Source organism: Pantoea sp. UYEF8 (assembly GCF_040546285.1).
GTDB lineage: Bacteria > Pseudomonadota > Gammaproteobacteria > Enterobacterales > Enterobacteriaceae > Pantoea > Pantoea brenneri.
Genome location: NZ_JBEPNM010000003.1, coordinates 1 through 461,373, shown reverse-complemented (window position 1 = coordinate 461,373; position 461,373 = coordinate 1). Strand labels below are relative to the sequence as shown.

The window sequence follows — 461,373 nt, the reverse complement described above, 5'->3', positions numbered from 1 at the left end:
AGAGCGGGGAAACCCAATTATAGGGTTAATCCTAGTCGGCCTGCTTACGCAAAAATGCCGGAATATCAAGGTAGTCTGGCTCTTTGTTTGACTGCGCAGCCTGGTCGTTAACCACTTTAGCTGCCGGTTTCTGCTCCTGCGGCAGCGGTGACATACCGTGCTGCTGATAGCGATGATCCATAACCGGCTGGCTGGCTGGTTTATTGGTCACCAGGGTGATTTCCGGACGTTTGTCCATGCCGATACCGGTTGCCACCACGGTGACGCGCAGTTCGTCATTCATTTCTGGATCCAGTGAAGTACCGATCACCACTGTCGCGTTGTCAGAGGCGAAGGCGCGGATAGTGTTACCCACGGTTTCGAACTCATCCAGACGCAGGTCGAAGCCAGCCGTGATGTTGACCAGCACGCCGCGCGCACCAGACAGGTCGATATCTTCCAGCAGTGGGCTGGAGATCGCCATTTCAGCCGCTTCTTCAGCGCGGTCTTCACCACAGGCAACGCCTGAACCCATCATGGCGTAACCCATTTCGGACATCACGGTACGCACGTCAGCAAAGTCGACGTTCATCAGACCCGGACGGGTAATCAGTTCGGCGATACCCTGAACCGCGCCTTTCAGCACGTCATTGGCTGCGCCAAAGGCGTCCAGCAGGGAGATACCGCGACCCAGAACTTTCAGCAGCTTGTCGTTTGGAATAGTAATCAGTGAATCGACATGCTTAGAGAGTTCCGCGATCCCCTGCTCAGCAAACGCCATGCGTTTCTTGCCTTCGAAGTTGAACGGCTTGGTGACAACGGCCACGGTCAGGATACCCAGATCCTTCGCCACTTCCGCTACCACAGGCGCTGCACCGGTACCGGTACCGCCGCCCATGCCTGCTGCGATGAAGACCATGTCTGCCCCTTCCAGCGCAGAACGCAGTGCTTCGCGATCTTCTTCTGCAGAGTTACGGCCGACTTCCGGGTTCGCACCCGCACCCAGACCTTTGGTAATGTTATTACCGATCTGAATCGTCTGGCCGACAGCTGTTTTACGCAGCGCTTGCGCGTCGGTATTCACAGCAAAGAATTCCACACCTTCGATACGCTCGCGTACCATGTGCTCTACGGCGTTGCCACCGCCACCGCCGACGCCGATGACTTTAATCACCGCGTCATTGGTTAATTCCATAGGTTCAAACATGATTTCTCTCCGTTATGTGCCTGTCGCCTGGAGATCACTAAAGAAAACAGCATGATCCCCTTTTACAAAAATTAAAACTCTTTTTTCAACCAACTATTGATGCGCTTGAACCAGTTGCCTACCGAAACCCGTTTTTCGGTCTCTGCATCGCCGTTCATGTGCGACTCTTTGCCGTAATGCAACAGTCCCACCGCGGTGGAGTAGTACGACTCCTGCGCATAGTCAGTTAAGCCGGTAATATTCAGCGGTTGTCCGATACGCACCTGCGTATGGAATACGCGTTGCGCACAGGCCGCCAGTCCTTCGATTTGCGCGGCACCGCCGGTCAGGACAATGCCCGCCGCAAGATGGTGCTTCACGCCCTGCTGACGCAGTTGTTCCTGTAACTGCAGAATCTCGTCATTGACCAGATTCAAAAGCTCGGTATAACGCGGCTCAATCACTTCGGCCAGCGTCTGACGCTGCAGGCTGCGCGGTGGACGTCCGCCCACGCTCGGCACTTCAACGTTCTCATCTTTGCCGACAATCGAGCCCAGCGCGCAACCGTGACGCACTTTGATCGCTTCCGCATCGGTTGGCGGTGTGCCAAATGCATAGGCGATGTCGCTGGTGACCACGTTGCCTGCATAAGGAATAACCTTAGTGTGCCGTAAAGCACCGCCGGTATATACGGCAATGTCCATTGTACCGCCACCGATGTCGACAACACAGACACCCAGCTCACGTTCGTCTTCGGTCAGAACCGCAAAACTGGATGCCAGGCCGGCAAAAATCAGTTGGTCAACTTTCAGGCCACATCGTTCAACGGCTTTAACAATATTTTTCGCCATATCGTTGTGACAGGTGATCAGATGCACTTTTGCCTGCATCCGCACCCCGGAAAGCCCGACCGGATTTTTGATCCCTTCCTGATAATCAATGGCGTATTCCTGAGGAATAACATGCAGGATGCGATGCTCGTCACGCACACGCACCGACTTAGCGGTATGCACTACGTTCTCTACATCATCCTGAGTCACTTCCTCTTCGGAAATCGGAACCATCCCGATTTCGTTCTGACAACTAATATGTTTGCCCGATAACGCAAGGTAGACGGAGGAAATCTGGCAATCTGCCATCAGCTCAGCCTGATCGATGGCGCGCTGTACGCATTTCACCACCGACTCAAGGTCATTCACGCCACCTTTATCCATACCGCGGGACGGGCAGCTGCCCACCCCAATAATATTGACCATACCATCGGGCAGAATTTCCCCAACCAGGGCGGCAACCTTCGCGGTGCCAATTTCGAGTCCAACTACCAGTTTTCTGTCCGTTGCCTTGATCATTGTTGTTTAGCCTGTGCCTGGTTCTGTTGCTGATTACTGTCCTGTGGCTCCATCACGACCGGCGTCCAGCCAACAGAGGCGCCCGAGTCGTATCGTAAATCCACGTAGCTGATACGTTTGCTCTCGTTCTGACCTTGCTGTTGCAGCACCGGGTAGAGCTCAATAAAGCGGTTCAGACGCTTCATGGTGTCGCTGCGCCCCAGTTCGATGCGCACATCGTCACTGGTAACCAGCTGCCATGAACGCCGGGCCGTCATCGACGCGACCTTCAGGGTAAACTTTCTGGCCTTCAGTACATCGTCCATGCTGTGATAACCCGCCAGCACCTCTTTCTCACTGCCTTCTGGTCCATACAGCATCGGCAGGGTTTCTTTGCCGATATGGTTAGCCGGGACGCTGAAGGAGACGCCATCCGCGTCAACCATATGCAGATCGTTCCAGCGCGCCACCGGGGTATATTCCACCAGATGGATCTTCAGCTCGTCCGGCCACTGTTTACGCACGCTGACCTGCTTAATCCACGGCAGCCTCTCTATCTGCTGCTGCAGAATATCCACGTCCTGCGACATGAACGTGCCCGGCGCGCCAAGTGACAGAATCGCCTGGCGAATGTCATCGTGGGTGGTGTAATGGGTTTGCCCGGTCACCACCAGTTTCGATAACGGCAGCCGTGATGCATCGTTCATCCACTTCAGCACCACCAGCCCGCCAGAAATCATAATGCCTATCACGATCAGCAAAAAAACGATGCCGAACAGTCGGGCTCCGTTACTGCGCCCGGTGCGTATACGCTCCTGCGGTTCACGGTTTCGAACTCTCATCGCCGCCTGTGACATATCAGTCGGCCAACTCCAGAATATGCGCAACCAGCTGCGCGAAGCTCATGCCGGCCTGTTTCGCCGCCATCGGCACCAGGCTGTGGCTGGTCATTCCCGGTGAGGTATTGGCTTCCAGCAGCTGGAAATTGCCCGCACCATCGGTCATCACATCCACCCTGCCCCAGCCGCGACAGCCAAGCGCACGCCAGGCCGCCAGCACCAGTTGCTGTAATTCAGCTTCACGCGCCGGGCTCAGGTCGGCCGGACAGACGTACTGAGTATCGTCAGAAATATATTTTGCTTCATAGTCATAGAACTCGCTGGCGCTCTTTATTTCGATAGAGGGCAGGATGCGATCGCCCACAATCGCCACCGTGTACTCCGCGCCGCTGAGAAACGCCTCGACCAGCACGTTATCGTCGTGCTCAAAAGCGGTTGCCAGCGCGTCAGGCAAGGCGCTCAGCGCATTGACCCGGCTGATTCCCACGCTGGAACCTTCACAGGCAGGTTTGACGAATAACGGCAGTCCGAGCGCAGCAATGGCCGCTTCCGTCTCTGCATCCAGCCCGGCATCGAACTGCTGGCGCGTCAGCCAGACAAACTGCCCGGAAGGCAAACCGCGTCCCTGCCACAGCAGCTTGGTGCGCAGCTTGTCCATGGTGACCGCTGACGCCATCACGCCGCTGCCGGTGTAAGGCAGCTGCAGAAATTCCAGCACCGCCTGTAGCGTGCCATCTTCGCCGCCACGACCATGCAGAGCGATAAACGCTTTGGTAAAGCCCTGCTCTTTGAGCGTCAGTACCGACACATCGCGGGTGTCGACAGCGTGCGCGTCAATCCCGCTTTCACGTAGCCCGGCCAGCACCGCCTGACCAGACATCAGCGAAACCTCACGCTCGGCGGACGTCCCGCCCATCAATACTGCAACTTTGTCAGCCATGACGATCCTCCGCTTTACGTTCCGGCTGGAGCTTACAATCCGCCAGCTTGCGGGCAACCTTGCCGACGTTACCGGCACCCTGCACCAGAATCAGATCGTTGCCAGACAGCAGCGGTGCCAGCATTTCTGGCAATGCGTCATGCTCAGGCACCAGAATCGGATCAACCTTGCCGCGATTGCGAATCGCACGGCACAGCGAGCGACTGTCAGCACCAGGAATCGCCGTCTCGCCGGCAGAGTAGACATCCAGCATCAACAGGACATCGACCTGTGACAGCACGTTAGCGAAGTCATCAAACAGATCGCGGGTACGGGTATAGCGGTGCGGCTGAAATACCATCACCAGCTTTTTATCTGGCCAGCCGGCGCGTGCCGCTTTAATCGTCGCATCGACTTCGGTCGGATGATGACCATAATCATCCACCAGCATCGCACTGCCCACCTGACCGTTTACCGGTTCGGTCGGGAATTCACCCAACAGATCGAAACGGCGGCCGGTGCCCTGGAAACTCTCCAGCGCGGCCAGAATCGCATTGTCATCGATGCCCTCTTCGCTAGCCACGGCCACGGCCGCCGCCGCGTTCAGTGCGTTATGACGACCCGGCGCATTCAGGGTAATCTGCAGCAGCGGTTTGTCCTGACGGACCAGCGTAAAGTGCCCTTGTGAGCCGCGCTGATGATAATTCTCAATGCGGAAGTCCGCATCATCACTGAAGCCGTAAGTGGTGATTTGACGTCCCACGCGCGGGATCAGGTCACGAATAACCACATCATCCACACACATCACTGCACGGCCATAAAACGGCAGGTTGTGCAGGAAGTTAATAAAGGTCTGCTTCAGGTTCTCGAAGTCGCCCTGATAGGTATCCATATGGTCGGCTTCGATGTTGGTGACAATCGCCACCATCGGCTGCAGATGCAGGAACGACGCATCACTCTCATCGGCTTCCGCAATCAGGTAACGACTGCTGCCCAGGCGCGCATGGGTACCTGCGGCTTTCACCAGACCGCCGTTAACAAAGGTCGGATCGAGACCGCCCTCTGCATAAATACTCGACACCATCGCCGTGGTGGTGGTTTTGCCATGGGTACCGGCAACGGCAATGCCATGACGGAAACGCATCAGTTCAGCCAGCATTTCGGCCCGGCGGATCACCGGGATGCGCTGCTCACGTGCAGCGACCAGCTCAGGGTTGTCCTGCGCAACGGCGCTGGAGACCACAACCACACTGGCGTCGGTCACATTCTCAGGGCGATGGTTGAAATAAATGGTGGCACCCAACGCAATCAGATTCTGGGTCACCGGGTTAGGGGCCAGATCTGAACCGCTGATATGGTAGCCTTCATTTGCTAACACTTCGGCAATACCGCCCATGCCAGCACCGCCGATGCCGACAAAGTGGATGTGCCGGACGCGACGCATCTCGGGCACGATAGTTCGCAGTTTTGCCAATTGTTGTGTATTCATCGCTCTCAATTACCTGCTCTTTCAGTTTGTGCTCAACCCGAGCACGGGTCAGACGCGCTGACCGGAATGATTACTTTGCGGCGCGAGCCACTTCCTGCGCGACCCGCTCGGTCGCATCGGGGATCGCAACCTGACGGGCCTGTTCGGCCATCGTCAGTAATGTCGGGCGATCCCAGTGGCGCAGCAGATCCGCTACCGCCTCCGCCGTAAACTGCGGCTGCTCAAAAATTCGGGCCGCGCCCGCTTTCTCCAGCGGCAGCGCGTTCCAGTACTGCTGGCGATCCTTGTGCTGAAACGGCACAAAAATCGCCGGTAAACCGGCAGCAGCCACTTCGCTCACCGTTAAGGCGCCGGAGCGACAGACCACCACATCAGCCCATGCATAGGCTGCGGCCATATCATCAATAAACTCGGTCACCTTATGCTGGGTCTGACCGACCTGCTGATAGGCTTTTTCAACTACCGGCAAGCCGCCTTTCCCGGTCTGGTGCCACAGCGTGATCTGATCACCCAGTTCAGCGGCAACCTGCGGCAGCGTCTGGTTCAGCACCCGCGCGCCCTGACTGCCACCAATCACCAGTACCCGTATTGGGCCACTGCGCTGGGCCAGACGTTCAGCCGGCAGCGGCAGCGCCAGCACATCGGTACGCACCGGATTGCCGACCACATCCGCCCGGGGAAACGCGCCGGGAAATGCCTGCAGCACTTTGGTGGCGATTTTCGCCAGCCACTTGTTGGTCAGGCCGGCAATGCCATTCTGCTCATGCAGCACCACCGGGATACCGCAACTCCAGGCCGCTAAGCCGCCCGGTCCGGAGACATAACCGCCCATCCCCAGTACTACATCCGGTTGCCAGGCTTTCATGATGCGACGCGCCTGACGCCATGCGTTGAAGATGCGCAGCGGAGCCAGCAGTAACGCCTTAACGCCTTTGCCGCGCAGTCCGCTGATGCGAATGAAATCGATGTCGATGCCGTGCTTCGGCACTAAATCCGCTTCCATACGGTCGGCAGTACCTAACCAGCGGACCTGCCAGCCCTGTTCCATCAGATGATGGGCAACAGCCAGACCGGGAAAGACATGCCCACCGGTTCCGCCTGCCATCACCATCAATCGCTTACTGCTCATCGACCACCTCGGGTAAACGCCTGCGCTTTCGCCAGGCGCGTTTCATAATCTATGCGTAACAAAAAGACGATGGCGGTCGACATAATAATCAGACTCGACCCGCCGTAACTGATCAGCGGCAGGGTCAGACCTTTAGTGGGCAGCATACCTGCTGCCGCGCCGACGTTAACCAGAGCCTGAAAGCTAAACCAGACACCAATTGAACAGGCCAGAAAGCCGGAAAAACGCTGATCCAGCTCCAGTGCACGGCGGCCAATCGACATCGCACGAAAAGCGACGAAGAATACCATTAACAGCGCCATAACCACACCGATGTAGCCGAGTTCTTCACCGATAATCGAGAAAATAAAGTCGGTGTGCGCTTCCGGCAGATATTCCAGTTTTTGCACCGAGTTACCCAGCCCCTGGCCCCAGAATTCACCGCGGCCAAATGCCATCAGCGACTGGGTCAGCTGGTAGCCGCTGCCGAACGGATCTTCCCACGGGTTCCAGAACGATGTGACGCGGCGCATACGGTACGGTTCGGCGATAATCAGCAGCACCACGGCAAAAATGCCGGAGCCGATGATGGCCAGGAACTGCCACAGTTTGGCACCGGCCAGGAAGAGCATGGCCAGCGTGGTGACGAACAGCACCACCACGGTACCGAGGTCCGGTTGCGCCAGCAGCAGTACTGCCAGCACCACCATCACGCCCATCGGCTTACAGAAGCCCCAGAAGTTGTTACGCACCTCTTCCACTTTGCGCACCAGATAGCTGGCGAGATAGCAAAACAGGGTAAGTTTGGATAACTCGGCTGGCTGGATACGCAGCGGTCCGAGGGCGATCCAGCGCGATGCACCGTTAACCGAACTGCCGACCACCAGTACAATCAGCAGCATGGCGACGGATGCCATTAACATCACGTTGCTGTAGCGCTGCCAGAAATCCATCGGCACCCGCAGCGTGACCAGCGCCATACCGACCGCCAGCGCGATATAAAACGCATCACGCTTGGCAAAATAGAACGGGTCATCATTGAGACGCTGACCAACCGGCATTGAGGCGGAAGTCACCATCACAAAACCAATCACTGCCAGGCCGAACGTCAGCCACAGCAGCGTGCGGTCATACAGCACCAGCGAGGTATCATCGCTTTCGCGCGATCCCATCACCCAATCTTTCAGACGACCCGAGAAGAACCGCGCCAGACCCGCGCCAGGAATATGCATCAGCTCAGCTCCTTCGCCAGTTGGGCGAACTGTTCGCCACGCTGTTCAAAGTTACGGAACTGATCAAGGCTGGCGCAGGCGGGTGACAACAGCACCATATCGCCTGACTTCAGCTGCGGGACGATCTGTTCCAGCGCCTGACGCAGGGTTTCGGTGCGCACCGCAATCTCCGGACGCAGCGAAGCCAGCGCATCGCCATCGCGGCCAAAGCAGTAGGTCCGCACGTTGTCACCCTGCAGATAAGGCGTCAGCGGTGAAAAATCGGCTGATTTACCGTCGCCGCCCAACAGCAGCCACAGGGTGCCGGTAACCTGCAGGCCATTCAGCGCCGCCTCGGTACTGCCCACGTTGGTGGCTTTGGAATCATTGATCCAGCGCACGCCCTGATGCTCAAGCACCAGCTGGAAGCGATGCGCCAGACCATTAAACTGGGTTAATGCAGCCAGGCTGGAAGCGCGCGGCAGTCCTACTGCATCGGCCAGCGCCAGCGCCGCCAGCGCGTTGGTGTAGTTGTGTTGTCCCACCAGCTTCATTTCAGCGGTGTTCAGCACCTTCTCGCCTTTCACCCGCAGCCAGACATTGCCCTGCTGCTTATTAAGATGATAGTCACCGAAGTCAATGCCAAAGCTGACGCAACGCGCATCTGCGCCGCGTACCGGCATGGTCAGCGCGTCATCTGCATTGACGACGCACACCTTCGCATTTTCATAAATACGCAGTTTGGCAGCACGATACTGCTGCATGCCCAGCGGATAGCGATCCATATGATCTTCACTGACGTTAAGTACCGTCGCCGCTGCCGCTTTCAGGCTGTGAGTGGTTTCAAGCTGGAAGCTGGAAAGTTCCAGTACATAAAGTTGCGCCGGTGACTGCAACAGGCTGAGCGCCGGCAACCCGATATTGCCGCCCACGCCGACCTGCCAGCCGGCCGCTTTCGCCATCTCACCCACCAGCGTAGTCACGGTGCTTTTACCATTGGAGCCGGTAATCGCCACGATCGGCGCCTGGGCTTCACGGCAGAACAGCTCAATGTCGCCGACGATTTCAATGCCGGCTTCTACCGCTTCGCTCAGAATCGGATGGGCCAGCGCGACGCCTGGGCTGGCGACAATCAGGTCGGCATCCAGCAGCCAGTCACCGTTAATGCCACCCAGATGGCGTTCCACCTGCGCCGGCAATTTCTCCAGCCCCGGCGGCGACACACGGGTGTCCATCACGCGAGGCGTTACGCCCTGCGCTAAAAAGAAATCAACACAGGAGAGACCGGTCAGGCCTAACCCGATGATGACAACTTTTCTTCCCCGATAGTCAGCCATGATTAACGCACCTTCAGCGTGGCCAGGCCAATCAGCACCAGCATTAGCGAAATAATCCAGAAGCGCACAATGACGCGCGGTTCCGGCCAGCCCTTCAGTTCATAGTGGTGATGGATCGGTGCCATGCGGAAAATACGCTGGCCGCGCAACTTAAACGATCCCACCTGCAGGATCACCGACAGCGTTTCAACCACGAATACGCCACCCATGATCACCAGTAAAAACTCCTGACGCAGCAGCACCGCAATAGTGCCCAGTGCGCCGCCTAACGCCAGCGAACCCACATCGCCCATAAAGACCTGAGCCGGATAGGTGTTGAACCACAGGAACCCCAGCCCTGCCCCGACGATAGCGGTACAGACAATCACCAGCTCACCGGCATGACGCAAATAAGGAATGTGCAAATACTCGGCAAACTTCACGTTCCCGGTTGCCCAGGCCACCAGCGCGAAGCCAGCCGCCACAAATACCGTTGGCATAATTGCCAGCCCATCAAGGCCATCGGTCAGGTTGACGGCATTGCCGGTGCCGACAATCACAAAGTAGGCCAGCAGCACATAAAACAGCCCCAGCTGCGGCATGATGTCTTTGAAAAACGGCACCACCAGTTGCGTTGCGGGGGTATCCTTGCCGGCGACATACAGGGCAAACGCCACGCCGAGCGAAATCACCGACATCCAGAAATATTTCCAGCGGGCGATCAGGCCCTTAGTATCTTTGCGCACCACCTTGCGGTAGTCGTCGACAAAACCGATGATCCCGAAGCCGATCAGCACCACCAGCACGCACCAGACATACGGGTTTGACGGATAAGCCCACATCAACACCGAAATGGTGATTGAGGTGAGGATCATGATGCCGCCCATGGTCGGGGTGCCGCGCTTGCTGAAGTGCGATTCCGGGCCATCGTTACGAACTACCTGACCAATCTGCAATTTTTGCAGCCAGGCAATCAGGCGCGGCCCCATCCACAGGGAGATAAACAACGCGGTCAGCAGGCTGACAATGGCGCGAAACGTCAGATACGAAAAGACGTTAAAGCCCGAATAAAAAGCGACCAGATGCTCGGCCAGCCAAACTAACATGTTCCTTTCTCCTGTAAGCTCTGTACTACCTGCTCCATGGCGGCACTACGCGAACCTTTAATCAAGACAGTCATTTCTTTGTGTTCGGACAACAGCTGACGTAAACGTTCAGTCAGGGCGGTTTTATCGCTGAAATGTTCGCCAACGCCGCTGCTTTCGCTGATCAACTGGCTAACGCTCCCCACGCTCAGGACCTTATCGATACCGGCAGCACGCGCCGCCAGCCCGACTTCACGGTGACACTGTTCGGTCTCTTCACCCAGTTCCGCCATATCGCCAGTGACCATCACCCGATAACCCGGCATTTCTGACAGTACCTGCGCCGCAGCGGTCATCGATCCGACGTTAGCGTTATAGCTGTCATCCAGCAGCAACTGGTGCGCAGATAAACGTATCGGGAACAGGCGGCCCGGCACCGACTGCAGGGTTTTTAGCCCTTGTTGTATCGCGCTCAGCGGAGCATCAACCGACAGCGCCAGAGCCGCCGCGGCCAGCGCGTTGGCGACGTTATGCCGTCCCGGCAGCGGCAGCGTAATCGCCACCTCACCGCGCGGCGTCACCATCACAAAGTGGGTGCCATCATGCGCAATGCTGATATCACGAGCAGAGAAGTCACATCCGGCCGCCTGCGGCGAGAAGCGCCACACCGTCTGGTCCTGCAGATGCGCCTGCCAGTTCGGCCAGTCATTGCTATCCGCATTAAGGATCGCCGTACCGTTGGCGGGCAATCCCATAAATATTTCACCTTTGGCTTTAGCGACGCCTGCCAGCGAGCCAAATCCTTCCAGATGCGCCGCCGCCAGGTTGTTGACCAGCGCGCTCTCCGGCCGCACCAGATCGGTGGTGTACGCGATCTCGCCCTGATGATTAGCACCCAGCTCAATCACCGCATACTGATGCTCTCTGGTCAGACGCAGCAGCGTCATCGGGACGCCAAAATCGTTGTTAAGGTTACCGGCGGTATAGAGGGTTTCACCGCACTGGCGCAGGATCGCTGCGGTCATCTCTTTGACCGACGTTTTTCCGGATGAACCGGTCAGCGCTACGACCCGGGCTGTCGCCTGCTGGCGTACCCAGGCCGCCAGCTTGCCAAAGCCCAGTCGGGTATCTTCAACCACTACCTGCGGAACGGCGACAGGTAAATGCTTACTCACTAACAGCGCCTGCGCGCCGCTAGCAATTGCATCACCCACAAAGTCATGGGCATCAAAACGTTCGCCAACCAGCGCGATAAACAGGCTGCCTGCCGTTACCTTGCGGGTGTCCGTGGTGACGTCCGTCACGGTTAAATCACTGCCATACAGCGTGCCGCCGGTGATGTCAGCGAGCGTCTTTAAGGAAACCGGGATCATGCCGCGCCTCCCAGCAGCGCCGCTACCGTGGCACGATCGGAGTAATCCAGCCGGCGATTGCCGATAATCTGGTAGTCTTCGTGGCCTTTACCCGCCACCAACACGATATCTTCCGGCTGCGCCTGCATGATGGTGTTTGTCACCGCCTGCGCACGCCCGGAGACGACGCGGGCGCGCCCCGGGTCCAGCAGGCCGGTCAGGATATCTTTCACAATCGCCTGCGGATCCTCACTGCGTGGGTTGTCATCGGTGATCACCACTACATCGGCGAATTGCTCAGCAATGGCGCCCATTAACGGACGTTTGCCTTTATCACGATCGCCGCCGCAGCCAAACAGGCACCACAGTTTTCCTGTGCAGTGCAGGCGTGCGGCTTCCAGCGCTTTTTCCAGCGCATCCGGGGTGTGGGCATAATCAACCACTACCGTCGGTTTGCCATCAGCACTAAACACTTCCATCCGGCCGTTGACCGGCTGCAACTTCGATGCTGCGTTGATCAGTGCGTCAAGCGGATAGTCAAGTGCCAGCAGCGTCGCCAGCGCCAGCAGTAAGTTGCTGACGTTGAACGCTCCCATCAGACGGCTGTCGATCTCGCCTTCGCCCCAGCTGGAGCTGAAGCGGATGTTCGCGCCGTTATCGTGATACTGCACCGCGTCGGCTTTCAGCCAGCGGCCGTGGCAGCCAGGCTGTAAATTATTTTCCATCGTCACGGCAACGGCATCAGGCAGGCTGGCCAGCCAGCGACGGCCGACTTCATCATCGGCGTTCAGAATCGCCTGACCAACCTGATGCTCAGAGAACAGCAGCCATTTGGCGGACTCATAGCGCTGCATATCGCCGTGATAATCGAGGTGATCGCGGCTGAGATTGGTGAATACGGCGGCCGCAAACGGCAACGCCGCGACACGGTGCTGAACCAGGCCGTGTGAAGAAACCTCCATCGCGGTCAGTGTGGCACCTTGTTCCGCCAGATCGTGCAGCAGATGCTGAACATCGACCGCTGAGCCGGTGGTGTTTTCCGCCGGCACAAGCTGGCCGATCAATCCGTTGCCCACCGTCCCCATCACTGCACTGGTTTCGCCCAGCAGGTTGGCCCACTGCGCCAGCAACTGGGTGGTGGTGGTTTTTCCGTTGGTGCCGGTGACGCCGATCAGCGTCTGTTTTTCGCCCGGCTGCTGATAGAAACGTCCGGCTAATGCTGACAGACGCTGATGCAGCTGCGTCAGATAGATAACCGGTACGCCGTGCATTTCACGGATTTCGCCATCGGCCGCTTCCCCTTCGGCTTCGGCCACCACGGCGGCAACGCCTTGTGCAATCGCCTGCGGGATGAAACGGCGTCCATCGGCCTGATGGCCTGCAATAGCGACAAACAGATCGCCGGAAGCCGCGGTACGGCTATCCAGTGTCATGTCACGCAGTGGACGCGCCGGCGCGCCTGGCACCCAGGGGCCGAGTAAGTCGCGCAGGTTACGATCTGTCACTTGATTCCTCACTTCTGTTAGTCACCAACTCGTTCTTGTCATTGGTTGGTAACGCATCCGGCTCGATGTTCATGGTGCGCAGTACGCCGCCCATGATGGCACCAAACACCGGCGCAGAAACCGCACCACCGTAGTACTTGCCGGCCTGGGGATCGTTGATCACCACCACCAGCGCGAATCGAGGATGACTGGCAGGCGCGACGCCTGCGGTATAAGCAATGTATTTATTGACGTAGCGTCCATCCGGCCCGACTTTTTTAGCGGTACCGGTTTTGATGGCGATGCGATAGCCTTTAATCGCCGCTTTCACCCCGCCGCCGCCGGGCAGCGCCACGCTTTCCATCATGTGCATCACGGTTTTAACCAGTGACTCATCGAAAACGCGTTGTCCCGCGACAGGGGGATCGACCTTAGTGATCGACAGCGGACGGTTGATGCCGTAGCTGCCAATGGTTGCGTAGACTCGCGCTAACTGTAACGGCGTTACCATTAGCCCGTAGCCGAAAGAGAAGGTGGCCCTCTCTATGTCGGACCACCGTTGTTTTTGAGGGTATAAGCCACTGCTTTCCCCGACCAGCCCCAAATTGGTCGGTTTACCTAGCCCAAAGCGCGCGTAAGTATCTACCAGCGCTGAGGAAGGCATCGCTAACGCCAGACGTGAAACCCCGACGTTACTCGATTTCTGTAAAACCCCGGTCAGGGTCAGTTCGCTGTAGCGCGCCACGTCTTTGATCTCATGACCATTGACGCGGTACGGCACGGTATTCAGTACGCTATTCTCTTTGACCACACCGCGCTGCAGGGCGGTCATCACCACCATTGGCTTGACGGTAGAACCCGGCTCGAAGATGTCGGTGATGGCGCGGTTACGCATCAGATCTTTCGGCGTGTTGCTGAGGTTATTCGGGTTGTAAGCCGGGCTGTTGGCCATCGCCAGCACTTCGCCGGTATTCACGTCTACCAGCACCGCAGTGCCCGATTCAGCTTTGTTAAAGGCGACGGCGTTGTTCAGTTCGCGATAGACCAGCGCCTGTAAGCGCTCATCGATGCTCAGGGTCAGGTTATGCGCAGCGCGGCTATCCACCGAGGAGATATCTTCGATTACCCGACCAAATCGGTCTTTACGCACCGTTCGTTCGCCCGGTGCACCGGTCAGCCATTTATCAAAGCTTTTTTCGACCCCTTCGATACCCTGACCGTCGATATTGGTAAAACCAATCAGATGAGACGTGACCTGCCCCGCCGGGTAGTAACGGCGTGACTCTTCACGCAGATGGATACCAGGCAGTTTCAATTTTTTGACGTACTCGCCGATGGCCGGATTGACCTGGCGCGCCAGATAGACAAAGCGGCCTTTGGGATTGGCGTTAACCCGCGCGGCCAACTGGTCGAGCGGAATCGAAAGCGCATCCGACAGCGCCTTCCAGCGGCTGTCCAGCGTTACGCCGCCGCCGGCATGCAGCTCTTTGGGATCGGCCCAGATAGCGTTGACCGGCACGCTCACTGCCAGCGGTCGTCCGGCGCGGTCGCTGATCATACCGCGCGACGTCGGCACCGCCTGAACGCGCAGCGAGCGCAGATCGCCCTCTTTCACCAGCCTGTCAGGATTAATCACCTGCAGCCAGGCAACACGCGACAGTAATCCTCCCAGTGCCAGCAAAATACAGCCGCACAGCAACGCAAAACGCCAGCTTACAAAGCTGGCTTTATCTTCCGGTTTCTTCAACTTCAGCGTTCTGCCTGCGCCGCTCATTCGCTATCTGAGGTCCTTATTTCTGCACCACAATATTTTCTTGTGAAGGATCAACATGCTGCAATTGCAACTTCTCGGTTGCGATTCGTTCAACACGACTGTGATCGCCCAGGGCGTTCTCTTCCAGGATCAGGTTGCGCCATTCGATATCCAGCGCATCCCGCTCCAGTACCAGCTGTTCACGTTGCGCCGTCAGCAAGCGCGTTTTGTGCGTGGTGGTGACCACCAGTACCGCAGAAACCAGCACGGCGATCAGCAGCAACACCGGAATCTTGCCTTTCCGCAGCAGATCGCCGCCAATCACGCCAGGCAGGCTGTGGCGCTCATTACCGATCATGCGTCGGTCTTCTCCGCGATTCGTAATACCGAGCTGCGCGCGCGTGGGTTTTCAGCCACTTCAGCCTCGCCCGGCGACAGTTTGCCCAGCAACTTAAGTTCTCGTCCGCCCAGCGCGCGTAACTGCTGTTCCGTCATTGGTAATCCAGCTGGCACCTGCGGCCCGCGGCTCTGATCGCGCATAAAGCGTTTCACCAGCCGATCTTCCAGTGAGTGAAAGCTGATGACCGACAGACGTCCCTGCGGTGCCAGCACCTCAACCGCGCCTTTCAGCGCAATGTCGATCTCTTCCAGTTCACTGTTGATCCAGATTCGAATCGCCTGGAAGCTGCGCGTCGCCGGATGCTTAAATTTATCTTTCACCGGCGTGGCGATGGCGATCACCTCAGCCAGCTCTTTGGTACGTGTCATCGGCTGCTCGCGGTTACGCTCAACAATGGCGCGGGCGATACGTTTGGCGAAACGCTCTTCGCCATAGGTCTTCAGCACGAAAGCGATGTCGGCTTCTTCAGCGTGGAGCAACCACTCAGCGGCGGAATGACCCCGCGACGGGTCCATTCGCATATCCAGTGGTCCGTCGCGCATAAAGGAGAAGCCGCGTCCGGCATCATCCAGCTGCGGCGACGACACGCCTAAATCCAGTAAAATGCCGTCAATTTTGCCGACTAATCCCCGTTCAGAAACGTACTCCGCCAGCGCGGAAAAAGGACCATGAATAATGGAGAAGCGCGGATCGGTGATCTCAGCGGCCGCGGCAATAGCTTGCGGGTCACGATCGATAGCGATGAGCTTTCCCTTCGCCCCAAGCTGCGAAAGAATTAAGCGCGAATGACCGCCACGACCGAATGTGCCGTCGATGTAAATCCCGTCTTCCCTGATATTGAGGCCGTTAACCGCCTCATCCAACAGCACGGTGGTATGTTTAAAATTTTCCTGCATAGCTATAGCGACAAGTCCTGCAACCGCTCAGATAAAGGCTCCTGAGCCGACTGTTCTGCGTCAATATCGTCCCTGACTTGTTGATACCAGGTCTGTTCATCCCACAGTTCAAACTTATTGAACTGTCCAACCAGCATCACTTCTTTGGTTAATTTAGCGTGTTGGCGAAGCGTATTCGCCAGCAACAAGCGCCCTGCATTATCCATCTGACACTCACTGGCATGGCCCAGTAACAGGCGCTGCACGCGGCGCTCAAGTGGATTCATACTGGATAAGCGGGCCAGCTTTTTTTCAATGATTTCCCATTCGGGCAGGGTATAAAGCAACAGACATGGCTGGTGGAGGTCGATGGTACAGACCATCTGCCCCTGAGACTCGCTGTTCAGTAAATCGCGATATCGCGTTGGTACTGCGAGCCGCCCTTTACTGTCGAGATTGACTAACGTTGCTCCGCGGAACATGCCAGCCTTACCCCCCGCTCACCCATTTGCGCCACTTTATCCCACTTTTTACCACGAAACGAGTTTAAGGACCCGATGAAATCCTTGTCAAGCCGGAGCGGCAGTTGAATATCACTATTTGCAGACCGGTGAATTAGCGTCTGGCGACGTTATATTCAAATAAAAGGCAAAAATAAAAATTAAGCTGATGAATACCTGAATAAAAATAGCGGGCCGGGGAAAAACGGCTAAAAATGAAACAATGTAAAGCGCTAAATATTTATCGCAGTTTCTGAGACAGCGGCGGCATTTTAGGGGATTTCTTAAAGGAAGCCCAGCGGCTTCAGGCGGGACGGGAACAGAAGGTTTGTTGAAGTTGTAAACAAATAATAAAAAATAAAGCTTTTTGATTTGTTAGATTCAGTGAGCAGAATTTACGCTTTTTTACCTCCTCCCGCTATCAGAACCGCCAAAGGCCACAATTTAAAACAGGCGGGCAGCTTAATACTGCCCGTCACTCATTTAACTTTTCGGCTTAATTGTCCGCGACGGTATAAATTACGCCGGATGCGGGTTAACCCCGGTTTCGGTTTTCTCGGTTCGTCTAAGGAGGCTAAAACTAATTCCAGTACCCGCTCCGCCACGTCACGATGGCGCTGACCCACCGCCAGCACCGGACACTCAAGAAAGTCCAGTAATTCGTGGTCGCCAAAGGTCGCGATAGCCAGCTCGGTCGGGAGCCGTCCGTCACGTTTCAGCGTCACATCCATCACGCCCTGTAGCAGGCCAAACGACGTGGTGAACAGCGCCTCAGGCATCGGATGATCTTCAAGGTACTTTTCGAACAGCGCCGCAGCAGCGGTACGCTCAAAACTGTTGCAGTAGATGTAGTCGATTGGACGACTATCCTCTTTCCACGCGTCGCGGAAGCCCATCTCACGCAGGTAACTGACCGACAGTTCGGGTAGCGCGCCGAGAAACAGCACATTTTTAACCTCGAGCTGACGTAATTCGGCGGCCAGCGTATAGGCATCATCCTGATCGGCACCCACCACGCTGGTGAAGTGCTCGCGATCGAGGGCGCGGTCTAAGGCGATGATGGGCAGAGGATCGTTGATCCAGCGCTGATAAAACGGATGCTCTGGCGGTAATGAAGTAGAAACGATGATCGCATCAACCTGCCGTTGCAGCAGATGCTCAATGCAGCGCATCTCATTATCCGGCTGATCTTCTGAACAGGCGATCAGCAACTGATAACCCCGCTGCCGTGCCTGACGCTCAAGATAATTCGCGATGCGGGTATAGCTGGTATTTTCCAGATCGGGAATGACTAAGCCAATGGAACGGGTGCGCCCGGCGCGCAGTCCGGCCGCCACTGCATTCGGGTGGTAATTGTGCTCACGCACCACCGCCATCACTTTCTCAACGGTTTTGTCGCTGACACGATACTGCCGCGCTTTGCCATTAATCACATAACTGGCCGTGGTACGCGATACGCCCGCCAGACGCGCAATTTCATCCAGTTTCACGATAACCCTCAATCAAAGCCGTTCGCACGACTAAAATAGCCGCAGTTAAGCTATGGACAACTCATGGTTATCATCTAACAGCAGAAAAGTGCGCGGAGCAACCGCTTTTCTGAATGTAACTGGTCTGGCGCATAAAAAATAAAAAAACCCGGCATTTCGCCGGGTTAGAGTCATCCTGAGTGATTACGCAAGGTGATTAACGCATGATGCGATCGCCACGCGACACCCCGACGATTCCGGAGCGTGCCACTTCGACAATCTCCGCCACATCGCGCACGGTATTCAGGAATGCGTCCAGTTTGTCGCTGGTGCCGGCAAGCTGAACCGTATACAGCGTCGGGGTCACATCAATAATCTGGCCCCGGAAGATTTCCGCATTGCGCTTCACCTCTTCCCGGCCGTAGCCGCTGGCCTGAATTTTCACCAGCATAATTTCACGCTCAACGTACGCGCCCTGCCCCAGTTCGGTCACGCGCAGCACATCAACCAGCTTGTGCAGCTGCTTCTCGATCTGCTCCAGCACCTTCTGATCGCCGACGGTCTGTATCGTCATTCGCGATAGCGTCGGATCGTCCGTTGGCGCAACGGTCAGGCTTTCGATGTTATAGCCACGCTGTGAGAACAGGCCGACCACGCGGGATAATGCGCCGGATTCGTTCTCCAGCAGAACCGATAAAATGCGACGCATAGTTATGTCCTCTCCGTTTTGCTTAACCACATCTCATCCATGCTGCCACCGCGAATCTGCATCGGATAAACGTGCTCACTGCCGTCGACGGTGACATCCACAAATACCAGCCGTCCCTGCGCCAGTGTTTCCAGCGCCAGCGTCAGCTTCTCTTCCAGCTCCGCCGGATGCTCAATGGCGATTCCGACATGCCCATAGGCTTCTGCCAGCCGGACGAAATCAGGCAGCGATTCCATATAAGACTGGGAGTGGCGGCCGGAATAGATCATGTCCTGCCACTGTTTCACCATGCCGAGGAAACGGTTGTTAAGGTTCAGTACCAGCACCGGCAGATTGTACTGCAGCGCGGTCGACAGCTCCTGAATGTTCATCTGGATACTGCCGTCGCCGGTGACACAAATAACGGTTTCATCCGGCAACGCCATTTTCACGCCGAGCGCGGCAGGCAGGCCAAAGCCCATGGTGCCGAGACCGCCGGAGTTGATCCAGCGACGCGGCTTATCAAACTGGTAGTACAGCGCCGCAAACATCTGATGCTGACCGACGTCAGAGGTGACATAAGCGTCGCCTTTGGTCAGGCGGCAGATGGTTTCAATAACCGCCTGCGGCTTAATTTTTGCGCTGGTACGATCAAATTCCAGGCACTGACGGCTGCGCCAGCTTTCAATCGATTGCCACCAGTCACGCAGGCTGTCGAGCGGCTGTTTGCTGTCAGTCTGGGCCAGTAGCTCCAGCATCTGCTGCAGCACCTGGCGGGCATCGCCAACGATCGGGATATCGGCCGCCACCGTTTTTGAGATGGAGGTGGGATCGATATCAATGTGCATCACCGTGGCATCCGGGCAATATTTTGCCAGGTTGTTAGTGGTACGATCATCAAAGCGAACCCCAACGCCGAAAATCAGGTCGGCATTGTGCATGGTCATATTGGCTTCGTAGGTGCCGTGCATCCCCAGCATGCCGACGCATTGACGGTGAGTACCAGGAAACGCGCCCAGCCCCATCAGCGAGGTGGTGACCGGGATGTTCAGGCTCTCCGCCAGCTGCAGCAGTTCCGCCTCACAGCCTGAGGTGATCGCGCCGCCACCGACGTAGATCACTGGCTTATGGGCTGCCAGCAGCGTATTCAATGCACGTTTGATCTGCCCTTTGTGCCCCTGAATCGTTGGATTGTAAGAGCGCATGCTCACTTCTTCCGGCCAGTGATAAGGCAGTTTATTGGCCGGATTAAGAATGTCTTTTGGCAGATCGATCACCACCGGTCCCGGACGTCCGCTCGACGCCAGCCAGAACGCCTTTTTCAGCACGGTCGGGATCTCTTCGGTGTTTTTCACCAGGAAACTGTGTTTCACCACCGGACGGGAGATGCCGACCATGTCGCACTCCTGAAAGGCGTCATAGCCGATCAGCGACGAAGGCACCTGCCCCGACAGAATCACCAGCGGGATTGAATCCATATAGGCCGTGGCGATACCGGTAATCGCATTGGTGGCGCCGGGTCCGGACGTCACCAGCACCACGCCGACTTCGCCGGTCGCGCGCGCCAGGCCATCGGCCATGTGCACCGCGCCCTGTTCATGGCGCACCAGAACGTGGTCGATTCCCCCGACCGTTTGCAGCGCGTCGTAAATATCCAACACCGCGCCACCCGGATAACCGAATACCTGCTTAACGCCCTGATCGATTAACGAACGGACGACCATTTCGGCTCCTGACAACATCTCCATCTTCTGCCTCCAGGCGTGAGGGCCAGGCTGCGTTAACGCGCGTGGTGCGTTACGTCATCCAGGCACCTGCTTTGCCAATGTAAGATCAAAACCTTATGTTTATGCCCGCACGGCGGAAACGCGTTCCGCCCTGCGGATACAGAGAAATCTGTTGAGTTCATTGTTTTGAGAGTAGGACGATTACCATAACCGCAGTTAACCTGGCAGGCAAACCGCAAACTCGCGCAAATTAAACCGCGCCAACGTAAAGGCTCTGCGCGATAAGAAAGGGCTACGCGGAATACACTAATCACGTCGCACAACCGCAGAGGAAAATGCTGGCGATGAAATTATTTTCAGCGTGATCTAAGAAATAGCGAAAAGTTATTGCCGCTTACCGCAGCCCACAATTTGCTGTGGCATTTCTTTTCTGGCGTAATTAACCTTAAAATCATTAAAGTTCATACGATTATGCTGAAGCAGCGAAAATAAATCCGGTTACTCCGACTGAAAGATAAATTATAAAATCCTTTAATTTCAGTGAATTAATAAAATACAAAGCCACAACCAGCCGCCACCGATCGTCTGTTTTAACCCGCGCCGCGTGCGCAGTTGTTCAATACGCTGGCTGGCCGATATCTGACAGAATATTTTCCTTATTTAGCCGCATAAATAGCCCTTCATTGAAGGTTGACATCCCACCGGGATTCCAGTACCAATATGTGCAGCACACAATTTTATGAGGTTTGAATCCATGTTTCGTTCTTCTCGCCTACTCGGTCTACTACTAAACGCATTCAGTTTGCGCGGTAGACTTGTGGGCGGAATCAAACACTGATTCAAACCTGCTGAAAGTTAAAAACCCGCGCCTGTCGCGGGTTTTTTTATGCTCGTTGCAAGGCAAGAAATGCATAAGGATGAATACGATGAGCCAGCAAGTCATTATTTTCGATACCACTCTGCGCGACGGTGAACAGGCATTACAGGCCAGCCTGAGTGTGAAAGAAAAATTGCAGATTGCGTTAGCGCTGGAGCGCATGGGCGTAGACGTGATGGAAGTCGGTTTTCCGGTTTCCTCACCCGGTGATTTTGAATCTGTACAAACCATTGCGCGGACCATCAAAAACAGCCGGGTTTGCGGCCTGGCGCGCTGTGTAGAAAAAGATATCGACGCCGCCTACGAGTCACTGCGCGTTGCTGACGCCTTCCGTATTCATACCTTTATCGCCACCTCACCGATGCACATCGCCACCAAACTGCGCAGCACGCTGCCCGAGGTCATTGAACGTGCAGTGAAGATGGTGAAACGCGCCCGTAACTACACCGACGACGTTGAGTTTTCCTGTGAAGACGGTGGCCGTACCCCGATTGACGATCTGTGCCGGATGGTTGAAGCGGCAATTAATGCCGGTGCTCGTACCATTAACATCCCGGATACCGTCGGCTATACCCTGCCGGGTGAATATGCCCACATCATCAGCCAGTTGATTCAGCGCGTACCGAACATCGATAAAGCGATTCTGTCAGTACATACCCATGATGACCTGGGCATGGCGACCGGTAATGCGCTGGCTGCGGTTCAGGCGGGCGCCCGCCAGGTTGAAGGCACGCTGAATGGATTGGGTGAACGTGCCGGTAACTGTGCGCTGGAAGAGGTGATCATGGCGATCAAAACCCGCCAGCAGATCATGAATGTCCACACCAATATCAATCATCAGGAAATCTACCGCACCAGCCAGATGGTCAGTCAGATCTGTAATATGCCGATCCCGGCTAACAAAGCAGTGGTCGGCTCAAACGCCTTTGCCCACTCCTCTGGTATTCACCAGGATGGCGTGCTGAAGAACCGCGAGAACTATGAAATCCTGACCCCTGAATCGATTGGCCTGCACAAAATCCAGCTCAACCTGACCTCTCGTTCTGGCCGCGCCGCGGTTAAACACCGTATGGAAGAGATGGGCTATGCAGAGCACGATTACAATCTGGACACCCTGTACGACGCCTTCCTGAAGCTGGCCGATAAAAAAGGTCAGGTATTTGATTACGACCTGGAAGCGCTGGCCTTCATCAATAAACAGAATGAAGAGCCGGAATATTTCCAGCTGAACGAATTCAACGTCCAGACCGGTTCGAGCATTACCGCCACGGCCTCGGTCAATCTGGGCTGCGGCGAGAGCACCAAATCAGATGCCGCCACCGGCAATGGTCCGGTTGACGCCGTTTATCAGGCGATCAATCGCATCACCCAGCTGGATGCAGAACTGGTTAACTACAAACTGACCGCGAAGGGCCACGGCGAAAATGCGCTGGGTCAGGTGGATATCGTGGTGAGCTACAACAACCGTAAATTCCACGGCGTCGGTCTGGCGACCGATATCGTCGAATCTTCTGCCAAAGCGATGGTTAACGCCCTGAATAACATCTGGCGTGCCAGACAGGTTGAACAAGAATTGCAGCGCAAATTTAAAGATCAGAAGGAAACGGTATAACTATGTCCAGCTCTTCCCATATTGCAGTTTTATCGGGTGACGGTATCGGCCCGGAAGTGATGGCGCAGGCAATGAAGGTGTTAGATGCGATTCGTCAACGCTTCGACATGCGCATCACTACCAGTGAATACGCGGTTGGAGGCATCGCCATCGATCAACACGGCGAGCCGTTACCGCCAGCTACCGTGGCAGGCTGTGAGCAGGCCGATGCTATTCTGTTCGGTTCGGTTGGCGGGCCAAAGTGGGAACACTTACCGCCAGCATCTCAGCCTGAACGTGGTGCGCTGTTGCCGTTGCGTAAACACTTCCGTCTGTTCAGCAATCTGCGTCCGGCAGCACTCTACAGTGGACTGGAAGCTTTTTGCCCGCTGCGCAGCGACATCGCCGCCCGCGGCTTCGACATTCTGTGCGTACGTGAACTGACTGGCGGCATCTACTTCGGCCAGCCGAAAGGCCGCGAAGGCAGCGGTCCGCACGAGCGGGCATTCGATACCGAGGTTTACCACCGTTTCGAAATCGAACGCATCGCCCGCATCGCGTTTGAGTCGGCGCGCAAACGTCGTCATAAAGTGACCTCAATCGATAAAGCCAACGTGTTGCAGACCTCGGTAATGTGGCGCGAGATCGTCAACGAGGTTGCTAAAGATTATCCGGATGTACAGCTGAGCCACATGTATATCGACAATGCCACCATGCAGCTGATCAAAGACCCGTCGCAGTTTGACGTGCTGCTCTGCTCTAACCTGTTCGGTGACATTCTCTCTGATGAGTGCGCCATGATCACTGGCTCAATGGGCATGCTGCCTTCCGCCAGCCTGAATGAAGAGGGTTTTGGTCTGTTTGAACCGGCCGGTGGCTCTGCGCCAGACATTGCGGGCCAGAACATCGCCAACCCGGTGGCGCAGATCCTGTCACTGGCGTTGCTGTTACGTTACAGCCTGAATGCCGATGACGCCGCCGATAGCATTGAGCGCGCCATCAGCCGGGCGCTGGAAGAGGGCTACCGCACCAAAGATTTAGCCGGCGACGGCCCTGCGGTCAGCACCGATGAGATGGGCAGCATCATTGCCCGCTTTATCGCCGAGGAAAAATAAAATAATGAAAACCTTATACCAGAAGTTATTTGATGCACATGTCGTCCACGAAGCGCCAGATGAAACGCCATTACTCTACATCGATCGTCATCTGATCCATGAAGTGACCTCGCCACAGGCGTTTGATGGCCTGCGCGCGCACGGACGTAAAGTCCGTCAGCCTGAAAAAACCTTCGCCACCATGGATCACAACGTCTCAACCCAGACCAAAGATATCAACGCATCGGGTGAGATGGCGCGTATTCAGATGCAGGAGCTGATGAAAAACTGCGCCGAGTTTGGCGTCCAGCTGTATGACCTGAATCACCCGTTCCAGGGCATCGTTCACGTTATCGGTCCTGAGCAGGGTATGACCCTGCCGGGCATGACCATCGTCTGCGGCGACTCGCACACCGCCACACACGGCGCGTTTGGCTCGCTGGCCTTTGGTATCGGCACCTCAGAAGTCGAGCATGTGTTTGCCACCCAGACGCTGAAACAGGGTCGGGCGAAAACCATGAAGATTGAAGTGCTGGGCGAAGCCGCGACCGGCATCACCGCCAAAGATATCGTGCTGGCGATCATCGGCAAAACCGGCAGCGCGGGCGGTACCGGTTACGTAGTGGAGTTCTGCGGTCCGGCGATTGAAGCGCTGAGCATGGAAGGCCGTATGACCCTGTGCAATATGGCAATTGAGATGGGAGCCAAAGCGGGCCTGGTCGCGCCGGATGAGACCACATTCAACTACCTGAAAGGCCGTCAGTTCTCGCCAAAGGGTGAGAAATGGGAACAGGCTGTGGCCTACTGGCGTACCCTGAAGTCAGATGAAGGCGCGAAATTTGATGCAGTCGTCACTCTGCACGCAGAACAGATCGCTCCTCAGGTCACCTGGGGTACCAATCCGGGCCAGGTGATTGCCGTCGATCAGGTGATCCCGAATCCCGCCTCGTTCGCCGATCCGGTCGAGCGTGCTTCAGCGGAGAAAGCGCTGGCCTACATGAATCTGCAACCGGGCATTAAACTGACCGATGTGGCGATTGATAAGGTGTTTATCGGCTCCTGCACCAACTCACGCATTGAGGATCTGCGCGCTGCCGCCGCCATCGCCAAAGGCCGCAAAGTCGCGCCTGGCGTGATTGCCATGGTGGTGCCAGGTTCCGGTCCGGTCAAAGCTCAGGCTGAAGCCGAAGGTCTGGATAAAATCTTCCTCGACGCTGGTTTTGAATGGCGTCTGCCCGGCTGTTCAATGTGTCTGGCGATGAATAATGACCGTCTGAACCCAGGCGAGCGTTGCGCCTCAACCAGCAACCGTAATTTTGAAGGTCGTCAGGGCCGCGGTGGCCGGACCCATTTAGTCAGCCCGGCGATGGCCGCCGCCGCCGCCGTTTCCGGCCATTTTGCCGATATCCGTCAACTGACGACAGGAGCTTAACCAATGGCGAATAAATTCACCCAGCACACCGGTATTGTTGCGCCACTGGATGCGGCTAACGTCGATACCGATGCCATTATTCCTAAGCAGTTTTTGCAGAAAGTAACCCGCACCGGTTTCGGCCAGCACCTGTTCCACGACTGGCGTTTTGAAGATGATGCCGGCACCGTACCGACGCCCGGTTTTGTGCTCAACAAGCCCGAGTTCAAAGGCACCAGCATCCTGCTGGCGCGTGAAAACTTCGGCTGCGGCTCATCACGTGAGCATGCGCCCTGGGCGCTGACCGATTTCGGTTTCCACGTGGTGATTGCGCCGAGCTTCGCGGACATTTTTTACGGCAACAGCTTCAATAACCAGCTGTTGCCGGTGAAATTAAGCGAACAGGAAGTGGATGAGATGTTTACACTGGTGGCGGCGCAACCCGGCATTCGCTTTACGGTCGATCTGGAAGCTCAGACGGTCACTGCGGGTGATAAAGTCTATCCGTTCGAACTCGACAGCTTCCGCCGCCACTGCATGATTAACGGCCTCGACAGTATTGGCCTGACGCTGCAACACGAAGCGTCAATCTCGCAATATGAGCAGAACCAGCCCGCCTTCCTGCGCTGATTGAGTCAAAGCAGGGCGACATCGGGTCGCCCTGCTGTTACTGACAACCTCAGCTCTGCCCCAGTGGTTAGACCGAGCCTGCGAAGGGAACACGGTCAGATCGGAAAGTCGCGTAAACCATCCCTGGCCGCTCGTCCCGCGCCTTCCCTGCCGGGACGCTTTCCTCCTCTGCCCCTGTTCTCTGCGAATAAAGCTTGTCAGCTGCGGTCCGGTTCACCCGGATTTGGGTTTGTCAGCACAATGAGGGCGGCATCCTGTCGCCCTTCTTCTTTATACGTTGCGTACCCGCGCTGACATAATAAAAGCCGCTATCGCCAGCACAAATGCCAGCCAGTAGACTGCTTCATGTCCCAGCCGCTCACTTAACGTTCCCTGAATAACCCCAGCCAGAATCATGCCGGTCGAGATCGAGTTGGTGAACATCGTTGTCGCGGCACCTGGCCGCCCCGGCATTAAATCCTGGAACCACAACATTCCGATGCCGGCGATAATCCCGACAAACACCGCATTAAACAGCTGTAAAACCATCAGTGAGGTGCGCGAGTTGAACAGCACCAGCCCGAGATAAAACAGCACCCCTGCCGCCACCGCCAGCAGCATCAGCCGCCGCTTGCCCAGCCTGCGGGCGTAATGCCCGGCCAGCAGCATCACCGGAATCTCCAGTCCGGCCGCGGTCCCCATCAGCAAACCGGCCAGCTTTTCCGGCAATCCCAGCGTGGTACTGATGTAGAGCGGCATGTCGATGATGTACATGGTGTTGCAGGTCCACATGGTCACCGAGGCCAGAAATAGCAGCCGCACATCCCGGTCACGCCAGCCGCTTAACGGCAGACCACCGCTTTGCAGCAGCGGCTCAGCACGCGGTACCGACGGCAGGGTAAACCACACCAGTACGATACAGATCAGGAACAGCGCCGCCGCTACCATAAACAGCGTCACGAAACCGTAGTTTAGCGCCAGGGCGAACGACAGCGGCGGTCCGATCACCCACGCCAGCGACAGCTGCGCACGCATCACCGAACTGAACATCACCGCTTCCCGCGCCGACTGGTCAGCATATTCACGCGCCAGCGCGAACAGCTGCGGCATCGACACGCTGGCTAAGGCAGACAACAGCACCCCGAGGGTAATCAGCGTCAGATAATGACGGGTAAAGGCAAACAGCAGCGCATTGACCAGCGCCATCAGGCAGCAGAACAGAATGATGTTGCGGCGATCGCCGACGCTGTCCGATCGCTTTGCCACCAGCATGCTTACCACGATACCGGCCACCGCATTGATAGTGAAAAAAAGCCCGACCCAGAATGGGCGGGCCTGCACCTCACGGGTCAGAAACAGGCTGAGGGTCGGTGCCTGTAATGCGCCCGCCACACCGAGCATGAACGAGGCGACCATAAAAGCGAGGTAAACCGGATTGATGCGGCGCTGCCGCGTTAACAGCGATTTCATACCGAAATCCCTTACAGGATGAACAGGGGAAGAGAAGAAGGGTAGACGATACCGTGCAGCATGAAAAAAGCCAGCAGAGATCATCTGCTGGCGGTGTAATTGCACCCTACTCAGAAAAGCATCCCGCTGAACAGCGGCATGAGGGTCGAACGCCATTCATAGCTGAATGCCTCCCGCTCTTCCCATAGAGCAAAGTTTGCCCTTAAAATGAGGCAAGAAAAACAGAGCGCTTTTCACCGGGAGTTCCCCTTTTATGTCCTCATCTCGCCTGAAGCAGCAGTTCATACGTCTGTGGCAAAGCTGCCAGGGTCAGACGCAGGAGATCACCCTGAGTGAACTGGCTGACCTGCTGCACTGTTCACGTCGTCATATGCGCAACTTACTCAACCGGATGCAGGCGGCTGGCTGGTTAATCTGGCAGGCCGAAGCCGGACGCGGTAAGCGCTCACAACTCACCTTCTGCTACACCGGACTGGCGCTACAGCAGCAGCGCGCTGAGGATCTGCTGGATCAGGATCGCATCGATCAGCTGGTGCAGCTGGTCGGCGATAAGAATCAGGTCAGGCAGATGATTGGTGCTCACCTTGGCCGCAGTTTCCGTCAGGGAAAACACATTCTGCGGGTGCTTTACTACCGCCCGCTGCTGAATCTGCTGCCGGGCTCCGCCCTGCGCCGCTCCGAAACCCATATTGCCCGTCAGATTTTTAATGGCCTGACGCGCATAAATGAGGAAAACGGGGAAATTGAGGCCGATATTGCCCATCACTGGCAGCAGACTTCCCCGCTCCACTGGCGCTTCTTTCTGCGTCCGGCGATTCGCTTTCATCATGGCCGCGAACTGGAGATGGCCGATGTTATCGCCACGCTGGAACGTCAGCGTCAGCAGCCGCTGTTTTCCCATATTCAACAGCTCGACTCGCCCGCTCCGTGGACGCTGGATATCACCTTAAGCCAGCCCGACGACTGGTTACCCTGGTTGCTGGCCAGCGTCAGCGCGATGATCCTGCCACGCGAATGGCCCACGCAGCCTGACTTTGCCCGCCAGCCGATCGGCACCGGTCCTTACAGCGTGATCCGTAATCAGGAAAGTCAGCTGAAGATAGAAGCCTTTGATGATTACTTTGGCTTTCGCGCGCTGATTGATGACGTCTCTATCTGGGTATTGCCGGATATCAGCGATGAGCTGGTCTACGCGGGCGTGCGCCTGCAGGGCGACGGCGCGGATGAGATCCAGGAAGAGAGCCGGCTGGAAGAAGGCTGCTACTATTTGTTGTTCGATCAGCGTTCGGAAAAAGGCCGTGACGAGGCGATACGGCGCTGGGTCAGCTATCTGTTTAATCCTATCGCCCTGCTCAACCACGCCGGCGTCGGCTATCAGCGCTACTGGTTTCCGGCGTATGGTCTACTGCCGCGCTGGCATCACCGCCGCGATCTGGCCCCGGTCGAAAAGCCGCCCGGCCTGACTCATCTGACGCTCACCTGGTACAGCCAGCACGTTGAGCACGAAGGGATCGCTAATGCGTTACGTCCGCTGCTGGCGCAGCACGGCGTCACGCTGGAGACGCGCGAGGTCAGTTACGAATGCTGGCATCAGGGCGACGCCGACAGCGACATCTGGCTCGGCAGCGTGAACTTCACACTGCCATTGGCCTGGTCGCTGTTCGCCCAGCTGTATGAGGTCCCGCTGCTGCATCACTGCCTGCCGATCGACTGGCACGCTGATGCCGCCCGCTGGCGTGAAAAAACGCTGCCGCTGGCCGAATGGAGCAAGCGGTTAGTGGAAGAGGCCGGTCTGCATCCGCTGTTCCATCACTGGCTGCTGCTTGAAGGTCAGCGCAGCATGCGCGGCGTGCGGATGAATACCCTCGGCTGGTTCGATTTTAAATCTGCCTGGTTTGCGCCGCCCGCGCTGTAACGCTTTCGCGCTGACGCTGAAATGACTAGAATGTGACGTTCTCAACGGGGTGCCGCCTGCTGACCGCAAACGGCTGAGAGAGACCCGTCGAACCTGATTCGGTTAATACCGACGTAGGGATTTGAGAGACCTGCTGCTCAGATCCTTTGCGACTCATCCCCTATTCTCCTGAAGGAGCGCAAAGTGTTTAACAAAGTTCTGCCACTGCTGCTGTTACTTTCCACCCCGGTACTGGCTGCCAAACCGGTTCTGACGGTTTACACCTACGACTCCTTCTCCGCTGACTGGGGCCCCGGTCCGGCGGTCAAAAAAGCCTTCGAAGCCCAGTGCGATTGCGAACTGAAATTTGTCACGCTGGAAGATGGCGTGTCGCTGCTGAATCGCGTACGAATGGAAGGCAAAAACAGCAAAGCGGATGTGGTGCTGGGACTGGATAACAATCTGGTGCAGGCGGCGCAAAAAACCGGTCTTTTTGCCGCCAGCCAGGTCGATACCGCACAGCTGACGCTGCCGGGCGGCTGGCACGACAGCACCTTTGTTCCGTTTGATTATGGCTATTTCGCCTTCGTCTATGACAAAACCCGTCTGAAAAATCCGCCGAAAAGCCTGAAAGAGCTGGTAGAGAGCCCGGAAAAATGGCGGGTCATCTATGAAGATCCGCGTACCAGTACCCCGGGATTAGGTCTGCTGCTGTGGATGCAGAAAGTCTATGGCGACCAGGCCCCGCAGGCATGGCAAAAGCTGGCGCAGAAAACCGTGACGGTAACCAAGGGCTGGAGTGAAGCCTACGGTCTGTTCCTGAAAGGCGAAGGCGATCTGGTGCTGAGCTATACCACCTCGCCGGCCTATCACATTATCGAAGAGAAAAAAGAGAACTACGCCGCCGCACCGTTTGCCGAAGGCCACTATCTGCAGGTCGAGGTTGCTGCGCAGTTAGCCAGCAGTAAACAGCCGAAACTGGCGCAGCAGTTCATGCAGTTTATGGTCTCGCCGGCGTTCCAGAACACCATCCCGACCGGCAACTGGATGTATCCGGTGATCCATACCACCCTGCCTGCTGGCTTCGCCACGCTGCAGGTGCCCGCCACCGCGCTGCACTATTCGCCGGAAGAGGTAGCCAGCCAGCGCTCTGGCTGGATTAGCCAATGGCAACGCGCCGTCAGCCGTTAATGCCGCGCTGGCTGATCCCCGGTTCGCTCGCCACGCTGCTGTTAATCAGCGTGGCGCTGTTCGCCTTTATCTCACTGTGGAATGCCGCGCCGGTCACCGACTGGCGTAGCGTGCTGCTGGATGAGTACCTGCAGCACGTTGTGGCGTTCTCCTTTGGTCAGGCGCTGCTCTCCGCCCTGCTGTCGCTGCTGCCTGCGGTGCCGCTGGCGCGCGCCCTCTATCGCCGCCGCTTTCCCGGCCGTCAGCTGTTGCTGCGTCTGTGCGCCATGACGCTGGTGCTGCCGGTGCTGGTGGCGGTGTTCGGCCTGCTGACGGTTTATGGCCGCGTCGGCTGGCTGGCACAGTTGTGTCAGTGGCTGGGCATCGACTATCACTTCTCGCCCTATGGATTGCAGGGCATTTTGCTGGCGCATGTCTTTTTTAACCTGCCGCTGGCTACGCGCCTGATGCTACAGGCGCTGGAGAGCATACCGGCGGAGCAGCGTCAGCTGGCCGCACAGCTTGATCTGCGCGGCTGGCACCACTTTCGCCTGCTGGAATGGCCGTGGTTGCGTCGTCAGCTGCTGCCGACCGGCGCGCTCATCTTTATGCTCTGCTTCGCCAGCTTCGCCACCGTGCTGTCGCTGGGCGGCGGCCCCCAGGCCACCACCATTGAACTGGCGATCTTTCAGGCACTCAGCTACGACTACGATCCCGGTCGCGCCGCATTGCTGGCGCTGATTCAGCTCAGCTGTTGCCTGACGCTGGTGCTGCTCAGCCAGCGATTCAGTAAAGCGATACCCGCCGGCACCAGCCAGCTGCACGGCTGGCGCGATCCGCAGGATTCGCGTCTGGCCCGGCTAACGGATGGGTTGCTGATTCTGCTGGCGTTACTGCTGCTGCTGCCGCCGCTGGCGGCGGTAGTGGTGGATGGCTTGCACGGCGGACTGCGCGGCGCACTGGCCCAGCCAGCGTTGTGGCAGGCGACCCTGACCTCATTGCGCATCGCGGTCGGTGCCGGCCTGCTGTGCGTGATACTGACGCTGATGCTGCTGTGGAGCAGTCGCGAATTGCGGCTGCGTCAGCGCCCGCTCGCCGCACAGCTGATCGACACCAGCGGCATGCTGATTCTGGCAATGCCCGGCATCGTGCTGGCGACCGGCTTCTTTCTGCTGTTTAACGCCACCGTTGGCCTGCCGGCGTCGGCAGACGGGCTGGTGATCTTCACTAATGCGCTGATCGCCATTCCCTATGCGCTGAAAGTGCTGGAAAACCCGATGCGTGACGTCGCCGAGCGCTACGGCAGGCTATGCGATTCACTGGATATCCACGGCTGGAACCGGCTGCGGTTGATAGAACTGCGTGCCCTCAAACGTCCGCTGGCACAGGCGCTGGCGTTTGCCTGCGTGCTGTCGATCGGTGATTTTGGCGTGGTGGCGCTGTTTGGCAATGCCGACTTCCGCACCCTGCCGTTCTACCTTTATCAACAGATCGGTGCCTATCGCGGTGCCGACGGTGCAGTGACCGCCCTGCTGCTGCTGCTGCTCTGTTTGTTGCTGTTCACCCTGATGGAAAAATTACCGGGCCGCCATGCTGACACTGAATAACCTTACTTACCTTTATCAGCATCTGCCGATGCGCTTCAGCCTGCACGCCGAACGTGGCGAGCGGCTGGCGATCCTCGGGCCAAGCGGTGCCGGAAAAAGTACGCTACTCAGCCTGATCGCCGGTTTTCTGCCGATCCGCCAGGGCACGCTGATGATTGATGGTCAGGATCATAGCCACAGCGTGCCAGCCAGACGGCCGGTATCAATGCTGTTTCAGGAGAACAATCTGTTTCCGCACCTCAGCGTGCAGCAGAACATGGCGCTGGGCTTGCACCCGGGACTGAAGCTCAACGCAGAGCAGCGCCATCAGCTTGCTGCGCTAGCCGAACAGGTGGGATTAGGCGATCTGCTGGCGCGACTGCCGGGCGAATTGTCGGGGGGCCAGCGTCAGCGGGTGGCGCTGGCACGCTGTCTGCTGCGCGATCGCCCGGTGCTGCTGCTGGATGAGCCCTTTTCGGCGCTGGATCCGGCGCTGCGCAGCGAAATGCTGCAGCTGGTGCGCTCGGTGTGCGAAGCCCGCAGCATCACGCTGCTGATGGTGTCGCACAGTCTGGAAGATGCGCAACAGATCGCGCCGCGCAGCGTGGTAATTGTTGATGGACGGGTTTACTGGGACGGCGAGACCCGACAGTTGCTGTCGGGTGAGACGCGGGAGGCTGATGTCCTGGGCATCCCGCGCCGCTAACCGGTGATTATTCGAAAAAGACCTGCCACAGCAGATGACGGAAAATCGGCATCATCGGATGGAACTGAATGCCGACCAGGGCGGCGATGGCGATCACCAGCCCCAGCGGTCCCAGCCAGCGCAGTCGTTCCGGCGGCAGCCAGGCGGTCGCCCAATCCTGACTCTTGCCGCTGCGCCACCAGCGCCAGCCTAACCAGCCGCCCAGCCACACCACTATCGCTGCCGTCAGCAGCAGCCACTTAAAGTTACCGCCCTGCGCCGCCTCGGGCACATCGACTGCCACACCAGCCAGAATGCCGGGCAGCAGATAGAGCGGTGGCCACAGCAGGCAGCCAATCAGATTCGGCGGCAGGAATTTACGTACCGGCAATTCCAGCATACCGGCCGCCAGTGGGATCAGCGGGCGCGTCGGGCCGACAAAGCGTCCGACCAGAATGGTAAACATACTGTGCTGATGCAGCGCGTGTTCGGTTTTATCCAGCAGCCCTTTGTACTTTTGCAGATACTTCCAGCGATGCAGCGGACCCTGAAATTTCCAGCCGATACCGTAAGAAACCCAGTCGCCAATCAGGCAACCGGCAAACCCGGCCGCCCAGGCCGGATAGAGGCCAATTTGTCCGCTCCCGACCAGCGCGCCCAGACTCGCCATCAGCACGGTTCCCGGCAGCAACAGCCCGACCAGCGCCAGTGATTCCAGAAAAGTGACCAGCGCAACCGCAAACAGCGCCCACTCCAGCGACTGCGTAAACAGGTGTTGAACCCAGGCTTCCATAAACTTCCTTAGAAAAAGCAGAAGGCTGGATTGTCCTGAGCCAGCCGCACAGCGTCAAGGCAAGAATTGTAGGACAATATTGACAAAAGCCAACCGCGGGAACTGTATAAATATCCATGTTATACTGAGCGGGTTTTATCACCGTTCAAAAATCCTGAGTCTGGAGACGATGTGAATAGGCCCCGCGCAGGTTTTCTGCTTACCCGCCACTGGCGCGACACCCCGCAAGGCAGTGAGATTGTTCTCTGGCTCGCCACCGATCAGGGTGCCCAGCGCGTGGTGCTGCCGGCTCAGGAGTCGGTCGCGTTTATTCCGCGTGAGTTTCAGTCTCAGGTCAGCGAGCTGTTGAAAGATGAGCGTCAGCTGCGCATCCAACCGCTTGAACTGAAAGATTTCCGCCAGCGCCCGGTAGCCGGGATCTACTGCCGGCAGAATCGCCAGCTGCAACGCATCGAAAAGCTGCTGCGCGAACAGGGCATCCCGATCTATGAATCCGATATCCGCCCGCCCGAGCGCTACCTGATGGAGCGCTTTATTACCGCGCCGGTCTGGTTTGACGGCGAGCCGCAGGGCGACAGCGTGGTAAATGCCCGGCTGAAACCGCATCCCGATTATCGGCCGCCGCTCAAGTGGGTTTCGCTGGACATTGAAACCACCCAGCATGGCGAGCTTTACTGCATCGGGCTGGAGGGTTGCGGCCAGCGCCAGGTCTATATGCTGGGTCCGCCCAACGGCGATGCCAGCGCGCTCGATTTTGAGCTGATCTATCTGGAGACGCGTCCGCAGCTGCTTGAGGCGCTGAACCAGTGGTTCGCGCAGCACGACCCCGATGTGATCATTGGCTGGAACGTGGTGCAGTTTGATCTGCGGGTATTGCAGAAACATGCCGATCGCTACGCTATTCCGCTGCGTCTGGGCCGTCAGCAGACGACGCTGGAGTGGCGTGAGCACGGCTTTAAGCCCGGCATATTTTTCGCCCAACTCAGCGGCCGGCTGATCATTGACGGCATCGATGCGCTGAAATCCGCCTTCTGGGATTTCCCGTCATTCAGTCTGGAATCGGTGTCGCAGCAACTGTTGGGAGAAGGCAAGGCGATCGATAACCCGTGGCAGCGCATGGAGGAGATTAACTGGCGCTTCGCCAATGATAAACCGGCTCTGGCGCGCTATAACCTGAAAGACTGCGAGCTGGTCACCCGGATTTTCCACAAAACGGCGATTATGCCGTTTCTGCTGGAGCGTGCGGCGGTGAATGGCCTGGCGGTCGATCGTCACGGCGGCTCCGTCGCGGCATTCAGCCATCTCTATATTCCGCGGATGCACCGCAGCGGATTTGTCGCGCCGAACCTCGGCGATGTGGCCCCGGAAGCCAGTCCCGGCGGTTACGTGATGGATTCGCGTCCGGGACTCTACGACTCGGTGCTGGTGCTGGATTACAAAAGCCTCTATCCGTCGATTATCCGTACCTTTCTGATCGATCCGGTTGGCCTGGTGGAAGGGCTGGCGCATCCTGACGATGCTGATTCGGTGGCCGGCTTTCGCGAAGCGCGCTTTTCCCGTCATACCCACTGCCTGCCCGCCATCGTTGAGCAGATCTGGCTGGGCCGCGAAGCCGCCAAACAGCAGGGCAACCAGCCGCTGTCGCAGGCGCTGAAGATTATCATGAACGCCTTTTATGGCGTGCTCGGCACCAGCGCCTGCCGCTTTTTCGATCCACGGCTCGCCTCTTCGATTACCTTGCGTGGCCATGCCATTATGCAGCAGACCCGCACGCTGATTGAGGAAGAAGGCTACGATGTGATTTACGGCGATACTGACTCGACCTTCGTCTGGCTGAAATCCGCCCACAGCGAGCAGGACGCCGCCGCGATTGGTCAGCAGCTGACGCAAAAAGTAAACGCCTGGTGGCGTGACCATCTGCAGCAGACTCAGGGGTTGACCAGCGCACTGGAGCTGGAGTATGAAAATCACTTCTGCCGTTTCCTGATGCCCACCATCCGTGGCGCCGAACAGGGCAGTAAAAAACGCTATGCCGGACTGATCCGCGAAGCGGCGGGCGAACGTATGGTGTTTAAGGGACTGGAATCCGTTCGCACCGACTGGACGCCGCTGGCACAGCAGTTTCAGCAGCAGCTCTACAGCCGTATTTTTCGCCGTGAGCCGTGGCAGGACTATATTCGCACCACCGTAGCGCAGCTGCTGGCCGGCGAACTCGACGATCAGCTGATTTATAAGAAACGTCTGCGCCGTCCGCTGATAGAGTATGAACGAAATGTGCCGCCGCACGTGCGCGCCGCCCGGCTGGCGGATGAGCAGAATCGCAAATTAAACCGGCCGTTGCAGTACCAGAAGGGTGGCCGGATTCGTTACGTGATGGCGACGGCTGGCCCGGAGCCGCTGGAGGCTCGCACCACGCCGCTGGATTATGATCACTACGTCAGTAAGCAGTTACAACCGGTTGCCGACGGCATTTTACCCTTCGTCGGAGGGGATTTTGCTACACTGATTACCGGGCAGTTGGGTCTTTTTTGACAGGTGACGAATGCCCTGCCATCCAGTACCATAGCGCCCTTCCTGAAACTCACCGCGCTAAGAGAGACTCTCCAGACCTTTTCGTTTGGATGAAATGCTATTGCCTGAGTATCCGGGAACACCTTCAAAAACGTTAAAAATTCGAGCTAAAAATATATGGTTTTTACATTAGGTCAGCGCTGGATTAGTGATACGGAAAGTGAACTGGGACTGGGCACGGTGGTGGCGGTCGATACCCGCATGATCACCCTGCTGTTCCCGGCCACCGGGGAAAACCGCCTCTACGCCCGCAACGATTCGCCTGTTACCCGCGTCATCTTCAATCCGGGTGACACCATCACCAGTCATGAAGGCTGGCAGATGCGCGTCGATGAAGTACGCAACGAAAATGACCTGATGACCTATATCGGCACGCGTCTTGATACCGATGAAAGCGACGTGATGCTGCGCGAAGTGATGCTCGACAGCAAGCTGGTCTTCAGCAAGCCGCAGGATCGCCTGTTTGCCGGCCAGCTCGACCGGATGGATCGTTTCGCCCTGCGTTTCCGCGCCCGCAAATACCAGAGTGAGCAATATCGTCTGCCGATCAGCGGCTTGCGCGGTATGCGCACCAACCTGATCCCGCATCAGCTGCATATCGCCCATGATGTGGGCCGTCGCCACGCGCCACGCGTGCTGCTGGCGGATGAAGTCGGTCTCGGGAAAACCATTGAAGCCGGGATGATCATACAGCAGCAGCTGCTGGCCGGACGTGCCGACCGCGTGTTAATCGTGGTGCCGGAGACCCTGCAGCATCAGTGGCTGGTCGAGATGCTGCGCCGTTTCAACCTGCGTTTCGCGCTGTTTGATGACGATCGCTATACCGAAGCCCAGCACGACAGCGATAACCCGTTTGAAACCGAACAGTTAATTATCTGTTCGCTCGACTTTGTGCGCCGTAACAAGCAGCGTCTTGAGCTGCTGGCCGATGCCGAGTGGGATCTGCTGGTGGTGGATGAAGCGCATCATCTGGCATGGTCAGAAGGCCAGCCGAGCCGTGAATATCAGGTGATTGAACAGCTGGCGGAAAAAACCGCCGGGGTACTGCTGCTGACCGCGACCCCGGAACAGCTGGGCATGGAGAGTCACTTCGCCCGCCTGCGCCTGCTCGATCCTAACCGCTTCCACGACTTTGCCACTTTTGTTGAAGAACAGCAGCATTTCCGCCCGATCGCCGATGCGGTGACCTCGCTGCTGGCTGACCAGCCCATCTCACAGGATGAGATGAACCGGATTAACGATCTGGTCGGCGAGCAGGACATTGAACCGCTGCTGCAGGTTGCTAACAGCGATCGCGACGGCAAGCAGGACGCGCGCCAGGAACTGATTTCAATGCTGATGGATCGCCACGGCACCAGCCGTGTGCTGTTCCGTAACACCCGTAACGGCGTCAAAGGCTTCCCGAAACGCGAACTGCACCAGATTCGTCTGCCGCTGCCGGCGCAGTATCAGACCGCAATTAAAGTCTCCGGCATTATGGGTGCCCGCAAAAGCGCAGAAGAACGCGCGCGTGACCTGCTCTATCCGGAACAGATTTATCAGGAATTTGAAGGCGACAGCGGCACCTGGTGGAACTTCGATCCGCGCGTGGAGTGGCTGATGGGTTATCTCACCAGCAACCGCAAAGAGAAAGTACTGGTGATCTGCGCCAAAGCCGCCACCGCACTCCAGCTGGAGCAGGTGCTGCGTGAGCGCGAAGGTATCCGGGCGGCGGTGTTCCATGAAGGTCTGTCGATCATTGAACGTGACCGTGCCGCCGCGTGGTTCGCCTCAGAAGAGAACGGCGCTCAGGTGCTGCTCTGCTCGGAGATTGGTTCTGAAGGCCGTAACTTCCAGTTTGCCAGCCGTCTGGTGATGTTTGATCTGCCGTTCAACCCGGATCTGCTGGAGCAGCGTATCGGGCGTCTTGATCGTATCGGTCAGGCGCACGATATCCAGATTCTGGTGCCGTGGCTGGAGAAGACCGCGCAGGCGGTGTTACTGCGCTGGTATCACGAAGGGCTGGATGCGTTTGAACATACCTGCCCGACCGGCCGGACCATTTATGACAGCGTGCATTCACAGCTGATCGACTATCTGGCCGCACCAGAAAACAGTGACGGCTTCGATGCCTTTATCACTGACTGCCGTAAGCAACACGATGCCCTGAAACTGCAGCTGGAACAGGGACGCGATCGCCTGCTGGAACTGAACTCCAACGGCGGCGACGCTGCTCAGGCGCTGGCTAACGCCATCGGCGAGCAGGACAACGATACCGGTCTGGTGAACTTCGCGCTCAACCTGTTTGATATCGTCGGTATCAATCAGGAAGATCGCAGCGATAACCTGATCGTGCTGACGCCGTCCGATCACATGCTGGTGCCCGATTTTCCCGGCCTGCCGGAAGATGGCTGTACCATCACCTTTAACCGCGACCAGGCGCTGTCACGCGAAGATACCCAGTTCATTACCTGGGAACATCCGCTGATCCGTAACGGTCTCGATCTGATCCTGTCGGGCGACACCGGCAGCAGCGCTATCTCGCTGCTGAAGAACAAGGCGCTGCCGGTCGGTACGCTGCTGGTCGAACTGATCTACGTGGTCGAAGCGCAGGCACCGAAGCATCTGCAGTTGACCCGCTTCCTGCCGCCGACGCCCATTCGTCTGCTGCTGGACCGTAACGGCACTAACCTTGCGGGCAAGGTGGAGTTCGAAAGCTTTAACCGTCAGCTGAATGCCGTCAATCGTCACACCGGCAGCAAGCTGGTTAACGCGGTACAGCAGGATGTGCATGCCATTCTGACCCAGGGTGAAGAGAAAGTGGTCAGCGAAGCGCGCGCAGTGATTGATGCTGCCCGTGCCGAGGCGAACGAGAAGCTGGGGGCGGAACTGGCCCGTCTTGACGCGCTGAAAGCGGTTAATCCGAACATCCGTGAGGATGAAATCGAGGCGCTGGAAAGTAACCGTCAGCAGGTGCTGGAAAGTCTCGATCAGGCTAACTGGCGTCTCGACGCGCTGCGCCTGATTGTGGTGACTCACCAGTAAGCTCAGGGGCCGGGATGAATCTGGCCGCAACTGAGAAACTCAGGATGCAGGGAAAGGAAAGCGTCCCGCGCCATAAATGGTGCGGGCCGGGCCTGTCAGGGATGACAGCTTTTGCGTCTTTCCGATCTGCCCGTGTTTCCTGCGCTGGCACGCTATCACAGCTAATCGGGCCAGACTGTGTAAACAATCTCAGCCGCAGGCCCCTTATTTTTGGAAAGAACCATGGAACCCTACAATCCACCGCGTGAACCCTGGCTGCACATTCTCTATCAGGATGCGCACATCATGGTGGTTAACAAACCCAGCGGCCTGCTTTCGGTGCCCGGCCGGCTGGACGAACATAAAGATAGCGTGATGACACGCATCCAGCGTGATTACCCGCAGGCGGAATCGGTGCACCGGCTGGATATGGCCACCAGCGGCGTGATTGTGGTGGCGCTGAACAAAGCCGCAGAACGCGAGCTGAAACGGCAGTTTCGTGAGCGTGAACCCGCAAAGACCTATGTGGCCTGCGTCTGGGGCCATCCGGCCGCGGAGAAGGGAGTGGTTGATTTGCCGCTGATTTGTGACTGGCCAAACCGTCCAAAGCAAAAAGTCTGCTTCGAGACCGGCAAAGCCGCGCAGACCGAATATCAGGTGCTGGAGTACCGGGCTGATAACAGCGCACGCGTATCGCTCAAACCGATTACCGGCCGTTCACACCAGCTGCGGGTACACATGCTGGCGCTGGGCCATCCGATTCTGGGCGACAATTTTTATGCTCATCCTGAGGCTAAAGCGATGGCGCCGCGCCTGTTGCTGCACGCCGAGTCACTGACGATTACCCATCCCGCATTCGGTAACGCCATGACCTTCCGTCAGCCCGCCGACTTTTAATCTCAGTCTGACCTTGCGCCCGTGACGTCTGCCCCAGGGCAAAACGTTACGGTAACCTGGATTTATTTAAAGCCTTTTTCTTTGCGGATCAGGTCATAAGCGGCCTGAATTTCCTGCGCTTTCTGCTTGGCCATCTCCATCATCTCCGGCGGCAGGCCTTTCGCCACCAGCTTATCCGGATGGTGTTCACTCATCAATTTACGGTAAGCGCGTTTGATGGTGGTGGCGTCATCGCTGCTCTTCACGCCCAGCACGCTACAGGCATCTTCCAGCGTCGGTCCGCGTTGCGCCTGCTGGAAACCGCCCGCAGAACGCTGGCCGCCGCCAAATTGCTGACCGCCTTCCATCATCCGCAGGAACTGATCGAACTGACCGCGTGAAATTCCCAGCTCTTCCGCAATCACATACAGCACCTGGCGCTCATTAGGATGCAGCGAACCGTCCGCGAAGGCGGCCTGAATCTGAATCTCAAGGAACATCCGAATCAGGTCAAAGCGGCCGAAACAGGCGCTACGCAATTCACGCAGTTTGCTGCGCAGCGGATAATCGGCCTGTTTACCCTCGCGAAACGCCCGCTGAGCAGCGGTACGTGACTCCCCGTGCAGCTGCATCCGCTCCATTAACAGCGAGGCAATCTGGATATCCGCTTCGGTGACGCGCCCTTTTGACTTGGTCAGATGGCCCATCACCTGAAAGGTGGTGCTGAAAAACAGCGTCTGTCGGGTTTGATTATTTGAGAAGTAAGCCTTGCCTTGTGCGCCGCGAACTTTGTCAATCATATGGCCAATGATCAAACCGATCACAATACCCCAAAAGCCTGCGCCGGAAAGTAAACCCAGTGCCAGACCCACAACTTTTCCCCAGTAGCGCATAAACTCCTCAATTCGCCATGCTTGCGGCTGAAAATTGCATTATCATACCTGTCATTTATCTCAGCGCCTAACGGCAACGCGGACAGAAAAGGATTAACACTGGCACAACGCCGGGCAGTAAGTTAGTCTCTGACCCGATTGTCGGCATGATGCCAGTTTTCATGGAATTCTCGATACCGCGTATGAAAAAACATATACCTACCCTGCTGGCCACTCTGATCGGCTCAGCCATTAGCCAGCAAGCCTTTGCCGACGATTTAATGTCGCAGTGTATGTTAGGCGTGCCGAGTTATAACCGCCCGCTGGTCAGTGGCGACACTAACCAGCTGCCGGTGACCATTCACTCCGACGCCGCAAAAGGGAATTACCCTAACGATGCGGTCTTCACCGGCAATGTGAATATTGAACAGGGCAACAGCCGGATGCAGGCTGATGAAGTACAACTTCATCAGCGTCAGCAGGAGGGCCAGACTACGCCGGTGCGTACCGTCGATGCCCTCGGTAATGTGCACTACGACGACAATCAGGTCATCCTGAAAGGTCCGAAAGCCTGGTCAAACCTCAACAGCAAAGATACCAACGTCTGGAATGGCGACTACCAGATGGTGGATCGTCAGGGACGCGGTAACGCCGACCAGATGAAGCTGCGCGGCAACAACCGCTACACCATTCTGGAAAACGGCAGCTTTACTTCCTGCCTGCCGGGCTCGAACAGCTGGAGCGTGGTGGGATCGGAAGTGATCCAGGATCGGGAAGAAGAAGTGGCGGAAATCTGGAATGCCCGCTTCAAACTCGGTTCGGTACCGGTGTTCTATAGCCCCTATCTGCAGTTACCGATCGGCGATCGTCGTCGCTCTGGTTTCCTGATCCCGAATGCAAAATATGGCAGCAACAACGGCTTTGAGTTCATGCTGCCTTATTACTGGAACATTGCGCCTCAGGCCGATGCCACCATTACGCCGCACTACATGAGCAAGCGCGGCATGCAGTTCGAAAACGAATTCCGTTATCTGACGGTGGCAGGCGCGGGCCTGGTCGAATTCGACTATCTGGCATCGGACAAACAGTACGATAACGACAAAGCGGTGCGTGGCATCGCCGACGACGACAGTTCTGACCGCTGGTTATTTTACTGGCGTCATGCCGGGGTTTATGACAAAAACTGGCGCTTCAGCGCGGATTACACCAAGGTCAGCGATAAGTACTACTTCAACGATCTCGACTCGAAGTATTACAGTTCGACCAACAACTACGCCACGCAGAAATTCAGCATTGGCTACGCAGAGTCCAACTGGAACGCTACGCTCTCCACCAAAGACTTCCAGGTGTTTGGCGACACCACCAGCAACGTCTACCGTGCAATGCCGCAGCTGGACCTGAATTTCTATCAGAACGATATTGGTCCGTTTGACGGCCGTATCTATGCTCAGGCAGTGAAATTTACTAACGTCAGCAATCGCTATCCTGAAGCGACCCGTTTGCATGTTGAACCGACGCTCAACCTGCCGCTCTCCAATGGCTGGGCCAGCCTGGATACCGAAGCGAAGCTGCTGGCGACCCATTATCAGCAGACGAACGTCGATTTTTATAACAACCCCGCTAACCGATTACGCGGCAACAAAAGTGGCGCGCTTGATGAGTCTGTAAACCGCACCCTGCCGCAATTTAAAGTCGATGGCCGGATGGTGTTTGACCGCGACATGAGTTCGGCGGCGGGCTATACCCAGACGCTGGAACCGCGGGTGCAGTATCTCTATATCCCGTATCGCGATCAGAGCAACATCTATCCGTACGACTCGACCCAGCTGCAAACCGACTACACCGGCCTGTTCCGCGACCGCACCTATAGTGGTCTGGATCGCATCGCCTCGGCCAATGAAGTGGCCACCGGTGTGACCTCACGTATTTATGATACCGATCTGGTTGAACGTTTTAACGTTTCCGTGGGTCAAATCTACTCGTTTACCCCTTCGCGCACTGGCGTTAATCAGACCAGTGAAGAAGATGATACCGGCAGCCTGATCTGGGCTGGCGATACATACTGGAAAGTAAGCGATCGTTGGGGCGTTCGGGGTGGGATTCAGTATGATACCAAACTCGATAACGTCTCCCAGGGAAATGCCGTCCTGGAATACCGTCGTGACGCCGATCGTATGGTGCAGCTGAGCTATCGCTACAGCAGCCCGGAATACGTGGCGACTGCGCTGAACAATAGCGGATTGGTGGATAACCCCATCTATAAAAATGGGATTTCTCAGGTCGGCACCACGGCCAGCTGGCCGATCGCGGATGCATGGTCTGTGGTAGGGGCTTACTACTATGATACCCGCAACACGCGTCCGGCATCGCAACTGGTTGGTCTGCAATACAGCTCATGCTGTTACGCGATTCGCCTGGGCTACGAGCGCAAAATTAACGGTTGGGAAAACAACGACAGTAAGTATGACAACCAAATCTCATTCAACATTGAGCTGCGTGGTCTGAGTTCCAACTATGGCTTAGGCACCAACCAAATGCTGCGTCAGGGCATCATTCCTTACCAGCGCGCTTTCTGATGTTGTGATGTTTGACAGGCAATCCCGCAGTGCGGAACCAACAATGGATAAAGTATGAAGAACTGGAGAATGCTGATTCTTGGTGTGGCGATGAGTGCCAACACCGCGTTCGCAGCACCACAAGTGGTTGATAAAGTTGCAGCCGTGGTCAATAACGGCGTGGTTCTTGAGAGCGACGTGGACGGTATGATGAGCACCGTCAAATCTCAGGCCCAGCAGGCAGGTCAGCAGTTGCCAGATGACAAAACGTTGCGCCACCAGATTCTGGAACGTCAGATCATGGACAACATCATTCTGCAGATGGGCGAAAAAGCGGGTGTTGAGATCAGCGATCAGCAGCTGGATCAGGCCATTCAGAACATCGCTGCGCAGAACCACATGAGCCTTGATCAGCTGCGTAGCCGCCTGGCGTACGACGGCATGAACTACAGCACTTATCGCTCGCAGATCCGTAAAGAGATGCTGATTGCGGAAGTGCGTAACAACGAAGTGCGCCGTCGCGTCACCATCCTGCCGCAGGAAGTGGATACGCTGTCAACGCAGATCGCCTCCCAGAATAGCCAGGGTACCGAGCTGAACGTCAGCCATATCCTGCTGCCGCTGCCAGAGAACCCGACGCAGCAGCAGGTCGATGAGCAGGAAACCCTGGCCAAACAGCTGGTGGGTGAACTGAAAAACGGCGCAGACTTCGGCAAAATGGCGGTCACCTACTCGGCTGACTCACAGGCGCTGAAAGGCGGCAACATGGGCTGGGGCAAAATCGAAGAGTTACCTACCCTGTTTGCGCAGGCACTGGCAACCGCGAAAAAAGGCGACATCGTCGGTCCGGTTCGCTCCGGTGTCGGCTTCCACATTCTGAAGGTGAACGATCTGCGCGGTGAGAGCAAAAACGTCTCGGTCACCGAAGTGCATGCCCGTCACATCCTGCTGAAGCCGTCGCCAATTATGACTGATAACCAGGCACGTGCGCAGTTAGAGCAGATTGCTGCCGATATCCGCAGCGGGAAAACCACCTTCGCCGCCGCCGCCAAACAGTACTCTGACGATCCCGGCTCAGCTAACCAGGGCGGCGATCTCGGCTGGACCTCTCCGGAAGCCTTTGATCCGGCGTTCCGTGATGCGCTGCTGCGCCTGCAAAAAGGCCAGACCAGCCAGCCGGTTCACTCCTCTTTCGGCTGGCATTTAATCCAGCTGCTGGATACCCGTCAGGTGGATAAAACCGATGCGGCCCAGAAAGAGCGTGCCTATCGCATGTTGTTCAACCGTAAGTTTGCTGAAGAAGCGCAGACCTGGATGCAGGAACAACGCGCCAGCGCCTACGTGAAGATTCTGGATAACAATGCAAAGTAATGCCCGAGTGGTGATCACGCCCGGCGAACCCGCCGGGATTGGTCCCGATCTGACGGTGCAACTGGCCCAGCAGGACTGGCCAGTTGAACTGGTGGTGTGCGCCTCGCCGGCGCTACTGCAGCAGCGCGCAGCGCAGCTTGGCCTGCCGCTGACGCTGCGGACTTACCAGCCTGGCGTAGCGGCACAGCCGCAGCAGGCCGGCACGCTGACCATCCTGCCGGTCGATACCGCACAGCCGGTTACACCAGGCGAACTCTGCGTGGCCAACAGCGATTATGTGCTGACCACGCTGGCGCGCGCCTGTGACGGTTGTCTGAGCGGTGAGTTTGCCGCCCTGATTACCGGCCCGGTGCATAAAGGCGTGATCAACGATGCCGGTATCGCCTTCACCGGTCATACCGAGTTCTTCGCCGATCGCGCAGGCGGCCATCGGGTCGTGATGATGCTGGCAACCGAAGCGCTGCGGGTGGCGCTGGCCACCACCCATTTGCCGCTGAAAGAGGTCTCTGCCGCGGTGACGCGCGAGTGCCTGCATGAAGTCATCACCATTTTGCATCACGATTTGCAGCAAAAATTCGCCATTGCCGAGCCGCATATTTACGTTTGCGGTCTTAATCCGCATGCGGGCGAAAGCGGCCACATGGGTCGGGAAGAGATCGACGTTATCATCCCGGCGCTGAATGAACTGCGTCAGCAGGGTATTCAGTTAACCGGCCCGCTACCGGCGGATACGCTGTTCCAGCCCAAATATCTGCAACATGCGGATGCGGTGCTGGCGATGTATCACGATCAGGGCCTGCCGGTGCTAAAATTTCAGGGGTTTGGCCGGGCGGTAAATATCACCCTTGGCCTGCCCTTTATCCGGACTTCAGTTGACCACGGTACCGCGCTTGAACTCGCCGGACTGGGTCAGGCTGAGCCGGGCAGCTTCATCACGGCGCTTAACCTCGCCATCACTATGATCAAGAGCAGTAATGAATAATCGCGTCCATCAGGGGCACTACGCCCGTAAACGTTTCGGGCAGAACTTCCTGAACGATCAGTACATTATCGACAGCATTGTCTCCGCAATCCACCCGCAGCGCGATGAAGCGCTGGTGGAGATCGGTCCTGGCCTGGGTGCCTTAACCGAGCCGGTGGGCGAACGCCTCGACAGCTTAACGGTGGTGGAACTGGACCGCGATCTCGCTGCGCGCCTGCAAACCCATCCGTTCCTCGGACCAAAGCTGACCATTTTCCAGCAGGATGCCATGACCTTCGACTTCGCCGCGCTGGCGCAGGAAAGAGGCCAGCCGCTGCGCGTATTTGGCAACCTGCCGTACAACATTTCGACCCCGCTGATGTTTCATCTTTTCAGCTATACTGGTTCGATCAAAGACATGCACTTCATGCTGCAAAAAGAAGTGGTCAACCGTCTGGTCGCCGGTCCGGGTAGCAAAGCCTACGGCCGTCTGACGGTGATGGCGCAATATTACTGTCAGGTGATTCCGGTGTTGGAAGTTCCTCCGCACTCGTTCACGCCGCCGCCGAAAGTTGATTCTGCCGTGGTACGCCTGGTGCCGTTTGCCGAGCCGCCACATCCGGTCAGCGACGTGCGTATCCTGAGCCGCGTGACCACTGAAGCATTTGGTCAGCGTCGTAAAACGCTGCGCAATAGCCTGAGTCACATGGTGACCGCCGGTGCGCTGGAAGAGTTGTCGATTGATCCAACCCTGCGGGCTGAAAACGTTTCGGTCGCGCAATATTGTCAGCTGGCAAACTGGCTGGCGAACCATCTGGGAAAATCGCAGGAGTAAGTGATGAGTGAAACGGCCCGCGTCTCGGTTCATGTGCAAAGCCAGTACGTCGCCTCGCAATCCTCACCGGATGACGAGCGTTACGTCTTCGCCTATACCATTACCATTCGCAACCTCGGCCGTTCACCGGTGCAACTGCTGGGACGCTACTGGCTGATTACCAATGGTAACGGCCGGGAAACCGAAGTTCAGGGCGAAGGCGTAGTCGGCGAACAGCCGCATATCGCAGCCGGCAATGAATTTCAGTACACCAGCGGTGCAGTGATTGAAACCCCGATGGGCACCATGCAGGGACACTATGTGATGATCGACGAACAGGGTGAAACCTTTCAGGTCGAAATCCCGGTTTTCCGCCTCGCAATTCAAACTCACATTCATTGATTTGCACGCCTGTTGCCCGCTTCGTCGGGCAAATTTTCATACTGGATAAAAGTCTATGAGCACATACCTGATTGGCGACGTTCACGGGTGCTACGACGAATTACGTGCGCTGCTGCAGCAGGTCGATTTCAATCCTCAGCAGGATACTCTGTGGCTGACCGGCGACCTGGTGGCGCGCGGCCCGGGTTCGCTTGAGGTGCTGCGCTACGTGAAATCACTGGGCGATGCGGTGCGACTGGTGCTGGGCAATCACGATCTGCATCTGCTGGCGGTCTACGCAGGTATCAGCCGTAACAAGCCTAAAGATCGCCTGACGCCACTGCTGGAAGCGGACGATGCGGATGAGCTGATCAACTGGCTGCGGCGTCAGCCGCTGTTACAGGTCGATGAAGAGCACAAGCTGGTGATGGGCCATGCCGGTATTACGCCGCAGTGGGATATCGAAACCGCGCAAAAGTGTGCGCGTGAAGTGGAAGCAGTGCTCGCCAGTGACAGCTATCCGCTGTTCCTGGATGCGATGTATGGCGATATGCCGAACAACTGGAGCGAAGACCTTACCGGGCTGGCCCGCCTGCGCTTCAGTACCAACGCCCTCACCCGGATGCGCTACTGCTTCCCGAATGGTCAGCTGGATATGATCTGCAAGGATGCGCCGGAGTCGGCACTGCCGCCGTTAAAGCCGTGGTTCAACATCGAAGGACCGGTGGCGCGCGACTATACCATTGTGTTCGGTCACTGGGCCTCGCTGGAAGGCAAAGGCACGCCAGAAGGAATTATTGGCCTGGATACCGGCTGCTGCTGGGGTGGTACGCTGACCCTGCTGCACTGGGAAAGCCAGCGCTACTATGTGCAGCCTTCCAATCGCCAGCAACCGTTGCCGGATGAGGTTATCTCTCAGCAATCCGCCGGCTGACCCGACAAACAAAAACGCCCTGCAATATGCAGGGCGTTTTTTTATTGCGATCGGGCTTAACGGCGGCGATCGAGGATCTCAAAACAGTAGCTGTGTGAGTTCTGTGCATCAGCGTCATGAAATTCGCTGAAGGTCGACTGCCACTCGTCCGGCTCGTAGTCCGGGAACTGAGTATCACCCTCCACTTCTGCATCAATGTGGGTCAGATAGAGACGGTCGGCACGCGGCAGCATCTGCTCATAAATCCGGCCACCACCAATCACCATAACCTCTTCAGCATCACCGGCGGCCTGCAACGCCGCATCCAGCGAGGTGACCCAGGTGACGCCTTCGGCGCTACCCGGCTTGCTGCTGACCACGATGTTCAGCCGGCCCGGCAGCGGACGACCAATAGATTCAAAGGTCAGCCGGCCCATAATCACCGGCTTTTTCAGCGTATTGCGCTTAAACCACGCCAAATCTGCAGGCAGGTCCCACGGCATGGCGTTCTCCATACCAATAATGCGATCTGCTGCTAATGCCGCGATAAGACTAATCATGTTAACCACTCACTGGAAAAAATTGGCGCCATCATACGTAAAGGCGAAACTTTCGTCGATAGCGAGAAAGGTCTATTTGAGTAAAGCTTTTTTGCCACCGCTTTTTTGCGCTGAGGCAGAGTTTTTCACCGTGCAATGACGATGGCTGGCCGCAGCACGCCAGAGATCCGGCTTATGCTGGTACAAAAGGAAGAGAGACAAATAAAAACGGCTCCCGCAGGAGCCGTCAGCGTAATCAGAAATCGTAGCGCAGACGCACCAGATTCATATCACCGAGGTTATCGGTGCTGGAGGTGAAGACGTGTTCGTAATCGACGCGGAAACCGTAGTCGAGGAACAGCGTCACGCCCAGTCCGTTATCGATGCGCTGGTAGTTACGGCCGTTAGCATATTCGATACGGTCACCCATCACGTAAGGCTGCACCGCTTTCAGACCATATTGCGCCACCGGGACTTTATAACCGGCAAAGTACTCAATGCCCCACGCGTCGCCAGCAAAGTAGTCATGCACATCTTTGCGCTTGGTGGTCATGAAGTTCTGATACCAGCCACCGCCTGCTGACAGGGTCCAGTTGCCTGGTGTCCAGCTCAGTGCGGTACCCAGAATGTTCTGGTCATAGTCTTTGCTGTCGCCGTTGTCCGGGTTACGCATCGCCGCATGCGTATAGTTCCACGCCGTGCCCCAGCTCAGATCATCGGTAATGTGATAATCCAGCCCCAGCGAGCCGCCGCCTTTGCGCTTGTAGCGCAGGCCGTTACCCGGCAGATATTCGTTATCCTCGAACAGATAAGAAGCGTAGAGATCGACATCGCCGAAGGTGTTTTTATACTTCAGCTGCTTACGCGAACGGTAAGATCCGTCATAGTCACCGTTGATTCCGTTGCCCGGTGCCTGGCCAATCATGTCGTAATCCCAGATATCGGTTTTAGCGCCGACCGTATCGTAATAAACGCTGTTCTGCTGGCCAAAGGTCAGCTGGCCCCAGGTCTTGCTTTTCAGGCCGGTGTAAAGCTGGCGACGGGTGGTGTTATTCGCGCCATCTGCGTAGTGGCGATCCCAGTCGAACACGGCGGGTACGTTGACGCCCAGCTCGTAGTAGCTGATCCAGCTGACATCATCAAACAGATAATAGTCAGCGCCAAAACGGAAACGGGTACCGCCGTCAAAGCCGTCGCGCTTGTAAGATTTGTCGTTCACGCCAGTCTGGTGATTAACCTGGGCACGAATACTGCCGCCCACGGTAAAGTTCAGCCGGCTAAGCGGATCGCCCGCCTGCGGGTCCTGTTTTAACAGGGTGATTTCCGCCTGGCTGGCGAAAGGAAGCATTGCCATCAGTGCAGCCACTGCACTCAGAGAAAAAGTACGCATTTTCATTTTATTTATGTCCTGAAGCCGCTCTGGTAATGAGCGGCAGGCATAGTACTGATGAAAAATCTGTACAGGAAGTGTTTCATTTATAAAAATGTGCGAAACGGCGTTATTCGCACCGAAAGCTAAAAAATTAAGCCAAATCAGCAGCTTTAATTCAAATGCGTCTGTTTCTGATACGCGATTCAGGGCCAGCGAATGCCAAAAAAAACGGCCCCCGAAGGAGCCGTTGCGACGATTATTTCGCTTTGATTTGCGCGTGCATTTCCTGCACCGAGATAACCTGCTCGGTTGGATCAGCATTCAGCGCCATCGCCGTGGCGAATCCGCCGTTCAGCGTGGTGTCATAGTGCACTTTATACTGCAGTGCGCTGCGGCGAATCAGCTTCGAATCTTCAATCGCCTGACGTCCCGCGGTGGTATTGACGATGTAGGTATATTCGCCATTCTTCAGACGATCCTGAATGTGCGGACGCCCTTCATGCACCTTGTTGACCAGGCGCGGATTGATGCCCGCTTCACCCAGCACCACCGCCGTACCGTGAGTCGCATCCAGTTCGAAACCAAACTTCTGCAGCTTGGCCGCCAGGTCGACGATACGTTTCTTATCGCCTTCACGTACCGACAGCAGCGCACGGCCTGACTTCTTCATGTTGCTCTGCGCACCGAGCATCGCTTTGGCAAAGGCTTCAGCGAAGGTCCGGCCGACACCCATCACTTCACCGGTGGAGCGCATTTCCGGGCCAAGAATCGGGTCGACGCCCTGGAACTTGTTGAACGGCAACACCACTTCTTTCACCGAGTAGTAAGGTGGGATCACCTCTTCGGTCACGCCCTGCTCGGCCAGCGTTTTGCCGGCCATCACGCGCGCCGCTACTTTTGCCAGCGGCACACCGGTCGCTTTGGAGACGAACGGTACGGTACGGGCCGCACGCGGGTTGACTTCAATCAGGTAAACTTCGTTGTCTTTGACCGCGAACTGCACGTTCATCAGACCACGTACGTTGAGTTCAAACGCCAGCTTCTCAACCTGCTGACGCATCACATTCTGAATCTCCTGATTCAGGGTGTAGGCGGGCAGCGAACAGGCGGAGTCGCCGGAATGCACGCCAGCCTGCTCAATGTGTTCCATGATGCCGCCAATCAGCACCCGCTCACCGTCGCAAATCGCATCGACATCAACTTCTACCGCGTCATCAAGGAAGCGATCCAGCAGTACCGGCGCATCGTTAGAGACCGAAACTGCCGTCTGGAAGTAGCGCTTGAGGTCGATTTCGTCGTAGACAATCTCCATCGCGCGACCGCCGAGCACATACGAAGGACGCACCACCAGCGGATAACCCAGGCCGGCAGCTTTCTCAACCGCCTGCTCCAGCGTCGCTACCGTGGCGTTAGCCGGCTGCTTAAGGTTCAGGCGATCGACTGCCTGCTGGAAACGTTCACGGTCTTCAGCACGGTCAATCGAGTCCGGGCTGGTGCCGATAACCGGCACGCCGGCCGCTTCCAGTGCACGTGCCAGTTTCAGCGGCGTCTGACCGCCATACTGGACGATGACGCCTTTCGGCTGCTCAATGCGCACAATCTCCAGCACATCTTCCAGCGTGACCGGTTCGAAGTAGAGGCGATCAGAGGTGTCGTAGTCGGTCGACACGGTTTCCGGGTTACAGTTGACCATAATGGTCTCGTAACCGTCTTCACGCAGCGCCAGCGCCGCGTGAACGCAGCAGTAGTCGAACTCGATGCCCTGGCCGATACGGTTAGGCCCGCCACCCAGCACCATGATTTTTTCACGGTCCCGGTTCGGATTCGCTTCGCACTCTTCTTCATAAGTGGAGTACATGTAGGCGGTGTCGGTCGCGAATTCTGCGGCGCAGGTATCAACGCGCTTGTAAACCGGATGCAGGTTGAACTGCTGACGCAGCTTACGAATTTCGCTTTCGGCCACACCGGCCAGCGTCGCCAGACGTGCATCGGCAAAGCCTTTACGCTTCAGGGCACGCAGGAACGTATAGTCGAGGCTGTTCACCCCTTCGCGTGCGACCTGCTCTTCCAGCCGCACCAGCTCTTCAATCTGCACCAGGAACCAGCGGTCAATGTTGGTCAGGTTGAACACGCCGTCGACGGACATGCCAGCGCGGAACGCATCAGCGATGTACCAGATGCGGTCGGAACCGGCATCTTTCAGTTCGCGACGGATGCGGGTCAGCGCTTCCGGGTCGTCGAGATGAACTTTCGGGTCGAAGCCGTTGGCACCCACTTCCAGACCACGCAGTGCTTTCTGCATCGACTCCTGGAAAGTGCGGCCAATCGCCATCACTTCACCCACCGATTTCATCTGGGTGGTCAGGCGATCGTTAGCGCCGGCAAATTTTTCGAAGTTGAAACGTGGGATCTTGGTGACAACGTAGTCAATCGATGGCTCAAACGACGCTGGCGTTAAGCCACCGGTGATGTCGTTCATCAGTTCGTCGAGGGTAAAGCCGACCGCCAGTTTGGCCGCCACTTTGGCAATCGGGAAGCCGGTGGCTTTCGAGGCCAGCGCGGAAGAACGCGAGACGCGCGGGTTCATCTCGATCACAATCAGCCGGCCGTTTTTCGGGTTGACTGAGAACTGCACGTTGGAGCCACCGGTTTCGACGCCGATTTCACGCAGCACCGCCAGCGAGGCGTTACGCATGATCTGGTACTCTTTATCGGTCAGCGTCTGGGCAGGCGCTACCGTGATCGAGTCACCGGTGTGGATGCCCATCGCATCAAAGTTTTCGATCGAGCAGACGATGATGCAGTTGTCATTCTTATCGCGCACCACTTCCATCTCATACTCTTTCCAGCCAATCAGCGACTCATCGATCAACAGCTCATTGGTTGGAGAGAGGTCGAGACCGCGTTCGCAAATCTCTTCAAACTCTTCGCGGTTATACGCGATACCGCCACCGGTGCCGCCCATGGTGAACGAAGGACGGATAATGCACGGGAAGCCGACATCTTCAGCCACTGCCAGCGCTTCTTCCATGGTGTGCGCGATGCCTGAACGGGCAGTATCCAGCCCGATGCTTTTCATCGCGACGTCAAAACGGCGACGGTCTTCGGCCTTATCAATCGCATCGGCAGTGGCACCAATCATGGTGACGCCAAACTCTGCCAGCACGCCCTGACGTTCCAGTTCCAGCGCACAGTTCAGCGCCGTCTGGCCGCCCATAGTCGGCAGTACCGCATCCGGACGCTCTTTTTCGATGATTTTACGTACCACTTCCCAGTGAATCGGTTCGATGTAGGTCGCATCGGCCATTTCCGGGTCAGTCATAATGGTCGCCGGGTTGGAGTTGACCAGAATGACGCGGTAACCCTCTTCACGCAGCGCCTTACACGCCTGCGCACCGGAATAGTCAAATTCGCAGGCCTGGCCGATCACAATCGGACCGGCGCCAAGAATCAGGATGGATTTTATGTCTGTACGTTTTGGCATGATTAGCTCCTGATTACTTCGCTTTCGAACGGAATGCGTCAATCAATTCAATAAAGTGGTCAAACAACGGCGCGGCATCGCCCGGTCCAGGACTGGCTTCAGGGTGGCCCTGGAAACTGAAAGCCGGCTTGTCAGTGCGGTGAATGCCCTGCACGGTCTTATCAAACAGTGAAATGTGGGTCACACGCAGATTAGTCGGCAGCTCGGTTTCATCAACCGCGAATCCGTGGTTCTGCGCGGTAATCATCACGCGGTTGTTATCGAGATCTTTCACCGGATGGTTACCACCGTGGTGGCCCAGCTTCATCTTGACGGTCTTTGCACCGCTGGCCAGCGCCAGCAACTGGTGGCCGAGGCAGATACCAAATAGCGGGATATCGGTGTTCAGAAATGCCTGAATGGCGGTGATCGCATAGTCACACGGCTCCGGGTCACCGGGACCGTTGGAGAGGAAAATGCCATCCGGGTTCAGCTTCAGCACTTCTTCCGCAGACGTCTGAGCCGGCACTACCGTCAGGCGACAGCCGCGATCCACCAGCATCCGCAGAATATTGCGCTTGGCACCGTAGTCGTAGGCGACCACATGGTAAGGCAGCGCATCGGCTGATGACTGCTCTGGCAGTCCTCCTTCCAGCTGCCAGCTGCCCTGCTGCCAGCTGTAGGTTTCGGCCGTGCTGACTTCTTTCGCCAGATCCATGCCTTTCAGACCCGGGAACGCCTGGGCTTTTTGCAGCGCCAGCGCTGCATCCGGGTTGTCACCGGCGATGATGCAGCCGTTTTGCGCCCCTTTCTCGCGCAGTAAGCGAGTCAGCTTACGGGTATCAATATCGGCAATCGCCACAATGTTATTGCGCTGCAGATAGGCGGATAAGCCCTCTTCACTGCGGAAATTGCTGGCAATCAGCGGCAGGTCGCGAATAACCAGGCCCTGAGCGTGAATCTGACTGGATTCTTCGTCGGCGGCATTGGCACCGACATTGCCGATATGAGGATAAGTGAGAGTGACGATTTGGCGGGAATAGGAGGGATCAGTGAGGATTTCTTGATAACCGGTCATTGAGGTGTTGAAAACGACTTCCCCCACTGCCGACCCTGTTGCCCCGATGGCCCGACCGTGGAATTGGGTTCCGTCTTCCAGAACCAAGAGCGCTGACTTAATCAAAACATCCTCCAGGGAATAAACAGTCACAATATCTGCATATTAATTCATAATAGTAGCCTGAATCAATGCAAAAACCGCCTGAATTGTCGATTTTTGGCAAATTGCGCGCATTCTAATGATCGACCTGGTACTTGTCTACCCTGAGCCGGAATTTTTTTACTATTATCTGCCTTCTGAACGTGAAACCGCGCATAAGCGGCAAAAATAGAGGAAAACTCGGCGGAATAATCGTTTGCCAGACGGTAAAAAAGCGAAACAGCCAGCAGGAGACTGTTATTTTTGACCAAATGGTCAAAAACAGCGAAAGCGACAGAAAAAGATCACAGCAAATAACGACAAATAACACTTACGAGAGGAATTTTATCAGAGAGGCTTATTTTTTATAAAATTAAGGGCAATGAAAACATTGCCCCTTTTCAATCAAGCTATTACCGATTGAAATAACCACATCACGATGGTTCACAACACTCACAACATCGACAAATCCAGCACATCACGCATGTCAAACAGGCCAGATTTCTTATCTTTCAACCAAAATGCCGCCTTAACTGCCCCCTTTGCAAAGGTCATCCGGCTTGAAGCCTTGTGGGTTATCTCTACCCGCTCGCCGATATCTGCAAACATTGCCGTATGCTCGCCGACGATATCCCCTGCCCGCACCGTGGCAAAGCCGATGGTCTGCGGCTGGCGTTCGCCGGTGTAACCTTCACGGCTGTAAACCGCATGCTCATCCAGTTTCCACTGCATGGCATCGGCAATGGCTTCCCCCATCGCCAGCGCGGTGCCAGAAGGCGCATCCACTTTGTGGCGATGGTGAGCTTCAATAATTTCGATATCCGCGTAGTCGCCCATGACTTTGGCGGCCTTCTCCAGCAACTTCAGCACCAGGTTAACGCCAACGCTGAAGTTAGCGGCAAACACGATCGCAATCTCTTCTGCGGCCGCCCGGATCGCCGCTTTACCAGCTTCATCAAACCCGGTGGTGCCAATCACCATCGCTTTACCGTGCTCACGGCAGACAGCCAGATAATCCAGCGTACCTTCAGGACGGGTAAAGTCGATCAGCACATCGAAATCATTCACCACGGCAGCCAGATTATCCACCACCTGAACGCCCAACCGGCCCGCTCCGGCCAGCTCACCCGCGTCGGTGCCAGTCAGCGAAGATCCCGGGCGCACCAGCGCCGCCCCTAAGCAAACCGCATCCGAATCCACCACAGCCTGAATCAGTTGCCGCCCCATGCGGCCCCCCGCTCCCACGATAGCCACGCGGATTTGTGCATCATGCATAGTATGACTCTTTAAGGTTAATAAATGACGTAAACGTTATCAGGTTAACCAGCCCCGAATAACGTCGCCAGCGAAAATCGCCGATAATTAGAAATTTGAGTAACGCCAGCAGGGTTATCAGAAAAACAGTTGTGCAGCCTGCGCCTCAGGTTTCACGGATCCGCAGCACTGGCGGTAGAATAATGCGCTTAGGTGGTTCGTCGTTTCCCTGAATCCGGCTAAACAGTAACTTTCCCGCCTGCCGTCCAATCTCTTTCGCCGCCACCGAAACGGTGGTCAGCGCAGGCTGCACCAGCGAAGCTTCCGGAATATCGTCGAAGCCCACCAGCGAAAAATCCTTGCCCGGCAGGCGACCCATTTTACGCAGTGTCTGCATCACGCCTAAGGCGACAATATCCTGATAACAAACCGCAGCGGTGATTTCCGGGTAGCGCTTAAATAACGCCTCAGAAACGCGGGCACCATCGCTCTGACTGGCCAGTGACGTCACGACCCAGTGACTGTTGGGCTGTATACGGTGCTCAAGCAAAGTGCTGCTGTAGCCGCCGATTCGCTGCGTGCGGCTGATCGAATTTTCACTGCCGCCGATAAAGGCAATATGACGATGCCCCAGCCGCAGTAAGTGCTGCGTTGCCAGCTGCGTGCCCTGGAAATTGTCGGTGCCCACAAAATCGAATGCCCCATCATTCAGCGGGCGGACCACCATGATCGTCGGGATATTGCGCCGTTTCAGCGTCTCAAAAAAGAGTGGCGGCGTCTCTTTGGCGGCACACAGCACCATGCCACAGGCGTTATTACGCATCAGCGAATCAACAAATTTTTGCTGCCGCTCGCCCGACTCTTCGCTATTGGCCAGAAACAGCAGCAAATCATGACGCTCCATTTCCTGGCCCAATCCTGCCGTCATTTCAGCGTAAAAAGGGTTAGTAATGTCATGCAGCAGCAGGCCGACCTGATTACTGGTGCGGTTACGCAAATTCGCGGCGGTCTGGTTATAAACATAGCCCAGCTCATTCAGCACCTTTAATACGCGCCGGCGGGTGGCATCTGAGATACGTCCCCGGTTGCGCAGCACCATTGATACGGTGGCAGTGGAGACACCGGCCCGTTCTGCGACTTGCGCCAGCGTGACAGAAGCCATCTTCTTTTTCCTCAATAGAGAGAGTGTGCCCAAGGTTAATCGAATAACCTTTTGATGGCATTAATTCTGCAAAACATTTCTCCACTCCTCCGCCGTAAGCCGCGTTTTTATCGCCAGAGTGCCAGGTTAATCGCAGTTAACCTCTCGGTTAATCGATTAATCTCAACTGCCAATAACAGGGAGTCTCAATGAAACAGACACATTATGATAAGTTCCCGGAAGTGCGGGTCGAAGGTTTTGATCACCAGGCATGGCGTAGCTGGTCTGCGGTCCGGAAAACCGTTGCGGCCCGCCTGCCGGCGCAGCGTAAAACCGTGATTGTTATTGACTGCTATCCCGGCGTTCGGCTGGCCGAGATTGAACAGCAGTTGATCACCCATCTTCAGCCAGCGCTGCTGATCAATGTTGAAACTGCGCGCCACAGTGAGGCGCATCTGCACGATTTACTGGCGGCCAACCTGACAAGCGATCGCGTATTCGGCGTCCTCTCCTGCCATCAGCTGGGGGATTTTTTTTGCGCCGATAAGCTGGCGCAGCTGCAGCAAAACGTGCAGGCGATCGGTGAAGGCACAATCGTCATCTACGGCCCAGGCGCAGCACTGATCCACCCCGGTGATGTACTGATTTATTGCGATCTGGCTCGCTGGGAAATTCAGCAGCGTTTTCGCAGCGGTGAGTTGGGTAACTGGGGCGCGAATAATCAAGATGAAGATCTCCTGCGCCGCTACAAGCGGGCTTTCTTTATCGAATGGCGGGTGTTCGATCGCCATAAAACGCCGCTGCTAAAACGGGCCGATTACCTGCTGGAGACTAACCAGCAGGACGATCCCGCCCTGATTACCGGTGAGGCGCTGCGCGCGGGCCTGCAGCAAACCACTCAGCGACCGTTTCGTGTGGTTCCCTTCTTCGATCCTGGCGTCTGGGGGGGACAATGGATGAAGCACCGCTTCGATCTTGATCGCTCACAGCCAAACTACGCCTGGTGTTTTGACTGCGTACCTGAAGAGAACAGCATGCTGTTGCGGTTTGATGAGGTGCGGGTCGAGATCCCGTCTCAGGATCTGGTGCTGCTCTATCCGCGTGCGTTGCTGGGCGAAAAGGTTCACGCCCGCTTTGGTACCGAATTTCCCATCCGCTTCGACTTGCTGGATACGGTGGACGGCCAGAATCTTAGCGTTCAGGTACATCCGCTGACGGAATATATTCAGCAGCACTTCGGCATGCACTATACCCAGGACGAAAGCTACTATCTGCTGGATGCCCGGCCGGGCGCCGAAGTCTGCCTCGGTACCCGGAGCGGTGTCGATCCGCAGGCGATGCTGGACGATCTGGCTGCCGCACAGCGCGGTGAAAAAAGCTTTGATGACGGCAAATTTATAAACCGATTTCCGGCCCGCAAACACGATCATTTCCTGATCCCGGCTGGCACCGTGCACTGCGCCGGTGCGGGCACCATGGTGCTCGAAATCAGCGCCACACCGTACATTTTTACCTTCAAATTATGGGACTGGGACCGACTGGGGTCAGACGGCCTGCCACGACCGGTGCATCTGGATCACGGGGCACAGGTGATTGACTGGCAATGGGATACGCAATGGGTCAGCGAGCATCTGATCAACCAGTTTACGCCCGTTGCGGAAGGTGATGGCTGGTCAGAAGAGCGTACCGGATTGCACAGCCGCGAATTTATAGAAACCCGTCGGCACTGGTTCAGCAAACCGGTTATTCACCACACGCAGGGTAACGTCAATGTCCTCAATCTGGTTGAGGGTAGCGAAGCGCTGATTGACAGCCCGCATAACGCCTTCGCGCCCTTTGTGGTGCACTATGCGGAAACCTTCATTGTTCCGGCTGCGGTGGGGACATATCGCATTTCACCTCATGGCAGCAGCGCAGGCGAACAGCTGGCCACCATGAAAGCCTGGGTAAGGGGTTAACCTATGATTCATGTCATCCTGACAACGCACGGTCCGATGGCGGAGAGCATGCTGGCCAGCGCCAGCATGGTGTATGGCGATCTGCCGCACGTCTTTCCGGTGATGCTGACCGAAGCCAGCGGAATTACTGGCTTCCGTGAAGCATTTGGTGAGGTGCTACGCCACGCCAGCCACCAGGCAGACGGTGTACTGGTGCTGTGCGATTTGCAGAGCGGAACGCCATGGAATATCGCCTGTCACCATGCCTTCAATCCTGAAACCACGCCACCGATGGCCGTGCTGGGCGGGGTTAACTTTCCCATGCTGCTGTTAAGCGATGAGATCACCTCACTGAACGATGTCAACCAGGCTGCCGCCACGCTACAGGAACAGGCTGGCGCATCGCTGGTGATAGCCCGACAAAGTGAAAATCAGCAATCAGATGATTTTTAAGGAGAAACAATGAGTATTTCTTTTGTACGGATTGACGATCGGGTGATTCATGGTCAGCTGGTGACCCGCTGGGCTAAAGAGCTGCCGTGCGACGGCATTATCGCCATCGACGATGCCGTCGCTGCCGATCCGCTGCTCTCTGCAGTGATGAAAGGCGCGATACAGGATATCAAAGTCTGGCTGTTTGACACGGCAACTGCGATTGAAAAGCTTCCGAAAATAATCGCCAGTGAAAAACGCTATTTTGTGATTGGGAAGTCGCCGGTGACGCTGCAGCGCATCGAGGAAGCGGGAATCGATCTGCAAAATGCCAGTCAGAAAATTAATGTCGGCCCGATGAGCACTCGCGCCAATACCATTACCATCGGGCCAAATCAGGCTGTCAGTCCAGAGGAAGTTGCTGCTTTTGACTATCTGGCCCGGCGCGGTCATCAGATTGAGTTTCGTCTGGTGCCGGATGCCAGCGCCTGTCGCTGGCAGGATGCGCGGCAAAAAATAAAATAAGGAAAACGTGATGGCTTTTGAAGCGACGTTAATCGGGATTCTCTGTTATCTCGGCGCACTGAGCAGCCCATGGCTGCTGGGCGTGACCGGCGGCTGGTATCTGCTTTCCCGCCCGCTGGTGTCAGGCATGCTGGTCGGACTTATTCTGGGCGATATGCAATCCGGTATCCTGATCGGCGTGGCCGTTCAGGCGGTCTATATTGCGATGGTCACCCCCGGCGGTTCGATGCCAGCCGATCTTAACTTTGTCGCCTATCCGGCTATCGCACTGGGGATCCTGTCTGGCAAAGGACCGGAAGTGGCCGTTGCGCTGGCAGCGACCATCGGCATTGCTGGCACGGTGCTGTTTAACCTCATGCTGGTGCTCAATTCCTGGTGGAATCACCGGGCCGATGTGGCACTGGAAAACGGCAACGAGCGCGGCATTTACCTTAACAGCGCGATCTGGCCGCAGGCTAGCCTGTTCCTGATGCGCTTTGTGCCCACCTTTATCGCCGTCTATTTTGGCGCGCAGTATATCAACGTGGTGATGGACAGCCTGCCAAAGATGGTGTTGTCGACCATGAACGTGCTGGGCGGCATTCTGCCTGCGGTCGGGATCGCCATCCTGCTGAAGCAGATCATCAAACGTTACAGCATGTTGATCTACTTTCTGGTCGGTTTTATCTGCATCGTATTCCTGAAGCTGAATATGGTTGCGCTGGTCATTGTGGGCGCGCTGCTGGCGCTGATTCACTACAACTATAAGCCGGAGCCGCAGCCAGCAGGTGCAACCGTACCGGTCGATGATGAGGACGAATTCTGATGGAACCCCGTAAACTTTCCCGCCAGGATCTGCGCCGCTGCTGGCGCAGCTGGATGATGTATAACCTCTCCTCCATGAGTTTTGAACGTCTGGCCTCATTTGGCTTCTGCCTGAGTATGCTGCCGGTCGCCAGAAAGCTTTATCCTGATCTCCAGCAGCGCAAAGAGATGCTGAAACGTCATGCTTCCTTTTACAATACCGAGCCGCAAATCGGGGCTATCGTCAACGGGATGGTGCTGGGGCTGGAGGAAAAGCGCGCCAACGGCGAACCGATTGATGGCGAAACCATTAACACGCTTAAGGTCGGCCTGATGGGACCCGTTGCCGGCATTGGCGATTCAATGATCCCCGGAATGCTGATACCGATTCTGCTCAGTATCGGTATGGCACTGGCTGCCGGCGGCAGTATTCTCGGCCCGCTCTTTTACGCCATTGCCTGGCTGGGGATCATTCTTCCCGGTACGTGGTTCCTGTTTCTCAAGGGATACCATATGGGCTCCACCTCGGTAGAGATGCTGGTGAGCAGCAAATCAACCCGCCTGCGGGAAGCGCTGTCGCTGTTAGGCGTGTTTGTTATGGGCGGAGTGGCGGCCAGCTACGTCAGGCTGGGAACCGGGATGGAATTTGTTACCCGGGATGGAGTGAATATTCAGCTGCAGCCTATGCTGGATGGTATTTTCCCTCAGCTGTTGCCGCTTATAGTGGTTATCGGAACCTGGTATTTAATGGCAAAACGCGGGTTGTCACCGGTAAAAGCGATGCTTTTACTGCTGGTGGTGGCAGCGACTGGTGTGGCAATCGGATTATTTACTGGCTAGTCAGTCGCCGACAGCGCAGATTATGCCGGGATCGGGAATCATCAGAGCGCGGCTTTGCGCAAAAAAAAAGCCAGCAGGTGGAAGGCCGCTGGCATTGTTCGCGTCCGGTTAGCCTGCGTTACTGCACTTCACGTACATCGACGCGCAGCTCTTTCGGCACTTCGAAGACGATATTCTCTTCCCGGCCAATCAGCTCAATCGCCGCTTCGCCGCCCATCTCACGCAAACGCTGGATCACCTGCTGCACCAGAATATCCGGCGCAGAGGCACCCGCGGTGACGCCGATGCACTCAACGCCCTTGACCCACTCTTCCTGAATATCATCTGCCGAGTCAATCAGCTTCGCCAGCTTACCGGCACGCTGTGCCAGTTCCGCCAGGCGGTTAGAGTTGGACGAGTTCTTCGAGCCGACCACCAGCACCACGTCTGCGTCACGCGCCAGAGTACGTACGGCTTCCTGGCGGTTGGTAGTGGCGTAGCAAATATCATCTTTGCGCGGCCCGATAATCGACGGAAAACGCTGACGCAGCGCGTCAATGATATCAGAGGTATCGTCCACCGACAGCGTGGTCTGGGTCATGAAGCTGAGATTGCTCTCGTCTTTAACCGTCAGCTTAAACACATCTTCCGGCGACTCGACCAGGTACATTCCACCGTTGGGGTTGTTGTACTGCCCCATGGTGCCTTCTACTTCCGGATGACCAGCGTGACCAATCAGAATCGCTTCCACACCCTTACGGCTGGCGCGGGCCACTTCCATATGCACTTTGGTCACCAGTGGACAGGTAGCGTCAAACAGCATGGTGAGATTGCGCGCTTTGGCTTCTGCGCGCACGGCCTGAGAAACACCGTGCGCAGAGAAAATCAGAATCGCGTCATCCGGCACTTCGCTGATCTCTTCAATAAAGATCGCACCACGCTCACGCAGGCTGTTGACCACGTAGCGGTTGTGCACCACTTCATGACGCACATAGATCGGCGCACCATACATCTCCAGTGCGCGCTCGACAATACTGATTGCCCGATCAACGCCAGCGCAGAAACCGCGCGGATTAGCCAACAGGATTTGCATCGTTCGCCTCCAGCGCCGGATCAATTTCCAGCACCTCAATATCAAACTGAATGCGATGGCCTGCCAGCGGATGGTTGAAATCCACAGTGATGGAATCACCCGAGACTTCACGGATCACGCCTGGCATTTCGCTGCCGCCCATGCCGGTAAACAGCATAATGGCACCCACTTCTGGCTCGCCCGCATCGATAAAATCACGCCGGGAGAAGTACTGAATCAGATCAGGACTGACGTTACCGAACGCCTCTTCCGGTGCCAGGGTGAACTGTTTAGTTTCACCGGCTTTCAGCCCGAGCAACGCCTGTTCCAGCGCGGCCGACAGGCTGCCATCGCCCAGACGAAACAGCGCCGGCTTACCGTTTGCACGGGTCGATTCCGCCGTCGAGCCATCTTCCAGCTTCAGCGTAAAATGCACCAACACCGCGCTGTCGCGCTGTACAGACTCACTCATCACTTACCCTTTCTGTTTTGCCTGTTTGCCGGTAGGGCTGAGAAAGCCCTCCAGCACCACTAACGCCGCACCAATACAGATGCCGCAGTCAGCGATATTAAATGTAGCGAAGTGCCAGTTACCGACGTAGAAATCGATAAAATCGACCACAAAGCCGTGATAAGAGCGATCGAACAGGTTGCCTATCGCCCCGCCGATGATCAACGCATAAGCGATGTTGGCGATCTTCTGACTGGCACGGTTGCGATACATCATCACCAGCAGCGAGACCACAATTGCCAGCGCGATGCCGGCAAAGAACCAGCGCTGCCAGCCACCTTTGTCCGCCAGGAAACTGAACGCCGCACCGTAGTTGTGGGCGTAAAACAGGTTCAGGAACGGTATCAGCGGCTGCGTTTCGTGCAGCATCATGTTGTTCATCACCCACTGCTTACTGGCGAAGTCGACAACAATTACCACCAGCACCAGCCACAGCCAGCGCAATCCGGTTGATAAAATAGGTTTACGCATCAGGCAAATTTACGCTCTTCACCGTTACCGGCTACGTTGGTATAACAACGACCGCAGACCTCAGCGTGCTCCGGGTTCTGACCGACGTCGGTAGTGTAATGCCAGCAGCGCTGACATTTCTCGCCTTCCGCTTTATGCAGGGCAATTTTCAGACCTTTCAGCAATTCGCTCTGCTGCGCTTCGTCGTTCACCAGGGCGTAATCCGCCACCTGCGCACCTGAGGTCAGCAGCACAAAGCGTAGCTCATTGCCCAGCGCCTGCAGTTTAGCTGCCAGCTCCGGCTCGGCATACAGTGTCACCGTTGCTTCCAGTGCACCACCGATGCGTTTGTCGGCACGCGCCTGCTCAATCACCTTGTTCACTTCACCGCGTACTTGCAGCAGCTCAGCCCAGTAGGCGTCGTTCAGCGCTTCATTGTCCGCCAGGCCAAACAGGCCCTGGTACCACTCTTCGGTGAAGACGTACTGAGCGCGTTCGCCTGGCAGGTAGCCCCAGATCTCATCCGCAGTAAACGACATGATCGGTGCCATCCAGCGCACCAGCGCTTCAACGATGTGCCACAGCGCGGTCTGACAGCTGCGACGCGCCAGGCTGTCGCCTTTGGCGGTGTACTGACGGTCTTTGATGATGTCGAGATAGAAGCTGCCCATCTCCACCGAACAAAACTGCATCAGACGCTGAATCACTTCATGGAAGTCGTAGTTTTCGTAGGAGGCGGTGATATCGGCCTGCGCCGCCTGTGCGCGGCCCACTGCCCAGCGATCCACGACCACCATCTCTTCCGGCTGCACCAGATCGGTGGCCGGATTGAAACCGCTGAGGTTAGCCAGCAGGAAACGTGCGGTGTTGCGGATACGACGATAGGCATCGGCAGAGCGTTTCAGGATCTCATCCGAAACCGCCATTTCGCCAGAGTAATCGGTAGAGGCGACCCACAGACGCAGAATATCAGCGCCCAGTTTGTTCATCACATCCTGCGGCGACACGGTGTTGCCGATCGATTTCGACATCTTACGGCCCTGACCATCCACGGTGAAACCGTGCGTCAGTACCTGACGATAAGGCGCTTTGCCTTTCATCGCCGTCGAGATCATCAGTGAAGACATAAACCAGCCGCGATGCTGATCCGAGCCTTCCAGATACATATCCGGGGTGTGACCGCCAAATTCAGGACGCGCATCGACCACCGAATAGCTGGTTGAACCGGAGTCAAACCAGACGTCCAGGGTGTCAGGCACCTTAACGTAGTGATCGGCATCGTCGCCCATCAGGTCACGCGGATCGAGATCCCACCACGCCTGAATGCCATCCTGCTCAACGCGCTGCGCCACTTTCTCCATCAGCGACAGGGTGTCCGGATGCAGCTGCTCTGTCTCTTTATGGACGAACAGCGCCATCGGCACGCCCCAGGTACGCTGACGCGAGATGCACCAGTCAGGACGGTTAGCCACCATTGATTCAATACGCGCCTGGCCCCAGTCCGGGATCCACTGCACGCCTTTGATCTCCTGCAGCGACTGCGCACGCAGGCCTTTCTGATCCATGCTGATGAACCATTGCGGCGTGGCACGGAAGATAATGGGCGTTTTGTGACGCCAGCAGTGCGGATAGCTGTGCAGCAGTTTCTCAACGTGCAGCAGCGCGCCTTTCTCTTTCAGCAGCTCAACGATCATGTCGTTGGCTTTAAATACGTTGACCCCATCCAGCGTCGGATAGGTGCCTGGCAGATAGCTGCCATCCGGGCCGACCGGATTGGCGGTTTCGATGCCATATTTCTGGCCGATGACATAGTCATCCGGGCCGTGGCCAGGCGCCGTGTGTACCGCACCGGTACCGGCTTCCAGCGTCACGTGATCGCCCAACACCACCAGCGACTGAATCGCCAGGAACGGATGCTGGAATTTCTGCAGCTCCAGCGCCGCGCCTTTGCATTCGCCCAGCACACGCCATTCGCTGACGCCCGCGCGCTTCATCACGCTTTCGACCAGATCTTTCGCCAGGATCAGCGCACGACCGTCGATCTGCAGCAACTGATAGTCAAATTCCGCGTTTAACGAGATGGCGCGGTTAGCCGGCAGCGTCCACGGCGTGGTGGTCCAGATCACCAGTGAAATCGGACCCTCAACCTGCGCAGCGCCAAAGGCCTGACATACCACATCGGCATCAATAGCGTTGAACATCACGTCAATCGAAGGGGAAGTCTTGTCGTAGTACTCTACTTCCGCTTCTGCCAGCGCAGAACGGCAATCAAGGCACCAGTGCACCGGCTTGGCGCCTTTGTGCAGGTGGCCGTTGTCGATGATTTTACCCAGCGCGCGAATGATGTTGGCTTCGGTCGCAAAGTCCATCGTCAGGTAAGGACGATCCCAGTCGCCCAGCACGCCCAGACGGATAAAGTCCGCTTTCTGGCCTTCAACCTGTTCGGCGGCATATTTACGACACGCTGCGCGGAACTCGGCAGCGCTGACCTTCTCGCCTGGCTTGCCGATCATCTGCTCAACTTTGTGTTCGATAGGCAGACCGTGGCAGTCCCAGCCCGGTACGTACGGCGAGTCATAGCCCGCCATGCCTTTCGACTTGACGATAATGTCTTTCAGAATCTTGTTAACGGAGTGACCAATATGAATGCTGCCGTTCGCATACGGAGGGCCATCATGCAGGATAAAGGTTTTTTTCCCTTTTTTGGCTTCGCGGATAATGCCGTACAGGTTGTCAGCATTCCAGCGTTGCAACATTCCCGGTTCGCGTTTGGCCAGATCGCCACGCATCGGGAATCCCGTTTCCGGCAAATTCAGGGTAGATTTATAGTCACTCATCAGATTCTCGATTCCGTTTTTCGCTCAGGTTAACGCCCGAAGAACTGCCGGGCCGTTACCACATCTTTCGCAATTTGTTCTTTCAACGCCTCCAGTGAGGCAAAGCGCTGCTCGTTTCGTAATTTCTGCTTCAGCACCACGTCAATGTGCCGGCCATATAGATTCATATTGATGTCAAGCAGGTGAACTTCAAGCTGCTGGCGTAAACCTTTTACGGTCGGACGGGTGCCAATGTTGGCCACGCCGGGGATCGGCTCAGGCGTCAGGCCATGAACCTCAACCGCATAAACGCCTTTCACCGGCGAAACGCTGCGGCGCAGAGGAAGGTTAGCGGTCGGAAAACCCAGCGTGCGTCCCAGTGCATCACCGTGCACCACACGACCTGAAATACTAAAAGGGTGGCCTAACAGCGATTGCGCCAGCGCTAAGTCATCTGCGGCCAGTGCCTGACGCACGGCGGTGCTGCTGATGCGCTTGCCGCCGTCACAGAAGGTTTCAGTGCTGACGACATCAAAGCCATACTCGGCACCGGCTTTCTGTAATAACAGGAAATCGCCCTGGCGACCAGCGCCGAAGCGGAAGTCATCGCCCACCGCGAGGTATTTCACGTCGAGTTTTTCAACTAATAATTCGCTGATAAAACTCTGCGCCGACAGCGCCGCAAAACGGCGATCAAAGCGAACGCACAGCACTTTATCGACACCGGCTTCAGCCAGATAGCGCAGTTTTTCACGCAGACGCGTCAGACGCGCCGGGGCTTTGTCGCCAGCAAACAGTTCCAGCGGTTGCGGTTCAAAAACCATCACCACCACCGGTAAATTACGCTTCCGTCCCTCTTCACACAGGCGGGACATCAGCGCCTGATGACCGCGGTGCACGCCATCGAAATTACCAATGGTCAGAACGCAGCCGCGATGCTGCTCGTTAAGATTATGAATACCGCGGATAAACTTCATGGCTGACTCAAACCGGTGGAAATCGGCGGATTATACCCTTGAAACCGGCTAAGGTTAACCCGTCAGCACGCCTTTCATGCTTAACGGTGCGCATTTACTGGCGCGGAGGCCGCGGATAAGAATTTTGTCGCGAAATACTGTATTCAGCGAGGGGAAGCTGGTAGAATCTTGCGCCATCAAATACGTAACCGAGTGCTGCTCATAGAGCGACGCTTATTTGCACAAATCCATTGACAAAATCAGGTTGGAAGGGCATAGTCCTCGGCCTTTGATTTGTCTCTATAGAACACATTTGGGAGTTGGACCTTGGCTAATATCAAATCAGCTAAGAAACGCGCCGTAACATCTGAGAAACGCCGTAAGCATAACGCTAGCCGCCGCTCTATGATGCGTACCTTCGTTAAGAAAGTATACGCGGCGATCGCTTCAGGCGACAAAGCTGCTGCGCAGAACGCATTCAATGAAATGCAACCAATCGTGGACCGTCAGGCTGCTAAAGGTCTGATCCACAAAAACAAAGCTGCACGTTATAAAGCAAACCTGACTGCACAGATCAACAAACTGGCTTAATCGCCGCTTGTTCATCGCTTTGTTGAAAGAACCGGCTTTTACGCCGGTTTTTTTTCGTCTGTAACAGGGCGTGGAAACAGCGTGCTGAAGTCTGCATGACAGATGCGCTGTACCGCCGGATGCTGAATCATTCGCTCAGCAAAGATGATGTGATACTCCTCTAATACCGTATCCAGCCGCCCGACCTCTTCGATCACCTCACGCTGCCAGATATCCTGCCGGTCCAGCACCGGAGCGACAAAAATGGCATTCTGCCCGGCCCCGAACGCTTTCATTAACGCCGCATCATCAAATTCGCCCAGGATGTCGACCTGCAATCCCTGACTGCTGATCCAGTTAAGAATCTTACGTCCCAGCATCGAACGGCGTCCCGGAATCAACAGCCGGCGCGTCTCCAGACAGGCCGGAAAAGGCCGCTCGGGCAGCGGCAGCGTTGACCAGAAGCTGACCGGACACTCGCCCAGCTTGACCGAAAACAGCCCCTCCTGCTGGGTCGAATCGATCGGGCAGTCAGAGATAATCATATCCAGCTTGTGCTGGCTGAGCTGCTCCAGCAGCATTTCATGGGTCGACTCAAAGCAGCGCAGATGAATCTTCTCATCCGCCACCACCGCCGTCTCCAGCACCTTGCTCACCAGTTGTTTAGACAGCGCGTCCGCCACGCCGACGTCAAACAGCAGATGCGACTCTTTGCGGTAGTTAACGATATCCAGCATCTCCTGGCCGAGCATGAACATCCGGTCCGCATAGCGGAACACCAGCTGTCCCAGCTCGGTCGGCACCAGCCCGCGCCCCTGCCGGCGGAACAGCTTGCCCTGCAGGCGCTCCTCGAGCGCCTTAATCTGTCCGGTGATGGTTTGCGGCGTCAGGGAGAGCGCCTCAGCGGCACCGACAATCGATCCGGTCCGGCAGGCGTGCCAGAAGTAGTAGAGATGATTGTAGTTAATGTGCGACATTATTCCTCACTCCCAGCTGCTCAGCCGGCACGCTGTGCCAGACGCCGCCACAGAATCAGGTAGCCCAGCACCGCCGAGAGAATCGATCCGATCAGAATGCCCAGCTTCGCCAGGGTAATCAGTTCAGCATTAGTGTCGCCATAAGCCAGCGAGCCGATGAAGATCGACATGGTAAAACCGATGCCACATAACACCCCAACCGCTGCGATATCCTTAATGTGAGTATTTTCAGGCAGCCGGGCGAGGCCCATTTTTACCGCCAGCCAGCAGAACAGCGTGATACCCAGCGGCTTACCAATCAGCAGACCAGCAATGATGCCGAGCGGCAGCAGCGAGAACAGGCTGTCGAAGGAGACGCCGTCCAGCGAGACGCCGGCATTAGCGAAGGCAAACAGCGGCAGGATCAGCCAGCGCACCCACGGATGCAGCGCATGCTCAAGGTGGATTGCCGGTGAATGCCCCTCTTTCTTCGCCAGCGGGATCAGGAAACCCACCACCACACCGGCCAGCGTGGCGTGTACGCCTGACTTAAGCACCGCGGTCCACAGCACCATGCCCACCAGCAGATAGAGGCCGGTATTGCGCACGTTAAGCAGGTTCATCAGCGCCAGCACCCCAATCGCGGCGGCAGCGACGCCCAGTGACGCGACCGACAGATCGTGGGTATAGAACAGCGCGATAATCACAATCGCCCCGAGGTCATCAATGATCGCCAGCGCCATCAGGAAGATCTTCAAAGCCGGTGGCACCCGGCTGCCTAGCAGCGCCAGAATACCCAGCGCAAATGCAATGTCGGTGGCGGTCGGGATCGCCCAGCCGCTGCGCGTCTCAACGTCAGCGCCGTTAAACAGCAGGAACAGTATTGCCGGGGCCACCATGCCACCCAGCGCGGCGATCAGCGGAAAGATGGCCTGCTCACGTTTCGCCAGCGCGCCCATCACCAGTTCACGCTTAACCTCCAGCCCGACCATCAGGAAAAACAGCGCCATCAGCGCGTCATTGATCCACAGCAGCAGGTTTTTGTTGATATCGAGATCGCCGAAACGGAACTGCACCGGAATCGCCAGCAGATCGCGATAGCCCTGCTGCGTTGCGTCGTTATTGGCGAGGATCATCGCCAGCGCGGCGGCCAGGATTAATACCACGCCACCGGTGGCATCACTATGCAGGATTTTTTTTAGTCTGATATTCACACGCAGGGTCCTTCTCCAGAGATCAATCAAGGCTCTAAGAATACCGATAATGATAGCTCGAAAAAAACAGATTATTTAGCGTATATCACTCGGAAAAGACGAGTTATGGTAACAGGCAAAAAAAAGCCAGCGACAATGCGCTGGCTTCAGAGGGTGATGCGCTTAACGGGTTAAGTCATCAAAGAATTTTTTCACGCCGTCGAAGAAGCTTTTGGAGCGCGGGCTGTTGTGTTCACCGCTCGGGCCACCAAAGCTCTCTTCCAGTTCACGCAACAGCGCTTTCTGTTTCTCATTGAGGCTGACAGGCGTTTCCACCACTACCCGGCACAGCAGATCGCCGACCGCGCCGCCGCGTACCGACTTCACGCCGCGTCCACGCATGCGGAACAGTTTGCCGGTCTGGGTTTCAGACGGCACTTTGAGCTTCACGCGACCATCCAGCGTTGGCACTTCAATCTCACCGCCCAGTGCTGCCATCGCAAAGTTGATCGGCACTTCACAGTAGAGGTTGTTCTCTTCACGTTCGAAAATCGGGTGTTTCTTCACCGATACCTGAACGTAGAGATCGCCGGCTGGTGCGCCCTGCTCACCCGCTTCACCTTCACCGCTCAGCCGAATGCGGTCACCGGTGTCGACCCCGGCCGGGATTTTCACTGACAGCGTTTTCGACTTCTCTACCCGGCCATGACCATGACAGGCATTGCACGGATCTTTAATCACCGAGCCACGACCGTGGCAGGTCGGACAGGCTTGCTGTACGGTGAAGAAGCCCTGGCGCATCTGCACCTGGCCGGCACCGTGACAGGTCGAACAGGTCTGAGGCTGCGTGCCCGCTTTCGCGCCGCTGCCGTGGCAGACGTCACACTCTTCCAGCGTTGGAATGCGGATCTCTTTGGTCACGCCGCGTACCGCTTCTTCCAGCGACAGCTCCATGTTGTAGCGTAAATCGGCGCCACGGGCTGCGCGCTGACGGCGGCCACCACCAAAGATGTCACCGAAAACGTCGCCAAAGATATCGCTGAAATCTGCGCCGCCGCCACCAAAGCCGCCGCCGCCGAATCCACCGCCGCCCATGCCGCCCTGTTCAAAGGCTGCGTGGCCATATTGATCGTAAGCCGCCCGCTTCTGCGCGTCGGTCAGGATTTCGTAGGCTTCCTTAACCTCTTTGAATTTGGCTTCGGCCTCTTTGTCACCGGGATTACGGTCCGGGTGAAACTTCATTGCCAGGCGTTTGTAAGCCTTTTTGATTTCACGCTCGTCTGCGGATTTGGCGACGCCTAAAATCTCGTAGTAATCACTCTTCGCCATATTTATTTAGCCCTTAACATGATCGCACGGGCGTGGAGAGAACTCCTACGCCCGTGCTGGTTTCAACGGCTGTCAGGCCAACCGTCGCGCCCGGTCAGGGGCAATTATTTCTTGTTGTCTTTCACTTCTTCGAATTCAGCGTCGACAACGTCGTCATCTTTCTTCGCTGACGCATCGCCGGCATCCGCCGCACCCGCCTGAGACTGCTGTGCTGCTTCCATCAGTTTGCCGGACACTTCCATCAGCGCCTGCATTTTGGCGTCGATTTCCGCTTTATCTTCGCCTTTCAGCGCGGTTTCCAGTGCAGCCAGCGCAGCTTCGATAGGTGCTTTATCGTCAGCGGTCAGTTTGTCGCCCGCTTCATCCAGCTGCTTACGCGTGCTGTGGGCAATCTGGTCACCCTGGTTACGCGTCTGTACCAGCTCTTCGAACTTACGGTCAGATTCGGCGTTCGCTTCCGCGTCGCGCACCATTTTTTCGATCTCTTCATCGTTCAGACCAGAAGAGGCTTTAATGGTGATTTTCTGCTCTTTACCGCTGTTCTTATCTTTCGCTGACACGTGCAGGATACCGTCCGCATCGATGTCGAAGGTCACTTCGATCTGCGGCATACCGCGCGGTGCAGCCTGGATACCGTCGAGGTTGAACTGGCCCAGTGACTTGTTGTCATTGGCGCGCTTACGCTCACCCTGCAGCACGTGAATGGTCACGGCTGACTGGTTATCTTCAGCAGTTGAGAACACCTGGCTGTGCTTGGTCGGGATCGTGGTGTTCTTGCTGATCAGCGACGTCATCACGCCACCCATGGTTTCGATACCCAGTGACAGTGGGGTAACGTCCAGCAGCAGCACATCTTTCACGTCGCCGCCCAGTACACCACCCTGAACCGCTGCACCCACTGCAACCGCTTCATCCGGGTTCACGTCTTTACGTGGCTCTTTACCAAAGAACTCAGTCACTTTGGCCTGAACCAGTGGCATACGAGTCTGACCACCGACCAGGATAACGTCGTTGATGTCAGAAACGGACAGACCGGCATCCTGCAGCGCAACTTTCAGCGGCGCGATAGAACGGGCAACCAGATCTTCGACCAGTGATTCCAGCTTCGCACGCGTCACTTTGATGTTCAGGTGTTTAGGACCGGTCGCATCAGCCGTGATGTACGGCAGGTTCACGTCGGTCTGCTGAGCAGAAGAGAGCTCGATTTTCGCTTTTTCTGCCGCTTCTTTCAGACGCTGCATCGCCAGCGGATCGTTGTGCAGATCGATGCCCTGATCTTTCTTAAATTCAGCCACCAGGTAGTTGATCAGGCGGCTATCGAAGTCTTCACCACCGAGGTGAGTATCACCGTTGGTTGCCAGTACTTCGAAGGTTTTCTCGCCGTCAACTTCGTCGATCTCAATGATTGAGATATCGAAGGTACCGCCACCCAAGTCGTAAACTGCGATGGTGCGGTTGCCCTGGCCTTTATCCAGACCATACGCCAGCGCTGCTGCCGTTGGTTCGTTGATAATACGCTTAACTTCCAGACCCGCGATACGGCCGGCATCTTTGGTCGCCTGACGCTGCGCATCGTTAAAGTAGGCCGGAACGGTAATAACGGCTTCAGTTACTGGCTCACCGAGGTAATCTTCGGCGGTTTTCTTCATTTTTTTCAGCACTTCAGCAGAGATCTGCGGCGGTGCCATTTTCTGACCTTTCACTTCCAGCCAGGCGTCACCGTTGTCTGCATTGGTGATTTTGTACGGCATGATTTTAATGTCACGCTGTACTTCTTCGTCCTGGAAGCGACGACCGATCAGACGCTTAATCGCGAACAGGGTGTTCTGCGGGTTGGTCACTGCCTGACGTTTAGCCGGTTGACCGACCAGAGTTTCGCCGTCCTGCGTGTAAGCAATAATTGAAGGCGTGGTGCGATCGCCCTCGGCATTCTCCAGCACGCGTGCTTTAGTGCCATCCATGATCGCAACACAAGAGTTGGTTGTACCCAGGTCAATACCAATAATCTTACCCATCTAAACATCTCCCACTTAAATTCGTTGCCAATTTGGGTTGTGAACCTTTTATGTGGGCGAGTTGTTTGCATTCAACCTGCCAGCACATGCTTTTTTTCCAACGTTCACAACGCTCGATGACAAGTAAATGGGGCCGCTTCGATGCGCATCAAGGGTTAAACCAAAAAAAATTTTTCAATATTGGCCCTGTTGGGATCAAAGACCGTGGACAGGACACTGAATATGATGCGGCGCTCTGCTCACCTCGCGGATCGAGGCTGAGACCTTTTTTATCATCAATGATCATTTTACCGCCGAGGAACTATGGCAAATTCAACACTGGCTAACCCTGCCCCGCTGGGATTAATGGGATTTGGCATGACAACCATCCTGTTAAATCTGCACAACTCGGGCCTGTTCGCCATGGACGTGGCGATTCTGGCCACCGGCATTTTTTATGGCGGTATTGCGCAGGTGCTGGCCGGACTGCTGGAATACAAAAAGAACAATACCTTTGGGCTGACCGCGTTTACCTCTTACGGCATGTTCTGGCTGAGCTTTGTGGCGATACTGTTGCTGCCGCAAATGGGCCTGACAAAAGCCACTGACCCACACTTTCTGGGAGCCTGGCTGGCCCTGTGGGGCATCTTCACGCTCTTTATGTTCGTCGGGACGCTGAAGGGTGCGCGGATGCTGCAGTTTGTGTTTGCCTCGCTCACGCTGCTGTTTGCCCTGCTGGCGGTAGCGCATCTCGCCGATCTGCCGGCTCTGGTGCCGTATGCCGGCTGGGTGGGTATCGTCTGTGGTGCCAGCGCCTGTTATCTGGCCATGGGTGAAGTGCTGAACGAAACCTTCGACCGTACCATTCTGCCGATTGGCGCAAAGCCGGTCTGATTGCGTTAACACGCGAAGCCAGGCTCCGCGTGTCGCTACTACGCCTGTTTCACCGCCTCAGGCAGGCCAGGCGCATGGCTGATATCACGCCGCAGCCAAATCCCGGTAACCAGTCCTGCCAGCGCCAGCGCCATCACATACCAGCACGGTGCCATCACTGAAACATTCATCAGCAACGACACACAGATCGGCGTCAGGCCGCCAAAGATCGCATAGGAAAGATTGTAGGAAAAAGAGAGTCCGGTGAAGCGCACTTCCGGCGGAAAGGCCCGCACCATCACGAACGGCACCACGCCGACCACGCCGACGCTCAGCCCGACCAGCCCATACAGCAGGAACAGCTGCTGCGGATAGAGTGCGGTCAGGTGATAAAACTGCCAGCTGCAGAGTGCCAGCAGCACACTACCGGCACACAGCGTACGGCTGGCACCAAAACGGTCAGCCGCCATACCGGCAATAATACAGCCGAAGCAGAGCATAATAGTGGCGATGCTGTTGGCCTGCAGGGTCAGCGCAGGCGCCATCCCTTGCTGCTTCTGCAGCCAGACCGGTGACATCAGGATCACCACCACAATGCAGGCGGAGAGCAGCCAGGTCAGCAGCATTGAGATCACAATCGATTTCTTATGATTCGCCAGCACGGTTTTCAGCGGCAGGGTTTCGGCCAGCGCTTTGCGCTGCTGCATCTCAGTAAACACCGGCGTTTCATGCAGCCAGCGACGCAGGTACATCGCAGCCAGTCCAAACAGGCCGCCGAGGAAGAACGGGATACGCCAGCCGCCATCATGAATCGCCTGCGGTGACAGTGAGGTATTGATCAGCGTCGCCACCACCGAACCCAGCAGAATACCGACGGTCAGCCCGGCCGTCAGCGTGCCGCAGGCGATGCCGATGCGTTTATAGGGCACATGCTCAGCGACAAATACCCAGGCGCCCGGCACTTCGCCACCAATCGCCGCTCCCTGCAACATGCGCATCAGCAGCATCAGCAACGGTGCGGCGATACCGATAGTCTGATAAGTCGGTAGCGCGCCCATCATCAGTGTCGGTAACGCCATCAGCAAGATGCTCAGACTGAACATCTTTTTACGCCCGACCTTATCGCCAAAGTGCGCCATGATGATGCCGCCCAGCGGACGCGCCAGATAACCTGCCGCAAAGATGCCAAAGGTTTGCAGTTGACGCAGCCATTCCGGCATGTCGGCGGGGAAAAACAGTTCGCCAATCACCGTGGCGAAGAAGACAAAAATAATGAAGTCGTAAAATTCCAGCGCGCCGCCCAGAGCGGCCAGCGCCAGCGTTTTGTAATCTTTGCCAGTCAGGCGCTGAGCAGGTGTCGGATTCATAATATTCCACAGGCAAAAGAAAAAGGTTGTAAAGCTGGGCTTACTATACCGTCAATCTTTTGCCACACCAGTCAGGCTGTAGCTTATGCCTGAAATGCGGAATATTTAGTTATTTATCTCACGTATCGCGCTTTTAGGCCGAAAAGCTGCTACCACTTCGGCGTGCGTTTCGACGTACGGCCCTTCCAGCAACTGTAAACAATAAGGTACGGACGCGAAGATACCGTGCACCTTCACCTTGCCCTGCTGGTCCTTCAATCCTTCCAGCGTCTCTTTAATCGACTTTGGCTGGCCGGGCAGGTTGAGGATCAACGACTGCTTACGGATCACGCCGACCTGACGCGACAGAATGGCGGTTGGCACAAACTGCAGGCTGATCTGGCGCATCTGCTCACCAAAACCGGGCATTTCACGGTCGGCGACGGCTAAGGTGGCGTCGGGTGTGACGTCACGTCGTGCCGGTCCGGTACCACCGGTGGTCAGCACCAGATGGCAGAAACGCTCATCAACCAGTTCACAAATGGCCTGCTCAATCATCGGTTGCTCATCCGGCACCAGCCGTGACTCAATCTCAAATGGCGTGCTGATGGCGCTGCTCAGCCAGCTTTCCAGCGCCGGAATACCCTGATCCTGATAAATGCCGTTGGCGGCGCGATCGGACACCGAGATCAGGCCTATGCGTAGTGTGTTCATGATTATGTTCGCTGTGATGTACCGCAGTGCGGCAGAAAAAAGGGAAGAGCAGAAAGGATAATACAAAGCGAAAGTGACGGAAAAGGGAAACCGTGACGGACGGTGCCGTCACGGTGAATCATTACAGCAGTTCTGCCAGCATTTTCTCAAGTTTGCCCTGATCAACGGCAAAATTGCGGATACCTTCCGCCAGTTTCGCCACCGCCATTGGGTCCTGGTTGTGCTGCCACAGGAACTCAGACTCGGTCATTTTAGCCGGACGCGCTTTCACTTCGCCGCTGTAGCTCAGTTTACGCTCCAGTGTGCCTTCGCTCTCTGCCAGCTCTTTCAGCAGCGCAGGTGAAATGGTCAGACGGTCACAGCCAGCCAGCTCGATGATTTCGCCAACGTTACGGAAGCTGGCGCCCATCACCACGGTTTCATAGCCGTGCTGCTTGTAGTAGTTGTAGATTTCAGAGACGGAAACCACGCCTGGATCTTCGTGTGCCGCATACTCTTTCTTATCGGTGTTGGCTTTGTACCAGTCGAGGATACGGCCAACAAACGGTGAAATCAGGAACACGCCCGCTTCGGCACAGGCACGGGCCTGAGCGAAGGAGAACAGCAGCGTCAGGTTACAGTTGATGCCCTCTTTTTCCAGCTGTTCCGCCGCGCGGATACCCTGCCAGGTTGAGGCCAGTTTGATCAGGATGCGGTCGTTGCTGATGCCGGCATCGTTATAGAGTTTGATCAGGCTGCGGGCTTTAGCGATGCTGCCTTCAGTATCGTAAGAGAGACGGGCATCGACTTCAGTCGAGATGCGGCCCGGGATCAGCTTAAGAATTTCCAGACCAATGTTAACTGCCAGCTTGTCAGAAACCAGCTGCAACTGCTCTTCTTTGTTGCTGCTCTGCTCACGCGCCCAGCCGATCGCTTCATCGATCAGTTTGCGGTATTCAGGGATTTGTGCGGCGTTGAGAATCAGAGAAGGGTTGGTGGTAGCGTCTTGCGGCTGATACAGCTTCATGGCTGCAATATCACCGGTGTCGGCTACCACGGTGGTGAGCTGACGCAGGGAAGTAAGTTTGTCCGTCATGTTCTTTTCTCTTAGTTAACTGTCAGGGTGAAAAAAGGCTGTTGCGATAATATCACGCGGCACCGGTGGCGCAAGGTCAGGGAATGCCGTTTACCCTCGCCTGAACAAATCGGTGTGATTCGTCATTCTTTACGCCTTTTTTGTTACACTGCGCGGCTATACCCACTGCCAATGCCCTGTAAAACCAGGTGTTAACCGAGGAAGCAACTATGTTGATGGTGATCTCGCCCGCCAAGACGCTGGATTATGAAAGTCCGCTGGCGACCCCGCGCTTTACCCAGCCGGCCCTGTTAGAAAAGTCACAACAGCTGATTGAGATTGCGCGCGATCTGTCACCCGCCAACATCGCCTCGTTAATGGGGATCAGCGACAAACTGGCCCACCTCAACGCCGAGCGTTTCAATAGCTGGCAGCCTGATTTCACCCCGGACAACGCCCGTCAGGCGATTCTGGCGTTTAAAGGCGATGTGTATACCGGTTTACAGGCAGAGACCTTCAGCGATCAGGATTTCGACTTTGCTCAGCAGCATTTGCGTATGCTGTCAGGTCTGTATGGCGTACTGCGTCCGCTCGACCTGATGCAGCCCTATCGGCTGGAGATGGGCATCCGGCTGGCCAATCCAGCGGGCAAAGATCTCTACAGCTTCTGGGGCGATTTACTGACTGAGACGCTGAATGCGGCACTGGCGGAACAGGGTGATGCGGTGCTGATTAACCTCGCGTCAGACGAGTACTTCAAAGCGGTCAAAGCGAAGAAACTGCAGGCACAGGTGATCAAGCCGGTCTTCCTCGATCAGAAAAACGGCAGTTATAAAGTGATCAGCTTCTACGCCAAGAAAGCGCGTGGATTGATGAGTCGCTATGTGATTCAGCAGCGCCTGACGCGACCGGAGCAGCTGAAGCAGTTTGATCTGGAGGGTTACTGCTTTGATGCCGCCAGCAGCAGCGAGACTGAGCTGGTCTTCAAACGCGCCGAACAGTAAGCGTCCGTATCGCCTGTGCTGGCCAGCAACGGCAAGCACAGGCGGAACCGGGTTCGCGCTTATTTCAGTAAAAACGCCCGCAGCGCGGCAAAATCGGCCTGCATCGGGTGTGACAGCAACGGCAATTCTGCCCGCTCGGCTAACTCTGGCGGCAGCGTCAGCGTCTGCTGCAGAATCTCTTCCACGCTCTCTCTGAATTTCGCCGGATGCGCGGTGCCGAGGAACAGACCATATTCCCCTTCCTGCAGCTGATCGCGCAGCAGACGCCAGGCAATTGCAGCGTGCGGTTCAGAGACATAGCCAATTTCGGCCAGCTCACGCATCGCAGCGCGGGTGGTCTCATCCGAAACGGCACCGTAGGCCAGATCGGTTAAACGCCAGGTCTTACGACGGAACAGCTCTTCGACGCGCGGCCAGTTGTTTGGCTGGCTGACATCCATCGCATTCGACAAGGTAGACACCGTTAGATTAGGCTGCCACTCACCATTCCCCAGGAAGCGCGGCACCGTATCGTTGGCGTTGGTGGCGGCAATAAAGCGCTTGATTGGCAGGCCCAGCGATTTCGCCAGCAGACCGGCAGTCAAATCACCAAAGTTACCGCTCGGTACTGACACCACCAGCTGATTCCGCTTCTCTTGTGGCAGCTGGGCGACCGCTTCAAAGTAGTAACAGATCTGCGCCAGCAGACGGCTGATGTTGATCGAGTTCGCAGAGTTCAGGCCAATCGCCTGCTTCAGTTGCTGATCGTCAAACGCCTGCTTCACCAGCGACTGACAGGCATCAAAGTCACCGTCGATGGCGATGGTTTCGATGTTGCCGCCCAGGGTACAGAACAGTTTTTCCTGCAGCGGACTGATTTTGCCCTGCGGATAGAGGATCACCACCCGCACATTTTTCATGCCGTAAAAGGCGTGCGCCACCGCTGCGCCGGTATCGCCGGAGGTGGCGGTTAAGATGGTGATTTGCTCATCTGAGCCGCTGACGTAAGCCAGCATCTGGGCCATAAAACGGCCACCGAAATCTTTAAACGCCAGCGTCGGGCCGTGGAACAGCTCAAGGCAGGCGATATCTTCACTGACCGCTTTGACCGGTGCCGGGAAAGCAAACGCGGCTTCGACGCGCTCGGCCAGCTGGTGGGCCGGAATTTCGTCACCAATATAAGCCGAGAGAATTTTGCTGCTGCGGCTGACAAAATCCATCTCCAGCATCGCGTCGATGTCGGTCAGTTCAAACTCTGGCAGCTCGAGCGGAAAAAACAGCCCCTGCTGCGAACCCAGACCCTGTTTCACCGCCTGGGCGAAGCTGACCTGCTCGTTGTGATCCTTAAGATTGTAGAGTTTCATGCGTTATCCCAATTGTCGTGCGCCAGCCGTGTCAAGACGGCAGATATGGACGAAGCCTTCATCATTCTGCAGATAGTGCTGGCTCAGCCAGTCAGCCATCCGCTGTGCCGTTTCCATCTGATTGCAAACGGCGAAAAGGGTCGGACCGGAGCCGGAAATACCGCAGGCCAGTGCGCCAATATCCTGCGCGGCCTGTCGCGCTTCGGCAAAGCCGGGCAGCAGGCGGGTGCGATAAGGTTCGGCAATCACATCCTGCATAAGTTTAGCTGCCAGCTGCGGCTGACGCGTATGGCAGGCATGAATGAAGCCCGCCAGCAGGCGACCGTGCTTGATGCAGTCCTCTTTGCGGTACTGCGCCGGCAGGATCGCCCGCGCTTCGGCGGTAGAGACTTTAATGCCCGGATAGGCCATCACCCACAGCCAGTCATCAAAGCCCGGCACCGGCTGGCTGATGATGCCATTCTCTTCCAGCATCAGCTGAATGCCGCCGAGGAAGCACGGTGCCACATTATCATAATGGATGCTGCCGGAAATCCGCCCTTCCAGCTCACCCATCAGGCTCAGCAGCTGGCTGTCGCTGAGCGGTTTGCCGCAGAATTCATTCATCGCCATCAATCCGGCAACCACCGAACAGGCGCTCGACCCCAGCCCGGAGCCGATCGGCATGTTCTTCTCCAGCGTCATCGCCACCGGAATCTCTTTACCCACCGCCTCGCAAAACCGCTGCCAGCACTGATAAACGATATTCTCTTTGGGATCGGCCGGCAGCTTGCTGACAAAGCGGCCCGCGTTGGTCAGGGTGAAACGATCGGCCGCTTCGACCGAAACGCAGTCGCCCAGCAGTGAACCATCCACCGGCGATACTGCCGCGCCCAGCACATCAAAGCCGACGCTGACGTTGCCTATTGAGGCCGGTGCATAAATTTTTACCATTATTAAACTCCCAACTTCCACGACAGCGTGCGCAGCAGGTCAGCAAAAACACCGGCTGCCGTCACATCATTTCCTGCACCGTATCCGCGCAGCACCAGCGGAATCGGCTGATAGTAGCGGCTGTAAAACGCCAGGGCATTCTCGCCGTTTTTCACTTTATACAGCGGATCGTTACCGTCGACTGCGTCGATTTTCACTTTGCAGACGCCGCCCTCTTCAATCACACCGACGTAGCGCAGCACTTTACCCTCATCGCGTGCCTGTGCCACTCGCGCGGCAAACGCATTATCCAGCTCGGGCAGACGCTGCATAAACTGTTCGACATCCTGAATGGCGGTCAGGTTATCCGGCAGCAACGGCTCAATCTCAATGTCGCTCAGCTCCAGCTGATGACCCGCTTCACGCGCCAGAATCAGCAGCTTGCGCGCCACGTCAGTACCGGAGAGATCGTCACGCGGATCGGGCTCGGTGAATCCCATCTCCCGCGCCATGTTTGTCGCCTGCGACAGCGACACGCCCTCATCCAGCTTACCGAAGATAAACGACAGCGAGCCGGAAAGGATACCGGAGAAGCGCAGCAGCTCATCACCGGCATTCATCAGGTTCTGCAGGTTTTCGATCACCGGCAAGCCCGCGCCGACGTTGGTGTCGTAAAGGAATTTACGCCGTGACTTCGCGGCCGCCGAGCGCATCTGCTGGTAGTAATTCCACGACGAGGTATTGGCTTTTTTGTTCGGCGTCACCACGTGGAAGCCCTCGCTGAGGAAATCCGCATACTGATCGGCCACCGCCTGGCTGGAGGTACAGTCGACAATCACCGGATTCAGCAGATGGTACTCTTTCACCAGACGGGTCAGACGGCCGAGGTTGAACGGCTCTTTGGCTTCGCTCAGCGCCGCTTTCCAGTTGCTGAGATCGATGCCGTGCACGTGGGTCAACAGCGCGCGCGAGTTGGCAATGCCGCAGACCCGCAGATCGATATGTTTCTGCTTCAGCCACGTCTGCTGACGATGTAACTGATCCAGCAGCGCGCCGCCAACCCCGCCGACGCCGACGACAAACACCTCGATCACCTGATCGGTGGCGAACAGCATCTGGTGTACGACGCGTACGCCGGTGATCACCTCGTCATTGTTAACCACCACTGAGATTGAGCGCTCGGAAGAGCCCTGAGCAATCGCCACGATGTTGATATTGGCGCGCGCCAGCGCCGAGAAGAATTTTGCCGAGATGCCGCGCAGAGTGCGCATGCCATCGCCGACCACCGAAATCACCGCCAGGTTTTCAATGATATCCAGCGGATCAAGCAGGCCATCTTTCAGTTCAAGATAGAACTCCTCTTCCAGCACGTGACGCGCCCGCGCCAGCTCATTTTGCGGCACGCTGAAGCTGATGCTGTATTCGGAAGAGGATTGGGTGATCAACACCACTGAGATACCGGTGCGTGACATCGCAGCGAACACCCGGGCCGCCATGCCCACCATCCCTTTCATGCCGGGACCGGAGACGTTCACCATCGCCATATTATTCAGGTTGGTGATGCCTTTGACCGGATTCTCATCCAGCTCGCCGTGGCCGCCGATCAGCGTGCCTGGCGCCTGCGGATTGGCGGTATTTTTAATCAGGCAGGGGATCTGGAACTGGGCGATGGGCGCGATGGTGCGCGGGTGCAGAACTTTGGCGCCGAAGTAAGAGAGCTCCATCGCCTCCTGGTAGGACATCGACTTCAGCAGACGCGCATCCGGTACCTGACGCGGATCGCAGGTATAGACGCCATCCACATCGGTCCAGATTTCGCAGCAGTCGGCGCGCAGACAGGCTGCCAGTACCGCCGCCGAATAGTCTGAACCGTTGCGCCCCAGTACCACCAGTTCACCACGTTCGTTGCCTGCGGTGAAGCCGGCCATCAGGATCATGTTGTGCGGCGGAATCTGGCTGGCGGCAATGCGGCGGGTCGATTCGGCGATATCCACGGTCGATTCGAGGTAGTGACCGACCGCCAGCAGTTTTTCCACCGGATCGATTACGCTAACTTCGTGACCACGCGCCTGCAGCAGCGCTTCCATGATCGCAATCGAGAGTTTTTCACCACGGCAGATAATGGCCGCATTGACGCTGTCGGGGCACTGGCCTAACAGGCTGATGCCATGCAGCACCTGTTTCAGTTGCGCAAATTCAAGATCAACGCGGGTTTTCAGGCGATCATACTCAAAGCCGGGCTGGGCGGCAGCCAGACCGGTCAGCAGCTCGCTGAAGATGCGTTCGGCATCGCTGATATTCGGCAAAGCATCCTGACCGCTGATGGTTTTTTCAATCATCGCCACCAGATGGTTAGTAATCTTTGCTGGCGCAGAGAGCACGGTTGCAACCTGTCCTTGTTGCGCATTACTTTCCAGAATGTCGGCGACGCGAAGAAACCGTTCCGCATTCGCCACCGAGGTCCCGCCGAATTTCAGCACTCGCATGATATAAACTCTCCTGAATTTAAGCCGAAAAAAAAGCCCGCACTGTTTAGGTGCGGGCTTTTTTCTGTTTTTTCCTGTATGCGTCAGCCCGCACCGTTACCTGTGGTAATGGTGGTGGTAATAATTGTGGTGTTCAGGCTGATTTTACGCATTAAGATTTATTTTCTGTCTGTTTTTGTCTGTCCGTCTGGCTTTCAGAAGTAAAGCAAAGCGCACGTTAAGTCAACGAATTTGTCCGAAGCTCAAATTTCCATCACTACGCACAGCTGCCTGTGAAAGCGCAAAATGGTGTGCGATCGTTTGCCTTGCTAAAATTCTCTACGATCTGTTGCTGTGAAATCAGCTTTTTCCCGAGGATTTATCTATAAGTTTTTTTTCTATGTCGTGCAGCAGGCGATGCAGCATCGCGCTGTCACGCTGTTCCAGCAGGCCAATACGCTGATCGATCCAGTCTGCCATTTTCTCGTCGTCACTGACCTCCAGCGATTGCAATAACTGGTGAAAACGCTGACGCAGCGCCTGCAGCTGCTGCCCATCTGCCGCTGTTACCACCGGTGCCGCAATCTGATTCAGCTTCGCCAGCTGGTAACAATAAACCATCACCGCCTGCCCCAGATTCAGCGACGGGTAGTCATTTGCCATCGGGATACCGGTCAGCAGATCAACCTGCTCCAGCTCCTCGTTAGTCAGCCCACTGTCTTCGCGGCCAAACACCAGCGCCATGCTGTTTACCCACTGCCGTTTTTCCAGTAGCTGGGTTTCGACCTGTTCAGGCGTGGCATAGTAGCGGAACTTTGCCCGGCTGCGCGCGGTGGTCGCTACGGAGAAATCGATGTCAGCTAACGCCTCGGCCAGGGTCGCAAACGTCTGAAGGTTATCGAGAATATCACCGGCGCCATGTGCAACCCGGCGTGCAGCCGGCTCCTGCCAGGCATCGCTGGCGACAATCCGCAGCTGGCTAAAGCCCATGGTTTTCATGGCACGCGCCGCAGCGCCAATATTTTCAGCCCGTGCAGGCGAGACGAGAATCAGGGGGAAAAGCATGTTTATTCCATTGGTTTGCTGACATAACGCCATATTAACACGGCTGTTAATGATTAAGCCGCCCGCTGAGAATAAGAAAACAGGATGTTAAAACTGGTTAAAATCATCGATCGGTGGCCTTTTCGGCCTTAAGCATCTGTTCTTGACGAAAGGTTTATAAAGTTTTTTTAATTCAATAAGATAAAATATCATTGCCGGCCGGTTTTAGTTTGCGATTTGTCCGTCATAAATGTAGCGAAAAAGCTGCTTTTTGTGAGCTAAGCAGGCAATCTACGAGAAGTTTTTCACAAAAGTGTTAACGTGCTACAATTGCATTTGATATAAGTCAACGAAGCGTTGTTTTTATGCTTATCGGTTGTAGTTGGTGCTGTTAGGTTGCTGTTAATGCAGTTAGGATATGCGCCATTATTATTCTCTCACGGGGCATGCAATTTTCATCCTGACTGGCTGAGCTAATCCTGTTGTTGACGTTGATAGATGGCTTATCAAAATAGTATTCCATACAACGGTTCAGCACGGTCCGCCGCTCTCGATGATGAAGAACGCCATACCGATGTACGCCCTGTTTTCAATTTGTTGGCAAATTTTAGGTAGCTAAACATGCAGACCCCGCACATTCTTATCGTTGAAGACGAACTGGTCACGCGTAATACCCTCAAAAGTATTTTTGAGGCGGAAGGTTATGTGGTGTATGAGGCGACTGATGGTGCTGAAATGCATCAGGTGCTGACCGACAATGACGTCAATCTGGTGATCATGGACATCAACCTGCCCGGTAAAAACGGCCTGTTACTGGCCCGTGAACTGCGCGAACAGGCTAACGTCGCCCTGATGTTCCTGACCGGCCGTGATAACGAAGTCGATAAAATTCTCGGTCTGGAAATTGGCGCTGACGACTACATCACTAAACCGTTTAACCCGCGTGAACTGACGATTCGAGCCCGTAACCTGCTGTCACGCACCATGAATCTGGCGCTGCCAAGCGAAGAGCGTCGTCAGGTTGAAAGCTATAAGTTCAACGGCTGGGAGCTGGATATCAACAGCCGCTCACTGATCAACCCGAACGGTGAACACTATAAGCTGCCGCGCAGTGAATTCCGCGCCATGCTGCACTTCTGCGAGAATCCGGGCAAGATCCAGACCCGTGCGGATCTGCTGAAAAAAATGACCGGTCGCGACCTCAAGCCGCATGACCGCACCGTTGACGTCACCATCCGCCGGATCCGTAAGCATTTCGAATCCACGCCGGACACGCCAGAGATTATTGCCACCATTCACGGTGAAGGTTATCGCTTCTGCGGTGATCTGCAGGACTAATCGCTGCGCAGAGAAAAAACGCCCTGACGGGCGTTTTTTTTTGCCTTAGTGCCACGGCATTATTGGTACGGCGCTCAGCGCATTTTTCGGCGAGCCTTCCACCACTTTGTCGGAGTAGGTCAGATAGACTAAGGCGTTGCGCTTTTTATCGAAGAAGCGTACAACCTGCAGCTTCTTGAAGATCAGCGAGGTGCGCTGGCGAAACACCACGTCGCCCTGCGCTTTGCCCTGCGCAATCTTGTCGCTCAGCTCGACCGGACCGATCTGCTGACAGGAGATTGCCGCATCCGAGGTATCTTCCGCCAGACCCAATCCGCCTTTAATGCCGCCGGTTTTCGCCCGACTGATATAACAGGTTACATTTTTAACATCGGGATCATCGAAAGCCTCAACGACAATTTTATGGTCGGGGCCAAATATCTTGAATACCGTATCTACCGAGCCGATCTCCTCGGCGAGCAGCGGGCTGGAAAAGGTCAGGGTGGCAAATGCGGCGATCATAAGGCGAGATATTGTCATGGAGTTACCATTGCAAATGGAATAGATGTGACTGTAATGTACTGTCAATCGAGTTAATGACCAAACCAAAACGGGTTTAAGCCCGCACTGACGTAGCACAATCTTCCCGAGAAAGCTGCCCACGCCTTTTGAGCATTTAGTGCTATTATTCGACGACTGCGTTTAGCTGCACCACCAGAGTATGAGGATGTTTTATGGACCAAGCCGGTATCATTCGCGATTTGCTTGTCTGGCTGGAGAGCCATCTGGATCAACCCCTTTCACTGGATAACGTTGCCCTGAAAGCCGGTTACTCTAAATGGCATTTACAAAGGATGTTCAAGGACGTCACCGGCCACGCGATAGGCGCTTATATTCGTGCGCGGCGTCTGTCAAAAGCCGCGGTCGCGCTTCGCCTGACCAGCCGTCCGATTCTGGACATCGCCCTGCAGTATCGTTTCGACTCGCAGCAGACCTTCACCCGCGCGTTTAAAAAGCAGTTTAATCAGACGCCGGCCTGGTATCGTCGCTCTTCGGAGTGGAACTCATTCGGTATTCGTCCGCCGATTCGCCTCAGCGATGAGAAGCAGCCTGAACCGACGTTTGTCACCTTGCCGGAAACAGTGCTGGTGGGTCAAACCCAGAACTACACCTGTACACTGGAACAGATTTCCAGTTACCGCGACGAAATGCGCATCCACTTCTGGAAGCAGTTCCTGCTGGAAACCGACACGGTGCCGCCGGTGCTGTATGGCCTGCATCAGGTGCGCGCCAGTCAGGATAAGGATGACGAGCAGGAAATTCTCTATACCACGGCGGTGCCGGCCGACAGCGCAATGAACCTGCACTCCGGCCAGAGCGTGATCCTCGAAGCGGGCGACTATGTGCAGTTCACCTACACCGGGCCGCGCGTCGAGCTGCAGGAGTTTATCCTGTTGCTGTACGGCACCTGTATGCCAACGCTGGGGCTGACCCGCCGTCAGGGACAGGATATTGAACGCTTCTACACCCACGGTGGCAAAAAGCGCAGCGAGCCGCCATCCGAAATCCAGTGTGAATATCTGATTCCGATTCGTCGCCAGCCCGCCGGCAACTAAGCGATTCTGCCGTCATCACGACGGCAGAGGCGCTTCACCGTCGTTAGCGTTGCAGCTCATCGAGCGCAGGCGCATCCAGATGGGAAATATCCCCGGCGGTTTCCACCACCCAGCCTTCTGCCAGCCAGGCGCTCTGCTGATGATCGACGCGTGAGATCGAGCAGTTGCGCAGCCGCAGGCGCCGTTCCGCATGCGCTGGCAGGCCGAGGATGGTGCTGACCAGCACGCCCAGCGCCATACCGTGACTGACAATCAGAGGCCGGCTGCCGGCAGGCAGTTCGAGACAGGCATTCAGCGCCTGATGCATCCGCTCCGCCATCTCGGTCATCGACTCACCTTCCGGGATGCGTCCCCCTTCCGTGCCGTTAACCAGCGTGGCGCGCCACTGTTCCTCTTCGGCGGTTAACTCATCCAGCGGGCGCTTCTCCAGCACTCCCATGTTCAGTTCGCGCAGCCGGGGATCGAGCGTCACCACGCAACCACAGGCATCAGCAATGATCTCAGCAGTGCGACGCGTACGCCCGAGATCGCTGGAGATGACGTGCGTAATGCCCAGTTTTTTGACGCGTTCTCCCACCTGATGGGCTTGTTGCTCACCTTTTTCCGTCAGCGGACTGTCGGACTGACCCTGAATGCGGCGTTCCGCATTCCATACCGTTTCACCGTGACGAACAAGATAGACCTGTAGCATGCTTAGTTTCCGTTATACTGCGACAAAAATCGCCTTAGAGCCTCCCCCCATCAGGCGTCATTGTTGCAGCCAGTCTGGACACGGATAGCGCGAAACAACCGGAGCGTACACGGAGTACGTGAGGATTGTGAGCACTGCCCAACTTCAGACTGCCAAATAAAATAGCCCGATGGGATAGGCTCTTAATCACCTAAGGGTTCAATCAATTATGTACCATGTTGTCGCAGCCACCACCAACCCAGCGAAGATTCGCGCGATTGCGCAGGCATTCAACGACGTTTTCGGCGAGGGATCCTGCCATATTGAGGGGGTCGAGGTCGATAGTGGCGTTGCAGCACAACCGTTAACCCACCTTGAAACGCGAACCGGCGCACGCCAGCGCGTGATGAATGCGCGACAGGTCCGACCTGAAGCGGCATTCTGGGTGGCCATCGAGGCCGGCATTGAAGATGACTGCGCCTTCGCCTGGATGGTGGTAGAAAATCAGAAACAGCGGGGAGAATCGCGTTCGGCCAGCTTCACCCTACCGCCGGTGGTACTGGCTGGATTGCGTGAAGGCCGCGAACTGGGCGAAGAGATGGCACGGTTAACCGGCATTGAGAATATTAAACAGCAGGGCGGCGCGATTGGTGCCTTTACTCAGGGTCTGCTCAGCCGCTCCAGCGTCTATCATCAGGCACTGATTCTGGCGCTCTGCCCGTTTGTTCATCCGCTTTATCAGCAGTAATCAGCCGCGACCCAGGCGCGCTTCCAGCCAGCGTTTCAGCTCCGGTGGCGCCTCTTTCAGACTGTTTGAGCCACGTGTGATGGTCGCGATGCCGACGCCAAGCTCGTTTTTCAGCTCGCGCTGGCTCATCTCGCCGTTCATCAGCTCTTCAATAATCCGCAGACGGGTGCCAAAGGCTTCGCGCTCATCTGGCGTCATCATCAGCTGCATCAGCGGCAGCGCATGGCCGTCAGCAAAGGCCTGCTGCATCAGCGCAACAAAGCGATGCCAGCTATCTTCGGTGGCGGGAGAATCAGGTTGGGTCATGAAGAGGCTTCCGTACTCGCTAAAGAGTACGGAAGCTTAGCACAGCTAGTAACGGCGATTCCACTCGCCATCTGACAGGATCTTGTCAGGCTCGCCCATGAAGTGACGATAGTAGGCGTCATACGCCAGCACGTTCTTCACGTAACCGCGGGTTTCTGAGAACGGAATGGTCTCAATAAACGCCACCGCATCGAGATTACCGCCACTGGTTTTCTGCCAGCTACGTACCCGGCCGGGACCGGCATTGTAAGCCGCCGAGGCGAAGATCCGGTTCTGACCAAACTGCTGGTAGACATACTCCAGATACTGGGTGCCGATCTGAATATTGGTCTCAGGGTCCAGCAGCTGACTGGCGTTCGCATAGCCCGGCATGTTGTACATCTTAACGGTATGCGCCGCAGTGGCGGGCATAATCTGCATCAGGCCGCTGGCTCCGACCGGTGAACGTGCTTTCGGGTTCCACGCGCTCTCCTGACGTGAAATGGCCATCGCGTAGCTCGGTGGAATCTGCTTATCCTGAGTATTACGCTGATAAACGCTCTGCCACGCCAGCGGGAACCGCTCTTTCAGGCTGTCCCACATCTTCGCAGTAATGGTGGCCTGCACGCTGAGATCCCACCAGTCCTGCTCGTTAGCGTAACGCGCCAGCATCTGCTGCTGATTGTGCGGACGGCTGGCAATCAGGTTGGCCCATTCGCTGCGCGCCAGGTTATCCAGACCCCAGTACATCAGTTCACGCACCCGGGCCAGTTCTGCGCCCTGCACCGTTGCGCTATCCGGCTTCGGTGCTTCATCAACCTGCAGCGGATAATCGACGCCTAACCGCTGCGCCGCCACCATTGGATAGAAACCGCGAGCCTGCATCAGCTTGCGCAGGATCTCTTCCGCTTCCTCTTTACGATCTTTCTCAAACAGCAGATCGGCCTGCCAGTACTGCCATTCATCTTTCTGTTTGGCTTCCAGCGGCAGACGGGCGATCCAGGTATTCAGGCCGCGTCGATCGTGCTGGCTGAGCGCCAGCCGCACCCGGCGCTCCACCAGCGCGGTCGATTCACTGTTCATGACTACCGCATCACGCCAGCGCGCCTGTTCCGATGTCAGATCGCTGCCCATCATGCGCCATACCACAATCTCTTTCAGCGCCTGCTCATCTTCCGGCCCCATCTTTTGCGCCCGCACCAGAATCGGGATCAGGCTGCGGGCATTCTCCATATCCTGGCGGGCGACCCGGGTGAAGGCGTAGATCGTCGCCTGGCGGGTAAAGTCTGTTGGCCCGACGGCGCTGGCAAAGGTGCTGACCGTCAGCGGGTCCTGCTGCAACGCCTGGATCGCGTCAGACATGGTCTGGTAATCAGCCGGCAGCGTTTTCGCCAGGAAGCTCACCAGGCTGTCGTTACCGGCTTTCATCGCCAGCCGGATACGTTCGAGAATGGTGATCGGTGAGAGCTGGCCAGAGGATTGCCATACCGAGAAGAGTTTATCGCAGTCATTGGGCAGCGCCGTGCCGCGCAGCCAGATCTGTTTGGCACCGTCAAAGGCCGCCTGCTGCTGACCGGTGGCCCATTTGGCGTAGTACCAGTTACAGCGTGCCTGCACCGGTTTCGGCTCGGTCGGGCTGAAGTTGAGCACGCCCTGCCAGTCCTGACGATGCGCCAGCACGTTGATAAAACGGGTGCTGAGCGATCGCGCCGGCGGCAACGTCGGATATTGTCGGATAAAGTTTTGTACCGCCAGGCTGGTCTCCTGATCGAGATCCTGCGCCAGCAGGCGATATTGCAAATAAGGATAGAGCGGATAATCCTGTAGCGTTGGCAACAGTTGATCCACCGTGGCCATCTGGTTACTGTCCCAGGCCTGTTTAATTTGTTGATAACGCTGTCGTTGTTGATCAAGCGAATCGGCCCATGCGCTGCTGGCCGTGCCGACCAGGCAGATCCCTACCATCCAGTTACGCCACTTCACCACGTAAATCTCCTCTGTTGCTGGGCGTCGGCGAGTTGCCAGACTCCCTTCATGCTAACCAGGCCACCCGGCTCTTGCCATGTTCTTCACAAAATTTACGCACGGCAGGACTAAACGCACCGCTATCGCCCGCCTCCTGCGCCGCCATTGTGCAAATAATCATCACAAATTCTTATGACAAACGCGGATAACCCGTTGAATCAGGGTGTTAAAAAAATGGCACAGCCTTTGCTCTGTTGAACTCCATCTTGTATACCAGCTGGAATTCATCGTATGGCTTCGACCTTTGGCTTAACCCTTCACGACTGGCAGCAACGGCTGCAACTGGCCCCACAGCAGATCATTCCGCTGCTGGCGTCCCATCTGGCGGCGCTGGATCCGCAGGATAATGCCTGGATCTATCTTGCCACGCCGGCGCAGCTAATGGCGCAGCTGGAACCGCTGCTGGCACAGTTTCAACGCGACCCAGCGTCGCTGCCGCTGTTTGGCGTCCCGTTCGCCGTCAAGGACAACACCGATGTCGCTGGCTGGCCTACCACCGCCGCCTGTCCGGCCTTCACTTACATCGCTGACAATGATGCGACGGTGGTCGCCAGGCTGAAAGCCGCCGGCGCGGTAGTGATCGGCAAAACCAACCTTGACCAGTTCGCGACCGGCCTGGTCGGTAGCCGCTCGCCGTATGGCGCGGTCACTAATACCTTTGATGCCGACTACGTCAGTGGCGGCTCCAGCTCCGGTTCAGCTTCGGTACTGGCGCGCGGGCTGGTCGGCTTCTCCCTCGGTACCGACACCGCCGGATCGGGTCGGGTCCCGGCCGGGTTTAACAATATTGTCGGTCTGAAACCGACCAAAGGCTGGTTCTCTGCCCGCGGCGTGGTGCCAGCCTGCCGGCTGAATGACACCCTGTCGGTGTTCGCGCTGACGGTGGAAGACGCTTTTACCGTCGCCAGCCTCGCCGGGGGATTCGACGCCGGTGACGCCTATTCGCGCGTCAATCCGCATACGGCCCCGGCCAGCCTGCCCGCTCATCCACATTTTGCCGTACCGGCCAATCCCGAATTCTTTGATGATGCGGCGGCCGAAGCGGCCTGGGATCAGGCGCTGGAAGCGCTGCTGGTGGCGGGCGTGACGCTGCATCCGATTGATTTCACTCCGTTCCGCCAGCTGGCTGAGCAGCTCTATTCCGGTCCCTGGGTAGCCGAGCGCACCGCCGCAGTCGGCGAGATGCTGCAACGTCCGGCTGAGATGGACCCGGTGGTGCACGGCATCGTCGCCAGCGGCCTGAAATACAGCGCCGTTGAGGCTTATCAGGCGGAGTACCTGCGGGCCGAGCTGACGCGACAAATTCAGCAGACCCTGGCGCAGTTTGACGCGCTGGTGGTGCCGACCTCCCCCACCATCCACACGCTGGCGGAGATGGCTCAGGAGCCGGTGCATTACAACTCGCAGTTCGGCACCTATACCAACTTCACCAATCTGGCCGACCTCGCCGCGCTGGCGCTGCCCGGTCCGTTCCGCAATGACGATTTACCGGCGGGCATCACGCTGATCGCACCCGCCTGGCACGATCGTGCACTGGCTGAGTTCGGTCTGCGCTGGCAGCAGCAACTGGCGCTGCCGCTCGGTGCCACCGGCCAGCCACAGCCCACCCGATCGCGCGCCCTGCCGCCCTCCTCCGATCACGTGCGTGTTGCGGTGGTCGGCGCTCACCTCACCGGTATGCCGCTCAATTTCCAGCTAACCAGCCGGGATGCGGTGTGGGTAGAGGAGACGCAAACAGCCGCTCACTATCGGCTGTTCGCACTGCTGGACGGCGCGATCAAAAAACCGGGCCTGATGCGCGATGAACGCGGTGCCGCCATCACCGTCGAGCTGTGGGATATCCCGCTGGCGCGCTTTGGCGAGTTCGTGGCAGAAATCCCGCCACCGCTGGGCATCGGCAGCCTGACGCTGGCAGACGGTCGGGTAGTGAAAGGCTTTATCTGTGAAGGCTCGGCGCTGAACAACGCGCTGGAAATTACCGAAACTGGCGGCTGGCGCAACTGGCTGGCGACACAAGGGAGTCTCTGAACCATGTTCAGCACCGTATTAATTGCCAACCGCGGCGAAATTGCCTGTCGCGCCATCCGTACCCTGAAGCGCCTCGGCGTGAAAAGCGTGGCGGTCTACTCCGATGCCGACCGTAATGCGCAGCACGTTCAGCAGGCCGATGTGGCGATTGCGCTGGGCGGCGATAAAGCCAGCGACAGCTATCTGCGCATCGACAAAATTCTGGCAGCGGCACAGCAGAGCGGTGCTGACGCTATCTGGCCAGGCTACGGATTCCTGTCAGAGAGCCTGCCGTTCGCCGAAGCCTGTGAGCAGGCGGGAATCGCTTTTGTCGGCCCGACGGCACAGCAGATCGGTGAGTTCGGCCTGAAGCACCGCGCCCGTGAACTGGCCGCGCGAGCCGGTGTGCCAATGACGCCCGGCACGCCGCTGCTGGATTCGCTGGAGACGGCGTTGCAGGCCGCCGAACAGATCGGCTATCCGGTGATGCTGAAGAGTACCGCCGGCGGCGGTGGGATTGGTCTGACGCGCTGCGCCGATGCCGCCGCGTTAGCCAGTGCCTGGGAGAGCGTGCGCCGCCTCGGCGAACAGTTTTTCAGTGACGCGGGCGTCTTTTTGGAGCGCTGCATCGATCGCGCGCGTCATGTTGAAGTGCAGATTTTCGGCGATGGCCGCGGCACCGTGGTGGCGCTGGGTGAGCGCGACTGCTCGCTGCAACGCCGTAATCAAAAGGTGGTAGAGGAGACCCCGGCGCCGGGCCTGTCCCCGGCCACGCGTGACGCGCTACTGGCTTCGGCGGTCCGTCTGGGCCAGCTGGTCAACTACCGCAGCGCCGGCACCGTGGAGTACATCTACGACGTCACCCAGCAGGCGTTTTACTTTCTCGAAGTGAATACCCGTCTGCAGGTTGAGCATCCGGTTACCGAATGCGTGACCGGGCTGGATCTGGTCGAGTGCATGCTAAAAGTGGCGGCGGGCGATGAGATTGACTGGCCGCGCCTGCAGCAGGCTCCCCAGGGTGCCGCCATTGAAGTGCGACTCTACGCGGAAGATCCGCTGAAGAACTTCCAGCCCAGCCCAGGCCTGTTAACCGCCGTCAGCTTTCCCACTGGCGTGCGCATCGACAGCGGCATTGAAACCGGCAGCGAAGTCTCCAGCTTCTACGATCCGATGGTGGCGAAGCTGATTGTACATGCCGACAGCCGCGAGGCGGCGCTGGCAAAAATGCAGCAGGCGCTGGATGCCACCCAGCTGCACGGCATCGCCACTAACCTCGACTACCTGCGCCAGATCGTGGCGACTGAGGCCTTTCACAGCGGCACGGTCTGGACACGCTTTCTCGACAGTTTCACCCCGGCCGCCCCGGTGATTGAAGTGCTGCAGCCGGGTACCTTCAGTTCGATTCAGGATTATCCGGGCCGCCTCGGCTACTGGGATATTGGCGTTCCGCCGTCTGGTCCGATGGATGATTTCGCCTTCCGTCTGGCGAACCGGATTGTCGGCAATGACGAATCGGCGGCCGGCCTCGAGTTTACCTTGCAGGGCCCGACGCTGCGCTTTCACACTGATGCGACGGTGGCACTGACCGGCGCTGACTGCGCCGCCACGCTGGATGGCGAACCGGTCAGCAACTGGCAGCCGCTGACGGTGAAAGCGGGACAAACCCTGGCACTGGGCCGCGCGCAGCAGGGTTGCCGCGGCTACCTCGCGGTACGCAACGGTTTCGACGTACCGGAATATCTCGGCAGCCGCAGCACCTTCTCGCTGGGTCAGTTTGGCGGCCATGCCGGACGGACGCTGCGGGTTGCGGATATGCTGCCGATCTCCCGGCCTGCGCTGGCAGCCTGCACCACTCCGCCTCCGGTCAGCGCCCCTCAGGCGCTTGATGCCGCATTGATTCCGCACTACGGCACCGAATGGCGTATCGGCGTGCTCTACGGTCCGCACGGCGCACCAGACTTCTTCACCCAGGCTGCCATCGACGAATTCTTTGCCAGCGACTGGCAGGTACATTACAACTCCAACCGTCTCGGCGTGCGGTTAGTCGGTCCGAAACCGAGCTGGACCCGCGCCAACGGCGGCGAGGCGGGCCTGCACCCTTCTAACGTTCACGACTGTGAATATGCCATTGGCGCCATCAATTTTACCGGTGACTTTCCGGTGATCCTGACGCACGACGGCCCGAGCCTCGGCGGATTCGTTTGTCCGGTGACCATCGCCAAAGCCGAACTGTGGAAAGTCGGTCAGGTTAAACCAGGCGATCGCATTCGTTTCCATCCGATCAGTGCCGATGACGCGCTGGCACGAGAAAAGGCGCAGCAGCAGGTGATCGCCACCCTGCGTCCGCACCATGCGCCGACGTTTGCCGTGCCGTCGCTGGCCGAAACCGCCAGCGGCTCCGCGACCATACTGGCGGCGATTGACGCCACCGCAACCACGCCGCAAGCGGTCTACCGTCAGGCCGGTGACAAATATGTGCTGATTGAATATGGCGACAACGTGCTGGATCTGGCGCTGCGACTGCGCGTTCACCTGCTGATGATGGCGCTGAGCGAACGAGCGGTGCCCGGCGTAGAAGAGCTGTCACCCGGCGTGCGTTCACTGCAGGTGCGCTACGACAGCCGCATCATCAGCCAGTCCGACCTGATGTCGCTGTTGCTGGGGCTGGAGGCGACGCTGGGCGATGTCAGCACGCTGAAAGTGCCGTCGCGAGTGGTGTGGATGCCAATGGCGTTTGAAGACAGCGCCACCCTCGGCGCGGTAGCGCGCTACCAGGAAACGGTACGCGCCAGCGCTCCCTGGCTGCCGAACAACGTTGACTTTATTCAGCGCATCAACGGCTTAACCCAGCGTGAACAGGTCAGAGACACCCTGTTCAACGCCAGCTATCTGGTGCTAGGACTGGGCGACGTTTATCTTGGCGCGCCCTGTGCAGTGCCCATCGATCCGCGCCATCGTCTGCTGAGTTCCAAATACAGCCCGGCCCGCACCTTCACCGCCGAAGGCACGGTCGGCATCGGCGGCATGTACATGTGCATCTATGGCATGGACTCACCCGGCGGCTATCAGCTGGTCGGCCGGACGTTACCGATCTGGAACACCTTCCTGAAAAATCCCCAGTTTGCCGCCGAACAGCCGTGGCTGCTGCGCTTCTTCGATCAGGTGCGTTTCTATCCGGTGAGTGAAGCCGAGCTGACGCAGCTGCGGGAAGATTTCCGCGAAGGCCGCACCAGCCTGCGGATCGAAGAGACGCTGTTTGATTTTGCTGCCCACCAGCAATTCCTGGCGGACAACGCTGATGATATCGCCGCATTCCGCCAGCGTCAGGCCGCCGCGTTTGAGCAGGAGGTGACGCTGTGGGCGCAGGAAGAGCAGAGTGCGCCGCCGACGCTGGACCCGCCGACCCCGATCGCTGAGCAGGATGACAGCGCGCTAGCGGTGCAGGCCGATATGAACGGCAACATCTGGAAAGTTTTGGTGCAGCCGGGTGAAACGGTCAGCGCCGGTCAGACGCTGGTTATCGTCGAAGCGATGAAGATGGAGCTGGCGATTGTCGCTCCCCGGAGTGGTCAGGTGAAACGCATTGCCTGCCAGGCGGGCCGTCCGGTCAGTCCGGGCGAAACCCTGCTGTGGCTGGAATAAGGAGTCACCATGACGATGCAGTCTCCCTCCCCGAAAGCCCGCCCGGAAGCGCTGGCGGAACGGGTTTATCAGGCGCTGAAGGAGGAGATTTTCGCCTTTCGCCTGATGCCCGGCGATCGCTTCAGTGAAAGTGAAATTGCCGGGCGGATGGCGGTCAGCCGCACGCCGGTACGTCAGGCGCTGTTCCGGCTGGAACGCGAAGGCTTTGTTGAAGTCTGGTTCCGCAGCGGCTGGCAGATCAGGAACTTCGATTTCGCCTGGTTCGAAGCGCTGTATGACCTGCGAACCGTGCTGGAGTGTGAAGCGGTAAAACGGCTGTGCGCCCTGCCCGCCGCCCAGTGCAGCGCCCTGTTAACCGGGCTGACGCGCTTCTGGTGCCAGGCGGAGCGACTGACCGCCGGCCTGACGGTATCGCAGCACGATGAGGCGTTTCACATGACGCTGGTGGCCGCTGCGGGTAATCCGGAAATGGCGCGTATTCACGCCGAACTGACGGAGAAAATCCGCATTATCCGCCGTCTCGACTTCACCTCTGACGATCGGATAACCGCCACCTATCAGGAGCATGAACAGATTTTACAGGCAATTTTTCAGCAACAGACCGAGGAGGCACAACGCATCCTGACTGACCACATCGCCGTCAGCAAGGCGGAAGTCAGGAAAATTACTTTGCACCGACTCCAGCAGGCCCGGCTTCAACCCATTGAATAACAAACACAAAATTGAGGGGTTTTAACACGATGAAAAGACGTTCATTGCTCAAGGCTTTTGCTCTCTCCGCTACCGTTGCCAGCATCGGCCTCGCCTGGGGCGCGCAGGCGGCTGACACCATTAAGGTCGGCATCATGCACTCCCTGTCAGGGACCATGGCGATTTCGGAAACGCCACTCAAAGATGTGGCGCTGATGACCATCGATGAGATCAACGCCAAAGGCGGCGTGCTGGGGAAAAAGCTGGAGCCGGTGGTGGTCGATCCCGCCTCTAACTGGCCGCTGTTTGCCGAGAAGGCACGACAGCTACTGGCCCAGGACAAGGCGGCGGTGGTGTTTGGCTGCTGGACCTCGGTATCGCGCAAATCGGTGCTGCCGGTGTTTGAGGAGCTGAATGGCCTGCTGTTCTATCCGGTGCAGTATGAGGGCGAAGAGATGTCACCTAACGTGTTCTATACCGGCGCAGCGCCCAACCAGCAGGCGATCCCGGCGGTTGAATACCTGATGAGCGAGGATGGCGGCAGTGCTAAACGCTTCTTCCTGCTCGGCACCGATTATGTCTATCCCCGCACGACCAACAAGATCCTGCGTGCCTTCCTGCACAGTAAGGGCGTCCAGGATAAAGATATCGAAGAGGTCTACACCCCGTTTGGTTACAGCGATTACCAGACCATCGTCTCAAACATCAAAAAGTTTGCTGCCGGCGGCAAAACGGCGGTGGTTTCCACCATCAACGGCGACTCTAACGTTCCGTTCTATAAAGAGCTGGCTAATCAGGGCATTAAAGCCACCGATATTCCGGTCGTGGCCTTCTCGGTCGGGGAAGAAGAGCTGCGCGGTATCGATACCAAACCGCTGGTCGGTCAGTTAGCGGCGTGGAACTATTTTGAGTCAATCGATAACCCGACCAACGCTAAATTTGTCGCTGACTACCGTGCTTATGCCAAAGCCCACAACCTGCCGAATGCCGCCAGCGTGGTCACCAACGATCCGATGGAAGCGACCTATGTCGGTATTCATATGTGGGCGCAGGCGGTAGAAAAAGCTGGCACCACCGACGTGGATAAAGTACGGGCGGCGATGGCCGGTCAGACCTTCAAAGCGCCAGACGGCTTTACCCTGGCCATGGATCAGACCAACCACCATCTGCATAAGCCGGTGATGATCGGTGAAGTGGAAGAGAACGGTCAGTTCAACGTGGTGTGGCAGACCGATCAACCGGTACGCGCTCAGCCATGGAGCCCGTACATAGCCGGTAATGATAAGAAGCCCGACCACCCGGTGAAAGCCGCGCAGTAAGCGCGTGACGTGCCGGTCTGCGGCTCTGCCGACCGGCGCCTGCCCGTTGCGCTGATGGCGTACGGCAAATCAGGTCGTCCGCCGCCATCCATTTAACGAGGTCCTCTCTATGAACCTTTGCCGCTGCCTTTTCAGCCTGCTGCTGCTGATGCCGCTGTTTGCCAGTGCCGGACCGGCGGCAGACTTCGCCGCTGCCAGCCGTAGCCAGCAGGCGACGCTGCTGCAACAGTGGGCTGCCGCGCCAGACAGCAGCCGGTTACCGCTGCTGGAAGCGCTGCACGCCGAAAACGTGGTCATCGACCAGAATAAACAGCCGTTCAGCCAGCAGGGCAGCAGGTTGCTGCCGCTGGATGCCCAGCCACAGCCGAACGGCAGCCTGAAAAAACTGTTTATGAACAACCGGCTGCGGGTGCTGGTCAACGGCGCGCTGGCGGCGCATCAGCTGGTGAGCGACGATGCCGGACTGCGGTTGCGCGCGGCGCGACAGTTGCAAAATGACGGCGCAGCCGATCAGCTGTCGCTGATTGAGCAGCGGCTGGCCGCCGAAAAGGATAGCCGGGTGCATGCCGCACTGGCGCTGGCGCTGGCCAACCTGCAGCTGGCAGATGCCCAGCCGATGGTGCGGCTGAAGGCAGTTAAGCTGCTGGGCGAATCCAGCGATCCCAATACTCAGGCCAGCCTGCAACGCTTAACCCAGCCGGCGAACGAACCAGACGCCACGGTGCGTGCCGCCGCCGCCGACAGCCTGCAACAGATTCAGAAACGCCTGATGTGGGGCGATCTGCTGGGCCAGGCGTTCAGCGGCCTGTCGCTGGGCTCGGTTTTGCTGCTGGCGGCGCTGGGACTGGCGATCACTTACGGTCTGCTTGGCGTGATCAATATGGCGCACGGTGAAATGCTGATGCTCGGTGCTTATGCCACCTGGTGGGTACAGAGCCTGTTTCAGCAGTTTGCGCCGCACTACCTGGCCTGGTATCCGCTGCTGGCACTGCCGGTGGCGTTTATGGTGACGGCCGCCATCGGAATGGCGCTGGAACGCACGGTGATCCGCCATCTTTACGGTCGCCCGCTGGAAACGCTGCTGGCGACGTGGGGTATCAGCCTGATGCTGATTCAGGCGGTGCGCATGCTGTTCGGGGCGCAAAACCTCGAAGTGGCAAATCCGCAGTGGCTGTCAGGCGGACTGCAGGTGCTGCCTAACCTGGTGCTGCCGTGGAACCGCATCGCCGTGATTCTGTTTGTGATCTTTGTGCTGGCACTCACCTGGCTGTTGCTGAATCGCACCCGTCTTGGCATGAACGTGCGCGCCGTTACGCAGAATCGCGCCATGGCCGACTGCTGCGGCGTGCCGACCGGCCGGGTCGATATGCTGGCGTTTGGTCTGGGGTCTGGTATTGCCGGACTGGGCGGCGTGGCGCTGTCGCAACTCGGCAACGTCGGGCCAGAACTGGGACAGGGCTACATTATCGACTCGTTTCTGGTGGTGGTGCTGGGCGGCGTCGGCCAGCTGGCGGGCACCGTGGTCGCTGCCTTCAGCCTCGGCATTGTTAATAAAGTGCTGGAACCGCAGATCGGCGCGGTGCTCGGCAAGATCCTGATTCTGGTAATTATCGTGCTGTTTATCCAGAAACGTCCTCAGGGACTGTTTGCGGTGAAGGGAAGGGTGACTGACTGATGACGCAACCCATAACGCTCCGCGCCGCGCGCAAAGCGCCGCGCCTGACCCTCAGCATCGGCATGGTGGTCACTCTGGCGCTGCTGGTGATGCCGTTTCTGGCGCTGCTGCCCGCCGGCCATCCGCTGGCGATCTCCACCTATACCCTGACGCTGCTCGGCAAAATCCTCTGCTATGCGGTGGTGGCAGTGGCCCTCGACCTGGTGTGGGGTTACGCCGGATTACTGTCGCTGGGTCACGGCCTGTTTTTTGCTCTCGGTGGTTATGCGATGGGCATGTATCTGATGCGCCAGGCGGCAGGTGAAGGCTTACCGGCGTTTATGTCCTTTCTGTCGTGGCGTGAGCTGCCGTGGTTCTGGAGCGGAACCGAGCACTTCGCCTGGGCGCTGTGCCTCAGCGTACTGGCACCGGGATTGCTGGCGCTGGTATTTGGCTTTTTTGCCTTCCGTTCCCGCATCAAAGGCGTTTACTTTTCGATCATCACCCAGGCGCTGACCTACGCCGGTATGCTGCTGTTTTTCCGTAATGAAACCGGCTTTGGTGGCAACAACGGTTTCACCGGCTTTACCACCCTGCTCGGCTTTTCAGTGAGCGCGATCGGCACCCGCATCGGCCTGTTTATCGCCACGGTAGGATTGCTGTTGCTGAGCCTGGCGATCGGTTTCGCACTGGCACGCAGCAAGTTTGGCCGGGTGCTGACTGCGGTGCGCGACGCCGAAAACCGCCTGATGTTCTGCGGCTACGATCCGCGCGGCTTTAAGCTGTTTGTCTGGACCCTGTCGGCGATGCTGTGCGGACTGGCCGGGGCGCTTTACGTACCGCAGGTCGGGATTATTAATCCCGGCGAGATGTCGCCAGCCAACTCGATTGAAGCCGCCATCTGGGTGGCGCTGGGGGGGCGCGGTACGCTGATCGGCCCACTGCTGGGTGCCGCGATTGTTAACGGCGCGCGCAGCTTTTTCACCGTCGCTTTCCCGGAATACTGGCTGTTTTTCCTCGGCCTGATGTTCATCCTGGTGACGCTGTTTCTGCCGCACGGCGTGATTGGCCTGCTGCGCCGGAGGAAACATGACTGACGCACTGTTTACTCAACCTCATCCGGCGGATCGCCATCGGGCGCAGCGCGATCCGGTGCTGCAACTGGAGAAGATCAGCGTCTCGTTCGACGGCTTCCGCGCCCTGAGCGATCTCTCGTTACAGATCGGCGTCGGCGAACTGCGCTGCGTGATCGGCCCCAACGGCGCGGGCAAAACCACGCTGATGGATGTGATCACCGGTAAGACGCGGCCCGATTCCGGGCGGGTGATCTACGATCAGGACAGCGATCTTACCCGCCTGTCGCCGGTTGAAATCGCCCGTGCCGGGATCGGCCGTAAGTTCCAGAAACCAACGGTGTTTGAAGCGTTAACCGTGTTCGAGAATCTTGAGATCGCCCTGAAAGCCGAAAAAACGGTGTGGGCCAGTCTGCGCGCGCGCCTCAATGGCGAGCAGCAGGATCGGATCGATGAGGTGCTGAAGCTGCTGCGGCTCGGCGCAGAACGACAGCGTAGCGCGGGCCTGCTGTCGCACGGCCAGAAGCAGTTTCTGGAGATTGGCATGCTGCTGGTGCAGGAGCCGCACCTGCTGCTGCTGGATGAGCCAGCGGCGGGAATGACCGACGCTGAAACGGACTACACCGCCGAGCTGTTCCGCAACCTGGCGGGTAAGCATTCGCTGATGGTGGTGGAGCACGATATGGGCTTTGTCGAAACCATTGCCGACCACGTGACGGTGCTGCATCAGGGTCAGGTACTGGCCGAAGGATCATTGCGTGATGTGCAGGCCAATGAGCAGGTTATCGACGTTTATCTGGGGCGATAAGATGTTACAGGTTACTGAACTGAATCAATATTATGGCGGCAGTCATATTTTGCGTGGCCTGTCGTTTGAGGTAAAAGTGGGCGAGATCACCTGCCTGCTGGGCCGCAACGGCGTGGGCAAAACCACGCTGCTGAAATGTCTGATGGGGTTAATCCCGGCTAAATCGGGTGAGATCCGCTGGCAGCAGCAGAAGCTTAACGGCCGTAAACCGCACCAGCGGGTGCAGTCCGGCATTGCTTACGTGCCACAGGGTCGGGAGATTTTTCCGCGGCTGACGGTGGAAGAGAATCTGCTGCTCGGTTTGTCCCGCTTTCCGGCATCGCAGGCTCGCCAGGTGCCGGATGAGATCTACCAGCTGTTTCCGGTGTTGTTTGCCATGAAGTCGCGGCGCGGCGGCGATCTGTCCGGCGGCCAGCAACAGCAGCTGGCGATCGGCCGGGCGCTGGCCTGTCGGCCGCAGCTGTTGATCCTGGATGAGCCAACCGAAGGGATCCAGCCGTCGGTGATCAAAGAGATCGGCGCGGTGATCCGTCAGCTGGCGCAGCGCGGGGATATGGCGATCCTGCTGGTCGAGCAGTTTTATGACTTTGCGGCTGAACTGGCGGACAGCTATCTGGTGATGTCGCGCGGTGAAATCGTGCAGCGTGGCCGCGGCGACAGCATGGAAGCCGATGGCGTGCGCGGCCTGGTGGCGATTTAGGCCGCGCATCGGGTTTACAGCAATCCGGTCTCGACGGAAAAGTGGCGTTGTTCGCCGCTGGCGAGGGTGATTAAGCTGCCTGCCTGTTGCGCCGCCAGAAACCCTTCCGGCCGACAGGTGGCCGGCAGGATATAGGCCGCGACCTGTTGGTCGGCATTGTGCAGCAGCCAGCGGGTGGCGTGAGGAAACTGAGCGGTAGAGAAGCGCGTCATCATGGCGTATCCCGCCGGCGCGTGCAGCTCAAACTGCACCTCATCGCCATACTGCGGCAGATCGTCGGCGAAAAAGACGATCTCCGGATCGCATAACTGTGGCTGATCGAGCTGCTGCAACGCCTGCGGATCCTGCGCCAGCCGTGCGGTGTAGTCGCGCCAGGCGGGCGTCGGCCGTAAATGTGCCGGTATTGAGGTGCGCAGCCGGAATGCCCGATCCGGGATCGACTGCCGGAAACGCCCCTGCGCAATCCAGCTGCTGTTGAGATGACACATATACTGCAACGGCATCGGCGCACCGGCCAGATTGGTGACCGTCATCTCAATCTGCAGCCGCGGCCGATCGGCGTGCAGGCGTACCGCCGGTGCGGCCAGATAGTGATGGCCGAAGCCTTTGACATATTCACACTCGCCCTCCAGCGACAGCATATCCGCGTCCAGCACCAGCCACGCACTGTCAATCCGAGCGCAGGGCATTTCGCCATGCAGCGGATGATCGTCCTCGGGCGACGGACAGCCGTTAGCCAGCAGTCCGGAGTGGAAAGCGAAACAACCATAGGTGTCGATGATCGAATTGCCGGGCAGCGGCTGCTTAAAGCTGTTGCCCATGGTCAGCGTATGCCCTTCAAACTGCACATCCCAGATCATCTGACCAAAGAACGGCAGCACCGTCACCGACCCGCGCCGGTTATGGATCCGCACCGCTTCAATCCCCGCCGGATAACGGAACAGTTCCACCCGGAAGTCATCGCTCTGCAGCAGAACCTCAGGGGTAAAATGAAACTGCTCACGGCGCAACGGTAAACGGGTTTTCATGATGCATCCTCCACCAGACGACCGCCGGACACGGTCTGTTTCTTGTGGCGCAGTTCGCCATAGAAGTAAAAACCGACCCAGGCGAAGCAGAGCAGCGAGACGCCAAACGCCAGCTGCATTGAGCCAACCGAGTCAGAGACCAGCCCCTGCAGCGCGGGCACAAATGCTGCACCGACAATCGCCATCACGATAAACGCCCCCGCCACTTCGGTATATTTATTATCGACCGTCGCCAGGGTACCGGCGTAAATGGTCGCCCAGCAGGGACCAAACAGCACGCTGACGAACACCGCGGCGTAAACGGCGGTAAAGTCAGGCACCAGCATCACATAAGCCAGCGTCAGCACCCCCAGCACCGAATAGGCGATCAGCACTTTTTCAGCGCGGAAACGGGTCATCAGGAAGTTCGCCACGAACTTGCCGATAAAGAAGCAGATAAAGCTGTAGATCATAAAGTTAGAGGCGTGACGTTCATTGGCTGCGCCCAGCGTCAGCGCCAGACGAATGGTGAACGACCAGACCGCTACCTGCATCCCGACATAGAGAAACTGCGTCACGATGCCGCGTTTAAAGTGACGGTTGGTCGCCAGATAGCGAAAGGTCTCCGCCAGTGAAGGCAGCGATGTTTCGTTACTTTGCGGTTTGCAGCGCGGATAGCGGGTGAACATAAACAGCAGCATCACCACCACTAACACCATCACCAGATATTTGTAGGGTTCCAGCGTATGCTCCAGCATCGTCAGGCGAAACGCATGCGCCTGTTCAGCGGTCATGGTCGCCATCTGGCTCTGCAGGCTGTCCCCCTCCTGGAACACCAGATATTTACCCAGCACGATGCCCATCAGTGCGCCAATCGGATAGAACGTCTGGCTGATGTTGAGCCGCAGAGTTGCGTGATCCCGATGCCCAATCATTGAGCTGTAGGTATTGGCCGCGGTTTCCAGAAAGCTCAGGCCGATGGCGATGGCAAAGATCGCCGCGAGAAACATGGTGTAGGTCGCCATGTGCGAGGCGGGATAAAACGCCACGCAGCCCAGGATGTAGAGCGCCAGCCCGGTCAGGATCGCCAGCTTGTAGCTGGTTTTGCGGATCACCAGTGACGCCGGGATCGCAATCAGAAAATAGCCGCCGTAAAAGGCACTCTGTACCAGCGCGCTGGCAAAATCGCTTAAGGCGAAGACGCTTTTGAACTGGGTAATCAGGATATCGTTAAGGCTGGCAGCGCAGCCCCACAGCGGAAACAGGCACGACAGCAGAATGAACTGAAAGCGCGGCGTTTTATTCAGGTAGCCATCCGATTGCTGAACAATTTTCTGTTGCATAGCATCACCTCAGTGAAGATTAAGAAAGCGCTGAAAACCCTCTGCGTCGGGATAGGCGCGCTGGGTGCCGCGTCCGGTCACGCTGCAGGCGGCATAGGCCGAAGCCTGGGTCATGGCGGCCGCGATATCGCCGGTTTTAACCAGCAGGTGAGCAAAACAGCCGATAAAGGCATCGCCGGCACCGCTGGTGTCGACCGCCCGGACTGGCGTTGCCGCCACCCGGTGTACCGTATCGCCGTTCATCCATACCGAACCGCGACTGCCCAGTGTGATAATCAGGTTTTTCAGACCGCGCTTCAGCAGCGACCGCCCGGCAGCGATCACCTCCTCATCGCTGGCTACCGGCAGACCGGTGAGGATCTCCAGTTCGGTTTCATTAGGCATAAAGAAGTCACACTTGCAGGCGTAGTGGATGTCGAGATCGGCCACCGCTGGCGCAGGGTTCAGGATCACTTTGATCTGATGCTGACGGGCAAAATCGATGGCGTAATAGACCGTTTCCAGCGGGATCTCCAGCTGCAGAATGATCAGCTGGCAGGCTTTCAGCGCCTCAGCGGCGGCGTCGATATCGGCCGGCTTCAGCTGCTGGTTGGCACCTTTAATAATCAGGATGCGGTTCTGTGACCGATCGTCGACAAAGATCGGCGCCACACCGCTTGAAGTGCCCGCCGCCGTAGTGACGAAGCGGGTATCCACGCCCTGCTGTTGCAGATTCGCCACGGTATTAGGCGCAAACAGATCGTCGCCCACTTTGCTGACCATCATCACTTTCGCACCCATTCGGGCGGCAGCAACCGCCTGGTTAGCCCCCTTTCCGCCACAGCCAAGGGCAAAATCGGGTGCTTCAAGGGTTTCGCCCGCTTTCGGCAGGCTGTTGGTATAGGTAATCAGGTCGACCATGTTTGAGCCGATGACCGCGATATCCATGACTGTTTTCTCCCGAATGTTTTTTAACCATCAAATGTTATAAAATTAACAATAACAATTCTAAAAGGTTAAATATGTGATAAAAACCACATCCTGAAGGCGCAGTTCTGCCAATATATGCCGAATCACGGCCGCCCATCGTGTTACGATTGTAACAATCAGACATTACCGGACACCACCGCGCCGGACGCCGCCTGGCCGGTTTGATATCACCGCCGGACGGTTGAGGATGAGGTTTGCGGGGTTTAGCCGTTGCAGGTAAGATTGAAAATCAGCCTGGCGGAGAGGACGCAACTCCTTAAAATCTGTTAGGTTTGTCGCGATGATTACGCCGGTTTCCGGCTCCCTCAATCAGCCCAGCAGGATACTGAACAGACAGAGATGACCATGGAAACCCGGCGCGACGAACGTATCCACAAGCTGACTCAGGCGCTTAAACGCACCGATAAACTGCATCTGAAAGACGCAGCTCAACTGCTTGGCGTGTCAGAAATGACCATTCGCCGCGATCTTAGCGAGCCCGCCTCCAGCGTGGTGCTGCTGGGCGGCTATATCGTCAGCGACCCGAAGAGCCACGCCAGCCACTACTTTGTTACCGATCAGCACGGTCAGAATGCCGCCCGAAAACAGCGGCTGGCCCAGGCTGCGGCCAGCCTGATCGGCGAAAATGACACGGTATTTTTCGACTGCGGCACCACCCTGCCTTATATCGTCGATGCGATCCCGGACACCCTGCCGTTTACCGCGATCTGCTGCGCTATGAATACCTTCCTGGCGTTAAAGGAGAAACCGGCCTGCAATGTGATCCTCAGTGGCGGCGAGTTCCACGCGGATAATGCGCTGTTCACACCGATCGGCGGCCATTCGATCCTCGACGATCTCTGTCCGACGCTGGCGTTTATCTCGGCGGCCGGGATCGACAAAGATCAGGGTGCAACCTGCTACAACACCAATGAGCTGGCGATGAAGCACCACGCGATGCTGCGGGCGCGTCAGTGCATTTTAGTGGCTGACAGCAGCAAATATGGCAAGGTGCTGCCGGCCCGCATCGCCGAACTGCGCCGCTTTGATCTGCTGGTCAGTGACAGCGCGCCCGATCAGGCGCTGCAGGACTGGCTGGCACAACAGGCGATTCCGCTGCGCCTGCCGTAAGTTCACGCCCAGCGGTTTGCCACCGCTTCGCCGTCACGCAGGCGGCGCAGGTTGTCACACACTCCGCTCAGGTTGCCCGCCAGAGAGATATCCGTGACGCCGCCAATGTGCGGCGTGGCGATGACGTTATAGCGAAACACCTCATCCTGCGGATCGGGCGGCTCCTGCCAGAATACATCCAGCCCGGCCCCGGCCAGCGACCGGTTTTTCAGCGCGCTGAGAAAGGCCGCTTTGTCGATTAATCCACCGCGACCAAGGTTGATCAGAAAGCTCTGCGGTTTCATCTGCGCCAGCGCCGTGGCGTCAATAATCTGGTGAGTCTGCGGGTTATCCGGCAGGCTGAGCACCACAAAATCGGCCTGCTGCAACAGCTGCGGCAGTTGTGTCATGTCACCCAGCCACGCCAGGCCGTGCTGGTGAGCGAAAGCCGCATCGGCTTCACGCCTGACGCCGATCATCCGCATGCCAAACGGCCTGAGCCGCGCCGCCAGTGCTTTGCCGATGCCGCCTAAACCGACCAGCCCGACCGTTTTGCCCTTCAATCCCAGGCCGACCGGCTGGCCCAGCTGCTGCTGCGCCAGGCAATCAGCGATTTCGTGATAGCGACGCGCCAGGCCAATCATCAACCAGATACCGAGTTCTGCCACCGAATCGGCATTGCCTGAGCTGTCGGACGGCACATTGGCGACCATGATGCCGCGCTGTTTCGCCGCCGCGATGTCGATCCCCTCCAGCCCGGTGCCCGCCTGCTGGATCAGCGCTAAGCGATCGGCGGTCGCCAGCAGCGCCGCGTCCACTTTGCACATGCCGGGGATCAACGCATCGAAGCCGGCGAGACTTTCGGCGGCGTGGCCTGCCGAGGCGACAAACTCCACGTCCGGTAGCCGCTGACGAATAGACGGAATCAATCCGCCCCAGGCGTGTTCATCTGCTGCGATCAATACTCTCATCGTCACTCTCCCGGTTTTTAAGGCAAAAAAGCAGCATAGTGTCGGGGTTGTGCGGAAATCAAACAGTTATCCCGAACTGCGGCACGCATCGGAATATTCGCCGCGGCCCGGCTGTGATTAGACGGTGAAAAAGGCTAAACTTCGACATCATCCAAATGACCAACAGACCCAGAGGCTCAATACAACGTGGCTCAATTCGTCTATAGCATGCACCGCGTCGGCAAAGTCGTTCCGCCGAAGCGACACATCCTGAAGAACATCTCCCTTAGCTTCTTCCCGGGCGCCAAAATCGGCGTACTCGGCCTGAACGGCGCGGGTAAATCCACCCTGCTGCGTATCATGGCCGGCATCGATAAAGATATCGAAGGGGAAGCGCGTCCGCAGCCTGGCATCAAGATTGGCTACCTGCCGCAGGAGCCGCAGCTTAACCTCGAACATACCGTGCGCGAGTCCGTTGAAGAGGCGCTGTCTGAAGTGGTTGGCGCGTTAAAACGCCTCGACGAAGTCTATGCGCTGTATGCCGAAGAGGGCGCGGACTTTGACAAACTGGCCGCTGAGCAGGGCCGTCTGGAAGAGATTATCCAGGCACATGATGGCCACAACCTGAATACCCAACTGGAACGTGCGGCAGATGCGCTGCGTCTGCCAGACTGGGAGGCGAAAATCGCCACTCTCTCCGGGGGTGAACGTCGCCGCGTCGCACTGTGCCGTCTGCTGCTGGAAAAGCCAGACATGCTGCTGCTCGACGAACCAACCAACCACCTGGACGCCGAATCTGTCGCCTGGCTGGAACGCTTCCTGCACGACTTCGAAGGCACCGTGGTGGCGATTACCCACGACCGTTACTTCCTTGATAACGTTGCCGGCTGGATTCTGGAGCTGGACCGTGGCGAAGGCATCCCGTGGGAAGGTAACTACTCTTCCTGGCTGGAGCAGAAAGATGCGCGTCTGGCGCAGGAAGCCTCTTCTGAAGCGGCCCGCCGCAAGTCGATTGAGAAAGAGCTGGAGTGGGTTCGTCAGGGCACTAAAGGCCGTCAGTCTAAGGGCAAAGCCCGTCTGGCGCGCTTCGAAGAGCTGAACAACACCGAATACCAGAAGCGTAACGAAACCAACGAACTGTTTATTCCGCCTGGCCCACGTCTGGGTGACAAAGTGCTGGAAGTCAGCAACCTGCGTAAATCGTACGGTGACCGCGTGCTGATCGACGATCTCTCGTTCTCCGTACCGAAAGGGGCGATTGTCGGCATCATCGGTCCGAACGGCGCCGGTAAATCGACGCTGTTCCGCATGATGTCCGGTCAGGAACAGCCTGATTCCGGCAGCATTGTGCTGGGCGATACCGTCAAACTGGCGTCAGTGGATCAGTTCCGTGACAGCATGGATAATTCCAAAACCGTGTGGGAAGAAGTCTCCGGCGGTCAGGACATCATGCGTATCGGCAACACCGAAATGCCAAGCCGCGCCTACGTCGGCCGCTTTAACTTCAAAGGCGTCGATCAGGGTAAACGCGTCGGTGAGCTGTCGGGCGGTGAGCGTGGTCGTCTGCATCTCGCCAAGCTGCTGCAGGTTGGCGGCAACATGTTGCTGCTCGATGAACCTACCAACGACCTGGATATCGAAACCCTGCGCGCGCTGGAAAACGCCCTGCTGGAGTTCCCAGGCTGCGCGATGGTGATCTCGCATGACCGCTGGTTCCTCGACCGCATCGCGACCCACATTCTGGACTACCAGGATGAAGGCAACATCGAATTCTTCGAAGGTAACTTCACTGAATACGAAGAGTACAAGAAGCGCACCCTCGGCGCTGAAGCGCTGGAGCCGAAGCGTATCAAGTACAAGCGTATAATTAAGTAACAGAACAGTGTTAAGGGCGGCAGCAATGCCGCCTTTTTTATTGCTCGATTAACGATAAAACTCCCTGAACACCGGCGAGTGCAGCGCGAACTCCACGAAGCGTGCCAGCGCCGGGGAATTGAGTTTACGTCCCGGATAGACCAGCCACAGCTCATTTCCTTCCATCTGCCACTCCGGCAGCACCGGCACCAGACGCGGGTCCGCCATCATTCCATCGGTGAGAAAACGCGGCAGCAGCGTGATACCGGCATCGCCGAGCGCCGACTCACGGGCATAGATCAGATTATCGGTCAGATGCGCGGGCGGCAGCAGCCAGCGATAAAATTCCTCATCCCGCTGTAATACCCATTCATTCCAGGCACGATGGGCGATGCAGCGATGGGCAGAAAGCTGTTGCGGATGAATAATGGGTGGATGCTGATCAAGATAGTGCTGCGAGGCCACCAGCAGCCGCTGGCAGTAACCGACCCGACGACCAATCAGCGATGACTCCTGCGGCTGACCGGTGCGCAGCGCCACATCAAAGCCCTCCTGCACCAGATCGCGAATATCATCTGAGATCGAAATATCCAGCGTCACATCGGGATAGAGCCGTAAAAACTCCGCATTGCAGCGCGCCAGCAGGGTTGCGCCGATGCCCGCCGGGCTGGTGATGCGCAGCCGGCCGCTGGGGTTTTCACGCAGGCTGGCGATCGCCTGATCGGCACGTTCGCTGGCCTGCATCATCTCCTGGCAGTGCAGCAGATAGCGCTCACCGGCAAAGGTCAGGTTGAGCTGGCGGGTGGTGCGATTCAGCAGCCGGATGCCGAGTCGTTGCTCCAGCTGGCTGATGCGCTGGCTGACGCTCGATTTTGGCAAACCGGCGCGTTCCGCCGCGCCGGTAAAACTGCCGCACTCCGCCACCAGCGCGAAAAGAGCCATGTCCTGCCACTGACGAAACGCCATTGTTCACCTCAGACGAACACTCTATGAAAGATTGTCCATCTTATCACCGCTAAATCCAGGTTCTACACTTAGCGTAACAACACAGGAGATCCACTATGTCTATTCGCGCTATTGCTGTTAATCCAGAGAGTCCTGAGAACTTCATTGAAATCTTCCCCGAAACCCCGACGCCAGGCGAGTACGACCTGCGGGTTGAGGTCAAAGCAGCCTCGGTCAACCCGGTCGATACCAAAGTTCACAAAGGCGCAATCAAAAACGGGCTGCAGGCACCGCGTATTCTCGGCTGGGATGCCAGCGGCGTAGTGCTGGAAGTTGGCAGCAAAGTCAGCAACTTCAAGCCGGGCGATGAAGTCTACTATGCCGGCGATCTGACCCGTGCCGGCAGTAACAGCACCGAGCAGCTGGTCGATTCACGTATCACCGGCCACAAGCCGAAGAGCCTCGACTGGGCGCAATCGGCGGCGATCCCACTGACGGCACTGACGGCGTGGGAAGGATTGTTTGAGCGACTGAATCTCGACGCGGCGACCGCAGATCAAACGCTGCTGATCGTGGGCGGCGCTGGCGGTGTCGGATCGCTGGCGATCCCCCTGGCGAAGCTGCACAGCAAGGTGAAAGTCATTGCAACAGCCTCGCGCGAAGATTCGGCGCAGTGGTGCCGCGATCGCGGTGCCGATCTGGTGATTAACTACAAAGATATGCCGGGTGAACTGGAGAAACAGGGGATTAAGCAGGTCGATTATATCTTCTGCCTCAACGATACCGACGGTCACTGGGAAACCATGGCGAAGCTGATTGCGCCGCAGGGCCACATCTGCACCATCGTTGAGAACGAGCATCCGCTGTCGATGGATCAGCTGAAGCTGAAAAGCGCTGCGCTGCACTTTGAGCTGATGTACACCCGCAGCATGTTTAACACGCCGGACATGGCGCGCCAGGGTGAAATTCTGGATGCCGTGGCAGCCTTGCTGGATGAAGGTAAGCTGCAAACCACGCTGAGTGAGACGCTGCAGGGCTTAAGCGTTGAAACGCTGAAAGCGGCCCATCAGCGGGTGCTGGAAGGCCATATGCGTGGCAAGGTCGTGATGGTCTATTAATCCGTCCGCCAGGGGGGCCGCGCCGGTCCCCCTGGTTCGATCACGGCTGGGCGTTCTTCTCGCCCAGCATCGCTCTCACCAGTTCAATGCAGCGCAGGAAACGGGTGTCGTAATCATCCTCACGCACATGCACAAAATCGATATTGTTTTCACGCAGCATCGTCACCAGCATCGACTGGAATTCGCGACGATCGACTGAACTGCCCAGACTGCGCAATCCATCCGCCACCCACGGCACATTGTTCTCAAGCAAAATGACTAAATCGAAGCGATATTCGTCGATCAGTGCCTGAACAAAGGGATGTTCGCGCCCTTCGTACTTCAGGCAGAACGCCTGGGTCGTCACGAAATCGGTGTCGATAAACGCCACCTTGTTGGCATATTTTACCGCGAAATCGATGTACTGCGCCTGACCGAGCGCGATTTTGTCGTAGTCCGAATATTGCAGCGCCATTTCATCGCCACCGAGGTGCGAAAAGACATAGTCGCGGCCATATTCCCAGGCACTGGTGGTGTTGAAAATATTAGCGAGCTTATTCACCAGCGTCGATTTGCCGCTTGATTCCCCGCCCAGTATCGCCACGGTGCGGACAAAGAACGGCTTCACTTCGGTCGGGATATATTCCCAGAAGCGGAACGGATCCTGACGGATCTGCGCGCCGCTGATGCTCATGAAAGATCGGTCGGGATCGACCAGCACCGTCCGAATCCCCAGGTGCTGCTGATACATCTCCGCATCAGGCGCTTCGCTGGTGTAAATGCAATCCGGCGCGATGCCGTGCTCGCCGAGAAACGCGCTGACCCCTTCACTCCAGACGTCCCAGCCGTGCGGATACGGCTCAATCCCCTCCTCGTTAAAGGCGTGGATACGGATGTTTTTCTGATATTTAAAGGTCTGTAGCAACCAGCGCAGTCGGTCGCTGACCGTCGGCTGCTGCGACATGGCGCTGTTATCAAACAGCTGGCGATCGCGCGGCTCGTCATAGCCCATGATGATGTGCAGCTCATCCACCTGACTACAGGCGCGCTGAATCAGATAGATATGGCCGGTGTGCAGCGGGTAAAACTTGCCGAATACCACGCCGACCGTTTTATCACGGCGCGGAAACTCCAGTCCGAGAAAGCGGTGCAGTGCTTCCAGTTTCTGCGCGCTGGGGCTTTTGATTTTGGCGTTGAGCAACTGGCTCAGATAGCCTTTGGTCATGCCGCTGGCATCAGCGACCTGTTGCAGCGTGTGGCCCTGCTGGCGAATGGCCGTTTTCAGATAATCAAACGACGACATGTCGTGCCTCCTGCGTGAATGCGTATAAGGTTGAACGCGCCGCCCTCGCCCGCTGACGGCAAGCCATCAGCGGACGCCAGCCGCATTACAGATCGTCGAGAATCGCCAGCGCGTCGGCCAGCTTCTTCGCGCTGAAAACCTGCATGCCATCGATCGGTTTTTTCGGCGCATTGCCAGCCGGCACAATGGCGCGTTTAAAGCCATGTTTCGCCGCTTCCGAAATTCGTTCCTGACCGCTGGGGACCGGACGGATTTCGCCCGCCAGCCCCACTTCGCCGAAGATCACCAGATCCTGCGGCAACGGGCGATCGCGCAGACTCGATACCATCGACAGCATCAGCGCCAGATCGGCACTGGTTTCGGTCACCTTGACCCCGCCAACCACGTTAACGAACACATCCTGGTCCGCCATCTGCAGGCCGCCATGACGATGCAGCACCGCCAGCAGAATCGCCAGACGGTTCTGTTCCAGCCCGACCGCAACGCGACGTGGATTGCCCATCATCGAATGGTCTACCAGCGCCTGAATCTCCACCAGCAGCGGACGCGTCCCTTCCCACAGCACCATCACTGAGCTGCCGGAAGTGACCTCTTCGCCGCGCGACAGGAAGATAGCCGACGGGTTGCTGACTTCACGCATTCCCTGCTCGGTCATGGCGAAAACGCCTAACTCGTTGACCGCGCCGAATCGGTTTTTATGGCTGCGCAGGGTGCGGAAGCGGGAGTCGGCATCGCCATCCAGCAGAACCGAACAGTCGATGCAGTGCTCCAGCACTTTAGGACCGGCCAGCGAGCCATCTTTGGTGACGTGACCGACCATAATGATCGCCACGCCGCGCGTTTTGGCGAAGCGCGTCAGGTAGGCGGCAGTTTCTCGCACCTGCGCCACGCTGCCCGGCGAAGACTGAATCTCCGCCATGTGCATCACCTGGATCGAGTCGATTACCATCAGCTGCGGCTGCTCCTGCTCGGCGATCAGGCAGATCTGCTCGATGCTGGTTTCCGACAGCATATTGACGTTTTCGGTGGGTAATCCCAGACGATGGGCGCGCATCGCTACCTGTTGCAGCGACTCTTCCCCGGTGACGTAGAGGGTTTTCATCCCTTCTGACAGGCGGCACATCACCTGCAACAACAGGGTCGATTTACCGGCACCCGGACTACCGCCGATTAAAATGGCGCTGCCCGGCACTACGCCGCCGCCGAGCACCCGGTCAAACTCTTTAAAGCTGGTCGAGAAGCGCGGTAGCGCCTCCAGACTGATTTCGGACAGCTTCTGTACCCGACTGGTACCGGCACTGCCCGCATAGCCGCTCAGACGCTCGTTACGCGCCGCAGCAGGCGAGGCGGCAATCCGCACCTCGGTGATGGTGTTCCAGGCGTGACAGGCGCTGCACTGCCCCTGCCAGCGTGGATAGTCTGCGCCGCATTCGTTACACACAAATGCGCGTTTTGCCGCTTTGGCCAAATCAATACCTCAGTTAACGCTCTTCATGGATCAGGCTGCCGGAGAGGATGCAGAACACCCCCATCAAATCGGCATGGCGAATGGTGACCGCAGTCTGCTCATTCACCTTAGGTTTAGCATGGTAGGCAATGCCCAGCGCTGAGGCTTTAATCATCAGCAGGTCATTGGCCCCATCGCCGACCGCGACGGTCTGTTCCGGCGCGATGTCAAAACGCTGCGCCAGCTTTTTCAGCGTATCGGCTTTGTATTGTGCGTCGACAATCGGACCCAGCAGGTTGCCGGTCAGTTTGCCGTCGCGAATTTCCAGTTCATTGGCCACTACCGCCGACAGATGCAGCTTATCGCGCAGGTATTCGGCGTAATAAGTAAAGCCGCCCGAGGCAATCGCCACCTGCCAGCCCAGCGCCTGTAATTTTTGCGTCAGGGTAGTCAGGCCCGGCATCAGCGGCAGCGCATCGCGCACCTGCTTCAGAATATTAGCATCGGCCCCCTGCAGGGTCGCCACCCGCTGACGCAGGCTGGCAGTAAAGTCGAGTTCGCCGCGCATCGCGCGTTCGGTCACTTCTGCCACCAGCTCGCCACTGCCAGCCAGTTTTGCAATCTCATCGATACACTCGATCTGAATGGCGGTCGAGTCCATATCCATCACCAGCAGGCCCGGCGTTTTCAGGTGCGGGATTTTGCCGAGTGGCGCCACGTCCAGTCCGGCGTCGTGCGCCAGTCTGCTGGCGAACGGCGTCAGCGAGCCAGCCAGGCGAATCACCTGATATTCATCTACGTTCCAGGCACTGACGATCACCATCGCCGCACCCAGCCGGTGCTGGTAATCGGTCAGCCGTTGCTTATCCAGCCCGCGGCCATACAGTAGCCAGCCAGTCCGGCCAGCGCGATAATCCAGCGGCATCACTTCATCACCGCTAAGGGAAAGGGGCAAACCCGGCCAGAGGGAAACATCGGCGGGCAGATCGCACCAGGTTAAACGATTTGGCATCACAGCTCCTGTAGGGACAACAAAACCACGCAAGAGGCTACCTTGTCTGCGCCGCTTCTGGCAACATAATCTCCAGGCTTTCTGTTGTGACGTGACACGGATTATTGATGGCTAAAACCGCACTAAAATTTCGCTTACATCGCACGGTGATCGTTCTGATCTCAATGGCACTGCTGGTGGCCCTGATGCAGGGTGCCTCCTGGTTCAGTCTTGGCCATCAAATGGCACGGTCTGAACAGGTTGAGGAGCTGGCGCATACCCTGACCAATCAGGTGGCGTTCAGCCTGAAGCCCCTGATGGACAACAGCGAAAATAACCGCAACCAGATTGAAGCCATTCTCAATCAGATGACCGCTAACAGCCGCATTCTCGACGCCTCGGTGTATGACGGCGACGGCAGCTTAGTGGCGCACAGCGGTGAAAACATCAACGTGCGCGACCGGCTGGCGCTGGACGGCAAACGCGCTGGCAGCTACTTCAATCATCAGATTGTGCAGCCGCTGGCGGGTAACGACGGCCCGCTTGGCTTTTTGCGCGTTACGCTCGATACCCACGTGCTGGTCACCGAATCGCGTCAGGTGGATAACACCACCAATATTTTGCGCTTGATGATGCTGCTGGCGCTGGCGATCGGCATTATTCTCTCCCGCACCCTGCTGCGCCATCGCCGTACCCGCTGGCAGCAATCGCCGTTCCTGCTCACCGCCAGCACACCGGTGAAAGAGGATCGCGATGAGGACGACGAGAAGAAAGAGTAACGCTCCGGCTGCGGTAAAGATAAAACGAAAAGGCCCGCTATGCGGACCTTTTTTATGCTGCCAATTTAGATTTGCGAGGCGGCTTCCGTCAGCCGATCAGCAGCGCTTCCAGCTCGTTCAGCGATTTGACCTGCCAGGTCGGATGGATATGTTGCGGCAGCGGTCGGGTGCCGTGATCGAGCCAGCAGGTTTTCAGACCGGCATTGATCCCGCCGAGAATATCTGACTCCGGGGTATCCCCCACCATCAGCACCCGCTGACGATCCGGGTTGCCCATCTGCTTCAGCGCATAATCAAAAATTTCTGCGGCCGGTTTCGGCACGCCCACCTGCTCTGAGATCACCAGCGCGGAAAAATAGTCACGAAAACCGGTACGTTCCAGCCGTATCTGCTGCAACGCGGTAAAACCGTTGGTGATGATGCCCATCTTCACCCGGCCATGCAGCCGGTTCATCAGGCTGACCGCGCCCGGCAGCGGGGTGCAGATCTCGCCCATCGCGCTGAGAAAACCGCTGTTCAGAACCTCCGGCGCTACGCTGAGCTTTTCGCTCCAGTGATTAAAACGCTGAGTCTGCAGCTGTAGCGCTGAAATGGTACCGTTCTGATAATCGACCCACAGCGGCTTGTTAACCGCCTGGTAGTCGGCGTAATCCTGATCGGTAAACTGCACGTCGTAGCCGGCGAACAGACGCTGCAAACCGGCATAGGCGTCGAAGTGAAAAAGGGTATCGTCTGCATCAAACAGGATGCAATCCCAGTTATCTGACATCAAAGCTCCTTAACACCGCTACAGCGTCAGCGCCATGATGATGGCATCTTCACGACCGCTGGCAGTGGGATAATAGTTTGGGCGACGACTGACCTGGTTAAATTCCAGCTGCTGGTAGAGCGCAATGGCGGGCAGATTTGAAGCCCGCACTTCCAGCCACAGCGTCAGCACGTCGCGTTTAATCAGTTCATCAATCAGATGCTGTAACAGCTGGCGGCCAAATCCCCGGCGCTGCCAGGCGGGATCGACCGCAATGTTGAACAGCGAGGCTTCATCCAGCACCACCTGAGTGATGGCGAAGGCGGCCATTTGACCGTCGACGTCGAGCCGCAAATTAAGAAAGCGTTCGCCCTGATTTCTGGCAAAGGTCTGTTCACTCCATGGAAAGGCGTGACTACGACACTCGATGGCGAAGGCCTGCGCCCGATCGTCAGGGGTGAGAAAAGAGATGGCTGTCATGGTTACACATCTGTTGCCAGAGCGCGCGTTTGGCGGCGCCGCTGCTGATCAGTTCATTGAAGGAAGCGCTGGTTAATGCCACGCCGTTAAAGGTTTGTTCACTCTCAACGCCGAGCAGCCATCCTGCGCAATGCAGCGTCTCCGGCAGCATTTGCAGCTGGTCCGGCGTCACGGTCATCACCTGAGCCGGTTGCAGATTAAGCGTATGTAGCACGTCGCGCATCAGCGGTTCGTGCAGGCCGGGGGGTGTCTCAGCCACGATAATCAGCTGCGTCTCCGGTGCCAGCGTGACGGCAATTTCGCCCTGAAGCACGCGCGGGCGGCGCAGCTGATACTGCGTAATTCCCATTTGCTGTAAAAGCCAGTCGCGCCTGGACGTCATGGTGTTACCTGTTCTGCTGCCTGAATGCGACGCTATGCTAGCAAACCCATCGAACATGCGCCAACAAACCACTATAATCCCCGCTCAGATCTTACAGGAGCCCCACATGTCTGCTTTTACCCCGGCCAGCGAAGTCATTCTGCGCCACAGTGATGAATTTACCGCCCGCCATGTTTTATTTGCTGGCGATCTGCAGGATGACCTGCCCGCTCAGCTGGAAACCGCCTCTTCGCGGGTGCATACCCAGCAATATCATCACTGGCAAAACCTGAGCCACCGTATGGGCGAACAGGCGCGTTATGGACTGGTTGCGCAGGCGGAGGATGTGCAGGGCTGCGATACGCTGGTCTATTTCTGGACCAAGAACAAACCGGAAGTGCAGTTCCAGCTGCAAAACCTGCTGTCACTGCTGCCGGTGGGCTGCGATGTGTTCGTGGTGGGTGAAAACCGCAGCGGCGTGCGCAGTGCCGAAGGGATGCTGGAACAGTGGGTCACGCTGGAGAAGATCGACAGCGCACGTCGCTGTGGCCTCTATCACGGCCGCCTTGATCGGCAGCCGACCTTCGACGCCAGCGCCTTTGGTCATACCTATCAGCTGAACGATCTGACCGTGCATACCCTGCCGGGCGTGTTCAGCCGCGACGGCCTGGATAGCGGCAGTGCACTGCTGCTCTCGACCTTCACCGCACATACCAAAGGCAAGGTGCTGGATATCGGTTGTGGTGCCGGAGTGCTTGCCGCGTCGTTGCCGGCGCGTTCGCCAAAAGTCCGTCTGTGGCTGTGCGACGTGCACGCCGCGGCAATTGAAGCGAGTAAAGCGACGCTGGCCGCCAACGGTCTGGAAGGCGAAGTGTTCGCCAGTAACGTCTTCTCGGACGTGACCGGCCGTTTCGACATGATTATCTCGAATCCGCCGTTCCATGAAGGCACCCAGACCAGTCTGGATGCGGCACAGACGCTGATCCGCGGCGCAGTGAAGCATCTCAATACCGGTGGCGAGCTGCGTATCGTGGCTAACGCCTTCCTGCCCTACCCGCAGGTGCTGGATGAAACCTTTGGCAGTCACGAAGTGCTGGCGCAAACCGGCCGCTTCAAAGTTTATCGTGCCGTTTACGGTCGCGGTGCCAAAGCGCGTTAAGACTTTTTCCGCTGTTTAACCGCGTCGCCGGGCTGAAAACGTTGCTTTTTACAGCGATCGTTTCAGCCCGACAAAATAGTTGTTGACGCATTGAGTAAAATCTCTAGAATGCGCCTCCGTGGTTGTAACATTCTCAAGGTGTTACGGGTATGCGAAGGTGGCGGAATTGGTAGACGCGCTAGCTTCAGGTGTTAGTGTCTTAACGGACGTGAGGGTTCAAGTCCCTCTCTTCGCACCAAAATCACAAGTTTCATATCGCGAGCACTGCGCGAAGGTGGCGGAATTGGTAGACGCGCTAGCTTCAGGTGTTAGTGTCTTAACGGACGTGAGGGTTCAAGTCCCTCTCTTCGCACCATTGCGGTGATATGAACAGACAACTCGATGCGAAGGTGGCGGAATTGGTAGACGCGCTAGCTTCAGGTGTTAGTGTCTTAACGGACGTGAGGGTTCAAGTCCCTCTCTTCGCACCAACGTTGTCATCTCCCTGCTTTAGTTCCCCTTTATGATCGTTTCTGTTACCGCAACCCGGTTACACGCTGTTCACTCCCTGCCTTTAATTCAGATGAAAATTCACTGACACTGCCGCCAGTCCGCCCGCTAATGCCAGACAGGATGGCAGCAGCAGATAATGACGTAAGCGCTGGTTAAACAGCATGACAATGGTCAGCAGCAGCGCCACGATCATCACCACCCGCCACTGGCTGAAGCTCGGTCCCCATAACGCGAACAATGGCATTGCGGCGCACGGCAGCAGAACGCCCCAGGCGCTATCCAGTTTCTTCCCCATCACCCAGCTAAATCCCCACAGGCCGCAGGCGGCAATAATGGCCATCCCCATGATCCGAACCTCAAATGATAAGCATTCCCATTATCATATGACAGTTTTGTGCCTTATGCAGCCTGTTTTTGACTGGCCCGGCCAGGAAGATGACAGACCAGTTGGAAAATGCTAGATTGCGGCCGATAACACTATTAATAACAGCAATAATTTGCTCACTGTCCGGTAAAGCGCTTTACCGGTTTGCGCTTTGATATTTCAGGGCCGTTACGAGTATTTATAATGAAATTACAATCTTATGAAGAACTGAAACACAGCAAATATCGGCTTTCGCTCATGCTTTTGTTGTTTCTTAACGTTGTTATTACACTATTCTGCTGGGCGCCGGTCAGAAAAAGCGAAATGACGTTACCGGTAATTTGCGTCGCTATTTTCAGTAGCGCAATATTATGTCTTTGTTTAATCCGTCCTAAACTAAAATTACCGTTATTAAATCCGGTGTCTTTTATACTGGGTGCTCTCTGGGCCTGGCACATTAACTATCGCTTTCATCAGGCATCTTATTTTGATGATGGCTTTCTGATTATCAGTTTGCTCAGCGTTTTTTTTATCAGCGCCATCGCTCTGAGCGATCATCTGCTGGCGTTTTGCCTGCATATCACCCCGCCGGTGGTCACCGTATTGCTGCTGGATAAGGGGGAACACCTGCCGCTGATCCTGCTGAACATCACCCTGCCGCTGATTGGTTTTTCGTTGCAGCATCTGATGCGTCGTCGCGCCGATAACTTTACCCTGCGCCTGATGCGCCAGCTGTATCAGGAGAAAGAAGCCTTCAGTGACCTCAGCATGCTCGATCCGCTCACCGGACTGTATAATCGCCGCGGGCTGAAAAACCGGCTCGACAATATTCTGGAAAACCATGCAGGCAGTCATTATGTCCTGCTGCTGGATATCGATCATTTCAAAGCCTATAACGACAATTACGGTCATGCGATGGGTGACCAGGCGCTGGCGCGGGTGTCGGTGGCCATTCGCGATGCGGTGCGTTCACGGGATGTGGTTACCCGTTATGGCGGCGAAGAATTTCTGGTGCTGATGACAAACGTCAACAGTTCCATTGCAATGAAACTGGCGGAGCGAATTCGTCAGTATGTGGTCGATTTAGAAATTCCCCACCGCTTTAATGAAAAAGTTTCGACCCATGTAACGATTAGCGCCGGCATTGCGCCTATTTATGATAATGAATTTGATCAGGCGGTAGCGAACGCTGACCGCGCATTATATGTGGCTAAAAATCAGGGAAGAAATACCATTCTCGCCTGGGAAGATTTACCTAAAGCGCATCATCCAACGTCCGGCGAACACGCGTAATACCCTTGCGTATTAAGCGGCTATTATTATGCCGTAACCGCGGTATAGCGGATTTTTATTCTATTAGTTCCTGTTCCTGACTTATTTACTCTCCCCGGCCAGCCGCCCTTTCCTGCTGATGTTTTGTACGGCTTGAAGAGTGAATCAATAACGATTATCATTTGCTTTCTTATCTACTCTTTCGCGAGTCGACATGGCAACCGTAACCGCTCAGGAAAATCGCTTTAGCTCCCAGTCGATGATCTTCCGGCAAAACGACCGTCCGCTGGCGGAAAGTTTGCAGCAACGGCTATTGCAGCAGCCTGACTATCTGCAGCAGTCGATTAAGCTCGATCAGCCTGCCGCGCCCGATTGCCTGACGCTCGCCGACTGGTCACAGCCCGCCGTGTTTACGCCGCTGATTCAGCGTTACAGCGACTATCTCTATCGCGATCATCCTGATGCCGTGCGGGAAGCAAAACCGGTGCTGTCACTGTGGGCGCAGTGGTATTTTGGTCTGCTGCTGCCGCCACTGATGATCGCCCTGCTGCAGGAGTCGCGCGCGCTCGACTGCTCGCCCGAGCATATCCGGGTGGAGTTTCAGCATGGACATCCCGCCGCGTTCTGGATTGCGGTGCAGGAGGATGAGGATGCGCACTACCTGAATGCACAGCAGCGCCTCGATCGGCTGATACAGCAGCATCTGATCCCGGTAGTGAACAGCATTACCCGCCACGGCGATATCAATGCCAGGCTGATCTGGAACAACATGGGCTTTTCGTTTCAGTGGTTCCTCGGCGAGCTAAAAAACACCCTCGGTGAGCTGCCGGTGGCACAACTGGAACAGGCGCTGTTCTTCAACCAGCAGCTGCTGGATGGCAGCGATAATCCGCTCTACCGCACTATGATCCCCCGCAACGGCGAACTGGTCCGTCGCAGCTGCTGCCAGCGTTACCGCATCCCCGATGTGGCGCAATGCGGCAACTGCACCTTAAGCAGCAGCTGATCGCGACGCATTCTGTCACTAAATCTCCGTTTATCTCGTTTACAGGCTGCGAGGCTTGTGGCAATTTTTACGCCTTCGATCAGCCTGGAGAGAAAGATGAGCCTGGAGTCAGTACGCCAGTTCTTTGCCGAACACGCCCCTGAAATTGAGATTATTGAGTTGGCCGAAAGCACCGCAACGGTTGATATGGCCGCCCGCGCCCACGGCGTTACGCCAGGCCAGATCGCCAAAACCCTGTCATTGAAGGTCAAAGATGAAGTGGTGCTGATTGTGACGCGTGGCGACGCCCGGCTGGATAATCGCAAGCTGAAAGCGGCGCTGGGAGCCAAAGCGCGGATGCTTAGCGTGGATGAAGTGATTAACTGGACCGGCCATCCGGTCGGCGGCGTCTGTCCTTTCGGGCTGGAAAATCCGCTGACCGTTTACTGCGACGTTTCGCTGCGCGGTTTTGACGAGGTGTTACCTGCGGCGGGCGCCATCCATAGCGCCGTGCGAATCAGTCCGCAACAGATGGCCGAGCTGACGGCTGCCCGCTGGGTCGACGTCTGCGAAGCGCGTTAATCGGGCTGCCGGGCCACCGCGCCGGAGATTTCGATGCCGCGCGTCTCGCGACCAAACGCCACTAACAGAGAGATCAGCACGGCTACCGTGCCCGCCACTATCGCCATGCCCAGTCCGTAATTGCCGCCGTGGGCTTCTGCAATACGCGATTGCAGCGTGGCGTTGACCGAAGCGATCAGATTCCCCAGCTGGTAGACAAAGCCCGGCAACACGGCGCGTGCGTTGGCCGGAACCAGCTCGGTCAGATAGGTCGGAACGACGCCCCACGCGCCCTGCACCATAAACTGCATCAGGAACGCACCGATGCCAATTGCCCATGAGCCGCTGGAAAAAGCCCACAGCGGCAAAATCGGCAGCGTCAGCAGTGATGCCAGAATAATCGCTTTTTTACGGCCGATACGCTCAGACAGTGACCCAAAGCAGATGCCGCCCAGCATCGCCGCAATGTTGTAACCGATGGCGATCAGGCTGACGGTATGGGCATCAAACTGGTGCTGCACTTTCAGGAAAGTGGGATAGAGATCCTGGGTGCCGTGACTGAAAAAGTTAAAGCAGGCCATCAGCAGCACCATATAGAGACAGATTTTCCAGTGCTGGCGAATGATCGGCATCAGCGCCGAACTGGTTTTATGCTGGCGCGCCGCCAGCCAGACCGGGGATTCAGGTACTTTAAAATAGATAAACGGTAGCAGCAGAATCGGTACTGCGCCAATCAGGAACATGCCCCGCCAGCCAACAGTGGCAAAGAACAGGCCAAAGACAATCGACGCCAGCAGATAACCGCACGGATAGCCCGCCTGGAAAATACCGGACATCAGCCCGCGGGAGCGATCCGGAATGGTTTCCATCGCCAGCGACGAGGCCACGCCCCAGATGCCGCCCATCGCCACGCCGTAGATCACCCGGAACGCCAGAAACGCGCCAAAGGTCGGTGACCAGGCGGAGAGCAGTTCAAACAGCGAAAACAGCACGATATTCAGCATCAGAATCGGCTTGCGGCCGTAGCGCTCCGCCAGACGACCAAACAGCAGCGCCCCGATCGGCCGCACCGCCAGCGTCAACATAATCGCCAGCGAGACCTCCGAAACCGAGGAGTGAAAGTAGTGCGCCAGATCGCTGAGCACAAAAACCAGAATGAAGAAGTCGAAAGCATCCAGCGTCCAGCTGGCAAAACTGGCAAACGCCACGTTTCGCTGGGTCGGAGTCCAGTTAAGCATGTCACTATCCTGTCTGAGCGGCTTCGGCACAGCGGCCGGAAAGGGGTGGGCGCAACCCACAGCGTGGTTGCAAATTTGTTAACCACTTGTATATATCATGTCAGAAAGGTTAGCGTGCTACGTAATTGTCAGCCGCTGCTTCAGGCTGTAAATAAGCGTGTCAGAATGGCGATTCAGGATGGGTACGGGGCGGATTGCGCCCCGGTATTCAGGCTTTCATGATTTCAGGCTTTCAGGCTTTCATGATTTCAGGATTTCAGGATTTCAGGCTTTCAGGCTTTAGCATTCGGGATTCAGGCGACTGAAAGCCTGGCCGATGATCGCTAACAGCCGGGCATTATCGACACGATGCAGCACGTGCACTAACGCGCCACAGTTATCCGGGATGCCGGTAGTGACGCGCAGCGGCTGACGATAACGCCAGCTTTTCCCGCGCGTCGGCCCGGCCCGCAGTTCGATATCCACCCGGTAATCGATGCCGGATGCCACCCGCTGATTCATCAGCCAGGCGATCACCAGCGCATCATGGATCCAGCAGCCTGCCAGCTGGCGGGTCTGTATGGAATAGTCGATCCACGGCCGCAGAGTCTCGCGCACAAACTGCGTCAGCGGATGATCAACCGCGGTCAGCCGGGTTAAATCCTGCTGGGTCAGCAAGGTCTGGGTGGTGACATCCATCGGCACCAGCGTCAGCGTGGCACCACTGTGTAACACCTGATGCGCCGCTTCCGGGTCGAGTCCAAAATTGGTGTCTTTGATGTAATCATCCAGCGCGAATACGCCGCCCATGATCACAATCTCCGCCACCGCTTCCGCCATGGCCGGATAACGCTGCATCGCCAGCGCCACATTGGTCAGCGGACCAATCGCTACCAGCGTAATCTCGCCCGGATTGTCGCAAATCAGCTTACCGATGGCGTCGGCCGCCTCGCCCGCATCCGCCGGTAAATCCGCCGGTAAATCCGCAGGCTGGCGCACATCCTGCCACAGCGTACTGAGTCCTGACTCTATCACCCGATTATCCAGTGCATCACGCCACGGGGCCGGATCTTCCTCAAGTGCCTGCTGAGCGCCCTGCACCACCGGAATGGCTAAGCCCAGCCGGGTTACCAGATTTTTGGCGACGCGCGTACCCAGCTCGCAGGGCGTGTTGCCCGCCACGGTGGTAATTAACTCCAGCGATAGCGCCGGAGACGCCAGGGCCAGCGCTATCGCCAGCCCGTCATCGGTATTAGCACCGGCGATACCGTTGCCCGGATCGCAATCAATAATTATTCGTTTCATGGTGTTATCTGGTTAACTCTGGCTTTGCGGTTTACAGCCGCAGGATTCGCCGATTTCAAGATAGTGGGGAAACTCTTTCAGCTGTGCTTCGTTCTGACCCGCTTTCAGCATCTGAATAGCGCAACGCGCCATCTCACGCAGCGGCTGGCGCACGGTAGTTAACGTCGGAACATGGAAAGCGGCGTGTTCGGTGCCATTGAAACAGACCAGTGCCACATCCTGCGGCACGCGAATCTGTTGTTCGGAGAAGGCGCGGAGCGCGCCAAGTGCCTGACCTTCATTGCTGGCAAACAGGGCGCGCGGCACACGACGCTGTGTAATCATGGTGCGGGCCGCCGCATAACCGCCCTCGCGGCTGTAACTGGCCGGGAAGATCAGCGACTCATCAACCGGCAGGCCACGCTCCTGCATCGCGTCACGCCAGCCCTGGATACGATCCTGGGCGTTAAGCATCTCTGTCGGACCGCTAATCATCCCTACCTGCTGATAACCGTGACTCAGCAGATGCGATGTGACCTGCCAGGCCGCCTGGCGCTCATTGACCCGCAGCATACTGACGCCCGGCTGCGGCTCGACCCGTTCCAGCATCACCAGCGGCGTACCGCTGGCTTTAATCATCTCAATGTAGGGATGGCGATCGACGCTGTTATAAAACAGTCCATCCACCTGCCGGTTCAGCAGCCCCTGAATCAGCTCCAGCTCGCGTTTACGGTCATCGCCGGCATCACCCAGCAACATCACGTGACCGTGGTTCAGCGACTCCTGCAGCAGCACATGCGCCATCGAGGCGACAAACGGATTGCTGATATTCGGCACCACCAGGCCAAAGGTTTTGGTATTGCCGGAGGCCAGGGCGCGCGCCGCAGCGTTTGGCCGGTAACCGGTCGCCTTAATCGCTGCCAGCACCCGCTGACGTGTCGCATCGGCAACCGGACGTGGCCCGTTATTAATCACATAACTGACCACCGCCACCGAGGTGCCTGCCGCTTTCGCGACCTCACTGCGGGTGACTTTTCCTGTTAACGGCTTAGCCACATCACTTTCCTCCATAAACAAAGCAGGCCGCATTACACGGCCTGCTGTACTTTTTTGTTGGTCCGGCTATATCGCATCATCCGGCAGGTTGAGATCCCGCCCTCGCGTCTCCGGCGCCACAAAGGTCGTCAGGAACCCGACAGTGGCCATCGCCGAGAAGTAGACCGCAATCGGCCACCAGTGACCGCTGTAAGAGAGCATCGCTGCGGCGATCAGCGGTGCGGTGCCGCCAGAGAGAATGGAACCCAGCTCTTTGGCGACCGCCATTTTGGTGTAGCGGTGGTGGACGCCGAACATCTCCACGCCCCACGCTGCCTGAACGCCAAAGATACCCAGCGACGCCAGCGCCATTCCCACCACGATTACCGGAATGACCAGCATCGGCTCGCGGCTATCCAGCAGCGTAAAGGCCGGCCAGGCGTAGACCATCAGCAACAGGCAGAACACGCGGTAAACCACCCGGCGGCCAAAGCGGTCCGACAGCCAGCCCGCGCAGGGGATAATGATAAAGCCTAGCAGCGACGCCAGAAAAACGGCGGTGGTCGGCACCGATTTATCCACCATCAGCACCTTCGCGACGTAACCGACAATAAACCCCTGCGCCAGATAAGAGGGGCCATTCTCGCCGATACGCAGACCCACCATGGTCCAGAAGGCGCGGGTACGCTGAAAGAAAGGACGCGAGTCGACCGCTGGCTGCGCCGCCAGCACGCCGGCACGTTCCGCTGCCATCTGCGCTTTTTTACGCTCAAATACCGGCGTTTCACGCAGGTGACGTCGAATCCATAAGGCGACCAGCGCAATCAGCGCACTGCTGAGGAACGGGATGCGCCAGCCCCATTCGAGCAGGCTCTGCTGATCCATCTGCACCACGATCAGCCAGACCAGCGAGGCCAGCAGCGTACCGCTGTTGGAACCAAGCGCGATCACGGAAGAGACCAGGCCGCGACGCTCCACTGGCGCATATTCGCCCAGCATCACCGTACCGCCCGACAGTTCAGCACCCGCGCCAAAACCCTGGGTAAAGCGCAGCAGCACCAGACAGGCCGGTGCCCAGACGCCAATCGAGGCATAGCTGGGGATTAAACCGATAAAGGTGGTGGAGGCGCCCATCAGGATGATGGTGGCGATCATCACCACCTTTCGCCCTTTGCGGTCGCCGAGCCAGCCGAAGAACAGTGCGCCAATCGGGCGGGCAACAAAGCCGACCGACCAGGTGGCAAAACTGGAGAGCAGCGCCATCGCCGGGGTCGATTCCGGGAAGAAAACGTCACCAAAAATAATGCCGGCGGCAAGGCCATAGAGCGCGAAATCCGCGTACTCCATGGCGGTACCTAACCAGCATGAGAAAGTGGCGCGCCAGAAATCTTTGCGGCCGGAAGACGTATTAAACCGCTCGTCAGCGGCTGAGGAGGAAGTCAGTGATGCCTGCTGCTTAACGGTGCTGTGTGCCGTCATAACCCTGTCCCTGAATGAGTATGCAGATCGATAAACGCCCGTCCGTGGGTCGGTTCCCTGGGTGTAAGCGGAACATCCCGGTGGCGACGTTCAGTTGACTAACCATGATGAAAGGTTAAAGGATTCCCTGGTGTTGGAATCTGGCCCCTCGCCCGCTTTCGCCGATCTTTTTTGACCGGTCGCTTTAACGAAGCGAATGTAACTTCACAATCAATGGCGCCTGCTGTGCATCGTGCACCGTGAGCAATCACTGGGGACATAGTGTATCTACGCGCGTAGATAAATCAATAGATCTTCAGCTAATTTGTTAGATAAACTTCATTATCACACTGCGTCATCAAAAGTTTTTATCGCAAATTCAGGCAGTTAACCGAGAGTCGTCGCGCATAAAAAATACATCAGGGCGTGAGAAGTAGAATTTTCTCTTAACATTAAGCTAAATCGGGAGCCGGCCCCTTTCATCGCGCTCCGTTATCGCACCGCGCTGTTACCGTGGCATGACAGCCGGGTTATTCTCCGAAAAAATATCCAGGGATTGGCAAATGCAGACAATGCTTTACCCTGTGGTGAAAGCGGTACAGGAGAGTTATGACGATTATTCTAATGCGGCACGGTAAGCCCAATCACCAGCCCGGCGGACGGCACAACGTGCAGGCGCTGGCGGACTGGTGCGAAGCCTTCGATTTGTCACAGGTCAGCGACGGACCGCCGCCGCGTAGCCTGTCTATTGCGCGTCAGGCGACGGTGGTGGTGTGCAGCCCGCTTCCCCGCGCCCGCTCCTCACTGCGCCAGCTCGGGTTGCAGCCGCACGAGGTCGACGCGCTGTTCAGCGAGGTGGCAGTGCCGCTGCTACCGGGCAGTCAGCTCCAGCTACCGACGCTGATCTGGCTGGCACTGCTGCGGCTGCTGTGGCTGTGCGGTTATGCCGGCCAGAGCGAGTCATTGCAGCACGCCCGCCATCGCGCTTCGCTGGCGGCCGACCGGTTAATTGAGCACGCCCGCCACGGCACGGTGCTGCTGCTGGGTCACGGCATCATGAACAAGATGATCGCCCGTGAGCTGCGCAAACGCGGCTGGCAGGCGGAAAAGCACGCCAGCAGCCGTCACTGGAGCTCGGCGATCTATCATCGTCCGTTTATCTGATCGCGCGGATAGTAGCTCAGCACTTCACAGCCGGTGCCGACCCGCGGCGTGGCAATCACTTTGCGCTGAGCCAGATCGATCACGCTCAGGGTGCCATCGCCCTGATTGGCGATCAGCAGCAACTGCTTGTCAGGGCTGAAGCAGCCATCCATCGGCATAGTGCCGACCGCGATATCGCCCAGTGGATTGAGCAGATCGTCAAACAGGGTGACAACCGGCTCACCCTCGCCAATCGCCACCAGCTGTTCCCCATCCGCGCTAAAACGCACCACCTGACAAGGCTGCTGATGACCCGGCAGCGCCAGACGCTGGCGAATCCGGTGGCTTTGCCGATCGATAACGTACAGCAGCGGCGCGTCGGCGGCGCTGGCCACCAGGTAAGGGTGTCTGGGTGAGGCGGCGATACCGGCAATCGGCCCCGGCAGCAGGATGGTATCGATGATCCGCCCTTCCGCTTCGCACAGATCGACGACCGTGATGGTGGCGTCCTCTTCGTTATCGGTAAACAGCTTGCGGCCGCTGGGTGACAACGTCAGACGATGCGCATTGTGCGAAGGGATCGGAATGACTTTTTCCAGCCGATCGGTGAGCGGATCGATCACCGCCACTGCGGCACTCTGCTCACAGCAGAGGTAGACTTTGCCGTCTCGCCCCAGCTGACCACTGTGCGGCGCCCGCAGCGGAGACAGATCGATAAAGCCGCTGATCTCCCGATGCTGCAAATCAATTATCGCCACTTTATGGCCCGGATGCGGATTGTTGCCATGAACGCCATCGCCATAAATCGGCACATAGGCTTTGCCCCACGCCGTCAGCATCAGCAGTTCATGCGGTCGCGGTGGAAAGGCGTTCAGCTCCCGCTCGACCGCAAACGTCTCCGGGTTAAGAAACAGGACGCGATTGCCCCGTTTATCTACCGCCAGTAAACCGTGAGAATCACTCTGCATGCGCGCTCCTTTCTCAGTAAGATCCTCTTAAGCGTAGACAATCGTTAACGCGCGGTACGCCGTGAGCGATTGATGAGCCGGGCTAACGCGGCAGTTTAAGCGCAATCCGCTGCCGAAAAAGCCACCAGGCCGCAGCAGCGGCGATAACTCCGCCGCGCGATTCAGACTTTCCTTATACCGGCGAAAAAGAGTGATTAAATAAATAATACAGTCCGCTTAATCTATTATTTTCATCGGCTGCCCGGTTTATTTCCGTATTATCCGAAAGTCAAAAAAAGACATAGCTTATAGGTAAATAATGTTTTATTAAAAAGGTGCAGTGCAATTTAAACCGCCGTGAGGAAACTAGCGCGCGCTTTTACACTGCGCCACCATCAGGGAAACCCTTTAATAATTCCCGCACTGATTGAGATTGCCGCCAGGCTGCATCGCCCCGTCATCGCGTTAATTATGGGGCGCGCAGGTGCTGCAATATGACGGGAAAATAAAAACAACAGGTGCACCATGACTTTACATCGCCAACGTCCTGCGCATAAGATCTGGCGCAACTGGAAAAGAATATCATTCAGTAGCCAGATGTTATGGAATAAAAAACAACACAGCGTCTTTAGCGCACCGGAATATGACCCGGGGCAGGAAGAGAACGTCGTGTTGATATCGCAGCAGAAAAGCTTGCCGGAAATTCCGAAGATTGTCTGGATGTACTGGCATAACGATCAGCTGCCTACCTCAATGGCGCTGAATATCAGTAAAATCCGGCGGGATAATCCCGATCACCAGGTTTATCTGATTACTCAGCACACCCTGTCGCAGTGGCTGCCCGATCTTGACTTTATCTCTTCCGATCTGACGCTGGCGCATAAAAGTGAAATCATTCGTCTCGAACTGATTCACCGTTACGGCGGCATCGGCATTGATTGCAGTACCCTGTTATTTGAAGATCTCGCCTGGGTCCATCGCGTGCATCTGGAGCGGTCGATGGATTTAATCGGTTACTACCGCGAACAATCAACCCTGAATTTTCTCGCCCCGGTGATCGAAAGCTGGTTTGTCGCCGCTGCGCCGCAAAATCCGTTTATCCGCGAGTGGCTGAAACAGCTGGCACCGGTGAAAAACGTCGGCATTCAGAACTATTTTCAGGAACTGAAAAAGCGCGATGATTTCCCGATGATTGTGCAGAACATTGATAATCCATCGCGCCAGCTATTGTCACTGGCCCAACAGGTAGCGATGCGCGAATACCGACGGGCCAATCTCTACCTGCGGAAAGGGGAAGCTAACGCTTACTACTATCAGCGCCTGCACGCTGACAGCAGCAGCGCCTTCGCCCATTCCGTGCTGTTTCAGCAACGACCGCAAACGCCGCCGCCAATCATCAAGTTAACCGGAAACGAACGGCTGCATCTCGACTTCAATCTGCGGCTGGGTTTGTACAATCGCCGCAGCCTGATGGGTGAGATGATGCAGCAGACCGCCCCGACGCTGGCGCTGCCGCTAACCGTCAAAGCGCGCGCGTAACCAGTGGGCAAAGGTGGTGACCGCACGTGGCACCTGCGCCGCCCAGGGACGCACAATCCACAGGCGGGCGGCGAACGCCTCGACCGCCTGCCATTCAGGCAGAACCTGTTGCAGTGAACCGGCTGCCAGCGCCGCCCGGGCGCTGAAGTCCGGCAGCATCGCAATGCCTAATCCCTGCAGCGCCGCATCGCGGATCGACTCACTGTTATTGGTGGCAAAACAGCCCTGAATCCGCACCTGGATCCGCTCATTATCGCCGTCGGTCACAAAGCTCCAGCGTGGCGATTCCACCCCGCGTGGATAGTAAAGGCAGTTATGCCGGGCCAGATCCTGCGGCATCAGCGGCGTACCCTGCGCCGCCAGATAGGCCGGTGACGCCACCAGCAGCGTGCGCGTCTCACACAGCGGCAGCGCCACGTGGGTTTCCGGTAGCGTGTCGCTGTGGCGTATCGCCAGATCAAACCCTTCACTGCTGAGCGACACAATGCGGTCCGTTACGTCGAGCTGCAGGCGGACCTGCGGATAGTCACGCAGAAACTCACCAATGATCGGCACCAGCTGCTGACGGGCAAACGCCACCGGCGCGGTGATGCGCACCAGTCCCCGTACCGGACCGGCAGTATCACGCACGCTGAAAAAGCTCTGTTCGATACGGGCAAACGGCTCGCGCAACTCCTCCACCAGCTTTTCACCCGCCGAGGTCAGACGCACGCTGCGGGTAGTACGCTGTACCAGCAGCACGCCCGCCATCTGCTCCAGCTCTTTGATTTTTTGGCTCATCGCCGCTTTGCTGACGTCGAGCCGCTCTGCGGCACGGGTAAAACTGCCCTGCTCGGCCAGCACCGTCAGCCAGTGCAGGTGATCCCACAGCGCATCGGTCTTCATCTCTTTCATCTTGATTGTTCAATATAGTGAATAATCAGTTCAGGCTACGCGCTTTTTCCCGGCGGATAAAGCAGTCACTATAGTCACAACAGACTATCACTCTCACCGCGAGGAAAAGCCGATGCCACTGCTGCAATTTGATGTTATTCAGGGTCGTTCAGAATCCGAACTGCGTACGCTGCTGGATGCAGCACACCGGGCCGTGCTCACCGCGTTTCAGGTGCCTGAGCGCGATCGTTACCAGATTGTTCAGGAAAACAAGCGCCACCAGATGGTGTTTCAGGATACCGGGCTGGGATTCAGCCGCAGCGATAATCTGGTCATGGTGCGGGTCTACACCAGCCCGCGCAGCAGCGAACAGAAACAGCACTTCATGGCGGAGCTGGCGCGCGAGCTGCGCGAAAGTTGTGGCGTGCAGGGTAACGATTTAATGATCAGCTTTATCACCAATGACAAAGGCGACTGGAGCTTTGCTGATGGTGAGGCGCAATACCTGACCGGCAAACTCTGAAATTACAGTCCGCTTTGCTCTGCTGACGGTGCGCGCCAGCCGCCGTCAGGCCTGATAAACTCCCCGCCGATGCTCTCTGTCACCAATATGATCCTCACCGCACAAATCTGGCTGGATGTGTTGCAGCCGGGTTACAGCCAATATAGATTGTCGAAAAACCATCCCCCCGAAGGTGGCCGGCAGTCTGAAGCGCCGCGTACTCATATCAACAGAGGATTTGCCGTTGTCCGAATTAGCGTCACTTGGGCTGTTTCTGGCCGCTATTGCTATCTATTCCTGTAAAGCCGGGCGTAACAAATTTTGGTTCTTTGTGGTGTTAATCCTGCTGGTGTTGTTTGTGGTGCTGAATGCTACGCTTTACGCCAGCAACTACTTCACCGGCGACGGCATCAATGATGCCGTGCTCTATACCCTGACCAACAGCCTGACCGGTGCCGGTATCAGTAAATATGTGGTGCCGGGCATAGGGCTGATCATCGTGCTGTTTCTGCTGTTCTGCCTGCTGTCGTGGATACTGCGGCGGCGTGAGCGGCCACATCATATCGGCTGGTCGCTGCTGGCGGTGGCCTGCGCGCTGGGTTCAGTGCAGACCACACCTGCATTTCGTCAGGTGGCGTCCCTGATTGTGTCGCACACCCAGCTGGCCGATTCCGACTTCGATGCGTTCTACAAAGTGCCACGTAACCGCATTGCGCAGCCGCACCTCAACGTGGTCTATATCTACGGCGAAAGCCTGGAGCGCACCTATTTTGATCAGCACGCTTTTCCCGGCCTGGCACCGGAGCTCAGCCGCCTGAAAGAGCAAAGCATCGACTTCAGCCAGACTGAGCAGCTGCCGGGCACCGATTACACTATCGCTGGCATGGTCGCCTCAATGTGCGGCATTCCGCTGTTTGCGCCGTTTGACGGCAATGCCTCAGCCTCGCTCTCCAGCTTCTATCCGCAAAACGTCTGTCTGGGCGACATCCTGAAAAACTCCGGCTACGACAACTGGTTTATTCAGGGCGCTGATCTGCGCTTCGCCGGCAAAGATGTGTTCCTGAAATCACACGGCTTTGATCCGGCCAACCTTTACGGCGCACATGAGCTGAAAAGCCGCGTTGCCGATCCGACCTATCGCAACAACTGGGGTTATTACGACGATACGGTGATGGATGAGGTGTTTGAAAAATATCAGGAATTGTCAAAAGCTAACAAACCGTTTGCGCTGTTCACCCTGACGGTCGATACCCATCATCCCGATGGCTTTATCTCCCGCAGCTGTGAGCGCAAGAGCTACAGCTTTGATGGCAAACCAAACCAGTCATTTAGCGCGGTGGCCTGTTCGCAGGAGCACGTCGCACGCCTGATTGACCGGATTAAAGCCTCACCGTGGTTTAAACAGACAGTGATTGTGGTGACCTCCGATCATCTGGCGATGAATAACACCGCCCACCAGTACCTGATTAAGCAGCCACGCCACGATCTTTTTATGGTGATCCGCGGCGATAAACCGCAGGCAGAAGTGATTGATGCGCGCCGCAGCACGCTGGATAACGGCGCGACGCTGCTGGATATTCTCGGCGGTGACAACGCGATTGGTCTGGGCCGCAGCAGCCTGAGCAGCGTTTCGCTATCGACGCAGTTTGAAGATATGAAAAGTAAGGTGATGAGCTGGAAGCCGGATATTATCCAGCTGTGGAATTTCCCGAAGATGATGGACAGCTTTACCGTCGATCAGGTGAAAAATACCTTTAGCTTCTCGGGTACCACCTTCCGGTTACCGATTCTGTTCCGCATCAGTGATAAGCATGTTGAGCCGATGCCGGAAGGGGAATATTCGGCACCGCTGCGCTATCAGCTGGCCGATTTCACCTCGACCGATAAGTTTCTGTGGGTCGATCGCTGTTTTAAAATGGCGCGACTCTGGCAGCCGTCGCTGGCGCTGTCCGGCGATCTCTGTGTGGCAATGGGCCAGCTCGGCGCAACGCCTGCGGTAACGCATATCGATCAGCCACAGTGGAAAGGTAAAGTGAAATTCCCGACCACACCGACCAGCGATGCGGCTTATCAGCGCAATCTGGCGCAGATCCGCATCGAAGATAACGACATTCGCTACAGCGCCGACAGCTTCCGGCTCGACGTGCCTGGCGCACCGCAGAGCATCAAGCGTTTTAGCGGCATTTCCCGACCGGAAAGCTGGGGTCGCTGGTCTAACGCTAATCTCGCGCCGGAAGTGAAGATAGAGTACGTCGATCCGCTACCGCCGAAGTTTGACCTGGTGATTACCGCTCGCGCTTATGGAGCTAACGTCCACCGCCAGATCCCGGTGCGGGTTGGCGATCAGCAGCAACTGCTGTCGCTGGGTGAAACCTTCTCTACCCATACGCTGCATTTTGACAACCCGACCGCCACGCACCAACTGACCATTGCGCCGCCGGAACCGCAGCTGAGTAATATCGGCAATATCACCGGTCAGGACCCACGCAAACTGGGCATTGGCATGGTGGAAATCAAGATCGTGCCTCAGCCATAACGCCTGCTTTTCTCTTCTCCTCTGCGGATTCACGCAGAGGAGATCTTCCCGCATCAGACGCCGAAGGTTGCGAGACCGCTCGCAATCCACTGCACGTTACTTGTTGAACTAATTGATATTTTTCTGAAAGGCGCGCAAAGTACAACTGGCTTAGTGGTACCCTTTGTGTGATCTGTCATCCTCTCGCTATCGCCATATTGCCGGGAGAGAGGCAGACATGACAAGCACCATGATGAAGACCCACCAGGCCTTTAAAGCCCTGCAGCGGGCAGGGATCGATGAGCAGCAAGCGGAGGCGATGGTGGAGATCTTTACGGATATGCAGCAGGGAAAACCGGACCAGCCAGACGATAAGCAACTCAGCCGGGTTGAACAAAAAGTCGACCGGGTCGATGAGCGCGTCGGCCACGTTGAGCAAAAAGTCGATCAGGTCGAACAAAAAGTTGAACTGATCGATGAGCACGTTGGCAATGTTGAACGCAAAGTCGATCAGGTCGACCGAAAAGTTGAACAGACAGATGAGCGCGTTGGCAATGTTGAACGTAAAGTCGATCAGGTCGATGAGCACGTTGGCAATGTTGAACGCAAAGTCGATCAGGTCGACCGAAAAGTTGAACAGACAGATGAGCGCGTTAGCAATGTTGAACGCAAAGTCGACCAGGTTGACCGAAAAGTCGAACAAATCGATGAGCGGGTTGGCAATGTTGAACGCAAAGTCGATCAGGTTGACCGAAAAGTTGAACAGATAGATGAGCGACTCGGCAATGTTGAACGCAAAGTCGATCAGGTTGACCGAAAAGTTGAACAGATAGATGAGCGACTCGGCAATGTTGAACGAAAAGTCGACCAGATCGATGAGCGACTCGGCAACGTGGAACGCAAAGTTGACCAGATCGATGAGCGTCTGGGGCACGTTGAAAGAAAAGTCGATAAGCTGGGTATCCGGCTTAACCAGGTTGAAATCAAAGTCGATAAGCTCGAGGCTGGCCTGATCAGCTTAACCCGAACGGTCGAGAATCTCAGAGATGAAGTGATGACAGTGAAAAACGACATGCGCTGGATTAAGCGACTGTTAATGGTGATGACCACCACCCTGCTGGTGGCGGCCGTGAAAACCCTGTTTATCTGAATAAGCAGCGACCGGTCAGGGCAGCTTGCGCAATGTTTCCAGCTTTTCGCGCTGCTGGCCATCGGCAGTAAAGTTGTCGCTGGCCAGCCAGCGCTGCAGGCCCTTTTTCACCTGCGGCCATTCACCATCAATGATCGACAGCCAGCTGGTATCGCGACTGCGGCCTTTGTAAACAATCGCCTGGCGGAAATCGCCTTCGTAGCGGAAACCAAGACGTTCTGCCGCCCGACGTGATGGCGCATTGCAGCTATCACACTTCCACTCATAGCGGCGATAACCCAGCGTCTCAAAGGCGTAACGCATCAGCAGGAAATGGGCTTCCGTCGCCATGCGGGTCCGCTTCAGATGAGGTGAAAACGCCACATGTCCGACTTCGATCACGCCATGTTCCGGCTGAATCCGCATCAACGCCAGGCTGCCTGCCGCCTGCCCGCTGGCAAGATCGATTACCGCAAAGTGCAGCGGGTCACGGCTGGCCTCCAGCTGCGCCGCATGCTCCTGCCACACCTGCCGGTTATCAAACGGCCCGACAAACATATAGGTCCAGTCGCGGCCATCTTCCGCCGCGGCGTAGGCATCGAACAGCGCTTCGCCATGGCGCGCCACGCTGAACGGCTCAAGCCGGCAAACTTCGCCAGTGAAAACCTGCGGCTGCGGAAAAGGACGGGGTTGCCAGTCCGGTAAATCGACCCCGACCGGCTGACCATACTGATTAGTGTGTTGTGACATATCGCCTCCAGGCTTCAGATGATGCCTGCAGATTGCCACTATCATGGTGGGTTAAAAAGTACCACAATGTTTGAAAATGATAGATCCACGGGAGCGCGCCATGAAGCCGGAGAGCCATCCTTTACTGCTGGCACCGTTAACGCCAGCCGCCGGAACCACGCTGCAGCAGCAGCTTTACCAGCGGATTAAACAGGGCATTTTGCAGGGCCAGCTGGCTGCCGGCGCGATGTTACCTGCCACCCGGCAACTGGCCGCTGAGCTACAGGTCTCACGTAATACGGTGCTTAACGTCTGGACTCAGCTGCAGGCGGAGGGCTATCTGATGAGCGATCGACAGGGTAGCCGCGTCAGCCTGCTGGCGTTACCGACAGCCCGGCCAGATGACAACGGGTTGGCTCACTGGCCGCTGGCAAAACGGCTTGATGCCCTTCAGCTCAGCCAGCGTTTCGATACCGGAACGCTGCCGCTGCGCCCCGGCATTCCGGCGCTGAATCATTTTCCGTTAGCCGCCTGGCGTCGGGCGCTTAATCATGTGCTGAACCACACGCCACCGCGCCAGTTGGGTTATGGCGACCCGCTGGGTGATCCTGAACTGCGTGCCGCACTGGCGCAGCAGTTGCGTATCACGCGCGGTGTTCGGTGTGATGCCGGACAGATTGTGATTACCGAAGGAGCGCAACAGGCGCTGATGCTGTGCGTCACTCTGCTGAGCGATCCGGGTGACCACGGCTGGGTTGAAGATCCAGGCTATCGTGGGGCCAAAGCGGCCATGCAAGCCGGCGATCTGCGCGTGGTTCCGATTCCCATCGATCAGCAGGGCCTGGCTCCGCAGCCGCAACACTGGCAACAGTCCCCACCGCGCCTGATCTACACCACGCCAACCCATCAGTATCCGACTGGCGCGGTGATGAGCGCAGCCCGGCGGCTGGCGCTGATTTCGGCGGCGCGGCAGCTGCAGGCTTGGATTATCGAAGATGATTATGATGGCGACTTCCGGCACCACGGCGAGCCGATTGCCGCCATGCAGGGGATGACCGATAACGCGCCGGTGATCTATCTCGGCTCCTTCAGCAAGACGCTGTTCCCTGCCCTGCGTATCGGCTTTATGGTGCTGCCCGCGCCGCTGGTCAGTAATCTGCGACCGGCGCTGCATCAGCTGCTACGTGGCGGTAATCCGCTGGAGCAGCAGGCGCTGGCACGCTTTATTCTCAGCGGCGATTACAGCCGGCATTTGAGTAAAATGCGCCGCCTCTATCGCCAGCGTCAGGCCCTGTTGCGCAGTGAACTGCAGCAGGCCGCGGGCCAGCCGATACCCTTACTGGGTGGCGACAGCGGAATGCATCTGGTCTTGCCAATCGAGGCGCATCAGAATGACGTGGCGATAGCCAACAGGCTGATTCAGGCTGGCTACGCGCCTGCGGCACTCTCGACCTTTTATCTGACTGAACCGGCACAGCGCGGCCTGGTGATTGGCTATGGCAACAGCAGCAGCACGCAGATCACCGCGGCGGTACGACAGTTGCGCCGGGTGCTGGGCTGGCCGGGTTAACGTCTGCCGCGTGGCTCACTGTCGCTGGCCGGAGCAGCAATCGATTCCCGCAGTATCAGCCGGGCATCAAAGCGCGGCATTGGACCGGCCGCTTCGCCACGAATTTCGGCAATCAGCCGGCGTGCCGCTTCACGCCCCATCTCGTATACCGGTTGCGCCACTACCGTCAGCGGCGGCGTCACAATTTCGCTCCATGGAAAGTTGTCATACATCACGAAGGAGAGATCCGCCGGGATGCGCAGCCCGCGCTGCGTCACTTCACGCAGCAGCCACATCGCTACTACGCTGTCAGAGGCCACCAGCGCACTGGGTGGCTGCGGGCGCTGCCACAGCTCAGCCACGATGCGGGCGATCTGCGCTTCATCCAGCGCATTCACTTTTACCAGCGACGGATCAAATTCCACTCCCGCCGCGGCAAACGCCTGCATCATGCCACCGACGCGCTGGGCAACCGGCGTCAGGCCAAAATCAGCTGGCGCACGGTAGTCACCGGTCAGCGCCATGCTGGTGACATAGGCGATATGACGATGGCCGGCCTGCAGTAACCGGCTGGTGGCGTCAGCCGCCACTTTGGTGAATTCACAGCAGATCGCTTCGACATCAAGGCCGGTAACTGCACGATCGAACAGTTTCAGCGCCCGGCCCTCTTCCAGCACCTGCATCAGATGGCTGTTTTGATCGCGCTCTGAACAACTGGGGGCCACGATAATGCCGTCGACCCGCTTCTCCAGCATCACCCGTACCGCATCCTGTTCAGCCTGCAGCTTTTCGTCGCTGTTGCTGAGCAGCAGATGGTAACCGGCGGTACGCGCCACATCCGCCATGCCGCGCAGGGCGAGGCCGAAGTGGGGATTTTCAATATCCCCGACAATGACACCGATGGTGTTAGAGCGCCCGGTATTCATGCTGCGCGCCAGCTCATTCGGACGGTAGCCCAGTGCGGCAGCGGCGCTGTTTACCCGCGCCTGCACCTCATCACTGACCGCGCCATAGCCCCCGAGCGCACGCGCCGCCTGGGCCTTGGAAACCTTTGCCGCGCGCGCCACATCCGCCACGGTGGGTGCTTTAGAACGTAATTTCTGGCTGGTCATAATTATTTTGAATCACAGGTTGATGACAGGAAGATTGACGCCGAAAAAAGGCTGTGCTTAAACTCATTGTAACCCCTTGAGACCGGTCTCACAACGCCCACGTCCACAAGGTGTCACCTGCGTTGAGACCGGTCTCAAAAATAATCACCGGCTCAACAGTCTCTGATGTTTAAACCTGCAAAAACGGATGAGCTATGAAATCGCAAACCAAACCGGGCAAACGGCCTGGCATGCTGTTCGGCACTGTGTTCAGTAAGACGTTCAGCACCCTGCTCGCACTCTGTGCACTTTCGTTCTCTACGCTGGCTGCCAGCGATGACAATCCCTACGGCCTGATCGAACCGGGCCAGCTACGCGTCGCTAGCGTCGGCGATTCCAGACCTTATACCTTCACCGATGCCAGCGGTCAGTTCACCGGCTTTGACGTCGAATTCTTTAAAAATGTCGCCCATCGCATGGGAATCGATAAGGTCGATTTTGTCGGTCAGGACTTCTCCGCCATCATGCCGGCGGTCGCCAACGGTCAGTATGATGCGGCGGTCGCGGCGATCGGCATCACCCCGGCACGTGAAAAAACCGTCGATTTCTCTACTGGCTATCTGGCGGGCTTTCTCACCGTGCTGACCCGCAGCGACAGCGGCGTGAAGAATGTCGCCAGTCTGGCAAAACGGCGGCTTGGCGTAGTTCAGGGCACGCTGCAGGAGAACTACGCGGTGGAACACTTCACCCAGACCGACATCGTGCGCTTCCCGGATAACAACAGCGCGGTCTCGGCGCTCAATAATGGCACGCTCGACGCCATCTTCCTCGACTATGAGGCCGCCAAAAGCTACGCCGAACGCTTCAAGCTGGTCTCTGCTGCCGATATCCCCTCTTTTGATGCCCCGGCCGGTATCGCCATCGCCAAAGGCAAACCCGCCTTTAAGGCCGCACTGGACAGCGCCATTAAAGCGGCGATGCAGGACGGCACCTGGCAGCGGCTCTATCAGAAGTGGTTCCCCGGCTCGCCAATGCCCAAACAGTATCTGCCTGGCGGTCAGTAAAGTGGCGGACGTTCGCGTCCTGAGTTAACCGGGGAATGCCCCGCACTGCATGGAGACGGCGATGGACTTGCTCACGATTCTTTCCCGCACCTTCTTTGATTTTTCCTCAATGAGGGAAGTGCTGCCGCAGATGCTAACCACCGGGCTGGTGAATACGGTGATTATCTCGCTGGCGGCCACCCTGCTTGGCACACTGTTTGGCCTGCTGCTGGCGCTGATGGGCATTTCGCCCTCGCGCTGGCTGCGCCTGCCCGCCCGGCTGTATACCGATCTGTTTCGCGGTCTGCCGTCGATTCTGACCATCCTGCTGATTGGTCAGGGCCTGGCGCGATTCAGCTATCAGCTGTTCGGTCCGACGCCTTACCCGCTGGGGATCTTCGCCCTCAGCCTGATTGCCAGCGCCTACATGGGCGAGATTTTCCGCGCCGGCATTCAGAGCGTCGAACGCGGCCAGATGGAAGCCTGTCGCGCGCTGGGGATGAGCTATGGCCGGGCGATGCGGCTGGTGGTGATCCCGCAGGGGATCCGCCGGGTGCTGCCCGCCATCGTCAATCAGTTCATCGCCATCATTAAAGACTCGTCGCTGGTCTACCTGCTGGGGCTAATGACCCAGCAGCGCGAGCTGTTTCGCGTCGGCCAGGATGCAGCGGTGCTGACCGGCAATCTGTCGCCGCTGATGCTGGCCGGGCTGTTCTATCTGATCATCACCGTGCCGCTGACGCACATGGTCAACTACGTGGATGTGCGTTACCGCACCGGCCGCCGTCGCCTGACCGCGCCGCAAAGTGGTTTAAAAGAGGTGGAGGAAGTCAGACGGCCCAACGGCGCGCTGGCCACTCACCCGCTGACCGGAGGCAACCATGAATAACCGCACAACCAGCGCCAGCTGGCACGGAGCCAGCCTGGAGCTGCGCGATCTGACCCTCGCCTATGGCCCGATTGAGGTGCTGCGTAACGTCTCGCTGCGGGTCGCGCCCGGCAGCACCACCTGCATTATCGGGCCATCCGGCTCGGGCAAATCGACCCTGCTGCGCGGTATTAACCGGCTGCATGAACCGAAATCGGGCGATGTGCTGCTGGCCGACCGATCGGTACTGCGCGACAAACCGGACGCACTGCGGCTGCGGATTGGCATGGTGTTTCAGCACTTCAACCTGTTTCCCGATCACAGCGCGCTGGAGAACGTGGCGCTGGCCCCGTGGCGCGTCAAAGGCTTGCCCAAAGCGCAGGCGATGGCGATTGCCCGTCAGCGGCTGGAAGAGGTTGGTCTGGGTCCGCGCGCCGATCACCGGCCACGCGATCTCTCCGGCGGCCAGCAGCAGCGGGTGGCGATTGCCCGCGCGCTGGCGATGGATCCGGAGGTGATGCTGTTTGATGAGGCGACCTCGGCGCTCGATCCCGAACTGGTGAAAGGCGTGCTGACGCTGATGGCCGATCTCTGTCGTCGCGGCATGACGATGGTGGTGGTAACGCATGAAATGGGCTTTGCGCGCAAAGTGGCGGATCAGGTGGTGTTTATGGACGAAGGCGAGATTGTCGAAGCCGGGCCGCCAGCCGCTATTTTCGATGCGCCGCAGTCACCGCGCCTGCAACGTTTTCTCTCTGAAGTGCTGTAACTGAGTAAGGAACCTGATAATGGCGGTAAAAACTGAAATGAAAGTGGTGGTGCTGGGCGGTGGCGTGCTGGGCGTATCGACGGCGCTCGAGCTGGCGAAACGCGGGGCAGCGGTAACCTTAGTGACCGAAGCCGCGCTCTGCTCCGGCGCCTCAGGACGCTCGCTGTCGTGGCTCAACTCAGCGGGCGAGCGGTCGAAACCTTATCATGCGCTACGCATGGCCGGCATCGATCGCTATCGCACCCTGTTTGCCCGGCATCCGACACTCGACTGGCTGCGGTTTGACGGCGGGATCTGCTGGTCGGATAACGATGTTGCCGCGACGGAGGCGCGCCACGACTATGAAAAAGCCCACGGCTACGATTCACAGCTGATCACGGCTGAAAACGTGGCGCAGGCGGATGCCGCAGTCGATCCCGATGCGCTGGCGGCCCAGGCAATATTTAATCCCGGTGAAGGCTGGGTCAGCCTGCCGCATCTGGTGGATTATCTGGTCAATCAGTTCCGCGCGCTGGGCGGCGAAGTGGTAGAACACGCCGGTAAAGCCAGCGTGATCACCGATCGGGGCCAGGCCTGTGGCATTCGTAGCGATAAAGGCGAGCTGCGCGCCGATGCGGTGCTGGTTGCCTGCGGTCCCTGGACGCCGGATGTGGTGGCACCGCTCGGTGTGACTATCCCCAACGGCTCGCCGGTTTCGATGCTGGTGATCACCGAACCATCCGCCCAGCCGCTGAAAGCGGTGCTGAACACCCCGCGCGCCGCGGTTCGTCCCAATCCTGGCAACCGTTTTGCGCTCGATCACGACTGGTATGAAGCTGATATCCAGCCGCTGGCCGACGGGGAATACCGGATTGATGAGCAGGTGGTGGCGCAGCTGGCGCAGGAAGCCAGCCGGTTATTGCGTGGCGATCGGCCGCTCAAAGCTGAGAGCTGGAAGATTGGCCTCAAGCCGATTCCGGGTGATGGCGATCCGGTGCTGGGTGAACTGCAAAAGGTACCGGGCTGTTACGTGGCGTTCAGCCACTCCGGTGCCACGCTGGCGCTGATTGTCGGGGAATTACTGGCGGACGAGATGATCAGCGGCGAAAAACATCCGATGCTGGCAAGCTTTGGTGCGGAGCGTTTCAGCTAAAAAAAAGCCGGTCGTGCTGACCGGCTGATTTTTTAACCGCTTATTTTAACCGCGGAAGAAGATATCGCCCGATTTCCCCATGACGATTTTGCCGGTGTCATTGGTAATCAGGATGTAATTGGCGTTGATATAGGCCCAGTGGGTATTCTCCTGCGGCGCAGGCAGATTACGTTTTTGCCACTCGGTAATGGTGTAGGTTTTATCAGTGTACTTCTCTGGCACCGTGTCGCCGACTTTATACTGTTTGTAGTCGATGATGATGGTGTTGAGATCGTAGTTCGGCTGTCCGCCAGTCGACGGCGCTGGCGTGGTCGGCGTAATGCCATCATTCGATTGTGAGCTGGATGGCGCCTCAGTCTGTGCGGCACCGGCATCCGGCTGAGCGTTAACCGCGCCAGGCTGCGACTGGGCATCAGGATTACCAGGCTGAATCTGTGGCGGCGGCGGAACGGTATCCGTTGCATCACCGGCGGCCTGCACAGCAGGGATCAGGCTCAGCGAGCCAACCAGTAATCCCATTGAGAAAAGTACACGTTGAGTCCTGCGCATAATGATTTCCACGTTAAATTGATTTTAGTGACGGTAGACAGGCTAAAGACAATCTTTATAGCGATACAGTTCCCCTCGCGTCAAAGCTAAGTGTAAGGAAAGACGACGCTATTCGTTTCACCACGCACCGGTTACTGTCCAACCACTCTATCCTTAGTTGCCAGATCGACCAACAACGCAATGCCTAAATAGTTGCTCCAGTTAAAGGCGTTTTGCAGCACCACAATCGCGTTGCCACGGGCTTTATCGTAGCCGATAAAGCTGGCATAGCCGCCAATGTAGCCGACCTGGTAGGTTATTTGCTCTCCCGCGACCCGATCGGTGACCCAGGCGATATTCTGTGCCTGGCTTCCCTGTTGATACCACGCCCGATTCACCGCGGCAAAGGCCTGATCCAGCGACCGATCGCCGGTGGCGCTCAGATGCGCACGCAGATAAGCGATCAAATCGCGTGCATTGCTGTAAAGACTGGCTGCCGCCACCATGTTGCCGTGGAAATGCCAGTCCGGCGTCAGCGCGCCACGGGCGATAAATTTGGGCTGATCGCCGGCGTGACCGAGTGCGCGCAGCGGATACCCGGCCAGCGTTTCGGGCCGGAAGCTGCTGTGCGTCATCTGCAACGGCGTAAAAATCAGCGTTGAGGCCAGCGACTGGATATCCTGATGAAAGCGTTCACGCAGAATATAACCGAGCAGCGCATAGCCGAGATTGGAGTAATGCGGCACGCGCACCGCTGGCGCAGAGAAATCGGCGAGATAATCGAGCAGCGCATCGCTGTCGAGATTGCTATAGAAGTTTTCGCCATTGCCCAGATAGCGGATGAACTGATGCAGCATCGGCAAGTCCATATCCTGACGCGGCAGACCAGCGGTGTGGGTGACCAGTTGCAGCAGCGTAATGCGTTTTGCGTCCTCGCTCAGCCGCACCCCAGGCAGCAGATCGGCCAGCGTGTCGTGCCAGTGCAGCTGGCCCTGATTCACCAGCTGGATAATCACCTCTGCCGTCACCCCTTTACTCAGCGAACCGAGCGCAAACAGCGTGTCGGGCGTAATCGGATAACGGTGCTGCCGATCGGTCACCCCATAAGCGTAAAATTGTGCCGGACCACCACGATGAACGATCGCAATGCTGATGCCGGGAACCTGCTTTTGCTGCATGTAGTGACGCACAATGTCGTCAACATTTTCATGGAAGGTGGCGTGAGTCTGGTAAACGCGGTCGCCGACCGGGGCCGACGTCTGCGACAGAGTGCCACAACCCGCGAGGATCAGGATGATGGCAGGCCACAGCAGGGCTATTATTCTGAATCGGCCTGAGGCAAGGCGGTGGAGATCCCGCCAGGTGCGAAGCGTGCTCGCCCGACCGGAGAAAAAGTCTGTTCTCATTTTTTATTATAATAATCAGTTAATTAAGTTTGATCGTGATGTAACAGACCCGCTGTCGCGCAAAAATGTATCACAAAGCGACAGTCGGCTATAGCGCGCTAAACCGACTAAAAGTGATGTAACCGGCGGATTGAGGGTCGCCGTGCCGGCAACTGAAACCACCTGCCCGGCCTGAGGTAAGCTGTGTTGCAGCGCGCAAGGGTGTACACTGCTGCGGCTTTATGGCTTGAACGCCGTGCTCACATTTTTGAAATGCCCGGGAGGCAACCGCATGAAAGAAGGCCCACTGTCCGAGAAAGAGCTGCAATGGCTGGAAGATATGCTGGAAAAATATGGCAGCGAAGCGTCGATTCTGGATGTCTCCGAGCTGGACGGTCTGCTGACCGCCGTGCTGTCCGGACCGACCACCGTCGAACCCAGCAAATGGCTGGTGGCGCTGTGGGGCGGCGAGAAGCAGATCCCAAAATGGAGCAACGAACGTGAAATGACGCGTTTTATGGAGCTCTGTTTTCAGCACATGAATGATGTGGCTGACCGGCTGTCTGAATTCCCTGAGCAGTTCGAACCGCTGTTTGGCATCCGTGAGATGGAAGGTCTGGAATTTACCGTGGTTGAAGAGTGGTGCTTCGGCTACATGCGCGGCGTATCGCTGACCGACTGGTCTGCCCTGCCGCAGGATCTGCAACCGGCGCTGGACGCCATCGCCTTACACGGCGTGGAAGAGAATCTCGAAAAACTGGATGCGATGACGCCGGATGAGATGGAAGCCAGCATTGAGGCGATCCGCCCTGCTGCGCTGGCGCTGCACGATCACTGGATCTCCCAGCCTGAAGCGGTGCCGGTGCCGCAGAAGCCGATCTCGGTAGAAAAGCTGCCAGGCCGTAACGATCCCTGCCCGTGCGGCAGCGGTAAAAAATATAAGCAGTGCTGTCTGCATTAATTCGTCACCTGGCCGGAGCGGGATCGCCGCCCGGCCTGCCACGCCAGACGATCCTGCCGCTGCGCTGACGATCGCTCCGATCCCACCGGGATCAACATCCCGCCACCGTCCTCGTGCCAGACTGCTCACGACTTGAACAGCCACGCGCTTATCGCTAAGGTAAGCGCGAATTTACCCGCCAGGAACGCATCATGATTACCATCGCGCTTATTGACGATCACCTGATCGTCCGCTCCGGGTTTGCCCAACTGCTGGGACTGGAACCCGATTTTCAGGTTGTGGCCGAGTTTGGATCGGGCCGTGAGGCGCTGGCGGGTTTACCGGGACGCGGCGTGCAGGTCTGTATCTGCGACATCTCGATGCCCGATCTCTCCGGTCTGGAACTGCTGAGCCAGCTTCCCGCCGGCTTAGCCACCATTATGCTGTCGGTACACGACAGTCCGGCGCTGGTGGAGCAGGCGCTTAACGCCGGCGCGCGCGGTTATCTCTCCAAACGCTGTCGCCCCGATGAGCTGATCGCTGCCGTGCGCACGGTCTCGGCCGGTGGCTGTTACCTGACGCCGGAGATCGCCCTTAAGCTGGCCGCCGGACGTCAGGACCCGCTGACCCGACGCGAACGCCAGGTGGCCGAGAAGCTGTCACAGGGGATGCCGGTGAAAACCATTGCGGCCGAGCTGGGCCTGTCGCCAAAAACCGTTCACGTCCACCGCGCCAACCTGATGGAAAAACTCGGCGTCAGCAACGACGTCGAGCTGGCGCGCCGCATGTTTGACGGCTGGCAATGACGCCGCTTCTGTCGCGGCTGATATCAGTGGCCGCCAGCGTCTGCATCTTCTCGGCGGCGTGGTTCTGCCTGTGGAGCATCAGCCTGCATCTGGTGCAACGGCCCGAGCTGGCGGTGCTGCTGTTTCCGTTTGGCCTGCGGCTGGGCCTGATGCTGCAATGTCCGCGCGGCTACTGGCCGGTGCTGCTGGCCAGCGAGTGGATGCTATTGATCTGGCTGTCGCACCAGGTCGCGCTGGCGCATCTGCCACTGCTGATGGTCGGCGGCGTGCTGACGCTGCTGCCGGTGGCGCTGATCTCCCGTTATCGCCACCAGCGCGACTGGCGCACGCTGCTGCGTCAGGGTGCCGCGCTGATCGCCGCCGCACTGCTGCAATCGCTGCCGTGGGCCGGTCAGCAGGAGATGCTGAACGCCCTGCTGCTGACGCTCACCGGCGGGCTGACGCTGGCCCCTACCTGCCTGGTCATCTGGCACTATCTCACCCGTACCCGCTGGCAGCCGCTGGGACCGGCGCTGATCTCCCAGCCGGTTAACTGGCGCGCCCGACATCTTATCTGGTATCTGCTGCTGTTTATCATCAGCCTGGGATTGCAGCTTGGCCTGCCGGCAGAGCTGGCGCGCTTTACGCCATTTTGTCTGGCGCTGCCGATTATTGCGCTGGCGTGGCACTACGGCTGGCAGGGTGCGCTGATCGCCACCCTGATGAACGCCATTGCCCTGATTGCCAGCCAGACCTGGCACGATCATCCGGTTGATCTGCTGCTATCGCTGCTGGCGCAAAGCCTGACCGGACTGCTGCTCGGTGCCGGTATCCAGCGGCTGCGTGAGCTTAATCAGTCGCTGCAGCATGAGCTGGCGCGCAACCGGCGGCTGGCTGAACGTCTGGTCGAGACCGAAGAGAGCGTGCGCCAGGAGGTAGCGCGTGAGCTGCACGATGACATTGGCCAGACCATCACCGCGATTCGTACCCAGGCGGGCATCGTCCAGCGGCTGGCGCCCGATAATGGCCGGGTGATCCAGAGCGGCGCGCACATCGAGCAGCTGTCGCTGGGCGTGTACGATTCGGTGCGGCGACTGCTGGGACGGTTACGGCCGCGTCAGCTAGACGATCTCTCGCTGGAGCAGGCGGTCCGCTCGCTGATGCGTGAGATGGAACTCGACGATCGCGGTATCGTCAGCCATCTCGACTGGCACATTGATGAGAACCTGCTCAGCGAAGGCCAGCGCGTCACGCTGTTTCGCGTCTGCCAGGAAGGCCTGAACAATATCGTGAAGCACGCCAGCGCCAGTGCGGTGATGCTCAAAGGCTGGCAGCAGGATGAACGAGTGATGCTGGTGATTGAAGATGATGGCTGCGGCCTGCCGTCCGGTTCCGGCCAGCAGGGTTTTGGTCTGGCCGGAATGCGCGAACGGGTGGCCGCGCTGGGCGGCACGCTGGCGATATCCTGTACCCACGGCACCCGCGTCAGCGTTCATTTGCCGCTGCGTACGGTGTGAGGAGTGAATGTGTTTAGCTTTCTGAAAACCCCGGCCAACGCCGCCCCGCTGCAGGATAAAGCGGAGATCGATCGCCGCTATCGCTACTGGCGACGGCATATCATGGTGACCATCTGGCTGGGCTATGCGCTGTTCTATTTCACCCGCAAAAGCTTCAACGCCGCCGCCCCGGAGATCCTCGCCAGCGGCGTGATGACCCGTACCGATATCGGCCTGCTGGCGACGCTATTTTACATCACCTACGGCCTGTCGAAATTTTTCTCCGGCATCGTCAGCGACCGCTCCAACGCCCGCTACTTTATGGGGCTGGGACTGATTGCCACCGGGGTAGTGAACATCATGTTCGGCTTCTCCACCTCGCTGTGGGCCTTTGCGTTGCTGTGGGCGGTTAACGCCTTCTTCCAGGGCTGGGGCGCGCCGGTCTGCGCCCGCCTGCTGACCGCCTGGTATTCGCGCAATGAACGCGGCGGCTGGTGGGCGCTGTGGAACACCGCGCACAACGTCGGTGGTGCCCTGATTCCGATGATGATCGGGGCGGTGGCGCTGCATTACGGCTGGCGCAGCGGGATGATGGTGGCGGGCGGATTAGCGATTCTGGCCGGTCTGTTTCTCTGCTGGCGACTGCGCGATCGGCCTCAGACCGTTGGCCTGCCCGAGGTCGGCGACTGGCGGCAGGATGAGATGGAGATGGCGCAGCAGCAGGAAGGCGCGGGCCTGAGCCGCAAAGCGATCCTCACCCGCTACGTGCTGCTGAACCCCTATATCTGGCTGCTGGCGCTGTGTTATGTGCTGGTTTACGTGGTACGCGCGGCGATCAACGACTGGGGCAATCTCTACATCTCGGAGACGCTGGGCGTCGATCTGGTAACCGCCAATTCAGCGGTGACGATGTTTGAGCTGGGCGGATTTATCGGCGCGCTGGTGGCCGGCTGGGGATCGGATAAGCTGTTTAACGGCAACCGCGGCCCGATGAACCTGATTTTCGCCGCCGGGATCCTGCTATCGGTGGGATCGCTGTGGCTGATGCCGTTCACCAGTTACGTGATGCAGACAGCGTGCTTTTTCACTACCGGCTTCTTTGTCTCGGGTCCGCAGATGCTGATTGGCATGGCGGCGGCCGAGTGTTCTCACAAGGAGGCAGCGGGTGCGGCGACCGGCTTTGTCGGGCTGTTCGCCTATCTTGGCGCGTCGCTCTCCGGCTGGCCGCTGGCGTGGGTGATCGACAGCTGGCACTGGAGCGGCTTCTTTGCGGTGATTGCGATTGCGGCCGGTATTTCCGCACTGCTGCTGCTGCCATTCCTCAATGCACAGGCGCCGCGTCCGGTCGACGAAGCGTGATGCGCCTCTCCTTTTTGCCGCATGTGGGGCAAAACTAAGAAATTTTCCTGGTTTCGCCTGGCGGCTGTCTCAGGCCAGGCGGGCGGCTGATTTTTACAATGCCAGCCATTCGCTGCCCGTTGCAGCTTTTCCAACCAGGAGAACCCCCATCCATGCTGGCCTTTCTCAAACAGGTGCGCAAACCGACCCTGGACCTGCCGCTCGACGAGCGGCGCAAGCTGTGGTTCAGACCCTTTATGCAGTCCTATCTGGTGGTGTTTATCGGCTACCTGACCATGTATCTGATCCGCAAGAACTTCAACATTGCGCAGAACGATATGATCACCACCTACGGGCTAAGCATGACGCAGCTGGGGATGATTGGTCTCGGCTTCTCGATCACCTACGGCGTCGGTAAAACGCTGGTCTCCTATTACGCCGACGGCAAAAACACCAAGCAGTTCCTGCCGTTTATGCTGATCCTGTCGGCCATCTGTATGCTCGGCTTCAGCGCCAGCATGGGCACCGGATCGGTCAGTCTGTTCCTGATGATTGCGTTTTATGCCTTGAGCGGTTTCTTCCAGAGTACCGGCGGCTCCTGTAGCTACTCGACCATCACTAAATGGACCCCGCGCCGCAAGCGTGGCACCTATCTGGGGATGTGGAATATTTCGCATAACCTCGGCGGTGCCGGTGCGGCAGGCGTGGCGCTGTTTGGTGCCAATTATCTGTTCGACGGCCACGTGATTGGGATGTTTATCTTCCCGTCGATTATTGCGCTGATTGTTGGCTTTATCGGTCTGCGTTTCGGCAGTGATTCGCCGGAGTCCTATGGGCTGGGCAAAGCCGAAGAGCTGTTTGGCGAAGAGCTGAGCGAAGAAGATAAAGAAGCCGAAGATGAGTCGATGACCAAATGGCAGATCTTCGTTGAGTACGTGCTGAAAAACAAAGTGATCTGGCTGCTGTGCTTCGCCAATATCTTCCTGTATGTGGTGCGCATCGGCATCGATCAGTGGTCAACCGTTTACGCGTTTCAGGAGCTGAAACTCTCTAAAGAGGTGGCGATTCAGGGCTTTACCCTGTTTGAAGTCGGCGCGCTGGTCGGCACGCTGCTGTGGGGCTGGTTATCCGATCTGGCCAACGGTCGTCGCGGGCTGGTGGCCTGTGTGGCGCTGGCGCTGATTATCGCCACGCTGGGGATCTATCAGCATGCCAGCAACCAGTATATTTATCTGGCTTCGCTGTTCGCGCTTGGTTTTCTGGTGTTTGGTCCGCAGCTGTTAATCGGCGTCGCCGCGGTCGGCTTTGTGCCGAAAAAAGCCATCGGCGCAGCGGATGGCATCAAAGGTACCTTCGCCTATCTGATTGGCGACAGCTTCGCCAAACTCGGCCTGGGCATGATCGCCGACGGCACACCGATATTCGGCCTGACCGGCTGGGCCGGCACCTTTGCCGCGCTGGATGCCGCCGCTATCGCCTGTATCACTCTGATGGCGATGGTTGCAGTGATGGAAGAGCGCAAAATCCGCCGCGAGAAAAGGCTGCAGCGGCTGAAGATGGCGTGATGTTAGGTAGCTGATAAGTGCCGCTGACGGTAAATCGCAACGGCCAGCGTGGCGGAGAGCAGTGCGCTCTGCTGCGCTGGCCGTTTTTTTAAGGTTATGTGGACGGATTGGTGGTTATCAGCATTTTTACTGCCGGTAGCATTCTGCATCCTCTGTCGACATATAATTATTTATCGTGGTGATGCCAGATAACGTGCCCCTGATTATTTGGCTTTTAAACTGCTTCCCGGCTCAGGAATGACAAGCGCTGGAGCATTTTAAAGCCGGGAGCTTAGTCGCGTCAGAAGACCTTAAGCAGCCCTGCATCGTCAAGCCTGACAGAAAACTCTGATGTCAGTAAATAAGATCCCTGCCTTTTCGAATTTATATCGTAGGCGAAGGAATACCGATGACCCGGAATGACACGGATGCCAAAAAGCGGCAGGCATTTATTTTCAAGAACATAGACCGGGTTATCATCAAAGGTTTTATGCAGGAGGTAATTTGTTTCGTTATTAACCTGAACTGCAGTAATTTTCTCGTCCGGGTGCAACGTTGATACGATACAAACCTGATCGCCATGAGTAACAACCGTTGTCGACTCACGCGACACCATACGGTCACCCGGGCCAGGACAGCCAGTTATAAAAAACGTTGTCATCAGCAAGAGATATTTTTTCATAGTGCTTACCTTATTTCTCCACTGATCACGCGCTGATAAAGTGAAGGGATCTCCCTAAGATTATCCGTTCCTCTGTATTTTCCTATACGGCCGGGTCTCTGATAATACGACCATTTTTCCAGACCATAAACCAGTAAAAGCCAGTAGTCTGCCAGGATTGAAGCCTGCTGCTCAAGAGCGTAATCCGTTAGCTTAACCTTATCCAGTTTGTATGTGTACCCGGCCGCCCAGCTAAATGCTCCTCTAAACCTGACCCATTGACCATGCTGGTGCTGCCAGACGTGGCCTAATTCATGGATAAAAACATATTTGTCTTCTATCAGCACTGATGTTGAAGAAAAATCATCCTTGTACATTATTTTTCGATACCATAACTCACCGTTTGGCGTCATAGCGTAATTTGACTTCTGTAATCCGAAAGGCAGGTAGCTATCACAGTGAATCCACACCCGATTATACGTTATGCTGTTGCCATAAACCCGGCGCGCCATAGTAATCTCGCCTAACGTCATACGCCGCAGCGTTCCTTCTTTGCTCCCTGCACTCATTTTATTATCCCTGTGCATCACGTTTTAAATTACCCTCTGACAATACAGCCTGTGTCATTCTTACAATCACCTGACAACAGAAATTATTATATGAAAATGAAAGTACAATCAATAAGAAATGATATCAATAACCTAATGCGTAAGGAGAATCACTATCTGTGCAGAGATGAATTCATTTTGAATCACTGCTATTAGTTACCATTTTCAACTCATCATGATTATTACTGCCTGCATCATCATTTCATTAATTAATTTATTAACATCTTCCAGCAATCCATTTTTACTAATTATTATAAGAACAGAAGAAATAACGAGGTGCGATTTTTCAACAGTCTACTACACCGGCCACAAGTACACTTAAAGATGTTAATGCACAAGGTAACTACCAGGGAAAATATTGTGGCGATGGTGGCAGTGATGGAAGAGCGCAAAATCCGGCGCGAGAAACGGCTGCAGCGGCTGAAGATGGCGTGATGTTAGGTAGCTGATAGGTGCCGCTGACGGTAAATCGCAACGGCCAGCGTGGCGGAGAGCAGTACGCTCTGCTGCGCTGGCCGTTTTTTTCATTAACAAGTTAATTAAAAGGTTAGTTAACAGGACTGGTGCCGGGCAGATGGCTGCATTTAACCGGCGCGCCGCTGGTTGCTTCACTATGTGAAGCAAAAAAACGATTCAATCTTTGCTCCACTTCACGCAATCCTCGCCCGTTCCGACATGCTGCGCCTAAAGCTCATACGCTCATTCCAACAGCCACCCGATGTGGTCATCGTTATTACCTTCAGGAGAGCGTATGGATCATTCAGCCCGCCAGTACGGTATTGAGGTCGCGCCGACGACAATTAAACGTTCGCCCAGACGCACCGCCAAAATTATGATGTCTGCCGGGATAGGTCACTTTATCGAGTGGTTTGATTTTGGCTTGTACGGCACCCTGGCGGCCATTATCGCCAGCAACTTTTTTGTCAGCGCCGATCCGGCAACCGCGCTGTTAAAGTCTTTCGCCGTGTTCGGTTCCGGCTTTCTTATGCGTCCATTGGGCGGGCTGTTCTTTGGCTCAATGGGCGATCGTCTGGGCCGACGCAAAGTGCTGGTCACGGTGATTGTGATTACCTCACTCTCAACCTTTGTGATGGGGATTTTGCCGACCTGGCACCAGGCAGGCATTATCGCCCCTATCCTGCTGGTGATAACCCGACTGGTGCAGGGCTTTGCGGCGGGCGGTGAAAGTTCCGGGGTTATTACTTATCTGGCCGAAAGCGCCGCACCGAACCGGCGGGCTACGCTCACCTGCTGGAGCGAAAACTTCAGCTTTATGGCCTTTGTTTGTGGCTCAGGGCTGGTACTGCTGCTGACCCATACGTTAGGCGACGCCGCAATGAACGACTGGGGATGGCGCATTCCCTTTCTGCTTGCCGCCCCGCTCGGCCTGGGTGGGCTGTATATGCGCCGCAATATGGAAGACTCGGCTGCATTTCACAAACTGCAGGCTAGCGGAAAGATCGAGAAATCGCCGCTGCGCAAAACGCTCAGCTCATCTGGCCGCGCCCTGCTTTTCTGCGTCGGCTTTGTGGTGGTTAAAGCGGTCAGCAGCTGGGTGCTGCAATCCTTTATGCCGGGCTACCTCTCCACCCATCTGCATTACAGCCGGACCGACTCTTATCTCATCACCACGCTGGGCTTGCTCAGTGTCGCTGTCTGTATGCCGCTTACCGGCTATCTTTCCGATCGCTGGGGCCGCCGTCCGTTAATGCTGATGGGATGTGGCGGCTTCATTCTGCTGACCTATCCCGCCATGTTGCTGATGACGCAAGGTTCGGTGATGACGTCGATAGCGGCCATGAGCCTGCTGGGCGTATTTGTCGCCATGTTTAACGGCGGCTGTGGCGCAGCGATGGTGGAGCTGTTTCCCACCGCCATTCGCTACGGCGGCATTGCCGTCGCCTACAACCTGACGGTAGCGGTATTTGGCGGCGTAACGCCTCTGGCCTCAGCCAGCCTGATTGCCTGGACCGGCGATCCGCTCTCTCCCGCCTGGTACGTAATGATCACTGCCCTCGTCTCTTTTATTGCGGTGTGGTTCGCCAAAGAGACCGCCGGCAAAATCCTTGATTAATCTGAACCGGAGTTAATATGCAAATCAGTCAGGTTGAATGCTTTCCGCTGAAAATTGCCGCTGACCAGATCTATCTGGGCGGCAACGCCACTGGCGATGAAGCGGATTATTATTATCGCCCTGAATACCGCTGCGTCTATTCCCGCAAGATGGAAACCTGCCTGGTAAAGATTACCACCCGCGACGGCCACGTCGGCTGGGGCGAGGCGCTGGCACCAGTGGTGCCGCAGGTGATTGCTGAACTGATCATCCAGCTGTTCAGGCCGTTAATTATCGGTCGATCGCCGTTCGATAGCGCCGTGCTGAATTCACGCATGTACGATGCGATGCGCGATCGCGGCCATATCACGGGCTACCATATTGATGCGCTGGCCGCCGTAGATATCGCTCTGTGGGATCTTAAAGGCCAGATCCTCAATTTGCCGGTGTATCAGCTGCTCGGGGGAGCCTACCGCGAGACCATTCCTTGCTATGTCTCCGGCTTGCCGGAACCGGATCTGGAATCCCGCGCTGTGCTGGCCAGACGCTGGCAGGAAAAGGGGTTCAGCGCCTTTAAACTGGCATTGGGTTATGGCGTCAGCGAAGACATCCACAATGTAAAAGTTATCCGTGAAGCGCTCGGCCCGGAAGCACAACTGTTCGTTGATGCCCACTGGAATTACAGCGTTACTGAAGCGAGTGAACTCGCACAGCGCCTGCATGCGCTTGGTGTTGGCTTCCTTGAAGCGCCGCTGCTGCCAGAAGATGTTGCCGGTCATCGTGAACTGCGCGCCAAAAGCCCGATAGCCATTGCGCTGGGTGAAACGGAACGCACCCGCTACCAGTTTAAGCCGCTGATTGAGCAACGCGCCGCAGATATTCTGCAACCTGATGTTGGCCGTACCGGGATCAGTGAACTGATGCATATCGCCGCGCTGGCGGAAACCTGGAACCTGCGTGTAGCGCCTCATCTGAGCGTAGGCCAGGGCCCGTGCATCGCCGCCTCAATCCATGCCGCTGCCGCAATACCTAACCTGTTCATGCTTGAGTACCAGCCTCCGGTTTTCAACGTCGCTAATCAGTTACTTAAACAGCCGCTGGTCTGTGAACAAGGCGCATATCAGTTGCCACGGGGAGCTGGACTGGGGATTGAAATCGATGAAGAGGGTCTACGTAAACATCTGACGGAGGCAACATGTTAAAAGGTAACGTGCCTATTCTGGCCACCGCGTTTACTGAACAAGGCGAGCTGGATCTTGCCTCGGTTGAACGCCTGGTCCACTTTCTGTTGCAGCAGAGCGTTGATGGGCTGGCGCTGTTTGGCAATGCTTCTGAAGGTTATGCCCTGACGCAGGATGAGAAGCAGGCGCTTTTTTACTGCGTCAAAAAACAGGTCGGCGATTTGCCGCTGGTGGCGGCGGCGGGCGGTGCCTCTTCAGCCGTCGCAATTGATGAGATCAACCGGGTACAGCGTTGGGGTGCCGATATCGCTATGGTTAATCCACCCGCCGTGGTTAAACCCGGTCCGGAAGAGCTCTACCGCTTCTGGCGGGATATCAGTCAGGCCTGCAGCATCGATATCATGATTCAGGATGCACCGCTGATGACCGGTGTGACCATGCCGGTAACGACGCTGGTTCGTGTTTGCGAAGATTTCCCGACCATCAAGTACATCAAAGTTGAGCAGCCACCGACGACGCTAAAAATCAGCGCACTGAAACAGGCATTAGGCGATCGGGTCGGCCTGTTTGGCGGCCTGAATGCCGGCTTTCTGTTTGAAGAACTCTGCCGGGGGATAACCGGCACGATGCCGGCCTGCGAATTCCCGGACGTGATTAATACCATTCTTCACTACTGGCATCAGGATCGAAAAGCAGCCCAGAGCCATTTTTACCGTTACCTGCCCTTTCTTCGCTACGGTGTCCAGCCCGGTATCGGCGTGGCTATTCATAAAACCGTGCTGCACCGGGCAGGGATTTTTAGCAGTGATTACGTCCGCGAACCGGCAAAAAGTCTGGATGAGATTACCCGTCTGGAGCTGAAGGAACTGACCGATGCGCTGCCGCTGGCGGTACTGGAGAGGCAGGCATGAACTATATCGCGGTCGACTGGGGCACCAGTAATTTTCGGGCGCTGAGCGTACGAGATGGCAGGATGATCAAAACGGTCGAGGCGGACTGCGGGGTCGGTAAATGCCAGCGCGATGCCTTGCCGTTAATATTGCAGCAGCAACTGTTACGGCTCGGCGAGGCTTATGATGAACAGCTGCCGGTTATATTGTGCGGCATGATTGGCAGCAATATCGGCCTCGCTGACGCGGGATATCTCAGTTTACCGCTTAGCTTCAGCGCGCTTTTCGGTAAAGGCCAGCCGCTGCCGGGGATCATCCCGAACCCGGTGAGTCTGCGCCCGGGTATCTGTGACCGACGGGTGAATGAAATATGCCGCGGGGAAGAGATGCAACTGGCCGGCGGGTTGATGCTCTCTGCTGCGCAGAACTTTGCCGCTGTCGGCACCCACAGTAAGTGGCTCCGAGTCGATCGTCAGCAGCAGCAGGTGACCCGATTACAAACGCTGATGACCGGTGAGCTGTATGCGCTATTGCTTAACCACTCGGTGCTGGGCAAGGGGTTGCCTGAACAATGCTGGTCACATCAAGCCTTTCTAAGCGGTATTGAAACGGCGCAGAGAATTCAGCATCAGCAAACCGATTTGATTAGCGAGCTTTTCCGCTGTCGGGGGCGTTATATCCTTAAGGCCCTCGCGGCAGAGGCGGCAGCGGCATGGCTATCCGGGTTACTGATTGGCCATGAACTTTTATCCGGGGCGACTGACCCGGAGACGATCTGTTTTATCGGCAGTGAAAGCCTGTTAGCGCATTACCGGCTGGCCTGTGAGGCGCTAAATCAGCCGGCAGAATTTCTGCCTGCGGAAACCGCCCTGATAGCCGGACTGAATGAGGTGTTCCGCCATGGCTATTAACTCACAGGTTATCGCTATATTACGCGGCATTCGTCCGGAAGAGGTTAATCACCATATCCGCTGCCTGCTGGATAATGACATCAGCCAGATAGAAATCACCACTAACTCGCCTGACTGGCAATCCAGTATTCAGGCAGCGGTTAAGCACTTCGGTCCTCACCTGAATATTGGCGCAGGAACGGTGGTTAATCGCCGCCAGGTCGATGAAAGCCTGGCCGCCGGAGCCCGGTTTATTCTCACACCCAATCTTGATCCGCAGCTGATAGCCGAAGCGAAAAAGCAGGGATTAACGGTGTATGCCGGAGTGTTTAGCGCCAGTGAAATTTTCCTTGCTGCCGGACTGGGCGTGGAGGTGATGAAAATATTTCCGGCCTGTGCATTGCCGGTTAATTATCCGCAACTGATCAAAGGCCCGCTTTCTCAGGCGGTACGGTTTTCAGCGGTCGGCGGGATAACGGCCGATAATGCGGCTGACTATCTGGTTCACTATGACAGTGTCGGGATAGGTTCGTCGTTGTACAGGCCCGGGCAGTCGGTTGCCGAAACGGCGAAGCGCTGTAAATTATTGATTTAATATAGTCATTGGTTCGCCACTGATTTTTTTCGCGGCAGATATCAGGTACAAACTTAACATCTCAACGTCCATCTTTTCACTGTTGATATTGGATAAGGCGATGGCCGCTGGCATGCCGGGGATATTACATGCCAGTCGGTAATCATGCTGACCATAGGCTTTGGCGAACACCTGATGGCGGCGTGCCTGTTCAATATCATTTTTCAGCAGCCGATAATCATGAATACCGATTTGGCTGATAATTTCCTCATCACTCATCGCTGATAATAATTTGATGCCAATCACCGAGTCATGCACCGGATAGGATTGATAATTCCCGATAGCACGGGCAATACTTTCTCCTCCGCGTGTATGGATGATATAGACCACATTGGTGCCGCTCAGGACGCCGATAACAATAGAAATAGCCGGGTTGCCGCTCTCTTCCAGAATGCCGATCACCGCATTATAAAACGCTGAGTTGTGGATAGCGTAGGCCGAGAGACGATGGATACCGATGCCGAGGCTGTATTTGCGCCGCGCATCGCGATGCACCATATCCAGCGCCAGCAGCGTTTTCATCAGGCGCGTTATTTTGGCCGAGTCGAGCGACAGTTCACGTCCCATTTCACGAATGCCCTGCGGCCGGCTCGCTGAAGCGAGCAGCTCCAGGCAGCGGAAAGCGTCATAGACGGTACTGTTCATAATGAGTTCCGGGTCCGGGCGTGATTCATGCCGTTATTCTCCAGCCTTTACTGACGCAAGCAACCCGCAATGGTCAGATCTGGAACCTGTTTCAAATGCTGAGAGGAATGGGGATTTTTAAAGCTGGTTCTGTGAGGAGCAGGTTAGCACCTGACCTGGCCAGGGGATATTTATCTGTTTCTTTCCGACAGGTTTCGACTAAATGGGTCAGGTTAGTTGCCTTAAATGAATGGCAGGAGAGCGATAACGCGTGCACGCTCATTGAGCAATGAATCATCATTAGCTATTGGAATGGCAGCAGGCCGAAGAAAGGAGAAATCTGAAGGCAAAAGAAACGACATGACTGACCGGCGATGGGATTCAATACTCCCTTCGCGGTCTGCAACATCAGATGAACCACGAATCATTGCCCCGCCATCATCAGTTAAAAATAAGTGTACAGGCACAGCCATTTTTAATGCTTCTTGCTGTTGATTAGTCGTATAACCATTTACCAGCTTTTGCTGATTCAATCAGCATTCCGATAGTTAAATCGGGCACCGCAATGGGGTTAGGCTTGTTGAACGGGTTCCAGAAAATTGGTTCATCAGGATAATAATTTTCAATCCTGAAGCTTCCCCTGGTGACCTGAAACTCGGTGAAAAACTCATCCATTAGCTCTTCGGCTTCGCCCACATCCAACTGCATATCCGTATCTAAGTCGGTTTCGGGTGTAAGTAATCTTTGCTTGTTCTCATTGTTGAATAAGTAAAAACCGTTATGCCGTTTGGCTAAAGCAAAAATGCGTTGTCCAATGTCCTCTACCATAATTTATCACTACCTCGCGCTATACGATTGTAATCACGTATGGAGACGTAAGTTATTTGCGTTATATCTGCAATTAAAATCACCTCACCGATGAGAGGAATAGTCCGACCTGTAAAAGCGCTCAATTTTGAGACCATTCTTCGTTTAGCTGTCCATGGGGTGTATCCACCAACCCATGTCGGTAACTTTATACCAAATGGAAATTTGGCAGACTTAAAATATTTCCGCATCGTTTTGGAAATACGTGAAGTTCCTGCTTTAGCGCCTTTTGGTTTAGTACGGGTTTTCTGATCGTTAATACCACTGTAAAGCGCGACCACGGCTAGCAGATCATCAATTCCAAAGTGGTCTGCCGTGGTTTCACAGAAAATAACAAACAGTATTCTGAGACGTTATGGTTGGATACCCTGAATAAAACCAGCTTCATTTAGTACTTGTGGCGTATACGAACCAAAATTCTTATAAGCCTGTGTGGGAATTTTTTAGGTAATCCAGAAGGCATCCGCATAAAAGAATCGTTAATGCTTGTTGTGGTGCTGAGAGGTTGTAATTGAATATCTCATTACAACCCTTCATCTCTTGCCGGATGCTTCAGCGCTAAAAGTGAGCTTAAGCATCTGTAATCAAAATCCTTCAGGTCCGTACATTCCAGTCATCTGTGTACTGCACATTGCCATCAACATAACGCCAGGTGATTTTGTCGTACATGAGGGAAACAGATTCCATATGGTTAATCTGTAAATTACCGGTCATTTTGGTATTTGGCATCCCCGGATTAATACCCGTAATTTTCACTCCCTCCATAGTCATAATAAAATAGCACTCTTCCTGCCCCGCATAATTAATCCGATACCAACGAATTTCGGCGCTTTTCAGCGTCTGTCCTGTTGCGACAGCCTTGTAAAGATAAGGGCTGGCACTATCGAATTCTTTTTCAATCATCATTGGCGAGTGTGAGCGCTTACCGGTAATTTTACCGTTAGCACTGTCTACCGGAATGTTCAGGCCGTGACTAAAGCCAACAATTTCAATACTTCCTTCACGATCTTTAACGTCTACAGATCCCTTGATGTCAGCGCCGCCGTCATCTTTAAGCCACATATACGCGGGAATAGGCATTTTACAAACTCCTTTTGAATGTCATTTTCTTGGTGATTAAGCTGTAGCAGGCAATCGTCAATAGCAGGTTTAAGACTACCAATGTCGCCAGAGTAAATGCTGAAAACACCTCTTCATCTGGAAAAAAAGCGTGATAAGGCAGGCAACGGAACAGTATCCAAAAAATGCATGTGAACGTGAATATCTTTGCTAACCGGCGTAATGTTGAAAAAGCCCACTCTTCAGGAAGACGAGCCAGCTCAATATTATGCGTCACGCCCTTAAAAACAGAGAGAACCACGCTCATGACAGGAACACTGATCAGTGTATTTATTAAGAGACTAAAGTAAACCCGTAACGCTTCCCAGGACTCCGGATCAGGCTCACCCAGAATGAAATGGGTAAATCTCTCTGCGCTTTGAAAATCAAATAATGCCGTTATAGCATCAACTAAACCATCATAGGGAACCACTTTAGCCACGATCAGCATAATTGCAGTAAACAGCACTATTTTGATAAAAAGATTAAGGACATGTTTTGCCATTGGCAATTACCTCAATCGTTCCGTAGGCCATTAGTTGCTTCATACAAGGAACCGCTATCTTTTGCGTTCTCAGTAATGCGTTACGTAACATGGCATAATCAGAGTCATGCGGAAGCGTAATACACCCTTCGGATAGTGCGCCCGGATGCAAACGAAAGTTACCTCGCTTGACGTTCTCTACCCATGTGTAATCATCGATCGTCCCATCATCCCGCCATATTGCGAACCATTCGGAATGCCTGAACGTAGCGCCACTGGCAAAGTGGTTATAAATATCCCTGACACCGGCATTTAATTGTGATTTGAGCCCTCCCTGAGGACGGTCAACAATCCAGTATTTTCCTGCTGGTACCGGCCCCTCTCCGGAAATCATTCCACAGGCTCCACGATTGCGGTAAGCGCCATTGCCAGAGAACGCTAAGAACGTTCCCACGCCCGGAAAGAATAAGGGTGAGTAGTAAGCATCATTAATTACAAACTTTCCATGTAGCGCCATAAGCATCCCTTATTCAGGCTAGTTGATTGATAATGCTACAGGCGATTTTCCAACCTTTATAGGGAAAATCAGATTCATTACAAAGTTAATGAGGACAAAAGGGGTGTAGATTTACAATAATTATTACAAGGTTGTTATAACTAAATCCCTTTGTTTAATATTCTGAAGATAATGTTACTTTCATTATCTTCATCCGGGACAACCACTCCATATAAGAGCGTTTATATAAATTATTTTTCAGGGAGAGATCGAGGAGTGATTGCGATGATTATCATATTTCGCAATTAAGCAAGGGCATGTCATTCGAACCAATAATATTTACAGTAAACTTTCATGGTAGCCGGTTCAGGAAACTGTGGCAGATGGGCCTGCGACAGGCCAGTAGCGGTAAGTAATAAAAGTAAGGTGTCAGACAAAGAGTCTGACGCAACGTCGTGCCTGTATTCTGACAGGCTTGTCTTTGTCGGCCAGCCGCTATGATGACGTCCGGCTGTGGTTGTTCATTTATTCGGGCACATTCTGAACTTGTGCTGTAGCTCAGACACTTTGGCTAACGCCGCGTCTGGCGGCACCCCAACCTTATCTGGCCGATAGAATTTTGAGATGGATACGCGCTCCCGCGATCGCGAATCAGGTGCCTGACTAATACCCAAACCCGGTACGGTTGAGAACATATGCAGCACGCTGAGTGACTGACGTGCGCCCATTGAATCTCCTCGTTTTTAAGAGCATGATCGCAATAATTTTTCACTGCTTACCCTCGATTATGACCTCAGGTAAAACGCTGCAAGCCGCTATTTCCGATGTTGCTGTATGGCGCAAAGGTGACCAATGCGCACCGCACAAGCCTCTTTTGCTCCTCTACGTCTTATCTCAATACAGGAAAGGACATTCCCGACTATTTGATTACGGCAATGAGATTCACGAACCGTTAACCCGATTACTGATCGAGTTTGGCCCTAAAAGACGGGATTACTACCCGAATATGCCTTTCTGGCGCTTAAGGACTGATGGATTCTGGACGCTGGAAAACAGCGAGAGTTGCAAACCGCGTAAAGGCAACATCCAGCCGACAAAACGAGAGTTAATCGAAAATCAGGTTGCCGGTGGGTTTGATGAAGACAGCTTCCAGACTCTGCAAAAAAATCCAACCCTAATCGATAAACTGGCACAGCAGATTCTGACTGATCGCTTTCCGGAAAGCCTGCAGATAAAGCTGGCCGAACTGTTGGGCTTCGATTTAGTTACGCTGATGAGAGCACGCGACCCTCGCTTTCGTGACATGATTTTACGGGCTTACCATTCGCAATGTGCTATCTGTGGATATGATTTAAGACTGGACGGAGCTTTGGTTGGGCTGGAGGCTGCGCATATACGCTGGAAGCAATATGGCGGACCTTGTGAAGTTAATAACGGGCTGGCGCTCTGCTCCGTACACCACTCTGCATTCGACAAGGGTGCCATCGGCATTGATGAAGATCTCAGGATTCAGATATCAGGTGGAATCAACCGTAGCCCGATGGTGGATCAGCTTTTCTGGTCACTTGAGGGGCAAAGACTTCATCTGCCTAAAGATAAAGTACTGTGGCCTGCTGATCAGTTTATTGAGTGGCATCAGACGCAGGTGTTTAAGGCCTGAGTGGAATAAGAGATCCAGCATTCGATATAAAGCAGGATAACTATTTCAGGATATTCAGTGTGTCATAAGCCTAACAGATTAAATGAACCTCAATTTATCCCGATGATAAATGTGGTCAGACATTAAAGATCCATTTTGTTCAGGGAATGGGCAACTGGCGCATTAACTTTGCATCAAAGTGGTATAACGTTGACTTCAACGATAGCGTTTCTTTCCGGTCAGGCAATATGGCGCTGGCCTGCAAAGAGGGAAATGTGGTCAACAGTGAAGAAAGCCGGGCAACTGATGTGCTGGTTGAAGTGATCGCATCATGATATTTAACCGCTCCCGATGCGATGTCGGGAGCGGTTACTCATTCAGACGACTTTCTGTTTACCGGCAATGACCTGAATAAACTCCTGCACCTGCTTTTGTTTCCTCGCCGACAGCCTGCACACCTGGCGCATCGACTGCATCAGTTCACTGTCGTTATGCCGGGCGGTGAGCACAATACAACCTTCCATTACCTTTACATCTACTGCTGTGCCAGTGGCAAAACCGGCAGCTTCCAGCCATTGTCCTTTCATTGTGATGGCGGGTATCCGGCTGTAATCCGGATAGCGGCTTGCATAGCTAACGGTTAATTGCCGGTTATCTGCAGGAGAGACTTCTGGTTCAGTCGGTTGTGCAATAGAATGGGCGTCAGTCATGATTACTATTCCTTTTCAATAGTGATTGTGATTAGCGGCGCGGGTGTGTTGGCGCACATCCGCGCCGCGCTAAATACCTGTATATATCATCAGGAAAAAGAAGAAAAGTCCAGCTAAAAACAGTGTGAAATAAGTAAGTTATAAAATCATTTTAATATAAATCGTAAATTTTATCTGGCGGGAAATAATAAGAAGCGCACCAGTAATGTGCGCAATAAATACTAATCAAGATTTTTTACGCGTGTTTTTTTACCTGAGCTGGCTGCACGTTCGGCTTTGATTTTCTCCAGTAGCGCGGCGGCGCTGTTTTCACCGCTGATTAATTCCGGATTCTCAGCACGCCACTGCGCGGTTAGTTCACCACGGAATGCTTTCGCCAGAATGGATTGAGTGAGATTGTCGACACGGGCCAGCGCGTTGTTAACCTGTTTTTCAATGGTGTCAGCGTATGCGAAGAGCTGTTCGACTCGGCGGACGATTTCATGTTGTTCTTCTGCTGAGGGTAACTTTAATGAATATGATTTAATATCTTTGATATTAAGATGTTTGATGAGGGTCCCACTATCAAGAGTGTCTATATAAGTTCGGAACTGAGGTGACCTAAAGTAAATGAACAAAAATGGTAAAACATCATAATTAACGTCGGATATAAAAGCGCTAATGCGTTGATTTAATAATATCACCTCATCACTGTTATTTAATATACAAACCCGCCCTAAGAACTCATCTTTAAGCGATTGAGCTGTAAGGTTCATCAACAAAACGCCGTTTTTTAAAGATAACTCCGGCCTTTTTATAGCCCAATCATTTGGTAAGTAAGTTGTATTTTTTTCAGTCCATATTACTTGCCCTGACTTATGGAGATTACCTGGACGCAATAATTTTACACCATTTTTCTGATAGTCAGTGCTTGGAAAGGATTTGCCATTAATAATTTTAACTAAATCTTCAACTTTCGTGAGCACCCAATTTTTAGTATCGGAATTAGTTAATTTTCCTTCAACAGCCACACTCAACACCGCCTGACGAAAACGTTTCAGGATTTTTGGGATTTGCTCAAGACGTGCTTTGGTGCTGTCTACCTGCGCCAGCAGCGTATCAAGTTTTTCAGCGATGATCTTTTGTTCTGATATCGGCGGGAATTTAAATGGCGCTTGAGAAAACTTGCTCTTGTTTACAATTGCAATTGTGGTAGCCGCTGATTGAGACTCTAACCATGGTTTTAATGTCAAAATTTGGTAATAAACAAATTTAACATTTATTTTTCCTGACGGAATCAATGCATTTATTTGTTGATTGGATGCTGATCTTCTAAAGGTAATACCAACTTTTCCTAAATTTCCAATACAAGTGACAACAATTGAATTGGCAGGGAGTTCTGGTACAAGAGTTAACCCTTCATCAGTCAAAGTATCGACGGTTGTAATTATATAGCCGCCAAGATCGAGATCGCCTGGTTTGATAAAAGGAATATCCCCACCAAAATTTGAACGTTGTTTGGTGCTGGGAGTTTTCCCAGTAACGATATGACCTAGCGCAGATAATTCACTCTCAATCCATCCCTCCGGCAATTTTCCCGCACTCATTCCTTCACCTCACCAAACGCTTCTTCCAGCAACTGACGCTGCGCATCGGCTTCATCGCTCGCACCCAGTTCACGCATCAGCGCATCCAGTTCGCCCATTGCCTGTACCAGCTCACCCATCGCTTCTGCCGCTAAAATATCCGGCTCCGGCAGGTTGTCGGCATCAATGCTGTCTTTATCTTTCAGCCAGGAGATATCCAGCGAATCAGATTTCGCCGTGCGGATCCACTCGCGGCTGAATTTGCGCCAGCGGCTGGTAGCCAGATGCTGATCGGTGTTTTTGTTCTCTTGGCTATCGGCAATTTCCGCCTCTTCAGCGTTAAAACTCCACTCACCTTCGCGACGCGGGCTTAAGCCGTGCGGGTCTTCACCATATACGCGCTCGAACGGCTGTAAATGATCGTCGGTAAACGGCGTGCGTTTGCCGAAACTCGGCATATTGGTTCGCAGATCGTACACCCACACGTCATCGGTACAGTTCTTATCCTGTGTCGGCTTCGCCACTGTGCCTTTGGTGAAAAAGAGCACGTTAGTCTTCACGCCCTGGGCATAAAAAATACCGGTCGGCAGGCGCAGAATGGTATGCAGATGGCACTTGTCCATCAGATCACGACGTATCTCGGTGCCTTTACCGCCTTCGAATAACACGTTATCCGGCACCACTACCGCCGCACGTCCGCCGGGGAGCAGGGTTTCAACAATGTGCTGCATAAAGCACAGCTGCTTGTTGCTGGTCGGGTGAACAAAGGTGCGGGTGATGTTAGTGCCCGCAGCGCTGCCAAACGGTGGGTTGGTGGCGACCACATGCGCCATCGGCAGTGTTTCACCATCGCTACCCAGCGTGTTACCCAGACGGATAGCGCCACCGTGGTCGAGGTTGCCTTCAATATCGTGCAGCAGGCAATTCATCAGCGCCAGGCGACGGGTTCCAGGCACCAGTTCCAGGCCAACAAAGGCGCGATGGATCTGGAAATCCTGCGTGTCGTTATCAAGGTCATCCAGATCGTTGGTCTGCGACTTAACGTAGCGGTCGGCTTCAATCAGAAAGCCCGCCGTACCCGCAGCCGGATCCTGTACAACCTCACGCGGCTGCGGTTTCAGCAGGTGGATAATGGTTTTGATCAGCGGACGCGGGGTGAAGTACTGACCGGCACCAGACTTGGTTTCGTTCGCATTCTTCTGCAACAGCCCTTCGTACATATCGCCGAAGTCATCGCGGGATTTGCCGTGCGTGCCGTTGTACCAGTCCAGCGAATCCATGTTGCTGACCAGCTCGGTTAACTGTTTAGGCTGGGTAATGGTGGTATTCACGTTCTGGAACACCGCCTGCACCAGTTTTTGGTTATCGGCACCCAGATGCACCAGCAGGTTACGGTAGAACTGCAGCTGATCCTGGCCGATGCGGGATTTCAGATCATCCCAGCGATAGCCTTCCGGCAAGTAGTCTGCTTCCTGGCCAGTCTCTTTACACATTTTCAAAAACAGCAGCGAGGCGAGTTCATTAACGTAGTTTTGATAGGAGACGCCGCCGTCGCGCAGGTTGTCGCACAGCTTCCACAGCTTCGCGACCAGATCGTTATTATTCATAGAGTATTCCGTAAATAAACAGCGGCCCTATTCAGGGCCGCAGAAGAAGACATTGCCGGGGATGATAACGCGTTAAGCAGGCTCGTCCCAGATGTAATCGCTGAACTTATCGAGCAGATTGTCGAGATCATCATCGAAGGTTTTTTGCAGCATTGTCTTGCCGCCACGACGATGAAAATTGCCCGTTTTGAAGACGTCGTCGTCAAGCACCACCTTCTCTTTCAGCGCAGTGGCCAAACGATCGAGCCAGGTCAGTTGCTCACTGTTCCAGTCGTTTTCGCCTTTGATGCGCTCCAGCGCATGATCGACGCGCTCATCGAACGGCTTCAGCGCATCACCCACCGCTGCACGGCGGATATGGCCAATCAGCCGGGCGGCGATATCCTGATTGCGCGTCTCTTTCCACGCTTTGCGCAGGGAAGATTCCTCGAAGTGCTGGCGATCAAACCACTCCTGCAGTTCGACCAGCCCTTTGCGGGTGAGGTCGCGCGGACGATTGATCACCGCCTGTAAGGCTGGCAGCGCATTCGAAGAACGTTGCACCAGCGAATCAAAAGCTTCGAGAAAATCCTGCGGCGTGTCGTAATCCCCATAGAGCGATTTTACGCTCACCACTTCATCGTCAATGTCGAGGAAGATTGGCGCATCATTCAGGTTGTTAATGTCTGCTTTCAGCTTCTCCAGACGGGCAATAAAGCCTGGCAGTTTGTTGAAGACTTCGGCACTCCAGTGCGCTCCTTTATCGCGCAGGCAAGAGGCAAAGCCATTAAAATTAACGCCTGCCGCGTCCTGGCATAGCTCATCCAGACGACGCACCTGCTTATCTACTGTTTCGCTGCGGTCACGGTTAAACGTGGCCAAGCCGATGATACGCTGGAGCTTGGCAACCAGCTGTTCATGGCTGTGATCGGCGAAGCTGCGACCATCCGCCTCAATGGTTTTGTAGGTCTCGGAATCGGTGATTTCATTGACCAGCGTTTGCAGTTCAACCTGAGGACGGACAACCACCGGGCGCATGGTATCGACACTTTCCAGCGAGCTATAGATATCGACACAGTCGAAAATCTTAAAGCTGGTTTTCGCCACTGCCGGACACAGACGCGTCGCACGGCCCTTCATCTGCTCGTACAAAATGCGGCTGCGTACCTTACGCAGGAAAACGATATTACAGATCGATGGAATATCCACACCGGTGGTCAGCAGATCGACGGTCACGACAATATTAGGCAGCCGCTCTTTGTTAAAGCGGGTGATCATGGTCTGCACTTTGCGCGCATCTTTATCGGCATCACCGGTAATCTTGATAATCGCGTCGTGTTCCAGCTGCGGATACTTTTTCTTAAATGCGGTACGCAGCTCTTCCACTACCATATCGGCATGCGCATTGGTGACGCAGAACACCAGCGTTTTTTGTAGTCCTGTGGGGTCGAGGTAGTTAGTGAGTTCATTACATACGGCGCGGTTAAACGCGGGAATAATCAGGTTGCGGTTAAAGTCGGCGACCTCAAAATCCTGTTCGTCTTCCAGAGTGTCGTTAATTACTTCACCCTGCGAGCTGATACGCTCGACCTGCTCACCCTGAGCAAGATAAACGCCATCCTGTGCGTTGCGGGTCGTGATCTGAATCGGCGGATCCTGGTCGATCAGATAACCATCAATTACCGCGGTACGGTAGGTGTAGCGGTAAACCGGATCACCGAAGATCTGCACTGTATGCAGAGCGGGCGTGGCGGTCAGCGCAACCTTTATTGCATCAAAATGGTCGAGAATACGGCGATAGGCAGAAACATAATCAAGCTGGCTGCGGAATTGCAACTCACCTTCGGTCTGCTCTTTATCGAGAATGTAGCCGCGATGTGCTTCATCCACGACGATACAATCGTAACGGCCAACCGGCATCGGTTCATCCGATTGCAGGGTGCGTTTAACCAGCGACTGAACCGTGGCAACGTGAATTTTAGTGCTGTCTTCGGGGAATTTATCCGTCAGCCCTTTGATATCAAAGATGCTGTTAAAGGTGTCGCCGTTAATACGCGTATCGTCAAATGCACCAAGCGCCTGCTCACCGAGAGAACGTCGATCAACCAGGAAGAGAATGCGCTTAAAACGTTGTGACTGGATAAGACGGAACATCAGGGCGATCGCGGTACGGGTTTTACCAGTACCGGTCGCCATCGCCAGCAGGATCTCTTGCTGCCCGTTTACGATGGCATTTTCGACCGCCCGAACGGCATCTTCCTGATAGTAGCGCAGGCCCAGTTCGCTCATTCCTGGATTTTCAGCAAACCACTGATTTTGTCTGTGCGGATCGCTACCGAGCATATCTAGCAGTTCTTCCGGACGATGCCACTCCGGCAATGCTTTTGACATGTTAGTAGTATGTCGGACGTCATGATACCAGATGCCGCTTTTGGTCTTCATTGCCGCGCGGTATTCGCGCCCGTTGGTGGAGTAGCAGAAGGGAATTTTAAAGCTCTGTTCGCCGCTGGTATCCTGCCAGCTGATTTCATACACCGGTACCGCTTCGTTCACGTCGTCGGGAGCGTACTCCTCCAGCAACGTATCGCGTAAGAATGCATTATCGAAGTATTTACTGTAGCGATATGACTCATTGAGTTTGGCGGGAACATCGATATTTTTACGCTTCGCTTCAACTACCGCGATAGGCTTGAGACCGACGAACAAAACATAGTCCGCAAAGCCCTGCTTACCCGTTTCATCTTTACCGGTGGGCCATTCAGCAATAGCTTTATTGACACCCGGTTCCGGACGTACGCCTTCAGAGAAGCGTAAAGCTTTGCTATCGGCCTGCCAGCCTGCTTTACGCAGCTGTGCATCAATCAGGAAGCGACTCTCTTCTTCACTGAGGTCAAGCGTACGCTTGATGGCCTGATCGGTGATTTCTTTTTGATATGCCTTACGTTCCTGTTCGGTCTGTTTCGCCAGCTCCGCATTTTTCTCGGCTAACTGGGCTTCCAGCGCCGCAAGCCGTGCTCGCGTTTGTGCTTCGGTTTCCTGCTGCTTACCTTCAAGAATAGCGATATAGCCGTTCAGGCTAATCAGCTTCTGCTGCTGTACTTCCAGTTCTGACTGACTCTGCGCTTTTTCCCGTACCTGCTGTTCAAGCTGCTGTTTCAGCGTCAGCACTTCCTGGTGATAAAGATTTTCTCCACGTTCCGGTAAAGCAAAAACAGGCACCGGAAAGTCATAATTTTTGGTGACCAGACGGTAGTACCAGACACCCAAACGGAAGCCGAGCCGCAGGCACATCTGGGCGTCATCAAGATCGTTATGGTATTCATGCACCGCCTGATTACCAATACGGCGCAATTTGTGGAATACAGAAAGGATCGTGTCATCAACAAAGGCGATTTTGCCTAGCTCACGCAGAAGATCGTGTTGATTATCGCAGGGAGGAATGCCCAGCAGCAGGCCAAGATGTTTGGCCGTCGCTTCGCCAAACATACGCATTTTTACCAGCGTGGTGTTGGGATCGTCCGGGTAATTGTTTTCCGCCGCGCAGGCGATAGCATAGGTGAAATCATTGATGCCTTTCAGGAACTCAAAATTGGATTTAGTCATCAGCAGTATCAATCCATCACTGTGCAGGCCTGTCCATACATTAGACCTGTAACTCTGTATCTTAACTTTTCATATTGTTTTGAACAATGGCCAACATCACTGCAACACGCTAATTCTTACCGATTAGTCTAATAAAATCAGAATGCACGTTTTCCATTTAGCCATATTCAGCAAATCCAAGGCATGAAAGGGATTATCTACCAGATTTTAGTGCCGTATAGCGATTGTAGCTTTTTTCTTTAAGAGCAGGTGGCGTCAGGTTTGCCATATTCTGCAAACCAGATGCAAAGCAAGGGCCTGTAGCAAATCAGAGTTATACTCGAATCTACCAATTGTATTTTTGATTTTTATACAGGTAATAACATCCTGAGCTATGCTACCTGTTCCACAGCGCTTTATGTATTTTTCCTGTCTGGTGATAATCAGACACCAGATCAATAAACTCTTTAAAATCCTTGTTCTCTACAACCAGACGGTTGACAGATTGCCAGTCAATACTGGTTCGCTCCCGCGCCGGAATAAGAGTTTGACTATTACCGGGATCTTGCGGATTGAGCAGGATCTCGCCAATACCATGCAGTGCACATAGCATCTGCAGCTCTTTTTCAACACTACGTTGCTTATCTTCGTTTATTTCGGTCGCAATCAGATAGCCGAAATGAGCCCAGCTTGAATTACTCACTGCCTGGAAGAAATACTCCCTGACATTGCTGCGGTTAAGCTGGCGTTTTACTTCAAATGACCACAAACGCGTCAAACGCCCTTCGTTATAGCGTACGCAGTTTTGCACAACGCTATCCCACCCCTTATCAAGGGGCTGTAAGGCAACGATGTCAGGGTAAAGCCAATGGTTTGCTCCAGGTCCTTTATTATTGCCTGAACGTTTCTCATCGATACGACGGCAAAGTAGTTCTTCTTCTTCAGAAAGATATTCAATCAGAAGCGGATAAAGCGCATGCTCGGAAAAACTTACTGTCTCAGTAGAGGGAGTCGGAGCGATATCAAAAGATGATTCTTGTTGCACACTATTATCAATTTCCTTACCCCAGTAAAATAGCCTGGGTCGCGGCTTGTCACGTGTCATAACCTGAGGATACATCGCTTTAGCCTGAACAGTTCTGGTCCCACCTATTTCAGCTGCTATTTGACTTAAGAAATCTTCATCACTGGCAAAACGAGGATTTTGACGTTTACTGGCAAGCTCTGCGCTGTATCGATCGATGATCTTCTGGGCAAGCTGACGGGCTGTGAATTGTTCATCAGGATTGGCCTGAAGAATATTAATAATCATCTGCGGGCGACTCGTCATGGCTCCTGCCTTGATATAAGAATAAGAACACGGATTTTAAGATGTCACAGTGTAAAACTCCCTGATGCTCAAACCAAGATCTCAATACGTGGTCTTGTGGCTTGTTGCCCTTTCAACGGGGAGCAGGTCAGTTGTCGGGCTTATTGACGGACTGATATGTCGCGACTTACGGCGATTTGAGGCAGCTCCTGAGTCCGGGATTGTTTATCACTGCGCCAGGCGTATGATTTCATGCAGCTTAATAGCAAGGGGATTGGTGTGGCTGGCGGTGCCGTTTTTTTGTACCAGAGAGTGTGTTTATATCAGCGGCGGCAGCGATTGGACTGATAGTATCCATTACAGACGGATCTTTTAAAAAAATACGTGTGATGCAATCATTCCCAGCCTGACTGAAACAAACAGTCCGGGATTTACCAGTGCGCTATCTACAGCTATCGTTGGCAACATTTTTGCTGCGATAGACATTGTACATTGACTTTCCACTCGCCAGATAGTTTACTTTTTTTATTATAGTTACACCCTGAGTGAATCTATGCCATCAAAAATAAACTGGCTGTTGCAAAACACCTCTCCAGGAAGCGTGGTTTTGCAATCCTGGCTAACCCGGAACAACATATCCCCTTCTCTGGCCTTTAAATACGCGCAAAGCGGCTGGCTGAAAAAACTGCGGGCTGGCGTTTATGCGCGCGCAGGACGTGAACCGGACTGGAGTGATGCGCTATGGAGTCTGCAAAGCCAGCTTGAGGCGCCAGTGCATCTGGCCGGACTGAGCAGCCTCTCCTGGCAGGGACGTTCCCATTACCTGCAACTTAAGCAGAGTCAATGCTGGCTTAGCGCTGAAACCAAAACGATATTGCCCAAATGGTTTAAAGAATTTCCCGGCGTTGAATGGCTAATAGTATCAGCCCTGAAGCTTCCTCAACTGGATGAGAAGTTCCGAACCGAGCTTGACGTTAAAGGAAAAAAATTAACCGCCAGCGTACCAGAGCTGGCAGCCTATGAGCTGTTAAGCGCAGTTCCTCAGGAAATCTCATTTGAGCATGCTGCCGAGCTTTTTCAGGGACTGGTCAATCTTAATCCACGTAAAGTGGAAAAGCTGCTTACGCTCAGCCAGTCCGTACAAACCAAGCGCTTGTATCTGTTTTTCGCCAGTTTCTATGAGCATGCATGGTTCAAACGCGTGGATACCAGCAAAATCGAACTGGGATCGGGTAACCGACAGGTCGTTGTTAATGGCAAGCTGGACACGCAATACCAGATTACTGTGCCCGAAAATTTTACCAGGAAGGGAATAAGCCATGGATAAAACCTCCCCCTACTACCGCCAGGTCGCCCTGCTGGTGCGAGCATTGCCCTATGTCGCTAACGAGACCTGTTTTGCACTGAAAGGGGGAACCGCGATCAACTTATTTATTCGCGATTTTCCCAGATTGTCCGTTGATATCGATCTGGCTTATATCCCACTGGAAAACAGAGAGGTCGCCTTACCCAACGTGCGGGAAGCGCTAACCCGCATCGCCACTGAACTGGAAACACAAGCCGGAATCAGTGCAGTGCTGCAAACCCATAATCCCGATGAGATGCGTATCATAGTCACTACGGACGACGCGCAAATCAAAATCGAAGTTTCACCAGTTGCCCGGGGGACATTGTATCTACCGCAAGAACACGATGTCGTAGAAGCCGTGGAGGAAGAGTTTGGTTTTGCCGCGATCCCGGTAGTCTCACTGCCTGACTTATATGGCGGAAAGCTATGTGCTGCGTTAGATCGCCAGCATCCCAGAGACTTCTACGATGTTAAAATGCTCTTAGATACACAAGGAATTGACCGCGCAATATTCAATGGTTTTATCGCTTATTTACTTAGCCATAATCGTCCATTGTCTGAAGTGCTTAGCCCACGCTGGAAGGATATTACTGAACCCTTTCAAAATGAATTCAGCGGTATGACCCTTGAGGAGGTCTCACTGGAAGCGCTGAGAGAGGTCCCGGAAAGAATGCTAAGCGCGCTGAAAGCGCATTTCACTCAACAGGATTTCGACTTCCTGATGTCATTTAAACGCGGGGAGCCTGACTGGAATTTAGCACCAGAACCCCACATTCAGAATTTGCCAGCCGTTCAATGGAAGCTGCGAAATATAGGACGGATGAAGGAGGAAAAACGCGCGCAGTCGCTGGATAAACTGGAAAAGGTCATGACAGAATGGCTAAGCTAGTTTACTTTTTTTATTATAGTCACACCAATAGTGAAACTATATTATTTTTTATAAACCAGCAAAGCCCTGCCAGGATAAATTCCCCTCCGATACTTAAAAATAAGGTTGCTGTTGGCCTCACAGGCGATCTGGTTTGTCAGGACCTGCGGAGTTTTGATGCAGGCCATGAGTCCGTGTTTGTTTATCATCATGCCAGGCAGTAACGGGTGTAGGGGTAAGTTTTTCTCTTGCAAAAGTATACATTGGTGCCAGGAACGGTAGGTAGTTGAACTGAGGATATCTACAGCGGCTGGGGCATTCAGAAAGTATAAGTGACCGCCCAAGAATCAAGAAATCATTCAGATGAATTATTATATTGAGTCTGTAGCATCTTACTTAATAACTTACATTCCTGAGGCCGAGGTATCATTTTCCCAAAAGTAATAAAGAAAAGGAACATAACCACAGCAACTGTGTATAATATCAAATGCCCCCAAAAAGGAATATATGCATTCCTATAAGCAGGTAATAGAAAAGATAAAATGGCCAGACACAAAAACTGGAGCGAAAACAAAGCATACATACCATTCTCAAACCAGAAAGAAAACCCTTTATTAAACACAAGAACATCATCTTTAATCAGTAAAAAAGTTCTGAATTTTTTGAAGAAACTGATAGGGATTAGATTCCTATGCTTTACGTAAAGCCGCAGAATAATTTTTTGGCTGGCAACATCAGAAATTCCAGTCATGCGATAGCTGGTTATTCTCTTAATATCCTCTTTGATGCAGATATTCACTTCATACGATAGCTTGTGGCTATCCAGAAGGCGCTGCAATTCATTTAACTTAGAATTCCTGACTTCGTTAACAAATGCGATAATTCCTCGTATTTTCCAGATAACAAGAGCCAGTGGCCCCGCAATAAAAATAAAGATAATAACCTGCTTTATCTCCAATGCTCCACTTGACACAGCAGCAGCGATCCATCCATTCACTATATCCAGTATTTTATCCATAACCTATTCCAAAAATAATGAGATCCTATATAAGGATAAAACAGCCCCACATAAAATTGGTAGTCGTATTTTCCATTTCAGGCTGAAAACATTGAGGGCATAACGGATAAGCGCATTGATACGCTGATTGATGACTTTTTTATCATTCATGGCACGGAGCTGAGCAGCCTGCTCAGGATGAAGTACAGCCAGTTTGAACGGAATGACTCAACACATGCACCGGGCGTTATCGAAGGCGCGAACGATGCCGACACGCTGTACCGTAGATATGTCCTTAACCTTATTAAGCAGTGGACGGGTGGTAAACCAGCCGCTGATGTTTCGTGATGACGTGCTGAGCGTGAGCGGTGCGCATTCTTTTCAGGGAAGCCAGAACCGATAGCAGCAAGCATAAACTTTTCTGAGCGGCAGACACAGAAACTCACCGAAGCCCGGCCCGTGCCGGGCTTTTTCACGCCTGCTGCGTGAGTGCATGTCTATGCCGCATGAAAACGTATGAGTCTCAGGCATCCAGGAACGGCTGGCAAGGCCAGCAGCGGCGCAGCTCAGAGCTAATCATGCAGGTGCATGAAAACCGCTGCATAAAGCGGGCAGGCGTGGCGGGGCTACGAGAGCGCGTAAGGCAGAGAATGATAATTAAAATCAATGTTATGATCTCACCAAATTTATTCAAATGCTGCGTCGGTCACACACAATAACTCATCAATAGTGGATATTACTTAAGTAACTACAAAGGAGAGTGTATGCGCGATAAATTTATTGATGCGATTCATAATCGTTCTAAAATCCAATTAACTTTTTATTCAAAGGAAGATGACGCGACAATCACGCGATTAACCGCTCCTATGGACTTCGGTCCTAGTCGTAGGGCATATGATAAAAGTGATAGATTTCATTTTTGGGATTATGAAAGTGATAAAAAAAATCATGTTCTTAGTTTGCTACCTGAGGCCATTGAATCTTTAATGGTCATCGATCAAGACTTTCAACCGCGAGAGTTTGTAAGCTGGACGCCCAACTGGTTTATTGCCAGAGACTGGGGTCAATACTCTTAATTACATGAGGCTACAATCGTAGCCTCATATTTTTTCTCATGTATATGCTTACACCCCCCCCAGCATTATAAAGCCCCTAAACCTCAACTCAAACACCTCAAAAATACGCATAAGCACCTGATTAAAAAATCATTTCATTATTTAACGCCATATTAACATTGGATTTTTTATATGCAAATGTCAATAAAAGTAATTGGTCTCCAGGTAAATTGAGTTATGCTTGCGCGTAATTTATTAGCTTCAAATAATGTTTTTTATTAAGAATTTAAATGATTGAAAAACCAAGTTTCCTGATATTTTTATAGTTATTTAAACGCAGATAGTCGGGCTAAGCAACGGTACTACCTCACAAGGATTGAAGTAATCCTGAAATTAATAAATTGCTCATGCAACTAAGAATGTAAATAAAAACAATTCTTTCTTACAGTTACCCACGTAGGGGATAAGATGGAGACATGTAAATAAAAATCATAGGATCGACAAATCAGTTAAAGTAATAATAAACATAATGATACTTCAATAGATTTTAGGTTCCGAAAAATAATTAACAAAAAAATTAAAAAGGAGCACACAATAGCGCTCCAATTTCATTATGATTTCACAGATTGGTTACAATATGGATGGGTAAGTTGAACATTTTCAGCACTACCGTTCCCACCTTCTCTAACTCTTACGATATGATCATATGATACTGATTTTTCCGTATCTATATATCCATTACATATAGGGAATTTAATAGCATGTTGTAGAGCAGTATCAATAAAAACTTTACTTTTCTGCTCATCATTTATTTTAACAGAAGTTCTTTTGAAATCTCCTAAAATTATTCTGCCCTCTAATTCAGCAAGCTCAACCAACTTACCTTCATTGATGTCTACACCATTTTTTAGAGCAATAATTAAACAATTTAGAAAATCTGAATATTTTGATACCCGGTAATTACTCCCAGCCTTTTGAATGATGATTGCAATCAGATCTTTGTATTCAATCATTGTCTTTTCGAGCTTTTCTCTAACAGCTGTTATATCTTTAAAGAATTGGGAATTATTATTTGAAAGATGCTTAGCTACAAGCTGTGCTGTACCCAAAAACATTGGCGTTGAATGTATCCCTGTTGGCCCATAAAAATAAATTGCGGGATGCAATCCTAAACTGCCATCACCATTTCCTGTCACTCTGTTGATGAGATATGTTGCCTTGGTTAATAAACGTAACGAATCTTGCCCATAAACATCATCTGGATAGTCTTCAATACGTTTAAGAACGCCATTCTGTGTACAGTCCGTAATGATAAGGAAATCTTTTAAAACTTGGATTGCAGTCCTTACACCACGAGACCCTCCTAATGGAAGGTCTAATGTTTTGATCGGTTTTTCCACTTCAGGCTCAAATAACATTCTATGGAGCTTTGCAGAATTCTCTTCAAGCTTTTGGGTTATTTCTTCATCAAAGTCTGACCAATAGCGATGTCCCCTACCAGCTCTGATAATAGCCCTTGTTGTGATAGGAACACTTTTTTTACGGTTCTTCAATAGCATTTCTTCAATAGGATCTAAAGGAGTTCCTTTCATATTTATATTAAAAAATGAAGTTTCGGCCTTATCTACATCACCCACTACCCACTGAACAGAAATGCCACGAGAAGTGAGTACAGCAATTCTCCGCTCTTGCTCGTCAGTTAAAGATGAGTTATCGACGAGCAATTTTTGATAGTAATCCCAACTTCCAACTCGATCTTTAACTAATTTCCGAGTTCTCTCAGCAGCCCTTCGCTGTTCACGAGGAATATCATGCCCAAACAACTGATGCGAAATATGACCGTCTCCATAATCGTCTTCAACCCATGCTCTAAGAGCACTTAATCTGTGGCCACCATCTATAACAAATAAACTTGTAGCGGAACGCCAAAGAATAACTGAAGGGATTAGGTCGCCATTAATGTAGCATTCAAGTAAAGAGACAACTTGTTCAGGACTCCAGTGGTTAGTTTCTCTTTGAAAATCGGGTTTTTTCAATAACGCCGCTATTCCGTTACCACTTTTTAATTCTCTTGCAGGTATACTGGCAAAGGTTTCATATGAGCTTTTATTAACATCTTTCAAAGCCAGATCAGAACGTTTGATCAATGCATCTAAATTTACAAGATTAGAGCGGGCACCCATGATTTTTTCCTTATCGCATGGTTTTGCTCATTATAACGCCATTTTAGGTGAGCTTGATACAGCTTCCACAAGCTACGCTTATGTTTAGTATTGTGATGCTTAGTATTTAGCAAAAGAAGCCATAAAGCTCCATTGGTGGTACTACCAACAAGTGGAGTGTAGCAACATCATCTGTCAAAGTGATCATAACAAATCAGGATAACCGCGTATCATTAAGATCGTGGCTGAAACGCTGGTAGAGCCCGCATTTCGTGTGCAGGTACGTTTCCATCATAAACCTGCTAGGGGCATAGAGCCGCACATCGACTTAAATGAGTACGATCAAACTGTTTTGGGAAGATTTAGAGACGTGGGCTGCGTTATAGCTTTTAAGTTGAAACTATATTTGTTTGAAGCTTGGAACTACACGCCGCTATGAGATAGTATTTCCTACTCAGCAACTACTAATAACTACAGCAGCAATTTTTGATAAGAATTCATATGATTTCTTACATGCAAAAGAGATAGATTTTTTTATCTAACTCCTTAAAAAGTAAGAAAATTAGTTTTTGAATGCCGAAGGCCGGAATCGAACCGGCACGCCTCGCGGCGGTTGATTTTGAATCAACTGCGTCTACCGATTTCGCCACTTCGGCACTGAAGAGGATGCGGAAAACGTTGTGGATTATACCGTTACCCCCTGTTTCCGCAACCCTTATCAGCAGGCGAATGTGCAACTGCTGAAAAAACCGTCTCTTGGGTTATCAGGTTCACCTGCTTAACCCGAAACAGCCTTCACGTCCGTGACCAGCGTGGGCAGATCCCAGGTGCCGCCCGCATGGATGTAACGACACATGCCGGTTCCGCCTTCATAGCTTTTGCGGAAAGCCTTGCCGTCCCACACCCAGCTTTCCTGGCTCATGCAGTCACCAATACCGCGGCCTTTCTGCACACTGGTAATCTCACCCTTGTCATAATCAGACCCGGAAATCGTCACCAGCACTGGCGTGCCTTTGAGTTGGTTATCGATGACCCAGTAGCCATATCCTTCGTTGTAAGCAGCACGCCAGCAGAGCGCCGAAAGCAAAGCGTGGCTGTCATCCAGTGGCGTAAGCGTGAGTCCGTCAGTTTCCGGATCGCTGTTTTCTGCAGGTGAATACAGGCTGTCGCACGTGTCATCGTCATTGTGGTTGACCGTAGAAAGCAGTCGGGTTTTCAGCGCTTCGATTTCTGGTGCGGTCAGCAAACGGGGTTCACCGCCGAGGGTTTTAGCCGCCTGAATAACCGGTGCGGGCACAGCCTTAGCCACGCTGCTCTCCGGTTTACTGCCCTTTTTGGTGAGCGCGCCTGGCGTGCCGATACGGCTCTGCACGTCGTCCGCTTTCAGCAGCACGGCATAAGCGCCTTCGCCGGAAAGCAGGAAAGGCTTTGTGCCGCCTTTAAATTCGACTTTACCGCTGCCTTTGACGGCGCTGATTACCGCAGAAGTCTGGCTGGCCGAAAGCCGCCAGTTATCGTCAGCCGCCACCAGATCGCCTGCTGATTTCCCGTCGATCCACAGCGTCAGCTTTTGCGCCGGTTCGCTGTCATCTTCGGTGTCGCCCAGCGTCACCTCTCCCACAGTCTCCGTTCCAGGTCCAGCGGCACGGGTGAGCAGGATAGAGCCGGAGGGATCCTCTTCTTTGGCATACCCCGCAATGCGGCAGGTCAGGGTGTTATCACAGACCACTTCCCAGTCTTTGTGCTCAAGCGTTTTTCCGCTCTGGGCGGCCTGAGCCGACAGGGAGAGTATCGCCAGCACGAAAAGCATCGGTTTACAGTTCACTTTATTCCCTTATGTTTTATTTCTGCCCGACCTGCGCGGATAGCTCCAGATTATATTGAAGAACATAAGTCGCAGTTATCCCTTTTTACTGCCCCCACAAACGCAAAAGAGCCAACCTCACGGTTGACCCCTTTTGCATGCTCAGCATGGGGCATCAGCGATGCCCGTTAGCACTCATTGTTGACAGGATGAGCACCTCAATGCGAATGGTCGTAATCACGCTGTTTCAGCTTGTTCTCAACCTTGTCTTTCGCTTCGCTGGCTTTCTCACTCACTTTCTCAGTCAGGCCGGCTTTGTGGTCGCGCTCGGTGGCTACGCCTGGCGACTGCGTGCCTACACCTGCTGCGGTAGCGGGTTTAACCCCTGCTGCACCGGTTGGTGACAGTTCGTTATCCAGTCCAGCCCGCGCATGGTCGATGTCCACTTCCTGACGACGTACTGTGTCATTAATGGTCTCGGTACGTTCACTGCCGTCAGTACGCACCACCACTTCTTCTTTCACGTGGGTCGTTTTGTTAATCACCGGCTGCTCGTGGGTTTCAGCCACTTCGACGGTTTTCTCTGACCAGTCCACTTCACCTGCCAGCGCCGGTTCATTCACCGAACGACGGAAGATGTCAGCGTGCTGCTCGTGCAGCGAGATATCTTCAGAGACCTGATCCGTCACGGTGTAGCGGCGGACCCGGGTTGAACCTTCACTCACCAGACGCTTACCGACTTCAATCTGTTCTTCCGCCAGACGCAGAATGTCTTCTTCGCTCTCATCACCGGTCAGTGAGGTGCGTCGTGGCTCAGCCTGTTGATCGCTAACCAAACGATCGTTGGTCTCTCCGGCAAACTGCTTACCGGCAGTCGGATTAATACCTGCTGCAGGTGCGCCGTTCTCAACGGTGCTTTGCATCCGCGATGGCACATCCACCGAGTCATGCGAGTGCAGAATGGTCATTGCACGCGCCAGTTTCTCTTCTTCAGTACGCAGCGTCAGTACCACGCCGCCTTTATCCATCGCTCTGGTGTAGACATCCGCCTGCTCTTTATCGACGGTGTGGCCAAACAGGCGCTGCCAGATGCTCGGGTGCTTAATCGACTGGCCTTCCTGCTGCAAACGTTCTCCACTGATAAGACTGATGTCCCGATCAGAAAAGCCTGCTTTCACGAGATTTCTTTTCGCGGCCTCTGCCTGAATCGCAGAATCGAACAGTGTTACGATTTTTTCTTGTGCCATGATAGATTCCTCTCTTGTTAGCTGTTTATTACCGATCGTCGTCTCTCTCTACTTTCACCTGCTGCTCACGTCGGGTAACCACATCCTGAAAAGGAACGCTGTCCTGCACTTTTCGGATGTGAATCTCCTCTTTAAGCACCAGTCTTCTGACTACTTCAATCTCTTCTTCTACTACCGGGATAATCAGTACACCGTTCTCTTCCCTGATTTCGGGCATCGTCTCGACGCGTTGTGCTTTCGCTACATGCTCAACCTCAACCTTCTCCCGGTTAAGCAGTGTACTGATCACCTCGTCATGCTCGGTTGTGGAACGGGTTACGCGGACATGTCCATCGACAACGGTTTGCTTTGTCAGCGCTATCTGCTCTTCAGCGAGCTTCAGCGTTACCTCAGCATCATTATTGTTTTCTGGCTGCCCCGCCATATATTCGCTCCCGTTAACTCAAGACTTTTAAATAATCGCCACAACTGCCTGACACAGTGATTAAGCATGAACACTCTCACGGATTTCGCAAGGCGGAATAAAACATTGATTGCAGTAAAAGTGCTGATAATGGCGTGCCGATCGGGTTATTTAACCGCATTTCCTGCCAGTCTCTGACATCAGATAAAAGATGAAAATAACCATAAAAACAGCATGTTGCCTGTATGCAACCTTCACCAAAAATAATAGCTTCACAAAGGCATTCAGCGTAAAAATAAACATTTAAGCCCAGCGGTAAAATTTACGTTAACCAGGAATAATCCGGCGAAAGATAACAATGATATAAATAAATATTAAAGAATATTACAGAGAATGAAATCATATTATCTGAACCAGCCAGGCTGGCAGATAAATAATCCATTCCTGTTTGAGAATTCTATTTAGACAGCAATTACAGAATATTCTCAAAGGTCTTATCAATGGATAAATTCAGGAACTTTCTCCTCGTCAGCTGCTCTTAGCAAGGCTGAATAAGCCATACAATTACAGACAGAGGTTGAGATGAAACTAGCACAACGCAGTGCGTGGGGATGGGGATTAGCGGCACTTCTGGTGGCGGGCAGTGCATCAGCCGCCAGCTGGCAGGATCAACTGAGCAGTGCAGCATCGCAGCTCAGCCAGCAGAACAACGGTAACACCTCCGGCACCACCCAACAGAATGGCGGTCTGTCACTCTCTTCCCTGACCGGGTTGCTGAACGGTGGCGACAAAGCGGTCAGCGCTAACAGCATGACCAACGCGGCGGGCGTGATGCAGTATTGCGTCGAGCACAACGTGGTGAAAAACAATGTGCAGTCGGTTAAAGATCAGGTGCTGAGCAAACTCGGTCTGAACACCACCACCGCGCAGGAACAGAAGACTGACTACACCCAGGGTGTGGCGGGTCTGCTGAATACCGGCAACGGCCAGCAGCTCAACCTGCAGAGCCTGAGCAGCTCGCCGATGGGCGAGAAGCTGAAAACCAAAGCCTGTGACGTGGTATTAAAACAGGGCAAAAACTTTATCTCCTGATAAAGCCGTAGCGCCGCTGCCTCCCCGCTTGAATCGACAAAGTGGGGAGCATTGGCCGGTCCAGTCCTCTCTGCACTTCACGCTGTGAACCCCGACACTCCCTTATCCGCACGTTGAGCGCTATAGTGTTGTTTTGATTTCTACAGGACAGCACGCATGAAAGGCATCAACATCGCACTTTACTTCGACCCCGATCGGATTCAGGCCTGCGTTCACGACCAGGACGACAGCTATTTCACCAAAAAATTCGAGTATGACGATGGCGTGATTGAGGAGATCTACCAGTGGCTGGATCAGTACGAGCCAAACCGCACTCATATCTGTCTGATTGAAAATGAAACCGCCGAGCTGCTGGCCGATGAGCTGGTCGACAGCGGCTTCCGCGTCCACCAGATCACCATGCACCAGCTGCTGAGCTGGTTTGCCGCCGAGCCACCGTCCACGCCAGACGGCACGCCGATGCGCGCCATGCTGCGCTTCCTCGAAGATGAACATCCACGTGAATATGAGTCACGCACGCCGCAAACCGAAGCGCTGATGGAGATGTTTGACGAGCTGGATGCGCTGGAGATGATCGACGATGCGGATGATGAAGATTCGCTGCCGGCTGATCTGCTGCGCGCGATGAAGAAACACAAAATCACCGCCAGCGCCGCGGCTCAGCGTCTGCTGCCGGACATCAACGAACGTATCCGCGAACATCTGATGCAGTACCCGGAACTGATGACGCCGGAAATCTTGCAGGATTTCTTCCCGGAATTAATCGAAGCGCTGGAGCGCCCGAAACACTAATCACTCACGGATGATTTAACATGCTGGAGTTAATCAAAGCGGTCAGTCTGGGGCTGGTGGTGCTGTTGCCGCTCGCCAATCCGCTCACCACCGTGGCGCTGTTTCTCGGCCTCGCGGGTGACATGAACTTTGAGGAGCGCAACCGCCAGTCCAGACAAGCCTCAATCTACGTCTTCGCCATCATGATGGTGGCGTGGTATGCCGGCAACGCGGTGCTGGATACCTTTGGCATCTCGATCCCGGGCCTGCGGATTGCCGGCGGGTTAATCGTGGCGTTTATTGGTTTTCGGATGCTGTTCCCGGTGAAGCCGGCCGGTCAGTCGGTGGAAGCAAAGCAAAAGCAGGATGAGCTGGATCACGCCAAAGAGCCGGTCAATATCGCTTTTGTGCCGCTGGCAATGCCGAGCACCGCCGGACCGGGCACCATCGCGATGATCATCTCTTCCGCCTCGACGGTGAGAAGCGGCATCGATTTTCCGGTCTGGGTGGTGAATACCGCGCCGGTGCTGACCTTTCTGCTGGTGAGCCTGATTTTATGGATTTCGCTGCGCAGTTCCGGGGCGATCATGAAAATCGTCGGCAAAAGCGGCATTGAAGCGATTTCGCGTTTGATGGGATTTTTGCTGGTCTGCATGGGCGTGCAGTTCGTGATTAATGGCGTGCTGGAAGTGGTACGCACTTTCCACTGAACATCAATAAAGGGTGCCCGTTGCGGGGCACCCTTTTCATTTTTACTTCAGCGTTTTCCGTACTTCAGCGACCTGATCTTTGCTCACTGCTGGCGCATTGTTGCTCCAGCCCTGACGGATAAAGGTTGCCAGCTGCGCCACCTCTTCGTCACTCAGACGCTGACCAAAGCCTGGCATCGCCAGTTTCGACGGCGCTTTCGCGGTCGAAGGCTGCTGCGCGCCGGCCAGGATGGTGTGGATCAATCCGGTTGGATCTTTGGCATTCACAATCGTCGCCTGATCCAGCTCCGGGAAGATCCCTGCTGCGCCCTTGCCGGTAACAAAGTGGCAGGCGCCACAGTTATCCAGATAGAGACGCTCGCCTTCGCTCAGGTTCTTCGCCGCGGTCAGCTTCGCTTCTGTTGCCTGCTGGGCCTTAACGTCGTAGGCCTGCAACGGCGGGTTACCGCCGAGGAATTTCAGGTAGGCGGCAATCGCTTTCAGATCGGCGTCGGTCATGTGCGAACTGCTGTGCTCAATCACCGAAGTCATCTCACCGCCGACCGCAGCTTTATCGTTGCGGCCGGTCTGCAGGTAATCCACCACTTCCTGCTCGCTCCAGCGCGGCAGACCGCGCAGTGACGGCACATCCCAGTTATTCAGGCTACCGCCCGCCAGGAATTTATCGTCACCGCTATCCAGCGCTTTCTCGTTCATGCCCAGACCGCGCGGCGTATGGCAGCTACCGCAGTGGCCCAGACTTTCGACGATGTAAGCACCACGATTGATCTCGGCAGAGGCGCCGCCAATCGGCTGGAACGGTTTGTCCGAGGTGAACGCCCAGTTCCAGAAGCGCATGCCCCAGCGCTGGCTGAACGGGAAGCTCAGTTTGGTTTCCGGCGGCTGTTCCGCGCTCGGCTGGACGCCTTTCATAAAGTAGATATACAGCGCGTGCATATCGGCATCGCTGATTTTGGCGTAATCCGGGTATGGCATTGCCGGATAGAGCCGCGATCCGTCCGGTAATACCCCTTTACGCACTGCATCAGAGAACTGCTGTTCGCTGTAGTTGCCAATGCCGTGGGTTTTATCCGGCGTGATGTTGGTGGAGAAGATGGTGCCGAGATTCGACTCAATCGCCAGCCCGCCCGAATAGTCCGGTTTGCCAGGTAACGAGTGACACGCCATGCAATCGCCCAGCCGGGAGAGATATTCACCCTGCTTGATCAGTTGCGCCTCATCTTCAGCGTGCGCTGGCAGGGCAAAACCGCTGGCCAACAGCACTGCGTTGGCGAATAAAAAGGATGTCAGTTTCAGCTTATTCATGCGCTTATGCCTGTACCAGTGGGCCGGGATTTTTCAGATACTGATCTTTGATCGCCTGTGCCGCCATTAGCGTAATGGCGCCGATGGTATCGGTCGGGTTCGCCTGGAAGTTCTGCGGGAAGGCGTTGCCGCCCGGCACAAACACGTTATGCACGTCCCAGCTCTGCAGGTACTTGTTCAGTGCCGAGGTTTTCGGGTTATCGCCCATCACCGCGCCGCCCACGTTGTGGGTAGAGACATATTTGGTCAGGTCGAAATCCGCGCCCATCGGCAGGAAGCTCATGCTCATGCTGTCCGGGTTCAGCTCTTTGGCGATGTTGCCGACAATGCCTTTCAGGTGCTGCTGCAGCTTCAACTCATTCTCTTTCCAGTTGAAGGTCATACGCAGCAGCGGCAGGCCACGGTGATCGTTGTAGTTCGGATCGAGATCCAGATAGATATCGCGGTAAGACTGACAGGTGGTGGTGATGCTGATCTTCATCGAATGACCGTACCACTCTTCCAGCCCCTCTTTGTAACCCAGGCCCCAGGTTGGCGTGCCTTTTGGCAGTGCGGTGCTGATCGGCGTACCGGTCGCCTGTGAGCTGTGGATCTTCGCGCCGCCGAGGAAGCCGAGCGAGGGACCATCAAAGTTGCCTGGCGAGATATCGTTAAACATCTGGCCGGTCGCGCCAGCGGTGGCGTACGGGTTGAAGTTTTTATCCTTGAAGAACAGGGTCGCGCCGCCGTTCGACAGGAAGGCGTAGTTACGCCCTACCACACCTTCTTCGGTGATCGGGTTGTACGGTTTGCCAATGCCGGACAGCAGCATCAGGCGCACGTTGTAGAGCTGGAAGCTGCTCAGCACCACAATTTTGGCTGGCTGGAAGCACTCGTTGCCCTGTGCATCGATGTAGATCACCCCTTTGGCGGTTTTCTTATCATCGTTCAGCACTACCTTGATCACTTCCGCGTTCACTTCGTAAGAGAAGTTCGGCATACGCTTCAGCGAATCCATTACCGCGGTTTGTGGTGAGGCTTTGGAGTAGTTGAGGCACGGATATTTACTGCAGTAGCCGCAGTAGTTGCACGGCGCGATCTGGTTGCCGTACGGGTTTTTCCACGCGCGTGACACGCAGGCTGACGGGTTCGGGAACGGATGGTAACCGAGCTTTTTCGCCGCTTCTTTAAACATCACGTTGTTCAGCGTGTCATCCAGCGCCGGCAGCGGATAAGGCTCCGAACGCGGACCTTCAAACGGATCGCCGCCTTCGAGGATCTGGCCGCGCAGGTTGCCGGTGTTGCCCGACTGGCCGCAAATCAGTTCGAATTTATAGTAGTAAGGCTCGATCTCTTCCCAGCTGAACGGGAAGTCCATCACCCGCATATCATCCTGCAGAATGCCCGGCTTGTAAGCCTCATCGACATAGGTCTTCAGTTTGATATCGGTCGGTGTCGGACGGATCAGCACTGCCGTCCAGTGCAGGCCGGAACCGCCAACGCCGGTGCCGGGTGCAAACGCGCCCCATTTACGGGTTGGCAGCGCCGTCTGGCTGCTGTTGTAGCGGACGGTAACCGCCACTTCTGCCGGGGTGGCGAACACTTTGTTGCGCACCGCGTAGGCGTATTCATCCGCCGGTTTTGGATAGGCGAACTCGTCGTAATCACGATCGCCGCCGCGCTCCAGTGCGCGCACTTCAAGTCCTGCCAGTGCCAGTTCGATGCTCATCAGCGAGCCGGCCCAGCCGAGGCCGCAGACGACGACGTCGACTTCTTTTTTAGTAACCTGTGCCATGATAATCCTGTTTCAAAACCCTGATTCGGAATGCGTCTTACGCGCGCTCGCCTTTAACACTGACCGGACCCAGCGGATACGGAACGTTGTGCTGTTTCACCCATTCGGTGAAGCTGGCACGCGCGCCCGGGAAGCCGATGGCGATCCAGGCTTTCATGCCTTTATTGCCGCCGTACATCGGGTCCGCGAGGTAGCCGTGCTTGGTATCGGAAAGCAGCTGGCTGAAGAACTGAGACGCCTTCAGGTTGGGTTCGCCCAGTGCCGCAAAGTCGATGCCGTTTTTATTTACCTGAGTCAGCACCGCATCTTTCTCTTCCAGCGTCAGCGCATGGAACGCTTTCTGGTGAGTGCTCTGCGACCACTGATTAATCAGCCGGATACTGGTCTGATACATCTGTTGCGGACGGAACGGGATCTGATAGCCCATGGTGGCGGGCGCCTGGGTGTTGAACGGGCCCTGCAGGTAGATTTCGCTGCCAAACTCTTCGCTGTGCAGCTGCTGATCGATAAAGATCGGCACGTTGGTTTCCAGCGCGCCTGGCGCTTTACCTTTGCCGCCCGCCGGAATCAAACGATCGGTGGCTGCGAGGATGAACTGCCATTCATCGGCAGAGAAAAAGATCGGTTTATAGTCAGCTAATTCCGGGGCGGCCATCTCTGCGGCCTGCGCAGCAGTAATACCTTTAAAGACCAGCTCACTTAATGGCAGCGCCAGTAATGAGCCCAGCAAAAATTTACGCCTGGTGGTGGGTTTTTGTAACAGCATATCCGCACGACTCTCATCTGCTAAATACCCGACTGATACGCTATGCAACAGAAAGGCTGGCAGCGCGAGCGGCTGGCAGGTCACCAGTCACTTCAGAGAATTAACGCGCACAGCACAGACGCCTGCAGAACCTACGAGGTGGGTATAATAATTTTTATGTGAATAACGGAACATATCGGTTAATAACCTGGCAATCTTAGGGATATAAATGTGTCTGAATGTAAAAATTGAATTTAAGATGTGTTTTAGTGAAAATTTATCATGGTGTTGCGTTGAGGTTACAGACAGGTAAAAGTTTTAGATCGAGGAAATTTATACTAAAACCACACAATCGTCGGGTAATCGCGGGTTTTTACCGCGCAACGACCGGCTATTATTTTCGGCTGGTCATCATTACGCCAAATAACCGATAAAAAAATATCATACTTCCATACAAGAGAATTATTCTCATTGGCAACATTATATTTACTTTCATTGCCAGACAATCAGCGCATGCGCAAATTGTGATCGGCAGCGCGTAAGCCGGATGATTTAAATAATGGACAAAATTACGCCAGAATAATCACGGCGGGTCATTATCGTTATTTGGTCATATGCCCGAGCTGGAGTGGCAATAATTGTGCAAAGCTCAGAACAAACCGGCATTTTGAGTTTTTACCGCGCCAGATAGAGTAGGTGAATCAACGACTCAGGATATCCTTTTATGCGCAAAACGCTCCTGTCACTGCTGACCGCAGTGGCGCTGGTTCACCCGGTGCACGCCGCCACGCCCGCCGATACGCTGGTGATTGCGGTGCCGCTCGATGGCATTATCAGCTTTGACCCGGCCGAAAGTTTTGAAACCATCAGCACCAGCAGCCTGCGTAACATTTATCAAACACTGCTGGAACCGAATCATCAGGATCCGCAGCAGTTATCTCCGCTGGCGGCCAGTCGCTGGCAGCCGGGCAATACCCCGCATAGCCTGGTATTCGATCTTAATCCGCAGGCCTATTTCGCCAGCGGCAATCCGCTGACCGCCCAGGATGTGGTGTTTTCGTTAACCCGCGCGGTGAAGCTGAATAAAGCGCCCTCGTTTATTCTGGGCGAGTTTGGCTGGACGCCGGACAATATCGACCAGCAGTTTACGGTGATTAACGACCACCAGCTTGAGCTGCGCTGGCCGGCACAAATCGGCAGCGATCTGGCGCTACGGCTGCTCACCGCGCCGGTGGCGTCGCTGGTCGACAGCAAACTGGCGCAACAGCATGCCGCCAACAACGACTACGGCAATGGCTGGCTGAAAACGCATTCCGCCGGCAGTGCCGCCTATGCCATCAAACAGTTCGTGCCGCTGCAGGCGCTGGTGCTGGAAGCCAATCAGTACAGTACGCAACAGCCGCATCTGAAGCGGGTGCTGCTGAAAGGCGTCGCCGAACCGGGAACCCGCCGCCTGCTGATCCAGCAGGGGGATGTGGATGTCGCCTACCAGCTCGGGCCGGATCAGATCGCTGCTGTAAAAGGCGTGAAGGATGTCCGGGTCGATGCCTTCCCCTCCAGCCTGATTTACTACCTCGGCTTTAATACCCAAAGCCCGCAGCAACCGGCGCTGGCCAATCCGGCGTTATGGCAGGCAGCACGCTGGCTGGTCGATTATGACAGTCTGGCGAATCAGCTGTTAAAGGGGCAATACCGCATTCATCAGAGCTTCCTGCCGGAGGGCTTTGATGGCGCGATTACCCGCACGCCGTTCCATTACGATCTGAACAAAGCCCGGTCGATTCTGCAACAGGCCGGCATCAAGCCTGGCACCCACATTGCCCTGACGGTGGTCAATCAACCGCCGTATATCGACGTGGCGCAGGCGTTGCAGGCCAGCTTCGCGAAGGCGGAGGTGAATCTGGATATCCAGCCGGTGGCGGAATCGGAGCTGTGGAGCAAAATGCGCAGCCGTGACTTCCAGGCGATCTTCTCTTACTGGGGCGCGGACTACGTCGATCCTAATACCAACGCCAGCACCTTTGCCTATAACGTGCCGGGCGGCGGCAAAACGCTGGCGTGGCGCGTCGGCTGGACCATTCCTGAACTGAGCGCGGCCACCCGCGCTGCAGCCGGTGAGAGCGATGCGGTCAAACGCCGCAGCCGCTACCAACAGTTGCAAACCCAGGTGCAGCAGCAGTCGCCGTTTGTGGTGATGTTGCAGGGCGCCACTCAGGTGGCGGTGCGCAGCAACATCCGCAACGTGCAGCAGGGCATCGGTGTCAGCCTGCTCAATTTCGAAGAAGTGCAGAAGTAACCGGCTCCGTTGCTCTGCGGAGCAACGGGCTGCTTTTCGGTGAAATCTTCTCCGCTTTCCCCCGCCCCGCTTGCTATTCTTCAGGCATAACCCGTTGCCTGAGAGTGGAAAATCATGACTTCGCCCCTGTTGATTGCCCGGACGCCCGACGTTCAGCTCGATCTATTACCGCAAATGGCCAATCGCCACGGTCTGATTACCGGCGCGACCGGTACCGGTAAAACCGTCACCCTGCAAAAGCTGGCAGAATCGTTCTCGTCAATTGGCGTGCCGGTATTTATGGCCGATGTGAAAGGCGATTTGACCGGCGTCGCGATGGCAGGCGAGTCGGGCGAAAAGTTGCAGCAGCGGCTGGCGAAAATTGGCGTTACCGACTGGCAGCCGCAGGCCAATCCGGTGATGCTGTGGGATATCTTCGGTGAAAAAGGCCACCCGGTGCGGGCGACCATCTCCGATCTCGGCCCGCTGCTGCTGGCGCGCCTGCTGAACCTTAATGAAGTACAGAGCGGCGTGCTGCAGATCATTTTCCGCATCGCCGACGATCAGGGCTTACTGCTGCTGGATTTCAAAGATCTGCGCGCCATGACGCAGTACATCGGTGATAACGCCAAAAGCTTCCAGACCCAATACGGCAACATTAACAGCGCCTCGGTTGGGGCGATTCAGCGCGGACTGCTGGCGCTGGAGCAACAGGGCGCGGAGCACTTCTTCGGTGAACCGATGCTGGATATCGCCGACTGGATGCGGGTCGACGATCAGGGTAAAGGCTTCATCAATATTCTTTCGGCGGAGAAGCTCTACCAGATGCCGAAGCTCTACGCCACCAGCCTGCTGTGGCTGCTGTCTGAGCTGTATGAACATCTGCCGGAAGCCGGCGATCTCGATCAGCCGAAGCTGGTGTTTTTCTTCGATGAGGCACATCTGCTGTTTAACGACGCGCCGCCGGTGCTGCTGGAAAAAATTGAACAGGTGATGCGGCTGATTCGCTCCAAAGGCGTTGGCGTCTGGTTTGTCACCCAGAACCCGGAGGATATTCCGGATCGGGTGCTGGGACAGCTCGGTAACCGGGTGCAGCACGCCCTGCGCGCCTTCACGCCGAAAGATCAGAAAGCGGTCAAAACGGCGGCCGACACCCTGCGCGCCAATCCGGCGTTCAGCAGCGTGGAAGCGATTCAGGCGCTGGGCACTGGCGAAGCGCTGATCTCCTTTCTCGATGCTAAAGGCAGCCCGTCCGTGGTAGAGCGGGCGATGGTGATTGCGCCTGGCTCGCGCATGGGACCGGTGACCGCAGATGAACGCAACGGCCTGATTAACCACTCACCGCTGTACGGCAAATATGACAGCGGCGTCGATCGTGAATCGGCATTTGAACGGCTGCAACAGGGCTTTCAGGCCAGCAGCGAACAGAGCAACGCGCCGCCTGCCAAAGGCAACAGCGTGGCGGTCGACGAGGGAATTCTCGGTGGGCTGAAAGAGATTCTGTTTGGCCGCACCGGACCACGCGGCGGCAAGCACGATGGCGTGGTTCAGACCATGGCGAAAAGCGCGACCCGACAGATTACTCAACAGATCATTCGTGGCGTGCTCGGCAGCCTGCTGGGTGGCCGTCGCCGCTGATAACGCTCTCTGCTAAGATCAGGATATGGATAAACAACACGAACTGAAACGGACTAAACGTCTGGCGCTGCTGCTGCTGTTACTGGCTGCCGCGACCTTCATCATCACCCTGTTTCTGCCGCCCGGCTTTTGGGTCAGCGGCGTGAAAGCGATAGCGGAAGCGGCAATGGTCGGTGCGCTGGCCGACTGGTTCGCGGTAGTGGCGCTGTTTCGCCGGGTGCCGGTGCCCTTTATCTCGCGTCATACCGCGATTATCCCGCGTAACAAAGATCGTATCGGTGAGAATCTCGGCCGCTTCGTGCAGGAGAAGTTTCTCGATACCGATTCGCTGCTCAGCCTGATACGCCGTCACGATCCGTCGCACCTGCTGGCGCAATGGCTGAATGCGCCCGGCAATGCTGACCGAATCGGCCGACATCTGCTGCAGGTGATGCGCGGCTTCCTCGATCTGACCGATGACACGCGTATTCAGAACTTCATGCGCCGCGCAGTGCATCGCGCCATCGATAAGGTCGATCTGACGCAGACCAGCGCGCTGATCCTGGAGAGCCTGACCAAAAACAATCGGCATCAGGCGCTGCTGGACGCGGCGATCGAACAGTTGCTGGCGCTGCTGCATAAGCCCTCAACCCGCGAGTTCATTGCGCAGCAACTGGTGCGCTGGCTGAAGCGTGAACATCCGATCAAAGCCAAAATGCTGCCGACCGAGTGGCTGGGCGAGCACAGTGCTGAACTGGTGGCGAACGCGGTCGATTCGCTGCTGGATGATGTGGCGCTGGATCAGGGCCACGAGCTGCGTCTCGGCTTTAACCGGGCGGTGGATCGGCTGATCGTCAAACTGCAAACCGACCCGGAGATGGCGGAGCGCGCCGAGGTGATCAAGAGCTGGCTGAAAGAGGATGCCACGCTCAATCGCTACATCGGCGAGCTGTGGAACGATATGCGTAACTGGCTGAAAGCGGACCTCAGCAGCGACGATTCGCGGGTGCAGGAGAAAGTGCGCGGTGCGGCGCTGTGGCTGGGCGAAACCCTGGCCGCCGATCCGGCGCTGCGCGACTCAATGAATCAGCACCTCGAACAGGCAGCGCGCAGCGTGGCACCGGAATTTGCTGGCTTCCTGACGCGCCATATCAGCGATACCGTGAAGAGCTGGGATGCACGCGATATGTCGCAGCAGATCGAATTGAATATCGGTAAAGACCTGCAGTTTATTCGCATCAACGGCACGCTGGTTGGCGGCACCATTGGCCTGATTCTCTATCTGCTGTCACAGCTGCCGCAGCTGATTCCGCTGCTGTCGCGCTAAGTCACCGGGCGAGCCGGCCGTCGGCGGGTAGCGGCCAAACTCAGCGAGGATGGCGTTCACAAAGCTGCGGATTTTCACCGTCTGCCGACGGCCAGCCGGGATCAGCAGATTCATCGGTCGCGCTGGCCCGGCATAATCGGGCAGCACCTGCACCAGCCGCCCCAGCCTGATCTCCTCAGCCAGAATGGTGGCCGGTCCGAGAGTAATGCCATAGCCTTCCAGCGCAGCATGCAGCAGCGCTTTCCAGTCATTCGATCGCATACGTCCCTGCGGATGCACCTCTTCGGTTTTACCCGCCCGGGTAAACACCCAGCGGCAGGGTTTCGACGGCGACCAGATGCCATACACCAGACAGGCATGTTTCACCAGTTCAGCCGGTGTGGCGGGCACCCCGTGCCGCGCCAGATAGGCCGGCGATGCGCAGGCAATCAGCTGATAAGGCTGCAATGGATGGGCGATGATTGAACTGTCGGCTAATTCACCAATCCGGATCACCACCTCATAGCCCTCTTCAAACGGATCAACCAGCCGATCGCTTAATTCAAGATCGACTTCCATCTCGGGAAACTGGCCCAGGTAGCGGGTGACAAACGGAGCGAGGTTAAAAGAACCAAAGGTGACCGGCGCGCTGACCTTCAGCGTCCCGGACGGTCGGCGCTGCATATCCAGCGCAATCGCATCAGCTTCCTGCGCTTCCGCCACCACAATTTTGCAGCGTTCGTAATAGTTGCGCCCTACATCCGTCAGGCTTTGTCGCCGGGTGGTGCGATGCAGCAGCAGCGTGCCGAGATGCTTTTCAAGCGTGGCGATGTGCTTTGCCACCATCTGCGGTGAGAGTTGCAACTGTCCGGCCGCGGCGGCAAAGGAGCCTGACTCGGCGACTTTGACAAACACGTTCATGCTGGTAAGCCGATCCATGATTCCCTCCTGTTGGTTGTTTATATTGCGTCTGTTTGTCGATTTATTCACCCATTGTTTTTAATTAAGGTCAGGGTGTGATCAACATTGAGGAACACCCCATGAAAATAGGCATTATTGGCGCAGGCTTTGTTGGCCGGGCGATAGCGAAACTGGCGATTCAGGCGGGACATCAGGTGATGCTGAGCAATTCCCGCGATCCGCGTACGCTGTTCAGTCTGAAACCGATGATTGGCTGCGAAACCGGCACCGCCGCTGAGGCTGCCCGCTTTGGCCAGGTGGTGGTGATTGCCGTGCCGCTCACCGCGCTTGAGCAGCTTCCGGCAGCGGAACTGCAGGGTAAAACCGTGCTGGATGCGGTCAATTACTATCCCGAACGCGATGGCGAAATTGAAGAACTGCTCACTGGCCGCATCAGCACCAGCGAGCGGCTGGCTCGCCTGTTGCCCAACAGCCGGATCACCAAGGCCTTCAATGCCATCCGTATGACCGATCTTGAAACCCAGGGCGTGCCCGCAGGCGATGCTCATCGTCGGGCGATACCGCTGGCAGGCGATGACCGCGAAGGCAAAGCCATCGCCATGGCGCTGTATGAAGCCTTTGGATTTGATGCGGTGGATGCAGGAGCGTTAGCGGAAGGCTGGCGTTTCGAGCGTGCCACACCCGCCTACTGTGTCGCACTCAACAGAGAGCAACTCATCACGACACTGAAAGAGACTCCCCGACCATAAGCCCTGAACAGACGGTCAGCGCGGCATAAAGTCGCTGCTACTGCCAGACCGTTGACAAACCTAAAGCGATGGCAGCATTCGCCTGCAGCAAAGCATCGCGGGCCACGGATGGCCTGCGCTGAGCCCGCCACGGATGGCGTTTTTGTGTCTTTGCGAAAGGCGTATGTTCCCTGAGCCTGAGCCTGCAGGTTAAACAGACCAGCGCCGTAGCGTACAGGCAATCACAGCCGCTGAAACCGTAACATCCAGACCGCTGACAAACCTAAAGCGATGGCAGCATTCGCCTGCAGCAAAGCATCGCGGGCCACGGATGGCCTGCGCTGAGCCCGCCACGGATGGCGTTTTTGTGTCTTTGCGAAAGGCGTATGTTCCCTGAGCCTGAGCCTGCAGGTTAAACAGATCAGCTCCGTAGCGTACAGGCAATCACAGCCGCTGAAACCACTACTGCCAGACCGCTGAATCTAAAGCGATGGCAGCATTCGTCTGCAGCTTAAAAAACAAAAAAGGCCGCAAACGCGGCCTTTTTCAGTTGCGGTGCTCGCTTAGCGCCGCTTGATCAGCATAAACAAGCTGATGGCGAAGAAGGCGAAGCTCGGCAGAATTGCCCCCATGATCGGCGGCAGACCGTAAACCAGGCTCAGCGGGCCAAAGATCTGGTCGAGCACATAGAACAGAAAGCCAAAGCTGATGCCGGTTACCACCCGCACGCCCATCGACACACTGCGCAGTGGACCAAAGATAAACGACAGCGCCATCAGCATCATCACCGCCACCGACAGCGGCTGGAAGATTTTGCTCCACATATTCAGCAGATAACGCCCGGACTCCTGGCCGCTCTGCTTCAGATACTTGCTGTAGTTATACAAGCCGCGAATCGAAAGCGCATCCGGGTCGAGCGCCACCACGCCCAGCTTGTCCGGCGTCAGGTTGGTTTTCCACTCGCCGCCCAGGCTCTGCGAACCGGTGATTTGCTTCGGATCGGTCAGGTTCGACTCATCCACCTGTGACAGCGCCCAGTGCTTTTTCGCCGCATCCCAGGTCGCGGTCGCGGCATAGCGCACGCTCTGCAGCCGACGCTGATCGTTAAAGCTGTAGATGCTGACGCCATCAATCTCATTGTCGCCTTTGATGCGCTCAATGTAGATGAAGTTGTTGCCATCTTTCGCCCACAGGCCGTTTTGCGTCGACACCAGCGCCCCGCCATACAACTGCTGCGCCCGATAGTTACGCGCCAACTGCTCGCCCGACGGCGCAACAAATTCGCCAATCGCCATGGTCAGCAGCACCAGCGGAATCGCGGTTTTCATCACCGACAACGCCACCTGCATGCGGGTGAAACCGGCGGCCTGCATCACCACCAGCTCACTGCGCTGTGCCAGCGTCCCCAGCCCCAGCAGTGCGCCCAGCAGCGCCGCCATCGGGAAGAAAATCTCAATATCTTTCGGCACGCTGAGCAGGGTGTAATAACCGGCCGAGAGCGCGCTGTAGCTGCCCTGACCGGTTTTACGCAGCTGATCGACGAACTTGATGATGCCGGAGAGCGACACCAGCATGAACAGCGTCAGCATGATGGTATTGAAGATGGTTTTGCCGATATAGCGGTCAAGTACGCGAAACATCAGACCGATCCTCCGCGTGTGAAGCGGGCACGGACCCGACGCATCGGCACCGTATCCCACAGGTTAAGCAGCACCGCCAGCAGCAGATAGCCGATATTCACTACCCACATCCAGACCGCCGGATCGAGCCGCCCTTTCGCCCCGCTCGACTTCAGCGAGCTTTGCAGCAGGAAGAAGATCAGATAGAGCAGCATCGCGGGCAGCATCGACAACACCCGGCCCTGACGTGGATTGACCACGCTGAGCGGCACCACCATCAGCGCCATCACCAGCACCGAAAACACCAGCGTCATACGCCAGTGCAGTTCGGCGCGGAAAGTCGGCGAGTCGTTGCCGAACAGGCCGGTAAAGCTCGACTGTTCCGCATCGTTCGGGTCCAGCGTGGCTTCTTTGTAGCCCACCAGCGCCTGATAATTGGTGAAGTCAGTGATGCGGAAGTCGCGCAGCAGCGCGGTGCCCTCAAAGCGGGTACCTTTATCCAGCGTCACCACCTGCGAACCGTCTTTATGCTGTTCCATATGACCGCTGTCAGCCAGCACCACCGAAGGCCGCGCGTTGCCTTTTGGCCGTAACTGCGCCAGGAACACGTTGCCGAACTGGTTGCCTTTGACATCCTCAATGAACAGCACGGCGCTGCCATCGCTGGAGGTCTGGAACTGCCCGGCCGCCAGCGCCGCCGTGCCAGGGTTGGCTTTGGCGTTCTGGGTCACTTCATCCTGATAACGGGATGACCAGGGACCGAGCCAGATGACGTTCACCGCCGCCACCAGCGACGTAAACAGCATCAGGACCATCGCCGCCTTGACCAGCACCGCTTTACTCAGGCCGCAGGCGTGCATGACGGTAATTTCACTTTCCGTATAGAGTCGTCCCAGCGTCATCAGGATCGCCAGAAACAGACTTAAGGGCAGTATAAGTTGTGCCATTTCAGGCACGCCGAGTCCTAACAGTGTCAGAACGAGGTTTGTCGGCACTTCGCCATCCACCGCGGCTCCTAAAATCCTGACTAACTTCTGGCAAAAGAAGATCAATAGCAGGATGAAGAGGATAGCCAGCTGGCTTTTGAGCGTTTCCCGAACCAGATATCTAATGATGATCACGCTTAGTACGCCTGTGAAAACTTGTCTTTTTGCAGGAAAATCGCTAGTTTCAACGCTTATTTGCCATTTTTCTTCATCAATGGCCGTCATCGTAGCTAAAATTGTATGACAAACGCGCTTGGGTGGTGGAAAAACAACATCTTGTCACCCTGATTCATTATGACCTCCAGCGGCAGAATGTCATGCTGCCGTGATGAATAAATGGGTCATGAGCGCGCTACATTCTAGCGGCAGCAGCGGCCGTTGTCTTTAAGATTCAGGAGAGTGCATGGAGTTCAGTGTAAAAAGCGGAAGCCCGGAAAAACAGCGCAGTGCCTGCATTGTCGTTGGCGTTTTCGAACCGCGTCGTCTGTCACCGATTGCCGAACAGCTGGATAAAATCAGCGACGGCTATATCAGCGCCCTGCTGCGCCGTGGCGAGCTGGAAGGAAAAGTGGGCCAGACACTGCTGCTGCATCATGTGCCAAACATCCTGTCTGAGCGTATTCTGCTGATTGGCTGCGGCAAAGAGCGCGAGCTGGACGAGCGTCAGTACAAGCAGGTGATTCAGAAAACCATCAATACGCTGAACGATACCGGCTCAATGGAAGCGGTCTGCTTCCTGACTGAACTGCACGTCAAAGGCCGTAACACCTACTGGAAAGTGCGTCAGGCGGTCGAAACCTCAAAAGAGGCGCTGTATAACTTCGATCAGCTGAAGAGCAACAAGGCCGAGCCGCGCCGTCCGCTGCGTAAGCTGGTGTTTAACGTGCCGACCCGCCGTGAACTGACCAGCGGCGAGCGCGCCATTCAGCATGGCCTGGCGGTTGCTGCCGGCATGAAAGCGGCGAAAGATCTCGGCAATATGCCGCCAAACATCTGTAACGCCGCCTATCTTGCCTCGCAGGCGCGTCAGCTGGCGGATGCCTTCAGCAAAAATGTCACGACCCGCGTCATCGGCGAACAGCAGATGAAAGAGCTGGGCATGAATGCCTATCTGGCGGTAGGTGCCGGTTCGCAAAACGAATCGCTGATGTCGGTGATTGAGTACAAAGGCAACCCGGATGCCGACGCGCGGCCGATTGTGCTGGTCGGTAAAGGCCTGACCTTCGACTCCGGCGGCATCTCGATTAAGCCGTCCGACAGCATGGACGAAATGAAATATGATATGTGCGGCGCGGCCTCGGTGTATGGCGTGATGCGCATGGTCGCCGAGCTTAACCTGCCGCTCAACGTGGTCGGCGTGCTGGCCGGCTGTGAAAACATGCCGGATGGTCGGGCGATGCGTCCGGGCGACGTGCTGACCACCATGTCTGGCCAGACGGTGGAAGTGCTGAATACCGATGCCGAAGGCCGTCTGGTCCTGTGCGATGCGCTGACCTACGTTGAACGTTTCGATCCGGAAGTGGTGATTGACGTCGCGACCCTGACCGGTGCCTGCGTGATTGCGCTGGGCCACCACGTCAGCGGTCTGCTGTCGAACCACAATCCGCTGGCGCATGAGCTGATCAGCGCCTCTGAGCAATCGGGCGACCGCGCCTGGCGTCTGCCGATGGCGGACGAGTATCAGGAGCAGCTGGAGTCCAACTTTGCCGACATGGCTAACATTGGCGGCCGGCCTGGCGGAGCGATTACCGCCGCCTGCTTCCTGGCGCGCTTTGCCCGCAAATATAACTGGGCGCACCTCGACATCGCGGGTACGGCCTGGCGTTCAGGCAAAGCCAAAGGCGCCACCGGCCGTCCGGTGCCGATGCTGTCGCAGTTTCTGTTGAATCGGGCAGGATTGAACGGCGACGACTGATCGCCGCAATGCTGACTACAAGGGCGGATGAGATTCCGCCCTTGATCTTCTGATGAGCAAGCTGATGAAAAACGCAACCTTCTACGTGCTGGAAACCGATGCACCGAGCGACGGCCTGAGCGCCATCGAAGCGCTGGTGTGCAATCTGGCGGAAACACGCTGGCGGGCCGGAAAGCGGGTGTTGATCGCCTGTGAAGATGAGCAGCAGGCGATTCGTCTCGACGAAGCGCTGTGGCAACGTCCGGCGAATGCCTTCGTGCCGCATAACCTCGCCGGTGAAGGCCCGCGCTACGGCGCGCCGGTTGAACTGGCCTGGCCGCAGCGTCGCGGCAGTTCGCCCCGCGACCTGTTAATTAGCCTGCTGCCACAGTTCGCAGATTTTGCTACTGCTTTCCATGAAGTGATAGACTTCGTTCCTTACGAAGAATCTCTCAAACAGCTGGCGCGCGACCGCTATAAAGCGTACCGCAGCGTTGGTTTCCAATTGAATACGGCAACGCCGCCACAGCCGCAAACGACATAGCAGAAATGGAAAAGACATATAACCCGCAAGATATCGAGCAGCCGCTTTACGAGCATTGGGAAAAGCAGGGCTACTTCAAACCGAATGGCGATACCAGCCAGGAAAGCTTTTGCATCATGATCCCGCCGCCGAACGTCACCGGTAGCTTGCACATGGGTCACGCCTTCCAGCAAACCATCATGGATACCATGATTCGCTACCAGCGCATGCAGGGGAAAAATACCCTGTGGCAGGCCGGTACCGACCACGCGGGCATCGCCACGCAGATGGTGGTTGAGCGCAAGATTGCGGCTGAAGAGGGCAAAACGCGCCAGGATTATGGCCGTGATGCGTTCATTGACAAAATCTGGCAGTGGAAAGCGGAATCCGGCGGCACCATCACCCGTCAGATGCGCCGTCTCGGCAACTCCGTTGACTGGGAGCGCGAGCGTTTCACCATGGACGAAGGTCTGTCCAACGCGGTGAAAGAGGTGTTCGTCCGCCTGTACAAAGAGAACCTGATTTACCGTGGCAAACGCCTGGTGAACTGGGATCCGAAGCTGCGCACTGCCATCTCTGACCTGGAAGTGGAAAACCGCGAGAGCAAAGGCTCTATGTGGCACATCCGCTATCCGCTGGCCGACGGTGCCAAAACGGCTGACGGTAAAGATTATCTGGTGGTCGCCACCACTCGTCCGGAAACCCTGCTGGGCGATACCGGCGTGGCGGTCAATCCGGAAGATCCGCGCTACAAAGATCTGATTGGCAAATTTGTCATGCTGCCGCTGGTTGGCCGTCTGATCCCGATTGTTGGCGATGAACATGCTGACATGGAAAAAGGCACCGGCTGCGTCAAGATCACCCCGGCACATGACTTTAACGACTACGAAGTCGGTCGTCGTCACAAGCTGCCGATGATCAACATCCTGACCTTTGACGGCGATATCCGCGAGCGCGCCCAGGTGTATGACACCAACGGCGAAGTCAGCGATGCCTGCTCAGATGAGATCCCGGCCGCGTTCCAGAAGATGGAGCGTTTTGCGGCACGTAAAGCGATCGTCGCTGCCGTCGATCAGCTTGGCCTGCTCGAAGAGATCAAACCGCACGACCTGACCGTACCTTATGGCGATCGGGGTGGCGTGGTGATTGAACCGATGCTGACTGACCAGTGGTACGTGCGCACCGCCCCGCTGGCGAAAGTGGCGGTCGAAGCGGTTGAAAACGGTGACATTCAGTTTGTGCCGAAGCAGTACGAAAACATGTACTTCTCCTGGATGCGTGATATTCAGGACTGGTGTATCTCTCGTCAGCTGTGGTGGGGTCACCGCATCCCGGCCTGGTACGACAACGACGGTCACGTCTATGTTGGCCGCACCGAAGATGAAGTCCGCGCTGAAAACAACCTGGCCGCCGATGTGGCGCTGCGTCAGGATGACGACGTGCTGGATACCTGGTTCTCCTCTGGCCTGTGGACGTTCTCCACTCTTGGCTGGCCGGAAAACACCGAAGCACTGCGCACCTTCCACCCGACCAGCGTGCTGGTGAGCGGCTTCGACATCATCTTCTTCTGGATTGCCCGCATGATCATGCTGACCATGCACTTCATCAAAGATGAAGATGGCAAACCGCAGGTGCCGTTTAAAACCGTCTACATGACCGGTCTGATTCGTGATGAAGAAGGCCAGAAGATGTCAAAATCCAAGGGCAACGTGATTGACCCGCTGGATATGGTTGACGGCATTTCGCTGGAAGCGCTGCTGGAAAAACGCACCGGCAACATGATGCAGCCGCAGCTGGCCGAGAAGATCCGCAAACGCACCGAGAAGCAGTTCCCGAACGGCATTGAGCCGTCAGGCACCGATGCGCTGCGTTTCACCCTCGCCGCCCTCGCCTCAACCGGTCGCGACATCAACTGGGACATGAAGCGCCTGGAAGGTTATCGCAACTTCTGTAACAAGCTGTGGAACGCCAGCCGCTTTGTGCTGATGAACACCGAAGATCAGGATTGCGGCCAGAACGGTGGCGAAATGACGCTGTCGCTGGCAGATCGCTGGATCCTGACCGAGTTCAACAGCACGGTGAAAGCCTACCGTGACGCGCTCGACAGCTACCGTTTCGATATCGCTGCTAACCTGCTGTATGACTTCACCTGGAACCAGTTCTGTGACTGGTACCTGGAGCTGACCAAGCCGGTGATGAACAGCGGTAACGAAGCGGAACTGCGTGGCACCCGCCATACGCTGGTAAACGTGCTGGAAGGCTTGCTGCGTCTGGCGCACCCGATTATTCCGTTTATCACTGAAACCATCTGGCAGCGCGTGAAGGGACTGAAAAACATCAGCGACGACACCATCATGCTGCAACCTTTCCCGCAGTTTGATGCGGCGAAAGAGGATGCCGAAGCGAAAGCGGATATTGAGTGGATGAAACAGGCGATCGTGGCGGTGCGTAATATTCGTGCCGAAATGAACATCGCGCTGAGCAAACCGCTGGATGTGTTGCTGCGTGACTGCTCACCAGCGGCACTGCGTCGGGTAGAAGCGAACCGTAACTTCCTGTCGCGCCTGGCGCGTCTGGAAAGCCTGACCATTCTGCCGGCTGGCGAGAAAGGCCCGGTCTCGGTGACCAAAATCGTTGAAGGCGCTGAGCTACTGATCCCGATGGCTGACCTGGTGGATAAAACTGCCGAACTGGAGCGACTGGCGAAAGAGCTGGTTAAACTGGAGGTCGAAATCGACAAGATTCAGGTCAAGCTGGCCAACGAAGGCTTTGTTTCCCGCGCGCCGGAAGCGGTGGTGGTGAAAGAGCGTGAACGCGTCGCCGAACTGCAACAATCAAAAGCAAAACTGATTGAACAGCAGGCAGTGATTGCGGCATTGTAAGCGTCGTAGCTGACAGCTTATTCATAAAGCCGGGCTCGCCCGGCTTTTTTATTGACCTCGTACAAATCCGGAAGAGATGATGACGACACCCACCACCACGCGCCTTGATCTGCAGGTGCGGCCGATTACTGCCGCCGACAATCCGCATATCGCCCAGGTCATCCGCGACGTTTCAGCGGAGTTCGGCCTGACGGCTGATAAGGGATACACCGTATCCGACCCGCAGCTCGACCACCTGTTCGAGTTGTACAGCGCCGAGCACAGCGCCTACTGGATTGTGGAGCATCAGGGTAAAGTGGTCGGTGGCGGCGGCGTCGCCCCGCTCGCCTGCAGCGCGCCCGATATCTGCGAGCTGCAGAAGATGTATTTCCTGCCAGAAGTGCGCGGCTTCGGCGTGGCGCGCGAACTGGCGCTAAGAGCGATGGAACATGCGCGCCAGCGCGGCTTCCGCCGCTGCTATCTGGAAACCACCAGTAGCCTGACGCGCGCTATCAGGCTCTATGAGTCGCTGGGCTTTGAGCTGATCGACAGCGCATTAGGCTGCACAGGCCATACAGACTGTGAAGTGCGCATGTTGCGAACGTTATGAGCCGCGCCCGACGTAACTCATGTCGTTGATGGATTCAATCACGAACTCCCCGCTGTCGGTATAGCGCAGCCGGGTCACGCTCGCATTTTGCAGCGGCTGGTTTAACGTGGTATCACCCAGCGCCATCAGCAGCGTCGCAATCGCCATGCCGTGCGTCACCACCAGAACGTTACCGCCGCCCTGCTGTTGTGCCTGCTGCGCTATCCGGGTCAGGCTATCCACCATACGCTTCGCCACCTGCTGATAGCTTTCGGCCATCCCTGCTGATTTAATGCCTGCCAGTGACAACGTGCCGGCTGCTTCCACCTGCCGGATCGTGTCGATCATCTGGTCGATATGAACCTTGCCTGCGGCAAACGTCTTCATTATTGCCGCTTCAGAGGCATAACCAGCCTGACGGGCGACGGCATCCCACATGTTCTTATCCAGATCGCCCTCATACAGTCCAAAGCCCACTTCCCGCAACCCTTTCAGCTCGTTTAACGGCAGCGGCGCTTTCCATCCGTGCATCACAAGCTGCGCGGTTTGTCTCGCCCTGCCTGCATCGCTGGACCAGACGGCGATAAACGGCACCGTCTGCAGGCCACGTCCCAGCTTTTCCGCTACCTCCACGCCCGCTGGCGTTAGCGGCGTATCTGCCCATCCCTGCACGCGCTGAACCGTGTTAAACATCGTTTTGCCATGCCGCGTAACAAAGATTGTCACATCGGCAGCGAAGGCTTCGCCTGCACCGGCCCCAATTGCCACAAAAATCAGCAACGCTTTAACTATTTTCTTCATGCTATTTTCCTTATTTGAACAGGTTTAATTTATACTCAATCGCGATTTCGGCCGAAAGACAGGGAGAACGCATAGCGTTTCCTTGCGCATTAAATAGCGGCGTTTCTTTATTATTCTTATATGACCAGCCATAACCGAACAGCGTAGAGATGGAGAGATTTTTCAGGGCTGGATGAGGTTCGATAAAGCGATTAATCAGCGCAATTTCTCCCGAACGTATATGCGCATTACGGTATTTAAACTGCCCATAGTTAATCTGAAACCCACTAAAAATGCCTTTTGTAATTTCAAACTCCGTCTGCGCCACCAGGGCCAGTTCTTTATCACGGGTATAATCTTTCCCGGCAGAGGTGAGTGAGGTAAAACGCCCGCGGGTATTTTTTGTCAGCGGCCGCGCATAATATCCCACCGCATTATGTTTGGGCGCCGAGGTCCAGGCGGCAGCCAGTTTTTGTGTCCATCCATCGTTAATCCAGTCAGCTTCGCCGACATAGTGCCAGGCACGATCGTCGAACGATCTTTTGCTGGCCGCCATATTTTTATAATTTTCCAGCCCCTGACTGCCATAAATTTGCGAGGAGAGACGCCAGTGCGGCGAGAGCGAGTAACTCGCTTCGATAACATGACGCCGCTGGTAATCCTGCGCTTCGCCAAATGCGTAGGCGAGCCGTCCACGGTCACCGGTATAGCTCAGTGCGCCAGTATAGATCGCCGCAATGGTTCGTTTATCCTGGGTTTGCAGGGCAATGCTGTCCGGCGAATCGTGGCGTATCGTTTTGGTCACATAAGCCAAATCCAGCCGCACATTCTGCAGGTTCAGCGCGCCGCTATAGCCTGAGTAACTGTTACGCGACAGGCGGTTAGTGTTGGTCAGCACGCCAATGTTTTTTAACTCCTGCCAGCCCGCTTTCCCTTCGAACCCCGCCTGCCTGTCGCCCAGTTTCACTTTCAGATAGCGCTGGCCAAACTTGCTAAAGCCGTGTGCGTCCGCTTTTTGCTGATTACCGCCGCTGTCGTAAAGCAGACCGCGCGAGGCAAAGTTGTCGCTGGCCCCCAGCCTGATCACGCGGGTATAGGTTGCATCGAAACCCAGCCAGTCCCACAGATAGCCGGAACGATAATCCAGACTTGCCGCCTGCCCCCAGGCGTTATGAACGGTGGTAGGGTGTGTTGCGTTTTCCTTGAGATATTTCCAGTAATTGCGCAGCCTGAGATCGAGCTGCGAATCGTGCAGGAAAGCATTGTCAGAGAGCGCAGGCGCATCGGAATAATCGGCCCACGCCACAGACGGCGGAAAAAACAGAGGAATAAATAACAGAATACAGGTCCTTCCCCTCATTTTGAGACTCCTTCCATTAAATGCGTGTTAGCAAAATTGGCAGTCCGGAATAAGGTGTCTGACCTGTTTTCCGTCTGTACCAGGCGCAAAAAAAAACCTGATTCACACCCCCTCTCTGGCAAAGAGGAAGTGTGAATCAGGTTTTGCTTAAAATAATAACAACCCTAATTCGGCAAGGGCAATATACTTATTCCGCAGAGAAAAAACAGCAGAGGAAAAACATTCTGTGAGGGATGACGCAAATAATATTTAGCGAATGTTACTAAGCCGAATTAACTTAATAATTAACGTTTACATGATTATTATTAATTAAATCAATCCGGTTCAATTTTAAAAAATAAACGGACGCCGTAACAGCGCCGTTTACTTTTATCAGAATGCCGGTAACCCGCTGTGAAAACGTAGTTCGCTGTCCGGTTCGCTGATTAAGCGCGCTTCGGTTGTCCCAATCGCCTGTACCCTGGGCGCGATATCCTTCGCGGATATCCGGGCCGCCAGGGTTAAATAGTCCTGATAGTGACGCGCTTCCGATCGCAGCAGTGAGATATAAAAGCTCTCCAGATCCGCATCCAGCCACGGCGCCAGACTGGCAAACCGCTCACAGGATCGCGCTTCAATATAGGCACCGCAAATCAGCTTATCCACCAGCGTCTCTGGCTCATGGGTGGTGACCTCACGCAGCAGCGATTTCGCGTAGCGGCTGGACGTGATCTTCTGATAGACCAGCCCGCGCGACTGCATAATTTCCCATACCTGATAAAAGTGATGCAGCTCTTCTTTAATCAGCAGCACCATCTTTTCCACCAGATCATCCGCCCACGGCAGTTCATTACGGACGATGATGCGTTTGGTGAGATTTTTATGCGCATTGATAAAGTCGCTGTCGCCATCTTCGCGGAAGATAAAATCTTCGTACGGTTTCAGCCAGCCGAGAATCGCCTCACCGCTGGGTTTGTCGGCCACATATTTGCGGATCAACCACACCGCGGTCTGCGCGGCTTTCAGCTCGCACACCAGGTGATCGGTTAATAACAGGGTCAGATTTTCCGGTTTACGCGCCTCATCAATCCAGGCCTGGGGCGTACGGCAGTGCAGAAACTGATAAATCGGTTCAAGTAACGGTGCGTAGTTCATGGTGTTAAAACGAGGCTGGAAAAGAAGAGAGGCGGAGAATTCCCCGCCCTGCGCGACTTAGTGGCGAATGCCGTTATCATCTTCATCGTCGATGGCGTCTTCGTCATCTTCATCTTCGGCGTCCGGGTCTTCGAAGTAGGTGCCCCAGCCGTCGTAGTCGACATTGTATTTACCGATCAGGTTCACCAGTTGCTCAACCTGCACATCAATCAGCTCTGGCTTGAGCGCCGATTCGCTGATGATGTCAACGCACATCACGGTGGTACCATCTTCCAGTTCCAGCTCTTCCGGCTCGGTCACTTCATAACCCAGCTTAAAGGCGTCAACCGCGGCCTTTTCCAGTGAATCGAAGTTGTTGCACGAGAGATGGTGCTCGATGGTATAAAGCGCATCGGGATCGCTGCCATCCTCCAGCAGCTCTTCAATGATCAGGCGCGTCTCTTCACGCTGCTCTTCCAATAATGCTTCATATGCCATGACGATGTCCTCTCTGAGTTCGGCAATAAACAATTATTTTCCCACACTGCCTGTCGCGCCACTACACAAAACGAAAAGTTTATTCTCATCGGGCTTGAAAATGCATATTCATCCGGTTAGATTGAATTTTAATTCACTTTATATGGTTACCGGAGTGTTGTATGAGTCAGCTGTATCAGCGCCATTTCCTCAGGCTACTGGATTTTACCCCGGCCGAAATTGATTACCTGCTTAGCCTTGCGGCTGAATTAAAACACGCTAAAAAAAGTGGCAGTGAAGTCCCCTCCCTGAAAGGCAAAAACATCGCGCTCATCTTCGAAAAAGACTCGACCCGTACCCGATGCTCTTTCGAAGTGGCCGCTTACGATCAGGGCGCTAACGTTACTTATCTCGGCCCAAGCGGCAGCCAGATTGGCCATAAAGAGTCGATGCGCGATACCGCGCGGGTGCTGGGCCGGATGTACGATGGCATTCAGTATCGCGGTTACGGCCAGGCGCTGGTGGAAACCCTGGCTGAGCATGCTGGCGTGCCGGTGTGGAACGGCCTGACCACGGAGTTTCATCCGACCCAGTTACTGGCCGATCTGCTGACAATGCAGGAGCACCTGCCGGGTAAAAAGCTCAGCCAGATGACGCTGGTCTACGTCGGCGATGCGCGTAACAACATGGGCAACACCATGCTGGAAGCGGCGGCGCTGGTCGGGCTGGATCTGCGGCTGGTGGCACCGCAAAGCTGCTGGCCAGAGGACGCGCTGGTAGAACAGTGTCGCAAAGTCGCGCAGCAGACCGGCGGTAAAATTACCCTCACCGATAATATTGCCGACGGCGTCAACGGCGCTGACTTCATCTACACCGACGTCTGGGTATCGATGGGCGAAGCCAAAGCAGTGTGGGAAGAGCGCATCGCCCTGCTGCGAAATTATCAGGTCAACCAGGCGATGCTCGATCTGACCCACAATCCTGAGGTGAAGTTCCTGCACTGTCTGCCCGCTTTCCATGACGATCAGACCACGCTGGGCCGGCAGATGGCGGAACAGTACGATCTGCATAATGGCATGGAAGTGAGCAACGAGGTGTTTGAGTCGCCGCACAGCATCGTGTTTGATCAGGCGGAAAACCGCATGCACACCATCAAAGCGGTGATGGTGGCGACGCTCGGTCAGCGCTGACCCGCTGCGTCAGATTGCCGGTCTGTCTGCGTGCCAGTCAGGCCGTGCCGGAGCGGGCGCAAACGATTCCCTCGCGCACGATTTTTCCTTGCTGCCCGGCCGCGAATGGGTATAATGCGCCACAATTTGCCGGAGGAAATATGCTACAGCGCAGCGGACAATTTGACGCTCAATCACGCCTGACCGCAGGCGGCGCCGCTGTTTCTTTCGGTCATCGACCCGATCATAAAAAAGCCCCTTAAGCAGGGGCTTTTTTTTGTCCGCAATCCGGCCGCGCAGAGGAGAAAGCTATGGCTAACCCGCTATATCGCAAGCACATTATTTCGATCAACGACCTCAGCCGTGACGAGCTGGAACTGGTGCTGCATACCGCTGCACAGCTCAAAGCGCATCCGCAGCCGGAACTGCTGAAGCACAACGTGATCGCCAGCTGCTTCTTTGAAGCCTCGACCCGCACCCGCTTGTCGTTTGAAACGGCGATTCATCGGCTCGGCGCATCGGCGGTAGGTTTTGCCGACGGCAGCAACACCTCGCTGGGGAAAAAGGGCGAAACTCTGGCCGACACCATTTCGGTGATCAGCACCTATGTCGATGCGATTGTGATGCGTCATCCGCAGGAGGGTGCGGCGCGGCTGGCGACCGAGTTCTCCGGCGGCGTGCCGGTTCTCAACGCCGGTGACGGTGCCAACCAGCATCCGACCCAGACGCTGCTCGATCTCTTCACCATTCAGGAGACCCAGAGTCGCCTGAACCAGCTGAATGTGGCGATGGTCGGCGACCTGAAATATGGCCGCACCGTCCATTCACTGACCCAGGCGCTGGCGAAGTTTGACGGCAACCGCTTCTTCTTTATCGCCCCTGATGCGCTGGCGATGCCGGCTTACATCACCGATATGCTGGATGAGAAAAACATTGTCTGGTCACGGCACGACAGCTTTGAAGAGGTGATGCCGCAGCTCGACATTCTCTACATGACGCGGGTACAGAAAGAGCGTCTCGACCCGTCGGAATATGCCAACGTCAAAGCGCAGTTTATTCTGCGGGCGTCCGACCTGGCGACGGCACGTGACAACATGAAAGTGCTTCATCCGCTGCCGCGCATCGACGAAATCACTACCGATGTCGATAAAACCCCTTACGCCTGGTACTTCCAGCAGGCCGGGAACGGCATCTACGCCCGCCAGGCTCTGCTGGCGTTAGTATTAAACAGCGAACTCGCCCTGTAAGGAGATCCTCAGATGACACATGACAACAAATTGCAGGTCGAAGCGATCAAGCGCGGCACGGTCATCGACCATATCCCGGCGCAGGTCGGCTTTAAGCTGCTCTCCCTGTTCCGTCTGACCGAAACCGATCAGCGCATCACCATTGGCCTGAATCTGCCGTCAGGTGAGATGGGGCGTAAGGATCTGATCAAAATTGAAAACACCTTTCTGACCGACGATCAGGTCAATCAGCTGGCGGTCTATGCACCGCATGCCACGGTCAACCGCATCGACGATTATGAAGTGGTGGCGAAGATCGCCCCGACGCTGCCGGAGCACGTTGAGCGGGTGCTGACCTGCCCGAACAGCAACTGCATCAGCCGCAGCGAGCCGGTCTTCTCCAGTTTTGCGGTCAAGCAGCGCGCCGATGATGTCCACCTGAAGTGCAAATATTGTGAAAAAGAGTTCGCGCGCCATGTGGTGCTGGGTCACTGGTAATCGTTCCGGCCAACCCTATAATGGTCAGCACCGGCGGGCTCACCGCCCTACTGTCTTATTCAAGGAGCAATAATGTCTCGTGAAATCAGTACCGAAAAAGCCCCTGCCGCTATCGGCCCTTATGTTCAGGGTGTCGATCTCGGCAGCATGATCATCACCTCCGGCCAGATTCCGGTCGATCCCGCCACTGGCCTGGTGGCCGATGATGTGACCGCCCAGGCGCGTCAGTCACTGGATAACGTAAAAGCGATTGTTGAAGCGGCTGGCCTGCAGGTCGGAGATATCGTGAAAACCACGGTTTTCGTCAAGGATCTGAATGATTTCGCTACGGTGAATGCGGCCTATGAAGCGTTCTTCACCGAGCATCAGGCGGCGTTCCCGGCCCGGTCCTGTGTCGAAGTAGCGCGTCTGCCGAAAGATGTGAAGATTGAAATTGAGGCCATTGCCGTTCGTCGCTAACTGACAACGGCGGCGTAGCCGCCTCTCTGCCTGCGACGGCAGGAGGCGGCCAGCGGATTAGCGCTTAGCCGGTCGCCATAGCCACAACAGCGCGATGGCCAGCGCGAACAGCACGCCAAAACCGATACCGGTCGCCACCGCCGGCGCACCGGCTTTAATCGCCAGCGTATAGAGCCCCAGCATCAGCAGCATCGCGCTGTTCTCCCCGAGATTCTGCACCGCAATCGCATTTCCCGAGCCGACGCTCTCTTTACCGCGTGCCTGCAATAGCGCATTCAGCGGCACCACAAAGAAGCCCCCCAGCGCGCCAATCACCATCAGCAGCAGATAGGCATTCAGCAGGGTATGCTGCAGCGAGAAGACCACCACCATGACGCCAATCAGTACCCCGGCAGGCATACAGCGGCGCACCGTCTCCAGCGTCACCAGTTTTGCGGCCGCGGCCGCACCCAGCACGATACCGATCGCCACCATCGCATTCAGGGTGGTCGGCGTGGTGTTGTCATTGATGCCCAGCGCCACCGGCACCCACAGCACCAGCAGGAAACGCAGCGTGACGCCCGCGCCCCAGAACAGGCTGGTGCCGAGCAGTGAAAAGCGCGTTTCGGCGTCACGCCATAGCACCGCTGCCGCACGGAAAAAGCTGCGCAGCATGGCGGCGATCTGCCAGCTTTGCCCCGGACGCGCCGCCTGCAGTTTCGGGATAAACAGATTGGCCACCACCGCGATGCCGTAGGTGACGGCGCAGAGTCCCAGCGCGGCCAGCAGGTGCCAGTCAGCCAGCATACCGCCCGCCACCGAGCCAAGCAGAATGGCGGCGATGGTTGAACCTTCCATCAGCCCGTTGGCTTTCACCAGCTTTCCGCCGTGGGTGATTTCACCGAGGATGCCATATTTCGCCGGTGAGTAGGCCGCAGCGCCGACTCCTACCAGGGTATAGCCAAGGAACGGGTTGAAGCCGAAGCAGATCGCCAGCGCGCCCAGCAGTTTCAGGCTGTTGGCGATCATCATCACCCGCCCTTTCGCCATGCTGTCGGCCATCTGCCCGACAAACGGGGCCAGCAGAATGTAGGTCGCGACAAACAGCATCTGCAACACCGGCTGGCTCCAGTCGGGATAGTACTGGCTTTTCAGCACCGCCAGCGTGGCAAACAGCAGCGCGTTATCGCCGAATGCCGAAAAGAACTGGGCTACGATCACCGCGATCATGCCGCGCGACATCAGCGGCGCATCCCGTTCGATGTTCATGCCTGCTCCTCTTCAGCCAGTTTTTTCAGCGTCACGTAATCCGGTTTGCCGCTGCCGAGCTGTGGCAACTGCTTCATCACCCGGATATCACGCGGCAATGCCAGCTCCGGCGCACCCAGCTCACGGGCGGCTTTTTGCAGGCCATCACGCGCCAGTTCGCTGTCGGTGGTAAACAGCACCAGCGCCTCGCCACGCTGACCATCCGGCCGCAGCGAGGCGGCATGTTGTTTGTCCGGCGACGCTTTCAGGGCGATCTGCTCGACGATCTCCAGCGACACCATCTCGCCAGCGATCTTGGCGAAGCGTTTGGCGCGTCCCTGAATCTGGCAGAAGCCCGCCTCATCAAAGCTGACGATATCGCCGGTGTCATACCAGCCCGCTTCCTGATTGCCTTCACCATCGTCGGCGACCGGCACTTCCAGCACGCCGGGATTTTCAACCCGCAGATAGCCTTTCATTACGTTCGGGCCGCGCAGCTGCAGCCGTCCGCCCTGCTCAATGCCCGGCACCGACATCAGTCGCGAATCCATCCCCGGCAGAATGCGTCCCACGGTGTGCGCTTTCGCCGCCATCGGCACGTTAATCGCCACCACTGGCGCGCATTCGGTTACCCCATAGCCTTCGAGGATGCGAATGCCATATTTTTCCATGTAGAGCTGGCGGGTGTTTTCCTGCAGCTTCTCGGCTCCGGCCACCACATAGCGCAGGCGGGCAAAGTCGTAAGGGGCAGCAAAGCGGGCATAGTTGCCAAGGAAGGTCGAAGTACCAAACAGTACGGTGCAGTTTCGGTCATAGACCAGCTCCGGCACGATGCGGTAGTGCAGCGGACTGGGATAGAGAAACACCTGCGCGCCGGTCATCAGCGGCGTAAACAGGCCGACGGTCAGGCCAAAGGCGTGGAACAGCGGCAGCGCCGACATAAAGCGGTCACGCGGGGTAAAGTCGGCCACGGTGCGAATCTGTTCGACGTTCGCCAGCAGGCTTTTATGCGAATGCACCACCCCTTTAGGGTTGCCTTCTGAGCCAGAGGTGAACAGCACCATCGCCGCGTCTTCCGGCTGCTGGGGCAGCTGAGCGCGATGAGGCATCAGCAGATGGCCGACAATCCACAGTTTGTCCTGTAGCGTCACCGTATCTTTCAGATCTTCCAGATAGATCCACTGCACCTCGTCGAGTCCCTGCGGCAGATGCCACAAATTACCTTTGTCGAGGAACTGACGCGAGGTGAAGACGGTTTTAATCTGCGCCGCAGTCAGGGCAGCCCGCATGCCGTTGACGCCCGCGGTGTAGTTGAGCATCGCCGGTACCCGGCCACGCAGCGAGGCACCGAAAATCGCCGCCGCGGTGACGGTGGTGTTTGGCAGCAGCAACCCGACCACTTCGCGCGGCTGGCTGTAGCGTTCAAGAATACGGCCGACGCCGAGCGATTTCTTCAGCAAGCCGTTATAGCTGTCGGGCTTGAAATTGACATCTTCGATGCAGCGCCTGAAGGCACCGTAGCGTGAACGGGCCGCGAGAAAGGCTTCAAACAGAGTTTCACGCGGGCGTACCGCCATGCGGGCTTCCATCATCACATGATGCAGATGTTCGCCCGCCAGTATCCGCCGATCGCGGGCGCGTTTCGCTTCCGGCATCGGGATACGGGTCGCCGGCAGAATGCTGAGGGTGATGCGCGGAAACAGGCGGCGTTTGAATACACCCGCCAGTCGGCCAAACGGCGTAAACTCCGCCCCTTCAATCCGCATCGGTACCACGTTAGCGCCAGATCGCGCCGCGACAAATCCGGCCCCGCTGTAGATTTTCATCAGCGATCCGGTCACGGTGATCCGTCCTTCCGGGAAGATCACCACCGGGCGGCCGCTGTCGATCAGCCGCACCAGCTGTTTCAGCGCCATCGGCTTAGTGGGATCGAGCGGCACATAGTCGATAAAGGGTTTAACCAGCCGCATAAACCAGCTTTCGCTGATGGTTGAATAGACCGCGTAAACCGGCTTAATCGGCAAAAATAACGCCAGCAATATGCCGTCGAGAAACGACATATGGTTCGGCGTGATCAATACCTTCTGCTTATGCAGTTCGGCGACGTCGCCGCGCAGTTCGACCCGCCATAACAGGCGGAATACCAGACGCAATAGTGTGAATACCATGCCTGCTCCTTAGCATCGTGAAAAATAGCCCCTCACGATGCAGGATTTGACGCAGTTCGACAACAGAATTATCCGCCGCAATCAGGGTGTCTGCCAGCCACCGCCCAGCGCGGCAATCAGCGCCACGCTGCTGACCCACTGGGTGCTTTGCAGCGTCAGTAAACTCTGTTGTTCGGTCAGGCTGCTGTTTTCGGTGGTGGCCACGTCGAGATAGTCGATCATCCCGGCCTCATACTGATTGCGCGTCACCCGCGCTGATGTCTGAGCCGCCACGGCTGCGCGCTGCTGGGCCGCAATCTCGCCCTGCAGGGTGTTGAGTTCCACCAGCTGATCTTCCACCTCCTGTAACGCTGCTAATACCGTCTGACGATAGCTGGCGACGCTGGCATCCCAGCTGGCACGTGCCTGATCAACCTGCGCCGAGGTGGCGCCAAAGTCGAGCAGCGTGCCGCTTAGCTCCGGCCCCAGCGACCAGACGCGGTTGGGCAATGAGAACAGCGAATGCAGTGCCGATGAACTGACGCCGCCGCTGGCGCTGAGGGTGAGATCCGGATAGTAACCAGCCACCGCCACGCCAACCGCGGCGTTAGCGGCCGCCATGTTACGTTCGGCATAGGCGATATCAGGACGGCGTTGCAACAGCTGGCTCGGCAGCCCGGCCGGCACCGTGGGCAGCGTGGCGTGCAACGGCGCGGCAGGCAGGCTGAAGTCCGCCGGCGCTTTGCCCACCAGCAGCGCGATGGCGTGTTCCATCTGGGCACGCTGCCACTGATAATCCTGCGCCGAGGCGCTGGCGCTCTCCAGCTGCATCTGCGCCTGTGCCTGGGTAGCGAGCGACGCCGTGCCAGCCTGATACTGGTTAGTGATCACCTTCAGGTAGCGCTGGTAGGCCGCCACGCTCTGCTGATAGAGCGCAATTTTCTGGTCGATAAAACGCAGCTGGAAATAGTCCTGCGCCAGTTCAGACTGGGCGCTAAGGGTGATATTGGCCAGTTCCGCCGCGCTGGCCGCCGCGCTGGCGCGATTCTCTTCCAGCGTGCGACGCAGTTTGCCCCACAGATCCAGCTCCCAGCTGGCACTCAGTTCGGCCTGATGGCTGCTGCTGGTGGTGCGGGCGCTGCTGCTGGTGGCGTGGCTGCCGCTGCGCGTCACGCTGCTGTCATAACCCAGTGACGGAAACAGCGCGGCGCGTGACTCGCTCGCCAGCGCCTGCGCCTGACGGTACTGCGCCGCATAATTGGCGACGTTCTGGTTCGAGATACTCACCTGGCTAAGCAGGCCGCTCAGGGTGGCGTCGTGATAAACCGCCCACCATTCGCCTTTGCCCTGCTGATCGCGCGGCGTCGCCTGCTGCCAGCCTTTGGCCTCTTTATAGTGAATCGGTACCGCCATCGCTGGGCGCTGGTAGTCGGGACCAACAGTACAGCCGCTCAGCAGCAGCATCAGAACAAGCGGGATAACGGGTTTCATCAATCAGGATTCCGCATGGCGCAGACGACGCCATTGACGTTGAGTGGCACGGCTCAGACGATCGAGCCACAGATAAATAACCGGGGTGGTGAACAGCGTCAGCAGCTGGCTGAGCGCCAGACCACCCGCGATAGCGATCCCGAGCGGACTGCGCAGATCGGCATCGCCGCCGCTGCCAAGTGCCAACGGTAAGGCACCAAAAAAAGCCGCCAGCGTGGTCATCATGATCGGCCGGAAGCGCATCAGACAGGCCTGGGTAATCGCCTGTTGCGGCGTCATGCCCTGCTCTCTTTCGGCGCTGATGGCGAAGTCGATCATCATGATGGCGTTCTTTTTGACGATGCCGATCAGCAGAATGATGCCAATCAGCGCGATCACCGTCAGCTGGGTGTTAGTCAGCAGCAGCAGTAACAGCGCGCCGACGCCCGCTGACGGCAGGGTCGACAGAATGGTCAGCGGATGGATATAGCTCTCATACAGCACGCCGAGCACGATATAGACCGCCGCCAGCGCCGCCAGAATCAGCCACGGCATGGTGGCCGTGAGCTGAGAAAAGGCGGCGGCCGTCCCGGCAAAACCGGCCTGGATGGTGGCGGGCAGGCCCAGCTTCGCCATCGCCTGCTTGATCAACCCCTGCGCCTGCTCGAGCGAGACGCCATCATTGAGGTTAAAGGCCACGGTGCTGGTGGCGGACTGGCCCTGATGCGTCACGGCCAGCGGGGCGTTGCCGCCGCTGAAGCGGGTAAAGGCCGACAGCGGAATACGATCGCCGCTGTCGTTAATCACATACAGCTGTTGCAGCATCGCCGGATTGGCGGTGTCGCTATCCTGCAACGACATCACCACGTGATACTGATTCAGGGTGTGATAGAGCGTGGCGATCTGCCGCTGGCTGAAGGCATTATTCAGCAGCGTATCCAGCATCTGCACGTTGACCCCAAGCCGGGTGGCGCGATCACGATCGATGGTCAGTTCCACTTCCTGGCCGCCGGTCTGCGAATCCGAATCAACGCTGTTGAGCTGGGGGATCGCCGCCAGCGCCGCCTGCACTTTCGGCGTCCAGCTGCGCAGCAGATCGAGATCGTCAGCCTGTAAGCTGTACTGATAAGTGGCGTTGGCGCTGCGTCCGCCAATGTGCAGGTCCTGCGCCGCCATCAGGAACATCTGTGCGCCAGCCAGCTGGCTGGTTTTACGGCTCAGCCGGTTCGCCACTTCGGTGGCGGTGGCATCACGCTGATCGAAATCTTTCAGCCGGACAAAGAAGTTGGCGCTGTTGCGCGCACCGAACATCCCGCTGCCCATCGACGACATGACGCTCTCTACCGCCGGATCGGCCTCGATGATTTTGGTAAACATCTGCATCTTCGGCTTCATCGCCTGGAATGAAATGTTCTGGTCGGCGCGCAGTGCGCCCATCAACAGCCCGGTATCCTGATTCGGAAAGAAGCCCTTCTGTACCACCGAATAGAGAAACAGGTTGAGCAGCACGGTCAGCAGCAGGCTGAGCAGCGTCAGTTTCTGATGACGCATCACCCACGCCAGCCCGCGCGCGTAGGCGGCCAGCAGGCGATTCAGCAGGTTCTCAATCGCCTGGTAGAGCGGGTGCGGCCGCTGGCTGAGCGGCGGTTTCGGCTTCAGCAGCCGGGCACAGAGCATCGGGGTCAGGCTGAGTGAGACAAATAGCGAGATCAGCAGCGACACGGTGAGGGTAACGGCGAATTCGCGGAACAGTCGTCCGACGATGCTGCCCATCAGCAGGATCGGAATAAACACCGCGATCAGTGAGATGGTCATCGACAGTACGGTGAAACTCACCTCCTGCGCCCCGCGCAGCGCCGCCCGCAGCGGACTCAACCCGCGCTCAATGTGGCGGGTAATGTTCTCCAGCACCACGATCGCATCGTCAACCACGAAACCGGTGGCGATAATCAGCGCCATCAGCGACAGGTTATCGAGGCTGTAGCCAAGCAGATACATCACCGCGCAGGTGCCGATCAGCGATACCGGCAAGGCCAGCGCCGGAATGATCACCGCCTGCAGATTGCGCAGAAAAACAAACACCACCGCGATCACCAGCAATACCGCAATCAGCAGCGTCTCTTCGGTGTCATACAGCGAGGCGCGCACGCCGGGCGAGCGGTCGACGACGATGCGCAGTTGCGTATCCGCCGGCAGATCTTTTTCCAGCTGCGGCAACTGCGCTTTTATGGCGTCGATGGTGTCGAGCATGTTGGCGCCTGCCTGACGCTTGATGCCGATCATCACCGAGGGCGTGGCATTGAGAAAACCGGCCTGATAGCGATCTTCCACCGAGTCGTAAACCGTGGCGACATCGTGCAGCCGCACCGCTTTGCCCTGCTGATAGCTGACGATCAGATCGCGATAGCTGGCCGCCTTATCCAGTTGACCATTGCTGTCGACCAGCCATGACTGCCCGCTGCCCTGCAGCACGCCTTTGGGCAGATTGGTGGTGCTGTTCGCCACCGCGCTGCGCACCGTATCCAGCGAAATACCATAGTGGGTCAGCTTCAGCGGTTGCAGATTAATCCGCACCGCCGGCAGGGCACTGCCCATCAGCGAGACTTCGCCCACGCCGTTAACCTGGCCCATCGCCTGTTCGATTTTGCTCTCGGCCAGATCGTAGAGTTCACCGGGCGTGCGGGTGGCAGAGGTCAGCGCCAGCATCACAATCGGCGCATCGGACGGATTGGCTTTGCGGTAGGTCGGCAATGACGCCATCGCACTCGGCAGCAGGCTGCGCGCCGCGTTGATCGCCGCCTGCACGTCACGCGCCGCGCCGTTGATATCGCGATCCAGTTCAAACTGCAGAATGATGCTGCTGGAACCCTGCGAGCTGCTGGAGGTCATCTCGGTGATACCGGCAATCTGTCCGAGTGAACGCTCCAGCGGCGTGGCGACGGTCGCCGCCATGGTTTCCGGACTGGCACCGGCCAGGCTGGCGCTGACCATGATGGTCGGGAAATCGACCTGCGGCAGCGGCGCGACCGGCAGCAGACGATAGCCGAGTACGCCGAGCAGCAGAATCGCCAGCGTCAGCAGCAGCGTCGCCACCGGGCGGAAGATAAACAGCCGGGTCAGATTCATTGTCCGCTCCGCGCCGGTTGCTGACGACGTTTCACCCAGCGCTTGCCGCGCTGTGCCAGCGCATCAAACCACAGGTAGATCACCGGCGTGGAGAACAGCGTCAGCACCTGACTGACGATCAGTCCGCCGACAATCACCAGCCCCAGCGGCTGACGCAGTTCTGCGCCAGACCCGGACGCCAGCATCAGCGGCAGTGCGCCGAGCAGCGCCGCCATGGTGGTCATCAGAATCGGCCGGAAGCGCAGCAGGCAGGCCTGATGGATCGCCTCCCGCGGGCTGAGATGCTGCTGATGTTCCGCCTCCAGCGCAAAGTCGATCATCATAATCGCGTTCTTTTTGACGATGCCGATCAGCAGGATCACGCCAATCAGCGCAATCAGGCTGAATTCGGTGCCGGCCAGCAGCAGCGTCAACAGCGCCCCGACCGCCGCCGACGGCAGCGTCGAGAGGATGGTGACCGGATGGATAAAGCTTTCATACAGAATGCCGAGCACCACATACATGGTGATCAGCGCCGCCAGAATCAGCCACAGCGTGTTGCTGGTGGCACTCTGGAACGCCGAGGTTTCCCCCTGATAGCGCAGCGTAATGCTCTCCGGCAGCGCAAGCTGCTGCCGCACTGCCGCGATCGCCTGTTGCCCCTGCTCCAGCGAATAGCCGGGATTGAGGTTGAAGGAGATCATCACCGCCGGGAACTGGTTCAGCCGCATGTGCATCAGCGCGCCGGTTCGCTGGTGAATCGTGGCAATTGAGGTCAGTTTTACCATCCCGCTGCTGGCCGTGGTGCTGGTGGTCGAAGCGGTGCTGCTGCCGGAGGTTGTCGTGCTGCTGTCCGAACTATCCGAACTGTCCGAACTGTCCGTGCTGTCGGACGGTTGCAGATAGATATCATCAAACGATGCCGGACCCTGCTGCCAGGCGGGCGCGACTTCCAGCACCACCCGATATTGATTCGACTGGGTGAAGATGGTCGACACCAGCCGCTGACCGAAGGCGTTGTAAAGCGCAGTGTCCACGTCCGCCGCCGTGATGCCGTAGCGCGCCGCTTTGTCGCGGTTCAGCTCCACAAAGGCGACACGTCCCTGATCCTGCAGGTTGCTCACTACACCGTTAAACTCTGGCCGCTGCTGCAGGGCCGCCACCAGCGCAGGTGACCATTTCACCAGGTTCTCGCTGTCGGCGTCGTCAAGTGTGAACTGATACTGGCTCGGTGAGACCTGATCGTTAACCGTCAGATCCTGCGCCGGTTGCAGATAGAGCTGAATCCCGGTCACGCCGGCGGTGGCCTGCTGCAGTTGTTTAATCACCTCATCCGCCTTGACGTCACGCGCGGCAAACGGCTTGAGGTTGATCTGCAGGCGGCCACTGTTAAGGCTGCTGTTGGTGCCATCAATGCCGATGATCGAGGAGACGCTTTCCACCGCCGGTTTTTTCATGATCAGTGCCGACAGCGCCTGCTGCCGGGTGGCCATCGCGCTGAAAGAGACATCCTGCGACGCGACGGTCACTCCCTGAATCAGACCGGTATCCTGAGTCGGGAAGAAGCCCTTCGGCACCACCAGATAGAGCAGTGCGGTCAGGGCTACCGTCGCCAGCGCCACCAGCAGCGTCAGTTTCTGGTGGTTCAGCACCACCGTCAGCAGCCGGTCATAGCCGCCAATCAGGCGATCAAACAGCACGCCGCCTTTGCGGGCAAAAGTGGACTGCCGCTCTGGTGGAATGTGGCGCAGCAGATAAGCACACAGCATCGGCGTCAGGGTCAGCGATACCACCATCGACACCAGAATCGCCACTGCCAGGGTGATGGCAAACTCGCGGAACAGCCGCCCGACCACGTCACCCATAAACAGCAGCGGGATCAGCACCGCAATCAGCGAAAAGGTCAGCGAGATGATGGTAAAACCAATCTGCTGTGATCCTTTCAGCGCCGCTTCCAGCGGGGATTCGCCCTGCTCCAGCCGCCGGGAGATGTTCTCGACCACCACAATCGCATCGTCGATGACAAAACCGGTGGCGATGGTCAGCGCCATCAGCGACAGATTGTTGAGGCTGAAGCCCGCCAGATACATCACGCCGAAGGTCCCAATCAGCGACAGCGGCACCGCCACGCTGGGGATCAGCGTCGCCGCCACGTTGCGCAGGAACAGGAACGTCACCATCACCACCAGCGCAATCGACAGCATCAGTTCAAACTGCACGTCGCTGATCGAGGCGCGAATGGTCTGGGTACGATCGGACAGGATAGTCATCTTCACCCCATCCGGCAGCGCCGCCTGCAGCACCGGCAGCTGCGCCTTGATGTTGTCCACCACCTGAATCACGTTCGCGCCGGGCTGACGCTGCACGTTGATCACAATCGCTGGCCGATTATTGGCCCACGCCGACTGAAAACTGTTCTCCGGCCCCTGCTCAATGAGGGCAATATCCTTCAGCCGCAGCGCCGCGCCATTCTCATAGCTGAGGATCAGGTTGCCGTACTCAGCGACGGTGCGCAGCTGATCGTTGGCATCAATGGTTACCGAGTGATATTTGCCGTCAAAGCCGCCTTTGGAGCCGTTGACGTTGCTGTTGCCAATCAGCGTGTTGACCGCTTCCAGCGTCAGATGGTGGGCAGCGAGCGCTTTCGGGTTGATCCGGACCCGAATCGCCGGCTGTTGTCCGCCCGCCAGCGTCACCATCCCGACGCCAGAAATCTGCGACAGCTTGAGCGCCACCCGGGTATTTATCAGATCCTGCACCTGCGTCAGCGGCAGCGTGTCGGAACTGGCCGCCAGCGTAATCACCGCGCTGTCCGCCGGGTTAACCTTTTTATAGGTTGGCGGATTGGGCAGATCGTCAGGCAGCAGGCTATCGGCGGCATTAATCGCAGCCTGCACCTCCTGCTCGGCGACATCCAGTGACAGATCGAGGCTGAATTTCAGCGTAATCACCGACGAGCCGCTGGCGCTGGCGGAGGTCATCTGACTCAGTCCGGCCATCTGGCCCAGCTGGCGCTCAAGCGGCGCGGTCACCGACGACGCCATCACATCCGGACTGGCACCGGGATAGAGCGTGGTGACCTGAATGGTCGGATAGTCGACCTGCGGCAACGCCGAGGTGGAGAGAAACTTATAGGCAAAAATGCCGGCAATCAGCACGCCGACCATCAGCAGGATGGTGGCGACCGGACGCAGTATAAACAGCCGTGACGGATTCATTTGGCCTCAGCGCTTGCCGGTGCAGGCGTCTCATCCGCCAGTGAAACCTTGCTGCCGTTAGTCAGCCGATCGATTCCTTCGGTGACCAGCCGATCGCCTGGCGCAACGCCGCTGAGGATCGCCTGATGATCGTCGTCAACCGCCGGACCGGTGGTGACCGCTTTACGCGTGACGCTGTTGTCCTGATTGATGACGAAGACAAAGCTGCCGTCGCTGCTTAATTGCAGTGCCTGAGCCGGGATCACCGTTACGCCTTTCAGCACCCGGGTCTGCAGCCGCAGATTGACGAACTGGTTGGCAAACAGCGACTCATCCTGGTTGGCGAACAGCGCTTTCAGTTCTACGGTGCCGGTGGCGGTATCGATCTGGTTACTGATGTACTTCACCTCGCCGTTGGCGAGCAGATGCTGGTTATCCTGGTCAAACAGCGTAGCGGGCAGGCTCTGGCCCTGATGCAGGGCGCTCACCAGCGTCGGGATTTCGCTCTGCGGCACGCTAAAGGTGACCGCCGCTGGCTGCATCTGGGTGATGGTTACCAGGCCGGTGCTGCTGGAGGTCTGTACCATGTTGCCCGGGTCGACCTGACGCAGTCCGACCCGACCAGCGATCGGCGCGGTGATGCGGGCATATTCGATACTCAGTCTGGCGCTGGCGATCTGCGCCTGATCGGCGGCGACTGCCCCGCGATACTGCCCTACCGTGGCGATCTGGCTATCCAGATCCTGGCGCGACAGCGAGTCCTGCGCCGCCAGCTTGCGGTAGCGTGCCAGCGTCAGTTCGGCGCTTTTCAGCAGCGCCTGATTCTGATTAAGTTCGCCCTGATACTGATTCAGCGTCGCCTGGTAGCTGCGCGGATCGATCTGCGCCAGCAGCTGACCAGCGCTGACCTTCTGACCTTCGGTGAAGAAGACCTGTTGCAGCTGACCATCGACCCGGCTGGTGACCGTCACGCTGGCGTTGGGGATCACCGTGCCGAGCGCATTCAGCCAGACCGGCACATCGGCACGGGTCGCGACGCCGCTGTGTACCAGGGTCGCGCCGCCGCCCATTCTGCCGGGCGCACCGCGTCCGCCAGGCGGCATCGCCCCGTCCGGTGCTTTGCCGAGGGGCAACAGACGCCAGGCCACACCAGCGATGGTCGCCGCCACAATCAATAAAAGCAGCCATTTCAGCCAGCCGGAACGCGCGGAGCGTGAGTGGTGAGTCATCATCGAACTCTTCAGATAAACAGAAAAAGAACATCCCGGAGGGTGCGGAATATGAAGTGAGCCACCTGCAGTGGCTGATGGCGCTGCCGCGAATTCGCCAGCATGAAAACCACCAGCCGGGGCTTCACGGCGGGCATTATCGGCGAAATGTTACGCGCCTTTCTATCGGCAAAAGGTAAGGGTTTCGTTAAGAACAATGATGATGTTGACGGCACGCGCAGGCGGGAAAACACGGACGACGCGCGCGGCCTGACGCAGGCAAAAAAAAACCCACGCATCTGCGTGGGTTGGTGCAATAACAGGGTAATCACTGCCGAAGCGGTGTTGTTTTCACACCCATCAATACCTCTGGGACCTCTATCCTCGCACTGTTTCGTGCCGCAGCAACAGAGGGAAAACGCAACCGAATTCGGGGAAATGCAACGAGGTGTGAATATCTCCCTCGCCGCACTTACACTCTGATTTTTCTAAGATTTATCTTAGTTGTTCGCTGCGGTAGCGCTGTAAATGGCATCCGGCGCGATGTTCATGTGCTTCAGTACCGGCCCCATGATGTTGCCGAATACCGGCGCCGCTACCGAGCCACCAAAGTGATCGCCAGCGGTCGGATGGTTAATCATCACCACCAGCGCCACTTCCGGATGACTGGCAGGCGCGATACCGGCGGTATAGTTGACGTAGCCGCCATCATATTTGCCGCTGTTGCCCATCTTCTCAGCGGTACCGGTTTTGGTCGCCAGACGATAGCCCGGCACCGCAGCTTTCACCCCGGTCCCGCCCGGCAACACGTCGCTCTCCAGCATGTGTACCACCTCTTTCACCGTTTCCGGATTCGCTACCTGCTTGCCCAGCACCGGCGGGGTGACCCGGGTAATCGACAGCGGACGGTAGACGCCGTAAGAGCCGAGGGTGGCGTATTCACGTGCAATCTGCAGCGGCGTGACGCGCAGGCCGTAACCAAAGGAGAAGGTCGCCCGTTCGATGTCCGCCCAGCGGGTGCGGTGCAGCGGGAAGTAACCGACGCTCTCGCCGGTTAAGCCCAGGCCGGTCGGTTTACCGAGGCCAAACGCATGATAGGTATTCACCAGCGCTTCAGCCGGCATGGCCAGCGCAATGTGCGACACGCCGATGTCACTCGACTTCTGCAGGATGCCGGTCATGGTCAGGCGCGGCCAGTGGCCAACGTCGCGGATCAGGTGGCCGTTGACCCGGTACGGCGTGGTATCAATCACCGAGTCCGGCCGCACCAGATGACGCTCCAGCCCTTCCATCACCACCAGCGGCTTCACCGTCGAACCGGGTTCGTAACTGTCGTTAATCGCCGCGTTTCGCATCTGGGCGGGCGTGGCGCCATCGTAGTTATTGGGGTTGAACGACGGATAGGAAGCCATCGCCAGAATCTCGCCGGTGTCGATTTTCACCAGCACCGCCGCACCGGAGTCCGCCTTGTTGATCAGCACGCCGTCGCGCAGTTTGCTGTACAGGGTGTATTGATCGTATTTGTCGATGCTGAGCTGCACCGTCGGCGGCTGCGTCGGCGGCTGATAGTTGATCATCGCGATGATATTGCCGGCAGCGTCCTGGCGATAAACCTCTTTACCCGGCTCGCCCTGCAACACCTTGTCAAAGCCCTTCTCCAGCCCGTTCAGGCCGACATTATCGGCACCGACGATGCCAATCAGCGGCGCAGACGCTTCACTCATCGGATAGAAACGGCTGTCGTCGTAGACCTCACTGATGCCTTTCAGCTTCAGCTCTTTAATATCTTTGGCGATACCCAGTTCGATTTTACGTCCCAGATAGAGGAAGCGGCGTTTTGGATTGGCGGTGATCTGCGCCGCCAGTAACTCCGGCCGGGTATTCAGGGCGGCAGCCAGATAGGCCCATTTTGCACTGGTGAAGTCGGGGTTGCTCTCCAGCACACGTAACGGATCGGCGATCACGTCGCGTGACGGTACGCTGAGCGCCAGTGCTTCGCCGTTGCGATCCAGCAATGTGCCACGGCTGGTTGGCAGCGTGACGGTGCGCAGCGAGCGCTGATCGGCTTCGTGCTCCAGCATCGGCTGGTTGAGAAATTGCAGGTCCGCGACGCGCGCCAGCAATACCACCATGCAGGCCAGCACACCAAGGCAGATAAGACGGAAGCGAAAAGGGTTAAACGGGGCTTTAATCTGGTCTTTTCCCAGTAGTTTTTTAATCCGGGGCATGGCAATCCGCTGCGCTAAAGAGATAAAAGAGGGCTTAATTGAGCAGTTATAAAGAAAGCGCTGACCGGTTAACAGGAAAACTGTGTATCAGTTCGTTATCGGCCGCTAAATGCCGGGCAAAAAAAACCTGCGCATCTGCGCAGGTTGGTGTAATCAAGAAAATCTATTGATGTTCACCCATCAATACCTCTGGGACCCTGACTGTAGCAAGCGGGCTCGATCGGCTGCCATCGCTCAAACGCAACAGTTACCGGCAAAGTGTAACTGGCTATGAGATCCTTACGCTATTTTGCAATCCGGATGTTTTTTGATTTCTACCAGACAACTCATGGCGTTAGGTCCCTGGGTCAGTGACGAAGTGCCGATATCGAGCGTCAGGACGTTGGGATTACCGGCGCGATCGTAGGGCTGCCATGCCTGACCGAAACCGGGATCAAACCAGGCACCGGTGGCGATAATCACCACGCCCTGGGTCAGCCCTTCGGTCAGCCGGACGCCGGCCAGCATCACGCCGCGCGCATTGCTCACCTCGATTTCGTCACCGTCCACGATGCCACGCGCCGCCGCATCCAGCGGATGCATATACAGCGTTTCGTGACCGGCGGTTTTATTGCCCTGCACGGTGCCGGTGCCATCCAGCTGGCTGTGCAGCCGGTCAGCAGGCTGGATCGAGATCATATGCAGCGGATAGTCGCGGCTGATCGGCGCACCCAGCCACTCCTGCGGCTCGCGCCACTCCGGATGGCCGGCAAAATCGTCAAGCTGGTAGTCGGCAATCGTCTGGCTGAACAGCTCGATTTTGCCGCTGGCGGTGTTGATCGGATTGGCCTGCGGATCGGCGCGGAAAGCATCCATAAACACGTAAGGTTTGCCGCCCTCGGGGATCTCAACAAAGCCGCGCTGCCAGAACGCCTCAAACTCAGGGAAGCTGATGCCTTTGCGCTGGTGCGCCACGGCACACTGCTGATAGAGATGCGCAATCCACTGCATCTCGTTGCGTCCTTCGGTAAAGGTGTCGCGGTAGCCAAGACGCTCCGCCAGATCGGCAAAGATATCGAAGTCGTTGCGCGCCTGATGTTGCGGTTTGATCGCCTGATGCATCGCCAGCACAAAGCGGTCGCGTGACGATCCGCCAATGTCGTTGCGCTCCAGCGTCGTGGTGGCGGGCAGCACGATATCGGCCATCTGCGCCGCCGGGGTCCAGACAATGTCCTGCACCACGACGGTGTCAGGCCGCTGCCAGCCCGCCACCAGCCGGTTGAGCTGCTGATGGTGATGGAACGGATTCCCGCCCGCCCAGTGCACCATATGGATGTCAGGATAGTGCAGCGTCTCGCCCTGGAAGGTGTAAGGCTGGCCGGGATTGAGCAGCATATCGCTGATACGCGCCACCGGAATCGACAGGCCGGACGGGTTGGGTCCGGTATTCATCATCGGTGCCGGGCCGTCCTGGCGCGGATTGCCAACGCTGTTCATCGACCCGTGACCGAAGGAGAAGCCCGCGCCCGGCAGCCCTGGCTGACCGAGCATCGATGACAGGGCGATCATCATCCAGTACGGCTGCTCACCGCGATGGGCGCGCTGAACCGAATAGGAACAGGTGATAAAGCTGCGTTTACCGATCAGCTGCTGCGCCAGTTGCACGATGCGATCGGCCGGGATGCCGGTGATACGGCTGGCCCAGCCGGCGGTTTTCGCCACGCCATCCGCTTCGCCCAGCAGGTAGGCGCGCAGTTGCGGCCAGCCGGTGCAGTGGCTGGCGAGAAACGCCTCGTCCACCGCGCCGCGCTGGGTAATCTCATAACCCAGCGCCAGCATCAGCGCCACGTCGGTATTCGGGCGAATCGGGATCCACTCGGCGTTGAGGAAGGCCGGGCAGTCATCGCGCATCGGGCTGATATTAATCACCGGCGTGCCTTTGGCCGCCAGTTGCTGCAGCGCCGGTTTCAGGCTGTGCTGCCCGGCTCCGCCCGACGCGACCTGGGCGTTCTTCAGCGCCAGTCCGCCAAAGGCGACAAAAATCTCTGCATGTTCCACCACTTCCGGCCAGTCAGTAACGCGACCAGTCAGCGGCATATAGGTGCCAATGACATAAGGCAGGAAAAATTGTGCCGCGCCCCAGCTGTAGTTGCCCTGCTGGTCGACGCCGCCGCCGCCCTGAAAATAGAAGCGGCGGATCAGGGTGCGGGCATGGTTAACCCGTCCGGCTGATGACCAGCCGTATGAGCCATTGAAAATGCCCGATGCGCCGTAGCGCTCGCGGATACGGCGGTTTTCATCCGCCACCAGGTCGAGCGCGGTGTCCCAGTCACCGCCACAAAATCTTCCCGGCCCCGCAGCGTGCGATCGCTGTTTTCACGTGACTTCAGCCACGAGCGACGCACCATCGGCTGGCGGATACGCTTATCGGAGTAGACCAGTTCAGGAAGGGTGTGGATCATCGGGGACGGATCGGCATCGGCGAAAAAAGGCTCGCAGCCAATCAGGCGATCGTTTTCAGTGACGGCGGTGAAGGCGCCCCAGTGCGCCAGGTGTGGCACTTTGGTTTTCATCGTTGTTTTTCACGGCAGAGATTTGGGGATAATCAGCATAGCATGGCGTGCCACTTCAGCAGAAGGCGTGCCGGACGGCCCGATTTCGCCCTCTTTTGCGACGACGCTGGCATTCTGCTGGCTTGATGTGGCGGCCCTTTTCCGTAACACTGATGCGATGTGTAAACGTTTTCCCCGGAAGCAGGTAAACGCATGGCTACCATAAAGGATGTTGCCCGACTGGCTGGCGTTTCTGTCGCCACAGTCTCCCGTGTAATCAATAATTCTCCCAAGGCCAGCGACAGCTCGCGCCAGGCCGTCGGCCAGGCAATGGAGCAACTTCAGTATCATCCAAACGCCAATGCACGCGCGCTGGCGCAGCAGTCGACCGAAACCCTCGGGCTGATTGTCGGTGATGTGTCGGACCCGTTTTTTGGCGCGATGGTCAAAGCGGTCGATGAAGTTGCAGGAAAAACCGGCAACTTTTTGCTGATTGGTAACGGTTACCACAATGAGCAAAAAGAGCGGCAGGCGATTGAACAACTGATGCGCCACCGTTGCGCAGCGCTGGTGGTGCACGCCAAGAAAATACCGGATGCAGAACTGGAACTGTTAATGAAACAGGTGCCGGGTATGGTGCTGCTTAACCGGCTGATCAAAGGCTTCGAAAAGCGCTGTATTGCGCTCGATGATCGCTACGGCGCCTGGCTGGCGACCCGCCATCTGATCCAGCTGGGTCACCAGAATATCGCCTTTATCTGCTCGACCCACACCATTTCCGATGCCGAAGATCGCCTGCAGGGTTACTACGATGCGCTGAAAGAGCACGGCCTGCCGTGCAGCGATCGGCTGGTGACCTGGGGTGAACCGGATGAGGTGGGCGGCGAAACGGCGATGACCGAACTGCTGGGACGCGGTAAAAATTTCACTGCGGTCGCCTGCTACAACGACTCAATGGCCGCCGGCGCGCTGGCGGTGCTGAGCGATAATGGCGTCCGCGTGCCAGAGGAGATGTCGCTGATCGGTTTCGACGATGTGCTGGTATCACGCTACGTGCGTCCGCGCCTTACCACCGTGCGCTATCCCATCGTCACCATGGCGCAGCAGGCCGCCGAACTGGCGCTGGCGCTGGCCAATGACCAGCCACTGCCGGAAGTAACCCACATGTTCAGCCCGACGCTGGTGCGCCGCCATTCGGTCAGCGGTCCGGCATCATAATGGGTCGCGGCCGGTTCAGGCCGCGCCCGTCTACTTAAAGGCGCGCAGCAGCGTTTCCAGCGGCCTGACCAGCGCAATCACCGTCTCATCCTGCACCTCTGCCGCCGCGTCCAGCGTGGCGTGCATCTGTGCCACTTCGCTGGCCCCAAAGGCCTGGTTGCGGGCCCAGGCATTCACCAGCGAAATCCCCATCCGACTCAACGCGTCCACCTGTTGCGCACTGTGGGCCAGCGGCTTCAGCAGGTAGTTAGCATTAAGCAGTGGCATCACCTGGGCGGTATTAGCCTGCCAGCGCTGGAGCTGACGTTGAATCGCCGCTGCCGCCGTTGGATCGGTGCGATTGGCGATCAGCGCGCTAACCTGATGTTCCAGCTGACGCACCGCCTCACTCTCGGCGGGCAACACATCCGCCAGCCGGTTTAACGGCTCATGGTAATCATAATGGCCGGCCTGAAACTTCACATGCTGGCGGGTATAGTACTGCGCCGGTTCCAGCACCTCGGCCAGCACCTGCAGCGGCGCGATATCACTGCGGTTGGCCAGCCGCATCATCTGACGTTCCGCCTGGGCGTGTTGCTGAGTGCCGACAGAGACGCTGCTCCAGCGATCCATCGCCGCCAGCCGCTGATACATCTCATCGCTATCGGTAACATCCTGAGCGGACCACAAACGCTCGGCGACCACAAAGGCGCGCGGCCACAGTTTGGTATCGATAATCTGGCTGTTGATATTCTCGGCCCACAGCGCCGCCTCACCGCCCAGCAGGTTTTGCTGCATCTGCTGCGGTGTCGGCAGCGTGGGCGCAATCCCGGCCGGTGCCTGCGCCAGCTTTTTGCCGCTGACCGGATACCGCACGTTCCCCACCAGCACATAGCCGCTGAGCGCCTGCGTATGCGGTTGCAGCGTCACCACTGGCTGCAACGGCCCCATCCAGCTGTCGACCTGAAAACGCACCTGTTGCGTCGATAGCCAGTCGATCTGGCTGACCATCCGCCGCGCTTTGCCGGCAAAGTCGATAAAGCCACGCCAGCCCTGCTGCCCCTCAATCAGGGTAAAACTGCCCTGCACCGGACTGCCTTTCAGTCGCGGCAGGGTGAATGCCCAGCTTTGCGCCTGCTCGCCCGGCTGCAGCTTATCCTGGCCGTTGAGTCCCTGCGGATAGATTTCGTTGCGGTAGTGATAGCTGGCGGGCTGCGGCTGATCGAGATAGAAGCCGGTGGAAAGGATGCCGCGCATGTTCTCTTTGGCGACCTCGCTCAACGCATCCTGGCCCTGCCACGACTGGATCAGAATGCTGCGCGGCAGATCGGGATGGGCGATCTCATCCCAGCCGACCATCTGACGCTGGTGCTTCTCAAGGATCTTCTCAACCCGCTGGTTGAACCAGGCCTGCAGAGCATGGGCATCTTTCAGCCCGCGATCGCGCATAAATTGCTGGATGTGCGGAGACTGGTTCCACTGGGTCGGATCGACCTCATCGCCGCCAATATGCAGCCACGGATCGGGAAAGATCGCCGCCATTTCACCCACCAGAGTGTCGATCACCTGATAGACCTGCTCATTGCTGGGATCGAGCAGCGGTTTAAACACCCCCCAGCCACGCTCCATCTGATAGGGACCCGGCGCGCTGATCAGTTCCGGCATCGCCACCGCCAGCGCCGAGGCGTGGCCCGGCAGATCCAGCTCCGGCACCACCCGCACGCCGCGATCGGCGGCATACTGCACCAGTTCACGCATCTGTTGCTGGCTGTAATAGCGGCCATCGCTGGCTTTCTGCTGGAGCTGGGGATAGTGGCTGGAAGCAAAGCGCCAGCCCTGATCGTCGGTCAGATGCCAGTGAAAGACGTTCATCCGGGCGGCAGCGATGCCATCAATTTGCCGCCTGAGGGTTTCAATCGGCATAAAGTGACGAGCACTGTCGATTAATATTCCACGCCAGGGGAATCGCGGCTGATCATCAATGGTCACGTAAGGAAGGGTGGTGCCCCGATCGCCGTTCTGAATCAGCTGCAACAGGGTTTCCATGCCGCGCATCGCGCCGAACCGGCTGGGGGCGCTGAGCAGTACGCCGCTGCCATCAATTTGCAGGTGATAACGTTCATCACTGTCGGGCTGCGGCAGCGGATCGACCGCTTTATCAATCACGATACGGATGGTTGGCTGTGCCACCGGCTGGCGGGCGGGCAACAGCGGCCAGCCGGTCTGATTAGCGATGCGTTCCAGCCAGCGCGCCTCGGCCCCCGCCAGATGATCGCCGGTAATCTGCAGTGTTAGCTGCGGCGTCAGGCTCAGCGTCCCGCCGCTGGCTGGCTGTTCAACCCGCTGCGGCCAGGGCATTAAGGGAAGCTTTTCAGCCAGCGCGGGTGAGACCAGCGCCACACTCATCACGCAACTTATCGCACCATAACCAGCAATCAGAGAACGGCGTAACCACATTGGCGGGCATCCTTGTAGAGTCAATGACTTATCACGGGTAAACCCTGATTAAAGTTGTTTCGCGCAGTTAAGCAAGTTAATCCATTAAGAAATTTGAACTGAAGGCGAAATAGTTAACATCCGACGCTTTTTTCTGCCCGCTTCGCCCTTCCTTGTTTCAGGTCAAAATTCGGTGGAATAATTCGCAACAATCACTACATGTAGGGATTAGAATCCTGCGAATACCCATATGTAGTCTCTGGAGGGATAATGGCGACGGTAGTGATTAAGCGTGATGGATGCCGGACAGGCTTTGATGCACAACGTATTCAGCAAGCTGTGGCCGCTGCCGCGCGCGCGGCAGAGGTGGACGATGCGGCCTGGTGCGCGCAGGTGGCGCAGCGTGTCAGTACGCTGCTGGCCGACCGTCAGGAAGTCGACATCCGCGAGATCCAGTGTGCGGTTGAAGAGACGCTGATGGCCGGTCCCTATCCGCAGCTGGCCCGGACCTATATCGAATATCGCCACGATCGTGACGTCGCACGCGATCGCCAGAGCCAGTTGCATCACGCCATTCGCGGGCTGGTCGATCAGACCAATGCTGCTCTGCTGAACGAAAATGCCAATAAAGACAGCAAAGTGATCCCGACCCAGCGCGATCTGCTGGCCGGGATCGTGGCGAAGCACTATGCACAGCAGCAGATCCTGCCGCGTGATGTGGTGCTGGCCCACGAGCGCGGCGAGATCCACTATCACGATCTCGACTATTCGCCCTTCTTCCCGATGTTTAACTGCATGCTGATCGATCTGAAAGGGATGCTGACCAACGGCTTTAAAATGGGCAATGCCGAGATTGAGCCGCCAAAATCGATCGCCACCGCGACCGCCGTTACTGCGCAGATCATCGCTCAGGTCGCCAGCCATATCTACGGTGGCACCACCATTAACCGGATTGATGAGGTGCTCGCCCCGTTTGTTGAACTGAGCTACCGCCGGCATCACGCCATCGCCGTGGAGTGGCAGATCGCTGAGGCGGAGCAATACGCGCAGCAGCGCACCGAAAAAGAGTGTTACGACGCCTTCCAGTCGCTGGAGTACGAGGTCAATACCCTGCATACCGCCAACGGTCAGACGCCGTTTGTCACCTTTGGCTTTGGGCTGGGCACGGACTGGGCGGCCCGGCTGATCCAGCAGTCGATTCTGCGTAACCGGCTGGCCGGTCTGGGCAAGAACCGCAAAACCGCGGTGTTCCCTAAACTGGTGTTCAGCATTCGTGAAGGGGTCAACCGGCGCGCAGGCGACATTAACTACGACATCAAGCAGCTGGCACTGGAATGCGCCAGTAAGCGCATGTATCCCGATATTCTCAATTACGATCAGGTGGTAAAGGTCACCGGTTCATTCAAGACGCCAATGGGCTGCCGCAGCTTCCTCGGCGTGTATGAAGAGGATGGCGAGCAAATCCATGAAGGCCGCAACAATATCGGGGTAATCAGCCTCAATCTGCCGCGTATCGCCCTGGAGGCGGCGGGTGACGAGACGCGCTTCTGGTCACTGCTGGATCAACGTCTGCTGCTGGCGAAACGGGCATTAATGACCCGCGTGGCGCGCCTGGAGAAAACCAAAGCGCGGGTGGCACCGATCCTTTATATGGAAGGGGCCTGTGGCGTTCGCCTGAACGCCGATGATGAAATCGGACCGATTTTCCGCAACGGCCGCGCCTCACTGTCGCTGGGTTATATCGGCCTGCATGAAACCCTGAACGCGCTAAGCGGCGGCCAGCATCATCCGTATGATGATGCGGCTCTGCGCGCCAAAGGGGTGGAGATTATCGCCCATCTGCGCGCCGCGACCGATCGCTGGAAAGACGAGACCGGTTACGGCTTCAGCCTCTACAGCACCCCAAGTGAAAATCTGTGCGATCGCTTCTGCCGGCTTGATGCAGCGGAATTTGGCGTGGTGCCCGGCGTCACCGACAAAGGCTACTACACCAACAGCTTCCATCTCGACGTCGAGAAGAAGGTGAATCCGTACGACAAAATTGATTTTGAAGCGCCCTATCCGCCGCTGGCGAATGGCGGTTTCATCTGTTACGGCGAATACCCCAACATCCAGCACAACCTGAAGGCGCTGGAAGATGTCTGGGATTACAGTTATGACCGCGTGCCCTATTACGGCACCAACACCCCGATTGACGAGTGCTACGACTGCGGGTTCAACGGCGAGTTTACCTGCACCAGCCGCGGCTTTACCTGTCCGCAGTGCGGCAACCACGATCCGGCCCGCGTCTCGGTCACCCGCCGGGTCTGCGGCTATCTTGGCAGCCCGGACGCGCGGCCTTTCAACGCCGGTAAACAGCAGGAAGTGCAGCGTCGGGTGAAACATCTCGAGGGCCCGCTGGGATGATGCGTATCCATCGCTATTACGATGTGGATATTGTGAACGGGCCGGGCACGCGCTGTACCCTGTTTGTCGCAGGCTGCGAACATCAGTGTCGCGGCTGCTACAACCAGAGTACCTGGCGGCTCGATTCGGGCGTTCCCTTTACCCTGGCGATGGAAGAGCAACTGCTGGCAGATTTGCAGGATACCCGCATCCCGCGTCAGGGACTGTCACTGAGCGGCGGCGATCCGCTGCATCCGCATAACGTGCCGCACATTCGCCGGCTGGTGAAACGGGTGCGGCAGGCGTGCCCCGATAAAGATATCTGGCTGTGGACCGGTTACCGGATGCAGGAGCTGAATGGTGCCCAGCGCGAGGTGCTGGACTATCTCGACGTGCTGATTGATGGCCGCTTTGTCGAGGCCGAGAAAGATCTCCGGCTGCTGTGGCGTGGCAGCCGCAATCAGCGTATCTGGCAGCTACGCTGAGTGACGTGGAATATCTCCTGACTCGATGATAGTCACGCTGTCGCCGCCCGGCGTAAAGGCCTGCTGATGCAGACAGCGCGCCACGTCACGCGCGGTGACTGAACGCCAGTTGCCCGGCAGCAGGCCAAACAGCGGCGCCATCAGACTCTCTCCTCGGCGCGTCTGCGCCCGATCGCCCAGCAGTAACGAGGGCCGCACCAGCGTCAGCCGCGGCCAGCCCTGATGCCGCAGTGCATTTTCCATCTCACCCTTGACCCGATTGTAAAAAAACGGCGAGTGACGACTGGCACCGTGCGCACTGATCGCCAGCATCTGCTTCGCCCCTAAACGTAGTCCGCTCAGGCCACTGTCGACCACCAGCGTGTAATCGACGTGGATAAAGGCCTGCTTGCTGCCCGCCTGCTTGCGGGTAGTGCCCAGACAGCAGAACACCGTATCCAGCGAGGTTTGTAATGGCCCGAGCACGTCGGTGAGATCCGCTTCAACCGGATTAACCACCTTGCGCATCGCGGGTAACGCCCGCCGGGTCGGCGCAATAATTTCATCAACCCGCGGGTCCTCAATCAGTAAGCGCAGCAGATGCGATCCGACTAATCCGGTGGCCCCAGTCAGTAATACGCGATTCATTTCAGATTCGTCCTTATTTCACTGCTCACAGGTTAAAAGATAGCTGATCTACGCGGCCTGGCTTGCGTTCTGACATGGAGCGTCCAGGCTTAATACATTAATCAGGAAAGCGCATCCCGCGCTCCACCGTTTAAGGAGGAAAAGATGAGCAAGAAAGTTGCGGTTTTGATTACCGATGAATTTGAAGACTCAGAATTTACCTCACCGGCCGAAAGTTACAAAGGCGCTGGCTTTGAGGTAATCACCATCGAGAAGCAAGCGGGTAACGTGGTCAAAGGGAAACAAGGCGAAGCGGAAGTGACCATCGATCGCAGCATCGATGATGTCAGCCCGGCCGAATTTGATGCGTTGCTGCTGCCCGGCGGTCATTCACCGGATGCCCTGCGCGGCGACGATCGCTTTGTCGCGTTTACCAAAGAATTCGTCGCCAGCGGCAAACCTATCTTTGCGATTTGCCATGGCCCACAGCTGCTGATCAGCGCCAATGGCGTACGTGGCCGCAAGATGACCAGCGTGAAGGCGATTGCCATTGACCTGGTAAACGCGGGTGCTGACTTCCACGATAAAGAAGTGGTGGTTGACGACGATAAGCTGGTCACCAGCCGGACGCCTGACGATCTGCCGGCGTTTAATCGCGAATCTCTGCGGATCCTCGAAGCGATTTAACCCGCTGCGCCCCTTTCCTGCCGGAGAGGGGCCGCTAATCCTGCCTTACCTCTTGCCGTACCCAGGCAATTTTCTTGCCGAAGCCCAGCGCATTATCGGTCATCTTCACTTCATCCAGCTGAATCTCCCACAGCGGTGCGGACACCTTACGCGCAATCGGAAATCGCTTGTGGTAGGCGCTGCGCGCCACGTGCTCTGCCTCGTCGCTTAGCCGCACGATATGGCCGCGATACTGCACGCCTTTGATCAGCAACACGCTTCTGGGCTGGCCGTTCACCGTGCCCGCCACCTGCGGATTTTTCATCACCAGCAGGCCGTGACGGGTATCCGGCTCCGTCATGATCCAGAACGCCATGCGTGCTTCGTCGAAGACGTAATAACAGTTGGCGCACCACAGCTCATCATCGGCGGTGCAGCAGAGGGAAAGGACGTGTTGTTTTCTGAGGTAGCGAACCAGATGGGCATGGTCGGACAAGGTGATCTCCTGACGGCGCACCGGATAGCGACAGGCGGCGAAGCGCGCTACACTGCCCGGCACTGTTTTTATGGAATCCATTACGATGAGTCAGCGCTGGCAACTCTACATCGTCCGTACGGCGAAAGGGAGCCTCTACACCGGCATCACCACCGACGTTCCGCGCCGGGTGGATCAGCATCAGCGTGGACGCGGCGCCCGGTCGCTGCGCGGCAAAGGCCCGCTGGATCTGGTGTTTCACTGTGAGGCGGGCGATCGCGCCAGCGCCTCCAGACTGGAGTATCAGGTGAAGCAACTGACCCGCCAGCAGAAATTACTGTTGGTGGCGAGCCAGCCGGTTAGTCTGGAAAGCTGGCTGGGTACGCCGGTTAAGGCTGACGGTTAAAGGGTTCAGCGTATTCGATGCGCCCTTCGGCACCGTCGAAGGCATTATCCGCCAGACGGTAGACCTGGAAAGCGGCTTCGCTACCGGGCCAGCGGCTGTGCAGGCCATAGCGGGCAGCAGGCTCAAAGCCAAAGCGGTTAAACAGCGCCGGATCGCCCAGTACCACGACTGCGCTATAGCCGAACTCATTCAGCGTATCCAGCCCTTCATAAATCAGCTGTTTCGCAATGCCCTGACCGCGCAGGCTTTCGTCCACCGCCAGCGGGGCCAGTCCGACCCAGTTGCGATCGTCGCCCTGTACGCTAACCGGACTGAATGCGGCATAGCCCAGCACCTGTCCTTCCTCGTCGGTCGCTACCACGCCCAGCGTCAGCAGGCCATCTTCACGTAACGCCTGGGTCAGTTCAGCTTCGGCTGAGGTGCTGAAACAGCGCCTCAGCAAACTGTCGATGCCCGCGGCATCAACGCCAATCTCGGTACGTATTAACATGCAACACCCGCGCGCGCCTGTGTGGCCTTCGCGTCCTGTTTCATTCCGGCTTCAACAAAATTCGCCATCTGCTGAATTGCCGTGCGTAATGCGGTGGGCATGGCGTCGAGTTCAATAGCATCCATTACGTTCTTCACCTCCAGTCCCAGCTCGGTGTCGCCTTCAATCGCCAGACGGCGCTGAAAGAACAGCATGTCGGGATCTGCTTTGCGTGCTGCCACCAGCAACAAGTCATTGGCATTGCCCCGAAACCAGACATCCGCTTCGGCGTGCTGCAATACCGCCAGTCGGCCATCCTGCATCGTCGTGATCCATTGCAGACTGACATCCGCAATGTCTATCCCCAGCAGGCGTCCTTCGAGAAAGTCTAACTCACCTTCGGCCAAAGCATGGCGAAATTGCCAGTTTAGGAGTTGTTGCAAAAGCAACTTTTTAACCGGGAATGGGGTTAGCGCTGCGGGTAAGCCTAAGATTTCAGGCGCCTTTTTCACAATATGGGCATGTAACCGCTCTAACACTTTCTTCACTCCCTTCAGAAAATTTTACGTATATTGCCACATCCTTTTCTGCGCGCCTCCTCTGAGATCAATAAAAACCGCTGACGGTCGATTAAAAAAACATCATCGGCGATGATCAATTGGAATTTCACTGCCCCAAATCAACGTTTGCCCGTCGGCAGATGCCTAGACTCGTTGCCCATCTGCATGTCGAGAGGATTACCGATGGAACTGCTCTGCCCGGCAGGAAATTTACCCGCAGTGCGCATCGCCGTAGAGAATGGCGCCGATGCCGTGTATGTGGGACTGAAAGATGACACCAATGCGCGCCACTTTGCGGGCCTGAACTTCACCGATAAAAAGCTGGCTGAGGCCGCGCGCTATCTGCATCAGCATCAGCGTAAACTGCATGTGGCGATCAATACCTTTGCCCATCCGGACGGCATGGGACGCTGGCAGCGGGCGATTGACGTGGCGGCACAAAACGGTGCAGATGCGCTGATTCTGGCGGATATTGCCACACTGGAATATGCCGCATCCCGCTATCCGCAGGTTGAACGCCATCTGTCGGTGCAGGCCTCCGCCACCAATCTTGAGGCGGTTCGTTTTTACCATCGACACTTCAACTTACACCGCGTGGTGCTGCCGCGCGTGCTGTCAATTCATCAGGTAAAACAGCTCGCCCGCTCAACCCCGGTGCCGCTGGAAGTGTTTGCTTTCGGCAGCCTGTGCATTATGGCTGAAGGACGTTGCTACCTCTCTTCATGGCTGACCGGTGAATCGCCCAACAGCGCCGGTGCCTGTTCGCCAGCGAAGTTCGTGCGCTGGCAGCAGACGCCACAGGGCATGGAGTCACGTCTGAATGAGGTGCTGATCGATCGCTATGCGCCTGACGAAAGCGCGGGCTATCCCACCTTATGCAAAGGTCGCTATCAGGTTAACGATCAGCGCTATCACGTGCTGGAAGAGCCCACCAGCCTCAATACGCTGGAGCTGCTGCCGGAGCTGCTGCGTGCCGGCATCGCCTCGGTGAAGATTGAAGGCCGCCAGCGCAGCCCGGCTTACGTGGCTGACGTGGCGCGCGTCTGGCGTCAGGCAATTGATCGCTGTAAGGCACAGCCGGAACATTTCGGCGTGACGCCAGAGTGGATGAAGACGCTGGGCGATCTCTCAGAAGGAACGCAGACCACGCTGGGTGCCTATCACCGTGAATGGCAATAAGGAGTCATGATGCAATATGCCCTGGGACCGGTGCTCTGGTACTGGCCAACCGAAACACTGGAAAACTTTTATCAGCAGGCAGCCCGCAGCAGTGCGGATATCATCTACCTCGGCGAAGCGGTGTGCAGCAAACGACGCGCCACCAGTTATGCCGACTGGATGACGCTGGCCCGCGAACTGGCTGCCAGTGGCAAACAGGTCGTGCTTAGCACCCTGGCGCTGCTGCAATCGCCGTCGGAACTGAAAGAACTGAAGCGCTACGTTGAAAATGGCGAGTTTCTGATCGAAGCCAATGATATCGGCACGGTGAATATGGCCGCCGAGCGCCATCTGCCGTTTGTTGCCGGGCCGACGCTGAATGTCTATAACGCCGAGACGCTGCAGCTGCTGGTAAAAGAAGGCATGACGCGCTGGTGCATGCCGGTTGAGATGTCGCGCGACTGGCTACTGCAGTTGCTGCAACAGTGCGAAGAACGGGGTATCCGGCAGCAGTTTCAGGTCGAAGTGCTGGGCTATGGCCATCTGCCGCTGGCGTTATCTGCGCGCTGCTTTACCGCGCGTTCAGAAAACCGTGCCAAAGACGCCTGTGAAACCTGCTGCATCAAGTATCCTGAAGGTCGTCGCGTGCTGTCGCAGGAAGGTCAGCAGGTATTCGTGCTTAACGGTATTCAGACCATGAGCGGCTACTGCTATAACCTCGGCAACGATTTGCCAGGCATGCATCGCTGGGTCGACTGCGTGCGGCTCTCGCCGCAGGATAGTGGAACCCTGGCGGAGATCGATCGCTTCCGCGCCAATGAAAACGGTCAGGCACCGCTGATGGTGGCGAAAGGCAACGATTGTAATGGCTACTGGCGCAAACTGGCGGGCATGACGCTGGCATCCTGAGTAAAAGCACATACCGGCTATATTCCTGCTGAGGTTAGCAGTTTTAATATAAGGAATGATGCGTAATACTAAAAGGTGCAGAATCTGACGTCTGCGCCATATAACGGGAGTAGCCATGTCTGAGAAAAAACCTCTTCGTCTGTCCGTACTGGATCTGGCGCCGATCCCCCAGGGCGCGACCGCACGTGAGGCGTTCCACACGTCGCTGGCGCTGGCGCGTCAGGCTGAAAAGCTGGGCTACCAGCGCTACTGGCTGGCTGAACATCACAACATGACCGGCATTGCCAGTGCCGCTACCTCGGTGCTGATTGGTTATCTGGCGGCGAATACCGACACGCTACAGCTCGGCTCCGGCGGCATTATGCTGCCTAACCATGCGCCGCTGGTGATTGCCGAGCAGTTTGGCACCCTGGCCTCGCTGTATCCCGGCCGTATTGATTTAGGCCTGGGCCGCGCGCCCGGTTCCGATCAGCGTACGATGATGGCGCTGCGTCGACATCTCTCCAGCATGCACGCCGATACGTTTCCGGATGATGTCGCTGAACTGATCGGCTGGTTCGATGCCGAACCGGGCGAACAGCCGGCGGTACAACCGGTGCCCGGTCTGGGGCTGAAAATTCCGGTCTGGCTGCTTGGTTCCAGCCTCTACAGCGCCCAGCTGTCAGCCAAATTGGGTCTGCCGTTCGCCTTTGCTTCGCATTTCGCGCCCGACCAGCTGTTCCAGGCGCTGCACGTCTACCGTGAAAACTTCCAGCCGTCGGCGCGTCTTGAAAAACCTTACGCCATGGTCTGTATCAACGTGGTGGCTGCCGACAGCGAACGTGATGCGCGCTTCCTGTTTACCTCGCAGCAACAGCAGTTTATTAACCTGCGCCGCGGTAAGCCTGGCCCGTTACCCGCACCGGTTGAGAACATGGATAATCTCTGGTCGCCGTCAGAACAGTATGGCGTGCAGCAGGCCTTGAGCATGTCGCTGGTCGGCGATAGCGACAAAGTGCGTCACGGTCTGGCTTCGCTGATGCGCGAAACTCAGGCTGACGAGATCATGGTCAACGGCCAGATTTTCGATACCGAGGCGCGTCTGCGTTCATTCGCCATTGCGATGGAAGCGGCCCGCAGTCTGTAATTCTGCCGGCGGTGGGGGCAAGCCATCGGCACCCACCGCCAGCTGCCGACTGTCACGCGCCGGCGATCGGCCATAAAAGCGGCTGTACTCCCGGCTGAACTGCGAAGCGCTCTGATACCCTACCCGATAGCCCGCCGTCCCTGCATCCAGCTTTTCCACCCGCATCAGGCGTCTCGCCTCATTCAGCCGTAGCTGCTTCTGGTATTGCATCGGCGTCATCGCCGTCACCGCTTTGAAGTGATGATGCAGCGACGAGACGCTCATCCCGACGTTGCTGGCGAGCTGATCAATTTTCAGCGGTCGGTGGAAGTTTTCCCTTAGCCAGCGCGCCGCCTGCGCCACCCGGTTGCCGGGGCGCTCTGCCAGCGCCATATTCAGAATGCGCGGTCCTTCCGGCCCGGTCAGCAGTCGATAGAAAATCTCCTGTTCAATCAACGGCGCCAGCGCGGCGATATCCTGCGGATGATCGAGCAAGCGCACCAGCCGTATCACCGCATCGACCAGCAGCGGTGACATCTTATGCACCGTAATGCCCCGCTCGCTGCGTGCCTGCGACAGCGGCAGCACGGGCGGAAACTGCTCGAGGTAACGCATTAACCGGGTTTCATTGATGGTGATGCCGATACCCAGATTGGGCTTTTCCGGCGTGGCAACGGTGACGCAGCCGCGGACCGGCATATCCAGCGTCACTAATAGCAAATCACCCGGCCCGTAATGCAGGATCTCATCCCCGATATGCAGCGCTTTACCGCCCTGCGCCACCAGCGCAAAGCTGGCCCATTGGGCAATGTGCACCGGCTCGCTGGGGGCTGAACTACGGCCAAAAAACAGACAATCTATGGCGCTGGTGTGCCGGCCATCACTCGGCGCGTGACGATCGATCAGCTGCGCCAGCGCTTGCCACTCAGGGGCTTCTGTCATCACTCCTCCCGTCTCCGTCCGCTCTGTATTCAGATGCGGCAGATCTTAACGTAAGTTAATCACGACACCCGCCTTGCCCGGTCATCTTTGCAGGATCGTGCAAAAAGCTTGCAGGATTGCGCTACCCACATCCGGCACCAGCGCGCATAGTCTACCGACGCAATCATTACGACAGAGAACAATATTATGAAAGCTCTGGAAAACAAAATAGCGCTGGTGACGGGCGCGTCAAAAGGTATTGGCGCGGCGATTGCCATCGCTTTTGCCACCGCTGGCGCGCGCGTGGTGGTCAACTATCGCCAGGACGAGCCGGGTGCGGCCGATGTGGTGAGCGATATTCTGTCGCTGGGCAGCGAAGCGGTGGCGGTACAGGCGGATATCTCACAACCTCACGAGGTTGAGCGGCTGTTTGCCACCACCGTGGCGGAGTTCGGGGCACCGGATATCGTGGTCAATAATGCCGGCAGTTTCCATCACGGTGACTTTGCAGCCCTGACGCTGGAGGTAATGCGCCAGCAGATCGACGTTAATCTGCTCGGCACCATGCTGGTGTGTCAGCAGGCGATTCACCACTTTCCGCCGCACGGTGGCAGCATCATTAACCTTAGCGCCCTCAACAGCAAAAACAGTACTCCTGGCTCGGTGCTGTGGGCCGCCACCAAAGGGGCGATTGATACCCTGACCCAGGGTCTGGCACGGGAGCTGGGGGCAAAAAATATTCGGGTCAATGCATTAGCGCCGGGGATGATCCTGACCGAGGGTTTGCTGGCAGCCAAGAAGATCAGCCCGCAGCTCAAGGCGCAACTGCTGGCGGCTACACCGCTGGGACGGTTTGGACTGCCGGAAGATGTCGCCCAGGTGGCGCTGTTTCTCGCCTCTGAGGAGTCAGCCTACGTCAGCGGCGAGCGCGTGATGATCAGCGGCGGCGCCTGACAGGCATAAAAAAAGGGAAGCCCGAAGGCTTCCCTTTTTATCACGACTTAACGACTGTTATGCGTCACGACGACGTGGTGCTGCGGCAGCGCCATCTTCACGACGTGGACCACGACCACCTTCACGGTTGAAGCTACGTCCGCCTTCACGACCACCTTCACGGCGTTCAGAAGAGAAGCGACGACCACCTTCACGGTTTGCGCCCGCGCCTGCACCAGCAGGACCACGACGCTCACCACCGGCTGGACGACGATCGCCACGGCCTTCGTTCGGCTGTGCATCACCCAGCAGCTGCATATTCATCGGTTTGTTCAGAATACGCGTACGGGTGAAGTGCTGCAGCACATCGCCTGGCATGCCTTTCGGCAGCTCGATGGTTGAGTGAGTGCCGAACAGCTTGATGTTACCAATGTAACGGCTGCTGATGTCGCCTTCGTTAGCAATCGCACCAACAATGTGACGAACTTCAACACCATCATCGCGACCCACTTCGATGCGATACAGCTGCATTTCGCCAACGTCACGACGCTCGCGACGTGGACGGTCGCCATCACGGCTTTCACGTGGACCACGTGAGTCACGCGCTTCGCGGCTGTCACGACGGCCATCACGCTCATCACGATCGCGGAATTCGCGACGTGCCGGACGCGGTGCTTCTGGTGGCAGAATCAGAGGACGTTCGCCCTGTGCCATCTTCAGCAGTGCAGCTGCCAGTGTTTCCAGATCCATCTCTTCTTCTGGCTGCATCTTAGCCAGCAGCGCACGGTACTGATCCAGATCGCTGCTTTCCAGCTGCTGCTGGACTTTAGCCGCAAATTTAGCCAGACGACGCTGACCCAGCAGTTCTGCGTTTGGCAGCTCTACTTCAGGAATAGTCAGCTTCATCGTACGTTCGATGTTGCGCAGCAGACGACGCTCGCGGTTCTCAACGAACAGCAGGGCGCGACCGGCACGGCCCGCACGACCGGTACGGCCGATACGGTGAACGTAAGATTCTGCGTCCATCGGAATGTCGTAGTTCACCACCAGGCTGATACGCTCAACGTCAAGGCCACGGGCCGCAACGTCAGTCGCGATCAGGATGTCAAGACGACCATCTTTCAGGCGCTCCAGCGTCTGCTCACGCAGAGCCTGGTTCATATCACCGTTCAGCGCGGCGCTGTTATAGCCACTACGTTCCAGCGCTTCTGCCACTTCCATGGTTGCGTTTTTGGTACGCACGAAGATGATGGCAGCATCAAAGTCTTCAGCTTCAAGGAAGCGAACCAGTGCGTCTGTTTTACGACCGTAAGCGGTCCAGTAGCTCTGGCTGATATCAGGACGTGTGGTCAGGCTTGACTGAATACGCACTTCCTGTGGATCTTTCATGAAGCGTTTGGTGATGCGACGAATCGCTTCCGGCATGGTTGCAGAGAACAGCGCGGTCTGATGATCGGCTGGAATTTGCGCCATGATGGTTTCAACGTCTTCGATGAAGCCCATGCGCAGCATTTCATCTGCTTCATCCAGCACCAGGCCACGCAGGTTAGAAAGGTCTAACGTGCCGCGTTTCAGGTGGTCAAGCAGACGGCCAGGCGTACCCACAACAACCTGTGGTCCCTGACGCAGTGCGCGCAGCTGCACGTCATAACGCTGGCCGCCGTACAGGGCAACCACGTTCAGGCCACGCATATGTTTAGAGAATTCGGTAACTGCTTCAGCAACCTGTACCGCCAGTTCGCGGGTCGGTGCCAGCACCAGGATTTGTGGCGCTTTAACAGTAGGATCAATGTTGTGTAACAGCGGCAGAGAGAACGCCGCGGTTTTACCACTCCCGGTCTGCGCCATGCCTAACACGTCACGGCCCGCCAGCAGGTGAGGAATACACTCAGCCTGGATTGGGGATGGCTTAACGTAGCCCATGCCATTCAGTGATTCAAGGATGTCGGCGTTCAGGCCAAGGTCAGCAAAAGTGGTTTGAATATCAGTCATGTAGTACACGTGCCTCTTAGATTGCGGCGGCCAGTCTACATAACTCGTCGTGAAAACTTTCAGTCATTTTCATCAAAAAGTGTGAACCGGCTCAAATTAGAAGTTTTGACGAACAGAAAAGCCCTCATCCCTGAAGATGATGACTTGACAGGTTTTACAGGCAATTAAAGTTCGTCAGCTATTGCTGGTCAGATTCTGATAAATCGTCTTGTGCCTGGCCGAGTTGCGCCAGTTCCAACAATGCGTATCGGTGTTCAACAAAGTTATTGACGTTGTTGGCCACCGCCAGTTTGAACAACGCTTTCGCGTCGTCCTTCTCCCCCAGACTTAGGTAGTACTTACCTAAATAGAAGTTGGTTTCACTGAGATGTTCAGCGAGCGAGGTGTTATCCGTTGCGTCCGCCTGGAGACTTTCCATCAACGACTTTTCGCTGATGTCACCCAGGTAGAACTCGACAATATTCCATCCCCATTGGTCTCTGACCGCTTTGTCGTGACGCTGTTGAAGCGCGACTTTTGCCTTGTCGACATCCATCTCACGTTCAACGAGATAGAGCCACAGACTGCGGAAAGGATCGTTAGGATCGTCTTGATAAAACGCCAGCAGATCATCTTGCGCTAACTTGTATCGACCGCCGTAATAGAGGGCGATACCACGGTTTAAATGCGCATAGTTGTAAGTTGGATCAAGCTCAAGTACAGAATCAAACGCTTCATAGGCGGCATCAAAGTTGCCCGCCTGCGTTAAATATATGCCTAAGTAGTTAAACACTTCTGGCATATCTGGTCTTATAGACAGCGCTTGCGAAAAATCGTTCCGCGCTAATGCCCGCAGACCTAAACTATCATACAACACTCCGCGCTCATATAACAGCTGTGCGCGTTCATCATCGGTGAGGGCACGACTGGCAAGAATTTGTTCCATGCGCGCCAGAATCACTTCCTGCTGCAGTGTGGGCTGTAAAGGTACTGCAAGAACTTCGTTCTTACGCCAATTGGAGTTGCTGCATCCTGCCAGCGTCAAAGCTGTCGCAACAAAACACCAGCGCAGAAAAGGCTTCATTTCCCACTCCCGAATACAAACATTGGGATAACCATCCTGTCATCCGCCTGCTGTGCACAAGGATTCCCGCCCTCGCGATGACACAAACGCCCCTCCCTGCCAGGCAAGGAGGGGCAAATCAGCAACGACTTATTCAGCGTCAGGTGTGCTCACCGCTGCAGCTTCTTCAGTCTGCGGCTTAGATTCTGTCGCTTCTTTAATGCTCAGACGAACGCGGCCCTGGCGATCAACTTCCATCACCTTAACCGGAACTTCCTGACCCATCTGCAGATAGTCGGTCACTTTCTCAACGCGCTTATCGGCGATTTGAGAAATGTGCACCAGACCTTCTTTACCACCGCCGATAGCGACGAAGGCGCCGAAGTCAACGATGCGGGTCACTTTACCACTGTAAATGCGGCCCACTTCGATCTCTGCGGTGATCTCTTCGATACGACGAATCGCTTCTTTCGCTTTCAGACCATCGGTCGCGGCAATTTTCACCGTGCCATCATCTTCGATTTCAATCGTGGTGCCAGTCTCTTCGGTCAGTGCACGAATCACTGAGCCGCCTTTACCGATCACATCTTTGATCTTATCAGAGCTGATTTTGATGGTGTAAATGCGCGGTGCGAATTCAGAAATCTCAGTACGCGGGGTGCTGATAGCCTGTTCCATGACGCCCAGAATGTGCAGACGCGCACCCTTGGCCTGGTTCAGCGCTTCCTGCATGATTTCACGCGTGATGCCTTCGATTTTGATGTCCATCTGCAGCGCGGTGATACCTTCACGGCTACCAGCTACTTTGAAGTCCATGTCGCCCAGGTGATCTTCGTCGCCCAGGATGTCAGACAGAACAACAAACTTCTCGTTTTCTTTCACCAGACCCATCGCGATACCGGCAACAGCAGCCTTGATCGGTACGCCTGCATCCATCAGTGCCAGTGAGGCACCACAGACAGAAGCCATTGATGAAGAACCGTTAGATTCGGTGATTTCCGACACTACACGGACGGTGTACGGGAATTCTTCCGCTTTTGGCATCACGGCCAACACGCCGCGCTTCGCCAGACGACCGTGACCAATTTCACGACGCTTAGGCGAACCGACCATGCCGGTTTCACCGACAGAGTACGGAGGGAAGTTGTAGTGGAACAGGAAGCTGTCGGTACGTTCGCCCATCAGCTCATCCAGATTCTGCGCATCGCGGGTGGTACCCAGCGTCGCGGTTACCAGCGCCTGCGTTTCACCACGGGTGAACAGCGAAGAACCGTGAGTACGTGGCAGCACGCCAGTACGCACATCCAGACCACGGATCATGTCTTTCTCACGACCATCGATGCGCGGTTCGCCGTTCAGAATGCGGGTACGAACCACATTCTTTTCAAGGCTGTGAACGATATCGCCAATTTCAGCGCTATCCAGCGTTTCATCTTCAGCCAGCAGCGCAGCGATGGTTTCATCTTTGATCACGCCAACCTGGGTGTAACGTTCCTGCTTATCAGTGATGCGGTAAGCATCGCTGATGCGCGCTTCAGCCAGCGCAGCCACGCGAGAAATCAGCGCGGTGTTTGCGGCTTCTGGCTGCCAGTCCCAGCGAGGTTTGCCCGCTTCGGCGACCAGCGCGTTAATGTTTTCGATCACAACCTGCTGCTGATCGTGGCCAAATACCACCGCACCCAGCATCTGCTCTTCTGACAGGATCTCAGCTTCAGATTCCACCATCAGAACGGCATTCTGCGTACCGGCAACCACCAGATCCAGACGAGACTGTTTCAGCTCATCGGCCGTTGGGTTCAGCACGTATTGATCGTTGATGTAGCCGACGCGCGCGGAGCCAATTGGGCCGTTGAATGGCAGGCCAGAAAGAGCCAGCGCAGCAGAAGCACCAATCATTGCCACGATGTCCGGGTGAACCTGTGGGTTCACGGAAACCACGGTCGCAATGACCTGGACTTCGTTAACAAAGCCTTCCGGGAACAGCGGACGAATCGGGCGGTCAATCAGACGCGCAATCAGGGTTTCGCCTTCGCTTGGGCGTCCTTCACGACGGAAGAAGCTGCCTGGGATACGACCAGCAGCGTAGGTACGCTCCTGATAGTTAACGGTCAGAGGGAAAAAGTCCTGACCTGGTTTCGCTTTTTTCTGGCCGACAACGGTAACGAATACCGCGGTATCGTCCATGCTCACCATCACAGCGGCAGTCGCCTGGCGAGCCATCATGCCGGTTTCCAGCGTTACGGTATGTTGACCATATTGGAATTTGCGTACGATCGGATTCAGCAAAATCAAAGTCCTTAACTTCGGGGCACGGCTATCTGTAGCCTGCCATTGATTACCGATCTTTAGTTGCATCCCTCGCGACTAATGACAACCCTTAACCGCCCCTGCGGTAAAGCCTCTCATTAGCCGCGCGAAACTCTGCAAACAAAGATCACACTAAGCAACAATACATGAGTTTGGTCCGGATTGCTGCCGATTGCTCGAAAAAAGGGGCCATAAAGGCCCCCTTTTCGCGAAACTCGCACAAATCCGATCGCAGGTCACGTACGGTGCAAAAACGCTGCATGACGCGCCGACGACCCGATTTTTCAGACTTAGCGACGCAGACCGAGGCTTTCGATCAGGCTGCTGTAGCGTGCAACGTCTTTACGCTTCAGGTAGTCCAGCAGCTTACGACGCTGAGATACCATGCGCAGCAGACCGCGGCGGCTGTGGTGGTCTTTTTTGTGCTCAGAGAAGTGACCCTGCAGATGAGTAATCTGCGCAGTCAACAGGGCAACCTGAACTTCGGTTGAACCGCTGTCGTTAGCACCACGGCCATATTTAGCAACGATCTCTGCTTTAGCTTCTACGCTTAGAGACATAATAAACTCCAGTAAAAAATGAATGTATGGGTGCCGATCTCTAATTCAGCATCCCGCTTTAAAGCCGCGCTATTCTACTCTTCGCCCGATAGCAACGCAATTGCGCTATCAGCGAAAAAACATCACGCCACTTAATCCTGATACTCAACCACTAAACGCCGGGGCGCCACGCGGCCATCGTCGGCGATTTCCGCCATGCCGATAAATTTACGCGCCTCGCCTTCGGTGACCCGGACCAGTCCCTGCGCCGGCACGTTGCTGGCCTGCACGGGCTGTCCCTGTTTGAAGTACGCCGCCGCGGTAGACAACAAATTCACTTCAGGGAAATCCGCAGCGGGACTGTCCATCGGCAGCAGCAGCGGATCGAGCTGGGTTTCCAGCGGAAGACCGGCTTCGGTCGCGGCAGTCAGCAAACCATTGAGCTGTTCCAGCGTGACCATGCGCTCATACGGGTAGCGTGCAACCTGCACCCGACGCAGCATGATAACGTGCGCACCACAGCCGAGCTTTTCGCCCAGATCATCGATGATAGTGCGGATATAGGTCCCTTTGGAGCAGTGGATTTCCAGCTCCAGTTCATCACCTTCCCAGCGAATAAATTGCAATTCGTAGACGGTGATCGGACGCGGCTCGCGCGCAATCTCAATGCCCTGACGCGCATATTCATACAGCGGTCGGCCCTGATGCTTTAACGCAGAAAACATCGACGGCACCTGCAGCGTTTCGCCGCGGAAGCTGTCCAGTGCCGCATCCAGTTCTGCCTGACTGAAGCTCACCGGGCGCGTCTGCACCACGTTGCCATCGGCATCGGAGGTATCAGTGCGCTCCCCGAGGCGAGCAATCACCCGATAACGCTTATCGGAGTCCAGCAGATACTGTGAAAACTTCGTCGCTTCACCCAGGCAAATCGGCAGCATGCCGGTCGCCAGCGGATCAAGCGCGCCGGTGTGTCCTGCGCGGTTGGCGTTAAAAATACGCTTCACTTTCTGCAGCACATCATTCGACGAGACGCCTTGTGGCTTATCCAGCAACAACACGCCATGGACGTCGCGACCGCGACGACGCGGACGACTCATTACGCCTCCTCGTCTTCACCGGTGGCGTCAGGGCCACGGCGCTCAGCATCGTTTTTCACGACGCTGCTGACGAGGTTAGACATGCGCATCCCTTCGATCAACGAGTTGTCGTAGAAGAAGGTCAGCTCCGGCACGATACGCAGGCGCATCGCTTTGCCGAGCAGAATACGGATATAACCTGAGGCTTCTTTCAGCGCTTTCAGGCCATTTTTTACCGCTTCTTCATCTTTATCATTCAGGAAGGTCACGAACACTTTGGCGTAAGCCAGATCACGTGAGACTTCAACACCGGAGACGGTGACCATCATGCCAAGACGCGGATCTTTAATCTCGCGCTGCAGGATCATCGCAATCTCTTTTTGCAGCTCTTGTGAAACGCGCTGCGGGCGACCAAATTCTTTCGCCATCATTATTTCTCCCAAATAATTCGGGAGGCCAGTGGCCTCCCAAATTGCATCACATCAGCAGTGACTTACGCGATGGTGCGTTTAACTTCAATCACTTCAAAGACTTCAATCATATCGCCGACACGGACGTCATTGTAGTTTTTCACGCCGATACCGCACTCCATGCCGTTACGCACTTCGTTGACGTCATCTTTAAAGCGACGCAGAGATTCCAGCTCGCCTTCGTAAATCACCACGTTGTCACGCAGGACGCGGATTGGATTGTGACGTTTGATGTTGCCTTCGGTCACCATACAACCTGCCACTGCACCGAATTTCGGTGATTTGAACACGTCGCGGACTTCAGCCAGACCAATGATCTGCTGTTTGTATTCCGGAGCCAGCATACCACTCATCGCCGCTTTCACTTCGTCAATCAGGTTATAGATGACGGAGTAGTAGCGCAGATCCAGGCTTTCTGCATCGATGACGCGACGCGCAGAGGCATCGGCACGGACGTTGAAGCCAAGGATGATGGCGTTAGAGGCCGCAGCCAGCGTCGCATCGGTTTCGGTGATCCCGCCCACGCCTGAACCGACAATCTTCACCTTCACTTCGTCGGTGGAGAGTTTCAGCAGGGAGTCGGAGATCGCTTCCACAGAACCCTGAACGTCCGCTTTCAGCACGATGTTCAGTTCAGACACTTCGCCTTCGGTCATGTTAGCAAACATGTTCTCCAGCTTAGATTTCTGCTGGCGAGCCAGTTTAACTTCGCGGAATTTGCCCTGACGATAAAGTGCCACTTCACGCGCTTTCTTCTCGTCACGGACCACGGTCGCTTCATCACCGGCAGCCGGCACACCGGACAGACCCAGAATCTCAACCGGGATAGACGGACCCGCTTCTGTTACTTCGCGACCCAGTTCGTCACGCATTGCACGAACGCGGCCATATTCGAAGCCACACAGCACGATGTCGCCTTTGTTCAGCGTACCTTCACGTACCAGCACGGTTGCAACCGGACCACGACCTTTATCGAGGAACGATTCGATTACCACGCCGCTCGCCATACCTTCACGGATAGCGGTCAGTTCCAGCACTTCCGCCTGCAGCAGGATAGCGTTAAGCAGATCGTCAATGCCGGTACCCGCTTTCGCAGACACGTTGACGAACATGTTTTCGCCGCCCCACTCTTCCGGAATGATACCGTACTGAGTCAGTTCGTTTTTAACGCGATCCGGATCGGCTTCTGGCTTATCGCACTTGTTCACCGCAACCACAACCGGCACTTTGGCCGCTTTGGCGTGCTGAATAGCTTCGACAGTCTGTGGCATCACGCCATCGTCTGCTGCTACCACCAGGATAACGATGTCAGTCGCCTGCGCACCACGTGCACGCATTGCGGTAAACGCGGCGTGGCCTGGGGTGTCGAGGAAGGTGACCATGCCGTTATCGGTTTCAACGTGGTATGCACCGATGTGCTGAGTAATGCCGCCCGCTTCGCCAGAGGCGATTTTGGTGGAGCGGATGTAGTCCAGCAGTGAGGTTTTACCGTGGTCGACGTGGCCCATGATGGTCACAACCGGTGCGCGAGATTCCTGCGCTGCATCGGTATCACGATCGTCCATTACCGCTTCTTCCAGCTCGTTTTCACGACGCAGGGTCACTTTGTGGCCCATCTCTTCGGCAACGAGTTGTGCAGTTTCCTGGTCGATAACCTGGTTGATGGTCGCCATGGCGCCCATCTTCATCATCGCTTTGATGACCAGAGAACCTTTCACCGCCATTTTGTTAGCCAGTTCGGCTACGGTAATGGTTTCACCAATCACAACATCGCGGTTAACCGCCTGGGCTGGCTTGTTAAAGCCCTGCTGCAAGGCGCTTGGTTTGCGATGCTTACCGCCTTTACCACCACGAATCTGCGCACGCGCTTCTTCACGGTCAGTTTTGGCTTCAGAATGTTTGTTGCCTTTTTTCGCCGGACGCGCAGCTTTAGCAGTAGTACGCGCACGCGCACGACCCGCTTCAACCTGACGGTCATTTTCGTCTTCAGCCTGACGGGCATGGGTCGAAGTGGTGACGTGATAGTCGCCTTTATCCTCTTCTTCCGGTTTTTCCCATTCAGCTGACTTCTCTTCGGCCAGACGGCGGGCTTCTTCTGCTACGAGGCGGGCAGCCTCTTCAAGCTTACGGCGGGCTTCTTCTTCAGCTTTACGCTTCAGTTCGGCAGCTTCAGCTTCGCGACGGGCTTTATCGGACTGCGCAGCCTTGGTCACTTCGTCGGTAGGTTGATTTGTCACTTTCTCATTTTCCGCTGCTGCACGTTTGGCCTTGTCAGCGGCTTCGCGCTTGGCTTTCTCTTCGGCTTCACGTTGCGCTTTCTGTTCAGCTTCGCGACGGGCTTTTTCTTCAGCCTCGCGTTGCGCCTGCTCTTCCGCTTCACGCTGCGCCTCGGCTTCTGCTTCGGCCTGAGCTTGCTCAGACTCTGCATCACCTTTCACGTATGTGCGCTTTTTGCGGACTTCGATTTGCACCGACTTACTTTTACCCCCGGTGCCTGGAATATTCAAGGTGCTGCGCGTTTTACGCTGCAGCGTCAGCTTAGCTGAACCGACCTGACCGTGCTCACGATTCAGGTGAGACAATAAGGTTTCTTTCTCGTGCTGGGTCACTGCGTCATTTTCAGACTTAGGGATCCCCGCATCAGCAAATTGCTGTACCAGGCGATCGACCGGAGTCTGAATTTCTGCGGCCAGCGATTTTACGGTTACATCTGTCATGCTGTTCCTTCCTGTTATTACGCGTCATCGCCGAACCAGCAGATATTACGGGCGGCCATAATCAGCGCGCCGGCTTGCTCATCAGACATGCCTTCAATATCCGTCAGATCGTCAACACCTTGCTCAGCGAGATCTTCCAGCGTGCAAACGCCTTTCGACGCCAGGCGGAAAGCCAGAGCACGATCCAGACCTTCAAGATTCAGAAGATCCTCAGCGGGCTGCTGGTTACCAAGGCTCTCTTCTTTCGCCAGTGCCAGGGTGGTTAACGCATTTTTTGCTCGTTCACGCAGGGCTTCAATGGTCTCTTCGTCGAGGCCGTCAATTTCCAACAGCTCGTTGATTGGCACGTATGCCAGTTCTTCCAGCGAAGAGAAGCCCTCTTCCACCAGTACGGTGGCGAACTCTTCGTCGATGTCGAGATGTTTGGTGAACATATCGATTGCTGCGTGTGCTTCAGCCTGATGTTTGGCCTGCAGATCATCGACGGTCATTACGTTCAGCTCCCAGCCACTCAGCTGTGAAGCGAGACGCACGTTTTGGCCGTTACGGCCGATCGCCTGAGCCAGATTGCCAGCTTCTACAGCGATATCCATGGTGTGGTTATCTTCATCAACCACGATTGACGCCACATCAGCCGGAGCCATGGCGTTGATAACAAACTGCGCCGGGTTGTCGTCCCACAGCACGATATCGATACGCTCGCCGCCCAGTTCACTGGAAACCGCCTGAACACGCGCGCCACGCATGCCCACACAGGCACCCACCGGATCGATACGTTTGTCGTTGGTCTTGACTGCAATTTTAGCGCGCGAGCCCGGATCACGAGCAGCGGCTTTAATTTCAATCACTTCTTCGCCAATTTCTGGCACTTCAATGCGGAACAGTTCAATCAGCATTTCCGGTTTGGAACGCGTCACGAACAGCTGCGCGCCACGTGCTTCCGGGCGAACGGAGTAGAGCACGCCACGAATACGGTCGCCTGGGCGGAAGTTTTCACGCGGCAGCATATCTTCACGCAGGATAACCGCTTCGGCATTGCTGCCTAAATCGAGAGAAATATTGTCGCGGTTAACTTTCTTCACCACGCCAGTAATAATTTCGCCTTCCTGCTCACGGAACTGATCAACCACCATCGCGCGCTCAGCTTCGCGCACTTTTTGCACGATAACCTGCTTAGCGGTCTGGGTGGTGATACGGTCAAAGGTGACCGATTCAATCTGATCTTCGACATATTCGCCCAGATTGAATGCTTCATCTTCGAAGCGGGCCGCATCCAGCGTGATCTCGCGCGTCGGCTGCGTCACCTCTTCTACGATTTCCCAACGGCGGAAAGTATCGAAATCGCCACTTCGGCGATCAATGCTGACGCGTACGTCAATTTCTTGCTCGTACTTTTTCTTGGTCGCAGTCGCCAGCGCGCTCTCCAGCGCTTCGAAGATTTTCTCACGCGGCAGGGCTTTTTCGTTAGAAACGGCTTCTACAACAGCTAAGATCTCTTTGTTCATCCTGGTTAGCCTCAATCCGGACTTTTAAAAGTGGGGGACCAGGTTCGCTTTCTGAATATTACTCAGCGCGAACACTTCATCGTTACCCTCAACGTTCACCGTGATCATCTCGCCATCAACGGACTTGATGATACCCTGCCATTTACGGCGGTTCTGAACGGCCATACGCAGCACCAGACTCACTTCATCGCCCATAAAACGGACATAGTGTTCTGCAGTGAACAGAGGACGATCGAGTCCCGGTGAGGAGACTTCTAGGTTGTAAGGCACGGTAATGGGATCTTCGACATCCATTACGGCACTTACCTGGTGGCTGACATCGGCGCAATCATCGACATTGATGCCATCTTCACTATCAATATAGATGCGCAGGGTTGATGTGCGACCACGAACGAATTCAATTCCAACCAGTTCGTAGCCCAGCGCTTCTACCGGAGCCGATACCAACTCTGTCAATTTTTGCTCTAATGTGGACAAGCCCACCCCCAAGACATAAAAAAAGGGCCTATAGCCCAGTATTACGATTCGCTAATAACAAAAAACCCCGAATATTCGGGGCTTTTAATCACTGGACCCTGTACGCCGCAATGCGGCTCGGACTCCATCCAAAGAATTTTCTTTCAAAAATGAGCCGTGAATGCGTCCGTCGATGCACACAGTATATTTGAAAAAGAACTCAAAGGGAAAGTGGTTGCGGGGGCCGGATTTGAACCGACGACCTTCGGGTTATGAGCCCGACGAGCTACCAGGCTGCTCCACCCCGCGTCCGAAAACGTGGCGAATAATACGCCAAACCTGCATAAAATGCAAGTAATACTAAGATTTGGTACCGAGGACGGGACTTGAACCCGTAAGCCCAATCGGGCACTACCACCTCAAGGTAGCGTGTCTACCAATTCCACCACCACGGCACTACACTGACCACAACGATTCGTTGTGTTGACGAACTTACTTAGGAATATCGCTGCCCGGCGTGGCCGGTTGAGCTGGCTTTTCAGTCTGTTGAGAAGACTGCGCCGGCGCAGAAAGATTTTCCCACTCGCTTCCTTTCGAGGCTTTATTACTGTTCAGGTTACCGAGAACCAGGCTGATGATGAAGAACAGTGCCGCTAAGATGCCGGTTGTACGTGTCATGAAATTACCTGAACCCGTAGAACCAAACAGCGTACCGGATGCGCCTGCACCGAATGAGGCTCCCATATCAGCGCCTTTGCCTTGCTGCAGCATGATCATACCCACGAGGGCGATAGCTACAATAAGGAAAACAACTAAAAGAGCTTCGTACATATTCAACCTGTTCCTTGCACGATAATCGTACAGTTAAAGCTTCAACCAGTATTGATGGGGAGTCTCGTCATCACCCATCAGAAGCGGGTGTGAATACTAACCAAAGGCGGATACCTCTGCAAGCGCAATTTTCATCACCCAAACTAATTGCAGAAAAAAACGCCATCACGGTGATTTTACAGGCGGTTCGGTAACCTGCGAACCGCCTGTCAGCCGATTAAAACGCCTTTACCTGATCGGCGATGCGGTTTGCCAGCTCGGTTACCTGCGCCTCATTCTCGCCTTCCACCATCACCCGAATCAACGGCTCGGTGCCCGACTTGCGCAGCAACACCCGCCCCCGGCCGGCCAGCGCTTTTTCCACCTCTGCCGTCACGGTTTTCACCGCGTCGCTCTGTAACGGATCGTGCTCACCGGTAAAGCGGACGTTGACCAGTACCTGAGGCAGCATTTTCATGCCGCTGCACAGATCGTGCAGGCTCATGTGGTTGCGCACCATTGCAGTAAGTACTTGCAAACTTGCCACGATGCCGTCACCGGTGGTGGTTTTATCCAGCAGGATCACATGGCCTGAGTTCTCTGCCCCCAGACGCCAGCCCTTCTCCTGCATCTTCTCCAGCACGTAGCGGTCACCCACTTTTGCCCGGGCAAACGGAATACCGAGCTGCTTAAGCGCCAGCTCCAGGCCCATATTGCTCATCAGCGTGCCGACTACGCCGCCGCGCAACTGGCCCTGACGCAGCCCTTCGCGCGCAATGATGTAGAGAATCTGGTCGCCATCCACCTTTTCGCCCAGATGGTCAATCATCATGATGCGATCGCCGTCGCCATCGTAGGCCAGACCGATATCCGCTTTCTCCGCCAGCACCCGCTGTTGCAGCATCTTCAGATCGGTAGCGCCACACTCTTTGTTGATGTTCATCCCATCCGGCTGGGTGGCAATGGCAATCACCGTAGCGCCCAGTTCACGCAATACATTCGGTGCAATGTGGTAGGTGGCCCCGTTAGCGCAGTCGACCACGATTTTCAGGCCGTTAAGGTTGAGCTCGCTTGGGAAGGTGCCCTTGCAGAATTCGATGTAACGTCCGGCGGCATCAACAATACGGCTGGCACGGCCCAGTAAGGCGGATTCAACACAGGTAATCGGTTTTTCCATCTCCAGTTCGATCGCTTCTTCAACGTCGTCCGGCAATTTGGTGCCTTCGGATGAGAAGAATTTGATACCGTTATCGTCGAACGGGTTATGCGACGCCGAAATCACAATCCCCGCTTCGGCGCGGAATGTACGGGTCAGGTAAGCGATGGCCGGGGTCGGCATCGGTCCGGTAAAGGCGGCGGTCAGGCCCGCGGCTGCCAGACCGGCTTCTAAGGCTGACTCCAGCATATAGCCGGAGATGCGGGTGTCCTTACCGATAATGATCTTTTTCGAACCGTGACGCGCCAGCACTTTCCCTGCGGCCCAGCCCAGCTTCAGGACGAAATCAGGGGTGATTGGCGCTTCACCGACTTTGCCACGAATGCCATCTGTACCGAAATATTTACGATTACTCATGATTATCCTTTTGCTCTTCGGGTCGCTTCGACCACGCGCATCGCTTCGGCCGTCTCTTTGACATCATGGGCGCGAATAATCTGTGCACCCTGCATCGCGGCGATGACCGCACAGCTCAGGCTGCCGGTTAAACGCTGTGACGGACCGACATTCAACAACTGACCTATCATCGATTTGCGCGACATGCCCACCAGCAGTGGCAGGCCGAAATGGTGAAAATCGCTGAGATGAGCCAGCAGTTCATAGTTGTGGCTAAGATTTTTACCGAAACCGAAGCCCGGGTCGAGTATCAGCCGCTCTTTTTTGATTCCCGCCGCTTCGCAACGCGCGATCTGCTGCGCGAAGTAAGTGTCCACTTCGTGCAGGATGTTTTCATAGTGTGGCGCCTGCTGCATGGTACGTGGTTCGCCCTGCATATGCATTAAACAGACCGGCAGGCCGGTCGCTGCCGCCGCTTCCAGCGCACCTGGCTCTGAGAGCGAGCGCACATCGTTGATGATGTGAGCGCCCACTCGCGCTGATTCCCGGATCACTTCGGCTTTAGAGGTATCGACCGAAATCCAGACCTCAAAACGCTGGGCAATCGCTTCGACCACCGGGATGACCCGCTCCAGCTCCTGCTCGACGCTGACCTCATCGGCCCCCGGACGGGTCGATTCACCGCCGACATCGATAATGGTCGCGCCAGCATTGACCATCTCATTGGTGTGGGTGAGCGCATCGACCAGCGCGTTATGCTTACCGCCATCGGAAAAGGAGTCGGGCGTGACATTCAAAATACCCATCACATGGGGAAATGATAAATCGAGATGGGAATCACCGGCGAACAACTTCATGGCGAATCACTCCTTGCTGATCAATATCTGGATGTAAAAAACCCCGGACCAGCCGGGGTTTTGTCTGACGAGGTGACGTCTTATTTATCGAACTGTTCTGACATGGTGTTGCCTGGGTTTGGCGTACGCGGTTCATCGACCGGACGCGGCGCCTTTGGCGTGCCGTTGCTGTCAGAGTTGCTGCTGCCTGGATCTTCCCAGCCGGCTGGCGGACGCACTTCGCGGCGCGCCATCAGGTCGTCGATCTGCGGTGCATCAATGGTTTCATACTTCATCAGCGCGTCTTTCATCGCGTGAAGGATGTCCATGTTCTCACCCAGAATGCGGCGAGCACGCTGGTAGTTGCTGTCGATCAGGTGTTTAACTTCCTGGTCGATAATGCGGGCTGTTTCATCGGACATATGTTTCGCTTTCGCGACTGAACGTCCGAGGAACACTTCACCCTCTTCTTCGGCATACAGCAGTGGACCCAGTTTTTCTGAGAAGCCCCACTGCGTCACCATGTTACGTGCCAGGTTGGTCGCGACTTTAATGTCATTCGACGCACCGGTAGAAACATGTTCAGCACCGTAGATGATCTCTTCTGCCAGGCGGCCGCCGTACAGCGTTGAAATCTGACTTTCCAGTTTCTGACGGCTGGCGCTGATCGCGTCGCCTTCAGGCAGGAAGAAGGTCACACCCAGCGCACGGCCGCGCGGAATGATGGTCACTTTGTGCACTGGATCGTGCTCAGGCACCAGACGACCAATGATCGCGTGACCCGCTTCGTGATAGGCGGTTGACTCTTTCTGCGCTTCCGTCATCACCATGGAGCGACGTTCCGCACCCATCATGATTTTGTCTTTCGCTTTCTCAAACTCAACCATCGACACTACACGCTTGTTCGAACGGGCAGCAAACAGCGCCGCTTCGTTGACAAGGTTAGCCAGGTCGGCACCGGAGAAGCCAGGCGTACCGCGCGCAATGATTGCCGCGTCAATATCGGTCGCCAGCGGAACACGGCGCATATGCACTTTCAGAATCTGCTCACGGCCACGCACGTCTGGCAAGCCCACCACCACCTGACGGTCGAAGCGGCCTGGACGCAGCAGCGCCGGGTCAAGCACGTCAGGACGGTTAGTCGCGGCGATAACGATAATACCTTCGTTACCTTCGAAACCATCCATCTCAACCAGCATCTGGTTCAGTGTCTGCTCACGTTCATCATGACCACCGCCTAAACCCGCGCCACGCTGACGGCCCACCGCATCGATTTCATCGATGAAGATGATGCACGGTGCCGCTTTTTTGGCCTGTTCGAACATGTCACGCACACGAGATGCACCGACACCAACAAACATTTCAACGAAGTCAGAACCGGAGATGGTAAAGAAAGGCACTTTTGCTTCACCGGCAATCGCTTTCGCCAGCAAGGTTTTACCGGTACCCGGAGGACCGACCATCAGCACGCCTTTCGGAATCTTACCGCCCAGCTTCTGGAAGCGGCTCGGTTCACGCAGATATTCCACCAGCTCGGCGACTTCCTCTTTCGCTTCGTCACACCCGGCAACGTCGGCGAAAGTGGTTTTAATCTGGTCTTCCGTCAGCATGCGGGCTTTACTCTTGCCGAAGGACATCGCGCCCTTGCCGCCGCCGCCCTGCATCTGGCGCATAAAGAAGATCCACACCCCGATCAGCAGCAGCATCGGGAACCACGAGATGAAGATCGACGCCAGCAGGCTTGGCTCTTCCGGTGGTTCGCCAACCACTTTGACGTTTTTGGTCAAGAGGTTATCGAGCAACTTGGGATCATTGACAGGAATGTAGGTGGTGTATTTATTGCTGTCTTTTTTAATAACGTTAATTTCACGCCCGTTAATACGTGCCTCGCGGACCTGATCCTGGTTCACTTCCGACAGGAAGGTTGAATAATCAACCCTACGGCCATTCGACTCGCTGGGCCCAAAGCTCTGGAATACTGACATCAGCACGACCGCGATGACTAACCAGAGAATCAGGTTTTTCGCCATGTCACTCAAGGGATTAACCTCATATTACAACGGTGTTAACAGATAGCGTAGGGTACTATAGATCCTTCATACATGGAATCGCAGCAAAACTGCGGACTACTCCAGCAATTTGGTTATAGTTTGCGCCCAGTCGCCACAATGTACACTTCACGTGAACGTGACCGTGAAGCGTCCGGCTTACGAATTTTCACTTTCGTAAACAGGGAGCGAATTTCCCGCAGGTATTCATCGAAGCCATCTCCCTGAAACACTTTCACTACAAAACTGCCGCCGGGTGCCAGGATATCCCGACACATTTCCAGCGCCAGTTCGACTAAATACATCGACCGGGGAATATCTACGGCAGGTGTACCACTCATATTCGGTGCCATATCGGACATGACAACCTGAACTTTCTGATCGCCAACGCGCTCAAGCAGCGCATTGATCACCGATTCTTCACGAAAATCACCCTGAAGGAAATCGACACCGACAATCGGATCCATAGGCAGGATATCACAGGCAATAACGCGCCCTTTGTTCCCAATTTGCTGTACGACATATTGTGACCAGCCACCGGGTGCAGCACCCAGATCTACCACGGTCATGCCGGGTTTGAAAAGCTTGTCACCCTGTTGTATTTCATCAAGTTTAAACCAGGCGCGCGAACGCAACCCTTTTTTCTGCGCCTGAAGCACATATTTATCGCTAAAGTGTTCCTGGAGCCAGCGGCTGGAGCTGGCCGAACGCTTTTTACCCGTCATAATATTTCCAACTAAATCGTCATCGTAGCGATAAACCTGCACGCAATGGGTTGCGTCGATTTGGTGATATACCCGAGATGGCGGTAGAATGAACCGTTTTCAATCCCTGAGTAAGTAAAAAACTACGATGAATCTAAGTACCAAACAAAAACAGCACCTCAAGGGCCTCGCCCATCCGCTCAAGCCGGTGGTTATGCTGGGTGGCAATGGCCTGACTGAAGGCGTGCTGGCCGAAATCGAGCAGGCTCTGTCGCATCACGAACTGATTAAGGTGAAAATTGCCTCAGAAGATCGTGAAACAAAGCAGCTGATCGTTGAGGCGATCGTGCGTGAAACCGGTGCCAGCAACGTACAGGTGATCGGCAAAACGCTGGTGCTGTATCGCCCGTCTAAAGAGAGCAAGATTTCTCTGCCACGTTAAGTGGGCAAAGAAAGTGCCATGCTCTTACCTCAGATAAAAGGCCGCAATGCGGCCTTTTTCCTTTCTTTACATTGTGCTTTAACGCATTTCAAAGCGTAGCAACATCTTAAAGGTATTCCACCTTCAGGATTTCATATTCAACATCGCCGCCAGGGGTTTTGATAATCGCCACATCATCTGCCTCTTTACCCACCAGGCCACGCGCCATCGGTGAATTTACAGAAATCAGATTTTGCTTAAAGTCAGCTTCGTCATCACCCACGATACGATAGGTCGACTCTTCGTCGGTATCGATGTTCAGTACGGTTACCGTCGCGCCAAAAATGACCCGGCCGGTTTTGGGCATCTGGGTGACGTCAATCACCTGGGCATTGGAGAGTTTGGCTTCAATCTCCTGTATGCGGCCCTCACAAAAACCCTGCTCTTCACGTGCGGCATGATATTCCGCATTCTCTTTCAGGTCGCCATGCTCGCGGGCGTCAGCGATAGAGGCAATAATGCGCGGACGCTTCACGGTTTTCAGCTCGTTCAGCTCTTCGCGCAATCTTTCTGCGCCTCTTAACGTCATCGGAATCTGATTCATTTAAGCTCCTCGTCATCTATCCTGTTTAACGGTGTCATCCTGACCGGTGACTGCAGAAAAAAGCGTTCTGCGACGCATTAGCCGGTTTTGCAAACAAAAGAATCCTGACCCGGACAGTATTCCAGGCCAGAAAAGGGTTTTGCAATTTGATACGTATTTTACCCCAGAGTTCCCTGCGGGTCATCGTTTACTTTCCACCACCCAGCGACGTAGTATTGACGGCTTCACCTGCCAGTTACCGCGAGATTATGCGATTTTCACGACTTGTTACCGGATTAACCTGTGCATTTATGCTGCAGGCACAAGCAGCGCCAGTTGATGAATACATGCAGTATCTGCCAGACGGCGCCAATCTGGCGCTGATGGTGCAGAAAGTGGGTGCATCAACGCCGATCATTGATTACCACGGAAAACAGATGGCGTTGCCCGCCAGTACCATGAAGGTAGTGACGGCGCTGGCGGCATTACTGGAACTGGGCGGAGACTACCGTTTTCAGACCACCTTTGAGACCAAAGGCGCGCTGGTTGATGGCACGCTGAACGGCGATTTAGTGGCACGTTTTGCCGGCGATCCCACCTTAAGCCGGCAGGATCTGCGCAACATGGTGGCAGCGTTAAAGAAGCAGGGCATCACCCATATCAAAGGCAATCTGGTGATTGATACCTCGGTGTTTGCCAGTCATGACATGGCACCGGGCTGGCCGTGGAACGACCTGACCCAGTGCTTCAGCGCCCCGCCGGGTGCGGCGATCGTCGACAAAAACTGTTTCTCCGTTTCGCTCTACAGTGCTAACACGCCGGGCGAGAATGCATTTGTGCGTATCGCCTCCTATTACCCGGCGCATATGTACAGCCAGGTGCGCACCATCGGCCGCAACAGCGGCGAAGGGCAATATTGCGAACTGGACGTGGTGCCGGGCGAACTGAACCGTTACACCCTGACCGGCTGCATGCGTCAACGTGCCGAACCGCTGCCGCTGGCGTTTGCGGTTCAGGATGACGCCGCCTGGGCTGGCGAGATTCTGAAAGCGGAGCTGCGTGCCGCGGATATCGATTACAGCGGGCATCTGGTGCGTCAGTCTCTGGTCACCGAGCCTGGCACGGTACTGGCCTCAACCCAGTCGGCACCGCTGCATACGCTGCTGCATACCATGCTGAAGAAGTCTGACAACATGATTGCCGACACGGTGTTTCGCACCATTGGCCATCATTACTTCAACGTGCCGGGAACCTTCCGCGCCGGTCAGGATGCGGTTCGCCGGATCCTGAAAGCCAAAGCCAATATCGACATGGGCAACAGCATTCAGGTCGACGGTTCCGGCCTGTCGCGTCATGACCTGATTTCGCCGCAAACCATGATGCAGGTACTGCAGTACATTGCGAAGAATGACAGCACGCTGGACTACATCTCGATGCTGCCGCTGGCTGGTTATGACGGCACGCTGCAGTACCGTGGCGGGCTGCATGAGGCGGGACTGGATGGCAAAGTGTCGGCAAAAACCGGCTCACTGCAGGGGGTCTACAACCTGGCGGGCTTTATCACCACCTCGAGTGGTGCCCGGGTCGCCTTTGTGCAGTTCCTCTCCGGCTATGCGGTTCCACCGGAAGATCAGCGTACCCGCCGTATTCCGCTGGTGCGTTTTGAGAGTCGGCTCTACCGGGATATTAACCAGAACAACTGATTAAGCAGCGAAAAAAAACGCAGCAGGCGATCAACCTGCTGCGTTTGTTAATAAAGTCTGGCCCCGTCAGCGATGAGACCGAGCCTGCACTGGAAACAGAGGCAGCTCAGAAAAACGCTTAAGCCAATCCCTGGTCGTCCGGCCCGCGCGATTACGCACCTCATCTCTGAGGTACGCCCGAAGTCGGGACACCGCCTGGCGTTTTTGTCCATGGTGTGGAACGCTTTCCTCCCCTGCTCCCTGCGCGTTGAGCTTATCAATTGCGGCCAGATTCATCCGGATCGGGTTATGGCTAAACCCATCAGAAGTGGGTATTCACACTCATATAGTAAGTGCGGCCCGACTCGTTAAAGGTGTTAGCACCGGCACCGTACAAATACGCGCCGGTAGTGGCGTTACCGGTGGTCTGCGCATTGCCTTCGCGGAAGTGGCGCTTATCGAACAGGTTGTCGATCCCCACAGTGACGCTGGCATATTTGTTGACGTCATAGGTACCGCTCATGCCGACCACTGAGTATGGACTGACCTCATCGGTGGCGCTGCCCGTGACCGGATTGCCTTTATAGTCATACTTTTTCGGCACCTGTTTGCCGTACCAGGTCAGCGTGGTTTGCAGTGACAGATCCTGTGTCGCCTGCCAGCTCAGCGTCGAGTTCAGGGTGTATTCCGGGATAACCGACAGGCGATCGCCGGTCTCTTTGTTTTTACTCTGCAGCATGTAGGTGAAGTTATTGTTCCAGCTCACGCTGTCTGAGAACGGCACGTTAACCGTCCCTTCCAGCCCTTCCACCACCGCTTTCGGCACGTTTTCCCACTTATAGATGTCGGTTTTACCGTTCGAGGCGGTACCGGTTGGCAGCGTGCCTGCCTCAATCTTATTGCGGTAATCATTGCGGAACCAAGTCAGACCGGCCTGATAACCCTCATGTTTCCACTCCAGCCCCACCTCTTTGTTGATGCTGTTTTCCGCTTTCAAATCGTCGTAGCCCATCAGATAACAGGCACCGGCGCTAGAGGCGCAGCCCTGGCCGTTACTGTAAAGCAGATAGTTCGGGTTGGTCTGATACAGGCTCGGCGCTTTGTAGGCGCGGGCGATGCCCATTTTCAGCGTGAAGTCATCGCCTAATCCCTGTGACAGGTTGAGCGACGGGCTCCAGTTGTTACCTGCGATGGAGTGATGATCGAAACGCAGGCCTGGCGTCAGCATGGTGCTGTCAGTCAGTTCAATGTTGTCTTCAGCAAACAGTGAGAAGATTTCAGCCTGAGAATAGGGGCTGCGACCGGTGGTGGCGATGCCCGGAATGGAACCGTAGCTGGCCGCCTGAGTGGTCGATGACGGATCCTTCATCCGCTGCTGGTTCCACTCGGTGCCGAGGGTAGCCGTCTGATTGACCAGCCATTCAAACGGAATACTGACCTCACTGTGCAGCAGCACATCGTCCAGCTGAATGGTGTTGAAGTCGCTGTTGGAGAAGATCCCTTCGGTGCCGCCCGCCAGCCCTTCATTCAGGCGCGAGTTGCGGGTGTTCTCATATTGCGCATAGGTATTGGTACTGATGCCATTATCCCAGGCGCCGGTCCACTTCAGCGAGAAGCTCTGCCGATAAAGGCGATTGGTTTCATCACCATATTTGCTTTTCACCAGCGCGTTGGTGTTGGTGTTCTGTGTATCACCGGCATACAGGTTGCCCTGCCGACTGTAACCGGCGCCAAACTCCAGTGCCTGCATTGGCGCAAAAGCCCAGCGCAGTAAGGCATGAACATCTTTATTGACCGAGCCTTCACGGCCGGCCGGATAGGATCCGGCATAGGTACCGGTTCGCTGGGCAGCATGTCCTTCATTAATGTCGTACGCATCGGCCTGAGTTTTTGCCAACCCGCCATACAGCCGGAAGCTGAAGTCGTCGCCTAACGGCCCTTCGAGGCTAAAGTTAGTGCGTCGGGTTGCCCCTTCATCTTTATGCTGCGGCACGTTGTAGTAGGCGCTCCACGAGCCGTGCCACTGATTATCCAGCTCTTTTTTGGTGATGATATTTACCACCCCGCCAGCAGCACCATTACCGTAACGTGCCGCCGCCGGACCACGGATCACTTCAATATGATCAATCATCTCAGGCGGAACCCAGTTGCTGTCGCCGCGCGTATCACGCTCGCCACGCCAGCCCAGACGCACCGAGTTGCGGCTGGTCACTGGCAAGCCATCAACGAGGATCAGGGTGTTTTCCGGCCCCATGCCGCGGATATCGATCTGTCGGTTATTACCGCGCTGGCCGCTGGTGGAGTTACCGGTCAGGTTAACGCCGGGCATGGTACGAATGATTTCAGAGACGTCGCGAGCAGGCGGATGTTTTTTGATTTCGTCGGCGGTGATGGTCGACACACCGGGTGCCTGAAGCGTTTGCTCGGCGGCGGTGACCATCATGGTGCTGTCGCTGGCGGTATCGGATGAGTTGCTGGTGATGCCCGGGTCAGTAGCGGCAGCTACTGACCCGGTAGAAATGAGAGAGGTGGTGACGCCAAGTTCAATCATAATGGCTAACGAAAGCCGGGATAACTTTTTCATTTTTTTATTCCTGGATTGCCAGCGAAAGGCCACTGCCGGCGCGCCGGTGAAAAGGTAAGTACCTTGCCTGCAACGCATTCCAGTTCTCTCTGGACCATCTTCAACAGACCCTCGTCCCGGTCTGAAGCCCGATACGGCAGAGAGGATGCGCGCGCTCCCTGTAGAGCGGAAACACCCTATTGCAAATGAAAATAATTATCAATAGTATTATTCATAACATGCATCACCCCTAATCAAGTGTAGTGATCGACTGATGGCGCGTATGACGTGGTTAAATGAAGTGACCGGCAGTGACGCCTGGTGGCAACAGCAGCAGCAACAGGGCATTCCCTTGATTGAGCCCGGCGAAGAGGGAACCTGTCAGGTCACCTTCTTCTGGCGTGATCCCCACGGCGATGAGTCCCACTCGGCGATCCGCCGCGTCTGGATCAACATCACCGGCGTGACCGATCACCATCAGTCCGCCGCCCCCTCCTCCTTAACACGCGTTCCCCATACCGATGTCTGGTGGTGGCAAACCACCCTGCCCGCTGACTGGCGCGGCAGCTACTGCCTGATACCCGATCGCCAGGCAGAGAAATTTGACGGCCAGACTGATATGCAGACGCTGCGCCAATGGTGGAGCGGCAAATTCCCGTCAGCGCAGGCGGACCCGCTCAACCCATTGCGCGGCTGGGCCGGCGGACGCGGCATGCGGGTATCACCGCTGCACCTGCCGCAGGCGCCCGATCAGTCGGTGTGGCACGATGTCGATCGCGGCCAGCCGGCGGCTATCCCGCTGCAACCGCTGCTGTGGCGCAGCGAACGACTGGGTAATCAGCGCACGGTGTGGCTTTACTGCAGTGGCGAGGCCTCTTCCGCCGCACGTCCGCTGGCGTTATTGCTGGATGGACAGTTCTGGGCGCAGACCATGCCGATTGCCGGTCCGCTGCAGCAGCTCACCGCCGCAGGCGAACTGCCACCGGCGGTCTATGCGATGATCGACATTATCGACCGGGAACACCGCAGCCGGGAGCTGACCTGTAATCCTGAATTCTGGCTGGCGGTGCAGCACGAACTCCTGCCGCTGATTCAGCAAACCGTCGCCTGCCGGGTGCAGGGCGACAGCACGCTGGTGGCGGGACAGAGTTTTGGCGGACTTTCCGCAGCTTACGCCACCTTAAGCTGGCCAGAGACCTTTGGTGCCGCCATCAGCCTTTCCGGCTCCTTCTGGTGGCCGGCGCGCGGTAACCCCAACGGCTGGCTACCGCAACAACTACAACAAGGTTTGCTGCAGGCGCCGCCGCGCCGCTTTTATCTCGAAGCTGGACGGCGTGAGCGGCTGATTCTGGCAGCGAATCAACAATTTGAGCGTGATTTAATCGCGGCCGGGCATCAGGTTAGCTATCAACCGTTTGAAGGCGGTCACGACGCGCTCTGCTGGCGCGGCGGCCTGCTGGCCGGATTAAAAGCAATGTGGCAATACCCGTAATTCGCTTATCGGCCCTCTTTCACGCCCGAGGTCGCTCGCGGTCAGCGGCGGCGCGCAGGATGAGGGCGATATCTCGCCTGGATATCACGGGCAGGAGACCAATATGCAACATCTCAATCCGTTCGACGATCCGCAGCAGGATTGTCATGTACTGATCAATAACCAGCAACAGTACAGTTTATGGCCCGCCTTCCGGGCGATTCCGTCTGGCTGGCAGCCGGTATTTGGTCCCCAGCCACAGGCCATCTGCCTCAGCTGGCTGAATGAAAACTGGCACGATATTCGTCCGGTCACCGCCAGCGCTAGCACCAGCCGGAGCGACGATGTCTGAGATCATCATGAACCCGAACCTGACTGAACAGAAAACGTTGCCGCTGGTTGCCGCTCAGCCCGGCATCTGGATCGCAGACCAGTTATCCCCGCACGCTAATGCTTACGCGGTGGCGCATTTTGTTGAACTGCGCGGCGCGCTCAACAGCACGCTGCTGGCCAAAGCAATCGTTGCCGGCATGCAGGAAGCGGATACGCTGAATATGGCGTTTGGCGAGCAGGACGGCGAACCACAGCAGTGGTCTGCACCGCAGCGCTTTGCTACGCCGCAGGTGATTGACCTGCGCAATTCAGCCGATCCGGTCGCCGCGGCTCGTGCGCTGATGCAGCAGGATATGTCTGGTGACCTGCGGGTGATAAGCGGCGCGCCGCTGTACCACCACAGCCTGTTGCGGCTGGGTGATGAGCACTGGTACTGGTATCAGCGTTATCATCATCTGGTGGTCGATGGCTTCAGCTTTACCGCCCTGACCCGCCGTATTGCCAATCTTTATAGCGCCTGGCAGCGTGATGAAACGCCCGAGCCGACGCCCTTTACGCCGTTCAGCGAGGTGGTCGAAGAGTACCAGCGCTACCAGCAATCTGCTGGCTGGCAGCGTGATGCGCAGTTCTGGCGCGAAAAAGGCGCGCAGCTTCCCGCGCCTGCGTCGCTCTCCGACCAGCCGCTGGCGGGCCAGAGTGCCAGTACCGATCTGCTGCGCCATCGCTTTGCGCTGGACAGCAATAACTTTCAGGCCCTGCTGGCGCATACCCAACAGCTGCAGCTCAGCGCGGCTGACACCGCGATTGCGCTGGTCTCGCTGTGGCTGGCACGTCTCAGCGGACAAAACGACTTTGCCGCCGGTTTTATCTTTATGCGCCGCATCGGTTCAGCCGCGCTGTGTGCCACCGGTCCGGTGATCAATGTGCTGTCGATGGCGGTGCACAACGATCCGGCCCAGCCGCTCGGCGCGCTGGCGGCGCGACTGGCGAGCGAAGTAAAAAAAATGCGTCGACATCAGCGCTACGATGCCGAGCAGGTACAGCGTGATCTGGGCCGTTCCGGCGACAGCGATCCGCTCTACGGACCGGTGATCAACCTCAAGATGTTTGATTACCAGCTCGATTTTGCCGGCATTAAAGGCGTGACGCATCAGCTCGCCTCCGGCCCGGTACGCGATCTGGAGATTGCCATCTACCTCAGCGAACAGGGTGACCTGACGCTGGAACTGCTGGCGAACGCGCAGCGTTACAGCGAAGTAACCCTCAGACAACACGCCAGCCGCGTTGATCTGCTGCTGTCGCAGCTGGCCGCCGATCCCGATCGCCCGTGTGGCGAGCTGGATATGCTGACGCCGGCTGAACATCAGCAGTTAGCCACCCTTAACCAGACGGCAATGCCGCTACCGGCAGAGACGCTGAGCAGCCTGCTGTTAAGCCAGGCGCAGCGTACTCCGCAGGCCCCGGCGCTGGCGGATGAGGCCCATCAGCTTACTTATCAACAGATGCAGCAGCAGGTGGCGGCGCTGGCGCAGCAGCTGATTGCACAGGGTGTGAAGCCGGGCGATATCGTCGCCGTCGCCCTGCCGCGATCGGTGTTCCTGTCGCTGGCGCTGCAGGCTATCGTTAGCGCGGGTGCCACTTACCTGCCGCTCGATACCGGCTATCCTGACGATCGTCTGCAGATGATGCTGGAAGATGCCGCGCCGAAAACGCTGGTCACCTGTCATCAGCTGGCCGGACGACTGGCCGCCCTTACGCCGGTCACCCCGCTGTTTTATGACGCACTGTTAACCCCGAACACGTCAGAGATCAGCCAGCAGCCACGCCCGCAGGATGGCGCTTACATTATCTATACCTCCGGCTCAACCGGTCGGCCGAAAGGGGTGCTGGTCAGCCATCAGGCGATCGTTAACCGCCTGCTGTGGATGCAGGATCACTATCCACTCGGCAGCAGTGATGTGGTATTGCAGAAAACCCCGAGCAGTTTCGATGTGTCCGTCTGGGAGTTCTTCTGGCCGCTGATGGTCGGCGCACAGCTGGTGATGGCCCCGCCGGATGCCCATCGCGATCCGGAAGCGTTGCAACAGCTGTTTGCCCGCCATCGCGTTACCACGACCCATTTTGTGCCGTCGATGCTGGCGGCCTTTGTCGCCACGCTGCAGGATGCGGACGCCGTGGCGCGTTGCGCTACCCTGCGCCAGGTGTTCTGCAGCGGCGAAGCGTTACCGGCTGAGCTGTCACGCCAGTGGCAAAAGCTGACCCATGTCGCGCTGCACAATCTCTATGGTCCGACCGAAGCAGCGGTCGACGTCAGCTATTACCCGGCCTCGGGTGAGGAACTGGCGGCGGTCGAAGGTGCCAGCGTGCCAATTGGCTTCCCGGTCTGGAATACCGGCTTACGGATTCTGGATGCCCGTCTGCAACCGGTGCCGCCTGGCGTGGCTGGCGATCTCTATCTGACCGGCGTACAGCTGGCGCATGGCTATCTTGATCGCCCTGACCTGACCGCCAGTCATTTTGTCGCTGATCCCTATGGCGACGGCAGCCGGATGTACCGTACCGGCGATGTTGCGCGCTGGCTGGCCAATGGCGCAGTCGAATATCTCGGCCGCAGCGACGATCAGCTTAAAATTCGCGGACAGCGGATTGAACTGAATGAGATCGACCACGCCCTGGCTGCCCTGCCCGGCGTGGAGCAGGCGGTGACGCATGCACTGGTGCTGGGTGGCGCAGACCCTCAGCAGGGAGATGCGCGCCAGCTGGTGGGCTATGTGGTGGCGGATCAGCCGATTGATGCCGTGGCGATGCGTCAGGCGCTGGCGACTCAACTGCCTGCGCACATGGTACCGGTCGCTATCGTGCAGCTGGCGGCGTTACCGCTCAGCAGCAACGGCAAGCTGGATCGTAAAGCGTTGCCGCTGCCGCAGACGCAGACAGCGGAAGCGGGCCGGGACCCGCATCCGGGACTGGAAACCACCCTGGCACAGGCGTTCGCCACGCTGCTGGAGCGGGAGTCGATCAGCGCTCAGGATGATTTCTTCGCCCTCGGCGGCCACTCGTTACTGGCGATGCGGCTGGCGGCACAGCTGCGCCGCCGCCTCAATCAGCCGGTGTCGGTCGGCCAGATTATGGTCGCTTCCACGGTGGAAAAACTGGCAGCCTTGCTGAGCAGTGAATCGGCTGAGGCCAGCCGTGCCGGCTTTGAAGCGGTGCTGCCGCTGCGGCGCGGCAGCGGGCCGACGCTGTTCTGCTTCCATCCGGCTTCAGGTTTTGCCTGGCAGTTCAGCGTACTGCAACGCTATCTCGATGCACGCTGGTCGCTGCTTGGCATTCAGTCACCGGATCTCACCAGCCCACTCAATCAGGCATCGCATCTCGATGCGGTGTGTGAGGCGCACCTGGCGACGATACGCCAGCAGCAGCCGCACGGTCCTTACTATTTCCTCGGCTATTCGCTGGGCGGGACGCTGGCACAGGGTATTGCGGCGCGGCTGGAAGCCGCAGGTGAAACCGTTGCCTTCCTCGGCCTGCTGGATACCTGGCCACCAGAGACGCAGAACTGGGATGAGAAGCGCGGGGAAAACGTACTGGATCCGGCGGTACTGGAAGAGGTTAACCGGGAGCGCGAGCAGTTTATTGCGGCGCAGCGCCAGCAGGCGGGAGAAGGGATGGAGGCGCTGTTTACCACCATCGAAGCCAACTACGCCAGCTCAGTGCGACTGCTGGCCACGGCCCGCAGCGCGCGCTTCAACGGCCGGGCGACCCTGTTCCTGGCGGAACAGACGCAGCAACCCGGTCAGGATGCCAGTCGCGCCTGGTCATCTTACGTTGCCGAACTGGACATATGGCCGCTGGATTGCGCCCACGTCGAGATCATTTCGCCGCGGATGTTTGAACAGATTGGGCCACGCCTGCAGCAACTGCTGGCGGCGTTTTAATCCCCGACCGACTCGCGCCTTCCCGCAGGGGAAGGCCGAATCAGCTGGCTGCGCGCCCCAGCGGCACAATCATCGGGGTGTGGGCCACCGGATCGTCAACAATCATGCAGCGCAGGCCGTAAATGGTTTCAATCAGCGCCGGCGTCACGATGTCGGCCGGTTTACCTTGCGCAATAATCTTACCGTCCCGCATGGCAATCAAATGGCTGGCGTAGCGGCATGCCTGATTGAGGTCGTGCAGCACCACCACCAGCGTACGGCCATGCTGCCGATTCAGATCCTGCATTAACTCCAGCAGTTCAATCTGATGCGCGATATCCAGCCAGGTCGTCGGTTCATCGAGCAACAGCAGTGGCGTTTGCTGCGCCAGCACCATCGCAATCCAGACCCGCTGCCGCTGACCGCCGGACAAGGTATCGACCTGCTGCTGTGCCAGATCGGCCACGCCGGTCGCCAGCATCGCCTGCTGCACTGCCACTTCATCTTCCTGCCGCCAGCGACCAAACAGCGGCTGGTGAGGATAACGTCCGCGCGCCACCAGCTCACTGACGCTGATGCCGGCGGGTGCATTGGAGCTTTGCGGCAACAGCCCGAGCCGACGCGCCACCTCTTTGGTGGAGTAGTGGGCAATCGCATTGCCATCCAGCAGCACCTCGCCCTGTAACGGCCGGGCCAGCCTGCTCAGGGTACGCAGCAGCGTCGATTTACCACAGGCGTTGGGGCCAATGATCACCGTCAGCTCACCGTCAGGGATCGCCACTGAGAGATTCTCCGCCACGATTTTTTTGTCATAACCGAGCGTCAGCGCGTTGCCCTGCAAACGTGTTGTTACTGTCATTGGCGTCGCGCCTCCCGCACCAGTAGAGCAATCAGATAAAGTCCGCCCAGGCTTACGGTAATCACGCCAACCGGCAGTTGATAGGGCAGGAAAAAGTGCTGCGCGGCGTAGTCAGCGGCGGTTAACAGCAACGCGCCACATAATGCCGCCAGCGGTAATGCGCCTTTGATTCCGCCGCACAGTCGACGGGCGATCTGCGGTGCCAGCAGCGCAATAAATGAGATCGGCCCGACCAGCGCAGTCGAGGCCGCCGTCAGGATCACCCCGGTCAGCATCAGCAGGATGCGGCTGCGCTCAACCGCTACGCCAAGCGCGCAGGCGGTATCATCGCCCATCTCCAGCAGCCGCATCCGCCGCGCCAGCAGTGCGGTTGCCAGCAGCGCCAGCAGCAGCACGCTGATTACCGGCGTGGTTTTCGCCCAGCTGATGCCGTTCAGCGAGCCGGCGCTCCACAGGCCAGCGCTCAGTGCTGCCTCGAGTGAGGCGCTGATGATAAGCCAGCTGTTAAGCGCCATCAGCAGCGCCCGCACGCTGATACCGACAATGATCAGCCGAAAAGTCTCGACGCCGTTGCGCCAGCTAAACAGCCAGACCACACCCGCCGTCAGCAATCCGCCGATCAGCGCCGCCAGCGTCATGCCTTCCATGTTCTGCTGGAACAGCACCAGCGCCACCAGCACACCGCTGTAGGCGCCGGTGTTGAAGCCCAGAATGTCCGGGCTACCGAGCGGATTTCGCAGCAGCGATTGAAAGATAGCGCCGCTCACGCCGAGCGCCGCCCCGATCAGCAGCGCCATCATCACCCGCGGCAGACGCCACTCCACCACAATCAGCTGAATATTGCGCGCCGCCTCGCCGTTAATCACCTGCCACAGCTGCGCAGCCGTGATCGGCAAGGTGCCGCGCGTCACGCCGAGAAAAGCCAGCGCCAGACACGCCAGCAGCAGCCAGACGCCGTTGAAGGTTACACGCTTCATACTGCACCTCTGCCAGCCTTACGGCGCACCAGCACAATCAGCATTGGCGCGCCGAGGATTGCGGTCACAATCGATACGCGCAGCTCGCCCGGTACCAGCACGCGGCCGAGAATATCAGCCGCCAGCAGCAGACAGGGCGTAATGAGAATGGTGCCAGGCAGCATCCAGCGATGATCGTTACCGAACAGCCAGCGTGCCAGGTGCGGCGTCATTAATCCGACAAAGGCAATCGGCCCCACCGCGGCGGTGGCGGCCCCGCTCAGCAGGGCAATCGCCAGCAGCCCAATAAGCTGGGTGCGGGCAACGCGGGTACCGAGCGCGGTTGCCATATCACCGCCCATGCTGAGACTGTTGAGCGAGCGTGCCAGCAGCAGCGCCAGCAGGCAACCGATCGCCACGGCAGGAAAGGTCGTGCGCAGCATGGTGAAATTACGGATATCCAGCGAACCGCTGTGCCAGAAACGCAGATGATCATAGATGTCAGGGTTGAGCAGCGATAAGCCAGAGGTTAAGCCCTCTAACACCGCGCCCAGCGCCACCCCGGCCAGCGTCAGACGCACCGGATTAACCCGTCCACCACCGATAGCGCCGGTCAGCGCCACCAGCAACGACGCCAGCAGCGCCCCGCTAAAGGCAAAGCCCAGCCAGTCGGCCGGTGAATCGGCACCGAACAGCGCAATGCCCAGCACCACCGCGAAGCCGGCCCCGGCATTGATGCCCAGAATACCGGGATCGGCCAGCGGATTGCGCGTCAGGCTTTGCATCAGCGCGCCCGCCACGCCGAGGCCAACGCCCGCCAGCAGCCCGGCCAGGGTGCGTGGCAATCGGGCGTCACGCACAATGATGCAGTCAGCGCTGGAGCAGTCGGTCAGCAGCGCCTGAGTGACATCATGAAAGGCAATGGATTTGGCACCCAGCATCAGACTGAGCGCGAGGAGCAGCAACAGCAGCATCCCTGAACCTGCTATTACATGGAATTGACGCATAACGTTTAAACCTTCACGAATTCAATGGCATCGCGGTGGATACCTTTATGATAATGATACTTGTTATCGTTCTTACGCGTTTTTTGTATGTTACCATGACTCGTAAACTCAATGATGAGGAAAATGGGTGCAAAAAGGCAACGTTATGAACAAACCCTCCCACTTTATCGATCTCAGCCTGCTGAAAACCCATCCCGCCTTCCGCGCCGTGTTTATCGCCCGATTTATCTCAATCGTCGCGCTTGGCATGCTGGCGGTCGCGGTACCGGTACAGATTCAACAGCTGACACAATCCCCGCTGCTGGTCGGACTGGCGGTCACGCTGGCCGGTGCCGGCATGTTTATCGGCCTGCTGACTGGCGGCGTACTGGCCGATCGCTACGAACGCCGGCGCCTGATTTTGTTTGCCCGTTCCACCTGCGGCCTCGGTTTTGTCGCGTTGTGCATCAATGCCCTGCTGCCCGCGCCCTCGGTGATCGCGGTGTTTGTGCTGGGCCTGTGGGATGGCTTTTTTGGCGCGATTGGCGTCACCGCGCTACTGGCCGCCACCCCGGCGCTGGTGGGGCGCGAAAATATCATGAAAGCGGGCGCTATCACCATGCTAACGGTCCGCTTTGGTGCGATCCTGTCGCCGGCGATTGCCGGACTGGTGATCGCCCATGCTGGCGTGGTCTGGAACTACGGTCTGGCGGCGATCGGCACCTTACTGACGGTGCTCACCCTGCTGCGACTGCCAACGCTTGCCCCGCCACCACAACCGCGTGAACATCCGCTGACCGCGTTATCCGCCGGGATCGGGTTTCTGTTCGCCAGCCCGATCGTCGGCATGGCCGCGCTGGTTGGCGCGCTGGTGACCTTAGCCAGTGCGGTGCGGGTACTCTACCCGGCGCTGGCTCCGCACTGGCAGGTCGGGCTGGAGCAACTGGGGCTGATGTATGCCGCCGTGCCACTCGGGGCGGCGGTCGGTGCCTTAACCAGCGGCCGGCTGGCACAGTCGTCGCAGCCGGGTCGATTGATCCTGGCCAGCGCCATTGCCGCCTTTGTGGCGCTGGGCCTGTTCAGCCTGATGCCGTGGTTCAGCCTGAGTCTGGTCTGCCTCGCCGCGTTTGGTTATTTCAGTGCTATCAACAGCCTGGTGCAATATGCCCTGATCCAGACGCTAACGCCGGATGCGCTGCTTGGGCGGATCAACAGCCTGTGGACGGCGCAGAATGTTACCGGTGATGCGCTTGGCGCGGCGATGATCGGGGCGATGGGGTCACTATTGCTGCCGCAGCAGGCGGCAGGCCTGCTGGGTCTGGCCGCCACCGTGCTGGGCGTTGTGATGTGGCTGCTGATGGCGCGTTTGCGCCGTTATCAACCGCCTGCACATGGGCAGGCGGAAACAGCATCATGATTTAGCGAACAGCGCCTCCAGCCGGTTCAGCAGATTGGTGGCGCTGTAGTAATCCAGACGGAAGGTATCCAGCCCCAGCGCATAGACCGCTTTGCTACGCACCGCGGGCGTCTGGGCCAGGAAAGGATTCTTCATCACCTGCTCTGCTGTTTGCGGCTCGGCGGCAAACAGCAGATACGAGTGGCCATTCAGCCCGGCAGCCAGATTTTCCCCTGACAACTGAATAATGTCTTTACGCTGCCCCATGCTGTGACCGTGCTGCATGTCGGCAGGTGGTGTAGCCAGGGTGAACCCCAGCTGCTGCAGCAATTTGCCCTGCGCGGATGCCTCAGTCCACAGATTAACTGCGCGACCGTCGCCGTTCCAGACCATGGCGGAGACCGGCTGCGGCGGCAGCGTCAGCGCTGAGCGGAGCGCTTTTTCACGTGCATCGAATGCGCTTACCCGGGCAGCGGCTTGTGCTTCATGGCCGGTTGCTTCACCCAGCAGCGTTACCAGCTGCTGCCAGCTTTTATCGTCGTAGTTGATCACCAGCACCGGCGCGATGGCGGACAGCTGATCGACCAGTTTGATCGCTGAGTCATTGCCGGTGGCACTGACCACAATCAGGTCCGGCGCTTCCGCCGCAATCGCTTCGGCACTCGGCTCGCCAATATAAAGGCGTTTTACGCCGCGCTGTTTTGCCACCTCACCCCACTGACGGAAGAAACCCTGCCCATCGGCCAGCCGGCTGTTGGGTGCCGTTGCGCCGCTGGCGATCACCGGCGCATCTATCGCCAGAAGCGAACCGGTCAGGGTGACGCTGGTCGAGACAATGCGGGTCGGCGCCTGGGATAACGTCACACTGCCTTTGGCGCCCGCCACCGTGCGCGGCCAGCCGTTCTGTGCCGTCGCCGCGAAACTGATACAGAAGAAAAACAGCGCTATCGCCGCCTTTACACCACGTTTAGTCATAAATTTCAGTCCACTTTTATACTGGCTATTTGCCCTGCTGTTTGTGCTGATTTAGCAGGAAAACGCAGCCGAAACACCGCGTATTTATTGACACTTCCGGCTAATCAACGTAGGTTACTGGGCCACAATACAAATGATAATCATTATTAATTATCTTATCATTTATAGGTGAAAATTATGGTGGAATCGTTGACGTTTGAACATCCCTTGTTGCAGGATTTCTCCGCGTTGTGCCGCGGCTACCTGTTTACTTCTCCCTGGAAAAGCCTGACCACGCAGGGCTGCTTCACCACGCTGACCACCCCGGTAACTGCGGGTGATGTGCTGACAGGGGATTTTCAGCAACAATTGCAGCACCATTTCGCCTCAGCCAGAAAACAGGGTATTACCCACCCTATTCTGGTCGGCGCGATCCCGTTTGACGTCAACCAGCCATCGGCGCTGTTTATCCCCGAATCGTATCAGACCTTTAACCGCGCCGATCTGCATGCGGTCACCTCACCGCCCGACTCTGCCTTGCCGCAGGTGCGTCGCCGTACGGCGGTGCCGGATCATGACATTTTCACCGATATGGTGGCGCAGGCGGTAGCCGCAACGCAGCGTGGCGATCTGGATAAAGTGGTTCTGTCGCGACTGATGGATATCACCGCTGAACAGCCGGTGGATACCGCGGCGCTGATGCAGCGCATCGTGGCGCAGAACCCTAACAGCTATCACTTTCATCTGCCGCTGCCGGAAGGGGGTTCGCTGGTCGGGGCCAGCCCGGAATTAATGATCCGCAAACAGGGTCGGGATTTCAGCTCCTGTCCGCTGGCCGGATCGGCCCGCCGTGATGCCGATCCGATCCGTGACCAGGCCGCAGGCCAGAGCCTGATGCGCTCGGATAAAGATCGCCATGAACATAAGCTGGTGACCGATGCGATGCGCCACACGCTGCAACCGCGCAGCCGGACGCTGTCGGTGCCGGAGGTGCCGTCGCTGATCACCACCGCAACCTTATGGCATCTCGCCACTCTGATTGAGGGTGAAGTGCTCGACCCACGCGAAAATGCACTGTCGCTGGCCTGCCTGCTGCATCCGACGCCGGCACTGAGCGGCTTCCCGCATCAGCGCGCCCAGCAGCTGATACAGCAACTCGAACCGTTTGAGCGTCAGCTGTTTGGCGGCATCGTCGGCTGGTGCGATGACCAGGGCAATGGCGAATGGGTTGTGACGATTCGCTGCGGCACGGTCAATGGGCCACGCGTGCGGCTGTTTGCTGGCGCGGGTATCGTTGCTGACTCACAACCAGAATCAGAATGGCGTGAAACTGGCGTCAAACTTGACACCATGCTTCGCGCTTTTGGACTGCAATAAAGGAACCTGTATGACCATTTCCTACAGCCGCTGGCCTGACGATCTGGCCGCGCGTTACCGCGAAAAAGGCTACTGGCTGGATTTGCCGATGACCGATATCCTCGAACGCCACCAACAGAGCGACAGCGTGGCGGTGATTGATGGCGATCGGCAGTTCAGCTATCGTCAGCTGGCCCGCTTAAGTGACAACCTGGCGGCGGCGTTGCAGCGTCGTGGCCTCAAACCGGGTGATACTGCGCTGGTGCAGCTCGGCAACGTGGCCGAATTTTACCTGACGCTGTTTGCGCTGTTTAAAATTGGCGTCGCGCCGGTTAATGCGCTGTTCAGCCATCAGCGTACTGAGCTGACGGCTTACGCCAGCCAGATTGCGCCCCGCCTGCTGATTGCCGATCGCAGCCATACGCTGTTTGCCGATGACAGTTTTATCAGCCAGCTGTGCCGCGATCATGACTCGCTGCAGCAGGTGATCCTGCGCGGTGACGGTCAGGCTGAAAACAGCCTTGAGGCGCTGCTGGCGGAAACGGCGGGCGATTTCGTTGCTACGCCGACCGCCGGTGATGAAGTGGCCTTTTTCCAGCTTTCAGGCGGCAGCACCGGCACGCCGAAACTGATCCCGCGCACCCATAACGACTACTATTACAGCATCCGCGAAAGTGACGTTATCTGTGGAGTGACTGCCGACACCCGTTATCTGATCGCCCTGCCCGCTGCGCATAATTTTCCGATGAGCTCACCGGGCGCACTGGGGGTCTTCTACGCGGGCGGACAGGTTATTCTGGCGGCCGATCCCAGCGCTACGCTCTGCTTCCCGCTGATTGAAAAGCATCAGGTAACCGATACCGGTCTGGTCCCGCCAGCCGTCAGTCTGTGGCTGCAGGCGATTCAGGAATGGGGCAGCAATGCCGCACTGGCTTCGCTGCAACGCATTCAGGTCGGTGGCGCGAAGCTGGGCGAAACCCTGGCGGCGCGCATTCAGTCAGAGATAGGCTGCAAACTGCAGCAGGTGTTCGGCATGGCTGAAGGTCTGGTGAACTACACCCGGCTCGATGATGATGAAACCACCATTCTGACCACGCAGGGCCGCCCGATCTCGCCGGATGATGAAGTGTGGGTGGCCGATGAACAGGGCAATCCGCTGCCGACCGGCGCCATTGGCCGTCTGATGACGCGCGGACCTTATACCTTCCGCGGCTACTACAACAGCCCGGAACATAATGCCGCCAGCTTCGATTCACAGGGCTTTTACTGCTCTGGCGATCTGATTGAGATCACCCCGCAGGGCAACATCATTGTTCAGGGACGTGAGAAAGATCAGATCAACCGCGGGGGCGAAAAGATCGCGGCGGAAGAGATCGAGAACCTGCTGCAACGCCATCCTGATGTGATCCACGCAGCACTGGTGTCGATGAACGATGAGCTGATGGGTGAGAAGAGCTGCGCCTTTATCGTGGCCCGTCAGCCGGTGAAACCGGTGGCGCTACGTCGTCACCTGCGTGAACTCGGGGTAGCGGAATTCAAACTCCCCGACCGTATTACCTGCGTAGATGCCCTGCCGCTGACCCCTGTCGGCAAGGTGGATAAAAAACGTTTGCGCCAACAACTTGCCGATCAACAAGCGCAAGCCTGATCTGTCCGGAGATTTTTCTATGGCTATTCCAAAACTGACCTCTTATCCGCTGCCAGCCGCCACTGAGTTGCCGACCAACAAGGTAAAATGGGCGCTGGAGTCGGGCCGTGCGGCACTGCTGATCCACGATATGCAGCGTTATTTCCTCAACTTCTGGGGCGTGAATAGCCCGCTGGTGGAGCAGGTAGTCGACAACATTGCCCGCCTGCGCCGCTACTGCAAAGCGCAGGGGATTCCGGTGTTCTATACCGCGCAGCCGAATGCGCAGAGCGATGAAGATCGTGCGTTGCTCAACGACATGTGGGGCCCGGGCCTGAATAAGCATCCCGATCAGCAGAAGATCGTGGACGCGCTGGCACCGGATGCCGACGATCATGTGCTGACCAAATGGCGCTACAGCGCCTTCCATCGCTCGCCGCTTGAGTCGATCCTGCAGGAGATGGGCCGCGATCAGCTGATCATCACCGGCGTCTATGCTCATATCGGTTGCCTGACCACCGCCACCGACGCGTTTATGCGCAACATCCAGCCGTTTATGGTGGCGGATGCACTGGCGGATTTCAGCCGCGACGAGCATATGATGGCGCTGACCTACACCGCTGGCCGCAGTGGCAAAGTAGTGATGACCGCCGACCTGATGCCGCTGCCGCTGAGCAAAGACGATCTGCGTGCGCTGATTCTGCCGCTGCTGGAAGATGACGACGTGCCGGAAGATGATGAAAACCTGATCGATTACGGTCTGGATTCGGTGCGGGTGATGGCGCTGGCGGCGCGCTGGCGTCAGGTGCACGGCGACATCGACTTTGTCAGCCTGGCCAAAAATCCGAGCATTGATGGCTGGTGGGCATTGCTGTCACGGGAGCCTGCGTAATGAGCCATTCGTTCGACTTCAGCGGAAAAATTGTCTGGATAACCGGTGCCGGCCAGGGAATTGGCTATCATACCGCGCTGGCGTTTCATCAGGCAGGTGCGCAGGTTGAAGCTTTCGATCAGCGTTTTCACGGCCACGACTATCCGTTTCCCTGCCATACGCTGGACGTGTCCGATCCTGACCAGGTGAAGACGCTCTGCCAGCGACTGCTGGCGACGCAGCCGCGTATTGATGTGCTGGTGAACGCGGCCGGTATTCTGCGGATTGGCGCGACCGATGAGCTGTCGTTTACCGACTGGCAGGCCTGCCTTAACGTCAATGCCGGTGGCGCGTTCAACCTGTTTCAGCAAACCCTGCCGGTGTTCCGGCAGCAGCGGGCGGGCGCAATTGTCACTATCGCCTCCAACTCAGCGCACGCGCCGCGTATTGGCATGTCCGCCTATGGCGCCTCAAAAGCCGCCCTGCGCAGCCTCTGTTTGACGGTGGGTCTGGAGATGGCACCGTATGGCGTTCGCTGCAATATCGTCTCGCCCGGTTCAACCGATACCGATATGCAGCGCAGCCTGTGGCATACGCCGACCGGTGAGCAGGAGATGATCGCGGGCTTCCCGGATCAGTTCAAACTCGGTATCCCGCTAGGAAAGATCGCACAACCGCAGGAAATTGCCGCTAACGTGCTGTTCCTCGCCTCCGATCTTGCCAGCCACGTCACCTTACAGGATATCGTGGTGGATGGCGGCGCAACCCTGGGAGCCTGATCATGTCAACGATCTGGAAACGATCTATCGATCTTGATGCCCTGAATGCGCTGGGGGAGAACTCGCTGGTGGCACATCTGGGGATCATTTTTACCGTAATCGGCGAGGATTATCTGGAAGCGACCATGCCGGTCGATGCCCGAACGCATCAGCCTTTTGGCCTGCTGCACGGTGGCGCATCCGTAGTACTGGCGGAGTCGATGGGATCGATTGCGGGCTATCTGGCCGTTGGGGAAGGCAGCAGCGTGGTGGGCGTGGAAGTGAATGCCAGCCATCATCGTGCGGTATCAAGCGGGTTGGTACGCGGCATTTGTCGTCCGCTGCATCTGGGCAAGCGCAGCCAGAGCTGGCAGATTGAGATTCGTAACGGTCGCGATCAACTGTGTTGCAGTGCCCGGCTGGGCGTGGCGGTAATGAGCTAACGCCGGTGTGATGCTCCCCTTTCAGGGCGAAAAGGGAGCATCGCGCATCAGCCGTGATTCGGTGATGCGCGCAGAGCGTTAGCGCTGATAGATAATTTCGACGCCTTCGTCGTCTTCATCATCCCACTCTTCATCCCACTCTTCATCTTCCACTTCAACCGCGTTTTCAATGGCTTCTTTGTGGTAATCATCCCACATGAACTCCACTTTCTCCGGCTGTTTCTCTTCGAGCTCGGCTTCTTTCGGGTTGGCGTTGATGAAGCTCATCACGTCCCAGCAGAGTTCGTTGACACCGGTACGGCTGGCTGCCGAGATCAGGTAATACTTCCCTTCCCAGCCCAGCGCGTCAGCGATCGCTTTGGCGCGTGACTGCGCTTCTTCTTCGCTCAGCAGGTCAATTTTATTGAACACCAGCCAGCGCGGCTTGTTGAACAGCTTATCGCTGTATTTTTCCAGCTCGCCGAGAATGATGCGCGCGTTTTCAATCGGATCGCTTTCATCGATAGGATCGATGTCGATCAGGTGCAACAGCACGCGGCAACGCTCAAGGTGTTTCAGGAAGCGAATACCCAGACCCGCGCCTTCGGCTGCGCCTTCGATCAGGCCAGGAATATCGGCCACCACAAAGCTCTGTTCGCTGTCCATACGGACCACGCCAAGGCTCGGGACCAGAGTGGTAAACGGATAGTCCGCCACTTTCGGTTTGGCTGCCGAGACGGCACGGATAAAGGTCGATTTACCGGCATTCGGCAAGCCCAGCATCCCGACGTCGGCCAGCAGCATCAGCTCCAGCTGCAGGTCGCGTTTTTCACCGGGCGTACCCATGGTTTTCTGACGCGGACTGCGGTTAACCGACGATTTGAAGCGGGTATTGCCCAGGCCATGCCAGCCGCCTTTGCCGACCATCAGTTTCTGGCCGTGGCGCGTCATGTCGCCTAAGGTCTCACCGGTACCCTGGTCGATGACCCGGGTGCCGACCGGCACTTTCACCACGATATCTTTGCCACGTTTGCCGGTACAGTCACGGCTCTGGCCGTTCTGCCCACGCTCGGCGCGGAAAGACTTTTCGAAACGATAATCGATCAGGGTATTAAGGTTTTCGTCAGCGATCAGGTAAACGTCACCGCCGTCACCACCATCCCCCCCGTCCGGGCCGCCTTTCGGGATATATTTTTCGCGGCGGAAGCTGACGCAACCATTACCGCCATCGCCGGCGACGACCAAAATTGTCGCTTCATCAACAAACTTCATTTTCTATCTCCGTCACACAATCGTCTGCAGCACTCTGCAAACGGGTCCGCCAGGGTCTTCTGCGCTGACCAGCGGCGGATAAATCAGGATTGGCTTTCGCCAGTGCGTACATAAAGTGTACAGCAATCTTTTGTGATGCGTTGCCTTTACGGCAACCGAGCGCAGAATGTAAAAAGCCCCGCAGCAGTTGCGGGGCCTTTAATTCGTGCGTTCAGACGTTAAACGTCTGCGTCACGACAACCTTACTCAGCAACGATGCTGATGTATTTACGGTTGTTCGGACCTTTGATTTCGAATTTTACTTTGCCGTCTGCGGTAGCAAACAGGGTGTGGTCACGACCACAACCTACGTTGTTACCGGCGTGGAATTTGGTGCCACGCTGACGAACGATGATGCTACCCGCCAGAACGGATTCACCACCAAAACGTTTTACACCCAGACGTTTTGCGTTGGAGTCACGACCATTTCGAGTCGAACCACCAGCCTTTTTATGTGCCATTTGTCAGATCTCCTCTTAGGCAGTGATGCCAGTGATTTTCACATCAGTGAACCACTGACGGTGGCCTTGCTGCTTACGGTAGTGTTTACGACGACGAAACTTAACGATCTTAATTTTCTCGCCACGACCATGAGCAACAACTTCCGCCTTGATCATACCGCCTGAAACCAGTGGCGCGCCGATTTTCACGTCTTCGCCATTGGCAATCATCAGAACCTGGTCAAACTCAATGGTTTCACCGGTTGCGATGTCCAGCTTTTCCAGGCGAACGGTCTGACCTTCGCTTACTCGGTGTTGTTTACCACCACTTTGGAAAACCGCGTACATATAAAACTCCGCTTCTGCGCTTGCCTTTTAGTTCATCAGGCGGCGCGCTAAATATTCACAATAGGGCGCGAATTCTACGCAAAACTCCAGGAGAAGACAAGAGCACTTTGCACTCTCTTGCAGAAAAAAAACACAGGCCGAACGCAAACGTTCCTCAACCAGAAAATTCAAGTACAATCAGTAACAGATTACCTGAACGCTGGCTGGGTAAAAGCACTTACCATGGCAGAGAAACGAGTCATAGCTGAAAAGACGAATGAACTTAGAACAGATTAATGAATTAACCGCACAGGATATGGCTGCCGTTAACCAGACCATCCTCGACCAGCTGAATTCAGATGTCTCGCTCATCAACCAGTTGGGCTATTACATCATCAGTGGTGGGGGCAAGCGTATCCGCCCCATGATCGCCGTGCTATCCGCACGCGCCATGGGTTACAAGGGCGATCTGCACGTTACCAATGCGGCGCTGATCGAATTTATCCATACCGCCACGCTGTTGCATGACGATGTGGTGGATGAATCCGATATGCGTCGTGGCAAAGCCACCGCCAATGCGGCGTTCGGCAATGCGGCGAGCGTGCTGGTCGGTGATTTTATTTACACCCGCGCCTTCCAGATGATGACCAGCATGGGCTCATTGCGCATTCTGGCGCTGATGTCGGAAGCGGTGAACGTGATTGCTGAAGGCGAAGTGCTGCAGCTGATGAACGTGAACGATCCTGACATCACGGAAGAGAGCTATATGCGCGTGATTTACAGCAAGACTGCGCGCCTGTTCGAAGCCGCATCGCAGGCGTCCGCGATTCTGGCTGAAGCCACACCGGAAGAGGAAAAAGCGCTGCAGGATTATGGACGCTATCTGGGTACCGCTTTCCAGTTAATTGACGATTTACTGGATTACAGTGCCGACGGTGAAACGCTGGGTAAAAATACCGGCGACGATCTGAGTGAAGGGAAACCGACGCTGCCGTTACTGCATGCGATGCAGCACGGATCGCCGGATCAGGCGAAAATGATCAGAGAAGCGATTGAGCAAGGCAATGGCCGGCATCTGCTGGAGCCGGTGCTGGAAGCGATGAATCAGTGCGGCTCGCTGGAATGGACGCGCAAGCGTGCGGAACAAGAAGCGGATAAGGCCATTGAAGCATTGAAAATCCTGCCGGAAACGCCGTGGCGCAGCGCGCTGGAGTCGCTGGCGCACATGTCCGTTCAACGCGACTTCTAATCCCTGACGGAGCCAGCCCTGGCTCCGTTTTTGTTTATCTGCTCCCACTTCTTTCACGCTTCTTTCTCTGGTTGCACCTCTTTTGCGCGGGTTCACGCAGATCTGGCTTAAGATCCAAATTTTACTGGAAACATATGGAATCTATTTGCTATAAATCCCACTAACTTTCCAGATAACATTGCAAAAAGGAAAGCCGTCGCCCGTGTGGGTGACGCAATAACACGGAAAAGGAGAACAGGTTTATGCAGAAAAGGATTGAAGACTGGCATCCCGCCGACATTATCGCCGCCTTACACAAGCGCGGCACGACTCTGGCCGCTCTGTCACGCTCGGCAGGCCTGAGTTCATCTACCCTGGCCAATGCGCTGTCGCGACCGTGGCCCAAGGGTGAGTGGCTGATTGCCGAGGCGATTGCTATCCATCCCGCGGAGATCTGGCCCAGCCGCTACTACGATGCCGATACGCATTGCCTGCTGGATCGTAAGAAACGGATCCGATCGCTGCCCGATCAACCTACCGATCACAGCGATCTTTAGTTCTTACCCGGCGAAAAAAAACCAGCTCCGGATGCCGGAGCTGGCTCATGGTCTTGCCGCAAAGCGGGATTACTCGTCGCCGCTCACGCGCTCAATGTTTGCACCCATCGCTTTCAGTTTATCTTCGATGTGTTCATAGCCACGATCGATATGATAGATACGATCGACCAGCGTGGTGCCTTCCGCGATGCAACCCGCCAATACCAGGCTGGCAGACGCACGTAAATCGGTGGCCATTACCTGCGCGCCAGACAGCGTTTCAACGCCGTGGCAAATCGCGGTATTGCTCTCAATTTCCGCGTGCGCACCCATACGAATTAATTCCGGGATGTGCATGAAGCGGTTTTCAAAGATGGTTTCGGTGATCAGGCCGGTGCCTTCCGCGACCAGGTTAAGCAGCGTGAACTGCGCCTGCATATCGGTTGGGAAACCCGGATGCGGTGCGGTGCGGACGTTAACCGCTTTTGGCCGCTTGCCGTGCATATCCAGACTGATCCAGTCTTCACCGGTTTCGATATCCGCACCCGCGTCACGCAGTTTCGCCAGTACGGCATCCAGCGTATCGGGCTGCGTTTTATGACACACCACTTTGCCACCTGAAATGGCAGCCGCTACCAGGAAGGTGCCGGTTTCAATACGGTCCGGCAGTACGCGGTAAACTCCGCCACCCAGACGTTCAACGCCTTCGATGGTGATTTTATCGGTGCCTGCGCCGCTGATTTTTGCGCCAAGGGTATTCAGGAAGTTGGCGGTATCGACAATTTCTGGCTCACGGGCGGCATTCTCAATCACCGTCGTGCCGGTCGCCAGCGTCGCGGCGCTCATGATAGTGACGGTCGCACCGACGCTGATTTTGTCCATCACGATCAGCGCGCCTTTCAGACGGCCGTTGACTGACGCTTTAACGTAGCCCTCTTCCAGTTTGATCTCGGCACCCAGTTGCTCAAGACCGGTAATATGCAGGTCGACCGGACGCGCGCCAATCGCGCAGCCACCCGGCAGGGAAACCTGTCCCTGACCAAAACGCGCCACCAGCGGGCCCAGCGCCCAGATCGAGGCGCGCATGGTTTTCACCAGATCGTAAGGGGCACAGAATACGTCCACCGCGCTGGCATCGACATGCACAGAACCGTTGCGCTCCACCTTCGCACCCAGCTGGCTCAGCAGCTTCATGGTGGTATCGATATCGCGCAGCTTCGGCACATTCTGGATCTCGACCGGCTCTTCAGCCAGCAGGGCAGCAAACAGAATAGGCAGCGCGGCGTTCTTCGCCCCGGAAATGGTTACTTCACCACTTAAGCGGGTGGGGCCTTGCACACGAAATTTGTCCATTAACACGGCTCTCAATTAACTAGCTAAAGGTCGGACTCGCGCACGGCGAGTTCACCAGGCTGACGGATCAGAAACCGTTGAGTTTACGGTCACGCGCCCATTCAGCGGGAGTATAGGTTTTGATGGAGACAGCATGAATGCGGTTATCCGCGATGAACTCCATCAGCGGCGCGTAAACAGCCTGCTGCTTCTTAACGCGGCTCAGCTCACCAAACAGTTCGCCGACGGCGATAACCTGAAAGTGGCTGCCATCATTGCTCATCACATGCACTTCATCTAAAGGCAATGCTGCCATCAGCACGGCCTGAATTTCACTGTTTTCCATTGCGCTTAACTTCACCTGATAATAATAAGGGAGACATCTTAGAGGAAAGCGGCTGACTCTTAAATACGCAAAAGCCCCTGTGTAAAACAGGGGCTTAGCGTAATGACCGGAAATCAGGCGCTTTTATCCGCAGAAACAATAATCTGTTGCAGATTGTAAAGGGTAATCAGCGACTGCAGTTTGTCGCTGATGCCGGCGAACCGGGGAGTAATGCCCTGGGCCCGGGCGATTTCACGCAGATGCACCAGCAGCGCCAGCCCGGAGGAATCGACCCGCTCCAGCGCGGCGACATCAATAATATCAACATCTTTGATCAGCGTGTCGCGCTGCTGCCACAGGCTGAGCAGCGTATCGCGGTCCAGCTCGCCTTTCAGTAATAGCGTGCTGGCTTCACGCTGCCAGCTTAACGATTCGCGCATTATTGCTGTTTATCCAGCGTAATCGGCTGCGCCGCGGATGATTTCAGCTGCGCGGTCAGGCCATCAATGCCTTTGGTACGTAACAGATCGCTCCACTCATTTTGCTTGGTGGTGATCATGCTGACACCTTCGGCGATCATGTCATACGCCTGCCAGTTGCCGGTCTGACTGTTCTTGCGCCACTGGAAGTCGAGGCGAACCGGAGGACGGCCATTCGGGTCGATAATCGAAACGCGGATTGCGACAATTTTAGCGTCGCCTAACGGCTGTTCAGGCTGAATCTGGTAGGTCTGACCGTGATACAACGCTAAGGCCTGGCCGTAAGCCTGTGCCAGATAATCACCAAAGGCGCTGAAGTAGGCTTCACGCTGTGCAGGAGTAGAGTCGCGGTAGTAGCGGCCCAGCACCAGTGCGCCGGCATATTTAATCTGCACATACGGCAGCAGTTCCTGACGTACGATGTCGCGCAGGTAGTTCGGGTCCTGCTTGATTTTCGGCTGCTCATTCTTAAGACGGGTAAAGGTCTTCTGCGCCGCTTCGTTCATCAGTTTGTAGGGATTGCTCTGGTCGGCTGCCGCATTGGCCGTCAGCGGCACCGCCACCACCAGCATGGCAATCATCAGTAAACGTTTAAACATAGTATACCCTCTTGTTTTAAGGTTGAGCCGGTACCGCAGGTGCGGCATTCTCGCTGCCCTGCGCATCCTTACTGTCATTATTTTGTTTGTTGTCGCCGCTCTTGTAGAGGAACTGACCAATCAGGTCTTCCAGTACCATCGCCGACTTGGTATCACGTAACGTGTCGCCATCTTTCAGCATCGACGAACCCAGTTCAGGATCGTCAAAGCCTAAGTTAAGCGCCAGAAATTGTTCCCCCAGCAATCCTTGTGTCCGGATCGCCAGCGAACTGGTGTCTGAAATTTTATTAGCGTACTGATCGCTGATGTCCATGGTGACACGCGGCAGCAGCGTTTTCGGTTCCAGTTCAATATCGGTTACCCGGCCAATCACCACGCCGCCAATTTTTACCGGCGAACTGGCTTTCAGGCCGCCAATATTGTCAAAGGTCGCGTAGAGCTTCCACGTCGGCTCGGTGCCCATCGACTTTAAATCGGCGACGCGCAGCGCAAGAAACAGCGCAGCCAGTAACGCCATGATCATGAAAATGCCAACCCAGATTTCGCTTTTTTTGCTTTGCATTGCATCAATTCCCAAACATCAGTGCTGTCAGCACAAAATCCAATCCGAGCACCGCCAGTGACGCGTGCACCACGGTGCGCGTCGTCGCGCGACTGATCCCTTCAGAGGTTGGAATCGCATCATAGCCGTTAAATAGCGCTATCCACGTTACGGTGATAGCAAACACCGCGCTTTTAATCAGGCAGTTAACGACATCGGTACGAAAATCAACGGCATTCTGCATCGCCGACCAGAAGAAACCAGGATCAATCCCTTTCCAGCTCACGCCGACCAGCGCCCCACCGGCGATACCCACCGCGGTGAAAATCAGCGTCAGCAGCGGCATGCTGATAAAACCGGCCCAGAAACGCGGCGACACCACCCGTCGTAACGGGTCAACCGCCATCATCTCCATACTGGAGAGCTGTTCGGTGGCTTTCATCAGGCCGATTTCGGCGGTCAGCGCGGACCCGGCCCGTCCGGCGAACAGCAGCGCGGTCACCACCGGTCCCAGTTCACGCAGCAATGACAGCGCCACCAGCATACCGAGACTGGTTTCTGCGCCGTAAGTGGTTAAGACCAGGTAACCCTGAAGGCCAAGCACCATGCCGATAAACAGACCGGAAACCACGATGATCAGCAGCGACAGCACGCCGACGCTATACAGTTGCTTAATCAGTAGCGGCGTGTGTCTGCGGAACGCTGGTTTGCCCACCAGCGCATGAAACAGCATTAATCCTGCGCGGCCAAAACTGGCGCACGTTTCAATTCCCTGACGTCCAAATGTCGCCAGCGCCTTCAACACCATTAGTTTAGTTACTCCCTGAGCCGGTTAAATCAGCGAGATAGTCGCCGGCAGGAAAACGGAATGGAACCGGACCATCCGCTTCTCCATCAATAAACTGGCGGACACGCGGATCGTTGTTTTCTCGCAGTTCCGGCGTGGTGCCGTGTGCGATAATTTTCTGTCCGGCCACGATATAGGCGTAGTCCGCAATACTTAATACTTCCGGTACGTCGTGCGACACCACAATACAGGTCAGTCCCAGCGCGTGGTTAAGTTCATCAATCAGCTTAACCAGCACGCCCATGGTAATCGGGTCCTGTCCGACAAAGGGTTCGTCGAACATAATCAGTTCAGGTTCTAAGGCAATGGCACGCGCCAGCGCAACGCGCCGCGCCATTCCGCCCGACAGCTCAGCCGGTTTCAGCTGGGCGGCGCCACGCAGACCGACCGCTTCCAGCTTCATTAACACCGTACTGTGCAGTAACGGAGCCGGCAGGCGGGTGTGTTCACGCAGCGGCCAGGCGACATTTTCATACACCGTTAAGTCGGTAAACAGCGCGCCTGACTGGAACAGCATGCTCATTTTTTTACGCGCCTCATACAACTTAGCGCGAGATAATGACGGGATGTTTTCGCCACGGAAATAGATTTCGCCACGGGTCGGCTGAAGCTGACCCCCAATCAAGCGTAGCAGAGTGGTTTTACCGATCCCCGAAGGTCCCATTATCGCTGTCACTTTGCCTTTCGGTACGGTCAGCGAAATGTCATCGAAGATTTGGCGATCTCCGCGCGAAAAACTCACGCCACGAACCTCGACCAGATTCGTCTGCTGCTGGATCATTATTACCTCTTGTAAGGATCGGGCGTAAACATGGGTTACGATGGTAGCCTGTTCGGTCCTGATTCACGATAGCTTTACAGAAACTTACCGCTAACATTTGGCGAAAACGGCCATTAAATTTACTTTTGCCTTTCAGACGGTCAAAATCAGCGCCTGTTATATCGCACAGAACCTGAAACCCACCGGACAAGGCGTGCCGGGCTGGGGTTTTTACGCAAGGATTTTTCATGTTCGTAGCTTCTGCACTGCTGATTATCGGTTTGCTTTTACTGGCTTATGGTGCCGATCGTCTGGTGTTTAGCGCCTCGATACTCTGTCGATCGTTTGGTATTCCACCCTTGATCATTGGCATGACCGTCGTCAGCATCGGCACCTCGTTGCCCGAGATGATTCTCTCCTTCTCGGCCGCGCAGCATGGCCAGATGGATCTTGCTGTCGGTACCGCGCTGGGCTCGAATATTACCAACATTTTACTGATCCTGGGTGCCGCTGCGTTAATGCATCCACTCAGCGTACACTCTAATCTGATTCGTCGTGAACTCCCTTTAATGCTGCTGGTGACGTTGCTCAGCGGTTTTATGCTGTTTGATAACCAGCTTAGCCGACTGGATGGCATTGGATTGATCGCCATCGCCGCGGTTTATCTGATGGTGGTGATCCGCATCGCGCGTAAAGCGGAACGTGATAACAACGACACCCTGACCCGTGAACAGCTGGCGGAATTACCGCGCGAAGAGAGCGGCAACACGGTGGCGTTTCTCTGGCTGGCCGTCGCCCTGATTATCCTGCCGATGTCGACCCGGATGGTGATCGACAACGCCACGGTGTTTGCCGACTATTTTGGCGTCAGTGAACTGGTGATGGGTCTGACGCTGATTGCCGTCGGCACCAGCCTGCCCGAGCTGGCGACGGTGATTGCTGGTGCGCTGAAAGGCGAAGATGATATCGCGATCGGTAACCTGATCGGCGCCAACATTTATAATATTGCTATCGTACTCGGCCTGCCGGCGCTGATGCATCCTGGCAGCATCGATTACCACGCGTTCGCCCGTGATTACTGGGTGATGCTCGGCGTCAGCGTACTGTTCGCCCTGCTCTGCCTGTTACGTCGCCGACGCGTTGGCCGTACGGCAGGCGCACTTTTACTCTGTGGTTTCTTCGTCTGGGTGACGCTGCTGTGGGTACAGCCAGCGTTCATGGACGGCTAACAAGGACAGACTGACCATGTCATATCAGCAACCGGCAGTTTTTGATTTCCAGCGCGCAGGCAAAGCGGTATTGCGCATCGAGCGCGAAGGTCTGGAGCAGCTCGATCAGTACATTAACGACGATTTTGCCCGCGCCTGCGCCCGGATTTACGCCTGCCAGGGTAAAGTGGTGGTGATGGGGATGGGCAAGTCAGGCCACATTGGCAAAAAAATGGCCGCCACCTTTGCCAGCACCGGCACGCCCGCCTTTTTCGTTCATCCGGCGGAAGCCAGCCATGGCGATCTCGGCATGGTCAGCAAGAATGACGTGGTGATTGCCATCTCCAACAGCGGCGAGTCGAATGAAATTCTCGCGCTGATTCCGGTGCTAAAGCGGCAGAATATCACCCTGATCTGCATGACCGGCCGGCCAGAAAGTGCGATGGCCCGGGCTGCCGATGTGCATCTGTGCGTCAGTGTCCCGCAGGAGGCGTGCCCGCTCGGTCTGGCTCCCACCAGCAGCACTACCGCCACGCTGGTAATGGGCGATGCGCTGGCCGTTTCACTGCTGGAAGCGCGCGGCTTCACCGCCGAAGACTTTGCGCTCTCCCACCCCGGCGGCGCACTCGGACGTAAACTGCTGCTGCACGTGGCCGATATCATGCACAGCGGCGATGAACTGCCGCACGTCACGCGCGATGCCTCGCTGCGTGATGCGCTGCTGGAAATTACCCGCAAAAACCTCGGGTTGACGGTGATTGTTGACGATCTGATGAAGATTGAAGGCATCTTTACCGATGGTGACCTGCGCCGCATCTTCGATATGGGTATCGATTTCCAGCGCGCCACCATAGGTGAAGTGATGACGCCAGGCGGCATTCGCGTGCGGCCGAACATGCTGGCGGTTGAAGCGCTCAACCTGATGCAAACCAAAAACATTACCTCGATCCTGGTCGCCGATGACGACCATCTGCTCGGTGTGGTACATATGCATGACATGCTGCGCGCTGGCGTAGTCTGAACAGGAAAAGACAATGCAACTGGCAACTCCCCCGATTGATACCTGCTATGGCCCGGTCAGCGCCGAGGTGATGGCTCGCGCCAGCCAGATTCGCCTGCTGATTTGCGACGTCGATGGCGTGATGTCCGACGGGGTGATCTACATGGGCAATAATGGTGAAGAGCTGAAGGCGTTTAATGTGCGCGACGGCTACGGTATTCGTTGCCTGCTGACCTCAGATGTGGAAGTGGCTATTATTACCGGCCGGAATGCCCGCCTGATGGAAGATCGCTGTAAAACGCTCGGCATTCGTCATCTTTATCAGGGACAATCGGATAAGCTTTTGGCCTATGGCGAACTTCTGGATAAACTGTCTCTTTCCGATCAACAGGTCGCCTATATTGGTGACGACCTGATCGACTGGCCGGTGATGGCAAAAGTGGGATTAAGCGTGGCGGTTGCGGATGCACATCCGGTGCTGTTGCCGCGCGCGCACTACGTGACGCGCATTGCGGGCGGACGTGGCGCGGTACGTGAAGTTTGCGACCTGATCTTAATGTCGCAGGACAAATTTGAGGATGCCAAAGGGCAATCAGTATGAGTAAAAGCAGGCGTTGGATGACGCTGATTCTGACCTTGATTGCACTGGTTTTAATCGGCTGGAATCTTACCAACCAGGATGAGAATACGCCGGTTGCCACCGATAACCAGGCACCGACCTATACCAGTGCGGATTCCCACACCGTGGTTTATAACCCACAGGGTGCACTGTCGTATAAGCTGGTTTCCGATAAAGTGACCTACTTTTCGGATCAGGAACTGAGCTGGTTCGATAATCCGGTGATGACCACCTACGACGAAAATAAAGTGCCGACCTGGACACTCCGTGCCGACAAAGCAAAGCTCACCAAAGATCGTATGCTTTATCTGTATGGTCATGTGGAACTGAATACGCTGACACAGGATTCCCAGCTTGACCGGGTCAAAACCGACAATGCGCAGGTTAACCTTGTCACTCAGGACGTTACCTCTGACGACCAGGTGACGCTGTATGGCCGCAGTTTTAACTCCACCGGCATGAAAATGCGCGGCAATTTACGGACAAAAAACGCCGAGTTAATCGAAAAGGTCAAAACTTCTTATGAAATTCAAAATGAACAAAAATAGCCTTAAGCTTTTACTCGCCAGCATGCTGCTGGCGAGCAGCGTGCCTGCGCTGGCCCTGACCGGTGACTCGGATAAGCCCGTCAATATTGACTCGCAGAACCAGGCGCTGGATCTGCAGGGCAATGTCGCGACCTTTACCGGCAACGTTATCGTCACTCAGGGTTCGATCAAAATCACCGCTGATAAAGTGGTGGTGACCCGTCCGGGCGGCGACAGCAAGAAAACCATCGTCGATGCGTACGGCAATCCTGCCACCTTCTACCAGATGCAGGACAGCGGCAAACCGGTGCAGGGCCATGCGGCAAAACTGCACTATGAACTGGCTAACGACTTTGTTGAACTGACCGGCAACGCCTTCATTGAGCAGCAGGACAGCAACATCAAGGGCGATCGCATTACCTATCTGGTGAAAGAGCAGAAAATGCAGGCTTACAGCCAGGGCCAGAATAAGCGCGTCACCACCGTGCTGGTGCCGTCGCAACTGCAGGATAAAGGTTCGTCCAACAGCGGAAAGAAGAGTAACTGATAGCTATGGCCACATTAATCGCAGAAAACCTGGCGAAGGCATATAAAGGCCGTCGCGTGGTAGAAGATGTCAGTCTGCAGGTAAAGTCCGGCGAGATTGTCGGCCTGCTGGGTCCCAACGGTGCCGGTAAAACCACCACCTTTTACATGGTGGTCGGCATTGTGCCGCGCGATGCGGGCCGCATTATTATCGATGACGAAGATATCAGTATCCTGCCGCTGCATGCCCGTGCGCGTCGCGGTATCGGCTATCTGCCGCAGGAGGCCTCTATTTTCCGTCGCCTCAGCGTCTACGATAACCTGATGGCGGTTCTGCAAATCCGTGACGACCTCACCGAAGAGCAGCGTCAGGATCGCGCCAACGAGCTGATGGAAGAGTTTCACATTGAGCACCTGCGCGACAGCATGGGTCAGGCGCTCTCCGGCGGTGAACGTCGCCGGGTCGAGATCGCCCGCGCGCTGGCCGCCAACCCTAAATTTATCCTGCTGGATGAACCGTTTGCGGGTGTGGACCCGATCTCGGTCATCGACATCAAGAAAATCATTGAGCATTTGCGTGACAGCGGCCTTGGCGTGTTGATTACCGACCATAACGTGCGCGAAACCTTAGCGGTGTGCGAACGGGCATATATCGTCAGTCAGGGCCACCTGATCGCGCACGGTACGCCGAATGAAATTCTGGCAGATGAGCAGGTTAAGCGGGTTTATTTGGGTGAAGAGTTCAGACTCTGATAAGGTGTCGTAAATACTGATGTTTACCTGGGAACTACCATCCTGTCTATGAAGCAAGGTTTGCAACTCAGGCTCAGCCAACAGCTGGCGATGACACCGCAGTTGCAGCAGGCGATTCGTCTGCTGCAACTCTCTACGCTTGAACTCCAGCAGGAGTTACAGCTGGCACTGGAAAGTAATCCGCTGCTTGAACAAACCGACCTGCATGATGAAATCGACTCTCGTGAGGCTCCCGAAGGCGAAGCGCTGGATACCCGTGAAGCGCTTGAGCAGAAAGAGATGCCTGACGAGCTGCCGCTGGACGCGACCTGGGACGAAATCTACACCGCCGGCACGCCATCCGGGACCGGTACCGATTATCAGGATGATGAGTTACCGGTTTATCAGGGCGAAACCACCCAGTCACTGCAGGATTACCTGATGTGGCAGGTTGAGCTAACGCCATTTAGCGATACTGACCGCGCCATTGCCACTTCGATCGTGGATGCGATCGACGATACCGGATACCTCACCGTTTCGCTTGACGAGATCCTCGACAGCATCGGCAACGATGAGCTTGAGGCCGATGAAGTCGAAGCGGTGCTGAAACGCATTCAGCGCTTTGATCCGGTTGGCGTCGGTGCGCGCGATCTGCGCGACTGTCTGCTGGTGCAGCTGTCACAATATACGCCCGAGACGCCGATGCTGGCGGAAGCCCGCCTGATCGTCAGCGAACATCTGGATCTGCTGGCCAACCACGATTTTCGCAGCCTGATGCGGGTGACGCGCCTCAAAGAAGAGGTGCTGAAAGAGGCGATGATGTTAATTCAGTCGCTGGACCCGCGTCCCGGTCAGTCAATTAATACCGGTGAACCGGAATATGTGATCCCCGACGTGCTGGTGCGGAAAGTCGGCAGCCGCTGGACGGTTGAACTGAACGCCGACAGCGTCCCGCGCCTCAAGATCAACCAGCAGTATGCCGCCATGAGCGGGGCGACGCGTAACGACAGCGACAGTCAGTTCATTCGCAGCAACCTGCAGGAAGCGCGCTGGCTGATTAAAAGCCTGGAAAGCCGCAACGATACGCTGCTGAAAGTGACACGCTGTATTGTCGAGCAGCAGCAGGCCTTCTTTGAACAGGGCGAAGAGTTTATGCGCCCGATGGTGCTGGCCGATATCGCCCAGGCGGTTGAGATGCACGAATCGACCATTTCCCGCGTCACTACGCAAAAGTATCTGCACAGTCCGCGAGGCATTTTTGAACTGAAGTACTTTTTCTCCAGTCACGTGAATACTGAAGGTGGCGGCGAAGCCTCATCGACAGCCATTCGCGCACTGGTGAAAAAATTAATCTCGGCGGAAAATCCAGCCAAACCCTTGAGCGACAGTAAACTCACCTCCATGTTATCTGATCAAGGGATCATGGTGGCACGTCGTACCGTCGCCAAATACCGCGAGTCTTTATCCATCCCGCCATCGAACCAGCGCAAACAGCTGGTTTGACAGAAATGAGAAGGAAGACCTATGCAGCTGAACCTTACCGGGCAAAATGTTGAAATCACCGCACCACTGCGCGATTTCGTCAGCGGTAAATTTGCCAAACTGGAACACTATTTCGAACATATCAATCAGGTTTATATTGTGCTGAAAGTTGAGAAAGTCACCCAGGTGGCTGACGCAACGCTGCACATAAACGGTGGCGAGCTGCACGCCACGTCCGAAGCGGAAGATATGTATGCGGCGATTGACGGGTTGATCGACAAGCTCGCCCGTCAGCTGACCAAACACAAAGATAAACTGAAAAAACACTAACCTTCACGCTAGCTACGCGCGCCTGCCGCGCAGAGCCGACAGGATGGGGCGGATAATCCGCCCCGTTTTGTCATCTAAGCAAGCGCCATTTACCGCCAGCATCTTGATACGCTGGTGGCTGATGGCCAGGTTAACTCGCAAGTGAAACGATAATGAACAACGATCTAACACTGGAATTGAGCACAGTGCTTTCGCCTGACTGCACCCGCAGCGGCGTACACTGCCAGAGCAAAAAACGCGCGCTGGAAATCATCAGCGAACTGGCCGCTAAGCAGCTCAACCTGCCGCACCAGACGCTTTTTGAAGCGATCCTCACCCGTGAACGCATGGGCAGTACCGGTATTGGCAACGGCATTGCCATTCCACACGGTAAACTGGAAGAGGATACGCTACGTGCTGTCGGGGTGTTTATCAGCCTTGAACAGCCGATCGCGTTTGATGCCGTTGATAATCAGCCGGTCGATCTGTTGTTTGCCCTGCTGGTACCGGCTGACCAGTGCAAAACTCACCTGCACACCCTTTCACTGGTGGCGAAGCGTCTGGCGGATAAAACCGTCTGTCGCCGTCTGCGCGCCGCGCAAAGTGATGAAGAGCTCTATGCCATTATCACAGAAGGCCAGTCAGAGCAGTAAAGCGTCTTTACCGGCCGCGTGCCGGTTTTAAAACGGGAGAGAAGGTCATGGTGCTGATGATCGTGAGCGGTCGGTCAGGCTCGGGGAAGTCAGTGGCGCTACGCGCGCTGGAAGATATGGGTTTTTACTGCGTCGATAACCTGCCGGTGGTGCTGTTGCCCGAGTTGGCGAACTCGCTGGCGGAGCGCAACATCTCGGCAGCGGTGAGCATCGACGTACGCAACATGCCTGAATCCCCTGAGATTTTTGAAACCGCGCTGAATAACCTGCCCGACTCATTTTCACCCCAGTTGCTGTTTCTTGATGCCGATCGTAATACCCTGATTCGCCGCTACAGCGACACCCGCCGTCTGCATCCGCTCTCCAGTAAAAATCTGTCGCTGGAAAGTGCCATTGATGAAGAGAGTGATTTGCTGGAGCCACTGCGTTCACGGGCCGATCTGATCATCGATACCTCAGAAATGTCGGTCCACGAACTGGCAGAGATGCTGCGTACCCGGCTGCTGGGCAAGCGTGAACGTGAGCTGACGATGGTGTTTGAGTCGTTTGGCTTCAAGCACGGCATCCCGATTGATGCCGATTATGTGTTTGACGTGCGCTTCCTGCCGAATCCGCACTGGGACCCTAAGCTGCGCCCGATGACCGGCCTCGATCGTCCGGTGGCTGCCTTTCTCGATCGCCATACCGAAGTGCACAACTTCATCTATCAGACCCGCAGTTATCTGGAACTGTGGTTGCCGATGCTGGAAACCAACAACCGCAGTTATCTGACTGTCGCTATCGGCTGTACCGGCGGGAAACATCGTTCGGTCTATATTGCAGAACAGCTGGCGGACTACTTCCGTTCACGCGGCAAGAATGTACAGTCACGTCACCGTACGTTGGAAAAGCGTAAATCATGACCGTTAAGCAAACTGTCGAAATCAAAAATAAACTGGGTATGCATGCCCGACCGGCAATGAAGCTGTTTGAACTGGTACAGAGCTTTGACGCTGAAGTGCTGCTGCGCAATGAAGCCGGCACCGAAGCCGAAGCCAGCAGCGTGATTGCGCTGCTGATGCTCGATTCAGCTCAGGGCGGCCACATTGAAATCGAAGCCAGCGGGCCGGAAGAGATCCCGGCGCTGGCAGCGGTCATTGAGCTGTTTGAAGCGGGTTTCGACGAGGATTAACCCTCAGTCCAGCCGGTTACGCTGTAAAAATCCTTCCCCGCCAAGCTGGCGCATCTGACGCAGGATCCACTGCTGCCGCTGCCGTACATAGCCAGACGGCGTTGCAGCACGGAAGCGGATAGGATTAGGCAGCACCGCGGCCAGCAACGCCGCTTCGCCAGCGGTCAATCGGCTGGCTGGCTTGTGGAAATAGCGCTGTGACGCCGCCTCCACACCAAACACCCCAGGCCCGAATTCGGCGATATTCAGATAGACGGTCAGAATACGTCGCTTAGTCCAGACGGTCTCAATGCCCACCGTCAGGCCCGCCTCCAGCCCTTTACGCACCCAGCTCCGCCCATCCCACAGAAACAGGTTCTTGGCCGTCTGCTGCGACAGGGTAGATGCACCACGCATCCGGCTATCGCTGTTATCCAGCACCGACTCGATCGCCGCGACGTCAAATCCCCAGTGGGTCGGAAACTTTTGATCTTCAGACGCAATCACCGCCAGGCCCATCCACGGCGAAATTTCATCGTGTCCGACCCAATCCGAATGGGCAACATAGCTGAAGTCGCCGCGAAGCCAGGCACCGAGCTGGCGCTCAACCATAACCGCGGAGAACGGCACCGGTAAAAATGAAAACAGCAAAATCCCTGCCAGCCAGATGCCCAGCCACGCCAGAATAATACGCACAGCAATCCGTTTAATACGTTGTCCGGCGCTTCCTTTATGCTTACTCATGCAATCTTCCCATACTTGTTTCAGGCGTTAATCAATTACTCGCGTAATCAGTGCGCAAAAAAACCTTTTATTGCCTTTATCGGTGAAAATGACCGTGCAGTTTCCAGACATCAGGTCGACATTTTGCATTAAAAAGCTGCAACAGATCGAAATAGTTCAAGCACTTCCGTCAGAAAGGAATCGGTTCCATTCGCCGCGACCGTTAATTACCTTTCCAGATAAACACTTAATAATTAGTAATAAGCACTAATTTTAATGGTTTGCATTGCTTAACTATCCTGTTTTTATGTCTTCGGTATTTTTCACTAATTGGCCGAAATCATGCCGATAACCGGTAAATTTCTTGCCAGAATAGCGCGGTCATTGACCGTCTGTCGCTTAAGCTTTCGCCACCGGTTAAGGTCCGACCTGATGGGTGGAAGCGTAAATAAGCGAAATCTTTTTTCTCTTTCCAAAACGTTTTGGATAAATCACGCCATTTTGCGCCGGTGGTGAGCAATATCAGCGCGTTAGCAGCATTAATAGCTCAGATTCGTCCGCCGCTTCGCTTTAAGGGGTGACAGGGCCAGCAACCCGGCTATCGCCGGGTTAAAAGCGCGCAAAAAGTGGGATAACTGATTAAAATAACCGCAATACAACGCAGAAAATGATTCCTTGCTTGACTGTGTTGCCAAATTAATGTTTTCTGTATTTAAACGCTGCTCAACATCACACATTTTAATGAATCTTCTAACACGTTAAGATGAATTTGCTAAGGTGAAGGCAGTGTTAACCAATACCATGCGGCTGCGTTTATTACTCAAAGCATAGCAACCGCTACTTTTTCCCTGGTGTTGGCGCAGTATTCGCGCACCCCGGCCTCGGCTGGGGTCATTTTTTTCTGGCGGACGACGCTTCCTGCTCCGCAACCCAGTCGCGCAATACCTGCACATCGTGTCGCCACTCGTGCTTCAGCTCATCAATCCATTCAACCACGTTATCCCACCAGGCTGGCAGTTCCGGGCTCTGGATCTGTTTCGCCAGCTGCTGCAGATGTTGTAACCCTACCGATCCCGCCGCGCCCTTGATTTTGTGCCCCTCTTCGGCGATGCCTTTTTGATCGCGCGCCATCAGATTAGATTCGAGCACTTCAAGATAGCCTGGCATCATCTTTTCAAACATCGTCAGGCTTTGGGTAATCAGGCTCGGCCCGACCAGATTGAGATACTGCTCCAGCATCGGGATATCCAGCAGCGTCTGGCTTTTATCTGCGGCTTCGTGCGGCAACGCCTCCTCCGGCTCCGCCTGATAATCCCAGAACTTTTTGATGATGGCGGTCAGCGCCGGTACCGCCAGTGGCTTGCTGAGCACATCATCCATTCCGGCATCGAAATACTCTTTTTTGTCCTTCAGCACATTGGCGGTCAATGCTACCAGCGGCGGCAGATGGATGCTCTGGTGCTGCTGGCGGATCGCCCGCGACACATCCAGACCGGTCATGTCCGGTAACTGAATATCCAGCAGCACCAGATCGAACTCCAGCGGGTCAAACATCGCCAGCGCGTCGCTGCCGGTCATCGCCACCTCGACGCTGCAGCCCAGCTTCTCCAGCACCGAGCGCGCCACAATCACGTTCAGTTCGATATCTTCCACCAGCAGCACGTGCAGCGCCGGCAGAGGCAGGCTGTCATCCACGCCTTCATCTTCCACCTCTTCAGCAATGCGTGGCGCTTTGATCTCAACGGTGAAGCAGGAGCCCTGCCCCGGCGCGCTTTGCACCCGGATATCGCCGCCCATCGCCTGTGCCAGCCGGCGGGATACCGCCAGGCCAATGCCGGTGCCGGTAGCCGGTTTGCCGCCGTGCTGATCCTTCACCTGATAGTACATGGCGAAGATTTTGTCCTGCTCCTCCTGGCGGATGCCCATACCGGAATCCTGTACCTCAAAGCGCAGCGTTTCATCCTGCTGATACGCCACCCGCACTACGATCTCGCCCTGCTGGGTGAACTTGACGGCATTGCCAATCAGGTTCCACAAAATCTGCCGCAGACGGGTGCCGTCGGTGGAGATCATGTGCGGCAACGGTAACTGTGGTGCGAGGACAAACTTCAGCCCTTTTGGCTGCGCCAGCAGGCCGGACAGGTTTTCTAAATCGGCGAGGAAGCTGGTGAAGTCGAGCGGCTGATTATCCAGCTGCACCTTACGCCGCTCAATCTTGTCCACTTCAATCACATCATTGAAGATGTTGCCCAGCGTGATGGCAGAGACGTGGATGGTTTTCAGGTATTTCAGCTGTTCCTGATTCAGATCGGTATCGAGCAGAATACGGCTCAGTCCGACAATGCCGTTAAGCGGCGTACGCAGCTCGTGGCTGATAGTAGAGATAAAGGTGGTCTTCTCCCGGCTGGCGTTCTCTAACGCGTCCTGGTAGCGCTTACGCTCGGTTATATCGCGGCCAAATCCCATCAGCCCGCTGCGTTTGCCGACGCGGTCGTAATAAGGCACTTTGCGGATTTCAAAACAGGCTTTGCGCCCGTCCGGATATTGCAGCCACTGTTCATAAGTCAGGGAGACGTTGTGGCGGAACACTTTCTCATCGGTTTCCAGCACTTTAGTGGCCGCTTCATCATCGTAGATATCGCGTGGCGTCAGGCCGATAAGCTGTTTTTCACTTTTACCGGTCAGCAGTTCCATCGCGCGGTTACAGCCGGAGAACTGTTTGTCGATGTTGCGATAGAACACCAGATCCGGCGACGCATCAAGAAACGAACGCAAGAAGGAGGATTGCTGCTCCAGTTCAATCTGCGCCTGTTCGCGCCGCGTCACTTCTTCACGCAGCTTATCCATCACCTGCTCACGCGCCTGCTCCGCTTTTTTACGGTCGGTGATCTCCTGATTCAGCTGGGTGATGGTCTCTTTCATCTGCTGATTCAGTTCCAGGTCGCGGGTGCGCATCTCTTCCAGTTTATCCACCAGCCTCGCCAGCCGCTGTCGCGATTCCTCCAGCTGATCGACCACCACCGACAGGAAATAGACCGCCCACGGGGTGATCAACAGCCCGAAGAACACCGATCGCACCATGTCGATACTCTCGACATGCCCACGCAGTACCATGGTGACCGCCATCTGGACAATCATCGCCAGCACCACCAGCGCCGAGGCCAGCAGCAGCGAGAACCGCACCAGTCCAAGCTTCACCATCAAATCCACGTAATATTGTGCCAACAGCCGAATTTGTTTCATAAAAACTCCCTGGAAGAGAAACAGCCTCATGATAGCGTAATTAACCGGCCGACGTCGCAACGCCGCAGCGGAAGATAAGCGATGTAGTGCGCTTTTATGGTGCATCGGCCCGGTTGTTCGGCGACGTTTATGACAACCGGCTTAAAACCCTTGACTGCGTGTGCCAAATGAATAATCTGTAAGGCCGCTGCTAAAAACGGCGCATCCTTTGCCCGGTGTTTTTTCAATATCCTGTCGACGTTCTGTTGCGCAGGCTCATTCCTTTTTATGAATACTCATTCATCTTTAATGCTGTTTTAAGCACATCCAGCCCGATTAATTTTTCTTATAACCCCCGGCTGTTTCATTCAAATAATCGGACATAAGAAAAACAGATACATGCTGTGCAACAGCGGTGCGGAACAGCATTAAATGCTGTTAAAGCCCTACTCACCAGCATGGTGCAGAGATCTAACGGCTGCACTACAGTGAGTCAGTTCACATTTATCAGGCGATTGCCACCGGCTAAAGCACCATAATTTAAACCTCTTTATCTTTTTAATTCATAAGCTTAGCATCAAAAACAGCACAATAACCTCGGCTAAGGCCCTCATTTGACCTGATTACGCTTTCCCGATAAGTTGGAAATCCGCTGAAAGCTTTCCTGACGGGCCAGTGTCTCGGCATATCTATGCAACAAGAAGACTCCCGCGTGGTTTAAGTCATCTCCTTTAAGAGACCGGAAATCGAAGAGCAGCTCAATTAAGGACGTTTCACCGATGTCTGGAGAGAAATGCTCAGGGCTATGACGCGCGCTCGACAGAGCATGGCGATGAAAATGAAGTGCGCCTCAGTTGCGCTCAGACCCTGAAACAGTGCAGGTAATGTCAAAAGCAGTTTAAGGAGACCCTCAATGTCCACTAACAAACCTCATTCCTATGGCTTGTATGATCCAACAGCAGGCAGTGATAGCTGTGGTGTAGGTTTCATAACGCGTAAGGACGGCGAGCAGACCCATGAGATTTTGCAGATGGCGCACAGCGCCCTGTGCACCGTACCGCATCGTGGCGGCATGTCGGCTGAAGGCGTGGGCGACGGCGCCGGGGTCAACGTTGATCTCTCCCTGCACTTCTTCCGTAAAATTACCGGCCAGCCGCTGGAAGCGGGCCGCTTCGGCGTCGGCAACTTCTTCGTGCCGAAAGATGCCGACCTGCGCGCTAACGCAGAACGTCTGGTCGATGAAACGCTGAGCAGCTTTAATCTGCCGGTGATCATGAAACGTGACATGCCGCTCGACAGCAGCGTGACGCGTCCGGCGGCAGTGCAGTTCCAGTTACCGATTCTGCAGTGGATTTTCACTGCGCCGCAGGACGTGGCCGACCAAAACGACTTCGAACAACGCATTTATCGCGCCCTGTTAACCATCGAAGCCCGGGCTTTTACCGAGAGTGAATTTGGCGGTCTCTATCCGCTGTCGCTCTCTTCACGCACCCAGGTTTTTAAAGCCCGTCTGAATTCCAATGAAGTGATCCCTTACTTCAGGGATCTGACCGACCCCGATCATCAGGTGCGCGGGCTGTTTTTCCATACCCGCTTCTCAACCAACACCGATCCGCACACCACCATGGCGCAGCCGTTCCGCCTGATGGCGCACAACGGTGAACTGAATACCGACCGTAAGAACCGCATCGCCGAATCGGCGCTGGCGCTGGCGCGCGGCAAGAAAATTGTGCGGCCGAAAGGCCAGTCGGACAGCTCACGTCTCGATCAGAGCATCCATAGCCGTCTGATGGAAGATAACCTCGATCTGATCACCGCAGTGGTCTCGATGATGCCGCCTGCCTGGGAAAACGACAGTGCGTTATCGCCGGAAGTGCGCGCTATGCTGGAGTACTTCTCGCTGTATGAAGAGAAGAACGACGGTCCGGCTGCGTTAATCTTTGGTAATGGCGAAGTGATTGGGGCGCGTCTTGACCGTCTCGGCCTGCGTCCGCTGCGTTCAGTAGAAACTGCAGAGTATATCGGTGCGATGTCCGAAGCGGGCCAGATTGCCTTCCCGCCGGAAAGTGTGCTGCGTCGCGGCCGTATTGAGGCCGGTGGCATGCTCTACTTCGATCATCGCGAAAAACGCAGCTACACCACGGTACAGGCGCTGGAAAAACTGGCTGCCGAAAAAGATTATCCAGCTCTGCTGCGCGAGGCGCGCGTCGGACTGGAAGACCTGCCCGCCATTCCGGCTGAGCAGCAAGGTTCACCGCTGCGCTATCGCGGTGACCTGAAAACCTATCAGCGCTTTGTGGCCTACTACTACAACCAGGAAAGCTTCAAGTTCATGATGGACCCGATGCTGAACACCGGCGCAGAGAAAATCTCCGCCATGGGTTACGGCAACGCAATTAACGGTCTGTCCGATCATGAAGGCGGCATGGCGCACTATTTCTCTCAGCGCTTCGCCCAGGTGACTAACCCGCCGCTGGACTCTATCCGTGAAGTGGATGGCATGACGCTGCGGGTCGCGCTGGGTGCCAAACCGCATCTCGGTCGCAGCAAAGGCCGCCAGATTGTGGTGCCTTCGCCGATCCTGAGCCATCTCGATATGCTGCGTTTACGTGAGCAGGATGTCGCGCCGTACGCCCGCTTTGAGATGCTGTATGAGCCGGTTATTGGCAAAGATCTGTTGAGCACCACCGCTAACGCCAACGCGCTGGAGAAGGCGATTGACGATCTGGCACAGCAGGTGGTTGATTTTGCCCGCAGCCAGGGCGGCATCGCGGTGCTGACCGATCGCCACATCTCCTCTAAACAGGCAGCAATTCCGATGCTGCTGGTGGTCTCTGCCATCAACCAGCGTCTGGTGCAGGAAGGTCTGCGTCTGGATGTGTCGCTGGTGGTGGAAAGCGGTCAGAGCATTTCATCGCACCACATTGCCGCCACGCTGGGCTTTGGTGCCTCCGCTATCTATCCGCTCGGCGTGCAGATGCGTGCGGAAGAGAAGTTCGGTGAAGGTGAAGAAGGCAATAAAGCCTTTAAACGCTATGCCAAAGCGGCTGAAAAAGCATTAATGAAAACCATGGGCAAAGTGGGTCTCTGCACCGTTGAAAGCTACAGCAGCGGCGAATTCTTTGAGCCAAACTTCCTCAACACCGACGATCCGGTGCTGAAAAAGTACTTCCCGAATATTAAAACGCCGGTGGGCGGCGCCGGTTTTGCCACCATCGCGCAGATGGCGGTCGACTGGCATCAGAGCGCCCTGAAAATTCAGGGTGAATCTGAAGTGCCGTTGCTCGGTCTGTTTAAAGAACGTGCCGAAGGCGCCGGTCACTCGTACGGCACCATTGCGGTACGCACCTTTATTGATATGACTGAGGAGCCGATCCGCTTCGCCGATAAAGCGCGTGAAGAGGATAACTTTATCCGCCTGATGACGCTGGCGAAGCTCGATAACGCCTTTGGCATCAAGCCAGAAACCTTTAAAGACAGCAGCTTCGAGCGCATTCCGGATGAGGTGATCAACAATTTCACTATCACCGCCGATTACCGTCAGTTCTCAAGCCTGATGTATGAAGAGCGTAAACGTCGCCCGGCGGCGCTGCGCGATATTCTGACCTTCCCGGCTGACCTGACCCACATCGACAGTGAAGCGGAGTTCCGCCGTAAGCTGGGACGCTACTCGCTGACCAACAACGGCTTTGCGATCCGCGGCCTGGTCTGTGAAGCGGTGGATGGCAGCCTGAATCACTTTATGCTGCGCCTGACCGATGCGATTGCTGGCCTGAAGCCAGAGCATGAGCGTCTGCAGAACCTGTCACGCGCACTGAAGTTGCGGTTTAACGACGATATCGAGAGCAGTGAAGTGGTCGATGGCGGCCTGAAAGTGACCGCTTACGGCAAAGCGGCCGATTATCTGTCGCGTATTTTCACCACCCTGCCCTCACTGCCGCTCAGCGAGGTTCAGCCCGCCTGTGAAATCACCCGCACCTTTGCTTCCGGTGCGATGAGTCACGGTGCGCTGGTGGCACCTGCTCATGAGGCGGTGGCACACGGTACCAATATGGTCGGCGGCATGAGCAACTGCGGTGAAGGTGGCGAACACTACTCGCGTCACGGCACCATCCGTGCATCGCGCATCAAACAGCTGGCTTCGGGTCGCTTCGGCGTCTGGGCGGCCTACCTTGCCGATCCGATGCTGGAAGAGCTGGAAATTAAAATTGGTCAGGGTGCCAAGCCTGGCGAAGGTGGCCAGTTACCGGCCGCTAAAGTCACGGTGGAAATTGCCGCGGCCCGTGGCGGTACGCCTGGCGTTGAGCTGGTCTCACCGCCACCGCATCACGATACTTACTCGATTGAAGATCTGGCGCAGCTGATCCATGACTGTAAAGCCGCGCGGGTACGGGTGATCGTCAAGCTGGTTTCGTCGGAAGGCATTGGCACCATCGCGGTTGGCGTTGCCAAAGCGGGTGCTGACGTCATCAACGTAGCCGGCAACACCGGCGGCACCGGCGCGGCCTCCGTTACCAGCCTGAAATACACCGGCCGCGTAGCGGAAATCGGCATCGCAGAAGTGCATCAGGCGCTGTGCGCCAACGGCCTGCGTGACAAAGTGCTGCTGCGCTGTTCAGGCGCTCAGCAAACCGGCAGCGACGTGGTGAAATCAGCGCTGCTGGGCGGCGACAGTTTTGAATTCGGTACGACCGCCCTGATGATGCTGAAATGCGTGATGGCGAAAAACTGTAACGTCAAATGCCCGGCGGGCTTAACCACCAATGCCGAAGCCTTTGATGGCGATCCACGCCAGCTGGCGCAGTACTTCCTCAATGTCGCGCATGAAGTCCGTGAGATTCTGGCGCGGATGGGATTACGTTCGCTGCGTGAAGCACGCGGCCGCGCTGATCTGCTGCACCTGATGGATCACCCACTGGAAGTCGGCAAACTCGATTTGCGCGCCATGCTGACCGTGGTACCGGAGCTGAAAATCGAACATCCGGTTTACCTCGAAAAAGATTTCGAGCTGGATGATGGCTGGGTAGAACAACTGAAACTGGCGCTGGTTGAACAGCGTAAGCCTGACATCACGCTGGGCGATAACGTGGTACTCAACAACCGCAACAAGAGCGTCGGCGGCCAGCTGGCGATCGATATTGAGCGGATGCTGAACCATCAACTGAGCGCAGAACAACTGCAGGCGATGCCGGCGGTGCTGGCCGACGACCGTGGCCGTCACTATCTGGCACCAGAGAGCGTGAAAATTTCCACCTCCGGTTCCGCCGGTCAGTCGTTTGGCGCATTTTGCAACGATGGTATGCAGATGCGTCACTACGGCACCTGTAACGACGGCGTTGGCAAAGGACAGTGTGGCGGTGAACTGGTGGTGATGTCGCCAGGCGGCGGCGCACAGGACGGCGATGGCAACGTGCTGATCGGTAACTTCGCACTGTTCGGTGCCACCGGTGGACGCCTGTTTGTGCAGGGGCAGGCCGGTGACCGTTTCGCGGTGCGTAACTCCGGTGCCACGGCGGTGGTTGAAGGGGTCGGCGATTTCTGCTGCGAGTACATGACCAACGGCGCCATTCTTAACCTCGGCACCTTCGGTAAAGGGTTTGGTAATGGCATGAGCGGCGGCTTTGCCTATCAGTACGATCCCTATGGTTCACTGGCCAGCCATGCTGCCGGCGATTCCGTGCTGTTCGGTTCAATCGCCGATCAGGATGAGATGGCGCAGGTCCATAAGCAGGCAGTGCTGACCATGCTGAACTGGCATCTGGAGGCAACGCAGTCCCCGCGTGCGGCGTGGCTGCTGGAGAACTGGGAAACCGAGTGTCACCACTTTGTCTACGTCATGCCGCGCTCGCTGCTGCTTTACCAGGATGGGGGAGAAATCCTGAAGGCCAAAACCCGCAAAGATTTGCTGGAAGAGCTGTCTACTGCGCTGGCGGGCCATCAGGTGGCGAAGTTTAAAGCTGCCTGGCGTCAGGGTAAAACCATCGCCAACGGCGCGGTACCGGCTTACGGTGCGACCGACACGCTGGAGATGTTTGTCCTGCTCAACAACTACACCGTGCTGAGCTTCGCGCAGCAGCTGGCATTGGGCAAACTGCCAAAAGGCACGCCGGTTGAAGATCCGGCCGTAGAAAAAGCGGTTCGCAACCTGCTGATGACCGAAGATTTTTCGCTGGTCAGCAAGCTGCAACGTCATGCCCGCTCAGCGATTGAAAGCTACAGCGATGATGAACTGGCCAGCCTGATCGGCACCAAACGGATGTCCGATTACAAAGCTGCGCTGACGCAACGCAACATCCGCTCGATGGACAGCCTGGCGACGTATGGCTGGATCATGTATCAGGACGCCTGTAACCGCGAAGTGCTGGGACATCTGCCTGATTTTGAAGAGCTGTTTGCGCGTGCAGCGTTACCTGAAATTGCCGCGGCGGTGGGAAAACTGTCCTGACAGGGCGACTGACCTGATTGAACGTGAATATTATTAATTGATATTACCCGGATTAAGCGTGGTAACACGCAGCGTAAGCTTCACGTTTCCCGCCACCACGTCAGGCGGTGCGGAAGGTGAAGCGGCTCTCTGCGATGGCGGCGTCGCTTATGACGGGTGAGAACGGGATTGAGTAAAAGTACCCATGAAAATTCCTTATATTCCAGAAGATGCACCCTTTAATGGCGATCAGAAATACTGGCTGGCGGGCTTCCTCGCCGGTCTTCACTCCCGTTTACTGGTGTTAGAAGACAAGCAGCAGCCTGCGGCAGGTACCGGCGCCGCCGCCACCACCCAACTGCATATTCTCTACGGTTCGCAAACCGGCAACGCGGAAGCGCTGGCGCAAACCGCCGCCAAATCAGCACGTGCTAAAGGACTGGTGCCGGTAGTTCAGGCGCTGGGCGATGTGGATCTCGACGTGTTCGCGACCATGCGTCACGTACTGATCGTCACGTCTACCTATGGCGAAGGCGAAATGCCAGACAACGCCCAGTTATTCTGGGATGCCATCTCCGCCAGCACCGCCCCGCGTCTGGAGCAGATGCACTTTGCCGTGCTGGCGATTGGCGATACTGGTTACGATGGCTTCTGCCAGGCGGGTAAATTCATTGATATGCGGCTGGAGCAGCTGGGCGCGAAACGCGTAGTCGATCGTATTGATTGCGACATCGACTACGAAGAGCCGTCCAGCGAATGGCTGAACAGTTCGATGCCGCAGTTTGCCGCCAGCGCGGGCAGCAGCGGCACGGTGCTGGAAAGCGCACCAGAAGCGCCGGTGATCCCGGGCAGCAACAAGTCCAATCCTTACGCTGCGGCGCTGATCACCAACAAGCGTCTGTCAGGCGAGCAGTCGGCGAAGGATATTCGTCACTTCGAGTTTGATCTGACCGACAGTGGTCTGAAATATGAAGCGGGCGATGCGCTGGGCGTTATCCCGGTCAACGAACCGTCGCTGGTCAGCCTGCTGCTGACGCAGCTGAATGCCGATTACCAGACGCCGGTGCCCGGCTTTGACCGCAGCCTCGGCGATCTGCTGACCTATCAGTTTGAAATCTCAGAACCGTCGCGCAAGCTGATTGAGTGGGTCGGACAGAACACCACCAACCAGGAACTGCGTCACGTGTTGCAGCACGACGATAAAGATGCGCTCGGCGTGTGGCTTTGGGGCAAAGATACGCTTGACCTGCTGCAGCTTGAGCTGACCCGCTCGCTGCCGGTACCGGAATTTGTCGCGCTGCTGCGCCCGTTGCAGCATCGTGCCTACTCCATCTCGTCAAGCTCGAAGGCGCATCCTAACCAGGTACACCTGACCGTCGCCTCCGTCCGTTATCACAGTGGTGGCCGTAACCGTGGCGGTGTCTGTTCAACCTATCTGGCCGAACGCGTGCGTCGTGGTGAGAAGCCCGCTATCTTCATTTCGCCAAACAAAGCATTTCGCGTGCCGGCTAATAACAGCGCCCCGCTGATCATGGTGGGTCCAGGCACCGGTATCGCCCCGTTCCGCGCCTTTTTGCAGGAGCGTCAGGCAACCGGCGCACAGGGAAAAAACTGGCTGTTCTTTGGCGATCAGCATCAGGAACATGATTTCATCTATCGCGAAGAGCTGACCGGCTGGCACGACAGCGGCTTGCTGACCCGGCTGGATCTGGCGTTCTCACGCGATCAGGAGAAGAAGATTTACGTGCAAACCCGCATGCTGGAACAGGGCGCAGAGCTTTATGCCTGGCTGCAGGAAGGTGCCTATTTCTACGTCTGTGGTGATGCGTCACGCATGGCGAAAGATGTCGACAGCGCGCTGTATGAAGTGGTGCGTCAGTTCGGCGGGCTTTCCAGTGAACGTGCGGCGGATTACATCGATCAGCTGAAGAAAGAGAAGCGTTACCTGCGCGACGTCTATTAATTCGCGCGCGTCAACGTAACAACACATCCGGCTTGCGCAGGCAGCCGGATTTTTTATTGCCCTTAACAACCGGCAAAAAAATACCCGTCGTGAGGACGGGTATCGGATGTTATTTCACGACGCGCAATGAAGGGCGTCCGCCACGCGGTGGTGGATCGTCATCAGGCGGTGTCTCGTCATCGCTGGCATCGTCAGGACGATCGCCATCAATCACGGACATCATGGTCTCTTCCTGACCGTCTGACGTCTCCTGAGAGGCCAGTTCGTAGGCCGGCTCAGGTTCGAACATCGTTCCAGCGCCATTTTCACGCGCATAGATCGCCAGAATCGCCGCCATCGGCACGTTAACCTGACGCGGAACGCCGCCGAAACGGGCGTTGAACGACACCTGATCGTTAGCCAGATCGAGATTGCCCACGGCGCGCGGCGCAATGTTCAACACAATCTGACCATCGCGCGCATACTCGAGCGGCACCTGCACACCAGGCAGATTAATGTCGACCACCAGGTGCGGCGTTAACTGGTTGTCGAGCAACCAGTCGTAGAAGGCGCGCAGCAGATAGGGGCGACGTGCGGTAAGTTGCGACATTTCCATAAATCAGCCCCGGGCTTGCAGGCGCATTTCACGTTCAGCTTCAGTTAATGAAGCGAGGAAAGAGTCACGCTCGAAGACACGATTCATGTAGCCTTTCAGCTCTTTTGAACCGGAGCCGATCAAATCGATGCCCATTGACGGCAGACGCCATAACAGCGGTGCCAGATAGCAATCGACCAGGCTGAATTCTTCGCTCATGAAGAACGGTGTGCGACCAAACAGCGGCGCAATCGCCAGCAGCTCTTCACGCAGTTGTTTGCGTGCGGCTTCGGCTTCCTGACCGCTGCTGTTCTCAACGGTTCTCATCAGGCTGTACCAGTCCTGCTCGATGCGGAGCATCATCAGACGGCTTTCACCACGGGCAACCGGATAAACCGGCATCAGCGGTGGATGCGGGAAACGCTCATCTAAATATTCCATGATGATGCGTGATTCATACAGCGTCAGCTCACGATCTACCAGCGTCGGCACCGTGCGATACGGGTTGAGGTCAATCAGATCCTGCGGCAGGTTATCCATTTCGACCTGCTCGATCTCTACGCTGACACCCTTCTCCGCCAGGACAATACGTACCTGATGGCTGAAAATGTCAGTAGGACCAGAAAACAGCGTCATTACCGAACGTTTGTTGGCAGCGACAGCCATGAAAACCTCCAAGTTTGTTCACAAAAAGTTACTGCGAATAGCCAACCATCCGGCGACTCACTTGCTCATAGAACTCGCACGCAACCCACGTTAGCTGCGTCGTATACTAATATCCCGACGGCGGGGAGACGCATAACGCACCGGCCTGCGGGCGCAAAGTGACACAGAGTTTACCAGATTTTAGGCAGCTTGTGGGCGTGGAATGAATCTTTGCGGGGAAATTGGGAGCGCCGTTAACGTTTTTCCGCCTGCATCGGCGGTGCAGCAGAAAGCAAAAAACCCGCCGAAGCGGGTTTTTTGTGCCAATTGTCTCTGCCGAAGCAGCAACAATTAACGCTTGGAGAACTGAGGACGACGACGTGCTTTACGCAGGCCGACTTTCTTACGTTCAACCTGACGCGCATCACGGGTAACGAAGCCAGCTTTACGCAGCTCCGCACGCAGAGATTCGTCATATTCCATCAGAGCGCGGGTGATACCGTGACGGATCGCACCAGCCTGACCAGAAATACCACCACCTTTAACGGTGACGTACAGATCGAATTTACCAACCAGGTCCAGCAGCTCAAGCGGCTGACGAACTACCATGCGGGCAGTTTCGCGACCGAAGTACTGTTCCAGAGAACGTTGGTTAATAACGATGTTACCGCTACCCGGCTTAATAAATACGCGAGCGGTAGAGCTTTTGCGGCGACCAGTGCCGTAGTTTTGAGTTTCAGCCATTGCCTTTAATCCCGATTAAATGTCAAGAACTTGCGGTTGCTGTGCCGCATGGGTGTGCTCGTTGCCTGCGTAAACTTTCAGTTTACGGTACATAGCACGACCCAGCGGGCCCTTCGGCAGCATGCCTTTAACCGCGATCTCAATCACACGCTCAGGACGGCGAGCAATCATCTCTTCAAAGGTCGCCTGTTTGATACCACCGATGTGACCAGTGTGGTGATAGTAAATCTTGTCAGTACGCTTGTTGCCGGTTACAGCAACTTTTTCTGCGTTCAGAACGATGATGTAATCACCAGTATCAACGTGCGGAGTGTATTCCGCTTTATGCTTACCACGCAGACGGCGCGCCAGTTCAGTCGCCAGGCGACCCAAAGTTTTGCCCGTTGCGTCAACTACAAACCAGTCACGTTGGACGGTTTCTGGTTTAGCTGTAAAAGTTTTCATCGAAAAGCTTACCCAAATTAAGTTACACGTTGGTGAAATCCCAAACGCTTAAGTAAACGATTGAGGCTCACACGACCATTTTGACCAGCAAGCCACCCCTTCGGATAGAGTTACTGGAACACAGAGGATTTGGGAAAAAAATCCTTTGCTGTAACGTGGGGTCGCAAGATTATAGAGAAGTCAGTTACAAAAATCGAACCCTATTTCACTATTTATCTGCTTTATTCTCACGGCAGGTGCGGCAGGCGCAGATACTCCTCGCTCTGCATCTCCTGCAGACGTGATAAGCAGCGCTGATACTCAAATTTCAGCCGCGTGCCCTGATAAATCTCGGTCAGCGAGGTTTCCGCTGCCACCACCAGTTTCACATGGCGTTCGTAGAATTCATCGACCAGCGCCAGAAAACGACGCGCCTGATCCTCGGTCTTATAAATCATCACCGGCACATCATGCAGCAAGACGCTGTGGAAGCGACGCGAGAGCGCAATATAGTCATGCTGGCTGCGTCCTTCCCCGCACAGCGTGGTGAAGTTGATCGCCAGTACCCCGTCACTGACGCCGAGCGTCGGCATCTGGCGATGGTTGATCTCCAGGACCGGTGCCTGTTCCGGTTTGCCGCCCGCCAGCGCCTGAAACATCCGCCCCATTTCAGCGTGGGTCTTGTCATTCAGCGGGTAGTTCCACAGATGGGCCGAGGTCAGCGTCCGCAACCGGTAATCGATGCCGGCATCGACGTTCATCACATCACAGTGGGTTTTGATCTGCTCAATCGCCGGCAGGAAACGCGCACGCTGTAACCCGTTGCGATAGAGATCGTCTGGCGGAATATTTGAGGTGGCAACCAGCGCGATACCGCGTTCAAACAGCGCTTCCATCAGGGTGCCAAGCAGCATCGCATCGGTGATGTCAGAAACGAAAAACTCGTCGAAACAGAGGATATCGGTTTCGGCTTTAAACCGGTCGGCGATGATCAGCAGCGGATCGCTCTGTCCCTGCAGTTGCGTCAGCTCTTCGTGTACCCGCAACATAAAGCGATGAAAGTGCAGCCGCAGTTTGCGATTGCCAGGAATAGACTGAAAAAACAGATCCATTACCCAGGTTTTCCCGCGACCCACACCGCCCCACATATATAAACCGCGCAGCGGTGGCAGGGGTTCGTTTTTCTCTTTGCCGATCAGTTTCGACAGGCGACCCAGCAGGCCAGATGTCGCAGGCGCAGCAGTTTGCTGACGTGCGGCCAGTGCTTGCTGGAGCGCGTCTAAACGGGTAATGGCTTCACGTTGTACGTCATCGGGCTTGAATTCGCCCTGCGACAGCGCCTGCTCATAGCGGGCAAGCGGAGATGAGGTTTGCATTGTTCTCTCAGAGTCCCTGAATTTTGTCTGATTCATACAGCTGTTGTCGAAAAAAAGGCCGTTCTACACTAAGCCATGCCGCTCCAGAGTTCCACATCCATAAGATTAACGGGTATAGTGACTACTATTGGAATGGTGCAATGCCCTACGGAACAACGGAAATAACACGGGAGTCATTATGACCTGGGAATACGGGCTAATTGGTTTAGTGGTAGGCATTATTGTCGGCGCAGTAGCCATGCGTTTTGGCAACAGGAAATTGCGTGAGCAGCGCAGCATGCAGTACGAACTGGAAAAATCGAAAGCGGAACTGGCGGATTACCGTCAGGAACTGACTAACCACTTCGCGCAAAGCGCGGAATTGCTGGACAACATGGCGCGTGACTATCGTCAGCTCTATCAGCATATGGCGAAAGGGTCGAATGACCTGCTGCCCGATCTGCCGGGTGAAAAGAACCCGTTTGCTTATCAGTTAACCGAAGCTGAAGCCGATAACGATCAGGTCCCGGTACAGATGCCGCGCGACTACTCTGAAGGGGCATCCGGTTTACTGCGCGGCGAGCGCCCTGCCCGCGACTAATCTTTTTGGGGCGCAGCCCGTCTGCGCCCACGGTTTTTGCGAACCCTGACCTCAAACGACTGTCACACTGAGTAATTCCCCCCACTTTTTGCAGCGAGAGCGTTGTAGCAATGAAAAAACAAGCACGACTGTTTAGCGCATTAGCCTTGAGTATTGGGATGAGCCTTGCCGCCGCGCCAGACGCGATGGCGACGCTACCAGCACAAATTGCCGGCCAGCCGCTGCCAAGCCTGGCGCCAATGCTGGAGAAAGTGCTGCCCGCCGTGGTCAGCGTTCACGTTGAAGGTACCGAATCGGCCGATCAGGCGCAGGATATTCCTGAGCCGCTGAAACGCTTCTTTGGCCAGATGCCCGGCGGCAATAATCAGCCACAGCCGTTTGAAGGTCTGGGGTCGGGCGTAATCATTGATGCGGCCAAAGGATACGTGCTGACCAATAACCACGTGGTCAACGGCGCGGATAAGATCAATGTGCAGTTGGGCGACGGCAGTGAATATGAAGCCAAACTGATCGGTCATGATGAGCAGACCGACATCGCACTGATTCAGATCCAGGGCGCAAAAAACCTGACGCAGGTAAAAGTAGCCGATTCCGACCAGCTAAAAGTGGGCGATTTTGCGGTAGCGATCGGCAACCCGTTTGGTCTGGGTCAGACTGCGACCTCCGGTATCATCTCTGCATTGGGCCGTAGCGGCCTGAATCTGGAAGGGCTGGAAAACTTTATCCAGACCGATGCGGCGATAAACCGCGGCAACTCAGGCGGCGCGCTGGTTAATCTCAATGGCGAGCTGATCGGGATTAATACCGCGATTCTGGCCTCAAGCGGCGGCAATATCGGCATCGGCTTCGCCATTCCCAGCGACATGGCGATCAATCTTGCCCAGCAGCTGATCAAATATGGTGAAGTGAAGCGTGGCCAGCTCGGTATTAAAGGCACCGAAATGACTGCTGACATGGCCAAAGCGTTTAACGTTGATGCGCAGCGCGGCGCGTTTGTCTCTGAAGTATTGCCGCAGTCAGCAGCCCAGAAAGCGGGTGTGAAATCTGGCGATATCATCACCTCAGTGAATGACAAACCGATCACCAGCTTTGCCGAACTGCGGGTGAAAATCGGCACCACCGCGCCAGGCGAGCAGGTCAAACTTGGTTTGCTGCGTGAAGGTAAACCGATCACCGTCACCGTTACGCTGGAGCAAAGCGCACAAACCACCGCCAGTGCCCAGTTGATGTCGCCTGCGCTGCAGGGTGCCACCCTGAGTGATGGCCAGACCAAAACCGGTGACAAAGGGGTTAAGGTCGACACCATCGAGAAAGGCACGCCAGCTGAACAGGTTGGTCTGCAAAAAGATGATGTGATTGTTGGCGTTAACCGCAATCGCGTTCAGTCGATCGCTGAAATGCGTAAAGTGCTGGAAGGGAAACCGCCGGTACTGGCCCTGAATGTGGTCCGCGGTGATGAAAGTATCTATCTGTTGTTGAGATAAACCTCGCATTATGGCGGACACAAGCACGTGTGTGTCCGCCGCTCTCATGCTATTCTGCCCAGCGATCTCCCCTGGCGTGATTTAACACCATGTTTCTTAAACTTTTGCGTGCCGTGGTGCTGGGCCTGATTGTGGCGGGTATTTTGCTCGCAGCACTGCCTGCACTGCGTATGGGCAGCGACGCCCTCTATAACCACGATGACAGTAACGACGAAACACCCTTTAGCTTTAATCAGGGGGTGCGCCGCGCCGTGCCTGCGGTCGTCAACGTCTACAACCGTAGCGCACACGGTAATAACAATCGTGGCATCACTACCCTGGGTTCCGGGGTGATCATGAACGCAAAAGGTTACATCCTGACCAATAAGCACGTCATCAACAATGCTGACCAGATTATTGTGGCATTACAGGATGGCCGTTTCTTCGAAGCGACGCTGGTTGGTTCAGACGCAATGACCGATTTGGCGGTGCTGAAAATTACCGCCTCCAGCCTGCCGGTAATCCCGATCAATCCTAAACGTCTGGCCCATATCGGCGATGTGGTAATGGCGATCGGCAATCCCTACAACCTCGGCCAGACGGTTACCCAGGGCATTATCAGCGCCACCGGACGGGTTGGCTTAAGTTCGTCGGGCCGGCAGAACTTCCTGCAAACCGATGCCTCTATCAACCAGGGTAACTCTGGCGGCGCGCTGATCAACTCGCTGGGCGAATTGATGGGCATCAACACCCTGACCTTCGACAAAAGCAATGACGGCGAAACGCCGGAAGGCATTGGTTTCGCTATTCCGACCGCGCTGGCCTCAAAAATTATGGATAAGCTGATTCGTGATGGCCGGGTGATTCGCGGCTACATCGGCATTACCGGCCGCGAACTGCCGCCGCTGCACGGTCAGGGCAGCAATCTGGATCGGGTTCAGGGCATTATCGTTAGCGTGGTGACCCCGGACGGTCCGGCCGATAAAGCCGGTATTCAGGCCAATGATGTGTTGCTGAGCGTCAACGGCAAGCCCGCAGTGTCCGCCCAGGAGACGATGGACCAGGTGGCTGAGATTCGCCCGGGTTCAGTGATTGATGTGCGGGTACTGCGAAATGATCAGAAGCTGACGCTGCCGGTAACGATTCAGGAATTTCCGGACAGTAGCCAGTAGCACAGCACGCGGCATACCAGCCGCCATGATTTAGCCTGACAGGCAGGGCTGGCCCAGCTGAAGAGCAAAGCGTCCGAGCCAGGAAGGCGAGGCCGACCTACAGGGAAATAGGTCTCCTTTGCGATCGGCTGGTCCATCCCTGCCCTTTCCACCGTTTTCCCGCCAGATGGTTAACAGCGATCGACCGGGAAGGCGATCACTTCACTCAGTGATTCCGCTTTCAGCGCCAGCATAATCAACCGATCTACACCCAGCGCCACCCCGGAACAGGCTGGCATACCGTGCGCCAGTGCATCCAGCAGGTTGGTATCAATCGGATGCTGTGGCAGGCCGCGCGCCGCGCGCTGACGGTTATCCTGCTCGAAGCGCTGACGCTGTTCGCGGCTGTCAGTCAGCTCACGGAAACCGTTCGCCAGTTCGATGCCCTTGTAGTAGACCTCGAAACGTTCTGCCACACGGTGATCCTCGGTGCTGATCTCCGCCAGCGCCGCCTGGCTGGCCGGGAAGTGATAAACGAAGCAAGGCTTATCCTGACCAATCTTCGGTTCCACGCCCAGCATAAACAGCAGCATCAGCAGGGTATCGCGATCCTCTTCCGCCCGCGCCAGTTCGCCTTCACCCAGCTTTTCCGCCGCTTCACGCAGCTGGGCCTTGTCTGCCGACAGCGGATCAATCTCCAGATGACGAATAAACGCCTGCTGATAAGAGAGTGATTCTGCGCTGTCGCACTCCAGCACCTGCTGCATCAGATCGTCGACTTCGTTCATCAGACGATACATGTCGTAGTGCGGCCGGTACCACTCCAGCATGGTGAATTCCGGGTTATGGTGACGCCCCGCTTCTTCATTGCGGAAGCTGCGCGCCATCTGGTAAATCGGCCCGCTGCCGGCGGCCAGCAGGCGTTTCATGTGGTATTCCGGGCTGGTCATCAGCCAGAGATCGCGCCCTTGTGCGGCACCCGGCCCGACAAACCGCGTCTGGAACGGCACCAGATGAATATCGGTGATGGTCGCCTGACTCATCGCTGGCGTATCGACTTCCAGTACGCCACGATCGGCAAAGAAACGACGCACTTCGGCTAAAATCGCCGCGCGTTTTAACAAATTGGCGATGGATGCGCTTGGTTGCCAGCTTGCCGTTTCGCTCATGGTGATGACTCCTGATACAAATAAGGGGTGGAAGTCTACCTGCAATGCCTGCGGCAAACAATCTCGCGCCCGCGCTGCCAAAAACAGCGTTTCGGCTTCTATACTTAAGCAGTTAAATCACAAAGGAATCCCACTATGTCTCCATGGAAAACTGTTGTTGCCAGCCTGAGCGCTTTTCTCTCCGTCGCCTGTAGCACCACGCCGCCAAAGAACGTCACCGTAATCGAAAACTTTGACAGCCAGCGCTATCTCGGTCAGTGGTATGAGATTGCCCGCCTGAATCACCCTTTCGAACGCGGCCTTGAACAGGTGACGGCGAACTATAGCCCGCGTGAAGATGGCGGCCTGAAAGTGATCAATCGTGGCTACAACGTGAAGAAACAGCGCTGGCAGGAGAGCATCGGCAAGGCCTACTTTACCGGCGACCCGCAGCGTGCGGCGTTGAAAGTCTCCTTCTTCGGCCCCTTCTACGGCGGCTATAACGTGATTGCTCTCGATCCGGACTACCGCTATGCGCTGGTATGTGGACCGAATCGCCACTATCTGTGGATTCTGTCGCGCACTCCGCAGCTGGAGCCGGGCGTGAAAGAGAAGCTGGTCGATCAGGCGCGTCGGGATGGCTTCCCGGTTGACGAGTTAATCTGGGTAAAACAGAAATAGTGCGGAAGCGAACAGCCGGTACGAAAAAGGTTTCGTACCGGTTGGAATAACGGGTTACTTCGTGCTGTTTTGAATCGCCTGACCACCCGCTTCTACGTCTTCGCCTACGCCACGTGTGGTATTACAAGCCGTCAGCAGTGAAGAGAGCACCAGTACAGAGAAGAAAGTGACAATACTTTTCTTTAACATAACAATGTCCTTTTTGATGGATGTAAAAGTACAGCGTTTTAAGCATAGCCGGATTTCCGACGACTGCCGCTGACGATTCCACAAAATAGACGAAGGTTAACAGTCAGTTTGCCGCACGTGAAATGGCACCACCTAAGTGGGAGACATCTTCGCCAAAACCGTGGAAAGTGTTGCAGGCGCTCAGCGCAGAGGAGACCAGCAACGCGAATGCGATTAATTTTGCCAGTTTTTTCATTTTTTCACTCACACAAGAAAAAGGCGCATCTGAGATGCGCCTGCGGCACTTATTTTACGCGTGACACGTATTCGCCAGAGCGGGTGTCAACTTTGACCACTTCGCCCTCTTGCACGAACAATGGCACTTTCACCACTGCGCCGGTAGACAGCTTGGCTGGCTTACCGCCTGTACCCGCGGTGTCACCTTTCAGACCAGGATCGGTTTCAACGATTTCGGCTTCGATAAAGTTCGGCGGCTGAACGGCGATTGGACGGCCATTCCACAGCGTAACGATACATTCAGCGTTATCCTGCAGCCATTTTGCGGCATCGCTGACGGTTTTCTCTTCAACCTGGAACTGCTCGAAGCTTTCCGGGTGCATGAAGTGATAGAACTCACCGTCGTTGTACAGGTAGTTCAGGTTGGTATCCATAACGTCTGCGCCTTCGGCGGAGTCGGTGGATTTGAAAGTTTTCTCAACGCGAGAACCCGTCAGCAGGCGACGCATTTTAACGCGCGCGAATGCCTGACCTTTACCCGGTTTAACGAACTCACTGGATTCGATGGCATACGGCTCGCCTTCGAACATGATTTTAAGACCGGGACGGAAATCGTTGCTAGAATAAGTCGCCATGAAGGCCCTCTACGAAAATTGATACTGGTACTAAGCCAAAAAAATGGCACACATTGTAACCCTAAAAACACCTTCCAGAGAAGATTGGTTGCAGCAACTTGCTGATGTTGTCACTGAACCTGATGAATTACTGCGGATTTTAGCCCTGGATCAGCACACTGAGCTGGCCGACGGGGCGGATGCGCGGCGTCTTTTCGCCTTGCGCGTTCCCCGTGCATTCATCAACCGGATGAAGAAAGGTGATGCGCACGACCCGCTGCTGCTTCAGGTACTGACTCAACGCCAGGAATTCATCGATGCGCCAGGTTATAGCACCGATCCGCTGGATGAACAAAGCAACGTTGTCCCTGGTTTGCTGCATAAATACCAAAACCGCGCCTTATTGCTGGTGAAAGGCGGCTGTGCGGTCAACTGTCGCTACTGCTTCCGCCGTCATTTTCCTTACCAGGATAATCAGGGAAATAAGCGTAACTGGCAGGCGGCACTGGACTATATCGCCGATCATCCGGAGCTGGATGAGATCATCTTCTCCGGCGGCGATCCGCTGATGGCGAAAGATCATGAACTCGCCTGGCTGATTGCGGCGCTGGAGAAAATCCCGCACCTGAAACGGCTGCGTATCCATAGCCGTTTACCGGTGGTGATCCCGGCGCGGATTACCGACGCACTTTGTCAGATGCTCAGTGAAACGCGGCTGCAGGTGCTGATGGTGACGCACATCAACCATGCGCAGGAGATTGACGACGCACTGCGTGTGGCGATGAGAGAGCTGAAGCGTGCAGGCGTGACGCTGCTCAATCAGAGCGTGCTGCTGCGCGGCGTCAACGACAATGCCCGGACGCTGGCAACGCTGAGCAATGCGCTGTTCGATGCGGGCATTCTGCCCTACTACCTGCACGTGCTGGACAAGGTGCAGGGTGCCGCCCATTTCTACGTATCAGACGACGACGCACGGCAACTGGTGCGGGCGCTGCTGTCGCAGGTTTCGGGTTATCTGGTGCCTAAGCTGGCGCGCGAGATTGGCGGAGAGCCGAGTAAAACGCCGCTCGATCTGCAACTGCGGCAGGAATAAAAACGGCCGGCGCAAGGCCGGCCGTCTGAAGAAGGCATGATGCCGGATTCACCTTACGGGCACTTGTAAACCTGACCGGACATTTTACTGTCGAGTGGCGCGAACGCGGACAGCAGGTTCTGCGTCGGACTGGTTGCGCCGTAAATCACGTTGCCGCCCATTTCCGCTGCACGGTTGCGCAGGTCATTTGCTGCACCGCGCAGGGCGCTGGTTTCCCCGCCTGCCCCGCTCAGCCAGTTACTCTGTGAGCCGGTAAGATTCCCCAGAAGCTGACACTCACTGCCGGGCTGCTGATCGGTAAAAGTCACGCGCTGGCCTGCCGAGGACAGTTGAGTAGAGCTGCTACAGCCCGCCAGCAATAACGCGCCAGCCGTCAGTCCGAGCAAGAGGTTAATCCGCATTGTAATCCCCATTTATTATCATCAGAGTCGGGTGGCAGCGTAGCAGAAAAATGTTTTTTCTTTCTGCACATTCATTGCCCTTATCCCGTTATATCGTCTCAATATTTCATGCCGCTTGCAGGCTGGCAAGCATGCCGATCCTGATGGTCTGGTTTAAGCCAGTGGATCCGGCGGCGCAGCAGCAGACAGCGTGACATATCAAGAGGAAAGACGAACGATTGCGCCACTACTTATACTATTTTCCGTCCCAAAAGAAAAACCCCCGACCGTTTCCGATCGGGGGTTCCAGATGACTTAAGCAGTCAACGGCAGATTACATCATGCCGCCCATACCGCCCATGCCACCCATACCGCCAGCGCCGCCGCCTAAATCAGGTGCGTCGCCTTTTGGCAGGTCAGTGACCATACATTCGGTGGTGATCATCAGACCCGCAACAGAAGCCGCGTACTGCAGAGCAGAACGGGTCACTTTGGTTGGGTCCAGGATACCGAAGTCGATCATGTTGCCGTACTCTTCAGTCTGCGCGTTGTAACCGTAGTTACCGTCGCCCGCTTTCACGTTGTTAGCGACCACTGATGGTTCTTCACCGGCGTTAGAAACGATCTGACGCAGTGGAGATTCCATTGCGCGCAGCGCAACTTTGATACCGACGTTCTGATCTTCGTTCTGACCACGCAGATCGGCCAGCTGAGCTGCAACGCGAACCAGCGCCACACCACCACCAGCAACCACACCTTCTTCTACCGCAGCACGGGTTGCATGCAGGGCATCTTCAACGCGGGCTTTCTTCTCTTTCATTTCAACTTCAGTTGCTGCGCCCACTTTCAGAACGGCAACGCCGCCTGCCAGTTTAGCGACACGCTCCTGCAGTTTTTCTTTGTCGTAGTCAGAAGTGGCTTCTTCGATCTGCTGACGAATCTGGGTAACACGTCCCTGAATCGTCGCTTCTTCACCCACACCGTCGATGATGGTGGTGGTGTCTTTGTTGATCACAACGCGTTTTGCCTGACCCAGATCTTCCAGAGCTGCTTTTTCCAGCTCCATGCCGATCTCTTCAGAAATCACAGTACCACCGGTCAGGATAGCGATATCCTGCAGCATGGCTTTACGACGGTCGCCGAAGCCTGGTGCTTTAACCGCAGCTACTTTCACGATGCCGCGCATGGTGTTAACCACCAGGGTAGCCAGCGCTTCGCCTTCTACGTCTTCCGCGATGATCAGCAGTGGTTTGCCGGCTTTCGCCACGGCTTCCAGCACTGGCAGCATTTCACGGATGTTAGAAATTTTCTTGTCAGCCAGCAGGATGAACGGAGATTCCAGTTCAATCGCACCGGTTTCTGGTTTGTTGATGAAGTAAGGTGACAGGTAACCGCGATCGAACTGCATACCTTCTACCACATCCAGCTCGTCCTGCAGGCCGGTGCCTTCTTCAACGGTGATCACGCCTTCTTTACCGACTTTCTCCATCGCCTGAGCAATCAGCTGGCCCACGGTTTCATCGGAGTTAGCAGAGATGGTACCTACCTGCGCAATCGCTTTAGAGTCTGAGCACGGTACAGACAGCGCTTTCAGTTTCTCAACCGCAGCGATAACTGCCTGGTCGATACCGCGCTTCAGGTCCATCGGGTTCATACCCGCGGCAACGGCTTTCAGGCCTTCGGTGATGATAGACTGCGCCAGTACGGTAGCAGTGGTGGTACCGTCGCCCGCAGCGTCATTCGCTTTAGAGGCAACTTCTTTCACCATCTGCGCGCCCATGTTCTCGAACTTGTCTTCCAGTTCGATTTCACGTGCCACAGAAACACCATCTTTAGTGATGGTCGGTGCACCAAAAGATTTATCCAGAACCACGTTACGGCCTTTTGGGCCCAGGGTAACTTTTACTGCATCTGCCAGTACGTTCACGCCACGCAGCATTTTTACGCGTGCGTCATTACCGAATTTTACGTCTTTAGCTGCCATTTTAAATATCCCTTAAATTCGTTTCGTTCAGTGAATTACGCGAAAAAATTACGCTTCAACAACCGCCAGGATGTCGCTCTCAGAGATGATCAGCACCTCTTCGTTATCGATTTTCTCGGTTTTCGCGCCGTAACCTTCGCTGAAGATCACGATGTCGCCAACCTTCACGTCCAGCGGCTTAACGTCACCACTCTCAAGGATGCGGCCGTTGCCGACAGCCAGCACTTCACCACGGGTGGATTTGCCGGCTGCAGAACCGGTCAGCACGATGCCGCCAGCTGATTTAGCTTCAACTTCTTTACGCTTGACGATAACGCGATCGTGCAATGGACGAATTTTCATTTGATAGCTCTCCTTTGAGAAGTCCAATCATTCAGTTTTGGGGTTGAACACCGGGCTGCATGGCTTCCGGCCTCGTGACCTGAGAGATAGGGCCGCGACCACGCCCTTTCAAGGGGGCAGACAACAAATTTTTTACGCAGATGTGATAACTGATGGCTTTTTGAGCAACCGGCAGAAAGATCGCCAGCGGAAATAAAAAACGCAACCCGAAGGTTGCGTTTTACTGTGGCGATGACACCGTCAGCGATCTTTCGGATCGTCATGGTGCTCAAGGCGATCGCTGTTTTTGCGCTCGAACTCGCCATCCATGGTATAGCCGCTGTCAGGGCCGGCACCCGGACCGCGCCAGACGCGCAGATGCGGCATCAGCTTCAGCGTCAGATGCTTCTGCACCGGCGGCAGCAACAGCAGCAGGCCCAGCAGGTCGGTAAAGAAGCCGGGCAGCAGCAGCAGAAAACCGGCGATGATCAGCGACACGCTCTTGATCATCTCTTTCGCCGGGCTTTCATTACGCGCCAGCTTCTCCTGCATCAGCATGAAATTCTTCATGCCCTGATTTTTGACCAGCGACACCCCGATGCAGGAGGTGAAGACCACCAGCAGCATGGTGAGCAGCACGCCCATGACGTGGGCGACCTGAATAAACAGTGAAATTTCAATCCAGGCCAGGACAAAAAAGACTAATAACGGTATCCAGCGCACCGTACTCTCCTGTAAGTGTGGGCTGACCGGCAGCGTGCCGTTCAGCAGAAAGCGTTCATCTTAGTGATGATAAGAAAAGAGATGGGCACCCGTGCCGCCATTTTCAACCGATCCTGTCAAATTTATCCCGCAGGGTTAATTTTGTAACCTGTTTCACATATCGTTAACCTGACGGCAGCATTAAGTGATCTGCATGCGTACTTTTCTGATGCATCAGAATATGATCGTGCTCACCAGTATGAAGACGGATAAAATGTCGTTACGGGTACACCACGACAAAATAAACACATCATCTGTGATGGTTAGCGGCAACAACAAGAAGGTTATCATGGCGAACAACATTCGTATCGAAGAAGACCTGTTAGGTATGCGCGAAGTACCGGCGGATGCCTATTATGGCGTTCATACTCTGCGTGCGATTGAAAATTTTTACATCAGCAACAGTAAAATCAGCGACATACCCGAATTTGTCCGCGGGATGGTGATGGTAAAAAAAGCGGCGGCGATGGCCAACAAAGAGCTGCAAACGATCCCCCGCAACATTGCCGATACCATCATTCAGGCCTGCGATGAAGTGCTCAATAAAGGCCGCTGCATGGATCAGTTTCCGGTGGATGTCTATCAGGGCGGTGCTGGCACCTCGGTCAACATGAACACCAATGAGGTGCTGGCAAACATCGGTCTGGAACTGATGGGCCACCAGAAAGGTGAATATCAGTACCTCAACCCTAACGATCACGTGAACAAATGTCAGTCGACCAATGACGCCTACCCGACCGGTTTCCGCATCGCGGTTTACAGTTCGCTGCTGAAGCTGCTGGATGGCATCAGCCAGCTGGCCGACGGTTTTGAGCGTAAGGCCGACGAATTTCAGACCATCCTCAAAATGGGCCGAACCCAGTTACAGGATGCGGTGCCGATGACGCTGGGTCAGGAATTTCACGCCTTCAGCGTGCTGCTGAGTGAAGAGACCAAAAGCATTCTGCGCACCGGCGAACTGCTGCTGGAAGTGAACCTCGGCGCGACCGCCATCGGTACCCGCCTGAATACGCCGGACGGTTATCAGCACCTTGCCGTGCAGCGTCTGGCGGAAGTCAGCAACCTGCCGGTGGTGCCGGCGGAAGATCTGATCGAAGCGACCTCAGACTGCGGTGCCTACGTGATGGTGCACTCGTCACTGAAACGCCTGGCGGTGAAGCTCTCTAAGATCTGTAACGACCTGCGCCTGCTCTCTTCCGGTCCGCGCGCTGGCCTGAATGAAATCAACCTGCCGGAGTTACAGGCCGGTTCGTCGATCATGCCAGCCAAAGTCAATCCGGTAGTGCCGGAAGTGGTTAATCAGGTCTGCTTCAAAGTGATCGGCAACGACATCACCGTCACCATGGCTTCCGAAGCCGGTCAGCTGCAGCTGAACGTAATGGAGCCGGTGATTGGCCAGGCGCTGTTTGAATCGATCAGCATCCTGACCAACGCCTGCTACAACCTGCTGGAGAAGTGCGTCAACGGCATTACCGCCAACCGCGCGGTGTGCGAAGCCTACGTCTTTAACTCAATCGGTATCGTCACCTACCTTAACCCGTATATCGGCCACCATAACGGCGATATCGTCGGCAAAATCTGCGCCGAAACCGGTAAAAGCGTACGTGAAGTGGTGCTGGAGCGCGGCTTGCTGACCGAAAGCGAGCTGGACGATATTTTCTCGGTCCAGAACCTGATGTATCCGGTTTATAAAGCGAAACGTTATACCGACGAAAACGAGCAGTAAGGTTTAACCGACGCTGGTTTACTAAAGGCACACCGCGATCAACACGGTGTGCCTTTTTCTTTGGTAAACAGCACAACTGATAATCTCAGGTTAAATTCTCAGGAGTGATGCATGTTTGTGGTTGAGCTGCTGGTCGTCTTACTGGCGATCTGGTTGGGTGCGCGCCTTGGCGGCATTGGCATTGGGTTCGCTGGCGGCATGGGCGTGCTGATCCTGACGCTGGGCTTTGGCCTGCCGCCGGGCATGATCCCGTTCGACGTGATCGAAATTATTATGGCGGTCATTGCGGCTATCGCGGCCATGCAGGTCGCCGGCGGAATGGATTATCTGGTCAGCCTCGCCGAACGGCTGCTGCGCCGTCATCCGCGTCACGTCACGCTACTGGCACCGCTGGTAACCTATCTGATGACGCTGCTGGCGGGTACCGGTCATACGGCCTTCTCGACGCTGCCGGTAATCGCTGAAGTGGCGAAAGAGCAAGGCGTCCGCCCTTCGCGCCCGCTGTCGATCGCCGTGGTCGCTTCGCAGATCGCCATTACCGCCTCGCCCATTTCAGCGGCGGTGGTATTCTTCGCTACCCTGCTTGAGCCGCGTGGCATCAGCTACATTACGCTGCTGGCTATCGCGATCCCCTCGACCATGGTCGGCCTGTTTCTGGCCGCGCTGGTGACCAACTTCCTCGGTAAAGAGCTGAAGGATGATGAGGTCTACCAGGCGCGACTGGCGAAAGGCGACGTTACGCTGCGCGGTGCCAGCGTCTACCAGCCCAAACCGGGCGCGAAAAAATCGGTGCTGCTGTTTCTGCTCGGTATCATCGCCGTGGTGGTCTACGCCACGCTCACCAGTGCCAGTCTTGGCCTGATCGCCAACCCGCTGCTGCCGCGTAATGAAGCGATTGTGGTGTTTATGCTGACTATCGCCACCCTGATCAGCCTGACCTGTAAACTGGATACCAGCGAGATCCTCAGCGCCAGCACCTTTAAGTCCGGCATGAGTGCCTGTATCTGCGTGATGGGTGTCGCCTGGCTGGGCGATACCTTTGTTAAAGCCCACCTGGCAGAGATCCAGATGGTGGCCGGCGATATGCTGAAAACCTACCCGTGGATGCTGGCGCTGGTGCTGTTCTTCGCCTCAATGCTGCTCTACTCGCAGGCGGCAACCACTAAGGCGCTGATGCCTGCCGCCTTGCTGCTGGGCGTGTCGCCGCTTACCGCCATCGCCTCGTTTGCCGCGGTTTCGGCGCTGTTCGTCCTGCCGACCTACCCGACTTTACTGGCGGCCGTGGAGATGGATGACACCGGATCGACCCGGATTGGCAAGTTTGTTTTCAACCATGCCTTTATCATTCCCGGCGTGATCGCCATTACGCTGTCGGTGATGGCGGGCTTTGTCTTTGGCGGGTTGCTGTTATAGCCCGATAATCGCGTCGCTGACTGAGCGTGCTATCATCGGGGCTCTTTTAAACAGGAGCATTACGATGAACGCCATCGTTGTCCTTTGCACTGCACCCGATCAGGCGACGGCGCAACGTCTGGCCGCCCTGGCGCTTGAGGCCAGACTGGCGGCCTGCGTCACGCTGCTGCCGGGTGCTACCTCGTATTACGTCTGGCAGGGTCAGCTCGAACAGAGCAGCGAAGTGCAGATGCTGCTGAAATGCGATAGCGATCACCAGCAGGCACTGTTCGATCTGCTCAGGCAGGCGCATCCCTACGATGTGCCTGAACTGCTGGCGCTTCCGGTTCAACATGGAGACAGTGAATACTTGTCATGGCTGCACGCATCTCTCGCTTAATTACGCTGCTGCTGGTGCTGTTTATCAGCCTGCAGGCGCACGCATCGCTTTTTTCCAACCCCGCCAGCAGCCGCTTTGTCCCGGTCGATCAGGCGTTTGGTTTTGATTTCGACCAGCAGGGAGCGCAGCTCAACCTGCACTGGAAAGTAAAAACGGGCTACTACCTCTATCGTCAGCAGATCCACGTCACGCCGGCCAACGCCACGCTGGCACCGCTGACGCTGCCCGCCGGTCAGCCGCACGAAGATGAATTCTACGGCAAGAGCCAGATCTATCGGCAGGATCTGACGGTGCCGGTAACGCTACAACAGGCCGCCCGTGGGGCCACGCTTAGCGTCACCTATCAGGGCTGTGCCGCCGCCGGATTCTGTTATCCCCCCGAAACCCGCACCGTGCCGCTGAGTCCGGTAGCGGCCAGCACTGCTGCTGCGCCGGTTAATACCGCGCCTGCACCAGCCACGCCGCTGCCGTTTTCACCGCTGTGGGCGTTGCTGATCGGCATTGGCGTCGCCTTCACGCCCTGCGTGCTGCCGATGTATCCGCTGATTTCCGGCATTATTCTTGGCGGCCAGCGCCACTATTCGTTTGGCCGACTGTTTGCGCTGGCGATGGTCTATGTCCAGGGCATGGCGCTGACCTACACTCTGCTGGGTCTGATCGTGGCGGCTGCCGGGCTGCGTTTCCAGGCAGCCCTGCAACATCCGTGGGTGCTGTCGGCACTGTCGGCGCTGTTTATCGTGCTGGCGCTGTCGATGTTTGGTCTGTTTACGCTGCAACTGCCGGCCAGCCTGCAAACCCGCTTAACCCTGTGGAGCAATCGCCAGCAGAGCGGCTCGCTGCCAGGCGTATTTTTGATGGGCGCGCTGGCCGGTTTAATCTGCTCGCCCTGCACCACCGCGCCGCTCAGCGCTATTCTGCTCTATATCGCCCAGAGCGGTAATTTATGGGCCGGCGCCGGTACTCTCTGGCTCTATGCGGTCGGGATGGGCTTACCGCTGATCGCCGTGACCCTGTTTGGCAATAAGCTGCTGCCGAAGAGCGGACCGTGGATGCAGACGGTAAAAGAGGGCTTTGGTTTCGTTATCCTGGCGCTGCCGGTTTTCCTGATGGAGCGGGTGCTGGGCGACCTGTGGGGACTGCGGCTGTGGAGCCTGCTGGGCGTGGCCTTTTTTGGCTGGGCGTTCAGCGTCAGCCTGCGCGCCAGCAGTGGCAAGTGGCGCGTCGTACAGATTATCGTGCTGGCCGCCGCACTGATCAGCGCCCGTCCGCTACAGGACTGGGCCTTTGGCGGCCCGGCGCAGCAGCAGGCTGTCGCCCACCTGCCATTCCAGACCGTCCAGACGCCGCAACAGTTGCAGACGGCGCTGCAACAGGCCAACGGCCGCATCACCATGGTCGATCTGTATGCCGACTGGTGTGTTGCCTGTAAAGAGTTTGAAAAATACACCTTTAGCGACAGCGCGGTACGCGATAGCCTGAGCCGGGTGCAGCTGCTACAGGCCAACGTGACCGCCAATAGCGCCAGCGATAATGCGCTGTTGCAGCATCTTCAGGTGCTGGGATTACCGACCATTTTATTCTTTGATGCGCAAGGCCACGAGATCGCTGACTCGCGCATCACCGGGTTTCTCAATGCCGCCGATTTCCGGGCACATTTGCAGAAACTCACCCCGTAAACAACACTGGAGTCAGGCTTGTGTCCGGCGAACAGCCGGGCCTGCATACCAGAGGAGAGTCACTTGCAGCGTGAACAAATACTCGAGCATGCACTGAATGTGCTTGAACAGAACGGCCTCGCCGCCACCCTCTCATTGGAAACCCTGGCGGGCCAGACCGACCTTTCTCTCGATCAGCTCCGGCTGTTCTGGCCCGATCGTGACGCCCTGCTCTATGATGCGCTGCGTTATCACGCTCAGCAGATTGATACCTGGCGGCGTCAGATCATGCTGGATGAGACGCTGTCGCCGGACCAGAAGCTGATGGCGCGTTATGAAGTGCTAAGCGAACACGTCAGCAAAGGCCGCTTCCCCGGCTGTCTGTTTATTGCCGCCTGTAGTTTCTATCCGCAGCCGGATCAGCCAATTCATCAACTGGCGGAACAGCAGAAGCGCGCGTCATGGCAGTTTACGCATGAGATTCTGCTAGACCAGGCGCTGGACAACCCGAGCATGGTGGCCGATCAGATGGAGCTGATTCTGGAAGGTTGCCTGAGTAAACTGCTGGTGAAGCGCAACGTGCAGGATGTCGCCACGGCTCAGCGGCTGGCGGAAGATGTTTACAGCATTGCGTTGTGCCGTAAAAACGGCGCGCTGGCCTGAGGTTTTACCCGCTTTGACTGAAAATCAGGCAATCAGTCACGTTTCCCGTGGTTTTTTGGTGAAAGCCGTTGACGCCCAGCGGCCTTTACGGTTTAATGCGCCCCGTTGCCCGAATAGCTCAGTCGGTAGAGCAGGGGATTGAAAATCCCCGTGTCCCTGGTTCGATTCCGGGTTCGGGCACCATTTTTAAAGAACCCGCCTCTGGCGGGTTTTTGCATTTCAGGACGGCGAACCCGGCCCCGAAGGTTCGATGTCCTCGCCACTTCCCTGTGGCTCGCCCTGCGGGTCTGCACGCAAGCGTGCGATGAAAAAATGCTCCCGGCATTTTTTTCCGGGTTCGGGCACCATCTTTAAAGAACCCGCCTCTGGCGGGTTTTTGCTTTTCAGCGCGGCAAACCCGGCTCCGAAGGTTCGATGTACTCGCCACTTCCCTGTGGCTCGCCCTGCGGGTCCGCACGCCAGCGTGCGATGCAAAAATGCTCCCGGCATTTTTGTCCGGGTTCGGGCACCATATTTAAAGAACCCGCCTCTGGCGGGTTTTTGCTTTTCAGGACGGCGAACCCGGCCTCGAAGGTTCGATGTACTCGCCACTTCCCTGTGGCTCGCCCTGCGGGTCCGCACGCCAGCGTGCGATGCAAAAATGCTCCCGGCATTTTTGTCCGGGTTCGGGCACCATCTTTAAAGAACCCGCCTCTGGCGGGTTTTTGCTTTTCAGAGCAACGAACCCGGCCTCGAAGGCTCACGCCACGCCTTGCCTCAGCATTCGACCCATACCGCACCGGCATCCGCTGATTTCACGCATTGCGCCACCCAGCGCACGCCCATCAATCCGGCATGCACATCGGGATACCAGAAATCCTGCAGGAAGGCGCTGTCGCCACGATCGCTGGCGTCCATTGCCAGCGCGAAGCGACGGTAAAGGTTCGACCAGGCTTCGAACAGCCCTTCGGAATGACCGCCGCCGATACGGTCCTCCTCCAGTGCGCGCGGGCTGAGATACCCCATGCCACGCTCCAGAATCCGCACCGGTTCGCCCTGCACTTCATAACGCAGCTGATTTGGCTGTTCATCCCACCACTCCAGGCTGGCTTTAGCGCCCACCACCCGAATCTTCTGGCCGTGCATTGAGCCAGCATTCACCGCCGAGGCCCACAGCGTGCCAACCGCGCCGTTGTCATACTCCATCATCACAAAGGCGTTATCTTCCAGCGGCGCGCGGGTGGCGACAAAACTCTGACGAGAACAGAGCAGCCGCGTCACTTTCAGCTGTGGCAGCATCGTTTCTGCAATAAACAGCGGATGCGTAGCGAGATCGCCCAGCACATAACTCGGGCCGACAAAGCGCGGATCGACCCGCCAGCGGGTGCTTTCACTCTGTAACTCCACCGCCTCGTTGTGGAAGCCGTGAGCAAACTGCATATTGACGATGCGGATCTCACCCAGCGCACCGGCAGCGATCATCTCACGCGCCTGATGGACCAGCTGATGTCCGGCATAGCCGTAGGTCACGCCGACCACCTTCTGCTTCTCCCGGCTCAGCTGTTCCAGCTCATCCGCCTCTTCGACGGTGAAGCAGAGCGGCTTCTCGCACACCACATGCAGTCCGGCGTTCAGCGCTGCCCGACAGATGGCGAAATGGGTATTGTTGGGCGTGGCGATCGAGACCGCTTCTATCCCGTCTTCCCGTTCGGCTTCTGCGGCAAACAGGCTGGCGTAATCGGGATAACAGCGGTCTGACGCCACGCCAAGCGCATTGCCAAATTCACGCCCGCGTGCGACATCAATATCAAACGCGCCTGCCAGCAACGAAAAGTTGCCGTCACGCAGCGCCGCTGAACGGTGGATATACCCAATCTGGCTGGTCCCGCCGCCGCCAACCATGCCCCAGCGCAACGAGCGATTCAGTGCTTTTTTACCGTTCATCATGATGTTGTCCTCAGAATCCGATTGAGCGCAGGTAGTGCAGGCTGGCGGTAACATCAGCCAGGCTGGTGTCGGCCTGGCGCGGGTCACGCTCCTGTTCGATGGTGATCCAGCCCTGATAGTCACGTTCTGCCAGCAGAGCACGCACCGCCGGATAGTCGATCGCGCCCTGCCCCAGCGGACACAGTACGCCTTCAGCGCAGGCGCTAAAGAAGTCGAGTCCACGCGTAATGGCGTCGCGCCACCGCTGATGATGAACGTCTTTGAAATGCAGATAGTCGATGCGCGCCCAGTAACGTTGCAGCGCGTCAATCGGGTCCATCCCGGCATAGTAGAGATGGCCGGTGTCGAGACATAAACCGGCCACCTGATGCGGAATATCGTTCACCAGCCGCGCCAGTTCATCGGCGAACTCAATACAGCCGCCCGCATGCGGATGGATCACCGCTCGCACGCCATACTCCTGCCAGGCGATCTGACTCAGAATGGTGATGTGCTGCATCATGCGGTGCCACGCCTCATCGTCGAGCCGCGGCGATTTTTCCGACTGACCGGCATATTTCGCCCGCTGCGGATTGCCAAAATCGATGATCACCAGATAAGGCGGCGGCGCGTTAACGCCTGCGGTTTTTGTTGCAGTCGGGACCTGCGCCAGGTTGCGGCACAGGTTGTGGGTCAGCGTCACCAGCGCCGGAAAATGCGCTTCACTGACTAAATCATCAAAAATGGTGCCCGCCACCAGCGACAGGCCATGATGATTAAGCTGCCGGGTCAGCTCATCGGGATCGGTTGGCAGGTAGCCCCAGGGACCCAGCTCGATACTTTGGTAGCCCGCCTGCGCGGCCTCCGTCAGTACTTTCTGGCAGGGCGGCAGCCATGGATTATTCGGATCGTCTACGCCCCAGCTGCAGGGCGCATTTGCAATGTGTAGGGTCATGATATCTGCCTGTGCGATGAGAACAGCTGGCAGTATCAAATAAAAATTTCATCACAGACAACAATGAAAGTTTCATTTTTTGATAGCGATCGCGTTTAATAACTTCATTTTATGATAGTTTTCTATCATAAATGCGTTAAAACCGCTGTTTTACAGGTTTTCGCGCGTCACCAGTTCGAACGGTACGGTCACCTGGGCAAAGTTACCGCGTTGCTCGCTCCCGCCGCTCAGGCAGGTGGCGATCACCGCATCGGCCATCACATCAATCCGGTGCCGCAGCATCAGTGATATCGTGCCGTCAATCAGCGCCAGCTCATCGCCGGGCAGCGGACCGTGGCACAGCAAATCAATCTGACGGCGGCCGCTGTCTCGCAGGGCCTGCACCACACCTTCAATGCCACCGCAGGGCGCATAAATCATCACCAGATCATCATGCTGCTCCAGCAACTGGCGGGTGGCCTGATAGCCGCCTTCATTTGATTCATGGGTTTTTAACGGCTCAAGCACCCGCTGGCTGACGCCCGATTCACGCAGATAGGAACGGAAGCTGATCTCGCTGCTCTCCTGACAGGTAAAGCGATGGTCGCCAAGCAACACGCCGACGCAGCCCGGCTGACGCAGCAGATGTTGCGCCATCCAGGCGGCGGTTCGCCCCGCCTTCTGATTATCAATGCCAATAAAACCGGCGTGCTCGCAGGGCGAAAAATCTGACAACAGAGCGTAGACCCGCACGCCCAGCCGCGACACATCCTGGATAGCGTGACGGATTAAGGGATGATCCAGCGCCACCAGGCCAATCACATCGTTACGCTGCGCGAGCTGGCGCAGAGAGCTGGCGACCGCCTCCACTTCATGAATGTCGTGCCAGCGAAATTCAGTTTCGCTGCCTGCCGGCTGATGCCCGCGCGCCCGCTGTTGCAGCGCCTCACTCAGCTGCTGATAAAACGAATAACGGGCCGGCAGCAGGATAAAACCAAAACGCAGCTGAGCCGCAGCGGGTTGCGTCTCAGGCAGGCTGTACGCCGCAGGCAGCCGATAGCCGAGCTGTCGGGCCGCCGCCAGCACCTTCTGCTCGGTTACGCTGCGCACCGGTGCCCGGCGGTTCAGTACCCGATCGACCGTCGCCACCCCTACACCTGCCGCGTCTGCAATTGCCGTCATGGTTACTTTTGACATCATCCTTCTCCCGCTGTCGATCCTCATTTGCCGAAATGGGCAGTTCCCCTTCAGCGTTTTCTCTGCCGTTGCGCGGCAGCAGTTAATCCTGTCATGACCAGGCACATTTTCTCTCATTTTTTTGATAGAAAATACGTCATTACTTTGATCACCTTCGCAAAATGAAATTTTCATTTCTTTTTTGATTCTTTTTAAAACGGGCATTTGCTAAAACGGGTAAAAATCTGGCGTTAACTTCCCTGATGGAATCGCATCATCAAATGATTAGAGCGGTGGCAACAGGCTTTCTATAGTGGGGTTCTGACTGGACCCTGCACGCAAAAGAAGGAATGGGTATGTTTCCCTCAACGCTTCCCACCCCACGCTTACCCGATGCCCGAACTCTGCCGTCGCTGCGCTGGGGAATTATCGGTCCCGGCTGGATTGCCGACCATTTTGCGCATGCGCTACGCCACCATACCGACCAGCAACTGACAGCCGTGGCGGCGCGTAATCCGGCCAAAGCCCAGGCGTTTGCCGAAAAGTGGTCAATTGCGTATGCCGCCAGCAGCATGGATGCGCTGCTGGCGCGTGAGGATGTCGACGCGGTCTATATCGCCACGCCGCATAATCACCATTTTCCGGATGGCCTGCGCGCTATCGCGGCCGGAAAGCACCTGCTGATTGAGAAGCCGCTGGCGCTGAATGCGCAGCAGGCAACGCAGCTGAAGCAGGCGGCCGCAGCCCGCAACCTGCTGTGTATGGAAGCGATGTGGTGCAACTTCGCAGCGAAATATGACGTAATCCGACAGTTACTGGCGGATGGTGTGCTCGGCGAGGTTCACACCCTGATTGCCGATCACGGCGAATTTTTTACCGCGGATCACCGCATCTTTAACCACGATCTGGCAGGCGGGCTGATGCTCGATCTCGGCAGTTACCTGGTGGCACTCAGCGTGTTTATCGGCGGTGGCGCGCCCGACAGCATCATCGCCAGAGGCCAGCCGGTGCCCGATGGCAGCGTAAACGGTCAGACGTCAATGCTGCTGACGCATCGCCACGGCATGCATTCGCTGCTGAATACCACACTGTTCAGCAACACGCCTGGCGCCGCGGTGATTGCCGGCAGTGATGCCAGCCTGGTGCTGGAGGGGCAGTTCTATGCGCCAGGCAATTTTCGCCTCACCTCCAGCGAGGGTCGCCACAGCCTGTACTGGGAAGAACCCGCCAACCGCTATCTGCAGCTGTGTCATGAAATCAACCACTTCGCCTGGTGTATCGGGCAGAACCTGACTGATTCGCCGATCCACTCGCTCGACAAGGCGATTACTACCCTGGCCACCATCGACAGCGTCAGGCAGCAGATCGGCGTCACCTTTAATGAAGAACAGTAACGTTAATGTTTCCGGAGCAGACAGATGAAAATCGCTTTTGATGTGGATGTGATTAAAGACCTGGGCATCACCCGCATGGTCCATCAGGTGGCTGACTGGGGGTATAAATATATCGAACAGTCGCCGCATCCGCAGATCAACCCGTTTTATAAGCATCCCAAAGCCAGCCGCGAAATCATGACTGAATATAAAAACGCGCTGCGCGCCACCGGGCTGGAGATCTCCTCTTTTATTGTGGTCTATCGCTGGTCCGGTCCGGACGAGCTGCGCCGCCAGGCGGCAGTGAAAAACTGGAAACGGATGATTGAGATTGCGGTTGAGATGGGCGTGCAGGTGATCAACACCGAACTCTCCGGCACGCCTAATGAGCCGGAGATCTGTGAAGAGATGTTTTATCGTTCGATGGAGGAGCTGCTGCCGATTATCGAACGTGAAGGGATCCGGGTCGAGATTCAGGCGCACCCGTGGGATTTCTGCGAAGAGAACAACGAAACGGTGGATATCGTGAAGTCGTTCCGCAGCGATAACGTCAAGTACATCTACAGTGCGCCGCATACCTTCTTCTACGACAAAGGCAAAGGCGATGTAAAACCGATGCTGGAGTATGCCGGAGACGATCTGTCGCACATGCTGATCGCTGACACCATGAACCACACCAAACATTGCCGCTACATCGTTAACCCGCCCGGCGTTGATGCCACGATTCACCAGCACGTCGGCGTTGGCGAAGGCGAAGTCGATTTCGATACCCTGTTCCAGACGCTGCGCGACACTAACTTTGCCACACGCAGTTACAAAGTGGGTGGTGAGCCGATCATCGCCGCCTCGCTGTTTGGTTACCCGGAAAAGATGAAGGTTCAGGCAGTGCAGACCCGCGAACTGATCGAGCGCGAGTTACTCAGCAAATAACCTCACCCGGCCGCAGCCAGTCGCGCTTTGCCGCCTTTCTGCCCGCCTCGCCATCCGCGCGGCGGGCACGGTTTGCCCTTCATCTCTCGCGTCGCCCTCAGCCGATAACCCACACGGCAGGCAACGGGCCAGGCCGCGATCACCGCCAGCAGAGTTAAACCGGCTTTTATTCACCTGCTACACTCCAGACAAACATCACACCACAAGGCGAACCTTCACTATGTCGGAAAATGCATATCAGCCCGCAAAAGTCTGGAGCTGGGATCCCGAAGCAAAAGGCAACGGCGCTAAAACCAATCGCCCGTTCGCTGGCCCTACCCATGAAAAAGCGCTGCCGGTCGGCAAGCATCCTTTGCAGCTCTATTCGCTCGGCACGCCGAACGGCCAGAAAGTGACCATCCTGCTGGAAGAGCTGCTGGCGCTTAACGTGATTGATGCCGAATATGATGCCTGGCTGATCCGCATCGGCGAAGGCGATCAATTCTCCAGTGGTTTTGTTGAGGTTAACCCTAACTCCAAAATTCCGGCGCTGAGTGACCACTCCGCCACGCCGCCGATTCGGGTCTTTGAATCGGGCAATATCCTGCTCTATCTGGCAGAAAAATTTGGCTACTTCCTGCCAAAAGATCTGGCGCAACGCACCGAAACGCTGAACTGGCTGTTCTGGCTGCAAGGCTCTGCGCCTTATCTCGGCGGCGGTTTTGGCCATTTCTATCACTACGCGCCAGAGAAAATTGAATACGCCATCAACCGCTTTACCCTTGAAGCCAAACGTCAGCTCGACGTGCTGGATCGTCAGCTGGCCGATAATCGCTATCTCGCCGGTGAGGATTACACCATCGCCGACATCGCGACCTGGCCGTGGTACGGCAATCTGGTGCTGAATGACCAGTATGGCGGCGCCGAATTCCTCGATGTGCAGTCCTATAAAAATGTGGTGCGCTGGGCGAAAGAGATTGCTCAGCGTCCTGCCGTGATCCGTGGCCGCAAGGTTAACCGTGTAATGGGCGACCCGGCCGATCAGCTGCATGAGCGTCATGATGCATCTGACTTTGATACCCAGACCCAGGATAAAAAAGCTTAAGGAGACACCCTGTGAGTGCTTACGTTGTATTTATTCGTGATAACACCCTGAACGAAGATGAAATGGCGATCTACGCCGAGAAAGCGGGCCAGGCACGCGGCGATCACCCGATCAACCCGCTGGCCTTTTATGGCGAACTGGAAACGCTGGAAGGCCAGGAAGCGGAAGGTGTAGTTATTCTGGAATTCCCGAGCCGTGAAGCGGCACATGCGTGGTATGACAGCCCGGAATATCAGGCGGCCAAAGTGCATCGTCTGAAAGGGGCGAACTATCGCGCGATCCTGGTTCAGGGTATTGAAAAATAAAAAAGGGACGCTGCGGCGTCCCTGAATTTTCAGGCGGCAACCTGCCGCCTACGTCCGTCATTCCAGCCCGATCCGCACCACGCTGTCCGGCCCCTGGCTGCTGTGATCCGGATTAAAGCCCTGCTTCACCGTCACATACAGGGTCTGACCATCGGGTGATACCAGCAGGCTGTTTGGATGACTGTCAAACGACCAGCTATTTTTCACCGCATAGGTGGTGCCATCCAGCTGCAGCACTTTCTTCGACTCACGCTGACTGATGTAGATCTCATTGCGCTTGCCGTTAAATTTAATCCCCAGTGAATCCCCGAGATCCAGACGCTTAATCACCTTGCCGCTGCGTTCATCAAACACCAGCGTATTTTTAGCTTTTGAATTATCGGTGACGAACAGCCGGCCAGTCGCCGGATCTTCGGCCATATTGAGGAACAGATACTCTTTGCCATCGCCCGCGGTCAGGCGCTGTTCAATTTTGTTATTGCGCGGATTGATCACCAGGATTTCGCCGCTGCCGTTGGCCGCATAAATCCGATCGCTGACCGGAGAATAGATGATGCCGGTGACCCATTTGCCGGCGTTTTTAATCCGGGTTTTCAGCGTCAGGGTTTTCGCATCCACCACCCAGATCAGACCGGGATCGCCGACGCCGCCGACATACAGCAGCCCGTCGTGCAGGAAAATTTCACGTGGCCCGAACGGCAGACCTTTTTCATTCTTCTCGCTGAACATCAGGCGCTTCAGCACCTTACCGCTTTCCGGATCGATAGCAGAGATGCCGCCATCCAGCGAATTAGTGGCGTAAAGTGCGCTGCCATCAGGCGCGCTGGCCAGCCCGAAGTTCTTCAGGTCGTAATGCCCTTCGCCGGTGGTCTTCAGCGTGGTGGCATCCAGCCGATAGATCATGCCGCCGCTGACATCTTTAAAACCCTGGGCGCTGGCCACATACAGCGCATTTTTTGCCGGCAGGTAAGCCATTTCATACAGACCTTCGCCCAGTTCACGCTGGGTCAGATGGCCCTGGCCGGTGGTTTCTACCGTAACCGGCGTGCTGGCATCTGCTTTTCGGGCTGGCAGCTGACATGCCGTCAGGCTGAAAGTGGTGACAATCGCCAGGGCGAGTGCCGCTTTGCGCGGGCTGAATAAGGTTTTCATTCTTAACTCCAGTAAGGGGCGAACGGCTTCCATCAGGCCGCAGCACGGCGGGAAGACACAGAATAAAAAGAATGAGAATCATACTCATTAGTAAAAAAGATGTAAACGCAGCGGTGGATTGAGGGCTGCTCAGCGCCGCGTGTCGCAGGCTATCTCCGGCCGTCGACGACAACCCCGTCAGGGTTCACGGCCCGACCTGCAAATGCTGTTGCAGAAACGTGACGAAGGCGCTGATGCGCGCAGGCAATTGCCGTTGCGCCTGCCAGACGGCAAAAATATCGCCATCCGGTGCCTGCCAGTCCGGCAGTACCGGCAGCAGATCGCCCGCGGCAATGCTGTGCTGCGCATCCCACCACGAACGCAGCAGAATGCCGTGTCCATCCATCGCCAGCCGCATCGCCACTTCACCATCATTGGTAATCAGACTGCCGCGCACCTTCTGGCTGACACTCTGCTCACCGCACGTCAGCCGCCACAGGGTGAAATCGCTGTCGTGCTGGCGCAGCAGAATGCAGTTGTGCTGCGCCAGATCGCGCACCGTCTCCGGCAGGCCATGCCGCGCCGCGTAGGCCGGAGAGCAACAGAGAATACGAGGATTGGTGCGTAACTTGCGCGCCACCAACCGGGAGTCAGGCGGTTCGCCGACGCGGATATCGATATCCATGCGCGCGTCCAGGAAATTGAGCGGCTGACTGGTGAGCTGCAGTGACAGGGAAAGCTGCGGATGCAGCGCGGCAAATGCCGACACACAGGGCGCAATATGACGACGGCCAAAACCAAACGAGGCGTTAATGTTAAGCGTGCCGCGCAGCTGCGCCGTTTCGCCGCTCACCGCCTCTTCCAGTGCCGCCAGCTGGTCCAGCAGCGGACGCGCCCCCGCCAGATAGCGCCGCCCTTCCGGCGTCAGCTCCAGCCGACGGGTGGTGCGGCGCAGCAACTGCACGCCGAGCCGCTGCTCCAGCTGGCTCAGTCGTTTGCTGACGGCCGCCAGCGACAGCCCGAGTTCACGGGCGGCGGCGGTCAGGCTGTCCAGCGCCGCAAGCCGTACGAAGAAAGCGAGGTCGTCGGTTGAGGTGCGGGATTCTCTACTTTGATTCAACACTGGATTGCGTTTCAGGCTCATTATTTCCCCGGAATCGACAGTTATACTGCGTACACAATTCGAACATCAACCGGAAAGGTGCCCTGTGACTGACAAAATCCATCGTATTGCGGTAATTCCTGGCGACGGTATCGGCAAAGAAGTGATGCCGGAAGGCGTGCGCGTGATGAATGCGGCGGCTGAAAAATTCAATATTCCGCTGCGCTGGGAGTGGTTTGATTACGCCAGCGCCGACTACTGGCAGCAGCATGGCAAGATGCTGCCTGACGACTGGTTTCCGCAGCTGAAAGCGTTTGATGCCATCTACTTTGGTGCGGTTGGCTGGCCGGACGTGGTACCCGACCACGTTTCCCTGTGGGGATCGCTGTTGCAGTTCCGCCGCGAGTTCGATCAATACGTCAATCTGCGTCCGGTACGCCTGATGCCCGGTGTTAAAACGCCGCTGGCCAACCGTCAGCCGGGTGATATCGACTTCTATGTGGTACGCGAAAATACCGAAGGCGAATACTCCAGCGTTGGCGGAACCATGTTCCCCGGCACCGATCGCGAGGTGGTGATCCAGGAAACGGTGATGACCCGCACCGGTGTCGATCGCATCCTGAAATTTGCTTACCAGCTGGCGCAGAGCCGCCCGAAAAAACACCTGACCTCCGCCACCAAATCGAACGGTATTGCGATCACCATGCCTTACTGGGATAGCCGGGTTGAGGCGATGGCTGGCCAGTTCCCCGAGGTGAAAGTCGACAAGTATCACATCGATATTCTCACGGCCAATTTTGTGCTGCACCCGGACTGGTTTGATGTGGTGGTCGCCAGTAACCTGTTTGGCGATATCCTGTCGGATCTCGGTCCGGCCTGTACCGGCACCATCGGCATCGCGCCCTCCGCCAATATCAACCCGGAAGGCCACTTCCCAAGCTTGTTTGAACCGGTGCACGGCTCAGCGCCAGATATTGCCGGTAAAGGCATCGCCAATCCGATTGGACAGATCTGGTGCGGCGCGATGATGCTGGAGCATCTGGGCTATAAAGCGGCGGGTGATGCGGTATTAGCGGCGATTGATCGTACGCTGGCCGCAGGTGAGCACCTGACGCGCGACCTCGGCGGCAGCGCCAGCACCGAACAGCTCGGTAGTGCCATCGCCGCCGCGCTCTGAGTTATTCCGGCAGCTCTACCACGCTGTCGGGGTGCCAGCCTGACGGTAACGGCTCCGGCCGCACGATCGCCAGGTTATGCAGTTGCAGATTCTCCACGCCGCGCGCAAACAGTCCCGGCAATCCGCCGGGATAGCGCTCAACCCCGAACGCCTCTCCGGTTTTCGGATCGAGCTTATAGGCGTTATCCAGTCCCATGCCGGTCGGTGAGTCAGGGTTACACGGCGGCCGGACGTCATACTGCCCCTGCGCCACCGACGCCACCGACGCCACACTTTGCCGCAGCTGCACCTGACTGATTAACACATCGCGGATCGCGCCCGGCTGCGCCGCATGCAGGTTAATCGCCCCTTCCGCTACGCCCGTCACGTTAGTGAACTGCACCTGCTCCACGCGGCCCGGCACAATCGCCGGATCGCGACTGCGCACCGAGATAAACAGCGGATCGGCTTTGCCCCAATGGCACGGTGGTGCATGGTGGCAGGCAAAGGTCAGATTGCTGAACAGCAGCCGCCGCATCGCCCCGCCATCGCGTGACAGAATGCCAATTGCGCGGTTGGAATCGAAAATGGTGCAGCCGGTCACCGTCACATCTTCCACATCATCCCAGGTTTCGGTGCCGATTTTAAAGGCACAGCTGTAACTGCGCAGCAGACAGTTGGTGATCATAATCTGGCGGGCCGGACGTCGCAGCGCCGCAGGCTTGTGGGTGGTTTTAATGCAGATGGCATCATCGGCGGCGCTGAGGTAGCAGTTACTGACAAACACCGCCTCGCAGCTGTCGATATCCAGCGCATCGGTGTTCGGCATGGTCATGGCGTTATCGATGGTGAGATGGTCGATATGCACATGGCGGCAGCTCACCAGATGCACGGTCCACATCGGTGCCTGCACGATGGTGAAATCTTCCAGCCTGACCTGCTCGCAATCTTCAAAAACGATGATGCGCGGGCGGTCGGCGCGCGGCAGACGATAGCCCTGCTCATCACGTTCGGTGGCAAACCAGGCTTCGCCCTCGCCATCAATCCGGCCGGTGCCGCTCAGGGTGATATTGCGCTGGCCAAGGGCGTAAAGCAGCACGTTGTGTGACTTCTCGGCGCTGCTCAGCGCCTGTACCGGCTGGTAATCGGCCAGCTGCTGGCTGGCGATCAACACCGCACCCGCCTCCAGGTGCAGTTCAAAATCAGAGGGCAGATTCAGGCAGCCGCTGCGGTAGCGCCCGGCAGGCAGCGTCAGGCGGCCACCGCCGGCGGCGGCAATCTGATCCATCGCGCGTTGCAGCACCGCGGTATCCAGGGTTTCGCCGTCGGCGGCAGGATGAAAATCGGCAAGGGAAAGGTGCATCATGCGTCTCCCGCAAGAGTGAGGAGGAAGAATTGCAGCACGTTCCGGTGCCGCAAACCTTTGTCTGGTCGCCACTGCCCCGTTCCGTGCCGGCGATCACAGATTACTTCACGGCGCCTTCGGTCACGCCGCTGATAAACTTGCGCTGGAAAATCAGGAACACCGCCACCAGCGGCAGGATGACAATCATCGCACCCGCCATCAGCACCGGAATGTCGATAGTGTTTTTATTCTGAAAGAACATCATGCCGATCGGTAAGGTACGCAGTTCATCTTTATTGACCAGAATCAGCGGGATTAAAAACTCATTCCAGGTCCAGATAAACAGCAGCAGCCCGAGCGTCGAGAGCGTCGGCCAGATGGCCGGCACCAGGATGCCCCACAAAATTTTGACCCGCGAGGCACCATCCATCACCGCCGCTTCCACCAGCTCTTTGGGCACCTGCTGAAAGGCACTGGCGATCATCAGGGTTGTAAACGGCAGCGACAGGGCAATCTGCGGCAAAATCAGCGCCAGATAGGTATTGGTCAGCCCCATCCAGCGCAGCTCGTGGTAGAGCGGGATGATAAACGCCTCGCTCGGCAACACCATGCCGAGCGCCAGCATCGCCGCGATCGCTTTTTTACCGGGGATCTTCAGCCAGGCGAAGCCAAATCCGGCCAGAATCCCCAGCAGCACGCTGCACAGCACCACCGGGATGACCACCAGCACCGAGTTGAGGAAGTAGACGTTAAAATGTCCCTGCTGCCAGGCGGTGAGGTAGTTTTTAAAATTCAGCGAGGCGGGCAGCGTGAATACCCCCTGGAACAGCTCCATCTGGGTTTTGAACGAGGTCATCAGCGCCATCAGAAACGGCAGAATAGTCATCAGCGCCACGATCCAGATCAGCGTGCGTGAAATCACCGGCGTACTACGCATCAGTATCGCTCCTTTAAGGCCAGGTGAATCAGGTAGTTAATCCCTAACACAATCAGCATGCTGAACACCGCCACTGACGACGCATAGCCAAAGTAGTGCAGGTCAAAACCCTGCTTATACATAAAGATATTGGTCACCATGGTGGACGTGCCCGGCCCGCCCTGGGTCATCACATAGACCAGGTCAAAGGCTTTCAGGCTGGCAATCACCGTCAGCAGCAGCGCAATCCGCACCTCAGGCCGCAGGGCCGGCAGGGTAATGCGCATAAACTTCTGGCGACGCGACGATCCATCCAGGTCGGCCGCTTCCAGCAGCGAGGGATCCATTCGCTGCAGGCCCGCCATAAACAGCACCAGACAGAAGCCGAAGAAGTACCAGGTGGCGACTAAGCCGACAGCCGGCAGTGCCCAGGTAAAATCGCCCAGCCATGACATCGCCAGCTGCGGTAAGCCAATGGCACGCAGCAGTTGGTCGATCGGGCCAAACGCCGGGTTATATAACCAGCGCCACACCACGCCCAGCACCGCCATCGGCATGATATAGGGCAGAAAGAAGAGAATGCGCAGCACGCTGCGTTCGCTGTTGTTGCGCGTGTCATACAAAAAGCTGCACAGCAGCAGGCCAATGCTAATCGGCAGCAGGGTATAGAACAGCATCAGGATGGCGTTATTGCCCAGCGCGATCCAGAACACCGGATCGCTGAACATCCGCAGATAGTTGCTGACGCCGCTGAATACCGGCAGTGAGGTGCCGTCCCATTCGGTAAAGCTGATACCGAGCGAGGCCAGCAGCGGCAACAGCAGAAATACCGCATACACCAGCACCGCCGGCAGAACATAGAGAAAATTACGCCAACCGCTTAAATTCAACATAACCGTACTCGTGGCTCAGAACGACGCTCAGGCCCGGCGATGCGCCGGGCCACCGGCTTAATGTTTCAGGGTTTTCAGGTAACGCTGATAGTTGTTGTCGAAATTGGCGACCATCTGATCGGCAGTCTGACGGCCGGCCAGCAGCAACTGGACGTTCTGATTCAGTTCGGCATTCATGGTCGGCGTTGCCCAGTCTACGTAGTGGCCTAAACCGTCATAGTCATTGAGCGTCAGCCACACCTGCCAGGCTTCGGCCAGCAGCGGATTGTCCGTCGGCATTTTCGCCGCTTTGTTGGTGCTGGCCGGCAGGAAGCCGACCTTCAGCCAGCGGTCAGCCATCGCATCTGACACCATATAGTTGATGAACTTCGCCGCCGCATCCTGCTGCTCTTTGCTCTTCGCGGTGCTGGTCACCGAGAAGGCCAGATCGGTGCCACCGACCATCAGCGGTTGTTTCACCCCCTCACCGGCAGGCATCGCGGCAAAATGGATATCTTTATTATCTTTAAACTGGCCGAGATACCAGGTACCGCTCACCAGGAACGCCGCCTGATTGTTCTGGAACAGCGTGGCGGCATCATCATGACCGATGCCCTGGAAGCCAGGGAAGAAGTAGCCTTTATCGGTCCAGCTCTTCATCATGCTGGCGGCCTTAACCAGTTTGTCATCTTTGAAGCTGCCGCCGACGTCGTAGATCAGATTATCCAGCGTCTTGCGGTCATGACTTTCAATCTGCGCCTGCCACAGCGTACTGAGCAGTTGCTGGCCCATGTTGCCATCCAGCAGGCCGAGCATCATCGGTGCGGTGCCCTGCTGCTTCAGCTTCGCCATGGCGCTCTCCAGCTCGGCCAGCGTTTTGGGTACCGCAATGCCCGCTTTATCCAGCAGGGCCTTGTTGTAGTAAAGCCCGACCATCTCGCCGAGGCTGGCAACGCCGTACAGTTTGCCGCTGCCGAACTCACCGCTGTCTGACCAGCGGTTACGCTTGAGGACCGAGTCAGGGAAGCGCGTGGTCCAGCCATCAGCGCTGGCGTAGCTATCAAGCGGTAGCAGCAGCTTATCTTTTACCAGCGATCCCATATCGCCACCGCCCTGATTCACCTGGGCAATCTGCGGACCGTCGCCCGCGGTCAGTGCCAGCTTGAGCGGAATACGCGTATCTTCAAACGAGTGAACCGAGCGATTAATCACGATGCCCGGATTCTGCTGCGTAAACTCTTTGATACCCTCATCCACCGCCGCGGTCTGCTGTGGATAGTTATAGATATCCCACTCATTCAGGGTAACGGCAGCCTGCGCGGCGTGGGCAACGCTGCCCGCCAGCAAGCCCGCCGCCAAAAGCCGACCCAGACTGCGAACCCGGAACGAACCAACTGAGGAAACAGACATTATGATCACCTTCTCCAGACCAGGATCGGCATCCCTTCATCTCACCGCCTGCATCCCGCAGACTGAAGCCGCATAGAAAACGCGCTCACCCATACTTACTTTAATAAAAAAATAAAGTCAAACAGCCCGCCGGTGAAATTACAACGCTGTGAGCACGCGCAAATAAACAGCTACCTGGCGGTAAAAACAGCAGACTCCGCTGGACAGATGGCCGGTTGCCGCGGCAGCACAGCCTGAACCAGCGCTTCCGTAGCACGATCTGCCAGCGCGATTGTCGCAAAATAACTCGCTGATAAAACATATGAAAATCCTATCACGCTCACAGTTTGCCGTTTTTCCCGCGGGTCAGGAGAGAGACAAGCGCCGTGCGCCGGGCGTGTTGGCGATCACAGTTGTGAAGCGAGAAACCGGTAAAGATTGCTGAACCGCCGGCGTTAGTGCGATAAGGTAATTATTCTATCTTGAAAACTAAGTCCACTTTCATTAACGTAACTTTTCATCGGCGGACCGCGTCAGTGACGGTCCCCTTCATCCACTCACGAGAAATCACCATGGCGAATCAAGGTGTCATTCGTCCGGCGACCCCGGCGGACTATCCGGCGCTCTACCGCATCTGCCTGGAAACGGCGGATGCCGGCGGGGATGCGCGTGCGCTCTACTCTGATCCTGACTATCCCGGCCAGCGGTTTGCCGTGCCCTATGCGCGTTTCGCACCGGATTTTGCTTTTGTGCTGGAGATCGAGGGTGAAGTGCTGGGCTATGTGGTGGCCGCACCGGATACCCGCGCCTTTGAAGCGCAGTTAGCCGCGCAATGGTGGCCACAGTTACAGCAGAAATATCAGCAACGCAGCGCCGACGCGCCGCTTGACGACAAGATACTCGACGCCATTCGCCATCCTGACGCTGCGGCTGAGGCGCTGGTGAGCCGCTGGCCGGCTCATCTGCATATCAACCTGCTCCCGGCGGCGCAAAAAGGGGGCTGGGGCCGCAAAATGATTGAGCACCAACTGGCGGCGCTGCGGGCAGCGGGCGTCAGCGGCGTTCACCTTGGCGTCAGCCTGCAAAACGAGCAGGTCTGCGCTTTTTATCAGCGCATGGGATTCAGCCCAATCCTGCGCAGCAACGCCATTTACATGGGCCAGTTACTCTGAGTGAGGTAGTCCGATGACCAGCCTGCGCTTGCAGAATGTGAAGAAGTCTTACGAGCACGTTAACGTGATTCATGGCATCGATCTGACGATTAACAGCGGGGAATTCGTGGTATTTGTCGGGCCATCCGGCTGCGGCAAATCGACGCTGCTGCGGATGATCGCCGGGCTGGAGGAGATCAGCAGCGGACAGTTGCTGATTGAGGAGCAGGACATGACCCGGCAGCCCGCCACCGAGCGCGGCATTGCCATGGTGTTTCAGTCCTATGCGCTCTACCCCAACATGACGGTGCGCGGTAACCTCGCCTATCCGCTGGAGGTGATGAAGAAGTCGAAGGCGGAGATCGCCCAGGCGATCGAGCAAACGGCCGCCCGCCTGCATCTGACCGAACTGCTTGACCGGCTACCGCGCGCGCTGTCCGGCGGGCAGCGCCAGCGCGTGGCGATTGGCCGGGCAATTATCCGTCATCCGCGCATCTTCCTGTTCGATGAACCGCTCTCTAACCTTGATGCCGAGCTGCGCCTGCAGATGCGGATTGAGATTGCCCGACTGCACGCCTCGCTGGGTAATACCATGATCTATGTGACCCACGATCAACTGGAAGCGATGACGCTGGCGGACCGGATTGTGGTGCTGCGGCAGGGCCGGATTGAGCAGGTTGGCGCGCCGCTGACGCTGTATCACGATCCGGATAACCTGTTTGTTGCCGGTTTTATCGGCTCGCCGAAGATGAATTTTCTGCAGGCGGAGATCGCCGCGGTCGGTGAAGGTGAAGTGCAGCTGCGGCTGCCGGAGCTGAAGATTGATGGCCTGGTGCTGAAAATTGCCGCCCCGTGCCACGAGGGACAGACCGTGACGCTCGGCATCCGCCCGGAACACTTCCAGTCCGCCGCCCAGACGCCGGAGGCGCTGCGTTTTCAGGGTGAGCTGTCGTTTGGCGAAATGCTCGGCCACACTAACTATCTCTATCTCGATATTGGCCGGGAGCAGATGCTGGTGGTGGAAGAGCGTGAGGCGCATCAGCGTGAACTGGGGGCGCAGGTCGAACTGGGGATTTCCGCCGCGCACTGCCTGCTGTTTGATCAGCAGGGATTACGCCTGCGTTAAGGCGCGGAGGGTAAGGTCAGCGGGCGCTTCGGCGCCCGTTTTGCTGGCAGGAGAACTCAGGTGACCGGCTCTTCATCTGCCTGGGCAGCCAGCAGGTCGAGCAGACGGTTAACCGCAAAGCCCGCTGCACCGAGTGCCCACATCCGGTTTGATTCGGTCAGAAACTGCAACGGCGTCATGTGCGGCGTCAGTTTCAGCCGGTAAGCCTGGAAGCTCTGGGTAATGTGATCAAGCAGAATGCGTGACGCCATATGTGGCTCCATCGCCAGATAGACCACGTCCGGATCGTAGGCCACCGACAGGTTGGCCAGCGAGATACCCAGTTCACGGCCCGCCTCTTCCAGCGCCGCCAGCACCTCAGGCGTCGGACGTTGATCCAGCGCCTGTAAGGTCAGCGTTGTCGGTTCGCCTTCCGCCACCCGCTGCAAAATAGCACGCGAAGAAGCGACATCTTCCAGCAGGCGCAGCGAGCCATCACCGACCAGCCCGTTGCCAATCTCACCCGCTTTGCCGTGGCGACCGCGATAGAGCTGGCGATTGAGGATAATCCCGGCGCCGATCCCTTTACCGTAGGTGGCAATCACCGCCGACTGCGCGGTACCAAGCTGGCCAAACACCAGCGCCGCCATCGCCATCGCATTGGCATCATTTTCGATAAACACCGGCAGCGAGAAGCGTTCCTCCAGCTGGCGGGCAATCGGAACGTTATCCCAGTCGAGCACCTTCGAGCGGATGCAGTAGCCATTTTCGGCATCCACCAGCCCCGATAATGCCAGCCCGATAGCTCCGACCCGCTTCTCTTCCACGCCGCGCAGGAATTTCGCCAGCGCATCGCCAAGCTGGCGTGGCGTCATGGTGCCCGGCGGCATCTGCTGTTCACCCAGCAGGTTGCCACTGAGATCGGTCATGACGATCAGGTTGCGTTCAGCGTTGAGCTGGATGCCGATCACGCTGGCGCGATCGGGATTGAGTCCGAGCAGAGTTTTTGGCCGCCCCATCGACACGCGACGCAGTCCCAGCTCCTGCACAATCTCTTGTGCCAGCAGCCGATTGGTCGCTTGCGAAACCGTCGACATGCTCAGTCCGCTGCGTACTTTCAAATCGGACTGGCTAATCGGCGCGTTTTCAACAATCAACCGCAGAATGCGCGCGGTCACGTTGGGAGCGGTCATAAATTCCTCAGGTTGACGCACTGACGCTGGGCAACAGGCTTCAGGTCAGTGACGGGATAAAGGGATCGGGCGGGGCTCCGGCACACCGCTAGCCTGCGTCCGGGCGAGCGTAAGTGCCCCGCTCAGCGCGTCACCCAGCGGCGTGACCAGCCGGGTCTGAATATCGGCTGCCAGCCAGCGGTAAATCGGCATGGCCAGTCCGCCCATCAGCGCCACGCGTCCACTGCTCAGCGCGGTCAGACGACGCACCATCATGCCAATATCAGCCGCGGTCTGTTGCAGCAGCGTCTGCGCATGGCCGTCACCGGCGTCGGCCGCAGCAAACACCTGCGGCACCACGCGCGCCCAGTCAGCAGGCGCGGCGGTGCGGGTCCACAGCAGCATGGTTTCCGGGCTGTGATCAAACTGCGCCATGAGCTGATGCGTCAGAGGGCTGTGTTCGACCATCGCTTCATGGGCCAGCAGCGCCAGACGCAGCGCCCGGCGGCCCAGCTCAGCGCCCGATCCCTGATCGGAAAGCGCAAAGCCCCAGCCGCCCAGCAGAGTAAAGCGCTCGCCATCCCAGGCCGCGCCCTGACTGCCGGTGCCGATGATAAATACCGCACCAGGCTGGCCCGCGTGCGCACCTGCGCAGGCGATTTCCACATCGCTGACCAGCTGCAACGCGGCACAGGCCGGTTGCCAGTCAGACAGGCGCGCCTGCACCGACGCGACGTTGGCACCGGCTAATCCGGCCACCAGCGAGGTCTGCGCCAGCGCCTGCGGCGCTAAGCCGGCCTGTAAAAATACCTGATCGATCAGCTGCGTGACGCAGCTCAGCGCCGCCTCATACTGCGACCAGACGTTGGCGGGTCCGCCAGTGGCTTCCGCCAGCACCGTACCGTGAAGGTCGGTTAACCGCGCACGGCACTGGGTGCCGCCGCCATCAATGCCAAGGAGATAGTGTGAGTGCACGCGCTTCCTCCCGCCTCCACAGATTCAGAGTTGTCGCCATAATCAGCGAACGATAGGGGAAAAAAACTTAAATCGCAATAACAAATAAATATGGTAATTAAAGATAGCCTGTTTTTCTTTGTTTTACATAAAGATAACAAAAAACACCTTCGCAAAACATGCAGGCCGATATTGACATTAGTTTTTCCATCGTAATAAGTTGATGGTCAGATTATCAACAGCCACGCCTGGCTTTGGGCGGGTTCTGCGTTATCCGATTTCAGGATCAGGGGTTTAACATGAAAGTAGGCATTATCGGTCTCGGCTTTCGTCTGTCCCACGTTATCAAAGAGTTCAACAACGCCGACGACGCCTTCTCCGTGGTAGGTTATTACGATCCGGCCCCCGCCGGACTGCCCAATCTGCACAGTTTTGCTATCGATCCCGGCCAGTCGTTCGATTCGATTGAAGCCCTGCTGCAGCACGGCGGGATGGATGTGGTGCTGGTCGGCTCGCCCAATTTTTTGCATCTTGAGCATGTCGGCCAGGCGCTGGCTGCGGGCTACACCGTGTTTACTGAAAAACCGGTGGTGATCAACGAACAGCAGACCATGGAGATGGCGAAGCTGGTGCGTCAGTATGGCGAGGCGCGCATTCTGGTCGGTCTGGTACTGCGCTATTCACCGCTCTATCACGATCTGCTGGCGGCGCGTGACGCCGGTCGGCTGGGCGAGATCACCTCAATTGAAGCCACAGAACATATCAAGCCGTATCACGGTGCCTTCTTCCAGCGCGACTGGCGGCGGCTGGAAAAATATGCCGGCCCTTATATTCTGGAAAAGTGCTGCCACGACATCGACCTCTATCAGGGCTTAATGCAGCAGCGCCCGGTGCGGGTCGCCAGCTTTGGCGGCCGCAAATCCTTCACGCCAGCCCATGCGCCACAGGGCGCGGTGACCGCCGACTCAGAGGTCTATCACATTAAGCCCAGCGGCTGGTCCAGTACCGACGCAGTATTCAACAGCGATGCCGACATTGTCGATTACCAGACCGCGCTGATTGAGTATGCCGGTGGCGCCACCCTTGCCTTTCACGCCAACCTTAACGTGCCGGATGAGTTCCGTCGCTTCTGCGTGATCGGCACTGACGGCATGGCTGAGGGCGATTTCGTCCGTAACTACTTCCGCGTTCACAATGCGCGCAGCGGCGAGAAAGAGGTCGATACCGCCTACAGCGGCAATGCGTACGATGGCCACTACGGCGCTGACGCGCTGATGGCGGAAGAGATCGTGAAACACATTAAACAGGGAACACCGCTGAAAGTTTCAGTGGTGGACGCGCTGGAAGCGGGCCTCACCGCCATAAAAATCGATGAGGCCCGCAAAACCCGCAGCGTAGTGGATATGCGTGAAAGCTGGCTAACATTTGACGCCAACCTGGGAAAAACCGGGGCCTGATGGCCCCACCTGCGGGTCAGCTTCCCCCTCTGGCCCCGGGATTTGAATGGCAGTATGACTGGTCGCTTCCTGAACTGGCCTTCGGGCCAGTTACCACTTCGCTTACGAAGATCATCTTACCTCCAGATTTTCCTGCCTTATTACAGGACTCTCAAGGGCCGCAGATAGGCTCTGGACACAAACAAACTAAAGCGAGGGGAACATACGCCTGCAGCAAAGCAGCGCGGGCCGGGGACAAAAACGCCGGGAGCGTTTTTGAACAACGCAACGCGTTGGCCCGGCTACGGGCGCACTTCAGGGATGAGGTGCGTAATCGCCCGCGCTGAGCCTGCCAGGGATGGCGTTTTTTGCGTCTTTGCGCAAGGCGTATGTTCCCTGAGCCTGCGTCGTGGTCCACTGCCGCACAAATCCCCTCACCTAATCCCAACGCCGGTTATTAAACCGGATCGACCTCATTCTCCAGCTTCTGACGCCGGCGTAAATGCGGGAACAGTTTCATCCACAGCGCCACCACCACCAGCGTACCGATACCACCAATCGCCACCGCCGGTACTGCACCCAGCCAGGCCGCCAGCAGCCCCGACTCAAATTCGCCCAGCTGATTAGAAGTGTTGATGAAAATGGCGTTAACCGCATTGACCCGCCCGCGCATCGCATCGGGCGTATCGAGCTGCACCAGCGCACCGCGGATCACCATGCTGACCATATCAAACCCGCCCAGCGCGGCCAGCGCCAGCAGCGACAGCCACAGCTGGCTGGAGAGCGCGAACACCAGCGTAGCGACACCAAACCCGGCCACCGACCCGAACATAATCATCCCGACATGCTTATCCAGCTTGTGACGACTCAGCCAGATACCCACCAGCAGCGCACCCACAGAGGGCGCACCGCGCAGCATGCCTAATCCCCACGGCCCGGTATGCAGAATATCTTTAGCAAAGATCGGCAGCAGCGCGGTGGCTCCGCCCAGCAGCACCGCAAACAGGTCAAGCGAGATCACCCCCAGCACATCTTTGCGCTCACGGATGAAGTGAATACCTGCAAACAGGTTCTTCATGTTCATCGGCAGCCGTGGCTGACTGGGACGCTGATAGCGCAGCAGGCTGACCAGCGTTAGCGAGATAAAGTAGAACAGCCCGGAGACGCCATACACCACTTCCGGGCCTGCCACGTAGAGCAGGCCGCCAAGGGTCGGTCCGACAATTACCGCCGCCTGTCCGCCGACTGAATTCATCGCCATAGCGCGCGCCAGAATGCCGGGCGGCACCAGCGACGGCAGCATCGAGGACATGGCGGGCCACTCCAGCGCTTTGGCGACGGCGATCATAAACACCAGTCCCCACAGGGCGGTTTTATCGACTGAATGGAACAGCGTCAGCACCACCAGCGCCAGCAGGGCGGCAAACTCGACCAGCTGGCCGAACAGCACGATGCGACGTCGATCGTACTGATCGGCCAGGTGTCCGGCAGGTAATGCCAGTAGCACCGAGGGCATAAACTGCATCAATCCGATCATGCCTAACGCCAGCGCACTGTTGGTCAGGGCGTAAATCTGCCAGCTGATCGCCACTGAAAACATCTGAAATCCAAACGACGAGCAGGTGCGGGCCAGCCAGAACGCGACAAACGTCCGGTGTCGCCACAGCGACTCTTCTGCTGCAGGTGCCATAAATCCCATGTTCTGTTCCATTTAAAGTGATGATTCCCGCGTCGTTGCGCGGTGTTGAGAGTGCCGTCAACCTGGCCTGACTGCGCGATGGGCTTCAGGATGCGGAGACTGGCGGTGCCGGTCGTCACCGCCGGTGCGGCCAAAGGGTTCAGCCTGGCAGCAGTCGGCGGATACGGGCCGGATAATTACCCGCCTATTGGTCCTGACTGATGAATATATTCCAGGTAATCATCAGATGCCAAAGGAATAATTTTCTCTTTCATCGCGGATTTATTTACTTTTTCGGCGGATAAAGGGGGTGATTTAGAATATGCAGTTGATCTATATTTATTCACGCATTCAGAAAAGTGCGACGTTTTATATCAATAATTATCAACGACACCTTTTATATTGCATTTCATAGAGATAAATGAAAAACAGTTTATATAACCCCTATGTTACTGAACCTATCCATCATGTTGAGCGACACGTCGCTGGCATATGCTATAGCGTTCCCTATCTTCAACACCACCAGGACAGCAGCAATATACTTAATAGTCACAACATTATTTCACTGCACAATCAAATTGCCACTGAAGCAGCATTAATGGTTATTCCGGTTGAGGATATTCGATTACAGGGAATGATTGCAGTGCCGGATGCCTATTTGCATTTACAGGATGCGCGGGTACGGGTCGGAATTAATTATCCCAGTTTAGTCAGGCATGGCGCGGCATTGCTTGAATTAGCAGAGAAATTTAGTTTCTGGCTGTATGACTTTGCCCCACCCGGCGCCGACTGGCGATTAATGGAATCGTTCCCATTTTCCGGTATTGTTTTAAGCGAACCGTTCTTCAACGACAATTATCAAAAATTCACCTTCCCTTATTTTATGGCTCCGTTTCGGGCCAAAGGTGCCGAAGTGATCGTACGAAGTCAGTCGCCTTGTTTAACTGCGGAACAATTTGCTGAGATAAATATCAGCGGCTGGCAACAACAACGCTCGGATGGCGAACTTATTAGCTGCTGATTCACAAATCCTGCCTTCCGGCGTTAAGGGCACATGGCGGTGCGCTTAACGTCTCATAAACCCTCATAAAATGTCGTATTACTTCATTTGTGAAGCGCTTTGAGCTAAAAAAATCAAAACTTGATCTAATTTTGCTATAACATTTAACACAAAGGGATCGTCTGACTTAGTGGAAGAGTGATTTAAGAACACCCTTCATCATTTGTACTTGATAACTGAGAACAACCTATCTGGTTGTTTTCGTGTGTTTTATGGCAACGAAACGAGGTCGATATTATGGGGAAAAACTCCTCATCTTTTGGCGTAATTCGTTTCCTGACGGTGCTGTTCGCAGTGCTGACGGGCGCGTTTATGCTGATTGGCGGTATTTGGTTAGCCGCCATTGGTGGTTCCTGGTATTACATCGTCGGCGGTGCAGCGATGCTGATCACCGCTTTCCTGCTGTGGCGTCGTAACAGCGCCGCGCTGGTAGTTTACGCCCTGCTGCTGCTGGCTACGCTGGCATGGGGTGTCTGGGAAGTCGGTACTGACTTCTGGGCACTGGCACCGCGTACCGATGTACTGGTGATCTTTGGCGTCTGGCTGGTGCTGCCGTTTGTCTGGCGCAGCCTGCACAACGTTGGCAAAGGCCCACTGGGTGCAATGGCCGTGGCGCTGGTTGCCAGTGCTATCGTGCTGGCTTACGCGGTGTTTAACGATCCGCAGGTCATCAACGGTACGCTGCCAGAAACCGCTGACAACGCACCGCAGGCCCAGCCGCTGAGCAACATTCCGGACGGTGACTGGCCAGCTTATGCTCGCGATCAGCAAGGGACCCGTTTCTCTCCGCTCAAACAGATTAATCACCAGAACGTTAAAGAGCTGCAGGTTGCCTGGCAGTTCCAGACCGGCGACTTAAAAACCGCTAACGATCCAGGTGAAATCACCGATGAAGTGACGCCGATTAAGATCCGCGACACGCTCTACCTCTGTTCGCCACACCAGATCCTGTTTGCACTGGACGCGGCCACCGGCAAGCAGAAGTGGAAATTTGATCCAGGCATGAAGGTCAACCCGACGTTCCAGCACGTTACCTGTCGCGGTGTCTCTTATCATGAAGTTCCGGCCGCCGCCGATGCAGCTAACAGCCAGCCTGCGCTGTGCTCACGCCGCATCTACCTGCCGGTCAACGATGGTCGTCTGTTTGCTCTTGATGCGGAAACCGGCGAACGTTGCCCGTCTTTCGGCGTTAACGGCGAGCTGGATCTGCAGCACAAACAGCCGGTGACCACTCCAGGTCAGTATGAGCCGACGTCACCGCCGGTGATTACTAACACCACCATCGTGATGGCGGGCGCCGTTACCGATAACTACTCAACCCGCGAGCCGTCAGGCGTGATCCGTGGCTTTGATGTGAATACCGGTAAACTGCTGTGGGTGTTCGATCCGGGCGCGAAAGATCCGAACGCGATTCCGGCCGATGAGCACACCTTCACCATGAATTCCCCGAACTCATGGGCACCGGCGGTCTACGATCCGAAACTGGATACGGTCTATCTGCCGATGGGCGTCACTACGCCGGATATCTGGGGCGGTAACCGTACGCCAGAACAGGAACGTTATGCCAGCAGCGTGCTGGCGCTGAACGCCACTACCGGCAAGCTGGTATGGGCTTATCAGACCGTTCACCACGACCTGTGGGATATGGACCTGCCGTCGCAGCCGACACTGGCTGATATCACCGACAAAGATGGCAATACCGTACCGGTGATTTATGCGCCGGCGAAAACCGGTAACATCTTTGTGCTGGATCGTCGTACCGGCAAACCGGTTGTCCCGGCACCTGAAACGCCAGTCCCACAGGGTGCGGCGAAAGGTGACCACGTCTCTGCTACCCAGCCTTACTCTGAGCTGACCTTCCGTCCGAAACAGAATCTGACGGACAAGGACATGTGGGGCGCGACGATGTATGACCAGCTGGTGTGCCGCGTGATCTTCAAGCGCCTGCGCTATGAAGGTCCGTTCACGCCGCCGTCTGAGCAGGGTACGCTGGTATTCCCGGGTAACCTCGGTATGTTCGAATGGGGCGGCATCGCTGTCGATCCACATCGTCAGATCGCGATTGCTAACCCGATGGCGCTGCCGTTTGTCTCGAAGCTGGTACCACGCGGTCCAGGCAACCCGATCGAACCGCCGAAAGGCGCTGAGGGTGGTTCAGGTACTGAAACCGGCATTCAGCCGCAGTACGGCGTACCGTACGGTGTTGAGCTGAATCCGTTCCTGTCACCGTTTGGTCTGCCGTGTAAACAGCCAGCGTGGGGTTACATCTCGGCGGTGGATCTGAAGACTAACGACGTGGTGTGGAAACAGCGTATTGGTACGGTACGTGACAGTGCGCCAGTGCCACTGCCGTTCAAAATGGGTATGCCAATGCTGGGTGGTCCTATTACCACCGCCGGTAAAGTGTTCTTTATCGGAGCGACCGCTGACAACTACCTGCGTGCTTTCAGCACCGATACCGGTGAGCTGTTATGGCAAGCCCGTCTGCCAGCCGGTGGCCAGGCAACGCCAATGACCTATGAAGTGAATGGCAAGCAGTACGTTGTCATCGCAGCCGGTGGTCACGGTTCGTTTGGCACCAAACTGGGCGATTATGTGATCGCCTACGCCCTGCCAGATCAGAAATAACCCCGTCCTCAGGGACTGACATCAGGCGGACTTCGGTCCGCCTTTTTTGATCGCGCTACTTTTTCATCGCGCGCCAGTTGAGCCATCCGCACAGCAGCATTACCGCGCTGGTCGCCAGAAATACCGGCCTCATGCCAAACGTTCCCCCGACCAGGCCGCCGAACAGCGGGCCCGTTACCTGGCCGATATACTGGGCCGACGTCGAATAGCCCAGCATCCGACCGACCTGCGATCCCGGTACGCTATGCCGGATAATGGCGGTAATGCACGGCAGCAGCCCACCCAGCGCCATCCCCATCAGAAAACGCAGCAGCACCAGTTGCCAGGCGGCGGTAATAAACGCCTGCGGGATCAGCAGCAGCGCACTCAGCAATAAACCTGCCGTCAGCACCCGCCAGTGACCAATGCGGTCCGCCAGCCGTCCGAGACGCGGTGCGGCGATCACCGTTCCCAGCGCGGCAGCCGACATCGCCAGTCCGGCGATCAGCGTAATCTGATGGTTGCCCTGCACAAACTCGCCGACGTAGAGGGTGATAATCGGTTCAATCGACATACTGGCGAAGATCAGCAGCATGCCTGACAGCCACATCAGCCGCACCAGTCGCTGGTTCACCGGCGGTGTCGCGGGTGCTGAGGCTGGATTTTCACCGGGCGAGGCAGCAGCACGCGGCTGCTCTTTCAGCAGAAAGGTGGTCGCCAGGAAGGCGAGAAAAATAACCGCGCCGGTTAACCAGAAGGTCTGACGTATACCGATCAGCGGCGGCAGCACGCCGCCCAGCAGCGGCCCGACCACGTTGCCGGCCATAATACCGGAGGACAATACACCCAGCGCCCAGCCGGTCTGCCCTTTGGGGGTTTGCGCCGCCACCAGGATGGTCGAGCCGGAGGCGTAACCGCCCAGCAGGCCCGCCAGCAGACGCAGCGCCACCAGCTGCCAGGGCGCAGTTGCCATACCGATCAGCGACATGGCGATGGCCATACCGAGACTGGCGCGGATCAGCATCAGCTTACGGCCATAGCGGTCAGCCAGCCTGCCCCACAGCGGCGCGGTCAACGCCGCACTAAAGAAGGTGGCACCGTAGGCCAGCCCCGACCAGCGCGCGATGGCGGCTGGCTGCTGCACGCCAAGTTGCTGAACATAGAGCGGTAAAAACGGCAGCAGCAGCGTCATGGCCACAATGGTGCTGAAAGAGCCCAGCACACAGACCCATAAGTTGCGCTTCCAGTGCTGAAATTCTGCGTTTTCTGCTGACTGTTGCATAAAGATATCCCGTCATTAATCAGGGATACAGGCTAACCAGGCGCGTCAGATAACAACAGTGGTAGCGCGATAGTTACTTAGTGGCGCTGATTGTTGCTGTATTGCAACAATCAGGCGCTGGCCAGCGCCGCGATCAGCGTATCGCATAATAAACTGACCGGCGAAGCGGGTTGCAGCGTCTCACGCAGCAGCAGATAGCTCTGAAGCCGATCCATCTGCCATTCCGGCAGCAGCTGCTGAATATCACCCCGGCTCACCGCCTCCTGCGCCATATAGGAAGGCAGATAGGCGATGCCGCTGCCCGCCAGCGCCGCGTTCAGCAGCGCCATGCTGTTGTTGGCGCGAAAACGGCTGCGGACATCCAGCGCCAGCCGCTGCTTGTCACGCCGGAACGGCAGCGCGGCGGTGTGTGCCGGCCCGTGAAACAGCAGCAGATCGTGGCGCGGCAACATCTCAGGATGTTCGATGGCAGGCCGCTGCGCCAGATAACCCGGTGCCGCATACAGGCCCCACTCAATATCGCTTAGCACGCGGAAATTGCCCTGCTGCGGGGGCCGGGATCGAATGACGATCGCCACATCGATCTGACCGTCCAGCGTATCGCGATTACGATCGGTCAGATCCAGATCAACGTTGATATGCAGGTGACGACGCAGAAAGCGATTAAGCACCGGCACCACACACTGACAGCCGTAAGTCACCGGGGCCTGCAGCCGCACATTACCGGCCGGTTGCTGATGCAGCTGCTGAACAAACGCATCGGCCCGCTGCACTTCCGCCAGCATGCGTACGCAGTAGGGATAGTAAGCCTGGCCGAGTTCGGTCAGTGCCAGCCGCCGGGTGGTGCGCTGCAACAGCCGGATGCCCAGCCGCAGCTCCAGTCGGGCAATTTCCCGGCTGACATGGGATTTGGACCAGCCGAGTGCCCGCGCCGCCTCACTGAAACTCTGGAGTTCCACCACCCGCGCAAACACCAGCATGGCGGTTAAATTGGCACTGTTTTCCATGCGTTACCGCTCCGATAGCCTGAGGATTCTGGCATCAAACTAGCATGTTCGGGGCAGCTTACGGCGACGGATCGGCAAAAAAGAAGGGGGAAATCAGACAGCGGCGCGACGCGCATCGACCTTCCCGCGCTTTTCACCTGGCGGGAAGGTCATCGCGGGCCTCAACTGGCCATGGCCAGTGGAAACAGTAACCGATCCGGCTCCACCCGCCGCTGGCGGCGCAACTGGCCTGGCGTCACCATAAAATAGTTTTTGAAGGTGCGGGTATAGGCTTGCTGGGTATCGAACCCGTAGTTCATGGCGACCTGCAATATCGCTTCATTGCTGCTCAGCAACGTCAGCGCAGATTCAGTTAATCGCCGCTGGCGAATATATTCAGCCAGTGAAAATCCGGTATGCTGGCGAAACAGCCGTTGCAGGTGCCAGCGGGAATAGCCAGAGCGGCGCGCCACCTCATCCAGATGCAGATCGTGTCCTAGATTGTTCTCTATCCATTCCAGCAAACTGCGAATAAACTCGCGCTGATTCATGGGTTCCTCCTGGTTTACGCTGATGTGCAGTGAACCCACTTTACCCGGTTAAATTTATCCCTTAATTAGCAGAAAATTAGCGCAGAATTAGCAACCGCCAGATTCGGGCCTGCGGTTAACGTTTATCCGCCAGGTAACAACAGCAACCCGCCTGAATAATAAGCGTTAAGTAACACCGGCCTTCCGGTAAAATAATTTGTGTTAAATCACGCCAGCGTCGATTTAACTATTATTCGTTAAGCCATAGCGGCCAGAATTTAAATAATTTGCGTTAAGTCAAGCCCGGGTCCGTCAGGCAAATTTGTGTTAAATAACGCCAGAGTAATTCACGTTGCAGCAAGCCGACCAATGCAGCCACGCTGCTGTAGCGCGAAGTACGAAGGCGGAAGTGACTGAGGTGAGTAAATGCAGCCAACGCGGCTGTAGTACGAAGTATGACGGCGGAAGTGACCAGGGCGAAAAAGTGCAGCCAACGCCGCTGTGGCGCGAAGTATGAAGACGGTTTCCGCCAAAATAATTCGTGCTACAGCAAGGCGGCAAATGCGCGAATCCCCAGGAGCTGACATCAGTCAGTGACTGAGGTGAGTAAATGCAGCCAACGCCGCTGTGGCGCGAAGTATGACGGCGGATAATTCTGTGCTAACTATCCGGGCTTAAACTGCTCCCATCTTTCCAGAGGAGATCAGCCATGCGCGTGTTATTGGTTGAAGATGATGAAATGATCGGCGCGAACCTGCAGCAGGCTTTAGAGGGCGCGGGCTGGTCGGTGGATTGGGTACGCGATGGCGTTTATGCCCATAACGCCTGGAGCGAAGGCGGCTACAGCTGCGTGTTGCTGGATCTCGGCTTGCCGCGTGATGATGGATTGCAGGTGCTGCGCCGGGCGCGCGGGCGCGGCGATTCCACGCCGGTACTGATTCTGACGGCGCGCGATACTGTGGCGCAGCGGGTGCAGGGGCTCGACAGCGGTGCTGACGATTACCTGCTTAAACCGTTCGATTTACAGGAAGTGCTGGCCCGGATGCGGGCGATTACCCGACGTCGCCACGGTGCGGCTGACTCGCTTCTCGGCAGTGGCGACGTACAGCTGGATATGATGACGCGCGAAGTGCTCTATAAGGGCCAGCGCGAGCAGCTGACCGCACGTGAATACGCCCTGCTGTATGCTTTGCTGGAGCGTCCGGGTGCCATTCTTTCTCGCGAGCAGCTGGAGAATCGCATTTACGGCTGGGGCGACGAAGTGAGCAGCAACGCGGTCGATGTGCTGATCCACGGGATGCGGCGCAAACTGGATAACGACGCGATTCGTAACGTCCGCGGGCTGGGCTGGCGGGTTCCGGCGATATGAAATCGTTCCCCTTTATGCGCTCATTGCGCAATAAATTACTCAGTACGCTGCTGATTATTCATCTGCTGATGATCGGCGGCGTCACCTGGTATTTCTTCAGCTGCTACGGCGACATGGTAGGCACCATGAAGGACGATCAGCTGTCAAAAATCGCTGATGCCTGGTCTACCAACAAACAGATGCCGGCGCTGTCACCGATGATTACGCCTGACAAAGCGAAAAGCGCCTTTGTGGTTCAGCTGTGGGATAGCCAGGGCCGACTGCGCGCCAGCTCGTGGCCGGAACTGCACGCGCCGCTGCAAACTCAGCGCGGTTATCGTGATGTCGACGTAGGACACTGTGATGACTGTGAGTGGCGTATCTACACCCGTCCGGGCCAGCCTGGCAGTGAGATCAAGACTATTCAGGTGATGCACAACCTCAGCTACATGAAAGCGCTGATGGTAAAACGGGCGCTGTCGGCGATCATTCCGTTGATCCTGATGATGCCGCTGTCGCTGCTGGTGATCTGGCTGGTGGTCCGCAAGATCACTCGCGATCTGCAGGTCGCCTCGCGGCAGATTGCAGCGCAGGAGACGCATCATCCGCACAATGTCTCACCCGAAGGGCTGCCGGATGAGATCCTGCCGCTGGTCGCCGCGTATAACTCGTTGCTGAACAAGCTGCGTGAAGCCTGGTCATCCCAGCGGCAGTTCCTGGAAGATGCCGCCCACGAACTGCGTACGCCGGTCACCGCTGTCACGTTGCAGTTGGAGAACCTGCGGCAGCATATTCAGCCTGGCGAGGCCAGCCGGCAGTTCAGTCAGCTCGAAGCAGGCGTGACGCGCACCCGCCATCTGGTGACCCAGTTGCTGAATGTGTCTCGTCAGGAAGATCAAAGCGTGGTCGCCAGCATTGAGCAGATTGAACTGGAAGATCTGCTGAAAGAGAGCATCGAGCAGCTAATGGTGGTAGCGGATAAACGCGGCATTGATATCGGCTTTAATGGCTCGACCCAGTATCGTCTGCAGGCCAGCCGATCTGAGCTGCGCAGCCTGTTTGATAACCTGATTGGTAACGCCATGTTGCACACCCCGGAGGGGAGCCTGGTGGATGTTCTGCTGCATCGGGTCGCGGGCCGGACGGTGGTCGATATCGTCGATAACGGACCGGGAATGCCGGAGGCGTTTATTGAACGCGCCTTTGACCGTTTCACCCGTTCGCCTGACGTTAAAGCGCAGGGCAGCGGCCTCGGCTTATCGATTGTGCGCAGCGTCGCGCAGAAGCATCAGATTCAGGTCGCCCTCTCCAATTGTCTGACGCCACAGGGTGCTATTTGTGGTTTGCAGGTCCGCGTCACTTTTCCCTGATCCCGCCCATTTGATCACGAACCAGACAACGTAAACGGTTGCCTGGTTCCGTTCGATCATCGCCATTATTGTGAAGCACGTCACATTTTCACTGAATTGTAATGCAACACTTTTTGACAAACGTGAGCAAAATCTATTTTCTATCGCTGTGTTGCAGGCACGCTACGCGAGCTGAAAACCGGCTGTTTTGTCCTGACTAACTCACTCCCCACCCAGGGATCGACTTCTCTCTGACTGCGCCTGCTGTGCAGCGGTCAAAAGCATGTGGTTAATGATAATGAAATTCAAAACGTTGATAGCAGGTGCCGTGCTGGCAAGTTCCTGGACAGGTGTTGCGCAAGCCGCTGATAGCGATCCGCAATACCTGTCCGACTGGTGGCATCAGAGCGTAAACGTGGTGGGCAGCTACCACACGCGCTTTGGACCACAGTTCAACAACGACGTTTATCTGGAATATGAAGCGTTTGCCAAAAAAGACTGGTTCGATTTTTACGGTTATCTCGATCTGACCAACTTCTTCGGCGTAGGTAACAGCAACGCCAACGGGATTTTTGACCACGGTTCCCCGATGTTTATGGAGATTGAACCGCGCTTCTCAATCGACAAACTGACCGGCACCAGTCTGGCGTTTGGTCCGTTCAAAGAGTGGTACTTCGCCAACAACTACATCTACGACATGGGCCGCAACAGCGATAACCGCCAGAACACCTGGTATATGGGCCTGGGTACCGATATCGATACCCACAGCGATGTCGGCCTGTCACTGAACGTCTATGCCAAATACCAGTGGGAAAACTACGGCGCCGCGAATGAAAACAGCTGGGATGGCTATCGCTTCAAGGTGAAATATTTCGTGCCGATCACCACGCTGTGGGGCGGTAATCTTGGCTATGTGGGCTTCACCAACTTTGACTGGGGCTCCGATCTCAACGAGAAAGGCGGGTCGTCGCGCACCAGCAACTCCATCGCCTCCAGCCACATTCTGTCACTGGGTTACGATCACTGGCACTTCTCTGCCGTGGCGCGTTACTTCCACAATGGCGGTCAGTGGGCGGATGGGCAGGAGCTGAACTTCGGCAACGGTCCGTTTGAAGTGAAATCGACCGGCTGGGGTTACTACCTGGTGGCGGGTTACAACTTCTGATGAGTACGCGGCTGGCTGCAAAGCTGGCCGTTGTGACTGTGAGCTGAAAACGGCGCCGCTGTTGCCGGCGCCGATCGGCTAAACCACACCATTATTCCTGCGGTTTCACCACGTTGATGCGCCATGGAATGCCGAACTTATCAATAAACATCGCAAAGCCATTCGACCAGAACGTCTCCTGCCACGGGGTCGTCACGTTACCGCCCACTGACAGTTTCTCAAACCAGGCTTTACCCTGTTCCGCGTCAGTAGTGGCGAGGCTGACCGCGTAACCGGCATGATCGGACGCAGGCGGCTTCTGCGTGTTTCCGTCGCTCAGCATCAACTCTCCCTGACCGATGCGCAGATGTGCGTGCATGATTTTTTCCGGCGGCTGTGGCGGCGCAGATTGATCGCCTACCTGCTCGCCCTGCTCTGGCATGTCGCCAAAGGTCATTTTCTCCAGCAGTTTCCCGCCTGTGGCCTGCAGGTAAAACTCAATTGCCTCTTCACAGCGACCATAGAGAAACAGATATGGACAGACTTGCATCGTCACCTCCGATTGTGGGTTGAACTCACGTTTACGCGAATACACCAAGTGTAGACGATGAAAGAACGCTGCCGGTCAGCGCTGGCAATAACGGCGAAATAACTGCGCCATATAACTGCTCATCGGGGTCAGCGCGGTATCCTTACGCTGAATCAGATAGAAGACCGCTTTGGGCAGCGGCTCATCCAGCGTCAGTGCCACCAGTGACCGGCCGAGAATCGGATCGTCGATCACATCCACCGATAAAATACTGATGAAATCGCTTTGCGCCACCAGGCTGGTACAGGCCATAAAGGTCTCGCAGGTCACCACGATTTTCGGTGCCATGCCGCGTTCGTCGAACAGATCGTGCAACAGGCGGTAGTAACTGCCTTTAGGCGTCGGCATGGTCCAGTCAGCCTGCTGCAACGCCGCCAGCGACCGGGCTTTTTCCAGCGGATGACCCTTACGCACCACCACTTTGTACTCACGCTCCATCATTCGCTCATACATCAGCTCCTGATCGAGGTGGCTTTGATCGTAAGTATTGATGGTGAAATCGAGCGCGCCCTGCCGCAGTTCATGCACCATCGACACCAGTTGCCCTTCAACGATGCGCACCTTCACCTGCGGGTATTCGCGATGAAACTGGTTAATCACCTGCGGCATGATGGTGCGTGCCACGCTGCCGCCAACGCCAATGTTCACCTGACCGCCACCCAGCCCCAGCCGCTGCTGAATATCCTCCTGCGCCACCCGCAGCTCGGCCAGTACCAGACTGGCATGACGAAAAAAGTTATCACCGATATCGGTTAAGACCACGCCCTGCTGACGGCGGATAAACAGCCGCGCGCCAAGTTCACGCTCCAGCTCCTGGATCGCTTTGGTTAATGCTGGCTGAGAAAGCCCGGAAAGACGGCTCGCCGCGCGGATACTGCCCTGACGCGCCACATCGACAAAGGCGCGCAGCTGGTGAAGCTTGAGGTTGGCAGACATAGATTTTGTGATAACCGTTGTTTATCAGTCACAAGATATTCGCATCTTATGCCGGTTATTACCATTGTGTAGATTCGAGACAGTGCGTAAAAAACCAACAGTAAGGATCGTGCCGATGAATACTCTTTCCGACCATATCAGTGCCCGGCTGGCGCAGTTAAAAAGCTGGCGACGGGAGTTCCACCATTATGCCGAATCTGGCTGGGTCGAGTTCCGCACCGCCACCCGGGTGGCCGACGAACTGCACAAGCTGGGTTATCAACTGCAACTGGGCCGTGAGGTGATCGATGCCGACGCGCGCATGGGCTTACCCAGCGAAGACGTGCTGAAGCAGCAGGAAACCCGGGCGCTGCAACAGGGGGCTTTACCGCAGTGGATTAGCCACTTCTCCGGCGGATTTTGCGGCATCGTGGCGACGCTGGATACCGGCCGTCCCGGTCCGGTTATCGGCTTTCGGGTAGATATGGACGCACTCGATCTCAACGAGAGCCAGGCCGCAGATCACCTGCCACAGCGTGAAGGCTTCGCCTCCTGCAATCCCGGCATGATGCACGCCTGCGGTCATGACGGTCACACCACCATCGGCCTCGGCCTGGCGTCGGTATTAATGGCGATGAAAGATCAGCTGAGCGGCACGATTAAATTAATTTTCCAGCCGGCCGAAGAGGGTGTGCGCGGCGCCAAAGCGATGGTGGCGGCAGGCGTGGTGGATGATGTGGATCTGTTTACTGCCATTCACCTCGGCACCGGCGTGCCGGCGGGTGAACTGGTGTGCGGCAGCGACAGCTTCCTCGCCACCACCAAGCTCGACGTCAATTTTACCGGCGTCGGCGCGCATGCCGGTGGCCGCCCGGAAGAGGGTCGCAATGCCCTGCTGGCGGCGGCCCAGGCCACGCTGGCGCTGCACGGTCTTACCCAGCACAGCGGCGGGGTGGCCCGGGTTAACGTTGGCGTATTGCAGGCCGGTACCGGTCGTAACGTGGTACCTGACTGTGCGCTGCTGAAAGTCGAAACCCGCGGCATTACCAATCAGGTTAACGATGACATTTACCAGCAGGCGCTGCGGGTCATTGCCGGCGCGGCGGCGATGTATGGCGTTGAACATCAGGTGCAGCTGATGGGGGCTGCCCGCAGCTCCACGCCGACCCAGCCGTGGGTGGACTTCATCCACCAGCAGGCAGATGCGCTCGGGATTTTCGATTCGGTGGTCGATCGCAAAGCCCAGGCGGCCGGTTCGGAAGATGCCACCTACATGATGGAGCGGGTCAAGCAGCACGGCGGTCAGGCCTCGTACGCCATTTTCGGCTGCGATCTGGCGGCGGGACACCACAACGCGAAGTTCGACTTTGATGAGCAGGTGATGCCCGTGGCGATCACCCTGCTGGCAACCCTGGCGCTGAATCAGGCGCAGTTTGGCGGTGGCCGATGATGGAAGCCTTCATTGCTGATTATATCGACCGCCATCAGGCACGCTTCAGCGCCCTCAGCGATGCCATCTGGGACACACCGGAAACCCGCTTTGCCGAAACCCGCTCGTCCGCCCTGCTGGCCGATGCGCTGGCAGATGAGGGCTTCACCGTGGCGCGCGGCGTCGGCGGCCTTGATACCGCCTTTATCGCCAGCTTCGGCAGCGGTAAACCGGTGATCGCCATCCTCGGGGAGTTTGATGCGCTGGCGGGTCTGAGCCAGCAGGCCGGATGCGCCCGACCGCAACCGCTGGAGGCCAACGGCAACGGCCACGGCTGCGGCCATAACCTGCTCGGCACCGCTGGCGTGGCGGCGGCCAGCGCGGTAAAAGCCTGGATGCAGCAGCATGCCACTGGCGGAACGGTACGGTTTTACGGCTGTCCCGGCGAAGAAGGCGGCTCCGGCAAAACCTTTATGGTGCGTGAAGGGCTGTTTGATGATGTCGATGCTGCGGTGACCTGGCATCCCGAAGGCTTCAGCGGGATGTTTAACCTGCGCACCCTCGCCAATATCCAGGCGGCGTTCAGCTTCAAAGGGGTGGCGGCGCACGCTGCTAACTCACCGCACCTCGGTCGCAGCGCGCTGGATGCGGTCACCCTGATGAACACCGGCGCCAACTTTCTGCGCGAGCACATCGTGCAGGAAGCGCGGCTGCACTATGCGGTCACCAACAGCGGCGGCGTCTCGCCGAACGTGGTGCAGGCCGACGCGGAAGTGCTCTACCTGATCCGCGCGCCGGAACTGCAGCAGGCGCAGGATATCTATCAGCGGGTAATCAACGTCGCCCGCGGGGCCGCGCTGATGACCGACACCACTCTGACGGTGCGTTTTGATAAAGCCTGCTCCGACTATGTGCCTAATCGCGCGCTGGAAGCGGTGATGGAGCGTTATTTGCATCAGTTTGGTCTGCCCGCTTACAGCGATGAGGAGCGGGCGTTCGCAGCAGAGATACGCGCCACCCTGACCGCTGACGATCTGCGCAATGCGCGGCTCAACGCAGCCCGTACCGGCGGAGAAGCAGGCCAGGCCTGGGTTGAGCAACTGGGTGACAAGCTGTTTATGGATCAGGTAGCGCCCTATGCAGTGACCCGTGAACTGCTGTATGGCTCGACTGATGTCGGGGATGTCAGCTGGGTGACGCCGACCGCACAGTGCTTTGCGCCCTGCTTCACCTTCGGTACGCCGCTGCATACCTGGCAGTTGGTGGCGCAGGGTCGCACCAGCATTGGGCACAAGGGGATGCTGCTGGCGGGCAAAGTGATGGCCGCCACCGTCGTCACGCTGTTGCAGGATCCGGCGGCGCTGGCCCGCTGTCAGGCCGAGTTCAACCGGGTCCGCGCCACACAACCTTATCACTGCCCGATCCCTGCCGGGATCACACCAACAAAACTGGCCGAATGAGCCAACGGCCGCGTCACCGGCGCGGACCGCTATAAAAAATATTATTGCAAACACCTTCTCTGATTCCGCCGTGCCGCAGGTGAATGTATTGCCGGACGCCTTACTCAACGTCCGGTATCGCGCGCGCTGCCGTGGATGACGGGACACAAGACGAGACCAGAAACTATGGAAGCAACATCAGAGAACCGCAGCCCTGGACGACTTTTTAGCTGGGTTGAGCGGGTGGGAAATAAAGTCCCCAATCCGTTTTTACTGTTTGTCTATTTGATTGTGGTGCTGATGGTGGCCACCGCCATTATCAGTGCGCTGGATCTGGCGGTAAAAAATCCCAGCAACGGCGAAATGGTGCGGGTAAATAACCTGCTGAGCGTCGCCGGTATTCAGTGGATCCTGCCGAATATCATCAAGAACTTCAGCAGCTTTACTCCGCTGGGATCGATTCTGGCGCTGGTGATTGGGGCAGGTCTGGCGGAAAAAGTCGGCCTGTTGCAGTCGCTGATGGTGAAGATGGCGTCGCGCGTCAGCCGTCGCTACGCCAGTTACATGGTGCTGTTTATTGCCTTCTTCAGCCATATCTCGTCGGATGCGGCGCTGGTGGTGATGCCGCCGCTCGGTGCGCTGATCTTCCTGGCAGTCGGCCGTCACCCGGTAGCGGGACTGCTGGCGGCGATTGCTGGGGTGGCGTCGGGTTTTACTGCCAATCTGCTGATCGTCACCACTGACGTGCTGCTCTCCGGCATCAGTACCGAAGCGGCCAAAGCGGTCAGCGATACGGTGCACGTCAGCGTCATCGATAACTGGTTTTTTATGGCGACCTCGGTGATTGTCCTGACCTTTGTCGGGGCGCTGCTGACCGATAAATTTGTCGAGCCGCGCCTACCACAGTGGCAGGGCAACGGTGAAAGGCTGGCCCCGCTCACGCCGCTGGAGAACCGTGGCCTGCGGGCCGCCGGGATTGCTGCGCTGCTGTTTATCGCCCTGATGGCACTGCTGGTGGTGCCGGAGAATGCCCCGCTGCGTAATCCCACCAGCGGGGCCATCATTCCCTCGCCGTTTATTCAGGGTATCGTACCGATCATCATCCTGTTCTTCTTTGTGGTGGCGATTGCCTACGGCGTGGTCACCCGCCAGATCCGCCGCCCGGACGATATTCCGCAGCTGCTGGTTGATCCGATGAAAGGGATGGCGGGCTTTATCGTGATGGTGTTTCCGCTGTCGCAGTTCGTGGCGTTCTTTAACTGGAGCAACATGGGCAAGTTTATGGCGATTGGCCTGACAGATGTGCTGGAAAGCGCGGGTATCAGCGGCGCGCCGGCGTTTCTCGGACTGATGTTCCTGTCGGCGTTTCTCTGTATGTTTATCGCCAGCGGCTCGGCGATCTGGTCAATTCTGGCCCCGGTGTTTGTGCCGATGTTTATGCTGCTCGGCTTTCATCCCGCCTTTGCGCAGATGATTTTCCGTATTGCTGATTCAGCGGTGCTGCCGCTGGCGCCGATGTCGCCGTTCCTGCCGCTGTTTCTCGCCTTTTTGCAGCGATACCAGAAAGATGCGCAGCTCGGCACCTATTACGTGTTGATCTTTCCCTACCCGCTGGTGTTTTTTATCAGCTGGATAGCGCTGCTGGTGGTGTGGTACTGGCTGGGACTGCCGATCGGTCCGGGCGTCTGGCCACATCTGCCGTAAGGCACAACGCCACGGACGGCGAAAAGTGCAACGTACGTTGCTAAAAACTCACCATCATCCCTCTCGGCAACCGCAGGCGAATTGATTATTCTGCTATTTCTTCGCGTGCTAAGGGTTAACTATTTTAATAAGCATCAGCCCTGCGACACCTGCAAACACTGCCCGAGGTTTAGCCTGACATGACAACCACCTGTACCACCGGGATTACGCCGATTGCCACCGCAGCGGCTGCCCGTTCCAGCTTAGCCGGCCGCATTGATGCGCTGCCCTCCTCCGCCGGATTATGGCGGTTTATCACGCTGCTGGCGCTGGGCGGCTTTTTCGAACTCTACGATCTGTTTGAAACCGGCTATATCAGCTCCGGCCTGCTGGCGGCCGGACTGTTTCACACCGGCGGCGCTGGCGTGTTCGGGTTTTCCGATCAGGCGGCGTTTGCTTCCGCCACCTTTCTTGGTCTGTTTATTGGTGCCAGCCTGCTGGCCCCTTATGCCGACCGGTTTGGCCGCCGTCTGACCTTTATGTGCGCGCTGCTGTGGTACGGCCTGTTTTCACTGCTGATGGCGTTTCAGCAGAGCGCGGAGATGATTATCCTGTTTCGCCTGCTGGTCGGTATTGGCCTCGGGGTCGAACTGGTGACTATCGATACCTATCTGTCGGAGTGGGTTCCCAGCCACCTCCGCAGCCGGGCGTTCGCCTTCTCCTTTTTTGTGCAGTTTCTGTCGGTGCCCAGCGTGGCCCTGATGTCGTGGTGGCTGGTGCCACAAACGCTGCTGAACCTTGAAGGCTGGCGCTGGGTGGTAATCGCCGGTGCCGTCTGTTCGCTGGTGATCTGGTTTATCCGTAAGAACCTGCCCGAATCGGCGCGCTGGCTGGCGCAGCAGGGCCGTCATCAGCAGGCACATCAGGTATTATCCACCATGGAACAACGCTGCGGCCTGACGCCTGGCGCACCCTTTCCCCCCGATGACGCCGCTGCACAGTTGCCAAAACGGGGCAGTTTCCGGGAGATCTGGTCACCGGCCAGGCGCCAGCGCACCCTGATGCTGGTGGTAATGAACTTCTTCCAGGCGATCGGCTTTTTTGGTTTCGGTAACTGGCTGCCTGCACTGCTGTCGGGCAGCGGCACCACGGTGACCCACAGTTTGCTGTATGCCTTTTTATCACCCTGGCCTACCCGCTTGGTTCGCTGATCTGTAGCCGCTACGCGGATAAGCTGGAGAATAAATGGCAGATCGTTCTGTCGTCGCTGATGACCGTGGTGTTCGGTACGCTGTTCGCCTTCCAGACCAATCCGCTGTTGTTGATCGCCTGTGGTTTCCTGATCACCTGGTCTAACGCCTGGCTGACCTTCAGCTATCACGCCTATCAGACCGAGATTTTCCCGACCCATATTCGCGCCCGCGCCGTGGGCTTCTGCTATTCGTTCAGCCGTCTCTCTACGGTATTCAGCAGTATTCTGATCGGGGTAATTTTGCAGTACGCCGGTACGCCAGGCGTGATCGCCTTTATCGTCCTGAGCATGGTGATCGTGATGCTGTCGGTGGGCTTTTACGGGCCGAAAACCCGCGGCATCGATCTGGAGAATATTTAGCAGAAAAGAAGCGGCCGGCACCGCCAGGGGACCGGCCCGCTTTATGGCAGATTACTGACCTTCCAGCACCCGGATATCGGCGCTGCCCAGCCGATCTTTCTCATCTTTACGCAGCGCAGCGACCTGCTTCGCGCTGACCGGTTCAGACGCCTTGTTGCCCCAGCTGTTACGCACGAAGTTGACCACATCGGCAACCTGCTGATCGTTCAGACGCCAGCCAAACGCCGGCATGGTGATGGTCGACGGCGCGCCCTGTACGCCAGGCAACTGTCCGCCCACCAGCACGATATGGATCAGCGAGGTCGGATCATCGGCCTGCACCACCGGGTTGCCACGCAGCGCCGGGAAGAAGCGCTGATAGCCACTGCCGTCGGTTTTATGGCAGGCGGCACAGCTGTCAACATAGGTGGCTGCGCCGGTCGCACTGTCGTCACCTTTCCACAACGCTTTGGCGGTGGCGTCATCGACGCTGAACACCGTCTGATGCGGATCTTTCGCGCCGAGCGACTTCAGATAACGCGCAATGGCGGTGATATCGGCGTCGCTCAGATGCTGCAGACTGTGCTCAACCACCTCGGTCATGCCACCAAATGCGGCGGTCTGATCGTTGCGGCCATAGCGCAGGAACTGTCGCAGATCGTCTTCACTCCAGCGGCCCAGCCCATCGCGGTTATCGCCGCGCAGGTTGCTGGCGGTCCAGCCATCAATCGGCGCGCTGCTGCCAGCCAGATAGTCACTGCCTTCCTGGTTGGTCAGCGCCTTCTCCTGCATGGTGACGCTGCGCGGCGTGTGGCAGGCGCCACAGTGGCCCAGACCTTCCACCAGGTAGCGGCCGCGCGCCAGCACCGGATCTTCCTGTGCGGCAGGCTGGAACGCCTTAACCTCAGGAGCAAACACCGTACGCCAGATCGCCAGCGGCCAGCGCATCGACAGCGGCCACGGAATGTCGCTCTCTTTATTCGGTTGCTTCACCGCCGCCACGCCGTGCATGAAGTAAGCATAAAGCGCCTTCATGTCCTCATCGCTGACCACCGCGTAAGAGGGAAACGGCATCGCCGGATAGAGCGTATCGCCATTTTTCGCCACGCCATGACGAACCGCCTTCTGGAAGTCGTCGTAGCTGTAGTCGCCAATGCCGGTTGCCGGATCGGGCGTGATGTTGGTGGAATAGATGGTGCCAATCGGCGTAGCCATCGGCAGGCCGCCAGCAAACGCCGCGCCGTCTTTCGCGGTGTGACAGGCAACACAGTCACCGGCCCGCGCCAGATACTCGCCCCGTTTCACCAGCTCGTCACGGTTGTCGTCCGCCAGCGCGGCGAAGGTCAGGGTGCCCAAAATCAGGGCCAGAATGCCATTTTTCATCGCCATGTTCCTTATGCCTGCACCAGTGGACCTGGGTTCTTCAGGTACTGCTCACGAATCGCTTTAGCTGACCAGTACGTCAGCGCCGCCACCATGCCGGTCGGGTTGTAGCCCAGTCCCTGCGGGAAGGCGGAAGCGCCTGGCACAAACACATTCGGCACATCCCAGCTCTGCAGATAGCGGTTTACCGCGCTGGTTTTCGGATCGTCGCCCATGATCGCCCCACCACTGATGTGGGTGGTCTGATAAACGGTCGAATCGAAATGGCTGCCCGGCTTTTTCGCGCCGCCAATGATCATTTTCGGGTTCATGGCTTCGGCGATTTTATGCATCTTGCCGACCATGAACTGCGCCATTTTGATGTCGTTCTCCTGCCAGTCAAAGGTCATACGCAGCAGAGGCTGGCCGTAGGCATCTTTGTAGTTCGGATCGAGATCAAGGTAGTTAGCGCGATAGGACTGGTGCGCACCATGGGCATCCATCGACAGGTGATGGGTATAGGTGTCGGCCACTGCGGCTTTCCACTGGCTGCCCCAGTTCGGCGTACCCGCCGGCACCGGCAGGCCAGAGATCGGTTTGGTGCCCGCCTGGTTAACCCAGAATGGCGATCCCCCGACAAAGCCGTGCGGACCGTGATCGAAGTTATCGGCATTGAAATCATCAATCCCGACGCCCGCGCCACCCGCACCGATAAATGGGTTGGTGGTGGTGTTTTTGTCGAACAGCGCCTTCAGCGTCGAGAGGTTCTGATAGGCGAAGTTACGGCCGACGGTGCCTTCGTTGGTGATCGGGTTGTAAGGTTTGCCAATGCCCGACAGCAGCATCAGGTGCACGTTGTGGAACTGGAAGGCGGAGAGGATCACCAGATCTGCAGGCTGAATCTGCTCGCGGCCCTGACCATCAACATAGGTCACGCCGGTGGCGCGCTTTTTGTCGTCGCTGAGGTTAACCCGCAGCACGTAGGCGTTGTTGCGCAGCTCAAACTTCGGTTCCTGACGCAGCGCAGGCAGAATATTGACGTTTGGCGACGCCTTGGAGTACATGTAGCAGGCATAACCACTGCAGAAACCGCAGAAGTTGCACGGGCCCATCTGTGCGCCGTAGGGATTAGTGTACGGGCCGGAGGTGTTAGCGGACGGCAGATCGTAAGGGTGATAGCCCACCGACTCTGCTGCCTGGGCGAACAGCTGCGCTGAATAAGTGCGCTTCTGCGCGGGCAGCGGGAAGTTATCTGAACGATCGGGCGCAAACGGGTTACCGCCCTTGTCTTTCCCCACCACCTTACCTTTGATGCTCCAGGCGCTGCCTGAGGTACCAAACACCTTTTCCGCCTTGTCGAAGAACGGCTCCAGTTCGTCATAGCTGACGCCAAAGTCCTGAATCGTCATGCCCTGCGGAATGAAGTTCTTGCCGTAACGCTCTTCGTAATGGCTGCGCATCCGCAGTTCAATCGGATCGACGCGGAAATGGACGCCAGACCAGTGCAGACCCGCGCCGCCGGTGCCGGTGCCCGGCAGAAACGCGGCCAGCTGGCGATAAGGTACCGCGGTCTGCGAAGCATCATGACGAATGGTGACGGTGCTTTTAGAGAGATCCTGGAACAGTTTTTTGCGGACGTTGTAGGTCAGCTCATCAATTGACTGCGGGTAAGAGCCGTCAGGATAGGTATCGCGATGCGGTCCGCGTTCCAGCGCCAGCACGTTGAGACCCGCTTCGGTCAACTCTTTCGCCATGATCGCGCCTGCCCAGCCGAAACCGACGATCACCGCATCCACTTTTTTCATTTCGTTTGCCATGCTTACGCTCTCTCCCCGCGAATCGACACTGACGGGAACGGATAACGTTCGCCGCGCTCTACCCAGTCCATAAAGTCGGCGCGTGCGCCAGGGAAGTTGATCAGCTTCCAGCCCACCATTCCCTGATTACCGCCGTGGATAGGATCGCTGAAGAAGCCTTCGCGGGTGTTTTGCAGCAGAAACGCAAAGAAGGTTTTGGCCGGCAACTGGCTGAATTCAGCGTTGCCACTCTCCATCGCCTGCAGTAAAGCATCCTGCTGCTCGCCGCTCAGCTGCGCAAACACCTTGCCATGTTGCTGTTTGCTGTAGCCATCGGCATCGGCAATGCCCAGGCGGTAAATCTGCTGCGGCACCAGCGGCAGCTGATAGCCCAGCTCTTTTGGCAGGTCGGGATTAAACGGTCCCTGCATATACCAGTTAGAGCCGGTGGCATATGGGGTATTCATCTGGCGATCAATGAACTCCGGCACGCCGGCTTCCAGCGCGCCAGGGCCGCGCTCATCGCGCGGGATCAGGCGTGCAACCGCGGCGGAGATAAACGCGAACTCTTCGGCGGTGAACCAGGCGGGCTGGTAGTCACGCGCCTGCTGGGGCGCGGCCGGGGTCTCAGCCGCCTGTGCCGCCAGCGGCAGCGACAGTGCGCCCATCGCCGTACTGCCTACCGCCATTGCTGGCGCCAGGGTGATAGTCTTCAGCAAAAAATCCCTGCGTGAATGACCCTTTTTTTGTTCTGACATGACATTGCCTCATTCCCGCCAGTCGGCGGTATGAAAGGGTAAATGGTTGCGTTGTTATGATTTTTATTAGCGGATTAAGGGTTACAGCTTCATTGTTACCGGTAACAATGCGCGCTAGTGTAACACCACTGTCGATAAAGATTTAGTTCCTGGAAACAAAACCGCACAATTTCATTAACATCCACCCCGGCTGTCATCAGCAGAAACAACAGACTACAGACATCAGGCAGGCAAAACGTTATAACAGGCAACACACAACAGCGGAGTGCCTATGTTTAAGTCTTTTTTCCCGCGGCCAGCGCTGTTTTTCAGCTCAGCGGCCCTCTGGAGCTTATTAGCGATTTTTGCCTGGTTTGGCTTTGCCGCGCATCTGCCCGGCATGTGGCCCACCCTCGACGCAGCGATGAAACAGCCATTACCCACCAGTGCCGCGCGGTTTATTGCCGCCAGCCAGCTGTGGTTTTATCTCTACTACTGGATAATGGTGGCCGTTTTTGCCCTCGCCTGGCGGCTGATTGACAATCATCCGTGGCAGCGCTGGTCAGTCTGGGGATCGGCGCTGATTATTTTTGTCACCTGGTTTGGTGTGCAGGTCGGCGTGGCGGTCAACGCCTGGTATGGTCCGTTTTATGACTTAATTCAGAAGGCGCTGACGAAAGCAGGATCGGTGCAGATCGTTGAGTTTTATCACGAAGTGCGTGCTTTTCTCGGCATCGCGTTGATCGCGGTAGTGATTGGCGTGCTCAATTCGTTCTTTATCAGCCACTGGGTTTTCCGCTGGCGTACCGCCATGAACAACTACTATATGCATAACTGGCAGCGACTGCGTCATGTCGAAGGCGCCGCGCAACGTGTGCAGGAAGACACCATGCGGTTTGCCTCTACGCTGGAAGACTGGGGCGTCAGTTTTATTCAGGCGATCATGACCTTAGTGGCCTTTTTGCCGGTGCTGGTGGCGCTGTCGCACCATGTCAAAGATGTGCCGTTCCTTGGCAATATTCCGTATGCGCTGGTGATTGCCGCCGTGCTGTGGTCGGTATTCGGCACCGGTTTACTGGCGATAGTCGGCATTAAATTACCCGGCCTGGAGTTTCGTAATCAGCGGGTGGAAGCGGCTTACCGAAAAGAGCTGGTGTATGGCGAGGATAATGCTGACCGCGCCCGGCCACAGACGGTGCAGGAGCTGTTCGGTCGGGTACGGTTCAACTACTTCCGTCTCTACTTTCACTATCTCTACTTCAACATCACCCGCATTCTCTATCTGCAGGTGGATAATGTGTTTGGCCTGTTCCTGCTGTTTCCGTCGATTGTGGCCGGCACCATCACGCTGGGCCTGCTGAACCAGATTACAAACGTATTTGACCAGGTGCGTGGTTCATTCCAGTACCTGATCGCTTCATGGTCAACGCTGGTTGAACTGATGTCGATCTACAAACGTCTGCGCAGCTTTGAGCAGATTCTGGATGATATCCCGCACGATGAGATGATGCGCGAAGCGTCAGAAGAGGTATAACGGGCTGGAAAGAGAGAAGCCGCAATAATGTGGCTTCTTTTTTTTAATCACAGATCAAACGCTATTCTTTTGCCTGTCGGCAATTTGACATCGATACTTATCTCGCCTCCCAGAGCGGTAACATAACGCTTCAGCGTAGAAAGGCGGGGATCGTTATCAGCCTGTTCCATTCTGGCGATAGTGGGCTGTTTCACACCCATTGCGTGTGCCATCTCTGTCTGTGAAAGGTTGAGTTCTTCCCGCAACATGTTTAGCGCGACAACCTGCCGCATTGCATCAACTTTTTCGGCAATGCGCTCGCGACTTTCCGAGCTTTGTTTTGCCATCAGCTCTTTTAAATTAGCCATTATCCCCTCCATTCAGGTACTTACAGAATTCAGCATCTGCCAGTTTGATCATGTCTTTATAGAATTTCTTTTCCTTAACCCCGGTTTTATCGCCTGCACACAACACAATGCCGCGGCGAGAAGGGTCAAAAGCAAAGAAGGCTCGTATCGGTTTGCCTTGATGCTGCACTCTTAGTTCTTTCATATTCGGAAAATCAGAGTCGTCTACGGTATCAGCAAACGGCCTCCCTAACTGCGGCCCATACTCAGACAGGATAACCCTCGCTGCAAGCATATCCTCTTCAGTTCCTCGGTCTGAGTCTTAAACCACTCATCAAATCTATTAGTTGTATTCACATCTGGTTGTATTCACATCCCACATCGCAACATCCTTATAGCGAATAAGCTATAAAGACAAGTGTCTCGCGAGCGACCAGGGCAAAAGGATCTCCCAGACCGCAAACCGGCTTTGAAAATAATAAAGCCACTCTGATGAGTGGCTTTATTATTTACAGAGGCTGGAGGTGAAAGGACGCCCCCGCGCCGGTAAGTGGCAATCACCTTTTACAAGGCAATACGCATGACGCTGTCGGGATCTTTTGGCGGCGCTTTACGCGAACCCGGTTGCTTGACGCTGACATAGAGCGTATTACCGTCGGCGGACAAAGCGAGGCTGTTCGGCAGACCAGGGGTTTTCACGCTCCGTTTCACGCGGTAGTTGCTGGCGTCAATGATGCTGACTTCGCCCGCTTTACGGTGAGTAACATACAGCTCATTGCGATCCTGATTGAACAGCACCGCCAGTGATTCCGGCACGTCAATTCGCTGGATCACCTGCTGAGTGCGCAAATCGACCACCAGCACCTGAGCCTGCTTCGAATCGCTGAGGAAGGCACGCTGACCGCGCGTATCCAGCGCAATGTTGAGGAAAAAGTGCTCTTTATCGCCGTCGATCTTCTGCTTCTTCTCAATCGCATTAGTGCGGGCGTTGAGGGTAACCAGCTCACCGTCGCCATTGGTGACGTAAACTTTCTGCGCCGCTGAATCTACCGCCAGCCCGGTCGCCATTTTGCCGGTATTCGGCACGGTACTGATCAGCTGCAGCGTGCTGCCATCCACCACCCAGACCACGCTCTGCGGTCCCAGACCGGTAACATAAACGCGATTGGTTTTCACATCGACGGCCACCTGACGCGGCTGCAGCGGACGTACCGTTTCACTGCGCTTGCGGCCATCGAGTAGCAGGCTGTTGAGCACTTTGCCGCTGCTGGCGTCAATGGCGGTCAGTGAACCCTCAACGGTATTGCCGACGTAAAGCACGTTAGTCTGCGGGTTGATCGCTGCGCCAAACGCTTTCAGGTCACTGTTAATCGACTGCTGCACCGCCAGCGTGGTGGGATCGAGACGGAAAACCGTGCCACCGTTTCCGTTGCTGTTCTGTGACGTGGCGACAAAAACCGCGTTATCTTTCGGGCTGAAGGCCAGTTCGTACACGCCTTTGCCGATCGGCTGGTTGAGTTCATCTGCCTGCACCGCCAGTAAGCCTGACGCAGAAAACAGTGCTGTCGCCAGCATCAGAGGACGCAGCGCCCAGCGCGTATTGATTATCGCTTTCATAACTTCTCCATAGTAAATCCACCGCAGACACGGTGAAAAGAAAGCCCGACATTGCAACCAGAAAGCATCTGACCCGCGATCAGATGAGAATGTTTTTGAGAATAATAATTATTTCGGTGGGAAAGTGACAGGATTATTATTGGTCAGCAACCAACGCCGCCAGGACGCCCGGGGGCGTCCTGTCAGCACAAGCGGAGAATGCGCAGCTTATTTCAGCAGCTCAGCGGTCATGTGAACGCCGTTGTTGGTGTAGGCTTCGGTGATTTTATATGAAGCACCGTGTTCCTGCGCCTGAGCAGCGATTTTCGCTTCAGCGCCGTCCAGCGTAGAGTCGACAGCGGTCACAGACTGGGCAAAGCTGGCGAATGGCAGAACAGAAAGCGCGATAACTGCTGCAAAAGTTTTGATAGATTTCATGGTCAATTCCTCGATTAAGTTTTATCAGGTAAGGCGTGTTGCCTTGTTGATAGATATACTAGGCCGAATCTTGATCAGTAAAAAGCGGAGACTTTTGCTTATCTCTTTCAATAAAACTGATGATGAAAAGCACATTTCGCACAGTTATTGCTCAAAAGGTTAATAATCCACAGTCAATAAAAAAGGCAGCACAAATGGCTGCCTTTGATCGATTAACCGTGATGCCGCACCCGGCTGAAGATAGTCAGCGCCGCCAGCAGCATCAGTACCCCGCTGGCGAGGAATACGCCACCCGCACCGCGCAGGTCAAACATCCAGCCCCCCGCTGCGGCACCGACGGTGATCGCCAGCTGGATAGTCGCCACCAGTAAACCCCCGCCTGATTCGGCATCATCCGGTACCGCGCGCGAAATCCAGGTTGACCAGCCGGTTGGCATCGAACCAAACGCCATGCCCCATACCGCCACGCCCACGCCAACCAGCCAGCTGACGTCGCCGAAGCTCACCAGCAGCAGCGCGGTGAGGCTCATCAGCAGCGCCATGCCACTGAGGGTCAGCGATACGCTGCGGGTCACCAGGTAGCCAGCCAGCGAAGTCCCGAAAAAGTTCGCTACACCAAACGCCAGCAGCGCCAGCGATAGCTGATTGAGATTCAGCTGAGCAACGCCTTCAAGGAACGGGCGCAGATAGGTAAAGAAGGCGAAGTGGCCGGTAAACATCATGATGACGGCCAGCATGCCCCAGCGCATCACGCCGATCCGCAGCAGATCCAGCACCCCGCCGCTACGCGCCTTATTCTCTGCCGGCATCGCGGGCAGGGTGAAAAATTGCCACAACAGCGCCACGGCCCCCAGACCGGCGGTCAGCATAAAGATGTTGCGCCAGCCGACCAGCCCACCGAGATAACTGCCGAGCGGCGTGGCGATAATGGTCGCCAGCGAGATACCGCTAAAGACGATGGAGAGCGCGCGCGGCACCTGATCGGCCGGCACCAGCCGCATGGTAATCGCGGTCGACAGCGTCCAGAAGCCACCAATCGCCATGCCCAGCAGCACGCGCGCCAGCAGGATGGTCGTCAGGTTCCCGGCCAGCGCCACCATCAGCGCTGAAGCAATCAGCAGCAGCGAAAACACCAGCATCACGATGCGGCGGTCAATCCGTCGGGTGATGCTGGCGGTGATCAGGCTGGTAAACAGCGCGACCAGTGCTGTAATGGTTACGGTCTGACCCGCCTGACCTTCGGAGACGCCAAGACTCTGAGCCATCGGCGTCAGTAAACTGACCGGTAAAAATTCGGCGGTGATCAGGCTGAATACGCCAAACGCCATTGCAAATACCGCGCCCCACGCGGGACGGGCGGGCGAGGAAACCTCATCAGCCACTTCGGTTGTCAGACTCATGCTGCTTCTCCGGATGCAAAAAAAAGTAAGTGTGATGATAGTGGGCAGCCGCAAGACGATCTATGATGCTTACACCGTCATTTTTGATAATTCGTCTGGAATCGTATGAGCCATTATGAAGACCTGACCAGTGAACTGCTGATGGGAATGCGGCTGTATGGGGTTAACTATCAGCGCATCGCCGTCAGCGCCCCGTTCGGATTGCGCTTTGATAACGCGCCAGGACGGGCACAGTTTCACTTTGTCGGACGCGGCACGTTGCAGGTGCGCAGCGCCTCAGGCGAGGTGTTTCAGCTTAACAGTGGCGATGCGCTGTTAGTGCCGCATGGCAAACCGCACAGCCTGATCTCCAGCGAAGAGGTGGAGTGTCAGTGTGTCGCCAATATGGCGAGCAAACCGATCTGCGACAGCGTCTGCGCCATCACCGCCCCGGCCGATGCCTGTGACGACGAACACAGCGTGCTGTTGTTCAGCGCCTGTATGGCGTTTGAACTCGGCGGCATGCAGCCGCTGATTAATACCATGCCGGATGTGATGCTGGTGAGTACCCTGCTGTCGCAGTACCCGGAGATCCGGCCGATTCTGGAGGCGATGGAACGCGAGTCGCGTACCCGGCAGGCGGGCTTCGCTGGCATCCTTTCGCGTCTGGCGGATGTGGTAGCGGCGCTGATTGTGCGTGGCTGGGTGGAGAATGGCTGCGGTAAAAGCAGCGGACTGGTACAGGCGATGCGCGATCCGCGGCTCAGTCAGGCAATTGCCGCCATGCACCGCGAACCGGGCGAGAACTGGACGGTGGCGCGGCTGGCCCGCGTGGCGGGCTGCTCACGTTCGGTATTTGCCGAGCGCTTTCTTAACGCCACCGGCATGACGCCGCTGCGTTATCTGACCGAGCTGCGGATGCGGCTGGCGGTGCAGCGCATTGTGAATAACGGTGAGGCGGTGGAAGCCGTCGCCTTTCATCTCGGCTACGGCTCAATTGCGGCTTTTAGTCGCGCCTTTAAGCGCATTGTCGGTCAGTCACCTGGCGCGCTGCGTGCCGGACGCGACAGCAGCCAGGCGCTGGCCTCTTAGCGAAATACGCTGATCGCTTCCACCAGGCGGTTGGCCTGATGCGTCATGCGGCCGGAAGCTTCGGCGCTTTCGGCTACCCGGGCAGCGTTCTGGTGGGTGATGTCATCCAGATCTTCTACCGCGCTACTGACTTCGCTCAGCGCCGTAGCCTGTTCAGCGGTGGCCGCACTGATCTGTGCAATCAGCGTGGTGACGTTCTGCACCTGCGAGACGATATCCTGCATGGTGCGGCCCGCTGCGCTGGCGTGCTGATTGCCGGAACTGACCCGGCTGGCGCTGGTCTCTACCAGCATTTTAATCTCGCTGGCGGCTTTGGCGCTACGCTGCGCCAGGCTGCGGACTTCACCTGCCACCACTGCAAACCCCTTGCCCTGCTCGCCCGCCCGCGCTGCTTCAACCGCCGCGTTAAGCGCCAGAATATTGGTCTGGAAAGCAATACCGTCGATCACGCTGGTGATGTTGGCGATGCGCTTTGAACTGTCAGCAATTTCGCCCATCATCTCCATCATCTCTTTCATTACGTCGCCGCCTTTCATCGCCGCGCTGCTGGTATCTGACGACAGGGTATTCACTTCATGGGCGGTTTCGGTGTTGCTTTTCACCGTCGCGGTCATCTCATTCATGGTGGCGGCGGTTTGCTGTACGTTAGCGGCCGCCTGCTCGGTGCGGCGACTCAGCTCGTTGTTACTGCGGGCGATGGCGTCGCTGGCGCTGAGTACGTTTATCGCCTGTCCGCTGACATCATCCACCAGCCAGCGGAACATTAACCCGAGCTGGCCGATGGCGCGCAGCGTGACGCCGACTTCATCAACCCGATCCATCTGATCAACTTTATGGCTGGCACCGGTCGCCACGCTCAGCGCCTGTTTGCACATCCGCTCGATAGGCCGTGAGATCTGCTGCTCCAGCCACAGGCTGGCCAGCGTCAGCAGTGCCGTCATCCCCACCGTGAAGCCGCCCAGTGCCGCCGGCGTGACGCCTGCGGCCCAGACGCCCGCCACCGACAGCGGCAGTAAGGTCAACAGGGTGCTGCGGATACGCCAGCGAAGCGGCAGCGTTTTCAGGATAGAAGCAGGTCGCCGCCAGCCGCTGCGCACCACCAGGCCTTTATAAAAGCGTCGCCCTTTCGTACGCCCTGCCTGAAAATCCTGATACAGCGCCTCCGCCTGACGTACTTCTTCCGCGCCCGGTTTGGTGCGCACCGACATATAGCCCTGCACCTTCCCGTCGCGCACCACCGGTATGGCATTGGCGCGTACCCAGTAATGATCGCCATTTTTACGGCGGTTTTTCACCAGTGCTGTCCAGGGTTCGCCCTGTTTCAGCGTGGCCCACATATCGGCAAAGGCTTCTGCCGGCATATCCGGGTGACGCACCATATTGTGTGGCTGGCCGTTGATCTCTTCGGTAGAGAAGCCGCTCGCCTCAATAAACGCATCGTTAGCATAGGTGATGTAACTGTTGAGATCGGTAGTCGACATCAGGGTCGCGTGATCGTCGAACAGATATTCACGCTGGGAAACGGGCTGGTTATTACGCATCTCAAAAGTCCTTGAAGGCCCATTATCCTGCACGCTGGGGTGATGTTGTCAGCGTGGAAGCGTTGGGCAAATAAATAACGATTACCTTTTTTATGTTTTCGGCATGCTTTCCTACTCTCTTTAGCGTTTCCGTTAAATTAGTGGCAATAAAAAAGCCGCTTTGCAGCGGCTTTCACATTTTTCCGTCATGTCATTCGTTAGCGCCACTGGAGAATGGCTGCATTACGCTGGCGTCAGCTGAGATCGACATTGCGGGTGCCAAACCACCAGGTGAGGAAAAAGCCGCCGACCCAGGCCACCATCAGTCCGGCCAGATAGACCGCCATGCCAGCAAAAATGCCCTGGCTGGAGGTCATTAGCGGCAGCGTCACCAGTCCCGACGGGCCAAACACGGTATTCATGCCGATCGGTAAGCCCAGCCACGCCACCAGGCCGATAAAGAAACCGCCCAGCGCCCCGCCGCCACAGGCGGTGATAAACGGCTTGAGTCGCGGCAGCGTGACGCCGTAAATCAGCGGTTCGCCCACCCCGAGCAGCCCCGGCACAATCGCACCTTTGATTTGCGCCCGCAGCAGCGCCCCTTTTTCTGCCTTACACCACAGCGCCAGCGAAGCGCCAACCTGGCCTGCACCGGCCATCGCCAGAATCGGAAACAGTGAGTTGAAGCCCTGGGTTTCCATCAGCGCGAAGTAGACCGGAATAAAGCCCTGATGAATGCCAAACATCACCGCGATCAGGAACAGTCCGGCCAGCAGCGCGCAGCCAAAGGGGTTGTTATTCAGGTGGATGAATAACCAGGACATGCCTTTAAACAGTTCGCCACCCAGCGGCATGATCAGCAGGTAAGTAATCGCACCGGTGATCAGCAGGGTAAACATCGAGGTGAGGATCATATCCAGATTATCCGGGATGATTTTGCGGATCTGCTTTTCAATCCACGCCCCGATAATGGCCGCCAGCAGCACGCCGATAATATTGCCGCGCGGGTCGATAGTCAGGCCGAAGAAGCTTTCCATCCCGCTGTAGTAGCCGACCGTGGCGGTCGGGACGTAGCCGAGAACAAACAGTGAGGCGATGATCGCGCCATTCACCCCGCTGCCGCCAAAGGCTTTCTGGGCGTTATAGCCGATCAGGATGCTGAGGAAGGTGAACAGTCCTTTGCCGAACACCTTCATGTACGCCACGCTGTGCAGCAGCCAGGGCGCGTGCTCGCCCGGCGCATTCAGGTGCAGGCTCTGTTCAAGCAGAGTGGCAAATCCCAGCAGTAAGCCCGCGCCGATAAAGCCGGGAATGAGTGGGGTAAATATAGTGGCGAAGCGCGACAGAAACTGATGCAGGCCGCTGGTCTGTTTTGCCTTCATCTGTTGCTTGTGCTGCGCGGCCAGCTCGCTGAGCGCCGGTGCTTCACCCTGTGCCAGTAAGGTCTGCATCCCCTCTGCTGCGGTCTGCGCTTTGCCGGGGCCGAGCACAATCTGCAACTGGGCATCACTGTCGATCACTCCCAGCACGCCCGGCAGGCTTTTCAGCCGGGTGAGATCAACCCGTTCGGGCTGATTGAGCGTCAGCCGCAGCCGCGTCATGCAGTTGCCGCAGTTGGCGATATTTTGCCCCCCGCCGACCGCCTGCAGAATGTCGCGTAATAGTGCGTCGGTAATTTTCGCCATCAGCGTGCTCCCGCTGCCTGCAGCGCCTGACGAATAAAGCCCTGATGTTGTGCGAGTAGCGTCTGCGCTTCATCAGCGGTCAGTCCGGCCAGCACCATCAGGATGGCCGTTTTGCAGTGGCCGCCGCAGGCGCTCAGTGCGGCACTGGCGGTGGCGTCATCGCAATCGGTAGCCTGCCTGACGATGTTCACCTGGCGCTGGACCAGCTTCTGATTGGTCGCTTCAACATCCACCATCAGGTTGCCGTAGACTTTACCGCTGCGGATCATCGCCCCGGTGGTCAGCATGTTAAGCACCAGCTTCTGGGCGGTACCCGCTTTCATGCGTGACGAGCCGGTGACCACTTCTGGCCCCACGACCGGCGTCAGGGCAATCGCTGCGGCCTGAGACATCGGACTGCCGGGGTTACAGGTCAGGGCGACGGTGGTAGCACCGAGCTGACCGGCATACTCCAGCGCGCCAAGGACGTAAGGCGTGCGGCCGCTGGCTGCGATGCCGACCAGCACATCCTCGCGGCTGAAGTTGATATCCCGCAGATCCTGCGCGCCCTGTGCCCGGTTATCTTCGGCATTTTCCACCGCCTGTAGAATCGCCCGATGGCCACCGGCGATCAGTCCTACCACCTGTTCCCGCGGCGTACCAAAGGTGGGCGGACACTCGCTGGCATCCAGAATACCCAGTCGCCCGGACGTTCCTGCACCGCAATAGATCAGGCGTCCACCGGCCTGAAACGCAGCGCTGATAGCATCAACCGCTTCGGCTATCTGCGGGACAATCGCTTCAACCGCCAGCGCCACCTTCTTATCCTCGTCATTAATGACGCGCAACATCGCTTCGGTCGATAGCTCGTCGATGTTCTGACTGGCAGGATTACGGCCTTCGGTGATCATCTGGCTGAGGTCAATTTTCATAACAGGCTCCGCATAGGAATAAATTATTCAATATATGACTCATCATAACGAATGATTAATTCATCGGTGAGATCTTTTTTGCATGGATGCGAAGAGGGATCAAATAAAGCGGGGATTCTGGCTGGCGGGTGTTCGCTTCAGGTTGGGTGATGGGATTTAGTGATGCATCTGACCCTGAAGGTGTGAGCCAGAAGCGCGCGTGCTTCACGCCGGATGCAGGGGAAGAGAAGATTCAGCCGATCGTGCCAGGAACGCGCTTGCTTCACGCCGGGTGCAGGGGCAGAGAAGATTCACCCGAGCGTGCCAGGAACGCGCTTGCTTCATGCCGGGTGCAGGGGCAGTGAAGATTCAGCCGATCGTGCCAGGACGCGCGTGCTTCACGCCGGGTGCAGGGGAAGAGAAGATTCAGCCGATCGTGTCAGGACGCGTGTGCTTCATGCAAGGTGCAGGGGCAGAGAAGATTCAGCCGATCGTGCCAGGACGCGCGTGCTTCATGCCGGGTGCCGGGGCAGAAAAGATTCACCCGATCGTGCCAGGACGCGCGTGCTTCACGCCGGATGCAGGGGCAGAAAAGATTCAGCCGATCGTGCCAGAAGCGCGCGTGCTTCACGCCGGGTGCAGGGGCAGAGAAGATTCACCCGATCGTAAAGACGCATTCGTCATCCCTGACGCTCGGCCCACGCCTTCCCTGGCGTGGGACGCTTTACTCTTCGGGTGAACCTGCTCTTCCCGCGGACTTTTGTGTCGCTTTTGAAAAGAGACAAGGTCAGGTGTCAGGTGTCAGGTAAGGTGTGCGGTTGAACCGGTCACAGTCATTTGCCGGAAACAAAAAAGGCCCAACTTTCGTTGAGCCTTTTTTATTAAGCAGTGCGATTAACTGGCGGTCTGAGTGCGCAGTTGCAGTTCATACTCTTTCGCCTGTTCGGCGTCGAACTGGTTTTCCCAGCGGGCGATGACCAGCACCGCCAGAGCGTTACCAATGACGTTCAGGGCAGTACGCGCCATGTCCATTATACGGTCAACTCCGGCGATGAATGCCAGCCCTTCCAGCGGAATACCGACGCTGCCCAGCGTCGCCAGCAGCACCACGAAGGAGACGCCTGGCACGCCAGCAATGCCTTTCGAGGTCACCATCAGCGTCAGCACCAGGATAATCTCGTCGCTCAGCGACAGATCGATGCCATACAGCTGGGCGATAAAGATGGCGGCGATACTCTGATACAGGGTTGAGCCATCAAGGTTAAACGAATAACCGGTCGGCACCACGAAGCTGGTGATTGCTTTCGGCGCGCCGTAGGCTTCCATCTTCTGCATGATGCGTGGCAATACCGTCTCTGAGCTGGAGGTGGAGTAAGAGAGAATCAGCTCATCTTTGAGGATACGCATCAGCGTGGTGATACGCAGCTTACAGAAGCGCGCAACGCCACCCAGCACCACAAAGGCGAAGAACAGAATCGCCGCATAGACCAGCAGCACCAGCTTAGCCAGCGGCCACAGCGAGGCGAAGCCGAAGTTAGCGATGGTGACGGCAATCAGGGCGAACACACCGACCGGCGCATAGCGCATGATCATGTGCGTCACTTTGAACATGGTTTCAGAGATGCCACGGAACAGATTCACCAACGGATCGCGCTGTTCTGACGGCAGAGATGACAGGCCTAAGCCAAACAGCACCGAGAAGAAGATAATCGGCAGCATGTCACCTTTCACCATCGAGGCGAAAATGTTCTGCGGGATCAGCGACAGAATGGTGGCGACCAGGCTGTGCGGACCGCCCTGCACTTCCGCCGTGGTGGCTTCATATTTAGAGATGTCCACCGTTGCCAGCGTTGACATATCGATGCCGGTGCCGGGTTGAAATACGTTGGCCAGGGTAATCCCGACCACAATGGCAAGGGTGGTGATCACTTCAAAGTAGAGAATCGTTTTGACGCCGATGCGTCCCAACTTTTTGGCATCGCCGACGCCGGCAATCCCGACGATCAGTGATGAGATCACGATCGGTACCACAATCATCTTAATCAGGTGGATAAAGATGTCGCCCGCCGGGCTGAGAATATTGGTGACTAACCATTCACGATTGTCTGGCTGATTATGCAGCACGGCACCCACAACGATGCCAAGCACCAGGGCTATCAGAATCTGCCAGGCCAGGCTGATTTTAAAACCTTTCATAACGCGTAATTTCCTCAGTCAAAACCCGTTTCTCTCTACTGCGAAGGTGCAGAAGACAATACACACAGGGAAGTGAGCAAAAAGCCCGGTAAATTAGAGGGTGTTTGGAGACAGCGCCTCGCACGAAAATCTGATGATTCCCATACCCATTTTCAGACGCGGTCTGAGTTGATACCTGCAGAACAGGGGCGAGATAAGTACCATTTTCGCTGTGGTAAATGCAACCCTTGGCGTCTTCGTTTAAAAGTTCACCATCTAAGTAGCATAAAATGCTGCGCCAGCCGTAAATCCCTAACCTGCTGTTATGAAAAGTATTAGTTCGATGAATTAACGCATAGCTATGCAGAATTGCGCAAAAACTCACCCGACGCGTTTGCTCGCTTTTTAAACACGCCTGAACACAAAAAGTTACACCTTTATTCCTTATTGCCAGCAGGGACTTATCACCAATTGCCGCTTCATCAGCCCTTTATCGCGCGCGGTGTTGAGGGCGTGATCTACGGCGCAAAAAAGAAACAAAGCCTCAGCGCGGGCTTCAATTAACCATTGATTGACATATCATTAACAACTTCAAGGAGATCCGCCATGAGCCAAATACATAAACATCCCGTTCCAGAGAATATTGCAGCAAACACGCTGATCACCGCTGAACAGTATCAGACGATGTATCAGCAATCTGTCGCTGATCCGGATACGTTCTGGGGCGAACAGGGCAAAATCCTCGACTGGATCAAGCCCTACAGCAAAGTGAAAAACTGCTCGTTTGCGCCGGGCAACATTGACATTCGCTGGTACGAAGATGGCACGCTCAATCTGGCGGCAAACTGCCTTGACCGGCATTTGCAGACCCGCGGCGACCACCCGGCGATTATCTGGGAAGGCGACGACGCCAGTGAGAGCAAAACCCTGACCTTCCGCCAGCTGCATGCTGAAGTCTGTCGCTTCGCCAACGTGCTGGAATTGCTCAAGGTGAAGAAAGGCGATGTGGTGGCGATCTATATGCCGATGGTGCCGGAAGCCGCCGTGGCGATGCTGGCCTGTGCGCGTATCGGTGCCGTCCATTCGGTAATTTTTGGTGGTTTTTCGCCGGAAGCCGTGGCCGGCAGGATCGTCGATTCCAGCGCTTCGCTGGTGATTACCGCCGATGAAGGTGTCCGTGCCGGACGCAGCATCCCGCTGAAGAAAAATGTCGATGATGCGTTAAAAAATCCTAACGTCACCAGCGTGAAAAACGTGGTGGTGTTCCAGCGTACCGGCAACGATATCGGCTGGATCGAAGGTCGCGACCGCTGGTGGCATGAGCTGATGCTGAATGCCAGCACCAACCATTCTCCGGCCGAAGTCGGAGCGGAAGATCCGCTCTTTATCCTTTATACCTCCGGCTCGACCGGTAAGCCGAAAGGGGTGTTGCACACCACCGGCGGTTATCTGGTCTACGCGGCGACCACTTTTAAATTTGTCTTCGATTACCATCAGGACGACGTCTACTGGTGTACCGCCGACGTCGGCTGGATCACCGGCCACAGCTACCTGCTATACGGTCCGCTGGCCTGTGGCGCGACTACCCTGATGTTTGAAGGGGTGCCGAACTGGCCAACGCCGAGCCGCATGGCGGAAGTGGTGGATAAACATAAGGTGACGCTGCTCTATACCGCCCCTACCGCGATCCGCGCCCTGATGGCTGAAGGTGATAAAGCGATCCAGGGAACCGACCGTAGCAGCCTGCGCATCATGGGGTCAGTCGGTGAACCGATTAACCCGGAAGCCTGGGAGTGGTACTACAAGAAAATCGGCAACAGCCGCTGCCCAATCGTCGATACCTGGTGGCAGACTGAAACCGGCGGCTTCATGATCACCCCGCTGCCGGGTGCGACCGAACTCAAAGCGGGATCGGCCACTAAACCGTTCTTCGGGGTACAACCGGCGCTGGTGGATAATGAAGGCCAGCCGCAGCAAGGCGCCTGTGAAGGCAATCTGGTGATCACCGAATCCTGGCCGGGTCAGGCCCGTACGCTGTATGGCGACCACGATCGCTTTGAGCAGACCTACTTCTCTACCTTTAAAAATGTCTACTTCAGCGGCGACGGTGCGCGTCGTGATGAGGATGGCTATTACTGGATCACCGGCCGTGTGGATGACGTGCTCAACGTCTCCGGCCACCGTCTTGGCACCGCCGAGATTGAGTCGGCGCTGGTGTCACATCCGAAAATTGCTGAAGCCGCAGTGGTCGGCATTCCGCACAGCATCAAGGGCCAGGCGATTTATGCTTACATCACCCTGAACCACGGTGAGGAGCCGTCGCCCGAACTCTATACCGAAGTGCGTAACTGGGTACGTAAAGAGATCGGCCCGATTGCCACCCCGGATGTGCTGCACTGGACCGACTCGCTGCCGAAAACCCGCTCCGGCAAGATCATGCGTCGTATTCTGCGCAAAATCGCCACCGGCGATACCAGCAATCTCGGCGATACCTCCACCCTCGCCGATCCTGGCGTAGTGGAAAAACTGCTTGAGGAGAAACAGTCGATCAAAATGCCTTAAGCGCACCTTATCCGGCGGGAAGATCATTTCCCGCCATGCCCGCCCTACGCAGTGTGTTTCTGTAGTCACAAATAAAATTACCAGCCGAACCCGCGCCCTGGCGTGAGGTTTACGCCTGCAAGACCTCTGGAGAAAATGTGATGAATGACGCCCTTTCGAAACAGGATGCAATCTACCAACAGATTGAACGTAATCCCCGCTTTCATGAATTAGTCCGTAAGCGCCAGGCGTTCGCCACGCTGCTGTCGCTGATTATGCTGGTGCTGTATGTCGGTTTTATCCTGCTGATCGCCTTTGCGCCAGGCTGGCTCGGCACACCGCTGCATCCGGGAACCAACGTCACTCGCGGTATTCCCATCGGTGTCGGACTGATCGTGATGTCGTTTGTGCTGACCGGCATTTACGTCTGGCGTGCCAACGGCGAGTTTGACCGGCTGACCAAAGCGATCCTGAGCGAGGTGAAATCATGATGCGTCTCTGCTTATGGATGCTGGCGGCGCTGCTGCCGTTTTCGGCGCTGGCCGCCGATGCGATTACCGGCGCAGTGCAGCGTCAGGCGGTTAACTATCAGGCGATCGTCATGTTTGTAATTTTCGTCGGGGCCACGCTGGGCATTACCTACTGGGCGTCTAAGCGCACCCGTTCGCGCAGCGACTACTACACCGCTGGCGGCAATATTACCGGCTTCCAGAATGGGCTGGCGATGGCGGGCGACTTTATGTCTGCCGCCTCGTTCCTTGGCATCTCGGCGCTGGTTTACACCTCCGGTTATGACGGGCTGATCTACTCGCTCGGCTTTTTAGTCGGCTGGCCGATGATTCTGTTCCTGATCGCCGAACGGCTGCGTAATCTGGGCCGCTACACCTTCGCCGACGTCGCCTCGTATCGCCTGAAGCAGAAACCGATCCGTACCCTCTCCGCCTGCGGCTCGCTGGTGGTGGTGGCGCTCTATCTGATTGCCCAGATGGTCGGTGCCGGTAAACTGATTCAGCTGCTGTTTGGCCTCAACTATCACGTGGCAGTGATACTGGTCGGCATTCTGATGGTGATGTATGTGCTGTTTGGCGGCATGCTCGCCACCACCTGGGTACAGATTATCAAGGCGGTGCTGCTGCTGTTTGGTGCCACCTTTATGGCGGTGATGGTCATGAAGACCACCGGCTTTAGCTTCAACACGCTGTTTACCGAAGCGATGGCGGTCCACCCGAAAGGGATCGCGATTATGCAACCGGGCGGGCTGGTAAAAGATCCGATTTCGGCGCTGTCACTCGGGCTGGGATTGATGTTTGGTACCGCTGGTCTGCCGCATATTCTGATGCGCTTCTTTACCGTGGCCGATGCCAAAGAGGCGCGTAAAAGCGTGTTCTGGGCCACCGGCTTTATGGGCTACTTCTACTTCCTGACCTTTATTATCGGCTTCGGTGCGATCTTGCTGGTTGGCGCGAATCCGGCCTTTAAAGATGCCAGCGGCGCGCTGATTGGCGGCACCAATATGGCAGCGGTACATCTGGCTAACGCGGTGGGTGGCAGTACCTTCCTCGGCTTTATTTCGGCGGTGGCCTTTGCCACCATTCTGGCGGTGGTAGCGGGCTTAACGCTGGCCGGTGCCTCGGCGGTCTCGCATGACCTCTACGCCAGCGTCTACCGTAAAGGTCAGGCAAGCGAACGTGATGAGCTGCGGGTCTCTAAAATCACCGTGCTGGTATTAGGTGTGGTGGCGATTGCGCTGGGCATTCTGTTTGAGAAGCAGAACATCGCATTCATGGTCGGACTGGCCTTCTCGATTGCCGCCAGCTGTAACTTCCCGATCATTCTGCTGTCGATGTACTGGTCAAAGCTGACCACGCGCGGCGCGATGGTCGGTGGCTGGCTGGGGCTGATTACCGCCGTGGTGCTGATGATTCTCGGCCCGACGGTCTGGGTACAGGTGCTGGGTCATGCTAAGCCAATCTATCCGTATGAGTATCCGGCGCTGTTCTCCATGGCGATTGCGTTTATCGGCACCTGGCTGTTCTCGGTTACCGATCATTCGCAGCAGGGCGCGGAGGAGCGTTCACGCTTCCGGATGCAGTTTATCCGTTCGCAGACCGGCTCCGGCATCGACCAGGGCAGAGCGCATTAGTTTTCAGCTAAGCGCGAGATAAAAAAAGGGCGGCACCCCACAGGGTACCGCCCTTTTTTCAGGATCGGCAGAATCAGAAACGCAGCGATGCGCCGACGTATGGACCGTCGACCAGCACGTTATCTTTACGGCCATCTTTGTTGTTCAGCTCGATGTACTGATAACCGACGCGCAGGTTAAGCAGTGAAATCGGGGTGAAGCTCAGGCCACCGCCCGCTTCCTGGTAGCTGTCGAGCTGATCGGTGAAGGATTCTGGCGCGTAATAATATTCGCCATACAGACCCCACATGCTGTTGAAGTTGTATTGCGCTGCGCCACCCAGCGCCACCGCAAATCCATCTTTTCCATCTTCAGGATGGGTGAAGATCGCTTTTGCGGTCGGCGCCAGACGCAGAGGTCCGAAGTCAACGTTGTAACCCAGACCGGCACCGTAGGTGCTGCCGTCATGGTCGCTGCGCAGCCAGTTGCCTTTCAGAAACAGGCCAGGGGTTGTGGTGCCGAGACCCACATTCAGGTTGGTGTTGTGCTCGCTGACGTCAACACTGCCTTCGATTGCCTGAGCGGCACCGCTCAGTAAAACGAGGCCAAGTGCGCTCCCGGTAACAAGTTGCTTAAACATGATTCCACTCCGTGAAGGACAATTAATTCGGCCGCAAGGTTAACAGTCTGAAACGCGGAGACAACATTATTTAGCAAGCTTTACGTAAAAATACGTGTCACCGGTCCGGTGTCGCGCCACGGCTGGCAGCACGACGCGCCGGTTACGCCGGTATCGCCCACATCAGGTGGCCAATCAGCGGGGCCAGTACCACGGTAACAACGCCGGACAGCATCATCACCAGGCTGGCCACCACACCCTCCTGTGGGCCCATCTGATACGCGCGTGCCGTACCGGCACCGTGCGAGGCGGCACCTAATCCTGCCCCTTTTGCCACGCCCTGCTTAATCGCGATCCGCAGAAACAGCACATCGCCGACCGCCATGCCAAACACGCCGGTGATCACCACGAACAGCGCCACCAGATCTGGCTGGCCACCAATCGGCCCGGCCGCCGCCAGCGCAAACGGCGTGGTAATGGAGCGCACCGCCAGGCTGCGCTGAATCGACTCCGGCAGCGTTAACAGACGCGCCAGCCATACTGAGCTGCACACCGCGACCACCGTGGCGGTGAGCACCCCGGCGCTGAGCGACAGCCAGTGGCGTTTAATGATTGCCATGTTCTCATACACCGGTACCGCAAACGCCAGCGTCGCCGGACCCAGCAGCCAGAGTAACCAGTGATTTTCGGCAATGTAGTCCTGCCAGCTGATGTGAGTCAGCAGCAGCAGCACCACCAGCACCACCGGCGTCATGACCAGCGGCATCAGTAGCAGCGTGCGCCAGCGGCGATAAAGCCGTTTATTCAGTGCGTAGACCAGCAGCGTCACCACCACGCACAACAGGCTGATTATCAGATCACGCATCGCCGGCCTGCTTACGCGCAGCACGCGCGATTTCATAGCGGTAGAGTCGATCAACCACCAGCGCCGTTGAGGCCAGCACCAGCATTGTACTGACGCCAATCACCACGCAGATGCGCCAGCCGTCCACCCGCAGCAGGTCGCCGTAGTTCACCACCGCCACCACCGCCGGAATAAAGAACAGCAGCATCTCGGCCAGTAACCAGCGGGAGCCCGCTTTAACCCAGCTCAGCGGCACTATCCGGGTGACGATGAGCACCAGCATCAGCACCATGCCGACAATATTGGCGGGCAGCGGCAGGTGCAGCCAGTTGACCAGTTGCTCGCAGGCGACAAAGACGCCGATATATAACCCCAGCTGGAGCGGCAGGCTGAGCCATTGCAGCCGGCTGGGTCTGCGTGAACTGATTGCGAATGCCATCGCCTTTTCTCCCCGATTAAATTCAGGAGGACAGTATAAATCGCCGACAGAAGGTGAAAAAAATGAATTAATATTATTAGAATCATGCCGAAAAGGAATAGTTATGGACGTTCGTGCCCTGCGTTACTTTACCGAAGTGGTACGCCAGCAGAGTTTCACCCGCGCGGCGCAAAAACTGTTCGTCACCCAGCCGACCATCAGCAAGATGTTACGCCAGCTGGAGGAAGAGCTGGGCTGTACCCTGATCCTGCGTGATGGCCGTCGCCTGCACCTGACCGACAGCGGCCAGGCGGTCTATCAGCGTGGCGTGGCGATTTTGCAGGAATTCCATCAGCTTGAAGCGGAGATCGGCGATATTAACCAGCTGAAGACCGGAGAACTGCGGCTCGGCATTCCGCCGATGGTCGGTATGCAGATTGCCGGATCGATCTCCGCCTTTCGCCGTCGTTATCCTGGCGTGAAGCTGAAAATTTCTGAGTTCGGCGGCCTGACCGTGCAGCAGGCGGTGCTGGCCGGCAGCCTTGATATTGCTCTGACGGCGCTGCCGGTTGATGCGGAGCTGCCGCTGAATACCCTGCCGCTGATGCATCACCCGCTGTGCGTGCTGCTGCCGCGCCGGCCGGAGTGGCTGAGTCGCAGCCAGATTGGGCTGGCCGAACTGGCGCAGCATCCGCTACTGATTTTTAATGAGGAGTTTTCACTGAACCGGCAGTTGATGCAGGCGTTCCAGCGACAGAACCTGACGCCAACGGTAGCGGTACGCAGCGGCCAGTGGGATTTTCTGGCGGCGATGGTGCAGGCGGAAATGGGGCTGGCGATTCTGCCGGAGCCAATCTGCCAGCGGCTGGATAAACAGTCGTTGCTGTGGCTACCGCTGGAATCGGAGCTGAAGTGGAGTCTGGGTTTGATCTGGCGTGAAGGTAACTATCTGTCGCGCAGCGCTCAGGCGTGGATCGCCTGCTGCCGCGAACACTGGCCAGACCAGGCACCGCGCCTGTCGGTCTGAACCGGCGGCACGCTGCACTGGCGGTGCAGCGTGCCGGCAGAGGCTTACTCTTCTTTTTCGATCAGTAATGCTTCAAGCAGGTCGAGATCGTGCAGCAGTTTCTGCATCGTCTCATTGGAGATCTGCTGAGTCGCGCGCAGATGGTAGACCTCGGCCCGTTCGGCACGCAGGCCGGTCAGGCGGAAGCGGCGCTCCAGGTTCTCAGCGAACAGCGCGTGCTCAAGGTCATTTTTCCCTTCAGCGCGGCGGCGTAAGTTGCCGATCACCCGCAGACTCACCTCTTTCAGCAGTTCGGGATCGATGTTCTGGTCCGACTCTTTTTCCAGTCGCGCTTCCATCTTATGCAGGCTCTCAATCGCCACGCTGGCCATTACTGCGCGGGCATTTTGCAGCTCACGACGATGCGCACCTTTATCAATGGTATCAATACCGCGCAGCAGAATCGGCAGGATCACCACTCCGACCAGCAGCGAGAACAGGATCACTCCGGTGGCGATAAACACCAGCTCATAACGCGCCGGGAACGGATCACCGTTGCTGAGGAACAGCGGAATCGACAGCACACCAGCGAGGGTAATCGCCCCGCGGACGCCGGCAAAGGAAGCGATCAGCAGTTCACGCAGCGAGTAGTTGGAGAACTCCAGCGGCTTCTTCTTCAGCAGGCGTTTGCTGAAGCGCTGCATGATAAACAGCCAGCCAAAACGCACCAGCATCAGCGCCAGATAGACCAGCCCGATATCGGCAAACAGCATCCACAGCTCAACGTTTGGATCGGCATTAGCCTGATCCACCGAGGTTTGCAGAATGTCCGGCAGCTGCAGGCCCAGCATCAGGAACACCATGCCGTTGAACACGAACTCCAGCATCTGCCAGACGCTATTGGCGCGCAAACGCATCGCCAGCGGTGCCTGACGGATAATGCCGGAGCGGGTGATGGTCATCCCCGCCGCGACGGCCGCGAGGATACCCGATACGCCGAGGTGTTCCGCAATCAGGTAAGAGGCGAACGGCAGCAGCAGCAGCAGCACGGTCTGGGTGGCCGGATCGTCACCGCTCCAGCGGCTGAGTATGCGCAGCGATTTACCGTACAGCCAGCAGACCGCCACACCGGCGATCAGACCACCAATCGCCACTTTCAGGAATTCGACGCTGGCACCGCCCCAGGTAAATACCATGGTGCCCATCGCGACGGCGACGGCGAATTTCAGCGACACCAGACCTGACGCGTCGTTCATCAGGGCTTCGCCCTGCACAATCGACATGATTTTCTTCGGGATACGCCCTTCGCCGACAATCCCGGAGAGCGCCACGGCATCGGTCGGAGACAGCACCGCCGCCAGCGCAAAGGCCGGGATCAGCGGAATGCCGGGCACCATCCAGTAGATCAGATAGCCAATGCCGACCACGGTAATCAATACCAGCGCCAGCGCTAAGCCAATAATCTCGCGACCATGATGCAGGAACTCGCTGATTGGCGTTTTCCAGCCGTCAGCAAACAGCAGCGGCGGGATAAACAGCACCAGAAACAGTTCCGGGTCAAAATCTACATGCAGACCAAAAGTGGGCCAGGCCAGCAGTGCGCCAGCGGCGATCTGCACCAGCGGCAGCGGGATCTGAAAGGGCAAAATACGGGCAGCGACGCCAGAGAGCGACACCACCAGCGTCATGATGAGAATAGTAAAAAAGATTTCCATGCTTTCCTTAGGCGCGTCGTTATCTTTCAATCATTGTTGAGCGCTAAAGTGTAAAACAAACCGAAGCCTGAAGGGTCAGCTACGCGTGCGGCTGGCGGGAAAAAAGTGAAAAATTCCGGACGCACCGCTGCGCGCCCGGTTGATCAGTCAGATCGCCCAGCCGCCGGCGTAAAACGCCACCAGCGCTACGGCGATCAGCACCGTCCCGAGGTTCAGCTTGCGCCATTCACCCGCAAAAACGCGGCCGACCACCAGCGAGGCAAAGCCGATCATGATGCCGGTGACGATGTTGCAGGTCAGCACGATAATCACCGCGGTCAACAGGCCGGACATCGCATCGACGAAGTCATTAAAGTCGATTTTCGCCACGTTACTCAGCATCAGCAGACCGACATACATCAGCGCGGGTGCGGTAGCGTAAGCCGGTACCAGCCAGGCCAGCGGTGACATAAACAGGATCACCATAAACAGCAGGCCGACCACGATGGCGGTCAGGCCGGTTTTGCCGCCCGCCGCAGTACCGGCCGCTGACTCGATATACACCGCCGCAGGTGACGCGCCGACCAGGCCCGCAAACAGGCTGCTGACCGAATCGGTCGTCAGGGCGCGACCGCCATTGATAATCTGGCCCTGCTTATCCAGCAGATTGGCCTGCCCCGCCACCGCGCGAATGGTGCCGGTGGCGTCAAATACTGCGGTCATTACCAGTGCCAGCACGCTCGGCAGCACCACCGGCTGCAACGCGCCCATGATGTCGAGGCTGAACACCAGCGACTGACCGCTGGCGTCACGCAGGCTCGGCAGAGCAAACAATCCTTTGTAGCTCACCGCCGGATCGAAGATCAGCCCGAGCAGCGAAATGGCGATAATCGTCATCAGAATGCCGCCCGGTACCCGCCGTTTTTCCAGGCCAAAAATCGCCGCCAGTCCCAGCAGCGTCATGATCACCGGGAAAGTAGCAAACTGACCCAGCGCAACCGGCAAACCCGGTGCCGGGTTTTTTACCACCAGACCGACGCCATCCGCCGCGATCAGCAGCAGGAACAATCCAATTCCGACGCCGGTGCCATGCGCCACGCCCATTGGCAGGTTGCGCAGGATCCACGCCCGAATGCCGGTCACCGAGATCAGGGTAAACAGCAACCCCATCAGGAATACCGCACCGAGCGCGACCGGTACGCTGATGTGCTGGCCCAGCACCAGGCTAAAGGCGGTAAAGGCGGTCAGCGAAATGGCGCAGCCAATCGCCATCGGCAAATTGGCCCACAGCCCCATCAGGATGGAGCCGAAACTGGCTACCAGGCAGGTGGCGACAAATACCGCGGTTGGCGGAAAACCGGCTTTACCGAGCATGCCCGGTACCACAATGACCGAATAGACCATCGCCAGAAAGGTAGTCAGTCCGGCCAGAATTTCCTGACGAACGCTGCTGCCGCGCGTCGAGATCGCGAACCAGGCGTCCAGTTTTCCACTGGCCGGGCGTGATTCAATTGACATAGTTGAGCCTCAAAGATTTTTTGTAGTGTGGATCGCTCTGCGACCGTCGCTGTCCCTGAAATAAGCGGGTAATCCGGCTGCACTGATGGAGTAATTCCACCAGGCAAACGTTTACCTTGCCGCAGATAGTTGGCAGTCAAAGGACCGCCAGATAAAAAGGCAAACGATTATCCGGCGTTTACCGGCACATTTTCAACTGGCGGAAGGACATTAATCAGCATAAAGATCAGGTGGTGAGCGCCGTTTTCGGCCAGGCAGCGGCTGGCCGCATCGGCTGAGGCGTTGAAGTTACAGACATTTTTAAACGCTGAACAACTGGCAGCGCCGCACGAAAAAAAACGGTGCGCCAGCAGAGAGAGGATTAACCTGGCAGAGAGAGTTCGCCGCCCTGATCGATAGCCCGCTGCCAGGCAGCACGCTGCTGAACGGTTTGCAGCCATTTCTGACTGGCCGGCATCTGCTCCATCCCGACACGTTGCGCCAGGGCCAGCAGCGGAAAGCTCATCTGAATGTCGGCGATACTGAAGCGCTGACCCGCGAACCACGGATTAGCCGCCAGATGCTGCTCAATCATTTTCATATGCGGTTGCAGCTGTTTATCGAGCCAGGCCTTCTGCACCCCTTTGCCAAACGCCGCGCCAACCGGGCGCAGCAGCCAGGGCACCGGCGCTTTCCCCATCTGTCCGAAGATCAGCTTCATCACCAGCAGCGGCATCAGCGAACCCTCGGCGTAGTGCAGCCAGTAGCGCGACTGCAACAGCGACTCTTCATCACTCAGCTTCAGCCGGAATTCGTGATCATATTTCTGTTCCAGATACTCGAGAATCGCCCCGGATTCCGCCACCACCCGGTTTTCATCGGTAATCACCGGTGATTTTCCCAGCGGATGCACTTTTTTCAGCGCCTCGGGCGCCAGCATGGTTGGCTCGCGTTGATAACGTTTGATCTGATACGGCACTTCCAGCTCTTCCAGCAGCCATAGCACCCGATGTGAACGTGATTGCTCGAGATGGTGAACGGTGATCATCATGATTCCCTGTGTGTTGACCTCCCACCAGTATAGACGTCACTCCGCGTCCGGATGGTTACCGTCCTGTTCCGGGTCGAGCAGCACCGCTCCTGACCCTTGCTGACCCAGCCGATCGCCCGGATTGCGCAGCGGACAATCGCGCATCGACAGACAGCCGCAGCCGATACAGCCATCAAGGTCGTTGCGCAGCCGGGTCAGGGTTTCGATGCGCTTATCCAGCTCTTCGCGCCAGTGCTGAGTCAGGGCGTCCCACTCCGGGGCCGACATCCGCTTATTGGCCGGAATATGCTCAAGGCTGTCGCTGACGGTCGCCAGCGGAATACCGATGCGTTGCGCAATTTTGATGATAGCCACGCGTCGCAGCACATCACGGCTGTAACGCCGCTGATTACCGCCGTTACGGGTACTGAATATCAGCCCTTTGGTTTCATAGAAGTGCAGCGCTGACACCGCGACGCCGCTGCGGCGCGCCACTTCGCCCGGCGTTAATACCGGTTTGGGGTAGTTGCGATCTTTTTTCATCTGGCTCTTTACCTCAAGTTAACTTGAGGAATTATACTCGCTTCCCATCAAAACGACTAAACTCCCATTACCGCTTATTAAGCACCAGAAGGATGAGGCCATGATGCAAGAAGAGATCATTCATTCCCTGACGCACTGGATTGACCAGAATCTGGACAAAAGTTTGTCCATTGATGAAGTGGCAGCAAAATCGGGTTATTCGAAATGGCACCTGCAGCGGATGTTCCGTACCGTCACCAAACAGACGCTTGGCGGCTATATCCGTGAACGCCGCCTGACGCTGGCAGCCGAAGCGCTGTCTCAGACCCAGCGCCCGGTGTTTGATATCGCGATGCAGTACGGCTATGACTCGCAGCAGACCTTCTCGCGGGTGTTTCGCCGCCAGTTCTCGCAAACCCCTACCGCCTACCGTCACACCATGCGCCGTCAGGCGATTCAGCGCCCTCGCCTGCTGAGCTTCGGCTGCAATGACAGCATGGCCAGCTTTACCCAGCGCACCACCGGCGAGTGCTGCCCGGTCCGTTAACTGTCAGGACGCCCGTCTTCGGGCGTGCCTGATCGCCTCTCTGATTTGTTCTTCACGCTGTTCATATCTGCAACAATTTCCTGCCATACCAGTGTCAAATTTTGTTCAAAGTTTCAAATCGGGTGATATAATGTGACACAAGTCACACTATGAACCTGGGTTGACGGCGCTAAAGCACTTCCTGACACGCTTTTCCGCCGCCGGTGATGTCCGCAAATTGTCAGGAATACTAACTGATATTGAGGTCCGGCCGATGGCTACGTTAACCACCAGTCTGCTTGTTATGCGTTGGGAATTGTTGAGCGCAGTAATGATGTTTTTCGCCAGCACCCTGAAAACCAAATTGCGTCAGGATAGTCATCATGTGATGGCATTCATGTGTGGCGGGATTGGTTTAGGCATGACCTGCTGGTTCGTTACCGGTCTGATGGGAATTACCCTGAGCATGGAAAACGTGCACAACTTCATGGAAATCTCTAAGCACGCCTTTATCGACGTGATGAGTCAGGCGCCTGCTGAATGGCCGATGCCCTGATCGAGTGATACGCTGAGACTGTCGCGTCGATAGCCTGATTTTTGCCAATAAAAAACCCCGCCAGGCGGGGTTTTTTACATTGCTGTGTGTGCTTAAACTTTCTTCAACATGGCAGGGATATTAACATCCTGCACTGTGACGCCCGGTCTCTGCGTTCCGCGGCGGTCCTGAATCCACATATCTCCCATCATCTGGTTTAAACCCCGATCCAATCCGGTCACCAGGCCTGCACCCGGCGTGAAAGTGAGTTCACCGAAATAGATCTGTTCTTCATGGATATACCAATCGACCCGCACGTAATCGAAATCACTGGCCAGCTTTTTGCTCAGATCGAGCGCATGTTGCAGTGACGGCAGAATCGGCGAGACATCCAGGCCGGTATCGCGAATCTTGTGAAACGCCTCGTTGAGGTTATTCACGTAGAAGTTCATCGACAGCAGCGGCTGGCAGCGGTTGTAGATCACCTGCAGCACATATTCGAACTTGCCATCACGCTTGTTGAACATGTGGAACTTGTAATCAATCGGCGCGCTTTTGCCATCACCGATGTATTTCTCCACCAGGATGCGCGGCTTGATGTAGCGATAGTGGATCTCACGTGCTTCGTTAGCGAAGTCGGTCTTCAGCCAGCGGTAGCAGTCGTGAATAATCTGCTGTTTGCGCAGCGCGTCTGGCTCTTCCAGCAGAATCTCCACCATGTTGGAGGCGTGGTTCGGCTTAATCACCGTCCCTTTCCAGCACGGTAAGCTGTTTAGCGTGGTCGGGTCAGTGGTTTCGTGTACCAGCGGAATCAGATATTCATTACCGATTTTTTCGGCAATAAATTCACGCACCGAATATTTGTCCGACAGGCGGCCATAGTTCTGGTAATCGCCATAGACAAATTTACGGTACAACACCTTTTCGTTGAACACTTTTGGCTGACGCAGATTGGGCAGCTTTCTGAACTTGTGGAAGTAGTAGATGCGGTCCTGGTACGCCCAGGGCATCTTCTTAATAAAGTACTGCACACTTCTTCTGAGTTCTTCTTTCAACTTGAGCATATCGGACCTCATTTGTAGGTTTTGTAGTTGAGTGAGGAAACTTGAATCTTTTGAATGACGCCGTTTTTAAAGAAGTAATTCATGACGGTCAGGGACAAAAGCTCTGAAAGGAAAACGCTCCACGCGGCTCCCATGATGCCGTGGCCCTGAATCAACCACCATGAGAGCGGCAAACTGATGACCATCAGACAAATGATTTTCTTCAGCAGATAGTTAAACCCTCCCTCCTTAACCATGTAGCGATAAGCTACTGTCCCCATTGCCGAAAAGCTGGTCGCTATCGACAGCAACGTTATGAGACTTCCTGACTGTGTAAATTCCGGACCATACAACGCGATAATGATCTGCTCGCCGAATAACGAGATGACCAGCAGCATCAGCAATGAAACACCCATAACGTAACCATTGAGCCGGGCCGCCAGCTTGATGGCCACCTCGCCACGCTCTCTGAAGATTTCAGTGAAGCAGGAGGTAATCAGCGCCACCGGGATAAAAATCCACGAGGCAGAAATGGTATTAGCCGCGGCAAACAGGCCGAGGTCGCGCGCCGGGGCGGTACCCGCCAGGAACATCTGCGCCGCTTTGACCTGGACAGAAATAAAGATGCTGGAGATCGCCAGCGGCAGACCGGCATACATCAGGTAACGCAGATAGGCAGTCCGCTTTTCACGCGGCGGCATCTGATCCTGGTGTTCCTGATAAAAGTTGTGCCGCTTGATCAGGTAAGGCACCAGCGTCACCGCCACAATCGACAGCGTCAGCCACAGCGGATTCAGCCGCAGCCAGGCGATGGTAAAGCTGATAGCGAAACTCAGCAGCATGCCGACCGCATTGGCGATGGTATTCAGACGCGAGGCAAGACGCGCATTGTTGTAAACGCTGAATGTATCCTGGGTGACAAAAACCGAGGCAACAAATGAGGCCAGTGCAAATGCCAGGAAATTTTCCTGCATGTTGTACCAGACCCAGATTAAGACTGGCACCGAGGTGAGCAGTAAAAGCACCATGCGCAAGGTACGCGCGATGGTCATCAGGCGTAAGCCTTTCGACGCATTTTTACTGACACGCTTAAACAGAATGGTTTCGGTGCCAAAGATTGCAACGGTTTGCACCATCGCAAATAGTGAGGTTGAAAACGCCATCTGGCCAAACACCGTTGGGCCAAAGGATTTCGCCACGTAAGAAGTCACAAATATGACGCCAAACACGGAGATGATCTTCTCAGACATCATCCAGGCGGCATTAGACATTACGCTCAATTTCATCGACTCTTCCTTAGTATTACTCAACTACAACCGCTTCGGTACAACATCCCTGTAACGAATTAATAAGCGCTCAGTGGGCCTGGCGAAAATGTAAGACTTCAAACCAAGCTGGTCCGAAAATTGAGAATCACATCATGATCCGGAGAATAAATTCAGGACAATTCTTATTATATTTGGCGCGAATCGGTTCGGTTGGAAACGATTTCAGCCTGAAAATAGTGCAATCTTCATGAGTCATAACCGCTAAATTAATCAAGTCGGTTATGCTAAATATCCAACGTACGTAGAATTTTTTCGTATTTGGGATGCGATGAATTTATAACAAAAAACCGCCTCCAGGAAGGCGCGCCCCTCGGATCGGAATAAAATAAGATTTATCCCATGATGATATTTATTCTAAATATCTTAATTTAACCTTCGCAATTCAATACGCACACTTTAATACTGCATTAATAGAAACTTACAGTGCCAGGAATTATTAAAGTCATTCTCATCCATTAATCGATAAGAAAGGTAAGAGCATTTATGAGAAAGTCACGATACAGCGAAGATCAAATCACAAATGCCATTAAAGCTTCTGAATCGGGCGTTAAAGTCAGAGAGATTTGCGAAGAGCTGGGTATCTCTGAAGCAACTTTCTACAGCTGGAAGAAGAAGTTTTCTGGGCTGTCTTCCGAAGAAGGCAGGAAAATCAAAGAGCTGGAGGAAAAACTGCAGAACCTTACCCGTGAACTGCAAACCCTGAACTCTGATAAGGAGATGCTGCAAAGCGTTCTGAAGAACTTCTTTACTACGAATGAAAAACGTCAGGCGGTCGACTTCCTGCAGAGCACCTTCGACATCGGCACCCGTCGCAGCTGTCGTTTATTAGATATCAGTCGCAGCGTATATCATTATCCGTCCGGCACAGAGAATCGCTAAACCCAATGCTACCGCGCTTTTTAGACTTAACGCTGAGATTTGTTCTTACCAGAAGAGATGAAGATCATTTAACAGGACAATTGCGGCACCCTTTTCCGCTCCATTTATAACTAATGAATGGCTTCACGGCTAAGCTTCTTTTTTTGCGGTAAAATTGATTCACAACAGCAAAAGTCTCGCATTCTACGCACCTTTCCCCTCTCCCAATCCCGTTTCGGCGGGATTGGGGTCTCGTGTTTCTTCGTTAAGCTCGGCTAATCATCGGAACTGAATTGCATTCTTTCCGTTAAGCCGGCTTAAACATCGCTTTTAAAATAACCTACGCGCCTTTAAGTTAATGATGGATCTAATCCCCATTTTTGCGGTTACGCTTTAATTCGCGAGTAGTGTCATTCGGCAAAACTTTCTCCAGGATTAATCCAGGTTAAATAGTTTATTACTGCTTATCACTAACGTTATGTACCTACTCATTTTGCATCCTTAGTGCGCATCAATGATGCCGGACGTTAATCTTTAAATAAAAACGCAGCGGCGGAATTCTCTTACTCTTTTATCAATGAATGAAGTTAATAGTGGTTTTTAGTCGCCGCTCTTCAGGTCCGGAAGGCAATGACAGCAGGTCGTTAATCACTTAATCGCCATTATCTGGCCGAAATTCGTCTCATTAATGGATGAATTTCAACCACTGCCCGGGCGTTACACATCAAAAAGGATCTGATTCTGACCTGTGCTGGCTGTTTTTTAGCCTGGGCTTGTCGTCAATGGCGTGAAGATGAAGCGGCCTGTCCGGCCGGATGTGAGGTATGAAATCGATTACGTAGCGAATATGGGTGCAAAATCGTTCAAATCGGAATGCGACTTAATCTTAAAAAGCCGCGCGGACGGCTGACCGCGCGACAGAACAAAGATTATCCACTGGCAGCGTTACTCGTTGATCGCCACCACCAGCGGTTGCGGTTTTATCCGCATCGCCCACAGCACGCCAGCCATCAGAAAAATAATGCCGGCCACGGTCAGCAGCGGCGGCCAGCTTTGATGCCAGAGAAAAGTCCACAAAAGGCCAAAGAGGATTTCAAAAACGATCAATGGCCCCATCAATACAGTGGGTAAACGCTGGCTGGCGGCATTCCAGCACAGCGTCCCCAGCCAGGAGCAGAGCAGACCAATCGCCAGCATTAGCGGAATGAAGACCCGAGGATGAGGCCCAAACGGCAGCGTGAAGTCAGGCTGCTGCCAGGCGAGCTGAGCGCTGACCAGCGCATACAGCACCAGCGCCATCGGCAGCGTGACCAGCCCCTGCGCCGTAGCCCAGGTAGAAGGCCGGTGTTCAGGGTGCGTGCGCAGCCAGCGCGCGTTACGCAATGGATACCAGGTCCAGCACACCACGGCCAGCATCGCCAGCACAATCCCGGTGAGATACCGGCCGAGGTCCAGCGTGCTGCCATGAGCCTGCAACTCGGCAGCATTCACGCACACCAGCCCGGCCGCCATCAGTATTAAGGCAGGAAACAGTCGCCGCCACGGCAGTCGCCCTTCAAGATGACCGTAACAGAGGTTCGCGGTGACAGCGATCACCACCGGCAGCGTACCGATTATCATGGTCGAGACCGGCGCGCCGGTGCGCTGAATGGCATTGGCGAGAAAGGCGTAATAAAGAAGGTTGCCCACCAGCGAAAGCTTTACCGCTTCCCGCCAGTCAGCCACAACCAGCCGCTGCAATCGACGGCGGTCGTGCCACGCCAGCGGCAGCGCAATCAGGCCAAAGGCAACGTAGCGGCCAGCTGATTGCAACGCCCCGGGATAGTCCGGCACCAGCAACGGGCCAACAAAGATCAGTCCCCACATCAGACCTGCGGTCACAGCAAACAGTACGCCAGCGAGCATAATTTTTCCCTTTATCGTTTGTCTGGCGCAGTGTGGCGAAATGAGGCGGGAAAGGCTTGTAGCAGATTGCGATTTTCAGGCCTGGCGCACCTGTTTCTGATAGCGGACCGGAGTAATACCGTACCGGTTGGCGAAGGCGCGGGTCAGGTGAGCCTGATCGGTCAGCCCCACCGCAGCCGCCACGCTGGCTGCACTCTCCCCCTGCGTCAGGCGCTGTTTGGCATCATACAGCCGAAAGGCCATCAGCATCTGATGCGGCGTCACATGATAATGCTGGCGAAAAGCACGTAAAAAGTGCCAGGGCGATAATGCTGCCAGCGCCGCCAGCTCCTCAAGGCGCACCGGTTGCGCCAGGTTTTCCCGCAGGTAATCACGTACCTTATCGAAGCGATGCGCTGGCTGAAGCCGGGCGGACGACGCCATCCGCGCCAGCGGCCGAATCTGCAATAACAGTTCCGACAGCAATCCCTGACGTGCCAGCACCGAGTCCGCCTGCCACAGTGCCGCCAGGGTGCGCGACAGCGGCTGGGCCAGACGGGAATCAGTCAGCAGTGCCTCATTAAACCACCAGCCGCGATCGCCGGTCAGCTCATCCATTAACTGTGGCTGGATATAGATCATCTGATAACGCCAGCCTTCGGCACAGGCGGATTCCCCGGTATGCAGTTCATCCGGATTCATCATCACCAGCGAATCTTTGGGTGCGGTGTATTGGGTGCCGCGATAGCGAAAGCGCTGCGCGCCAGCTTCAATAGTGCCGATACCAAAGGCTTCATGCGTATGCGGTTCAAAGGCGTAGCGAGAGATGTGAGCCTGATACAGTTCCACACCGGGTAACTCAGACAGCTGCTGAAACTGCGCGCGATCTGTCTCGCAGGGAAAAATAGCCGGAACGCCCTCCACTTCACTCTCCTCATTTAACCGACAGGCAGTTCAGCATGCCTGTGATGGACGATAAAATGCAAAATATTGCTATTCATCCGCCTGGTGCCAGGCAACACTGCTTTTTTCCGTCGCGATAGGATCAAGCATGGCACAGCGAGTGGTGTTGGTTATAGATATGCAAAATGGCGTATTCGCTACGCCGCGTTTTGACTGGCAGGGGCGGGTGGCGCAGATAAATCGTCTGACTGAGCGGGCCGATTTCACGGTGTTTATCCAGCATACCGAGGAAAGCCTGCCTGAAGGCAGTCATGCTTTTGCGCTGTTGCCCGAGATCCACCAGCCTGCCGGCGCGCATTTTATCACTAAAACGGCCTGCGACAGCTTCTGGCAGACTGGTCTGGCTGCGTTGCTTCAGACGCTGGCGGTGAAGGAATTTGTGATTTGCGGCTGTGCCACAGACTACTGCCTGGATACCACCATTAAAGTTGGTGCCAGCGCCGGCTATCGCATCACCGTGGCGGCAGATGCGCATACCACCGCCGATCGCCGCTGGGTGAGCGCAGAACAGCTGATAGGTCAGCATAATGAGGTGTGGTCGTCGCTGCTGATACCCGGCAACGTGCCGCGCGTGCTGAGCTGTGACGCAATCCTGACCGAATGGGCGTCCCACGCCTGATCTGTTTGTGCAGCCGCTATTAAAGGTAATAAAAAGGCCCGGTATACCGGGCCTGTTTGCTATCAATGTCGCGCTGTCAGGCGGATCAGAACGGGATATCGTCGTCAAAATCCATTGGCGGTTCGTTGTTGTTGCTGGCAGGTGCGCTCTGAGGCTGCTGCTGCGGACGGGACTGCGCGCCGCCGCTGAACTGATTATTGCTGCCCTGCGGCTGCTGTGGCTGGCCCCAACCGTTGTTGTTACCGCCGCCCTGCGCGCCGCCTGCTGATGCACCGGCGTTACCGCCCTGCTGACGGCCGCCCAGCATCTGCATGGTGCCGCCGACGTTAACCACCACTTCGGTGGTGTAACGCTCCTGGCCACCCTGATCCTGCCATTTACGGGTGCGCAGCTGGCCTTCGATATAGACCTGAGACCCTTTTTTCAGGTATTCACCCGCGACTTCAGCCAGTTTGCCAAACAGCACCACACGGTGCCACTCAGTGATCTCTTTGTTTTCACCGGTCTGCTTGTCGCGCCAGCTTTCCGACGTAGCCAGCGTAATGTTGGCAACAGCGCCACCATTTGGCATATAACGTACTTCCGGATCCTGACCCAGATTCCCGACAAGAATCACTTTGTTAACGCCACGACTGGCCATGTTGCTGTCTCCCGATGAGTTAATGCATACAGTCTAATCTATCAATTCTAACACGTCCTGCTGACTGTTTCCCACTTTAGAGCGGGGTTCCAATTTTAATCATCCGCCGCCAAAAGGCAAAGAGTACTGGATATTTATTCAGTCTATTTTTTGTGCCATAATGATGCGTTTATTCTGGCCGTGTCGGCAAGGCGCGGTGAGTGCTGCTAATCCGGGAAAGGTGAATGGATAAGATCGAAGTTCGTGGTGCCCGCACCCATAATTTGAAAAACATCAACCTGACCATCCCACGCGACAAACTCATTGTGGTGACCGGCCTGTCTGGCTCCGGTAAATCCTCACTGGCGTTTGATACGCTGTATGCGGAAGGTCAGCGCCGCTATGTGGAGTCGCTCTCTGCGTATGCGCGCCAGTTTCTTTCGCTGATGGAAAAACCGGACGTCGATCATATCGAAGGTTTGTCGCCCGCCATTTCCATTGAGCAGAAATCAACCTCACATAACCCGCGATCTACGGTCGGTACCATCACCGAGATCCACGACTATCTGCGTCTGCTGTTTGCCCGCGTCGGTGAGCCGCGCTGTCCGGATCACGATGTGCCGCTGGCGGCGCAGACCGTCAGCCAGATGGTTGATCAGGTGCTCTCTCAGCCGGAAGGCCGCCGCTTGATGCTGCTGGCTCCGGTGGTGAAGGATCGTAAAGGCGAGCACACCAAAACGCTGGAAAACCTGGCGACGCAGGGCTACATTCGTGCGCGTATCGACGGCGAAGTATGCGATCTCTCCGATCCGCCAAAGCTTGAACTGCAGAAGAAGCACACCATTGAAGTAGTGATTGATCGCTTTAAAGTGCGTGCCGATCTGGCAACCCGGCTGGCCGAATCGTTTGAAACCACGCTGGATCTCTCTGGCGGCACGGCGATCGTGGCGGATATGGATGACAGCGCGGCTGAAGAGCTGCTGTTCTCTGCCAACTTTGCCTGCCCGATTTGTGGCTACAGCATGAGCGAGCTGGAACCGCGCCTGTTCTCGTTTAACAACCCTGCGGGTGCCTGTCCGACCTGTGATGGGCTGGGCGTGCAGCAATATTTCGACCCGGATCGGGTAGTCCAGAACCCGGAGCTCTCGCTGGCGGGCGGTGCAATCCGCGGCTGGGATCGCCGTAACTTCTACTATTTCCAGATGCTGCGCTCACTGGCGGAACATCTCGATTTTGATATCGAAGCGTCGTTCGGCAGCCTGCCGGATAACGTGCAGAAAGTGATTCTGTACGGTTCCGGTAAAGAGACCATTGAGTTCAAGTACATCAACGATCGGGGTGATACCTCCGTGCGTCGCCATCCGTTTGAAGGCGTGCTGAACAACATGGAACGCCGTTACAAAGAGACCGAATCGTCAGCGGTGCGCGAAGAGCTGGCGAAATTTATCAGCAACCGGGCCTGTGCCACCTGCGATGGGACGCGTCTGCGTCGTGAAGCGCGCCACGTCTTCGTGGAAAACACCACGCTGCCGACCATCTCGGAGATGAGTATCGGTCATGCGATGTCGTTCTTTGAAAACCTGAAGCTCAGCGGCCAGCGCGCCCAAATCGCGGAAAAAGTGCTGAAAGAGATCAGCGATCGCCTGAGCTTCCTGGTGAACGTCGGCCTGAACTACCTGTCGATGTCTCGTTCGGCTGAAACCCTTTCCGGCGGTGAAGCACAGCGTATCCGTCTGGCCAGCCAGATCGGCGCGGGCCTGGTGGGCGTGATGTACGTGCTGGATGAGCCCTCTATCGGCCTGCATCAGCGCGATAACGAGCGCCTGCTCGGCACCCTGATTCACCTGCGCGATCTCGGCAATACGGTGATTGTGGTTGAGCACGATGAAGATGCGATTCGGGCGGCTGACCACGTGATCGATATCGGTCCCGGCGCGGGCGTGCATGGCGGCCAGGTCGTGGCAGAAGGCACCGTGGATGAGATCATGGCGCAGGAAGCGTCACTGACCGGCCAGTTCCTTAGCGGCAAACGTGAAATTTCCGTGCCGCCGCAGCGGGTTAAAGGCGATCCGGCCAAAGTGCTGAAGGTGACGGGCGCACGCGGCAACAACCTCAAGGACGTGACGCTGACGCTGCCGGTCGGGCTGTTTACCTGCATCACCGGCGTATCGGGTTCAGGTAAATCGACGCTGATCAACGATACGCTGTTCCCGATTGCCCAGCGCGCGCTCAACGGCGCGACCATCGCGGAACCGGCGGCCTATCGCGAGGTCACCGGCCTCGAGCATTTCGATAAGGTCATCGACATCGACCAGAGCCCGATTGGCCGGACACCGCGCTCTAACCCGGCCACCTACACCGGCATCTTCACGCCGGTACGTGAACTGTTTGCTGGCGTGCCGGAAGCGCGCTCGCGTGGATACAATCCGGGCCGCTTCAGTTTCAACGTGCGTGGTGGACGCTGTGAAGCCTGTCAGGGCGATGGCGTACTGAAAGTCGAAATGCACTTTTTACCGGACATTTATGTGCCGTGCGATCAGTGCAAAGGCAAACGCTATAACCGCGAAACGCTGGAAGTGAAGTACAAGGGCAAGAGCATCCACGAAGTGCTGGAAATGACCATTGAGGAAGCGCGGGAGTTCTTCGATGTGGTGCCGGCGCTGGCGCGTAAGTTGCAGACGCTGATCGATGTGGGTCTCTCTTACATCCGTCTCGGCCAGTCCGCTACTACTCTTTCCGGCGGTGAAGCGCAGCGCGTTAAGCTGGCGCGTGAGCTGTCGAAGCGCGGCACCGGTCAGACGCTCTATATCCTTGATGAGCCCACTACCGGCCTGCATTTTGCCGATATCCAGCAGCTGCTGGAAGTGCTGCATCAGCTGCGCGATCAGGGCAATACCATCGTGGTGATTGAGCACAATCTCGACGTGATCAAAACTGCCGACTGGATTGTCGATCTCGGTCCGGAAGGCGGCAGCGGCGGCGGTGAAATTCTGATGGCCGGCACGCCAGAAACCGTGGCGGAGTGTGAAAAATCACACACCGCACGCTTCCTCAAACCGTTGCTGAACAAGTAATCTGTCAGGCCCGCCTCGTGCGGGCCTTTTTTTTACCGGCTGCCCATTCAGCCAGAGAAATGCAGGATCAGGCAAGATTCAGACACCTATAGGCATATACGCTTTTCGCTACGCTGACTATCCTTAAGCGGTTCCTCTTTGGCACGCCCTGCGCGTCGCCCTGTTTTCGCTGCAGCACACTGCTGCCGCACTTCACCGAAAAACACGCACGACACATCGAAACTGGAGACACCATGAATATTACGCATGCGTATGCTGCTCAGGATGCTAAATCCAAACTGGCACCGTTCGATTATCAGCCGCGTGAGCTTCGCGCTCATGACGTACAGCTTGAGGTCCTGTTCTGTGGCGTCTGCCACTCAGACCTGCATCAGGCACGTAATGAGTGGAAGAACACCATTTTCCCGGTGGTGCCTGGCCATGAAATCGTGGGTCGCGTTACTGCTGTGGGTCCACAGACTCAGAAGTATAAGGTGGGCGACCTGGTCGGCGTCGGCTGTATGGTCGACTCCTGCCGCAGCTGTCCAAGCTGTCAGGAAGGTTTAGAGCAGTATTGTGAAAATGGCTTTGTTGGCACCTATAACGGTGAAGATCGCGAAACCGGCGCCATTACCTATGGCGGTTACTCAACGGCGATGGTGGTGGATGAGAGCTTTGTGCTGCGCATCCCTGAAAACCTGGAACTGGCTGGCGTTGCGCCGCTGCTGTGTGCCGGTATCACCACTTACTCACCGCTGCGTCACTGGAATGTCGGTCCCGGCAAAAAAGTAGGCATCGTCGGATTGGGCGGTCTCGGCCATATGGGCGTCAAAATTGCCCATGCGATGGGCGCGCATGTGGTGCTGTTCACCACCTCGCCGTCTAAAATTGAAGACGGTAAACGCCTGGGCGCAGATGAAGTGGTGATTTCGAAAGATCCGGAGCAGATGGCACAGCACGCCAACAGCTTCGACTTCATTCTGAATACCGTGGCGGCACAACACGATCTCAACCCGTTCATTACCCTGCTGAAGCGCGATGGCAACATGACGCTGGTCGGCGCACCGGAGCACGATCACCCTGCGCCGCAGGTATTTAACCTGATCTTCAAGCGTCGCAGCATCGCCGGTTCACTGATTGGCGGCATTGCCGAAACGCAGGAGATGCTCGATTTCTGTGGTGAGCACGGCATCACCTCAGATATCGAACTGATTGCGATGGATCAGATCAATGAAGCCTACGAACGTATGCTGAAGAGTGATGTGAAATACCGTTTCGTTATCGATATCAACACATTGCGCAATCAGTCCGCCGCGTAATCGCTGCACCTTATCACCCTCTTCCAGCCGGGAGAGGGTTTTTTATTGCCGCCTATTTGACGGTCGCAATCTGATCAAAAGACGCATCAACCAGATAGTAGATCTGCGAATCTTTCAGTGAGCCATCAAGATACAGGGTGCTCCAGTGAGATTTGTTCAGATGCTGGCTGGGAAAAATGTCGTTATGCTCTTCGCGCAGTAATTCCGCCAGCGCCGGGGTCGATTTCAGTGAAACCGCGGGACGACCTTTCACCTCATGCACCATGGCAAACAGTACGCCGTTGCTTTTAATCTGAGTGGCTTTCCAGTCACTATGGACGCTCTGTTCCGCGCCCGGCTTGCTCATGCAATAGGTCAGTAAGTCTGAATTCGTCATTACGCTTCCCCTTGTAAAGTGGCGACAATTCGCCGCGCACCGCCATCAATGCGGTGTTCGCCCAGCCAGATCCCCTGCCAGGTGCCCAGCACCAGACGTCCGCGCTGAACCGGCAGTAACAATGATACCCCTAAGGTCGATGATTTAATGTGCGCTGGCATATCGTCACGCCCTTCGTAGTCGTGCTGATAAGGCGCATCTTCCGGAACGTGCCGCATAAAGTGCTGTTCCATGTCGCTGCGCACCGTCGGGTCGCAATTCTCGTTTAAGGTTAACGAAGCCGAGGTGTGCTGCAACAGCAGATGCAACAGGCCGGTGTTGATGTTACGCAAGGCGGAAAGCGCATCGACGATCTCATCAGTGATCAGATGAAATCCGCGTGGTTTCGCGCTAAGCGTCAGAATTTGTTGATGCCACATAGCTTTTTCCTGAAACGGTCTCCCGTTTAAGTGTGCAGCATGTCGGCGAAAGGTAAACCCTGCGGGCAAATAAAAAACCGCCGGGCTGAGCCGGCGGTTTTTACACAGCGGAACGGCGATTACATTACGGCAGCAAATGCTTCCGCAACCTGATGCACATTTCTGCTGTTCAGGCCGGCGACACACATCCGGCCGCTGCCGACCAGATAGATGCCGAACTCGTTGCGCAGGCGATCAACCTGCTGTGCGCTCAGGCCGGTATAGCTGAACATACCGCGCTGCTTCAGCAGGTAGTCAAAGTTTTTACCTGGCAGTGCGGTGTTCAGCACATCGACCAGCGACTGACGCATCTCCAGGATGCGTAAGCGCATCGCTTCTACTTCCGCCAGCCAGCTCGCTTTCAGAGCATCATCATTCAACACCCGTGCCACCACCTGCGCACCAAAATTCGGTGGGCTGGAGTAGTTGCGGCGTACGGTCGCTTTTAACTGACCCAGCACCCGGCCGGCTTCCTCTGCGCTGTCGCAGACGATAGACAGACCGCCGACACGCTCACCATACAGTGAGAAGATTTTCGAGAAGGAGTTGCTGACCAGCGCTGGCAGGCCCGCTGCGGCCACGGCGCGCAGTGCATACGCATCCTGCTGCATGCCCGCACCGAAGCCCTGATAGGCAATGTCGAGGAACGGAATCAGCTGCTGCGCCTTCAGCACCTCAACGGTCTGGTCCCACTGCGCATCGGTCAGGTCGGCACCGGTCGGGTTATGGCAGCACGGATGCAGCAGAACGATGCTCTGCTGCGGCAGGGTTTTCAGCGCGCTGATAAATGCATCGAACCGCACGCCGTGGGTCTCTGCGTCATACCACGGATAGGTGTTCACCTCGAAACCGGCACCGTTGAAAATCGCCACGTGGTTTTCCCAGGTCGGATCGCTGACCCAGACCGCTGACTGCGGGAAATAACGTTTAAGGAAATCTGCACCGACTTTCAACGCGCCAGAGCCGCCCAGCGTCTGAATAGAGGCAATCCGGCCCGCCTGCAGCATCGGATGGTCGGCACCAAACAGCAGAGGCGCAATCGCGCTGCGGTAGCTGTTCAGCCCTTCCATTGGCAGATAGAGCGACGCCTGCTGTGGCTCAGCGTGCAGCTGCTGTTCAGCAGTCGCAACCGCTTTCAGCTGCGGGATGATGCTCTGCTCGTCATAGTAAAGCCCGATACTGAGGTTAACTTTGTGTTCGCGTGGGTCTTGTTTAAACGCTTCCATCAACGACAGAATCGGGTCGCCAGCATAGGCATCAACGTTTTGAAACACGGTGTAGGTCTCCATGAGTGGTCTTCGGGTAACAGAGTGTCATTAAACCAGGTAGCGTCCTGGACGGTGGTTCATCGCGATAATCAGATTAAGAATAACCGCGCCGCCAATCGAGGCGAGCAGAATCGGTACGCTCACCACAAACAGGGAGGCCAGCACCACGCAGGTATCCACCGCCATTTGCAGCTTGCCGGCGCGAATGCCAAAGCGATCCTGTAGCCACAGCGCCAGGATATTGATGCCGCCCAGGCTGGCTTTATGACGAAACAACACTATAAACCCGATTCCCATGATGACGTTACCGAACAATGTCGCATAGAACGGATCGAGGGCGGAAAAATGGACAAACAGCGGATGCAGATGGGTAAACAATGACACCAGCCCAACGGCACAAAAGGTTTTCAGGGTAAATTCCCAGCCCATGCGTTTTACCGCCAGCCAGTAGAACGGAATATTGATCAGAAAGAAGGCGCTGCCGAAGGATAACGGCGACAGGTAGCTGACCAGAAAAGCGATGCCCGCCGTACTGCCGGTCAGCGCGCCCGCCTGTTTCAACATAATGACGCCGAACGAAACCATCAGGGTGCCAAGCACAATCGCCAGTGCATCTTCAATGCGGGAATGGGGAATGCGGGCGGGTTCTGCAACGTTATCCATGGAGTTATCTCAGTGCAAATGATGCGGTTCAGATGCAAAAAACGCACCATACCGGCAGCCGATGACGGCCACCGGTAGGGTGCCAGCGATTATCCCATTGATATCTAAGGCGCTTTATTGCAGGGTTTTGTGCAAAAAACTTCGAAAAAACCGTTAATTCATGCACAAATGTTTGTTCTGGTGCGTATTACTTGCATTATTTACCGCAGTGATGCACCAAAACGGCACAGGACGCACCTTTTTAGCGCGTATTGTGTTCTGGAATCATCATCAGCCCGTTCTCTTTCAGACGTCCCAGTACCACCGAGGTTTTTACATGAGAAACGCTCTGGTGGCCGGCGACCAGCTGGCTGATTAAGGCGCTGAGCGAATTGAGATCGGCCACCGCCACTTTTAACAGATAATCGGCATCACCGGTGGTTTTGTAGGCGTCGACAATCGCCTCTTCCTGCTCCACCATCCGATGAAAACTGTCGACATATTCGGCAGTATGATTAATTAAGCGCACCTCAATCAGCCCGACCATACCCAGCCCAATCGCATCCGGTGACAGCCGGGCGTGGTAGCCAAGGATAAGGTTGGCCTGCTCCAGGTTGATCCGGCGGCGTGAGCATTGTGACGCCGACAGGCCGACTAAATCGCTCAACTCCTGATTGGTCAGGCGGCCATTAGATTGTAATAAAGTCAGGATTTTAAGGTCGTAATCGTCTACGTGAGTCATTCCGTTTCCACAGCGTTATTGGCATCGCTTTGTTACAGATAACCCGATAATCGGCGGGGTTGTCCAACACTATTTTCTGATGACGGGGGCTGTCATGCACAGATCGTGCATGACAGCACAAAGAAGGGATTATTCGTCGTCGTATTGCGGACCCGCGTAGTTATCGAAACGCGACCACTGTCCGTTAAATGTCAGACGCACCGTGCCGATGGGACCGTTACGCTGTTTACCGAGGATGATCTCGGCGATCCCTTTAAGATCGCTGTTTTCGTGGTAAACCTCATCGCGATAGATAAACATGATCAAATCCGCATCCTGCTCGATCGAGCCCGATTCACGCAGATCCGAGTTCACCGGCCGCTTATCGGCACGCTGCTCCAGCGAGCGGTTAAGCTGCGACAGCGCCACCACCGGCACATTCAGCTCTTTGGCTAACGCTTTCAGTGAGCGCGAGATCTCGGCGATCTCCAGCGTACGGTTATCCGACAGGGAAGGCACGCGCATCAGCTGCAGGTAGTCGATCATAATCATGCTTAAGCCACCGTTTTCACGGTAGATGCGGCGGGCGCGCGAGCGCACTTCGGTCGGCGTCAGGCCAGAAGAGTCATCAATGTACATGTTCTTCTTCTCCAGCAGGATGCCCATGGTGCCGGAGATACGCGCCCAGTCCTCATCATCCAGCTGGCCAGTACGAATACGGGTCTGATCGACCCGCGACAGCGAAGCCAGCATACGCATCATGATCTGTTCGCTGGGCATTTCGAGGCTGAAAATCAGCACCGGTTTGTCCTGCAGCATCGCGGCGTTTTCGCACAGGTTCATCGCGAAGGTGGTTTTACCCATTGAGGGACGCGCGGCGACGATAATCAGGTCAGAGCGCTGCAGGCCCGCGGTCTTCTTGTTCAGATCCTGATAGCCGGTATCCACGCCGGTGACGCCATCGTGCGGCGTCTGATAAAGCGATTCGATACGTGAGACGGTCGCCTCAAGGATCTGCTCAATATTTTTCGGGCCAGCATCCTTACTGGCACGCGCTTCGGCAATTTTGAAAACGTTGGATTCGGCGAAATCCAGCAGCTCTTCGCTGTTGCGGCCCTGCGGATCGTAGCCAGCATCGGCAATCTGGTTGGCGACCGAAATCATCTCACGCACTACCGCACGTTCACGCACGATGTCTGCATAAGCGCCGATGTTAGCCGCGCTGGGGGTATTTTTCGCCAGTTCAGCAAGGTAAGCAAAGCCGCCAGCCATCTCCAGCTCGCCGCGGGTTTCCAGCGATTCAGAGAGAGTGATCAGGTCGATTGGCTTGCTGTTTTCCAGCAGCCGCTGCATCTCGGAAAAAATCAGCCGATGCGAGCGGTTGAAGAAATCATTGGCGACCACGCGCTCGGAGACGTTGTCCCAGCGCTCGTTATCCAGCATTAACCCACCGAGCACCGATTGCTCCGCTTCCAGCGAATGCGGGGGCATTTTCACGCCTTCCAGCTGGCGATCCTGCGTTTCGTTCGATTTGTTGGTGGGTTTATTTCCTGCCATAGTGAATGCATTACCGATGTTCTGTGGGGACGCGCAAGTATACCTCAGTTGGGGTGCGCGCCTCACCCTCATGATGAAACAATCACAGGAGTCAGAATGGCAAAGCGTATTCAGTTCAACGCGCACGGCGGTCCGGACGTTTTACAGTGGGCTGATTTTGAACTTGCCGATCCTGCCGGTAATGAGGTGCAGGTAGAAAATCGCGCCATCGGCATTAACTACATCGATACCTATCTGCGCAGCGGGCTCTATCCGGTGGCAGCCTTCCCGTCCGGTCTCGGTACCGAGGCGGCGGGCGTCGTTACCCGCGTCGGCCGTGACGTGACGCTGTTTAAGCCTGGCGATCGGGTGGTCTATTGTCAGGCAGCCCTCGGCGCCTACAGCGAAGCGCACAACGTAGCAGAAGATCGGCTGATGCACCTGCCCGACGCGATCGGCTTTGAGCTGGCGGCAGCCAGTTTTCTGAAAGGGCTGACCACTCAGTATCTGCTGCGCCAGACCTATAAAATCAAAGCGGATGAGACCTTCCTGTTTCATGCCGCCGCCGGCGGTGTCGGGCTGATTGCCTGCCAGTGGGCAAAAGCGTTGGGCGCGCACCTGATTGGTACCGTCGGTTCGGCTGAAAAGGCGACGCTGGCGAAGAATGCCGGTGCCTGGGCAACAATTAACTATCGCGAAGAGGATATCGCCGCACGCGTCAGCGAGCTTACCCAGGGGAAAAAGGTTGGCGTAGTGTATGACTCGGTCGGTAAAGATACCTGGGAAGCATCGCTGGACTCGCTGCGTCGTCACGGTCTGATGGTCAGTTTCGGCAACGCTTCCGGCCCGGTGACCGGGGTTGATCTGGGCATTCTGAATAAAAAAGGCTCACTGTTTGTTACCCGCCCGTCGCTGTTCGGTTACATCACTAACCGTCAGGAGCTGGAAACCGCCAGTGCCGAACTCTTTTCGCTGCTGGCCAGCGGCGCGATCAAAGTGGACGTGCCGGAACAGCAGAAGTTTGAATTGAAGGAGGCGGGCAAAGCGCATCAGATGCTGGAAAGCCGCGCTACTCAGGGGTCGAGCCTGCTGATTCCCTGACCATCGGCAACGCCGTCTGGCATACAAAAAGGGCTTCCCGCAGGAAGCCCTTCTCTTTTTTTATTTTCGTTCGCGCTGGTGTAGGGACAGCGGCGATGAATTCGTTTCGACTCAACGACGACTATCCTGCCAGAAAACATAAGTAAAAAATATGTTTAATTGCAGATATCGTCTAAGCAAAACGTCACACTGTGATCATCTCCGCATTTAACGCCAGCCTTTTCGGTCTAAGTTGTTGATCTTACGCTTTAGCTTACGCCATTCTCGCGTGTTGCGATCGCCGAAAAAGGCGCGATGCAGCCAGACCGCGACCACTGCCAGCACCAGCCACGGCAACACTTTGATAACAAGTGCAAACAGTCCACCGACGAACATTACCAGCGTGGCGACCACCAGCGCAGCCAGTACGCCGAGCAATGAAACACCGGTAAGCAACAGCATCAGGAAAAACCCCAATACAAATAAAATTTCCACGTTAGCGCTCCTTATTGAGACTCATTGTGTCAATCTTTACAAGAAACGTGCCAATGTTTAACTGCTTGTTTTACCTGACAACAGCCCGGTGTGGCTATCCTGCAAGCAGTCAAAATAACCAAAAAATGGCGCAAAAAAAACCAGCCGTTGCGGGCTGGTCTCCTGGGCGCAGGTCGATCAGGCTTCCTGCGGGATTTTGTCCGCCACCAGTGCCAGTGCAGCTTCCAGTACGCGCACATCCGCGCCTGGTTTGTGGGCATTTTCACTCAGGTAGCGTCGCCACTGGCGTGCACCCGGAATCCCCTGGAACAGACCGAGCATATGACGTGTCACATGGCCCAGATAAGTGCCCTTCGCCAGTTCGGCTTCAATATAGGGGTACATGGCGCGGACCACCGCCACCGGATCAGCCGCCGGATGCTGACGACCAAACAGTTGCTGGTCCACCTGTGCCAGAATGCCGGGATTTTGATAGGCTTCACGCCCCATCATGACGCCATCAAGATGCTGCAGGTGGGTTTCCGCCTCTTCCAGCGTTTTCACACCGCCGTTAATCGCCAGCGTCAGGTGCGGGAAGTCCCGCTTCAGCTGATAAACCCGTGGATAATCAAGCGGCGGAATTTCGCGGTTCTCTTTCGGGCTGAGACCTGATAGCCAGGCTTTACGCGCATGAATGATAAACGTCTCGCATCCACCGCGCTCGGCCACTGTCCCGACAAAATCGGTCAGAAACTGATAGCTGTCCTGTTCATCAATCCCGATGCGCGTTTTCACCGTCACCGGAATCGACACCACATCACGCATCGCTTTGATGCCGTCAGCAACCAGATCGGCTTCTGCCATCAGGCAGGCCCCGAAGCGGCCATTCTGCACCCGGTCAGAGGGACAGCCGACGTTCAGGTTCACTTCATCGTAACCGCGCTGCTCTGCCAGTCGGGCGCAGTGCGCCAGCGCAGCGGGATCGCTGCCGCCCAGCTGTAAGGCGACCGGATGTTCATCCTCGCTATAGGCCAGGTAATCGCCCTTACCATGAATAATCGCGCCGGTGGTCACCATTTCGGTGTAGAGCAGCGTATCGCCGGTCAGCTGGCGATGAAAATAGCGGCAGTGGCGATCGGTCCAGTCGAGCATCGGGGCAATCGAGAAACGTTGCGAAGAAACAGTATCGGTCATGAAGCGCAGATAATCCGGTAAATGAGGGTGATTGAATTCTGTGCAAGGATAACACAAGGGCGGGCGATAGTGCATCGCCCGCCCCGAACTGCGGTATCAAAGAAGATCAGAAATTGAAGCCCAGCTGCATCATCGCGCCCCAGGTATTGTTCGCCCCGACCGAGCCAGCCAGATCCAGATGCACCGCTTTATTAAACGGTGACAGGCCGAAACCGGCGGTTGCGACGTTTTCATCGTTCGAACGCATATCCGCACGATAACCGGCACGTAACTGTAACCAGTCGAGCACCCGATATTCCGCACCGACCGCCGCATACTGGCTGTTTTCCTGCGTTTTGAAACGCTTGGTTTCGGTCAGATCGACATCGCCGGTCACGGTGAACGGACCTTTATCCCAGGCCAGACCGGTGGTGACCAGCGGACGGATCTGGTAAGTATCACGGAAGCCGTTGACCTCTTTGGTCTGCAGATCGCGGGATACCAGGTTTTGACCGGTGATGCCCAGCGTCCAGTTTTCAGCAAACGTGGTCGCCAGACCGGCATCAACGTTAAAGCCGGTGTCCGTGCTGCGATACTGGCTATTGTTGATGTCACTTTTGTCGTAGTTGTAAATGCTGGCGGTGTAGTTATACAGCCAGGTTTTTTGCAATTTCGGCGTGACGCCTACCGACACCGGCTGACCGGCAATGGTGAACTCATGCGCCAGTGCGACGCCATAATCGGTGACCAGCGCCGCCAGGCCGTTGGCGCTGGAGCGCAGATTGTCCTGATCGCCCGGACGCGGAAGCACCGTGCCGTTAGCTACGCCGCGCAGATAGTCGATATCGCTCTGGACCACATTGGCTCGCACATGTGCCGATCCATAGGCTTTGGTGATAAAGGCGAAAGGCAGCGTCTCGTTAGGAATAGTGACCGCCAGCGCCACCCCGGCGTTGCCGTCCGCTTTGTTGCCACGCAAATCACTTAACTGGTTAGCGACATCGCCTGAAGCAGCGCGCACTTCAGGATAGCCACGCAGATAATCGGCAAAGGTCAGGTTGCCGATCACCTCGCGGTAGCGATCAACGGTATCGGTGATGTCATCCACTTTGTCGAGCAGGTGATCTTTGTCGGTGACCTGAATACCGGCTGAAGGGAAAATAATACTGACGCTATCGTCGGGTTTAGCTCGCGTCATTAAAGCCGGGTTGGCCAGCACGGCTGAGCCATAAAGAGAAGATGCGACGCCGGTTCCGCCCATGGCGTCATTGCGTGCATCATACCAGGTCCCCGCCGCCATGGCGGAAGAAGAAAGGAAAAGCGCGTTCACTACAGCGGTGTACTTCAGCGCTGAGCGTTGAGCGGATTTTTTCACCATTTGCCTGCCATCACCTGAGAAAGTGCCGTTGAAACATTCAACGACTGAATAGTTTGTTAGCTCTATTGTGAACCCTGGCTAACGCGTTATTGCTGTGAATTCAAAGGAAACAGTCGCTTAATTCAAAGGATTGGATGTTTTCCAATCAATAAAACTTTATTTTTGTTCAAAATACCCGGTAATAAATAAAATAATACCAGACATTTCTTAAGTCTTGCTGAACATTACTTCTTAACTCAGTGAGATGCAAAGCAAAAGCGCTGAAAAGGCCACCTTAACCGGTCGGCGAGTGGATCTGATTGGGTGCCGATAGCGGCCTCTCCTGATCCTCACACAGCGTTTTTAATCGACCACCGGCCAGAATTTGCTGTTTTATCAGGCAAAAACCAACCTCTGCGCCGCGAAAATTTGTGTGATAAAATAACATCACTTATCCAGCGGAGAGTTTCCATGTCAAACATGACGTCACAGCAAATAATGACCCAGGCGGAAAAACTGTGCCTGCAGCGCGGCGTGCGTCTGACATCGCAGCGGGCTGAAGTGTTGCGATTAATGGCTGAGCAGCCAGGATCGATCAGCGCTTATGATCTGCTGGATCAACTCCGGGTTAGCGAACCCCAGGCCAAGCCCCCTACGGTCTATCGGGCGCTGGACTTCCTGCTGGAACAGGGCTTTATCCACCGGGTGGAGTCCAATAATAGCTACGTAATGTGTCACCATTTCGAGGCACCGGCACACACCTCGGTCATGCTGGTGTGTGATCGCTGTGCGGCGGTAACCGAAAAGCAGGCGCAGGGAGTAGAGAAGATTATCGCCACACTGGCTGGTGAAGCACAGTTTGCCCTGCGTCATAGCGTGATTGAAGCGCATGGATTATGTGAGAATTGTGTCGAAGTCGAAGCCTGCACCCATCATGAAAGTTGTCAGCACGATCATCAAAGTGAGGGTAAAAAGCGGGGAAAACGCGGGTAATGTGCACATCCTTGTGCGGTTGCCGGTATGAGCGTACCGGCGGGTAGGAGCTTTATCCGTAAATCTTTGTGATTACCAACGGTAATCTTTGTTCTGACCTTCCCAGTCCGTTACTTCACGCTCTGCATCTTCTTTCGCATAGCCGTAACGTTCCTGAATTTTTCCGACCAGCTGATCGCGTTTGCCTTCGATAACCTGCATATCATCGTCGGTCAGCTTGCCCCATTTCTCTTTTACTGTGCCTTTGAACTGCTTCCAGTTGCCGCTCGCTTGATCTTTATTCATGGCAGACCTCTATGTCATCCTTTGGTTACATCATTTATCTTGAAAGAAAACAAAATGACGATATAAAGCGCTGGTTCACTGCGCTGCTTACGGTTAATTGTAGTAGAAGATTTTAGGTTTGCCGGAACAATACAGAATAATCTGTAGCCGGAGGACATCAGATGCCAGCTATCAGGCGTTAAACCAGCTGTTCTGCTGCCAGTGTTTACGCCAGATCAGCCACAGCGACAGGCCACGCAGCGCCAGGAAAACGGTGACCGCCAGCCACAAGCCGTGGTTGCCCAGCAGCGGGACGCTAAGCAACGTCAGGAAGTAACCAAGTGCCGCCACCATCATGCTGTTACGCATCTCCCGGCCGCGGGTTGCACCGATGAACATGCCATCCAGCAGATAGCACCAGACGCCCGCCAGCGGCAGGATCACCTGCCATATCAGATAGCGATCGGCCGCCTGTTGCAGCTGTTCAATCGAGGTCAGCAGCGCCACGATATGCGAGCCGAAACACGCATAAATTACTGAGAACATCAGAGCCACCACCAGCGCCTGTCGGCAGGCAGAATGCCAGACGCGCAGCAGCCTGCTGCCATCTTTCGCGCCATGCGCCTCACCGGCGAAGGCTTCGACTGCGTAGGCAAAACCATCCAGCGCATAGGCGGTAAAGGTGATAAACATCAGCAGCACGGCGTTCACCGCCACCACCTGCGGACCGATACGTGCGCCCAGCACGGTCAGCGAGGCAAAACAGAGCTGCAGCATTAACGAACGCAGCATAATGTCGCGATTAAGACGCAGTAGCCGCTGAATATCGCCGCGCCAGCTCTGCTTCAGCATTGCGGTGGTGATGCCACGTAGTTTCAATACCCGCCAGACCATCACTGCCCCGACGACCAGCGTTATATACTCCGCCAGCGCGGTCGCGGTTGCCGCGCCTGCCACTCCCCAGTGCAGCCCCATCACCAGCCACAGATCGAGCACAATATTGACCAGATTGCCGATCACCAGCAGGATGACCGGCGCACGCGCGTACTGCACGCCCAGCAGCCAGCCAAGGATCACCAGATTTGCCAGGGTGGCGGGCGCACTTAACCAGCGGATCTGAATAAACAGTGCCGCCTGTTGCAAAACTTTGGGATCGCCGCCAATCAGATCGGCCGCCAGCGTAGTAATCGGCGAGCGCAGGCAGATGAACAGCACGCCAGCCAGCAGCGCAATAATTAAAGGCTGGGTCAGCGCACGTGCCAGCGCCATTTTATCGCCGGCACCAAAAGCCTGCGCCGTCAGGCCGGTAGTACTCATCCGAAGGAACAGCAGCAGCATGAAGAGGAAACTGGTGACTGTCGTGCCGACCGCAACCCCGCCGAGATAGACCGGGCTGTCGAGGTGACCAATGACAGCAGTATCGACCACCCCCAGTAAGGGAACGGTGATGTTAGAAAGGATCATCGGCAGCGCCAGCCGCCAGAGGTTTTTGTCGGTAGCCGTTAAAAAACGCATTCGCAGTTCCGTGCTCGGTGTCGCTGCAGAGAGGGGAGCAGCAGCGACAAAATTAGGGCAGACAGAATAGCATCAGACGCTACGAATGCGCGGTTATGTCAGACTCAGAGCCATTCGCCGTTGCGAACCACACCGACCGCCAGACCTTCTACCGTCAGCGACTGGGCGCGCGTATCGACAATGATCGGCTCAAAATCACTGTTTTCAGGCAGCAAATGCACAATAGCACCCTGCTTCTTCCAGCGTTTAACCGTCACTTCATCATCAATACGGGCCACAACAACCTGGCCGTTGCGTACGTCCTGGGTTTTATGTACCGCGAGCAGGTCGCCATCCATAATCCCGATATCTTTCATCGACATTCCACTGACGCGCAGCAGAAAATCGGCAGAAGGTTTGAACAGGCCCGGATCCACTTTGTAATGGGTTTCGATGTGCTCCTGCGCCATGATCGGCTCACCGGCAGCAACCCGGCCAATCAGCGGCAGACCTTCAGATGCTTCTTCTTCCATCAACAGGCGAATACCGCGAGAGGCGCCAGAGACAATCTCAATCACCCCTTTGCGTGCCAATGCCTTCAGATGCTCTTCTGCCGCGTTCGGCGAGCGGAAACCCAGCTGCGCGGCAATTTCTGCACGCGTAGGCGGCATGCCCGTTTGAGTAATATGGTCGCGAATCAGGTCATAGACCTGCTGCTGCCTGCTGGTTAATGCTTTCATCCCGCCCCCTGGTTGTTTATACAGTCGCTGTGAGTATATACAGGTATTGGTGAAATGGAAACCGATTCTCAGGCAAAACGCGCCATCTGGCGCGTTGTGGAAGGCTTATCGCAAATGCGACCAAAGCAGCGCGATCCAGACAAACAGTGCCAGTAAGATGCTGATCAGCACCGCCGCCGAGCCCATATCCTTTGCCCGTCCGGCTAAAGGGTGACGCTCCTGGCCAATACGATCCACTACCGCCTCGATGGCGCTGTTGAGGATTTCAACAATGACCACCAGCACCACTGCCCCGATCATCAGGATGCGAGAGACAATATCGACATCCAGCCAGCAGGCCACAATAATGGCCACCAGCGCGGCCAGCGCCTCCTGGCGGAAAGCCGCTTCGTGTTGCCAGGCGGCACGCAGGCCCTGCCATGAGTAACCTGCGGCTTTTACTATTCTTACAAGACCCGTGGCATTATTTGCCATATAAGTGGAACCCTTTCATCGGATTGACGTCAATGTCTGGGCTGCGTGCAAATGGCACCACCACAGATCTTCGCTGCGCTTTCTGGTATGCTTGCGGCGCTTTGCTAACAAGAGGCTTCATGTTGTCTATGTCAGGTTGGCGTAAACTTTATTACAAATTACTGAATTTACCACTGTCGTTTTTGGTAAAGAGTAAGGCCATTCCGGCCGATCCCGTTTCTGAACATGGTCTGGACCCGACCCGGCCCATTATGTACGTTTTGCCTTACGATTCGAAGGCTGACTTACTGACTTTACGCGCGCAGTGCCTGCGGCATCATCTGCCCGACCCGCTTTCTCCGCTGGAGATTGATGGTTCGCTGCTGCCGCGCCACGTTTTTATCCACGATGGCCCGCGTGTGTTCCCCTATTTTGTGCCCAGCGTCGAATCGGTGAAGATTTTTCACGATTATCTGGACCTGCATCGCAATAACCCCAAGCTGGATATCCAGATGCTGCCGGTGACGGTGATGTTTGGCCGGGCGCCTGGTCGTGAGGTTCAGGGCGAAGATACGCCGCACCTGCGGGTGCTGAACGGCGTGCAGAAATTCTTTGCGGTGATCTGGCATGGACGCGACAGTTTTGTCCGTTTCTCGCCGACCGTTTCGCTGCGCCGCATGGCAACCGAACACGGCACCGACCAATCAATCGCCCAGAAACTGGCCCGGGTGGCGCGCATTCATTTCGCCCGCCAGCGGCTGGCGGCGGTTGGCCCACGCTTACCGGCACGTCAGGATCTGTTTAATCGTCTGCTGCAATCGAAAGCGATTGAAAAAGCGGTTGAAGATGAAGCGCGCAGCAAAAAAATCTCCCATGAAAAAGCGCAGCAAAATGCGGTTGAGATGATGGAAGAGATCGCGGCAAACTTCTCCTATGAAGCGATTCGCGTCACCGACCGCGTCATGGGCTGGCTCTGGAGCCGGCTCTATCAGGGCATCAATGTTAATGGCGGCGAAAAAGTCCGTCAGCTGGCGCAGGATGGCCATGAAATCGTCTATGTGCCGTGCCATCGCAGCCACATGGATTACCTGCTGCTCTCTTACGTGCTTTATCATCAGGGACTGGTGCCGCCGCACATTGCCGCCGGTATCAACCTCAACTTCTGGCCAGCCGGACCGATTTTCCGTCGTCTGGGCGCGTTCTTTATCCGTCGTACCTTCAAAGGCAACAAGCTGTATGCCACCGTGTTCCGTGAATATCTTGGCGAACTGTTCACCCGCGGTTACTCGGTTGAATACTTTGTCGAAGGGGGACGTTCACGCACCGGTCGCCTGCTCGATCCGAAAACCGGCACTTTAGCCATGACCCTGCAGGCGATGCTGCGCGGGGGGAATCGCCCGATCACCCTGGTGCCGATTTACATTGGCTACGAACATGTCATGGAAGTGGGTACTTACGCCAAAGAGCTACGCGGCGCGGCGAAAGAGAAAGAGGGCTTCATGCAGATGGTGCATGGCTTACGTAAGCTGCGCAACCTCGGCCAGGGCTACGTTAACTTTGGCGAACCACTGCCGCTGGTTAACTATCTCAACAAGCGCGTGCCGGAATGGCGTGAGTCGATCGATCCTATCGAACCGCAGCGTCCAAGCTGGTTAACGCCCACCGTGAATGACATCGCGGCGAGCTTAATGGTACGCATCAATGAAGCGGGCGCGGCCAACGCCATGAACCTGTGCGTCACCGCGCTGCTCGCCTCACGTCAGCGCTCACTAACCCGCGAACAGCTGATTGAGCAGCTTGAGTGCTATACCCAGCTGCTGCGTAACGTGCCTTATTCAGCCAACGCCACGGTGCCCGATCTCTCGGCAGAGGCGCTGCTGGATCATGCAATGGGCATGAATAAGTTTGAGAGCGAGAAAGACAGCATTGGCGACATCATCATCCTGCCACGTGAGCAGGCGGTGCTGATGACCTATTATCGCAACAACATTCACCACATGCTGGTGATGCCGTCGCTGATTGCCGCTATTGTGCAGCAGCATCAGACCATGAGCGAAGCCGAGTTGTTGCGCCAGGTGAGTCTGATCTACCCGATGCTGAAGAGCGAACTGTTCCTGCGCTGGCAGACCGATGAGCTGCCGCAACTGCTGACCGAACTCTGTCAGGAGCTGGCGCGTCAGGGACTGATTACTCTTGAGGCTGGTCAGCTGCGCTTTACGGCGGCGCGCTACCGTACGCTACAACTGCTGGCGGCCGGGGTGCGAGAAACGCTTCAGCGTTATGCCATCACCTTCTCTATTCTTAGCGCCAAGCCAGCCATTAACCGCGGGACGCTGGAAAAAGAGAGCCGCACACTGGCACAACGTCTGTCAGTGCTGCACGGTATCAACGCGCCGGAGTTCTTCGATAAAGCCGTCTTCACCTCACTGGTGCTGACGCTGCGTGATGAAGGGTATATCAGCGACAGCGGTGATGCGGATGTCGCGCAGACCCTGGCGACCTGGCACATTCTGGCCGATCTGGTCACCAGCGATGTACGCATGACCATCGAAAGCGCCGTGGCCCACGACTAAATGCTCTGCGCAGTAAAAAGGCGACCCCGAAAGGTCGCCTTTTTTGTGCCTGAATGATGTTGCACCCTAATCCTTTCCTGCCTGACTCGTGGCCTGATCCTCTGCTGCCTGACTCGTTGCCTGACTGCGCGCCAGGTACCGTTGCGCTGAATCGCGTCGGGACTTAGCCCGCCTGCAACCCGCCCGGCCTGTCGATCACCACGATCACAACAGCTGGGTAAACGGCGGGGTGTTCATCAGCACACCGAGGAACAGCACCAATCCGACATAGTTGTTGTTGAGGAAGGCTTTAAAGCAGGCAGGGCGTTCACGCTGGGCGATCAGCGTTTGCTGGTAAATAAACAGGCCAGCTGCCAGCAGTAGCGTCCCGTAAAACGCCACGTTGAGCTGCAGCAACATGCCAACCCATGCCATCAGCAGCAGCGTTGCCAGTTGCAGCAGGCCGATTATCAGCTTGTCGAAACGGCCAAACAGAATCGCGGTCGACTTAACGCCAATCTTCAGGTCATCGTCGCGATCCACCATCGCGTACTGGGTGTCATAAGCCACCGTCCAGCAAATGTTGGCGCAGAATACCAGCCAGCAGACCAGAGGTAAGGACTCACTAACTGCCGCCCAGGCCATCGGAATCGCCCAGCCAAACGCGGCCCCCAGCACCACCTGCGGCAGATGGGTATAGCGCTTCATAAACGGATAAACCCAGGCGAGCGCCAGACCGACGACCGAAAGCAATATCGTCATCAGATTCATGGTCAGCACCAGCGCAAACGCCACCAGCGCCAGCCCGGCAAACAACAGTTTGGCTTCTCTGGAACTGACCGCGCCGCTGGCTAAGGGCCGATGCTTTGTCCGCTCAACATGCCCATCCACCTTACGGTCAGCAAAGTCGTTAATGACACAGCCGGCTGCACGCATCACGAAAACGCCGGCAACAAACACCAGCAGCACCGGAAGCGGCGGGATCGCCATATCAGCCAGCCATAAGGCCCACAGGGTGGGCCACATCAGCAACAGGGTGCCGATCGGCTTATCAATGCGCATCAGACGGCTGTAGGCCTGCCATTTATTGATGTGTAAACTCTTTTCCACCACAGATTTCCTCAGGCCAGATCGCGATAAAGCGGCGAAGCCGGTAAAAACAGTTCCGTCAGCAACAGCGGTTTGCCGGACAGTCGCAGACGCGAGCGGCGTCCCCACAGCGCATCAACCTTGCCCGGTTCGATAAAATCACGGGTCAGGGTTGAAGAGGAGAACAGATAACGTCCCAGCGGGCGCGTACCCAGCTGTTGCAACATCGCCTCAGGACCATTCAGGGTACTTTCCGGCACCAGCGTGCGACCCGCCAGCCAGGGTTCACCGTCGCCGAACAGCAGCACTTCCCGCAGCCAGAAGCGTTTGTCGTCCGGTAAAAAGGCTTTTTCCTCTCCCAACTCGCTGGCATCAATAAAGCCTTCACGTACCGGCTCTACGGTAACCTGCTGGCAATGCTGCTCAAAACGGCGCGTCATGGAGTCTTCTTCCATCAGCCAGTCGAGCAGGGACGGCGCAAGCGTAGCCTGCGTCGATGAAAGCCAGTTGATCGCACGTAATAAGCTGAGCGCGTCTTGCGACATAGCACCACTCCCAAAAATTTTCAGGGCGTCAGTTTAGCGCAGAGTCGCGGCATGAACACCTGCCGTCGTTACCGACGGCAGAGGGTTTATTCGCGTTTGAGGCGGTTGCTGTTCGCCAGCCACAGCGTCACCACCAGAATCAGGATCGCGGCGGAGTAGCAGAGGGTATCGAAAGGATTTTTATGATCGACAATAATCAGGCGAATAATTGCGGTAATGCCGATATAGACAAAATAGCGTAACGGGAAGTGATAGCCAGACTGAAAATACTTCACAATCAAAGCGATAAACTCAAAATAGAGGAAATAAATGACAATTCCCTCTATCAGCAGATAGGACGAAGCCTGTTCACCGGTGCTGAACAGCACGTTAGCCAGGTGAATGGTTTCTTTGCCGAGAAAGACGATAAGGATAATCGCCAGGCTAAGCAGACCCAGATTCAGCACCCATTGCAATACGGTCGCAAGGTGGCGGGCCAGGGGATTCTTATCACTCATGTAGCGCCTCAGAAGAGAGTTAATAGCGGACGCTATCATGCGTGAGTGTGACCTGAATCACAATATGGCCCTCAGGCTTCGACATCAACACACAGCGCATCGTAGCGCCAGTATTCACAGTCGCAGTCAATCACCTGTTTTTGCCGATCGCGATTAATCCGGGTAATCAGCAGGCCCGGACTGCCAGGCGCGACGTTCAGCGCCGGCGCGGCGATCTCGGGCAAAGGGCCGGGCAGAATGGTAAAGCGCGCCCCGCCGTAGCGAATACCGTAGCGCTGGTCATAGAGATCGGTCAGTGAACGGGTAAGATCTTCATCCAGCAGGCCGGGGAAAAAACGCGGATTAAGGTAATGTTCAACGTACAGCACCGCCCGTCCGTCAATGCGCCGCAGGCGGCGAATGCGGTAAACCGTTGATCCCGGCGCCAGCAGCAGCGCTGTCGCTATCTCGCCCTGCACCGCGACCTGTTCAGCCGCGATCACTTCGGTGGTCGCCTGACGCCCCTGTTCCGTCGCCATGGCATGAAAATGGCTGTGATGCAGCGGGTTATAGATCAGTCGTGGCGGTGCGATAAACCAGCCACGGCGCAGTTCACGGTAAATCATTCCCTGCGCCTCCAGCTTGCCTAACGCTTCACGCAGGGTAATGCGGGTGGTGCCAAATGCCTCGCTCAGGGCCCGTTCCGCAGGCAGTCGCCCGCCGCTGAACTCACCAGCCTGTATGCGGCTCAGCAACGCGCTGGCGATCACGTCCGCCGTTTTGAGTGCTATCGACTCCACAACAGTAGCCTCATTTTGGTGCGATTCCGCACTGTAACCGTTCAGATAAACGTCCCGGACCCTGCCTGCCGCGGTGGGACGCTGCGGGCTTGCTATCTGCTATCCGCTACGCGCCCTCGCTTTGTCATAAATCGTTCATATACAGGGGCTACATTGGCTCGGTTCTTGCTGGACTAGACCAGCCAGGCCCATCAACTTACACCCGGAGCAACTGAGATGAAAGCGTTTATCGCCTCTGTAGTAGCCAGTGCTGTAGTGCTCGCCCTGCCCGTTGCGCAGGCTGCCGATAACGACCTTGCCGCGCTGGAAAAAGCCGCGCGTAGTGAAGGTCAGGTTAACAGCGTCGGCATGCCGGACAGCTGGGCCAACTGGAAAGATACCTGGAACGATATCAGCAGCAAATACGGTCTTAAACACAGTGATACCGATATGTCGTCCGCCCAGGAGCTGGCGAAGTTTGACGCTGAGAAAGAGAACGCCAGCGCCGATATCGGTGATGTGGGCGCGGCATTCGGCCCGGTGGCGGTGGCGAAAGGCGTTGCTCAGCCTTATAAACCGAGCCACTGGGATCAAATCCCCGACTGGGCCAAAGACAAAGACGGTAATTGGGCGCTGGCCTATACCGGCACCATTGCCTTCCTGATCGACAAGCAGCAGGTTAAAGATATTCCGCATAGCTGGGCCGATCTCAAAAAAGGTAAGTATGTGGTTACTATCGGCGACGTCGGCGTGGCTGCTCAGGCGGCCAATGGCGTACTGGCTGCAAACTACGCTTTAGGCGGCGATGAGAAGAACCTGAAACCGGCGCTGGCCTTCTTTGCTGACCTGGCTAAACAGGGCCGGCTGGGCGTCACCGATCCGGTGATTGCCAACATTGAAAAAGGCGAAGTACAAATGGCGGTGGTGTGGGACTTTAATGGCCTGAACTATCGTGACCAGATCGATAAAAATCGTTACGAAGTGGTGATCCCGTCTGACGGCTCCGTGACCTCTGGCTACACCACCATCATCAACAAATACGCGAAGCATCCGAATGCCGCCAAACTGGCGCGTGAATATATCTTCTCAGACCAGGGTCAGATCAATCTGGCGAAAGGTTACGCCCGACCGATCCGTGCCGAGCATCTGACCCTGCCTGCCGATGTTCAGGCTCGCCTGCTGCCGCAGTCTGAATACAAAAATGCCCGTCCAATCCACGATCAGGCCGCCTGGGATAAGTCCTCGAAAATGCTGCCGCGTCTGTGGCAGGAAAATGTCGTCATCAATATGCAGCAGTAAATCGCGGCAAGGAGAACGGAATGAAGACTATCCTGGTGGTGCTGGACGGGTTGAGCAATCAGGTCGCGCAACATGCAATGGGCTATCTGCACGCCGAATGTGCACAGGGCAACGGTCATTATTACCGTCTGACCTGTGAACTGCCGTCGCTGTCGCGCCCGCTCTATGAGTGCATTCTGACCGGCGTTACGCCGGTCAGAAGCGGTATTATTCATAACGGCGTCAACCGCTTAAGCCGCGAGCGCAGCGTATTTCACTATGCGCGCGCTGCCGGGCTGACCACGGCCGCCGCCGCCTACCACTGGGTCAGTGAACTGTATAACCGGACGCCGTTCGTGGCGGCGCGCGATCGTCATACTGATGCGCCGGAGCTGCCGATTCAGTACGGACATTTCTACTCTGATGATAGCTATCCCGATTCACACCTGTTTGAAGATGCCGAAAGCCTGCGGCTGCGCCATGATCCGCACTTCCTGCTGATTCATCCGATGAACATTGACGATGCCGGCCATAAATCCGGCCTCTCGTCACCGCAATACCGCAATCGGGCGCGGATAGCGGACGGCCTGCTGTCGCTCTGGATGCCGCGCTGGCTGGCCGAAGGCTATCAGGTGATAGTGACTGCCGATCACGGCATGAACGACGATCGCTCACACGGTGGCATTCTGCCGGAAGAGACTCAGGTGCCCCTGTTCGTTTTCGGTGCGGCTTTCTCGCTGCAACCCGACCTCCTGCCACAGCAGACCGACCTGTGCGGCACCCTGTGTGAGCTGCTTGGGGTGCCCCACGATAAGCCGCTCTGTCGCGGGCTGCTGGCGGAGCAGCGTGCATGAAGGGAAAAGTGTTAGCGCTGTTTCTGCTGCTGCCGTTTGCCCTGTTCTGGATTGCCTTTCAGCTCGCCCCGCTGCTGTGGATCACTATCAATAGCTTCTGGAGCGAGATGAACACGCGCTGGGGCTGGGACAACTATGTCGACATTCTGAGTTCGCCGTTTTATCAGCAGGCATTTCGTTTTTCGCTGGATATCTCTTTCTGGTCAAGCGTATATGGCTTACTGATTGCGCTGCTGACCGGCTATTCGCTGCATCAGCTTGGCGGCGGTCGCCTGCAGCGCTTCCTGATTTCGTTCACCAACATGACCAGCAACTTTGCCGGCGTGCCACTGGCGTTCGCCTTTGTGATCCTGCTGGGGCTGAACGGTTTTCTGACGCTGCTGCTGCGTCATTATGGAGTCATTGACGCGTTCAGGCTGTTTTCACGTAACGGTATGGTGCTGGTCTACACCTGGTTTCAGATCCCGCTGGGCGTGCTGCTGCTCTATCCCGCTTTTGATGGGCTGAAGCGCGAGTGGCAGGAATCCGCCGCCCTGCTGGGTGCCAGCCGCTGGCGCTACTGGTGGCATATCGGCCTGCCGATTCTGTTTCCGGCGCTGCTGGGGACTTTTGTCATTCTGCTGGCCAATGCGCTCGGGGCCTATGCCACCATTTATGCCCTGACCACCGGCAACTTTAACGTGGTGCCGGTCCGTATCGCCGCGCTGGTGTCCGGTGATATCTCACTCGATCCCAACACCGGCAGCGCGCTGGCGATGCTGCTGGTGGCGATTATGGCGCTGATCACCCTGATACAGCAGTATCTGGTGCGCCGTAGCTACCTCAACGCCAGACAACCATGAAAGGAGCCGTCATGTCGCGCGCCGAACATCTCTATCATCGGGTGATGGTCTGGTTACTGTTTATTCTGCTGGCGCTGCCGCTGGTGGCGACGCTGCTGTACGCGCTGTCATCTGACTGGAGTAATACCATTCTGCCGCAGGGCTACAGCCTGAAATGGTTTATCCACCTCTGGAGCGATGGGCGTTTTCTGACCGCGCTGGGCCATTCTTTGCTGATTTGCTTCGGCGCCCTGCTGTTCTCGCTAGTACTGGTGCTGCCTGCGATGTTTGTAATCGCTTACTACTATCCACGGCTGGATGCGGTAATGAACATCCTGATCCTGATGCCCTTCGCCGTGCCGCCGGTCGTGTCCTCGGTCGGATTGCTGCAGCTCTACTCCTCGTCACCGCTGATGCTGACCGGTACGCCGTGGATCCTGATCGGCTGCTACTTCACCATCGCGCTGCCGTTTATTTACCGCGCGCTGGCCAACAATATGCAGGCGATCAACCTGAAAGAGCTGATCGATGCTGCCCAGTTACTCGGTGCCAGTACCTGGCAGGCGGCGCTGTGGGTAGTGCTGCCTAACCTGCGTAAAGGGATGCTGGTTGCCGTCCTGCTCTCTTTCTCTTTTCTGATCGGTGAGTTTGTATTCGCTAACCTGCTGGTCGGCAACCGCTATGAAACGCTGCAGGTTTACCTCTACAACATGCGTAACGGCAGTGGTCACTTCACCAGCGCGCTGGTGATCTCCTACTTTTTTGTGGTGCTGCTGGTCACCTGGCTGGCCAATGCCCTGAATCCAGAACGAGGCTGAGTATGAGCTACCTTGAGGTCAGACAACTGAATAAGCGCTATGGGCCAACGACGATATTCGAACAGATCAATTTCAGCGCTGCCGAAGGGGAATTTGTGACGCTGCTCGGCCCGAGCGGCTGCGGCAAATCGACGCTGCTGCGCTGTCTGGCCGGTTTAACCGAGGTCGACAGCGGCGAAATCGTGATACAGGGCAAGGATATCGTGCCGCTGGCCCCGCAGAAGCGCGCCATTGGCATGGTGTTTCAAAGCTATGCGCTGTTTCCCAATATGACGGTGGAGAAAAACGTCGCCTTTGGCCTGAAGATGCAGAAGCTGCCGGAGACGCAAATTCGTCAGCGGGTACAGGAAGTTCTGGAGCTGGTCGAACTCACCGACTATGCGCGCCGCTATCCGCATCAGCTGTCGGGAGGACAGTGTCAACGGGTGGCGCTGGCCCGTTCGCTGGTCACCCGCCCGCGCCTGTTGCTGCTGGATGAGCCGCTGTCGGCGCTGGATGCGCGCATCCGTCGTCATCTGCGCGACCAGATCCGTCGTATCCAGCGCGAGCTGAATCTCACCACCCTGTTCGTTACCCACGATCAGGAAGAGGCGCTGACGCTGTCAGATCGCATCGTGCTGATGAACCGCGGCAAAATTGTGCAGAATGGCGACGCCGAAGCGCTCTATACCCAGCCGGTCGATCTGTTTGCCGCCGGTTTTATTGGCAACTACAACCTGCTGAGCGCCGAACAGGCAACGCAGCTAACCGGCCAGCCTTTCCACAGTCAGGTGGCCATTCGCCCCGAGTCGATGCAGTTCACCGCGCCAGGGCTCGGCATTCCGGCCGAAATCCTCAGTCACAGCTTGCTGGGCAACGTGATTCGCTACCGCATCCGGGCGCAGGGAGTGGAGCTTTCTGTCGATGTCCTGAACCGATCCGCCGCGGAATTACACCCCGCCGGACAGCAGATTGGTCTACAGTTAGAGATGTCGACTTTGCGCCAGGTGGCTTAAAACACAGGAAAAATTTACGCAAAGTCCGGCAATCCCCTTCACAGATTGCTCTCTCCGTCAGGCTGGCAGTCTGTGCTGCTTAAAGCCTGATGGTCGAGGAGCATCGCGACGTGTTAACCCTGCTTAATTTACTCTCTGCTGTCGCCCTGCTGGTGTGGGGAACCCATATTGTGCGGACCGGCATTATGCGGGTGTATGGTGCCGATCTGCGGCGGGTACTGAGCCGCAGCGTGGAGAAAAAGCCGATGGCGTTTCTGGCTGGCATTGGCGTGACAACGCTGGTGCAGAGCAGTAATGCCACCACGCTGCTGGTGACCTCTTTCGTGGCGCAGAACCTTGTCAGCCTGACGCCGGCGCTGGTGGTGATTCTGGGTGCTGATGTCGGGACCGCCATCATGGCGCGTATCCTGACCTTTGACCTCTCCTGGCTATCGCCGCTGTTCATCTTCTTTGGCGTGGTGTTTTTTCTCAGCCGTAAGCAGACCCGGGCCGGTCAGCTCGGCCGGGCCAGTATCGGCCTTGGGCTGATTCTGCTGGCGCTGCAGCTGATTGTCGAAGCAGCCCGCCCGATTACCCAGGCCGCCGGGGTACAGGTGCTGTTCTCCAGCCTGACCGGCGACATCATGCTGGATGCGCTGATTGGCGCCGTCTTCGCCATCATCAGTTACTCCAGCCTGGCGGCCGTGCTGATTACCGCGACGCTGACCGCCACCGGCGTCATCTCATTCAAGGTGGCGCTCTGCCTGGTCATTGGTGCCAACCTGGGTAGCGGTTTGCTGGCGATGATCAATGCCAGCGCGGCCAACGCGGCGGGCAAGCGCGTCGCTCTCGGCAGCCTGCTGTTTAAGCTGATTGGCTGCGTGGTGATCCTGCCGTTCGTTAATCTGGTGGCGGACTGGCTGGATAAGCTGCCGGTCAACGACGAAGAGCTGGTGATCTTTTTCCATGTTTTTTACAACCTGATCCGCTGTGTGGCGATGGTGCCGTTTGCCGATCTGATGGCACGTCTGTGCCGCCGGCTGATCTCTGATGACGTAGAAAATGATCTGCATCTGAAGCCGAAACATCTGGACCGCAGCGCGCTGGATACGCCGGCGCTGGCGCTGGTCAATGCCGCCCGTGAGGCGTTACGTATGGGTGATGTGCTGGAACAGATGCTGGAAGCGTTCAACAAAGTGGTGCATGGCGAACCGCGTGAAGAGCGCACAGTGCGGCGGCTCGATGATGACGTTGACGTGCTTTATACCGCCATCAAGCTCTATCTGGCGCGGATGCCGAAAGAGGATCTGCCGGCGGAAGATTCGCGCCGCTGGGGTGAAATTATTGAGATGTCGCTTAACCTGGAGCAGGCCGGTGACATCATTGAGCGGATGAGCGGCGATGTCGCGGATAAGTCGCTGGCTGCAGGCCGCGCGTTCTCCGCTGAGGGATTAAAGGAGCTGGAGGCGCTGCAGGAGCTGTTGATCGCCAATCTGCGCATGAGTCTGTCGGTGTTTCTGTCGCACGACGTCACCAGCGCCAAACGGCTGCGCCGCGCCAAACATCGCTTCCGCCTGATGATTCGCCGCTATTCTCATGCGCACGTCGATCGCCTGCATCAGCAGAACGTACAGAGCATAGAGACCAGTTCACTGCATCTGGGTCTGCTGGGCGATATGAAGCGTCTGAACTCGCTGTTTTGCAGCGTCGCCTATACCGTGCTGGAGCAGCCGGATGATGAGCGTGATTACGAGTAACAGCGAATGGGCGTAAGCTACAGCGCCGGGCGAAACGTGCCCGGCGCAAGCAGATTGCGGTGCGGTGTTACTCGCCGTGCCGCGTTGATCCCTTGGTGATCGGCTTACCGGACCAGTAACCGGCCAGCAACGAACCGGAAAGGTTGTGCCAGACCGAGAACAGTGCGCCAGGCAATGCCGCCAGCGGTGAGAAGTAGAGCTTGCCCAGCGTTGCCGCCAGACCGGAGTTCTGCATCCCGACTTCCAGCGCCAGCGTCCGGCAGGTTGACTCATCGAAGCCAAACAGCTTACCGCCCCAGTAACCGCCCAGCAGGCCAATCGCGTTATGCAGTATCACCGCTGCGATCACCATTAATCCAACCGATCCGATAAAGCCCTGGCTACCCGCCACCACCGCGCTGATGATCAACAGAATGCAGACCATAGAAAATGCCGGCAGCCAGGGTTCGACCCGACGCACCACGCTGTTCATGCTGTGATGAATGATCAGGCCGAGGCCGATCGGGATCACCACGATCTTTACGATGCTCAGCAGCATGCCAACCACATCCACCTGAATATGGGTATCGACATACAAACGCGTTAACAGCGGCGTGGCGAACACGCCCACCAGCGCCGATACCGACGAAATGGTCACCGACAGGGCGACATCGCCCTTAGCCAGATAGATCATTACGTTACTGGCCGTGCCGCTGGCGACGCTGCCGACCAGGATCATCCCGGCGGATAGATCCGGCGGCATATGAAACAGTTTCGCTAATCCCCACGCCGCTAACGGCATCACCAGATAGTGCAGAAAAGTGCCGGCAATCACCGGCGCAGGCCGGGTCAGTACCCGTTTAAAATCGCCGATATTTAAGGTCACGCCCATCCCAAACATGATCAGCATCAGCAGGTAACTCACCCACGGACCGATGCCGAGGAAAGTGGCGGGAGAATAATAGGCGGCGACAGATAACAGCACGGCCCACAGCGGGAACAGGCGGGTAACGGTGGCGAGCATGGCCAGACTTCCTTATAAGAATGTAATGATTTATGCAGGTTTGCCATAGAGATACGCCCGACAGGAACGACTGCGCAGGCGAAGGCGGGATCATAACATTTCGTTATCACGGCGTAAGGCGCAGATGGGGTCAGAGCGGAAAATGCGGATCGACTGCTGCCGATCCGCCGATCGTTGACGAAATTACGCTGCTTTTTCGCCTAAACTGCGGTAGATCGCACCACCAATCATCGCCCCGATGACCGGCATCAGCCAGAACATCCACAGCTGGGACAGCGCCCAGTCGCCCTGGAACAGCGCGACGGCGGTACTGCGCGCCGGATTGACCGAGGTGTTGGTGACCGGGATGCTGATCAGATGGATCAGCGTCAGCGCCAGACCGATGGCGATTGGAGCAAAGCCTTTGGGCGCGCGCGGGCTGGTGGCGCCCATGATAACGATCAGGAAGATCGCCGTCAGCACCCCTTCGGCGATCATGCCAGCCTGCAGGCTAAAGCCACCGGGTGAGTGCTCACCATAGCCGTTCGCCGCAAATCCGCTGGCGGCGGCGTTAAAGTCGCTCTGGCCGCTGGCAATCAGGTACAGCACCGCGCCTGCCGTAATGCCGCCTGCCAGTTGAGCGATAATGTAAGGGATCACCTGTGAAGCAGGAAAGCGCCCGCCCGCCAGCAGGCCCAGCGTTACCGCCGGATTAAAATGGCCACCGGAGATAGGACCGACCGCACAGGCCATTACCAGCACGCTTAGCCCGAATGCCAGCGCCACGCCCATAAAACCGATACCCAGACCGGGGAACGCGGCTGACAATACCGCACTCCCGCAACCGCCCAGTACCAGCACGAAGGTGCCCAGCGCCTCTGCCACTAACCTTTTCATATTATTTCCTAAAATGTGTGTATTGATTTAGCGGCGGGATTATAAAACTGCGCAGCAGCAGCGCAACGAAAGTGACTGAAATCCCTGAATAAAGTGGATTTCATTTGGCAATGAAGGAATCTAACGTCTTGTAGAATAAGGCTTAAATCAGGAAGAGGGACAGAGCGGGATGGGGATGATTTTCAGGCCGCGCGCACGCGGCCTGATCGACGCGCTGGCGTCTATTCGAACAGATTGTGATGCAGCGTACGAACCACGCTTTCCGCGTCCGTGCCGGGGACCAGGAAGCAGAGGTTATAGCTGCTGGCACCGTAGCAAATCATCCGCAGGTTAAACGGCTCAAGCACGCCAAACACCTCTTTGCCGACGCCACAGGCTTTTGACAACTGGTTGCCAATAATCGCCACCAACGCCAGATCTTCTTCTACTTCGACCCGACACAGTGACGACAGCTCAGTCAGCAGCGCCTGCGTCAGCAGGCTGTCGCCGGTTGAGGTAGAACCAGTGGTGTCGAGCGTCAGCGCCACGCTCACTTCAGAGGTGGTAATCAGGTCCACGGAAATATTGTGGCGGGCCAGAATATTAAACAGTTCGGCCAGGAAGCCAGGCGTATGCAGCATGTTAAGGCTGTGCAGCGTTAGCAGCGTCTGCTTGCGACGTAATGCCAGCGCGCGGAACAGCGGTGGATTACGGGTTTCATTACAGACACGCGTTCCGCCCGCGGCCGGATCTTTGCTGGAGCCGACAAACACCGGAATATCACAGCGTACCGCCGGCAGCAGTGTGGCCGGGTGCAGCACTTTGGCACCAAAGGTCGCCATTTCAGCGGCTTCTTCAAAGGTAATTTCGTCGATGCGCTTGGCGGTCGGTACCACACGCGGATCGGTGGTGTAGATGCCCGGCACGTCAGTCCAGATATCGACCCGCGCCGCTTTCAGCGCTTCACCCAGCAGCGCCGCCGTGTAATCACTGCCGCCACGGCCTAAGGTGGTGGTGCGGCCTTTGCTTTCGCTGCCGATAAAGCCCTGAGTGATGACCAGCGCCTGCTCAACGCGCGGCTGCAACTGGGCAATCGCCTGCTCCGCCAGCAGCTTCACGTCCGGCTCGGCACGGCCAAAACGGTCATCGGTGCGCATCACTTTACGCACGTCAAACCACTCGGCATTCACCTGGCGTTCACGCAGAATTTCGACAAACAGCAGCGACGACATCAGTTCGCCATGGCTGACCAGCTCATCAGTCAGCGCATGCGACGTCGCCAGCGAGGCGGCTTCAGACAGCATAGCAATGTTGTCAATCATCCGATCGATTTCGTCGCGGATCACGTCCGGACGCTGTAAGCGATCGATAATGGCATATTGGATACGGCGGATATCATCCAGCAGGATGGCGCGCTCGGTGAGCGGCTGGCCTTCGGCCAGAGCCACCAGCAGATTGGTAATGCCCGCCGAAGCGGATAGCACCACCAGACGCGTACTGGCATCTTTCAGCACCACGTCGGCGCTGCGGTTCATCGCATCAAAATCGGCTACGCTGGTGCCGCCGAATTTTGCCACAATCAGAGTTTGAGACATGTATGACCTCGTGTCAGGTTATCTTGTTCTCGCCGGCGATAATGCGGTCGGGAAACATTCTTTCAGCCAGGCACAAGGGAAGAGCAGAAACGGGCAGACCAGATCGGGTAGACGAGTCACCCAGAAGCGCCCCACCTTGCGAAACGTCCGACTGTGGACGTTTCTGGTGACAACCCAGAGGATTCAGCCCCTGTAGCCGACAGGCAACACACCGCGTGTTGACCCACCTCGGCGTCGCTCCCCATCATGTGTCTTCACCGGATACGGTTCCTCCAACACACTGCCTGGGCGACGCGCCTCTTCTGGCTTGCGCACGGGTGCGCAAGTAGCCGCATACATTTATCGGTTTCTGGCTCTGCTGTCAATCTCAGAGGCAGGCAGATTTTTGCTTTGCGGCGCACCGTAAAACAAATTTACCTGCCTTACAGCGACTAGAGTGCTAAATGGCTTCAGCCAGTGCAGCAATCTCTGATGCGGCACAAGGATTTATCGCCGCGTTCACGCCACACTTTCGCCGCGCGATCTCGTCGCCGTCTGCAGGCCATTCGCACCAGCCAATGCTGGCGATCCGGCGCAGGCAGGCCGGCGACTGCGCCCGGCTTACCCGCAGCCGGATGACAAAATTTTTCCTTTCAGTAGCAACTGTGGTCATACTGAAACGCTAACCGGGTACGATGTGCCCCCGATGGAATGACGGTTCTTAATATCAACAAGAGTGTTGCCATGAAAAATATCAATCCGACACAAACCGCAGCCTGGAAAGCGCTGCAACAGCATTTTGAGCAGATGAAATCGGTAGAAATTGCCGACCTGTTTGCCCAGGATGCCGATCGTTTTGCCAAATTCTCTGCCACCTTTGATGATCAGATGCTGGTGGATTTCTCCAAAAACCGCATCACCCAGGAAACCCTCGACAAATTACAGGCGCTGGCGAAAGAGACCGATTTAAGCGGCGCGATTAAGTCTATGTTCTCTGGTGAGAAAATTAACCGCACCGAAGACCGTGCGGTGCTGCACGTTGCGCTGCGTAACCGCAGCAACACGCCGATTCTGGTCGATGGCAAAGATGTGATGCCTGAGGTCAATGCGGTGCTGGACAAGATGAAGGGCTTTTCAGAGCGCATCATCAGCGGCGAATGGAAAGGCTATACCGGTAAAGCGATCACCGACGTGGTGAACATCGGTATCGGCGGGTCTGACCTGGGTCCTTTCATGGTGACCGAAGCGCTGCGTCCTTACAAAAACCACCTGAACATGCACTTTGTCTCCAACGTTGACGGCACCCATATCGCTGAAACGCTGAAAGACCTCAGCCCGGAAACCACTCTGTTCCTGGTGGCGTCAAAAACCTTCACCACCCAGGAAACCATGACCAATGCGCACAGCGCGCGTGACTGGTTCCTGAAAACGGCCGGTGACCAGCAGCACGTAGCGAAACACTTTGCGGCACTCTCGACCAACGCCAAAGCGGTCGGCGAATTTGGTATCGACACCAACAACATGTTCGAATTCTGGGACTGGGTTGGCGGTCGCTACTCGCTGTGGTCAGCGATTGGTCTGTCGATTATTCTCTCTATCGGCTTCGATAACTTCGAGCAGCTGCTGAGCGGCGCGCATGCGATGGACCAGCACTTCGCCTCTACCCCGGCCGAACAGAACCTGCCGGTCCTGCTGGCGCTGATTGGCATCTGGTATAACAATTTCTTCGGCGCGGAAACCGAAGCGATTCTGCCGTATGACCAGTACATGCACCGCTTTGCCGCCTATTTCCAGCAGGGAAATATGGAATCGAACGGCAAGTATGTCGATCGTGACGGTAATCCGGTGGATTACCAGACCGGCCCAATCATCTGGGGCGAACCGGGGACTAACGGCCAGCACGCGTTTTACCAGCTGATCCATCAGGGCACCAAGCTGGTACCGTGTGACTTTATCGCACCGGCTATCACCCACAATGCGCTGGCGGATCACCATCCAAAACTGCTGTCTAACTTCTTTGCACAGACCGAAGCGCTGGCGTTTGGTAAATCACGCGAAGTGGTCGAGAAAGAGTTTACCGATGCCGGTAAATCGGCCGAATCGGTCGCCCACATCGTGCCGTTCAAGGTCTTTGAAGGTAACCGTCCGACCAACTCCATCCTGCTGCGTGAAATTACGCCGTACAGCCTCGGCGCGCTGATTGCCCTGTATGAGCACAAGATCTTCACCCAGGGCGCGATTCTGAATATCTTCACCTTCGATCAGTGGGGCGTGGAATTAGGTAAGCAGCTGGCAAACCGTATTCTGCCAGAACTGGAAAATGACGAAAAAATTACCAGTCATGACAGTTCCACCAATGCCTTAATTAACCGCTATAAATCCTGGCGTTAATCGGCGATAAAATATCCGGGCGGCATGATTGCCGCCCTTTTTTTGCCCGGATCGGACAATTTATTCACTGCGCTACCGCCGCTCCGGTTGGATAATTCTTAAAAGCACCTAAGATAATTCTGAACAAGCCGTGATTAACCACGTCTTAATCCAGTTAAAAATGGACCTGAAATCGGCGCATGATAGCAGTTACTCTTTGATTATTAATGGGATTAAAATAAGGCAATCCTGAGTAAATTCTGATTATTCTTATTCCGTACCAAATATAACTAAAAAAGAACAATACGCTTTGCATCTGTTTTATGACCAGTGAAATATGCGGCATTAACCGGAAATATTCCGATATAAAAAGGTGTTAAAACCAAACTGACTTAATATCCCGCCGTTTTACCCCGCCCGATCGCCTGCTTTTTCCGGTGCTGAACTCTGGTATTTTGTTGCCCTATACTGAACGCGCCCGCAATGGGACTGTCCGTCGCCTTTGCTGCGTAGTTGTCTGCGCGGTGAATGTGGCGGATCAGAGATCCTTCATTCACTCAATGCAGGAAACGTTGTTATGAAAAAAACCATGGTTGCCGGTGCAGCCCTGATTTTCGTTGCTGTCTCTTCCAGTGCTTTTGCAGCCCCGGAAGACGCAGGTGCCGCAGCTGGCGCGCAGGCGGGAGCAATCTCCGCTGGCACGTCGACCGCTGTAGGTATCGGCGCACTTGGCGCGTTAGTCGGGCTCGGCATTGCTGCTTCTGGCGGTGGTGACGGCGCAAATACCGGTACAACAACCACGACCACGACGAGCACCACTCGTTGATGGATGCCCAGCAGGTGTTCGGGTGCCAGACAGCGGCAAACGGGCAACGGCGGAATCGCTGACCACGGTGAGTGATCTGCCGGGCAACGCAGTCTTGCTGTACCGACACGCGAACCCTGCGGGTATAGGACCTTTAAACATAACCACACGCCTGTGTGGTTATTTTTACTTTGGCATGACTTATCAGGGACACACAGTGCGCCAACTTCCTCTGCTGCTCGCTTGCCTGCTGCTGCAGGCCTGCACACAAACGCAAAAAGGCCTTGAACAGACCCTTATGCTGGCCGTTAACGGTCCGGATGACGTCACCGTCACCGACCAGCAGGTCAACGCATTACCCTACGCCAGCCTCTATGCCCGCCTCAATGAAGGCCCGCGAATCTTCGTGGTGCTTGGCTACAACGAAGCCGGCCAGCAGAAATGGGTAACGCAGGATCAGGCGATGCTGGTGACACAGCACGGCCGGCTGGTTAAAACGCTGGGATTACCCGATAACCTGATTAGCGTGAGTAATCTGCAGCAGGATCCGCTGGCGGATAGCCTGCATCTCAGCAACGGTGCCAGCTGGACCCGCATCGTGCAGTGGACCGAGCAGGGCAACATCCGCGCGGGGACGGTTCGGTCCACCTTCCAGCGCGGCACCGATGAAGTGCTGACCGTGGCGGGCAACCGTATCGCCTGTCGCGTCTGGCATGAGCAGGTGAGCCTCGACAGCAGCAACCGCGAGTGGGAAAACACGTTCTGGATCGATAACAGCAGCGGCGATGTGGTGCAGGCCCATCAGATGCTGGCGGCTGACGCCTTCCCCGTAGACACCACCATTCTGAAGCCGGCGAAATCATGAAAAAAATCACTTTCCTGCTGGCCGGATTGAGTCTGCTCAGCACCCCAGGCGCGCAGGCTGCTGCGCAGGTTACGGTCCATGCGCCGCACAATGGAGCACAGGCAGAACTGAGCCAGGTGCCCGATCTGGCACAACTGGTCAGCCAGCCCGCCCTTCAGCAATCGATCGACTGGCGCAGCAGCGTCATTGCCGAACGCGGCGCCAGCGCCGTGGCACAGCAGCAGTATCAGCAGACGCTGGGCCAGCTTCGTGCCTGGCGAGCCGACAGCAGTGGCGATCGTGCCGCCGCGATTGATGAGGTGATCCGCCAGCTAAGCGCGATTAAGGTCACCGGCCGGCAGTTCACCTCGCTCGATCCGGACTGGGTGCGCCTGCATCCGGCCGACAATCGCCGCCTTGAAGGCAGCTACGATCTCTATCTGCAAACCCGGTCTGATTCGGTGTTACTGCTCGGCGCGCTGAGCGGCGCAGGCAAGGTCAGCTGGCAACCGGGCCGCTCAGTGCGCGAATACCTGGCCGATCATGCACGCCTTTCCGGCGCGGAACGAAACTTTGCAACGGTTATCGCCCCCTCAGGTGCCACGCAGCAGGTGCCGATTGCTTACTGGAACCACCGTCACGTCGAAGTGGAACCGGGCAGCATTATCTGGCTGGGCTTCTCATCATGGAGCCTGCCAGGCGCCTATGACGATCTGAATAATCGCATCCTTTCCGTTCTGACTCACCGGATACCAGACTGATGAAAAAACGTTATCTCTTCAGCCTGTTGGCTGTTTCTGTGGCGACAGCCTGTCAGGCGCAGGCTGAAACCTGGCCCGCGCCGGTGGGCCCTTCACAATCCGATTTCGGTGGTGTTGGCCTGATGCAGGTGCCGACGGCGCGCATGGCCAGAGAGGGCGAGTTCAGCCTTAACGCGCGCGACAACGATCAGTACCGCTATTACTCCGCGTCGCTGCAGCTGTTCCCGTGGCTGGAAACCACCGTTCGCTATACCGATGTACGTACCCGCCGCTACAGCGCCGTGTCAGACTTCAGTGGCAATCAGAGCTACAAAGATAAAGCCTTCGATCTGAAACTGCGTCTGTGGCAGGAAGGTTTCTGGCTGCCGGAAGTGGCGCTGGGTACCCGTGATCTTGGCGGTACCGGGCTGTTCGACAGCGAATATCTGGTCGCCAGCAAAGCCTGGGGTCCGTTTGACTTCACGCTCGGCCTTGGCTGGGGCTATCTCGGCAACAGCGGCACGGTTAAAAACCCGTTCTGCTCCTACAGCGACAGCTACTGTCAGCGTCCACGGGTCGGGGAAGCGGGCTCGATCAATGGCTCACAGATGTTCCATGGTCCAACGGCCCTGTTTGGCGGCGTCGAGTATCAGACACCGTGGCAGCCGCTGCGGCTTAAGATGGAATATGAAGGCAACGATTATCAGGATGATTTCGCCGGCCGGCTGACGCAGAGCAGCAAAGTTAACGTCGGTGCCATCTATCGCGTGACCGACTGGGCAGATATTAATGCCAGCTACGAGCGCGGCAACACCTTTATGTTTGGTGTGACCATCCGCACCAACTTTAACGATCTGCGTCAGGCGCACATCGACAGCGAGAAACCGGCGTATAACCCGCAGCCTCAGCCGAAGCTGCTGGAGCCGACCGTGGTCGGTAATCAGCTGACTGACCTGAAGTACAATGCCGGACTCGACGGTCCACGCATTCAGACCAAAGGCCACACGCTGTATGTGTCGGGCGAGCAGACCAAATATCGCGACACCCAGGAAGGGGTCGATCGCGCTAACCGCATCGTCATGAACCACCTGCCGGCGGACATTGATACCATCAGCGTCACCGAGTCCCGCTTCAATATGCCGCAGGTCACCACCGTGACGCCGGTCGCCAGCCTGCACAATACGCTGGCGGGCTATCCGCTGGGCCACGAGCAGCCGCTGCAGCAGACGCGTGAAAATCCGGTGGATCCGGGTCAGACTGAGCAGGGAATGTTTATCCGTAAAGATCGCCTGAACTACAGCCTGTCACCGGTGCTCAATCAGTCAGTGGGCGGCCCGGAAAGCTTCTACATGTATCAGGTTGGCGTGATGGGTAACGTCGATTACTGGCTGACCGATCACCTGCTTGTGGGCGGTAGCCTGTTCGGCAACCTCGCTAACAACTATGACAAGTTCAACTACAACGGCGCGCCAGCGGACTCCAGCCTGCCCCGCGTGCGGACCCATATCCGCGACTACGTTGAGAACAACGTCTACGTTAACGATCTGCAGGCTAACTATATGGGCCACCTCGGCAATGGCTTCTATGGTCAGCTGTATGGCGGTTATCTCGAAACCATGTATGGCGGCGTGGGCGGCGAGCTGCTCTATCGTCCGGTCGATGCCAACTGGGCCGTGGGCGTTGATGCCAACTATGTCCGGCAGCGTGACTGGGACAATATGATGCAGTTTACCCGTTACAAAGCCTCAACCGGCAACCTGACCGCCTACTGGCGTCCGTGGTTTATGCAGGATGTGTTGGTCAAAACCAGCGTCGGTCAGTATCTGGCGAAAGATAAAGGTGTGACGGTAGACGTGTCGAAGCGCTTTGACAGCGGCGTAATGGTGGGTGTTTATGCCACTAAAACCAACGTGTCGTCTGAAGAGTATGGCGAAGGTGACTTCACCAAAGGGTTCTACATCTCGATTCCGATGGATCTGTTCACCGTCACCCCAACCCGTGGTCGGGCGCAGGTCAACTGGGTGCCGCTGACGCGTGACGGTGGTCAGATGCTGGGCCGTAAGTACCAGCTGTATGATTTGACGTCGGATCGCGACGCTCGCTTTAACTAAACAGAGGCGGCCTCCGGGCCGCTTCATGCTGTTGATAGAAAGCGGGATCAGGGAGCATACGCCCTGCGTAAAGACGCAAAAAATGCCATCCATGGCATGCTCAGCGCGGGCCATCCCTGGCCCGCGATGCTTTACTCCGGGCGTATACTCCCATCGCGTTGACTTCGGTACACATTTCAGACGGCCCTCTGAACGCTTCAGACGCTGAAAAGCCGAATCAGGGTGAAGCTGGCCGCAGCACCTAAGCTCAATGCGCAGGGAACGCGGTCAGAAGAGGAAAGCGTCCCGCTGCCCGGATAAAAACGCCGGGAGCGTTTTTGAACAATGCAAAGCGTTGGCCCGGCTACGGGCGCAATTCAGGGATGAGGTACGTATTGTGCGGGCCGAGCGGCCAGGGACTGGCTTTAGCGCCTTTCCGATCTGACCGTGTATCCTGCGCTGGCTCGATTTCACTGCTGACCGGGCCAGACTGTGTAACAACCTCAGGCGGCCATCAGGCCGCTTTTTTGTTTAGTCTGCGTCGTAGCCGAGATTTGGTGCCAGCCAGCGCTCGACCTCGGTCACTGACATCCCTTTACGCGCCGCATAATCCTCCACCTGATCGCGCTGAATCTGCGCCACAGCGAAGTAGCGACTGTCAGGATGGCTGAAATACCAGCCTGAGACTGCCGCGCCTGGCCACATGGCAAAGGATTCGGTCAGCTGCATGCCGGTCTGCTTTTCCACATCCAGCAAGGTCCAGATCGCCGCTTTCTCAGTATGCTCGGGACAGGCCGGATAGCCTGGCGCTGGCCGTATGCCCTGATAATTTTCGCGAATCAGCTCTTCATTACTCAGGTTTTCGTTGGGCGCAAATCCCCAGATCACTTTACGCACGCGTTCATGCAGATATTCCGCAAAGGCTTCAGCCAGACGGTCAGCCAGCGCTTTCACCATGATCTTGTTGTAGTCGTCATGCTGACGATCGTACGCCTCCGCCAGCGCATCCTCTTCCAGTCCGCCGGTCACCGCGAAGGCACCGAGATAGTCCGCTTTACCGCTTGATTTAGGTGCGACAAAGTCCGCCAGACAGTAGTTGGCGAAGTCGGTTTTTTCGGTCTGCTGACGTAAGTGATGACTCACTACCAGTAACTCACTGCGGCGCTCATCGCGATAGATCTCGATGTCATCGCCGACCCGGTTAGCCGGAAAAATACCGACCACGCCGCGCGGTTTCAACAGTGCCTGCTGGCTTAGCTGGTCCAGCATCGCATTCGCATCGGCGAACAGGCGCTGTGCCTCTTCTCCGACCACCTCATCTTCCAGGATGCGCGGATACTTGCCAGCCAGCGACCAGGTCATGAAGAACGGCGTCCAGTCAATGTAGTTGCGCAGCGTTTCAATACTGGCCTCGACCTGACTGACCCCGAGACGATGCGGCACCGGCGGCGTATAGCTCTGCCAGTCAATCGAGGTGGCGTTGTCGCGGGCCACCTGCAACGATACCGGCGGGGTGCGCGGTTTTTTGCGCGCATGCTGAATACGCACGGTTTCGTACTCTTTACGGGTCCGCGCCACAAAATCCTCTTTCAGCGTGGCGGAAAGCAGTGAAGAGACCACGCCTACGGTACGTGAGGCGTTCTGCACGTAGACCGTCGGACCGCTGTAGTTCTGCTCAATTTTGACCGCCGTATGCGCTTTAGAGGTGGTCGCGCCGCCGATCAGCAGCGGTAGAGTGAAGCCCTGACGCTCCATCTCTTTCGCCATATTGACCATCTCATCCAGCGACGGCGTAATCAGGCCCGACAGGCCAATGATGTCAGCATTCACTTCACGCGCCGTTTTCAGGATCTTCTCGCCCGGCACCATCACGCCGAGGTCAATAATTTCGTAGTTGTTGCACTGCAGCACTACGCCAACGATGTTTTTTCCAATGTCGTGAACGTCGCCTTTGACCGTGGCCAGCACGATTTTACCGTTGCTGCGCCCCGCCTCTTTGCTGGCTTCGATAAAGGGCTCCAGATAAGCCACCGCCTGCTTCATTACCCGCGCCGATTTCACCACCTGCGGCAGGAACATCTTGCCTTCGCCAAACAGATCGCCAACCACGTTCATGCCGGACATCAGCGGGCCTTCGATCACCTCTATCGGACGCGGCACCTGCTGGCGCGCCTCTTCGGTATCCTGCTCAATGAATTCGGTGATGCCTTTGACCAGCGAATATTCCAGCCGCTTCACCACGTCCCAGCTGCGCCACTCGGCCAGCTGTTTTTCCTGAGCACCGTCACTTTTGCCGCCACGGTATTTTTCCGCCAGATCCAGCAACCGCTCGGTCCCGTCATCACGGCGATTGAGGATCACATCTTCTACCGCATCGCGCAGCTCCGCCGGCAGATCGTCATAAATCGCCAGCTGGCCGGCGTTGACGATGCCCATATCCATGCCTTTTCGGATGGCGTAGTAGAGAAATACCGCGTGTATCGCTTCGCGCACCGGATCGTTGCCGCGGAATGAAAACGACACGTTGGAGACGCCACCGGAGATCATCGCATGTGGCAGCTCGCGCTTGATATCCTCACAGGCGCCGATGAAATCCATCGCGTAGTTGTTGTGTTCTTCAATGCCGGTCGCCACCGCAAAAATGTTGGGGTCGAAGATGATATCTTCCGGCGGGAAACCGACCTGCTCCGTCAGGATGCGATAGGCGCGGCGACAAATCTCAATCTTACGGGCGCGGGTATCCGCCTGGCCCACCTCATCAAATGCCATCACTACCATCGCCGCACCGTAGCGGCGGACCTGGCGCGCATGATGAATAAAGGCCGCTTCACCCTCTTTCATCGAAATGGAGTTAACGATGCCTTTACCCTGAATGCACTGCAGCCCTTTTTCAATCACCTCCCACTTTGAGGAGTCGATCATGATCGGGACGCGGGCAATATCCGGCTCACCAGCAATCAGATTCAGGAAGCGCACCATCGCCGCTTCGGCGTCGAGCATTCCTTCATCCATGTTGATGTCGATGATCTGAGCACCGCTTTCAACCTGCTGCAGCGCTACTTCCAGCGCTTCGTTATATTTCTCTTCTTTAATCAGCCGTTTGAATTTGGCTGAACCGGTAACGTTGGTCCGTTCGCCGACGTTAACAAACAGCGATTCTGCGGTAATGTTGAGCGGCTCAAGACCGGCCAGACGACAGGCAACCGGGATCGTCGGCAGCTTACGCGGAGCAACGCCCTCAACGGCCGCCACCATGGCGGCGATATGCTGCGGTGTGGTCCCGCAACAGCCACCGATAATATTCAGAAAACCCGAAGTCGCCCATTCGCCAATCTGCTGCGCCATCAGCTCCGCATCCAGATCGTATTCGCCAAAAGCATTGGGTAAACCAGCGTTCGGGTGCGCAGTGACGTAACCCTCGGCGATGCGCGACAGCTCCGCCACATACTGACGCAGCTCGTCCGGTCCGAGGGCGCAGTTAAGGCCAAAGGAGAGTGGTTCAGCGTGCCGCAGGGAGTTGTAAAAGGCCTCGGTGGTCTGGCCGGAGAGTGTCCGGCCGGAGGCATCGGTGATGGTGCCTGAAATCATCAGCGGCAGCGTCACGCCGAGCGCTTCCATCTCGGTCTGGACCGCATAGATCGCCGCTTTGGCATTCAGGGTATCGAACACCGTTTCGATCATGATGATGTCACAGCCGCCTTCCACCAGCGCACGGGTCGATTCGCGGTAGGCGTCCACCAGCTGATTAAAAGTGACGTTACGGTAGGCGGGATCGTTAACATCGGGCGAGATCGAGCAGGTACGGTTTGTCGGCCCCAGCACGCCCGCGACGTAGCGTGGGCGATCCGGCGTTTTTGCCGTCCATTCATCGGCGCAGACGCGCGCCAGACGGGCGGCCTCGTAGTTGATCTCGGCCGATAACGCTTCCATCTGGTAATCCGCCATCGCAATGGTGGTGGCATTAAAGGTATTGGTTTCGAGAATATCGGCACCGGCAGCCAGATAGGCGTCGTGGATCTCGCGGATCACCGCTGGTTTAGTCAATACCAGCAGATCGTTATTGCCCTGAAGATCGCAGGGCCAGTCGGCAAAACGGCTGCCGCGAAAATCCTGCTCATCCAGCTTATAGCTCTGGATCATGGTACCCATACCGCCGTCCAACACCATAATGCGTTGTGCGAGCTGCTGATGTAGCGCTTCGATTTTATTGCTCACTGATGGCCCACCCACGTCAATCTGCTGGCTGAAATAGCTGCTAGTCATTCTGTCATAAGCGGGTTAACCAACAAAGCAACCTTAGCTGAGACATTTTCAGGTCGGCCATGAACAGGTCTGACCAGAAAACCAGCATTTGCAAAGCGCGTGATTAAAACGAAAATGATTTCCACATTCCTAAGGAGATTTGATCATGGCGACGCCTGTTCCCGTTAAGCGCGGCAAAAAACCTCGCGGCACTGCCGCCACTGCCGCACCCGCGGGTGGCCAGGTGCAATCCCTGACCCGCGGCCTGACACTGCTGGAGCTGATTGCCGATTCCCACGGCAGCGTGGCGCTGACCGAACTGGCACAGCAGGCAGGTTTGCCGAACTCCACGACTCATCGCCTGCTCAGCACCATGCAGCAGCAGGGGTTTGTCCGCCAGGTGGGCGATCTGGGGTTGTGGACCATCGGAGCACATGCCTTCGTGGTGGGCAGCAGCTTCTTGCAGAGTCGCAATCTGCTGGCGCTGGTGCATCCGGTACTGCGCAGCCTGATGGACGCCTCGGGCGAGACGGTTAATCTGGCGGTGCTGGATCTCAGCGATCATCAGGCGGTGATCATCGATCAGGTGCAGTGTACCCAGCTGATGCGCATGTCCGCACCAATTGGCGGCAAGCTGCCCATGCACGCGTCGGGAGCCGGCAAAGCGTTTCTGGCCCATCTCAGCGATGAGCAGGTCACGACGCTGCTGCATCAGAAAGGGTTGCATTACTACACGCCGAAGACCCTGATGTCGCCGCAGAGCCTGAAAGAGAATCTGGCGCAGGTGCGTAAAGCGGGCTTCTCGTTTGATGATGAAGAGCATGCGCTTGGACTGCGCTGTGTTGCAGCACCGATCTATGACGAACACGGCGAGCCGTTTGCGGCCCTCTCCATCTCCGGTCCGATCGCCAGGATGACCGACGATCGCATTACCGAACTGGGTGCGCTGGTGATCCGTGAAGCGCGTCAGGTCACGCTAGCGTACAGTGGTCGCTGACTGCCTCCGTCGCGTAGCGCACGCAGAAGCGCTGCGCCTGCCGCCAGGCAATCACCTCTTCCACGTGTCCCCCGGCAATGCGTTGTTGCTGGGCTCGCCACCAGCGGGCCTCAAAAATCTCCGGATGCAGTTCCAGCAGCAAAGCACCGATGGCAGCGTCGCTGCATAGGGCATAACGGAAGGTTTCCGGAAATACATCGTCCGGCCCGACGCTGTACCAGGGTTCGGCGCTGAGTTCATCCTCTTCGTAGCGCGCGGCCGGCACCTCACGGAAGTGCAGTTCCTGCATCGGTCGGATCTCATCGTAGTCGTAAAACACCACCCGGCCATGGCGGGTTATGCCGAAGTTTTTAAACAGCATGTCGCCCGGGAAGATATTCGCCGCCGCCAGCTGCCGGATAGCATTGCCATACTCCTCAATCGCCTGACGCCGTTGTTCGGCACTGGCCTGCGCCAGATAGAGGTTAAGCGGCTGCATGCGGCGTTCGAGCCACAGGTGCCGAATGATCAGCCGGTCGCCTTCAATCTTCAGCTTCTCCGCCGCGCAGGCGTTAAGTTCGGCCAGCAGTTCAGGCGAGATACGCGCCAGCGGCAGCGCGAACTGCTCAAACTCCTGAGTATCCGCCATTCGTCCGACGCGATCGTGCTCTTTAACCTGCTGATAGCAGGCGCGCACCTGGGCCTCCGTTACCTCTTTTTGCGGCGCGAAGCGATCTTTAATCACTTTAAACACCCGATCAAAGCCAGGCAGCGTGAAGACCAGCATCACCATGCCGCGAATGCCAGGTGCGATCTCAAATTCAGCTTCACTCTGTTCCAGCGCCTGCAGGTATTCGCGGTAACTTTCGGTCTTGCCATGCTTCTGGCAGCCAATCGCCATATAACGTTCGGCCAGCGTTTTGCCTGGCAGAATCGGCTGCAGCCACGCCACCAGCGCTGCGGGCATCGGCGCATAAACCATGAAATACGCGCGGGCGAAACCAAACACAATACTGGCATCATCCACATCGGTCAGACAGGTATCGATCCACAGTTCGCCCGCCGCGCTGCGCTGAATCGGCAACAGACAGGGATGGATGGCATCCGGCAGGTGCAGACGCGCCACCAGCCATGCAGTTTTATTGCGATAAAACAGTTCGCAACTGACCTCAAGCCAGCCCTGCTCCAGCTGCGGAAACTGCGTCTGCAGGTGGCGCACAATCCAGCCGATATCACGTTCGCGATGCTGCCATGGCAAGGTTAACGGTAAATCACGCAGCACCTGTCCGATCAACGCCTGCCAGCCCTGCTGTGGCTGATAGCCGCGCGCCAGCGGCCGCGACGGACTTATCTGTGCTGACGGTGATTGAGAACTGAAGATAAATAGCCGTTCTGGCTGCAAATCGGCATGACCGTGCAGCCGGCAGTAGACCGAATTAAAGAAACTCTCTGCAATTTCATAGCGCGGATAGCCAGGCAATAAGCTTTCATACTGGCTCTTTACCCGTAGCCAGAACGCCTTATCCCAGCAGGCTGCACCATTCAGCACCCGCAGCTGATCGGCGACCAGCCCGACATGATGATCGTAGAGATGGATTCTTGCTTTCATGGCCTGCTGCACCGCCTGCCATTCAGCCTGTTCAAAGCGCTGCTGGGCTCCGGCCGTGATGTCGAGAAAGCGGCCATATTGTGCGTCGAAGCCCTGCAGGATGGTGTGCGCAATCAGCGATTCGCGTGGCGGCATAATCAGCTCCGATAAAAGCCCGCCCGCGAACAGCCGGGCAGGAGACTGTCAGGGATTTACTCAGAACTGGTGCTCTTCAGTCGAACCGGTCAGCGCCGTCACCGACGATTTACCGCCCTGGATGGTGGTGGTGACCCGATCAAAATAGCCGGTGCCCACTTCCTGCTGATGCGATGAGAAGCTGTAACCGCGATCGCGCGCGGCAAATTCAGGCTGCTGCACTTTCTCAACATAGTGGCGCATGCCCTCGCCCTGCGCATAGGCGTGAGCCAGGTCAAACATGTTGAACCACATGCTGTGAATCCCGGCCAGCGTGATGAACTGGAAGCGATAGCCCATCTCGCTGAGCGCCTGCTGAAACTGTGCGATGGTGCGATCGTCGAGATTTTTTTTCCAGTTGAACGATGGCGAACAGTTATAGGCCAGCAATTTACCGGGATAGCGGGCGTGGATGGCATCGGCAAAACGCTGCGCCATAGCCAGATCGGGCGTCGAGGTTTCACACCACAGAATGTCAGCGTAAGGGGCATAAGCCAGACCGCGGCTGATCGCCTGCTCGATACCGGCATTGGTGCGGAAGAACCCCTCTGCAGTGCGGTCGCCACTGATGAAAGGACGATCGTATTCATCGCAGTCTGAGGTAATCAAATCGGCTGCATCGGCATCGGTACGCGCCAGCAGCAGCGTGGGCACGCCCATGACATCGGCCGCCAGCCGGGCAGCCACCAGTTTTTGTATCGCTTCCTGCGTCGGTACCAGCACTTTACCGCCCATATGACCGCATTTTTTCACCGCCGCCAGCTGATCTTCAAAGTGAACGGCCGCCGCTCCCGCCTGAATCATCGCTTTCATCAGCTCAAACGCATTCAGCACGCCGCCGAATCCCGCTTCGGCATCGGCAACGATCGGCAGAAAGAAGTCGGTATAGCGACTGTCACCCGCTTCAATCCCGCTGGACCACTGAATCTGGTCGGCGCGCTGAAAGGTCTGATTGATGCGCGTCACCACTTCAGGTACCGAGTTAACCGGATAGAGCGACTGATCCGGGTACATCTGTCCCGCCACGTTGGCATCGGCAGCCACCTGCCAGCCAGAGAGATAGATCGCCTCTATACCGGCCTTTGCCTGCTGTAATGCCTGCCCACCGCTTAACGCGCCCAGACTATTGATGTAACCCTTCTTCGCGTCTCCGTTAAGCAGCGCCCACAGTTTTTCCGCACCGCGCTGGGCCAGAGTGCAGGCGGGCTGTACCGAGCCGCGCAAATTTACCACCTCTGCCGCACTGTAAGGACGGGTGATGCCTTCCCAGCGCGGGTGCTGCCAGTGCTGCTCGAGTTGCTGAATTTGTTGAGTACGTGTCATGGCAATGTCTCCGAGAGTCAGGGGATCAGGCGGTAGCCCGGCAGAGTAAGGAATGAGACCAGCTCGCGTTCGGTGGTGATTTGCGCCATCAGCTGTGCCGCTTCGCCATAGCGACCGGCACTGAACCGGGTTTCGCCCAGGCTCTGCTGCAACAGATGGAGTTCTTCGTTCAGCCAGCGCAGGAACAGTTCAGCGGTGACCTGCTGACCACTGCTCAGGGTTTGCTGATGACGTATCCATTGCCAGATTGAGGTGCGGGCAATCTCTGCCGTGGCGGCATCCTCCATCAGGCCATCAATCGGCACACAGCCGTTGCCGCTGATCCAGGCTTCAAGGTATTGCAGCGCTACGCGAATATTGGCGCGCATACCCGCTTCAGTGCGTTCACCGGAACAGGGCGCCAGCAGCGTGGTCGCGTCGATCGGCGCATCCTCTTCCCGTGTGACCGATAGCTGGTTAAGCCGGTTGCCCAGCACCGCATCAAATACCGCCATCGCGGTGTCCGCCAGACCGGGATGGGCGATCCAGGTGCCATCATGACCGTTGTTCGCTTCGCGCTGCTTATCTTCCGTAACGCGTTGCAGCACCCAGGCATTACGCGCCGGATCTTTACTCGGGATCAGCGCTGACATGCCGCCCATCGCAAACGCGCCGCGCCGATGACAGGTTTTGATCAGCAGGCGTGAATAGGCGTCCAGAAAAGGCTGAGACATGGTGACGGACTGGCGATCCGGCAGTACCCGATCCGCATGCTGTTTCAGCGTTTTGATATAGCTGAAGATGTAGTCCCAGCGCCCACAGTTAAGGCCAACGATGTGATCGCGCAGATTCCACAGGATCTCATCCATCTGGAAGACCGCCGGCAGAGTTTCTATCAGTACCGTGGCTTTGATAGTGCCGCGCGGCAGATCGAAACGATCCTCACTGAAGCTGAAGATCTCACGCCACCAGGCGACCTCCTGCCAGCTTTCGGTTTTGGGCAGATAGAAATAGGGACCGCTGCCTTTCGCCAGCAACGGGTGAACGTTGTGAAAGAAATAGAGCGCGAAATCAAACAGCCCGGCGGGAATCGGATTGCCCTGCCAGCTGACATGCTTTTCCGATAGATGCAGGCCGCGCACCCGACACATCAGCACGGCTGAATCGGCGCGCAGCTGGTAAATTTTGCCGGCATCGCTGGTATAGCTCAGGGTGCCCTGTACCGCTTCACGCAGGGTCAACTGCCCCTCCATCAGCTTATTCCACTCCGGTGACAGCGAGTCCTCAAAATCTGCCATAAACACTTTTACATTCGCATTCAGGGCGTTAATCACCATTTTGCGATCCGGCGGACCGGTAATTTCGACCCGACGATCCTTCAAATCTTCCGGAATCGAACGGATTGCCCACTCACTAGCGCGAATGGAAGCTGTTTCCATATCAAAGTCGGGCAGATAACCCTGATCGTACTGTTGCTGTCGCAGCTGGCGGGCCGTCAGTAACGCGTCACGCTGTGAGGCAAAGCGCGTAACCAGCGCATCTAAAAACAGAATCGCCTCGGCAGTCAGCAACTGCTGTTCGGCATGGTTAAAGGGCTGGCTGAAGGTCAGGGTATGGCTGATTACAGAATCTGTCATGCTGGCGCTCTCCTGTATTCAGAGGATCGAATAACGCGGATCCCCGGATCGACTGTTTTGTGAACTACAGGATCAGAGCATATTCATTTAATTTTCTAAATCAAAAACTATTTCCATTTTATTGGAATAAATTATCCATCCGATTGTTTTTAAAGTAGTTAAACTTTTATTTTCTAAGGGAACAGTTTTCACCGTCAATTTCAGGTGAAAAAAAACCGTGTCGCCAGCGGCTAACACGGTTCAGTTGAGGATATCCCGGCGCTATTCAAGAGTCGGATTCATGCGGCGTAAATCAAACGGTGTGATCTGATAGACGTAGTAGTTAAGCCAGTTAGAGAACAGCAGATTACCGTGGCTACGCCAGGCGGCACGCGGTGGCAGTGCCGGATTATCCTGGGGGAAGTAATTATAAGGCACCTCAGGATTGAGGCCGGCTTCATAATCACGGTGATATTCACCCGATAAGGTCAACGCATCGTATTCAGGATGACCGGTAACAAACACCAGTCGTTTGTCTTTACTCGCCATCAGGTAGGCACCGGTTTGTTCCGATTCAGCAAATAATTCCAGATCGGTATAATCGGTAATCAACTGCGTCGGGAAATCAGCATAACGTGAATGCGGCGCCAGGAAATTATCATCAAATCCGCGGGTCAGTAAGGCATGCGGATGCAATATCTGATGCTCAAAGACACCTGATAGCTTGTTATGCCTGGTCTGCTTTGGAATGCCATACAAAATATTAAGCGCCGCCTGCACTGCCCAACAGACAAACAGCGTTGAGGTAACATGCTCTTTGGCCCAGTGCAGCACGCGCTGGATCTGTGGCCAGTACGCCACATCATTAAAGTCGACCAGTCCCAGCGGAGCACCTGTCACGATTAAGCCATCAAAGTTGTCGTGCTGGATATCTTCAAAATTGCAGTAGAAGTTATTGAGATGCTCAGTCGGCGTGTTACGTGACTCCCGGCTGTCGATGCGTAACAGCTGAATATCGATCTGTAACGGTGAATTTGAGAGCAGGCGCAGGAACTGATTTTCCGTTTCGATCTTTTTCGGCATCAGATTCAGTACCAACACTTTAAGCGGACGGATCTCCTGAACACTGGCGCGTGACGAGGTCATCACAAAGACGTTTTCGTTACGCAAAAAATTCACTGCCGGTAATTCGTCGGGAACCCTGATTGGCATAGCCTGCTCACCTCTTACAACCATATAAACGTTTAGACATCTGGATGCCCAACATTAGCCTGGTGGTCCTGTAATGTCGAGGTTTCATGCAGAAAATGAAAATGTTTCAGCTTAAAGTGGCAAATCGCAGACGTAAAAAAGCCCCGCACTTTCGTGCGGGGCTTCTTCACTGGTTTGATGCCTGGCAGTTCCCTACTCTCGCATGGGGAGACCCCACACTACCATCGGCGCTACGGCGTTTCACTTCTGAGTTCGGCATGGGGTCAGGTGGGACCACCGCGCTACAGCCGCCAGGCAAATTCTGTTGTCCGCGCCGCCTCCAGGGGCCGCACGGCTCAATCCGTTATGAACAAGGCTGAAAATCTTTTCGTCTCTCAAAACGCCTCTGGCGTTGTAAGGTTAAGCCTCACGGGTCATTAGTACCGGTTAGCTCAACGCATCGCTGCGCTTACACATCCGG

General features: G+C 56.5%; 394 protein-coding genes, 7 tRNA genes, 1 rRNA gene, 7 pseudogenes, 2 riboswitches and 1 other annotated feature. Of the genes and pseudogenes, 180 read left to right on the top strand and 229 right to left on the bottom strand.

All coding sequences use genetic code 11. The features are described 5' to 3' along the window. Nucleotides 1–31 precede the first annotated feature (31 nt). From ftsZ to ilvI, 18 genes are all read right to left on the bottom strand, one after another. Nucleotides 32–1,186, bottom strand: coding sequence for a cell division protein FtsZ (gene ftsZ / locus ABIB18_RS08410; RefSeq protein ID WP_009092127.1), 1,155 nt, complete (start codon nucleotides 1,184–1,186; stop codon nucleotides 32–34). 71 nt (nucleotides 1,187–1,257) lie between these two features. Continuing rightward, nucleotides 1,258–2,514 (bottom strand): cell division protein FtsA, encoded by a 1,257-nt coding sequence (ftsA, locus tag ABIB18_RS08405; protein WP_003854739.1) that lies wholly within the window; start codon nucleotides 2,512–2,514, stop codon nucleotides 1,258–1,260. Further along, nucleotides 2,511–3,350, bottom strand: a complete 840-nt coding sequence (gene ftsQ, locus ABIB18_RS08400; protein ID WP_031375972.1) for a cell division protein FtsQ — start codon at nucleotides 3,348–3,350, stop codon at nucleotides 2,511–2,513. Before ftsQ ends, ftsA begins: the two co-directional genes overlap by 4 nt. A gap of 1 nt (nucleotide 3,351) precedes the next feature. Continuing rightward, nucleotides 3,352–4,272 (bottom strand): D-alanine--D-alanine ligase, encoded by a 921-nt coding sequence (locus tag ABIB18_RS08395; protein ID WP_031375973.1) that lies wholly within the window; start codon nucleotides 4,270–4,272, stop codon nucleotides 3,352–3,354. Then, nucleotides 4,265–5,740, bottom strand: coding sequence for a UDP-N-acetylmuramate--L-alanine ligase (murC, locus tag ABIB18_RS08390; protein ID WP_031375974.1), 1,476 nt, complete (start codon nucleotides 5,738–5,740; stop codon nucleotides 4,265–4,267). Before murC ends, ABIB18_RS08395 begins: the two co-directional genes overlap by 8 nt. Nucleotides 5,741–5,810: 70 nt before the next feature. After that, the gene (murG, locus tag ABIB18_RS08385) at nucleotides 5,811–6,869 is read right to left on the bottom strand and encodes an undecaprenyldiphospho-muramoylpentapeptide beta-N-acetylglucosaminyltransferase (protein WP_031375975.1); all 1,059 of its coding nucleotides are present in this window, start codon (nucleotides 6,867–6,869) and stop codon (nucleotides 5,811–5,813) included. Next, nucleotides 6,866–8,080 carry a cell division protein FtsW gene (gene ftsW / locus ABIB18_RS08380; protein ID WP_031375976.1) on the bottom strand — a complete coding sequence of 405 codons (1,215 nt, stop codon included), beginning with the start codon at nucleotides 8,078–8,080 and terminating at the stop codon, nucleotides 6,866–6,868. The genes murG and ftsW overlap by 4 nt, the downstream gene beginning before the upstream one ends. Then, complete coding sequence (murD, locus tag ABIB18_RS08375; RefSeq protein ID WP_031375977.1) at nucleotides 8,080–9,396, bottom strand: UDP-N-acetylmuramoyl-L-alanine--D-glutamate ligase; 1,317 nt, start codon at nucleotides 9,394–9,396, stop codon at nucleotides 8,080–8,082. Before murD ends, ftsW begins: the two co-directional genes overlap by 1 nt. Nucleotides 9,397–9,398: 2 nt before the next feature. Then, nucleotides 9,399–10,481 (bottom strand): phospho-N-acetylmuramoyl-pentapeptide-transferase, encoded by a 1,083-nt coding sequence (gene mraY, locus ABIB18_RS08370; protein WP_031375978.1) that lies wholly within the window; start codon nucleotides 10,479–10,481, stop codon nucleotides 9,399–9,401. After that, complete coding sequence (murF, locus tag ABIB18_RS08365) at nucleotides 10,475–11,833, bottom strand: UDP-N-acetylmuramoyl-tripeptide--D-alanyl-D-alanine ligase (protein ID WP_354473961.1); 1,359 nt, start codon at nucleotides 11,831–11,833, stop codon at nucleotides 10,475–10,477. Before murF ends, mraY begins: the two co-directional genes overlap by 7 nt. Further along, on the bottom strand, nucleotides 11,830–13,317 hold the full coding sequence (gene murE / locus ABIB18_RS08360) for a UDP-N-acetylmuramoyl-L-alanyl-D-glutamate--2,6-diaminopimelate ligase (protein ID WP_089561375.1): 1,488 nt from the start codon (nucleotides 13,315–13,317) through the stop codon (nucleotides 11,830–11,832). The genes murF and murE overlap by 4 nt, the downstream gene beginning before the upstream one ends. After that, a complete protein-coding gene (gene ftsI / locus ABIB18_RS08355; RefSeq protein ID WP_031375981.1) occupies nucleotides 13,304–15,070 on the bottom strand; it encodes a peptidoglycan DD-transpeptidase PBP3 in 1,767 nt (588 codons plus the stop codon). The genes murE and ftsI overlap by 14 nt, the downstream gene beginning before the upstream one ends. A 16-nt stretch (nucleotides 15,071–15,086) precedes the next feature. Next, the gene (ftsL, locus tag ABIB18_RS08350; RefSeq protein WP_031375982.1) at nucleotides 15,087–15,407 is read right to left on the bottom strand and encodes a cell division protein FtsL; all 321 of its coding nucleotides are present in this window, start codon (nucleotides 15,405–15,407) and stop codon (nucleotides 15,087–15,089) included. Beyond that, nucleotides 15,404–16,345 (bottom strand): 16S rRNA (cytosine(1402)-N(4))-methyltransferase RsmH, encoded by a 942-nt coding sequence (gene rsmH, locus ABIB18_RS08345; RefSeq protein ID WP_354473960.1) that lies wholly within the window; start codon nucleotides 16,343–16,345, stop codon nucleotides 15,404–15,406. The genes ftsL and rsmH overlap by 4 nt, the downstream gene beginning before the upstream one ends. Before the next feature lie 2 nt (nucleotides 16,346–16,347). Beyond that, the gene (gene mraZ, locus ABIB18_RS08340) at nucleotides 16,348–16,806 is read right to left on the bottom strand and encodes a division/cell wall cluster transcriptional repressor MraZ (protein WP_069728434.1); all 459 of its coding nucleotides are present in this window, start codon (nucleotides 16,804–16,806) and stop codon (nucleotides 16,348–16,350) included. 497 nt (nucleotides 16,807–17,303) lie between these two features. Then, nucleotides 17,304–18,314, bottom strand: a complete 1,011-nt coding sequence (gene cra, locus ABIB18_RS08335) for a catabolite repressor/activator (protein WP_354473959.1) — start codon at nucleotides 18,312–18,314, stop codon at nucleotides 17,304–17,306. Nucleotides 18,315–18,510: 196 nt separating this feature from the next. Beyond that, the gene (gene ilvN / locus ABIB18_RS08330; RefSeq protein ID WP_010253849.1) at nucleotides 18,511–19,002 is read right to left on the bottom strand and encodes an acetolactate synthase small subunit; all 492 of its coding nucleotides are present in this window, start codon (nucleotides 19,000–19,002) and stop codon (nucleotides 18,511–18,513) included. A gap of 2 nt (nucleotides 19,003–19,004) precedes the next feature. Then, nucleotides 19,005–20,729 carry an acetolactate synthase 3 large subunit gene (gene ilvI, locus ABIB18_RS08325; protein ID WP_031375986.1) on the bottom strand — a complete coding sequence of 575 codons (1,725 nt, stop codon included), beginning with the start codon at nucleotides 20,727–20,729 and terminating at the stop codon, nucleotides 19,005–19,007. Nucleotides 20,730–21,447: 718 nt separating this feature from the next. Between ilvI and leuL the strand changes: the two genes are divergently transcribed. From leuL to leuD, 5 genes are all read left to right on the top strand, one after another. After that, the gene (leuL, locus tag ABIB18_RS08320) at nucleotides 21,448–21,546 is read left to right on the top strand and encodes a leu operon leader peptide (RefSeq protein WP_193387671.1); all 99 of its coding nucleotides are present in this window, start codon (nucleotides 21,448–21,450) and stop codon (nucleotides 21,544–21,546) included. 88 nt (nucleotides 21,547–21,634) lie between these two features. Next, nucleotides 21,635–23,197: a 2-isopropylmalate synthase gene (gene leuA, locus ABIB18_RS08315; RefSeq protein WP_046289188.1), complete on the top strand. Its 1,563-nt coding sequence runs from the start codon at nucleotides 21,635–21,637 to the stop codon at nucleotides 23,195–23,197. Between the two features lie 2 nt (nucleotides 23,198–23,199). Then, nucleotides 23,200–24,291, top strand: a complete 1,092-nt coding sequence (gene leuB, locus ABIB18_RS08310) for a 3-isopropylmalate dehydrogenase (protein WP_046289187.1) — start codon at nucleotides 23,200–23,202, stop codon at nucleotides 24,289–24,291. Between the two features lie 4 nt (nucleotides 24,292–24,295). After that, on the top strand, nucleotides 24,296–25,702 hold the full coding sequence (gene leuC / locus ABIB18_RS08305) for a 3-isopropylmalate dehydratase large subunit (protein WP_316553832.1): 1,407 nt from the start codon (nucleotides 24,296–24,298) through the stop codon (nucleotides 25,700–25,702). A 3-nt stretch (nucleotides 25,703–25,705) separates the two neighbouring features. Next, a complete protein-coding gene (gene leuD / locus ABIB18_RS08300; RefSeq protein ID WP_316553830.1) occupies nucleotides 25,706–26,311 on the top strand; it encodes a 3-isopropylmalate dehydratase small subunit in 606 nt (201 codons plus the stop codon). 270 nt (nucleotides 26,312–26,581) lie between these two features. On the opposite strand, the gene ABIB18_RS08295 is transcribed toward leuD, so the two are convergent. Further along, nucleotides 26,582–27,760 carry an MFS transporter gene (locus ABIB18_RS08295; protein ID WP_031375989.1) on the bottom strand — a complete coding sequence of 393 codons (1,179 nt, stop codon included), beginning with the start codon at nucleotides 27,758–27,760 and terminating at the stop codon, nucleotides 26,582–26,584. 253 nt (nucleotides 27,761–28,013) lie between these two features. On the opposite strand from ABIB18_RS08295, the gene sgrR reads away from it, so the two are divergent. The 4 genes from sgrR to thiQ all read left to right on the top strand — a co-directional run bounded on the left by sgrR (nucleotide 28,014) and on the right by thiQ (nucleotide 33,116). Continuing rightward, the gene (sgrR, locus tag ABIB18_RS08290; RefSeq protein ID WP_046289186.1) at nucleotides 28,014–29,675 is read left to right on the top strand and encodes an HTH-type transcriptional regulator SgrR; all 1,662 of its coding nucleotides are present in this window, start codon (nucleotides 28,014–28,016) and stop codon (nucleotides 29,673–29,675) included. Between the two features lie 35 nt (nucleotides 29,676–29,710). Further along, nucleotides 29,711–29,813: riboswitch (TPP riboswitch) on the top strand. A 45-nt stretch (nucleotides 29,814–29,858) separates the two neighbouring features. Next, nucleotides 29,859–30,845 (top strand): thiamine ABC transporter substrate binding subunit, encoded by a 987-nt coding sequence (thiB, locus tag ABIB18_RS08285; RefSeq protein ID WP_354473958.1) that lies wholly within the window; start codon nucleotides 29,859–29,861, stop codon nucleotides 30,843–30,845. Continuing rightward, entirely contained in the window at nucleotides 30,821–32,431 is a 1,611-nt protein-coding gene (thiP, locus tag ABIB18_RS08280) for a thiamine/thiamine pyrophosphate ABC transporter permease ThiP (protein ID WP_031375990.1), read from the top strand. Before thiB ends, thiP begins: the two co-directional genes overlap by 25 nt. Beyond that, entirely contained in the window at nucleotides 32,415–33,116 is a 702-nt protein-coding gene (gene thiQ / locus ABIB18_RS08275; RefSeq protein WP_354473957.1) for a thiamine ABC transporter ATP-binding protein ThiQ, read from the top strand. The genes thiP and thiQ overlap by 17 nt, the downstream gene beginning before the upstream one ends. A 7-nt stretch (nucleotides 33,117–33,123) precedes the next feature. Here thiQ and ABIB18_RS08270 read toward each other — a convergent pair whose 3' ends face one another. Further along, a complete protein-coding gene (locus ABIB18_RS08270) occupies nucleotides 33,124–33,888 on the bottom strand; it encodes a DedA family protein (RefSeq protein ID WP_031375992.1) in 765 nt (254 codons plus the stop codon). A gap of 171 nt (nucleotides 33,889–34,059) precedes the next feature. Here ABIB18_RS08270 and polB point away from each other — a divergent pair, with 171 nt between their 5' ends. From polB to rluA, 3 genes are all read left to right on the top strand, one after another. Next, nucleotides 34,060–36,420 carry a DNA polymerase II gene (gene polB / locus ABIB18_RS08265; protein ID WP_354473956.1) on the top strand — a complete coding sequence of 787 codons (2,361 nt, stop codon included), beginning with the start codon at nucleotides 34,060–34,062 and terminating at the stop codon, nucleotides 36,418–36,420. A 156-nt stretch (nucleotides 36,421–36,576) separates the two neighbouring features. Then, nucleotides 36,577–39,483, top strand: coding sequence for an RNA polymerase-associated protein RapA (gene rapA, locus ABIB18_RS08260; protein ID WP_354473955.1), 2,907 nt, complete (start codon nucleotides 36,577–36,579; stop codon nucleotides 39,481–39,483). Between the two features lie 222 nt (nucleotides 39,484–39,705). After that, entirely contained in the window at nucleotides 39,706–40,359 is a 654-nt protein-coding gene (rluA, locus tag ABIB18_RS08255) for a bifunctional tRNA pseudouridine(32) synthase/23S rRNA pseudouridine(746) synthase RluA (RefSeq protein WP_069728440.1), read from the top strand. 62 nt (nucleotides 40,360–40,421) lie between these two features. Here rluA and djlA read toward each other — a convergent pair whose 3' ends face one another. Next, a complete protein-coding gene (djlA, locus tag ABIB18_RS08250; RefSeq protein WP_069728441.1) occupies nucleotides 40,422–41,231 on the bottom strand; it encodes a co-chaperone DjlA in 810 nt (269 codons plus the stop codon). A 182-nt stretch (nucleotides 41,232–41,413) separates the two neighbouring features. Here djlA and lptD point away from each other — a divergent pair, with 182 nt between their 5' ends. The 6 genes from lptD to apaH are packed head-to-tail and all read left to right on the top strand — an operon-like array spanning nucleotide 41,414 to nucleotide 48,226. After that, a complete protein-coding gene (lptD, locus tag ABIB18_RS08245) occupies nucleotides 41,414–43,786 on the top strand; it encodes an LPS assembly protein LptD (protein WP_354473954.1) in 2,373 nt (790 codons plus the stop codon). 54 nt (nucleotides 43,787–43,840) lie between these two features. Continuing rightward, on the top strand, nucleotides 43,841–45,136 hold the full coding sequence (gene surA / locus ABIB18_RS08240) for a peptidylprolyl isomerase SurA (RefSeq protein WP_031375998.1): 1,296 nt from the start codon (nucleotides 43,841–43,843) through the stop codon (nucleotides 45,134–45,136). After that, a complete protein-coding gene (gene pdxA / locus ABIB18_RS08235; RefSeq protein ID WP_031375999.1) occupies nucleotides 45,126–46,118 on the top strand; it encodes a 4-hydroxythreonine-4-phosphate dehydrogenase PdxA in 993 nt (330 codons plus the stop codon). The genes surA and pdxA overlap by 11 nt, the downstream gene beginning before the upstream one ends. Continuing rightward, a complete protein-coding gene (rsmA, locus tag ABIB18_RS08230; RefSeq protein WP_031376000.1) occupies nucleotides 46,111–46,932 on the top strand; it encodes a 16S rRNA (adenine(1518)-N(6)/adenine(1519)-N(6))-dimethyltransferase RsmA in 822 nt (273 codons plus the stop codon). The genes pdxA and rsmA overlap by 8 nt, the downstream gene beginning before the upstream one ends. A 3-nt stretch (nucleotides 46,933–46,935) precedes the next feature. Continuing rightward, nucleotides 46,936–47,313 carry a Co2+/Mg2+ efflux facilitator ApaG/CorD gene (gene apaG / locus ABIB18_RS08225; protein WP_031376001.1) on the top strand — a complete coding sequence of 126 codons (378 nt, stop codon included), beginning with the start codon at nucleotides 46,936–46,938 and terminating at the stop codon, nucleotides 47,311–47,313. 55 nt (nucleotides 47,314–47,368) lie between these two features. After that, nucleotides 47,369–48,226 carry a bis(5'-nucleosyl)-tetraphosphatase (symmetrical) ApaH gene (gene apaH / locus ABIB18_RS08220; RefSeq protein ID WP_354473953.1) on the top strand — a complete coding sequence of 286 codons (858 nt, stop codon included), beginning with the start codon at nucleotides 47,369–47,371 and terminating at the stop codon, nucleotides 48,224–48,226. Between the two features lie 56 nt (nucleotides 48,227–48,282). Here apaH and folA read toward each other — a convergent pair whose 3' ends face one another. From folA to ABIB18_RS08190, 6 genes are all read right to left on the bottom strand, one after another. Then, on the bottom strand, nucleotides 48,283–48,765 hold the full coding sequence (gene folA, locus ABIB18_RS08215; RefSeq protein WP_031376003.1) for a type 3 dihydrofolate reductase: 483 nt from the start codon (nucleotides 48,763–48,765) through the stop codon (nucleotides 48,283–48,285). A 235-nt stretch (nucleotides 48,766–49,000) separates the two neighbouring features. Next, a complete protein-coding gene (locus ABIB18_RS08210) occupies nucleotides 49,001–50,134 on the bottom strand; it encodes a porin (RefSeq protein WP_407719896.1) in 1,134 nt (377 codons plus the stop codon). 238 nt (nucleotides 50,135–50,372) lie between these two features. Then, nucleotides 50,373–53,600, bottom strand: a complete 3,228-nt coding sequence (carB, locus tag ABIB18_RS08205) for a carbamoyl-phosphate synthase large subunit (protein WP_031376005.1) — start codon at nucleotides 53,598–53,600, stop codon at nucleotides 50,373–50,375. Between the two features lie 13 nt (nucleotides 53,601–53,613). Then, a complete protein-coding gene (carA, locus tag ABIB18_RS08200; RefSeq protein ID WP_354473952.1) occupies nucleotides 53,614–54,762 on the bottom strand; it encodes a glutamine-hydrolyzing carbamoyl-phosphate synthase small subunit in 1,149 nt (382 codons plus the stop codon). A gap of 468 nt (nucleotides 54,763–55,230) precedes the next feature. Further along, a complete protein-coding gene (dapB, locus tag ABIB18_RS08195; protein ID WP_316553816.1) occupies nucleotides 55,231–56,052 on the bottom strand; it encodes a 4-hydroxy-tetrahydrodipicolinate reductase in 822 nt (273 codons plus the stop codon). 145 nt (nucleotides 56,053–56,197) lie between these two features. Next, nucleotides 56,198–57,193: a LacI family DNA-binding transcriptional regulator gene (locus ABIB18_RS08190; RefSeq protein ID WP_159222720.1), complete on the bottom strand. Its 996-nt coding sequence runs from the start codon at nucleotides 57,191–57,193 to the stop codon at nucleotides 56,198–56,200. Between the two features lie 188 nt (nucleotides 57,194–57,381). On the opposite strand from ABIB18_RS08190, the gene ABIB18_RS08185 reads away from it, so the two are divergent. From ABIB18_RS08185 to ABIB18_RS08165, 5 genes are read left to right on the top strand one after another with little or no spacing between them, the layout of a single operon-like run. Continuing rightward, on the top strand, nucleotides 57,382–59,130 hold the full coding sequence (locus tag ABIB18_RS08185; protein ID WP_354473951.1) for a class I mannose-6-phosphate isomerase: 1,749 nt from the start codon (nucleotides 57,382–57,384) through the stop codon (nucleotides 59,128–59,130). A 3-nt stretch (nucleotides 59,131–59,133) separates the two neighbouring features. Continuing rightward, on the top strand, nucleotides 59,134–59,562 hold the full coding sequence (locus ABIB18_RS08180) for a PTS sugar transporter subunit IIA (RefSeq protein WP_354473950.1): 429 nt from the start codon (nucleotides 59,134–59,136) through the stop codon (nucleotides 59,560–59,562). Between the two features lie 9 nt (nucleotides 59,563–59,571). Further along, entirely contained in the window at nucleotides 59,572–60,066 is a 495-nt protein-coding gene (locus ABIB18_RS08175; protein WP_316553809.1) for a PTS sugar transporter subunit IIB, read from the top strand. Between the two features lie 10 nt (nucleotides 60,067–60,076). Next, complete coding sequence (locus tag ABIB18_RS08170) at nucleotides 60,077–60,871, top strand: PTS mannose/fructose/sorbose/N-acetylgalactosamine transporter subunit IIC (RefSeq protein ID WP_159222724.1); 795 nt, start codon at nucleotides 60,077–60,079, stop codon at nucleotides 60,869–60,871. Then, complete coding sequence (locus ABIB18_RS08165; protein ID WP_354473949.1) at nucleotides 60,871–61,689, top strand: PTS system mannose/fructose/sorbose family transporter subunit IID; 819 nt, start codon at nucleotides 60,871–60,873, stop codon at nucleotides 61,687–61,689. Before ABIB18_RS08170 ends, ABIB18_RS08165 begins: the two co-directional genes overlap by 1 nt. A gap of 118 nt (nucleotides 61,690–61,807) precedes the next feature. Here ABIB18_RS08165 and ispH read toward each other — a convergent pair whose 3' ends face one another. Genes ispH through ribF form a run of 5 tightly spaced genes read right to left on the bottom strand, consistent with a single transcriptional unit; the run spans nucleotide 61,808 to nucleotide 67,494 of the window. Continuing rightward, nucleotides 61,808–62,761: a 4-hydroxy-3-methylbut-2-enyl diphosphate reductase gene (gene ispH / locus ABIB18_RS08160; RefSeq protein ID WP_031376008.1), complete on the bottom strand. Its 954-nt coding sequence runs from the start codon at nucleotides 62,759–62,761 to the stop codon at nucleotides 61,808–61,810. Further along, on the bottom strand, nucleotides 62,742–63,212 hold the full coding sequence (fkpB, locus tag ABIB18_RS08155; RefSeq protein ID WP_089561365.1) for an FKBP-type peptidyl-prolyl cis-trans isomerase: 471 nt from the start codon (nucleotides 63,210–63,212) through the stop codon (nucleotides 62,742–62,744). The genes ispH and fkpB overlap by 20 nt, the downstream gene beginning before the upstream one ends. A 3-nt stretch (nucleotides 63,213–63,215) precedes the next feature. Next, nucleotides 63,216–63,722: a signal peptidase II gene (gene lspA, locus ABIB18_RS08150; RefSeq protein WP_031376010.1), complete on the bottom strand. Its 507-nt coding sequence runs from the start codon at nucleotides 63,720–63,722 to the stop codon at nucleotides 63,216–63,218. Continuing rightward, on the bottom strand, nucleotides 63,722–66,538 hold the full coding sequence (ileS, locus tag ABIB18_RS08145) for an isoleucine--tRNA ligase (RefSeq protein ID WP_354473948.1): 2,817 nt from the start codon (nucleotides 66,536–66,538) through the stop codon (nucleotides 63,722–63,724). Before ileS ends, lspA begins: the two co-directional genes overlap by 1 nt. A 29-nt stretch (nucleotides 66,539–66,567) precedes the next feature. Next, entirely contained in the window at nucleotides 66,568–67,494 is a 927-nt protein-coding gene (ribF, locus tag ABIB18_RS08140; protein ID WP_031376012.1) for a bifunctional riboflavin kinase/FAD synthetase, read from the bottom strand. Nucleotides 67,495–67,800: 306 nt separating this feature from the next. Here ribF and rpsT point away from each other — a divergent pair, with 306 nt between their 5' ends. Beyond that, nucleotides 67,801–68,064 (top strand): 30S ribosomal protein S20, encoded by a 264-nt coding sequence (gene rpsT / locus ABIB18_RS08135; RefSeq protein ID WP_006117633.1) that lies wholly within the window; start codon nucleotides 67,801–67,803, stop codon nucleotides 68,062–68,064. Between the two features lie 38 nt (nucleotides 68,065–68,102). On the opposite strand, the gene nhaR is transcribed toward rpsT, so the two are convergent. The 4 genes from nhaR to dnaK form a co-directional block, all read right to left on the bottom strand. Then, nucleotides 68,103–69,020: a transcriptional activator NhaR gene (gene nhaR, locus ABIB18_RS08130; RefSeq protein WP_031376013.1), complete on the bottom strand. Its 918-nt coding sequence runs from the start codon at nucleotides 69,018–69,020 to the stop codon at nucleotides 68,103–68,105. Nucleotides 69,021–69,040: 20 nt separating this feature from the next. Further along, complete coding sequence (gene nhaA / locus ABIB18_RS08125) at nucleotides 69,041–70,213, bottom strand: Na+/H+ antiporter NhaA (protein ID WP_031376014.1); 1,173 nt, start codon at nucleotides 70,211–70,213, stop codon at nucleotides 69,041–69,043. Between the two features lie 162 nt (nucleotides 70,214–70,375). Beyond that, nucleotides 70,376–71,521, bottom strand: coding sequence for a molecular chaperone DnaJ (dnaJ, locus tag ABIB18_RS08120; RefSeq protein ID WP_031376015.1), 1,146 nt, complete (start codon nucleotides 71,519–71,521; stop codon nucleotides 70,376–70,378). A 104-nt stretch (nucleotides 71,522–71,625) separates the two neighbouring features. Next, nucleotides 71,626–73,536 (bottom strand): molecular chaperone DnaK, encoded by a 1,911-nt coding sequence (gene dnaK, locus ABIB18_RS08115; protein WP_031376016.1) that lies wholly within the window; start codon nucleotides 73,534–73,536, stop codon nucleotides 71,626–71,628. A gap of 303 nt (nucleotides 73,537–73,839) precedes the next feature. Here dnaK and satP point away from each other — a divergent pair, with 303 nt between their 5' ends. Next, nucleotides 73,840–74,409 carry an acetate uptake transporter gene (gene satP, locus ABIB18_RS08110; RefSeq protein WP_031376017.1) on the top strand — a complete coding sequence of 190 codons (570 nt, stop codon included), beginning with the start codon at nucleotides 73,840–73,842 and terminating at the stop codon, nucleotides 74,407–74,409. 38 nt (nucleotides 74,410–74,447) lie between these two features. Here satP and ABIB18_RS08105 read toward each other — a convergent pair whose 3' ends face one another. From ABIB18_RS08105 to tal, 3 genes are all read right to left on the bottom strand, one after another. Beyond that, entirely contained in the window at nucleotides 74,448–75,755 is a 1,308-nt protein-coding gene (locus ABIB18_RS08105) for an MFS transporter (RefSeq protein ID WP_069728449.1), read from the bottom strand. Between the two features lie 105 nt (nucleotides 75,756–75,860). Further along, a complete protein-coding gene (gene mog / locus ABIB18_RS08100; protein WP_031376019.1) occupies nucleotides 75,861–76,448 on the bottom strand; it encodes a molybdopterin adenylyltransferase in 588 nt (195 codons plus the stop codon). A 121-nt stretch (nucleotides 76,449–76,569) separates the two neighbouring features. After that, the gene (gene tal / locus ABIB18_RS08095) at nucleotides 76,570–77,523 is read right to left on the bottom strand and encodes a transaldolase (protein WP_069728450.1); all 954 of its coding nucleotides are present in this window, start codon (nucleotides 77,521–77,523) and stop codon (nucleotides 76,570–76,572) included. Between the two features lie 209 nt (nucleotides 77,524–77,732). Here tal and yaaA point away from each other — a divergent pair, with 209 nt between their 5' ends. After that, nucleotides 77,733–78,506, top strand: coding sequence for a peroxide stress protein YaaA (gene yaaA, locus ABIB18_RS08090; protein WP_031376021.1), 774 nt, complete (start codon nucleotides 77,733–77,735; stop codon nucleotides 78,504–78,506). A gap of 59 nt (nucleotides 78,507–78,565) precedes the next feature. Here yaaA and thrC read toward each other — a convergent pair whose 3' ends face one another. The 5 genes from thrC to ABIB18_RS08065 all read right to left on the bottom strand — a co-directional run bounded on the left by thrC (nucleotide 78,566) and on the right by ABIB18_RS08065 (nucleotide 84,291). Next, complete coding sequence (gene thrC, locus ABIB18_RS08085) at nucleotides 78,566–79,849, bottom strand: threonine synthase (protein WP_031376022.1); 1,284 nt, start codon at nucleotides 79,847–79,849, stop codon at nucleotides 78,566–78,568. Nucleotides 79,850–79,852: 3 nt separating this feature from the next. Next, a complete protein-coding gene (gene thrB, locus ABIB18_RS08080) occupies nucleotides 79,853–80,782 on the bottom strand; it encodes a homoserine kinase (protein WP_089561362.1) in 930 nt (309 codons plus the stop codon). A gap of 2 nt (nucleotides 80,783–80,784) precedes the next feature. Beyond that, the gene (thrA, locus tag ABIB18_RS08075) at nucleotides 80,785–83,247 is read right to left on the bottom strand and encodes a bifunctional aspartate kinase/homoserine dehydrogenase I (RefSeq protein ID WP_354473947.1); all 2,463 of its coding nucleotides are present in this window, start codon (nucleotides 83,245–83,247) and stop codon (nucleotides 80,785–80,787) included. Between the two features lie 26 nt (nucleotides 83,248–83,273). After that, nucleotides 83,274–83,392: a sequence feature (Thr leader region), on the bottom strand. Further along, nucleotides 83,331–83,399 carry a thr operon leader peptide gene (thrL, locus tag ABIB18_RS08070; RefSeq protein ID WP_071591720.1) on the bottom strand — a complete coding sequence of 23 codons (69 nt, stop codon included), beginning with the start codon at nucleotides 83,397–83,399 and terminating at the stop codon, nucleotides 83,331–83,333. (Overlaps the previous feature by 62 nt.) 187 nt (nucleotides 83,400–83,586) lie before the next feature. Further along, nucleotides 83,587–84,291, bottom strand: a complete 705-nt coding sequence (locus tag ABIB18_RS08065; protein WP_069728452.1) for a tRNA/rRNA methyltransferase — start codon at nucleotides 84,289–84,291, stop codon at nucleotides 83,587–83,589. A 600-nt stretch (nucleotides 84,292–84,891) separates the two neighbouring features. Between ABIB18_RS08065 and arcA the strand changes: the two genes are divergently transcribed. Further along, the gene (gene arcA / locus ABIB18_RS08060; protein WP_046289182.1) at nucleotides 84,892–85,608 is read left to right on the top strand and encodes a two-component system response regulator ArcA; all 717 of its coding nucleotides are present in this window, start codon (nucleotides 84,892–84,894) and stop codon (nucleotides 85,606–85,608) included. 45 nt (nucleotides 85,609–85,653) lie between these two features. Here the strand turns inward: arcA and creA are convergent, their stop codons facing one another. Then, entirely contained in the window at nucleotides 85,654–86,127 is a 474-nt protein-coding gene (creA, locus tag ABIB18_RS08055; RefSeq protein WP_031376026.1) for a protein CreA, read from the bottom strand. A 194-nt stretch (nucleotides 86,128–86,321) separates the two neighbouring features. On the opposite strand from creA, the gene robA reads away from it, so the two are divergent. Then, nucleotides 86,322–87,203 (top strand): MDR efflux pump AcrAB transcriptional activator RobA, encoded by an 882-nt coding sequence (gene robA, locus ABIB18_RS08050; protein ID WP_031376027.1) that lies wholly within the window; start codon nucleotides 86,322–86,324, stop codon nucleotides 87,201–87,203. Nucleotides 87,204–87,246: 43 nt separating this feature from the next. Here the strand turns inward: robA and gpmB are convergent, their stop codons facing one another. Next, a complete protein-coding gene (gene gpmB / locus ABIB18_RS08045; protein ID WP_046289181.1) occupies nucleotides 87,247–87,894 on the bottom strand; it encodes a 2,3-diphosphoglycerate-dependent phosphoglycerate mutase GpmB in 648 nt (215 codons plus the stop codon). A 208-nt stretch (nucleotides 87,895–88,102) separates the two neighbouring features. On the opposite strand from gpmB, the gene yjjX reads away from it, so the two are divergent. Next, a complete protein-coding gene (gene yjjX / locus ABIB18_RS08040; protein ID WP_031376028.1) occupies nucleotides 88,103–88,621 on the top strand; it encodes an inosine/xanthosine triphosphatase in 519 nt (172 codons plus the stop codon). Here the strand turns inward: yjjX and trpR are convergent, their stop codons facing one another. Both trpR and sltY read right to left on the bottom strand, forming a co-directional pair. Beyond that, the gene (gene trpR, locus ABIB18_RS08035; RefSeq protein ID WP_031376029.1) at nucleotides 88,622–88,927 is read right to left on the bottom strand and encodes a trp operon repressor; all 306 of its coding nucleotides are present in this window, start codon (nucleotides 88,925–88,927) and stop codon (nucleotides 88,622–88,624) included. A gap of 45 nt (nucleotides 88,928–88,972) precedes the next feature. Further along, the gene (gene sltY, locus ABIB18_RS08030; protein WP_354473946.1) at nucleotides 88,973–90,892 is read right to left on the bottom strand and encodes a murein transglycosylase; all 1,920 of its coding nucleotides are present in this window, start codon (nucleotides 90,890–90,892) and stop codon (nucleotides 88,973–88,975) included. Between the two features lie 270 nt (nucleotides 90,893–91,162). On the opposite strand from sltY, the gene atzF reads away from it, so the two are divergent. The 8 genes from atzF to urtE all read left to right on the top strand — a co-directional run bounded on the left by atzF (nucleotide 91,163) and on the right by urtE (nucleotide 102,824). Next, a complete protein-coding gene (atzF, locus tag ABIB18_RS08025) occupies nucleotides 91,163–92,959 on the top strand; it encodes an allophanate hydrolase (RefSeq protein ID WP_354473945.1) in 1,797 nt (598 codons plus the stop codon). Between the two features lie 3 nt (nucleotides 92,960–92,962). Then, a complete protein-coding gene (gene uca, locus ABIB18_RS08020; protein WP_354473944.1) occupies nucleotides 92,963–96,580 on the top strand; it encodes an urea carboxylase in 3,618 nt (1,205 codons plus the stop codon). Between the two features lie 9 nt (nucleotides 96,581–96,589). Beyond that, entirely contained in the window at nucleotides 96,590–97,291 is a 702-nt protein-coding gene (locus tag ABIB18_RS08015; protein ID WP_031376033.1) for a GntR family transcriptional regulator, read from the top strand. A 29-nt stretch (nucleotides 97,292–97,320) separates the two neighbouring features. Further along, entirely contained in the window at nucleotides 97,321–98,589 is a 1,269-nt protein-coding gene (gene urtA / locus ABIB18_RS08010; RefSeq protein ID WP_354473943.1) for an urea ABC transporter substrate-binding protein, read from the top strand. Between the two features lie 109 nt (nucleotides 98,590–98,698). Further along, the gene (gene urtB, locus ABIB18_RS08005) at nucleotides 98,699–100,264 is read left to right on the top strand and encodes an urea ABC transporter permease subunit UrtB (protein ID WP_089561358.1); all 1,566 of its coding nucleotides are present in this window, start codon (nucleotides 98,699–98,701) and stop codon (nucleotides 100,262–100,264) included. Continuing rightward, nucleotides 100,264–101,340 (top strand): urea ABC transporter permease subunit UrtC, encoded by a 1,077-nt coding sequence (urtC, locus tag ABIB18_RS08000; RefSeq protein ID WP_354473942.1) that lies wholly within the window; start codon nucleotides 100,264–100,266, stop codon nucleotides 101,338–101,340. The genes urtB and urtC overlap by 1 nt, the downstream gene beginning before the upstream one ends. Beyond that, the gene (urtD, locus tag ABIB18_RS07995; protein ID WP_031376036.1) at nucleotides 101,333–102,124 is read left to right on the top strand and encodes an urea ABC transporter ATP-binding protein UrtD; all 792 of its coding nucleotides are present in this window, start codon (nucleotides 101,333–101,335) and stop codon (nucleotides 102,122–102,124) included. The genes urtC and urtD overlap by 8 nt, the downstream gene beginning before the upstream one ends. A 1-nt stretch (nucleotide 102,125) precedes the next feature. Further along, the gene (gene urtE / locus ABIB18_RS07990) at nucleotides 102,126–102,824 is read left to right on the top strand and encodes an urea ABC transporter ATP-binding subunit UrtE (protein WP_031376037.1); all 699 of its coding nucleotides are present in this window, start codon (nucleotides 102,126–102,128) and stop codon (nucleotides 102,822–102,824) included. Nucleotides 102,825–102,838: 14 nt separating this feature from the next. Here urtE and ABIB18_RS07985 read toward each other — a convergent pair whose 3' ends face one another. From ABIB18_RS07985 to rbsK, 3 genes are read right to left on the bottom strand one after another with little or no spacing between them, the layout of a single operon-like run. Beyond that, nucleotides 102,839–103,852 carry an aldose 1-epimerase family protein gene (locus ABIB18_RS07985; RefSeq protein ID WP_354473941.1) on the bottom strand — a complete coding sequence of 338 codons (1,014 nt, stop codon included), beginning with the start codon at nucleotides 103,850–103,852 and terminating at the stop codon, nucleotides 102,839–102,841. Beyond that, on the bottom strand, nucleotides 103,849–105,174 hold the full coding sequence (fucP, locus tag ABIB18_RS07980; protein ID WP_046289179.1) for an L-fucose:H+ symporter permease: 1,326 nt from the start codon (nucleotides 105,172–105,174) through the stop codon (nucleotides 103,849–103,851). Before fucP ends, ABIB18_RS07985 begins: the two co-directional genes overlap by 4 nt. 9 nt (nucleotides 105,175–105,183) lie before the next feature. Next, nucleotides 105,184–106,101 (bottom strand): ribokinase, encoded by a 918-nt coding sequence (rbsK, locus tag ABIB18_RS07975; RefSeq protein ID WP_031376039.1) that lies wholly within the window; start codon nucleotides 106,099–106,101, stop codon nucleotides 105,184–105,186. A 387-nt stretch (nucleotides 106,102–106,488) separates the two neighbouring features. On the opposite strand from rbsK, the gene deoR reads away from it, so the two are divergent. Then, complete coding sequence (gene deoR / locus ABIB18_RS07970; protein WP_031376040.1) at nucleotides 106,489–107,253, top strand: DNA-binding transcriptional repressor DeoR; 765 nt, start codon at nucleotides 106,489–106,491, stop codon at nucleotides 107,251–107,253. A 2-nt stretch (nucleotides 107,254–107,255) separates the two neighbouring features. Here the strand turns inward: deoR and ABIB18_RS07965 are convergent, their stop codons facing one another. After that, the gene (locus ABIB18_RS07965) at nucleotides 107,256–108,203 is read right to left on the bottom strand and encodes a 2-hydroxyacid dehydrogenase (protein WP_354473940.1); all 948 of its coding nucleotides are present in this window, start codon (nucleotides 108,201–108,203) and stop codon (nucleotides 107,256–107,258) included. 186 nt (nucleotides 108,204–108,389) lie between these two features. Between ABIB18_RS07965 and ettA the strand changes: the two genes are divergently transcribed. Next, a complete protein-coding gene (gene ettA / locus ABIB18_RS07960) occupies nucleotides 108,390–110,057 on the top strand; it encodes an energy-dependent translational throttle protein EttA (RefSeq protein WP_072051008.1) in 1,668 nt (555 codons plus the stop codon). A 48-nt stretch (nucleotides 110,058–110,105) separates the two neighbouring features. On the opposite strand, the gene ABIB18_RS07955 is transcribed toward ettA, so the two are convergent. After that, a complete protein-coding gene (locus tag ABIB18_RS07955) occupies nucleotides 110,106–111,002 on the bottom strand; it encodes a LysR family transcriptional regulator (protein WP_031376043.1) in 897 nt (298 codons plus the stop codon). A 95-nt stretch (nucleotides 111,003–111,097) separates the two neighbouring features. Between ABIB18_RS07955 and ABIB18_RS07950 the strand changes: the two genes are divergently transcribed. Continuing rightward, nucleotides 111,098–112,099: a zinc-binding alcohol dehydrogenase family protein gene (locus tag ABIB18_RS07950; protein WP_031376044.1), complete on the top strand. Its 1,002-nt coding sequence runs from the start codon at nucleotides 111,098–111,100 to the stop codon at nucleotides 112,097–112,099. Nucleotides 112,100–112,139: 40 nt separating this feature from the next. Here the strand turns inward: ABIB18_RS07950 and nadR are convergent, their stop codons facing one another. From nadR to serB, 3 genes are all read right to left on the bottom strand, one after another. Next, nucleotides 112,140–113,381 carry a multifunctional transcriptional regulator/nicotinamide-nucleotide adenylyltransferase/ribosylnicotinamide kinase NadR gene (nadR, locus tag ABIB18_RS07945; RefSeq protein WP_031376045.1) on the bottom strand — a complete coding sequence of 414 codons (1,242 nt, stop codon included), beginning with the start codon at nucleotides 113,379–113,381 and terminating at the stop codon, nucleotides 112,140–112,142. An 85-nt stretch (nucleotides 113,382–113,466) separates the two neighbouring features. Next, entirely contained in the window at nucleotides 113,467–114,849 is a 1,383-nt protein-coding gene (radA, locus tag ABIB18_RS07940; RefSeq protein ID WP_031376046.1) for a DNA repair protein RadA, read from the bottom strand. 13 nt (nucleotides 114,850–114,862) lie between these two features. Beyond that, the gene (gene serB, locus ABIB18_RS07935) at nucleotides 114,863–115,840 is read right to left on the bottom strand and encodes a phosphoserine phosphatase (protein ID WP_031376047.1); all 978 of its coding nucleotides are present in this window, start codon (nucleotides 115,838–115,840) and stop codon (nucleotides 114,863–114,865) included. Nucleotides 115,841–115,947: 107 nt separating this feature from the next. Between serB and ABIB18_RS07930 the strand changes: the two genes are divergently transcribed. Continuing rightward, nucleotides 115,948–116,598 (top strand): YtjB family periplasmic protein, encoded by a 651-nt coding sequence (locus tag ABIB18_RS07930; protein WP_046289178.1) that lies wholly within the window; start codon nucleotides 115,948–115,950, stop codon nucleotides 116,596–116,598. A gap of 88 nt (nucleotides 116,599–116,686) precedes the next feature. Here the strand turns inward: ABIB18_RS07930 and yjjG are convergent, their stop codons facing one another. From yjjG to ABIB18_RS07915, 3 genes are read right to left on the bottom strand one after another with little or no spacing between them, the layout of a single operon-like run. Further along, complete coding sequence (gene yjjG / locus ABIB18_RS07925; protein ID WP_069728463.1) at nucleotides 116,687–117,367, bottom strand: pyrimidine 5'-nucleotidase; 681 nt, start codon at nucleotides 117,365–117,367, stop codon at nucleotides 116,687–116,689. Nucleotides 117,368–117,385: 18 nt separating this feature from the next. Next, on the bottom strand, nucleotides 117,386–117,826 hold the full coding sequence (gene rimI, locus ABIB18_RS07920) for a ribosomal protein S18-alanine N-acetyltransferase (protein ID WP_031376049.1): 441 nt from the start codon (nucleotides 117,824–117,826) through the stop codon (nucleotides 117,386–117,388). Further along, the gene (locus tag ABIB18_RS07915; protein WP_069728464.1) at nucleotides 117,798–118,208 is read right to left on the bottom strand and encodes a DNA polymerase III subunit psi; all 411 of its coding nucleotides are present in this window, start codon (nucleotides 118,206–118,208) and stop codon (nucleotides 117,798–117,800) included. Before ABIB18_RS07915 ends, rimI begins: the two co-directional genes overlap by 29 nt. A gap of 106 nt (nucleotides 118,209–118,314) precedes the next feature. On the opposite strand from ABIB18_RS07915, the gene rsmC reads away from it, so the two are divergent. The 4 genes from rsmC to ABIB18_RS07895 all read left to right on the top strand — a co-directional run bounded on the left by rsmC (nucleotide 118,315) and on the right by ABIB18_RS07895 (nucleotide 119,816). Then, entirely contained in the window at nucleotides 118,315–119,346 is a 1,032-nt protein-coding gene (gene rsmC, locus ABIB18_RS07910; RefSeq protein ID WP_069728465.1) for a 16S rRNA (guanine(1207)-N(2))-methyltransferase RsmC, read from the top strand. A gap of 151 nt (nucleotides 119,347–119,497) precedes the next feature. After that, nucleotides 119,498–119,584: transfer RNA gene (locus ABIB18_RS07905), tRNA-Leu, on the top strand. A gap of 30 nt (nucleotides 119,585–119,614) precedes the next feature. After that, nucleotides 119,615–119,701, top strand: a tRNA-Leu gene (locus ABIB18_RS07900). Between the two features lie 28 nt (nucleotides 119,702–119,729). Beyond that, nucleotides 119,730–119,816: transfer RNA gene (locus ABIB18_RS07895), tRNA-Leu, on the top strand. An 83-nt stretch (nucleotides 119,817–119,899) separates the two neighbouring features. On the opposite strand, the gene ABIB18_RS07890 is transcribed toward ABIB18_RS07895, so the two are convergent. Beyond that, nucleotides 119,900–120,184: a DUF1435 domain-containing protein gene (locus ABIB18_RS07890; RefSeq protein WP_031376351.1), complete on the bottom strand. Its 285-nt coding sequence runs from the start codon at nucleotides 120,182–120,184 to the stop codon at nucleotides 119,900–119,902. Between the two features lie 222 nt (nucleotides 120,185–120,406). Here ABIB18_RS07890 and ABIB18_RS07885 point away from each other — a divergent pair, with 222 nt between their 5' ends. The 3 genes from ABIB18_RS07885 (at nucleotide 120,407) to ABIB18_RS07875 (ending at nucleotide 123,041) form a co-directional block, all read left to right on the top strand. Continuing rightward, on the top strand, nucleotides 120,407–121,495 hold the full coding sequence (locus tag ABIB18_RS07885; RefSeq protein WP_094106334.1) for a GGDEF domain-containing protein: 1,089 nt from the start codon (nucleotides 120,407–120,409) through the stop codon (nucleotides 121,493–121,495). A gap of 193 nt (nucleotides 121,496–121,688) precedes the next feature. After that, the gene (gene fhuF, locus ABIB18_RS07880) at nucleotides 121,689–122,480 is read left to right on the top strand and encodes a siderophore-iron reductase FhuF (RefSeq protein WP_031376349.1); all 792 of its coding nucleotides are present in this window, start codon (nucleotides 121,689–121,691) and stop codon (nucleotides 122,478–122,480) included. Nucleotides 122,481–122,576: 96 nt separating this feature from the next. After that, complete coding sequence (locus tag ABIB18_RS07875; protein WP_031376348.1) at nucleotides 122,577–123,041, top strand: YbaK/EbsC family protein; 465 nt, start codon at nucleotides 122,577–122,579, stop codon at nucleotides 123,039–123,041. Here the strand turns inward: ABIB18_RS07875 and ABIB18_RS07870 are convergent. The 4 genes from ABIB18_RS07870 to ABIB18_RS07855 all read right to left on the bottom strand — a co-directional run bounded on the left by ABIB18_RS07870 (nucleotide 123,038) and on the right by ABIB18_RS07855 (nucleotide 128,035). Beyond that, the gene (locus tag ABIB18_RS07870; protein WP_031376347.1) at nucleotides 123,038–124,258 is read right to left on the bottom strand and encodes an MFS transporter; all 1,221 of its coding nucleotides are present in this window, start codon (nucleotides 124,256–124,258) and stop codon (nucleotides 123,038–123,040) included. The two genes, ABIB18_RS07875 and ABIB18_RS07870, sit on opposite strands and share 4 nt — an antisense overlap. Before the next feature lie 279 nt (nucleotides 124,259–124,537). After that, a complete protein-coding gene (locus ABIB18_RS07865; RefSeq protein WP_354473939.1) occupies nucleotides 124,538–125,542 on the bottom strand; it encodes a nucleoside hydrolase in 1,005 nt (334 codons plus the stop codon). A gap of 12 nt (nucleotides 125,543–125,554) precedes the next feature. After that, nucleotides 125,555–126,577, bottom strand: a complete 1,023-nt coding sequence (locus tag ABIB18_RS07860) for a LacI family DNA-binding transcriptional regulator (protein WP_354473938.1) — start codon at nucleotides 126,575–126,577, stop codon at nucleotides 125,555–125,557. 66 nt (nucleotides 126,578–126,643) lie between these two features. Then, entirely contained in the window at nucleotides 126,644–128,035 is a 1,392-nt protein-coding gene (locus ABIB18_RS07855; protein WP_354473937.1) for an MFS transporter, read from the bottom strand. Between the two features lie 588 nt (nucleotides 128,036–128,623). On the opposite strand from ABIB18_RS07855, the gene ABIB18_RS07850 reads away from it, so the two are divergent. Beyond that, entirely contained in the window at nucleotides 128,624–129,178 is a 555-nt protein-coding gene (locus tag ABIB18_RS07850; RefSeq protein WP_354473936.1) for a histidine phosphatase family protein, read from the top strand. Here ABIB18_RS07850 and ABIB18_RS07845 read toward each other — a convergent pair. Then, nucleotides 129,160–130,125: a beta-propeller fold lactonase family protein gene (locus ABIB18_RS07845; protein WP_279810094.1), complete on the bottom strand. Its 966-nt coding sequence runs from the start codon at nucleotides 130,123–130,125 to the stop codon at nucleotides 129,160–129,162. The two genes, ABIB18_RS07850 and ABIB18_RS07845, sit on opposite strands and share 19 nt — an antisense overlap. Before the next feature lie 504 nt (nucleotides 130,126–130,629). Here ABIB18_RS07845 and ABIB18_RS07840 point away from each other — a divergent pair. Next, entirely contained in the window at nucleotides 130,630–131,643 is a 1,014-nt protein-coding gene (locus ABIB18_RS07840; protein WP_354473935.1) for a glycosyltransferase family 32 protein, read from the top strand. On the opposite strand, the gene ABIB18_RS07835 is transcribed toward ABIB18_RS07840, so the two are convergent. Then, nucleotides 131,620–132,537 carry a LysR family transcriptional regulator gene (locus ABIB18_RS07835; protein WP_046289177.1) on the bottom strand — a complete coding sequence of 306 codons (918 nt, stop codon included), beginning with the start codon at nucleotides 132,535–132,537 and terminating at the stop codon, nucleotides 131,620–131,622. The genes ABIB18_RS07840 and ABIB18_RS07835 overlap by 24 nt on opposite strands. A 112-nt stretch (nucleotides 132,538–132,649) precedes the next feature. Here ABIB18_RS07835 and ABIB18_RS07830 point away from each other — a divergent pair, with 112 nt between their 5' ends. From ABIB18_RS07830 to ABIB18_RS07820, 3 genes are all read left to right on the top strand, one after another. Beyond that, entirely contained in the window at nucleotides 132,650–133,039 is a 390-nt protein-coding gene (locus tag ABIB18_RS07830) for a tautomerase family protein (protein ID WP_031376341.1), read from the top strand. Nucleotides 133,040–133,262: 223 nt separating this feature from the next. Further along, nucleotides 133,263–135,554: a phosphatidylglycerol--membrane-oligosaccharide glycerophosphotransferase gene (opgB, locus tag ABIB18_RS07825; protein WP_354473934.1), complete on the top strand. Its 2,292-nt coding sequence runs from the start codon at nucleotides 133,263–133,265 to the stop codon at nucleotides 135,552–135,554. Between the two features lie 217 nt (nucleotides 135,555–135,771). Beyond that, entirely contained in the window at nucleotides 135,772–136,683 is a 912-nt protein-coding gene (locus ABIB18_RS07820) for a tropomyosin (RefSeq protein ID WP_354473933.1), read from the top strand. 15 nt (nucleotides 136,684–136,698) lie between these two features. Here the strand turns inward: ABIB18_RS07820 and ABIB18_RS07815 are convergent, their stop codons facing one another. Next, nucleotides 136,699–137,412 (bottom strand): GNAT family N-acetyltransferase, encoded by a 714-nt coding sequence (locus ABIB18_RS07815; protein ID WP_354473932.1) that lies wholly within the window; start codon nucleotides 137,410–137,412, stop codon nucleotides 136,699–136,701. Nucleotides 137,413–137,512: 100 nt separating this feature from the next. On the opposite strand from ABIB18_RS07815, the gene pdxR reads away from it, so the two are divergent. Then, nucleotides 137,513–138,961 carry a MocR-like pyridoxine biosynthesis transcription factor PdxR gene (gene pdxR / locus ABIB18_RS07810; RefSeq protein WP_354473931.1) on the top strand — a complete coding sequence of 483 codons (1,449 nt, stop codon included), beginning with the start codon at nucleotides 137,513–137,515 and terminating at the stop codon, nucleotides 138,959–138,961. On the opposite strand, the gene ABIB18_RS07805 is transcribed toward pdxR, so the two are convergent. Further along, nucleotides 138,958–140,052, bottom strand: coding sequence for a LacI family DNA-binding transcriptional regulator (locus ABIB18_RS07805; RefSeq protein ID WP_069728475.1), 1,095 nt, complete (start codon nucleotides 140,050–140,052; stop codon nucleotides 138,958–138,960). The two genes, pdxR and ABIB18_RS07805, sit on opposite strands and share 4 nt — an antisense overlap. Nucleotides 140,053–140,282: 230 nt before the next feature. Here ABIB18_RS07805 and ABIB18_RS07800 point away from each other — a divergent pair, with 230 nt between their 5' ends. From ABIB18_RS07800 to ABIB18_RS07785, 4 genes are all read left to right on the top strand, one after another. Continuing rightward, nucleotides 140,283–141,095, top strand: coding sequence for an ABC transporter substrate-binding protein (locus ABIB18_RS07800; protein WP_046289217.1), 813 nt, complete (start codon nucleotides 140,283–140,285; stop codon nucleotides 141,093–141,095). A gap of 61 nt (nucleotides 141,096–141,156) precedes the next feature. Beyond that, a complete protein-coding gene (locus tag ABIB18_RS07795) occupies nucleotides 141,157–141,963 on the top strand; it encodes an amino acid ABC transporter permease (RefSeq protein WP_069728476.1) in 807 nt (268 codons plus the stop codon). After that, a complete protein-coding gene (locus ABIB18_RS07790) occupies nucleotides 141,956–142,711 on the top strand; it encodes an amino acid ABC transporter ATP-binding protein (protein ID WP_069728477.1) in 756 nt (251 codons plus the stop codon). Before ABIB18_RS07795 ends, ABIB18_RS07790 begins: the two co-directional genes overlap by 8 nt. Before the next feature lie 19 nt (nucleotides 142,712–142,730). Continuing rightward, nucleotides 142,731–143,843 (top strand): NAD(P)/FAD-dependent oxidoreductase, encoded by a 1,113-nt coding sequence (locus ABIB18_RS07785; RefSeq protein ID WP_354473930.1) that lies wholly within the window; start codon nucleotides 142,731–142,733, stop codon nucleotides 143,841–143,843. Nucleotides 143,844–143,888: 45 nt separating this feature from the next. Here the strand turns inward: ABIB18_RS07785 and ABIB18_RS07780 are convergent, their stop codons facing one another. Beyond that, nucleotides 143,889–144,392 (bottom strand): RcnB family protein, encoded by a 504-nt coding sequence (locus tag ABIB18_RS07780; protein WP_354473929.1) that lies wholly within the window; start codon nucleotides 144,390–144,392, stop codon nucleotides 143,889–143,891. 131 nt (nucleotides 144,393–144,523) lie between these two features. Further along, complete coding sequence (locus ABIB18_RS07775) at nucleotides 144,524–145,777, bottom strand: serine hydrolase domain-containing protein (RefSeq protein ID WP_354473928.1); 1,254 nt, start codon at nucleotides 145,775–145,777, stop codon at nucleotides 144,524–144,526. Nucleotides 145,778–146,048: 271 nt separating this feature from the next. Between ABIB18_RS07775 and ABIB18_RS07770 the strand changes: the two genes are divergently transcribed. The 5 genes from ABIB18_RS07770 (at nucleotide 146,049) to uhpT (ending at nucleotide 151,880) form a co-directional block, all read left to right on the top strand. After that, complete coding sequence (locus ABIB18_RS07770) at nucleotides 146,049–146,717, top strand: YecA/YgfB family protein (RefSeq protein ID WP_031376331.1); 669 nt, start codon at nucleotides 146,049–146,051, stop codon at nucleotides 146,715–146,717. A gap of 191 nt (nucleotides 146,718–146,908) precedes the next feature. Then, complete coding sequence (gene uhpA / locus ABIB18_RS07765; protein ID WP_031376330.1) at nucleotides 146,909–147,502, top strand: response regulator transcription factor UhpA; 594 nt, start codon at nucleotides 146,909–146,911, stop codon at nucleotides 147,500–147,502. Continuing rightward, complete coding sequence (uhpB, locus tag ABIB18_RS07760) at nucleotides 147,499–148,998, top strand: signal transduction histidine-protein kinase/phosphatase UhpB (RefSeq protein ID WP_046289174.1); 1,500 nt, start codon at nucleotides 147,499–147,501, stop codon at nucleotides 148,996–148,998. The genes uhpA and uhpB overlap by 4 nt, the downstream gene beginning before the upstream one ends. Before the next feature lie 9 nt (nucleotides 148,999–149,007). Further along, nucleotides 149,008–150,336, top strand: coding sequence for an MFS transporter (locus tag ABIB18_RS07755; RefSeq protein WP_354473927.1), 1,329 nt, complete (start codon nucleotides 149,008–149,010; stop codon nucleotides 150,334–150,336). 152 nt (nucleotides 150,337–150,488) lie between these two features. Next, entirely contained in the window at nucleotides 150,489–151,880 is a 1,392-nt protein-coding gene (uhpT, locus tag ABIB18_RS07750) for a hexose-6-phosphate:phosphate antiporter UhpT (protein WP_354473926.1), read from the top strand. A gap of 280 nt (nucleotides 151,881–152,160) precedes the next feature. On the opposite strand, the gene ABIB18_RS07745 is transcribed toward uhpT, so the two are convergent. Together ABIB18_RS07745 and ABIB18_RS07740 are read right to left on the bottom strand one after the other, a co-directional pair. Beyond that, entirely contained in the window at nucleotides 152,161–152,541 is a 381-nt protein-coding gene (locus ABIB18_RS07745) for a putative T6SS immunity periplasmic lipoprotein (protein WP_354473925.1), read from the bottom strand. A gap of 5 nt (nucleotides 152,542–152,546) precedes the next feature. Beyond that, on the bottom strand, nucleotides 152,547–153,089 hold the full coding sequence (locus ABIB18_RS07740) for a type IV secretion protein Rhs (protein WP_159223074.1): 543 nt from the start codon (nucleotides 153,087–153,089) through the stop codon (nucleotides 152,547–152,549). A gap of 871 nt (nucleotides 153,090–153,960) precedes the next feature. Between ABIB18_RS07740 and ABIB18_RS07735 the strand changes: the two genes are divergently transcribed. The 5 genes from ABIB18_RS07735 to ABIB18_RS07715 are packed head-to-tail and all read left to right on the top strand — an operon-like array spanning nucleotide 153,961 to nucleotide 158,737. Beyond that, on the top strand, nucleotides 153,961–155,202 hold the full coding sequence (locus tag ABIB18_RS07735; protein ID WP_046289215.1) for an MFS transporter: 1,242 nt from the start codon (nucleotides 153,961–153,963) through the stop codon (nucleotides 155,200–155,202). Nucleotides 155,203–155,219: 17 nt separating this feature from the next. Continuing rightward, nucleotides 155,220–156,383 carry a mandelate racemase/muconate lactonizing enzyme family protein gene (locus ABIB18_RS07730; protein WP_354473924.1) on the top strand — a complete coding sequence of 388 codons (1,164 nt, stop codon included), beginning with the start codon at nucleotides 155,220–155,222 and terminating at the stop codon, nucleotides 156,381–156,383. Further along, nucleotides 156,377–157,273, top strand: a complete 897-nt coding sequence (locus tag ABIB18_RS07725; RefSeq protein WP_354473923.1) for a dihydrodipicolinate synthase family protein — start codon at nucleotides 156,377–156,379, stop codon at nucleotides 157,271–157,273. The genes ABIB18_RS07730 and ABIB18_RS07725 overlap by 7 nt, the downstream gene beginning before the upstream one ends. Next, a complete protein-coding gene (locus ABIB18_RS07720) occupies nucleotides 157,270–158,163 on the top strand; it encodes a 2-dehydro-3-deoxygalactonokinase (RefSeq protein ID WP_354473922.1) in 894 nt (297 codons plus the stop codon). The genes ABIB18_RS07725 and ABIB18_RS07720 overlap by 4 nt, the downstream gene beginning before the upstream one ends. Continuing rightward, entirely contained in the window at nucleotides 158,153–158,737 is a 585-nt protein-coding gene (locus ABIB18_RS07715) for a beta/alpha barrel domain-containing protein (RefSeq protein ID WP_354473921.1), read from the top strand. The genes ABIB18_RS07720 and ABIB18_RS07715 overlap by 11 nt, the downstream gene beginning before the upstream one ends. Here ABIB18_RS07715 and ABIB18_RS07710 read toward each other — a convergent pair. From ABIB18_RS07710 to ABIB18_RS07680, 7 genes and pseudogenes are all read right to left on the bottom strand, one after another. Continuing rightward, on the bottom strand, nucleotides 158,726–159,421 hold the full coding sequence (locus ABIB18_RS07710; protein ID WP_031375794.1) for a helix-turn-helix domain-containing protein: 696 nt from the start codon (nucleotides 159,419–159,421) through the stop codon (nucleotides 158,726–158,728). The two genes, ABIB18_RS07715 and ABIB18_RS07710, sit on opposite strands and share 12 nt — an antisense overlap. Nucleotides 159,422–159,780: 359 nt before the next feature. Continuing rightward, nucleotides 159,781–159,873: pseudogene (locus tag ABIB18_RS07705) on the bottom strand (type VI secretion system tube protein Hcp); the annotation flags it as partial. Nucleotides 159,874–159,895: 22 nt separating this feature from the next. Then, complete coding sequence (locus tag ABIB18_RS07700) at nucleotides 159,896–160,228, bottom strand: DUF1493 family protein (RefSeq protein ID WP_354473920.1); 333 nt, start codon at nucleotides 160,226–160,228, stop codon at nucleotides 159,896–159,898. Then, nucleotides 160,222–160,624: pseudogene (locus ABIB18_RS07695) on the bottom strand (STM2901 family protein). The gene ABIB18_RS07700 and the pseudogene ABIB18_RS07695 overlap by 7 nt, the downstream one beginning before the upstream one ends. Nucleotides 160,625–160,861: 237 nt before the next feature. Then, a complete protein-coding gene (locus ABIB18_RS07690; protein ID WP_354473919.1) occupies nucleotides 160,862–161,347 on the bottom strand; it encodes an Hcp family type VI secretion system effector in 486 nt (161 codons plus the stop codon). Between the two features lies 1 nt (nucleotide 161,348). Next, nucleotides 161,349–161,870: a hypothetical protein gene (locus ABIB18_RS07685; RefSeq protein WP_354473918.1), complete on the bottom strand. Its 522-nt coding sequence runs from the start codon at nucleotides 161,868–161,870 to the stop codon at nucleotides 161,349–161,351. Then, nucleotides 161,851–162,366, bottom strand: coding sequence for a DUF2778 domain-containing protein (locus tag ABIB18_RS07680; protein ID WP_354473917.1), 516 nt, complete (start codon nucleotides 162,364–162,366; stop codon nucleotides 161,851–161,853). The genes ABIB18_RS07685 and ABIB18_RS07680 overlap by 20 nt, the downstream gene beginning before the upstream one ends. A gap of 766 nt (nucleotides 162,367–163,132) precedes the next feature. On the opposite strand from ABIB18_RS07680, the gene ABIB18_RS07670 reads away from it, so the two are divergent. Continuing rightward, nucleotides 163,133–164,005, top strand: a complete 873-nt coding sequence (locus ABIB18_RS07670; protein ID WP_354473991.1) for a phosphorothioated DNA-binding restriction endonuclease — start codon at nucleotides 163,133–163,135, stop codon at nucleotides 164,003–164,005. A gap of 113 nt (nucleotides 164,006–164,118) precedes the next feature. After that, a pseudogene (locus ABIB18_RS07665) lies at nucleotides 164,119–164,319 on the top strand (hypothetical protein); the annotation flags it as partial. A 42-nt stretch (nucleotides 164,320–164,361) separates the two neighbouring features. On the opposite strand, the gene symE reads toward ABIB18_RS07665, so the two are convergent. From symE to ABIB18_RS07640, 5 genes are all read right to left on the bottom strand, one after another. Further along, a complete protein-coding gene (gene symE, locus ABIB18_RS07660; protein ID WP_354473915.1) occupies nucleotides 164,362–164,694 on the bottom strand; it encodes an endoribonuclease SymE in 333 nt (110 codons plus the stop codon). Between the two features lie 221 nt (nucleotides 164,695–164,915). Beyond that, nucleotides 164,916–166,280, bottom strand: a complete 1,365-nt coding sequence (locus ABIB18_RS07655) for a restriction endonuclease subunit S (RefSeq protein WP_354473914.1) — start codon at nucleotides 166,278–166,280, stop codon at nucleotides 164,916–164,918. After that, nucleotides 166,277–167,866, bottom strand: coding sequence for an N-6 DNA methylase (locus tag ABIB18_RS07650; RefSeq protein ID WP_354473913.1), 1,590 nt, complete (start codon nucleotides 167,864–167,866; stop codon nucleotides 166,277–166,279). Before ABIB18_RS07650 ends, ABIB18_RS07655 begins: the two co-directional genes overlap by 4 nt. Before the next feature lie 72 nt (nucleotides 167,867–167,938). Then, entirely contained in the window at nucleotides 167,939–171,448 is a 3,510-nt protein-coding gene (gene hsdR / locus ABIB18_RS07645) for a type I restriction-modification system endonuclease (RefSeq protein ID WP_354473912.1), read from the bottom strand. A gap of 376 nt (nucleotides 171,449–171,824) precedes the next feature. Next, nucleotides 171,825–172,757, bottom strand: coding sequence for a COG2958 family protein (locus tag ABIB18_RS07640; RefSeq protein WP_354473911.1), 933 nt, complete (start codon nucleotides 172,755–172,757; stop codon nucleotides 171,825–171,827). Between the two features lie 133 nt (nucleotides 172,758–172,890). On the opposite strand from ABIB18_RS07640, the pseudogene ABIB18_RS07635 reads away from it, so the two are divergent. The 3 genes and pseudogenes from ABIB18_RS07635 to ABIB18_RS07625 all read left to right on the top strand — a co-directional run. Further along, nucleotides 172,891–173,146, top strand: a pseudogene (locus tag ABIB18_RS07635) (IncC plasmid conjugative DNA transfer DtrJ family protein); the annotation flags it as partial. 143 nt (nucleotides 173,147–173,289) lie between these two features. After that, on the top strand, nucleotides 173,290–174,063 hold the full coding sequence (locus ABIB18_RS07630; protein WP_346544505.1) for a type IV toxin-antitoxin system AbiEi family antitoxin: 774 nt from the start codon (nucleotides 173,290–173,292) through the stop codon (nucleotides 174,061–174,063). Next, nucleotides 174,056–174,973, top strand: a complete 918-nt coding sequence (locus tag ABIB18_RS07625) for a nucleotidyl transferase AbiEii/AbiGii toxin family protein (RefSeq protein ID WP_354473910.1) — start codon at nucleotides 174,056–174,058, stop codon at nucleotides 174,971–174,973. Before ABIB18_RS07630 ends, ABIB18_RS07625 begins: the two co-directional genes overlap by 8 nt. Nucleotides 174,974–175,307: 334 nt before the next feature. On the opposite strand, the gene ABIB18_RS07620 is transcribed toward ABIB18_RS07625, so the two are convergent. Beyond that, the gene (locus ABIB18_RS07620) at nucleotides 175,308–175,970 is read right to left on the bottom strand and encodes a hypothetical protein (RefSeq protein ID WP_354473909.1); all 663 of its coding nucleotides are present in this window, start codon (nucleotides 175,968–175,970) and stop codon (nucleotides 175,308–175,310) included. A 743-nt stretch (nucleotides 175,971–176,713) separates the two neighbouring features. Between ABIB18_RS07620 and ABIB18_RS07615 the strand changes: the two genes are divergently transcribed. Then, nucleotides 176,714–177,025, top strand: coding sequence for a hypothetical protein (locus ABIB18_RS07615; RefSeq protein ID WP_354473908.1), 312 nt, complete (start codon nucleotides 176,714–176,716; stop codon nucleotides 177,023–177,025). Nucleotides 177,026–177,615: 590 nt separating this feature from the next. On the opposite strand, the gene ABIB18_RS07610 is transcribed toward ABIB18_RS07615, so the two are convergent. The 5 genes from ABIB18_RS07610 to ABIB18_RS07590 all read right to left on the bottom strand — a co-directional run bounded on the left by ABIB18_RS07610 (nucleotide 177,616) and on the right by ABIB18_RS07590 (nucleotide 182,641). Next, complete coding sequence (locus tag ABIB18_RS07610; protein WP_354473907.1) at nucleotides 177,616–179,187, bottom strand: GmrSD restriction endonuclease domain-containing protein; 1,572 nt, start codon at nucleotides 179,185–179,187, stop codon at nucleotides 177,616–177,618. Nucleotides 179,188–179,740: 553 nt separating this feature from the next. After that, nucleotides 179,741–179,822: transfer RNA gene (locus ABIB18_RS07605), tRNA-Leu, on the bottom strand. 122 nt (nucleotides 179,823–179,944) lie between these two features. Then, the gene (locus tag ABIB18_RS07600; protein ID WP_354473990.1) at nucleotides 179,945–180,976 is read right to left on the bottom strand and encodes a DUF1176 domain-containing protein; all 1,032 of its coding nucleotides are present in this window, start codon (nucleotides 180,974–180,976) and stop codon (nucleotides 179,945–179,947) included. A gap of 212 nt (nucleotides 180,977–181,188) precedes the next feature. Continuing rightward, nucleotides 181,189–182,217 carry a YsnF/AvaK domain-containing protein gene (locus tag ABIB18_RS07595; RefSeq protein ID WP_069728818.1) on the bottom strand — a complete coding sequence of 343 codons (1,029 nt, stop codon included), beginning with the start codon at nucleotides 182,215–182,217 and terminating at the stop codon, nucleotides 181,189–181,191. Between the two features lie 28 nt (nucleotides 182,218–182,245). Further along, a complete protein-coding gene (locus tag ABIB18_RS07590; protein WP_354473906.1) occupies nucleotides 182,246–182,641 on the bottom strand; it encodes a DUF2382 domain-containing protein in 396 nt (131 codons plus the stop codon). Nucleotides 182,642–183,202: 561 nt separating this feature from the next. On the opposite strand from ABIB18_RS07590, the gene ABIB18_RS07585 reads away from it, so the two are divergent. From ABIB18_RS07585 to ABIB18_RS07575, 3 genes are all read left to right on the top strand, one after another. Then, nucleotides 183,203–183,712: a YjjA family protein gene (locus ABIB18_RS07585; RefSeq protein ID WP_354473905.1), complete on the top strand. Its 510-nt coding sequence runs from the start codon at nucleotides 183,203–183,205 to the stop codon at nucleotides 183,710–183,712. Between the two features lie 156 nt (nucleotides 183,713–183,868). Further along, nucleotides 183,869–184,504: a hypothetical protein gene (locus ABIB18_RS07580; RefSeq protein ID WP_031375808.1), complete on the top strand. Its 636-nt coding sequence runs from the start codon at nucleotides 183,869–183,871 to the stop codon at nucleotides 184,502–184,504. A gap of 20 nt (nucleotides 184,505–184,524) precedes the next feature. Beyond that, nucleotides 184,525–185,193 carry a MarC family NAAT transporter gene (locus ABIB18_RS07575; protein ID WP_069728815.1) on the top strand — a complete coding sequence of 223 codons (669 nt, stop codon included), beginning with the start codon at nucleotides 184,525–184,527 and terminating at the stop codon, nucleotides 185,191–185,193. A 42-nt stretch (nucleotides 185,194–185,235) separates the two neighbouring features. On the opposite strand, the gene ABIB18_RS07570 is transcribed toward ABIB18_RS07575, so the two are convergent. Genes ABIB18_RS07570 through ABIB18_RS07560 form a run of 3 tightly spaced genes read right to left on the bottom strand, consistent with a single transcriptional unit; the run spans nucleotide 185,236 to nucleotide 189,038 of the window. Beyond that, complete coding sequence (locus ABIB18_RS07570) at nucleotides 185,236–186,498, bottom strand: c-type cytochrome (protein WP_031375810.1); 1,263 nt, start codon at nucleotides 186,496–186,498, stop codon at nucleotides 185,236–185,238. A 4-nt stretch (nucleotides 186,499–186,502) separates the two neighbouring features. Next, complete coding sequence (locus ABIB18_RS07565; protein WP_031375811.1) at nucleotides 186,503–188,272, bottom strand: GMC family oxidoreductase; 1,770 nt, start codon at nucleotides 188,270–188,272, stop codon at nucleotides 186,503–186,505. Nucleotides 188,273–188,309: 37 nt separating this feature from the next. Then, nucleotides 188,310–189,038: a gluconate 2-dehydrogenase subunit 3 family protein gene (locus ABIB18_RS07560; protein ID WP_031375812.1), complete on the bottom strand. Its 729-nt coding sequence runs from the start codon at nucleotides 189,036–189,038 to the stop codon at nucleotides 188,310–188,312. Between the two features lie 703 nt (nucleotides 189,039–189,741). Between ABIB18_RS07560 and ABIB18_RS07555 the strand changes: the two genes are divergently transcribed. The 3 genes from ABIB18_RS07555 (at nucleotide 189,742) to ABIB18_RS07545 (ending at nucleotide 194,236) form a co-directional block, all read left to right on the top strand. Further along, entirely contained in the window at nucleotides 189,742–191,313 is a 1,572-nt protein-coding gene (locus ABIB18_RS07555) for an ABC transporter substrate-binding protein (protein WP_354473904.1), read from the top strand. A 114-nt stretch (nucleotides 191,314–191,427) separates the two neighbouring features. Continuing rightward, nucleotides 191,428–192,930, top strand: coding sequence for a helicase HerA-like C-terminal domain-containing protein (locus ABIB18_RS07550; RefSeq protein WP_031375813.1), 1,503 nt, complete (start codon nucleotides 191,428–191,430; stop codon nucleotides 192,928–192,930). Between the two features lie 25 nt (nucleotides 192,931–192,955). Continuing rightward, complete coding sequence (locus ABIB18_RS07545) at nucleotides 192,956–194,236, top strand: DUF445 domain-containing protein (protein WP_069728811.1); 1,281 nt, start codon at nucleotides 192,956–192,958, stop codon at nucleotides 194,234–194,236. Here ABIB18_RS07545 and ABIB18_RS07540 read toward each other — a convergent pair. After that, nucleotides 194,198–195,154: a LysR family transcriptional regulator gene (locus ABIB18_RS07540; RefSeq protein ID WP_046289168.1), complete on the bottom strand. Its 957-nt coding sequence runs from the start codon at nucleotides 195,152–195,154 to the stop codon at nucleotides 194,198–194,200. The two genes, ABIB18_RS07545 and ABIB18_RS07540, sit on opposite strands and share 39 nt — an antisense overlap. 101 nt (nucleotides 195,155–195,255) lie before the next feature. Between ABIB18_RS07540 and ABIB18_RS07535 the strand changes: the two genes are divergently transcribed. Beyond that, complete coding sequence (locus ABIB18_RS07535; protein WP_069728809.1) at nucleotides 195,256–195,885, top strand: NADPH-dependent F420 reductase; 630 nt, start codon at nucleotides 195,256–195,258, stop codon at nucleotides 195,883–195,885. 542 nt (nucleotides 195,886–196,427) lie between these two features. Here the strand turns inward: ABIB18_RS07535 and lptG are convergent. Both lptG and lptF read right to left on the bottom strand, forming a co-directional pair. Beyond that, nucleotides 196,428–197,504, bottom strand: coding sequence for an LPS export ABC transporter permease LptG (gene lptG, locus ABIB18_RS07530; RefSeq protein ID WP_046289167.1), 1,077 nt, complete (start codon nucleotides 197,502–197,504; stop codon nucleotides 196,428–196,430). Beyond that, the gene (gene lptF / locus ABIB18_RS07525; RefSeq protein WP_031375816.1) at nucleotides 197,504–198,604 is read right to left on the bottom strand and encodes an LPS export ABC transporter permease LptF; all 1,101 of its coding nucleotides are present in this window, start codon (nucleotides 198,602–198,604) and stop codon (nucleotides 197,504–197,506) included. Before lptF ends, lptG begins: the two co-directional genes overlap by 1 nt. 268 nt (nucleotides 198,605–198,872) lie before the next feature. Here lptF and pepA point away from each other — a divergent pair, with 268 nt between their 5' ends. The 4 genes from pepA (at nucleotide 198,873) to ABIB18_RS07505 (ending at nucleotide 204,357) form a co-directional block, all read left to right on the top strand. Then, the gene (gene pepA, locus ABIB18_RS07520) at nucleotides 198,873–200,384 is read left to right on the top strand and encodes a leucyl aminopeptidase (RefSeq protein ID WP_031375817.1); all 1,512 of its coding nucleotides are present in this window, start codon (nucleotides 198,873–198,875) and stop codon (nucleotides 200,382–200,384) included. Between the two features lie 64 nt (nucleotides 200,385–200,448). Further along, the gene (locus tag ABIB18_RS07515) at nucleotides 200,449–200,907 is read left to right on the top strand and encodes a DNA polymerase III subunit chi (protein ID WP_031375818.1); all 459 of its coding nucleotides are present in this window, start codon (nucleotides 200,449–200,451) and stop codon (nucleotides 200,905–200,907) included. A 5-nt stretch (nucleotides 200,908–200,912) separates the two neighbouring features. Continuing rightward, complete coding sequence (locus tag ABIB18_RS07510; protein ID WP_031375819.1) at nucleotides 200,913–203,768, top strand: valine--tRNA ligase; 2,856 nt, start codon at nucleotides 200,913–200,915, stop codon at nucleotides 203,766–203,768. 76 nt (nucleotides 203,769–203,844) lie between these two features. After that, the gene (locus ABIB18_RS07505) at nucleotides 203,845–204,357 is read left to right on the top strand and encodes a GNAT family N-acetyltransferase (protein WP_371316231.1); all 513 of its coding nucleotides are present in this window, start codon (nucleotides 203,845–203,847) and stop codon (nucleotides 204,355–204,357) included. Here ABIB18_RS07505 and ABIB18_RS07500 read toward each other — a convergent pair. The 4 genes from ABIB18_RS07500 to rraB form a co-directional block, all read right to left on the bottom strand. After that, on the bottom strand, nucleotides 204,352–205,137 hold the full coding sequence (locus ABIB18_RS07500) for a histidine phosphatase family protein (RefSeq protein ID WP_354473903.1): 786 nt from the start codon (nucleotides 205,135–205,137) through the stop codon (nucleotides 204,352–204,354). The two genes, ABIB18_RS07505 and ABIB18_RS07500, sit on opposite strands and share 6 nt — an antisense overlap. Nucleotides 205,138–205,147: 10 nt before the next feature. Further along, nucleotides 205,148–206,476, bottom strand: coding sequence for an OprD family porin (locus tag ABIB18_RS07495; protein WP_354473902.1), 1,329 nt, complete (start codon nucleotides 206,474–206,476; stop codon nucleotides 205,148–205,150). Nucleotides 206,477–206,848: 372 nt separating this feature from the next. Beyond that, nucleotides 206,849–207,610 carry a tRNA isopentenyl-2-thiomethyl-A-37 hydroxylase MiaE gene (gene miaE, locus ABIB18_RS07490; protein ID WP_354473901.1) on the bottom strand — a complete coding sequence of 254 codons (762 nt, stop codon included), beginning with the start codon at nucleotides 207,608–207,610 and terminating at the stop codon, nucleotides 206,849–206,851. Between the two features lie 57 nt (nucleotides 207,611–207,667). Beyond that, on the bottom strand, nucleotides 207,668–208,087 hold the full coding sequence (gene rraB / locus ABIB18_RS07485) for a ribonuclease E inhibitor RraB (protein WP_069728807.1): 420 nt from the start codon (nucleotides 208,085–208,087) through the stop codon (nucleotides 207,668–207,670). 161 nt (nucleotides 208,088–208,248) lie between these two features. Here rraB and argF point away from each other — a divergent pair, with 161 nt between their 5' ends. The 4 genes from argF to ridA all read left to right on the top strand — a co-directional run bounded on the left by argF (nucleotide 208,249) and on the right by ridA (nucleotide 211,418). Next, on the top strand, nucleotides 208,249–209,256 hold the full coding sequence (gene argF / locus ABIB18_RS07480; RefSeq protein WP_354473900.1) for an ornithine carbamoyltransferase: 1,008 nt from the start codon (nucleotides 208,249–208,251) through the stop codon (nucleotides 209,254–209,256). 290 nt (nucleotides 209,257–209,546) lie between these two features. After that, the gene (gene pyrB, locus ABIB18_RS07475) at nucleotides 209,547–210,482 is read left to right on the top strand and encodes an aspartate carbamoyltransferase (protein WP_031375826.1); all 936 of its coding nucleotides are present in this window, start codon (nucleotides 209,547–209,549) and stop codon (nucleotides 210,480–210,482) included. 12 nt (nucleotides 210,483–210,494) lie between these two features. Continuing rightward, nucleotides 210,495–210,959: an aspartate carbamoyltransferase regulatory subunit gene (gene pyrI, locus ABIB18_RS07470; RefSeq protein WP_031375827.1), complete on the top strand. Its 465-nt coding sequence runs from the start codon at nucleotides 210,495–210,497 to the stop codon at nucleotides 210,957–210,959. A 72-nt stretch (nucleotides 210,960–211,031) separates the two neighbouring features. Next, on the top strand, nucleotides 211,032–211,418 hold the full coding sequence (ridA, locus tag ABIB18_RS07465) for a 2-iminobutanoate/2-iminopropanoate deaminase (RefSeq protein ID WP_031375828.1): 387 nt from the start codon (nucleotides 211,032–211,034) through the stop codon (nucleotides 211,416–211,418). Between the two features lie 57 nt (nucleotides 211,419–211,475). Here ridA and lplT read toward each other — a convergent pair whose 3' ends face one another. The 6 genes from lplT to ABIB18_RS07435 form a co-directional block, all read right to left on the bottom strand. Further along, complete coding sequence (gene lplT, locus ABIB18_RS07460) at nucleotides 211,476–212,666, bottom strand: lysophospholipid transporter LplT (protein ID WP_031375829.1); 1,191 nt, start codon at nucleotides 212,664–212,666, stop codon at nucleotides 211,476–211,478. Beyond that, entirely contained in the window at nucleotides 212,663–214,813 is a 2,151-nt protein-coding gene (gene aas, locus ABIB18_RS07455) for a bifunctional acyl-ACP--phospholipid O-acyltransferase/long-chain-fatty-acid--ACP ligase (protein WP_031375830.1), read from the bottom strand. The genes lplT and aas overlap by 4 nt, the downstream gene beginning before the upstream one ends. Before the next feature lie 81 nt (nucleotides 214,814–214,894). Next, nucleotides 214,895–216,283 (bottom strand): efflux transporter outer membrane subunit, encoded by a 1,389-nt coding sequence (locus tag ABIB18_RS07450; RefSeq protein ID WP_279809669.1) that lies wholly within the window; start codon nucleotides 216,281–216,283, stop codon nucleotides 214,895–214,897. A 3-nt stretch (nucleotides 216,284–216,286) separates the two neighbouring features. Next, on the bottom strand, nucleotides 216,287–219,388 hold the full coding sequence (locus ABIB18_RS07445; RefSeq protein ID WP_354473899.1) for a multidrug efflux RND transporter permease subunit: 3,102 nt from the start codon (nucleotides 219,386–219,388) through the stop codon (nucleotides 216,287–216,289). Next, nucleotides 219,385–222,585 carry an efflux RND transporter permease subunit gene (locus tag ABIB18_RS07440; protein WP_354473898.1) on the bottom strand — a complete coding sequence of 1,067 codons (3,201 nt, stop codon included), beginning with the start codon at nucleotides 222,583–222,585 and terminating at the stop codon, nucleotides 219,385–219,387. Before ABIB18_RS07440 ends, ABIB18_RS07445 begins: the two co-directional genes overlap by 4 nt. Then, a complete protein-coding gene (locus ABIB18_RS07435; protein ID WP_354473897.1) occupies nucleotides 222,582–223,796 on the bottom strand; it encodes an efflux RND transporter periplasmic adaptor subunit in 1,215 nt (404 codons plus the stop codon). The genes ABIB18_RS07440 and ABIB18_RS07435 overlap by 4 nt, the downstream gene beginning before the upstream one ends. Nucleotides 223,797–223,895: 99 nt before the next feature. Here ABIB18_RS07435 and ABIB18_RS07430 point away from each other — a divergent pair, with 99 nt between their 5' ends. Then, a complete protein-coding gene (locus tag ABIB18_RS07430) occupies nucleotides 223,896–224,255 on the top strand; it encodes a hypothetical protein (protein ID WP_069728803.1) in 360 nt (119 codons plus the stop codon). A 17-nt stretch (nucleotides 224,256–224,272) separates the two neighbouring features. Here the strand turns inward: ABIB18_RS07430 and ABIB18_RS07425 are convergent, their stop codons facing one another. Both ABIB18_RS07425 and ABIB18_RS07420 read right to left on the bottom strand, forming a co-directional pair. Beyond that, the gene (locus ABIB18_RS07425; RefSeq protein WP_031375393.1) at nucleotides 224,273–226,000 is read right to left on the bottom strand and encodes a penicillin-binding transpeptidase domain-containing protein; all 1,728 of its coding nucleotides are present in this window, start codon (nucleotides 225,998–226,000) and stop codon (nucleotides 224,273–224,275) included. Nucleotides 226,001–226,279: 279 nt separating this feature from the next. Further along, nucleotides 226,280–228,552 (bottom strand): annotated as a pseudogene (locus ABIB18_RS07420) (molybdopterin guanine dinucleotide-containing S/N-oxide reductase). A gap of 192 nt (nucleotides 228,553–228,744) precedes the next feature. On the opposite strand from ABIB18_RS07420, the gene galR reads away from it, so the two are divergent. Further along, nucleotides 228,745–229,749: an HTH-type transcriptional regulator GalR gene (galR, locus tag ABIB18_RS07415; RefSeq protein ID WP_069728801.1), complete on the top strand. Its 1,005-nt coding sequence runs from the start codon at nucleotides 228,745–228,747 to the stop codon at nucleotides 229,747–229,749. A gap of 30 nt (nucleotides 229,750–229,779) precedes the next feature. Here the strand turns inward: galR and ABIB18_RS07410 are convergent, their stop codons facing one another. Then, the gene (locus tag ABIB18_RS07410) at nucleotides 229,780–232,185 is read right to left on the bottom strand and encodes a beta-N-acetylhexosaminidase (RefSeq protein ID WP_354473896.1); all 2,406 of its coding nucleotides are present in this window, start codon (nucleotides 232,183–232,185) and stop codon (nucleotides 229,780–229,782) included. Between the two features lie 249 nt (nucleotides 232,186–232,434). Here ABIB18_RS07410 and nrdD point away from each other — a divergent pair, with 249 nt between their 5' ends. Both nrdD and nrdG read left to right on the top strand, forming a co-directional pair. Continuing rightward, nucleotides 232,435–234,570 carry an anaerobic ribonucleoside-triphosphate reductase gene (nrdD, locus tag ABIB18_RS07405; RefSeq protein WP_031375394.1) on the top strand — a complete coding sequence of 712 codons (2,136 nt, stop codon included), beginning with the start codon at nucleotides 232,435–232,437 and terminating at the stop codon, nucleotides 234,568–234,570. Further along, nucleotides 234,567–235,034: an anaerobic ribonucleoside-triphosphate reductase-activating protein gene (gene nrdG / locus ABIB18_RS07400; RefSeq protein ID WP_046289161.1), complete on the top strand. Its 468-nt coding sequence runs from the start codon at nucleotides 234,567–234,569 to the stop codon at nucleotides 235,032–235,034. Before nrdD ends, nrdG begins: the two co-directional genes overlap by 4 nt. On the opposite strand, the gene ABIB18_RS07395 is transcribed toward nrdG, so the two are convergent. Continuing rightward, nucleotides 235,026–235,661: an NAD-dependent epimerase/dehydratase family protein gene (locus tag ABIB18_RS07395; protein WP_089561311.1), complete on the bottom strand. Its 636-nt coding sequence runs from the start codon at nucleotides 235,659–235,661 to the stop codon at nucleotides 235,026–235,028. The two genes, nrdG and ABIB18_RS07395, sit on opposite strands and share 9 nt — an antisense overlap. A gap of 144 nt (nucleotides 235,662–235,805) precedes the next feature. On the opposite strand from ABIB18_RS07395, the gene ABIB18_RS07390 reads away from it, so the two are divergent. Beyond that, nucleotides 235,806–236,327 (top strand): type 1 glutamine amidotransferase domain-containing protein, encoded by a 522-nt coding sequence (locus ABIB18_RS07390; protein ID WP_031375397.1) that lies wholly within the window; start codon nucleotides 235,806–235,808, stop codon nucleotides 236,325–236,327. Nucleotides 236,328–236,361: 34 nt separating this feature from the next. Here ABIB18_RS07390 and ABIB18_RS07385 read toward each other — a convergent pair whose 3' ends face one another. Then, a complete protein-coding gene (locus ABIB18_RS07385) occupies nucleotides 236,362–236,802 on the bottom strand; it encodes a YhbP family protein (protein WP_031375398.1) in 441 nt (146 codons plus the stop codon). 85 nt (nucleotides 236,803–236,887) lie between these two features. Between ABIB18_RS07385 and ABIB18_RS07380 the strand changes: the two genes are divergently transcribed. Further along, nucleotides 236,888–237,187, top strand: coding sequence for a GIY-YIG nuclease family protein (locus ABIB18_RS07380; RefSeq protein WP_031375399.1), 300 nt, complete (start codon nucleotides 236,888–236,890; stop codon nucleotides 237,185–237,187). Here the strand turns inward: ABIB18_RS07380 and ABIB18_RS07375 are convergent. Next, nucleotides 237,171–237,677 carry a GNAT family N-acetyltransferase gene (locus tag ABIB18_RS07375; protein WP_031375400.1) on the bottom strand — a complete coding sequence of 169 codons (507 nt, stop codon included), beginning with the start codon at nucleotides 237,675–237,677 and terminating at the stop codon, nucleotides 237,171–237,173. The genes ABIB18_RS07380 and ABIB18_RS07375 overlap by 17 nt on opposite strands. Then, nucleotides 237,671–238,195, bottom strand: a complete 525-nt coding sequence (gene ubiT / locus ABIB18_RS07370; RefSeq protein ID WP_031375401.1) for a ubiquinone anaerobic biosynthesis accessory factor UbiT — start codon at nucleotides 238,193–238,195, stop codon at nucleotides 237,671–237,673. The genes ABIB18_RS07375 and ubiT overlap by 7 nt, the downstream gene beginning before the upstream one ends. Nucleotides 238,196–238,399: 204 nt before the next feature. Here ubiT and ubiU point away from each other — a divergent pair, with 204 nt between their 5' ends. From ubiU to ABIB18_RS07355, 3 genes are all read left to right on the top strand, one after another. Then, nucleotides 238,400–239,395, top strand: a complete 996-nt coding sequence (gene ubiU, locus ABIB18_RS07365) for a ubiquinone anaerobic biosynthesis protein UbiU (RefSeq protein ID WP_046289159.1) — start codon at nucleotides 238,400–238,402, stop codon at nucleotides 239,393–239,395. Between the two features lie 9 nt (nucleotides 239,396–239,404). Then, nucleotides 239,405–240,283 carry a U32 family peptidase gene (locus ABIB18_RS07360; protein ID WP_031375402.1) on the top strand — a complete coding sequence of 293 codons (879 nt, stop codon included), beginning with the start codon at nucleotides 239,405–239,407 and terminating at the stop codon, nucleotides 240,281–240,283. A gap of 115 nt (nucleotides 240,284–240,398) precedes the next feature. After that, a complete protein-coding gene (locus ABIB18_RS07355; protein WP_312055270.1) occupies nucleotides 240,399–241,409 on the top strand; it encodes a luciferase-like monooxygenase in 1,011 nt (336 codons plus the stop codon). On the opposite strand, the gene ABIB18_RS07350 is transcribed toward ABIB18_RS07355, so the two are convergent. After that, complete coding sequence (locus ABIB18_RS07350) at nucleotides 241,371–242,330, bottom strand: AraC family transcriptional regulator (protein ID WP_046289158.1); 960 nt, start codon at nucleotides 242,328–242,330, stop codon at nucleotides 241,371–241,373. The genes ABIB18_RS07355 and ABIB18_RS07350 overlap by 39 nt on opposite strands. Before the next feature lie 186 nt (nucleotides 242,331–242,516). Between ABIB18_RS07350 and ABIB18_RS07345 the strand changes: the two genes are divergently transcribed. After that, nucleotides 242,517–243,263: an SDR family NAD(P)-dependent oxidoreductase gene (locus ABIB18_RS07345; RefSeq protein WP_031375405.1), complete on the top strand. Its 747-nt coding sequence runs from the start codon at nucleotides 242,517–242,519 to the stop codon at nucleotides 243,261–243,263. A 57-nt stretch (nucleotides 243,264–243,320) separates the two neighbouring features. Here the strand turns inward: ABIB18_RS07345 and ABIB18_RS07340 are convergent, their stop codons facing one another. From ABIB18_RS07340 to rlmE, 17 genes are all read right to left on the bottom strand, one after another. Continuing rightward, nucleotides 243,321–245,234 carry a DEAD/DEAH family ATP-dependent RNA helicase gene (locus ABIB18_RS07340; protein ID WP_031375406.1) on the bottom strand — a complete coding sequence of 638 codons (1,914 nt, stop codon included), beginning with the start codon at nucleotides 245,232–245,234 and terminating at the stop codon, nucleotides 243,321–243,323. A gap of 16 nt (nucleotides 245,235–245,250) precedes the next feature. Continuing rightward, nucleotides 245,251–245,307, bottom strand: coding sequence for a protein YrbN (gene yrbN / locus ABIB18_RS07335; protein WP_098053093.1), 57 nt, complete (start codon nucleotides 245,305–245,307; stop codon nucleotides 245,251–245,253). A 105-nt stretch (nucleotides 245,308–245,412) separates the two neighbouring features. Further along, a complete protein-coding gene (nlpI, locus tag ABIB18_RS07330) occupies nucleotides 245,413–246,297 on the bottom strand; it encodes a lipoprotein NlpI (protein WP_031375407.1) in 885 nt (294 codons plus the stop codon). Nucleotides 246,298–246,426: 129 nt separating this feature from the next. Next, the gene (pnp, locus tag ABIB18_RS07325) at nucleotides 246,427–248,562 is read right to left on the bottom strand and encodes a polyribonucleotide nucleotidyltransferase (protein WP_069728795.1); all 2,136 of its coding nucleotides are present in this window, start codon (nucleotides 248,560–248,562) and stop codon (nucleotides 246,427–246,429) included. 311 nt (nucleotides 248,563–248,873) lie between these two features. Beyond that, a complete protein-coding gene (rpsO, locus tag ABIB18_RS07320) occupies nucleotides 248,874–249,143 on the bottom strand; it encodes a 30S ribosomal protein S15 (RefSeq protein ID WP_003851063.1) in 270 nt (89 codons plus the stop codon). Between the two features lie 131 nt (nucleotides 249,144–249,274). Beyond that, complete coding sequence (gene truB, locus ABIB18_RS07315; protein WP_031375409.1) at nucleotides 249,275–250,219, bottom strand: tRNA pseudouridine(55) synthase TruB; 945 nt, start codon at nucleotides 250,217–250,219, stop codon at nucleotides 249,275–249,277. Further along, on the bottom strand, nucleotides 250,219–250,626 hold the full coding sequence (gene rbfA / locus ABIB18_RS07310; RefSeq protein WP_031375410.1) for a 30S ribosome-binding factor RbfA: 408 nt from the start codon (nucleotides 250,624–250,626) through the stop codon (nucleotides 250,219–250,221). The genes truB and rbfA overlap by 1 nt, the downstream gene beginning before the upstream one ends. A 65-nt stretch (nucleotides 250,627–250,691) precedes the next feature. After that, entirely contained in the window at nucleotides 250,692–253,385 is a 2,694-nt protein-coding gene (gene infB, locus ABIB18_RS07305; RefSeq protein ID WP_031375411.1) for a translation initiation factor IF-2, read from the bottom strand. A gap of 17 nt (nucleotides 253,386–253,402) precedes the next feature. Then, nucleotides 253,403–254,890: a transcription termination factor NusA gene (nusA, locus tag ABIB18_RS07300; RefSeq protein ID WP_031375412.1), complete on the bottom strand. Its 1,488-nt coding sequence runs from the start codon at nucleotides 254,888–254,890 to the stop codon at nucleotides 253,403–253,405. Between the two features lie 24 nt (nucleotides 254,891–254,914). Continuing rightward, nucleotides 254,915–255,367 carry a ribosome maturation factor RimP gene (gene rimP, locus ABIB18_RS07295; RefSeq protein ID WP_031375413.1) on the bottom strand — a complete coding sequence of 151 codons (453 nt, stop codon included), beginning with the start codon at nucleotides 255,365–255,367 and terminating at the stop codon, nucleotides 254,915–254,917. A gap of 211 nt (nucleotides 255,368–255,578) precedes the next feature. Further along, a tRNA-Met gene (locus ABIB18_RS07290) sits at nucleotides 255,579–255,655 on the bottom strand. Between the two features lie 59 nt (nucleotides 255,656–255,714). Continuing rightward, nucleotides 255,715–255,801, bottom strand: a tRNA-Leu gene (locus tag ABIB18_RS07285). A gap of 37 nt (nucleotides 255,802–255,838) precedes the next feature. Continuing rightward, nucleotides 255,839–256,177, bottom strand: a complete 339-nt coding sequence (gene secG / locus ABIB18_RS07280) for a preprotein translocase subunit SecG (RefSeq protein WP_031375414.1) — start codon at nucleotides 256,175–256,177, stop codon at nucleotides 255,839–255,841. 217 nt (nucleotides 256,178–256,394) lie between these two features. Then, nucleotides 256,395–257,729, bottom strand: coding sequence for a phosphoglucosamine mutase (glmM, locus tag ABIB18_RS07275; protein ID WP_031375415.1), 1,335 nt, complete (start codon nucleotides 257,727–257,729; stop codon nucleotides 256,395–256,397). 2 nt (nucleotides 257,730–257,731) lie between these two features. After that, complete coding sequence (gene folP, locus ABIB18_RS07270; protein ID WP_031375416.1) at nucleotides 257,732–258,565, bottom strand: dihydropteroate synthase; 834 nt, start codon at nucleotides 258,563–258,565, stop codon at nucleotides 257,732–257,734. Nucleotides 258,566–258,645: 80 nt separating this feature from the next. Next, on the bottom strand, nucleotides 258,646–260,574 hold the full coding sequence (ftsH, locus tag ABIB18_RS07265) for an ATP-dependent zinc metalloprotease FtsH (protein WP_031375417.1): 1,929 nt from the start codon (nucleotides 260,572–260,574) through the stop codon (nucleotides 258,646–258,648). Nucleotides 260,575–260,687: 113 nt separating this feature from the next. Next, entirely contained in the window at nucleotides 260,688–261,317 is a 630-nt protein-coding gene (gene rlmE / locus ABIB18_RS07260) for a 23S rRNA (uridine(2552)-2'-O)-methyltransferase RlmE (protein ID WP_031375418.1), read from the bottom strand. 127 nt (nucleotides 261,318–261,444) lie between these two features. Here rlmE and yhbY point away from each other — a divergent pair, with 127 nt between their 5' ends. After that, nucleotides 261,445–261,738: a ribosome assembly RNA-binding protein YhbY gene (gene yhbY, locus ABIB18_RS07255; protein ID WP_010251809.1), complete on the top strand. Its 294-nt coding sequence runs from the start codon at nucleotides 261,445–261,447 to the stop codon at nucleotides 261,736–261,738. A gap of 106 nt (nucleotides 261,739–261,844) precedes the next feature. On the opposite strand, the gene greA is transcribed toward yhbY, so the two are convergent. Beyond that, on the bottom strand, nucleotides 261,845–262,321 hold the full coding sequence (gene greA, locus ABIB18_RS07250; protein ID WP_031375419.1) for a transcription elongation factor GreA: 477 nt from the start codon (nucleotides 262,319–262,321) through the stop codon (nucleotides 261,845–261,847). Between the two features lie 248 nt (nucleotides 262,322–262,569). Between greA and dacB the strand changes: the two genes are divergently transcribed. Then, nucleotides 262,570–264,003 carry a serine-type D-Ala-D-Ala carboxypeptidase gene (dacB, locus tag ABIB18_RS07245; protein ID WP_031375420.1) on the top strand — a complete coding sequence of 478 codons (1,434 nt, stop codon included), beginning with the start codon at nucleotides 262,570–262,572 and terminating at the stop codon, nucleotides 264,001–264,003. 301 nt (nucleotides 264,004–264,304) lie between these two features. Here the strand turns inward: dacB and ABIB18_RS07240 are convergent, their stop codons facing one another. Further along, nucleotides 264,305–266,566, bottom strand: coding sequence for a TonB-dependent siderophore receptor (locus tag ABIB18_RS07240; RefSeq protein ID WP_354473895.1), 2,262 nt, complete (start codon nucleotides 266,564–266,566; stop codon nucleotides 264,305–264,307). 253 nt (nucleotides 266,567–266,819) lie between these two features. On the opposite strand from ABIB18_RS07240, the gene fes reads away from it, so the two are divergent. The 3 genes from fes to ABIB18_RS07225 all read left to right on the top strand — a co-directional run bounded on the left by fes (nucleotide 266,820) and on the right by ABIB18_RS07225 (nucleotide 272,287). Further along, the gene (gene fes, locus ABIB18_RS07235; protein WP_159223192.1) at nucleotides 266,820–268,037 is read left to right on the top strand and encodes an enterochelin esterase; all 1,218 of its coding nucleotides are present in this window, start codon (nucleotides 266,820–266,822) and stop codon (nucleotides 268,035–268,037) included. A gap of 103 nt (nucleotides 268,038–268,140) precedes the next feature. Further along, complete coding sequence (locus ABIB18_RS07230) at nucleotides 268,141–268,368, top strand: MbtH family protein (protein ID WP_031375422.1); 228 nt, start codon at nucleotides 268,141–268,143, stop codon at nucleotides 268,366–268,368. Then, nucleotides 268,361–272,287: an enterobactin synthase subunit F gene (locus tag ABIB18_RS07225; protein WP_354473894.1), complete on the top strand. Its 3,927-nt coding sequence runs from the start codon at nucleotides 268,361–268,363 to the stop codon at nucleotides 272,285–272,287. Before ABIB18_RS07230 ends, ABIB18_RS07225 begins: the two co-directional genes overlap by 8 nt. A gap of 40 nt (nucleotides 272,288–272,327) precedes the next feature. Here the strand turns inward: ABIB18_RS07225 and ABIB18_RS07220 are convergent, their stop codons facing one another. The 3 genes from ABIB18_RS07220 to fepD are packed head-to-tail and all read right to left on the bottom strand — an operon-like array spanning nucleotide 272,328 to nucleotide 275,088. After that, nucleotides 272,328–273,125, bottom strand: a complete 798-nt coding sequence (locus ABIB18_RS07220; protein WP_159223190.1) for an ATP-binding cassette domain-containing protein — start codon at nucleotides 273,123–273,125, stop codon at nucleotides 272,328–272,330. Beyond that, nucleotides 273,122–274,102, bottom strand: coding sequence for an iron-enterobactin ABC transporter permease (gene fepG, locus ABIB18_RS07215; RefSeq protein ID WP_031375425.1), 981 nt, complete (start codon nucleotides 274,100–274,102; stop codon nucleotides 273,122–273,124). Before fepG ends, ABIB18_RS07220 begins: the two co-directional genes overlap by 4 nt. Next, on the bottom strand, nucleotides 274,099–275,088 hold the full coding sequence (gene fepD / locus ABIB18_RS07210) for a Fe(3+)-siderophore ABC transporter permease (RefSeq protein WP_082097600.1): 990 nt from the start codon (nucleotides 275,086–275,088) through the stop codon (nucleotides 274,099–274,101). The genes fepG and fepD overlap by 4 nt, the downstream gene beginning before the upstream one ends. Before the next feature lie 145 nt (nucleotides 275,089–275,233). Here fepD and entS point away from each other — a divergent pair, with 145 nt between their 5' ends. Next, on the top strand, nucleotides 275,234–276,484 hold the full coding sequence (gene entS, locus ABIB18_RS07205) for an enterobactin transporter EntS (RefSeq protein WP_031375427.1): 1,251 nt from the start codon (nucleotides 275,234–275,236) through the stop codon (nucleotides 276,482–276,484). Here the strand turns inward: entS and fepB are convergent. Further along, a complete protein-coding gene (gene fepB / locus ABIB18_RS07200) occupies nucleotides 276,479–277,438 on the bottom strand; it encodes a Fe2+-enterobactin ABC transporter substrate-binding protein (protein ID WP_069728790.1) in 960 nt (319 codons plus the stop codon). The two genes, entS and fepB, sit on opposite strands and share 6 nt — an antisense overlap. 177 nt (nucleotides 277,439–277,615) lie before the next feature. Here fepB and ABIB18_RS07195 point away from each other — a divergent pair, with 177 nt between their 5' ends. The 5 genes from ABIB18_RS07195 to ABIB18_RS07175 are packed head-to-tail and all read left to right on the top strand — an operon-like array spanning nucleotide 277,616 to nucleotide 282,472. Further along, nucleotides 277,616–278,794 (top strand): isochorismate synthase, encoded by a 1,179-nt coding sequence (locus ABIB18_RS07195; RefSeq protein WP_354473893.1) that lies wholly within the window; start codon nucleotides 277,616–277,618, stop codon nucleotides 278,792–278,794. A gap of 10 nt (nucleotides 278,795–278,804) precedes the next feature. Further along, nucleotides 278,805–280,421, top strand: a complete 1,617-nt coding sequence (locus tag ABIB18_RS07190) for a (2,3-dihydroxybenzoyl)adenylate synthase (protein WP_031375430.1) — start codon at nucleotides 278,805–278,807, stop codon at nucleotides 280,419–280,421. A 19-nt stretch (nucleotides 280,422–280,440) separates the two neighbouring features. Beyond that, nucleotides 280,441–281,292 carry an isochorismatase family protein gene (locus ABIB18_RS07185; RefSeq protein ID WP_354473892.1) on the top strand — a complete coding sequence of 284 codons (852 nt, stop codon included), beginning with the start codon at nucleotides 280,441–280,443 and terminating at the stop codon, nucleotides 281,290–281,292. Then, nucleotides 281,292–282,050, top strand: a complete 759-nt coding sequence (gene dhbA, locus ABIB18_RS07180) for a 2,3-dihydro-2,3-dihydroxybenzoate dehydrogenase (protein WP_031375432.1) — start codon at nucleotides 281,292–281,294, stop codon at nucleotides 282,048–282,050. Before ABIB18_RS07185 ends, dhbA begins: the two co-directional genes overlap by 1 nt. 2 nt (nucleotides 282,051–282,052) lie before the next feature. Further along, nucleotides 282,053–282,472, top strand: coding sequence for a hotdog fold thioesterase (locus tag ABIB18_RS07175; RefSeq protein ID WP_354473891.1), 420 nt, complete (start codon nucleotides 282,053–282,055; stop codon nucleotides 282,470–282,472). Between the two features lie 78 nt (nucleotides 282,473–282,550). Here the strand turns inward: ABIB18_RS07175 and cgtA are convergent, their stop codons facing one another. The 3 genes from cgtA to rplU form a co-directional block, all read right to left on the bottom strand. After that, on the bottom strand, nucleotides 282,551–283,723 hold the full coding sequence (gene cgtA, locus ABIB18_RS07170) for an Obg family GTPase CgtA (protein ID WP_089561300.1): 1,173 nt from the start codon (nucleotides 283,721–283,723) through the stop codon (nucleotides 282,551–282,553). A gap of 242 nt (nucleotides 283,724–283,965) precedes the next feature. Further along, nucleotides 283,966–284,223, bottom strand: coding sequence for a 50S ribosomal protein L27 (gene rpmA / locus ABIB18_RS07165; RefSeq protein ID WP_031375434.1), 258 nt, complete (start codon nucleotides 284,221–284,223; stop codon nucleotides 283,966–283,968). A gap of 15 nt (nucleotides 284,224–284,238) precedes the next feature. After that, the gene (gene rplU, locus ABIB18_RS07160; RefSeq protein WP_031375435.1) at nucleotides 284,239–284,550 is read right to left on the bottom strand and encodes a 50S ribosomal protein L21; all 312 of its coding nucleotides are present in this window, start codon (nucleotides 284,548–284,550) and stop codon (nucleotides 284,239–284,241) included. Nucleotides 284,551–284,806: 256 nt separating this feature from the next. Here rplU and ispB point away from each other — a divergent pair, with 256 nt between their 5' ends. After that, nucleotides 284,807–285,778 (top strand): octaprenyl diphosphate synthase, encoded by a 972-nt coding sequence (gene ispB, locus ABIB18_RS07155; RefSeq protein ID WP_031375436.1) that lies wholly within the window; start codon nucleotides 284,807–284,809, stop codon nucleotides 285,776–285,778. 242 nt (nucleotides 285,779–286,020) lie between these two features. Further along, nucleotides 286,021–286,314 carry a helix-turn-helix domain-containing protein gene (locus ABIB18_RS07150; protein WP_031375437.1) on the top strand — a complete coding sequence of 98 codons (294 nt, stop codon included), beginning with the start codon at nucleotides 286,021–286,023 and terminating at the stop codon, nucleotides 286,312–286,314. A gap of 69 nt (nucleotides 286,315–286,383) precedes the next feature. Here ABIB18_RS07150 and murA read toward each other — a convergent pair whose 3' ends face one another. The 7 genes from murA to mlaF all read right to left on the bottom strand — a co-directional run bounded on the left by murA (nucleotide 286,384) and on the right by mlaF (nucleotide 291,197). Beyond that, complete coding sequence (murA, locus tag ABIB18_RS07145) at nucleotides 286,384–287,646, bottom strand: UDP-N-acetylglucosamine 1-carboxyvinyltransferase (protein ID WP_031375438.1); 1,263 nt, start codon at nucleotides 287,644–287,646, stop codon at nucleotides 286,384–286,386. 67 nt (nucleotides 287,647–287,713) lie between these two features. Continuing rightward, entirely contained in the window at nucleotides 287,714–287,971 is a 258-nt protein-coding gene (gene ibaG, locus ABIB18_RS07140; RefSeq protein ID WP_010251880.1) for a BolA family iron metabolism protein IbaG, read from the bottom strand. A gap of 113 nt (nucleotides 287,972–288,084) precedes the next feature. Next, on the bottom strand, nucleotides 288,085–288,390 hold the full coding sequence (gene mlaB, locus ABIB18_RS07135) for a lipid asymmetry maintenance protein MlaB (protein ID WP_031375439.1): 306 nt from the start codon (nucleotides 288,388–288,390) through the stop codon (nucleotides 288,085–288,087). Further along, nucleotides 288,390–289,028 (bottom strand): phospholipid-binding protein MlaC, encoded by a 639-nt coding sequence (gene mlaC, locus ABIB18_RS07130; protein ID WP_031375440.1) that lies wholly within the window; start codon nucleotides 289,026–289,028, stop codon nucleotides 288,390–288,392. The genes mlaB and mlaC overlap by 1 nt, the downstream gene beginning before the upstream one ends. 16 nt (nucleotides 289,029–289,044) lie before the next feature. After that, nucleotides 289,045–289,590: an outer membrane lipid asymmetry maintenance protein MlaD gene (gene mlaD / locus ABIB18_RS07125; protein WP_031375441.1), complete on the bottom strand. Its 546-nt coding sequence runs from the start codon at nucleotides 289,588–289,590 to the stop codon at nucleotides 289,045–289,047. A 4-nt stretch (nucleotides 289,591–289,594) separates the two neighbouring features. Continuing rightward, a complete protein-coding gene (gene mlaE / locus ABIB18_RS07120) occupies nucleotides 289,595–290,377 on the bottom strand; it encodes a lipid asymmetry maintenance ABC transporter permease subunit MlaE (RefSeq protein WP_031375442.1) in 783 nt (260 codons plus the stop codon). 4 nt (nucleotides 290,378–290,381) lie between these two features. Beyond that, complete coding sequence (gene mlaF, locus ABIB18_RS07115) at nucleotides 290,382–291,197, bottom strand: phospholipid ABC transporter ATP-binding protein MlaF (protein ID WP_031375443.1); 816 nt, start codon at nucleotides 291,195–291,197, stop codon at nucleotides 290,382–290,384. Nucleotides 291,198–291,424: 227 nt separating this feature from the next. On the opposite strand from mlaF, the gene ABIB18_RS07110 reads away from it, so the two are divergent. From ABIB18_RS07110 to npr, 11 genes are all read left to right on the top strand, one after another. Then, nucleotides 291,425–292,405, top strand: coding sequence for a calcium/sodium antiporter (locus ABIB18_RS07110; protein WP_069728788.1), 981 nt, complete (start codon nucleotides 291,425–291,427; stop codon nucleotides 292,403–292,405). A 16-nt stretch (nucleotides 292,406–292,421) separates the two neighbouring features. Beyond that, entirely contained in the window at nucleotides 292,422–293,405 is a 984-nt protein-coding gene (gene kdsD / locus ABIB18_RS07105; RefSeq protein WP_031375445.1) for an arabinose-5-phosphate isomerase KdsD, read from the top strand. A gap of 13 nt (nucleotides 293,406–293,418) precedes the next feature. Next, complete coding sequence (gene kdsC, locus ABIB18_RS07100; protein ID WP_031375446.1) at nucleotides 293,419–293,985, top strand: 3-deoxy-manno-octulosonate-8-phosphatase KdsC; 567 nt, start codon at nucleotides 293,419–293,421, stop codon at nucleotides 293,983–293,985. Further along, on the top strand, nucleotides 293,982–294,551 hold the full coding sequence (lptC, locus tag ABIB18_RS07095; RefSeq protein WP_031375447.1) for an LPS export ABC transporter periplasmic protein LptC: 570 nt from the start codon (nucleotides 293,982–293,984) through the stop codon (nucleotides 294,549–294,551). The genes kdsC and lptC overlap by 4 nt, the downstream gene beginning before the upstream one ends. Further along, the gene (gene lptA / locus ABIB18_RS07090) at nucleotides 294,526–295,077 is read left to right on the top strand and encodes a lipopolysaccharide ABC transporter substrate-binding protein LptA (RefSeq protein WP_031375448.1); all 552 of its coding nucleotides are present in this window, start codon (nucleotides 294,526–294,528) and stop codon (nucleotides 295,075–295,077) included. The genes lptC and lptA overlap by 26 nt, the downstream gene beginning before the upstream one ends. A 5-nt stretch (nucleotides 295,078–295,082) precedes the next feature. Beyond that, nucleotides 295,083–295,808 carry an LPS export ABC transporter ATP-binding protein gene (lptB, locus tag ABIB18_RS07085; RefSeq protein ID WP_031375449.1) on the top strand — a complete coding sequence of 242 codons (726 nt, stop codon included), beginning with the start codon at nucleotides 295,083–295,085 and terminating at the stop codon, nucleotides 295,806–295,808. A gap of 48 nt (nucleotides 295,809–295,856) precedes the next feature. Continuing rightward, on the top strand, nucleotides 295,857–297,290 hold the full coding sequence (rpoN, locus tag ABIB18_RS07080) for an RNA polymerase factor sigma-54 (protein WP_159223181.1): 1,434 nt from the start codon (nucleotides 295,857–295,859) through the stop codon (nucleotides 297,288–297,290). 21 nt (nucleotides 297,291–297,311) lie between these two features. Further along, nucleotides 297,312–297,599, top strand: coding sequence for a ribosome hibernation promoting factor (gene hpf, locus ABIB18_RS07075; protein WP_031375450.1), 288 nt, complete (start codon nucleotides 297,312–297,314; stop codon nucleotides 297,597–297,599). Between the two features lie 152 nt (nucleotides 297,600–297,751). Continuing rightward, nucleotides 297,752–298,231 (top strand): PTS IIA-like nitrogen regulatory protein PtsN, encoded by a 480-nt coding sequence (gene ptsN / locus ABIB18_RS07070; RefSeq protein WP_031375451.1) that lies wholly within the window; start codon nucleotides 297,752–297,754, stop codon nucleotides 298,229–298,231. Nucleotides 298,232–298,278: 47 nt separating this feature from the next. Then, nucleotides 298,279–299,133 (top strand): RNase adapter RapZ, encoded by an 855-nt coding sequence (gene rapZ / locus ABIB18_RS07065; RefSeq protein ID WP_003851114.1) that lies wholly within the window; start codon nucleotides 298,279–298,281, stop codon nucleotides 299,131–299,133. Next, complete coding sequence (gene npr, locus ABIB18_RS07060) at nucleotides 299,130–299,402, top strand: PTS phosphocarrier protein NPr (protein ID WP_031375452.1); 273 nt, start codon at nucleotides 299,130–299,132, stop codon at nucleotides 299,400–299,402. Before rapZ ends, npr begins: the two co-directional genes overlap by 4 nt. Nucleotides 299,403–299,405: 3 nt before the next feature. Here the strand turns inward: npr and mtgA are convergent, their stop codons facing one another. Together mtgA and arcB are read right to left on the bottom strand one after the other, a co-directional pair. Next, complete coding sequence (gene mtgA / locus ABIB18_RS07055) at nucleotides 299,406–300,125, bottom strand: monofunctional biosynthetic peptidoglycan transglycosylase (RefSeq protein WP_089561298.1); 720 nt, start codon at nucleotides 300,123–300,125, stop codon at nucleotides 299,406–299,408. Between the two features lie 870 nt (nucleotides 300,126–300,995). Continuing rightward, the gene (arcB, locus tag ABIB18_RS07050) at nucleotides 300,996–303,347 is read right to left on the bottom strand and encodes an aerobic respiration two-component sensor histidine kinase ArcB (RefSeq protein WP_354473890.1); all 2,352 of its coding nucleotides are present in this window, start codon (nucleotides 303,345–303,347) and stop codon (nucleotides 300,996–300,998) included. A gap of 892 nt (nucleotides 303,348–304,239) precedes the next feature. Here arcB and ABIB18_RS07045 point away from each other — a divergent pair. Together ABIB18_RS07045 and ABIB18_RS07040 are read left to right on the top strand one after the other, a co-directional pair. Further along, nucleotides 304,240–309,771 carry a glutamate synthase-related protein gene (locus ABIB18_RS07045; protein WP_031375455.1) on the top strand — a complete coding sequence of 1,844 codons (5,532 nt, stop codon included), beginning with the start codon at nucleotides 304,240–304,242 and terminating at the stop codon, nucleotides 309,769–309,771. Nucleotides 309,772–309,955: 184 nt separating this feature from the next. Continuing rightward, nucleotides 309,956–311,713 (top strand): sulfite reductase subunit alpha, encoded by a 1,758-nt coding sequence (locus ABIB18_RS07040; protein ID WP_069728787.1) that lies wholly within the window; start codon nucleotides 309,956–309,958, stop codon nucleotides 311,711–311,713. A 109-nt stretch (nucleotides 311,714–311,822) separates the two neighbouring features. Here ABIB18_RS07040 and sspB read toward each other — a convergent pair whose 3' ends face one another. From sspB to zapE, 5 genes are all read right to left on the bottom strand, one after another. Then, a complete protein-coding gene (gene sspB / locus ABIB18_RS07035) occupies nucleotides 311,823–312,308 on the bottom strand; it encodes a ClpXP protease specificity-enhancing factor (RefSeq protein ID WP_031375457.1) in 486 nt (161 codons plus the stop codon). A gap of 3 nt (nucleotides 312,309–312,311) precedes the next feature. Next, entirely contained in the window at nucleotides 312,312–312,953 is a 642-nt protein-coding gene (sspA, locus tag ABIB18_RS07030) for a stringent starvation protein SspA (RefSeq protein ID WP_354473889.1), read from the bottom strand. A 330-nt stretch (nucleotides 312,954–313,283) separates the two neighbouring features. Further along, on the bottom strand, nucleotides 313,284–313,676 hold the full coding sequence (gene rpsI / locus ABIB18_RS07025; RefSeq protein WP_031375459.1) for a 30S ribosomal protein S9: 393 nt from the start codon (nucleotides 313,674–313,676) through the stop codon (nucleotides 313,284–313,286). A 15-nt stretch (nucleotides 313,677–313,691) separates the two neighbouring features. After that, nucleotides 313,692–314,120, bottom strand: coding sequence for a 50S ribosomal protein L13 (gene rplM / locus ABIB18_RS07020; RefSeq protein WP_008925400.1), 429 nt, complete (start codon nucleotides 314,118–314,120; stop codon nucleotides 313,692–313,694). A gap of 227 nt (nucleotides 314,121–314,347) precedes the next feature. Next, nucleotides 314,348–315,475 (bottom strand): cell division protein ZapE, encoded by a 1,128-nt coding sequence (gene zapE / locus ABIB18_RS07015; RefSeq protein WP_031375460.1) that lies wholly within the window; start codon nucleotides 315,473–315,475, stop codon nucleotides 314,348–314,350. Nucleotides 315,476–315,653: 178 nt separating this feature from the next. On the opposite strand from zapE, the gene zapG reads away from it, so the two are divergent. The 3 genes from zapG to degS all read left to right on the top strand — a co-directional run bounded on the left by zapG (nucleotide 315,654) and on the right by degS (nucleotide 318,690). After that, nucleotides 315,654–316,055, top strand: a complete 402-nt coding sequence (zapG, locus tag ABIB18_RS07010; RefSeq protein WP_031375461.1) for a Z-ring associated protein ZapG — start codon at nucleotides 315,654–315,656, stop codon at nucleotides 316,053–316,055. Nucleotides 316,056–316,165: 110 nt separating this feature from the next. After that, complete coding sequence (gene degQ / locus ABIB18_RS07005; protein ID WP_031375462.1) at nucleotides 316,166–317,539, top strand: serine endoprotease DegQ; 1,374 nt, start codon at nucleotides 316,166–316,168, stop codon at nucleotides 317,537–317,539. Between the two features lie 89 nt (nucleotides 317,540–317,628). After that, nucleotides 317,629–318,690 carry an outer membrane-stress sensor serine endopeptidase DegS gene (gene degS, locus ABIB18_RS07000; protein ID WP_031375463.1) on the top strand — a complete coding sequence of 354 codons (1,062 nt, stop codon included), beginning with the start codon at nucleotides 317,629–317,631 and terminating at the stop codon, nucleotides 318,688–318,690. A 170-nt stretch (nucleotides 318,691–318,860) separates the two neighbouring features. Here the strand turns inward: degS and epmA are convergent, their stop codons facing one another. Beyond that, nucleotides 318,861–319,838 (bottom strand): elongation factor P--(R)-beta-lysine ligase, encoded by a 978-nt coding sequence (epmA, locus tag ABIB18_RS06995; protein WP_354473888.1) that lies wholly within the window; start codon nucleotides 319,836–319,838, stop codon nucleotides 318,861–318,863. 135 nt (nucleotides 319,839–319,973) lie between these two features. Here epmA and ABIB18_RS06990 point away from each other — a divergent pair, with 135 nt between their 5' ends. Continuing rightward, on the top strand, nucleotides 319,974–320,498 hold the full coding sequence (locus ABIB18_RS06990; RefSeq protein WP_031375465.1) for a lipocalin family protein: 525 nt from the start codon (nucleotides 319,974–319,976) through the stop codon (nucleotides 320,496–320,498). 54 nt (nucleotides 320,499–320,552) lie between these two features. Here the strand turns inward: ABIB18_RS06990 and ABIB18_RS06985 are convergent, their stop codons facing one another. From ABIB18_RS06985 to efp, 3 genes are all read right to left on the bottom strand, one after another. After that, on the bottom strand, nucleotides 320,553–320,687 hold the full coding sequence (locus ABIB18_RS06985; RefSeq protein ID WP_031375466.1) for an entericidin A/B family lipoprotein: 135 nt from the start codon (nucleotides 320,685–320,687) through the stop codon (nucleotides 320,553–320,555). A gap of 103 nt (nucleotides 320,688–320,790) precedes the next feature. Further along, nucleotides 320,791–320,922, bottom strand: a complete 132-nt coding sequence (locus ABIB18_RS06980; RefSeq protein ID WP_031375467.1) for an entericidin A/B family lipoprotein — start codon at nucleotides 320,920–320,922, stop codon at nucleotides 320,791–320,793. 49 nt (nucleotides 320,923–320,971) lie between these two features. After that, entirely contained in the window at nucleotides 320,972–321,538 is a 567-nt protein-coding gene (efp, locus tag ABIB18_RS06975) for an elongation factor P (protein WP_031375468.1), read from the bottom strand. 43 nt (nucleotides 321,539–321,581) lie between these two features. On the opposite strand from efp, the gene epmB reads away from it, so the two are divergent. Next, nucleotides 321,582–322,610, top strand: coding sequence for an EF-P beta-lysylation protein EpmB (gene epmB / locus ABIB18_RS06970; protein ID WP_354473887.1), 1,029 nt, complete (start codon nucleotides 321,582–321,584; stop codon nucleotides 322,608–322,610). 53 nt (nucleotides 322,611–322,663) lie between these two features. Here the strand turns inward: epmB and ABIB18_RS06965 are convergent, their stop codons facing one another. From ABIB18_RS06965 to ABIB18_RS06950, 4 genes are all read right to left on the bottom strand, one after another. Then, complete coding sequence (locus ABIB18_RS06965) at nucleotides 322,664–323,011, bottom strand: DUF4156 domain-containing protein (protein ID WP_031375470.1); 348 nt, start codon at nucleotides 323,009–323,011, stop codon at nucleotides 322,664–322,666. A 313-nt stretch (nucleotides 323,012–323,324) separates the two neighbouring features. After that, nucleotides 323,325–324,974, bottom strand: a complete 1,650-nt coding sequence (gene groL / locus ABIB18_RS06960; protein WP_003848314.1) for a chaperonin GroEL — start codon at nucleotides 324,972–324,974, stop codon at nucleotides 323,325–323,327. Between the two features lie 48 nt (nucleotides 324,975–325,022). After that, on the bottom strand, nucleotides 325,023–325,316 hold the full coding sequence (locus tag ABIB18_RS06955; RefSeq protein WP_022625257.1) for a co-chaperone GroES: 294 nt from the start codon (nucleotides 325,314–325,316) through the stop codon (nucleotides 325,023–325,025). Between the two features lie 240 nt (nucleotides 325,317–325,556). Then, nucleotides 325,557–326,018, bottom strand: coding sequence for an FxsA family protein (locus ABIB18_RS06950; protein WP_031375471.1), 462 nt, complete (start codon nucleotides 326,016–326,018; stop codon nucleotides 325,557–325,559). Between the two features lie 328 nt (nucleotides 326,019–326,346). Between ABIB18_RS06950 and aspA the strand changes: the two genes are divergently transcribed. The 6 genes from aspA (at nucleotide 326,347) to ABIB18_RS06920 (ending at nucleotide 332,076) form a co-directional block, all read left to right on the top strand. Next, on the top strand, nucleotides 326,347–327,783 hold the full coding sequence (aspA, locus tag ABIB18_RS06945) for an aspartate ammonia-lyase (protein ID WP_354473886.1): 1,437 nt from the start codon (nucleotides 326,347–326,349) through the stop codon (nucleotides 327,781–327,783). Between the two features lie 111 nt (nucleotides 327,784–327,894). Next, complete coding sequence (locus ABIB18_RS06940) at nucleotides 327,895–329,196, top strand: anaerobic C4-dicarboxylate transporter (RefSeq protein ID WP_031375473.1); 1,302 nt, start codon at nucleotides 327,895–327,897, stop codon at nucleotides 329,194–329,196. A 64-nt stretch (nucleotides 329,197–329,260) separates the two neighbouring features. Further along, nucleotides 329,261–329,575, top strand: a complete 315-nt coding sequence (gene cutA / locus ABIB18_RS06935) for a divalent cation tolerance protein CutA (protein WP_031375474.1) — start codon at nucleotides 329,261–329,263, stop codon at nucleotides 329,573–329,575. Next, a complete protein-coding gene (locus tag ABIB18_RS06930) occupies nucleotides 329,551–331,251 on the top strand; it encodes a protein-disulfide reductase DsbD (RefSeq protein ID WP_354473885.1) in 1,701 nt (566 codons plus the stop codon). The genes cutA and ABIB18_RS06930 overlap by 25 nt, the downstream gene beginning before the upstream one ends. A 63-nt stretch (nucleotides 331,252–331,314) precedes the next feature. Next, nucleotides 331,315–331,893 (top strand): division control transcriptional repressor DicD, encoded by a 579-nt coding sequence (dicD, locus tag ABIB18_RS06925; protein ID WP_069728785.1) that lies wholly within the window; start codon nucleotides 331,315–331,317, stop codon nucleotides 331,891–331,893. Between the two features lie 107 nt (nucleotides 331,894–332,000). Beyond that, nucleotides 332,001–332,076, top strand: a tRNA-Phe gene (locus tag ABIB18_RS06920). A gap of 573 nt (nucleotides 332,077–332,649) precedes the next feature. Here ABIB18_RS06920 and ABIB18_RS06915 read toward each other — a convergent pair. The 3 genes from ABIB18_RS06915 to ABIB18_RS06905 form a co-directional block, all read right to left on the bottom strand. Continuing rightward, a complete protein-coding gene (locus ABIB18_RS06915; RefSeq protein ID WP_354473884.1) occupies nucleotides 332,650–333,819 on the bottom strand; it encodes a Gfo/Idh/MocA family protein in 1,170 nt (389 codons plus the stop codon). Between the two features lie 10 nt (nucleotides 333,820–333,829). Next, nucleotides 333,830–334,753, bottom strand: a complete 924-nt coding sequence (locus ABIB18_RS06910; RefSeq protein ID WP_354473883.1) for a TIM barrel protein — start codon at nucleotides 334,751–334,753, stop codon at nucleotides 333,830–333,832. Nucleotides 334,754–334,903: 150 nt separating this feature from the next. Next, a complete protein-coding gene (locus ABIB18_RS06905; protein ID WP_069728783.1) occupies nucleotides 334,904–335,929 on the bottom strand; it encodes a LacI family DNA-binding transcriptional regulator in 1,026 nt (341 codons plus the stop codon). 335 nt (nucleotides 335,930–336,264) lie between these two features. Between ABIB18_RS06905 and ABIB18_RS06900 the strand changes: the two genes are divergently transcribed. From ABIB18_RS06900 to ABIB18_RS06885, 4 genes are all read left to right on the top strand, one after another. Then, entirely contained in the window at nucleotides 336,265–337,302 is a 1,038-nt protein-coding gene (locus ABIB18_RS06900; protein WP_354473882.1) for a Gfo/Idh/MocA family protein, read from the top strand. A gap of 24 nt (nucleotides 337,303–337,326) precedes the next feature. Continuing rightward, nucleotides 337,327–338,211 carry a sugar phosphate isomerase/epimerase family protein gene (locus ABIB18_RS06895; RefSeq protein WP_031375479.1) on the top strand — a complete coding sequence of 295 codons (885 nt, stop codon included), beginning with the start codon at nucleotides 337,327–337,329 and terminating at the stop codon, nucleotides 338,209–338,211. 220 nt (nucleotides 338,212–338,431) lie between these two features. Then, nucleotides 338,432–339,295 carry a glutathione-dependent disulfide-bond oxidoreductase gene (gene yghU, locus ABIB18_RS06890; protein ID WP_031375480.1) on the top strand — a complete coding sequence of 288 codons (864 nt, stop codon included), beginning with the start codon at nucleotides 338,432–338,434 and terminating at the stop codon, nucleotides 339,293–339,295. 11 nt (nucleotides 339,296–339,306) lie between these two features. Next, nucleotides 339,307–339,600, top strand: a complete 294-nt coding sequence (locus ABIB18_RS06885; RefSeq protein ID WP_069728781.1) for a DUF1330 domain-containing protein — start codon at nucleotides 339,307–339,309, stop codon at nucleotides 339,598–339,600. A 57-nt stretch (nucleotides 339,601–339,657) separates the two neighbouring features. Here ABIB18_RS06885 and ABIB18_RS06880 read toward each other — a convergent pair whose 3' ends face one another. Both ABIB18_RS06880 and ABIB18_RS06875 read right to left on the bottom strand, forming a co-directional pair. Beyond that, on the bottom strand, nucleotides 339,658–340,752 hold the full coding sequence (locus ABIB18_RS06880; protein WP_031375482.1) for a YncE family protein: 1,095 nt from the start codon (nucleotides 340,750–340,752) through the stop codon (nucleotides 339,658–339,660). A gap of 184 nt (nucleotides 340,753–340,936) precedes the next feature. Further along, entirely contained in the window at nucleotides 340,937–341,875 is a 939-nt protein-coding gene (locus ABIB18_RS06875) for a LysR family transcriptional regulator (RefSeq protein WP_046288567.1), read from the bottom strand. A 64-nt stretch (nucleotides 341,876–341,939) separates the two neighbouring features. Between ABIB18_RS06875 and ABIB18_RS06870 the strand changes: the two genes are divergently transcribed. After that, nucleotides 341,940–343,010: a tartrate dehydrogenase gene (locus tag ABIB18_RS06870; protein ID WP_354473881.1), complete on the top strand. Its 1,071-nt coding sequence runs from the start codon at nucleotides 341,940–341,942 to the stop codon at nucleotides 343,008–343,010. A gap of 1 nt (nucleotide 343,011) precedes the next feature. On the opposite strand, the gene ABIB18_RS06865 is transcribed toward ABIB18_RS06870, so the two are convergent. The 4 genes from ABIB18_RS06865 to ABIB18_RS06850 form a co-directional block, all read right to left on the bottom strand. Then, complete coding sequence (locus tag ABIB18_RS06865) at nucleotides 343,012–344,352, bottom strand: glycoside hydrolase family 28 protein (RefSeq protein ID WP_089561328.1); 1,341 nt, start codon at nucleotides 344,350–344,352, stop codon at nucleotides 343,012–343,014. A gap of 103 nt (nucleotides 344,353–344,455) precedes the next feature. Next, nucleotides 344,456–345,271 carry a carbohydrate ABC transporter permease gene (locus ABIB18_RS06860; RefSeq protein ID WP_031377780.1) on the bottom strand — a complete coding sequence of 272 codons (816 nt, stop codon included), beginning with the start codon at nucleotides 345,269–345,271 and terminating at the stop codon, nucleotides 344,456–344,458. Next, on the bottom strand, nucleotides 345,271–346,143 hold the full coding sequence (locus ABIB18_RS06855; RefSeq protein ID WP_031377781.1) for a carbohydrate ABC transporter permease: 873 nt from the start codon (nucleotides 346,141–346,143) through the stop codon (nucleotides 345,271–345,273). Before ABIB18_RS06855 ends, ABIB18_RS06860 begins: the two co-directional genes overlap by 1 nt. A gap of 57 nt (nucleotides 346,144–346,200) precedes the next feature. Continuing rightward, nucleotides 346,201–347,532: an extracellular solute-binding protein gene (locus tag ABIB18_RS06850; RefSeq protein WP_046288566.1), complete on the bottom strand. Its 1,332-nt coding sequence runs from the start codon at nucleotides 347,530–347,532 to the stop codon at nucleotides 346,201–346,203. A 551-nt stretch (nucleotides 347,533–348,083) separates the two neighbouring features. Between ABIB18_RS06850 and ABIB18_RS06845 the strand changes: the two genes are divergently transcribed. Both ABIB18_RS06845 and ABIB18_RS06840 read left to right on the top strand, forming a co-directional pair. Beyond that, nucleotides 348,084–348,683 carry a GNAT family N-acetyltransferase gene (locus tag ABIB18_RS06845; protein ID WP_031377783.1) on the top strand — a complete coding sequence of 200 codons (600 nt, stop codon included), beginning with the start codon at nucleotides 348,084–348,086 and terminating at the stop codon, nucleotides 348,681–348,683. 13 nt (nucleotides 348,684–348,696) lie between these two features. Further along, nucleotides 348,697–349,788: an ABC transporter ATP-binding protein gene (locus tag ABIB18_RS06840; RefSeq protein ID WP_031377784.1), complete on the top strand. Its 1,092-nt coding sequence runs from the start codon at nucleotides 348,697–348,699 to the stop codon at nucleotides 349,786–349,788. Between the two features lie 56 nt (nucleotides 349,789–349,844). Here ABIB18_RS06840 and ABIB18_RS06835 read toward each other — a convergent pair whose 3' ends face one another. Together ABIB18_RS06835 and ABIB18_RS06830 are read right to left on the bottom strand one after the other, a co-directional pair. Further along, nucleotides 349,845–350,960 carry an ROK family transcriptional regulator gene (locus tag ABIB18_RS06835; RefSeq protein WP_031377785.1) on the bottom strand — a complete coding sequence of 372 codons (1,116 nt, stop codon included), beginning with the start codon at nucleotides 350,958–350,960 and terminating at the stop codon, nucleotides 349,845–349,847. 45 nt (nucleotides 350,961–351,005) lie between these two features. Then, entirely contained in the window at nucleotides 351,006–351,914 is a 909-nt protein-coding gene (locus ABIB18_RS06830; RefSeq protein WP_354473877.1) for a glucosamine kinase nucleotide-binding domain-containing protein, read from the bottom strand. Nucleotides 351,915–352,192: 278 nt separating this feature from the next. On the opposite strand from ABIB18_RS06830, the gene ABIB18_RS06825 reads away from it, so the two are divergent. After that, entirely contained in the window at nucleotides 352,193–353,350 is a 1,158-nt protein-coding gene (locus ABIB18_RS06825; protein ID WP_046288564.1) for a Gfo/Idh/MocA family protein, read from the top strand. Nucleotides 353,351–353,786: 436 nt separating this feature from the next. Here ABIB18_RS06825 and ABIB18_RS06820 read toward each other — a convergent pair whose 3' ends face one another. After that, entirely contained in the window at nucleotides 353,787–355,028 is a 1,242-nt protein-coding gene (locus ABIB18_RS06820) for an MFS transporter (protein WP_031377912.1), read from the bottom strand. Nucleotides 355,029–355,428: 400 nt separating this feature from the next. Between ABIB18_RS06820 and ABIB18_RS06815 the strand changes: the two genes are divergently transcribed. Next, on the top strand, nucleotides 355,429–356,028 hold the full coding sequence (locus ABIB18_RS06815; protein WP_069728821.1) for a hypothetical protein: 600 nt from the start codon (nucleotides 355,429–355,431) through the stop codon (nucleotides 356,026–356,028). Between the two features lie 276 nt (nucleotides 356,029–356,304). After that, nucleotides 356,305–358,695: a glucose/quinate/shikimate family membrane-bound PQQ-dependent dehydrogenase gene (locus tag ABIB18_RS06810; RefSeq protein ID WP_046288563.1), complete on the top strand. Its 2,391-nt coding sequence runs from the start codon at nucleotides 356,305–356,307 to the stop codon at nucleotides 358,693–358,695. 55 nt (nucleotides 358,696–358,750) lie between these two features. Here the strand turns inward: ABIB18_RS06810 and ABIB18_RS06805 are convergent, their stop codons facing one another. From ABIB18_RS06805 to ABIB18_RS06795, 3 genes are all read right to left on the bottom strand, one after another. After that, the gene (locus ABIB18_RS06805) at nucleotides 358,751–359,956 is read right to left on the bottom strand and encodes an MFS transporter (protein ID WP_031377914.1); all 1,206 of its coding nucleotides are present in this window, start codon (nucleotides 359,954–359,956) and stop codon (nucleotides 358,751–358,753) included. 110 nt (nucleotides 359,957–360,066) lie between these two features. Beyond that, nucleotides 360,067–360,963 (bottom strand): LysR family transcriptional regulator, encoded by an 897-nt coding sequence (locus ABIB18_RS06800; RefSeq protein WP_031377915.1) that lies wholly within the window; start codon nucleotides 360,961–360,963, stop codon nucleotides 360,067–360,069. A gap of 161 nt (nucleotides 360,964–361,124) precedes the next feature. After that, a complete protein-coding gene (locus ABIB18_RS06795) occupies nucleotides 361,125–361,493 on the bottom strand; it encodes a helix-turn-helix domain-containing protein (RefSeq protein WP_031377916.1) in 369 nt (122 codons plus the stop codon). 688 nt (nucleotides 361,494–362,181) lie between these two features. On the opposite strand from ABIB18_RS06795, the gene ABIB18_RS06790 reads away from it, so the two are divergent. The 3 genes from ABIB18_RS06790 (at nucleotide 362,182) to ABIB18_RS06780 (ending at nucleotide 365,334) form a co-directional block, all read left to right on the top strand. Next, entirely contained in the window at nucleotides 362,182–362,841 is a 660-nt protein-coding gene (locus ABIB18_RS06790; protein ID WP_046288562.1) for a response regulator, read from the top strand. Further along, the gene (locus ABIB18_RS06785; RefSeq protein WP_069728772.1) at nucleotides 362,838–364,190 is read left to right on the top strand and encodes a sensor histidine kinase; all 1,353 of its coding nucleotides are present in this window, start codon (nucleotides 362,838–362,840) and stop codon (nucleotides 364,188–364,190) included. The genes ABIB18_RS06790 and ABIB18_RS06785 overlap by 4 nt, the downstream gene beginning before the upstream one ends. A gap of 277 nt (nucleotides 364,191–364,467) precedes the next feature. Further along, a complete protein-coding gene (locus ABIB18_RS06780; RefSeq protein ID WP_354473874.1) occupies nucleotides 364,468–365,334 on the top strand; it encodes a nucleoside-specific channel-forming protein Tsx in 867 nt (288 codons plus the stop codon). Nucleotides 365,335–365,425: 91 nt separating this feature from the next. Here the strand turns inward: ABIB18_RS06780 and yjdN are convergent, their stop codons facing one another. Both yjdN and ABIB18_RS06770 read right to left on the bottom strand, forming a co-directional pair. Beyond that, nucleotides 365,426–365,863: a VOC family metalloprotein YjdN gene (gene yjdN, locus ABIB18_RS06775; RefSeq protein ID WP_031377762.1), complete on the bottom strand. Its 438-nt coding sequence runs from the start codon at nucleotides 365,861–365,863 to the stop codon at nucleotides 365,426–365,428. 75 nt (nucleotides 365,864–365,938) lie between these two features. After that, nucleotides 365,939–366,838, bottom strand: coding sequence for a LysR family transcriptional regulator (locus ABIB18_RS06770; RefSeq protein WP_354473872.1), 900 nt, complete (start codon nucleotides 366,836–366,838; stop codon nucleotides 365,939–365,941). Between the two features lie 115 nt (nucleotides 366,839–366,953). Here ABIB18_RS06770 and ABIB18_RS06765 point away from each other — a divergent pair, with 115 nt between their 5' ends. The 4 genes and pseudogenes from ABIB18_RS06765 to ABIB18_RS06750 all read left to right on the top strand — a co-directional run bounded on the left by ABIB18_RS06765 (nucleotide 366,954) and on the right by ABIB18_RS06750 (nucleotide 372,980). Next, nucleotides 366,954–368,267 (top strand): amidohydrolase, encoded by a 1,314-nt coding sequence (locus ABIB18_RS06765; protein WP_279809643.1) that lies wholly within the window; start codon nucleotides 366,954–366,956, stop codon nucleotides 368,265–368,267. Further along, entirely contained in the window at nucleotides 368,264–369,706 is a 1,443-nt protein-coding gene (locus ABIB18_RS06760; protein ID WP_046288560.1) for a M20 family metallopeptidase, read from the top strand. Before ABIB18_RS06765 ends, ABIB18_RS06760 begins: the two co-directional genes overlap by 4 nt. 165 nt (nucleotides 369,707–369,871) lie before the next feature. Then, nucleotides 369,872–371,389 (top strand): p-aminobenzoyl-glutamate transporter, encoded by a 1,518-nt coding sequence (gene abgT, locus ABIB18_RS06755; protein ID WP_031377434.1) that lies wholly within the window; start codon nucleotides 369,872–369,874, stop codon nucleotides 371,387–371,389. A 179-nt stretch (nucleotides 371,390–371,568) separates the two neighbouring features. Beyond that, nucleotides 371,569–372,980 (top strand): annotated as a pseudogene (locus ABIB18_RS06750) (MFS transporter). 51 nt (nucleotides 372,981–373,031) lie between these two features. Here the strand turns inward: ABIB18_RS06750 and ABIB18_RS06745 are convergent. From ABIB18_RS06745 to ABIB18_RS06735, 3 genes are read right to left on the bottom strand one after another with little or no spacing between them, the layout of a single operon-like run. Continuing rightward, on the bottom strand, nucleotides 373,032–374,342 hold the full coding sequence (locus tag ABIB18_RS06745; RefSeq protein ID WP_031377436.1) for a c-type cytochrome: 1,311 nt from the start codon (nucleotides 374,340–374,342) through the stop codon (nucleotides 373,032–373,034). Between the two features lie 11 nt (nucleotides 374,343–374,353). Further along, nucleotides 374,354–376,138, bottom strand: coding sequence for a GMC family oxidoreductase (locus tag ABIB18_RS06740; RefSeq protein ID WP_279809641.1), 1,785 nt, complete (start codon nucleotides 376,136–376,138; stop codon nucleotides 374,354–374,356). 2 nt (nucleotides 376,139–376,140) lie between these two features. Further along, nucleotides 376,141–376,875 carry a gluconate 2-dehydrogenase subunit 3 family protein gene (locus ABIB18_RS06735; RefSeq protein ID WP_069728767.1) on the bottom strand — a complete coding sequence of 245 codons (735 nt, stop codon included), beginning with the start codon at nucleotides 376,873–376,875 and terminating at the stop codon, nucleotides 376,141–376,143. A 271-nt stretch (nucleotides 376,876–377,146) separates the two neighbouring features. Here ABIB18_RS06735 and sbmA point away from each other — a divergent pair, with 271 nt between their 5' ends. Next, nucleotides 377,147–378,388 (top strand): peptide antibiotic transporter SbmA, encoded by a 1,242-nt coding sequence (sbmA, locus tag ABIB18_RS06730; RefSeq protein ID WP_031375483.1) that lies wholly within the window; start codon nucleotides 377,147–377,149, stop codon nucleotides 378,386–378,388. Nucleotides 378,389–378,435: 47 nt separating this feature from the next. Here the strand turns inward: sbmA and ABIB18_RS06725 are convergent, their stop codons facing one another. The 5 genes and pseudogenes from ABIB18_RS06725 to ABIB18_RS06705 all read right to left on the bottom strand — a co-directional run bounded on the left by ABIB18_RS06725 (nucleotide 378,436) and on the right by ABIB18_RS06705 (nucleotide 382,148). After that, complete coding sequence (locus tag ABIB18_RS06725; protein WP_089561283.1) at nucleotides 378,436–378,735, bottom strand: helix-turn-helix domain-containing protein; 300 nt, start codon at nucleotides 378,733–378,735, stop codon at nucleotides 378,436–378,438. Beyond that, nucleotides 378,728–379,083, bottom strand: a pseudogene (locus ABIB18_RS06720) (type II toxin-antitoxin system RelE/ParE family toxin). Before ABIB18_RS06720 ends, ABIB18_RS06725 begins: the two are co-directional and overlap by 8 nt. A 195-nt stretch (nucleotides 379,084–379,278) precedes the next feature. Continuing rightward, nucleotides 379,279–380,331, bottom strand: coding sequence for a 7-bladed beta-propeller protein YncE (yncE, locus tag ABIB18_RS06715; RefSeq protein WP_069728765.1), 1,053 nt, complete (start codon nucleotides 380,329–380,331; stop codon nucleotides 379,279–379,281). 207 nt (nucleotides 380,332–380,538) lie between these two features. After that, nucleotides 380,539–380,748, bottom strand: coding sequence for a YdgH/BhsA/McbA family protein (locus ABIB18_RS06710; protein ID WP_031375486.1), 210 nt, complete (start codon nucleotides 380,746–380,748; stop codon nucleotides 380,539–380,541). A 212-nt stretch (nucleotides 380,749–380,960) separates the two neighbouring features. After that, nucleotides 380,961–382,148, bottom strand: coding sequence for an MFS transporter (locus ABIB18_RS06705; RefSeq protein WP_031375487.1), 1,188 nt, complete (start codon nucleotides 382,146–382,148; stop codon nucleotides 380,961–380,963). A gap of 105 nt (nucleotides 382,149–382,253) precedes the next feature. Between ABIB18_RS06705 and ABIB18_RS06700 the strand changes: the two genes are divergently transcribed. After that, entirely contained in the window at nucleotides 382,254–383,219 is a 966-nt protein-coding gene (locus ABIB18_RS06700) for an AraC family transcriptional regulator (RefSeq protein WP_069728763.1), read from the top strand. Here the strand turns inward: ABIB18_RS06700 and ABIB18_RS06695 are convergent. From ABIB18_RS06695 to gltP, 4 genes are all read right to left on the bottom strand, one after another. Further along, the gene (locus tag ABIB18_RS06695) at nucleotides 383,216–384,760 is read right to left on the bottom strand and encodes a methyl-accepting chemotaxis protein (RefSeq protein WP_031375489.1); all 1,545 of its coding nucleotides are present in this window, start codon (nucleotides 384,758–384,760) and stop codon (nucleotides 383,216–383,218) included. The two genes, ABIB18_RS06700 and ABIB18_RS06695, sit on opposite strands and share 4 nt — an antisense overlap. Before the next feature lie 233 nt (nucleotides 384,761–384,993). Continuing rightward, nucleotides 384,994–386,424, bottom strand: a complete 1,431-nt coding sequence (gene murP / locus ABIB18_RS06690) for a PTS N-acetylmuramic acid transporter subunit IIBC (RefSeq protein WP_031375490.1) — start codon at nucleotides 386,422–386,424, stop codon at nucleotides 384,994–384,996. Next, nucleotides 386,424–387,335 (bottom strand): N-acetylmuramic acid 6-phosphate etherase, encoded by a 912-nt coding sequence (gene murQ, locus ABIB18_RS06685; RefSeq protein WP_031375491.1) that lies wholly within the window; start codon nucleotides 387,333–387,335, stop codon nucleotides 386,424–386,426. Before murQ ends, murP begins: the two co-directional genes overlap by 1 nt. Nucleotides 387,336–388,208: 873 nt before the next feature. Then, complete coding sequence (gene gltP / locus ABIB18_RS06680) at nucleotides 388,209–389,510, bottom strand: glutamate/aspartate:proton symporter GltP (RefSeq protein WP_031375492.1); 1,302 nt, start codon at nucleotides 389,508–389,510, stop codon at nucleotides 388,209–388,211. A gap of 585 nt (nucleotides 389,511–390,095) precedes the next feature. On the opposite strand from gltP, the gene acs reads away from it, so the two are divergent. From acs to actP, 3 genes are all read left to right on the top strand, one after another. Continuing rightward, a complete protein-coding gene (acs, locus tag ABIB18_RS06675) occupies nucleotides 390,096–392,051 on the top strand; it encodes an acetate--CoA ligase (RefSeq protein ID WP_031375493.1) in 1,956 nt (651 codons plus the stop codon). A gap of 140 nt (nucleotides 392,052–392,191) precedes the next feature. Further along, nucleotides 392,192–392,521, top strand: a complete 330-nt coding sequence (locus ABIB18_RS06670; protein WP_069729448.1) for a DUF485 domain-containing protein — start codon at nucleotides 392,192–392,194, stop codon at nucleotides 392,519–392,521. Continuing rightward, nucleotides 392,518–394,173 carry a cation/acetate symporter ActP gene (gene actP, locus ABIB18_RS06665; protein WP_316554509.1) on the top strand — a complete coding sequence of 552 codons (1,656 nt, stop codon included), beginning with the start codon at nucleotides 392,518–392,520 and terminating at the stop codon, nucleotides 394,171–394,173. The genes ABIB18_RS06670 and actP overlap by 4 nt, the downstream gene beginning before the upstream one ends. A 73-nt stretch (nucleotides 394,174–394,246) precedes the next feature. On the opposite strand, the gene ABIB18_RS06660 is transcribed toward actP, so the two are convergent. The 3 genes from ABIB18_RS06660 to ABIB18_RS06650 all read right to left on the bottom strand — a co-directional run bounded on the left by ABIB18_RS06660 (nucleotide 394,247) and on the right by ABIB18_RS06650 (nucleotide 396,054). Continuing rightward, on the bottom strand, nucleotides 394,247–394,792 hold the full coding sequence (locus ABIB18_RS06660) for a YfaZ family outer membrane protein (RefSeq protein WP_031375496.1): 546 nt from the start codon (nucleotides 394,790–394,792) through the stop codon (nucleotides 394,247–394,249). A 142-nt stretch (nucleotides 394,793–394,934) separates the two neighbouring features. Next, entirely contained in the window at nucleotides 394,935–395,636 is a 702-nt protein-coding gene (locus ABIB18_RS06655) for an LrgB family protein (protein ID WP_354473865.1), read from the bottom strand. Next, entirely contained in the window at nucleotides 395,629–396,054 is a 426-nt protein-coding gene (locus tag ABIB18_RS06650) for a CidA/LrgA family protein (protein ID WP_031375498.1), read from the bottom strand. The genes ABIB18_RS06655 and ABIB18_RS06650 overlap by 8 nt, the downstream gene beginning before the upstream one ends. Nucleotides 396,055–396,157: 103 nt before the next feature. Between ABIB18_RS06650 and ABIB18_RS06645 the strand changes: the two genes are divergently transcribed. Beyond that, nucleotides 396,158–397,060, top strand: a complete 903-nt coding sequence (locus tag ABIB18_RS06645; RefSeq protein WP_031375499.1) for a LysR family transcriptional regulator — start codon at nucleotides 396,158–396,160, stop codon at nucleotides 397,058–397,060. Between the two features lie 44 nt (nucleotides 397,061–397,104). Here the strand turns inward: ABIB18_RS06645 and ABIB18_RS06640 are convergent, their stop codons facing one another. From ABIB18_RS06640 to soxR, 4 genes are all read right to left on the bottom strand, one after another. Beyond that, nucleotides 397,105–398,754 (bottom strand): Na+/H+ antiporter, encoded by a 1,650-nt coding sequence (locus ABIB18_RS06640; RefSeq protein WP_089561281.1) that lies wholly within the window; start codon nucleotides 398,752–398,754, stop codon nucleotides 397,105–397,107. A gap of 147 nt (nucleotides 398,755–398,901) precedes the next feature. After that, nucleotides 398,902–400,251, bottom strand: coding sequence for an NCS2 family permease (locus tag ABIB18_RS06635; protein ID WP_354473863.1), 1,350 nt, complete (start codon nucleotides 400,249–400,251; stop codon nucleotides 398,902–398,904). A gap of 361 nt (nucleotides 400,252–400,612) precedes the next feature. Further along, a complete protein-coding gene (locus ABIB18_RS06630) occupies nucleotides 400,613–401,278 on the bottom strand; it encodes a glutathione S-transferase family protein (RefSeq protein WP_031375501.1) in 666 nt (221 codons plus the stop codon). 39 nt (nucleotides 401,279–401,317) lie between these two features. After that, nucleotides 401,318–401,803 (bottom strand): redox-sensitive transcriptional activator SoxR, encoded by a 486-nt coding sequence (gene soxR / locus ABIB18_RS06625; protein WP_031375502.1) that lies wholly within the window; start codon nucleotides 401,801–401,803, stop codon nucleotides 401,318–401,320. A 100-nt stretch (nucleotides 401,804–401,903) separates the two neighbouring features. Between soxR and soxS the strand changes: the two genes are divergently transcribed. Together soxS and ABIB18_RS06615 are read left to right on the top strand one after the other, a co-directional pair. Next, nucleotides 401,904–402,329 carry a superoxide response transcriptional regulator SoxS gene (gene soxS / locus ABIB18_RS06620; protein ID WP_031375503.1) on the top strand — a complete coding sequence of 142 codons (426 nt, stop codon included), beginning with the start codon at nucleotides 401,904–401,906 and terminating at the stop codon, nucleotides 402,327–402,329. Between the two features lie 253 nt (nucleotides 402,330–402,582). Further along, nucleotides 402,583–402,864 (top strand): YjcB family protein, encoded by a 282-nt coding sequence (locus ABIB18_RS06615; protein ID WP_046288557.1) that lies wholly within the window; start codon nucleotides 402,583–402,585, stop codon nucleotides 402,862–402,864. A gap of 92 nt (nucleotides 402,865–402,956) precedes the next feature. Here the strand turns inward: ABIB18_RS06615 and ABIB18_RS06610 are convergent, their stop codons facing one another. Further along, nucleotides 402,957–403,907, bottom strand: coding sequence for an ATP-grasp fold amidoligase family protein (locus tag ABIB18_RS06610; protein ID WP_031375505.1), 951 nt, complete (start codon nucleotides 403,905–403,907; stop codon nucleotides 402,957–402,959). 8 nt (nucleotides 403,908–403,915) lie between these two features. After that, nucleotides 403,916–405,172 (bottom strand): oligosaccharide flippase family protein, encoded by a 1,257-nt coding sequence (locus ABIB18_RS06605; RefSeq protein WP_031375506.1) that lies wholly within the window; start codon nucleotides 405,170–405,172, stop codon nucleotides 403,916–403,918. Between the two features lie 525 nt (nucleotides 405,173–405,697). Between ABIB18_RS06605 and ABIB18_RS06600 the strand changes: the two genes are divergently transcribed. Then, nucleotides 405,698–406,093 (top strand): transposase, encoded by a 396-nt coding sequence (locus ABIB18_RS06600; RefSeq protein ID WP_031375507.1) that lies wholly within the window; start codon nucleotides 405,698–405,700, stop codon nucleotides 406,091–406,093. A 924-nt stretch (nucleotides 406,094–407,017) separates the two neighbouring features. On the opposite strand, the gene ABIB18_RS06595 is transcribed toward ABIB18_RS06600, so the two are convergent. Beyond that, the gene (locus ABIB18_RS06595; RefSeq protein ID WP_069729446.1) at nucleotides 407,018–407,977 is read right to left on the bottom strand and encodes a DMT family transporter; all 960 of its coding nucleotides are present in this window, start codon (nucleotides 407,975–407,977) and stop codon (nucleotides 407,018–407,020) included. A 75-nt stretch (nucleotides 407,978–408,052) separates the two neighbouring features. Beyond that, nucleotides 408,053–408,880: an AraC family transcriptional regulator gene (locus ABIB18_RS06590; RefSeq protein WP_354473860.1), complete on the bottom strand. Its 828-nt coding sequence runs from the start codon at nucleotides 408,878–408,880 to the stop codon at nucleotides 408,053–408,055. A 127-nt stretch (nucleotides 408,881–409,007) separates the two neighbouring features. Between ABIB18_RS06590 and ABIB18_RS06585 the strand changes: the two genes are divergently transcribed. Next, complete coding sequence (locus tag ABIB18_RS06585; RefSeq protein ID WP_354473859.1) at nucleotides 409,008–409,538, top strand: isochorismatase family protein; 531 nt, start codon at nucleotides 409,008–409,010, stop codon at nucleotides 409,536–409,538. An 85-nt stretch (nucleotides 409,539–409,623) separates the two neighbouring features. Here the strand turns inward: ABIB18_RS06585 and ssb1 are convergent, their stop codons facing one another. Next, a complete protein-coding gene (ssb1, locus tag ABIB18_RS06580; RefSeq protein ID WP_031375511.1) occupies nucleotides 409,624–410,178 on the bottom strand; it encodes a single-stranded DNA-binding protein SSB1 in 555 nt (184 codons plus the stop codon). A 224-nt stretch (nucleotides 410,179–410,402) separates the two neighbouring features. Here ssb1 and uvrA point away from each other — a divergent pair, with 224 nt between their 5' ends. After that, complete coding sequence (gene uvrA / locus ABIB18_RS06575; protein ID WP_354473858.1) at nucleotides 410,403–413,231, top strand: excinuclease ABC subunit UvrA; 2,829 nt, start codon at nucleotides 410,403–410,405, stop codon at nucleotides 413,229–413,231. Nucleotides 413,232–413,464: 233 nt separating this feature from the next. Continuing rightward, on the top strand, nucleotides 413,465–414,529 hold the full coding sequence (locus tag ABIB18_RS06570; protein ID WP_031375512.1) for an NAD(P)-dependent alcohol dehydrogenase: 1,065 nt from the start codon (nucleotides 413,465–413,467) through the stop codon (nucleotides 414,527–414,529). A gap of 52 nt (nucleotides 414,530–414,581) precedes the next feature. On the opposite strand, the gene ABIB18_RS06565 is transcribed toward ABIB18_RS06570, so the two are convergent. The 6 genes from ABIB18_RS06565 to dnaB form a co-directional block, all read right to left on the bottom strand. Beyond that, on the bottom strand, nucleotides 414,582–414,905 hold the full coding sequence (locus tag ABIB18_RS06565; RefSeq protein ID WP_089561278.1) for an MmcQ/YjbR family DNA-binding protein: 324 nt from the start codon (nucleotides 414,903–414,905) through the stop codon (nucleotides 414,582–414,584). After that, entirely contained in the window at nucleotides 414,905–415,324 is a 420-nt protein-coding gene (locus ABIB18_RS06560; RefSeq protein WP_031375514.1) for a secondary thiamine-phosphate synthase enzyme YjbQ, read from the bottom strand. The genes ABIB18_RS06565 and ABIB18_RS06560 overlap by 1 nt, the downstream gene beginning before the upstream one ends. 119 nt (nucleotides 415,325–415,443) lie before the next feature. Beyond that, nucleotides 415,444–416,637, bottom strand: a complete 1,194-nt coding sequence (locus ABIB18_RS06555; protein ID WP_279810448.1) for an amino acid aminotransferase — start codon at nucleotides 416,635–416,637, stop codon at nucleotides 415,444–415,446. Nucleotides 416,638–416,679: 42 nt separating this feature from the next. Beyond that, nucleotides 416,680–417,294: a YitT family protein gene (locus ABIB18_RS06550; RefSeq protein WP_354473856.1), complete on the bottom strand. Its 615-nt coding sequence runs from the start codon at nucleotides 417,292–417,294 to the stop codon at nucleotides 416,680–416,682. 241 nt (nucleotides 417,295–417,535) lie between these two features. After that, the gene (locus ABIB18_RS06545; protein ID WP_354473855.1) at nucleotides 417,536–418,015 is read right to left on the bottom strand and encodes an Lrp/AsnC family transcriptional regulator; all 480 of its coding nucleotides are present in this window, start codon (nucleotides 418,013–418,015) and stop codon (nucleotides 417,536–417,538) included. 129 nt (nucleotides 418,016–418,144) lie between these two features. Next, complete coding sequence (gene dnaB / locus ABIB18_RS06540; protein ID WP_031375516.1) at nucleotides 418,145–419,551, bottom strand: replicative DNA helicase; 1,407 nt, start codon at nucleotides 419,549–419,551, stop codon at nucleotides 418,145–418,147. A gap of 96 nt (nucleotides 419,552–419,647) precedes the next feature. Here dnaB and ABIB18_RS06535 point away from each other — a divergent pair, with 96 nt between their 5' ends. Further along, nucleotides 419,648–420,631: a quinone oxidoreductase gene (locus ABIB18_RS06535; RefSeq protein WP_031375517.1), complete on the top strand. Its 984-nt coding sequence runs from the start codon at nucleotides 419,648–419,650 to the stop codon at nucleotides 420,629–420,631. Between the two features lie 207 nt (nucleotides 420,632–420,838). Here the strand turns inward: ABIB18_RS06535 and pspG are convergent, their stop codons facing one another. From pspG to ABIB18_RS06520, 3 genes are all read right to left on the bottom strand, one after another. Beyond that, the gene (pspG, locus tag ABIB18_RS06530; protein WP_069729440.1) at nucleotides 420,839–421,105 is read right to left on the bottom strand and encodes an envelope stress response protein PspG; all 267 of its coding nucleotides are present in this window, start codon (nucleotides 421,103–421,105) and stop codon (nucleotides 420,839–420,841) included. Nucleotides 421,106–421,282: 177 nt separating this feature from the next. Then, nucleotides 421,283–422,278, bottom strand: coding sequence for a tRNA dihydrouridine(20/20a) synthase DusA (dusA, locus tag ABIB18_RS06525; RefSeq protein ID WP_279810439.1), 996 nt, complete (start codon nucleotides 422,276–422,278; stop codon nucleotides 421,283–421,285). Between the two features lie 106 nt (nucleotides 422,279–422,384). Continuing rightward, on the bottom strand, nucleotides 422,385–423,635 hold the full coding sequence (locus ABIB18_RS06520) for a conjugal transfer protein TraF (protein ID WP_089561277.1): 1,251 nt from the start codon (nucleotides 423,633–423,635) through the stop codon (nucleotides 422,385–422,387). Between the two features lie 450 nt (nucleotides 423,636–424,085). Here ABIB18_RS06520 and zur point away from each other — a divergent pair, with 450 nt between their 5' ends. Next, complete coding sequence (zur, locus tag ABIB18_RS06515; RefSeq protein ID WP_072051006.1) at nucleotides 424,086–424,607, top strand: zinc uptake transcriptional repressor Zur; 522 nt, start codon at nucleotides 424,086–424,088, stop codon at nucleotides 424,605–424,607. A gap of 72 nt (nucleotides 424,608–424,679) precedes the next feature. On the opposite strand, the gene ABIB18_RS06510 is transcribed toward zur, so the two are convergent. The 4 genes from ABIB18_RS06510 to ABIB18_RS06495 form a co-directional block, all read right to left on the bottom strand. Then, nucleotides 424,680–424,892 carry a CsbD family protein gene (locus ABIB18_RS06510; protein WP_031375521.1) on the bottom strand — a complete coding sequence of 71 codons (213 nt, stop codon included), beginning with the start codon at nucleotides 424,890–424,892 and terminating at the stop codon, nucleotides 424,680–424,682. Between the two features lie 171 nt (nucleotides 424,893–425,063). Further along, nucleotides 425,064–426,386 (bottom strand): MATE family efflux transporter DinF, encoded by a 1,323-nt coding sequence (gene dinF / locus ABIB18_RS06505; protein ID WP_089561276.1) that lies wholly within the window; start codon nucleotides 426,384–426,386, stop codon nucleotides 425,064–425,066. Between the two features lie 104 nt (nucleotides 426,387–426,490). Beyond that, nucleotides 426,491–427,105, bottom strand: coding sequence for a transcriptional repressor LexA (gene lexA / locus ABIB18_RS06500; RefSeq protein WP_031375523.1), 615 nt, complete (start codon nucleotides 427,103–427,105; stop codon nucleotides 426,491–426,493). 105 nt (nucleotides 427,106–427,210) lie between these two features. Next, a complete protein-coding gene (locus tag ABIB18_RS06495) occupies nucleotides 427,211–427,579 on the bottom strand; it encodes a diacylglycerol kinase (protein WP_031375524.1) in 369 nt (122 codons plus the stop codon). 128 nt (nucleotides 427,580–427,707) lie between these two features. Here ABIB18_RS06495 and plsB point away from each other — a divergent pair, with 128 nt between their 5' ends. Continuing rightward, complete coding sequence (gene plsB, locus ABIB18_RS06490) at nucleotides 427,708–430,131, top strand: glycerol-3-phosphate 1-O-acyltransferase PlsB (RefSeq protein ID WP_031375525.1); 2,424 nt, start codon at nucleotides 427,708–427,710, stop codon at nucleotides 430,129–430,131. Nucleotides 430,132–430,335: 204 nt separating this feature from the next. Here plsB and ubiA read toward each other — a convergent pair whose 3' ends face one another. The 4 genes from ubiA to ABIB18_RS06470 form a co-directional block, all read right to left on the bottom strand. After that, nucleotides 430,336–431,220 carry a 4-hydroxybenzoate octaprenyltransferase gene (gene ubiA / locus ABIB18_RS06485; RefSeq protein ID WP_089561275.1) on the bottom strand — a complete coding sequence of 295 codons (885 nt, stop codon included), beginning with the start codon at nucleotides 431,218–431,220 and terminating at the stop codon, nucleotides 430,336–430,338. 11 nt (nucleotides 431,221–431,231) lie between these two features. Further along, on the bottom strand, nucleotides 431,232–431,744 hold the full coding sequence (gene ubiC / locus ABIB18_RS06480) for a chorismate lyase (protein ID WP_089561274.1): 513 nt from the start codon (nucleotides 431,742–431,744) through the stop codon (nucleotides 431,232–431,234). Between the two features lie 86 nt (nucleotides 431,745–431,830). Next, nucleotides 431,831–432,241: a phosphate-starvation-inducible protein PsiE gene (gene psiE, locus ABIB18_RS06475; protein WP_031375527.1), complete on the bottom strand. Its 411-nt coding sequence runs from the start codon at nucleotides 432,239–432,241 to the stop codon at nucleotides 431,831–431,833. Nucleotides 432,242–432,312: 71 nt separating this feature from the next. Next, nucleotides 432,313–433,020, bottom strand: coding sequence for a UTRA domain-containing protein (locus ABIB18_RS06470; protein ID WP_094106250.1), 708 nt, complete (start codon nucleotides 433,018–433,020; stop codon nucleotides 432,313–432,315). Nucleotides 433,021–433,236: 216 nt separating this feature from the next. Here ABIB18_RS06470 and ABIB18_RS06465 point away from each other — a divergent pair, with 216 nt between their 5' ends. The 6 genes from ABIB18_RS06465 to ABIB18_RS06440 all read left to right on the top strand — a co-directional run bounded on the left by ABIB18_RS06465 (nucleotide 433,237) and on the right by ABIB18_RS06440 (nucleotide 439,501). Further along, nucleotides 433,237–434,298, top strand: a complete 1,062-nt coding sequence (locus tag ABIB18_RS06465; RefSeq protein WP_031375529.1) for an ABC transporter substrate-binding protein — start codon at nucleotides 433,237–433,239, stop codon at nucleotides 434,296–434,298. Between the two features lie 20 nt (nucleotides 434,299–434,318). Next, entirely contained in the window at nucleotides 434,319–435,131 is an 813-nt protein-coding gene (locus tag ABIB18_RS06460; RefSeq protein WP_031375530.1) for an alkaline phosphatase family protein, read from the top strand. Further along, complete coding sequence (locus ABIB18_RS06455; protein ID WP_031375531.1) at nucleotides 435,128–435,973, top strand: ABC transporter permease; 846 nt, start codon at nucleotides 435,128–435,130, stop codon at nucleotides 435,971–435,973. The genes ABIB18_RS06460 and ABIB18_RS06455 overlap by 4 nt, the downstream gene beginning before the upstream one ends. 11 nt (nucleotides 435,974–435,984) lie before the next feature. Further along, complete coding sequence (locus ABIB18_RS06450) at nucleotides 435,985–436,770, top strand: ABC transporter permease (RefSeq protein WP_354473852.1); 786 nt, start codon at nucleotides 435,985–435,987, stop codon at nucleotides 436,768–436,770. 2 nt (nucleotides 436,771–436,772) lie between these two features. Next, nucleotides 436,773–437,765: an ABC transporter ATP-binding protein gene (locus tag ABIB18_RS06445; protein ID WP_031375533.1), complete on the top strand. Its 993-nt coding sequence runs from the start codon at nucleotides 436,773–436,775 to the stop codon at nucleotides 437,763–437,765. A gap of 110 nt (nucleotides 437,766–437,875) precedes the next feature. Next, on the top strand, nucleotides 437,876–439,501 hold the full coding sequence (locus ABIB18_RS06440; RefSeq protein WP_046289211.1) for a Na/Pi cotransporter family protein: 1,626 nt from the start codon (nucleotides 437,876–437,878) through the stop codon (nucleotides 439,499–439,501). A gap of 67 nt (nucleotides 439,502–439,568) precedes the next feature. Here ABIB18_RS06440 and panS read toward each other — a convergent pair whose 3' ends face one another. The 3 genes from panS to lysC all read right to left on the bottom strand — a co-directional run bounded on the left by panS (nucleotide 439,569) and on the right by lysC (nucleotide 442,954). Beyond that, nucleotides 439,569–440,504 (bottom strand): ketopantoate/pantoate/pantothenate transporter PanS, encoded by a 936-nt coding sequence (gene panS / locus ABIB18_RS06435; RefSeq protein ID WP_031375534.1) that lies wholly within the window; start codon nucleotides 440,502–440,504, stop codon nucleotides 439,569–439,571. Nucleotides 440,505–440,687: 183 nt separating this feature from the next. After that, complete coding sequence (gene aqpZ / locus ABIB18_RS06430; RefSeq protein ID WP_354473850.1) at nucleotides 440,688–441,380, bottom strand: aquaporin Z; 693 nt, start codon at nucleotides 441,378–441,380, stop codon at nucleotides 440,688–440,690. Between the two features lie 221 nt (nucleotides 441,381–441,601). Beyond that, nucleotides 441,602–442,954 carry a lysine-sensitive aspartokinase 3 gene (gene lysC / locus ABIB18_RS06425; protein WP_031375536.1) on the bottom strand — a complete coding sequence of 451 codons (1,353 nt, stop codon included), beginning with the start codon at nucleotides 442,952–442,954 and terminating at the stop codon, nucleotides 441,602–441,604. Between the two features lie 116 nt (nucleotides 442,955–443,070). Continuing rightward, nucleotides 443,071–443,264: riboswitch (Lysine riboswitch) on the bottom strand. A gap of 413 nt (nucleotides 443,265–443,677) precedes the next feature. Here lysC and pgi point away from each other — a divergent pair. From pgi to ABIB18_RS06400, 5 genes are all read left to right on the top strand, one after another. Next, nucleotides 443,678–445,324, top strand: a complete 1,647-nt coding sequence (gene pgi / locus ABIB18_RS06420) for a glucose-6-phosphate isomerase (RefSeq protein ID WP_031375537.1) — start codon at nucleotides 443,678–443,680, stop codon at nucleotides 445,322–445,324. Between the two features lie 556 nt (nucleotides 445,325–445,880). After that, nucleotides 445,881–446,129: an exopolysaccharide production protein YjbE gene (yjbE, locus tag ABIB18_RS06415; protein ID WP_031375538.1), complete on the top strand. Its 249-nt coding sequence runs from the start codon at nucleotides 445,881–445,883 to the stop codon at nucleotides 446,127–446,129. Nucleotides 446,130–446,325: 196 nt separating this feature from the next. After that, complete coding sequence (locus tag ABIB18_RS06410; protein ID WP_031375539.1) at nucleotides 446,326–446,973, top strand: YjbF family lipoprotein; 648 nt, start codon at nucleotides 446,326–446,328, stop codon at nucleotides 446,971–446,973. After that, the gene (locus tag ABIB18_RS06405) at nucleotides 446,970–447,713 is read left to right on the top strand and encodes a capsule biosynthesis GfcC family protein (RefSeq protein WP_031375540.1); all 744 of its coding nucleotides are present in this window, start codon (nucleotides 446,970–446,972) and stop codon (nucleotides 447,711–447,713) included. Before ABIB18_RS06410 ends, ABIB18_RS06405 begins: the two co-directional genes overlap by 4 nt. Then, nucleotides 447,713–449,803, top strand: a complete 2,091-nt coding sequence (locus ABIB18_RS06400; RefSeq protein ID WP_316554493.1) for a YjbH domain-containing protein — start codon at nucleotides 447,713–447,715, stop codon at nucleotides 449,801–449,803. The genes ABIB18_RS06405 and ABIB18_RS06400 overlap by 1 nt, the downstream gene beginning before the upstream one ends. 510 nt (nucleotides 449,804–450,313) lie before the next feature. On the opposite strand, the gene metH is transcribed toward ABIB18_RS06400, so the two are convergent. After that, entirely contained in the window at nucleotides 450,314–453,997 is a 3,684-nt protein-coding gene (metH, locus tag ABIB18_RS06395; protein WP_139807892.1) for a methionine synthase, read from the bottom strand. A 193-nt stretch (nucleotides 453,998–454,190) separates the two neighbouring features. Between metH and iclR the strand changes: the two genes are divergently transcribed. Next, nucleotides 454,191–455,021: a glyoxylate bypass operon transcriptional repressor IclR gene (iclR, locus tag ABIB18_RS06390; protein WP_069729427.1), complete on the top strand. Its 831-nt coding sequence runs from the start codon at nucleotides 454,191–454,193 to the stop codon at nucleotides 455,019–455,021. Here the strand turns inward: iclR and aceK are convergent. The 5 genes from aceK to rrf all read right to left on the bottom strand — a co-directional run bounded on the left by aceK (nucleotide 454,996) and on the right by rrf (nucleotide 461,208). Continuing rightward, entirely contained in the window at nucleotides 454,996–456,744 is a 1,749-nt protein-coding gene (gene aceK / locus ABIB18_RS06385) for a bifunctional isocitrate dehydrogenase kinase/phosphatase (protein WP_354473849.1), read from the bottom strand. The two genes, iclR and aceK, sit on opposite strands and share 26 nt — an antisense overlap. 60 nt (nucleotides 456,745–456,804) lie before the next feature. After that, nucleotides 456,805–458,106: an isocitrate lyase gene (gene aceA, locus ABIB18_RS06380; protein WP_031375545.1), complete on the bottom strand. Its 1,302-nt coding sequence runs from the start codon at nucleotides 458,104–458,106 to the stop codon at nucleotides 456,805–456,807. Between the two features lie 17 nt (nucleotides 458,107–458,123). Then, the gene (gene aceB, locus ABIB18_RS06375) at nucleotides 458,124–459,722 is read right to left on the bottom strand and encodes a malate synthase A (RefSeq protein ID WP_316554489.1); all 1,599 of its coding nucleotides are present in this window, start codon (nucleotides 459,720–459,722) and stop codon (nucleotides 458,124–458,126) included. Nucleotides 459,723–459,983: 261 nt separating this feature from the next. Next, nucleotides 459,984–460,913 (bottom strand): homoserine O-acetyltransferase MetA, encoded by a 930-nt coding sequence (gene metA, locus ABIB18_RS06370; RefSeq protein WP_031375546.1) that lies wholly within the window; start codon nucleotides 460,911–460,913, stop codon nucleotides 459,984–459,986. Between the two features lie 179 nt (nucleotides 460,914–461,092). Next, a 5S ribosomal RNA gene (rrf, locus tag ABIB18_RS06365) occupies nucleotides 461,093–461,208 on the bottom strand. Nucleotides 461,209–461,373 lie beyond the last annotated feature (165 nt).

Excerpts from the sequence above, each read along its gene's own strand:
- ftsZ (WP_009092127.1), bottom strand. The coding sequence starts at position 1,186 with ATGTTTGAACCTATGGAATTAACCAATGACGCGGTGATTAAAGTCATC.
- ftsA (WP_003854739.1), bottom strand. The coding sequence starts at position 2,514 with ATGATCAAGGCAACGGACAGAAAACTGGTAGTTGGACTCGAAATTGGC.
- ftsQ (WP_031375972.1), bottom strand. The coding sequence starts at position 3,350 with ATGTCACAGGCGGCGATGAGAGTTCGAAACCGTGAACCGCAGGAGCGT.
- ABIB18_RS08395 (WP_031375973.1), bottom strand. The coding sequence starts at position 4,272 with ATGGCTGACAAAGTTGCAGTATTGATGGGCGGGACGTCCGCCGAGCGT.
- murC (WP_031375974.1), bottom strand. The coding sequence starts at position 5,740 with ATGAATACACAACAATTGGCAAAACTGCGAACTATCGTGCCCGAGATG.
- murG (WP_031375975.1), bottom strand. The coding sequence starts at position 6,869 with ATGAGCAGTAAGCGATTGATGGTGATGGCAGGCGGAACCGGTGGGCAT.
- ftsW (WP_031375976.1), bottom strand. The coding sequence starts at position 8,080 with ATGCATATTCCTGGCGCGGGTCTGGCGCGGTTCTTCTCGGGTCGTCTG.
- murD (WP_031375977.1), bottom strand. The coding sequence starts at position 9,396 with ATGGCTGACTATCGGGGAAGAAAAGTTGTCATCATCGGGTTAGGCCTG.
- mraY (WP_031375978.1), bottom strand. The coding sequence starts at position 10,481 with ATGTTAGTTTGGCTGGCCGAGCATCTGGTCGCTTTTTATTCGGGCTTT.
- murF (WP_354473961.1), bottom strand. The coding sequence starts at position 11,833 with ATGATCCCGGTTTCCTTAAAGACGCTCGCTGACATCACCGGCGGCACG.
- ftsI (WP_031375981.1), bottom strand. The coding sequence starts at position 15,070 with ATGAGCGGCGCAGGCAGAACGCTGAAGTTGAAGAAACCGGAAGATAAA.
- ftsL (WP_031375982.1), bottom strand. The coding sequence starts at position 15,407 with ATGATCGGTAATGAGCGCCACAGCCTGCCTGGCGTGATTGGCGGCGAT.
- rsmH (WP_354473960.1), bottom strand. The coding sequence starts at position 16,345 with ATGCAGGAAAATTTTAAACATACCACCGTGCTGTTGGATGAGGCGGTT.
- mraZ (WP_069728434.1), bottom strand. The coding sequence starts at position 16,806 with ATGTTCCGCGGAGCAACGTTAGTCAATCTCGACAGTAAAGGGCGGCTC.
- ilvN (WP_010253849.1), bottom strand. The coding sequence starts at position 19,002 with ATGCGTCGCATTTTATCGGTTCTGCTGGAGAACGAATCCGGCGCATTA.
- ilvI (WP_031375986.1), bottom strand. The coding sequence starts at position 20,729 with ATGGAGATGTTGTCAGGAGCCGAAATGGTCGTCCGTTCGTTAATCGAT.
- leuL (WP_193387671.1), top strand. The coding sequence starts at position 21,448 with ATGAGGTTTGAATCCATGTTTCGTTCTTCTCGCCTACTCGGTCTACTA.
- leuA (WP_046289188.1), top strand. The coding sequence starts at position 21,635 with ATGAGCCAGCAAGTCATTATTTTCGATACCACTCTGCGCGACGGTGAA.
- leuB (WP_046289187.1), top strand. The coding sequence starts at position 23,200 with ATGTCCAGCTCTTCCCATATTGCAGTTTTATCGGGTGACGGTATCGGC.
- leuC (WP_316553832.1), top strand. The coding sequence starts at position 24,296 with ATGAAAACCTTATACCAGAAGTTATTTGATGCACATGTCGTCCACGAA.
- leuD (WP_316553830.1), top strand. The coding sequence starts at position 25,706 with ATGGCGAATAAATTCACCCAGCACACCGGTATTGTTGCGCCACTGGAT.
- ABIB18_RS08295 (WP_031375989.1), bottom strand. The coding sequence starts at position 27,760 with ATGAAATCGCTGTTAACGCGGCAGCGCCGCATCAATCCGGTTTACCTC.
- sgrR (WP_046289186.1), top strand. The coding sequence starts at position 28,014 with ATGTCCTCATCTCGCCTGAAGCAGCAGTTCATACGTCTGTGGCAAAGC.
- thiP (WP_031375990.1), top strand. The coding sequence starts at position 30,821 with ATGGCAACGCGCCGTCAGCCGTTAATGCCGCGCTGGCTGATCCCCGGT.
- thiQ (WP_354473957.1), top strand. The coding sequence starts at position 32,415 with ATGCTGACACTGAATAACCTTACTTACCTTTATCAGCATCTGCCGATG.
- ABIB18_RS08270 (WP_031375992.1), bottom strand. The coding sequence starts at position 33,888 with ATGGAAGCCTGGGTTCAACACCTGTTTACGCAGTCGCTGGAGTGGGCG.
- rapA (WP_354473955.1), top strand. The coding sequence starts at position 36,577 with ATGGTTTTTACATTAGGTCAGCGCTGGATTAGTGATACGGAAAGTGAA.
- rluA (WP_069728440.1), top strand. The coding sequence starts at position 39,706 with ATGGAACCCTACAATCCACCGCGTGAACCCTGGCTGCACATTCTCTAT.
- djlA (WP_069728441.1), bottom strand. The coding sequence starts at position 41,231 with ATGCGCTACTGGGGAAAAGTTGTGGGTCTGGCACTGGGTTTACTTTCC.
- lptD (WP_354473954.1), top strand. The coding sequence starts at position 41,414 with ATGAAAAAACATATACCTACCCTGCTGGCCACTCTGATCGGCTCAGCC.
- surA (WP_031375998.1), top strand. The coding sequence starts at position 43,841 with ATGAAGAACTGGAGAATGCTGATTCTTGGTGTGGCGATGAGTGCCAAC.
- pdxA (WP_031375999.1), top strand. The coding sequence starts at position 45,126 with ATGCAAAGTAATGCCCGAGTGGTGATCACGCCCGGCGAACCCGCCGGG.
- rsmA (WP_031376000.1), top strand. The coding sequence starts at position 46,111 with ATGAATAATCGCGTCCATCAGGGGCACTACGCCCGTAAACGTTTCGGG.
- apaG (WP_031376001.1), top strand. The coding sequence starts at position 46,936 with ATGAGTGAAACGGCCCGCGTCTCGGTTCATGTGCAAAGCCAGTACGTC.
- apaH (WP_354473953.1), top strand. The coding sequence starts at position 47,369 with ATGAGCACATACCTGATTGGCGACGTTCACGGGTGCTACGACGAATTA.
- folA (WP_031376003.1), bottom strand. The coding sequence starts at position 48,765 with ATGATTAGTCTTATCGCGGCATTAGCAGCAGATCGCATTATTGGTATG.
- ABIB18_RS08210 (WP_407719896.1), bottom strand. The coding sequence starts at position 50,134 with ATGCGTACTTTTTCTCTGAGTGCAGTGGCTGCACTGATGGCAATGCTT.
- carB (WP_031376005.1), bottom strand. The coding sequence starts at position 53,600 with ATGCCAAAACGTACAGACATAAAATCCATCCTGATTCTTGGCGCCGGT.
- dapB (WP_316553816.1), bottom strand. The coding sequence starts at position 56,052 with ATGCATGATGCACAAATCCGCGTGGCTATCGTGGGAGCGGGGGGCCGC.
- ABIB18_RS08190 (WP_159222720.1), bottom strand. The coding sequence starts at position 57,193 with ATGGCTTCTGTCACGCTGGCGCAAGTCGCAGAACGGGCCGGTGTCTCC.
- ABIB18_RS08185 (WP_354473951.1), top strand. The coding sequence starts at position 57,382 with ATGAAACAGACACATTATGATAAGTTCCCGGAAGTGCGGGTCGAAGGT.
- ABIB18_RS08180 (WP_354473950.1), top strand. The coding sequence starts at position 59,134 with ATGATTCATGTCATCCTGACAACGCACGGTCCGATGGCGGAGAGCATG.
- ABIB18_RS08175 (WP_316553809.1), top strand. The coding sequence starts at position 59,572 with ATGAGTATTTCTTTTGTACGGATTGACGATCGGGTGATTCATGGTCAG.
- ABIB18_RS08170 (WP_159222724.1), top strand. The coding sequence starts at position 60,077 with ATGGCTTTTGAAGCGACGTTAATCGGGATTCTCTGTTATCTCGGCGCA.
- ABIB18_RS08165 (WP_354473949.1), top strand. The coding sequence starts at position 60,871 with ATGGAACCCCGTAAACTTTCCCGCCAGGATCTGCGCCGCTGCTGGCGC.
- ispH (WP_031376008.1), bottom strand. The coding sequence starts at position 62,761 with ATGCAAATCCTGTTGGCTAATCCGCGCGGTTTCTGCGCTGGCGTTGAT.
- fkpB (WP_089561365.1), bottom strand. The coding sequence starts at position 63,212 with ATGAGTGAGTCTGTACAGCGCGACAGCGCGGTGTTGGTGCATTTTACG.
- lspA (WP_031376010.1), bottom strand. The coding sequence starts at position 63,722 with ATGCGTAAACCTATTTTATCAACCGGATTGCGCTGGCTGTGGCTGGTG.
- ileS (WP_354473948.1), bottom strand. The coding sequence starts at position 66,538 with ATGAGTGACTATAAATCTACCCTGAATTTGCCGGAAACGGGATTCCCG.
- ribF (WP_031376012.1), bottom strand. The coding sequence starts at position 67,494 with ATGAAGTTTATCCGCGGTATTCATAATCTTAACGAGCAGCATCGCGGC.
- nhaR (WP_031376013.1), bottom strand. The coding sequence starts at position 69,020 with ATGTCGCACATTAACTACAATCATCTCTACTACTTCTGGCACGCCTGC.
- dnaJ (WP_031376015.1), bottom strand. The coding sequence starts at position 71,521 with ATGGCGAAGAGTGATTACTACGAGATTTTAGGCGTCGCCAAATCCGCA.
- dnaK (WP_031376016.1), bottom strand. The coding sequence starts at position 73,536 with ATGGGTAAGATTATTGGTATTGACCTGGGTACAACCAACTCTTGTGTT.
- satP (WP_031376017.1), top strand. The coding sequence starts at position 73,840 with ATGGCAAATTCAACACTGGCTAACCCTGCCCCGCTGGGATTAATGGGA.
- ABIB18_RS08105 (WP_069728449.1), bottom strand. The coding sequence starts at position 75,755 with ATGAATCCGACACCTGCTCAGCGCCTGACTGGCAAAGATTACAAAACG.
- mog (WP_031376019.1), bottom strand. The coding sequence starts at position 76,448 with ATGAACACACTACGCATAGGCCTGATCTCGGTGTCCGATCGCGCCGCC.
- tal (WP_069728450.1), bottom strand. The coding sequence starts at position 77,523 with ATGACGGACAAACTTACTTCCCTGCGTCAGCTCACCACCGTGGTAGCC.
- yaaA (WP_031376021.1), top strand. The coding sequence starts at position 77,733 with ATGTTGATGGTGATCTCGCCCGCCAAGACGCTGGATTATGAAAGTCCG.
- thrC (WP_031376022.1), bottom strand. The coding sequence starts at position 79,849 with ATGAAACTCTACAATCTTAAGGATCACAACGAGCAGGTCAGCTTCGCC.
- thrB (WP_089561362.1), bottom strand. The coding sequence starts at position 80,782 with ATGGTAAAAATTTATGCACCGGCCTCAATAGGCAACGTCAGCGTCGGC.
- thrA (WP_354473947.1), bottom strand. The coding sequence starts at position 83,247 with ATGCGAGTGCTGAAATTCGGCGGGACCTCGGTGGCGAATGCGGAACGG.
- ABIB18_RS08065 (WP_069728452.1), bottom strand. The coding sequence starts at position 84,291 with ATGCTTTTCCCCCTGATTCTCGTCTCGCCTGCACGGGCTGAAAATATT.
- arcA (WP_046289182.1), top strand. The coding sequence starts at position 84,892 with ATGCAGACCCCGCACATTCTTATCGTTGAAGACGAACTGGTCACGCGT.
- creA (WP_031376026.1), bottom strand. The coding sequence starts at position 86,127 with ATGACAATATCTCGCCTTATGATCGCCGCATTTGCCACCCTGACCTTT.
- robA (WP_031376027.1), top strand. The coding sequence starts at position 86,322 with ATGGACCAAGCCGGTATCATTCGCGATTTGCTTGTCTGGCTGGAGAGC.
- gpmB (WP_046289181.1), bottom strand. The coding sequence starts at position 87,894 with ATGCTACAGGTCTATCTTGTTCGTCACGGTGAAACGGTATGGAATGCG.
- yjjX (WP_031376028.1), top strand. The coding sequence starts at position 88,103 with ATGTACCATGTTGTCGCAGCCACCACCAACCCAGCGAAGATTCGCGCG.
- trpR (WP_031376029.1), bottom strand. The coding sequence starts at position 88,927 with ATGACCCAACCTGATTCTCCCGCCACCGAAGATAGCTGGCATCGCTTT.
- atzF (WP_354473945.1), top strand. The coding sequence starts at position 91,163 with ATGGCTTCGACCTTTGGCTTAACCCTTCACGACTGGCAGCAACGGCTG.
- uca (WP_354473944.1), top strand. The coding sequence starts at position 92,963 with ATGTTCAGCACCGTATTAATTGCCAACCGCGGCGAAATTGCCTGTCGC.
- ABIB18_RS08015 (WP_031376033.1), top strand. The coding sequence starts at position 96,590 with ATGACGATGCAGTCTCCCTCCCCGAAAGCCCGCCCGGAAGCGCTGGCG.
- urtA (WP_354473943.1), top strand. The coding sequence starts at position 97,321 with ATGAAAAGACGTTCATTGCTCAAGGCTTTTGCTCTCTCCGCTACCGTT.
- urtB (WP_089561358.1), top strand. The coding sequence starts at position 98,699 with ATGAACCTTTGCCGCTGCCTTTTCAGCCTGCTGCTGCTGATGCCGCTG.
- urtC (WP_354473942.1), top strand. The coding sequence starts at position 100,264 with ATGACGCAACCCATAACGCTCCGCGCCGCGCGCAAAGCGCCGCGCCTG.
- urtD (WP_031376036.1), top strand. The coding sequence starts at position 101,333 with ATGACTGACGCACTGTTTACTCAACCTCATCCGGCGGATCGCCATCGG.
- urtE (WP_031376037.1), top strand. The coding sequence starts at position 102,126 with ATGTTACAGGTTACTGAACTGAATCAATATTATGGCGGCAGTCATATT.
- ABIB18_RS07985 (WP_354473941.1), bottom strand. The coding sequence starts at position 103,852 with ATGAAAACCCGTTTACCGTTGCGCCGTGAGCAGTTTCATTTTACCCCT.
- fucP (WP_046289179.1), bottom strand. The coding sequence starts at position 105,174 with ATGCAACAGAAAATTGTTCAGCAATCGGATGGCTACCTGAATAAAACG.
- rbsK (WP_031376039.1), bottom strand. The coding sequence starts at position 106,101 with ATGGATATCGCGGTCATCGGCTCAAACATGGTCGACCTGATTACCTAT.
- deoR (WP_031376040.1), top strand. The coding sequence starts at position 106,489 with ATGGAAACCCGGCGCGACGAACGTATCCACAAGCTGACTCAGGCGCTT.
- ABIB18_RS07965 (WP_354473940.1), bottom strand. The coding sequence starts at position 108,203 with ATGAGAGTATTGATCGCAGCAGATGAACACGCCTGGGGCGGATTGATT.
- ABIB18_RS07955 (WP_031376043.1), bottom strand. The coding sequence starts at position 111,002 with ATGGCGTTTCGTCAGTGGCAGGACATGGCTCTTTTCGCGCTGGTGGCG.
- ABIB18_RS07950 (WP_031376044.1), top strand. The coding sequence starts at position 111,098 with ATGTCTATTCGCGCTATTGCTGTTAATCCAGAGAGTCCTGAGAACTTC.
- nadR (WP_031376045.1), bottom strand. The coding sequence starts at position 113,381 with ATGTCGTCGTTTGATTATCTGAAAACGGCCATTCGCCAGCAGGGCCAC.
- serB (WP_031376047.1), bottom strand. The coding sequence starts at position 115,840 with ATGCCAAATCGTTTAACCTGGTGCGATCTGCCCGCCGATGTTTCCCTC.
- ABIB18_RS07930 (WP_046289178.1), top strand. The coding sequence starts at position 115,948 with ATGGCTAAAACCGCACTAAAATTTCGCTTACATCGCACGGTGATCGTT.
- yjjG (WP_069728463.1), bottom strand. The coding sequence starts at position 117,367 with ATGTCAGATAACTGGGATTGCATCCTGTTTGATGCAGACGATACCCTT.
- rimI (WP_031376049.1), bottom strand. The coding sequence starts at position 117,826 with ATGACAGCCATCTCTTTTCTCACCCCTGACGATCGGGCGCAGGCCTTC.
- ABIB18_RS07915 (WP_069728464.1), bottom strand. The coding sequence starts at position 118,208 with ATGACGTCCAGGCGCGACTGGCTTTTACAGCAAATGGGAATTACGCAG.
- rsmC (WP_069728465.1), top strand. The coding sequence starts at position 118,315 with ATGTCTGCTTTTACCCCGGCCAGCGAAGTCATTCTGCGCCACAGTGAT.
- ABIB18_RS07890 (WP_031376351.1), bottom strand. The coding sequence starts at position 120,184 with ATGGGGATGGCCATTATTGCCGCCTGCGGCCTGTGGGGATTTAGCTGG.
- ABIB18_RS07885 (WP_094106334.1), top strand. The coding sequence starts at position 120,407 with ATGAAATTACAATCTTATGAAGAACTGAAACACAGCAAATATCGGCTT.
- fhuF (WP_031376349.1), top strand. The coding sequence starts at position 121,689 with ATGGCAACCGTAACCGCTCAGGAAAATCGCTTTAGCTCCCAGTCGATG.
- ABIB18_RS07875 (WP_031376348.1), top strand. The coding sequence starts at position 122,577 with ATGAGCCTGGAGTCAGTACGCCAGTTCTTTGCCGAACACGCCCCTGAA.
- ABIB18_RS07870 (WP_031376347.1), bottom strand. The coding sequence starts at position 124,258 with ATGCTTAACTGGACTCCGACCCAGCGAAACGTGGCGTTTGCCAGTTTT.
- ABIB18_RS07865 (WP_354473939.1), bottom strand. The coding sequence starts at position 125,542 with ATGAAACGAATAATTATTGATTGCGATCCGGGCAACGGTATCGCCGGT.
- ABIB18_RS07855 (WP_354473937.1), bottom strand. The coding sequence starts at position 128,035 with ATGACGGCACACAGCACCGTTAAGCAGCAGGCATCACTGACTTCCTCC.
- ABIB18_RS07850 (WP_354473936.1), top strand. The coding sequence starts at position 128,624 with ATGACGATTATTCTAATGCGGCACGGTAAGCCCAATCACCAGCCCGGC.
- ABIB18_RS07845 (WP_279810094.1), bottom strand. The coding sequence starts at position 130,125 with ATGCAGAGTGATTCTCACGGTTTACTGGCGGTAGATAAACGGGGCAAT.
- ABIB18_RS07840 (WP_354473935.1), top strand. The coding sequence starts at position 130,630 with ATGACTTTACATCGCCAACGTCCTGCGCATAAGATCTGGCGCAACTGG.
- ABIB18_RS07835 (WP_046289177.1), bottom strand. The coding sequence starts at position 132,537 with ATGAAAGAGATGAAGACCGATGCGCTGTGGGATCACCTGCACTGGCTG.
- ABIB18_RS07830 (WP_031376341.1), top strand. The coding sequence starts at position 132,650 with ATGCCACTGCTGCAATTTGATGTTATTCAGGGTCGTTCAGAATCCGAA.
- ABIB18_RS07820 (WP_354473933.1), top strand. The coding sequence starts at position 135,772 with ATGACAAGCACCATGATGAAGACCCACCAGGCCTTTAAAGCCCTGCAG.
- ABIB18_RS07815 (WP_354473932.1), bottom strand. The coding sequence starts at position 137,412 with ATGTCACAACACACTAATCAGTATGGTCAGCCGGTCGGGGTCGATTTA.
- pdxR (WP_354473931.1), top strand. The coding sequence starts at position 137,513 with ATGAAGCCGGAGAGCCATCCTTTACTGCTGGCACCGTTAACGCCAGCC.
- ABIB18_RS07805 (WP_069728475.1), bottom strand. The coding sequence starts at position 140,052 with ATGACCAGCCAGAAATTACGTTCTAAAGCACCCACCGTGGCGGATGTG.
- ABIB18_RS07800 (WP_046289217.1), top strand. The coding sequence starts at position 140,283 with ATGCTGTTCGGCACTGTGTTCAGTAAGACGTTCAGCACCCTGCTCGCA.
- ABIB18_RS07795 (WP_069728476.1), top strand. The coding sequence starts at position 141,157 with ATGGACTTGCTCACGATTCTTTCCCGCACCTTCTTTGATTTTTCCTCA.
- ABIB18_RS07790 (WP_069728477.1), top strand. The coding sequence starts at position 141,956 with ATGAATAACCGCACAACCAGCGCCAGCTGGCACGGAGCCAGCCTGGAG.
- ABIB18_RS07785 (WP_354473930.1), top strand. The coding sequence starts at position 142,731 with ATGGCGGTAAAAACTGAAATGAAAGTGGTGGTGCTGGGCGGTGGCGTG.
- ABIB18_RS07780 (WP_354473929.1), bottom strand. The coding sequence starts at position 144,392 with ATGCGCAGGACTCAACGTGTACTTTTCTCAATGGGATTACTGGTTGGC.
- ABIB18_RS07775 (WP_354473928.1), bottom strand. The coding sequence starts at position 145,777 with ATGAGAACAGACTTTTTCTCCGGTCGGGCGAGCACGCTTCGCACCTGG.
- ABIB18_RS07770 (WP_031376331.1), top strand. The coding sequence starts at position 146,049 with ATGAAAGAAGGCCCACTGTCCGAGAAAGAGCTGCAATGGCTGGAAGAT.
- uhpA (WP_031376330.1), top strand. The coding sequence starts at position 146,909 with ATGATTACCATCGCGCTTATTGACGATCACCTGATCGTCCGCTCCGGG.
- uhpB (WP_046289174.1), top strand. The coding sequence starts at position 147,499 with ATGACGCCGCTTCTGTCGCGGCTGATATCAGTGGCCGCCAGCGTCTGC.
- uhpT (WP_354473926.1), top strand. The coding sequence starts at position 150,489 with ATGCTGGCCTTTCTCAAACAGGTGCGCAAACCGACCCTGGACCTGCCG.
- ABIB18_RS07745 (WP_354473925.1), bottom strand. The coding sequence starts at position 152,541 with ATGAAAAAATATCTCTTGCTGATGACAACGTTTTTTATAACTGGCTGT.
- ABIB18_RS07740 (WP_159223074.1), bottom strand. The coding sequence starts at position 153,089 with ATGAGTGCAGGGAGCAAAGAAGGAACGCTGCGGCGTATGACGTTAGGC.
- ABIB18_RS07735 (WP_046289215.1), top strand. The coding sequence starts at position 153,961 with ATGATGTCTGCCGGGATAGGTCACTTTATCGAGTGGTTTGATTTTGGC.
- ABIB18_RS07730 (WP_354473924.1), top strand. The coding sequence starts at position 155,220 with ATGCAAATCAGTCAGGTTGAATGCTTTCCGCTGAAAATTGCCGCTGAC.
- ABIB18_RS07725 (WP_354473923.1), top strand. The coding sequence starts at position 156,377 with ATGTTAAAAGGTAACGTGCCTATTCTGGCCACCGCGTTTACTGAACAA.
- ABIB18_RS07720 (WP_354473922.1), top strand. The coding sequence starts at position 157,270 with ATGAACTATATCGCGGTCGACTGGGGCACCAGTAATTTTCGGGCGCTG.
- ABIB18_RS07715 (WP_354473921.1), top strand. The coding sequence starts at position 158,153 with ATGGCTATTAACTCACAGGTTATCGCTATATTACGCGGCATTCGTCCG.
- ABIB18_RS07710 (WP_031375794.1), bottom strand. The coding sequence starts at position 159,421 with ATGAACAGTACCGTCTATGACGCTTTCCGCTGCCTGGAGCTGCTCGCT.
- ABIB18_RS07700 (WP_354473920.1), bottom strand. The coding sequence starts at position 160,228 with ATGGTAGAGGACATTGGACAACGCATTTTTGCTTTAGCCAAACGGCAT.
- ABIB18_RS07690 (WP_354473919.1), bottom strand. The coding sequence starts at position 161,347 with ATGCCTATTCCCGCGTATATGTGGCTTAAAGATGACGGCGGCGCTGAC.
- ABIB18_RS07685 (WP_354473918.1), bottom strand. The coding sequence starts at position 161,870 with ATGGCAAAACATGTCCTTAATCTTTTTATCAAAATAGTGCTGTTTACT.
- ABIB18_RS07680 (WP_354473917.1), bottom strand. The coding sequence starts at position 162,366 with ATGGCGCTACATGGAAAGTTTGTAATTAATGATGCTTACTACTCACCC.
- ABIB18_RS07670 (WP_354473991.1), top strand. The coding sequence starts at position 163,133 with ATGACCTCAGGTAAAACGCTGCAAGCCGCTATTTCCGATGTTGCTGTA.
- symE (WP_354473915.1), bottom strand. The coding sequence starts at position 164,694 with ATGACTGACGCCCATTCTATTGCACAACCGACTGAACCAGAAGTCTCT.
- ABIB18_RS07655 (WP_354473914.1), bottom strand. The coding sequence starts at position 166,280 with ATGAGTGCGGGAAAATTGCCGGAGGGATGGATTGAGAGTGAATTATCT.
- ABIB18_RS07650 (WP_354473913.1), bottom strand. The coding sequence starts at position 167,866 with ATGAATAATAACGATCTGGTCGCGAAGCTGTGGAAGCTGTGCGACAAC.
- hsdR (WP_354473912.1), bottom strand. The coding sequence starts at position 171,448 with ATGACTAAATCCAATTTTGAGTTCCTGAAAGGCATCAATGATTTCACC.
- ABIB18_RS07640 (WP_354473911.1), bottom strand. The coding sequence starts at position 172,757 with ATGACGAGTCGCCCGCAGATGATTATTAATATTCTTCAGGCCAATCCT.
- ABIB18_RS07630 (WP_346544505.1), top strand. The coding sequence starts at position 173,290 with ATGCCATCAAAAATAAACTGGCTGTTGCAAAACACCTCTCCAGGAAGC.
- ABIB18_RS07625 (WP_354473910.1), top strand. The coding sequence starts at position 174,056 with ATGGATAAAACCTCCCCCTACTACCGCCAGGTCGCCCTGCTGGTGCGA.
- ABIB18_RS07620 (WP_354473909.1), bottom strand. The coding sequence starts at position 175,970 with ATGGATAAAATACTGGATATAGTGAATGGATGGATCGCTGCTGCTGTG.
- ABIB18_RS07615 (WP_354473908.1), top strand. The coding sequence starts at position 176,714 with ATGCGCGATAAATTTATTGATGCGATTCATAATCGTTCTAAAATCCAA.
- ABIB18_RS07610 (WP_354473907.1), bottom strand. The coding sequence starts at position 179,187 with ATGGGTGCCCGCTCTAATCTTGTAAATTTAGATGCATTGATCAAACGT.
- ABIB18_RS07600 (WP_354473990.1), bottom strand. The coding sequence starts at position 180,976 with ATGCTTTTCGTGCTGGCGATACTCTCCCTGTCGGCTCAGGCCGCCCAG.
- ABIB18_RS07595 (WP_069728818.1), bottom strand. The coding sequence starts at position 182,217 with ATGGCACAAGAAAAAATCGTAACACTGTTCGATTCTGCGATTCAGGCA.
- ABIB18_RS07590 (WP_354473906.1), bottom strand. The coding sequence starts at position 182,641 with ATGGCGGGGCAGCCAGAAAACAATAATGATGCTGAGGTAACGCTGAAG.
- ABIB18_RS07585 (WP_354473905.1), top strand. The coding sequence starts at position 183,203 with ATGAAACTAGCACAACGCAGTGCGTGGGGATGGGGATTAGCGGCACTT.
- ABIB18_RS07580 (WP_031375808.1), top strand. The coding sequence starts at position 183,869 with ATGAAAGGCATCAACATCGCACTTTACTTCGACCCCGATCGGATTCAG.
- ABIB18_RS07575 (WP_069728815.1), top strand. The coding sequence starts at position 184,525 with ATGCTGGAGTTAATCAAAGCGGTCAGTCTGGGGCTGGTGGTGCTGTTG.
- ABIB18_RS07570 (WP_031375810.1), bottom strand. The coding sequence starts at position 186,498 with ATGAATAAGCTGAAACTGACATCCTTTTTATTCGCCAACGCAGTGCTG.
- ABIB18_RS07565 (WP_031375811.1), bottom strand. The coding sequence starts at position 188,272 with ATGGCACAGGTTACTAAAAAAGAAGTCGACGTCGTCGTCTGCGGCCTC.
- ABIB18_RS07560 (WP_031375812.1), bottom strand. The coding sequence starts at position 189,038 with ATGCTGTTACAAAAACCCACCACCAGGCGTAAATTTTTGCTGGGCTCA.
- ABIB18_RS07555 (WP_354473904.1), top strand. The coding sequence starts at position 189,742 with ATGCGCAAAACGCTCCTGTCACTGCTGACCGCAGTGGCGCTGGTTCAC.
- ABIB18_RS07550 (WP_031375813.1), top strand. The coding sequence starts at position 191,428 with ATGACTTCGCCCCTGTTGATTGCCCGGACGCCCGACGTTCAGCTCGAT.
- ABIB18_RS07545 (WP_069728811.1), top strand. The coding sequence starts at position 192,956 with ATGGATAAACAACACGAACTGAAACGGACTAAACGTCTGGCGCTGCTG.
- ABIB18_RS07540 (WP_046289168.1), bottom strand. The coding sequence starts at position 195,154 with ATGGATCGGCTTACCAGCATGAACGTGTTTGTCAAAGTCGCCGAGTCA.
- ABIB18_RS07535 (WP_069728809.1), top strand. The coding sequence starts at position 195,256 with ATGAAAATAGGCATTATTGGCGCAGGCTTTGTTGGCCGGGCGATAGCG.
- lptG (WP_046289167.1), bottom strand. The coding sequence starts at position 197,504 with ATGTTTCGCGTACTTGACCGCTATATCGGCAAAACCATCTTCAATACC.
- pepA (WP_031375817.1), top strand. The coding sequence starts at position 198,873 with ATGGAGTTCAGTGTAAAAAGCGGAAGCCCGGAAAAACAGCGCAGTGCC.
- ABIB18_RS07515 (WP_031375818.1), top strand. The coding sequence starts at position 200,449 with ATGAAAAACGCAACCTTCTACGTGCTGGAAACCGATGCACCGAGCGAC.
- ABIB18_RS07510 (WP_031375819.1), top strand. The coding sequence starts at position 200,913 with ATGGAAAAGACATATAACCCGCAAGATATCGAGCAGCCGCTTTACGAG.
- ABIB18_RS07505 (WP_371316231.1), top strand. The coding sequence starts at position 203,845 with ATGATGACGACACCCACCACCACGCGCCTTGATCTGCAGGTGCGGCCG.
- ABIB18_RS07500 (WP_354473903.1), bottom strand. The coding sequence starts at position 205,137 with ATGAAGAAAATAGTTAAAGCGTTGCTGATTTTTGTGGCAATTGGGGCC.
- ABIB18_RS07495 (WP_354473902.1), bottom strand. The coding sequence starts at position 206,476 with ATGAGGGGAAGGACCTGTATTCTGTTATTTATTCCTCTGTTTTTTCCG.
- miaE (WP_354473901.1), bottom strand. The coding sequence starts at position 207,610 with ATGAACTACGCACCGTTACTTGAACCGATTTATCAGTTTCTGCACTGC.
- rraB (WP_069728807.1), bottom strand. The coding sequence starts at position 208,087 with ATGGCATATGAAGCATTATTGGAAGAGCAGCGTGAAGAGACGCGCCTG.
- argF (WP_354473900.1), top strand. The coding sequence starts at position 208,249 with ATGAGTCAGCTGTATCAGCGCCATTTCCTCAGGCTACTGGATTTTACC.
- pyrB (WP_031375826.1), top strand. The coding sequence starts at position 209,547 with ATGGCTAACCCGCTATATCGCAAGCACATTATTTCGATCAACGACCTC.
- pyrI (WP_031375827.1), top strand. The coding sequence starts at position 210,495 with ATGACACATGACAACAAATTGCAGGTCGAAGCGATCAAGCGCGGCACG.
- ridA (WP_031375828.1), top strand. The coding sequence starts at position 211,032 with ATGTCTCGTGAAATCAGTACCGAAAAAGCCCCTGCCGCTATCGGCCCT.
- lplT (WP_031375829.1), bottom strand. The coding sequence starts at position 212,666 with ATGAACATCGAACGGGATGCGCCGCTGATGTCGCGCGGCATGATCGCG.
- aas (WP_031375830.1), bottom strand. The coding sequence starts at position 214,813 with ATGGTATTCACACTATTGCGTCTGGTATTCCGCCTGTTATGGCGGGTC.
- ABIB18_RS07450 (WP_279809669.1), bottom strand. The coding sequence starts at position 216,283 with ATGAAACCCGTTATCCCGCTTGTTCTGATGCTGCTGCTGAGCGGCTGT.
- ABIB18_RS07445 (WP_354473899.1), bottom strand. The coding sequence starts at position 219,388 with ATGAATCTGACCCGGCTGTTTATCTTCCGCCCGGTGGCGACGCTGCTG.
- ABIB18_RS07440 (WP_354473898.1), bottom strand. The coding sequence starts at position 222,585 with ATGAATCCGTCACGGCTGTTTATACTGCGTCCGGTCGCCACCATCCTG.
- ABIB18_RS07435 (WP_354473897.1), bottom strand. The coding sequence starts at position 223,796 with ATGATGACTCACCACTCACGCTCCGCGCGTTCCGGCTGGCTGAAATGG.
- ABIB18_RS07430 (WP_069728803.1), top strand. The coding sequence starts at position 223,896 with ATGAAAACCACCAGCCGGGGCTTCACGGCGGGCATTATCGGCGAAATG.
- ABIB18_RS07425 (WP_031375393.1), bottom strand. The coding sequence starts at position 226,000 with ATGCCCCGGATTAAAAAACTACTGGGAAAAGACCAGATTAAAGCCCCG.
- galR (WP_069728801.1), top strand. The coding sequence starts at position 228,745 with ATGGCTACCATAAAGGATGTTGCCCGACTGGCTGGCGTTTCTGTCGCC.
- ABIB18_RS07410 (WP_354473896.1), bottom strand. The coding sequence starts at position 232,185 with ATGTGGTTACGCCGTTCTCTGATTGCTGGTTATGGTGCGATAAGTTGC.
- nrdD (WP_031375394.1), top strand. The coding sequence starts at position 232,435 with ATGGCGACGGTAGTGATTAAGCGTGATGGATGCCGGACAGGCTTTGAT.
- nrdG (WP_046289161.1), top strand. The coding sequence starts at position 234,567 with ATGATGCGTATCCATCGCTATTACGATGTGGATATTGTGAACGGGCCG.
- ABIB18_RS07395 (WP_089561311.1), bottom strand. The coding sequence starts at position 235,661 with ATGAATCGCGTATTACTGACTGGGGCCACCGGATTAGTCGGATCGCAT.
- ABIB18_RS07390 (WP_031375397.1), top strand. The coding sequence starts at position 235,806 with ATGAGCAAGAAAGTTGCGGTTTTGATTACCGATGAATTTGAAGACTCA.
- ABIB18_RS07380 (WP_031375399.1), top strand. The coding sequence starts at position 236,888 with ATGAGTCAGCGCTGGCAACTCTACATCGTCCGTACGGCGAAAGGGAGC.
- ABIB18_RS07375 (WP_031375400.1), bottom strand. The coding sequence starts at position 237,677 with ATGTTAATACGTACCGAGATTGGCGTTGATGCCGCGGGCATCGACAGT.
- ubiU (WP_046289159.1), top strand. The coding sequence starts at position 238,400 with ATGGAACTGCTCTGCCCGGCAGGAAATTTACCCGCAGTGCGCATCGCC.
- ABIB18_RS07360 (WP_031375402.1), top strand. The coding sequence starts at position 239,405 with ATGCAATATGCCCTGGGACCGGTGCTCTGGTACTGGCCAACCGAAACA.
- ABIB18_RS07355 (WP_312055270.1), top strand. The coding sequence starts at position 240,399 with ATGTCTGAGAAAAAACCTCTTCGTCTGTCCGTACTGGATCTGGCGCCG.
- ABIB18_RS07350 (WP_046289158.1), bottom strand. The coding sequence starts at position 242,330 with ATGACAGAAGCCCCTGAGTGGCAAGCGCTGGCGCAGCTGATCGATCGT.
- ABIB18_RS07345 (WP_031375405.1), top strand. The coding sequence starts at position 242,517 with ATGAAAGCTCTGGAAAACAAAATAGCGCTGGTGACGGGCGCGTCAAAA.
- ABIB18_RS07340 (WP_031375406.1), bottom strand. The coding sequence starts at position 245,234 with ATGACTGATATTCAAACCACTTTTGCTGACCTTGGCCTGAACGCCGAC.
- nlpI (WP_031375407.1), bottom strand. The coding sequence starts at position 246,297 with ATGAAGCCTTTTCTGCGCTGGTGTTTTGTTGCGACAGCTTTGACGCTG.
- rpsO (WP_003851063.1), bottom strand. The coding sequence starts at position 249,143 with ATGTCTCTAAGCGTAGAAGCTAAAGCAGAGATCGTTGCTAAATATGGC.
- truB (WP_031375409.1), bottom strand. The coding sequence starts at position 250,219 with ATGAGTCGTCCGCGTCGTCGCGGTCGCGACGTCCATGGCGTGTTGTTG.
- rbfA (WP_031375410.1), bottom strand. The coding sequence starts at position 250,626 with ATGGCGAAAGAATTTGGTCGCCCGCAGCGCGTTTCACAAGAGCTGCAA.
- infB (WP_031375411.1), bottom strand. The coding sequence starts at position 253,385 with ATGACAGATGTAACCGTAAAATCGCTGGCCGCAGAAATTCAGACTCCG.
- nusA (WP_031375412.1), bottom strand. The coding sequence starts at position 254,890 with ATGAACAAAGAGATCTTAGCTGTTGTAGAAGCCGTTTCTAACGAAAAA.
- secG (WP_031375414.1), bottom strand. The coding sequence starts at position 256,177 with ATGTACGAAGCTCTTTTAGTTGTTTTCCTTATTGTAGCTATCGCCCTC.
- glmM (WP_031375415.1), bottom strand. The coding sequence starts at position 257,729 with ATGAGTAATCGTAAATATTTCGGTACAGATGGCATTCGTGGCAAAGTC.
- folP (WP_031375416.1), bottom strand. The coding sequence starts at position 258,565 with ATGAAGTTGTTCGCCGGTGATTCCCATCTCGATTTATCATTTCCCCAT.
- ftsH (WP_031375417.1), bottom strand. The coding sequence starts at position 260,574 with ATGGCGAAAAACCTGATTCTCTGGTTAGTCATCGCGGTCGTGCTGATG.
- rlmE (WP_031375418.1), bottom strand. The coding sequence starts at position 261,317 with ATGACGGGTAAAAAGCGTTCGGCCAGCTCCAGCCGCTGGCTCCAGGAA.
- yhbY (WP_010251809.1), top strand. The coding sequence starts at position 261,445 with ATGAATCTAAGTACCAAACAAAAACAGCACCTCAAGGGCCTCGCCCAT.
- greA (WP_031375419.1), bottom strand. The coding sequence starts at position 262,321 with ATGAATCAGATTCCGATGACGTTAAGAGGCGCAGAAAGATTGCGCGAA.
- dacB (WP_031375420.1), top strand. The coding sequence starts at position 262,570 with ATGCGATTTTCACGACTTGTTACCGGATTAACCTGTGCATTTATGCTG.
- ABIB18_RS07240 (WP_354473895.1), bottom strand. The coding sequence starts at position 266,566 with ATGAAAAAGTTATCCCGGCTTTCGTTAGCCATTATGATTGAACTTGGC.
- fes (WP_159223192.1), top strand. The coding sequence starts at position 266,820 with ATGGCGCGTATGACGTGGTTAAATGAAGTGACCGGCAGTGACGCCTGG.
- ABIB18_RS07230 (WP_031375422.1), top strand. The coding sequence starts at position 268,141 with ATGCAACATCTCAATCCGTTCGACGATCCGCAGCAGGATTGTCATGTA.
- ABIB18_RS07225 (WP_354473894.1), top strand. The coding sequence starts at position 268,361 with ATGTCTGAGATCATCATGAACCCGAACCTGACTGAACAGAAAACGTTG.
- ABIB18_RS07220 (WP_159223190.1), bottom strand. The coding sequence starts at position 273,125 with ATGACAGTAACAACACGTTTGCAGGGCAACGCGCTGACGCTCGGTTAT.
- fepG (WP_031375425.1), bottom strand. The coding sequence starts at position 274,102 with ATGAAGCGTGTAACCTTCAACGGCGTCTGGCTGCTGCTGGCGTGTCTG.
- fepD (WP_082097600.1), bottom strand. The coding sequence starts at position 275,088 with ATGCGTCAATTCCATGTAATAGCAGGTTCAGGGATGCTGCTGTTGCTG.
- entS (WP_031375427.1), top strand. The coding sequence starts at position 275,234 with ATGAACAAACCCTCCCACTTTATCGATCTCAGCCTGCTGAAAACCCAT.
- fepB (WP_069728790.1), bottom strand. The coding sequence starts at position 277,438 with ATGACTAAACGTGGTGTAAAGGCGGCGATAGCGCTGTTTTTCTTCTGT.
- ABIB18_RS07195 (WP_354473893.1), top strand. The coding sequence starts at position 277,616 with ATGGTGGAATCGTTGACGTTTGAACATCCCTTGTTGCAGGATTTCTCC.
- ABIB18_RS07190 (WP_031375430.1), top strand. The coding sequence starts at position 278,805 with ATGACCATTTCCTACAGCCGCTGGCCTGACGATCTGGCCGCGCGTTAC.
- ABIB18_RS07185 (WP_354473892.1), top strand. The coding sequence starts at position 280,441 with ATGGCTATTCCAAAACTGACCTCTTATCCGCTGCCAGCCGCCACTGAG.
- dhbA (WP_031375432.1), top strand. The coding sequence starts at position 281,292 with ATGAGCCATTCGTTCGACTTCAGCGGAAAAATTGTCTGGATAACCGGT.
- ABIB18_RS07175 (WP_354473891.1), top strand. The coding sequence starts at position 282,053 with ATGTCAACGATCTGGAAACGATCTATCGATCTTGATGCCCTGAATGCG.
- cgtA (WP_089561300.1), bottom strand. The coding sequence starts at position 283,723 with ATGAAGTTTGTTGATGAAGCGACAATTTTGGTCGTCGCCGGCGATGGC.
- rpmA (WP_031375434.1), bottom strand. The coding sequence starts at position 284,223 with ATGGCACATAAAAAGGCTGGTGGTTCGACTCGAAATGGTCGTGACTCC.
- rplU (WP_031375435.1), bottom strand. The coding sequence starts at position 284,550 with ATGTACGCGGTTTTCCAAAGTGGTGGTAAACAACACCGAGTAAGCGAA.
- ispB (WP_031375436.1), top strand. The coding sequence starts at position 284,807 with ATGAACTTAGAACAGATTAATGAATTAACCGCACAGGATATGGCTGCC.
- ABIB18_RS07150 (WP_031375437.1), top strand. The coding sequence starts at position 286,021 with ATGCAGAAAAGGATTGAAGACTGGCATCCCGCCGACATTATCGCCGCC.
- murA (WP_031375438.1), bottom strand. The coding sequence starts at position 287,646 with ATGGACAAATTTCGTGTGCAAGGCCCCACCCGCTTAAGTGGTGAAGTA.
- ibaG (WP_010251880.1), bottom strand. The coding sequence starts at position 287,971 with ATGGAAAACAGTGAAATTCAGGCCGTGCTGATGGCAGCATTGCCTTTA.
- mlaB (WP_031375439.1), bottom strand. The coding sequence starts at position 288,390 with ATGCGCGAATCGTTAAGCTGGCAGCGTGAAGCCAGCACGCTATTACTG.
- mlaC (WP_031375440.1), bottom strand. The coding sequence starts at position 289,028 with ATGTTTAAACGTTTACTGATGATTGCCATGCTGGTGGTGGCGGTGCCG.
- mlaD (WP_031375441.1), bottom strand. The coding sequence starts at position 289,590 with ATGCAAAGCAAAAAAAGCGAAATCTGGGTTGGCATTTTCATGATCATG.
- mlaE (WP_031375442.1), bottom strand. The coding sequence starts at position 290,377 with ATGGTGTTGAAGGCGCTGGCGACATTTGGACGTCAGGGAATTGAAACG.
- mlaF (WP_031375443.1), bottom strand. The coding sequence starts at position 291,197 with ATGATCCAGCAGCAGACGAATCTGGTCGAGGTTCGTGGCGTGAGTTTT.
- ABIB18_RS07110 (WP_069728788.1), top strand. The coding sequence starts at position 291,425 with ATGTTCGTAGCTTCTGCACTGCTGATTATCGGTTTGCTTTTACTGGCT.
- kdsD (WP_031375445.1), top strand. The coding sequence starts at position 292,422 with ATGTCATATCAGCAACCGGCAGTTTTTGATTTCCAGCGCGCAGGCAAA.
- kdsC (WP_031375446.1), top strand. The coding sequence starts at position 293,419 with ATGCAACTGGCAACTCCCCCGATTGATACCTGCTATGGCCCGGTCAGC.
- lptC (WP_031375447.1), top strand. The coding sequence starts at position 293,982 with ATGAGTAAAAGCAGGCGTTGGATGACGCTGATTCTGACCTTGATTGCA.
- lptA (WP_031375448.1), top strand. The coding sequence starts at position 294,526 with ATGAAATTCAAAATGAACAAAAATAGCCTTAAGCTTTTACTCGCCAGC.
- lptB (WP_031375449.1), top strand. The coding sequence starts at position 295,083 with ATGGCCACATTAATCGCAGAAAACCTGGCGAAGGCATATAAAGGCCGT.
- rpoN (WP_159223181.1), top strand. The coding sequence starts at position 295,857 with ATGAAGCAAGGTTTGCAACTCAGGCTCAGCCAACAGCTGGCGATGACA.
- hpf (WP_031375450.1), top strand. The coding sequence starts at position 297,312 with ATGCAGCTGAACCTTACCGGGCAAAATGTTGAAATCACCGCACCACTG.
- ptsN (WP_031375451.1), top strand. The coding sequence starts at position 297,752 with ATGAACAACGATCTAACACTGGAATTGAGCACAGTGCTTTCGCCTGAC.
- rapZ (WP_003851114.1), top strand. The coding sequence starts at position 298,279 with ATGGTGCTGATGATCGTGAGCGGTCGGTCAGGCTCGGGGAAGTCAGTG.
- npr (WP_031375452.1), top strand. The coding sequence starts at position 299,130 with ATGACCGTTAAGCAAACTGTCGAAATCAAAAATAAACTGGGTATGCAT.
- mtgA (WP_089561298.1), bottom strand. The coding sequence starts at position 300,125 with ATGAGTAAGCATAAAGGAAGCGCCGGACAACGTATTAAACGGATTGCT.
- arcB (WP_354473890.1), bottom strand. The coding sequence starts at position 303,347 with ATGAAACAAATTCGGCTGTTGGCACAATATTACGTGGATTTGATGGTG.
- ABIB18_RS07045 (WP_031375455.1), top strand. The coding sequence starts at position 304,240 with ATGTCCACTAACAAACCTCATTCCTATGGCTTGTATGATCCAACAGCA.
- ABIB18_RS07040 (WP_069728787.1), top strand. The coding sequence starts at position 309,956 with ATGAAAATTCCTTATATTCCAGAAGATGCACCCTTTAATGGCGATCAG.
- sspB (WP_031375457.1), bottom strand. The coding sequence starts at position 312,308 with ATGGAAATGTCGCAACTTACCGCACGTCGCCCCTATCTGCTGCGCGCC.
- sspA (WP_354473889.1), bottom strand. The coding sequence starts at position 312,953 with ATGGCTGTCGCTGCCAACAAACGTTCGGTAATGACGCTGTTTTCTGGT.
- rpsI (WP_031375459.1), bottom strand. The coding sequence starts at position 313,676 with ATGGCTGAAACTCAAAACTACGGCACTGGTCGCCGCAAAAGCTCTACC.
- rplM (WP_008925400.1), bottom strand. The coding sequence starts at position 314,120 with ATGAAAACTTTTACAGCTAAACCAGAAACCGTCCAACGTGACTGGTTT.
- zapE (WP_031375460.1), bottom strand. The coding sequence starts at position 315,475 with ATGCAAACCTCATCTCCGCTTGCCCGCTATGAGCAGGCGCTGTCGCAG.
- zapG (WP_031375461.1), top strand. The coding sequence starts at position 315,654 with ATGACCTGGGAATACGGGCTAATTGGTTTAGTGGTAGGCATTATTGTC.
- degQ (WP_031375462.1), top strand. The coding sequence starts at position 316,166 with ATGAAAAAACAAGCACGACTGTTTAGCGCATTAGCCTTGAGTATTGGG.
- degS (WP_031375463.1), top strand. The coding sequence starts at position 317,629 with ATGTTTCTTAAACTTTTGCGTGCCGTGGTGCTGGGCCTGATTGTGGCG.
- epmA (WP_354473888.1), bottom strand. The coding sequence starts at position 319,838 with ATGAGCGAAACGGCAAGCTGGCAACCAAGCGCATCCATCGCCAATTTG.
- ABIB18_RS06990 (WP_031375465.1), top strand. The coding sequence starts at position 319,974 with ATGTCTCCATGGAAAACTGTTGTTGCCAGCCTGAGCGCTTTTCTCTCC.
- ABIB18_RS06985 (WP_031375466.1), bottom strand. The coding sequence starts at position 320,687 with ATGTTAAAGAAAAGTATTGTCACTTTCTTCTCTGTACTGGTGCTCTCT.
- ABIB18_RS06980 (WP_031375467.1), bottom strand. The coding sequence starts at position 320,922 with ATGAAAAAACTGGCAAAATTAATCGCATTCGCGTTGCTGGTCTCCTCT.
- efp (WP_031375468.1), bottom strand. The coding sequence starts at position 321,538 with ATGGCGACTTATTCTAGCAACGATTTCCGTCCCGGTCTTAAAATCATG.
- epmB (WP_354473887.1), top strand. The coding sequence starts at position 321,582 with ATGGCACACATTGTAACCCTAAAAACACCTTCCAGAGAAGATTGGTTG.
- ABIB18_RS06965 (WP_031375470.1), bottom strand. The coding sequence starts at position 323,011 with ATGCGGATTAACCTCTTGCTCGGACTGACGGCTGGCGCGTTATTGCTG.
- groL (WP_003848314.1), bottom strand. The coding sequence starts at position 324,974 with ATGGCAGCTAAAGACGTAAAATTCGGTAATGACGCACGCGTAAAAATG.
- ABIB18_RS06955 (WP_022625257.1), bottom strand. The coding sequence starts at position 325,316 with ATGAAAATTCGTCCATTGCACGATCGCGTTATCGTCAAGCGTAAAGAA.
- aspA (WP_354473886.1), top strand. The coding sequence starts at position 326,347 with ATGGCGAACAACATTCGTATCGAAGAAGACCTGTTAGGTATGCGCGAA.
- ABIB18_RS06940 (WP_031375473.1), top strand. The coding sequence starts at position 327,895 with ATGTTTGTGGTTGAGCTGCTGGTCGTCTTACTGGCGATCTGGTTGGGT.
- cutA (WP_031375474.1), top strand. The coding sequence starts at position 329,261 with ATGAACGCCATCGTTGTCCTTTGCACTGCACCCGATCAGGCGACGGCG.
- ABIB18_RS06930 (WP_354473885.1), top strand. The coding sequence starts at position 329,551 with ATGGCTGCACGCATCTCTCGCTTAATTACGCTGCTGCTGGTGCTGTTT.
- ABIB18_RS06915 (WP_354473884.1), bottom strand. The coding sequence starts at position 333,819 with ATGATGAACGGTAAAAAAGCACTGAATCGCTCGTTGCGCTGGGGCATG.
- ABIB18_RS06910 (WP_354473883.1), bottom strand. The coding sequence starts at position 334,753 with ATGACCCTACACATTGCAAATGCGCCCTGCAGCTGGGGCGTAGACGAT.
- ABIB18_RS06905 (WP_069728783.1), bottom strand. The coding sequence starts at position 335,929 with ATGTCAAAAGTAACCATGACGGCAATTGCAGACGCGGCAGGTGTAGGG.
- ABIB18_RS06900 (WP_354473882.1), top strand. The coding sequence starts at position 336,265 with ATGTTTCCCTCAACGCTTCCCACCCCACGCTTACCCGATGCCCGAACT.
- ABIB18_RS06895 (WP_031375479.1), top strand. The coding sequence starts at position 337,327 with ATGAAAATCGCTTTTGATGTGGATGTGATTAAAGACCTGGGCATCACC.
- yghU (WP_031375480.1), top strand. The coding sequence starts at position 338,432 with ATGTCGGAAAATGCATATCAGCCCGCAAAAGTCTGGAGCTGGGATCCC.
- ABIB18_RS06880 (WP_031375482.1), bottom strand. The coding sequence starts at position 340,752 with ATGAAAACCTTATTCAGCCCGCGCAAAGCGGCACTCGCCCTGGCGATT.
- ABIB18_RS06875 (WP_046288567.1), bottom strand. The coding sequence starts at position 341,875 with ATGAGCCTGAAACGCAATCCAGTGTTGAATCAAAGTAGAGAATCCCGC.
- ABIB18_RS06865 (WP_089561328.1), bottom strand. The coding sequence starts at position 344,352 with ATGCACCTTTCCCTTGCCGATTTTCATCCTGCCGCCGACGGCGAAACC.
- ABIB18_RS06860 (WP_031377780.1), bottom strand. The coding sequence starts at position 345,271 with ATGCGTAGTACGCCGGTGATTTCACGCACGCTGATCTGGATCGTGGCG.
- ABIB18_RS06855 (WP_031377781.1), bottom strand. The coding sequence starts at position 346,143 with ATGTTGAATTTAAGCGGTTGGCGTAATTTTCTCTATGTTCTGCCGGCG.
- ABIB18_RS06850 (WP_046288566.1), bottom strand. The coding sequence starts at position 347,532 with ATGTCTGTTTCCTCAGTTGGTTCGTTCCGGGTTCGCAGTCTGGGTCGG.
- ABIB18_RS06845 (WP_031377783.1), top strand. The coding sequence starts at position 348,084 with ATGGCGAATCAAGGTGTCATTCGTCCGGCGACCCCGGCGGACTATCCG.
- ABIB18_RS06840 (WP_031377784.1), top strand. The coding sequence starts at position 348,697 with ATGACCAGCCTGCGCTTGCAGAATGTGAAGAAGTCTTACGAGCACGTT.
- ABIB18_RS06835 (WP_031377785.1), bottom strand. The coding sequence starts at position 350,960 with ATGACCGCTCCCAACGTGACCGCGCGCATTCTGCGGTTGATTGTTGAA.
- ABIB18_RS06825 (WP_046288564.1), top strand. The coding sequence starts at position 352,193 with ATGAAAGTAGGCATTATCGGTCTCGGCTTTCGTCTGTCCCACGTTATC.
- ABIB18_RS06820 (WP_031377912.1), bottom strand. The coding sequence starts at position 355,028 with ATGGGATTTATGGCACCTGCAGCAGAAGAGTCGCTGTGGCGACACCGG.
- ABIB18_RS06815 (WP_069728821.1), top strand. The coding sequence starts at position 355,429 with ATGAAAAACAGTTTATATAACCCCTATGTTACTGAACCTATCCATCAT.
- ABIB18_RS06810 (WP_046288563.1), top strand. The coding sequence starts at position 356,305 with ATGGGGAAAAACTCCTCATCTTTTGGCGTAATTCGTTTCCTGACGGTG.
- ABIB18_RS06805 (WP_031377914.1), bottom strand. The coding sequence starts at position 359,956 with ATGCAACAGTCAGCAGAAAACGCAGAATTTCAGCACTGGAAGCGCAAC.
- ABIB18_RS06800 (WP_031377915.1), bottom strand. The coding sequence starts at position 360,963 with ATGGAAAACAGTGCCAATTTAACCGCCATGCTGGTGTTTGCGCGGGTG.
- ABIB18_RS06795 (WP_031377916.1), bottom strand. The coding sequence starts at position 361,493 with ATGAATCAGCGCGAGTTTATTCGCAGTTTGCTGGAATGGATAGAGAAC.
- ABIB18_RS06790 (WP_046288562.1), top strand. The coding sequence starts at position 362,182 with ATGCGCGTGTTATTGGTTGAAGATGATGAAATGATCGGCGCGAACCTG.
- ABIB18_RS06785 (WP_069728772.1), top strand. The coding sequence starts at position 362,838 with ATGAAATCGTTCCCCTTTATGCGCTCATTGCGCAATAAATTACTCAGT.
- ABIB18_RS06780 (WP_354473874.1), top strand. The coding sequence starts at position 364,468 with ATGAAATTCAAAACGTTGATAGCAGGTGCCGTGCTGGCAAGTTCCTGG.
- yjdN (WP_031377762.1), bottom strand. The coding sequence starts at position 365,863 with ATGCAAGTCTGTCCATATCTGTTTCTCTATGGTCGCTGTGAAGAGGCA.
- ABIB18_RS06770 (WP_354473872.1), bottom strand. The coding sequence starts at position 366,838 with ATGTCTGCCAACCTCAAGCTTCACCAGCTGCGCGCCTTTGTCGATGTG.
- ABIB18_RS06765 (WP_279809643.1), top strand. The coding sequence starts at position 366,954 with ATGAATACTCTTTCCGACCATATCAGTGCCCGGCTGGCGCAGTTAAAA.
- ABIB18_RS06760 (WP_046288560.1), top strand. The coding sequence starts at position 368,264 with ATGATGGAAGCCTTCATTGCTGATTATATCGACCGCCATCAGGCACGC.
- abgT (WP_031377434.1), top strand. The coding sequence starts at position 369,872 with ATGGAAGCAACATCAGAGAACCGCAGCCCTGGACGACTTTTTAGCTGG.
- ABIB18_RS06745 (WP_031377436.1), bottom strand. The coding sequence starts at position 374,342 with ATGAAAAATGGCATTCTGGCCCTGATTTTGGGCACCCTGACCTTCGCC.
- ABIB18_RS06740 (WP_279809641.1), bottom strand. The coding sequence starts at position 376,138 with ATGGCAAACGAAATGAAAAAAGTGGATGCGGTGATCGTCGGTTTCGGC.
- ABIB18_RS06735 (WP_069728767.1), bottom strand. The coding sequence starts at position 376,875 with ATGTCAGAACAAAAAAAGGGTCATTCACGCAGGGATTTTTTGCTGAAG.
- sbmA (WP_031375483.1), top strand. The coding sequence starts at position 377,147 with ATGTTTAAGTCTTTTTTCCCGCGGCCAGCGCTGTTTTTCAGCTCAGCG.
- ABIB18_RS06725 (WP_089561283.1), bottom strand. The coding sequence starts at position 378,735 with ATGGCTAATTTAAAAGAGCTGATGGCAAAACAAAGCTCGGAAAGTCGC.
- yncE (WP_069728765.1), bottom strand. The coding sequence starts at position 380,331 with ATGAAAGCGATAATCAATACGCGCTGGGCGCTGCGTCCTCTGATGCTG.
- ABIB18_RS06710 (WP_031375486.1), bottom strand. The coding sequence starts at position 380,748 with ATGAAATCTATCAAAACTTTTGCAGCAGTTATCGCGCTTTCTGTTCTG.
- ABIB18_RS06705 (WP_031375487.1), bottom strand. The coding sequence starts at position 382,148 with ATGAGTCTGACAACCGAAGTGGCTGATGAGGTTTCCTCGCCCGCCCGT.
- ABIB18_RS06700 (WP_069728763.1), top strand. The coding sequence starts at position 382,254 with ATGAGCCATTATGAAGACCTGACCAGTGAACTGCTGATGGGAATGCGG.
- ABIB18_RS06695 (WP_031375489.1), bottom strand. The coding sequence starts at position 384,760 with ATGCGTAATAACCAGCCCGTTTCCCAGCGTGAATATCTGTTCGACGAT.
- murP (WP_031375490.1), bottom strand. The coding sequence starts at position 386,424 with ATGGCGAAAATTACCGACGCACTATTACGCGACATTCTGCAGGCGGTC.
- murQ (WP_031375491.1), bottom strand. The coding sequence starts at position 387,335 with ATGAAAATTGACCTCAGCCAGATGATCACCGAAGGCCGTAATCCTGCC.
- gltP (WP_031375492.1), bottom strand. The coding sequence starts at position 389,510 with ATGAAAGGTTTTAAAATCAGCCTGGCCTGGCAGATTCTGATAGCCCTG.
- acs (WP_031375493.1), top strand. The coding sequence starts at position 390,096 with ATGAGCCAAATACATAAACATCCCGTTCCAGAGAATATTGCAGCAAAC.
- ABIB18_RS06670 (WP_069729448.1), top strand. The coding sequence starts at position 392,192 with ATGAATGACGCCCTTTCGAAACAGGATGCAATCTACCAACAGATTGAA.
- actP (WP_316554509.1), top strand. The coding sequence starts at position 392,518 with ATGATGCGTCTCTGCTTATGGATGCTGGCGGCGCTGCTGCCGTTTTCG.
- ABIB18_RS06660 (WP_031375496.1), bottom strand. The coding sequence starts at position 394,792 with ATGTTTAAGCAACTTGTTACCGGGAGCGCACTTGGCCTCGTTTTACTG.
- ABIB18_RS06655 (WP_354473865.1), bottom strand. The coding sequence starts at position 395,636 with ATGCGTGATCTGATAATCAGCCTGTTGTGCGTGGTGGTGACGCTGCTG.
- ABIB18_RS06650 (WP_031375498.1), bottom strand. The coding sequence starts at position 396,054 with ATGGCATTCGCAATCAGTTCACGCAGACCCAGCCGGCTGCAATGGCTC.
- ABIB18_RS06645 (WP_031375499.1), top strand. The coding sequence starts at position 396,158 with ATGGACGTTCGTGCCCTGCGTTACTTTACCGAAGTGGTACGCCAGCAG.
- ABIB18_RS06640 (WP_089561281.1), bottom strand. The coding sequence starts at position 398,754 with ATGGAAATCTTTTTTACTATTCTCATCATGACGCTGGTGGTGTCGCTC.
- ABIB18_RS06635 (WP_354473863.1), bottom strand. The coding sequence starts at position 400,251 with ATGTCAATTGAATCACGCCCGGCCAGTGGAAAACTGGACGCCTGGTTC.
- ABIB18_RS06630 (WP_031375501.1), bottom strand. The coding sequence starts at position 401,278 with ATGATCACCGTTCACCATCTCGAGCAATCACGTTCACATCGGGTGCTA.
- soxR (WP_031375502.1), bottom strand. The coding sequence starts at position 401,803 with ATGAAAAAAGATCGCAACTACCCCAAACCGGTATTAACGCCGGGCGAA.
- soxS (WP_031375503.1), top strand. The coding sequence starts at position 401,904 with ATGATGCAAGAAGAGATCATTCATTCCCTGACGCACTGGATTGACCAG.
- ABIB18_RS06615 (WP_046288557.1), top strand. The coding sequence starts at position 402,583 with ATGGCTACGTTAACCACCAGTCTGCTTGTTATGCGTTGGGAATTGTTG.
- ABIB18_RS06610 (WP_031375505.1), bottom strand. The coding sequence starts at position 403,907 with ATGCTCAAGTTGAAAGAAGAACTCAGAAGAAGTGTGCAGTACTTTATT.
- ABIB18_RS06605 (WP_031375506.1), bottom strand. The coding sequence starts at position 405,172 with ATGAAATTGAGCGTAATGTCTAATGCCGCCTGGATGATGTCTGAGAAG.
- ABIB18_RS06600 (WP_031375507.1), top strand. The coding sequence starts at position 405,698 with ATGAGAAAGTCACGATACAGCGAAGATCAAATCACAAATGCCATTAAA.
- ABIB18_RS06595 (WP_069729446.1), bottom strand. The coding sequence starts at position 407,977 with ATGCTCGCTGGCGTACTGTTTGCTGTGACCGCAGGTCTGATGTGGGGA.
- ABIB18_RS06585 (WP_354473859.1), top strand. The coding sequence starts at position 409,008 with ATGGCACAGCGAGTGGTGTTGGTTATAGATATGCAAAATGGCGTATTC.
- ssb1 (WP_031375511.1), bottom strand. The coding sequence starts at position 410,178 with ATGGCCAGTCGTGGCGTTAACAAAGTGATTCTTGTCGGGAATCTGGGT.
- uvrA (WP_354473858.1), top strand. The coding sequence starts at position 410,403 with ATGGATAAGATCGAAGTTCGTGGTGCCCGCACCCATAATTTGAAAAAC.
- ABIB18_RS06570 (WP_031375512.1), top strand. The coding sequence starts at position 413,465 with ATGAATATTACGCATGCGTATGCTGCTCAGGATGCTAAATCCAAACTG.
- ABIB18_RS06565 (WP_089561278.1), bottom strand. The coding sequence starts at position 414,905 with ATGACGAATTCAGACTTACTGACCTATTGCATGAGCAAGCCGGGCGCG.
- ABIB18_RS06560 (WP_031375514.1), bottom strand. The coding sequence starts at position 415,324 with ATGTGGCATCAACAAATTCTGACGCTTAGCGCGAAACCACGCGGATTT.
- ABIB18_RS06550 (WP_354473856.1), bottom strand. The coding sequence starts at position 417,294 with ATGGATAACGTTGCAGAACCCGCCCGCATTCCCCATTCCCGCATTGAA.
- ABIB18_RS06545 (WP_354473855.1), bottom strand. The coding sequence starts at position 418,015 with ATGACTCACGTAGACGATTACGACCTTAAAATCCTGACTTTATTACAA.
- dnaB (WP_031375516.1), bottom strand. The coding sequence starts at position 419,551 with ATGGCAGGAAATAAACCCACCAACAAATCGAACGAAACGCAGGATCGC.
- ABIB18_RS06535 (WP_031375517.1), top strand. The coding sequence starts at position 419,648 with ATGGCAAAGCGTATTCAGTTCAACGCGCACGGCGGTCCGGACGTTTTA.
- dusA (WP_279810439.1), bottom strand. The coding sequence starts at position 422,278 with ATGACCGATACTGTTTCTTCGCAACGTTTCTCGATTGCCCCGATGCTC.
- ABIB18_RS06520 (WP_089561277.1), bottom strand. The coding sequence starts at position 423,635 with ATGGTGAAAAAATCCGCTCAACGCTCAGCGCTGAAGTACACCGCTGTA.
- zur (WP_072051006.1), top strand. The coding sequence starts at position 424,086 with ATGTCAAACATGACGTCACAGCAAATAATGACCCAGGCGGAAAAACTG.
- ABIB18_RS06510 (WP_031375521.1), bottom strand. The coding sequence starts at position 424,892 with ATGAATAAAGATCAAGCGAGCGGCAACTGGAAGCAGTTCAAAGGCACA.
- dinF (WP_089561276.1), bottom strand. The coding sequence starts at position 426,386 with ATGCGTTTTTTAACGGCTACCGACAAAAACCTCTGGCGGCTGGCGCTG.
- lexA (WP_031375523.1), bottom strand. The coding sequence starts at position 427,105 with ATGAAAGCATTAACCAGCAGGCAGCAGCAGGTCTATGACCTGATTCGC.
- ABIB18_RS06495 (WP_031375524.1), bottom strand. The coding sequence starts at position 427,579 with ATGGCAAATAATGCCACGGGTCTTGTAAGAATAGTAAAAGCCGCAGGT.
- plsB (WP_031375525.1), top strand. The coding sequence starts at position 427,708 with ATGTCAGGTTGGCGTAAACTTTATTACAAATTACTGAATTTACCACTG.
- ubiC (WP_089561274.1), bottom strand. The coding sequence starts at position 431,744 with ATGTCGCAAGACGCGCTCAGCTTATTACGTGCGATCAACTGGCTTTCA.
- psiE (WP_031375527.1), bottom strand. The coding sequence starts at position 432,241 with ATGAGTGATAAGAATCCCCTGGCCCGCCACCTTGCGACCGTATTGCAA.
- ABIB18_RS06465 (WP_031375529.1), top strand. The coding sequence starts at position 433,237 with ATGAAAGCGTTTATCGCCTCTGTAGTAGCCAGTGCTGTAGTGCTCGCC.
- ABIB18_RS06460 (WP_031375530.1), top strand. The coding sequence starts at position 434,319 with ATGAAGACTATCCTGGTGGTGCTGGACGGGTTGAGCAATCAGGTCGCG.
- ABIB18_RS06455 (WP_031375531.1), top strand. The coding sequence starts at position 435,128 with ATGAAGGGAAAAGTGTTAGCGCTGTTTCTGCTGCTGCCGTTTGCCCTG.
- ABIB18_RS06450 (WP_354473852.1), top strand. The coding sequence starts at position 435,985 with ATGTCGCGCGCCGAACATCTCTATCATCGGGTGATGGTCTGGTTACTG.
- ABIB18_RS06445 (WP_031375533.1), top strand. The coding sequence starts at position 436,773 with ATGAGCTACCTTGAGGTCAGACAACTGAATAAGCGCTATGGGCCAACG.
- panS (WP_031375534.1), bottom strand. The coding sequence starts at position 440,504 with ATGCTCGCCACCGTTACCCGCCTGTTCCCGCTGTGGGCCGTGCTGTTA.
- aqpZ (WP_354473850.1), bottom strand. The coding sequence starts at position 441,380 with ATGAAAAGGTTAGTGGCAGAGGCGCTGGGCACCTTCGTGCTGGTACTG.
- lysC (WP_031375536.1), bottom strand. The coding sequence starts at position 442,954 with ATGTCTCAAACTCTGATTGTGGCAAAATTCGGCGGCACCAGCGTAGCC.
- pgi (WP_031375537.1), top strand. The coding sequence starts at position 443,678 with ATGAAAAATATCAATCCGACACAAACCGCAGCCTGGAAAGCGCTGCAA.
- yjbE (WP_031375538.1), top strand. The coding sequence starts at position 445,881 with ATGAAAAAAACCATGGTTGCCGGTGCAGCCCTGATTTTCGTTGCTGTC.
- ABIB18_RS06405 (WP_031375540.1), top strand. The coding sequence starts at position 446,970 with ATGAAAAAAATCACTTTCCTGCTGGCCGGATTGAGTCTGCTCAGCACC.
- ABIB18_RS06400 (WP_316554493.1), top strand. The coding sequence starts at position 447,713 with ATGAAAAAACGTTATCTCTTCAGCCTGTTGGCTGTTTCTGTGGCGACA.
- iclR (WP_069729427.1), top strand. The coding sequence starts at position 454,191 with ATGGCGACGCCTGTTCCCGTTAAGCGCGGCAAAAAACCTCGCGGCACT.
- aceK (WP_354473849.1), bottom strand. The coding sequence starts at position 456,744 with ATGCCGCCACGCGAATCGCTGATTGCGCACACCATCCTGCAGGGCTTC.
- aceA (WP_031375545.1), bottom strand. The coding sequence starts at position 458,106 with ATGACACGTACTCAACAAATTCAGCAACTCGAGCAGCACTGGCAGCAC.
- aceB (WP_316554489.1), bottom strand. The coding sequence starts at position 459,722 with ATGACAGATTCTGTAATCAGCCATACCCTGACCTTCAGCCAGCCCTTT.
- metA (WP_031375546.1), bottom strand. The coding sequence starts at position 460,913 with ATGCCAATCAGGGTTCCCGACGAATTACCGGCAGTGAATTTTTTGCGT.